The sequence below is a fragment of the Chitinophaga sp. CC14 genome (assembly GCF_048957795.1).
GTDB lineage: Bacteria > Bacteroidota > Bacteroidia > Chitinophagales > Chitinophagaceae > Chitinophaga > Chitinophaga ginsengisegetis.
In genome coordinates, this window is sequence record NZ_JARBFY010000001.1 from 576,714 (window position 1) to 1,038,086 (window position 461,373).

At 46.2% G+C, this 461,373-nt stretch carries 378 protein-coding genes, 6 tRNA genes and 1 riboswitch (1 of these 385 cut by a window edge); of the genes, 181 read left to right on the top strand and 203 right to left on the bottom strand.

Annotated features, from left to right (window positions below; genetic code table 11):
- Positions 1-168: 168 nt before the first annotated feature.
- From radA to PV783_RS02490, 6 genes are all read left to right on the top strand, one after another.
- Positions 169-1,545, top strand: a complete 1,377-nt coding sequence (gene radA, locus PV783_RS02465) for a DNA repair protein RadA (protein WP_079471773.1) — start codon at positions 169-171, stop codon at positions 1,543-1,545.
- A gap of 25 nt (positions 1,546-1,570) precedes the next feature.
- On the top strand, positions 1,571-2,260 hold the full coding sequence (locus PV783_RS02470) for a ComF family protein (protein WP_420987012.1): 690 nt from the start codon (positions 1,571-1,573) through the stop codon (positions 2,258-2,260).
- Between the two features lie 95 nt (positions 2,261-2,355).
- A complete protein-coding gene (locus PV783_RS02475; protein WP_111577280.1) occupies positions 2,356-2,877 on the top strand; it encodes a glutathione peroxidase in 522 nt (173 codons plus the stop codon).
- A gap of 118 nt (positions 2,878-2,995) precedes the next feature.
- Positions 2,996-3,547 carry a hypothetical protein gene (locus tag PV783_RS02480; RefSeq protein ID WP_420987013.1) on the top strand — a complete coding sequence of 184 codons (552 nt, stop codon included), beginning with the start codon at positions 2,996-2,998 and terminating at the stop codon, positions 3,545-3,547.
- Positions 3,548-3,571: 24 nt separating this feature from the next.
- On the top strand, positions 3,572-4,711 hold the full coding sequence (locus PV783_RS02485; protein ID WP_079471358.1) for an ATP-binding protein: 1,140 nt from the start codon (positions 3,572-3,574) through the stop codon (positions 4,709-4,711).
- A 147-nt stretch (positions 4,712-4,858) separates the two neighbouring features.
- On the top strand, positions 4,859-6,397 hold the full coding sequence (locus PV783_RS02490; protein ID WP_420987014.1) for a PSP1 domain-containing protein: 1,539 nt from the start codon (positions 4,859-4,861) through the stop codon (positions 6,395-6,397).
- 446 nt (positions 6,398-6,843) lie between these two features.
- On the opposite strand, the gene PV783_RS02495 is transcribed toward PV783_RS02490, so the two are convergent.
- Entirely contained in the window at positions 6,844-7,896 is a 1,053-nt protein-coding gene (locus tag PV783_RS02495; protein WP_079471359.1) for a nucleoid-associated protein, read from the bottom strand.
- A 153-nt stretch (positions 7,897-8,049) separates the two neighbouring features.
- Here PV783_RS02495 and PV783_RS02500 point away from each other — a divergent pair, with 153 nt between their 5' ends.
- Positions 8,050-8,952, top strand: a complete 903-nt coding sequence (locus PV783_RS02500; RefSeq protein ID WP_420987015.1) for an SMP-30/gluconolactonase/LRE family protein — start codon at positions 8,050-8,052, stop codon at positions 8,950-8,952.
- A gap of 59 nt (positions 8,953-9,011) precedes the next feature.
- On the opposite strand, the gene PV783_RS02505 is transcribed toward PV783_RS02500, so the two are convergent.
- The 8 genes from PV783_RS02505 to lptB form a co-directional block, all read right to left on the bottom strand.
- Entirely contained in the window at positions 9,012-12,032 is a 3,021-nt protein-coding gene (locus tag PV783_RS02505; RefSeq protein ID WP_420987017.1) for a glycoside hydrolase domain-containing protein, read from the bottom strand.
- A gap of 118 nt (positions 12,033-12,150) precedes the next feature.
- On the bottom strand, positions 12,151-13,632 hold the full coding sequence (locus tag PV783_RS02510; RefSeq protein ID WP_336387585.1) for a RagB/SusD family nutrient uptake outer membrane protein: 1,482 nt from the start codon (positions 13,630-13,632) through the stop codon (positions 12,151-12,153).
- A 22-nt stretch (positions 13,633-13,654) separates the two neighbouring features.
- Positions 13,655-16,825 carry a TonB-dependent receptor gene (locus PV783_RS02515; protein WP_420987018.1) on the bottom strand — a complete coding sequence of 1,057 codons (3,171 nt, stop codon included), beginning with the start codon at positions 16,823-16,825 and terminating at the stop codon, positions 13,655-13,657.
- A gap of 242 nt (positions 16,826-17,067) precedes the next feature.
- The gene (locus PV783_RS02520) at positions 17,068-18,180 is read right to left on the bottom strand and encodes a FecR family protein (protein WP_420987019.1); all 1,113 of its coding nucleotides are present in this window, start codon (positions 18,178-18,180) and stop codon (positions 17,068-17,070) included.
- 71 nt (positions 18,181-18,251) lie between these two features.
- Complete coding sequence (locus PV783_RS02525) at positions 18,252-18,815, bottom strand: RNA polymerase sigma-70 factor (protein ID WP_227024455.1); 564 nt, start codon at positions 18,813-18,815, stop codon at positions 18,252-18,254.
- Between the two features lie 111 nt (positions 18,816-18,926).
- Positions 18,927-19,676, bottom strand: a complete 750-nt coding sequence (gene fabG, locus PV783_RS02530; RefSeq protein ID WP_079471366.1) for a 3-oxoacyl-[acyl-carrier-protein] reductase — start codon at positions 19,674-19,676, stop codon at positions 18,927-18,929.
- 17 nt (positions 19,677-19,693) lie between these two features.
- Positions 19,694-21,226 (bottom strand): GH3 auxin-responsive promoter family protein, encoded by a 1,533-nt coding sequence (locus PV783_RS02535; RefSeq protein WP_420987020.1) that lies wholly within the window; start codon positions 21,224-21,226, stop codon positions 19,694-19,696.
- A gap of 22 nt (positions 21,227-21,248) precedes the next feature.
- Positions 21,249-22,010: an LPS export ABC transporter ATP-binding protein gene (lptB, locus tag PV783_RS02540; protein ID WP_079471368.1), complete on the bottom strand. Its 762-nt coding sequence runs from the start codon at positions 22,008-22,010 to the stop codon at positions 21,249-21,251.
- A gap of 168 nt (positions 22,011-22,178) precedes the next feature.
- Between lptB and metF the strand changes: the two genes are divergently transcribed.
- Complete coding sequence (metF, locus tag PV783_RS02545) at positions 22,179-23,132, top strand: methylenetetrahydrofolate reductase [NAD(P)H] (protein ID WP_079471369.1); 954 nt, start codon at positions 22,179-22,181, stop codon at positions 23,130-23,132.
- Positions 23,133-23,411: 279 nt separating this feature from the next.
- Here metF and PV783_RS02550 read toward each other — a convergent pair whose 3' ends face one another.
- The 6 genes from PV783_RS02550 to PV783_RS02575 form a co-directional block, all read right to left on the bottom strand.
- Entirely contained in the window at positions 23,412-24,086 is a 675-nt protein-coding gene (locus PV783_RS02550; RefSeq protein ID WP_111577273.1) for a porin family protein, read from the bottom strand.
- A 30-nt stretch (positions 24,087-24,116) separates the two neighbouring features.
- Positions 24,117-24,791: a porin family protein gene (locus PV783_RS02555; RefSeq protein ID WP_420987021.1), complete on the bottom strand. Its 675-nt coding sequence runs from the start codon at positions 24,789-24,791 to the stop codon at positions 24,117-24,119.
- Positions 24,792-24,848: 57 nt separating this feature from the next.
- On the bottom strand, positions 24,849-25,535 hold the full coding sequence (locus PV783_RS02560; protein ID WP_420987022.1) for an outer membrane beta-barrel protein: 687 nt from the start codon (positions 25,533-25,535) through the stop codon (positions 24,849-24,851).
- Positions 25,536-25,704: 169 nt separating this feature from the next.
- Positions 25,705-26,325, bottom strand: a complete 621-nt coding sequence (locus tag PV783_RS02565) for a porin family protein (RefSeq protein WP_420987023.1) — start codon at positions 26,323-26,325, stop codon at positions 25,705-25,707.
- Positions 26,326-26,474: 149 nt separating this feature from the next.
- Complete coding sequence (locus PV783_RS02570; protein ID WP_420987024.1) at positions 26,475-27,176, bottom strand: porin family protein; 702 nt, start codon at positions 27,174-27,176, stop codon at positions 26,475-26,477.
- Between the two features lie 125 nt (positions 27,177-27,301).
- Positions 27,302-28,708: a redoxin domain-containing protein gene (locus PV783_RS02575; RefSeq protein ID WP_420987025.1), complete on the bottom strand. Its 1,407-nt coding sequence runs from the start codon at positions 28,706-28,708 to the stop codon at positions 27,302-27,304.
- A 75-nt stretch (positions 28,709-28,783) separates the two neighbouring features.
- Here PV783_RS02575 and rlmD point away from each other — a divergent pair, with 75 nt between their 5' ends.
- The 11 genes from rlmD (at position 28,784) to PV783_RS02630 (ending at position 40,930) form a co-directional block, all read left to right on the top strand.
- Entirely contained in the window at positions 28,784-30,244 is a 1,461-nt protein-coding gene (gene rlmD / locus PV783_RS02580; protein WP_079471375.1) for a 23S rRNA (uracil(1939)-C(5))-methyltransferase RlmD, read from the top strand.
- 5 nt (positions 30,245-30,249) lie between these two features.
- Positions 30,250-31,077, top strand: a complete 828-nt coding sequence (locus tag PV783_RS02585) for a rhomboid family intramembrane serine protease (protein ID WP_079471376.1) — start codon at positions 30,250-30,252, stop codon at positions 31,075-31,077.
- Positions 31,078-31,124: 47 nt separating this feature from the next.
- Entirely contained in the window at positions 31,125-32,060 is a 936-nt protein-coding gene (locus PV783_RS02590) for a rhomboid family intramembrane serine protease (RefSeq protein ID WP_363432462.1), read from the top strand.
- 123 nt (positions 32,061-32,183) lie between these two features.
- A complete protein-coding gene (locus PV783_RS02595; protein WP_420987026.1) occupies positions 32,184-33,281 on the top strand; it encodes an endonuclease/exonuclease/phosphatase family protein in 1,098 nt (365 codons plus the stop codon).
- Between the two features lie 28 nt (positions 33,282-33,309).
- On the top strand, positions 33,310-34,452 hold the full coding sequence (locus tag PV783_RS02600; RefSeq protein ID WP_111577268.1) for an endonuclease/exonuclease/phosphatase family protein: 1,143 nt from the start codon (positions 33,310-33,312) through the stop codon (positions 34,450-34,452).
- A gap of 143 nt (positions 34,453-34,595) precedes the next feature.
- Positions 34,596-36,095 carry a cysteine--tRNA ligase gene (gene cysS, locus PV783_RS02605; RefSeq protein ID WP_420987027.1) on the top strand — a complete coding sequence of 500 codons (1,500 nt, stop codon included), beginning with the start codon at positions 34,596-34,598 and terminating at the stop codon, positions 36,093-36,095.
- Positions 36,096-36,115: 20 nt separating this feature from the next.
- On the top strand, positions 36,116-37,108 hold the full coding sequence (locus tag PV783_RS02610; protein WP_111577267.1) for a M28 family peptidase: 993 nt from the start codon (positions 36,116-36,118) through the stop codon (positions 37,106-37,108).
- A 61-nt stretch (positions 37,109-37,169) separates the two neighbouring features.
- Positions 37,170-37,811, top strand: coding sequence for a DNA-3-methyladenine glycosylase family protein (locus tag PV783_RS02615; RefSeq protein WP_420987028.1), 642 nt, complete (start codon positions 37,170-37,172; stop codon positions 37,809-37,811).
- 41 nt (positions 37,812-37,852) lie between these two features.
- Positions 37,853-38,470, top strand: a complete 618-nt coding sequence (locus tag PV783_RS02620; RefSeq protein ID WP_420987029.1) for an alpha-ketoglutarate-dependent dioxygenase AlkB family protein — start codon at positions 37,853-37,855, stop codon at positions 38,468-38,470.
- Between the two features lie 15 nt (positions 38,471-38,485).
- Positions 38,486-39,388: a hypothetical protein gene (locus PV783_RS02625; protein WP_111577264.1), complete on the top strand. Its 903-nt coding sequence runs from the start codon at positions 38,486-38,488 to the stop codon at positions 39,386-39,388.
- A gap of 111 nt (positions 39,389-39,499) precedes the next feature.
- Positions 39,500-40,930, top strand: a complete 1,431-nt coding sequence (locus tag PV783_RS02630; RefSeq protein ID WP_420987030.1) for an META domain-containing protein — start codon at positions 39,500-39,502, stop codon at positions 40,928-40,930.
- Between the two features lie 113 nt (positions 40,931-41,043).
- On the opposite strand, the gene PV783_RS02635 is transcribed toward PV783_RS02630, so the two are convergent.
- The 5 genes from PV783_RS02635 to PV783_RS02655 form a co-directional block, all read right to left on the bottom strand.
- Positions 41,044-41,811 (bottom strand): AraC family transcriptional regulator, encoded by a 768-nt coding sequence (locus PV783_RS02635; protein WP_420987031.1) that lies wholly within the window; start codon positions 41,809-41,811, stop codon positions 41,044-41,046.
- Between the two features lie 121 nt (positions 41,812-41,932).
- Positions 41,933-42,277 carry an IPT/TIG domain-containing protein gene (locus tag PV783_RS02640; RefSeq protein ID WP_420987032.1) on the bottom strand — a complete coding sequence of 115 codons (345 nt, stop codon included), beginning with the start codon at positions 42,275-42,277 and terminating at the stop codon, positions 41,933-41,935.
- 249 nt (positions 42,278-42,526) lie between these two features.
- Complete coding sequence (locus PV783_RS02645) at positions 42,527-43,957, bottom strand: anion permease (RefSeq protein WP_079471387.1); 1,431 nt, start codon at positions 43,955-43,957, stop codon at positions 42,527-42,529.
- A 15-nt stretch (positions 43,958-43,972) separates the two neighbouring features.
- Complete coding sequence (locus tag PV783_RS02650) at positions 43,973-45,139, bottom strand: porin (RefSeq protein ID WP_420987033.1); 1,167 nt, start codon at positions 45,137-45,139, stop codon at positions 43,973-43,975.
- A 151-nt stretch (positions 45,140-45,290) separates the two neighbouring features.
- Entirely contained in the window at positions 45,291-47,453 is a 2,163-nt protein-coding gene (locus PV783_RS02655; protein ID WP_111577260.1) for a S46 family peptidase, read from the bottom strand.
- 205 nt (positions 47,454-47,658) lie between these two features.
- On the opposite strand from PV783_RS02655, the gene PV783_RS02660 reads away from it, so the two are divergent.
- The 5 genes from PV783_RS02660 (at position 47,659) to recA (ending at position 52,672) form a co-directional block, all read left to right on the top strand.
- On the top strand, positions 47,659-48,099 hold the full coding sequence (locus tag PV783_RS02660) for a hypothetical protein (protein ID WP_079471390.1): 441 nt from the start codon (positions 47,659-47,661) through the stop codon (positions 48,097-48,099).
- An 86-nt stretch (positions 48,100-48,185) separates the two neighbouring features.
- Positions 48,186-48,785, top strand: a complete 600-nt coding sequence (locus tag PV783_RS02665) for a ribonuclease HII (protein WP_079471776.1) — start codon at positions 48,186-48,188, stop codon at positions 48,783-48,785.
- Between the two features lie 149 nt (positions 48,786-48,934).
- Positions 48,935-50,359, top strand: coding sequence for an RNA polymerase factor sigma-54 (gene rpoN / locus PV783_RS02670; protein WP_235015971.1), 1,425 nt, complete (start codon positions 48,935-48,937; stop codon positions 50,357-50,359).
- Between the two features lie 10 nt (positions 50,360-50,369).
- Positions 50,370-51,065 (top strand): hypothetical protein, encoded by a 696-nt coding sequence (locus PV783_RS02675; protein WP_079471392.1) that lies wholly within the window; start codon positions 50,370-50,372, stop codon positions 51,063-51,065.
- A gap of 596 nt (positions 51,066-51,661) precedes the next feature.
- Positions 51,662-52,672, top strand: a complete 1,011-nt coding sequence (gene recA, locus PV783_RS02680) for a recombinase RecA (protein WP_079471393.1) — start codon at positions 51,662-51,664, stop codon at positions 52,670-52,672.
- A 235-nt stretch (positions 52,673-52,907) separates the two neighbouring features.
- Here the strand turns inward: recA and typA are convergent, their stop codons facing one another.
- On the bottom strand, positions 52,908-54,716 hold the full coding sequence (typA, locus tag PV783_RS02685) for a translational GTPase TypA (RefSeq protein ID WP_079471395.1): 1,809 nt from the start codon (positions 54,714-54,716) through the stop codon (positions 52,908-52,910).
- 264 nt (positions 54,717-54,980) lie between these two features.
- Here typA and PV783_RS02690 point away from each other — a divergent pair, with 264 nt between their 5' ends.
- Positions 54,981-55,979 (top strand): alpha/beta fold hydrolase, encoded by a 999-nt coding sequence (locus tag PV783_RS02690; protein WP_420987034.1) that lies wholly within the window; start codon positions 54,981-54,983, stop codon positions 55,977-55,979.
- A gap of 36 nt (positions 55,980-56,015) precedes the next feature.
- Here PV783_RS02690 and PV783_RS02695 read toward each other — a convergent pair whose 3' ends face one another.
- Positions 56,016-58,247: a patatin-like phospholipase family protein gene (locus PV783_RS02695; protein WP_420987035.1), complete on the bottom strand. Its 2,232-nt coding sequence runs from the start codon at positions 58,245-58,247 to the stop codon at positions 56,016-56,018.
- A gap of 74 nt (positions 58,248-58,321) precedes the next feature.
- Positions 58,322-59,374 carry a COX15/CtaA family protein gene (locus PV783_RS02700; protein ID WP_079471399.1) on the bottom strand — a complete coding sequence of 351 codons (1,053 nt, stop codon included), beginning with the start codon at positions 59,372-59,374 and terminating at the stop codon, positions 58,322-58,324.
- A 186-nt stretch (positions 59,375-59,560) separates the two neighbouring features.
- On the opposite strand from PV783_RS02700, the gene PV783_RS02705 reads away from it, so the two are divergent.
- Positions 59,561-60,016 carry a hypothetical protein gene (locus PV783_RS02705; RefSeq protein ID WP_079471400.1) on the top strand — a complete coding sequence of 152 codons (456 nt, stop codon included), beginning with the start codon at positions 59,561-59,563 and terminating at the stop codon, positions 60,014-60,016.
- Positions 60,017-60,096: 80 nt separating this feature from the next.
- On the opposite strand, the gene PV783_RS02710 is transcribed toward PV783_RS02705, so the two are convergent.
- Entirely contained in the window at positions 60,097-63,081 is a 2,985-nt protein-coding gene (locus PV783_RS02710) for a glycoside hydrolase family 3 N-terminal domain-containing protein (protein ID WP_420987036.1), read from the bottom strand.
- 281 nt (positions 63,082-63,362) lie between these two features.
- On the opposite strand from PV783_RS02710, the gene PV783_RS02715 reads away from it, so the two are divergent.
- The 3 genes from PV783_RS02715 (at position 63,363) to PV783_RS02725 (ending at position 65,917) form a co-directional block, all read left to right on the top strand.
- Positions 63,363-63,953 (top strand): adenylate kinase, encoded by a 591-nt coding sequence (locus PV783_RS02715; RefSeq protein WP_079471402.1) that lies wholly within the window; start codon positions 63,363-63,365, stop codon positions 63,951-63,953.
- Positions 63,954-64,119: 166 nt separating this feature from the next.
- On the top strand, positions 64,120-65,145 hold the full coding sequence (obgE, locus tag PV783_RS02720; RefSeq protein WP_079471403.1) for a GTPase ObgE: 1,026 nt from the start codon (positions 64,120-64,122) through the stop codon (positions 65,143-65,145).
- Positions 65,146-65,209: 64 nt separating this feature from the next.
- A complete protein-coding gene (locus tag PV783_RS02725; RefSeq protein WP_420987037.1) occupies positions 65,210-65,917 on the top strand; it encodes a hypothetical protein in 708 nt (235 codons plus the stop codon).
- Between the two features lie 87 nt (positions 65,918-66,004).
- On the opposite strand, the gene PV783_RS02730 is transcribed toward PV783_RS02725, so the two are convergent.
- From PV783_RS02730 to PV783_RS02745, 4 genes are all read right to left on the bottom strand, one after another.
- The gene (locus tag PV783_RS02730; protein WP_111577254.1) at positions 66,005-66,550 is read right to left on the bottom strand and encodes an N-acetyltransferase; all 546 of its coding nucleotides are present in this window, start codon (positions 66,548-66,550) and stop codon (positions 66,005-66,007) included.
- On the bottom strand, positions 66,537-66,902 hold the full coding sequence (locus tag PV783_RS02735) for a DUF7674 family protein (RefSeq protein WP_079471407.1): 366 nt from the start codon (positions 66,900-66,902) through the stop codon (positions 66,537-66,539). Before PV783_RS02735 ends, PV783_RS02730 begins: the two co-directional genes overlap by 14 nt.
- A gap of 185 nt (positions 66,903-67,087) precedes the next feature.
- On the bottom strand, positions 67,088-68,320 hold the full coding sequence (locus PV783_RS02740; RefSeq protein ID WP_420987038.1) for a PepSY-associated TM helix domain-containing protein: 1,233 nt from the start codon (positions 68,318-68,320) through the stop codon (positions 67,088-67,090).
- Between the two features lie 163 nt (positions 68,321-68,483).
- Entirely contained in the window at positions 68,484-68,786 is a 303-nt protein-coding gene (locus PV783_RS02745) for a YbaB/EbfC family nucleoid-associated protein (protein ID WP_079471409.1), read from the bottom strand.
- Between the two features lie 112 nt (positions 68,787-68,898).
- Between PV783_RS02745 and PV783_RS02750 the strand changes: the two genes are divergently transcribed.
- The 3 genes from PV783_RS02750 to PV783_RS02760 all read left to right on the top strand — a co-directional run bounded on the left by PV783_RS02750 (position 68,899) and on the right by PV783_RS02760 (position 73,876).
- Positions 68,899-70,134, top strand: a complete 1,236-nt coding sequence (locus tag PV783_RS02750; protein ID WP_227024454.1) for an NAD(P)/FAD-dependent oxidoreductase — start codon at positions 68,899-68,901, stop codon at positions 70,132-70,134.
- A 63-nt stretch (positions 70,135-70,197) separates the two neighbouring features.
- Positions 70,198-71,247 (top strand): DUF2891 domain-containing protein, encoded by a 1,050-nt coding sequence (locus tag PV783_RS02755; protein WP_079471412.1) that lies wholly within the window; start codon positions 70,198-70,200, stop codon positions 71,245-71,247.
- A gap of 100 nt (positions 71,248-71,347) precedes the next feature.
- Positions 71,348-73,876 carry a DUF3857 domain-containing protein gene (locus PV783_RS02760; RefSeq protein WP_420987039.1) on the top strand — a complete coding sequence of 843 codons (2,529 nt, stop codon included), beginning with the start codon at positions 71,348-71,350 and terminating at the stop codon, positions 73,874-73,876.
- Here PV783_RS02760 and PV783_RS02765 read toward each other — a convergent pair.
- The 3 genes from PV783_RS02765 to PV783_RS02775 all read right to left on the bottom strand — a co-directional run bounded on the left by PV783_RS02765 (position 73,873) and on the right by PV783_RS02775 (position 77,632).
- Complete coding sequence (locus PV783_RS02765) at positions 73,873-75,066, bottom strand: FtsX-like permease family protein (RefSeq protein ID WP_420987040.1); 1,194 nt, start codon at positions 75,064-75,066, stop codon at positions 73,873-73,875. The genes PV783_RS02760 and PV783_RS02765 overlap by 4 nt on opposite strands.
- A gap of 9 nt (positions 75,067-75,075) precedes the next feature.
- Positions 75,076-75,726: an ATP-binding cassette domain-containing protein gene (locus tag PV783_RS02770; protein WP_420987041.1), complete on the bottom strand. Its 651-nt coding sequence runs from the start codon at positions 75,724-75,726 to the stop codon at positions 75,076-75,078.
- Positions 75,727-75,832: 106 nt separating this feature from the next.
- Positions 75,833-77,632 carry a DUF4836 family protein gene (locus PV783_RS02775; protein ID WP_420987042.1) on the bottom strand — a complete coding sequence of 600 codons (1,800 nt, stop codon included), beginning with the start codon at positions 77,630-77,632 and terminating at the stop codon, positions 75,833-75,835.
- Positions 77,633-77,859: 227 nt separating this feature from the next.
- On the opposite strand from PV783_RS02775, the gene PV783_RS02780 reads away from it, so the two are divergent.
- Positions 77,860-78,126, top strand: a complete 267-nt coding sequence (locus PV783_RS02780; protein WP_235015972.1) for a YciI family protein — start codon at positions 77,860-77,862, stop codon at positions 78,124-78,126.
- 55 nt (positions 78,127-78,181) lie between these two features.
- Here PV783_RS02780 and PV783_RS02785 read toward each other — a convergent pair whose 3' ends face one another.
- Positions 78,182-79,198, bottom strand: coding sequence for an SRPBCC family protein (locus tag PV783_RS02785; protein ID WP_336387609.1), 1,017 nt, complete (start codon positions 79,196-79,198; stop codon positions 78,182-78,184).
- Positions 79,199-79,285: 87 nt separating this feature from the next.
- The gene (gene msrB, locus PV783_RS02790) at positions 79,286-79,780 is read right to left on the bottom strand and encodes a peptide-methionine (R)-S-oxide reductase MsrB (RefSeq protein WP_420987043.1); all 495 of its coding nucleotides are present in this window, start codon (positions 79,778-79,780) and stop codon (positions 79,286-79,288) included.
- Between the two features lie 326 nt (positions 79,781-80,106).
- Between msrB and mutL the strand changes: the two genes are divergently transcribed.
- Positions 80,107-81,996, top strand: a complete 1,890-nt coding sequence (gene mutL, locus PV783_RS02795) for a DNA mismatch repair endonuclease MutL (RefSeq protein WP_420987044.1) — start codon at positions 80,107-80,109, stop codon at positions 81,994-81,996.
- A 237-nt stretch (positions 81,997-82,233) separates the two neighbouring features.
- Here the strand turns inward: mutL and PV783_RS02800 are convergent, their stop codons facing one another.
- Positions 82,234-83,700: a gluconokinase gene (locus tag PV783_RS02800; protein ID WP_420987045.1), complete on the bottom strand. Its 1,467-nt coding sequence runs from the start codon at positions 83,698-83,700 to the stop codon at positions 82,234-82,236.
- Between the two features lie 81 nt (positions 83,701-83,781).
- On the opposite strand from PV783_RS02800, the gene PV783_RS02805 reads away from it, so the two are divergent.
- The 3 genes from PV783_RS02805 to PV783_RS02815 are packed head-to-tail and all read left to right on the top strand — an operon-like array spanning position 83,782 to position 87,738.
- Positions 83,782-85,521 carry a GMC family oxidoreductase gene (locus PV783_RS02805; protein ID WP_079471421.1) on the top strand — a complete coding sequence of 580 codons (1,740 nt, stop codon included), beginning with the start codon at positions 83,782-83,784 and terminating at the stop codon, positions 85,519-85,521.
- 18 nt (positions 85,522-85,539) lie between these two features.
- Positions 85,540-86,235 (top strand): gluconate 2-dehydrogenase subunit 3 family protein, encoded by a 696-nt coding sequence (locus tag PV783_RS02810; RefSeq protein WP_111577245.1) that lies wholly within the window; start codon positions 85,540-85,542, stop codon positions 86,233-86,235.
- 48 nt (positions 86,236-86,283) lie between these two features.
- Complete coding sequence (locus PV783_RS02815) at positions 86,284-87,738, top strand: Gfo/Idh/MocA family protein (RefSeq protein ID WP_079471423.1); 1,455 nt, start codon at positions 86,284-86,286, stop codon at positions 87,736-87,738.
- Positions 87,739-87,820: 82 nt separating this feature from the next.
- On the opposite strand, the gene PV783_RS02820 is transcribed toward PV783_RS02815, so the two are convergent.
- Positions 87,821-89,572, bottom strand: coding sequence for a RagB/SusD family nutrient uptake outer membrane protein (locus PV783_RS02820; RefSeq protein WP_420987046.1), 1,752 nt, complete (start codon positions 89,570-89,572; stop codon positions 87,821-87,823).
- A gap of 10 nt (positions 89,573-89,582) precedes the next feature.
- Positions 89,583-92,651 carry a SusC/RagA family TonB-linked outer membrane protein gene (locus tag PV783_RS02825; RefSeq protein ID WP_420987047.1) on the bottom strand — a complete coding sequence of 1,023 codons (3,069 nt, stop codon included), beginning with the start codon at positions 92,649-92,651 and terminating at the stop codon, positions 89,583-89,585.
- A 213-nt stretch (positions 92,652-92,864) separates the two neighbouring features.
- Here PV783_RS02825 and PV783_RS02830 point away from each other — a divergent pair, with 213 nt between their 5' ends.
- Both PV783_RS02830 and PV783_RS02835 read left to right on the top strand, forming a co-directional pair.
- Complete coding sequence (locus tag PV783_RS02830) at positions 92,865-93,092, top strand: hypothetical protein (protein WP_420987048.1); 228 nt, start codon at positions 92,865-92,867, stop codon at positions 93,090-93,092.
- 55 nt (positions 93,093-93,147) lie between these two features.
- Complete coding sequence (locus tag PV783_RS02835; protein ID WP_420987049.1) at positions 93,148-93,804, top strand: hypothetical protein; 657 nt, start codon at positions 93,148-93,150, stop codon at positions 93,802-93,804.
- Here PV783_RS02835 and PV783_RS02840 read toward each other — a convergent pair.
- From PV783_RS02840 to PV783_RS02850, 3 genes are all read right to left on the bottom strand, one after another.
- Positions 93,801-95,093: a D-alanyl-D-alanine carboxypeptidase/D-alanyl-D-alanine-endopeptidase gene (locus PV783_RS02840; protein WP_420987050.1), complete on the bottom strand. Its 1,293-nt coding sequence runs from the start codon at positions 95,091-95,093 to the stop codon at positions 93,801-93,803. The genes PV783_RS02835 and PV783_RS02840 overlap by 4 nt on opposite strands.
- 106 nt (positions 95,094-95,199) lie before the next feature.
- Positions 95,200-96,531, bottom strand: a complete 1,332-nt coding sequence (locus PV783_RS02845; protein WP_079471429.1) for a Gfo/Idh/MocA family protein — start codon at positions 96,529-96,531, stop codon at positions 95,200-95,202.
- A gap of 40 nt (positions 96,532-96,571) precedes the next feature.
- Entirely contained in the window at positions 96,572-97,540 is a 969-nt protein-coding gene (locus tag PV783_RS02850; protein WP_420987051.1) for a formylglycine-generating enzyme family protein, read from the bottom strand.
- A 178-nt stretch (positions 97,541-97,718) separates the two neighbouring features.
- Here PV783_RS02850 and PV783_RS02855 point away from each other — a divergent pair, with 178 nt between their 5' ends.
- The 4 genes from PV783_RS02855 (at position 97,719) to PV783_RS02870 (ending at position 101,331) form a co-directional block, all read left to right on the top strand.
- Positions 97,719-98,651 (top strand): hydroxypyruvate isomerase family protein, encoded by a 933-nt coding sequence (locus PV783_RS02855; RefSeq protein WP_420987052.1) that lies wholly within the window; start codon positions 97,719-97,721, stop codon positions 98,649-98,651.
- Between the two features lie 106 nt (positions 98,652-98,757).
- Positions 98,758-99,108 (top strand): phage holin family protein, encoded by a 351-nt coding sequence (locus PV783_RS02860; protein ID WP_079471432.1) that lies wholly within the window; start codon positions 98,758-98,760, stop codon positions 99,106-99,108.
- A gap of 34 nt (positions 99,109-99,142) precedes the next feature.
- Positions 99,143-101,116, top strand: a complete 1,974-nt coding sequence (locus PV783_RS02865) for an alpha-ketoacid dehydrogenase subunit alpha/beta (RefSeq protein ID WP_420987053.1) — start codon at positions 99,143-99,145, stop codon at positions 101,114-101,116.
- A 71-nt stretch (positions 101,117-101,187) separates the two neighbouring features.
- The gene (locus PV783_RS02870) at positions 101,188-101,331 is read left to right on the top strand and encodes a hypothetical protein (protein ID WP_159454376.1); all 144 of its coding nucleotides are present in this window, start codon (positions 101,188-101,190) and stop codon (positions 101,329-101,331) included.
- A gap of 131 nt (positions 101,332-101,462) precedes the next feature.
- Here the strand turns inward: PV783_RS02870 and PV783_RS02875 are convergent, their stop codons facing one another.
- The 3 genes from PV783_RS02875 to PV783_RS02885 form a co-directional block, all read right to left on the bottom strand.
- Positions 101,463-102,005 carry an O-acetyl-ADP-ribose deacetylase gene (locus PV783_RS02875; protein WP_079471434.1) on the bottom strand — a complete coding sequence of 181 codons (543 nt, stop codon included), beginning with the start codon at positions 102,003-102,005 and terminating at the stop codon, positions 101,463-101,465.
- A gap of 4 nt (positions 102,006-102,009) precedes the next feature.
- A complete protein-coding gene (locus tag PV783_RS02880; protein WP_079471435.1) occupies positions 102,010-102,762 on the bottom strand; it encodes an NYN domain-containing protein in 753 nt (250 codons plus the stop codon).
- Between the two features lie 120 nt (positions 102,763-102,882).
- Positions 102,883-103,353 (bottom strand): Dps family protein, encoded by a 471-nt coding sequence (locus PV783_RS02885; protein WP_079471436.1) that lies wholly within the window; start codon positions 103,351-103,353, stop codon positions 102,883-102,885.
- Positions 103,354-103,530: 177 nt separating this feature from the next.
- On the opposite strand from PV783_RS02885, the gene PV783_RS02890 reads away from it, so the two are divergent.
- On the top strand, positions 103,531-104,724 hold the full coding sequence (locus tag PV783_RS02890) for an MFS transporter (protein ID WP_420987054.1): 1,194 nt from the start codon (positions 103,531-103,533) through the stop codon (positions 104,722-104,724).
- A gap of 106 nt (positions 104,725-104,830) precedes the next feature.
- Here the strand turns inward: PV783_RS02890 and rmuC are convergent, their stop codons facing one another.
- From rmuC to PV783_RS02910, 4 genes are all read right to left on the bottom strand, one after another.
- Entirely contained in the window at positions 104,831-106,273 is a 1,443-nt protein-coding gene (gene rmuC / locus PV783_RS02895; protein WP_079471438.1) for a DNA recombination protein RmuC, read from the bottom strand.
- Positions 106,274-106,421: 148 nt separating this feature from the next.
- A complete protein-coding gene (locus PV783_RS02900; RefSeq protein ID WP_079471439.1) occupies positions 106,422-107,498 on the bottom strand; it encodes an iron-containing alcohol dehydrogenase family protein in 1,077 nt (358 codons plus the stop codon).
- Between the two features lie 20 nt (positions 107,499-107,518).
- Entirely contained in the window at positions 107,519-108,244 is a 726-nt protein-coding gene (kdsB, locus tag PV783_RS02905; RefSeq protein WP_079471440.1) for a 3-deoxy-manno-octulosonate cytidylyltransferase, read from the bottom strand.
- A 71-nt stretch (positions 108,245-108,315) separates the two neighbouring features.
- Positions 108,316-109,506, bottom strand: a complete 1,191-nt coding sequence (locus PV783_RS02910; RefSeq protein ID WP_079471441.1) for a DegT/DnrJ/EryC1/StrS family aminotransferase — start codon at positions 109,504-109,506, stop codon at positions 108,316-108,318.
- Between the two features lie 118 nt (positions 109,507-109,624).
- Between PV783_RS02910 and PV783_RS02915 the strand changes: the two genes are divergently transcribed.
- Positions 109,625-110,062, top strand: coding sequence for a YybH family protein (locus PV783_RS02915; RefSeq protein WP_079471442.1), 438 nt, complete (start codon positions 109,625-109,627; stop codon positions 110,060-110,062).
- A 115-nt stretch (positions 110,063-110,177) separates the two neighbouring features.
- Here PV783_RS02915 and PV783_RS02920 read toward each other — a convergent pair whose 3' ends face one another.
- The gene (locus tag PV783_RS02920; protein ID WP_079471443.1) at positions 110,178-110,363 is read right to left on the bottom strand and encodes a hypothetical protein; all 186 of its coding nucleotides are present in this window, start codon (positions 110,361-110,363) and stop codon (positions 110,178-110,180) included.
- Between the two features lie 368 nt (positions 110,364-110,731).
- Here PV783_RS02920 and PV783_RS02925 point away from each other — a divergent pair, with 368 nt between their 5' ends.
- Positions 110,732-111,277 carry a CAP domain-containing protein gene (locus PV783_RS02925; RefSeq protein ID WP_420987055.1) on the top strand — a complete coding sequence of 182 codons (546 nt, stop codon included), beginning with the start codon at positions 110,732-110,734 and terminating at the stop codon, positions 111,275-111,277.
- Here PV783_RS02925 and PV783_RS02930 read toward each other — a convergent pair whose 3' ends face one another.
- Both PV783_RS02930 and PV783_RS02935 read right to left on the bottom strand, forming a co-directional pair.
- Complete coding sequence (locus PV783_RS02930) at positions 111,278-111,547, bottom strand: hypothetical protein (RefSeq protein ID WP_079471445.1); 270 nt, start codon at positions 111,545-111,547, stop codon at positions 111,278-111,280.
- A gap of 20 nt (positions 111,548-111,567) precedes the next feature.
- Positions 111,568-112,317 carry a glycoside hydrolase family 25 protein gene (locus PV783_RS02935; RefSeq protein WP_235015973.1) on the bottom strand — a complete coding sequence of 250 codons (750 nt, stop codon included), beginning with the start codon at positions 112,315-112,317 and terminating at the stop codon, positions 111,568-111,570.
- Positions 112,318-112,449: 132 nt separating this feature from the next.
- Here PV783_RS02935 and PV783_RS02940 point away from each other — a divergent pair, with 132 nt between their 5' ends.
- The 3 genes from PV783_RS02940 (at position 112,450) to PV783_RS02950 (ending at position 115,653) form a co-directional block, all read left to right on the top strand.
- The gene (locus PV783_RS02940; protein ID WP_079471447.1) at positions 112,450-113,475 is read left to right on the top strand and encodes an SPASM domain-containing protein; all 1,026 of its coding nucleotides are present in this window, start codon (positions 112,450-112,452) and stop codon (positions 113,473-113,475) included.
- Positions 113,476-113,584: 109 nt separating this feature from the next.
- Entirely contained in the window at positions 113,585-113,947 is a 363-nt protein-coding gene (locus PV783_RS02945) for a BlaI/MecI/CopY family transcriptional regulator (RefSeq protein ID WP_420987056.1), read from the top strand.
- Positions 113,948-113,952: 5 nt separating this feature from the next.
- Positions 113,953-115,653 carry a TonB family protein gene (locus PV783_RS02950; protein ID WP_420987057.1) on the top strand — a complete coding sequence of 567 codons (1,701 nt, stop codon included), beginning with the start codon at positions 113,953-113,955 and terminating at the stop codon, positions 115,651-115,653.
- On the opposite strand, the gene PV783_RS02955 is transcribed toward PV783_RS02950, so the two are convergent.
- The 3 genes from PV783_RS02955 to PV783_RS02965 are packed head-to-tail and all read right to left on the bottom strand — an operon-like array spanning position 115,601 to position 116,658.
- Positions 115,601-115,948, bottom strand: coding sequence for a hypothetical protein (locus PV783_RS02955; RefSeq protein ID WP_079471450.1), 348 nt, complete (start codon positions 115,946-115,948; stop codon positions 115,601-115,603). The two genes, PV783_RS02950 and PV783_RS02955, sit on opposite strands and share 53 nt — an antisense overlap.
- A 20-nt stretch (positions 115,949-115,968) precedes the next feature.
- Positions 115,969-116,439 carry a hypothetical protein gene (locus PV783_RS02960; protein WP_420987058.1) on the bottom strand — a complete coding sequence of 157 codons (471 nt, stop codon included), beginning with the start codon at positions 116,437-116,439 and terminating at the stop codon, positions 115,969-115,971.
- A gap of 24 nt (positions 116,440-116,463) precedes the next feature.
- The gene (locus PV783_RS02965; protein ID WP_079471452.1) at positions 116,464-116,658 is read right to left on the bottom strand and encodes a YtxH domain-containing protein; all 195 of its coding nucleotides are present in this window, start codon (positions 116,656-116,658) and stop codon (positions 116,464-116,466) included.
- 218 nt (positions 116,659-116,876) lie between these two features.
- On the opposite strand from PV783_RS02965, the gene PV783_RS02970 reads away from it, so the two are divergent.
- Positions 116,877-117,953, top strand: coding sequence for an AI-2E family transporter (locus PV783_RS02970; RefSeq protein ID WP_420987059.1), 1,077 nt, complete (start codon positions 116,877-116,879; stop codon positions 117,951-117,953).
- On the opposite strand, the gene nadD is transcribed toward PV783_RS02970, so the two are convergent.
- From nadD to paaA, 5 genes are all read right to left on the bottom strand, one after another.
- Positions 117,954-118,631: a nicotinate (nicotinamide) nucleotide adenylyltransferase gene (gene nadD, locus PV783_RS02975; protein WP_420987060.1), complete on the bottom strand. Its 678-nt coding sequence runs from the start codon at positions 118,629-118,631 to the stop codon at positions 117,954-117,956.
- Complete coding sequence (gene paaD / locus PV783_RS02980; protein ID WP_420987061.1) at positions 118,606-119,100, bottom strand: 1,2-phenylacetyl-CoA epoxidase subunit PaaD; 495 nt, start codon at positions 119,098-119,100, stop codon at positions 118,606-118,608. The genes nadD and paaD overlap by 26 nt, the downstream gene beginning before the upstream one ends.
- Positions 119,101-119,103: 3 nt before the next feature.
- Positions 119,104-119,868 (bottom strand): 1,2-phenylacetyl-CoA epoxidase subunit PaaC, encoded by a 765-nt coding sequence (gene paaC / locus PV783_RS02985; protein WP_200817309.1) that lies wholly within the window; start codon positions 119,866-119,868, stop codon positions 119,104-119,106.
- Complete coding sequence (locus PV783_RS02990; protein WP_079471456.1) at positions 119,865-120,233, bottom strand: 1,2-phenylacetyl-CoA epoxidase subunit B; 369 nt, start codon at positions 120,231-120,233, stop codon at positions 119,865-119,867. Before PV783_RS02990 ends, paaC begins: the two co-directional genes overlap by 4 nt.
- Positions 120,234-120,299: 66 nt before the next feature.
- Entirely contained in the window at positions 120,300-121,298 is a 999-nt protein-coding gene (gene paaA / locus PV783_RS02995; RefSeq protein WP_420987062.1) for a 1,2-phenylacetyl-CoA epoxidase subunit PaaA, read from the bottom strand.
- A 162-nt stretch (positions 121,299-121,460) separates the two neighbouring features.
- On the opposite strand from paaA, the gene PV783_RS03000 reads away from it, so the two are divergent.
- Both PV783_RS03000 and PV783_RS03005 read left to right on the top strand, forming a co-directional pair.
- Positions 121,461-122,114, top strand: coding sequence for a hypothetical protein (locus PV783_RS03000; RefSeq protein WP_420987063.1), 654 nt, complete (start codon positions 121,461-121,463; stop codon positions 122,112-122,114).
- Between the two features lie 52 nt (positions 122,115-122,166).
- Positions 122,167-123,609: a S41 family peptidase gene (locus PV783_RS03005; protein ID WP_420987064.1), complete on the top strand. Its 1,443-nt coding sequence runs from the start codon at positions 122,167-122,169 to the stop codon at positions 123,607-123,609.
- 43 nt (positions 123,610-123,652) lie between these two features.
- Here the strand turns inward: PV783_RS03005 and PV783_RS03010 are convergent, their stop codons facing one another.
- The 4 genes from PV783_RS03010 to PV783_RS03025 all read right to left on the bottom strand — a co-directional run bounded on the left by PV783_RS03010 (position 123,653) and on the right by PV783_RS03025 (position 129,071).
- Complete coding sequence (locus PV783_RS03010; RefSeq protein ID WP_420987065.1) at positions 123,653-124,585, bottom strand: M28 family peptidase; 933 nt, start codon at positions 124,583-124,585, stop codon at positions 123,653-123,655.
- A 44-nt stretch (positions 124,586-124,629) separates the two neighbouring features.
- Positions 124,630-126,762: a ferrous iron transport protein B gene (gene feoB, locus PV783_RS03015; RefSeq protein WP_079471460.1), complete on the bottom strand. Its 2,133-nt coding sequence runs from the start codon at positions 126,760-126,762 to the stop codon at positions 124,630-124,632.
- Between the two features lie 177 nt (positions 126,763-126,939).
- Positions 126,940-128,697, bottom strand: a complete 1,758-nt coding sequence (locus PV783_RS03020; RefSeq protein WP_363432335.1) for a PspC domain-containing protein — start codon at positions 128,695-128,697, stop codon at positions 126,940-126,942.
- Between the two features lie 35 nt (positions 128,698-128,732).
- Positions 128,733-129,071 carry a PadR family transcriptional regulator gene (locus PV783_RS03025; protein ID WP_079471462.1) on the bottom strand — a complete coding sequence of 113 codons (339 nt, stop codon included), beginning with the start codon at positions 129,069-129,071 and terminating at the stop codon, positions 128,733-128,735.
- A gap of 383 nt (positions 129,072-129,454) precedes the next feature.
- Here PV783_RS03025 and PV783_RS03030 point away from each other — a divergent pair, with 383 nt between their 5' ends.
- From PV783_RS03030 to PV783_RS03040, 3 genes are all read left to right on the top strand, one after another.
- A complete protein-coding gene (locus PV783_RS03030) occupies positions 129,455-129,748 on the top strand; it encodes a hypothetical protein (protein ID WP_133256129.1) in 294 nt (97 codons plus the stop codon).
- 208 nt (positions 129,749-129,956) lie between these two features.
- A complete protein-coding gene (locus PV783_RS03035) occupies positions 129,957-131,606 on the top strand; it encodes a SulP family inorganic anion transporter (RefSeq protein ID WP_420987066.1) in 1,650 nt (549 codons plus the stop codon).
- An 83-nt stretch (positions 131,607-131,689) separates the two neighbouring features.
- Positions 131,690-132,367: a carbonic anhydrase family protein gene (locus PV783_RS03040; RefSeq protein WP_079471465.1), complete on the top strand. Its 678-nt coding sequence runs from the start codon at positions 131,690-131,692 to the stop codon at positions 132,365-132,367.
- A 124-nt stretch (positions 132,368-132,491) separates the two neighbouring features.
- On the opposite strand, the gene PV783_RS03045 is transcribed toward PV783_RS03040, so the two are convergent.
- From PV783_RS03045 to PV783_RS03055, 3 genes are all read right to left on the bottom strand, one after another.
- On the bottom strand, positions 132,492-133,628 hold the full coding sequence (locus tag PV783_RS03045) for a methionine aminotransferase (protein WP_420987067.1): 1,137 nt from the start codon (positions 133,626-133,628) through the stop codon (positions 132,492-132,494).
- A 99-nt stretch (positions 133,629-133,727) separates the two neighbouring features.
- Positions 133,728-134,819, bottom strand: a complete 1,092-nt coding sequence (locus PV783_RS03050) for a mannose-1-phosphate guanylyltransferase (RefSeq protein WP_079471467.1) — start codon at positions 134,817-134,819, stop codon at positions 133,728-133,730.
- A gap of 2 nt (positions 134,820-134,821) precedes the next feature.
- On the bottom strand, positions 134,822-135,796 hold the full coding sequence (locus PV783_RS03055) for a KpsF/GutQ family sugar-phosphate isomerase (protein ID WP_079471468.1): 975 nt from the start codon (positions 135,794-135,796) through the stop codon (positions 134,822-134,824).
- A 156-nt stretch (positions 135,797-135,952) separates the two neighbouring features.
- On the opposite strand from PV783_RS03055, the gene recQ reads away from it, so the two are divergent.
- The 4 genes from recQ (at position 135,953) to PV783_RS03075 (ending at position 140,340) form a co-directional block, all read left to right on the top strand.
- On the top strand, positions 135,953-138,154 hold the full coding sequence (gene recQ / locus PV783_RS03060; RefSeq protein ID WP_079471469.1) for a DNA helicase RecQ: 2,202 nt from the start codon (positions 135,953-135,955) through the stop codon (positions 138,152-138,154).
- A gap of 30 nt (positions 138,155-138,184) precedes the next feature.
- A complete protein-coding gene (locus PV783_RS03065) occupies positions 138,185-138,952 on the top strand; it encodes a DUF3050 domain-containing protein (protein ID WP_420987069.1) in 768 nt (255 codons plus the stop codon).
- An 83-nt stretch (positions 138,953-139,035) separates the two neighbouring features.
- Positions 139,036-139,108 (top strand) — tRNA-Phe (locus tag PV783_RS03070).
- 257 nt (positions 139,109-139,365) lie between these two features.
- On the top strand, positions 139,366-140,340 hold the full coding sequence (locus PV783_RS03075; RefSeq protein WP_420987070.1) for a hypothetical protein: 975 nt from the start codon (positions 139,366-139,368) through the stop codon (positions 140,338-140,340).
- 669 nt (positions 140,341-141,009) lie between these two features.
- Here the strand turns inward: PV783_RS03075 and PV783_RS03080 are convergent.
- The 7 genes from PV783_RS03080 to PV783_RS03110 all read right to left on the bottom strand — a co-directional run bounded on the left by PV783_RS03080 (position 141,010) and on the right by PV783_RS03110 (position 148,161).
- Entirely contained in the window at positions 141,010-141,420 is a 411-nt protein-coding gene (locus PV783_RS03080) for a DsrE family protein (protein WP_227024449.1), read from the bottom strand.
- Between the two features lie 26 nt (positions 141,421-141,446).
- Complete coding sequence (locus tag PV783_RS03085; protein WP_420987071.1) at positions 141,447-142,421, bottom strand: c-type cytochrome; 975 nt, start codon at positions 142,419-142,421, stop codon at positions 141,447-141,449.
- On the bottom strand, positions 142,418-143,119 hold the full coding sequence (locus PV783_RS03090) for a hypothetical protein (protein ID WP_420987072.1): 702 nt from the start codon (positions 143,117-143,119) through the stop codon (positions 142,418-142,420). The genes PV783_RS03085 and PV783_RS03090 overlap by 4 nt, the downstream gene beginning before the upstream one ends.
- 265 nt (positions 143,120-143,384) lie before the next feature.
- Positions 143,385-144,194 carry a helix-turn-helix domain-containing protein gene (locus PV783_RS03095; protein WP_420987073.1) on the bottom strand — a complete coding sequence of 270 codons (810 nt, stop codon included), beginning with the start codon at positions 144,192-144,194 and terminating at the stop codon, positions 143,385-143,387.
- Between the two features lie 126 nt (positions 144,195-144,320).
- Entirely contained in the window at positions 144,321-144,737 is a 417-nt protein-coding gene (locus PV783_RS03100; protein ID WP_133256128.1) for a hypothetical protein, read from the bottom strand.
- 181 nt (positions 144,738-144,918) lie between these two features.
- Positions 144,919-145,719, bottom strand: a complete 801-nt coding sequence (locus PV783_RS03105) for a lipid II flippase Amj family protein (RefSeq protein WP_336387638.1) — start codon at positions 145,717-145,719, stop codon at positions 144,919-144,921.
- Between the two features lie 36 nt (positions 145,720-145,755).
- Complete coding sequence (locus tag PV783_RS03110; RefSeq protein ID WP_420987074.1) at positions 145,756-148,161, bottom strand: ABC transporter permease; 2,406 nt, start codon at positions 148,159-148,161, stop codon at positions 145,756-145,758.
- Between the two features lie 229 nt (positions 148,162-148,390).
- Between PV783_RS03110 and PV783_RS03115 the strand changes: the two genes are divergently transcribed.
- The 3 genes from PV783_RS03115 to cls all read left to right on the top strand — a co-directional run bounded on the left by PV783_RS03115 (position 148,391) and on the right by cls (position 153,124).
- Positions 148,391-150,538, top strand: a complete 2,148-nt coding sequence (locus PV783_RS03115) for an alpha-galactosidase (protein ID WP_420987075.1) — start codon at positions 148,391-148,393, stop codon at positions 150,536-150,538.
- 114 nt (positions 150,539-150,652) lie between these two features.
- On the top strand, positions 150,653-151,606 hold the full coding sequence (locus PV783_RS03120) for a carotenoid biosynthesis protein (protein WP_420987076.1): 954 nt from the start codon (positions 150,653-150,655) through the stop codon (positions 151,604-151,606).
- Between the two features lie 39 nt (positions 151,607-151,645).
- Positions 151,646-153,124 carry a cardiolipin synthase gene (gene cls, locus PV783_RS03125; protein WP_336387642.1) on the top strand — a complete coding sequence of 493 codons (1,479 nt, stop codon included), beginning with the start codon at positions 151,646-151,648 and terminating at the stop codon, positions 153,122-153,124.
- A gap of 3 nt (positions 153,125-153,127) precedes the next feature.
- On the opposite strand, the gene PV783_RS03130 is transcribed toward cls, so the two are convergent.
- From PV783_RS03130 to ybeY, 5 genes are all read right to left on the bottom strand, one after another.
- On the bottom strand, positions 153,128-153,541 hold the full coding sequence (locus tag PV783_RS03130) for a hypothetical protein (protein ID WP_079471483.1): 414 nt from the start codon (positions 153,539-153,541) through the stop codon (positions 153,128-153,130).
- Between the two features lie 109 nt (positions 153,542-153,650).
- Positions 153,651-154,994: an outer membrane beta-barrel protein gene (locus tag PV783_RS03135; RefSeq protein ID WP_420987077.1), complete on the bottom strand. Its 1,344-nt coding sequence runs from the start codon at positions 154,992-154,994 to the stop codon at positions 153,651-153,653.
- Complete coding sequence (locus PV783_RS03140) at positions 154,987-155,574, bottom strand: RNA polymerase sigma factor (protein WP_079471485.1); 588 nt, start codon at positions 155,572-155,574, stop codon at positions 154,987-154,989. The genes PV783_RS03135 and PV783_RS03140 overlap by 8 nt, the downstream gene beginning before the upstream one ends.
- A 356-nt stretch (positions 155,575-155,930) precedes the next feature.
- Positions 155,931-157,799: a tRNA uridine-5-carboxymethylaminomethyl(34) synthesis enzyme MnmG gene (mnmG, locus tag PV783_RS03145; RefSeq protein WP_420987078.1), complete on the bottom strand. Its 1,869-nt coding sequence runs from the start codon at positions 157,797-157,799 to the stop codon at positions 155,931-155,933.
- A 1,887-nt stretch (positions 157,800-159,686) separates the two neighbouring features.
- Positions 159,687-160,121 carry an rRNA maturation RNase YbeY gene (ybeY, locus tag PV783_RS03150; RefSeq protein ID WP_420987079.1) on the bottom strand — a complete coding sequence of 145 codons (435 nt, stop codon included), beginning with the start codon at positions 160,119-160,121 and terminating at the stop codon, positions 159,687-159,689.
- Between the two features lie 163 nt (positions 160,122-160,284).
- Here ybeY and PV783_RS03155 point away from each other — a divergent pair, with 163 nt between their 5' ends.
- Positions 160,285-160,521: a FeoA family protein gene (locus PV783_RS03155; RefSeq protein ID WP_079471780.1), complete on the top strand. Its 237-nt coding sequence runs from the start codon at positions 160,285-160,287 to the stop codon at positions 160,519-160,521.
- On the opposite strand, the gene PV783_RS03160 is transcribed toward PV783_RS03155, so the two are convergent.
- Both PV783_RS03160 and nadA read right to left on the bottom strand, forming a co-directional pair.
- The gene (locus tag PV783_RS03160; RefSeq protein WP_420987080.1) at positions 160,518-160,703 is read right to left on the bottom strand and encodes a hypothetical protein; all 186 of its coding nucleotides are present in this window, start codon (positions 160,701-160,703) and stop codon (positions 160,518-160,520) included. The two genes, PV783_RS03155 and PV783_RS03160, sit on opposite strands and share 4 nt — an antisense overlap.
- A gap of 1,427 nt (positions 160,704-162,130) precedes the next feature.
- Positions 162,131-163,132, bottom strand: coding sequence for a quinolinate synthase NadA (nadA, locus tag PV783_RS03165; RefSeq protein ID WP_420987081.1), 1,002 nt, complete (start codon positions 163,130-163,132; stop codon positions 162,131-162,133).
- A 771-nt stretch (positions 163,133-163,903) separates the two neighbouring features.
- On the opposite strand from nadA, the gene PV783_RS03170 reads away from it, so the two are divergent.
- Entirely contained in the window at positions 163,904-165,994 is a 2,091-nt protein-coding gene (locus PV783_RS03170) for a SurA N-terminal domain-containing protein (RefSeq protein WP_111577209.1), read from the top strand.
- A 139-nt stretch (positions 165,995-166,133) separates the two neighbouring features.
- Positions 166,134-166,640, top strand: coding sequence for a DUF2480 family protein (locus PV783_RS03175; RefSeq protein ID WP_420987082.1), 507 nt, complete (start codon positions 166,134-166,136; stop codon positions 166,638-166,640).
- On the opposite strand, the gene corA is transcribed toward PV783_RS03175, so the two are convergent.
- Both corA and PV783_RS03185 read right to left on the bottom strand, forming a co-directional pair.
- The gene (gene corA, locus PV783_RS03180; RefSeq protein WP_420987083.1) at positions 166,637-167,743 is read right to left on the bottom strand and encodes a magnesium/cobalt transporter CorA; all 1,107 of its coding nucleotides are present in this window, start codon (positions 167,741-167,743) and stop codon (positions 166,637-166,639) included. The two genes, PV783_RS03175 and corA, sit on opposite strands and share 4 nt — an antisense overlap.
- 289 nt (positions 167,744-168,032) lie before the next feature.
- Positions 168,033-169,292: a DUF3472 domain-containing protein gene (locus PV783_RS03185; protein ID WP_420987084.1), complete on the bottom strand. Its 1,260-nt coding sequence runs from the start codon at positions 169,290-169,292 to the stop codon at positions 168,033-168,035.
- A 266-nt stretch (positions 169,293-169,558) separates the two neighbouring features.
- On the opposite strand from PV783_RS03185, the gene PV783_RS03190 reads away from it, so the two are divergent.
- Positions 169,559-170,155 carry a type 1 glutamine amidotransferase domain-containing protein gene (locus PV783_RS03190; RefSeq protein ID WP_420987085.1) on the top strand — a complete coding sequence of 199 codons (597 nt, stop codon included), beginning with the start codon at positions 169,559-169,561 and terminating at the stop codon, positions 170,153-170,155.
- A 38-nt stretch (positions 170,156-170,193) separates the two neighbouring features.
- On the opposite strand, the gene PV783_RS03195 is transcribed toward PV783_RS03190, so the two are convergent.
- Complete coding sequence (locus PV783_RS03195) at positions 170,194-170,583, bottom strand: septal ring lytic transglycosylase RlpA family protein (protein ID WP_227024447.1); 390 nt, start codon at positions 170,581-170,583, stop codon at positions 170,194-170,196.
- A 150-nt stretch (positions 170,584-170,733) separates the two neighbouring features.
- Between PV783_RS03195 and PV783_RS03200 the strand changes: the two genes are divergently transcribed.
- A complete protein-coding gene (locus tag PV783_RS03200) occupies positions 170,734-172,470 on the top strand; it encodes a thiamine pyrophosphate-dependent enzyme (protein ID WP_336387649.1) in 1,737 nt (578 codons plus the stop codon).
- Positions 172,471-172,516: 46 nt separating this feature from the next.
- On the opposite strand, the gene PV783_RS03205 is transcribed toward PV783_RS03200, so the two are convergent.
- The 6 genes from PV783_RS03205 to gltB all read right to left on the bottom strand — a co-directional run bounded on the left by PV783_RS03205 (position 172,517) and on the right by gltB (position 188,211).
- Positions 172,517-175,003, bottom strand: coding sequence for a BamA/TamA family outer membrane protein (locus tag PV783_RS03205; RefSeq protein WP_420987086.1), 2,487 nt, complete (start codon positions 175,001-175,003; stop codon positions 172,517-172,519).
- Complete coding sequence (locus PV783_RS03210) at positions 174,987-180,071, bottom strand: translocation/assembly module TamB domain-containing protein (RefSeq protein ID WP_420987087.1); 5,085 nt, start codon at positions 180,069-180,071, stop codon at positions 174,987-174,989. Before PV783_RS03210 ends, PV783_RS03205 begins: the two co-directional genes overlap by 17 nt.
- Positions 180,072-180,340: 269 nt before the next feature.
- On the bottom strand, positions 180,341-181,171 hold the full coding sequence (dinD, locus tag PV783_RS03215) for a DNA damage-inducible protein D (RefSeq protein ID WP_420987088.1): 831 nt from the start codon (positions 181,169-181,171) through the stop codon (positions 180,341-180,343).
- A 108-nt stretch (positions 181,172-181,279) separates the two neighbouring features.
- Positions 181,280-181,891 carry a hypothetical protein gene (locus PV783_RS03220; RefSeq protein ID WP_336387652.1) on the bottom strand — a complete coding sequence of 204 codons (612 nt, stop codon included), beginning with the start codon at positions 181,889-181,891 and terminating at the stop codon, positions 181,280-181,282.
- A gap of 251 nt (positions 181,892-182,142) precedes the next feature.
- Positions 182,143-183,618, bottom strand: coding sequence for a glutamate synthase subunit beta (locus PV783_RS03225; protein WP_079471497.1), 1,476 nt, complete (start codon positions 183,616-183,618; stop codon positions 182,143-182,145).
- 63 nt (positions 183,619-183,681) lie between these two features.
- Positions 183,682-188,211 (bottom strand): glutamate synthase large subunit, encoded by a 4,530-nt coding sequence (gltB, locus tag PV783_RS03230; protein ID WP_420987089.1) that lies wholly within the window; start codon positions 188,209-188,211, stop codon positions 183,682-183,684.
- A 353-nt stretch (positions 188,212-188,564) separates the two neighbouring features.
- Between gltB and PV783_RS03235 the strand changes: the two genes are divergently transcribed.
- Entirely contained in the window at positions 188,565-189,644 is a 1,080-nt protein-coding gene (locus tag PV783_RS03235; RefSeq protein ID WP_420987090.1) for a hypothetical protein, read from the top strand.
- 18 nt (positions 189,645-189,662) lie between these two features.
- Here the strand turns inward: PV783_RS03235 and PV783_RS03240 are convergent, their stop codons facing one another.
- The 4 genes from PV783_RS03240 to PV783_RS03255 all read right to left on the bottom strand — a co-directional run bounded on the left by PV783_RS03240 (position 189,663) and on the right by PV783_RS03255 (position 194,229).
- On the bottom strand, positions 189,663-191,204 hold the full coding sequence (locus PV783_RS03240; RefSeq protein ID WP_420987091.1) for a family 10 glycosylhydrolase: 1,542 nt from the start codon (positions 191,202-191,204) through the stop codon (positions 189,663-189,665).
- Between the two features lie 90 nt (positions 191,205-191,294).
- A complete protein-coding gene (locus tag PV783_RS03245; protein ID WP_420987092.1) occupies positions 191,295-193,163 on the bottom strand; it encodes a mechanosensitive ion channel family protein in 1,869 nt (622 codons plus the stop codon).
- Between the two features lie 49 nt (positions 193,164-193,212).
- Complete coding sequence (locus PV783_RS03250) at positions 193,213-193,665, bottom strand: methylglyoxal synthase (RefSeq protein ID WP_079471502.1); 453 nt, start codon at positions 193,663-193,665, stop codon at positions 193,213-193,215.
- 48 nt (positions 193,666-193,713) lie between these two features.
- The gene (locus PV783_RS03255; protein WP_336387655.1) at positions 193,714-194,229 is read right to left on the bottom strand and encodes a ferritin; all 516 of its coding nucleotides are present in this window, start codon (positions 194,227-194,229) and stop codon (positions 193,714-193,716) included.
- A 154-nt stretch (positions 194,230-194,383) separates the two neighbouring features.
- Here PV783_RS03255 and PV783_RS03260 point away from each other — a divergent pair, with 154 nt between their 5' ends.
- The 4 genes from PV783_RS03260 (at position 194,384) to PV783_RS03275 (ending at position 198,006) form a co-directional block, all read left to right on the top strand.
- A complete protein-coding gene (locus tag PV783_RS03260; RefSeq protein ID WP_079471504.1) occupies positions 194,384-194,980 on the top strand; it encodes a NifU family protein in 597 nt (198 codons plus the stop codon).
- A gap of 113 nt (positions 194,981-195,093) precedes the next feature.
- Complete coding sequence (locus PV783_RS03265) at positions 195,094-196,791, top strand: PNGase F N-terminal domain-containing protein (protein WP_420987093.1); 1,698 nt, start codon at positions 195,094-195,096, stop codon at positions 196,789-196,791.
- Positions 196,792-196,861: 70 nt separating this feature from the next.
- Positions 196,862-197,485 (top strand): nicotinamide riboside transporter PnuC, encoded by a 624-nt coding sequence (gene pnuC, locus PV783_RS03270; protein WP_079471786.1) that lies wholly within the window; start codon positions 196,862-196,864, stop codon positions 197,483-197,485.
- Positions 197,482-198,006: an AAA family ATPase gene (locus PV783_RS03275; protein ID WP_420987094.1), complete on the top strand. Its 525-nt coding sequence runs from the start codon at positions 197,482-197,484 to the stop codon at positions 198,004-198,006. The genes pnuC and PV783_RS03275 overlap by 4 nt, the downstream gene beginning before the upstream one ends.
- Here the strand turns inward: PV783_RS03275 and mtgA are convergent, their stop codons facing one another.
- Complete coding sequence (gene mtgA / locus PV783_RS03280; RefSeq protein WP_079471507.1) at positions 198,007-198,723, bottom strand: monofunctional biosynthetic peptidoglycan transglycosylase; 717 nt, start codon at positions 198,721-198,723, stop codon at positions 198,007-198,009.
- Positions 198,724-198,798: 75 nt separating this feature from the next.
- Here mtgA and PV783_RS03285 point away from each other — a divergent pair, with 75 nt between their 5' ends.
- Together PV783_RS03285 and PV783_RS03290 are read left to right on the top strand one after the other, a co-directional pair.
- A complete protein-coding gene (locus PV783_RS03285) occupies positions 198,799-199,416 on the top strand; it encodes an L-threonylcarbamoyladenylate synthase (RefSeq protein ID WP_079471508.1) in 618 nt (205 codons plus the stop codon).
- A gap of 4 nt (positions 199,417-199,420) precedes the next feature.
- Positions 199,421-199,789, top strand: coding sequence for a hypothetical protein (locus PV783_RS03290; protein ID WP_420987095.1), 369 nt, complete (start codon positions 199,421-199,423; stop codon positions 199,787-199,789).
- A gap of 205 nt (positions 199,790-199,994) precedes the next feature.
- Here the strand turns inward: PV783_RS03290 and PV783_RS03295 are convergent, their stop codons facing one another.
- The 3 genes from PV783_RS03295 to polA all read right to left on the bottom strand — a co-directional run bounded on the left by PV783_RS03295 (position 199,995) and on the right by polA (position 204,755).
- A complete protein-coding gene (locus tag PV783_RS03295) occupies positions 199,995-201,140 on the bottom strand; it encodes an aminopeptidase C (protein ID WP_079471510.1) in 1,146 nt (381 codons plus the stop codon).
- A gap of 127 nt (positions 201,141-201,267) precedes the next feature.
- Positions 201,268-201,792, bottom strand: a complete 525-nt coding sequence (locus PV783_RS03300; RefSeq protein WP_079471511.1) for a GNAT family N-acetyltransferase — start codon at positions 201,790-201,792, stop codon at positions 201,268-201,270.
- A 149-nt stretch (positions 201,793-201,941) separates the two neighbouring features.
- Complete coding sequence (polA, locus tag PV783_RS03305) at positions 201,942-204,755, bottom strand: DNA polymerase I (RefSeq protein WP_420987096.1); 2,814 nt, start codon at positions 204,753-204,755, stop codon at positions 201,942-201,944.
- Positions 204,756-204,854: 99 nt separating this feature from the next.
- Between polA and PV783_RS03310 the strand changes: the two genes are divergently transcribed.
- Positions 204,855-205,184, top strand: a complete 330-nt coding sequence (locus PV783_RS03310; protein ID WP_420987097.1) for an arsenate reductase family protein — start codon at positions 204,855-204,857, stop codon at positions 205,182-205,184.
- A 73-nt stretch (positions 205,185-205,257) separates the two neighbouring features.
- Here PV783_RS03310 and PV783_RS03315 read toward each other — a convergent pair whose 3' ends face one another.
- Complete coding sequence (locus PV783_RS03315) at positions 205,258-206,352, bottom strand: glycosyltransferase (protein WP_420987098.1); 1,095 nt, start codon at positions 206,350-206,352, stop codon at positions 205,258-205,260.
- A gap of 366 nt (positions 206,353-206,718) precedes the next feature.
- Here PV783_RS03315 and PV783_RS03320 point away from each other — a divergent pair, with 366 nt between their 5' ends.
- Both PV783_RS03320 and PV783_RS03325 read left to right on the top strand, forming a co-directional pair.
- Positions 206,719-206,967, top strand: a complete 249-nt coding sequence (locus PV783_RS03320) for a hypothetical protein (RefSeq protein WP_079471515.1) — start codon at positions 206,719-206,721, stop codon at positions 206,965-206,967.
- 119 nt (positions 206,968-207,086) lie between these two features.
- Positions 207,087-208,226 carry a formimidoylglutamase gene (locus tag PV783_RS03325; RefSeq protein ID WP_079471516.1) on the top strand — a complete coding sequence of 380 codons (1,140 nt, stop codon included), beginning with the start codon at positions 207,087-207,089 and terminating at the stop codon, positions 208,224-208,226.
- A gap of 45 nt (positions 208,227-208,271) precedes the next feature.
- Here the strand turns inward: PV783_RS03325 and PV783_RS03330 are convergent, their stop codons facing one another.
- From PV783_RS03330 to PV783_RS03360, 7 genes are all read right to left on the bottom strand, one after another.
- Positions 208,272-208,673 (bottom strand): lysozyme inhibitor LprI family protein, encoded by a 402-nt coding sequence (locus PV783_RS03330; protein ID WP_111577196.1) that lies wholly within the window; start codon positions 208,671-208,673, stop codon positions 208,272-208,274.
- A gap of 65 nt (positions 208,674-208,738) precedes the next feature.
- Positions 208,739-209,143 carry a lysozyme inhibitor LprI family protein gene (locus tag PV783_RS03335; RefSeq protein ID WP_420987099.1) on the bottom strand — a complete coding sequence of 135 codons (405 nt, stop codon included), beginning with the start codon at positions 209,141-209,143 and terminating at the stop codon, positions 208,739-208,741.
- Between the two features lies 1 nt (position 209,144).
- Positions 209,145-209,951, bottom strand: a complete 807-nt coding sequence (locus PV783_RS03340; protein ID WP_420987100.1) for a class I SAM-dependent methyltransferase — start codon at positions 209,949-209,951, stop codon at positions 209,145-209,147.
- A gap of 115 nt (positions 209,952-210,066) precedes the next feature.
- Complete coding sequence (locus PV783_RS03345; protein ID WP_420987102.1) at positions 210,067-211,347, bottom strand: M16 family metallopeptidase; 1,281 nt, start codon at positions 211,345-211,347, stop codon at positions 210,067-210,069.
- Positions 211,348-211,390: 43 nt separating this feature from the next.
- Entirely contained in the window at positions 211,391-212,629 is a 1,239-nt protein-coding gene (locus PV783_RS03350) for a M16 family metallopeptidase (protein WP_079471521.1), read from the bottom strand.
- Positions 212,630-212,698: 69 nt separating this feature from the next.
- Entirely contained in the window at positions 212,699-213,616 is a 918-nt protein-coding gene (locus PV783_RS03355) for a retropepsin-like aspartic protease (protein ID WP_079471522.1), read from the bottom strand.
- 13 nt (positions 213,617-213,629) lie between these two features.
- A complete protein-coding gene (locus tag PV783_RS03360; RefSeq protein ID WP_420987103.1) occupies positions 213,630-214,832 on the bottom strand; it encodes an aspartyl protease family protein in 1,203 nt (400 codons plus the stop codon).
- A 163-nt stretch (positions 214,833-214,995) separates the two neighbouring features.
- Here PV783_RS03360 and mqnC point away from each other — a divergent pair, with 163 nt between their 5' ends.
- From mqnC to PV783_RS03375, 3 genes are all read left to right on the top strand, one after another.
- The gene (gene mqnC / locus PV783_RS03365; RefSeq protein WP_079471524.1) at positions 214,996-216,120 is read left to right on the top strand and encodes a cyclic dehypoxanthinyl futalosine synthase; all 1,125 of its coding nucleotides are present in this window, start codon (positions 214,996-214,998) and stop codon (positions 216,118-216,120) included.
- A gap of 858 nt (positions 216,121-216,978) precedes the next feature.
- Positions 216,979-217,602 carry a hypothetical protein gene (locus PV783_RS03370; protein ID WP_079471525.1) on the top strand — a complete coding sequence of 208 codons (624 nt, stop codon included), beginning with the start codon at positions 216,979-216,981 and terminating at the stop codon, positions 217,600-217,602.
- Positions 217,603-217,740: 138 nt separating this feature from the next.
- Positions 217,741-218,283, top strand: coding sequence for a GNAT family N-acetyltransferase (locus tag PV783_RS03375; protein ID WP_079471526.1), 543 nt, complete (start codon positions 217,741-217,743; stop codon positions 218,281-218,283).
- On the opposite strand, the gene PV783_RS03380 is transcribed toward PV783_RS03375, so the two are convergent.
- Together PV783_RS03380 and PV783_RS03385 are read right to left on the bottom strand one after the other, a co-directional pair.
- Positions 218,280-219,734 carry an amino acid permease gene (locus PV783_RS03380; RefSeq protein ID WP_079471527.1) on the bottom strand — a complete coding sequence of 485 codons (1,455 nt, stop codon included), beginning with the start codon at positions 219,732-219,734 and terminating at the stop codon, positions 218,280-218,282. The two genes, PV783_RS03375 and PV783_RS03380, sit on opposite strands and share 4 nt — an antisense overlap.
- Positions 219,735-219,792: 58 nt before the next feature.
- Entirely contained in the window at positions 219,793-220,686 is an 894-nt protein-coding gene (locus tag PV783_RS03385) for a hydroxypyruvate isomerase family protein (protein WP_079471528.1), read from the bottom strand.
- Positions 220,687-220,899: 213 nt separating this feature from the next.
- On the opposite strand from PV783_RS03385, the gene PV783_RS03390 reads away from it, so the two are divergent.
- Positions 220,900-221,181 carry a hypothetical protein gene (locus tag PV783_RS03390; RefSeq protein WP_079471529.1) on the top strand — a complete coding sequence of 94 codons (282 nt, stop codon included), beginning with the start codon at positions 220,900-220,902 and terminating at the stop codon, positions 221,179-221,181.
- Between the two features lie 72 nt (positions 221,182-221,253).
- Here the strand turns inward: PV783_RS03390 and PV783_RS03395 are convergent, their stop codons facing one another.
- Both PV783_RS03395 and PV783_RS03400 read right to left on the bottom strand, forming a co-directional pair.
- A complete protein-coding gene (locus PV783_RS03395) occupies positions 221,254-224,121 on the bottom strand; it encodes a TonB-dependent receptor domain-containing protein (RefSeq protein WP_420987104.1) in 2,868 nt (955 codons plus the stop codon).
- Between the two features lie 43 nt (positions 224,122-224,164).
- Positions 224,165-224,956: a GLPGLI family protein gene (locus PV783_RS03400; protein ID WP_363432228.1), complete on the bottom strand. Its 792-nt coding sequence runs from the start codon at positions 224,954-224,956 to the stop codon at positions 224,165-224,167.
- A gap of 191 nt (positions 224,957-225,147) precedes the next feature.
- Here PV783_RS03400 and PV783_RS03405 point away from each other — a divergent pair, with 191 nt between their 5' ends.
- Both PV783_RS03405 and PV783_RS03410 read left to right on the top strand, forming a co-directional pair.
- Complete coding sequence (locus PV783_RS03405; protein WP_159454382.1) at positions 225,148-226,587, top strand: sensor histidine kinase; 1,440 nt, start codon at positions 225,148-225,150, stop codon at positions 226,585-226,587.
- Between the two features lie 17 nt (positions 226,588-226,604).
- Positions 226,605-227,291, top strand: a complete 687-nt coding sequence (locus PV783_RS03410; protein ID WP_079471533.1) for a response regulator transcription factor — start codon at positions 226,605-226,607, stop codon at positions 227,289-227,291.
- Here the strand turns inward: PV783_RS03410 and PV783_RS03415 are convergent.
- Complete coding sequence (locus PV783_RS03415) at positions 227,288-228,124, bottom strand: sensor histidine kinase (protein WP_420987105.1); 837 nt, start codon at positions 228,122-228,124, stop codon at positions 227,288-227,290. The two genes, PV783_RS03410 and PV783_RS03415, sit on opposite strands and share 4 nt — an antisense overlap.
- Before the next feature lie 102 nt (positions 228,125-228,226).
- Here PV783_RS03415 and pheS point away from each other — a divergent pair, with 102 nt between their 5' ends.
- The 3 genes from pheS to PV783_RS03430 all read left to right on the top strand — a co-directional run bounded on the left by pheS (position 228,227) and on the right by PV783_RS03430 (position 231,244).
- On the top strand, positions 228,227-229,255 hold the full coding sequence (gene pheS / locus PV783_RS03420) for a phenylalanine--tRNA ligase subunit alpha (RefSeq protein ID WP_079471535.1): 1,029 nt from the start codon (positions 228,227-228,229) through the stop codon (positions 229,253-229,255).
- A 90-nt stretch (positions 229,256-229,345) separates the two neighbouring features.
- Positions 229,346-230,197, top strand: a complete 852-nt coding sequence (locus PV783_RS03425) for a 3-hydroxyacyl-CoA dehydrogenase NAD-binding domain-containing protein (RefSeq protein ID WP_235015977.1) — start codon at positions 229,346-229,348, stop codon at positions 230,195-230,197.
- A gap of 51 nt (positions 230,198-230,248) precedes the next feature.
- Complete coding sequence (locus PV783_RS03430) at positions 230,249-231,244, top strand: NAD-dependent epimerase/dehydratase family protein (protein WP_336387665.1); 996 nt, start codon at positions 230,249-230,251, stop codon at positions 231,242-231,244.
- 173 nt (positions 231,245-231,417) lie between these two features.
- Here PV783_RS03430 and PV783_RS03435 read toward each other — a convergent pair whose 3' ends face one another.
- The 14 genes from PV783_RS03435 to PV783_RS03500 all read right to left on the bottom strand — a co-directional run bounded on the left by PV783_RS03435 (position 231,418) and on the right by PV783_RS03500 (position 245,625).
- Positions 231,418-232,089: a hypothetical protein gene (locus tag PV783_RS03435; protein ID WP_079471537.1), complete on the bottom strand. Its 672-nt coding sequence runs from the start codon at positions 232,087-232,089 to the stop codon at positions 231,418-231,420.
- 67 nt (positions 232,090-232,156) lie between these two features.
- A complete protein-coding gene (locus PV783_RS03440) occupies positions 232,157-233,104 on the bottom strand; it encodes a UDP-3-O-(3-hydroxymyristoyl)glucosamine N-acyltransferase (protein ID WP_420987106.1) in 948 nt (315 codons plus the stop codon).
- 650 nt (positions 233,105-233,754) lie between these two features.
- A complete protein-coding gene (gene hemN / locus PV783_RS03445; protein ID WP_420987107.1) occupies positions 233,755-235,113 on the bottom strand; it encodes an oxygen-independent coproporphyrinogen III oxidase in 1,359 nt (452 codons plus the stop codon).
- Positions 235,097-235,825: a sulfite exporter TauE/SafE family protein gene (locus PV783_RS03450; RefSeq protein WP_111577184.1), complete on the bottom strand. Its 729-nt coding sequence runs from the start codon at positions 235,823-235,825 to the stop codon at positions 235,097-235,099. The genes hemN and PV783_RS03450 overlap by 17 nt, the downstream gene beginning before the upstream one ends.
- 38 nt (positions 235,826-235,863) lie before the next feature.
- Positions 235,864-236,301 (bottom strand): FixH family protein, encoded by a 438-nt coding sequence (locus PV783_RS03455; RefSeq protein WP_420987108.1) that lies wholly within the window; start codon positions 236,299-236,301, stop codon positions 235,864-235,866.
- Between the two features lie 37 nt (positions 236,302-236,338).
- Positions 236,339-237,724, bottom strand: a complete 1,386-nt coding sequence (gene ccoG, locus PV783_RS03460; protein ID WP_420987110.1) for a cytochrome c oxidase accessory protein CcoG — start codon at positions 237,722-237,724, stop codon at positions 236,339-236,341.
- Between the two features lie 10 nt (positions 237,725-237,734).
- Positions 237,735-238,802 (bottom strand): cbb3-type cytochrome c oxidase N-terminal domain-containing protein, encoded by a 1,068-nt coding sequence (locus PV783_RS03465; RefSeq protein ID WP_420987112.1) that lies wholly within the window; start codon positions 238,800-238,802, stop codon positions 237,735-237,737.
- A 10-nt stretch (positions 238,803-238,812) separates the two neighbouring features.
- On the bottom strand, positions 238,813-238,992 hold the full coding sequence (locus PV783_RS03470; RefSeq protein ID WP_111577181.1) for a CcoQ/FixQ family Cbb3-type cytochrome c oxidase assembly chaperone: 180 nt from the start codon (positions 238,990-238,992) through the stop codon (positions 238,813-238,815).
- 11 nt (positions 238,993-239,003) lie between these two features.
- Complete coding sequence (ccoN, locus tag PV783_RS03475; protein ID WP_420987113.1) at positions 239,004-241,148, bottom strand: cytochrome-c oxidase, cbb3-type subunit I; 2,145 nt, start codon at positions 241,146-241,148, stop codon at positions 239,004-239,006.
- 30 nt (positions 241,149-241,178) lie between these two features.
- Complete coding sequence (ccoS, locus tag PV783_RS03480) at positions 241,179-241,337, bottom strand: cbb3-type cytochrome oxidase assembly protein CcoS (RefSeq protein WP_079471545.1); 159 nt, start codon at positions 241,335-241,337, stop codon at positions 241,179-241,181.
- A gap of 6 nt (positions 241,338-241,343) precedes the next feature.
- Positions 241,344-241,634, bottom strand: a complete 291-nt coding sequence (locus PV783_RS03485; RefSeq protein ID WP_168771268.1) for a cupin domain-containing protein — start codon at positions 241,632-241,634, stop codon at positions 241,344-241,346.
- A 193-nt stretch (positions 241,635-241,827) separates the two neighbouring features.
- On the bottom strand, positions 241,828-244,266 hold the full coding sequence (locus PV783_RS03490; RefSeq protein ID WP_420987115.1) for a heavy metal translocating P-type ATPase: 2,439 nt from the start codon (positions 244,264-244,266) through the stop codon (positions 241,828-241,830).
- Positions 244,266-244,817 carry a hypothetical protein gene (locus tag PV783_RS03495; RefSeq protein WP_420987117.1) on the bottom strand — a complete coding sequence of 184 codons (552 nt, stop codon included), beginning with the start codon at positions 244,815-244,817 and terminating at the stop codon, positions 244,266-244,268. Before PV783_RS03495 ends, PV783_RS03490 begins: the two co-directional genes overlap by 1 nt.
- A 97-nt stretch (positions 244,818-244,914) precedes the next feature.
- Positions 244,915-245,625, bottom strand: a complete 711-nt coding sequence (locus PV783_RS03500; RefSeq protein WP_079471549.1) for a Crp/Fnr family transcriptional regulator — start codon at positions 245,623-245,625, stop codon at positions 244,915-244,917.
- Positions 245,626-245,679: 54 nt separating this feature from the next.
- Between PV783_RS03500 and PV783_RS03505 the strand changes: the two genes are divergently transcribed.
- From PV783_RS03505 to PV783_RS03535, 7 genes are all read left to right on the top strand, one after another.
- Positions 245,680-246,276, top strand: a complete 597-nt coding sequence (locus PV783_RS03505) for a pseudouridine synthase (RefSeq protein ID WP_420987119.1) — start codon at positions 245,680-245,682, stop codon at positions 246,274-246,276.
- 132 nt (positions 246,277-246,408) lie between these two features.
- Positions 246,409-247,284 carry a YicC/YloC family endoribonuclease gene (locus tag PV783_RS03510; protein ID WP_079471551.1) on the top strand — a complete coding sequence of 292 codons (876 nt, stop codon included), beginning with the start codon at positions 246,409-246,411 and terminating at the stop codon, positions 247,282-247,284.
- A 15-nt stretch (positions 247,285-247,299) separates the two neighbouring features.
- Positions 247,300-247,788, top strand: coding sequence for a gliding motility lipoprotein GldH (locus PV783_RS03515; protein WP_420987120.1), 489 nt, complete (start codon positions 247,300-247,302; stop codon positions 247,786-247,788).
- A 62-nt stretch (positions 247,789-247,850) separates the two neighbouring features.
- The gene (locus PV783_RS03520) at positions 247,851-248,804 is read left to right on the top strand and encodes a sensor histidine kinase (protein WP_310219682.1); all 954 of its coding nucleotides are present in this window, start codon (positions 247,851-247,853) and stop codon (positions 248,802-248,804) included.
- Between the two features lie 62 nt (positions 248,805-248,866).
- Positions 248,867-249,577, top strand: a complete 711-nt coding sequence (locus tag PV783_RS03525; protein ID WP_079471554.1) for a response regulator transcription factor — start codon at positions 248,867-248,869, stop codon at positions 249,575-249,577.
- 226 nt (positions 249,578-249,803) lie between these two features.
- Positions 249,804-250,610: a sensor histidine kinase gene (locus PV783_RS03530; protein WP_336387673.1), complete on the top strand. Its 807-nt coding sequence runs from the start codon at positions 249,804-249,806 to the stop codon at positions 250,608-250,610.
- Positions 250,611-250,728: 118 nt separating this feature from the next.
- A complete protein-coding gene (locus tag PV783_RS03535) occupies positions 250,729-251,475 on the top strand; it encodes a LytR/AlgR family response regulator transcription factor (RefSeq protein WP_420987122.1) in 747 nt (248 codons plus the stop codon).
- Here PV783_RS03535 and PV783_RS03540 read toward each other — a convergent pair.
- The 3 genes from PV783_RS03540 to PV783_RS03550 form a co-directional block, all read right to left on the bottom strand.
- Positions 251,470-252,252 (bottom strand): tetratricopeptide repeat protein, encoded by a 783-nt coding sequence (locus PV783_RS03540; RefSeq protein ID WP_420987124.1) that lies wholly within the window; start codon positions 252,250-252,252, stop codon positions 251,470-251,472. The genes PV783_RS03535 and PV783_RS03540 overlap by 6 nt on opposite strands.
- Before the next feature lie 19 nt (positions 252,253-252,271).
- On the bottom strand, positions 252,272-254,215 hold the full coding sequence (locus PV783_RS03545) for a BatD family protein (RefSeq protein ID WP_420987125.1): 1,944 nt from the start codon (positions 254,213-254,215) through the stop codon (positions 252,272-252,274).
- A gap of 147 nt (positions 254,216-254,362) precedes the next feature.
- Entirely contained in the window at positions 254,363-255,064 is a 702-nt protein-coding gene (locus tag PV783_RS03550; protein WP_420987126.1) for an SDR family oxidoreductase, read from the bottom strand.
- A gap of 95 nt (positions 255,065-255,159) precedes the next feature.
- Here PV783_RS03550 and PV783_RS03555 point away from each other — a divergent pair, with 95 nt between their 5' ends.
- The gene (locus tag PV783_RS03555) at positions 255,160-255,855 is read left to right on the top strand and encodes a YjjG family noncanonical pyrimidine nucleotidase (RefSeq protein WP_079471559.1); all 696 of its coding nucleotides are present in this window, start codon (positions 255,160-255,162) and stop codon (positions 255,853-255,855) included.
- Positions 255,856-255,894: 39 nt separating this feature from the next.
- Here the strand turns inward: PV783_RS03555 and PV783_RS03560 are convergent, their stop codons facing one another.
- The 5 genes from PV783_RS03560 to PV783_RS03580 form a co-directional block, all read right to left on the bottom strand.
- Positions 255,895-256,113 carry a hypothetical protein gene (locus tag PV783_RS03560; RefSeq protein ID WP_079471560.1) on the bottom strand — a complete coding sequence of 73 codons (219 nt, stop codon included), beginning with the start codon at positions 256,111-256,113 and terminating at the stop codon, positions 255,895-255,897.
- Positions 256,114-256,139: 26 nt separating this feature from the next.
- Complete coding sequence (locus tag PV783_RS03565) at positions 256,140-256,793, bottom strand: phosphatidylserine decarboxylase family protein (protein ID WP_079471561.1); 654 nt, start codon at positions 256,791-256,793, stop codon at positions 256,140-256,142.
- 87 nt (positions 256,794-256,880) lie between these two features.
- Positions 256,881-257,765, bottom strand: a complete 885-nt coding sequence (locus PV783_RS03570) for a phosphatidate cytidylyltransferase (protein ID WP_420987129.1) — start codon at positions 257,763-257,765, stop codon at positions 256,881-256,883.
- Positions 257,766-257,877: 112 nt separating this feature from the next.
- Positions 257,878-258,129 carry a DUF2007 domain-containing protein gene (locus PV783_RS03575; RefSeq protein WP_420987131.1) on the bottom strand — a complete coding sequence of 84 codons (252 nt, stop codon included), beginning with the start codon at positions 258,127-258,129 and terminating at the stop codon, positions 257,878-257,880.
- A gap of 29 nt (positions 258,130-258,158) precedes the next feature.
- Positions 258,159-259,106: a CPBP family intramembrane glutamic endopeptidase gene (locus PV783_RS03580; RefSeq protein ID WP_420987133.1), complete on the bottom strand. Its 948-nt coding sequence runs from the start codon at positions 259,104-259,106 to the stop codon at positions 258,159-258,161.
- Between the two features lie 183 nt (positions 259,107-259,289).
- Here PV783_RS03580 and dusB point away from each other — a divergent pair, with 183 nt between their 5' ends.
- Together dusB and PV783_RS03590 are read left to right on the top strand one after the other, a co-directional pair.
- Entirely contained in the window at positions 259,290-260,357 is a 1,068-nt protein-coding gene (dusB, locus tag PV783_RS03585; RefSeq protein WP_079471565.1) for a tRNA dihydrouridine synthase DusB, read from the top strand.
- A 43-nt stretch (positions 260,358-260,400) separates the two neighbouring features.
- The gene (locus tag PV783_RS03590) at positions 260,401-260,970 is read left to right on the top strand and encodes an NUMOD4 domain-containing protein (RefSeq protein WP_079471790.1); all 570 of its coding nucleotides are present in this window, start codon (positions 260,401-260,403) and stop codon (positions 260,968-260,970) included.
- 104 nt (positions 260,971-261,074) lie between these two features.
- On the opposite strand, the gene PV783_RS03595 is transcribed toward PV783_RS03590, so the two are convergent.
- Positions 261,075-264,365, bottom strand: a complete 3,291-nt coding sequence (locus PV783_RS03595; RefSeq protein ID WP_420987134.1) for an AAA domain-containing protein — start codon at positions 264,363-264,365, stop codon at positions 261,075-261,077.
- Between the two features lie 88 nt (positions 264,366-264,453).
- Here PV783_RS03595 and proC point away from each other — a divergent pair, with 88 nt between their 5' ends.
- Positions 264,454-265,251: a pyrroline-5-carboxylate reductase gene (gene proC, locus PV783_RS03600; RefSeq protein ID WP_079471567.1), complete on the top strand. Its 798-nt coding sequence runs from the start codon at positions 264,454-264,456 to the stop codon at positions 265,249-265,251.
- Here the strand turns inward: proC and PV783_RS03605 are convergent.
- From PV783_RS03605 to rimP, 6 genes are all read right to left on the bottom strand, one after another.
- Positions 265,248-265,742: a SixA phosphatase family protein gene (locus PV783_RS03605; protein WP_079471568.1), complete on the bottom strand. Its 495-nt coding sequence runs from the start codon at positions 265,740-265,742 to the stop codon at positions 265,248-265,250. The genes proC and PV783_RS03605 overlap by 4 nt on opposite strands.
- A gap of 211 nt (positions 265,743-265,953) precedes the next feature.
- Positions 265,954-267,681, bottom strand: a complete 1,728-nt coding sequence (locus PV783_RS03610; protein ID WP_420987137.1) for an amidophosphoribosyltransferase — start codon at positions 267,679-267,681, stop codon at positions 265,954-265,956.
- Between the two features lie 274 nt (positions 267,682-267,955).
- Positions 267,956-269,338 (bottom strand): peptidylprolyl isomerase, encoded by a 1,383-nt coding sequence (locus PV783_RS03615; protein WP_159454384.1) that lies wholly within the window; start codon positions 269,336-269,338, stop codon positions 267,956-267,958.
- A gap of 217 nt (positions 269,339-269,555) precedes the next feature.
- Entirely contained in the window at positions 269,556-273,227 is a 3,672-nt protein-coding gene (gene infB, locus PV783_RS03620; protein ID WP_111577439.1) for a translation initiation factor IF-2, read from the bottom strand.
- 130 nt (positions 273,228-273,357) lie between these two features.
- A complete protein-coding gene (gene nusA, locus PV783_RS03625; protein WP_079471571.1) occupies positions 273,358-274,605 on the bottom strand; it encodes a transcription termination factor NusA in 1,248 nt (415 codons plus the stop codon).
- Between the two features lie 16 nt (positions 274,606-274,621).
- The gene (gene rimP / locus PV783_RS03630) at positions 274,622-275,086 is read right to left on the bottom strand and encodes a ribosome maturation factor RimP (RefSeq protein WP_227024441.1); all 465 of its coding nucleotides are present in this window, start codon (positions 275,084-275,086) and stop codon (positions 274,622-274,624) included.
- A 166-nt stretch (positions 275,087-275,252) separates the two neighbouring features.
- Here rimP and PV783_RS03635 point away from each other — a divergent pair, with 166 nt between their 5' ends.
- From PV783_RS03635 to PV783_RS03645, 3 genes are read left to right on the top strand one after another with little or no spacing between them, the layout of a single operon-like run.
- Positions 275,253-275,549, top strand: a complete 297-nt coding sequence (locus tag PV783_RS03635; RefSeq protein ID WP_420987138.1) for a DUF2752 domain-containing protein — start codon at positions 275,253-275,255, stop codon at positions 275,547-275,549.
- Positions 275,550-275,559: 10 nt separating this feature from the next.
- Positions 275,560-275,910 carry a TM2 domain-containing protein gene (locus PV783_RS03640; RefSeq protein ID WP_079471574.1) on the top strand — a complete coding sequence of 117 codons (351 nt, stop codon included), beginning with the start codon at positions 275,560-275,562 and terminating at the stop codon, positions 275,908-275,910.
- 35 nt (positions 275,911-275,945) lie between these two features.
- Positions 275,946-276,236 (top strand): DUF4834 family protein, encoded by a 291-nt coding sequence (locus tag PV783_RS03645; protein WP_111577169.1) that lies wholly within the window; start codon positions 275,946-275,948, stop codon positions 276,234-276,236.
- 28 nt (positions 276,237-276,264) lie between these two features.
- Here the strand turns inward: PV783_RS03645 and PV783_RS03650 are convergent, their stop codons facing one another.
- A complete protein-coding gene (locus PV783_RS03650; protein WP_420987140.1) occupies positions 276,265-276,894 on the bottom strand; it encodes an HAD family hydrolase in 630 nt (209 codons plus the stop codon).
- A gap of 117 nt (positions 276,895-277,011) precedes the next feature.
- Between PV783_RS03650 and PV783_RS03655 the strand changes: the two genes are divergently transcribed.
- From PV783_RS03655 to PV783_RS03675, 5 genes are all read left to right on the top strand, one after another.
- Positions 277,012-277,085 (top strand) — tRNA-Ile (locus PV783_RS03655).
- Between the two features lie 249 nt (positions 277,086-277,334).
- On the top strand, positions 277,335-279,011 hold the full coding sequence (locus PV783_RS03660; protein ID WP_420987141.1) for a hypothetical protein: 1,677 nt from the start codon (positions 277,335-277,337) through the stop codon (positions 279,009-279,011).
- A 245-nt stretch (positions 279,012-279,256) separates the two neighbouring features.
- Positions 279,257-279,418: a hypothetical protein gene (locus PV783_RS03665; RefSeq protein WP_420987142.1), complete on the top strand. Its 162-nt coding sequence runs from the start codon at positions 279,257-279,259 to the stop codon at positions 279,416-279,418.
- A gap of 179 nt (positions 279,419-279,597) precedes the next feature.
- Positions 279,598-282,315: a sensor histidine kinase gene (locus PV783_RS03670; protein WP_420987144.1), complete on the top strand. Its 2,718-nt coding sequence runs from the start codon at positions 279,598-279,600 to the stop codon at positions 282,313-282,315.
- Positions 282,312-283,061, top strand: coding sequence for a LytR/AlgR family response regulator transcription factor (locus PV783_RS03675; protein WP_420987146.1), 750 nt, complete (start codon positions 282,312-282,314; stop codon positions 283,059-283,061). Before PV783_RS03670 ends, PV783_RS03675 begins: the two co-directional genes overlap by 4 nt.
- 210 nt (positions 283,062-283,271) lie before the next feature.
- On the opposite strand, the gene PV783_RS03680 is transcribed toward PV783_RS03675, so the two are convergent.
- The 3 genes from PV783_RS03680 to PV783_RS03690 all read right to left on the bottom strand — a co-directional run bounded on the left by PV783_RS03680 (position 283,272) and on the right by PV783_RS03690 (position 285,181).
- Positions 283,272-283,838, bottom strand: coding sequence for a DNA-3-methyladenine glycosylase family protein (locus PV783_RS03680; protein ID WP_420987148.1), 567 nt, complete (start codon positions 283,836-283,838; stop codon positions 283,272-283,274).
- Between the two features lie 156 nt (positions 283,839-283,994).
- Positions 283,995-284,492, bottom strand: a complete 498-nt coding sequence (locus PV783_RS03685) for a methylated-DNA--[protein]-cysteine S-methyltransferase (protein ID WP_079471598.1) — start codon at positions 284,490-284,492, stop codon at positions 283,995-283,997.
- A gap of 77 nt (positions 284,493-284,569) precedes the next feature.
- Positions 284,570-285,181 carry a hypothetical protein gene (locus tag PV783_RS03690; RefSeq protein ID WP_420987150.1) on the bottom strand — a complete coding sequence of 204 codons (612 nt, stop codon included), beginning with the start codon at positions 285,179-285,181 and terminating at the stop codon, positions 284,570-284,572.
- Positions 285,182-285,339: 158 nt separating this feature from the next.
- Here PV783_RS03690 and PV783_RS03695 point away from each other — a divergent pair, with 158 nt between their 5' ends.
- Genes PV783_RS03695 through PV783_RS03705 form a run of 3 tightly spaced genes read left to right on the top strand, consistent with a single transcriptional unit; the run spans position 285,340 to position 290,767 of the window.
- Entirely contained in the window at positions 285,340-286,071 is a 732-nt protein-coding gene (locus PV783_RS03695; RefSeq protein ID WP_420987151.1) for an ImuA family protein, read from the top strand.
- A gap of 1 nt (position 286,072) precedes the next feature.
- The gene (locus tag PV783_RS03700; protein WP_420987152.1) at positions 286,073-287,575 is read left to right on the top strand and encodes a Y-family DNA polymerase; all 1,503 of its coding nucleotides are present in this window, start codon (positions 286,073-286,075) and stop codon (positions 287,573-287,575) included.
- 15 nt (positions 287,576-287,590) lie between these two features.
- Positions 287,591-290,767: an error-prone DNA polymerase gene (locus tag PV783_RS03705; RefSeq protein WP_420987153.1), complete on the top strand. Its 3,177-nt coding sequence runs from the start codon at positions 287,591-287,593 to the stop codon at positions 290,765-290,767.
- 41 nt (positions 290,768-290,808) lie between these two features.
- On the opposite strand, the gene PV783_RS03710 is transcribed toward PV783_RS03705, so the two are convergent.
- The 9 genes from PV783_RS03710 to PV783_RS03750 form a co-directional block, all read right to left on the bottom strand.
- The gene (locus PV783_RS03710) at positions 290,809-292,287 is read right to left on the bottom strand and encodes an FAD-binding protein (protein ID WP_420987154.1); all 1,479 of its coding nucleotides are present in this window, start codon (positions 292,285-292,287) and stop codon (positions 290,809-290,811) included.
- Positions 292,288-292,367: 80 nt separating this feature from the next.
- A complete protein-coding gene (locus PV783_RS03715) occupies positions 292,368-293,033 on the bottom strand; it encodes a hypothetical protein (protein WP_420987156.1) in 666 nt (221 codons plus the stop codon).
- 51 nt (positions 293,034-293,084) lie between these two features.
- Positions 293,085-295,544 carry a TIM-barrel domain-containing protein gene (locus PV783_RS03720; RefSeq protein WP_420987157.1) on the bottom strand — a complete coding sequence of 820 codons (2,460 nt, stop codon included), beginning with the start codon at positions 295,542-295,544 and terminating at the stop codon, positions 293,085-293,087.
- Between the two features lie 141 nt (positions 295,545-295,685).
- Positions 295,686-297,224: a RagB/SusD family nutrient uptake outer membrane protein gene (locus PV783_RS03725; protein WP_079471606.1), complete on the bottom strand. Its 1,539-nt coding sequence runs from the start codon at positions 297,222-297,224 to the stop codon at positions 295,686-295,688.
- A 23-nt stretch (positions 297,225-297,247) separates the two neighbouring features.
- Entirely contained in the window at positions 297,248-300,199 is a 2,952-nt protein-coding gene (locus tag PV783_RS03730) for a SusC/RagA family TonB-linked outer membrane protein (protein ID WP_420987159.1), read from the bottom strand.
- Positions 300,200-300,589: 390 nt separating this feature from the next.
- On the bottom strand, positions 300,590-302,191 hold the full coding sequence (locus PV783_RS03735; RefSeq protein ID WP_420987161.1) for a DUF6377 domain-containing protein: 1,602 nt from the start codon (positions 302,189-302,191) through the stop codon (positions 300,590-300,592).
- 122 nt (positions 302,192-302,313) lie between these two features.
- Positions 302,314-302,757, bottom strand: a complete 444-nt coding sequence (locus PV783_RS03740; protein WP_420987162.1) for a copper resistance protein NlpE — start codon at positions 302,755-302,757, stop codon at positions 302,314-302,316.
- 45 nt (positions 302,758-302,802) lie between these two features.
- Entirely contained in the window at positions 302,803-303,948 is a 1,146-nt protein-coding gene (locus PV783_RS03745) for an esterase-like activity of phytase family protein (RefSeq protein WP_420987163.1), read from the bottom strand.
- Between the two features lie 199 nt (positions 303,949-304,147).
- A complete protein-coding gene (locus PV783_RS03750) occupies positions 304,148-304,300 on the bottom strand; it encodes a lmo0937 family membrane protein (protein ID WP_142684433.1) in 153 nt (50 codons plus the stop codon).
- Between the two features lie 256 nt (positions 304,301-304,556).
- Here PV783_RS03750 and PV783_RS03755 point away from each other — a divergent pair, with 256 nt between their 5' ends.
- Positions 304,557-305,012 carry a ferritin-like domain-containing protein gene (locus PV783_RS03755; RefSeq protein WP_079471611.1) on the top strand — a complete coding sequence of 152 codons (456 nt, stop codon included), beginning with the start codon at positions 304,557-304,559 and terminating at the stop codon, positions 305,010-305,012.
- A gap of 401 nt (positions 305,013-305,413) precedes the next feature.
- On the opposite strand, the gene thiH is transcribed toward PV783_RS03755, so the two are convergent.
- The 7 genes from thiH to thiS form a co-directional block, all read right to left on the bottom strand.
- On the bottom strand, positions 305,414-306,544 hold the full coding sequence (thiH, locus tag PV783_RS03760; protein WP_420987164.1) for a 2-iminoacetate synthase ThiH: 1,131 nt from the start codon (positions 306,542-306,544) through the stop codon (positions 305,414-305,416).
- 29 nt (positions 306,545-306,573) lie between these two features.
- A complete protein-coding gene (locus tag PV783_RS03765; RefSeq protein WP_079471613.1) occupies positions 306,574-307,347 on the bottom strand; it encodes a thiazole synthase in 774 nt (257 codons plus the stop codon).
- Positions 307,335-307,967, bottom strand: a complete 633-nt coding sequence (locus tag PV783_RS03770) for a thiamine phosphate synthase (protein WP_111577150.1) — start codon at positions 307,965-307,967, stop codon at positions 307,335-307,337. The genes PV783_RS03765 and PV783_RS03770 overlap by 13 nt, the downstream gene beginning before the upstream one ends.
- Positions 307,964-308,716: a hydroxymethylpyrimidine/phosphomethylpyrimidine kinase gene (locus PV783_RS03775; RefSeq protein WP_420987166.1), complete on the bottom strand. Its 753-nt coding sequence runs from the start codon at positions 308,714-308,716 to the stop codon at positions 307,964-307,966. Before PV783_RS03775 ends, PV783_RS03770 begins: the two co-directional genes overlap by 4 nt.
- On the bottom strand, positions 308,692-309,348 hold the full coding sequence (locus PV783_RS03780) for a thiamine phosphate synthase (RefSeq protein ID WP_420987167.1): 657 nt from the start codon (positions 309,346-309,348) through the stop codon (positions 308,692-308,694). Before PV783_RS03780 ends, PV783_RS03775 begins: the two co-directional genes overlap by 25 nt.
- Before the next feature lie 34 nt (positions 309,349-309,382).
- On the bottom strand, positions 309,383-311,239 hold the full coding sequence (gene thiC, locus PV783_RS03785) for a phosphomethylpyrimidine synthase ThiC (RefSeq protein ID WP_420987168.1): 1,857 nt from the start codon (positions 311,237-311,239) through the stop codon (positions 309,383-309,385).
- A gap of 84 nt (positions 311,240-311,323) precedes the next feature.
- On the bottom strand, positions 311,324-311,527 hold the full coding sequence (thiS, locus tag PV783_RS03790) for a sulfur carrier protein ThiS (RefSeq protein ID WP_079471618.1): 204 nt from the start codon (positions 311,525-311,527) through the stop codon (positions 311,324-311,326).
- 52 nt (positions 311,528-311,579) lie between these two features.
- A riboswitch (TPP riboswitch) is annotated at positions 311,580-311,688 on the bottom strand.
- Positions 311,689-311,751: 63 nt separating this feature from the next.
- Between thiS and PV783_RS03795 the strand changes: the two genes are divergently transcribed.
- A complete protein-coding gene (locus tag PV783_RS03795; RefSeq protein ID WP_079471619.1) occupies positions 311,752-312,228 on the top strand; it encodes a lipocalin family protein in 477 nt (158 codons plus the stop codon).
- Here the strand turns inward: PV783_RS03795 and PV783_RS03800 are convergent.
- From PV783_RS03800 to dnaN, 3 genes are all read right to left on the bottom strand, one after another.
- On the bottom strand, positions 312,225-312,476 hold the full coding sequence (locus PV783_RS03800) for a hypothetical protein (protein WP_079471620.1): 252 nt from the start codon (positions 312,474-312,476) through the stop codon (positions 312,225-312,227). The genes PV783_RS03795 and PV783_RS03800 overlap by 4 nt on opposite strands.
- 53 nt (positions 312,477-312,529) lie before the next feature.
- Positions 312,530-313,363, bottom strand: coding sequence for a sterol desaturase family protein (locus PV783_RS03805; protein WP_420987169.1), 834 nt, complete (start codon positions 313,361-313,363; stop codon positions 312,530-312,532).
- A gap of 346 nt (positions 313,364-313,709) precedes the next feature.
- Positions 313,710-314,828 carry a DNA polymerase III subunit beta gene (dnaN, locus tag PV783_RS03810; RefSeq protein ID WP_079471622.1) on the bottom strand — a complete coding sequence of 373 codons (1,119 nt, stop codon included), beginning with the start codon at positions 314,826-314,828 and terminating at the stop codon, positions 313,710-313,712.
- Between the two features lie 386 nt (positions 314,829-315,214).
- On the opposite strand from dnaN, the gene PV783_RS03815 reads away from it, so the two are divergent.
- From PV783_RS03815 to PV783_RS03840, 6 genes are all read left to right on the top strand, one after another.
- On the top strand, positions 315,215-316,474 hold the full coding sequence (locus PV783_RS03815; protein WP_079471793.1) for a pyridoxal phosphate-dependent aminotransferase: 1,260 nt from the start codon (positions 315,215-315,217) through the stop codon (positions 316,472-316,474).
- Between the two features lie 383 nt (positions 316,475-316,857).
- Complete coding sequence (locus PV783_RS03820; RefSeq protein WP_420987170.1) at positions 316,858-317,463, top strand: TetR/AcrR family transcriptional regulator; 606 nt, start codon at positions 316,858-316,860, stop codon at positions 317,461-317,463.
- 9 nt (positions 317,464-317,472) lie between these two features.
- Positions 317,473-318,087 (top strand): TetR/AcrR family transcriptional regulator, encoded by a 615-nt coding sequence (locus PV783_RS03825; RefSeq protein ID WP_079471624.1) that lies wholly within the window; start codon positions 317,473-317,475, stop codon positions 318,085-318,087.
- Between the two features lie 24 nt (positions 318,088-318,111).
- Positions 318,112-319,467 carry a TolC family protein gene (locus PV783_RS03830; protein WP_079471625.1) on the top strand — a complete coding sequence of 452 codons (1,356 nt, stop codon included), beginning with the start codon at positions 318,112-318,114 and terminating at the stop codon, positions 319,465-319,467.
- Between the two features lie 45 nt (positions 319,468-319,512).
- The gene (locus PV783_RS03835; protein WP_420987172.1) at positions 319,513-320,583 is read left to right on the top strand and encodes an efflux RND transporter periplasmic adaptor subunit; all 1,071 of its coding nucleotides are present in this window, start codon (positions 319,513-319,515) and stop codon (positions 320,581-320,583) included.
- A 41-nt stretch (positions 320,584-320,624) separates the two neighbouring features.
- Positions 320,625-323,807 (top strand): efflux RND transporter permease subunit, encoded by a 3,183-nt coding sequence (locus PV783_RS03840; protein ID WP_420987174.1) that lies wholly within the window; start codon positions 320,625-320,627, stop codon positions 323,805-323,807.
- Between the two features lie 312 nt (positions 323,808-324,119).
- Here the strand turns inward: PV783_RS03840 and PV783_RS03845 are convergent, their stop codons facing one another.
- The 7 genes from PV783_RS03845 to PV783_RS03875 form a co-directional block, all read right to left on the bottom strand.
- Positions 324,120-325,706: a transferase gene (locus PV783_RS03845; protein ID WP_420987175.1), complete on the bottom strand. Its 1,587-nt coding sequence runs from the start codon at positions 325,704-325,706 to the stop codon at positions 324,120-324,122.
- Positions 325,707-325,827: 121 nt separating this feature from the next.
- Positions 325,828-327,243, bottom strand: coding sequence for a nicotinate phosphoribosyltransferase (locus PV783_RS03850; protein WP_420987176.1), 1,416 nt, complete (start codon positions 327,241-327,243; stop codon positions 325,828-325,830).
- An 18-nt stretch (positions 327,244-327,261) separates the two neighbouring features.
- Entirely contained in the window at positions 327,262-328,167 is a 906-nt protein-coding gene (locus tag PV783_RS03855; RefSeq protein ID WP_079471631.1) for an NUDIX domain-containing protein, read from the bottom strand.
- A gap of 207 nt (positions 328,168-328,374) precedes the next feature.
- Positions 328,375-329,061: an NUDIX hydrolase gene (locus tag PV783_RS03860; RefSeq protein WP_111577140.1), complete on the bottom strand. Its 687-nt coding sequence runs from the start codon at positions 329,059-329,061 to the stop codon at positions 328,375-328,377.
- Positions 329,062-329,073: 12 nt separating this feature from the next.
- Positions 329,074-329,484 carry a hypothetical protein gene (locus tag PV783_RS03865; protein WP_079471632.1) on the bottom strand — a complete coding sequence of 137 codons (411 nt, stop codon included), beginning with the start codon at positions 329,482-329,484 and terminating at the stop codon, positions 329,074-329,076.
- Positions 329,485-329,496: 12 nt separating this feature from the next.
- A complete protein-coding gene (locus PV783_RS03870) occupies positions 329,497-329,892 on the bottom strand; it encodes a nuclear transport factor 2 family protein (RefSeq protein ID WP_079471633.1) in 396 nt (131 codons plus the stop codon).
- Positions 329,893-329,998: 106 nt separating this feature from the next.
- Positions 329,999-331,282 (bottom strand): M28 family peptidase, encoded by a 1,284-nt coding sequence (locus PV783_RS03875; protein ID WP_420987178.1) that lies wholly within the window; start codon positions 331,280-331,282, stop codon positions 329,999-330,001.
- Positions 331,283-331,484: 202 nt separating this feature from the next.
- Between PV783_RS03875 and gcvT the strand changes: the two genes are divergently transcribed.
- The 5 genes from gcvT to PV783_RS03900 all read left to right on the top strand — a co-directional run bounded on the left by gcvT (position 331,485) and on the right by PV783_RS03900 (position 339,301).
- The gene (gcvT, locus tag PV783_RS03880) at positions 331,485-332,573 is read left to right on the top strand and encodes a glycine cleavage system aminomethyltransferase GcvT (protein ID WP_079471635.1); all 1,089 of its coding nucleotides are present in this window, start codon (positions 331,485-331,487) and stop codon (positions 332,571-332,573) included.
- Between the two features lie 91 nt (positions 332,574-332,664).
- Positions 332,665-333,138: an SRPBCC family protein gene (locus PV783_RS03885; protein ID WP_420987179.1), complete on the top strand. Its 474-nt coding sequence runs from the start codon at positions 332,665-332,667 to the stop codon at positions 333,136-333,138.
- A 16-nt stretch (positions 333,139-333,154) separates the two neighbouring features.
- A complete protein-coding gene (locus tag PV783_RS03890) occupies positions 333,155-333,877 on the top strand; it encodes a 2-phosphosulfolactate phosphatase (protein ID WP_079471637.1) in 723 nt (240 codons plus the stop codon).
- Positions 333,878-334,538: 661 nt separating this feature from the next.
- Positions 334,539-335,333: an MBL fold metallo-hydrolase gene (locus PV783_RS03895; protein WP_420987181.1), complete on the top strand. Its 795-nt coding sequence runs from the start codon at positions 334,539-334,541 to the stop codon at positions 335,331-335,333.
- Positions 335,334-335,560: 227 nt separating this feature from the next.
- Complete coding sequence (locus tag PV783_RS03900) at positions 335,561-339,301, top strand: DEAD/DEAH box helicase (protein WP_079471639.1); 3,741 nt, start codon at positions 335,561-335,563, stop codon at positions 339,299-339,301.
- Between the two features lie 49 nt (positions 339,302-339,350).
- Here PV783_RS03900 and PV783_RS03905 read toward each other — a convergent pair whose 3' ends face one another.
- Together PV783_RS03905 and PV783_RS03910 are read right to left on the bottom strand one after the other, a co-directional pair.
- Positions 339,351-339,884: a DUF3267 domain-containing protein gene (locus PV783_RS03905; protein ID WP_420987182.1), complete on the bottom strand. Its 534-nt coding sequence runs from the start codon at positions 339,882-339,884 to the stop codon at positions 339,351-339,353.
- A gap of 30 nt (positions 339,885-339,914) precedes the next feature.
- Complete coding sequence (locus PV783_RS03910; protein ID WP_420987184.1) at positions 339,915-340,946, bottom strand: tetratricopeptide repeat protein; 1,032 nt, start codon at positions 340,944-340,946, stop codon at positions 339,915-339,917.
- Between the two features lie 248 nt (positions 340,947-341,194).
- On the opposite strand from PV783_RS03910, the gene PV783_RS03915 reads away from it, so the two are divergent.
- From PV783_RS03915 to PV783_RS03945, 7 genes are all read left to right on the top strand, one after another.
- Positions 341,195-341,539, top strand: coding sequence for a DUF7674 family protein (locus PV783_RS03915; protein WP_336387723.1), 345 nt, complete (start codon positions 341,195-341,197; stop codon positions 341,537-341,539).
- 247 nt (positions 341,540-341,786) lie between these two features.
- Positions 341,787-343,499 (top strand): potassium-transporting ATPase subunit KdpA, encoded by a 1,713-nt coding sequence (gene kdpA / locus PV783_RS03920; RefSeq protein ID WP_079471641.1) that lies wholly within the window; start codon positions 341,787-341,789, stop codon positions 343,497-343,499.
- Positions 343,500-343,519: 20 nt separating this feature from the next.
- Entirely contained in the window at positions 343,520-345,565 is a 2,046-nt protein-coding gene (gene kdpB / locus PV783_RS03925; RefSeq protein ID WP_079471642.1) for a potassium-transporting ATPase subunit KdpB, read from the top strand.
- Positions 345,566-345,590: 25 nt separating this feature from the next.
- Positions 345,591-346,154: a potassium-transporting ATPase subunit KdpC gene (gene kdpC / locus PV783_RS03930; RefSeq protein WP_079471643.1), complete on the top strand. Its 564-nt coding sequence runs from the start codon at positions 345,591-345,593 to the stop codon at positions 346,152-346,154.
- 114 nt (positions 346,155-346,268) lie between these two features.
- Entirely contained in the window at positions 346,269-347,351 is a 1,083-nt protein-coding gene (locus PV783_RS03935; RefSeq protein ID WP_420987186.1) for a porin, read from the top strand.
- A gap of 10 nt (positions 347,352-347,361) precedes the next feature.
- Positions 347,362-348,486, top strand: coding sequence for a histidine kinase (locus PV783_RS03940; RefSeq protein WP_079471645.1), 1,125 nt, complete (start codon positions 347,362-347,364; stop codon positions 348,484-348,486).
- Positions 348,483-350,177, top strand: a complete 1,695-nt coding sequence (locus PV783_RS03945) for an ATP-binding protein (RefSeq protein ID WP_420987187.1) — start codon at positions 348,483-348,485, stop codon at positions 350,175-350,177. The genes PV783_RS03940 and PV783_RS03945 overlap by 4 nt, the downstream gene beginning before the upstream one ends.
- A gap of 5 nt (positions 350,178-350,182) precedes the next feature.
- Here PV783_RS03945 and PV783_RS03950 read toward each other — a convergent pair whose 3' ends face one another.
- On the bottom strand, positions 350,183-353,131 hold the full coding sequence (locus PV783_RS03950; protein ID WP_420987189.1) for a PAS domain S-box protein: 2,949 nt from the start codon (positions 353,129-353,131) through the stop codon (positions 350,183-350,185).
- 284 nt (positions 353,132-353,415) lie between these two features.
- On the opposite strand from PV783_RS03950, the gene PV783_RS03955 reads away from it, so the two are divergent.
- Positions 353,416-354,120, top strand: a complete 705-nt coding sequence (locus PV783_RS03955; protein WP_079471648.1) for a porin family protein — start codon at positions 353,416-353,418, stop codon at positions 354,118-354,120.
- Positions 354,121-354,219: 99 nt separating this feature from the next.
- Here PV783_RS03955 and PV783_RS03960 read toward each other — a convergent pair whose 3' ends face one another.
- Entirely contained in the window at positions 354,220-354,996 is a 777-nt protein-coding gene (locus tag PV783_RS03960; RefSeq protein WP_420987191.1) for an enoyl-CoA hydratase/isomerase family protein, read from the bottom strand.
- A gap of 11 nt (positions 354,997-355,007) precedes the next feature.
- Positions 355,008-356,993 carry a S9 family peptidase gene (locus tag PV783_RS03965; protein ID WP_420987192.1) on the bottom strand — a complete coding sequence of 662 codons (1,986 nt, stop codon included), beginning with the start codon at positions 356,991-356,993 and terminating at the stop codon, positions 355,008-355,010.
- A gap of 135 nt (positions 356,994-357,128) precedes the next feature.
- Between PV783_RS03965 and hflX the strand changes: the two genes are divergently transcribed.
- The 7 genes from hflX (at position 357,129) to PV783_RS04000 (ending at position 363,536) form a co-directional block, all read left to right on the top strand.
- Positions 357,129-358,319 (top strand): GTPase HflX, encoded by a 1,191-nt coding sequence (gene hflX / locus PV783_RS03970; RefSeq protein ID WP_079471651.1) that lies wholly within the window; start codon positions 357,129-357,131, stop codon positions 358,317-358,319.
- Entirely contained in the window at positions 358,319-358,660 is a 342-nt protein-coding gene (locus PV783_RS03975; protein ID WP_420987194.1) for a Rieske (2Fe-2S) protein, read from the top strand. The genes hflX and PV783_RS03975 overlap by 1 nt, the downstream gene beginning before the upstream one ends.
- A gap of 72 nt (positions 358,661-358,732) precedes the next feature.
- Positions 358,733-360,355 carry an ArnT family glycosyltransferase gene (locus PV783_RS03980; RefSeq protein WP_420987195.1) on the top strand — a complete coding sequence of 541 codons (1,623 nt, stop codon included), beginning with the start codon at positions 358,733-358,735 and terminating at the stop codon, positions 360,353-360,355.
- A 137-nt stretch (positions 360,356-360,492) separates the two neighbouring features.
- A tRNA-Asn gene (locus tag PV783_RS03985) sits at positions 360,493-360,566 on the top strand.
- A 98-nt stretch (positions 360,567-360,664) separates the two neighbouring features.
- Positions 360,665-361,354 carry a dTMP kinase gene (gene tmk / locus PV783_RS03990; RefSeq protein ID WP_420987196.1) on the top strand — a complete coding sequence of 230 codons (690 nt, stop codon included), beginning with the start codon at positions 360,665-360,667 and terminating at the stop codon, positions 361,352-361,354.
- A gap of 231 nt (positions 361,355-361,585) precedes the next feature.
- Positions 361,586-362,755 (top strand): glycoside hydrolase family 76 protein, encoded by a 1,170-nt coding sequence (locus PV783_RS03995; RefSeq protein ID WP_420987198.1) that lies wholly within the window; start codon positions 361,586-361,588, stop codon positions 362,753-362,755.
- Positions 362,756-362,822: 67 nt separating this feature from the next.
- The gene (locus tag PV783_RS04000) at positions 362,823-363,536 is read left to right on the top strand and encodes a hypothetical protein (RefSeq protein ID WP_420987199.1); all 714 of its coding nucleotides are present in this window, start codon (positions 362,823-362,825) and stop codon (positions 363,534-363,536) included.
- A gap of 32 nt (positions 363,537-363,568) precedes the next feature.
- Here PV783_RS04000 and recB read toward each other — a convergent pair whose 3' ends face one another.
- The 3 genes from recB to recD are packed head-to-tail and all read right to left on the bottom strand — an operon-like array spanning position 363,569 to position 372,060.
- On the bottom strand, positions 363,569-366,988 hold the full coding sequence (gene recB, locus PV783_RS04005) for an exodeoxyribonuclease V subunit beta (protein ID WP_420987200.1): 3,420 nt from the start codon (positions 366,986-366,988) through the stop codon (positions 363,569-363,571).
- Positions 366,985-370,194, bottom strand: coding sequence for an exodeoxyribonuclease V subunit gamma (gene recC, locus PV783_RS04010; protein WP_420987202.1), 3,210 nt, complete (start codon positions 370,192-370,194; stop codon positions 366,985-366,987). The genes recB and recC overlap by 4 nt, the downstream gene beginning before the upstream one ends.
- Positions 370,195-370,239: 45 nt before the next feature.
- Complete coding sequence (gene recD, locus PV783_RS04015; RefSeq protein ID WP_420987204.1) at positions 370,240-372,060, bottom strand: exodeoxyribonuclease V subunit alpha; 1,821 nt, start codon at positions 372,058-372,060, stop codon at positions 370,240-370,242.
- A 96-nt stretch (positions 372,061-372,156) separates the two neighbouring features.
- Between recD and PV783_RS04020 the strand changes: the two genes are divergently transcribed.
- Entirely contained in the window at positions 372,157-372,714 is a 558-nt protein-coding gene (locus PV783_RS04020; protein ID WP_363432029.1) for a hypothetical protein, read from the top strand.
- A 23-nt stretch (positions 372,715-372,737) separates the two neighbouring features.
- On the top strand, positions 372,738-373,133 hold the full coding sequence (gene pth2 / locus PV783_RS04025; RefSeq protein ID WP_079471659.1) for an aminoacyl-tRNA hydrolase: 396 nt from the start codon (positions 372,738-372,740) through the stop codon (positions 373,131-373,133).
- On the opposite strand, the gene PV783_RS04030 is transcribed toward pth2, so the two are convergent.
- From PV783_RS04030 to PV783_RS04050, 5 genes are all read right to left on the bottom strand, one after another.
- On the bottom strand, positions 373,130-373,339 hold the full coding sequence (locus PV783_RS04030; RefSeq protein WP_079471660.1) for a YwbE family protein: 210 nt from the start codon (positions 373,337-373,339) through the stop codon (positions 373,130-373,132). The genes pth2 and PV783_RS04030 overlap by 4 nt on opposite strands.
- 56 nt (positions 373,340-373,395) lie before the next feature.
- Entirely contained in the window at positions 373,396-374,490 is a 1,095-nt protein-coding gene (locus PV783_RS04035) for a slipin family protein (RefSeq protein ID WP_420987206.1), read from the bottom strand.
- 493 nt (positions 374,491-374,983) lie between these two features.
- Positions 374,984-375,058: transfer RNA gene (locus PV783_RS04040), tRNA-Phe, on the bottom strand.
- Positions 375,059-375,123: 65 nt separating this feature from the next.
- Positions 375,124-375,197 (bottom strand) — tRNA-Gln (locus tag PV783_RS04045).
- 10 nt (positions 375,198-375,207) lie between these two features.
- A tRNA-Ile gene (locus PV783_RS04050) sits at positions 375,208-375,272 on the bottom strand.
- Between the two features lie 906 nt (positions 375,273-376,178).
- Between PV783_RS04050 and PV783_RS04055 the strand changes: the two genes are divergently transcribed.
- The 5 genes from PV783_RS04055 (at position 376,179) to PV783_RS04075 (ending at position 379,195) form a co-directional block, all read left to right on the top strand.
- Entirely contained in the window at positions 376,179-376,562 is a 384-nt protein-coding gene (locus tag PV783_RS04055; RefSeq protein ID WP_159454388.1) for a response regulator, read from the top strand.
- Entirely contained in the window at positions 376,559-376,855 is a 297-nt protein-coding gene (locus tag PV783_RS04060) for a helix-turn-helix domain-containing protein (RefSeq protein ID WP_420987208.1), read from the top strand. The genes PV783_RS04055 and PV783_RS04060 overlap by 4 nt, the downstream gene beginning before the upstream one ends.
- Before the next feature lie 172 nt (positions 376,856-377,027).
- Entirely contained in the window at positions 377,028-377,303 is a 276-nt protein-coding gene (locus PV783_RS04065; RefSeq protein WP_420987210.1) for a hypothetical protein, read from the top strand.
- A 932-nt stretch (positions 377,304-378,235) separates the two neighbouring features.
- Positions 378,236-378,448: a helix-turn-helix transcriptional regulator gene (locus tag PV783_RS04070; protein ID WP_111577118.1), complete on the top strand. Its 213-nt coding sequence runs from the start codon at positions 378,236-378,238 to the stop codon at positions 378,446-378,448.
- Positions 378,449-378,466: 18 nt separating this feature from the next.
- Positions 378,467-379,195, top strand: a complete 729-nt coding sequence (locus PV783_RS04075; RefSeq protein WP_420987212.1) for a hypothetical protein — start codon at positions 378,467-378,469, stop codon at positions 379,193-379,195.
- Positions 379,196-379,213: 18 nt separating this feature from the next.
- Here PV783_RS04075 and PV783_RS04080 read toward each other — a convergent pair whose 3' ends face one another.
- The gene (locus PV783_RS04080; protein WP_420987214.1) at positions 379,214-379,939 is read right to left on the bottom strand and encodes an HNH endonuclease; all 726 of its coding nucleotides are present in this window, start codon (positions 379,937-379,939) and stop codon (positions 379,214-379,216) included.
- A 148-nt stretch (positions 379,940-380,087) separates the two neighbouring features.
- On the opposite strand from PV783_RS04080, the gene PV783_RS04085 reads away from it, so the two are divergent.
- Positions 380,088-380,573 carry a sigma factor-like helix-turn-helix DNA-binding protein gene (locus tag PV783_RS04085; protein WP_133256126.1) on the top strand — a complete coding sequence of 162 codons (486 nt, stop codon included), beginning with the start codon at positions 380,088-380,090 and terminating at the stop codon, positions 380,571-380,573.
- Positions 380,563-380,934, top strand: a complete 372-nt coding sequence (locus tag PV783_RS04090) for a hypothetical protein (RefSeq protein ID WP_420987216.1) — start codon at positions 380,563-380,565, stop codon at positions 380,932-380,934. Before PV783_RS04085 ends, PV783_RS04090 begins: the two co-directional genes overlap by 11 nt.
- A gap of 80 nt (positions 380,935-381,014) precedes the next feature.
- Here the strand turns inward: PV783_RS04090 and PV783_RS04095 are convergent, their stop codons facing one another.
- Positions 381,015-382,862, bottom strand: coding sequence for an ABC transporter ATP-binding protein (locus tag PV783_RS04095; RefSeq protein ID WP_420987218.1), 1,848 nt, complete (start codon positions 382,860-382,862; stop codon positions 381,015-381,017).
- Between the two features lie 338 nt (positions 382,863-383,200).
- Between PV783_RS04095 and PV783_RS04100 the strand changes: the two genes are divergently transcribed.
- On the top strand, positions 383,201-384,418 hold the full coding sequence (locus tag PV783_RS04100; protein ID WP_420987220.1) for a glycosyltransferase family 87 protein: 1,218 nt from the start codon (positions 383,201-383,203) through the stop codon (positions 384,416-384,418).
- Positions 384,419-384,481: 63 nt separating this feature from the next.
- Positions 384,482-386,770, top strand: a complete 2,289-nt coding sequence (locus PV783_RS04105) for a GH92 family glycosyl hydrolase (RefSeq protein ID WP_420987222.1) — start codon at positions 384,482-384,484, stop codon at positions 386,768-386,770.
- Positions 386,771-386,939: 169 nt separating this feature from the next.
- Here PV783_RS04105 and PV783_RS04110 read toward each other — a convergent pair whose 3' ends face one another.
- From PV783_RS04110 to PV783_RS04125, 4 genes are all read right to left on the bottom strand, one after another.
- Positions 386,940-388,034 carry a family 10 glycosylhydrolase gene (locus PV783_RS04110; RefSeq protein ID WP_420987223.1) on the bottom strand — a complete coding sequence of 365 codons (1,095 nt, stop codon included), beginning with the start codon at positions 388,032-388,034 and terminating at the stop codon, positions 386,940-386,942.
- 5 nt (positions 388,035-388,039) lie between these two features.
- Complete coding sequence (locus PV783_RS04115; protein WP_420987224.1) at positions 388,040-389,005, bottom strand: carbohydrate-binding family 9-like protein; 966 nt, start codon at positions 389,003-389,005, stop codon at positions 388,040-388,042.
- A 128-nt stretch (positions 389,006-389,133) separates the two neighbouring features.
- The gene (locus PV783_RS04120; RefSeq protein WP_420987225.1) at positions 389,134-389,526 is read right to left on the bottom strand and encodes a GxxExxY protein; all 393 of its coding nucleotides are present in this window, start codon (positions 389,524-389,526) and stop codon (positions 389,134-389,136) included.
- A 196-nt stretch (positions 389,527-389,722) separates the two neighbouring features.
- Entirely contained in the window at positions 389,723-391,774 is a 2,052-nt protein-coding gene (locus PV783_RS04125; RefSeq protein ID WP_420987226.1) for a M13 family metallopeptidase, read from the bottom strand.
- Between the two features lie 140 nt (positions 391,775-391,914).
- Here PV783_RS04125 and PV783_RS04130 point away from each other — a divergent pair, with 140 nt between their 5' ends.
- From PV783_RS04130 to PV783_RS04140, 3 genes are all read left to right on the top strand, one after another.
- Positions 391,915-393,096, top strand: coding sequence for a DUF5009 domain-containing protein (locus PV783_RS04130; protein ID WP_420987227.1), 1,182 nt, complete (start codon positions 391,915-391,917; stop codon positions 393,094-393,096).
- A gap of 155 nt (positions 393,097-393,251) precedes the next feature.
- A complete protein-coding gene (locus tag PV783_RS04135) occupies positions 393,252-393,509 on the top strand; it encodes a hypothetical protein (RefSeq protein WP_111577109.1) in 258 nt (85 codons plus the stop codon).
- 7 nt (positions 393,510-393,516) lie between these two features.
- The gene (locus PV783_RS04140) at positions 393,517-393,768 is read left to right on the top strand and encodes a hypothetical protein (protein WP_111577108.1); all 252 of its coding nucleotides are present in this window, start codon (positions 393,517-393,519) and stop codon (positions 393,766-393,768) included.
- Position 393,769: 1 nt separating this feature from the next.
- On the opposite strand, the gene PV783_RS04145 is transcribed toward PV783_RS04140, so the two are convergent.
- From PV783_RS04145 to PV783_RS04165, 5 genes are all read right to left on the bottom strand, one after another.
- A complete protein-coding gene (locus PV783_RS04145) occupies positions 393,770-395,662 on the bottom strand; it encodes a monovalent cation:proton antiporter-2 (CPA2) family protein (RefSeq protein WP_420987228.1) in 1,893 nt (630 codons plus the stop codon).
- A gap of 1 nt (position 395,663) precedes the next feature.
- A complete protein-coding gene (locus PV783_RS04150) occupies positions 395,664-396,269 on the bottom strand; it encodes an NAD(P)H-dependent oxidoreductase (RefSeq protein WP_111577106.1) in 606 nt (201 codons plus the stop codon).
- Positions 396,270-396,342: 73 nt separating this feature from the next.
- Positions 396,343-398,193, bottom strand: coding sequence for a chloride channel protein (locus PV783_RS04155; RefSeq protein WP_111577105.1), 1,851 nt, complete (start codon positions 398,191-398,193; stop codon positions 396,343-396,345).
- Positions 398,194-398,209: 16 nt separating this feature from the next.
- Positions 398,210-399,118: a transglutaminase domain-containing protein gene (locus PV783_RS04160; RefSeq protein ID WP_079471688.1), complete on the bottom strand. Its 909-nt coding sequence runs from the start codon at positions 399,116-399,118 to the stop codon at positions 398,210-398,212.
- Positions 399,119-399,151: 33 nt separating this feature from the next.
- The gene (locus PV783_RS04165; protein ID WP_420987229.1) at positions 399,152-401,749 is read right to left on the bottom strand and encodes a hypothetical protein; all 2,598 of its coding nucleotides are present in this window, start codon (positions 401,747-401,749) and stop codon (positions 399,152-399,154) included.
- Between the two features lie 767 nt (positions 401,750-402,516).
- Between PV783_RS04165 and PV783_RS04170 the strand changes: the two genes are divergently transcribed.
- From PV783_RS04170 to PV783_RS04180, 3 genes are all read left to right on the top strand, one after another.
- On the top strand, positions 402,517-415,371 hold the full coding sequence (locus tag PV783_RS04170) for a gliding motility-associated C-terminal domain-containing protein (RefSeq protein WP_420987230.1): 12,855 nt from the start codon (positions 402,517-402,519) through the stop codon (positions 415,369-415,371).
- A gap of 89 nt (positions 415,372-415,460) precedes the next feature.
- Entirely contained in the window at positions 415,461-416,468 is a 1,008-nt protein-coding gene (locus tag PV783_RS04175; RefSeq protein ID WP_079471798.1) for a PorP/SprF family type IX secretion system membrane protein, read from the top strand.
- 63 nt (positions 416,469-416,531) lie between these two features.
- Positions 416,532-418,589, top strand: coding sequence for an OmpA family protein (locus PV783_RS04180; RefSeq protein WP_227024434.1), 2,058 nt, complete (start codon positions 416,532-416,534; stop codon positions 418,587-418,589).
- A 220-nt stretch (positions 418,590-418,809) separates the two neighbouring features.
- Here PV783_RS04180 and PV783_RS04185 read toward each other — a convergent pair whose 3' ends face one another.
- A complete protein-coding gene (locus PV783_RS04185; RefSeq protein ID WP_079471692.1) occupies positions 418,810-419,319 on the bottom strand; it encodes a hypothetical protein in 510 nt (169 codons plus the stop codon).
- Between the two features lie 448 nt (positions 419,320-419,767).
- Here PV783_RS04185 and PV783_RS04190 point away from each other — a divergent pair, with 448 nt between their 5' ends.
- Positions 419,768-421,183 carry an MATE family efflux transporter gene (locus PV783_RS04190; protein ID WP_420987231.1) on the top strand — a complete coding sequence of 472 codons (1,416 nt, stop codon included), beginning with the start codon at positions 419,768-419,770 and terminating at the stop codon, positions 421,181-421,183.
- A gap of 78 nt (positions 421,184-421,261) precedes the next feature.
- Positions 421,262-422,185, top strand: a complete 924-nt coding sequence (locus PV783_RS04195; RefSeq protein WP_079471694.1) for a PfkB family carbohydrate kinase — start codon at positions 421,262-421,264, stop codon at positions 422,183-422,185.
- Positions 422,186-422,422: 237 nt separating this feature from the next.
- On the opposite strand, the gene PV783_RS04200 is transcribed toward PV783_RS04195, so the two are convergent.
- Positions 422,423-423,214, bottom strand: a complete 792-nt coding sequence (locus PV783_RS04200; protein ID WP_079471695.1) for a S1/P1 nuclease — start codon at positions 423,212-423,214, stop codon at positions 422,423-422,425.
- A 105-nt stretch (positions 423,215-423,319) separates the two neighbouring features.
- Between PV783_RS04200 and uvrB the strand changes: the two genes are divergently transcribed.
- The 4 genes from uvrB to PV783_RS04220 all read left to right on the top strand — a co-directional run bounded on the left by uvrB (position 423,320) and on the right by PV783_RS04220 (position 429,361).
- Entirely contained in the window at positions 423,320-425,374 is a 2,055-nt protein-coding gene (uvrB, locus tag PV783_RS04205) for an excinuclease ABC subunit UvrB (RefSeq protein WP_420987232.1), read from the top strand.
- A 409-nt stretch (positions 425,375-425,783) separates the two neighbouring features.
- On the top strand, positions 425,784-427,175 hold the full coding sequence (locus PV783_RS04210; RefSeq protein ID WP_079471697.1) for an ammonium transporter: 1,392 nt from the start codon (positions 425,784-425,786) through the stop codon (positions 427,173-427,175).
- A gap of 286 nt (positions 427,176-427,461) precedes the next feature.
- On the top strand, positions 427,462-428,547 hold the full coding sequence (locus PV783_RS04215; RefSeq protein ID WP_079471698.1) for a porin: 1,086 nt from the start codon (positions 427,462-427,464) through the stop codon (positions 428,545-428,547).
- A 154-nt stretch (positions 428,548-428,701) separates the two neighbouring features.
- Positions 428,702-429,361: a DUF2461 domain-containing protein gene (locus PV783_RS04220; RefSeq protein ID WP_079471699.1), complete on the top strand. Its 660-nt coding sequence runs from the start codon at positions 428,702-428,704 to the stop codon at positions 429,359-429,361.
- Positions 429,362-429,446: 85 nt separating this feature from the next.
- Here PV783_RS04220 and PV783_RS04225 read toward each other — a convergent pair whose 3' ends face one another.
- Positions 429,447-429,698, bottom strand: coding sequence for a hypothetical protein (locus PV783_RS04225; protein ID WP_079471700.1), 252 nt, complete (start codon positions 429,696-429,698; stop codon positions 429,447-429,449).
- Between the two features lie 315 nt (positions 429,699-430,013).
- The gene (locus tag PV783_RS04230; RefSeq protein ID WP_111577097.1) at positions 430,014-431,003 is read right to left on the bottom strand and encodes an aspartate-semialdehyde dehydrogenase; all 990 of its coding nucleotides are present in this window, start codon (positions 431,001-431,003) and stop codon (positions 430,014-430,016) included.
- 148 nt (positions 431,004-431,151) lie between these two features.
- Here PV783_RS04230 and PV783_RS04235 point away from each other — a divergent pair, with 148 nt between their 5' ends.
- From PV783_RS04235 to PV783_RS04245, 3 genes are all read left to right on the top strand, one after another.
- Entirely contained in the window at positions 431,152-432,861 is a 1,710-nt protein-coding gene (locus PV783_RS04235) for a lamin tail domain-containing protein (protein WP_420987233.1), read from the top strand.
- Between the two features lie 93 nt (positions 432,862-432,954).
- Complete coding sequence (locus PV783_RS04240) at positions 432,955-433,629, top strand: DUF5606 domain-containing protein (RefSeq protein WP_079471703.1); 675 nt, start codon at positions 432,955-432,957, stop codon at positions 433,627-433,629.
- A gap of 207 nt (positions 433,630-433,836) precedes the next feature.
- Complete coding sequence (locus tag PV783_RS04245; protein ID WP_420987234.1) at positions 433,837-435,558, top strand: M3 family oligoendopeptidase; 1,722 nt, start codon at positions 433,837-433,839, stop codon at positions 435,556-435,558.
- A gap of 52 nt (positions 435,559-435,610) precedes the next feature.
- Here the strand turns inward: PV783_RS04245 and PV783_RS04250 are convergent, their stop codons facing one another.
- Positions 435,611-436,045, bottom strand: coding sequence for a Fur family transcriptional regulator (locus tag PV783_RS04250; protein WP_079471705.1), 435 nt, complete (start codon positions 436,043-436,045; stop codon positions 435,611-435,613).
- Between the two features lie 13 nt (positions 436,046-436,058).
- Positions 436,059-436,685: an SCO family protein gene (locus tag PV783_RS04255; RefSeq protein WP_420987235.1), complete on the bottom strand. Its 627-nt coding sequence runs from the start codon at positions 436,683-436,685 to the stop codon at positions 436,059-436,061.
- A 202-nt stretch (positions 436,686-436,887) separates the two neighbouring features.
- On the opposite strand from PV783_RS04255, the gene PV783_RS04260 reads away from it, so the two are divergent.
- The 3 genes from PV783_RS04260 to PV783_RS04270 all read left to right on the top strand — a co-directional run bounded on the left by PV783_RS04260 (position 436,888) and on the right by PV783_RS04270 (position 441,191).
- Positions 436,888-437,331, top strand: coding sequence for a MerC domain-containing protein (locus tag PV783_RS04260; RefSeq protein ID WP_420987236.1), 444 nt, complete (start codon positions 436,888-436,890; stop codon positions 437,329-437,331).
- Positions 437,332-437,406: 75 nt separating this feature from the next.
- Complete coding sequence (locus PV783_RS04265) at positions 437,407-438,591, top strand: GTP-binding protein (protein ID WP_420987237.1); 1,185 nt, start codon at positions 437,407-437,409, stop codon at positions 438,589-438,591.
- A 134-nt stretch (positions 438,592-438,725) separates the two neighbouring features.
- Positions 438,726-441,191 (top strand): TonB-dependent receptor, encoded by a 2,466-nt coding sequence (locus PV783_RS04270; protein WP_420987238.1) that lies wholly within the window; start codon positions 438,726-438,728, stop codon positions 441,189-441,191.
- Between the two features lie 6 nt (positions 441,192-441,197).
- Here PV783_RS04270 and PV783_RS04275 read toward each other — a convergent pair whose 3' ends face one another.
- The 3 genes from PV783_RS04275 to PV783_RS04285 are packed head-to-tail and all read right to left on the bottom strand — an operon-like array spanning position 441,198 to position 443,296.
- Positions 441,198-441,866 carry a hypothetical protein gene (locus PV783_RS04275; protein ID WP_079471710.1) on the bottom strand — a complete coding sequence of 223 codons (669 nt, stop codon included), beginning with the start codon at positions 441,864-441,866 and terminating at the stop codon, positions 441,198-441,200.
- 48 nt (positions 441,867-441,914) lie between these two features.
- Entirely contained in the window at positions 441,915-442,490 is a 576-nt protein-coding gene (purN, locus tag PV783_RS04280; RefSeq protein WP_079471711.1) for a phosphoribosylglycinamide formyltransferase, read from the bottom strand.
- 56 nt (positions 442,491-442,546) lie between these two features.
- The gene (locus PV783_RS04285) at positions 442,547-443,296 is read right to left on the bottom strand and encodes a copper resistance protein NlpE N-terminal domain-containing protein (RefSeq protein ID WP_420987239.1); all 750 of its coding nucleotides are present in this window, start codon (positions 443,294-443,296) and stop codon (positions 442,547-442,549) included.
- Positions 443,297-443,745: 449 nt separating this feature from the next.
- On the opposite strand from PV783_RS04285, the gene PV783_RS04290 reads away from it, so the two are divergent.
- From PV783_RS04290 to PV783_RS04365, 16 genes are all read left to right on the top strand, one after another.
- Complete coding sequence (locus tag PV783_RS04290) at positions 443,746-445,020, top strand: c-type cytochrome (RefSeq protein WP_420987240.1); 1,275 nt, start codon at positions 443,746-443,748, stop codon at positions 445,018-445,020.
- A 70-nt stretch (positions 445,021-445,090) separates the two neighbouring features.
- Positions 445,091-448,159, top strand: coding sequence for a TAT-variant-translocated molybdopterin oxidoreductase (locus tag PV783_RS04295; protein WP_420987241.1), 3,069 nt, complete (start codon positions 445,091-445,093; stop codon positions 448,157-448,159).
- A gap of 109 nt (positions 448,160-448,268) precedes the next feature.
- Positions 448,269-449,705, top strand: coding sequence for an NrfD/PsrC family molybdoenzyme membrane anchor subunit (gene nrfD / locus PV783_RS04300; protein ID WP_079471714.1), 1,437 nt, complete (start codon positions 448,269-448,271; stop codon positions 449,703-449,705).
- Positions 449,706-449,753: 48 nt separating this feature from the next.
- Positions 449,754-450,347 carry a DUF3341 domain-containing protein gene (locus PV783_RS04305; protein ID WP_079471715.1) on the top strand — a complete coding sequence of 198 codons (594 nt, stop codon included), beginning with the start codon at positions 449,754-449,756 and terminating at the stop codon, positions 450,345-450,347.
- Between the two features lie 83 nt (positions 450,348-450,430).
- Positions 450,431-451,030, top strand: coding sequence for a c-type cytochrome (locus PV783_RS04310; protein WP_079471716.1), 600 nt, complete (start codon positions 450,431-450,433; stop codon positions 451,028-451,030).
- A 43-nt stretch (positions 451,031-451,073) separates the two neighbouring features.
- Positions 451,074-452,279 carry a quinol:cytochrome C oxidoreductase gene (locus PV783_RS04315; protein WP_079471717.1) on the top strand — a complete coding sequence of 402 codons (1,206 nt, stop codon included), beginning with the start codon at positions 451,074-451,076 and terminating at the stop codon, positions 452,277-452,279.
- Between the two features lie 63 nt (positions 452,280-452,342).
- On the top strand, positions 452,343-453,395 hold the full coding sequence (locus tag PV783_RS04320; RefSeq protein WP_079471718.1) for a cytochrome c oxidase subunit II: 1,053 nt from the start codon (positions 452,343-452,345) through the stop codon (positions 453,393-453,395).
- 112 nt (positions 453,396-453,507) lie between these two features.
- Positions 453,508-455,319, top strand: coding sequence for a cytochrome c oxidase subunit I (locus PV783_RS04325; protein ID WP_079471719.1), 1,812 nt, complete (start codon positions 453,508-453,510; stop codon positions 455,317-455,319).
- A 125-nt stretch (positions 455,320-455,444) separates the two neighbouring features.
- Positions 455,445-456,344, top strand: a complete 900-nt coding sequence (cyoE, locus tag PV783_RS04330) for a heme o synthase (protein ID WP_111577089.1) — start codon at positions 455,445-455,447, stop codon at positions 456,342-456,344.
- Between the two features lies 1 nt (position 456,345).
- Entirely contained in the window at positions 456,346-456,927 is a 582-nt protein-coding gene (locus PV783_RS04335) for a cytochrome c oxidase subunit 3 (protein ID WP_227024432.1), read from the top strand.
- Between the two features lie 27 nt (positions 456,928-456,954).
- The gene (locus tag PV783_RS04340) at positions 456,955-457,629 is read left to right on the top strand and encodes a cytochrome c oxidase subunit 3 (protein WP_079471722.1); all 675 of its coding nucleotides are present in this window, start codon (positions 456,955-456,957) and stop codon (positions 457,627-457,629) included.
- Positions 457,630-457,711: 82 nt separating this feature from the next.
- A complete protein-coding gene (locus PV783_RS04345) occupies positions 457,712-458,116 on the top strand; it encodes a cytochrome C oxidase subunit IV family protein (RefSeq protein ID WP_079471723.1) in 405 nt (134 codons plus the stop codon).
- 53 nt (positions 458,117-458,169) lie between these two features.
- Entirely contained in the window at positions 458,170-458,862 is a 693-nt protein-coding gene (locus PV783_RS04350) for an SCO family protein (protein ID WP_168771264.1), read from the top strand.
- A gap of 78 nt (positions 458,863-458,940) precedes the next feature.
- Positions 458,941-459,513: a DUF420 domain-containing protein gene (locus PV783_RS04355; protein WP_079471725.1), complete on the top strand. Its 573-nt coding sequence runs from the start codon at positions 458,941-458,943 to the stop codon at positions 459,511-459,513.
- Positions 459,514-459,575: 62 nt separating this feature from the next.
- Positions 459,576-459,791: a hypothetical protein gene (locus PV783_RS04360; RefSeq protein ID WP_420987242.1), complete on the top strand. Its 216-nt coding sequence runs from the start codon at positions 459,576-459,578 to the stop codon at positions 459,789-459,791.
- A 26-nt stretch (positions 459,792-459,817) separates the two neighbouring features.
- On the top strand, positions 459,818-460,291 hold the full coding sequence (locus PV783_RS04365; RefSeq protein WP_079471727.1) for a GNAT family N-acetyltransferase: 474 nt from the start codon (positions 459,818-459,820) through the stop codon (positions 460,289-460,291).
- 7 nt (positions 460,292-460,298) lie between these two features.
- Here the strand turns inward: PV783_RS04365 and PV783_RS04370 are convergent, their stop codons facing one another.
- The 3 genes from PV783_RS04370 to PV783_RS04380 all read right to left on the bottom strand — a co-directional run.
- Positions 460,299-460,907 carry a MarR family winged helix-turn-helix transcriptional regulator gene (locus PV783_RS04370; RefSeq protein WP_079471728.1) on the bottom strand — a complete coding sequence of 203 codons (609 nt, stop codon included), beginning with the start codon at positions 460,905-460,907 and terminating at the stop codon, positions 460,299-460,301.
- 99 nt (positions 460,908-461,006) lie between these two features.
- Positions 461,007-461,267, bottom strand: a complete 261-nt coding sequence (locus PV783_RS04375) for a DUF2024 family protein (protein WP_079471729.1) — start codon at positions 461,265-461,267, stop codon at positions 461,007-461,009.
- A gap of 34 nt (positions 461,268-461,301) precedes the next feature.
- A protein-coding gene (locus tag PV783_RS04380; protein ID WP_420987243.1) for a protoglobin domain-containing protein crosses the window boundary here: on the bottom strand, positions 461,302-461,373 show its final stretch. It continues 507 nt past the right edge of the window; the window shows 72 of its 579 coding nt (coding positions 508-579); the start codon falls outside the window, past its right edge; its stop codon occupies positions 461,302-461,304.

Consider the following 461,373-nt stretch of genomic DNA (forward strand, 5'->3'; position numbering starts at 1 on the left):
GACCTGAATTTAATGGGTTAGTAAGTAGAAAGAGTCAGCGGAATCTTCCGTTTGGCTCTTTTCTCTTTTTATACCTCTTCATCTCCTTTTTTAACACTTCTCTTCTTATCATTTCGGTTCAATAAATGTAAAAACGTTACTTTGTAACGCATCTTTTTTATGAAAATTATGAGTAAAATCAGAACCGCTTTTTTCTGTCAGAATTGTGGATATGAATCAGCGAAATGGAATGGAAAATGTCCGAGTTGCGGAGAATGGAATACGTTTGTGGAAGAAAGAGTGCAAAAAGATATTCCACTCAAACAAGCCGAGTGGAAAAACAACGATACTTCTGCTCCCCGGACACACAAAATAATTAACCTCGCCGAAGTAGTTACCAAAGATGAAGAAAGGATATTAACACCCGACAATGAATTGAACCGTGTGCTGGGAGGCGGCATAGTAGCGGGTTCGCTGGTATTGGTGGGCGGAGAACCCGGCATCGGAAAATCAACACTCTTCCTCCAGAACGCACTACAGCTGAAGCATATCAAAACACTTTACATCAGCGGTGAAGAAAGTGAACAACAGATAAAAATGCGGGCCGACCGCATCCAGAATTCCAATGAACAATTCTATCTGCTCACCGAAACTTCTACACAGACAATCTTCCAGGAAATTAAAAAATTACAGCCGCAACTGGTCATTGTGGATTCTATTCAAACACTGCATTCACCATTTATAGAATCTGCACCGGGAAGCGTGTCGCAAATCAGGGAAACAACCGCCGAATTACAACGCTTCGCCAAAGAAAGTAATACGCCCGTATTCCTTATCGGACACATTACCAAAGATGGCTCCATTGCCGGCCCAAAAGTGCTGGAACACATGGTAGATACGGTTTTACAGTTTGAAGGCGACCAACATTATGCCTATCGCATTCTCCGAACCATCAAAAACAGGTTCGGTTCTACCGCAGAACTGGGCATTTATGAAATGACCGGCACAGGACTCAGACAGGTAACCAATCCTTCAGAGATCCTCATTTCACAACGGGAAGATCTCCTCAGCGGCGTAGCCATTTCGGCCACAATGGAAGGAATGCGTCCCCTCCTCGTAGAAGTACAGGCACTCGTTACGCAATCCGTTTATGGTACACCGCAACGTACTGCCACCGGCTTCGACCTGCGCAGGCTGCAACTGCTGCTGGCCGTACTCGAAAAACGCGGCGGCTTCCACTTCGGTGTAAAAGATGTGTTCCTAAATATTGCCGGCGGCATCCGCGTGGAAGACCCGGCCATTGACCTGGCGGTATTATGCGCCCTGCTTTCATCTTATGAAGACAATGCCATTTCACCCAAAATTTGTTTTTCGGGAGAAGTGGGTCTTAGCGGTGAAATAAGAGCCGTGAACCGCATTGAACAACGCATTGCAGAAGCAGAAAAACTTGGCTTCGAGAAAATATTTATCTCCCGTTACAACAAAAAAGGAATTGATTTCAGTAAATTCCATATCGAAGTAATTGCTGTAGGAAGAGTGGAAGAAGTGTACCAGCGGTTATTCTGATTACCATATCTTAAAAAACCAATCGATGCTTACCAGTTTGTTTTCCCCACTGGTTCATCTGTTCTATCCGCATTGCTGTGAGCTGTGCGGTACTGATCTGCATCAGACAGATGAACTGTTATGCCTGCGTTGTATGCAGGCGTTACCTCTCACCCATTTCCAGCGTTATCCCAACAACCCGGTAGCGCAGGTATTCAGCGGAAGGGTTTCCGTACAACAGGCCACCGCCACGTATTATTATAACCAGTCGTCCGGCCTGCAGCACCTGATTCACCGGTTTAAATACGGGCAACGTCCGGATATTGCTACCTGGCTTGGTAAACAAACCGGTTACCAGCTGCAGGAAAGTTCCTGGATCAGCAGTATCGATTTCCTGGCGCCGGTGCCTTTGAATCCCCGTAAGGAAAAGAAGCGCGGCTACAACCAGGCCACCCTCCTGGCCAATGGCATTGCACAGGTAGTACAGCTGCCGGTATACCCGGCCACCCTTCGCAGGGAACAATTCACCGCCACCCAAACAAAAAAGGGTCGAACAGACCGGTGGCAGAACGTAGCCACCGCTTTCCAGGCCAATGGCAACCTTTCAGATGGTTCACACGTACTACTGGTCGACGATGTAATTACCACAGGTGCCACCACGGAAGCCTGCTGCAGAGCCCTTCAACAGGCCGGCGCCCGGGTAAGCGTTTGTTGTCTTGCCTATGCCTGGAAATGAGAAGGCTAAATTCTTCTCTTTTTTTATCATGGGAATGCTAACTTTACAAATACAGCCCCGCGCTGTATTTTAATCTGTCTTTAAAAAAAATCTATATGTTCAGATTAGCTATACTATCAGTTGTTATGCTTTTTGCCTCCTCCCATCTTTATGATTTCAAAGTAGATGCCGTTGACGGAGGAAAAATCGATTTCTCCAAATACAAGGGAAAGAAAGTATTGATCGTGAATACTGCCTCCCTGTGTGGTAATACCCCTCAATACGAAGGCCTGGAAAAACTCTATAAGAAGTACCACGACAAATTGGTTATCGTTGGTTTCCCTGCCAATAACTTCGGTTCACAGGAACCCGGCAGCAACAAGGAAATACAACAGTTCTGCACCAAGCAGTATGCAGTAACCTTCCCGATGGCAGCCAAAATTTCCGTGAAAGGAGCAGACATTCATCCCCTGTACAAATGGTTACTGGATGAAAGTAAAGCCAAACACATGGAGCCTGCTGAAGTTACCTGGAACTTCCAGAAATACCTGCTGGATGAAAAAGGTAACCTGGTAGCTGTATTTTCTCCCAAAACACAGCCTGAGTCGGCAGAAGTGATTGCTGCAATTGAGAAGTAGCTCTTTTATTACCTACATCTGACTTTTGTGTATAAAAGAAATTTTGCAGATACTTGCGTAAACGTATATCCGTTTACGTAAGTATCCTGTTATTCATTATACAACGCGCACCGTATTCATGAAACACTACCTTGTTCCTACAAATAACGCCTTGCCGCTAATGGCATTGCTTTGCTTTTTAGTGATGCTTTCTGCGTGCCAGCACGACGTAGATCCTCCTTCGCTTTCATGTCCGGAAATGCAAATGGTTACCACCATTGGAACCAGCAACAACACCATGACCTTTAGCCGCAGCCTCCTGTTCCGTGAACGGACAGACACCGGCGGACTAAAATTCCTCAGCGTGGAAACCGTATCCGATTCCTGCAGGGTGGTATTTAACCTCACAGATGGTATGTATGACGAAGCCGGATTGAAGAATGATAGTTTGCACTTTAAAACTTATACCTATACCCGGCAGGGAATACAAACCGGCGGACTGGTGGCTGTAGCCATTAAAAACAGCAATGGCGAATTCACTTATCTGACCACAGATTCTTCCAGCGTAACAATCCGTAAAATGAATCTCCGGGCACAAACAATTTCCGGCACCTTTTATTTTACAGATAATGAGAAGAAGATCAGCGGTACCGGCACGTTTGAAAATGCCTGCTATGTATCTCTTCAATAAACCCCTTTTCGTTATCTTGCGCCCATGCTTTTTTCTGATATCATAGGACAAGGGGATGTAAAGCAACAGCTCGTTCAATCCGTACAACATAACCGGCTAAGTCATGCCATGATACTGCTTGCTCCCGAAGGTGCAGGCGGCCTTCCGCTCGGACTGGCTTTTACACAATACCTGGTTTGCGAAAACAAACAAGCACACGATGCCTGCGGCCAATGCGCTGCATGTACCAAAGCCTCTCAATTTGTACACCCGGACATTCATTACTCTTACCCGGTTATTCCACGTAAAACAGGCGACAAACCTGTGAGTACCGACTATATCACCGAATGGCGGGAATTTGTAACTACACATGCTTATGGCAATGCGTACGACTGGCTGCAGTTTATAGGCGCCGAAAACAAACAGGGTAACATTACTGCTACTGAGTGTCAGGACATTATCCATAAACTGAACCTGAAAAGTTTTGAGAGTGGTTATAAGATACTGGTGATGTGGATGCCTGAATACCTGGGCAATGAAGGTAACCGCCTGTTGAAACTGATTGAAGAACCGCCTCAGAATACCCTGTTTATCCTGATCGCGGAAAACCAGGAACAGATACTGGCCACCATCTTATCAAGAACACATCTTATCAAAATAAATCCGCTGGCAAAAGAAGACCTGGTAACAGCGTTGATCCAGAAAAGCAATGTTCCTGCAGCAAAGGCCCAACAGATGGCTACCATTACCGCAGGCAATTACCGCGAAGCCCTGTACCTGTTGCAGCATTCAGATGACGACTATCATGAATTGCTCCGCAGCTGGCTGAATCACCTGTTTACCGGTAACCGGGTGGCCCTCCAGGAATGGATCGAAGGCATCTCCAGTGCAAAAACCGGCAGGGAAAATCAAAAGCAGTTCCTCCGCTATTTCATCAACCTGCTGGAACACACGCTCCGCCTGCAATACCTGGATAAAAGCCAGCTGGCTTTTTCCACAGAAGAAATGGACTTTGCCGCCAAGCTGGCCAAACTGGCCAACCTGGACCAGATGCAGGAAATTACAGAAGCCCTGAACAACGCCAGCTACTATATAGAACGCAACGCCAACGGAAAGATGCTGTTTCATGCCCTGTCCATCAAGCTGCAATATATATTTAAAAAGAAACCTTTACCGGTTATGTAATAACCACCGGCATCCTGCGGGGCTTATCAGCTGCTTTTCCCTATCTTTGTTGCTTCCGGCCTTTTGTTTTTCTGAAAGGAAAAACGTATTTTGAAGAACTGGAATAACCTGAAATGCTTATTTATAAAATTTAAACTAATTAATAATATGGCTTGTGCCGGATGTGGTACGGGTGTGGAAGGGAAGCCGTCAGGATGCAAGAGTAATGGAGGATGCAGCACGGGAGGTTGTAACAGACTGAATGTGTTTGACTGGCTGTCCAATATTCCCCTTGGTGATAGCTTAGCACCATTTGACATTATAGAAGTAAGTTTTAACAATGGCAGCCGCAAGGACTTTTTCCGTAACGTAACCAAACAATTCTTTGATAAAGGAGAAATGGTTACTGTAGAAGGAGTTAGCGGATTTGACGTTGGAACAGTAAGCCTGACGGGCGAACTGGTAAAACTACAAATGAAGAAGCGACGCGCTGAAGACACACCCGAAGTAAAAAAAGTTCTACGCCGTTCAACTAACGACGACCTGCAGCGAATGAATGACAACAAGTCCCGCGAGAAAGAGGCGCTCATAAAATCCAGAGCCCTTGCCCGCAACCTCGGACTTGAAATGAAACTGGCAGAAGTGGAAATACAGGCCGATGGCCGTAAAGCCACTTTCTTCTACACCGCAGACGATCGTGTTGATTTTAGAGAATTGATCAAAGTATATGCCTCTGAATTCAGGGCCAAGGTGGAAATGCGCCAGATAGGCGCCCGCCAGGAAGCCGGAAAAGTAGGTGGCATCGGCAGTTGCGGCAGGGAGTTATGCTGCTCCACGTGGCTGTCTGATTTCAAAAGCGTGAATACAACCGCTGCCCGGTACCAGAACCTGTCTATCAACCAGGCCAAGCTATCCGGACAATGCGGCCGTTTGAAATGCTGCCTCAACTACGAGCTCGATACCTATCTCGATGCCCTGAAAGACTTCCCCGACGATGCGGATAACATTGAAACTGCCGGCGGCGTTGCCCACCTGCAGAAACGGGATATCTTCAAAAGCCTCATGTGGTATTCTTATGAAGGCAGTAACAAACAGTATCCACTCACCATTTCCAGGGCTAAGGAAATACGCCTCCTGAATAAGCAGGGTATTAAACCAGATGACCTGAAACCGGTAGAAGTAGTAACCGCCAAACCAAAAGAAACGGATCTCGGATACGCAGATGTGGTTGGGTTAATCAGTCTGAAATCTCTCGAAAAAACAGCACAAAAGCGTAAACAGAAAGATAAAGACAAACAAAAACAACAAAGAGGCGGTGAACGTGGCGAGCGTGGAGAACGCCCGGAACGCGGGGAACCAAAACAAGCCCAGGGCCAGAGTCAGCCAAGAACTGATTCACCCAAAGCTGGTCAAAGACCCGATAACCGCCAGCAAGGTGATCGTAAACCGAAGCCGGACAACCGCCAGCGGCAACAAGGTGGAGGTCAGCCCAAACAGGGTCGTGAACAACAACCCCGTAACGAGCAACAGCCACCACGCCCGGAACAACAGCAGGGACAAAGACAACCAGCTGCTCCGAAACAGCCCGGACAACAACCGGCGCAACCCGGCCAGGGAGGCGCTCCCCGGCAAGACAGGCGTCCGCCACGGCATAAACACCGGCCGCCTAACCCTAATAAAAACAACAATCCTGAAAAGGGACAATAAAAATAAAAAAGACAACCAGCCGGTTGTCTTTTTTATTGCCTGCTTATATTTTAACGGGCACATGGGGCCTTATATCTCCTGTTAACATTACTTCCCGGATGCCTCTGCGATACTTCGGACCTGCGTATCTGATGGACTATCCATGCACTATCCATACTGTTCCCATGCACTCCTCATGCACTCCTCATGCACTATTGATGCACTATTGATGCACTATCCATGCACTATCCATGCACTATGTCCCCTCAGCCCCCCTTCGGGGACAACAGATTTTTGAAATACCAGATGATGGAAATGTAATCAGAGAAAACCAAATAAAAGGCCGCCCAGACGAGGCAGCCTTTGTTAACAATTGGTTTTTGCTTATGAGAAAACTTAAAAAATGCTAATTTATATCTCTTCACAAAATCAATCACACAGGCGCCTCTACTGTCTGTCACACGGTTTTACGCTTCATTCTCAAACAGTAGCTTATAATAGTTCATGTTAGTGGCTTCGTCGAAACCGCGCTCAATCATCTCGCGGTTGCCATGAATATATACATGAAAGTTACGATCCAATTTCAGAATGCTCTTAAATACTTTCTGCTGTTTCTTTACAGCAGGTGCAGATATTTCAAATTCGTCAGGGATATCTTGTTGAAAATGATTCGCATATTCGTTTCGGTACTCCTTAAAAGAAGCTATGGCGTCGGGATGACCCAGTACTTCTTTCGCAAAATCGTCCAGTTGGAATTGTTCTTTTTCCTTGAAATAAGCGGCTGATTTATTTAACAGATCTACCTGATCCACTCTGTCCATCTCATACTCCGTTGGCAATTTGTTGTGTATAAACTGTTTACACATGTCCACCGCGGTTTCTGTCTGATGGTAACTATCTTCCCGGCGCTGTACCTGTAAAAAGGCATCCTTCCAATACACCGCCTCGGTTTGTTTGCTGTTGCTATCTACAATACTTACTTTAAAGCCCTCGGTTTCTTCCGTATTAAATACCAGACAACCTTTATCCAGCTTATTAATATTTATACCGTCCTCGTAATTTACCTGGTAATTCTCGTCTGCCAGAAATACTTTCAAATAAGTATCGCGGTTCTCCGACTTAAAAATGCCTATGGCTTCTACCTCTTCACCATCCACCTGACACTTGCTAAAGTAGGCTATATAAAGCTCTCCCCCTTTGATTTTAGGATGGGTGGAATGTTTATATAGATGTTTGGCAATATTGACCGACTGCTCCTGGAATTCATTTTGGTCAGTAAATATACGTCGACAATATTGAAATATTTCATTCAATTGCAGATCTGCGTCATGACGGAATCTGAAATACTCTGCTGCATTGGCAAAAGGCTGAATAAAATATGTTACCAATAACTGGCTGATCGTTTCATCCTCCAGCTGCAAAGGCGCTTTGGAACAGAGCAGGGCCTCGTCGTTAGTGGGATTCCCTACCTTGTGTATCGTTAATTGCGCCAAATCTTTAAACTCCGAAACATGGATCATGGGCGCAAAATTAATAAATTAGTTGACAGGCAACAGATCCGTTTTCCCCGGTAATTATTTCTTGATAATTTCATTACATACCCTCCCTCCCATCCATATACGCTGAAAAATCTGGAATAGTTCCTTAATTTAAAGTTTCAAAATAAAACGAACATGAGAAAATATATCTGCCTGCTGGCAATGATGGCCGGATACGGCCTCCCGCTGATGGCGCAGCAAAAAAACACACACAGACCTGTATACGAAACCCGCGACCTGACAGCAGAAAATATGTTTTCCGTAAATATTGAAGGACCCAACTTTGACAAAGCAGGCAATTTTTACGTAGTAAATTTTCAACAGGATGGTACCATTGGTAAGATAAATACCAAAACCGGCGCCGGTGAAATATTCGTAACACTCCCCGATAGCAGCATCGCCAACGGCATTCATTTCAACAGCAAAGGAACCATGTTCCTCCCGGATTTTATCCGGCATAATGTGCTCACTATTGACATGAAAACCAAAAAAGTAGGCGTATACGTTCACTCTGATCAGTTCAATCAACCTAATGATCTCTGTATCAACAGCAAAGACCAGATCTTTGTCAGCGATCCCAAATGGGCCAGCAACACCGGCCAGATCTGGCGAATAGACCCCGGCAACCATACCCCCATACTGCTCGAAAGCAATATGGGCACCACCAACGGTATTGAACTCAGCCCCGACGAAAAAACACTGTATGTAAACGAAAGTGTGCAACGGAAGATCTGGAAATACAAGGTGGATAAAGCCGGTAACATCTCCCGGAAAACCTTATTCGCTACCTTCCCCGACTTTGGTTTTGATGGGATGAAATGCGATAAAGTGGGAAACCTTTACGTGGCCAGGTGGGGAAAAGGCGTGATCGCCGTGCTGTCGCCGAAAGGAAAACTGATCCAGGAAGTACCCCTGAAAGGGAAACAATGCAGCAACCTCGTGTTTGGGGATAAAGACGGCAAAACCGTGTATGTAACCCTGCAGGACCGGAAATGCGTGGAAACATTCCGGGTAACGATACCGGGTAAACGCTTTTAACTACGCTATAAAAAAGAACGGGGACATCAGCTGATGTCCCCGTTCTTTTTAGTTATAACTTACTTTATAATCAGCAGCCAGCCCTTATTCTTTTCTACAGGGATGCCGGCATCTTTACCAAACACCTGCCCCTGCTGGAAGCTGCGTATATCCGGCGCCGTTATCACTGCCTTTGCAGGGTCTATGCCCAGCGCTTTCCAGTCGATGGTGAGTTTAACCATGGTGTTTTCCGGCGCCCAGCTGGCCAGGGAAACCAGTACTGCGCCATCTTTCCGGTAAATAGTAGCCGGCACCAGCGGGTTATTGGTTTTAACCGGGTTGTTCTCTACCCAGTAGCCAATCATTTTTGTTCCCTGCATACCAAAATCATCCCACACTTTCCAGATAGGACGGGGATCAGATGTAGCCGTCCACGGCATGCGGTTAGTCATCCCATACACCATACCACGCCACTGGTTACCGCCATCCTGGAGCATTTCACCCATCAGGCCAAAGGGAATACCGCTTACTTCCGTGAGGAAAAAATCCGGATCATTCTTCTCATAATCAAAATATTCACCAAACCAAAGCCTGTTCAGGTAAGGGAAATGCTCCATATAAAGTACCGCACTGTTAATAAACCCATCGGATTTATTATACTGGTTGGCAGAATGCAAATCAATAATACCCGGATGGTTATCCTTTGTGAGCACACGTTTCACGCGCTTCATAGTTACCCGGTCAAAAGCCACATCGTCCAGGTAAATACCATCGATACCCACGTTTTGCACCAGCCAGTTCATCCCTTCCACATAATAGTTATGCCAGCGGTTCATGCCACTGTTGATGATGGCGGCATCCTTAAACTCCGGTACAAACCACGCCGCGATGTAATCTTTACCCACGTGCTCCTGCAGCCAGGAGAAGCCACCGCCGTTACCGGAAGTATATACTTCATGCCCCAAACTGCGCAGTGGGAAGGTTTCCCAGGCATGGTTCGACAACTCCCTTACAGTATTATAGATCTTCACTTTCAATCCTTTCTGGTGCGCGGCTGTAATGTAATCCTTCATTGCGCTCCATTCAATGAACGGATAGTTGATCCAGGGGTTGATGTCGTTGCCGTGGTGAATGTTTACCACCGTAGCCCCGGTAGCTTTAATGCTGTCGAGGTTATTATACCGGTGGTAGAAACGGGTAGACCACTGGAAATCGGTGTTAACCGGGTGGAACGGTGTAATGATCAGGTGGAAGTTATAATACAGTACCTCTCCTTTATGCAGGGTTCTTTCACCACTGTAGTTGTTTACCAGTATGGCTTTCCCTTTTTCACCGATGGTGATACCGCCTTTATTGCCATTACCCCAGGAAGTGGGCAGCAGTAAAGGTTTCTGCAGGTAGAAGTTTGTATTCAGCGGGCGTACATAATTTTCATCCCGCAGGTTAAACTGGATACCGGCATTCACATCGCCAATCCAGGCGCCGTCCTGGTTTTTACTTTTCACGTCCCACTTCCAGTCGATCTTTTCCGGACGTACCCCACCCTTCTGGTTCAGCCCCATCATATACTTTGAGGCGCCTTTATCAAATGGCAGGTGCATCGTGATATCCTTCAGGGATACGTCTTCCAGGGCAGTTACTTTTACAGTATAGTCGAGGAAGCCGTCAAATTCGAGGGAGGCGTTTACTTCCATTTCCAGGCCGGTAGTGGTATTCACTGCTTTCCAGCTGATTTTGCCCGGCGTTTGTTTGGTAACCTGCCAGCCATTGCTTTGCCAGTGCAGATCCTTGCCGGTAGCGGCATTGATGAAATGGAAATGTACCGGTTCGGTAAAAATATTTTTGGGCTGTGTGGACAGCGACGTCATTTCAGGCGTAAAAAAAGTCTGGATCTGGGCAGGGAAGCCATCTTTATTGATACTTACTTTACGGCCCAGTAAGCTGATCACGCTGTCTTTCATTTCCAGTGGCGTATAAGGGGCGATCACGGCGTCGTCCTGTGCCAGCGTGGAGTTCAGCCATTTCAGGCGGGTTTGTTTCCAGGGTTCGTTAAAGCCGCTGTTCACTGCCAGTTTATTCGTTACCGTTAGGGTGATCCTTACCGGCATAGCAGGCATACCTTCCGCCTTTACAGTGGCAATCCCTTTATAGATGCCTGCTGCGGCATTTTCCGGAACATCTATACCGCACCACATGGCCTGTACTTTTCCTTCCGGGATATTCACCGTGGCTGAAAAAGGTTTTGCATCATAAGTGGTACCGGTGGTATTGATACAGTTGAGTTGTGTTGCCGGAATCGTTTGACCAGTAGCCGTTTTCAGATCGGCAAAAGAAATCTGTACATCCTTCATTTCATGACGGGCGTAAATGCCCAGCTGAAATGCGTAGTATTCTCCTTTACCGGCTTCGCCGGAGAAAGACTGCGAAGGTCCTTTCTTTATCCAGCGCTGTGGCAGGTCGTCCGTCATTTTAATGGGAAACTGCCTGTCTTCGGGGAACAGCATATAGCCGCCACCCGGATGTTTCAGCAGCAGTTGCTTTCTTTCTGCTTCCGTGGCAATTACTTCCATCGGGTAAAAAGTATTGAAGCTGTCGATGGCTTCCAGCTGCTTCACGGTGGTATTGGGCTTTATACCTGCAGGTATGGATTGCAGCCAGTTGTTATCAGCAGTTTGTTCCGGCGCCAGGTACACACCTTTCGGATAGTTATCGCGGCCTTCATTCTTGGAGGGCAGGTAATAAATATAGTAGTCGCCTTTACCGGAGGTGGGTTCAAAGCAGATATCGCCCTGCTCACGGGTAAGCGCCAGCGTTTTTACGTTGGTAACCTTTTGTTTTGTTCTGGCATCTTCAATAATGATCCGCTTCAGCTCCGGATGTTCATCGCGGCGGCGCCAGGGGATTACTACGCGAGCTACGCCGGTGGCGCCGTTGAAGGTAACTACCGCACGGTGGTTACCGAGCGAGTCTGCATTCCAGTTGTTGTTGCCATTGGTATACTTCAATTCCTGGGCGAGCGCCGTGGTAAGGAAGCTGAAAGTAAGTCCTGCCAGCAGCAATCCTTTCCTGAAATTGCGGGAAGGGTGGTTTGTCTGATACATGAAGGATAATCAATTTTTTAAATGTTCACCGGTTATAAATTTACTACTGTTGCGGTTTCTTTTCCTGATTATTTTATAAAAGCAAAAGCCCCGGTGAACGGGGCTTTTACCGGTATTTCTATTGGATCGGGTTTTGCACCAGGTTAGGATCAAGCAATATTTCCTGCTCGGGAATAAAGTGTACCACCCTTGCATCTGTATAGGAAACTGTTTGCGGATTGGTTTGTACGCCGGGATAGTTCCGGTATACATTCCGGTTGTTGCGGAACAGGTCAAATACACGATGCGTTTCAAAGGCCAGTTCCAGGCGGCGTTCGTCCAGTACTACATCCAGCACGGAAGCATAGCCATGCAGGTCTGATACGGTGAACAGTGCCGCGCCGCTTAAGCCAGCTCTTTTACGGATGGTATTTACATCATCGATGGCGGCAGCGTTATTGTTCAGCTTCGCATTGGCTTCTGCACGGATCAGGTACATTTCAGCCAGGCGCAATACCACCGGTGAACTGAGGGTAGGCACGTTATCCTGGTTGGAATATTTCAGCACATACCATTTTGGTACGCCGTTGCGGGAAGCCATTACTTTCTGGCCGCCGGCATTCACGGAATCCCGGCCATCAGCCCCTTTCAGGTAAACCGCCTGCACAAAGGAGTTACGGGCATCTGCCGGATATTTGTGCAGCAGATCGAGGTACGATTGCGAAGCATACATTTCGCCATAACCCATACCACCGGGCGACATATAATACATAGAGCCTATAGAGCCCCAGGTACGGTCGTCCTGCAGGGTATGATGAATAGCAAAGATGGTTTCCTTATTGTTTTCATTGGTTTTGGTATAATAACCGGGAAGATCAGAAGTATTCACCAGGGAATACTGACCTGAAGTGATCACAGAATCTGCATAAATACGGGCAGAATCATTTTTTCCCATGTAGAGATATACCCTTGCCAGTAAAGCCATAGCGCCGTATTTGGTGGCATAGCTGTTGGTGTTGGAGTTATCCATCAGGTCTTTTCCTTTCTTCAGATCTGCTACTACCTGCGCGTATACATCTTTTACGGTGCTACGTTTAGGCATCGCAGTTATATCGAACTTGGTTACCACCGGTACGCCCAGGTTAGTTTCAGGGTTCTGTGTATAAGGACGGCCGAAAGACCTTACCAGGCTGAAATGTACAAAGGCGCGGATGAACAGGTTTTCCCCGATCATTTTATTCACGGCATCCGACTTACCTTCCGTCATTACTTCCAGCAGCTTATTACAGCCGTTGATAGCCTTGTATCCTGCCCGCCAGATCTGCAATGCATTGGCCTGGTTGGTGAGGTGGCCGTAAGTATAAGAATAGAAGAGCGCATCGGTAGTGGCACCGCTCAACGCCACATCATCACTTGGGAACTCTCCCATCTGGAAATAGTTGCGCGTAAAACTTTCTTCTTTCAGTAACGCATAATTACCCACAGTAGCCGCCGGCCATTTAGTTTCATCTTTCAGGATATTATCATCCGGAACAGCACTATACGGGTCTTTCTTCAATGAACAGGAAGTAGCCACTGACAACAGCAACAGTCCTGCAAAATATTTCGACATGTGTTTCATGATCATCTCTTTTTAGCTCCTGTTAAAAATTAATTTCAAGACCTGCAAACCATTTGGTGCTGGACGGATACTTGATGTAGTTGATACCCCTGTCATCTACTTCCGGATCCAGACCGGAGAATTTGGTTAATGTCCACAGGTTATCACCGCCAATAGAAATTCTGGCGTTTCCAATATGCGCGCGGTCCAGCCAGGCTTTGGGCAACGCATAGCTCAGGTTTACGTTTCTCAGACGCAGGTAGCTTCCGTCTTCCAGGAAACGGGAAGATGGTTTATGTGAGTTTTTATTTCCTTTGATAGTATACTTCGGATGGGTAGCCACATCGCCCGGTTTTTCCCAGCGACTCCAATCTTTATCCAGCTGCATCATATTATAAGTATAATACGCGCCATCATTATCCATCAGTTCACGGGTGCTGTTATACACATCATTGCCGGAAACAAAGGCCAGGAAGGCGCTGAGCTGGAAGTTTTTATAGGAGAAGGTATTACGCATACCACCAAAGAATTTTGGCGTGGCAGAACCCACAATCTGCAAAGATGCATCGTTGTAATTGTTGGTAGTGGTTTTGCCGGTTACATTGCCATTAGCATCCGTAACGAGTTTTTCCCACAGCGGATCACCATTGGCAGGATCTACACCCGCCCATTTGCGCATATAGAAACTACGCATATCCTGGCCCTGTTGCAGGATGAAGTAACCACTGATCGGATCTACAATCTGGTTCTTTCCGGTATACAGTTCGGTTACCCTGTTTTTATTGAAGCCAATGTTGAAGTCGGTGCTCCATTTAAATGTACCTACCAGGTTATCTGTGCTCAGGTTAATTTCAAGTCCTTTGTTACGCACAGATCCTACGTTCTGTGAAATGTAGCTGTAGCCGGCAGTAGCAGGCAGCGGCACGTTGAACAGGAGGTCTTTGTTATCTTTCTGGTATAATTCTATCGTCAGGTTAATCCGGTTAAATAATCCCAGGTCGATACCAATGTTGGTATTATATGCTTTCTCCCACGAAAGGTTAGGCACATTGTACACGCTCTGGTAAGCGCCGGGGAAACCATTGTACTGCGTATTGATAGAATATGCCCCGATAGCGCTGTAGTCGCCGATTTCCGCATTACCGGTAGTTCCGTAGCTGGCCCTTACCTTCAGGTTGGTGATGGCTTTTATCTGTTTGATAAAATTTTCTTCAGATGCTGCCCATGATGCTCCAAAGGCATAGAAGTTACCATACTGCTGGTTGGCGCCAAACTTGGAAGATCCGTCTCTTCTGAAGGAAGACGTGAAGTAGTATTTATAATTATAGTTATAGTTGGCCTGTACAAAATAGGAATTAAAAGCGCGGGCTATTTTTGTACCGCCAATAGACATCGGCGAAGAAGTACCATCCAATACCTCTACACCCTGCAGGATACCTTTACCTTTTGCATTGATATCATTGAGATTGGCTTGCTGGAACTCAGCGCCCACCAGTCCGTCGATGTTATGCACCTTATTAATGGTATATCTTGCTTTCAACAGGTTGGAGCTGATATAACTCGCAGAATCCTGGTAGTAGTTATACAGGTTACCACGGTCGTCGGTGCCGGAGGAAGTGCGCACATCTCCGTTGCTCTCCTGGTTGAAGTGGTAATATTGTGCGCGGTTGGTGGAGCTGAAAGACAACCATTTGGTGATATCGTATTCCAGTTTCACCAGGGCTTCGAGCGACTGCCGTTTATTTTTAATATAGTTATACTGCTGGTCGTAGAGGAAGTTACTCATATCCCTGCCATACCAGGTGGCGGCGGTGAGCGGGTTTACCGGCTTGCCTTGTTCGTCGTATGCCTTATCCCATGGGAGGTTGGTGTAGTACTGATACAGCGAACCGTTTGAATTATCGTGGTCGGAAGTTTGGGTTCCGGCAAAGTTGGCGCTGATGCGGAACTTATCGGTGATGTTATGATCCAGGTTGAGGCGGGCGCTGAAACGCTCTACACCAGTACCTTTCAGGATACCATCTTCTTTATAATAGTTACCGCCCAGGTAGAACTTTGTTTTCTCGTTACCCCCACTGGTAGATAATTCGTAGTTCTGGTTGGTGGCATTCTGGAAGGCCAGCTTCTGCCAGTTGGTGTTGATATTACGTTGAGATGGGTCCAGTGTGGCTCCTGCGGCTTTCTGCAGGTCGTACAGTTCTGTTCCGTTCATCAGGTGGAAATGGCCGGTATTGAGCTGGGCGGTTCCTACGTTGGTGCGGAAGTTTACCTGTGTTTTGCCGGCTTTACCTCTTTTGGTGGTAATTACCATTACGCCGTTGGCGGCGCGGGCGCCGTACAACGTAGTGGCGGCGGCATCTTTCAGGATGGTAACGCTTTCAATATCGCTGGGGTTGGGTAAACCGCCAATGATACCATCTACCACTACCAGCGGAGAGTTGCCCGCAGTAAGGGTTCCGTTACCACGGATGCGGATAACGGGTGCGGAAGCGGGGTCACCGGAAGTATTCCCTACAAATACGCCGCTTACTTTACCCTGCAACATTTTGTCCATGCTGCTGGCGGTTACGTCTTTCAGTTTAGCGCCGCTTACCGCCTGCGCTGCGCCGGTGAGGTTTTTGGTGGTAGTAGTGGTGTAACCCATTACTACTACTTCTTCCAGTTTCTTCGTATCAGGTTCCAGTTTAACATTGAGTTCGGAGCGTCCGCCTAATGTTACTTTCTGTTGCAGGTAGCCGATGTAGGAAAATATCAGTACGCTGTTTTCTGAAGGAGCCTGGATAGTGAATTTACCGGTGGCATCTGTTACTGCGCCGGTGCTGGCGCCTTCTACGGTGATGGTTACACCGGGCAACGGATCTTTGGTAGTGGCGTCTGTTACATATCCTGTTACCTTTACCTGTGCGGTACCCGTGGGAGTGATCACTACCAGGTTGTTTTCCAGCACGCGGAAAGTAACATTGGAGTTGTTGAAGAGTTCCTTCAGCACATCACTGATCTTTTTATCTTTCACATCAATGGTCACTGCCTTATTCAGATCAGTAAAGTTCTCGTTGTAGAAGAAGCGATAATTGCTGCTGTTTTCGATGAGTTTAAATACATCTTTCACGCTTTTATTTTCAGCATGCAGTTCTTTTATTTTATCCTGCGCGTAAGCATTAGCGGATACCTGTAAAAAACCTCCGAAAATCAGCAGACCCGTCAATTTCATCATGAGCAATAATTTTCGCCCGGGGCAAAATAATGCCGCCAGGTTTGCAGTGGATTTCATAAACTTGTATAGATTTTAGTTAAACGATAATTACGGTGGTTGCCCGTCGCAAAGGCAATTCACCATTCAGTGATTTTCGTTGATTGGGGTAAGTCGCATTACCCCAATTTTTTTAGTCCTTCATGTCGGGCATGTAAGTTGGTTTTACAGGTGATAGAATGATGGTTCTCTCTTCTCGCCGGCCATTACCGGGTCTTAAATGCTTTATTATATTTTTCTCTCAGCTCCTCATCCAGCGCCAGGGTAACTACACCTTTGTCTATGGTGTATTTCAGCGGTGCCGTGAGCTTTAGAATGTTCAGTACCTGTTCCAGCGTTTCCTGACGGAAAGTGCCACTGAAGCGGTATTCTTTCAGTTCCTGTTCTTTAAAGATCACCTTTACATTAAACCTGCGTTCCATTGTAACCGCCAGTTCGTCCATTGTTTGAGCGGCCACTATCCAGTTGCCGTCTTTCCAGGCGGTATATATTTCTGTATTGTTCACTTCCCTGCTTTCTATTGGGGCAGCTGTAGAGCTGTCGCCGCCGGATACAGGCGTTTTCGGTTGTTCACTGCCGTTTGTTGACAACGGTTTTTTATACACAACATGCTGATGTGGTTTCATCATGAGTCCGAAAGGCGTAGTGGTTTTGCTGCCATCTATCTTCACTTCTCCGTCTACGAGGGTGGTCACTACAGTTTTATCTTCCGGGTATGCTTTTACATTGAAAGATGTACCCAACGCGAGTATGCTCAGGTCGGAGGCCCTTACTGTAAAAGGCTTTTGTGCGTTGGTATGCACTTTAAAGAAAGCCTCTCCTTCCAGTTTTACTTCGCGGCCGCGGAGGTTGTAGGACTGTGCATACTGTAGTTTACTACCTGCGTTCAGCCATACTTCCGTACCATCAGACAATTCAATTTTGGTGGTGGCCCCTTTCGGGCTGGTTACCGTTACCAGCGCGTTACTGCTGTTGTCTTTCTTACCGGAAGCCCAGGCATATACCAGGCCGCCGCCGATTAAAAAAGGTAAGGTGTAAGAGGCGGCCACGCGGAAATAATATTTCCATTTATTTACCGCCAATGGCGCTTCTATGGCCGTTCTATACTGCAAACTATCCCAGGCGGCGCCGGCATCATAATTTCCTTCCCGTGCCGTTGCCTGCCACGCATCCCTGAGCTGCAGGAAATAAGACTGGTTCTCCGCCGTAGCATTGATCCAGTGCGTTAGCGCTGCTTGTTCATCCGGGGAAATATTGCCGGATAAAAAACGTGCGATCAGGTCATCTGCCTGCTCCTGTGTATAGTTAGGCCCCATCATATAGAAAACAAGTAGTAAGACAACATTTAATGCCGGGTAGGGTGACAAGAGAAGAAAAAAAACTTTTTTATTTACTTCAAAAGAGGGAGTAATTCATCGCGTAACCTTTGCAGCGCGCGGGTCATCTGCGTTTTCACGGTATTGATGGAAATGCCGAGGTGGCGGGAAATTTCGGGGTAACTCAGTTCTTCAAAACGGCTAAGCCGGAATACATCCTGGCATTGGGGTGGTAATTTTCGGATCGCCTTTTCTGCTATCAGCTCCAGTTCGGATTGCTCCAGTTTTTCGGCCGGTGAATGCCCGGAGGTGATGCTGAAGAGAGCTATGCGGGACTCCAGCTGCTGGAGTTGTTCGCTGCCGTATTGCGCCTTCACTTTGTTTTGCTTGATGTAGTTGAGGCAATTGTTCTGAACAGCACGGTACAGGTATGCTTTTTCAGATACCTGGATGTCCAGTTCCTTATACTTTTCCCATATCTTCAAAAAAGTATCCTGCACAATTTCTTCTGCCAGTTCATGTCTGTTTACAAAATCAAAAGCGAATGTACAGAGCGCGGGATAATACTCTTTGAATAATGACTCAAAAGCGGGTAGTTGACGTTGTTTCCGGTTAATATTTTTACTTACTTCCTCCAAAGTATTCCTTCGTCCACAAGATTGTTCACTGTGGCGAAAAGATACGTAAAGTAGGTTCAATAAAAAAACGCGGGTTATAGGCCCGCGTTTTACCATCTTTAACTCGTTGAATTACATACATAAACCGCCACAGGTGCTGATTGTCTGACCGGTTACATAACCGCTCATATCAGACGCCAGGAACAGGCAAACGTTGGCAATATCTTCCGGTGTACCGAAACGGGCCAGCGGAATCTGAGCAATATAATTGGCAGCGCCCTCTCCTTCTTTGAGGTAGCTGGTCATGTCTGTTTCTACAAAACCCGGAGCCACGGCATTGCAACGGATGTTACGGCTGCCCAGTTCCTGTGCAATGGACTTGGTAAAGCCTATGATACCTGCTTTGGAAGCGGCATAGCTGCTTTGGCCGGCGTTGCCCATGATACCGATTACGGAGCTCATATTAATGATGCTACCGCTTTTTGCTTTCATCATTGGGCGTATTACATGTTTGGTCATGTTATACACGCTCTTCAGGTTGACGTTCATCACATCATCCCATTGATCAGGACTCATACGCAACAGCAGGTTATCTTTGGAGATACCGGCATTGTTCACACAAATATCAATTTTACCGAATTCTTTCAATACATCCGCCACCAGCGTTTCAGTTTCCTCGTAAACGCCTGCATTGGATTTATAAGCTTTTGCTTTTACACCCAAAGCGGTCAGCTTTGCTTCCAGTGCCTGGGCTTTTTCATCAGAGCTAACATATGTAAATGCTACGTTTGCTCCCTGTGCTGCAAATTTCAAAGCAATTGCTTCCCCGATACCACGGCTGGCGCCTGTTACTATGGCTACTTTGTTCTCCAGTAATTTCATGTTATAGTTGATAGGTTTTAAGCATTCATATGATCTGCCGCAAATTGCAGGATTTCTTCCAGGTACTTGCGGTCGTTATTCAACCGGGGAACTTTATGTTGTCCGCCCAGCTTGCCTTTGCTCTTCAGGAACTCGCAAAAAGTTCCTTCCGGCAGCACATGCACTACCGGCATGTGCAAGGCAATATCTTTATATCTTTTGGCCTCGTAATCTGAGTTGATGGCTTTTAAAGTACTGTCTAATACAGTGATAAAGCGGTTCAGGTCATCCGGGGCTGCTTCAAATTCCACCAGCCATTCGTGTCCGCCGTTGCCATGATCGCTGAAATAAACGGGAGCCGCGGTGTAGTCATTTACCACTGCGCCGGTAGCTTCACAGGCTTTCGCTACTGCGGTATCTGAATTCTCCACAATCACTTCTTCTCCAAAGGCATTAATAAACGACTTTGTTCTGCCACTGATTTTGATACGGTAAGGGATCAGGGAGGTAAACTGGATGGTGTCTCCTACCATATAGCGCCATAAGCCGCCATTGGTGCTGATAACCAGGGCATAGTTTTTACCCAGCTCCACTTCCTGCAGTTGCAGGGTTTGCGGATTTTCCTTGTCTAATTCCTCCATAGGCATAAACTCATAGAAGATGCCATGATTGAGGAACAACAACAACCCTTCTTCTCCTATCACGTCCTGGGCTGCAAAGAAGCCTTCGGAAGCATTGTAAGTTTCCTGGTAATGCATTAAGGGCTTGCGGATCAGTTTTTTAAACTGTTCGCGGTAAGGAGTAAAGCTTACACCGCCATGCATATAGAGTTCCAGGTTGGGCCATACATCGGCCAGGTTGTCGGTACCGGTGAGTTCAAAAATACGTTTGATCAGCACAATGGTCCAGGTAGGCACCCCTGCAATAGAGGTTACATTTTCATGGATCACGGCGTTGGCCATGCGTTCTATTTTTTCTTCCCATTCGTCCATGAGCGCTATTTCCAGGTCCGGTGTACGGATCATATTGCCATAAAACGGCATATTCTGGAGCATCACGGCACTGAGGTCACCGAAATAGGAGTCGCTGTTTTCAGAGAGTTTGTTCACCTGGTGGCTGCCGCCTATTACCAGTGATTTACCGGTAAATACGTCGGAGTCCGGGAAATTATTGTAGTAAAGGGAGATTACATCCCTGCCGGAGCGATAGTGACATTCATCCAGGCTTTCCACTGTTACGGGGATAAATTTGCTCTTATCCGCGGTGGTACCACTGGATTTTGCAAACCATTTGATGGGTGTATTCCAGAGTACATTCTGCTGTCCCTCCATCGTGCGCTGTATATAAGGCTTGATGGTATCATAGGTATGAATAGGAACGCGCTGTTTATATTCGTCTATCTTATAAATCTTTGAAAAGCCGTACTGCTTACCGAATTCGGTATACTGAGCGGCACTGATAAGGTTTTGGAATACCTGCTGCTGCACCTGAACGGGATACTGCATGAAATACGCAATACGCCCCATTCGCAATCTTGCCAGTTGTGATATTGCAGGACTTAAAATTCTCATATAGGATGCTGTAGAATTATTTTTATTGTTTAGCTGCTTCGTCCAGGTAATCTTTACGGCGAAGAATAAAATTCTGGCCAAGATACACTTTTCTTACCTGTTCATCGGCTGCCAGCTCTTCGGCGGATCCTGATTTCAGGATTTTACCTTCAAACAATAAATAAGCCCGGTCAGTAATGGACAATGTTTCCTGAACGTTGTGGTCGGTGATCAGGATACCTATATTTTTGTATTTCAGTTTGGCTACGATTCCCTGGATATCCTCCACGGCAATGGGGTCGATACCGGCAAAAGGCTCATCCAGCAGGATAAACTTCGGGTCCACCGCCAGTGCGCGGGCAATCTCGGTACGACGGCGTTCTCCCCCGCTCAATACATCACCGGGGCTTTTTCTTACGTGCGTAAGCCGGAATTCAGACAAAAGGCTTTCCAGCTTCTCTTTCTGCTCCGCCCTTTTCAGGGTGGTCATTTCCAGCACGGCGGCAATATTATCCTCCACGCTCAGCTTCCGGAACACGGAAGCCTCCTGTGGCAAATAACCAATACCCATCTGCGCCCGCTTGTACATGGGCAGCTTGGTAATGTTCTGGCCATCCAGGTACACATTCCCTTCGTCGGGCTTAATAAGCCCCACTACCATGTAAAAGGAGGTGGTTTTACCGGCTCCGTTAGGCCCCAGCAGCCCTACAATCTCCCCCTGGGACACTTCCACAGATACATGGTTTACCACCGTTCTGTTGCCGTAACGCTTTACCAGCTGGTCTGTATGTATTCTTAATGTCATATGATCAAACTTAGCAAAAATAAACAATTCATTCAGTTAGCCTAGTTATAGTTATCCTAAGATTAAAAATGATCTGATAATAATAAGGGGATATCTTATTTTTGCCCGCGTAATTTTAGCAGGAAGCAGGCTTTATATCCAGCCGCCTTCCTCAAAGCTTATAACTTTATGAAAGTAACTGAACATATTGCCAAGGCCAAAGACACCCTGATTTCTTTTGAAATCCTCCCTCCGCTTAAAGGAAAGAGTATTGAGTCTATCTATGACCACCTGGATCCGCTGATGGAATTCAAGCCCGCATTTATCAATGTGACCTATCACCGCAGCGAGCATATGTTCAAAAAAAAGGCGGACGGATCCTTTGAAAAGGTGGAAATCCGTAAACGCCCCGGTACTGTAGGTATTTGTGCGGCCATTATGAACCATTACAACGTAGATGCGGTACCACACCTCATTTGCGGCGGTTTTAGCCGGGAAGAAACAGAAAATGCCCTGATAGACCTCAACTTCCTGGGTATCGACAATGTACTGGTTTTACGCGGAGATGCGCCCAAAAATGAAACTTTCTTTGAACCCGACCCACATGGACACAGCTATGCTATTGAATTGCTGGACCAGGTGGCACATATGAACAACGGCGTTTACCTGGAAGACGATCTGCAAAGCGGCGTAAAAACCAATTTCTGTATCGGCGTAGCCGGTTACCCCGAAAAACACTTTGAAGCGCCCAATATGCAAACAGACCTGTCGCACCTGAAACGTAAGGTGGAAAACGGGGCTGATTATATTGTTACACAAATGTTCTTCGACAACCAGAAGTTCTTCGACTTCGTAAACAAATGCCGTGAAATGGGTATTACCGTGCCTATCATCCCGGGACTGAAGCCATTAACTTCCCGGAAGCAGATGACAATGCTGCCACGTATTTTCCATGTGGATCTCCCTACAGACCTCTCTACAGAAATCCTGAAATGTAAAACAGACAAGGATGTGGAACTGGTAGGTACCGAGTGGCTCATTGCACAGTCGAAAGAACTGAAAGCCTTTGGTGTGCCGGTACTCCACTACTACACGTTGGGTAAACCTAAGGTGGTGCGTCAGGCGGTGGAAGCCATTATGTAGCTTATCCTAACTCCTTATAAAAGCAGAAGGGAAGGACAAAAGTCTTTCCCTTTTTTGCTGTCTTTCATATAAAAAAAATGCCATCACGTAGATACGTAGTGGCATATCCCTATAACTGTCACACTTTTAATTATAACTGTCCAATGATTGAAACCATCTTCCGATGGTATCTTTCGCTAATAAGACGCGGTAAAAAGGAATGACCCCTATCTCCTTTTAAAAAAAATAAAAAAGACTGCCGTGGGGGGCAGTCTTTCTATTGCTTGTATAGTATAGCAATCACTTTCTTGTAAAGAGATATCCAACAGATAGGCCAAAGTAACGGTGCTTTTCCTCTGTTCTGTTACTGGCGCTAACGTCTAAAAAGCCTGAAGTATAATTTATACTAAATAACAGCCCGTTTTTAAATTCATAACCAGCCAGCAGATTCACGCCCGCATCTATAGCATTGGCATGTAATTCCTCCAGGTTGGTAACATCATCCCCATCAAATTTGATCTGCCGGGATTTTTTTGCTGCTGAATTATATCCTTTATAAGTAACTTTTCCACCGATACCATAGGCTACATAAGGCCCCAGCCCGGCAAAAACTTTTCCCCGGCCAGCTTCCCCTTTATATATAAAGTTAACAGGCAGTTCCAGGTAATTATACCGGTAACTGGTGGTTGCTTCCTCGTTACTACCCATACCTGTTATAAAAGTATTAATGGTTTTGGTGCCTTTAACGCTGTATAACAGTGCCGGCTGTACGGCAAAACTCTCTGCAAGAGGAATATCGGCCAAAATCCCCGCGTGGTAGGCAGGCAGCATCCGGTCATGGAATAATGTCTCCTGGGTTTTGTCTTTCAGTTTCATGTTTCCGCCTGAAAAGCCGGCTTTTATTCCCCATCTTACCTGGGCGCATAAGGTTAACGAACTTAACAAGGCTACAATAATCAGGATGTTCTTTTTCATATAGGTTTAAGGAATGTTGTCTGTCAATTATTACCGGCGGGTGCGGGGAAACAAATACCCGAAAGAAATACGGAAGCTACGATTCAGCTCTTCCGAATTTTCCCTGGTGCTTACATTTATGAAGCCTGAAGAATAACCTGCAGTGAGTATAAATCCTTCATTAAACTCATAGCCCAACAGAAAATTTGCTGAAACGTCTACCGGATTGGCGTGTATTTCATTAGCGTTCCCGGGAACAGTTTCATCCCCATCAAACTTTACCTTCTTTGTTTCTTCTTTAGTGCCTTCCCTGATATAAGTGGCTTTCCCGCCAATGCCATAGGACAGGCCGGGACCAAAGCCGGCTACTACTTTACCCTGCCCCAATCTTTGCTTAAACAGAAAGTTAACCGGTAATTCCAGGTAGTTATATCTGAACTTGGCGATATAGTAATAGTTGCCGGTTGACTGCTCCGGGCGCGTTCTGTAACCAGCAACGCTGTAATACAGCGCCGGCTGTATCGAAAACCATTTCGCCAGGGGGATATCTGCTAAAATACCTGCATGAAAAGCAGGCAACATGAACTCATTACGATCCGGAACATCAGCAGGGTCGGTTAACTTCATACTGGCCCCGGTAAAGCCGGCCTTTAGTCCAAATCTAACTTGTGCGGTTGCCATCTGAACAACCAGCAGGGCTACAACAATCAGAATATTTTTTTTCATGTACGTTTAAGTATAAATCCGTCCCCTGTTAACAAAAACCATTCCTCATAAAAACAATTACCAGTCTTCCCGGTCAAAGAAGAAACCGAGGCTTACGCCCCAATACCTGTTTTTATAATTGTTCTCCGGTGCTTGATCGATATCCACCATTCCATAGCCATATTGGGCACTCAGTGAAAGGCAGCAGTTCAGCTCCAACCCGGCTATAAAATTAAGACCTGCATCCCAGCGTTGCAGGTTCATGTTGGTACCAAAAATATTGGGAGATGCTTTAAAATCCACCCGCTTGGATCCCGATTGAACCAGTTTATTGTCGCTGTAAGCAGATACGCTGTAATCCCCGCGCATACAATAAGCTGCATAGGGACCAGCACCTACCAGCAGTTTGCCAAAGCCTACCGGCACTTTGTATACCAGGTGAACCGGCAGTTCCAGGTATTGCAGTTTCAGCTTTGTTACTCCCGATGTAAACAGATTAACAGGATGGGATACTGCGTAATCCAGCCCTGCACCTTTTTCTACGTAACTAACGCCCGGCTGCAGGTAGCCATTTTTAAACAAGGGTATGTTTGTATAGATGCCTGCCTGCCAGCTATCTATTTTTTGGGTGCCCGGCGCATATCCATTCCCGGACGATTCCAGCCCGGTATTGATATAGCCGCCACGAATACCCAAACTTACCTGTGCATGTGAGGTAACTGTAACAAAAAAAACTGTTACAAAAAGAGGAGTAAAAATTTTCATCAGTGGTTCGGTAATAAAAGGATTAAGAATATCACAGTGACATCATTTTGGGGGAAAAGTCTTAATGCTCAGTCGGTTATTGTACGCGAAATTAAACAAAGGTTTTCATAAAAATAAAAAACCACCCGAAATTAGCGGGTGGTTAATAAAAAGTTCATGTGAAGCATAGTTATCTGCCTCCAAACTTATAGCCAACAGATACGCCAAAGGACGTATTTTTAAAGCTCCGGTCATTATCTGTGTTATCTGCCGTATTTACCAGACCCAGGTCGGTATTCAGACCGAAATACAGTCCTACAGGCAATTCATAACCTACATTGATACCCAAACCGGCATCAAATCTTTTCTGTTTCAGCACGGTGGCTTCATCATCATACACATCTAAGTCACCAAATCCGGTATCCTTGATCTTTCCGCCCAAACCATAAGCTAAATAAGGTCCTGCAGATAATACCAGCCTGCCGGTACCTACTTCTGGTTTAAACATAAAGTGAACGGGCAACTCCAGATAAGACAAAGTCGTTTTCACATCAGTATCCTTGTCTTTACCCCCTTTACCGGAATAAAGTAATCCTGTTCCGATATAGAATTCATCTGCCAGCGGAATATCTACTGTAACCCCGGCCCTTATACCCGTAAGGATAGAACTGGTTTCCTTTCCACTGTTTAGAACAGCATTTTTTGCAGTCATGCTGGAAAACTGAGGTCCTGCAACAATACCCCATTTAGCCTGGCCAAAAGAAAGACTAGCTACCAATAATGCGGCTGCAGATAATAATACCTTTTTCATGTGTGATGTAATTTGAATGATTAAAAAAAGCGATACCCACAGGTCAGGTATCGCTTCCCTAATTTTTTGATTGCCAACTAATGAATGAACCTGTTTTTTGCTTGCTTGCAGTTATTACAATTTAATTCCGTAATTGTTTGTTAAACCGGTTATTTTCCACCAAACAAATAACCTACAGAAACACTGAATACACGGTTTTTACCCTTGTCATCTGTGCTGTTGTCCTGACCGGAATTCACTTTGGCAAAGCCAATACCATACTGGGCGGAGACCAGAAAATTGCTAAGTTCCGCACCAATCTGTACGTTACCACCCCAGTCGAAACGTTTCATTTTATTGTATGCTGTGTTTGGATCGTTATTAAACGGGGTATCATCATCCCATTTAATACTTTCTGAACCACTGCCATGTACTCCGGCAATAGTGGTTTCAAACTTTTGCTTACCGGCAACACCAAATGCAAAGTAAGGACCAACACCTGCAAAGAGACTTGAACTTTCACCGATTGGCAACTTAGCCACGAAGTTCAGAGGAATCTCAATGTAGGATGGGTTTACAGTGTATTTTGCATATGGATTAGTGGTGGAATTGTTCTTGTCCCCGGTTTCAAGCTTGGTACCCTTGGTCGTATAAAATACACCGGGCTGAAACGACAAAATCTTTGGAACTAACGGTAAATCTGCAATGGCTCCCACATTAAAACCGGATAATGAACGACTGTCTTTTGTATTTCCGGAGTTATCGTAAGTAATGTTGGAGAGGTTCCAGCCAGCCTTAATCCCAACTCTCGCCTGAGACATCGCTGCAACTGAAATCGTTAATGCGGCGAATGATAATAACATCTTCTTCATGATCTTTGGTTTTATGGTCCGGTACCACAAAGCCAAAGACTATGCCAAAGGAATGTTAAAATCTATCAACTGTTTGATTTTCAATATATATCGAGGCGCATATTCTACGTTCTACACCCCTGTTTCTACAACTTAGCCGCAGCGTCTTTTGGGGTAACCCGGTCCAGAAACTCCTGTAATTGCTCCACTCCCAGTCTTTTTGCCACAATTTTTTTCTTTTCATCCAGTAAATAAACCATGGGGGTGCTGTAAACATCGTACAACCTGCGGTAATTCGTTTCACCTTGTGGATCTGAGCCGTGTATCCATCCATTCAGATGATGTTCGTGAATGAATTGCAGCCATTCCTCACGGGTACCTTCCGTTTTAATGCCGATCATAGCCACTCCTTTCCTCTTCCAGCTTGCATTCCAGGCAGAATCCAAACGGGGGATCTCTGTTTTACAGTGTCCGCAGGTGGGATCCCAGAAAACAAGCACTGTGAATTTGGCGGGAGTTTTATACAGGGAAAGCGACCTGGCGGCGGTATCTTTATACTGCAGCGGAGCGGCCTGGCGGCCAATCAGGTTAGGCGCCATCGTATATGCCCTGTCTACAATTTTATTGAGTTGTTCGTCATTCAGCCAGAACGCTTCCCCGGGAACGTAATATTTTTCCACAAGGTGTACAAAAACTGCATCCATACCCATGTAAGGCGAGCTCTCGTAATTATAGGTAAGCCACCACAACACAAACTTGAAAACCTCTTTGCTTTTGCGGGTACGGGCAATCATAGCATCACAGTCCACAATAATAGAATCGGGATGTACCGGTACAAGTTGGGTAAAATATTTCTTCAGTTTCCCTTCCAGGACAGGCGTTCTTACCAGGCGATCGCTTGCAAGATCAACCTCATCCCAGTAATGATCTTTAAAATAATGATAGGCAAATAAAGAATCTGCTCCTGCCGGAGGTGGCGGCACTACCGGTTCTTTCATGGCCAGGAAGATGGTGCTGAGAATATTGCCGGGATGTTGGGCAATAAAGCCCGTCCTGAATTCCTGGATCTTCTTTCCCAGTTCCTGTTGCAAGGGCTGTACTTTGGCAGAATCTGCGGCCGTGCGGGCCGTTTGCAGCTGTTGCTGGATACTGCGGCTCAGTGTTTCCTGCTGGAAAAGAAATTTATTGTAGGCCAGGAACCCATCGTTATCGGGGCTGCCTTTGTATACCGTTTTATTAACAAGATCGCTGGTGTCGATGGCTACGCTGAAAACCTGTTGCTTATCTATCAGGGTTTCAATATACTGCTGTTTACCGGGCAGTACCAGCAGGTAAATGCCTGGCAGCAGTTTTTCTTTGCCTTTCAGCATCACTTCTCCCGCAGGGCTTACTTCTGCAGAGTCGGCCAGGTAGGTGGATCTGCCCATGTAATGAGCCAGGAAAAACTTCCCGCCGGTAAAGTTTTTCAGCTTTACAGAAATCTGGTAACCCTGCGCCTGCAGGCTGAATTGCACCAGGAGGGCCGCTATCAGTAATGAAAAAAGTTTACGCATAATATTTGAAAGCAATATGTAAATGTAAGCGGAAAAAAGTGAAAAAGGAAAGAGGTGTGCTGAGTGGTAATTCGTATGAATTACGATGCAGGATTCAGCATTTCAATTACCTTTGCAGCCGTGAGGAAAAAAAACGTTGTTTTAGAAAATGTACCGGTTACTGCTTATGCGGCAGAAGGTAAAGCCCTGGCCCGTCATGACGGGAAAGTGATATTTATTGAAGGCGGAGTAGTGCCTGGCGATGTGGTGGATGTTCGTCTTGGTAAAAACAAAAAAGACTGGGCAGAAGGGAAAGTGGTTCACTTTCACAGCTATTCGGATAAAAGAGTAACTCCTTTTTGCCAGCATTTTGGCACCTGCGGGGGATGCAAATGGCAAATGCTGCCTTATGCCCTGCAGCTGGAGTACAAACAACAACAGGTGGCCGACCACCTGCAACGCATTGGAAAGTTGGCGCTGCCGCCAATGGAACCGATCCTGGGGAGTGCTCATACTGAACATTACCGCAATAAACTGGAGTTTACCTTCAGCAACAAGGCATATCTTACTAACGAAGAGATCAGGGCCAATGATGGCGAAATACCTGTAAGACCCGCGCTGGGCTTCCATGTACCAAAGCTGTTCGATAAAGTACTGAATATAGATACCTGCTACCTGATGCAGGAGCCGGTAAACCTGATCCGCAACACCATCCGTGAATATGCAGTTTCCCATGATCTCACATTTTATGATATCCGTGCACAACAGGGATGGCTGCGTAACCTCGTGATCCGCCTTTGCACTACCGGGGAAATTATGGTAAACCTGGTGATCCATCATGAAGACAAGCCCAACAGGATTGCCCTTTTGGATCATTTGCTGAAAACGGTGCCCGCCATTACCACGGTACTGTATACCATTAATCCGAAAGGAAACGATACCATCTTCGACCTGGAACCGAAGATTTATTTTGGTAAAGGATATGCAGAAGAGAAACTGGAAGATTTTGTTTTTAAAATAGGTCCCAAGTCATTTTTCCAGACGAATACTTACCAGGGAGAAGTGTTGTACAAGGTAACAAGGGATTTTGCAGGATTAACCGGATCCGAGATCGTATATGACCTATATTGCGGTACCGGCAGCATCGGCATCTTTGTTTCGCGCAATGCCCGCAAGGTGGTGGGTATTGAGCTGATAAAGGAAGCCATAGATGATGCAAAGGAAAATGCCGCCCGTAATAATGTGGATAATGCTACCTTTTTTGCAGGCGATGTAGTGGATATTTGTAATAATGAGTTTTTTGCACAACATGGCCAGCCGGATGTGATCATTACTGATCCCCCACGGGCAGGCATGCACGAAAAACTGGTCAATAAACTGCTGGAGATCGGCGCCCCCAGGATTGTATATGTTAGTTGTAACCCCGCTACACAAGCCAGGGATCTGGCTTTGCTGGATTCGCTCTATACAGTGGAAAAGGTACAGCCGGTAGATATGTTCCCGCACACCCATCACATCGAAAATGTGGTGTTGTTGAAAAAAAGAGATAATAACTAGCAACAATGAACGAGTACAGGCCCGGAAAATTTCAGTACCTGCCGATGGTGATCAAAAATCTGATGATCATTAATGGTTTGGTTTGGTTAGTGCAGGTTACGCTGCTGAGCAAATTTGATTATGATCTGAGTCGTTTGTTTGCCCTCCACTACTGGGGCTCCGAACTATTCAAACCACATCAGTTCATTACGCATCTGTTCCTGCACGATCCGAAGAACATATTGCATGTGCTCTTCAATATGTTTACCCTGTGGATGTTTGGCGCTACCCTGGAAAACCTTTGGGGACCCAAGCGTTTCCTCATTTTTTATATAATATGCGGTTTGGGCGCAGCCCTGTGTCACATGGGCGTACTCACTTATGAAAATGTGAGCCTCAACCGGTATGCCGCGCAATTCCTGAATGATCCCAGTTTCTCCAATTTTGTGGCGCTGGATAATAAGTTCGACATCGGCAACCTGGCCAACTTTAACATGGAAAGCCTGAAAAGTGCATTGGCGGCCCGCGACCCTGCGGCCATGGAAATGGCAAGCCTTTATGTTAAAAACTACGTTAACTATTACCGGAATGGCGCCACACTGGGCGCATCCGGTGCGGTATATGGCATCCTGTTCGCATTTGGGTACCTGTTCCCCAACCGGTATCTGTACTTCTTTGCGATGATCCCCATCAGGGCCAAATTTGTGGTAGGCTTCATGATCCTGGGGGAGCTGTATTCCGGTATCCAGAATTCTGCGGGCGATAATGTGGCCCACTTTGCCCACCTCGGTGGCGCACTCTTTGCTTACCTGCTGCTGAGAGGATGGAGTAAGAAGAGAACAGATTTTTATTAAGACAACTGTATTATTGACGTATTTTTGTATTGAAAAATATTTGTACCATGCATGCGTTGGAAAAAGAGAAATTGCCCCGCCTCTCTTTAGGAGAAGGAAGAAATATGGTGACACACCTGATGGTCGTTAATCTTACGATTTTCGTTTTCCTGTTTTTTACGCTTGTAATATACCAGATGGAACAGGTGGGTGAACCCCGGTTTCACCAGGATATTATGACCTGGCTGAGGCTTCCGGCAGATCCATCCAAATTACTGACCCGTCCCTGGACGCTGGTCACCTCCTTATTTACACACATCAGCTTCTGGCAGATCTTCTCCAATATGGTGTGGCTGTGGTGCTTTGGCACCTTCATGCAACACCTGGCAGGCTACCAGCGGATTTTACCGTTATATCTCTTCGGAGGTCTCTGTGGTAATCTTATGTATGTGGCGGCTATGCAGCTGATCCCGTCTTTTCATGCACTCGCTGCCAATGAATATACACTGGGCGCTGCCGGCAGTATTATGGCAATAGCTGTTGGCGTTACCACTATCGCTCCGCGTTACCGCATATTCCCTTTACTGGCAGGAGGTATTTCCCTCTGGATCATTACCCTGGTTTTTGTAGCGCTTTCTGTTGGAGCATTAATGGCGTCCTCCAGCTACGGATACACCTACATCCCGGTACTGGCAGGCGGTGCACTGGCAGGCTGGCTTTATATGTACCAGTGGAAAAAAGGCAGGGATATGGGCGCAGGCTTCAATAAACTGGCCTTTAAACTCACCCATGTATTTCACCCGGCATCACAACGCATTAACCCGGATGATTTTAAAAGAAAGAATACTTCCCAGCCGGATACAGAACAACAACCGTACAGACGTATTGGCAAAGTGCCGGAGCAGAAACTGAACGAAATCCTTGATAAGATCAACGAAAACGGTTTGGCGTCCCTTTCCGCAGAAGAAAGAGACACGCTGTTAAGAGCAAGTAAAACAGAATAAAAGTATTACGGATTAGAAAATACTTTCACTAATAACAGGGAAGATGCAGGCACTATAAGACCGCGCGCATCTTCCCTTTTTTTTGTACTTTGAAAATATTAATTCGTAATTGCTTGTCCCCCTATGCTGAAAATCATTGTACGCCGTACCTTGCTCTGGAGTAACATTTGTTTGGTGGCCGCACTTCTCCTCAGTACCTTTCTTCCCGGTATCAACCCCGGTAAATACTGGCCCGCCGGCTTTTCCGGATTCTTCTTTCCCGTTCTCTTCCCGCTTTGTTTTTTATATACCTGCGTATGGGCATGGTATAAAAAACGGAAATATGTGCTGATGAATATAATGGCTATCCTCTGTGCAGTGCCTGCAGCATTAACTACCTGGGGCGTTCATATCTTCCGGAAAAATATAATCAGCAAACAAACCAACAGCAGGCAGTTTACGCTCATGACCTATAATACCAGCAGTATGGGTTTAGAGAGATATGTAACGGATAAGGACAAGGAAGCGGCGATCTACAACGCCATTGCGTCCGGCAGCCCGGACATTCTTTGTATGCAGGAGTTTTACACCAACGATAAACCCGGTAAGGATCAGCATATGCAACGCATCAAATCCGCCGGGAACTACCCGTATCATTACTTCACCGGCGACAAAATCCACTGGGAAAGCTGGCATTACGGCATTGTGCTGTTTTCCCGCTACCCTGTGATCGCTGCCTCGGCAATCCCCTGCGGGGAAAGCGAAACGGGCAGCGGCAGCACCTTCCTCCGGGCAGATATTGCCATAAAAGGAGATACCATCCGGGTGTTTGCTGTTCACCTCATTTCGTATATGTTTAAAGGTGAGGATTATGAAAACATGAAAGCACCGAAAGGAACCGGCCTGGTTTATAAAATGAGGAGCACTTTCCGGGCAAGATCCGCGCAGGCGCTTCAACTGGCAGCGCTGGTTGCCGAAAGCCCTTATCCTGCCATTGTTTGCGGCGATTTCAATGACACGCCCGTTTCGTTCACCTATAAAACCATCAGCCACAATATGCAGGATGCATTCCTCAAAACCGGTGTGGGCTGGGGTCGCACACTCTCCTATTTGTCGCCTTCACTGCGGATCGACTACATCCTGGCACAGCCCCCGCTGACCGTCCACGCAAGTAAGGTTTTTCATCCCCGGCCATCAGAGCATTTCCCGGTTATGGCCTGTCTTTCGTTGAAAAAAAACTAACTTTAGTACTTCAACAAAGTATGACGCGGTGCGCTTTTTAAGACTATTTACGAAAGGATTTTTTCTGATCATCAATTTCGCCGTGGTATTACTTTTCCTGGCAGCCTGCATGGCACCATATATTTCACCGGCCTGGTTTTGGCCTATCAGTTTTATTACACTGGCGTTCCCGTTCCTGTTGGCGCTATTAGTGATATTCCTGATCGGGTGGCTGTTCTTTAATTATCGCTATACCCTGCTATCCCTGATCGCACTGCTGCTTGGCTGGAAATCTATCAGCGCGTTTGTGGCCTTTAAAATGCCCGCCGGGAATAAAGTGGCCACCACTGGCAATACCCTTACCGTAATGAGCTACAATGTAAGCCAGTTTGGACTATACCGCGAAAGAGACAGTAAATACAACCGGCAGGCCATGTTTGCCATGATCAAAAAACAGGAGCTGGATATCGCCTGCTTCCAGGATTTTTATACCTCCGAAAAGAAAAACGACTTTAATAACCGTGAGGATATTTCCCGCGAAATGGAATTGCCTTACCGCTACTTTTCCAGCGATTTTAACCGCGACGGCATGCAGCACTGGGGATCTATCATCTATTCCCGTTTTCCCATTATAGCATCCGATAAAGTGAAAATGAGCGTGGGCCCCAGAAGCGAAAGCCTTATTTATGCTGATATCGTAAAAAACCGGGATACCCTGCGGATCATTAATATGCACCTGGAATCCTATCGCTTCAACGAAAAAGATTATTCCGCCATCCGGAAGATCAAAAACCAGGAAGACACCGGGCTGAAGGCCACCAAAAGCATTATCCAGAAAATGCGGGAGGCGTATATCCGCCGCAGTCAACAAGCCGATATTGTAGGCAATTTTATCCGGCAAAGTCCATATCCTGTGATCGTTTGTGGCGACTTTAACGATACCCCGGCGTCCTACACCTACTTTACCATTAAAGGCGATCTCCAGGACGCTTTTCTGCAAAAAGGTTTCGGAATTGGCCGTACTTTTACAGGGCTTGCACCTACCTTGCGTATTGACTATGTTTTTGTCAGTAACCATTTTAAGGTAAACAGCTTCCGGAAAATTAACTCAGACCTGTCTGACCATTATCCTGTAATTACCAATCTTAGCCTGATCGGTAGCGGAAAAACAGTAGTAGAAGTAAATAAATAACTGTAACCAATTATGAAAATGTATAATATTTTTAGGACTGACCGATGTTGTTGCCTGCTTGTACCAGGAAAACAATTTTTATCTTTGCCATCCATCAACAAAAAATAAGATGTCAGCTATATGGCATCTGTCATTTACAGCATATGTCAGAACTAAGGATATATAATTCATTACACCGTCAGAAAGAAGTATTTACACCTTTACACCCGGGCCACGTTGGTATGTATGTGTGCGGACCCACCGTATCCGGCGAATCACACCTCGGCCACGCCCGCCCCTATATTACATTTGATGTAGTATTCCGCTATTTAAAATACCTGGGATATAAAGTACGTTATGTTCGCAATATTACCGACGCCGGCCACTTTGAAGAAGAAGGCCGCGCGGCGGAAGATAAAATTTCCAAATTTGCCGTACTCGAAAAGCTGGAGCCAATGGAACTGGTACAGAAATACACCAATCTGTACCACTGGGCCATGCTGCAGTTCGGCAACCTTGAACCAAGCATAGAACCTACTGCCACCGGGCATATCATTGAGCAGATTGAAATGATCAAAACGATCATGGAAAAAGGCTACGCATATGAAGTAGACGGCAGCGTGTATTTCGATGTTAAGAAATATGCCGCCAACTACGACTACGGTATCCTCAGCGGCCGCGTACTGGAAGATATGCTGGAAACCACCAGGGAACTGGAAGGCCAGGATGATAAACATAACAAAGCAGATTTTGCCCTCTGGAAAAAAGCACCACCAGAACATATTATGCGCTGGCCCAGCCCGTGGGGCGAAGGTTTCCCGGGATGGCATATTGAGTGCTCTGCCATGAGCGCTAAATACCTGGGCGCCCAGTTCGATATTCACGGTGGCGGCATGGACCTCCAGTTTCCACACCACGAATGCGAAATTGCACAAAGCGAAATTGCACATGGCGATATGATGGCCCGTTACTGGATGCACAATAACATGATCACCATCAACGGCCGTAAAATGGGTAAGTCTTATGGCAACACCATCAAGCTTACCGAAATGTTCACCGGTGAAAACCCGCAGCTGGAAAAGCCATACAGTCCTATGACCATCCGCTTTTTTGTGTTGCAAACACACTATCGCGGTACCCTGGATTTCTCCAATGAGGCCCTGCAGGCCACGGAAAAAGGACTCCAGCGCTTATGGGCAGCTTATGAAACACTGCAGAAGCTGACGTATACAGCAGCCAACGGCCAGGGCATCAATGAAGAACTGGATAAACAGGTACGTCAGTGGTGCCTGGAATGCCCGGAATTCATGAACGACGATTTCAATACAGCGAAAGTACTGGCCAACCTGTTTGAACTTACACCGGTGATCAACTCACTGAAAGGCGGACAGATAAAAATGCACGAAATCAGTGAAGATACTTTCCAACTGTTACAACAAACCTGGAAAACCTATCTGGTGGATATTCTCGGCATACAACAGGAATCCATCGCCGGGGAAGATAATAAACTGGATGGCGTATTACAGATGCTGATTGAAATGCGGAAGGAAGCCAAAAGCCGCAAGGACTATGCAACCTCCGATAAAATCCGTAACGAATTATTGTCTGTAGGCATTCAGCTGAAAGATGAAAAAGACGGTACCGTTTCCTACAGTCTTCAATAAAATAAATATTCCGGAAGATAATGCGTAAAGCTCTTATTACACTGACAGCGCTGGCCTTACTGGCCGGCGCCTGCCAGCAGAATAGTCAGACAACCGATAACACCACCGACAGTACCGGCGACAGCAAAGTGGCGAAAGTGGATGTACCTGTACCTGTTTTCCAGGCAGATTCTGCATATGCGTACACCGCACGCCAGGTAAGTTTCGGCCCGAGGATACCTAATACGCCCGCACAGGAGAAATGTGCCGGCTGGCTGATCAGCAACTTCCGCAACTGGGCGGATACCGTGTATGTACAGCGCACTACTGTTACCGGGCCGAAAAACGAAAAACTGCCCTGTATCAATATCATCGCCAGTTTCAACCCCGCGGCCAAACAGCGCGTTTTGCTGCTGGCCCACTGGGATACCCGTCCCTGGGCGGATGAAGATGCCTTTGATAAAACAAAGAAGCTGGACGGTGCAGACGATGGCGCCAGCGGCGTAGCCGTATTGATGGAAGCCGCCCGGCAGTTCCACAAACAAAAACCGGAAACCGGCATAGACATTCTGCTCGTAGACGTGGAAGACTACGGCGCTAAAAATGATGAAAACTCATTTTGTCTTGGTACCCAGTACTGGGCTAAAAACCCGCATATTCCCGGCTACAAAGCAAATTACGGGATCCTCCTGGACATGGTAGGCGGACGCGGCACCCAGTTCTACATGGAAGGCTCCTCCAAACAATACGCAGGCGCACAGATGAAAATGTTCTGGGATGTAGCCAACAAACTCGGCTATTCTGATATATTCCGTTATGAAAATAATGGCGCATTTATCACGGATGATCATATCGCGGTAAATACCATCGCCAATATCCCGACATTCGATATCATTGCGTTACAGTCGAACAACGACTTTGCCCCTCACTGGCATACACAAAACGACAATATGGATGTGATTGACCGGAAAACGTTGCAGGCAGTAGGACAAACACTGTTGCAGGTAATCTATACACAGCCGTTTAGTTATTAATAAATTCACTGGAGCTCCGGGGTGAAGGATGATGTGACGTATTAACTTTAAAAAACAGTTTATGCCCAGGTCTAAAAGCACCCCGGACGCTGTTCCGGTACATTATGTGGCCCATCTCAGCAAGGATAAAAAGCTACAGCAAATTATCACCGGCCCGTTAACGGAGCTGACTATACGAAAAAACATCTGCCTGAAACTGATTGGCTCTATTATGAGTCAGCAGCTATCCACCAAAGTGGCAGATGTGATCTATTCCCGGTTTCTTGACCTCTATGGCCGCCGGGAGCCAACAGCGCAGCAAATACTGGATACCCCGCCGTTAACGCTTCGTGGTATTGGTTTATCCAATGCTAAGGTAACCTACGTGCAAAATGTGGCGGCATTCGTTATCGCCGAAAAACTGACCGACAGCAAGCTGAAAAAAATGAGCAACGACGAAGTGATTGCCTACCTCACACAAATCAAGGGTGTGGGCCGCTGGACAGTGGAAATGCTGCTGATGTTTCACCTGTGCCGCGAAGACGTATTTGCAATGGACGACTGGGGCTTACAACAGGCCATGATCAAGCTTTACAAACTGGACCCGGAAGATAAAAGAGCATTCCGGAATAAACTGGTTAAAATCTCTGAAAAATGGTCGCCATACCGTACACATGCCTGCCGCTACCTTTGGTCGTGGAAAGATAATACCCCGGATAAATAACTTTACATATACAGTGCGTAGCACGGTTGTAAATTTGTGTTATGAGTGTGCAGGGAAGTTTTTTCAATGAAGAGGATGCCGGGAAGATTTCATTACTGAATGGAGAGCTGGCTTACTATCCGCAGTTTTTTAACCTGCCGGAAAGCGACCATTTCATGCAGGTCCTGCAGAACACTATTACCTGGAAACAGGAATCTATGAAAATATACGGCAAAGAGGTATTATTTCCACGCTTAATGGCCTGGTATGGCGATGCAGCCAGCTCCTATGGATTCTCCGGAAATATCTTTTCCCCGGAAGCATGGACAGCCGAATTACAACAGATACGTGACCGCATTACACCGGTGAGTGGCCAGGCGTTCAACAGTGTGTTACTGAACCTTTACCGCAATGGCAACGACTCTATGGGCTGGCATGCAGATGATGAGCCGGAACTTGGGCGTAACCCGGTAATTGCCTCAGTAAATTTTGGCGCTACACGTCGTTTCCAGCTACGCTATAAAAGTGATCATCAACGGAAATACGAACTATCACTGCAACACGGCTCCCTGCTCGTTATGAAAGGGCCACTACAGGAATACTGGGAACACCAGGTTCCCAAAACCACTAAAATATCACACGGAAGAATTAACCTCACCTTCCGGTTTATCCACCCTTAAAAGACGGCATATACTATGAAAAACCTTGTATTATTAATCGGAAATGACATCAACAACATCTCCCGCGGCCAAAGCTGGAAAGACCTGCTGCAGGATATTATCACCTTTTGCCACGCCGGCGATTGTGTGGAACTGGACGATAAAAAACCATTCCCGCTCCTGTATGAAGAAATCTTTTTAACCGCCAGCAAAAATCACCGGATAAGAGAAAAAGATCTCAAATCATTTATCGCTATCAAAGCAGCAGAAATAAAAGCCAACCCGCTGCACAGCGCCATCCGGGAGCTGAAGCCGGCACACATCCTCACTACCAACTATGAATTTACGCTGGAAGGACAGATACCATTGGAGAACACCAGTATCATCAAGGAAAAGTTTTACAGCATTTTCAGGAGATATGAAGTAGATGATATCCAATACTGGCATATTCATGGCGATTGTCTCAACCCCATGAGTATCAACCTGGGATTTGAACACTATGGCGGCCAGTTACAACTGATGCGCAACTACGTGGTGAGCGGCACCGTATATTCTTCCAAAGAAGTACCCAAGCCTTCGCTGCTCCGGCGTATTCATGCCAGGGAAGTGTATTTTCACTCCTGGATAGATCTCTTCTTTACAGATGATATCCACATCTTTGGCCTGTCGCTCGATTTTGTGGAAACGGATCTCTGGTGGCTGCTCACGTACAGGGCAAGGCAAAAGTTTCATCATAAAAATGTGCCGGTCCCCAATCACATCTTCTACTATATTCCGGAAGAATATGTGGCAGCATCTAAATTTAAACTGGACCTGCTCACCGCAAATGATGTAACCATTGTAAGCCTTCCCGGCAAAGATAAACTGGGCTACTACGAATCTATTATCAAACAAATCGGGAAGACCCGTCAAACGGCCCACCATAGCAGCACCAGGTAATACCAGGGCCTAAAAGTGAGACTGGCAGCGTTTTTGCAAAATATGGAGCAATCCTTCAAAAGAGACAACCTCATGACTCCTTTTGTTGTTAATTATTAAAATCTATATTTTATGTTACTTGAATTAGCAATCACCCTCGCCACCACCTTTATGGCCCCGGTACAAAGCAAACAACCACCCGCCAAAACACAGGTTATTTATGTAAAAGAATCAAAGGAACCCTGCACTGGTGTGGCTCCTATGGAGTGTTTGCAGATAAAAGGAGTAAATGATACAGACTGGTCCAACTTATATACCAATATCAACGGCTTTAAATATACCCCCGGCTACCGCTATAAGCTCAGGGTAAAAATTACCCAGGTAAAAAATCCGCCGGCAGATGGCTCTTCCCTGAAATATACCCTCACCAAAGTGTTGGAAAAAAAGAAGATCAGCAGCGCAGCTTCATCTGCTATCGCCGGAAAAAAATGGGTATTGGTGAAAATGGATAATGAAGATATTTCGGATGGCGCCATCTGGATGGAGTTCGACGCCGGTAAGAAACGTATTCATGGTAAAAGTGGTTGCAACAATATGATGGGCGCATATACCACCTCCGGCAGCAATATCACCTTTTCCAAAACCGCCGGCACCCTGATGGCTTGCCCCGACAGAGACATGATGCGCCGCGAAACCGCCTTCATGAAACAATTAGGCGATCAAACATTTCAATATACCGTATCCGGGCAAACGCTGAACCTCGTCCAAAATGGCAATACCGTACTGCAATTCCGCCTGGAAGAAAAAGATGGCAGCGCTTCCAATAACAACTGGGCAGCTGTTGGTAATAAAAAATGGACCTTGAAAATGATCAATGACGGAGTAATCAGTAACTCCGGTGTCTGGCTGCAGTTTGATGAAGGCAAAAAACGTTTCAGCGGCAAAGGCGGCTGTAACAATATTTCCGGTGGCTATACCGCCCTTAAAAATAAGATCACTTTCACACAGGCCATGAGCACCCGCATGATGTGCGGCGATGCAGATGTAATGCGCCGTGAATCCGACTTCCTGAAACAACTCGGCGGACATACCTTTACCTACACCGTAAACGGAGAAACCGTTGATCTCCACGAAAACGGCAAATTGGTGATGCAGTTTACACTGGAAAGTAATGGCAACGATCATCAGGGCAACGCTTCAAACAATAACCAGTGGGCTTTCATTGGCAGCAAAAAATGGAACGTGATCAAACTGAATGACGCTACGCTAAGTAACTCCGGTATCTGGCTGGAATTTGATACCAATCAAAAACGTTTCCACGGAAAAGGCGGCTGTAACAGCATTTCAGGTGGATACAACGCCGCCGGCGATGAAATAAAATTCACACAGGGCATCAGCACCCGCATGGCCTGCCCGGATGCAGATGTAATGCGCCGTGAAGCTGAATTCCTGAAACTCATCAGTGATAATACTTTCCGGTATGATGTGGCTGATCAAACATTAAATCTCTATAAAGACGGGAAAATTGTGGTGATGTTTGGCATGCAGGATAAAACACTGTAACATTATTTTCAGATAATCCATCATAGGAAAAGCAGCAGGGTCCGGCCTTTGCTGCTTTTTTATATTTAATATCGTCCATTAAAAAGAACGCAACATCAGCAAAGTTATTTGTATCACCGCTGCATATAGCCGGTAGGGCTTTCCCCGGCAAACGCCCTGAACTCGCGGGTGAGATGTGCATGATCATAAAAACCGTGGTCCAGCGCCAGCGACAATAAGTGAGGACTGGACAGGCTTTTCAGCTGCTGCTTTAAACTTAGAAATCTTACAATACGTGTGAAAGTTTTCGGAGATACGCCGGTTGTATACAAAAAGTGGCGTTCAAAATTACGGGGACTCATATATGCCTGTGCGGCCAAAAAATTTACTGCTATGGCTCCCTTCGATTGCCTGATCTGCGCAATACTATGCTGCATTTTTCCGGAGATGATATTACCGGCCGGCAACCGCTGTAAGAGGAACTTTTCCAGGCACACTACTTTTGCAGTTATCCCCGATGCCTTCAGTAGCAATGGCTCCAGCGCCACATGCCATCCGGAAGAAATATCGCGCAGGGGAACATGATCATCCGTAATCAGTTGTAAAGGCAAACCTGTAAAACCACTCAACCCGCCCGGTTTGAAACGGATTCCTAACAAATAGGTATTTGCATGGAAGGCAGTATCATGGAAGGTAGTCATGGTGCCTACTACAAAAGCGTTACCTGGCATTATTTTCAGCGCTCCATCGGCTGCAGCGATGATGTCTTCACTAATATTAAAAATAATATCAGCACACGTATCCGGTAATATACGCTGCTGCATAAAATGCGGTCCACCAGCTACCCAGTAGGCGTCTACATATGTAGTCAATAGCGGATGTGGCCGGAACTCTTTATACATGCCACTAAATTAAAACATTATTACGAATGGCGGTTTTATACACAACTCCGCCAATGCAAGAAAATCTTCGCATAACTATCTGTGTATAAAACCGCAATCCGCAATTTTTAATTCATCACGCTTACTTCGCTGCTACGAGCTTGGGATGATATGCAAACAACATCGCGTTGGATACATTATCTCCTACCGCAACCACTACAGGCACTGTGGTGGCTTTCTGCACAGGTACCTGCACCAAAAGGGTGTTACCATCTGCACGCAGAATTTGCGCAGGTACGTTCCCAAAGTTCACTTTATTTTCGTGTAAATCTTCACTAAAACCGTGTCCTTTAATCAGGAGGAAATTTCCTGCATGTCCTTCTACAGTTACTACTTCAGCGGTGTTTTCTGTTGAATTCGGGGAACAGGCCGTCATGGCCATAATTAACAGCATAAGGGCTGTCACAAACAATTTAAACTGTGTCATCTTTTTTTTCTTCTTTTTGGGGGGTCACAACCCTGTTACAAATAATTCACCGGGGTTAACACTATTGCAATTGCAACTCTTATCGGCAACAGTATATATTCGGTATTCAAACGGACGCAAAGGTACAATCATTCCTTCAATAAAAAAACAATCGATCAAAAAAATACGTAGAATTACGGATACGGTTATATGATTTTATTGCTTCAACACCAATTCTATTGACCCATAAAAATCTTTTCTGCGATTCATTTACCAGATACCCAATACTTTCCACCAACCGCCGCCAATGCCTATCCAGATAAGGATAAGCACGATGCTCAGAATAAACCCGCATCTCCACCAGTCTTTCAGATCTACATAAGTACTTCCGAAAAATACCGGCGCAGGTCCATGACCATAATGGGTAAGTGTTCCGAAGATGCCACCGCAGTATCCCAGCGCCAATGCGAGCAACATACCCGGTATACCTACAGAAATACCCACGCCTAAAAACGCGGAATACATCGCCGCCACATGGGCCGTAGCGCTGGCGAAAATGTAATGACTGTAAAAATATACCAGCACTATAATCGGGAAAGCTATCGTCCACTTCATACCGCCTACTTTCTGTTTGATCAGATCACTGAACCACGGAATGAAACCCAGGCTGTTCAGGAAACTTGCCATCATTACCAGCGCAGAAAACCATACAATGGTGTCCCATGCGCCTTTCTCCGACTTCACATCATCCCAGGTGAGCACCTGTGAAATAAGCAGGAATACCAATCCTATCAGGGCGGTAGTGGTAGCATCTATTCCAAACAGATCTCCTGTTATCCACAGGAACAGCAGGATCACAAATGCCAGCAGCATCAACCACTCGTTCCGGTGCACCGGTCCCATTTCCTTCAGCTTTTCAGATGCCATAGCAGGCGCATCTCCTGTCGACTTCAACTCCGGCGGATATATCTTATACAGTATCCACGGCACTGCAATAATGGAAATAATCGCCGGCACCACTGCCGCTGTGAACCACGACATCCAGGAGATATCAATACCCAGGTTTTTCGCAAACTTCTGACACATAGGATTACTCGCCGTACCTGTTAAAAACAGGGAAGACGTAATAAGATTCATGTTATAACTGTTCAATGTAAGATAGCCGCCCAGCTTTCGGTGAGTAGCCGGGTCTTCCGGCATGGAACCAAAGTTGATGGCCATAGATTTCATGATGGGATAAATAATACCTCCTCCCCGCGCGGTATTACTGGGCACCGCCGGCGCCAGTACGAGGTCGGCCAAACCCAGTCCGTAAGCCAGTCCCAGCGAGCTGCGGCCAAACACACGGATAAACAGGTAAGCAATACGTTTTCCTAAACCGGTTTTAATAAATCCCCGCGCAATAAAAAAAGAAATACCTATCAGCCAGATCACTTTATCACCAAAACTGCTAAGTGCCAGCGTAATGGATTTCGCCGGATCACCCGGCGCCAGCACACCGGTGATGGCCACCAGCGTAATAGCCACCACCGACATAGTGCCCATGCTTGCCGCCTTCATAATGATACCTACAATGGTTGCCAGGAAAATAGCCAGCAGATGCCAGGCTTCCGGCTTCACTCCCTCCGGCGCCGGGATGAACCAGATCAGCAAACCTACCGCGAGCGTAATTAACAGTTGTGGATACTTGATTTCTTTCATATAAACTCACATTTATTAAAACCTGCATTGTACCTGCACAATCAGCAGGTTGCTGTTATGCGTTTTTGTTCCGGGAATATCTTTGTTATACTGGTCTATCTGCATTCCTAACTGAATACGGCCACCATAATCTTTCAGAAAAGCCAGGCTGACCATGGGGATATAGGATTGCCGGATAGCGCCATTATGTTTTTTGTTTTCATCAAAATATTCATAGCGCATGGAAAGCTCGATAGAGGTCAGCTTATGATAGCTGATCTTATAGCGCAAATTGGGAAGCACGTATATTCCATCCATAATATAACGGCCTACTCCTTCCCCACCGCGGATACTGTCTGGCAGGGCGTAATAGAGCTGGTGATTGTTACCTTGTTTGTATTCCGACTGCAACTGCAGATCCCATTTGGGCGCCAGCGGAATTACGCCGCTCACATCTACTCCCACAGCATACACTTGCTGTCGTTTCACTGCGCCAAAGCCTCCATTCAGTCCCAGCGAAAGTTTATTCATCTCTCCGAATTCCAGCCGGGCCGTTCCCAGTTTGCCGTTGTCGTTATCTGATGGCTGGTTGCGGTTGTTCCCATTCACCACGGAAACAGCATACTTCATAGGGATCTTACTGTCCTGGTTAAATGACCCGAACATCGACACACCGATCTGGAAGCTTTGCCAGCCGTTGCTGCCGAACGCAGCGTATTGATTGGAGAAATCCATCGACTGGATAATATCTACAGGGTACAGATCTTCCAAACCAAAAGATGGCCGGAATTGCCCCACGGTGAAGTTAACTGCATCGTTCCAACGGTAAGAGATATACGCATTTTCAAGGACCTTCCCTTTGGTATCTCCGGAAAATTCAGCCAGGTTAATCAGCACTGCTGCCGTAAAACGGTCGCTTACCTGCGCTTTGGCCTGTAAACGCGCACGCTTGATACTGAAACTGTTTCGCACTACTTCTTCTGCATTTGGTTGATGCATCCCGTTTACATCCACATCACGCACCAGCGACCCGGTATACCTGGCCTGGAAAACACCCCCGAAAGATATCTTCTTGATAAATCCGGCTATTTTTTCGATAGAAGAATCCCTGGCAGTAGTATCTCCCGGCGGCCATGCAGATGCGCTGGCAGAAAAGACACAGACAAAAAACAGGATAGCAAGGAATAAGGTTCGTTTATGCATGCACGGTTGTTATTAGATGTTGGAAACAGCCTATGGGGATAACACCATGCAACAAAAAAATGTTTTCAGTAAAACAGCGTTAATCCGCAATAAAAAGTCCCGCACCGGGGCTACCAGTGCGGGACTTTCTGATCAAATGCTTACCAGTCGGTTATTTCACCAGTTTCAGCTCATTAATAATATTTTTTGCACCGCCCAGTTTGTCAATGCACCACAGTACGTAACGTACATCTACACAGATAGTACGATTGTACTCGGAATCAAACTGAATTTTATGACTCAGTGCTTCGTAGTTACCATCAAAAGCAAGCCCAATCAGTTCGCCGTTGGCGTTGATAACAGGAGAGCCGGAGTTACCGCCGGTGATATCGTTAGTTGTGATAAAGCCTACTACAATATCATTGCGTTTGGCATCTTTGTACTGACCGAAATCTTTTTTATTGTACAGGTCAACATAATTTTCAGGCAGGTCAAATTCATAATCACCCGGTACATATTTCTCTATTACCCCTTTCATGGTGGTTACGTAGTCGTAGTGCACGGCATCACGCGGAGAATATGGTTTTACCTGGCCATAAGATAAGCGCATGGTAAAGTTGGCATCAGGATACCTGTTGGCGTTAGGATTCATCTGCATAACACCTTTCAGGTAAGCCCGGCCAAGATCGTTATTCTTTGTATTGAACTGGTTATATAACGGCAGGTATTTACCTACATAATTTTTGATGAATGCGTTGGCATAGGCGAATACCGGATCATTCTGCAGGGTTACTGCATCCGGGTTTGCTACAAATGCGTTCCATTTGGCATCATCAAAAATAAACGTGTTGGCCATTAAGGAAGCAGCCCAGGTATTGTATGTTTTGTCTTCATCAAGAGGACCGTATTTTGCTTTCAGTGCATCATAAAAACCAATCGGATGTTGATCTTTGGAGATGTCTGTGTAGAACATATGACAGGTAGCTGCGAGGATTTTCTGGTCGGATGGTTTGTTTTCTCCTTCCAGGAATGCTTTACGCGCTTTATCAGCTGCATCTACTGCCTGTTTAACGGCATCTTTAGGAGCGCCCGGTGTTACCAGTGCTCTTTCCACGGCCGTTAGAGAAGCCGCAAAAGCCGCTACCGGGGAACCCATGATACCTTCATTCAGGTAAGTGCGTTGTTTGGCGTAGGGAGTCCATGCTTTATAGGCTGCCTCGTAGTCGGAAAGGATATTGGCAAATTCAGGTTTGCCCTGTGCCCATTTAGCAAAAGCAGCTTCCTGTTTTTGTTTATCGGCCAGCACACCGTGTTTCTGCAGTTGCTTTGTTTCACCGTCAAAAAACTTCCAGTAGTTGGCTATTCCGGCATAGGAAGATGCCAGCTGCAGTTTTACCGCAGGATCTTTCTTCATCTGCTCAAACATAGCCTTCAGTCTTACATCGCGGAGATTTACCACGGAAGGGTTTTCGATAGCAGTTTTCAGCTGTATGCCGTAAGAAGTTTCATAACGGTTGGTACCACCGGGGTAACCGAAAATCATGGCATAATCATTTTCCTTTACCCCCTTGATAGATACCGGGAGGAAATGTTTTGGCTTTAAAGGCACATTGTCTGCGGCATAGGCAGCAGGCTTGCCGTCTTTACCGGTATATACACGGAACACGGAGAAGTCGCCGGTGTGGCGGGGCCATTCCCAGTTGTCGGTATCACCGCCAAATTTACCCACGCTTTCAGGAGGCGTACCTACCAGGCGGATATCTTTATAGCGCTCGTATACAAACAGCAGGTATTGATTGCCTTTGAACATAGGCACCACCTTCGCTTCATAGCCGGTGTTGGCAATGGTTTTAGCGATAATTTCGCCATATACCTGTTGTTCTTTCTGGGCTCTTGCAGCGCCATCAAGTCCTTTCAGGGCGTCTTCCACTTCCTTGCTCACATCTTCCACTCTTACCAGGAATTGTACAGACAGCTGGGAAGAAGCAATTTCTTCCTGTTTATTTTTTGCGTAGAAACCGTTTTTCAGGTAGTTGTGTTCTACAGAACTGGCGGCGGCAATAGCGCCGTAGCCGCAGTGGTGGTTAGTAAAAATGAGGCCTTCATTACTTACAATTTCACCGGTACAGCCGCCACCAAAAATAACGATGGCGTCTTTCAGGGATGCTTTATTAATGCTGTACAACTGTTCTTTCGTCAGCTTCAATCCTTTCTTCACCATGTCGTTGTACGTTTGCTGCCCCAGTAAATAAGGCAACCACATGCCCTCATCTGCTTTAGCCCATTTGATACTTACGCTAAGCAATAAGAGCAAAACCAGTAATTTTTTTCTCATATTAAGTCAGGTTTTGTTTTTAAGGACCTCAAACCTAGCTAATTTTTTGTTACCGGGCGCAGGTATAAGGACCAATGGCCACAAACATCTGATAAATATTAAAATATGATCCGGGCGTGAACAAAAAAACTGGAATATGTTTTGATAAAGGGGTACGGCCGGAAGGCTGTGCCAGTATTTAAAAACACAAAAAAATCGTCGGAACATGAAAAAGATATTCTTACTGGCGGGCATTGCCGCTTTATTTGCCTGTAACGAGAGTAGCACTCAACAGGAAAAGAAAGAAGAAATAAAGGAAGACATTAAAGAAGCCGGGCAGGATATAAAATCTGCCGCCAGCAGCACGGGCGATTATTTATCCGAGCAAAAGAAACAGGCGGAAGAAGCTATTCAGGAGCGTATCCGGGAAATAGACAAAACCACGGAGGAGTTAAAGAAAGAAGGAGACGAGAAAAGTGTGGCTGCCCGGAAAAAACTGGAAACGCTGAAAACACAGATGAACAAAAAGCTGGAAGACGTAAAAAACAGCAGCGCCGATAAATGGGACAGCACCCGGGCAGCCGCCGACCAGCTGATGAAAAAATCTGATAAGGAGTGGACAGATTTCAAACAGGATTTTAAAGATCTCTTTAAGAAAGATGAATAGAGGGCTGCGGTATTGCTTCAAAATTCCACAATCCTTGTTCCTTGAACATTAATCTTGTAATTTTACCCGGCTTAATAGATTTGGATTTGCTACTTTCTTACTATCAGGAATTATTAACAGAAGCCGGCTGCGATGAAGCCGGAAGAGGATGCCTGGCGGGTCCTGTGTTTGCTGCGGCCGTCATTCTGCCAAAGAATTTCAGACATCCGTTGCTGAACGATTCCAAGCAGATGAAACCGGCAGACCGGGAAAAGCTGAGAAAGGTGATTGAAAAAAAAGCAGTATGTTATGCCGTGGCAAGTGTAGATAATGTGGAAATAGACAAGATAAATATACTGAAAGCTTCTTTCAAAGCTATGCACCTGGCGTTGGAGAAGTTACAGCAGCAACCTGAATTTATACTGGTAGATGGTAACCGCTTTTATGCATACGGCAATACGCCACACGCCTGCATTATACAAGGCGATGGCATATATGCCTCTATTGCAGCAGCTTCCATCCTGGCCAAAACCTATCGTGATGAATATATGCAGCAGTTACATGCCACATATCCACACTTTGGCTGGAATGAGAACAAAGGATACCCTACCAGGCAACACCGGGATGCCATCCGGGAATTTGGCGATACGCCATTTCACCGCAAAACATTCCGTTTGTTGCCGGAGCAGCTGGAACTGGATTTATAGCTTTTCGTTATCTAAAAGCTAAATGCTGACAGCGAGTCGCTCTGTTAACCTTATACTTATTAATTTTGCCCTGACAGGGAATAATTATGTTAAAGCAGACACAACAGCAGAAATTATTACAGAAACTTTCACCCCAGCAAATTCAGCTCATGAAATTGCTGCAGGTACCTACTGTGAACCTGGAAGAGAGGATCAAAGAGGAACTGGAAGAAAATCCGGCATTGGAATATGGCGAAGAGGCAGGTGAAGACGAGTTCAAAGAACAGGAAGAGTACGAAGCACCGGCGGAAGAAGATGAATTTGAACCCGACGGCAGTGAAAATGAGTACGACAATATCGATATTTCTGAGTATGTAAGTGAAGGAGATGATGATGTGGCGGATTACAAGCTGCGTGATGATAACTATCCTGATCCGGACGAAAGCAATAAAACCATCCCGATCAGGGTGGAAACATCTTTCCATGAACACTTATTGAGCCAGCTGGGCATGCTCGAGCTGGACGACCACCAGAACGCCATTGCCGAACATATCATCGGCAGCATAGACGACGACGGTTACCTGCGCAGGGAAATCAGCTCTATGGTGGATGATCTCTCCTTTTCGCAGAATATTGACACCACTGAAGAAGAAATCAACTCCCTGATCAAAAAGATCCAGGATTTTGATCCGGCAGGCGTATGCGCCACCGATCTGAAAGAATGCCTCTTACTTCAGCTGAAACGTAAAGCACAGGACGATCCCGGCGTACACAACGCCTACCTCATCCTCGAAAACTACTTCGACGAATTTACCAAGAAGCACTATGAGAAGATCCAGAAGGCATTAGGCCTTTCTGACGAAGGACTGAAAGAAGCCATTACCCAGATCATCAAGCTCACACCTAAGCCAGGCGGCAATTTTGCTACGCTGAATAAAGCGGAGAGCTACGTACTACCCGACTTCTTTATTTTAAACAACGCCGGTAAACTGGAACTCACGCTGAATTCCCGTAATGCTCCCGATCTGCGCATTTCCGGTGGTTACCGCGAAATGCTGAAAGAGTACGACCGGGGCGACAAGAAAGATAAACGCCAGAAAGAAGCCGTACTGTTTATCAAACAGAAAATTGATGCTGCCAAATGGTTTATAGATGCCATCAAGCAGCGGCAACATACGCTGTTATCCACTATGGAATCTATCATGGATTACCAGCGCGAATTTTTCCTTACGGGAGATGAAACCACCATGAAGCCTATGATCCTGAAAGATATCGCGGATCGTACACAACTGGATATTTCTACCGTAAGCCGCGTGGCCAACAGTAAATATGTACAAACCGAATTCGGTACCTTCAAACTGAAATTCTTCTTCTCCGAATCCCTGTCTACCGACAGCGGCGAGGAAGTATCCACCCGGGAAGTAAAAAAGATCCTGTCAGACCTCATTGAAGCAGAAAACAAACGTAAACCGCTCAGTGATGAAAACCTCACAAAAATGCTGCAGGATAAAGGATATAACATTGCCCGCCGTACGGTGGCAAAGTACAGGGAGCAGCTGAATATTCCGGTAGCCCGTTTACGTAAAGAATTATAAGAACCACACCATGCAAGAACAAGCTGTTTTAGACCGGAACGGAAATATACGTTTGGAGCCGGAGTTTCCAAAGGCAATGAAATCCCTGGCACTGATCATTTCCTATCTCTCACATCCACTGTTCATTCCCCTGCTGGTGACATTCCTGGTGCTGGAATCCATTCCGGAATACATGGTAGCCTTTAAGCCGCTGAGCAAAAGGTTTGCCTTCGACATGCTGTATTTCAGGGTGGCTATTATCAGTATCGGGTTTCCGGTGCTCACGCTTTTACTGGCCAAGGCGCTGAAATTTGTTTCTTCCGTTCATATGAAAACCCAGCGCGACAGGATCATTCCTTATGTGGCCATGATCACCTATTACTTCTGGGCGTTTTATACTTTTCAGCAGGAAGGCAGGGCGCCAAAGTTCTACACGGCGTTTTTCCTGGGCGTGTTCCTGAGTGTTTCCATCGCTTTTGTTAGCAATAACTTTATAAAAACCAGCATGCATACCGTAGGCTGGGGCGGCGTGATAGGTCTTTTACTATCGCTGATGTGGGGAATGCATATGAACGTCTCCATACCACTGGTCATTACTTTCTTTGTAGCCGGCATTGTGGCTACGTCCCGCCTGGTACTGGAAGCGCATGAACCGCGTGAAATCTATATTGGTTTCCTGATTGGGATCGTTTCGCAGCTGGCCGCTTGCTGGATACTTGTAAAATAGGCATTTCACCATTCTATCCCTGCTCCCCTGCCGGTAAATGCTGAAACAAGTCAGCCACCAGCCAGGGATCAGGGAGAACAACATATTAGAATGGCGATAAAAAAATTTTGGGGTTTAACCTTGACCGCTTCACCGTTTCTTCCTCACATGGATGCAAGGCCGCAAGGCAGGCTAACAAACAATTTTAACAAACAGTAGGGGATTAACTTCAACAACTAAACTTGACACTACAAAAGTGAAACTTTCTGCGCTGATACTCAAGCGTATAACTACGCTTTTTAAAAATGCAGTAGAATTCTCACTTCCTGCGGATAATTATTTTTTTGAGGTTTTGTTGTTACGCATATTCAATGCGTAATGGGTTCGCATCTTTGTTATGCCATTGCGGGTTAACCCTTTTAAGATCTTAAGAATAAATTTTTTTTGACAGGAAGTTCTTGAACAGCACGGAAAAAGATTACTATTTTATTTAGCAATTAAAAGAAAATGCTAAAATATTTAGGAAAATAAAAAATTAGATCATAACTTAGCAATCCAATTAATTTGCTTTCTAATTGTGATCAGCTATCTATTAAATTTGTAAAAACATTACTTATATGTCTACAGCCAATGCAGAAAAACTGAAGGCCCTGCGCCTCACAATGGACAAGATTGAGAAAGATTTCGGTAAGGGATCTGTGATGATGATGGGGGAAAAAGCAGAAGCGCCGATGGAGATTATTTCCACGGGTTCCCTGGGCCTTGATATCGCACTTGGAATTGGCGGTTTACCAAAGGGAAGGATCATTGAAATATATGGACCAGAGTCTTCCGGTAAAACAACCATCGCCATCCATACAATCGCTGAAGCACAGAAAAAAGGCGGCATTTGCGCCATTATAGATGCGGAGCATGCTTTTGACAGCAGCTACGCAAGAAGACTGGGAGTTGACGTGGATTCCCTGTTGATTTCACAGCCGGATCATGGTGAGCAGGCACTGGAAATAGCAGATCGCCTGATCCTTTCCGGAGCAGTAGATGTAGTCGTAATTGACTCTGTTGCCGCCCTGGTACCAAAAAGTGAACTGGAAGGTGAAATGGGTGAAAGTAAAATGGGATTACAGGCCCGTTTGATGTCACAGGCACTGCGTAAATTAACGGCCACCATTTCCAAAACAAACTGCTGCTGCATCTTTATTAACCAGCTGCGTGAAAAGATAGGTGTTATGTTTGGTAACCCTGAAACTACCACCGGTGGTAATGCGTTGAAATTCTACGCATCTGTAAGGCTGGATATCCGCCGCATGAGCCAGATTAAAGATGGCGACGAAGCAATCGGTAACCGCGTGAAAGTGAAAGTGGTGAAGAATAAAGTAGCACCGCCATTCCGCCAGGCAGAATTCGATATCGTTTACGGTCAGGGTATCTCCAAAACGGGAGAAATCATAGACATGGGTGTTGAATATGGCGTTGTTCAGAAAAGTGGTAGCTGGTTCAGCTATGACACCAATAAATTAGGCCAGGGCCGTGATGCAGTGAAACAACTGCTGAATGATAACCCTGAACTGGCAGCAGAAATCGAAGCAAAGATTAAAGTGAAGATTCAGGAAAAGCAGGATGCCGCTTAATATTGGCTGCTATTGATTTGAATAAGCATTGAATTGAAACTTAGTATTTAAACATACATAGAAGTTAGTTTTAGTTTTAGTAAGCATTGGGTTAGTATGCACATCCCTGCCTTATCCTGGGCGGGGATTTTTTTGCCCGGGAGTGAAGTCTCCCCTCTACTTCCTCCAAAAAACAAAGCCGCCCCGTAAAACGGAGCGGCTTTGTTTTTCACTATTATCTTACAAACAAAGGCAATTAAGCTTCTGCTTTCATGCTCTTAGCTGATCTCTTACGTTCTTCCTCATCCAGTATAACCTTACGCATACGGATAAAGTTAGGAGTAACTTCAATACACTCGTCATGCTGGATGTACTCCATACATTCTTCCAGTGTCATCAGTATTTTAGGTGCAATGTTAGCAGCACCATCGGTTCCGCTCGCACGCATGTTGGTCAGTTTCTTACCTTCATTCGGATTCACCACCAGGTCGCCCGGTTTGTTGGTTTCACCAATGATCATACCCTTGTATACTTCTTCTCCCGGATCAACAAAGAAAGATCCTCTATCCTGCAGCTTATCCAGGGAATAACCGGTAGTAGTACCAGCTTCCTTGGCAATCAGCACACCGTTATTACGGCCTGGGATAGCACCTTTCCATGGTTTGTAATCATTGAAACGGTGCGCCATTACTGCCTCACCTGCAGTAGCAGTAAGCATTTGTGTACGCAAACCAATCAAACCACGGGAAGGAATTTCAAACTCCAGATGTTGCATTTCACCCTTGGTTTCCATGATCAGCATCTCACCTTTACGACGGGTTACCAGGTCAATTACCTTGCTGGCAAAATCCTGCGGAACGTCTACCACCAGGGTTTCGTACGGTTCGCATTTTTTACCATCCACATGCTTCACAATTACCTGAGGTTGACCAACAGTCAACTCATAACCTTCACGACGCATGGTTTCAATTAATACCCCTAAGTGCAGGATACCACGACCATACACCATGAAGCTATCAGCACTGTCAGAATCCATTACACGCAGTGCCAGGTTCTTTTCAGTTTCCTTCATCAAACGGTCACGCAGGTGACGGGAAGTAACAAACTTACCATCTTTACCAAAAAACGGAGAGTTGTTAATACCAAACAACATGTTCATGGTAGGCTCATCCACACTGATGATTGGCAATGCTTCCGGCTCTTCTGCATCAGCGATAGTATCACCAATGTTGAAACCTTCAATACCAACTACCGCGCAAATATCGCCGGCAAATACTTTAGTTACTTTTCTCTTACCTAAAGCTTCAAAGATATACAGCTCGCGCACTTTCTGCTTCTTGCTGGTACCATCTGTCTGCATCAAAGTAACCCACTGTCCTTCTTCGATAGAAGCACGGGCCACTTTACCTACAGCAATACGACCCAGGAAAGAAGAGTAATCCAGTGAAGTGATCTGCATCTGCAGGTTACCTTCCGGAGTTTTTGGCTGTGGAACATATTCCAGGATGCCATCCATCAACGGAGAAATATCTTCACTCTGCTCTAATGTACTGTTGAACCAGCCATTTTTACCAGAGCCATAAAATGTCGGGAAGTTCAGTTGTTCCTCTGTAGCATCCAGATTAAAGAACAATTCAAAAACTGCATCGTGTACTTCATCAGGACGACAGTTAGCTTTATCTACCTTGTTGATAACAACAATAGGTTTCAGATTCAGCTGCAAAGCCTTCTGCAATACAAAACGGGTTTGCGGCATAGGACCTTCAAAAGCATCTACCAACAGGATAACACCATCAGCCATTTTCAATACCCTTTCTACCTCACCACCAAAGTCGGCGTGGCCCGGAGTATCAATCACATTGATTTTAGTTCCCTTGTACTCAACAGATGCGTTCTTGCTGAATATGGTGATACCACGCTCTCTTTCAAGATCGTTACTATCCATGATCAGTTCGCCTGATTCCTGGTTAGCCCGGAATACATTAGCCTGATGAAGGATTTTGTCAACCAAAGTAGTTTTACCGTGGTCTACGTGTGCAATAATTGCGATATTACGAATGTTCATATACTTAAATCTTTAGCTATCAGCCATTAACTAAATTTACGCTAATAGCTACAAAAAGAAGGCGCAAAGGTACGAAAACATAGCGAGAATGAGGGTGTCACGTTTTAAATAAATGTAATCATTTGGTCAGCCCGGAAATCGCTCTTGCAATCGGTTGGTTATCATTGATTTACAATTAATTATATCCAAATATTGCAAACAAATAGTTTTATGGCGTCAATTTTGTCCCACCCCACTGCGTTTTAACTGCTTAATACCGCCTTCATGAAAAAGAAATTATATATCCTCGCCATCATCTGCCTCTCCCTCATCTCCTCCCGGATATATGCACAAATACCAGCCCAGGATATCACCCTCTCCGGATATAAATACCCGTTCCCGGTGCATTTCCTGAAATTACAAATACAGGGGCAGGCCCTTCAAATGGCCTACATGGATGTTCAACCCTCCCGCCCCAATGGCAAAACAGTTGTACTCCTCCACGGCAAAAATTTCTGCGGCGCCTATTGGGACAGCACCGCAGCAGACCTCAGCAATAACGGATACCGCGTTGTCATCCCGGATCAGATCGGTTTTGGTAAATCCTCCAAACCAGAACACCTTCAATATAGTTTTCAGCTGCTGGCGCAAAACACCAAAACATTGCTCGACTCCCTGCACATCACCAAAACAGCAGTGCTCGGCCATTCAATGGGCGGTATGCTGGCCACCAGGTTCGCCCTGATGTACCCGGAAGTAACCGAGAAACTGATCCTGGAAAACCCCATCGGGCTGGAAGACTGGAAAGTGAAAGTACCTTACCAGTCAGTAGATAAATGGTACAAAGCAGAACTGCAACAGAACTATGAGAAGATCAAACAATATATGATGGACAGCTATTACGCCGGCAAGTGGTCGCCCACCTACGATAAATGGGCACAGCTACAGGCCAGCTGGACCAGCAGCCCCGACTACTCGCTGGTTGCCTGGAACTCCGCCCTCACCTACGATATGATTTTTACCCAACCGGTACTGTATGAGTTTCAAAATATTACCGCCCCCACCCTCCTCATTATAGGACAACGCGACCGCACCGCTTTAGGCAAAGCCAATGTCCCGGAAGAAGTGCGCAAAACAATGGGGAATTACCCTGAACTGGGAAACAATGCTGCGAAAAAAATTCCACACGCCACACTCGTTCCCATTGAAGGTGTAGGACATCTTCCCCACATTGAAGCCTATACGAAGTTCATTGCTCCCCTGCTGAAGTTTTTGCAGGAATAACAGGGAATTTATTTTAATTAAACACCGTGAATAATGCTATTCTTCCAGCAGCTTCACCACATACTCCAATGCACTCTGATTGGCAGGATTATCCAGTGCATGCGCAATATCCAGTTTCTCCCGGGAGGTAAGATGCCACGACAAAGCCGCCGCCTTGTCCTGCTTTTGCGGCACATACTGGAAAATCACCCGGTGAAACTTCTCCGGGAAATATCCTTCCATGTAGTTCAGTAAATCATCCTGGTCAAAATCCTGCATGGCGCTCCAGTGTTGTTGCATGGTAAACAACGGCTCAAACAACAGGTCGCTCAGATCCTTTGTTTTCTTGATAGGGGAAATATCATTTTTGCGGGTGTCACGAATCTGGATATATATCACTCCGCTGGTATTTTCATTGATCCATTTATTAAATGTATACAAATAACGCAACGTGGTTTGCTGGCCAAAATTATCGCGGATACCGGCATCCATCACATCCACAATAGGATTACTGGGCAGAAACGCATTCGGCAGCACATAAGGAAAAGTTGCACACATACGGATTGCGCTGGTTACACGGAGATCCATTGCATCCTGCGCCGCAAAGTATTGCCCGAAATCCACGCCGTCGATATCCCTTACCTGCCGTGTAGGATACTGATATTGCGGGCTGCACAAATAACTGATCGGCTGCGGGGAAATCATTAACCGGCGCCCGTCTGCATTGATGGTAGCATTCCATATCAGCATAGGAATTTCTGCATTGGCTTCCGGCGCATGGTAATCTTTCAGCGTTTTATCCAAAGCGCTGTCTGTATGCTCATTCAGCTGCATTTCAAACGCATAGCCCCTGTCTTTTGCGTAACGATTTTTCCCGATGCTGAAACTTCTCCAGGGCGTAATAAAATCATTCACTGCCATAGCAGAAAATACAGAATTGAGTAAATCCTGCGACACCTTCTCGGCATAAATATTATCAGACAGGCGGATAGGCTTGCCCTGCTGCTGTTCATAATATAGCTCCCGGAAATAACTGGCGCCCAGCATACCACCGGAAGCGCCTGTCATGAGCACGGTATGCTTCATCAACCGGCCTTGCAGCATGCTGTCCAGCCGTTGTAATACATTTACGCTCCAGGTGGCCGAACGGCTGCCGCCGCCGCTGAAGTTCATTACAATGAGCGGGGGCTTTTTCCCCGCCGGAAATTTCTTTCTCCAGTTCTCTAATATCAGTAAGGTTTGTTTCTTATCTGCTTCATATTTCTCCCGGGTAAAAAATTGTTGCAAAGCCGCCACACTATATTCGGGACGCGCTTTTTTGTCCCGGTAATTCAGGCCATAAGCCTTATTGCGGTTATCTACCCAGTTATGTTCCACCATCCAGTTCAAACCAAACAACATCACCAGCAATATGGGAATAGACCAGGTTTGTAACATATAGGAAAAGGCGCCGGCCACTCCAATCAGAAATGCGAAAAAGATTAACACACTGGCGCCGGCCGGAATTCTGAACATATCGTAATCCATCATGTAAGCCAGTATTACCAGGAAAATCAGCGAGCAGCCCACGGTGATCATGGCCGCAAAGTGATGCTGTTTAAGGATGCTGTCGAGGTAATGCTTATTGTAGTGATCTACATTCCTCGCCCTTCTGATGCGCCAGGGCGTGGAAAAATAATTATGAACGGGCAGTGCATTTTCGTCGGGGTCCTGGTTAGGTTTCAGGATCATCCGCAGGAAATTACGCGGATTACCGAAACGCTTTTCCAGGCGGCGGCCAATATTTTTATCTGCATTAAAAAAATAAAAAAAACAGAAGAAGAAGATAAACAACACCCCACAAATAAATCCTTCGCCCAGCAGCATAATATCCGGAACGGTGTTGAGCTGTTCGTAACGCTGGTATTCCCATCCGCGGTAAAGCATGCTGAAAATGAATATCAGCGGGATGATAGCATTATTAAGACAATACCTGAAAAATGGCTGGGAAGTGGTGGCCAGGAACTTAAACCGTCCGGTATGCAAAATGAAGGTGGTAATTTGCCAGCTCATGATAAACATGCCGGTGGCCAGCCCCAGGATAGTAGTACTGTAGAAATTTACTTTGCCCAGGTATTCCGGCGCCAGGTAAAGTGCATCTCCGCCAAACACCTTGGCAAAACCGCCGTTGATGGTGCTGAACAGGATCACCCAAAAAATAAGTAATACCTGGTACTTCCTGAAATGCAGGAGCAGCAACTGTATAGGGAAAGAATAGTAAGTTTTTATCAGTAATAACTTCACCTTCATCAGACGATTATTACGAATAAACCTACGGAAAATTTACGGATTTATGGCTGCGGGAATTTGGTCCGGGCGGAAAATCAATTCCCGTTTCTAACGCCCCTGCTAAGGAACAGGGTCCAGATCAGCGACAGCATCAGCAACATTCCCACGCCCTGGTGCAAAATTCCATAACTCACAGGAATCTTCACCTGGCTGTTTAACAGGGTCAGCACGCCCAGCAGCACCTGCAGCAATACCAACAGCAAAGGCAGGTAACGGATGGCGTGTAACAGGCTGTTTGCCGGTGTTTGTGCCGCTTTCCACCACCAAACAGCGATAAGGATAGTGATCAGGTAAGCCAGCCCGCGATGTATGAATTGAATGGTAATCGGGTTATGCGCAATATCTGTAGCAAATCCACCCTGGGAAAACATGCCGGCGGGCACCCAGGAACCATTGATATCCGGCCAGGTGTTCGCCACCAGCGCGGTATGTAATCCGGCCATGAAGGCGCCGTATACCAGCTGCACTACCAACAATACCAGCAACCAGATGTTCAGTTTGTATAAAGCGGGAACTTTTAATATTTCTATCGGATGTACGCTCAGTTTCAGCGCAAACCAGAATACATATGCCAGCAATACCAACGCAGATATAAAATGAATGGCCAGGCGGATATGGTTAACGTACAAATTTTCTTCATTCAGGCCACTCTTCACCATGATCCATCCTATCAAGCCCTGCAAGCCCCCCAATACAAACAGGATGATCATCGGGTTAATCATACTCTTGTTAATCTTCTTCTTAATAATAAAGTAGATAAACGGAATGATAAACACAAATCCCATCAGCCTCGCCCAGTCACGATGCAGCCACTCCCAGAAAAAAATGAACTTAAAATCCGATAAGGTGAAGTGATTATTAACATACTTGTACTGCGCTATCTGTTTATAGCCATCAAATGCTTTCTGCCAGGCGGCTTCATTCATTGGTGGGAAAGCACCCAGCAGCGGCTGCCATTCAGTAATGGACAGGCCCGAGCCGGTTAAACGGGTGATCCCTCCCAGCAATACCTGAACTATCAACATGCCCACGCCTATATATAACCAGATAGCCACGGGGCGGTTATTTTTTATTGTAACTGCTTCCATAAACGCTGCAAAAATAGGGAATGAATGCCGAACAAGCAGGCTAAATACTCACATTATTTTAACAAAGGCGTAATGTTCCGTTAATCCGCAAGTCGGAGCTTTGCATTGAAAATTTAAACGGCACCATTGTATTAGCTAATACCGCCCTAATTAAAAAAAAGACGAACACATTAAAAAAATAATGTCATGAAACACTTACGTTTTGTTGTTTTAGCACCCAAAGTAGCTTTGTTGGTATTTGTTACTATCCTCTTTCCAATTTTACATGCTGCGGCACAGTCAAAAACCTTTGCTTATAATGCAGCACGACTGGCAAAAGAAAAACCTGTACCCGAAGCTCCCATCGAGGCTTTCAACGTACACATCACACAATTGCAAAAGGATCAGCTGTTATTCCAGCTTTCTGTGGATAATCCTTCCAACGAAAAGCTGACGCTCTACATAAAAGACAATTTCAATAACACGCTGCACCGCGAAACACTGCCCGCCACCCTGCGCTTTGAAGCACGTTACAACCTCGGTTCTCTCGAGGATGGAGATTACACCTTCGAAATCAGAAGCGGCAAAAACAAATTGGCAGAGAAAGCTATTGCCATAAAAACGCAAACCATGATCAACAGGAGCGTTTCCGTATCAGAGTAGTCCCGCATCGCATAATTGAAAAATGAAAAGAGGTGGTATCCGTTAAACGATACCACCTCTTCTTTTATTATCCATATCTCTTATTTGCGGGCAGACTCATACACCGCCTCAAACATTTTCTCCCGGGTATGCAACGCCGCTATTTTCGTATTAACGCCACCGTTAGGATACACCCGGTTACTCAGGAAAATAAATACCAATCCCGATGTTGGGTCGGCCCATACACAGGTACCGGTATAACCGGTATGCCCAAAAGTAGCCGCAGAAGCGCTCCTGGCCGGGTATGGCTCCCGCCGGGTGGCATTGTCTTTTTCCGGCTTGTCAAATCCCAGGCCACGACGGCTGATATTGCTGTTATAGGCCGTAAACAACTTCACCGTTTCCGGCTTAATATATTGTACGCCATTGAAAGATCCTTTATTCAGCAACATCTGCATAATTACCGCCACATCATGCGCATCGGAAAATAATCCGGCATGACCCGCCACCCCGCCAAACATAGCAGCGCCGGGGTCATGTACATCTCCCCGTAATAACTGCATACGGAAAGAATACTCGCGTTCCGTAGGTACAATCTCCGACAAAGGAAAACGCGTTCTCGGCAAAAAGCCGGTGGTAGCCAATCCCAGCGGTACGTAAAAAGTTTCACGCACATATTCATTCAGCTTCTTACCCGTTAATTGCTCTACAATTTTTCCCAGGAAAATAAAATCACAGTCGCTGTAAACATAACCCTGCCGGGGCGACAACTTACTGTCTAATATCCTTTGCCACATGGTGTCTACATAGCTGTTTTCCATGTACATCTGTTCTGCCACGCGGATGCCGTGCGTAGCATCCGGACTGCTGTGATATAACACCGTGTCGGGCTGCGCATTGTTGTAAAGGGTTTCTTTATAAAACGGTATAAAAGCTACCAGTCCTGCCTGGTGCAAAAGAATATCGCGGATCCGTAACCCTGCTTTATCGGTGCCCAGCACCTGCGGCAGGTATACGCCCAATGTGGCGTCCAGGTTCAGTTTCCCTTCATCATATAACCGCATCACTGATAATGTAGTAGCACATACTTTGGTTACCGAGGCCAGGTCATAAATAGCCGTTGGTGACACGGGTTCCTGTTTGTTGTATTCGTAATGACCGAAGCAACGGTTGTAAATAATTTTTCCATCCTTCAGGGCCAGCACCTGCGCTCCGGGCGCTGCGCCGCGGGCAATCATATCGTTGGCCAAACCATCGATCTGCAGCAACGCCTGTTCATTAATGCCTGCTTCCTTTGCAGTAGCTGTGGGCAATAAATGAAACTTGTTCACTTCATAAGTGATACCGGTGCCGGAAGGCAAATCCGGGCAAACGGTTACCGGTAATTTTCCGGAGGGCCCCAGCTGCCCGAAAAGCAGATCTGCAGCCGCTCTCTGGGTAGTGCTGTCATCTTCATAAGCAGCCACCAGGTGAGGCGCATCACAGAAATACTGGATCGCATACGGGTTACCAAAAACAACGGTTACCGAAGGCATTTCCGATTGCAGCTGACGGATAATCAGCCGTTCTGCCATAGACAACCCGAAGTTTCCGGCAGGCCGGCGGCTGTAGTCGTGCAAACTGATAATAACCGCCTTGTAGTCACGCTGGATGCGGGATACAATAGGTGCAATCTGTTGTACCGTTTGCCGAGAAGTGAAAATAAATGCGTCCGTACCGGGTTTATAATTCTTCACGGTTTCTACGAAAGTGTTGCTGGCATCCGCTCCTACGGCAATCACCGCCAGCTTTTGCTGGGTCATGGCCGGTGAAAAAGGCACCAGTTTTTTATCGTTGCGCACCAGGGTGATCGCATTTTCCGCAATACGTTTACGTAAAAGATCTGTTTTAGCGTTGATATCTTCTGCCAGATGATCGGTATTGATATGTTGCGGCTGCCACAGTCCGAGGTTGTATTTGGCGCGCAGCACTTTTTTCACACGTCCGTCTACTTCTTCCTGGCTGATCTTACCCGCTTTGATCGCTTTTTTGATGGCCGTTACACTGCCTTCAGCGGTAGAAGGAAGGATCATCAGGTCGTTGCCTGCAAGCAGCGACTGTAAGGATTCCTGTCCGTTGGTATAAAATTTTGCGATGCCTTTCATTTCAAGTGCATCGGTTACAATCAGTCCTTTAAAACCCATTTCATCTTTCAGCAGTTTGGTAACGGCATTATAAGAAATGGAGGTAGGCGTATTTGGTTTTTTATCGATAGCTGGAATATAAAGATGGCCGATCATCACAGATTGCACACCGGCGGCAATGGCTTCGCGGAAAGGATACAGCTCCAGCGAATCCAGCTGGGCGCGCGTTTTATTGATAGTGGGCAGGTCCAGGTGCGAATCCACGTTGGTATCGCCATGACCGGGGAAGTGTTTGGCGCAGGCCATAATGCCGGCGTCCTGCATACCTCTTATGGTAGCTACCCCCATGCGGGCTACCTGGTATTTATTTTCTCCAAAGGAGCGGTCGTTAATTACGGGGTTGGATGGGTTGTTATTCACATCCATGTCCGGCGCAAAGTCGATATGAATACCGAGACGGCGGCATTGTTCTCCCATGAGCTTTCCGGCATCATAGGCCAATGCGGTATCCTGCATGGCGCCTATCATCATGTTCCGCGGCAGCGAAATAACGCTGTCGAGGCGCATGCCGAGGCCCCATTCGCCATCAATGGCCACCAGTAAGGGTACTTTGGAAATAGATTGATAGTAGTTGGTAAGATTGGCCTGCCGTACCGGGCCACCCTGGAAAAAGATAATTCCTCCTACTTTATTATCCTGTATATCTTTAATGACGGCATTAATATGGTCCTGCCCGAGATTGGAATGCGCCCGGATCATAATAAGCTGGGCAATGCGTTCTTCAGGTGTAAGCGACTGAAACACACTATCTGCCCACTGTGAGGCTTTGTCCTGCTGTGGCGTCACCTTTTGTGCGGTCACTTTTTTATGCTTCTTCTTTTCCTTAAACACCAGGGGCGCTGAGATGGCGCTGCCTGTCATCATTAGGCCTGTAAGTCCTGCAACCAATAATTGTTTCCTCATATCATAAACTTACAAATATTCATGCGTAAATCCAGAGTGACAGCCCTGAATATCAAAGAATTACTAATAATAATCATATGATTTTGTCAGATCCAAAGTATTTCATTAAATTAGAATACCCTGTTGAAGATATTTTACGAATTCTGGTAAAAAATTAAAATGTGTTTACTATTTTGTCAGAATATTTACATTTAGTTTAATCAATCGTAATTTTAATTACCAATACATTCATCTGTTTCTTATATTTGCAACCTTGCGAGTAAAGTAGATTTTAATAAAACATGGTCAATCTCATTTTATTTGGCCCTCCCGGTAGCGGCAAGGGTACACAAAGTGCTAACATTATCCAGAAGTACGGACTTATTCATCTTTCCACGGGCGATTTGCTTCGCAGCGAGATCGGTGATAAAACGCCACTGGGTCTGGAAGCCAAGAAGTTTATGGATCAGGGCCAGCTGGTACCGGATGAAGTGGTGATTGGCATGATCAGTTCCAAACTGGACGCTAATCCTGATACACGTGGTTTCATTTTCGACGGATTTCCCCGTACCACTGCGCAGGCAGAGGCGCTGGACAAGCTGCTCGCACTGAAAAAAACTTCTATTTCTACCGTTCTTTCACTGGAAGTCCCGGAAGATGCGCTGATTAAACGCCTGCTGAACCGTGGCTTAACCTCCGGCCGCAGCGACGATGCCTCTGAAGATGTAGTGAAAGCACGTATCGTGGAATACCATAGCAAAACGGCTCCTGTGGCTGATCACTATGCCAAATTCGGCAAATTCAAAAAAGTGAAAGGCGACGGCACCGAAGAAGAAGTATTCGAACTGCTCTCCAAAGAACTGGATGAACTGGTAGGAGAAAAAGTGCAGTAAGCGGAATCCCGCTGTGATAAAGACTTTTAGCATCTTATTATACAACGCAAAGATTGTAAGTAAAGAGCTCCTGGCACATGATGGTGCTAATTAGCTCAAACTTCACGATCTTTGCGTTTTGTTTTTCTGTGGTAAGGGACCCCAGAGTATTAAAAATTGAGAACTAGTGGAAAAAGCAAACTTTGTAGATTATATCCGTGTATTTTGTAAATCCGGGAAAGGTGGCGCAGGCAGTATGCACTTTATGCGTACCAAGTTTAATGCGCAGGCCGGCCCTGATGGCGGCGATGGCGGCAGAGGCGGGCATGTTATTTTAAGAGGCAATTCACAACTGTGGACCCTCCTCCACCTCCGCTGGCATAAAAACCTGCTCGCAGAAGATGGGGAAAACGGCAGTGGCGACAACTGTACCGGCCGTTTTGGTAAGGATATTATCATTGAAGTTCCACTGGGCACACAGGCCAAAGACGAAGAAACCGGCCAGGTAGAAGCCGAAATTCTCCACGATGGCCAGGAAGTTATCTGGATTCCCGGCGGACAAGGCGGTAAAGGTAACGCCTACTTTAAATCTGCTACCAACCAAACACCCGAATATGCACAACCCGGCATGCCCGGCAGGGAAGGCTGGAAAGTAGTAGAGTTAAAAGTTTTGGCAGATGTGGGACTTGTTGGTTTCCCCAATGCCGGCAAATCCACCCTGTTGTCTACTATCACAGCAGCTAAACCTAAAGTAGCCGACTACGCCTTTACTACGCTAACCCCACAACTAGGAATGGTGGAATACCGCGACAGTAAATCGTTTTGCATCGCCGATCTCCCCGGTATCATCGAAGGCGCCCACGAAGGAAAAGGTTTAGGCCACCGTTTTTTACGACATATTGAAAGAAACGCCGTATTATTATTCCTTATTCCAGCTGATAGTGCAGACCACCGCAAAGATTTTGAAGTATTGGTAAATGAACTGGAACAATATAATCCCGAATTACTGGATAAACAGTTTCTGCTGGCCATCAGTAAAAGCGATATGCTGGATGATGAGCTGAAAGCCGCTATATCCGCGGAGCTGCCGGAAGATGTTCCACATGTATTTATTTCCTCTGTTACAAACCAGGGCCTCAGTGAACTAAAAGATATTTTATGGGAGGCGCTTAACAGGAAAGTAGATACAACCGACGCTGTAGACGCAGAGTAACTGTTTCCGGACACAAGAGGGGACTATTCCTGACGTCAATGTTCGTTACAGTATCCCGTATACCATGAAGATATTTTTACTCCCCGCAATCGCGTTGCTGTTGCTCCCTGCCTGCCATCGAACCGTAAAGTCCGTAAAGGATAAACCCGTGCAGATCGATACCATGCAGCTGATAGCCATGCCTGCACCAACAATGAAGGTAGCCTCCAACGAAGTATATGTAGTGTGCCGCGACTCTACTACGTATATCCGTTTCGGTGACTGCTACTTTTCGCTGGACTGGATCATACCGGATGCACAACTCAACGACTTTGAACTGCGCCCGGATACCCTCTACTTCCGGCTGGCGCACCTCCATACCATCGAAGGCCAGATGCTCGCTGTTACCACCGGCGAAACAGACAGGATAAAAGTATCACAGTGCTACGAAACAAGCACTGTTATTGACACGGAACCATTGCCCGGATGGAAACATTACCGCTCTCCCTGGGAAACACTGCTCCCCGAAGCCAGCAACTTCTTCATCTGCAAAAAATATACGGCGGCAGAAAGAAGCCGCTTTCCTCCTGCCAGCTTACAGTCTTTACAGCAACACGTGAAGCATCATGGCTCCCCCGGCACTTATGCACGGGTGGCACAGCTGAACAACTTCCCCGAACCGCCCGTACAAATCGAAATCAGCCGGTACTACATCCGGCTGGATGGATGCTACAAAAAAACAATAAACAAAATCAATAAGCTACTCATTATTGATGTGAACTTTAATGGATAATCAACACGCGAAAAACCGGCAATGCAAAAGCATCGCCGGTTGATTCATTGGCTGTAATTTCACCGTAAGGGGGTTCTCTTGTTTCAACTATTGAAACGGCTGAAACAACATGGCAGTGCACAAACAATTCCTGTAATTTTTGCCTGCCAGGATAGGATAGTTCACGCAACTTTTACATCCCTCCCAAAAAAGAGGGTCATGTGTAATTTCATTATAAGTAACCGGTTCAAAACCCAACCGGGTATTTAGTTTCATCACAGGTAACCCGGTGGTGATACTGAATATTTTTGCCTGTGGATAAAGCAGCCGGCTCAACTCAAATATTTTCTGCTTGATGGCCTGCGCCACTTTCAATCCACGGAATGCCGGCGCCACAATTAAACCGCTGTTAGATACAAACCTGTTTTCTTCCCAGGATTGTATATAGGAAAATCCCGCCCATATTCCTTTCGCCGTAAAAGCAATAACGGCCTTCCCTTCCAGGATCTTTTCTTTAATAGTAAGAGGATTTCTTTTCGCAATCCCCGTGCCCCTTGCCTTTGCGGAGGCTTCCATTTCTGCCACTATAGGCAGGGCAAAATCAACGTCCATAGCCGTAGCCAACCGGACGACAATCTCCTCATCTGTTTCCATTACCAGTAAGTTGATGTTGTATGTAAAGTGGATATATTGAATCCGGTATCAGTGAATACATCCGGATCCTGCTCACGGCATCTGCCAGGGGAACCCGGCAAAGTACCGGTAAAAAAATACGGGTAATCGCTTCTTTCACAACGGTATTACCCCGTTCGTATAACCGGCCGGCCAGTTGCAAACACTTGCCTGCTACCGTAAAATTCTGCTCCCTCAGCTGCTTGTCGGTATACTCCGTAAAACAACCGATGGTTTCGTAGATATGATATACCGCCGGAAACTGGTGTAACGCTTTTCTTAGTGCCGGTATCGTGTCTTCAATACAAGCTGGCACTTCATACTGATTAATCATATAGGTAATATCATTTAGCAGGTATATGCCAAATGCTATTCCATATTCTGTGTGGAAATGTTAAAACTTAGCAGGGATAAGGGTTTGCAAAGAAAATGTTAAAAGCGGATGGAGAGAAATGAGGTAAAAACCTTCCGTTTCTGAAGGGTGTTTTCAGAAACGGAAAACGGAGAGAGGATCCTGTTTTATGCTACCTGTGCAGTCGTTTCTTTGGATACAACCGGGGAGGCCACTTTCTTTTTCTTCTTCCGGGTTCTATTCAGCCACATCAGGGTGCCTGTAACAGGGAAAATAGCGCCCAGCAGCGCGAGGATCAAAGCAAATATTTTGGAAGGCGTGCCAAAGATAGCGCCGGTGTGCAGTGGCTTTATGGTTCCCCGGATCTTTTGCCCCAGGTTCCTTTGCGCAAAAGTTTGTGATGTCAGTACGCTCCCATTGAACTGATCCAGGTAATAAGTAGTGGTGGCCGCTTCATGTAAGGCATCCGCCGGAAGCAGGCTTACCATAAAAGCCGCGGAGCTGTCTTTCGGCGCAGTAAAGGAATAAAACAGTGCATCAGGAACAGCATGTTTTACTACTGCCATTGCGGTTTCATAAGAAATACTTTTGCCACTGGCCTCCACTGCCGGAGCCGAAAGCGGCGCTGCCAGGGGCTTCGGGGAAGTGCCCAAAGAAGCGTACAACGCCTTGTTAAACCATTCAAACGACCAGGTTAAACCAGTGAAAACAGTTACAAAAAGAAAGATGGACGTGTAAAAACCCAGCACAATGTGCAAATCATTATTCACCCGTTTCCAGTTGCCATCCCACTTAATTTTGATCCGCTGCCTGAAAATATTGCGCGTTTTGGGCCACCAGAGAATGATGCCCGTAACCAGGATAAAGAAAAAGATGAGTGTGCTGATACCGGTAATAAGCTTGCCAACAGCGCCAGCCAGCAACCAGCGGTGCAGGGAAAATACCTGGTAGTAAAATGTTTGCTGATAGCTGTAGAGTTCAATTATTTTACCGGTGTAGGGATTTATAAACGCCGTACGTCCTTTTTCTTTTTTGGGTCCGGCAGCTTCTTTTTCACCGGCTTTTGCGGTTCCTTTTTTTCTTCCCTCCTTACCAGCTCCGGCTTCTTTCTGCCCGCCCTTTTTACCTTCTTCCAACTGCACCTGTAGCGTCCGGGTGGGGTCGGCAAACACCTGGATCCTCGAAATACCTGCGCCGGGAACGGCCTCCTTTACCAATATAGCTACCTTATCCAGCGGTAAACGCACTCCTCCTGGCTCCACAAAGTAACGGTCGTGGTTAAACGCCTCTGTCAGCTCCTTCTCAAATACCAGTAAGGCACCTGTTAAACAGCTGATAGTGATGACCAGGCCGGCAGTAAGGCCCAGGTATAAGTGAATGCGCCGGAAGAAAACTTTCATATCAGAGTCGATCGTACCTGCAAAGAAAATCCACGCGCGGGTTATTATGGTATCGGAAACGGAATATTATTTACGCAATGCAGAATTTATTCAGTATTCCCATAAAATAAAATCGCCATATATACTAAAGGTACATATGGCAATCCCCTGTATTGAAAATATATTACATCAGCCCACCCAGCATTCCGCCGGCAGCATTTTTCATTTCTGCTTCCCAGGAATTCTCTGCATCTTTCAGCGCACGGTTCAGAGCAGTAAGCAACAGGTCTTCCATTTCTTCCTTATGCTCCGGTGCAAAAAGACGCTCCGCAATATCAATACTTTTCACCTGACGGTTACCATCCACGGTTACTTTTACGGCGCCATCACCGGCCTCACCGGATAAAGTTACTGTAGCCAGACGCTCTTTGCCTTCCTGCATTTTCTGCTTGATCTGCGTCAGCTTTCCAAATAAATCACCAAACATGTTTCGTGTGTTTTTAAGAACGGCAAATATAGCGGATTTTTAACGGAGGCAATCCCCTCTGCTAAATCCACACTATTCCGTATCTTACCAGCACGTAACAGCATCATTAATAATGGAAACAAAAGTTTGTATCATAGGCGCAGGACCCGGCGGAGCCACCGCAGCACTGCAACTCGCCCAGCTTGGCATTGAATGTATCGTGGTAGATAAAGCCGTTTTCCCACGGGATAAAGTATGTGGAGACGGACTAAGCGGAAAAGTACTCACCCTCCTGGAACGTATCGACAAGGGCATCGGACAACGCCTCCAGGAAGCCATGTTTAAAGCAGACAGCTGGGGCGTTACCTTCGTAGCACCCAACCGCATCGGAATGGACATCCCCTACCGCCTGGGTTACCAGGAAGATAAGAGCAACCCACGGGGCTTCGTTTGCAAACGTATCGACTTTGATAACTTCCTCGTAGATGAAATGAAACGCCGTTCCGAAATCCGTTTGTTCGAAGGCACCAGCATCGATAAATATGAACTGAAACCAGACGGATACCACCTCTCCAGTAAAGACGGCTCCTTCAAAGTAAAAGCCGATGTGGTAATAGTAGCCAACGGCGCCCACTCCGGCTTCACCCGCGATGTGGCCGGTATCAAAATGGAACCCAAACATTATGTTGCCGGTATCCGCGCCTATTACAAAGGCATCACCGGCCTGCATAAAGACAACTTCATTGAACTGCACTTCCTGAAAAATATGCTCCCGGGCTATATCTGGATATTCCCCCTCCCTAATGGCGAAGCCAATGTAGGCGTAGGAATGCTCAGCAACTCCGCCCGCAACAAAAAGGTAAACCTGAAACAGCTGATGCTGGATACCATCGCCACTGATCCCGTAATGAAGGAACGCTTCAAAAACGCGGAACTCACCGGTAGCATCGACGGATACGGCCTCCCCCTCGGCAGCAAAAAAAGAAAACTGCACGGAGAACGCTACATGCTGGTTGGCGACGCCGGATTTCTCATTGATCCCTTCACCGGGGAAGGCATCGGCAACGCCCTGTACTCCGGTAGAATAGCCGCCCAACAAGCCGCTGCTGCCATTGCCGCCAACGACTATTCCGATACCTTCTTCAACGCATACGATGAACACGTATACCGCATCCTCGGACCGGAATTACAGGTAAGCACCAAATTGCAGAAACTCATCAAATACCCCTGGCTGTTTAACATGCTGATGAAAATGGGCTCCCGCAATAAACAGCTGAAAGACCTGATGTCATGCATGTTCCATGAGGTAGATCTCCGCAAGAAACTGGGCCAACCCATGTTCTACGTAAAATTGTTATTTAACAGATAAAAGCATCCTTCCGTCGTGAAATTTTTAGGCCAATTATCCGTCATCCTCCTTTTCTCATTCAACATGAGCGCACAGGTACCCTCTTCCAATCCGGCACCAGCTACCCGCTTAACACGGGACATTGCCAATAAACTGGCAGAACTGCCCCTGAAATGCCTGGACCTGGAATTCCCCTATAAAACAGGGATCGTATTCACCGACAGCTCATTGCTGACGGCGCCGAAAAATTATCACCCCGCTTTTTATGGCTGTTTCGACTGGCATAGCAGCGTACACGGACACTGGATGCTGGTGCGCCTGCTGAAGTCTTACCCCGACCTGGCCAAAGCCTCCGTCATCAGAAGCAAACTGGCAGCACATCTATCTTCAGAAAATATAAAAATTGAACAGCAACTGTTCAGCAGCGCAGAAAACAAAAGCTTTGAACGCATCTATGGCTGGAGCTGGCTCCTGCAACTGCAAAACGAACTGCTCACCTGGAACGATCCCCTGGGCAAAACCATGAGCCAAAACCTGCAGCCACTGGCCACCCAGTTTTCCACGGCCTATATCCAGTTCCTCGATAAAATCATGTACCCGATCCGCGTGGGAGAACATACCAACCTCGCCTTCGGACTATGCCTCGCCTGGGACTATGCCGTTACCGCGAAAGATGAAGCCCTGCAAAAAGCTATACACAACGCCGCCATGCGCTTCTACGCCGCGGATAAAAATGCACCCATACAATGGGAACCCGGTGGCTACGACTTCCTCTCCCCCTCCCTCGAAGAAGCAGACCTGATGCGCAGGGTGATGCCGGAAGCCGACTACCGCAAATGGCTATACGCGTTTTTACCCGGCCTCTTTGAAAACAAGATAAGTATCCTGCAGGTGGCACAGGTAAAAGACAGAACCGACGGAAAACTAGTTCACCTCGATGGATTAAACCTCAGCCGCACCTGGTGCCTGGAAGCCATCGCGGAACACGGCGGCAAAAACCAGCAGGCCATTCAGCAACTGGCCCATGCACACATGGAAGCCGGACTAAAACAGGTTTTCAGCGGTAGCTATGCCGGCGAACACTGGCTCGCATCTTTTGCAGTTTATATGTTAACTGTCGGAAAACAACCGTAAATTCATCAACAAAAATTTTTATTCCCCTATACCCGGCCGCCCAAAAAGGGGGATCAATCAACATAACTGTACTATGCACGTCATAAATTCCCGTGCCTGGATGTTAGTATTATCCCTGCTGCTGATACTAACCCCCGCCATTGCACCCGCCCAAAAAGTAAACACCAGCCCGGCCCCGGCATGGCTCGTTCCCTTCACGCCCGATCTCTCCAAAAAACCCAACGCCAAAAATATCAGCGATGGCTATTACCTCCTGCTGCTGGAAGAACAAAGACATGCAGAACTGAAAAGCAACTATCAACACTTCATCCGGCAAATTATCTCGGAAGCAGGCATCCAGAACGGTTCGGAAATTTCGGTGGACTATGACCCCCAATACGAAAAACTTACGTTCCATAAAATAGTGATCCACCGCGATGGAAAGGAAATCAACCGCCTGCCCGGTGCAGCATTCAAGCTCCTTCAGAAAGAACAGGACCTGTCGCGCTTCATCTACAGCGGCACCTACACGGCTTACCTGATCCTCGAAGATGTACGGAAAGGCGACCAGATAGAATACGCCTATTCCATTAACGGCGACAACCCCATCTTCAACGGGAAACTGGATAGCCGCATCTATTTCGTTGCCTACGAACCTATTGTTAACTACTATAAAAACCTGATCGTTAGCCCTCAAAGGCAAATCCGGTTTAAACGGTATAACAACGCCGCAGCCCCCGTCCAGAAATCATGGAACGGCCTCACCGTATATGAATGGAATAAAGTAGACGTAAGGGAAACCGATAACACCAACTTTGTTCCTTCCTGGTACAATCCCTTTACCTACGTACAGGTAAGCGAATATCCTTCCTGGAAAGAGGTAGCGCAATGGGGCATGAAGGTGAACCAAACACCGGCTCCCGGCCCGCTGCTGGCCGGCAAAATCGCCGCGTTTAAAAAGGCGGCCAACGGTAATCCTGCCACCTACCTGCTGCAGGCGTTACGGTTTGTTCAGGACGATATCCGGTACATGGGTATCGAAATGGGAGAATACTCCCATCGCCCCAATAACCCCGACAGGGTGCTGGCACAGCGTTTCGGGGATTGTAAAGACAAAGCCCTGCTACTCTGCACCATCCTGCGCGCCAACAACATCGTGGCCGATATGGCTTATGTGAATACCGACCTGCGCGAAGCCGTCAGCGAAATACTCCCTTCTCCCAACGCCTTTAACCATGCCATTGTACACGCAGTACTGAATAATAAAGTATACTGGCTGGATGGTACCATGTCGTACCAACGGGGAAGCCTCGCCGATTTATGCGAACCCGATTACGGGCGGGCATTGGTGGTTACCGATACCACCACACAGCTCACGCCTGTCATCCCCACTACCCGTGGCAAAATTGCCGTCCGCGAAATCTTCACACTCCCGGACGATGCAAATAAAGATGGGAAACTGGAAGTGGTAACTACCTACCACCGCGATGATGCAGATGCACAACGCGCAGAACTGGCAGGTACCAGCATGAAGGACAAAGAGAAGTCCTACCTCGCCTTTTACAAAAAGCTCTATGGAGATGTGGTGATCCGCGACTCTATCACTACCCGCGACAGCGTTGCCGGCAACACCATATATGTGAACGAAAGCTACCTGGTACACGATATCTGGAAAAATGACAGCAGCAGCAATAAACTGTTGTTTACTACCAATGCGCAATCTTTTTATGATGCGCTTTCCTTTATCTCCGATGATAAACGTAAGATCCCTGTCAGCATCCGCTATCCGTACGACCTCGATTACCAGATCATCCTGCATACACCCGTTAAGTGGTCGCTGGATCAAACGCCACTGCACTTACAAAATGAATATTACACATTCGACTATACCGCTACCATCAGGGAACAGCAGGTTATATTATCCTATCATTTCAAAACCTTCAGTGATCATATCCCGGTAAAGTTTATACCGCAATATGTAAAGGATCTGAAGAAGATGAATGAAGTAACTTCTATGGATCTTACCTGGAATCCGGGAACCACTGCTGCGCGTCATCCGGATGGAAAAGGAAACTGGCTGGCCATTGTACTGGCGGTGTTGTTTGCCGGCGTGTTTGCCGGCCTTGCATTTATTTTTTATAAACATTCCGTTACCCCGGCCGGGGAAACACCGGAGTCCCTCCCAATTGGCGGCGGACTGGTACTTCTCGCCATCGGGTTAGTGTTTACGCCAATGGGAGAAATCACGGGCATCTGTAAAATGGCCGTATTTGATTACTCGTACTGGATCAGCATTTCCGACCGGCAGGATCTGGGAAATATCACTGTGGTTCAGCTTTTCCTCATCATGGAAATGATGGTCAATGTATTTATGCTGGCATACAGTATCCTGCTGGCAGTCCTGTTTTTCCAACGCAGGGATACCTTCCCTTTTGCGCTGGCCACTTTTTATTTTATGGCTACTGTTTTTATTTATGTAGATAATTCCCTGAATCACTATCTCTTCAAAACAGAAAAACCAAAAGATATCTTCAACATTAATTCTATTCTCTGGCCATTGCTGCGCATGGCTATCTGGGTGCCTTATCTGCTCATTTCACAAAGAGGCAAAAACACTTTTACCATGCCATACCGGCCACCACAGGGCTAAATATTATTTACATACTTCCTCACGGTGAGGAGGTTTACGATATACACCAGTCCTAACACCAGCGCAATACCTGCAAACACAGGCACGCCCGGCCAGGTGCTTACCAGCATTTCATGCTGCGCCAGCTCCCGTGCCGCCCAGTATTGCAGTCCGGCTACCAGCAACAGCGACAATATCCCGATAACAATATACAGGGGTACAAACTGCCGCAGCAGGTACCGTTGCAGTTGTTTGGGAGCAGTGCCCAGTATCACCAGCAATTGAATTTCCCGCTTGCAGGAAGCAATCACCAGTTGTATAAACATGCTGAAAACCAGCAACGCAAAAAACAGTAAGATCAATCCAAAAAATCCCACCACCGATACAATTGTTTGCACAATCAGTCTTGTTTTGCTGAACTTCAGCTTATCCTGGTTGGTGGTATAGCCATTGTCTTCCAGGAACTTTACCAGGTCGGGGTTAGAGGGGTCCGGCGTTTTAATGATTACGCGGGAAGTTCCTGCGGCAGTGGTCATGCCGTATTTCTCATTGGCCCAGGCCATAAAAGACGCCGGTACCAGGAAGGAGGAAATCCGGTCGGAGAAACCAACAATATGCCCCATATACTGATCCGATACCTGGTTGTTGGAAATATTTACCTGCAGTGGTAATGCTTTCACGGTTTCCTGTGAAATCTGCGGCAGGTCCTGGCTCAGGGAAAAGCCAAAGTTGTAAAGGTTCAGGAAGTCGTTAGGCAAAATAATAGGAATGGTGCGGTCGCCCTCACTCCATTTCCAGTCCTGTCCTTTTACATCCAGGAAGCTGTCCGGTACTGCTTCAAAAAACATATCAGTAGCAAAGTGCAGGTCGCCGGGCGCCTGAACCACTACTTTATACTGGCTGGAGGTTACTAACCCAAACGACTGTACGAATGGTTGCTTTTTTATAGTGCCAATTTCTTCCGGGGTAAAAATACTCTTGGCCGACTGTCCCATCATGGCGTTGGTGATGGTTTTGTTGATCACGAGGAAATCGGCCGTTTCATTCTGGTTTTTGCTGCTGTACAGCAGCTGGCTGAAGTTGGAATGCGCCTGGATGGCAATGAGGATCAGCAACATAGCAATGCCCAAACCAACTGCCGCCATCAGGAACCGGGTTTTTCCCACACCGGTTTGAATAATTTTCTTCAGTAATTCAAAAAATGGACGCATGAAATAACATTAAAGATGATAATGCACATCATAAGGGAAGTGCTGGTCATTATCCAGGTCTGTTAAAATGAACCCGGCATTGCGGGCTTTACATTCATCGGCAATCAGGGCAGCGGCGCGCTGCGTGTTTTCTTCATCCAGGTGGCTGAAGGGTTCATCCATCAGGAGCCACTGAAAAGGTTGTACCAGCGCCCGGATAATAGCAATACGCTGCCTTTCGCCATACGAAAGGGTTTTGCCGCTTTGCTCCAGGATATGCGACACATTGAGCCGGGCGGCCATTTCATCAATCTTCTCCGCAGGGTAATAAGGCTTTGGCTCCATTACCCGCTTCAGCGATATGTTTTCCCTGGCGCTGAGCTGTTCAAAAAGGCGAAGATCCTGGAATACAATACTGATATCCCGCTGCCGCATGGCGGCTATTTCATTCTTATTATATGCCTGCCACGGCTGGCCATTCACCTGTACTTTCCCCGTATAGTCGTAACGGATATGATACAGGTAATGAATCAGGGTAGTTTTGCCGGTGCCGGAAGGCGCCTTGATTTTCACCAAACTGCCTGGCTGAAAAGTTACGTCCTGGTTCCAGATGTCCGACGACCGTTGCCGGAGTTTATCCTGCAATGGTATGGGCATGAGCTGATTGAGCTGAATCTGCATAGTGGCATTTACTGTTAACAGTAGCGAATATAAATGATATATTTTTCGCAAAAGAAAAGGGCGCAACGGAGATGTTCCGGCGCCCTTTTCCTGGTAAGGTTATAAATTACTGTGGTGCAACAACGGTAGTATCTACCGGTGCAGCAAACAGGCTGTCTTCATATGCTTTTTCCTTCGCTTTCTTTGCTTGCATTACTTTTGCAGCTTCAGTGCCCAGGTTAATCAGCTGTACCAGGCTGTTCTGATCTTTATTTTTAAAGGTCAGTACAGCTTCTCCATGTTGTACATCACCACCGTCGGCTTTGCTTACAAAGGTTACATCTTTCAGCAGTTCCTTTGCTTTCTTCGCCACTGGTTTTTCGTCTTCGTCCATTTTATCTTCAGGGATCACAGCAGTCACTTTTTCCAGGTCTACATAACCGCCCAGCATGCTGCCTTTTATTTTCCCTTCAATACCATCAGGTAATTTGATGTGGCCTTTACCGCCCAGGTATTCCTGCAGTAAAGCACTGTCGGAGCCCAGTGTTACAAACTTCTCGTTGATAGACATAGCCGGCATGGTAGCCGCTGCCATTGGATTTACTACGGTATAGTGGTCACCTTCCCGTGTGAATACTTCTTTCAGCATCGGGGAAGTCATGATTTTATTGAATGCATCTTTGTTACCTACTTTCAGGCTGAAGATCCATTTGGCATCTGGTTTCTCTGTGAATTCGCCGGGGAAATAAGGAGATTCCTTTTTGGTGATAGCGAAATCGGAAGCCACATAAGTTAACTGGCCTTCAAATGCGTTCAGCACATCATCCATAGACAGGCCGGATTTACCCATCATCAGGTTCACCATACCGTCCATGCCGGTCGCTTTCACGATATCGCCGATCATGCGGAAATCAAAGGCATAAGAAATGAAACCGGTGATATTCTGGGAAGGATACTTGTTCAGCATATCCATATCGATCTCTTTCTTACCATATTTTTTATAGATAGCCGCCAATTCTTTACCCATGTAAGAGTGACCATTGAAAACGATTTTACCGTTTTCGAAGTTAACTGTACCGGTGTAGAAAGAACCTTCCATCAGTTTCTTTACGTTGGCAGGGATCATGGTGAACTGACCGCTGTTGTAAATAGCTTCCGGGTTTACAAAGATACCGGCGTCGGCATCTTCTTTCAGTAATTTGGCGAAAGGCTCGATGGAACCAGCTGTTTCATCCTTTTTCAGGTGAAAGAGATGATCCACTTCAGCTACCCAGGTTTTGATCTGCGCATCGTCTTCTGCAGTCGTCAGGGCGGCAGGAATGGCCATTGCGGAATCTGTTACTGCAGTTGCAGAATCTATCATGGGTTCTGAAGGATCATAATCGGGAGATGAAGAACCGCCCGGGTTATACTTTTCCAGGTTACTTGGATCTACTGCGCTGATATAGATAACGGCAGATTTATTCCATCCGATTACGGCATGTTGCTTTTCTTCCCAGATATATTTGAAATCATTTTGTGTTTTCAGGGAGAAGTTGGCGATGTTCTTTTTGAGATAGGCCTCAAATTTGTCGGCATCTTTCAGGCTTGCGGTAAGGCTGATATAAGATTTGTGTTCTGCCGGCTGGCCCTGGAATACGAAAGAGGCAAAGAAGTGGCTTTGCATGTCGATGCCGGAGTTTTCGGCATCTTTCCACGCCTTCATCACTTCGTTGGAAGTGTCTTTACTTTGTGTGGCTTCAAACAGTTTATCCATTGTGATACCGTTTGTCACCAGCTTGGTGGTCAGTTGTTTGGCATTCAGGTCTACTACCACACCGGCTGTTTTCGGAATGTACCGGCTCTCATCAGGGGTCTTAGAGCAGGAAGACAGCATAACCGCTGACGTCACAGCGGCTAACAAAACTTTGGAAATTGATTTTTTCATAAAAGCATTAAAAATTAAGAAAAATTATTCGGAGCAACACTATATCAAACAGTACATTCCCACTATCGTGGTATTTCATTCGTGCAAAAGTACGTATATTTTTGTAGCGCATATGTCTCATTTTTCCCTGGTACATACAATATTTCAATACTGATTAAGTTTATACCTTTGCTACTAACTATGAAACTATTACTAAATACCATAGAAAAACCATTATGTTCCTGATTATGCTACAATACATACGGCCCGTTGCGGCTGTAGAACACTACATGGAAGCGCATACTGCCTTCCTGCAAAAGCACTTCGACAGTGGCCGGTTCATCTTATCAGGCAGGCGAAAGCCGAAGTCCGGGTCTGTTATTCTCTGTAATGCCGCCAGCCGCAGGGAGGTAGAAGAGATTATGAGTGAAGATCCGTTGGAAAGGTTCCAGCTGGCGCTTTATGAGATCATAGAGTTTGAACCAACCAAGTATGCCAACACACTGGGAAAATAGTACTTCCCTCCTGTAATGCCGTGCCAATCGTTTTTGCTTCTTTACTTCCGGATAACTACTTCATAAAGTAAATGACCTTCGTAAGCCATTTGCTACTGTCCATTTCTTTGCCCGGACCAATCACATACATCTCTATAGTGGGTGGAATAATGGTCCTCCCTTTATCGGTTATAAAGTTTCGGATCGCCACGTGTGCGTTGACTACCTTGCTATGAGGCCCTACATAGTCGGCATACGCCGCCTGTGCTGCCGGGAGGGTAATGATTTCATATCCTGGTGCGGGTTTGCTTCCTTCCGGTACCGGGATGGCTGCTGCCATGTCTGTTTGCCCCAGCTTCCTGTCCCAGCTGAAGAAGATGCCGCAGGGCACGCCTGGCTGTAACCGGGCAGCGGAGGCCGCATTATAAATAGTCCGGAGGTTGGAACGGTAATAGTCGCTGATCTTGCTGATGGGGATGGTTTTTCGTACAGCCGCATACGTTGTTGCAGGGAAATTCATCTCTTTTACAGTCACATCAATGCCATTGGGGGCATTTGGTCCTCTTACTTCTGCCTCTGCCATGCTTTTCAGGTTGTTGAGGCCCTGTTCAAAGTCCTTTTCCAGCGCACCTTTCATAAAAAGGGTCATTACATTCATGGGCCGGTCGTAATGCGTGTCAAATCCCCAGGTCACCTTTGTTTTACCCGCTGCTTCCGACAAACGGAAAAACACATCCGACTCGGAGGCAAACGGAGTAATAAAGGTAAGCTTCTGGGTAACCGACTTATAAGGGTCCATAGACAGGTGTTGCAGCTTTCCCTCCCCGATCTTGCTGCCTTTCCAGGAGTCAACCGCGCCAATAGAGCCATCTTCACCGGTAATAGTATACCTGGCGGTAGAGTCCATCTGTTTCCAGGTACTCCACTCGTTAAATTTCTCGAATTTCACAATATCATTCCATACAATCGTCGCGGGGGCATTAATTTCCACCGAACGCTCCACATGCATAGTAGTGGGCGCAAAAAAGATCAGCACAATTGCAATGAACAGGATGATTCCTATGATCCAGGCGAGCGTTTTAAGTACTTTCATGACTGTCGGGGGTTGATGATAATAAAAATACATCTTTTTATTGTTCAACCGACAGATGATGCTGGCAATCAGGCAGAAGAATGTTGACTATTCTAGTTCTTGGTCACTTGATTTATTGTCTTGCTGGTAATGTTCATCCGCTTCTTTCGCTTTTTCAAAGTCGAGGATCACGGAATTAATACAGTAACGGAGTCCGGTTGGTGGTGGACCATCGTCGAATACATGCCCCAGGTGGGATTTACAGCGGCCACACAATACTTCCGTCCGATGCATCCCATGACTGTTGTCCGGAGAATAGATAACACTGGTTTTGGTAAGTGGCTGAAAAAAACTGGGCCAGCCGCAGCTGCTTTCAAACTTGGCATCGGAAACAAATAGCGGATTTCCGCAGGCTGCACAGTAGTAGGTTCCGCTCTCGCTGCTATTCCAGTATTTTCCCGTAAAGGCCCACTCTGTTCCCTTTTCCCTGGCAATATGATACACGTCCGTTGGCAGTACTTTTTTCCATTCTTCGTCTGTCAGATTTACTTTAGTAGCATCTGTGTGGGAGTAAATCTCTCCCTTCTTTTTTCCATCTTCCATTGATTTCTTTTTTTCCCCATTTTTAGGGATAAGTATAGTTGGTAACCCTGATAGAGATAGTCAAAATTATTAGTTTCCATAGGTACATATGTAAAGTTTTGATTCGTTAACTTCTCATTAACACTAGCATTGTGATTGTTGGGTCGTTGGCCGGATCCTTTTTTTATCTCTACCTAAATTACGTATGAACAAGCATAATGGATTGTTATTTCCTGCAAATCAAGGGGCTAATTAACAAAACAGTTAATTTTTTGTTTAAAACTGTCTGATAATCACCGGCGAGCAACTGCATATAAATTGTTAACTTTACAGCAAAAGGCTAGTAAGTGGCGGATATCATCAATTTATTACCAGACAATATAGCGAACCAGATAGCTGCAGGGGAAGTGATACAAAGACCGGCATCAGCGGTAAAAGAATTACTGGAAAATGCAGTGGATGCAGGTGCTACCGATATTCAACTGATCATTAAAGATGCAGGAAAAGAGTTAGTGCAGGTAATTGATAATGGCGGCGGTATGAGCGAAACAGATGCCCGGATGTGCTTTGAACGCCATGCTACCTCTAAAATACAATCCATAGAAGATCTCTTCCAGATCACTACAATGGGATTCAGAGGTGAAGCACTGGCCTCCATTGCCGCAGTTTCCCAGGTAGAACTCAAAACCCGCAAAAAAGGCGCAGAAGTAGGCACCTACGTGGAAATTGACAACAGCTTCGTAAATAAACAGGAACCCTGTCAAACCGCTGAAGGAACCAGCATTGCCATGAAAAACCTGTTCTTCAATGTGCCCGCACGCAGAAACTTCCTGAAAAGTAACGCAGCGGAAATGAGACACATCGTAGACGAGTTCATCCGCGTGGCCATGTCGTTCCCGCAACTGCAGTTCTCCCTGACAAATAATAATCAACAGCTGTTCCACCTGGACAAAGGATCGCTTAAACAGCGCATCGTGGCCATTCTGGGACAACATTATAACGCCCGGCTCGTAAGCGTAAAGGAAACTACCGACTACATGAATGTGTACGGATTTGTAGGAAAACCCGAAACCGCTAAAAAAACCAGGGGCGACCAGTTCTTCTTCGTCAATAACCGCTTTATCAAGAGCTCGTACCTGAACCATGCCGTGATGAACGCCTTTGCAGACATCATCCCGGCAGACAGCTTCCCGCTCTATGTACTGTTTATTGACGTAAACCCTGAACATGTAGACATCAACGTACACCCTACCAAACAGGAGATCAAGTTCGATGATGAAAAACTCATGTATGCCTTCGTGCAGTCGGCCGTGAAACACTCCCTGGCCCAGTTCAGCATCACTGCTACACTGGATTTCGACCTGGACCCAAGCATTCAGGCACTGGATGCGGTAAGCAAACCCTTCACCGCCCAGCAGCAGAATGAATCAACCCAGAGTCCCCTGTATAAATCATTTACACAGGCCAACCAGGCGCACATGATCGATAAAAGCAGCAACAACAGCAACCTGAAGCACTGGAAAGATCTGTACGAAACCAACAGCAACAACGAAAGCACTTATACCATCGCCCCGGAGCCGGAAACACGCCCGGCCGTGACTTACGAAAGTCAGCCGCACGCCACCGCCTCCGTGATCGATGAACGCTGGCAGGATACCGCCACCGATCAGAAAGTACCGGTACAGGTGCACCAGCAATATATCCTGTCGCAGATAAAGTCAGGATTTATATTGATAGACCAGCAGGCCGCCCATGAAAGGATCCTCTATGAACGCTACCAGCGTGCCTTACAGGAAGCCCCCATGGCCACCCAGCAAAGCCTGTTCCCGCAAACCCTGCAGCTGCCCCCGGCAGATGCAGCCCTGGTCAGCGAAATGCTCGGCGACCTGCAAACACTGGGCTACGACCTGGAACCGTTTGGCAACAATACCTTCATCGTTCGCGGTACCCCCGCCGACATTCAGAATGGTAACGACCATGCCACCATCCAGAACCTGCTGGAGCAATTCAAAAACTTCAGCCACGAACTGAAAGTAAATAACCGCGAGCAACTAATCCGCTCAATGGCACGTAATAACGCCATACCGGCCGGCAAAATACTGGCTGCCCGCGAAATGCAGAATATTATCGATGAACTCTTCGCCTGCAGCATGCCCAATGTAGCACCCGGCGGTAAGTTCACGTTTATATCATTCAAACTCACAGACCTCGCCCGTATGTTTGAACGGGGGAACTGATTTTCAGGATGTTAAGACGTCCGGGGAGATAAAGCAGGCACGCCGCCTTCTTCTCCCCGGACCTTTAAACTACGGCTCAACCCCCATAACGCCGCCCTTTCAATAGCCTCCAATCCCTTTACAGTAAAGGGTTTCCAGATCAAGTCCACATCACCTCCACCATCACTCCGTGTTTAGTCCATGTGTAAGGCATGTCCTATCTATGTGCAAGGCCACTGCTAAGGCTGTCCTATACCATTATTCCGCTACAAGAATGGCTTCAATCTGCCCGTACAATTGCAGGAACATCTTATACTTTTTACGATACGCTTCAAATTTGCCAGCATCCGGCGTAAATACCGTTTGCGCAGGTTCCGGGACCCGCTGCGGCCATCCAAGCACTTCGGCAGCCAACAGGATAGCACCGAGTGCGGAAGCGTCGCTTTCCTGCTGCAGGTGCATTTCCTGGCCAAAGATGTCGGCCAGCAACTGAATCCACCCCGGCGCATTGGTAAACCCTCCACTCACAGAGATCTTCCGCACCGGCCCGGCCGTTTCCTCCAGGGCCTCTTTGATGCTCAGCAATGCAAAACAGATCCCTTCCAGCACGGCCCGGGTGAAATGTGCCGGCGTATGCTGGGGCTGAATGCCTATAAAAGCGGCGGTGGCATGACTGTTCCACACCGGCGCCCTTTCCCCCAGCAGGTAAGGCAAACAAAGGAGCTTGCCCGGGTCCGTGATCAATGCTTCTCCCACCAGGTCGTTAAGGCTACTCAGCGGTTGCCGCAGGAAATCCCTCACCAGCCATTGCAGCACCACGCCTCCATTGTTGGAGGCGCCACCGGTAATATAAATATCATCTGTTAAGAGGTAGGTGAACAGCCGGCCACGGGCATCGGTGAGTGGTTGGGCGCCCGCCATTCTTACCGCGCCGCTGGTGCCAATGGTAAGCGTGGCATGCCCTGCGTCCAGCGCGCCGCTGCCCAGCTGGGCCAGGCAGCCATCGCTGCCCCCTATCACAAACGGCGTATCGGCCGGGATGCCCAGTGTGGCCGCCATATCAGGGGATAGCCCGCTAACCACATAATTGGCCGGCACGGGCTGAGGCAGCTGCGCAGCTGTAATACCCGCCACACTTAAAGCCGTTTCGTTCCATTGAAGCGTATGGATATCAAACAGGCCCGTGGCCGAGGCGATAGAATGATCTGTTATCCAGCGTCCGAAGAAATGATGAAAGATGTATTCCTTGATGCCCGGGAATATCGCCGCAGCGGCAAATACAGCCGGTTGCCGCTCCCGCAGCCACATGATTTTGCACAGGGGCGACATGGCGTGCACCGGGGTGCCGGTTTGCCGGTAAATTTGCCTGCCCTCAGGGGTATCGCGTAATGCCAGCGCATTGGGCTCGCTCCGGTTATCGGCCCAGATGATCAACGGCGTAAGTGCAGTCCCATCGGGACCCACAGCCATCATACTGTGCATGGCGCTGCTAAAGGAAATGGCCGCCGGGGCGCCCCCAGCCTGGGCCACCACCGCCCGGATACCGGCTATCACCGCTTCGAGGATCACCTCCGGCTTTTGCTCACTGTATCCCGGTTGCGGGTGACTGGTAGCATATGCCTGCTGAAATACCGCCAGAATTTTTCCGTCCATTCCTTGCACAATCGATTTTGTACTGCTGGTGCCTATATCTACACCAATAATATACGCTGTATGATCACTCATAAAAAAAACCGTTCTTTTTCCGCATTTAATTTATAGATTTAAAACCGGTGTTCTTCTAAAAAGTCTAAAATATCCACGCAAATGGCTTTCGAAATCAAAAAACAGGGGAAGGTTTATGACGTTTGTATTGTTGGTTCCGGCGCCGGAGGGGGCATGGCTGCAAAAATCCTATCGGATGCCGGCCTCAAAGTAGCCCTCCTGGAAGCGGGTCCTAAATACGACCCCGCCGACCCCGAGCAGGCAACACAGCTGAAATGGTCATATGAATCGCCCAGAAGAGGCGCCAGCACCACCCGCCCTTTCGGTGACTTCGACGCATCCTACGGCGGATGGGAAATCAACGGTGAACCTTACACGAAAAAAAACGGAACTGAATTCGACTGGTTCCGCTCCCGCATGTTAGGTGGCAGAACTAACCACTGGGGCCGCATTTCACTGCGCTTTGGCCCACGCGACTTCAAACACAAAAGTTATGATGGTCTCGGCGACGACTGGCCCATCACCTACGATGAGGTAGCACCCTTCTACGACCGGGTAGATAAGATGGTCGGCGTATTCGGCACCAAAGAAAACCTGCCCAACGAACCGGATGGCTTCTTCCTCCCACCACCAAAACCCAGGCTCCATGAGCTGATGGTGAAAAAAGCAGGAGATCGTTTAGGCATCCCCGTTATCCCGGCGCGCCTCTCCATATTAACCCGCTCAGTAAATAAAGACCGCAGCCCATGCTTCTATTGCAGCCAGTGTAACCGCGGCTGTACCGTGTATGGCGACTTCTCCGCCTCTTCTGTGCTGGTGAAACCAGCCATGAAAAGCGGACATGTGGACCTCTACACCAACGCAATGGTGCGGGAAGTATTAACAGACGGCAACGGCAAAGCCACCGGCGTAGCTTACGTAGATAAAACAGACCTCCAGGAATATTCCGTAAACGCACGGGTAGTAGTGCTGGCGGCCAGCGCATGCGAGTCGGCCCGTTTGCTGCTGAACTCAAAATCAGCCAAACATCCGAACGGACTGGCCAACTCCAGCGGTGTAGTGGGTAAATACCTGCACGATTCCACCGGCTCCTCCCGCGGAGGTTTCCTCCCCCAGCTGATGGACCGCAAAAGATATAATGAAGATGGCGTAGGCGGCATGCACATGTATGTTCCCTGGTGGGGCGATAACAAGAAACTGGACTTTGCACGCGGCTACCACATTGAATTTGGCGGTGGCATGCACATGCCCGGTTATGGCTTCGGCTTTGGTATGGAAAACATGAACGGCCGGGTTCCTGGTCGTGACGGCCAAACGAAAGCAGCCGGCGGCTACGGCGCTTCACTGAAAGATGACTACCGCCGCTTTTACGGCTCCCAGATCGGCTTTGCCGGCAGGGGCGAATGTATTGCGCGGGAAGATAATTACTGTGAAATAGATCCGAACGTAGTAGATAAGTTCGGAATTCCTGTTCTGCGCTTCAACTACACCTGGAGCGATCATGAAATCAAACAGGCCAAACACATGCAGGACACGTTTGAACAAATCATTCATGAAATGGGCGGCATTGCCTTTGGCACCAAGCCGGGAGCCGATACCAAATACGGACTGGAAAATCCGGGCCGCATTATTCATGAAGTAGGTACCACCCGCATGGGCGACGATCCTAACAAATCCGTGCTGAATAAATTTAACCAGGCACACGAAGTAAAAAATCTCTTCGTGGTAGATGGTGGCGCGTTTGTGTCGCAGGCAGATAAAAATCCTACCTGGACCATACTGGCACTGTCTATGCGGGCATCCGAATATATCGTGGATCAATTGAAGAAACAGAATCTCTAATCTTTTTAAGTTTTTTTCATGGATAGAAGAGAATCACTCAAAGCGCTTGCACTGGGAACGTTATCAGTTGGTACCATTTTATCTGCCACTGGTTGTGAAGATAAAAAAACAACGGCCGATAAAAATGATCATCCCAATGTGAAAACGGCCGGCTATGGCCGTACTCCGGATGAAGTGTCGCGGGATAAAAAGCTGATGGAGGAAAAGTTTTTCACAGACGCTGAAATGAAAACCATCACCATACTGGCGGATATCATTATCCCGGCAGATGAACATTCCGGCAGCGCCTCCGATGCAAAGGTGCCGGAGTTCATAGAATTCATTGTGAAAGATATACCGGAACACCAGTTGCCTATGCGGGGCGGATTACGCTGGCTGGATATGCAATGTGCCAAACGGTATAATAAATCTTTTGCAGAAAGCAGTGCAGAACAACGTATCGCAGTGGTAGACCTGGTAGCTTATCCCGGAAAAGCATCTCCGGAAAACAGCCAGGGTGTGGCCTTCTTTAACCGGATGCGTAATCTCACTGCCACAGGATTTTTCACCAGTAAAATGGGCATCAAGGACCTCAACTACATCGGTAATACGCCCAACGAATGGGATGGTGTACCTGCAGATGTATTGAAGCAGTACGGCTATGCCTATGATGAGAAAACATTGGCTACCTGCCTGAAAATCGAAGACAGGGGCAAGCTGATGACCTGGGAATAACGACTTAACTTGCTATTTCATAATTTAAATCCAGAAAACTTCACATCAATGATTCCAGAAAAAAAGAATGAGGGAGAAAACGGTGTTTCCCGCAGATCATTCCTGAGAAACGGTGCGCTCGCCGCCGCCGGTTTCATGATAGTTCCACGTCATGTATTAGGCAGAGGCTATGTAGCGCCAAGCGATCGCCTGCGGGTAGCAGGTATCGGTGTAGGCGGTAAGGGCTTCAGCGATATATCTGAATTTGCTAAAGGCCCGGCTGATATTACTTTCCTGTGTGATGTGGACAAACGTCGTGCAGCCGAAGCCGTGAAGAAATTCCCTAAGGCGAAGTTCTATACTGATTTCCGGGAAATGTTTGACAAGGAACACAAAAACTTCGACGCCGTTTCCGTATCCACTCCGGATCACACACACGCCGTAGCAACAATGGGCGCTATGCAGCTGAAGAAGGATGTATATGTGCAGAAACCATTAACCCACGACATCTACGAAGCACGTATGCTTACGCAGGGCGCCAACAAATACAAGGTAGTAAGCCAAATGGGTAACCAGGGTTCTTCCGGTGATGGCGTTCGTCAGCTGATGGAATGGTACAATGCCGGTCTTGTTGGAGATGTACACACCATCTACTGCTGGACGGATCGTCCGGTATGGCCACAGGGCGTTCCCTGGCCAACCAACCGCGAGGAAGTGCCTGCAGAACTGAACTGGGACCTGTGGTTAGGTACCGCTCCTAAAAAAGATTACGTAGGCAACCTGGTACCATTCAACTGGCGCGGCTGGTGGGATTACGGTACCGGCGCCATCGGCGATATGGGCTGTCATATTATTGAACCTCCTTTCCGTGTACTGGGCCTGGGCTACCCTACTTCTGTAGAGTGCAGCGTTGGTAGCGTGTACGTAGGAGAATTCACCCGCGGATATTTCCCGGAAAGCTGCCCTCCTTCTTCCCATGTAATTATGAAATTCCCTGGAAAGAATGGTAAAGAAGTAACCCTTCACTGGATGGACGGTGGTATTCAACCGGAACGTCCGGAAGAACTGGGACCTAACGAAACAATGGGAGACGGTGGTAACGGCGCCCTGTTTATCGGTGATAAAGGCAAAATGATGTGCGGTACTTACGGTATGTATCCTAAGTTGCTGCCTACTTCCCGCACTACAGAAGCTAATGTGCCGCAAACTATTGCACGTGTACCGGAAGGTCACTACGTACAGTGGGTAAACGCGGCTATCGCCGGTTACGGCAGCAAACAACAGAAAGCGCTCAGCTCTCCGTTCGATATTGCCGGTCCGCTTACTGAAACCATCCTGATGGCTAACCTGGCTATCCGTAGCTTTGATATCCGTAAGGAGAAAGCGAATGGTAAAGGCTTTGATTATCCGGGCCGTTATATCAAGCTGCTGTGGGATGGTAACAATATGAAGATTACCAACTTCGACGAAGCCAACCAGTTTGTGAAACGCACTTACCGCGATGGCTGGTCACTAGGCGTATAAATGATATAATCTATCATAAAAAGAAATGCCGCGATGATCTCGCGGCATTTTCTTTTTATGAAAAGCTAGTACATGAATACCGTTATTTATAATCTTCCTGTTGATCCAGGTTCTTGTTCTTCCTGATTTCATTGGCAGGAATAGGCAGTAAGTAGTTCTTCGCCTTATTAAATTTACGCGGCTGGATGCTGTACACATGGTACACAAAAGGATGTCCGGCAATCTGTGATCCCAATACTTCAATGCCAAAGGCATTTTCATTGAAAACAGTTTCAGCATCTCTCCACCTGCGGGCATCAAAGAAACGTTGTTCTTCATAAGCCAGTTCATATCGTCTTTCATATTTCAATACGGCCAACAAAGCATCCCCCGATGCAGTAGTAGGAGGCATCCCGGCACGTTCACGCACCTTATTCAACATAATACGGCCATCTGCGTCATCGCCATATCCGATGGCAGCTTCCGCATAGTTCAGCAAAATTTCTGCATAACGGATGAAGATCCAGGACTGGTTGCCACGAAAGAATTGAGCATCCAGGTTTTTGTCCATAAACTTACGCAGGTAGTACCCGGAATAAGTACCATTCCAGTTCTCGATAGTGCTGTTACGGGTATCAAGTCCCCACACACTATCCCTGCCATTGGCGGCTTCATATTTCCCGGTTTGTATAACTCCCACCGAATCAATTTCGGCCGCATCGGAAGGACGTGGTTTCCACTTAGCCCCATCATACAGGATGGTGGCATAAAAGCGGGGATCACGGTTTTCATATGGCGCCTTTGCCTGGGCCACATTACTCCAGGAAAAAGCAGTACCGTCTTTCATTTGATAGCCGGTCACAAAGTTTTCGATAGGCACATTTCCACCCCAGTTATGATACCCGTTTGGACCGTTGTACAGGTCGTGGGAAGTACCCAGTAATGCTTTATCATACTGCTTAACAAAGATCATTTCCGGGTTATCCCTATCCAGAAACACGCGGGTATAGTTTTCTACCGGATTGTCTGTAGGCTGGTAAAGACTATACATGTTAAGATCCATCACCGCTTTTGCTGCATCCATCGCCAGTTTGTAGCGGTCTTTCTGCAGGCCGGATTTATACCCCATTAACTCGTTCGGTACTTTCTCATCATTGAACAACTTGCTGGCGGCGAAAAGCAGGATCCTGGATTTAAGGGCCATAGCAGCGCCTTTGGTAACTCTTCCTTTCGTAACGGCATCATAGGAAGCTGGTAGTTGTTGTGCGGCCAGGTCGCATTCCGCCGTAATGAACTTAATGCATTCATCAAAAGTGGCTCTCTTTACACTTAGTATCTCCTGTTCATCTCCCTTAATATTAAAGGTCTTGGTGATCAACGGAACACCGCCATAGTACTTCACCAGCAGGTGATAATACCAGGCCCTCATAAAATGCACTTCACCGGTCATGCGGGTACGCAGGGCTTCATTGGAAAGAGGCACTTCTGCAATCTTTTCCAGGAACATGTTACAGTTACGGATAGCCTTGTAGTGCAGGTCCCACCGGGCAAAATCATTGATGGCGCCTACGTCATCGGCGGAGGCGTTCCCCTGCACTACCCTGGAGGTGTTGTAGTCGTGGATAAACCGGCTTTCGTCTGTCATAGAGGAAAGCATTACTTCCAGGTAGCCGGAGCGCATCTGTACATACAGGTCGTTTACAAATGCCTGTACCAGGCCCACATCTTTCCACACGTCGTTTTCTTCATATTCGGTTAACGGCTTCTTTTCGAGGAAGTCTTTATTACAACCGGCGGAAACCGCGCATAGTAAAAACGCTCCCGCTATATATCTGATGATTGTTGTTTTCTTCATGGCACATTAATTAAAAGGTTACGTTTAATCCCACATTGTAAATCTTGGTTTGCGGATAGAACTGTCCGCTTCCACTTGGCGCTTCAGGGTCAAAAATCTTCACTTTGTCGATGGTGACCAGGTTCTGACCACTTACATATACCCGGAGGTTTTGCAGTCCGATCCGTTTGCAAAGGGTGGTAGGTATATTGTAACCAAGATCCAGGGTTTTTAAACGGACGTAGTTGGTATTCCAATACCAGAAAGTATTCTGGCGGTTTACCCAGTACTCACGGTCACGGTCGTACGCTCTTGGCCATGATCCGTTGATGTTGTCTTCTGTCCAGCGGTCTTTTACATATGCCATCGGGAAGTTACCGATCAGCCCGGATTCTGTGCGGAGGTATTGGCTGGCGCCGGTAGCGCCCTGCCACAGCATGGTGAAGTCGAAGTTTTTGAACTTGGCGGTCATGGTTAACCCGAAGATCCAGGTAGGGTTTTCGGTACGGTCCATACGAACCCGGTCGAGATCATCAATAACGCCATCGTCGTTTTTATCCAGGAAGATAACATCGCCGGCTCTGGCGCCGCCTACGTGCGCGCTTTTGTCCACTTCATCCTGTGTTTTATAAATGCCAATGGCCTGGTAATAAAGTGGCGCGCCTATCTGTTTACCGGTGGCCTGCTGATATGCCGGAAGATTTGGCGTTTCGTCGAAGAACAATACTTTATTTTCTGCGTGAGTAACAGTTCCTATAATTTCATAATGGAATTTTTTGATGTCGTTTTTGTGGCTTAATACCAATTCGAATCCTTTGTTTTCCACTTTGGCGATATTTTCCTGTGGCAGGGTCATACCGGTATAACCGGGCATCGACTGGCTGCGGCTGGCGAGGATGTTGGATCTTTTAGTCAGGAAGTAATCTCCTTCAAAGGCCAGTTTATCTCCCAGTATTTTTGCTTCGATACCGAAATCATAGTTGTTGGCTACTTCCCAGGTGATGGCCTCGTTGGGCGACCGCAGCTGGTAAAGACCTTTGTTCAGATCTTCGCCCAGCATTACACCACCGGCGCTGAAGCCATAGGTGCTCAGGTATTGGAACGGATCTATCTGGTCGTTACCCATCTGGCCCCAGGATGCGCGCAGTTTAAAGTAGTCGAGTGTACGGATGCTTTTTTTCCAGAAGGCTTCGTTAGATAATACCCAACCTGCTGAAGCGCCGGGGAACAGTCCCATACGGCGGCCTTCCGGGAAATTCTGGGAGCCGTCGTAACGCATGTTATAATCAAACAGGTAGGTTTCTTTGTAATTATAGGAAATACGTCCGAAGTAATTACGGCGGGCATATTCAAAACCACTGCCGGCATTGTTCTTTTCTTTATCGCCGCCTAAATTCAACTGGTCCAGCTTATCGCTGATAAAGTACCTGCGGTTAGCAGAGAAGCCGTCATTTTTCAACGTGGCCTGTTCAAAGGCGATGAAGCTGCTGAGGTTATGCTTTCCGAAAGAACGTACATAATTCACTTTAAAGTTGACGGTGATTTGCCGTGTTGTACTGAACTGTTCCGTTAACTCCGGTGCGCTTACTCCCCTGGAACCCGCATTCAGCTTATGCGTAGGATCATTGGCATCTGCCAGCGTGTATAACGTCCAGGGTTTGATGTAAGATTTGTAGAAGTCGAAATTCTGATCGTATGCAAAACTACCATCTACAAACAATCCTTCTACCCCCGGAATATTCACAACGGCAGACATGTTGGTGTTGATCACATAGTTCTTATCGTTTGTGTAACCGATTGCATTTGTTCCCGTAACAACGGGGTTATCGCCGTATTCAATATCAGGCCCGGGCAGTCCGTTGGGCCAGATAGCGTTTTCTGTAGGGCGGCCGCGCATGAGGGATCTGAAAATAGAACCGGCACTGCGTGGAGGAAAGTTCCTGTTTTCGAGACGCCCTGCCAGGTCGAAACGCAGGCGGATGTAATCACTTACTACTGCATCCAGGTTGGCTCTTACGTTCTGTTGTTTGTAATTGGTGGCACTGCTTTTATAAATACCATCCTGGAATAACGAACCCAGGGAAACGTAGTACGACATTTTTTCTGTACCTCCGCTGAGCGACAGGTCGTGCCTGTTCTGCAAAGAGTATTTTTTAATCGCGGCATCGTACCAGTTGGTGTTAGGGTACAGCCATGGATCGGATCCATCTCCAAATTTCTTGATCTGTTCATCTGTATACTTCGGAGCGTCTCCTCCATACTTTAAAATTTCGTTCACCACTTTAGCATACGTAGGCGCATCAGCCATTTCCGGCAGCCTGGTGGGTGTTACAAAAGATTGGTTAAAGCCGTAACTCAGTGTAGGTTTACCTCCCTTACCACGTTTGGTAGTAACGAGGATAACACCATTGGCTGCGCGGGAACCATAAATGGCCGCAGCAGCATCTTTCAGAATGGAAACGCTTTCGATGTCGTTGGGGTTCATGCGCTCAAAGCCATCGCGCGGGAAACCATCAATTACAACGAGCGGGTTACTGTTACCTAAAGTACTGCGGCCACGGATAAAAATGCGGGAGCCATCGTAACCGGGCTCTCCACTGTTGTTAACGGCGATAATGCCGGGAATACGTCCAACAAGCGAATTAGAGATATTAACGTTTGGTGACTGCTGTAACTCGGCGCCTTTTACAGAAGATACTGCGCCGGTTTTAGTAACTTTTTTCTGTGTACCGTAGCCAACTACTACGTACTCGTCAAGTGTTTTCTGGTTTTCTTTTAATACAACATTCAGGGCCGTCTTTCCGTCTACTTTCAGCTCCTGTGCATCAAAGCCGATGTATTGGAATACGAGTACCGCATCTTTTTTTACATCGGTTAGTACATAGTTACCTTTTTCATCGGAAGTGGCTCCTTTCTTAGAGTCTTTCACCAACACCGTAACCCCGGGCAGCGGGTTACCGTTGATGTCTTTTACCTTTCCCTTAACTGTGAGATTTCCTTGTTGCCATACGCTGGGTAATGGCGCACGCGCGGTAATGGCGCTGCTGGTGGTTGCAAAAAGGCATAGCAATAGCATAGCCTTTGCATAACGTGGGTTCATGCTACAAGTGATTTTGGAAGATGATGAAATTTGTCTGTTAACTAGCTTTTCATAACGACGAAACGGGTATTCATGTCTATGTAAGATAAACATGAAAGGTTTAATTATTTTCTAAAAATAAATGTCGCAAATACAATTATTTTAAAAATTCTTCCTTAAAAAAAGAGGAAATGTAATTTCTACTAGTATAAGTATCTGGGAGACTAACTTTTCTTGTATGAAAAGTTCCGTGCCCGGTTCCTGGGGCGTTTTACCGTTGCAGGTTCAAAAAGTAGGTATCCGGTCAGCCCGCTGCAATTTTTATCTGCCGCAGATCTTTTTGCCAATCCCATTATCAGCTCCACTCAGTGGCCGTTTCCGGTTCAGGATCAGCCGGCAGTTCCTGATTATTATATTATTAAAAACCCACCAGTGGAGATGCTGGTGATTTTTTTTGCATAATTTTATACCCTTAAGCGTTATTTGAACGTTATAGTAACATCAACCATATGGTTTTATGAAAAAACGTTACTTTCTCATAGCTATCCTTTCAATGGTAACATTGCTGTTTTCCTGCAGTAAGGAAATGAGCAATGAAGGAGAAGGTACACAACCCTCCAACAGTAATTGCGAATATGCTCCTTACACGAACGGCTCCTCCTTTTCCTACATTAACATAAATAGCGCTAAAGACACGATTACCTATACCCTCACGGTTTCAGAAGATACAACCATCAACGGCATTGTGTATAAAAAAGTGGGGAACGACAGCGTATTTACCTGCTCCAACTGTAAAGACGGTATCTATACACAAGTGGCCAGCATCCTTACTTTTCAGGGTTACAGCGCAGACAGCCTGGAGCTTACCTACCTGAAAGATAATGTACCCGCCGGCACCAGCTGGAAAGACACTATTACTGTGAACAATGGTGGCGTAACCACCTCCGGCATCCTGGAATTCACCATCACAGAAAAGGATATCACCAAAACGGTGAATGGCAAAAACTACGCCTCCGTGATCGCCGTGAAAATGGACGCCTATGCCATTGTTTTTGGCAACCCGGTTTCTGTGGGCACTATCTCTACCAGCTATTACGGCAAAGGAGTAGGACTGATAGAAGCTGATCAGCTGCATGATACCACCACCATCGTTTCTTATACCATAAAGCCTTAATAGGCCGCACTCACCATCGAGAGCAGCCGCTCTACCGCCCTTCTTACACTGGTAGCGGATTCATGATGATTATTCACCAGCACACTGAATACCAGCGTTCTCTTTTTCTTTGTTTCCAGGTAGCCGCTTAATGCTACCACACCGTTCAACGTACCCGTTTTGGCGTGTACTTTCTGTTGCTGATAGTAGTTCTTCAATGTTCCCCTGCCGCCGGTGGGGAAAATTTGCCAGAGACGTTCCTGCGGAAACTGTTCCCGCATCAGGGTGAGCACGGTTACAAAGTCGCGGGGCGTAAACAGGTTATACCGGGAAAGACCGGAACCATCCTCCCATTGCGGCGGATGCGGCAGGCTTTTGAGATCGCCGGCAAGCAGGTACTTAATGGTGCGGGCGCTGCTGATGGTATCCCATAAAGCGGAAGAGGCCATCATCAGTGTTTGTTCTGCAAAGAAATTATCGCTGCGCTCCATCATCGGGATAAACAACGAATCTGACGGGATGCTTTTCAGTACCGTGTAGTTTCCCGCCGGCGGTATAACGGCCAGCCCTATACGTTTATGCAACGTGTCTTCCAACCTTTGCCGCAGCTCTTGTACCGATCCGGTGATGAAAGGCACTTCGGCTTTTTTCAATGCTTTATCTTTCGGATTGTATTTCAGGTAGAATAAATTATTCCGTTCATCCCTCGACGTGATAGTTTCGCTCAGGGTATCATCTTCCATAATATCCAGGTCATAAAAAGCAGGTGTGATGCTATTGTTGTTACCCTGGTGATGGATCCGTACCACATTGCCGTACATGGGCCATTCATTTAGCTCCGGCTGATAGTCGTCGGCATAGTCGCCCCAACCCCAGCCCGGGCCGAAACGTTGATTGGCATTTACGCCTTGCACCAGGTATATCTTTTTAGCGGTTTGCTGCAACAGCCGCAGCAGGGGTTGGTAGTTGTAGTCCGGGTGAAGAAAAGACGGATCGCCCATTCCTTTTACAAAGAGAGCCGTATCGTTTTCATAATACCGCGCCGCCGGAAGAGAATCCCCCAGCAGTTTCAATCCTGCGTACAACGAGAAGATCTTGGTATTGGATGCGGGTGTGAAAAACTTATTGTCCTGGTACTGGTACCAATATTTCCCGGTGGCCGGTTCATAAATACAGATGCCCACATGTGCCTGCTCCATTGGTATTTTATGAAGCAGTTCTGCTTCTGCCCATTTCTTTATCGCCGCCACCTGGGCAGTTACACTTCCCCCGGTTAATATGGATATAATTACTACCAGTAATTTTTTCATAGATGGAAATTACGAATTGTGCATTACGAAACAGGGATTTATGAGAAGACCATTTTATTGATCTTCCCATAAATCCCTGATTCGTTTTTTTGACCTGGTAATTTTATCAGGTAAAATATTTGGTAATGCCTGGTTTTGCGTAAGCATAATTACCGGAAGCATCCGGCATAACCGGCGGCTGCGCATCAAATGAATATGATTTAGGATGCAGATCCAGACCGGAGTTCAGCGCTACATTCCAATCGATCACCTGGCCGGAATAAGTAGCCAAACGGCCTATGATCGCAGAAAGGGTAGCCTGCGCACCTCTTTCCGCATCTGCAAATTTGTATTCGCCTTTGGCAATAGCGGCAAACAGTTCATCGTGTTCCGTTTGGTAGGGATTGTTTTCTTTCTTCTTATCAAACTGGTATAACACTTTGCCTTTATGATCCACTATCTGGGCTTTATCACAGTAGATACGGCCCTTTGTTCCTACAATTTCCTCGTCTACTTTGCTGGGAGCGTCTTTCCAGTGGCGGCACTGGCTGTTCATCACTACACCGTTGGCATAACGGTACTCCACAAAGTGGTGGTCAAATATTTCACCGAACTCTTTGCCGGTACGCACAGCACGGCCGCCCATACCACCTGCGGTAACAGGGGTAGCGCCCATGAACCAGTTGCCCACGTCAATATTGTGGATATGCTGTTCTACGATATGATCGCCGCAGAGCCAGTTGAAATAATACCAGTTGCGCATCTGGTATTCCATTTCAGTATATTCAGGCTTACGGGGTTTAACCCACAACGCGCCCTGGTTCCACCACACCTGTGCCGACAGCATATCACCGATCATACCATCCTGGAAGCGTTTGTACAGTTCGCGGTAAGAATTCTGGTAGCGGCGTTGTAAACCTACTACTACGTTCAGCTTCTTGGTTTTAGCCACAGCAGCAGCTTCCAGTACTTTTTTAATACCGGCGGGATCTGTTGCTACTGGTTTTTCCATGAAGACATGTTTCCCTTGTTTAACCGCTTCTTCAAAATGAATGGGTCTGAAACCCGGAGGGGTGGCAAGGATCACTACATCCGCCAGTGCAATGGCTTGTTTGTATGCGTCGAAGCCAATAAATTTATTGCTTTCAGGTACGTTTACCCGGTTGGCTTTATCGCCCAGCGCTTCTTTAATATCATTAAAGCTGTTGCTCAGCCTGTCGGGGAAGGCATCCGCCATTGCTACCAGCTCCACATTTTCTTTTGTGCTGAGCGCCTGTGTAGCAGCACCTGTACCGCGGCCACCGCAGCCAATCAGGGCTATTTTGATAACACCGGTAGATCCTGAGAAATAATTTGCTTTGGATAAAATAGGCATAGCCAACAAACCGCCCGCAAGCAAGGTAGTTTGCTTTACGAATTCGCGGCGGCCTTCACCGTGGAATTTCTTTTCGTTGTCCATAAATGAATAAGATTTTTAGATTTTTGGATGTTGAATCTTTCTAGCGTGCTCCTTTATATTTCGCGATCATCTCTTCAAAAAATGTTGTGGCTTCTGCTGCTGTTGGTTGTTTCACTGGTCTTACTATCCTGAAGCCAACAAAGGGGGCGTCTGCATTCCACCAGGAGCTTTTTGGGATCTGCGGGTCCCGGCGGTTCCAGATGGGGTCCGACTTCAGGCGGGCGGCGCTGCGAAGCAGCGGGGCTTCATCCTGGAAGCTGCCGCCTTTCAGCAGTCGCGGGGTTTTAGCGGTAGGCTGTGTCCAGGGATCAGTAGCGGCTGCATTGGCTACGCCGTTTTCATCATATTGGTCCAGTGTCCATTCTTCCACATTGCCCAGCATATCGTATAATCCCCAGGCATTGGGTTTCAGCTGTCCTACCTTATGGTATTTATTATCGCTGTTGCCCTGGAACCAGGCGTACTCTTTCAGCTGACTGTCATTGGCGCCAAAAGGATACGCTGTAGTGGAACCTGCCCTGCAGGCATATTCCCATTCTGCCGCTGTTGGCAGGCGATAAAAAACACCGGTTTTAATGTACAGCCACTGGCAATACATCAGGGCCGCATACTGGCTCATACTGTTGGCGGGAAATCCACCGGATTTGCCCATTCCCAGGGTAAGGTCAATATATGGCGGACTCGGACGGGTCATTCCATCCGGTGTGGGGGTTTTATCCTTTTCCGCATCGGCATATATATCGTATTCATCAAAAGTAACTTCAGTAGCGCCCATCCAGAAATCCGAAATTGCTACCTTCTTTGCCGGGCCTTCATCTTTCTTCCTTCCTTTTTCACTGTCGGGGCTTCCCAGTTGAAAGCTGCCTCCTTTTACTGGTACCATTTTAAAACTGACATCGGTTCCGGGGATTTGCTGGCTATAAGCTTCGAATGCCTGTTTTGATTGTGCTACAACAACAACCTGGCTGAACAATCCGCCCAGCGCTAAGGTCACATACTGTTTAATCATCTAACGTGTTTGAAAATATATAAGTGGGTGAATCTAAAAAAAACTAATCTGGAAAGCAATATTTTTTTATGAATGCGAAAATGGGCTGATGAATTGAAAATTTTTCATCAATATTAGTATTTCCTTAGAAAAGCGATTAAATTTAGCTCCCTGTCAATTATACAATCAATCAAACGTTATGGAAAGAAGAAAATTCCTGCAAAACGGCACCCTGGCCGGTATTTCAGCTCTGGCACTGGGAGGCATCAGCAACGCTGCGCAAGCTGCCGGCGCCAATAACGCCAGCGTGGCCGGAAAGCCGTTTAACATGAACTATGGCCCTCACGATGGCATGTTTAAAAACAGTGCCAATGGCGGCAACTTCCTGGACCAGATAAAATATATGTACGACCAGGGATTCCGGTCTATCGAAGACAATGGCATGCTGGGACGCTCTCCTGAGGAACAATCCAAAATAGGCGAACTCCTGAATAAACTGGGCATGACCATGGGCGTGTTTGTAGTAGATACCGGCAACAACTGGAAACCCTCCCTGGCCACAGGCAAACAGGAATTTAAAGAGGCTTTTATTAAAACCTGCAAAACCAGCCTGGAAACAGCCAAACGTTGTAACGCCAAATGGGCCACCGTTGTACCCGGCTATTTTGAACGGACGCTCCCGATCGGCGTTCAAACCGCACATGTAATCGATGCACTGCGCAGTGGCGCGGAAATCTTTGAACCGCATGGCCTCATCATGGTGCTGGAACCACTGAGTGATAACCCCGACCTGTTTCTCCGTACCGCCGAACAAAGCTTTGAAATATGCAAAGCCGTGAAAAGTCCTTCCTGCAAAATTTTATACGACATCTACCATATGCAGCGCAATACCGGTAACCTCATTCCTGTAATGGACTGGTGCTGGGATGAAATTGCCTATATCCAGATCGGCGACAACCCCGGTCGTAAGGAACCTGGCACCGGCGAAATCAATTATAAAAACATCTTTAAACATCTCCACAACAAAGGATATAAAGGTGTACTGGGCATGGAACACGGGATCGCCGGAAAAGGAAAAGAAGGCGAAGACGCACTGATAAAGGCATACCGCGAAGCAGACAGTTTTATATAAACAACTGATAAGTAGCTGTTGGTAACAAAACATTTGCCTGTTACCAACAGCTAAACTTTGCCATTCACTTTTTTTTTCGTTACCTTAACTAGTAAAATGACGTACAATGGGTTTCCTGCTTCGTATACTAGTTAGTGCTTTAGCTGCCATGTTAACCGCCTACCTGCTGAAACCGGCAGTAAAAGTTGATAGCTTCATTACCGCGCTGATACTGGCGCTGGTGTTAGCGCTGTTAAATGCCCTGGTTAAACCCCTGCTCATTTTACTGACATTCCCGGTAACCATCGTTACCCTCGGGCTTTTTCTTTTTGTTATCAATGCACTGATCATTCTACTGGCCGCTAAACTGGTACCCGGTTTTAAAGTGGATGGTTTCTGGTGGGCCCTGCTTTTCAGTATAGTCATGACCGTAATCAACAGCGTCATGATCAGCCTTGCCGGCGGTAACAACGATTAGCCCTTACCTTTACTGCCTGTTAAAAAGCCAATTCATGCACTTTGACCGGTCAGACCTGAGCGATGCGCAATTAGTGTCTTTCTATAAAGCGTTGGTATATCCACGGCTTATAGAAGAAAAAATGCTGTTGCTACTTCGACAGGGTAAAATAAGTAAATGGTTTTCAGGCATCGGCCAGGAGGCTATTGCCGTAGGCGCCACCCTGGCGCTGGAAGCAGACGAGTGGATACTTCCGCTGCACCGCAACCTCGGCGTGTTTACCACCCGCGAAATGCCACTCCACAAACTATTTCAGCAATGGCAGGGAAGCGAAGACGGCTACAGTAAAGGCCGCGAACGCTCCTTTCACTTTGGCAGCAGGCCACATCACATATGTGGTATGATCTCCCATCTCGGGCCCCAACTCTCCATTGCCGACGGCATTGCACTGGCACACCAGCTGAAAAAAGAAGAAAAGGTATCCCTCACTTTTACCGGCGAAGGCGGTACCAGCGAAGGAGAATTTCATGAAGCGCTCAATGTGGCCGCCGTATGGGGACTGCCGGTCATCTTCCTGATAGAAAATAATGGTTACGGACTAAGTACTCCCGTCAGTGAACAATATCGCTGCGCCAGCCTGGTGGATAAAGCCATCGGCTATGGCATGGAAGGCGTACAGATAGATGGCAACAACCTGCTGGAAGTATATCAAACCATACGAACCGCAAGGACCTATGCCATCAAGGAACAGAAACCAGTACTGATAGAAGCCATGACCTTCCGCATGCGCGGCCATGAAGAAGCCAGCGGCGTGAAATATGTGCCTCCGGCCCTGTTTGAGGAATGGGGTAAAAAAGATCCCATCACACAATATGAATCCTTCCTGGTGCACGCAAACATACTTTCTGCAGAAAGTATGGCCGCTATCCGGGAAGAACTGAAACATGAAATAGAAGTACAAGTGGCCGCGGGCCTTACCGATACCCCGTTTATTGCCAATACACAAACAGAACTAAATGACCTCTATGCCCCGGCTCCCGCTCCCATAACCGCTTCGGGACCATCTTCAGAAAAGCGTTTTATCAATGCCTTGTCCGACGGTCTTAAACAGGCGATGGAGCAACACCCGGAGCTGATCCTGATGGGGCAGGACATTGCAGCCTATGGTGGGGCTTTTAAAATCACGGAAGGCTTCCTGGAACTGTTTGGCGCAAACAGGGTGCGCAATACCCCACTGTGCGAAAGCGCGGTGATCGGCGCTGCACTGGGCCTCTCTATCGGGGGATTCAAGAGCATGGTGGAAATGCAGTTCGCTGATTTTGTGACCTGTGGCTTCAACCAGATTGTGAACAACCTGGCGAAAATACATTACCGCTGGGGTCAACCGGCTGATGTGGTGATCAGGATGCCCGCCGGTGGCGGGGTTGGCGCCGGTCCTTTTCACTCACAAACCAACGAAGCCTGGTTTACCCATGTACCCGGCCTGAAAGTGGTATACCCTTCCAACCCCGCAGACGCCAAAGGATTGCTCACAGCGGCTTTCGCCGACCCCAACCCCGTCATGTATTTCGAACATAAAGCGCTGTACCGCAGCATCAGCGGACCAGTACCCGATAATTATTACACCCTGGAAATAGGGAAAGCTGCGCTGGTACAACCCGGAGAAGATATCAGCATCATTACCTGGGGCAGCGGCGTACACTGGGCGCTGGACTACGCCCAACAACACCCGGCGCTTTCTATCGCTATCCTGGACCTGCGTACCCTGCTGCCACTCGATTACGCGGCCATCCGCGAAATAGTAGCGGCAACCGGTAAAGTGCTGATCCTGCATGAAGACACGCTGACAGGCGGCTTTGGCGCGGAAATCAGCGCCTGGATCGCTGAACACTGCTTCCCTCTCCTGGATGCCCCGGTGATGCGGTGTGCCAGCCTGGATACCCCCGTGCCTTTTGCCGGCGTCCTGGAAAAAAATTTTCTCGCCAAAGCAAGGCTGGACAAGTACATACAGCAATTAACCAACTGGTAACCGGCCGTTTGATTGGGAATATGCCTTGAAAGTTTTAATTTGCATCCGGAATAATATAAAATCATTATACAATGTTGATGAATCTTTTAACAGTAGTACACACCACCAATTTTTATAAAGTTGGCGATAGTATCGGAGGTTTCCTGGCTCCTGTGGCCATTATCATTTTTGCTGCCATGTTTATCTACGCATGGGTTAAATACGCAAAAATCTAATTGCAATAGTTTTTCACATCGCATTATAAATAGAAGGGGCCATCTCAATGAGATGGCCCCTTCTATTTATAAAGTTTCTTCAAACTTCCAGCTTTTCATGGTAAGCTGCGATAGCACGGAAGTATACCGGATCACTCTTCCGGACGTATATACTGGTTATAATAGTGTTCGGTGTAACGCAAATTCTCTTCGTCAAAACATACCAGGATCACTTCTTCTATTTCTGTATTTTTCTCCAGGTACTTCACGATGGTGTCCATCGCTATTTTTGCAGCAAGGTCTTTAGGAAAATGGTAGATGCCTGTACTGATATTAGGGAAGGCAATACTTTTCAAATGGTGCCGGTCGGCCAGCTCCAGTGAGTGCCGGTAGCAATTGGCCAACAGGATATCTTCTTCACGGGTGCCGTTGTTCCAAACCGGTCCTACCGTATGAATAACATGTTTTGCCGGTAAACGACCGGCAGTGGTAATAACCGCTTCGCCGGTTTTGCATCCTCCCTGCCGGGCAACAATGGCCCTGCAATCATTGAGTATATCCGGCCCGCCGGCGCGATGAATGGCTCCATCCACACCACCTCCACCCAAAAGCGAAGAGTTGGCCGCGTTAACAATGGCATCTGCCTTTACTTTTGTGATGTCGCCCTGAATTATGCTGATCTTTCTATATGCCATAGGATTATACAGTTCTTACGTACACCAGCTTCCCGGTTTTCTTTCCACTTTCCCTGATATCTATTTCAAAGTCCGGAAAACTTTTCAGCAATTGCACCAGCTTATTGAATCCAAAGTTACGGGAGTCAAAATCGGGTTGTTTCTTCAAAAGCAGGTTACCAAGTTCTCCCAGGTAGGCCCATCCGTCTTCATCTGCAATATCATTGATGCTGGTGGATATTAAAGATACCAGTTGCTTATCCGCTTTACTGATGCTATTCCGTTTGTCTTTGGTAGTCTTTGTTGTTTTTTCAGTATCTGTTTTCTTTTCCCTGACCTGTAAAATTTCCAGGTAAATAAATTTGTCGCACGCGGCCCTGAAGGCACTGGGCGTTTTTTGTTCCCCCATACCATATACAATCATCCCGGCCTCGCGCAGGCGGGTAGCCAACCGGGTAAAATCGCTGTCGCTGGATACGAGGCAAAAGCCATCCACCCTACCGGTATACAGTATATCCATTGCATCAATGATCATGGCCGAATCGGTGGCATTTTTACCGGAGGTATAACTGTATTGCTGGATGGGAGTGATCGCATAATCGAGGAGTACCCCCTTCCATCCTACTACCGTGGGCTTCGTCCAGTCGCCGTAAATTCTTTTAAAGGTAGGATTACCATACTTGGCTATCTCTTCCAGCATACCTTTAATATTGTGATACGGGATATTATCAGCGTCTATCAGCACTGCCAGGCGGAGATCTTTCGTGGTATTATCCATTGTTTTAATTTTTGGGTTGAAGGGGAACATCAGCAAAGGTAGCCAATTGCTGAAAACTAAAAACGTGCCGGCTACAGTTATTTACTGCCACCAGCACGTCAGTTATTTTAAGTGCTTTGTTTAACTCAGGTATGCGCGGATCATCCAGGCCAGCTTCATGTGCTTTTGCAGCATTTGGGTGGCAAAATCTGCGGCCCCTTTATCTTTGTATTTCTCATCAAATTCGTCGATGAGCCTGCGCAGGTTACGGATAATTGTTTCATGATCGTCCAGTAATTCCTTGAGTTGTTTTTTCTGGTCGTTGGAATACTCTGATTCGAGCAGGTTGGTCAGTTTCAATACATCGGCGTAGCGGCCTTCTGCGTAGTGTCCCAGTGAACGGATGTATTCTGCTACCTCATCACCAAAATCCTGCAGCTCTTCATATTGTGCTTCATAGAACTTATGCATTTCCATGAAATTACTTCCTTCGATATTCCAATGGGAATTGCGTGTTTTAGCATAAATCAGTAATTCATCAGCCAATACCTTATTCAGTTCTAGTGCTATTTTCTTTGTGTTTTCTGCTGAAACACCAATGTTTGCTTTCATATCATCGAGTTTTTTTGGTTACTATAAATTTAATATTTCCCTGATTAGCGGACTATGATGATTGTCATAATTTAACAACCGGTTAATATAAACAGACCACTACTGATTTTTGTTCATGAGATCGCCGGGTGGCAATTACTTTGCTAAAATTGTACCATAGTTCCTAATTTTGTGTGCATGTATCAGTCGAAGGAAAGAATTTACACCCTGCATTTTATACTTCTTTGTCTTAGTAATGCGCTCTTTTCTGCCAGCTTCAATATGATGATCCCTGAGCTGCCGGCTTATCTTACCCGGATGGGCGGCGCCGATTACAAAGGATATATTATTGGTCTGTTTACCTTAATGGCTGGGCTGTCGAGGCCATTCAGCGGAAAATTGACAGACACCATAGGACGTGTGCCTGTTATGATTTTCGGGTCGCTGGTATGTGTGGTGTGCAGCCTGATCTATCCGTTGATCAGTTCTGTAGGTGCGTTTCTGTTACTGCGGTTCTTTCACGGATTTTCTACGGGGTTTAAGCCTACGGGTACTTCTGCCTACGTGTCTGACATGGTGCCGGTTACGCGGCGTGGCGAAGCGATGGGGATGGCGGGATTATTCAGTACCATTGGTATGGCTATGGGGCCGGCCATTGGCGGATATGTAGCGGTACGATGGAATATTAACATCATGTTCCAGTTGTCTGCTGTATTTGCGCTGTTGTCTGTGGTTATTCTCATAGGGATGAAAGAAACCCTTACCAATAAGCAGCCATTCCGGTTTTCCCTGCTGAAGATTTCCGGTAGTGAGATCTTTGAACCATTGGTATGGTCGCCGGTGATCATTACTTTCCTCACCTATTTCAGTTATGGCGCCATTCTCACTATCATACCGGATTTCAGCGCTTACCTGGGAATAAGCAATAAAGGGCTCTTCTTTACTTTCTTCACTGCCAGCTCCATCGGTATCCGGTTATTAGCGGGCAGGGTATCAGATCAGTTTGGCCGCGTACCTGTTTTAAAGATCTCCGCGCTGATGATGGCTGGCTCCATGCTGATGATGGCGCTGGCCCATAATAGCATATTACTCCTTTCCTCCGCAGTGGTATACGGAATTTCTGTGGGGCTCAACTCCCCTGCCGTTACTGCCTGGACGGTTGATCTGGGGCGGCCAGAACATCGTGGGCGTGCACTGGCCAGTATGTATATTGCCATGGAAGCTGGTATCGGCCTGGGAGCTTACTTTTCGGCTTTCATTTATAATAATCACGCCACTAATTTCCCGGTTACGTTCTATGTATTTGCCGCTATCACGATAATGGCTACTTTATATCTCAGTTTCATTTATAAACCCCGGAAGGCAGCTGATGCCGCTCCGCAGCAGTTGTAATTTGCAGTCCCGGAAGATGTTCGCGGCAAAGCTGTGGATAGTAAAGGTGGTCCCATAGTTTCGCCTTCCCTCTGGCATCATTGATGCCCCTGCTTTTTCCTCCGCACTATTCCACAACATCCGTGTCTGCAATTCCTTTTGCAGGAATTACAGTAATCTGCTCTTCATCAGGCAGTGACAGGTCTGCAGCCGGATCTGCTTTCAGATCTTTTGGCAGTACCTTCTTATTGTCAAGACCCAATTTGCGCATTCTTTCCGCACGGCCCACAAGATTACCGTTCCCGGTGGATAACTTATTCATGGCGCTTTCGTAAACATTCTGGCTGCGTTTCAGGTGTTCCCCGATCAGGCCCATATCTTCTGCAAAGCCCACAAACTTATCATACAAGGCGCTTCCCTGTCTTACAATTTCTTCCGCGTTCTTATTTTGTTTATCCAGTCGCCACATATTATCAATCACACGAAGTGTAGCCAGTAAAGATGGTACACTCACCAGTATGATCCTTTTACGGAAAGCGAAATCATACAAGTCTTCGTCCACCTGCATAATGGCCAGCGCATAAGCCGGCTCAATGGGGATAAACAACATCACAAAGTCGGTAGTGTTTTTATACAACGTATGATAAGCTTTGGCACTTAATTCGGTTACATGGTTTTTCACCGACTGCAGATGCATCCTGAGTGCCTGTTTCTTTTCATCTTCATTGGTGGCGCTGCAATACTGCTCATATGCTTTCAGCGATACTTTGGAGTCAATCACCAGTTGCCGGTTTTCCGGCAGCTGCAATACCAGGTCGGGTTTTCTCAGTTGCCCGGTTTCATCACGTTGCGCATCCTGGGTAAAATAATGCACCCCCTTTTCCAGCCCGGAAGCCTCCAATACCCTCTCCAGGATCATTTCCCCCCAGTTTCCCTGCTTCTTCGTATCTGCCTTCAGGGCATTCGTCAGGTTATTCGCTTCTTTGGACAGCGTTTGATTGAGCAGTAACAACCGCTGCAGCTCATTCTTTAACTCGGTACGCTGCGCCGTTTCCGCCACCAGTGACTGCTGCACGCTACTGCGGAAGTTGTCGATCTTCTCGGCCAGCGGTTTCAGTACATCATCCATTTTCACCTTGTTCTGCTCCATGAATGTACCGGAAATACGCTGTAATAGTTGCTGGGCAATATTCTCAAACTGGATTTTAAAATCCTGCTGCACCTGCTGCAACCGCTCCTTCTCACCGCTCAACTGCAACTGGAGATACTTATTTTGTTCCATGATGCGGCCCTGCTCAGACATCAGCACCGAAAACTCTTCGTTTATCCGTTCCAGTTGCTCCTGCTTCTCTTTCACCAATGCCCCTTTATCATCCAGCATATTCTGCAGGTACTGCTGCCGGGCTTCCAGCAGGTTATACTTTTCCTGCAGGGCCGCCTGGCTGGCCTGCCAAATACCCTGCTGCTGCGTCAGCACCGCCTCCTGGGCACGCTGTTGTTGTTTAGCAGCGAACAAAAGGTAGCCGAGCACCAGTATCACAATTCCCGAAATGACGATTAGTGTAATCATGATAATTTCCTCTGAAAGCAAAATAACTTATTACTACGCACTGAATCTGCGTTGCGGTGGATAGATAAACTTCTTCAAAAATCATTAAAAAAGCAGGAACAACCGGAAATTGTTCCGCCCGTTCCTGCTTTCAATATAGTTAACCCAGTTATAAACGCTCGTATAGCTTACGCAGTCTTTCGCGGGTCATAATCTGCTGCCAGTCCTTGCCCAACGCATTTTCCCACAACGGCGCCATACCCAGCGACACATTGATCATCGTTTCAAACTGCTCATCTGTTAAGCCTTTGGTGATACCCTGCGGGATATCAATCTTGTGCTTTTTCACCATCTGCTTGAACTTGATCACTCCTTCCGGATAAAATTCTTCCAGCTTATCAAACACTATACAGTTACCAATACCATGCTTGGTACCGAGCAGGTACGCCAGGCCATAACTCACGGCATGCGCCACTCCCACCTGGGAATACGCAATGCTCATCCCGCCTGCATAAGAAGCCATCATCAGCTTTTCGTCGGCATCATCATCCCACTGATCCTTTTGCAGGAAAATTTCTTCACACAGCTCCTGCGCCTTTTCACCATATGATTTACTGAATGCGTTCAGGTAAGTCCCTTCCAGCGATTCCACACAGTGAATAAAGCAGTCCATCGCTGTATAAAAGCGCTGGTTTGCTTCCACGGTCCTGGTCAGCGAGGGGTCCAGCACAATCTGGTCAAACGGCGTAAAGTCTGAGTTCATACCCAGCTTACGGGTAGGCCCTGTTAACACACAGGTACGGCTTACTTCCGCTCCTGTACCGGAAATAGTAGGAATACCCACTTTATATACACCGGCTACTTTCACAAGATCCCATCCCTGGTAATCAGCAGAAGAACCCGGATTGGTCATCATCAGGGATACCGCTTTAGCCATGTCCATCACAGAACCGCCGCCAATACCAATGATACCGGATACTGTGCCGAATTCCGCTTTTAGCTCATCACGGATCTTATCTACTGTTTTGGTTTTAGGCTCATCGGTCACATCAATCACCACAATTTTGTCCTTCCCTTCCAACGGAAGACGGGCCAAAAATTCATTCTTATCCTGGAAGTACTCATCCACGAAGAATATCATGGGAGCATCACCTATGCGCCTGGGGGCCAGTATTTCACCCAGCTGATCAAAACATCCGCTGCCGTAAACTACGTAGTCCACCATTTTAAAATTCCTGAATTTCATATATCCGTGTTAGTTAGGTATTATAAAAGTTTTGCTGCCTTCTCCAGGTCTTCCGGAGTATCTATTTCCACACCCATATAGGAAGTCACCACCATTTTCATGGGAATGCCATTCTCCAGGTAACGCAAACATTCAATCTTTTCGGCGGCCTCCAGCGGAGTCACCGCCAGCTGTGTGAAATCCAGCAGGGTTTGTTTGCGGAAAGCGTAAATACCGATATGTTCGTAGTAGATGCTTTTGATATCTTTATTCCGTGGATAGGGAATAACGGAACGGGAGAAGAATAATGCGTTGAAGTTCTTATCTACCGCCACTTTCACGTAATTAGGATCTTCAATGGATGCCGGGTCTTTCAGTTCCTGCATCAGCGAAGCCACCTGTACTTTCTTTCCTTCTTCTCCTTCAAATACTTTCAACAGCTTTTCCAGCGGCGCTTTCTGTGTAAAAGGCTCATCTCCCTGCACATTCACCACAATATCCACATCCATATCTACAACGGCTTCGGCTATACGATCGGTACCGCACTCATGTTCCTTTTTGCTCATAACGGCCTTGCCTCCGTTATTTACAATTTCATTATAGATAAGATCACTGTCTGTCACTACCATTACATCGTCAAAAACCCCGGTGTTTACAGCAGATTCATAGGTTCTGAGTATCACCGTTTTATCACCCAGCTTAGCCATCATCTTACCTGGAAAGCGGGATGCTCCATAACGGGCAGGTATCAACGCTATTTTTCTCATGTAGTATTGGTTTAACTGCAAAGACGCAGACAACAAATATACATTGCTGCCGCACGCCTTTACCAGATCAATTATAATGCGCTTTTAACCGCCTTCACGAGTTTATCTGCTCTTTCGCGGATTTCCTCATCGCTCCAGCCCAGGTTGATCGGGGTAGAAATGTTTCTGCCGATAATAGCATCTGAAGCAGGGAATTCTTTGGTTTTGTAAACTTCCATGGCCTGTTTCAGTTCTTTTGCAAAAGGAGTCAATACACTTCCTTCCTTAAAATGCTGCCACTGGCGGATGTAGTGCCAGTTGTTATCATAGTAATGGAAGGCCGCCAGTCCTGCAGCTTTCATCGCAGCAGCCGCTTTGGCTGCCTGGGCTGTTTCCGGCAGGAAAAACGACAGGAAGGTAGCGCTGTCGCCGGCTTCATCAGGCAAACGGCGGAAGGTTACACCCGGCACAGCAGCCAGTGCGTCTTTGAATATTTTCTTGGTTTTACGCTGTATTTCCAGGAAGGTATCCAGTTTGCGGATCTGCGCCAGTCCTACTGCAGCATGCAGTTCAGAAATACGGTAATTGTAACCGATAAACGGATGAAGATCAGCACCGCGGTCTACCCCGAGATGATCATGACCATGATCCGTATAGCCGTCACATTTAGTATAAATGTCTTTATTATTGGTAATGATGGCGCCGCCTTCTGCGCAGGTGATTGTTTTTACGAAATCAAAAGAAAACGTACCGGCATCACCGATAGAACCCAGCGCTTTCCCTTTATAGGAAGCACCGAAGCTCTGGCAGGCATCTTCCAGCAGGAACAGGTTATGCTTTTTGCAAATGGCCTGTAACGCATCCAGATCCGCCATTGCGCCACACATATGCACCGGCATTACTGCCTTTGTACGGGGAGTGATGGCAGCTTCCACTGCTTTGGGGTCCAGGGTAAGGGTATCATCCACATCTACCAGTACCGGTGTAGCGCCTACGGAAAATACCGATTCAAAGCTGGCCACAAAAGTAAAGGTGGGCATAATGATTTCATCGCCGGCGCCCAATCCCAGGGCTGCCATAGCGGTGGTTAACGCGGCTGTACCACTGGAGGCCAGCTGGGTGTACTGTACATTCAGTTTATCGCAAATAGCCTGTTCCAGCTCCTTTGCTTTCCAGATGCCTTTACGCGGACCGTCGAATCCGTAACGCATCATTATTCCTGTTTCCAGTACGTCGTTTACTTCTTTCCTTTCCTCGGCTCCAAATAGTTCATATCCGGGCATAAACTGTTGATTTTAAAATATAATTTGAATGAGTGCTTTTTAAATAGTGCTGCAAAGTTACTATAATAGGCATTGCGTTACATCGGAAAAACTGTTTATCTTTTGCTAAAAATTCACCATGCGTTTTATACTGTTCCTTACCCTGTTGGGTGTTTTAGCCGGAATGCCCACCCACGCACAGAAAGCCCGGCCCGCCGATCAGCAGCAGATTGCTGCACTCATGGCCACACAAACATCTGCCTGGAATAAGGGGGATATCGAGGGCTTCATGACTACCTACTGGCATTCCGATTCCCTGCTGTTTATTGGCAAAAACGGGGTAACCTATGGCTGGCAGGCCACGCTGGACCGCTATAAGAAAACATATCCGGATGCCGCCGCAATGGGTAAACTGGATTTTAAACTGCTGGAATTCAAACCCCTGGCTTCAGATACCTACCTCTTAATCGGGAAATGGCACCTGGAAAGGACTATAGGAGACCTACAGGGCCACTTCAGCCTCATCTTACAAAAAATAAAAGGACAATGGAAAATTATTGCTGACCATAGCAGCTAAAAAAAACCATCCCAGGAATAGGATGGCCGCTATACACCACAACATTAAAGAAGTTCTGGACTTCTTTATCTTTAGAAATAAAGTTTGAAAGTTTTCATATGATATGGTAAAAAGCTCAATGCTTTGATTTTTTACCGGCTTCACTATCCCTTACGGCTTTGTTCTCCTTCTCAGGTTTATCAGACAAATCGCCATGTAAGGGATTACGGGTAGTAGTGCCTTTATCCTGATCCAGTATATCTACCGGTTTTTTCTTCCTGTCATGATATTCACCGGTATGATCTGTTTCCTTCTTTTTCATACGTTCTTTTTTGAAGATGAAAATATGGAGATACACAGAAGGATCACAAACACTATTCCACCTGCAAAACAGGCCGTTTTGGGCACTTAGCGAACTGTGTCCGGGGCATCAGTTCCACAAAACCCTGATGCACAGTGAGAAAGAATAACAACATAACGGGTGCGGAAATATTGCAGTTATGATTAACATTAGATTTACAAAAACTATGATCATTATCTCATATCTTCGATGCCTCAAACGAGTTTTAACCCGTAACCTCTGATCAACCACGAGTAGTTTTAATCAAGTTCCTCCTAAAGCCGATTTTCAGTTTTAATCCAAGTCCTGTTTAGAACCCGGTATCTATTTACTATAACTTATTACTGGTTATGCCCGGGAAAATTATGCGTATTGCCACCGCACTGATGGCTGTTATTATTTATTGCAGTTGTACTAAAAAGACAGATCTGGCCCTGGATGAGCCGGGAAAAACACCTCCTGCAGATACGTCGGTGGTGCCCGAAAATAAAGTGGACCGCAACGCCTTATTACTGCTGGTAAACGGATTACGCAGCCGCGGCTGTAACTGCGGTACAGAACAGATGCCCGCCGTGAGCCCTGTTACCTGGAACGGCCTGCTGGAAAGAGCAGCCTATGATCATAGCAAAGACATGGTACTGAATAAATATTTCGATCATACCGGGCTCAATGGCTCTACGCCTGGCGCCCGTCTGGATGCCGCCGGGTACAAATGGAACTACTACGGGGAAAATATTGCCGCCGGCAGCCTGGATGAACAGGCCGTGATACTCGGCTGGTTAAACAGCCCGAAACATTGTCATAATATGATGGATGCTAAATTTACAGAGATTGGCATCGGCCGCTATAGCAACGACTGGACAATGGAATTGGGCAGAAGATCCATTGCTAACTAATCAGGGAGCGCTCATCTTTTTGCGCCACATGCGCCATACAAAATAAAGATACGCTGCCATGGAAATCCCAAACCAGCTATAGAAAAAGATCATCCTGCCGGGGGTTGACTCCTCCGGCACGGCAAATCCCAGGTACAACCCCAGGAATACATTGATCATTAACCAGAAAAAGCCAATAAAGATGGTCCGCATAATTTTTATGAGGAAATGAAACAATTCATAATCCATCTTATTGGGATCCGGCGCCGGTTTTTCCTGTTCTTCTTCCATAATCTTTTATATCAGCAATACTAAGGTATGCACAGTTTGGCAAGGTCTGTACTGTCGCCCTTAAATACATTAAAATCCACGGTGGTCCGGATACCATTTACCCGGCCGATATCGCTGTGCTGCCAGAACAACCAGGCCCTGTCGGAGCGCGGCCGCTCTTTCTGATAGTAATGTGCAATCCATAAAGGATAACGGTCAAATTCGCTGCCAAGATAAGTTTCGTAAAAATGAATATTGGTGTAGATGATGGGTTTTACTTTGTATACTTTCTCCATTTCTTCCAGCCAGATCTTTGCGGTGCTGCGGATTACCGCCGCAGGCTGGTTGTTGCTGGTTTCTATATCCAGCACCGGCGGAAGATCGCCGGTTTGCAGGTCGGCCACATTGTGAAAGTTAATAGCCTGTTTCAGCGGATCCCGGGTAGCGTAGAAGAAATGGTAAGCGCCCCGGATTAAGCCAGCCTTTCCGGCCCTGTCCCAGTTTTGTTTGAAGGCGGCGTCCTGCCGTGTAATACCCTCTGTTGCCTTTATAAACGCAAAGGATATACGAATTTTATCCACCTGCATTTGCTTTACTGCTGCCCAGTTGATGTCTTTCTGGAATTTAGAAACATCTATACCGTGTATCTTATAATTCACCGGCATGTCAATTCCAAATTCTTCATACCGCACAAATTTCACTTGCTTTTCCCGCTCGCGCCACCATAAATAAGCCACTGCGGCTAATACTACCAGTAATATTAATAATAATCGGATCCGGATGCTTTTCACTTTTGCTTCTGTTAGTTGCAGGGTAATTGGGTAAGGATGCTGTAATAATTGCCGGCAGTCCTATTTTTTACAGCAAGTATAGGTTATAATTTGTTTAAAGGAGCTACTTTTACAATGGTCAAGTGATTTTTTATGCCCGATTTTAACCTGAAGGATACCCTTAATTTGTTTTCCAAGTTCACGTTGCGCCGCGGTTTGAATGCCGGCAAAGTACTTGGAAGCTATTTTATGAGCAAGTGGACCGGTAAGCCGGTTCAGTGGGGTTATCCTATTTCTATATCTTTTGAACCCACCACCTCCTGCAATCTCCGTTGCCCCGAATGTCCCAGTGGACTCCGGGCGTTTACCCGCCCTACCGGTATGCTGGAACAGGATTTTTTCAGGAAAACGATCGATGAAATTTCTAAAGAACTGCTATACCTGATCTTTTACTTCCAGGGAGAACCTTATCTCAATACCGGTTTCCTGGACATGGTGAAATACGCGGCAGACAAAGGAATATATACCGCAACCTCTACCAACGCTCACTACCTTACAGACGCCAATGCAAAGAAAACGGTGGAAAGTGGGTTGGACAGGCTCATCATCTCTATCGACGGTACTACCCAGGACGTATATACGCAGTATCGTGTAGGTGGTCATCTTGATAAAGTGATACAAGGTGCAAAAAACATCGTAAAATGGAAAAAAGAGCTGAATTCATCTAAACCCTTTGTTTTCTTTCAGTTCCTCGTAGTAAAACCCAACGAACACCAGATAGAAGATATTAAACGGCTGGCTAAGGAAATTGGCGTAGACCAGGTGCGGTTTAAAACAGCACAGGTATATGATTATGAAGAAGGCAACCGCTTAATCCCTACCATTGATAAATACTCGCGCTACCACCGCAATGAAGACGGGACCTACGCCATAAAAAACAAGCTGAGCAACCATTGCTGGCGCCTGTGGCACTCCCCGGTAGTTACCTGGGACGGGCTCGTAGTGCCCTGCTGCTTCGACAAAGACGCACAGCACCGGCTGGGCGATCTGAAGAAAGAATCCTTTAAGGCACTATGGCATAATAAAGAGTATATCCGTTTCCGTAGTGAAATCCTCGAAACCCGCAAAAACATAGATATCTGCGCCAATTGCAGCGAAGGCACCAAAGTCTGGGGATAATTCCCTCCCGCTGATTTTTTCTTATTGACATTCAATCTATTAACTACATTTATAGTTTAATACTACAAAAATAGTTTTTAAACTACAAAAATAGTTATAGATTCGTGTTATGAAAAAGCTATCCCGTAAAGAAGAAGAGTTAATGCAGGTAATGTGGGATCTCGAAAAAGCATTTGTAAAGGATGCTATCGAGCAACTCCCCGACCCGAAACCTCATTACAACACCATCGCCACGCTCATGAAGCGACTGGAAGAAAAAGGATATCTCTCCCATCATGAATATGGCGGCTCCTTCGAGTATTATCCCACCATTGCAAAGGAAAGTTATAAAGATACTTTTATGAAAAAAGTACTCAATACTTTCTTTGATAACTCCTATCTCAACATGCTGGCCTATTTCGCCAAGGAAGAAAAAATAAGTGCGGAAGAAATGAAGACACTGGTAAAGATGATTGAAAAAGATAAAAAATAACGTGTATGCCTACCCTGTTTATATATATTCTGCAAGCATCCTGCGCGATGACGCTTTTTTATCTCCTGTATATCAGCTGTTTTAAAAAAGAAACATTTTACAGGTATAACAGGATAGTTCTGCTGAGTGCTTTCGTCTTCTCTGCAGCATTACCACTGCTTCCGCTTCCGGCACTACGCTGGACGCAAAAGCCAACAGAAAGCGCCTCCCCGGTAAACGTTTACTTCAGCGATAACGCGCACGCATCTACGCAAACAACCACCTCGGCAGTCGTAAGCCACTGGTGGGATCCATTGACACAACATGCCACCACTATACTGGTTGCCGTATACATAGCGGTAGTCGTCCTGCTACTGTTGCTACATATGCTGCAGCTCTTAAAAATCAGGCGGCTGGTGCGGGCAGGCAACGTGTATACGCGCAACAACATACGCTATGTGCAACTCCCCGGAATAACGGCGCCCTTCTCTTTCCTGAGAACCATCTTTTTCGACCCTAACGCCCACGCACACACGGAACTGCAACATGTTCTCAAACATGAAGAAGCGCATGTACAGCAATACCATTCTGCCGATATGCTGCTGTCTGCCTTTTACTGCTGCATTTGCTGGATCAATCCCTTTGCATGGCGTTGCAAAAGGGCACTGCAGCTGAACCTGGAATTCCTGGCAGATGAAGCCGTTATCCAAACTACAGATGCGCCGGATGCCTACCAGTACAGTTTACTGAAGATTGGCCTGGCCGGAAGCCGGGTAACAATCGTGAATCATTTTAGTAAGTCATTCATTAAAAACAGAATACTCATGATGAACAAAACACAATCACCCCGGTTACGTACCTGGCGGTACCTGCTGTTGCTGCCGGTATTGGCGCTGGCAGCCGGCCTTCTGGCGGCTACCGCCCCTTCGTCCGCGAAAAATGACGCAGGTAGTAAATACCTGGCCACAGAAAAAGATCAACTTTACGGAGTGGTTACGCGCTTAACCACTGATGAAGATTTTGCCGTGATGAAGAAAGTGCTGCTGAAAAAAGGAATAACGCTGCACATCCCAACCCTCAAACGTAATGAGAACGGGGAAATCACAGATATTGAGTTCAAACTGACAGCTGAAAGGTGGTCAATGAAGGAAACATCGGGAAATCCGTTTGGCACTTATTTCTTCTATTGTTTTCCAAAGGAAGGCGGTATAGGAGCTTTTCCTGTGAAAAGCTGCCCGCAGCAGCTGCTGGACCTGGCATTGGCTGAAAGCAATGGTGCAGTTAAGGGGATTACTACCGACTCTACCTTTTTGAATCGTTTTCCCGGCGGGGAAAGTGCATACCGCAAAACGTTTGCAAAAAACGTCCGCTATCCAAGGGCAAGCCAGCAAAGCAAAGCAGCTGGTGTAGTTATGCTACAATATAAAATTCAACCCAACGGAACTATCAATGATATAGAGGTGCTGCAAACACCGGATAAAGCATTGGGTGATGAGGTAAAACGCGTTACAGGATTGCTTCCCACTTTTGCCGCGGATCCTTCCGGTAAAACTGTTACCGTTTCCCTGCGCATATCATTTATGCTGGATAACGGCGCAGGAGGATATATCAAAGGACCCGATGCAGACAATGCAGATGTAATAGTGATGGGATTTTTACCAAAACCTATTTCCTTTATTCAGCCACTGGCTCTTTCTTTTTTCGACGACCCTTCGTCACCTTGTTAAACAGGTTGATGCCCAACTGAACTCCTATAAACTCAAGTGCTGTCATTAATGCCCCGGTAGCAAAATTCTTAAATTTACCACTTCCCCAGGCAATCTTAGCCACGTTCATGGCTACGTTCAGGGCACCGCTATGTTTTGCGCTACCGGGGATAACAGCATTCAGGGCCATCTTTTTATAGTTGTCCCTGAAATAATCTACCCTGTTACCCATCTCATTTTCCAGCCGCCTGGACTTCATTTTTAACCGTTCAATTTCCAGCTCCAGTGATTCGAAGCTGTTTATTTTCTTACTCATGTGTAAACATTTATCATTGTTTATCCTTTCATGGTGTTTTCAGTGGCTTCTTCATCCGGAACATACCCGGGATCCACAGGTTGCTCAGGATATTCCTTCGCCCGCTGATTATGAATATGATTGGAATGCTCATCCTGCTCAGTGATTTCATCTACCAGCTCAGTAATCAGCAATTTAGCCAGCGGCCGCTGTATCAGCTGTTTACGGAACAACAAAATAACAAGAAATAACAAAATAAATAATCCCGCGGCACAGCTGAAACCAATCGTAAAACTATTGGTCATCTCCCCGATCCAGAAGCCTACTACCATGCCCAGGAACACAATCACAAAAAAGAACAGCAGGAAAGCCATCAAAAGCGAAAAAAACAATCCCAACGCTTTTGACAGCTTTCCTGCTGCCTGGAGCTTAATCAGGTCCAGTCTGGTTTCCAGGTATTCCCTGGCTACTTTACCCGTTTGGGAAAAATAGTTGCTGAAATTACCTTCCATGCAAATCAATTTATTCAAATGGGGTTATGCCAACTCATTTTCTAACTCATCCTGGAATTGATCTTTTTTCTTTCTCCATTTTTCTTTCAGCTTTTCAGACTGATCTCTTAATTTTTCTACCAGTTCATCTTTTTTATCTGAATTGAGGAAATACCCTACCGCAACGCCTACGGCTGCACCTACAATAAATGAAACCACGGCTTTGGAACTTGTACTCATAACTAAAGGTTTTTAAGATGTTATAAATTAGGTTTTCTTTTTTGGTAACAGAGGTGCAACAAACATTATTCCATAAATAGCAATTGAATAAAAAGCTGTGTTAAACCTCCGCCAAATAAGAACAAGCTCTCGGCAATTTTGTTTAGGCTTTATAAAAGTATCACAGAGCTGCCGGTCTGCTTTTTGACATTCCAGATAATTACACGATATTATGTACTATGAGCTATCTTGACAACGACCGCCTTAAACAAATTGGCTTTTTACTCCTGATCCTTTTTCTTGCTGTGCTCCTGTTTATGGAGATGTTTACCTTTTTTCCCGGCTTTCTCGGGGCCGTTACCCTGTATGTGATCTGCAGGAAATGGATGTTCAAACTTGTAGAACAACGCAAGTGGAGGATGAGCCTCGCTGCTGCCTTGCTGATGGTGCTGTCCTTCCTTGTAATCCTGCTGCCCATAGGCATGCTGATAAACATGCTCGGGGCAAAAGCCGCATATGCCGCAAACCACTCTACAGAACTCATCAACAGCCTGAAACAAACCAATACCCGACTGGAAAACAGCCTGGGATTCAGCCTGTTCACCGCAGAAAGGCTGCAAAAAATACAGGAAGGTATTACGGGTTTTCTACCCGGATTCCTGGGCGCCACCTTTAATACGCTTACCACTATTGCCCTCATGTACTTTATGCTGTATTTTATGCTGGTAAGCGGCCGGAAAATGGAAGAAACCCTGTATGAATATATTCCCCTGAAAGATAAAAATGTGGAAAGACTGGGTAAAGAGTTCAACACTTTGGTAATTGCCAATGCCGTAGGTATCCCCCTCATTGCGGTGGTACAGGGTATTATTTCTTTGATTGGCTATTTAATTTTTGGAATCCCCCAGCCATTCTTCTGGTTTGTAATTACCTGTTTCACAGCAATGCTGCCGGTAATAGGCGCCGCCGCGGTATATGTGCCCCTGGGAGTTTATTTACTGGCTTCCGGCAGTACCTGGCAAGGTATTGCTGTACTGGCGTATGGATTCGGTGTAGTAGGCACCTCTGATAACATCGCGCGGATGCTGCTGGCTAAACGAATTGCAGACGTACATCCTCTCATCACTATATTCGGTGTAATCATTGGCGTTAGTCTCTTTGGCTTCATCGGTCTTATTTTCGGCCCATTACTCATCTCCATGTTTATCCTTTTGCTGGATATCTATGGGAATGAATTTGTGATAAAAAGAAGGGATATCGCCCAGAAAAAATCCTCCCCTGATACAGATATCCGTGACACGCCCGGAACAAGGTGATCAGCGGTAATAATTATTTTCAGAGATATAATTAATCACATTATCAGGTACCATAAAACGCACAGATTTGCCTTCTTTCAGCCATTTGCGGATATCAGTAGCAGAGATGTCCAGCATAGGCGCATCCAGTATTTCAATCTGGGCGCCAAAGGTGTCTGTTATTTCGTGTCCCGGCCGGCGGTAAACATAGATCGGATAGTTTTTCACAATCTGCTCATAGTTTTTCCAGCGCGGTAAATTCTGAAAGCTGTCGCTTCCCATAATGATGGCAAATTCCTGCGTAGGAAATTTCTCCTGTAAATAAGTGAGCGTGTCCACTGTATAGGAAGGCCGGGGTAACGAAAACTCAATGTTACTGGCGCGCAGCCGCACCTCGTCCCTGATGGCCAGCTCCACCAGGTGAAAGCGGTCGTGCTCATTCAGTAGGGCCGACTGCGGTTTCAGCGGGTTATGCGGCGAAACCACCAGCCATACTTTATCAAGATCAGTATTGTACGCTACGTAATTGGCAATGATCAAATGCCCCGTGTGTATAGGATTAAAAGACCCAAAATACAAGCCTATTCTCATGTTTTCATCGTATAAATTGCCAATGGCTACTTCATAATGCGTGTAAAAATAGGTATTTATAGCGGGAACATGGAAATAAGGCTTATTCCAGTGGTTTGAATTGCTCAAACACCTGGCCGCAGGCCTTGCAAAAATGAATAGCACGGCACAACGTAGAGCCAAAAGGAGAACGTAAATAAGTTTGTTCGCTGCCACAATGCGGGCAGGGAACCTCCATCATAATTTCTGTGCTTACCTCGCCGGACAATACCTTAGGAGGGGCTATGCCAAAGGCTTTCAGCTTTTCCTTGGCCGCCGGTGTCATCCGGTTACTATGCCAGTGTTCCTGTTTGTCTACTTCAACGCTAACGGCTATACCAAGTTCACTTTCCAGCACCGTTTTAATATTATGCCGGATATAACTCACCGCCGGGCATGCCGCAAAGGTGGGGATCATTTTAATATGCACCGCCGCTTCCCCCAGTTCCACTCCCGTGATCATGCCCAGGTCCACCACGCTTAATACCGGGATTTCCGGGTCCATCACATGTTCCAGTGACGCATATACTGCGGCGATCGTAATTGTTTTGGAAGACATCATTTACCAACTGGCCTCCGCATCCAGGTTAAACACTTCACTCATTTCTTTCAGCAACGGCTGCAGGTGCGGAGTATGAAGTCCATGACGACCACCATACACCGGCACAATAGCACTCATCTCCGGCAGATTCAGGGAAGCCTTCACCAACACCGGGTAAATACGATCCAGCCAGCGATGATACAACTCCTTTTCACCAGGATACACTTTATCATCAATCAACGCTTCTTCATAGTGCTGTGATGGTTCAAAAATTCCTGCTGCCAGCGCAATGGTCTGGTTCAGCGCCTGCTGCATCCGGTCGTAGCTCTCTTCTCCGGCCCTGCTCAATTGCATGATCCAGGCATTCGCATGCAGCGTATGATATTTCAACTCACCCTTTACTTTTTTACTCAGCAGCCGGAAAGGCTCATAGCTGCTGTCCTGCAAACTTTCATACCTGATGGCCTCCGCCAGATCGAATAAAAAATGCCGCATCAGGCTGAAATCATATTCGCCATTAGGCATTTCCACCAGGTGTGATGATTTGAATTCTTTCTCCGGCCGCAGAAAGGCAAATGTATCCGGATGTTTTCCTCCGAGATCTTCATGAAGGATGCGATACAACGCCCACGCATGGCCTATTTTGTCCTGTGCCATAGAAGAAAAAGCGATATCTTCTTCCATCACAGGCCCCAACCCGGTCCACTCAGAATTACGATGCCCCTGAATCAGCTCATCGTCTGCCATTTTTATAATCAGATCTGTTAGTGCTGCGTTGTTCATCATTTGGATTGTTTGAATTTATTGATCTTCTCCATCACTTTAAAGCCACTGGCATCCCGGTAGGTTTTCTCCATGTTGTTGGCAAACATATCTTCATCTTCCACATCAAAAGCCAGGATGTCTGCGCTTTTCACTACCCACAGGTTTACGCATTTTTTCCGCCGGGCAAATTGTTCCTTCGCAAATACCAGCGCCAGCTGAGGATCCGGGGCATGCACGCAACCCACATGCTCATGGTGAGCGCCTCTTTTCTCCTGGTGAAACACCTCGTATATATTCCAGTTCTCGCCCTCCTCCACTTTCACTACTTCCCCGGCCGGGCCCAGTTTCAGCCTGTTTACACGGGGATCTAAAGAATCGTTAGACATGAATATTTGAATAGTTTTAATGATAAAGTTTTGATGCACACAATACCGCCGGTTTACCGGCGCATCCTATGCCACGGGCAATACCCGTTTTTCCATTGGTTTCATGAGCGCTTTACGCACCCAACGACCCTTTTCTTCCGCCCACTTGCGCACCTGCAAACGTTCCATATTACAGGGGCCGCCGCCGTTGATCACCCTGAAAAACTCATCCCAGTCCGGATCTGTATATTCCCAGCGGCCGGTTTCTGCATTTTTCCGCAACGCCGGATCCGGCAGGGTAAGCCCCAGTTCCCAGATCTTGGGCACATAGGATTCCAGGAATTGATTCCGCATATCATCATTACTCGCCATTTTTACTTTCCACTGCATCAGTTTTTCGCTGTGACTGGAACTTTTATCCGGGGGGCCAAAGAAATGCATGATCGGCTGCCACCAACGGTTAAGGGCATCCTGCAGCATTTCCTTCTGCGCCGGCGTACCCGTTGCCAGTTCAATAAAAGCATCATGGCCCTGTTTGAGATGGAAACTTTCTTCGTAACAAATACGTTCCAGCGCCCTGCAGTAAGGACCGTAGGATCCTTTGGCATTGGCAACCTGGTTTACAATCGCTGCGGCATCAATCAGGAATCCGATAACAGCCACATCAGCCCAGGTTTCAGCGGGATAATTAAATACGTTGGAGTACTTGGATTTGCCGCTGAGCAGGTCGTTGATCATGGCCTCTCTCGATTTGCCAAGTGTTTCGGCCGCATTGTAGAGTAATTGCCCGTGGCCTATTTCATCCTGTACTTTGGCGATCAGGGCTAGTTTGCGCTTAAAACCCGGCGCCCTCGTAATCCAGGTTCCTTCCGGTAACGCGCCGATAATTTCTGAGTGAGCATGTTGTTCAATAAGGCGTATTAACTGCCTCCGGTATTCTACCGGCATCCAGTCGCCGGGTTCTATCTTTTCCCCTTTGGCAATACGTTCCTCAAAAGCAGCGAGCTTTTCCGGCTCATCATGCTGTTGTTCTTCCCGCAACTGATTTCTGTTGGGTTCATCGAAAATATATCCACCGCCGTACATAGTGCGATTGTTTTGGTCGGTAGTAAATTACGGAAAAAACACCGTTTCAGCAGGAATAGATTGTTAAAACACCGGTACTCAAATGTTATAGAATCGCCAAATTTTCCCGGCATGAAACAGATAGCCGGCCATTCCCTTAATTTTATTAACTTCTAACCGATAATGCTGTCTGCTGCTACCATACTGAGCTTTCTGTTATTGCCCCACGGGCATAAAAAACCGTGCCCGGAGACCCGGCATTTTACCGTCATTCAGCTGAATTTTGAAGAAAAACAAGCCCCGGCGCCACCCGGATCCGATACTATTTACTATGACTTCGATAGAAAACTGCAATGGGAGGATTTTCTGGCAAAACCATCGCCCAATGGTCCCAGCGCTGCAGTTTCCTACACCAGCTTCGCCTATGAAGGCAACAGTAACCTGGTAAACGATACCCTCCGGATCACATTACGGCTGCAGGTGTTCTTTATAAAAAGTGCATCCTGGGTAAGACCGGAAGCAAGAAACAGCTATGCCCTGGCACATGAACAGCTTCATTTCGATATTACCCGCCTGGTAGTGGAACGGTTTAAACAGAAGCTCCGGCAAACCGCGTTAAACCGCGATGACTACGATAGTATCATACAATATCAGTACCTTCAGTCTTTCCGGGAAATGAACCGCCTCCAATACCGTTTCGACCAGGAAACCCACCACGGACTAAACGCCGTGGAACAGATCCGCTGGCGGGATAGAGTAAATGTAGGACTGAAAAATAACGGCGTGCTTCCGGAAGAACTGGGTATTGAAGGCATTAACTTTACACCCATACAATAACAACCCGTTTTAACGTTTATTCATAGCGGTTATGCAGCATAAAAAAGGATCTATGCAACCAAATAATTTCTACCATTCACTGCTCACTGGCTTAGCGCTCATTTTTTTGATGTCTGCCTGTAATAAAAAAGATAGTAACACTCCACGAAACCGGGGAGATAACGGCGTAAGCGGCTCCGTCAACGACAGCGTCTTTTTTATCGCAAAAGATATTTACCTCTGGAACGATGTGCTACCCGACTCTGCAACGTTCAAGCCCAATCAATATGCAAACCCGATCGTGTTGTTTAATGCACTGAGAACTTATAAAAAAGATGCTTCCGGCAATAACCTCGACAGGTACAGCTTTGTAGATAATGGCGGCACGTCCAGGGCCCTGCAGCAAGGAATTGCGGGCGATATGGGATTTGAAGTCGGTTATCAAACAGATTCAACCTTATTTGTGGTATACGCATATCCCGGCTCTCCGGCCGACAAAGCAGGTATCAAAAGAGGTTGGGAATTAACTGCTGTAAATGGGGTTACCCGCTTCAGAAATGATGATGCTACGAATGATATGCTGAATGCTGCCTTCAGCAGCGCCAGCGCCTCCTGGAGTTTCCGCAAACCAGACAACACTACCCAACAGTATAATTTAAGCCGTGTAGATTATAAGTTAAACCCTATTCTTTATTCTCATTTATATGACTTCAACGGCAATAAAATCGGCTACTTTGTCTTTAATAACTTTGTAGCATTATCTGATGTTAAAGCGCAGATCGACTCAACTTTCGATGCTTATACAAAGGCTGGCGTAAAGCAGGTGATCATCGATCTGCGGTATAACGGCGGTGGGCTCATTGAAACGGCAGAATATCTTGCCAACATACTGGTACCTGCAGCCAAAACCAATACCACCATGTATTCCCAGTATTTCAATAATAACGTGAATACCAATAATTACGGCCCCTATTTCAAATACATGAAGGCCGTACCTTATTACCCCAGCGTAAACTGGGCAGATATCTTCTACAGCGAAGCCACCACTTATAAAACAGCGAAGTTCCAGAAAAGCGGCGCCCTTGCTTTAAACAAGGTCACTTTCCTCGGAACACGTAACACCGTATCTGCCAGCGAACTGCTGTACAATGTGCTGAAACCGGTGATGACTACCAAACTGGTAGGAAGTAACACTTATGGCAAACCGGTTGGTTTTATCAACATCTCTTTTGGTAAATACGATATGTATGCGGTAAACTTCCAGACAAAAAACTCCGCTAACGAAGGCGATTATTTCAGCGGCCTTCCGGCAGATATAAAAGTAACTGATAACTTTTCTCTCGACTGGGGCTCCCTTAGTGATCCGTTGTTACGCGCTGCACTTACTGATATGGGTGTTGATGCCGGTTCACTGGGCCGCACTGCAAAATTAAACGGAAACAGGCTGGCTGTAACACCCGCCAACAGGCTGGAATCCACTAAATTCAAAGGGATGATACAAACCATCCGGCAATAATATTTACGGCCGGTAGTTCAGAAAAAGCTACCGGCCTTCTTCTCTACATTGTTTTCGCACCGCTGTATTTGTTCTCCGGCATATCGCTGTCCAGCTTCTTCACAACTTCCAGCACTGCCTGTACCGCCCTGTAATAGAAAGAATGATTAATGCGGGAATATTCATCGGAAAGACGATGGTAATCGGGGTGATCTTCCACGCCAAAGTACAGGAACGGGATCTTCTGTTTAAAAAACTCATACTGATCGCTCTGCTTCGTCCAGTCGTCTGTACCGCTTTCCGGTTTATCATGGCCGGCGATCAGCTTCACGCTACTGCGGGCAGCCACATCATCTGTATACTTCTTCAGATCCGGAAACTGGAAAGTGCCACATACATACAGTTCGTTTTTGTCGTTATGGGCAATCATATCCATGTTAATATTCTGCCGGATCTGTGTAAGCGGTACCGGTGGCTGTGCTACAAAGGCTTTAGCGCCCTGCAGACCTTCTTCTTCTCCATCAAAAGCGGCAAAAATGAGGGTATAACGGGGCGGGTGCTTTTTAAAATAAGTGGCCATTGCCAGTAATCCACCGATGCCGGAAGCATTGTCATCAGCACCATTGTATACAGTGTCTGCGCCATTGGCTTTGGAGGTAATACCAAGATGATCATAATGGGCAGAAATAACAATCACTGTGCTCAGCTTACCGGGGATATAGCCGTACAGGTTAGTACCCATAATTTTTTTATCTCCTTCCTGGAAATAGAAAGGATATTCGTAGGTATCGTGATAAGCGGATAAACCTATTTTTTTGAAGCGGTCGAGGAGATAGAACTGGGCCATACGGCTGCCGCGGGAGCCGGTTTTCCGGCCTTCCATTTTATCCGCTGATAGCGTTTTAACATCCTTCATCAATTGTGTTGAATCAACGGAAGTTTGCGCCATCACAGGCAGCGCAAAAAGCAGGCAAAAGCTGTAACAAAGCCATTTCATAAACATTGCATTTATGGTTAACTATACCTGCAATGTACAAGATATTATTTGAAGATATTAAAGATGATCAAACTGCATACATAGGCCAGCGCGGTCATATAAACAAGCTGTATCAGCGGATATTTCCAAGATTTTGTTTCACGTTTTACAATGGCCATCGTACTCATACACTGCATGGCGAATGCATAAAAAATCATTAAGGACAACCCGGAAGCCAGCGTGTATACCGGCGCCCCATCAGGCCAGGTGGCTGAAGACAGTTTTTCCCGGAGGGTGGCGTTATTATTGTCAGGATCTTCTCCCACACTATAAAGGGTAGCCATAGTACCCACAAATACTTCACGGGCGGCAAAAGAGGTGATCAATGCAATACCTATTTTCCAGTCAAACCCCAGCGGACGAATGGCTGGCTCAATTGCGTGACCAAGCACTCCCGCATAGGAGTTGGATAATTTGGCAGATTGAAATTCTTTATTGAGCACCGCAGCTTCGGGCGATTCTGCAGGCACTTTCGCCAGGAGTTGTTCATATTTTGCATGTACCGGCTCCATTCTGCTGGCGGGGCCATAAGAGGCCAGGAACCAAAGGATCACAGATATTACCACAATCACCTTACCTGCATCTTTCACAAATATTTTCGCTTTCTCCACCATCGTGGTTCCCACGTTGGCCCAACGCGGGGAGCGGTAAACCGGCAATTCCATGATGAAGTAGCTCTTTTCCTTAATGCGCACAAACAGTTTCATGATGGCAGCAATAAAGATAGCCATGAAGAAGCCCAACAGGTAAAGCCCCATCATGATCAGTCCCTGCAAACCGAGTATGCCAAAGATCCGTTTGTCGGGGATGATCAGCGCAATCATCATAGTATAAATAGGCAACCTTGCAGAACAACTCATTAAAGGCGTGACCATGATGGTGATAAGCCGTTCTTTTTTATTCTCGATGGTACGGGTAGCCATGATAGCAGGTACCGCGCAGGCTACTCCGCTGATCAAGGGCATCACAGATTTTCCGTTTAATCCAACCTGCCGCATCAGGCGGTCGGTCAGAAAACTGATACGGGCCATATAGCCGGTATCTTCCAGTATCGTGATCAACCCAAACAGGATCATGATCTGGGGGATAAACACGGCAAAGCCGCTGATACCGGCAACGATTCCGTTGATGAAGAAGTCGGTGACTTTATTATCGGGCAGGGTACTGCTCAGCCATCCGCTCAGCGCCCCAAAGCCGCCTTCGATCCAATCCATCGGGTAAGAGGCCAGCCAGAAAATACTTTGGAACAGGAGGAACATCACCACCAGTAAAATCACGTATCCCCAGAAGCGGTGTAGCAGGAGGTCGTCTATTTTTTCAGACCGCAATTGCTTCTGCAGTGGATCATTTTCCACTACGGTGGCTTTCATGATATGTTTGATCCGGCTGTACCGCTGCATGATCTCTTCGGCCTGGATCTTTGTTTTATTAAACTGGTGTTTTTCCAGCGAGCTGTGGATGACCTTTTTCTGTGCTTTGTCTACAAAAGGAAGGTCGTCTACGTTAACGGCTATATGTAAAGCGCCATAGTCACTTTTCACCGGTACTGTTTTACGTACCTCATCAATCACGTCTTTGGCCAGTGCGTTGTTGTTAATAAAATCCCTCGGCGGCGTGCTGTAATGGGAGCGCATCGCCAGGTCTATTACTTTCTTGATTTCCGTAACGCCTTTGTTCTTTCTTGGATTGATGGATACTACGGGCACGCCCAGTTCTCTTTCCAATCCGTCGAGGTCTATCTCTACTCCTTTCCTGCGGGCAATGTCCATCATGGTGAGGGCAATGATGACCGGGATTTTGAGATCTATGATCTGGGAACAGAATAATAAGTTGCGTTTCAGGTTGGAGGCATCCGCCACAATGATCACGAGACGGGGGGAGTCTTCATTTTGCTGGTTGATCAGCACGTCATAGGTAACATATTCATCGGCGCTTTTCGGGTACAGGCTGTAAGTTCCCGGCAGGTCGATAATATTGGCGGTTACGCCGGATACTATCTGAGCTATCCCGGTTTTTTTATCTACCGTTACACCCGGAAAATTACCCACCTTCTGGTTTAAACCGGTGAGCGCATTAAAAAGGGAACTTTTACCACTATTCGGATTACCTACCAGCGCGATGTTTATGGGTGCCTGCATTCCTTATCTTATCCTATTTATTAATATTAATTGCTGAAGATGCAAAGTTAAACATTAATCGGCCGGTCGAATGATCCGATCGGGAAAATCTCAGAAAGGTAATCTGCTGGAAAAGATAAAGCGAAAACAAGGGCTTGTTTTCGCTTTATCTTTTTAAAAATTAATTATTTATATAGATTAACTGTGAAACATGTTAATGAGGGAGTAAGCCAGGAAAGATACATCCCCTTCGATGGGCTGGTTCTTTTTTACCGCTTTCACTGCGTTTTCAGCGGCTGGTCCCTTGTAACGGTAGCCTTCATTGGAAGAGTCGGTATTCGCCTTTTCCGGAGCTGGTTTCTTTTCGTTGATGTCGTCGGTACCATCGGGGGTCATTTTCAGGTTCAATGGTCCGGGCTGGTCATTGTCGAAATCGTTATCCCAGTCGCCATCGTCACTCCGGTCGTACCGGCTGAAGTCATAGTTACGGTATACTTCCCGGTCTATTTCAATATTCTTTCCTACCGGTACTTTAATGGTTACAGTAACACGCTGGCCGCGGTACTTGGAGTGCGGCGGCAGGGAAAACCCTTCCGGCAGGTACAGTACAGAGTCCTGTTGATTCAGGTGGAACGCGATATCATGAGCCAGCATTTTTGCCTGTTGAACAGTACGGCCCCTGGAAAAGCGGGATACATCTACAGAAAAACTGTCGGTCAGGCTTTTTTCAACCCGTATCCGGATGTAGTTAATCAACACGGTATCATCTGCGATCAGTAAATGATCGTCAAAGAAGCTGATGTCATCGCCATTGATTTCAGACAGGATGCCGGGTGTTCTTTTCAGTATCAGCTTACCTTTCGATGGCTGTTGAATAGCTATTGCTTCCGTTTCAGTTGCCGGTCTTCTGAAATCTTTTACAAAAGATGTGGCAATGATGGCGGCGAAAGTCAGTCCGAGTAGCCAGAGGAAGGTTAAGGTATAACCTGCATAGCGGTTGCCTTCTTTTACGCCAGTGAGTTTACGGATGATGAATATAACCAGTGCAACAATCGGGATGCCTATCAGCAATCCAACAGCAGGCCATAACAATGCGCTTTGCACCGGGGCGCCGAGTAACAGATCCTTGATGGGAAAAAGGGCCGCGGAAGTGGCTGCAATGGCTATTCCTGCCACTATCAGGCAGATCAGCATCACTACAGCGAAGAAGTAAAAGAACCCTTTGGTAACAGCTACCAACACTTTACCTAATCCACTTGCCAGGCTCACAAAAAAGCGTTCGATATCGCTACCTACCTGCTTGCCGCGGCCCTGAGAAAAATTTCGGATATCATCTCCTACATTTTTCACCTGGCCTTTCATATGATTTAATTCCTCCTGGATGGTAGATTTGATGGTGTTCAGATCCACCTTCTCTCCTCTCATTTCCAGCTTCTCCGCTGCCGTGTCGGCAGACGGAGTAGCTATCCAGAGGATGAAGTATACAAGGATACCGGTACCGAAGCCACCAATCGCCAACAGGGCGAATATGATACGGAAGATCACCGGATCGATGTTGAAGTAAGCGCCTAAACCGCTACATACGCCACTCAGTACTTTATTTTCCGGATCGCGGTACAGGCGTTTGCGGGGGCGGGGAATATATCCTGCAAAGGGATCGTCCTCTTTTTGCTGTTGGGTGCTTTCGCCGGCGGCATCGTCGAACTGCTCAGGCGTACCCATAGAGGCTTTCACCGCAATCACATCTTCATCAGTAATACAATGAGCGCCCTTTTTCAATTTATCCTGGAATATTTCAGCAATGCGGCTTTCAATATCAGACACGATTTCATCCCCGCCTTCCTCTTTCGAGAAGTACTTCTTCAAGCTCCCGAGATACTGGTTCAGTATCTCATACGCGCTATCCTCGATGGGGATAAGGCGGCCCGAAAGGTTTATGTTGATTATCTTTTTCATTACCAGTTGATTTTAGGTTTTAGGTTAGTCTTCCTTTACAGCGGTGTACTGTTTTGTGTTAATTGATGCACGGCATTAGCCAGTTCGTTCCAGGTGCTTTCCAGTTCTTTATAAAAGGTTTCCCCTTTATCTGTCATGGAAAAATATTTCCGTGGGGGACCTGAGCTGCTTTCAACCCAACGGTAAGTGAGCAATTCCGCATTTTTCAACCTTGTTAATAAAGGATAAAGAGTGCCCTCCAGGATATCCAGCTTTGCTTCCTTCATCTTTTCGATGATGTCTGAAGGGTAAGCTTCTCCTTGCTTAATGACGGACAATATGCAAAACTCCAGCACTCCCTTCCTCATCTGCGATTGTGTGTTATCAATGTTCATGGCAAGTGAGCTTTAATGTTTTTTTTCTAATGGTGGTTTCTGATCAGTTATTAAAGTATTTGATAGCTATTCTTTCAACTTTACGATACAAAAATAGGAAACTTTTACTACTATGCAATACACAATACCATAGAAAGCAAAATAACTTGTTTAGAACGTTACCCGGTAAAGCCTATAAAATCCAATACAGATGCGCTTCTTCCGGAAAAAAACAGTTATAACGGATGCGACAGGATAATGATGACCGGTTTTGAGCCATGATAAACGGAAAACTACAGCCGGCACGGCCTTTTTATGTTAAAGTCCTTTAACATTTTTTTAATTGGGAATATTTACCATTTATGGTTATCCTCTATTACATTTGCATTAAGCGTATTATACACATGAAGAAATTAATCGGCATATTCCTCCTGGCACTGATGGTGTCACAACTGCTTCCAATCAAGGAAGTAGGGAAGCTGCTGTTTAATAATCAGATTGTGGAAGAACATCCGGTTGATTGTGGTGGCGATCATATAAAGATTGCGAAAGAGCTGAAATTCTGTAAACAGTTTGATGAAATTCAGTTTAACCCATTGCTCATTCTTGGTATTTTACAATATCATTTAATGGAAGATATTCCCAGCAACCCTGCTCAGGAAATACATGCCCCTCCTCCCAATATGCACATCGCATAATTTCGTTTTGCAGTTGTAATTACAACAGCTGTGTTTTCTATTTATTTATTACTGATTTTTTCAAACACTGCCCGGGCTACGTGTATCCATTAAGGCGATATCCGTATTTAAGCCGTTAACGGGAGTACTATTCTATCATTGTAGCTTCCACGGTTGCAGCATTGGCTGCTATCCGGAAGTGCGATCCCTCAACGGAAAAGCAAATTTTATGAACAAGCAGACATCATTATTCTCTAATATAAAAGGCGATTTTTCAGCCGGCCTTGTTGTTTTCCTCATTGCGGTGCCGTTGTGTCTGGGTATAGCCCTGGCCTCCGGGGCTCCTTTGTTTGCCGGTATGATTTCCGGTATCATCGGTGGCCTGGTGATTGGCTTTTTAAGCGGCTCGCAACTGAGTGTAAGCGGCCCTGCAGCGGGTCTTACCGCTGTTGTACTGGTGGCTATCACCAAACTGGGTGCGTTCGATGTATTCCTCCTGAGCGTGGTAATAGGCGGCGCCATTCAGCTGATCCTGGGATTAATTAAAGCAGGAACAGTAGCCAACTACTTCCCTTCCAACGTAATCACAGGAATGCTTACCGCTATTGGTATCATCATTATCCTGAAACAATTACCACACGCATTTGGCTATGATGCCGATTCGGAAGGTGATTTCAATTTTATTCAGGTAGATGGCGAAAATACTTTCAGTGCTTTGCTTTCCACGATTAATCACATTAGTCTTGGCGCAACACTGATCACCATTATCTCCATTTTCATTATTCTGTACTGGAGCAAGATCCCGAAGCTCAATGTAGTGCCAGCGCCACTGGTAGCAGTAATTACCGGCATATTGCTGAATACAGCATTTTCCGGCAGTGAGTTGCTGGCACTGGGATCTAATCACCTGGTATCGTTACCTGTAGCTGGTAGCTTTGGTGATTTCATAAACCAGTTCACGCTCCCGAATTTCAGTGCCATCACTAACAAGGATGTATGGATCACCGGTATTACTATTGCTATAGTAGCTTCCGTGGAAACCCTGCTGAATGTGGAAGCCACCGATAAACTCGATCCCCTGAAACGCTACACCTCTCCTAACCGGGAATTGAAAGCACAGGGTATTGGTAACATGGTCAGTGGCTTAATTGGCGGTTTGCCAATCACGTCTGTAATCGTGCGTTCCAGCGCTAACATCAATGCCGGTGGTAAAACCAAGCTGGCAACTATGACGCATGGTGCGTTATTACTGGTTTGTACAGCACTGATCCCGGTTTTGTTAAATAAAATTCCGCTGGCTACCCTGGCGGCAGTATTGCTGGTAACCGGTTACAAATTGTGCAAAATTTCCATTTTTAAGGAAATGTTCAAAAACGGTAAGTACCAATGGGTGCCTTTCGTTGTAACCGTAGTAGCCATCGTGTTTACCGATCTGCTGATTGGTATCGCGCTGGGTATGGTAGTAAGCGTGCTCGCCATTTTACGTGGTAATATGAAGAGCTCTTACTATTTCCGCAAAGAAAAATACCATACCGGCGACAGCATCCGCCTGGAACTGGCACAGGAAGTTTCTTTCCTGAACAAAGCCAGCATCCTGCTTACGCTGGATCACATGCCGGAAAATATCACACTGGTGATTGATGCGCACAAAACTGCCTACATCGATTTTGATGTATTGCAGACTATCCGCGAATTCAAAGACATCAAAGCGCCGCAAAAAAATATCAAAGTAATCCTGACGGGGTTTAAAACCGTGTACAACATTCAAAACACGCCAGACCTTTCTGTTGAAGAGCAGTCAAGACTGAACTCTCCGCAGGTACACACTATTTCTTCCGGTAACCATAAAGAGTTGCTGAAAGAACTGCAGTTAAATTAAAGGCATCTATGCCTTTAATAAAAAACGGAACGGAATACCATGCTTAATATCCGTTCATTTTTCAATCTCAAAAAATGACAATAATGAAGACACTGAATAAAATATCTCAAGCCAATATATCTCCTAAAAAAGCGCTGGAACTGCTACAGGCCGGTAACACCCGGTTTGTGGACAACCTCCGCCTGAACCGTAACCTGCTGCAAATGGTGAACGATACATCCGACGGACAGTGGCCGATGGCTGCCATCGTTAGCTGCATGGACTCCCGCACCTCTGCAGAACTGATCTTTGATCAGGGATTGGGCGATATTTTCAGTATCCGTTTAGCCGGCGCCGTTATTTCTGATAACGTACTGGGCAGCCTCGAATATGCCTGCAAAATAGCGGGTTCCAAATTCATCGTAGTATTGGGTCACACCAAATGCGGCGCTATTAAGGGCGCCTGCGACTCAGTTGAAATGGGGAATCTTACCGGGCTGTTAAATAAAATAGCCCCGGCTGTATTTGCAGAGAAAACTGTTAAACAGGATCGTAATTCTCATAACGGCGAATTTGTGGAAGCTGTAAATGCTATCCATGTACAACGCTCTGTTCAGGCCATTATGGAACAAAGCAATATTCTTCGTGAAATGATCCAGAAAGGAGAAGTGGGTATTATCGGTGCTATTTACGACGTAGAAACAGGGATCGTGAGCTTTATGGAGCATACCCTGATCCTGGAAAATAACAGACCGGAAGGAGCAACAGCTGTAGCTGTTTAATCCGTCCTGCTTTTTATAGAAGAGAATAAATTTGCTTTTTCATAAAAAAGAGGGAGGCTCTGACGACACGTTTGATCAATTATTTAAAGGCATTGATCAAACTGTTATCAGTAGCCTCCTTTTTTTATATCTGTTGCAATCGCGCCGCGGCCTGTTCTAATGTAGCCTGCCTTTTGGCAAAGCAAAAACGGATCACATGATCATCTTTTCCATCCTGGTAAAAAGCTGATACCGGGATAACCGCCACCCCAAACTCTTTGGTCATACGGATTGCAAAATCCTTGTCTCCTTCATCCGATATCCGGTCGTATTTCATCAGCTGGAAATAACTTCCCTGGCTGGCCAACGGGGTAAACCGGGTGTCCTTCATTAACTCAAGGAAATAATCTCTTTTCTGCTGGTAAAATGCGGGCAGCTCCAGGTAATGGGACGGTGTTTCCAGGAATTTGGCCAGTCCGTACTGCATAGGCGTATTTACCGAAAAGCAAAGGTATTGATGCACCTTCCGGTACTCCTTCATCAGGTGTTCGGGCGCTACACAATAACCCATTTTCCAACCGGTATTATGAAATACTTTTCCAAAAGAAAAGGTAACAAAGCTGTTCCTGAAAATAGCAGGATACCGCAATACGCTGTGGTGCTGCGCGCCATCGAAAATCAGGTGCTCATATACTTCATCCGACAACACAATCAGGTTAAACTCGTCCACCAGTTTTTCCAGTTCCTGCATATCATTTTCCTGTAAGATGCTTCCCGTGGGATTATGCGGGGTATTCAACATAATCATCCTGGTGCGGGATGTGATTTTACTTCTCACTTCGTCCCAGTTAATGCGGTAGCCAGGAAACGATAGGGAAATCAATACTGGTATTCCCCCGTTTACCAATACATTTGGGATATAGCTGTCGTATGCCGGTTCAAAAATAATCACTTCATCACCCGGATGTATACACGTTGCAATAGCGGTAAAAATAGCATAAGTGCCTCCGGGCGTAATGGTAATCTCTGTATCAGGATGTACCTGCTGGTGGTAAAGACTACTGATTTTTGCGGCAATGGCATTGCGTAGCTGCGGGAGTCCCGGCATGGGAGCATACTGGTTATGCCCCTGTTGCATGGCTTCATTTACCATTGCTTTCAGTTCGTCGCTGCAGTCGTAATCGGGAAATCCCTGGGAGAGGTTAATTGCCTGGTGGGAGGCTGCCAGGGCAGACATGACGGTAAATATAGTAGTGCCTACATTGGGCAGTTTTGAGATCATCGCCGGATTTTTAGATATTGAAATTCAGACATCTGCTGGTAAGAAAATCTTTTCAGCCACTAAATATCTGAATTTCAATATCAAAAATCACAAAAATATTTACAGGAACTTCTCGCCTTTGTTGCGCTTGATTTCTCCTACATATTCCTTGATCTGTTGTTCATTTTCTTTTTTGCAGATGAGCAGCACATCGTTTGTATCTATTACGATAAACTCATCCAGTCCCTGCAGGAGTACCAGCTTTTCGTTGGGCACTTTCACCATGCATTTGGTAGCATCGATCACTACTACGTTTTTGCCCTGTACCGCATTGCCGAGGTAATCTTTTTCCAGGTTTTCATAGGCGGAAGCCCAGGTGCCCAGGTCACTCCATCCAAAATTGGACGGGATCACATACACATTGCTGGCCTTTTCCATAATACCGTAATCAATAGAGATGTTGGTGCACTGCGGGTACACTTTCTCCATGACCTCTTTTTCCTGTGGGGTATTGAGTGCGGGAGTGGCTTGTTCAAAGAGTTCATCTATCTCCGGAAGATATTGTTTAAAAGCTGCCAGGATAGTTTTTACATTCCATACAAAGATGCCGGCGTTCCAGAGGAAATCGCCGCTTTGCAGGAACGTTTTGGCCAGTTCCAGGTTAGGCTTTTCTGTAAACGTTTTTACCTGGTATACATTATCTGCCACGTGCTGTGGTTCAAACTGGATATAGCCGTAACCGGTGTCGGGCCGGGTAGGTTTGATCCCCAGGGTAACCAGGGCGCTGTTTTTCTGTACAAACAGCAACGCATTTAAACAGGCATTGGTAAACGCCGGTCCATCCATGATAAGGTGATCTGCCGGCGCACAGATAATGTTGGCCAGCGGGTCCTGTTTATGGATTTTGTGGGAAATATAGGCAACACAGGGAGCTGTATTTTTACGGGATGGTTCGCTCACAATATTGGCTGTGGGCAGTTCAGGTAACTGATCACTCACCTTGCTGGTATATTGGTGGTGGGTTACCACGAATATATTTTCCTTTGGGATGAACTGCGCGAAGCGTTCATAAGTCCATTGGAGCAGGGTTTTTCCCGTGTTCAGGATATCCAGGAACTGCTTGGGATTGTCTGTGCGGCTGTGGGGCCAGAACCGGCTGCCTATCCCCCCTGCCATTATTGCCACATAAAAATGGCTGTTCAGCTGTGTCATTTCTAAATAATTCCTTCTCTGATTAAATCATGTAAGTGAATAATACCTTGATACCGTTCACCGTCCATTACCAGCAGTTGGGTAATATCATGCTGGCGCATCATCTCTAAAGCGTTGATGGCCAGTTGATCCTGCTGGATCAATTTCGGGTGAAGCGACATTATATCTTTTGCCGTTACAGCTGCTGTAGGAACATCTTTCTCCAGCATTCTGCGCAGGTCACCATCTGTAATGATACCCTGAAGTAATCCATTTTCATCCACTACGGCAGTAACGCCCAGCATTTTAGATGAAATTTCCACAATCACCTCTCTTAATGAGCTGTTTGATAATACCTGCGGGGCTTTATGCTGTTTGCTGAGATCCCCGACCTTAAGGTACAATTTCTTTCCTAAAGCGCCTCCGGGATGGAACTTTGCAAAGTCTGCTGCAGTAAATCCGTGCCATTCTATGAGACAAACGGCCAGTGCGTCTCCCATCACCAGCTGGGCAGTGGTGCTGGTAGTGGGTGCGAGGTTATTAGGGCAGGCTTCCTTACTAACGGTGGTATTGAGTACAAAATCGGCTTCCTGGGCTAAAAACGAGCTGGTATTCCCCACCATCGCAATTAAAGTGTTGCCAAAATTCTTCACCAGGGGAACAAGTACCTTTATTTCGGCGGAAGTGCCGCTTTTAGAGATGCACATCACTACATCTTCCTCTCTGATCATCCCCAGATCCCCGTGGATGGCATCTGCCGCATGCATGAAAAGGGCAGGCGTACCGGTAGAATTAAATGTCGCCACTATTTTCTGGGCAATAATGGCGCTTTTACCAATGCCGGTTACCACCAGTCTCCCCTGGCATTGAGCGATCCTTTCAACAACTTTTTCAAAATCTGCATCTATAAAATGCTGCAAATCATTAATAGCTGATGCCTCCATCGCAATTGTGCGCCTGGCTACCTGTCCTATATTGATAGTTTGATTCCTTTTCATGACGATTTACAAATTTATCATTTTTTAACCAGCACTGGAGCGGTCAAGTAATTTATATTGATACTCCGCGCTTTTTTAAGTAACTTCGTGTCCCCTAAAAAACATATAAATATATTTCGTCATTTGATGGATCTTTAGAGTTAAAATTTGAATGCAATGGCTGTTGTTAAGGAACGTTTGATGGATGCATTACGCGAACACTTCGGGTTCGATTCCTTTAAGGGAAATCAGGAAAAAATTATAAATAGCATCCTCTCAGGCAAAGATACTTTTGTGATAATGCCAACCGGCGGAGGTAAATCATTATGCTATCAACTACCGGCGCTGATGCGACCGGGTTGTGCGCTGATCGTTTCACCCCTTATTGCGCTGATGAAAAACCAGGTAGACCTGGTACGAGGCTACAGCAGTAAGGACAATGTGGCACACTTTCTAAACTCCACCTTGTCCAAGGCGCAGATCAAGAAAGTGCGGGCCGACCTGACGGCGGGAAAAACCAAGCTGCTCTACGTAGCTCCGGAAACGCTCACCAAACAGGAAAACCTGGATTTCTTCAAGGAACTGGAGATCTCCTTTATTGCAGTAGATGAAGCGCACTGTATTTCTGAATGGGGACATGACTTCAGGCCGGAATACCGCCGCCTGAAGGAAATGATCGACCAGATCAGTGATAACCTGCCCATTATTGCCCTGACCGCTACTGCTACCCCCAAAGTACAGAGCGATATCGTAAAGAACCTGTGTCTGAATAAGGCCAATATCTTTATTTCTTCCTTTAACCGCCCAAACCTGTATTATGAAATCAGGCCAAAACGCAAAAAGGAACAAACCATCAAGGATATTGTTAAATTCATTCATCAGCATAAAGGCAAAAGCGGTATTATTTACACGCTGAACCGTAAAACCACCGAAGAACTGGCAGACATGCTGGTAGCCAACGGCGTTAAGGCGGTAGCCTATCACGCCGGCCTGGATCCCACCACCAGGGCACAGCGCCAGGACATGTTCCTTCATGAAGATACAGAGGTAATTGTGGCCACCATTGCATTTGGAATGGGCATCGACAAACCCGACGTACGATTTGTGATCCACTACAACATCCCGAAGAGTCTCGAAAACTACTACCAGGAAACCGGTCGTGCAGGAAGGGACGGACTGGAAGGGCATTGTATCTGCTACTATTCCCATAAGGATGTGCAGAAACTGGAACACCTTATGCGCGACAAATCGCTCAGCGAACGTGAAATGGGCGCACAGCTCATTAACGAAACCGTGGCATATGCTGAAAGCGCCGTATGCCGCCGCAGGGTTATCCTGCACTATTTCGGGGAACATTACGAAACGGAAAACTGCGGACAGTGCGACAACTGCCGCAACCCGAAAGAAAAAATAGAGGTCAAGAACCGGGTAGTGATCATGCTGAAGGCCATCCGTGCTCTCGAAGAGCGCTTTGGCAGTGAATATGTGATCAATATCATCACCGGGAAAACCAGTCCCCAGATCAGCACCTACCGCCACGATAAACTGGATGTGTTTGGAGAAGGAAAAGAATTTGATGCGCACTTCTGGAACTCCCTGATGCGCCAGATGATGCTGGAAGGGCTCATAGAAAAAGATATTGAAGAATACGGCCTGCTCAAAGTAACCGACAAGGGCGCCAAATTCCTCAAAAAGCCATACTCCATCATGGTAGCGCTGAATCACCAGTTTGATGAAGATACCCTGGATGAAGAAGAAGAGGCTGCAGCAGAAGCACAGGCATCTGCAGATCCTGCATTGTTTGAAATGCTGAAAGAACTGCGCAAGAAAGTATCCAAAGAAAAGAACCTTCCACCGTTTGTTATCTTCCTGGAAACTTCTTTGGAAGACATGGCAACGCAATACCCTACCACCGTTCAGGAACTGGAGAAAATCCAGGGCGTGAGCAAAGGCAAAGCAATTCGCTATGGCAAACAGTTTGTGGATGTAATCACTAAATACGTAGAGGAAAATAACATCACCAAGCCGGACGATTTTGTTATGAAAAGCGTGGTGAATAAAAGCGGGATGAAAGTATTTATTATCCAGAATATCGATAAGAAAATACCGCTCGAAACCATCGCAAAAAATAAAGAGCTTTCCCTCTCCCAGTTACTCGATGAAATGGAAACCATTGTAGCCAGTGGTACCAAACTGAATATCGATTACTGCCTGGATGAAGAGCTGGATGACTATGCACAGGATGAAATCATGGAGTATTTCAAAGGCTGCGAAACGTCCAGTCTTGCCCTTGCCAGGGAAGAACTGATTGAAAATGATTATTCGCTGGAGCAACTGAAGCTGATGCGTATAAAATTCCTGGTAGTATACGGCAATTAATGCCGGCTGCCAGTACAATATTTACAACGAATGAGTATCAAACAAATACAGGAAACCATCGCCTCCACCAGGGAGAAAGTAGTAACACACCCGTTATACGCTGAATTGCAAACATTAGATGATGTTCGCACCTTTATGCAGTACCATGTATATGCTGTATGGGATTTTATGTCTTTACTGAAAGGACTGCAGCAACAACTCACCTGTGTAAACGTGCCCTGGGTTCCCGTGGGCAATGCTGCAACCCGTTATCTGATCAATGAAATTGTTACCGGTGAAGAAAGCGACGTGGATAAAGAAGGAAACCGTTGCAGCCACTTTGAACTGTATGAACGCGCCATGCAACAGGCCGGTGCCGACACCAGCCCCATAGAAGCGATTATAGCCGATATAAAAGCCGGAAAGTCCATTCAAAGCATTCTGGCTACAGCAGCCCTTCCTGAGGCCGTAAAAGGCTTTCTTAGCTTCACATTTGAGGTGATTGCTACCGGGAAGGCACATATTATGGCGGCCGTATTTACCTTCGGCAGGGAAGACCTGATTCCTGACATGTTCCTCGCACTGGTAAAAGACCTCGATCAGAAGTTTCCGGGCAAGCTGGATACCTTCATTTATTACCTGGAAAGACACATAGAAGTAGACGGTGATCACCATAGTCAACTGGCCATGCAAATGGTCAATGAATTATGTGGCATGGACAAAAATAAATGGGACGAAGCTGCTGAATATGCCCGTCAGTCGCTGCATTGGCGGCATGAACTTTGGAGCAGTATTCTCAGTGAAAAAGTGATTTCGTAAAATTTTCTCAAAAAAATTTTGCAATTCAAAAGAATGTATTACTTTTGCAATCCCCTCACGAGAGAGGGCAACAAAAAACGGATGGTGCGGTAGCTCAGTTGGTAGAGCAAAGGACTGAAAATCCTTGTGTCGCCGGTTCGATCCCGGCTCACACCACAGAAACGGAATAGTCAGTATCAAAGCTGATTATTCCGTTTTTTTTTTGCCTACGAATACCCTATCCTGGATAAAACTCTCTTCTCATTCTATCTATCCTCCTAATCAAAAATAGAGATGCTGACGCTTATTTAAACAACAATATTCAAATTCTCTTGTTTGAATTCATCAATAGACTGATAATAGTTTTTACTTACCTTTTCAGCATTAAGCACTACGAACGATACTACCATTTTTCCTAAAATCAAACATATTTTATGAAAAGAATTAATCCATTGATATTCATTGCGTTTTCTGTATTGGTTACCTTCTGTAGTAAAAAATCAGAAGATAAGCCCTCCACTCCAAATCCACACGAAAAGTTTGCAGTTACATTTAAAGTAAATGACTTTATTCAATCTATAGGAGACATTGATGCCAGAAACTCTTCTTCAGGCCAAAATCAGAAACAACCAGGAGATTCACTGAAGAAATATATTGATCACCTTGTAATGGTCATATATACCTCCAATAGCACATTTGTAAAGCAAGTCTCCCAGAACTCCTCTAATCCGGATTTTGGTGTATTTAAAGACTCTCTTCCAGCAGGGGATTACAGAATATCTGTAGTGGGTACCAAAGATTCTGTTCCGCTGAGTTACAGTAATCCTCCTGAGGCTGGTCCATCTCTCATTAATCTGACACTTCCAGGAACCGATGCGTTCTACAAATTCATGCAAATAGGTGTAAATGGGTCCATCAATCAGGTAGTTGTTCTCAGTCGGGTGGTCGCTAAAGTAAAGCTGATTATTAAAGATCGTATTCCTTTTGACACCAAGAGTATTTCAATAAAACTCTCCGCCTTTCCGTCGAGTTCTGTACCGGACATGAATGATGTGTTCTCTGGAATAAGTTTATCTTCAGGAGGTTACTATTATGCTGTACGGGGACAATTTATCTATTATCCCCTGGTATACAATATCCCGGATTCTCTCAGAGGAAGTACCAATTTCACTTCAGAATTTTATGTATTAGTATTACCTAATACGACAAAAATGACCATGCAACTTACCAGTAACAAAATGGATGGCACTGTACTCGCACAAAAGGACATTTACGATATATCAATAACCGCTAACAAGAGAACTATTCTTACTGGAAATCTTTTCGATGGAATAACAACAGATACTTCTGGTCTCTCTGTCGGCATTGACGGGAGATGGAATGCAGACAGTACAGTACAGACCTTTTAGAACCATAATAGCATTAAGAAAAGGACGATAAATAAAATTTTATCGTCCTTTTCTTATTCTCCTTGTCTAGAAACGCTCTAATGATACTTCCTCTTTCCCCTAATGTTTTGAACAATTCCAGCCGATAAGCGCCAGGATACCGAGAAGTGGAACCTTTAAATTACAGGCCTTCAATATAACTCCATATCCAACTAAATAACTTTTTTCCAGCGAAGTCCTCTCCTGAAAAACCGTTATTGTCTGTGAAAAACTGTTGATTACCATCTTATTTCATGAAATATAGCTATCCCCAATTTATGAAAATTGATTACCCTTCATGAAATATGGTTAAAAACACGTGTTTATATGAAAAATAATTATTTAGATGGTCAGGTATGTTTCACTAATTTTCTTGATGAAATGACTCGCTCGCAATGAAAAAATCTGCAACTGTAATCTATGATAAATTAAAGATTACGCCTGAAGAGCCCAACTAGCATTCCGACTCAGACATTTATACAATTTGATGAAATCATCGATGAAATACTTCACCATCTCCCCGCTCCTTTCCACAATAAAAAAAGGTCATCTAACGATGACCTTTTTTTATGCCCGGAAGTGCCGATCCAACCGGGTCATAGCATTTACTATGCCCAGGAGCTCTGACCTCCACAGGCGTATCTTGTTTTATTAATGCGCCACTTTAATATACCCCCACCCTTCTCTCTGTTTAGTGATTATTTCATAAATAGCATCCGGTACTACTTCAACTCCCGGGATCAATTCACTGGCATTTTTATTATTCCGCTTCATGGTAGCGCCACATACTTTTACGCTCACTTTTTTATTGTTCAGCAACTCTGTGAGGGCTGGTGTTATTTTTGATTTATCTTTTAACACCATATCCAATGCATCGCCGTAAACGGCCACCTCCAGTTGTGCATCCGGACTACCTTTCAGGATACCGTTTACCTGCCGCATCACCGTGTTATGATCCTCTACCGATTTACTGGTAATATCAAATATTACCTTGTAATCAGCCTGGGCATAAGATGCAATATATCCCAGCAAACATCCAACAAGTACAAACAACTTTTTCATGATCATATTTTTATTTGAATGAGGAATTATTTAATGTGCTGCTTGTCTCTCTGATGCAGAATAGGACCAAATGGACCGTATTTATGCTGTTGTTCAGAAAAGGTATCGCTGAACGGCCCGAAAGGATGATCTGCCGGCTTGGTGCTTATTACTGGCCAGTCTTCCGGGAATCTTTTAACAGGACGTGGTTGTGAATTTACAAAGGCAGCCACATCCCAAGCTTCCTCGTCCGTTAATTGTGTTTTACTATAGTCGGTGCCAAACGGCATATTGCTTTTTACATACCCGGCAAATCTTGATATCCGGTAAATGCCGGCGCCCGTATTATAAGAGTGCTCTCCCCACAAAGGCGGATACTCATACTCCACAGCACTTGCTGATAGCTTACCCATGCCATTCTCTCCATGACATTTACTGCATTTCTGCACATATACCAGCTTGCCCTTTATCGTGTCGGCCTCTCTTTCGAGGTACGGCAGCTCTTTTATTCCGCTTCCGGGAGGTTTGTATCCTTTAGGCACATCTTTCCCAAGCCATTGTATGTAAGCGATAATAGCCCTGAGCTCCTGGCTGTTACTGTCGAGCGCGTTCCCATTAAGACTGCGGATCAGACAATCATTCACCCTTTTGGCAATCGATTCAACCATGCCGCTCCTTTCCCTGAATTTCGGGTATGTAGATGCCGTGCCTCCATAATTGTTTCCCCAGAGCCTGGTACCGGCGTCCAGGTGGCAATTCTGGCAGTTCATGCCATTGCTGATGACCGCAATTTTTCCCTTTGGTCCCAGATATACAGAAGTATGCGCAATAAGATCCCGGCCATACCGGATCATTGCCCCATTTGGCGTATGCGGAATCATACCCGTATCAGGAGCCAGCCATAACGCTTCTGTTGACTTCTTATCGTGTTTAACCTGGTTGCTGAAAAACACTTTAACAACAACCAGTATCAATCCCAGCAACACCATGCTCCACAACACCCGGAAAGAAATCTGTTTCATCCCGCAAAACAGTAGCCGCAATTCCGTTCCTGGGCGCGACCTACAGCCCATACACCGGAAGGCACCAATTGTATTCCCGGTAAGATTCCTTCGATCCATTCTTTCTTGACCTCTGCAGCGTCGAGCGACATGTTTTGCGCCACCACTGCGCTGTACACTGTTATCGCCATGTTACATACACAGAATAATACGCCGCTGGCCTGCAGTTCATTGATCCCGATAGCTACATCGCCAACGCCCGGAACTTTAAAATCTCCCGGCTTCGGCTGCCAGAACGGGTTTCTTACTGCCGGCGCCTTTGTGGCAGGATCATCTGCTTTAAATACTTCTCCAAATTTATACTTCTCCCATAGCTCACTCTTCATAGCATATGGAATCGCGTCATGACGCAATACCACTACCACACAGCATTCTTTTTCTGGCGTACCCGTAGCGGCATTGGTCAGTAAAAACACTTTTGGCCACGCAAAAGGCAGTATGTCGTGCGGACGAACCACATCCAGCACCATTTTGTGTTTGCCCTTGATTTTATTCACCCATGCTTCGGCGTCTTCGGGAACGATATTCATTTTTTCGGGGGCGAACGCCGCCTGCAGGTCCAAAGGAACAAAGGACGGCATAGTAAGCACCGTTGCCCCTGCGATGATTTTCCCGAGAAAATCACGGCGGTTGGTTGCTTCGTTTTCACTATAACTCATATGATTGCTGTTTTGATGAATGCAATATTTACCTGTAACATCAGCCATTGCTAATACCAGGCAGTCAATAAAACCAGCTTTAAAGGAATGCGGGGAATTTCGAGGAGACGGTCAAAAATATCAGAAGATGTATTTTCGACATAATTAATACGGTCAACTTCGTCAACCAATGTTATCATTGATTAACCGTACTAACACGGGGAATTACAAGTGATGCTAATTTAGGAAAATAAGAAAGGGAACTATCGGATAAAAGTGACAAAATTTAAATTCCCAATGCCAGCTCCAGGCTGCTGCGGAAACCAGGATATTCATGTGGTAAACATCCTGCGAAATGCCTGAACTCTTTGATAAAATGAGTTTGGTCGCTGTACCCGAACCGGCTGGCCAATAAACACCATTGAGTTTTTCTTTCCTTTTCTATGTATTCAATCGTTCGCCGGAAACGCACAATACGACAAAATGTTTTCAGGCGAAGCCCCGTTTGTTCCAGGAAGTTTCTTTCCAACGTACGTTTGGTAAGATAGGTTCCCAACTCCAGTTGGCGGATGGTAATATTACCGTCTGCTGCATATATCAGCCGTATCGCTTCATTTAAACTTCTGGAATATTTTCTTTCGCTTAATAACTGCCGGAGAAGAAATGCTTCCAGCATAGCAACCTGCTCCTGGCCATTATTGCATTCCCTTAGCAGCTCTCCCAGTTCATGCATTTGAGAACCGGCAACCGACAGATCAATGGTTTTATTTGTGAAGTTTGTTGCAGGAATATGAAAGAGTTTAAACCAGGCGCCAGGCTTAAGATTTACCACCAGGCTTTTCATTCCGGCATATATGCAGCGTTCACAAACAATATCATTAGGGCCTGTAATACTGTCTGATGCCACATATTCCTTACTAGTAACATCATAAACCTTACCCGGCGGGCCTATATTAAATACAATGCTTTGAATAAGATGCGGCAGTATGGTCATCTTCCGGCAGCCTTCCTCCAGGAAATCACTTTCCAGGATCAGGTAAGTAAGTACAAAATCCTGTAACAACCTGTGTGGCCGGAAAGATTGCACCTTGAACATATTCAAATGCTTTACCGGTACAAATATCTGAAATATTCGACTGCTTTGAACAATTAACAATAGCCGGGGCCAATCCTGACTATATAACAACGCTTTTTCGCATGACCGTCGCACCCATCGGCCCTTTCATTGCGGATCTACATTGATCGCTATTCCCAGTATCTTTCCTATGGCCTCTTTCACCTCTTCCACCCTCTCGTTAAACCGCAGTCCTGATTGGGTAACCAACCTATCAAACAGGTGAATACTGCCATTTTCTGCCAGCTGTTGCAGCTGAAATATATGCTCCTCTCTTATCACTTTCTTATCAAACCAGCTCGAGTATAAAACAAAGTAATAAACCTCAAAAGCAGACTGATTAAAATACAACAGGATCTTCCTGATATCAAATGCACTGTTATCCAATACCAGGTTGAGGCTAAAAAGAAAAGAGGTATCTGATGCAGTATGGTACTGTATAACAGATTTAATGCGGTTAAGCTGGTCATCTGCCCGGCAGTAAGGGTCTGGCGTATTTACAACAATAAATTTTTTGTTCCACAACGCATCCAGTTTTATGGGCTGTTTAAAGAGATAAAATTGCTTTCTCTGAAACAAGTATTGAATGGTTCTTGTTTTGCCTGAATGTGGTTCACCAACAATGACAAATAATTTCCGTGGGTTAAAATTCATCTTCAAAAAAACACGGAAAACTTCAGAAATTTGTTAATCAATTGTAAACAGACTATACTTTTTCTGCCAGCCATGCAATTAGCTGCGCACACGGTAACAGCAACAGCTGTGCAAGCAAGGTTCCGCTGATACGGGCAATTACCATATAGGAAACAAATCTCCTGAAAGTACCCTCTGAAAGCTTGCCCAATACCACATCATCCGTAAGAATAGATAAATGCGGATCAATAAACAATACCATCAATACCGTGGCCAAACCGTTTATAACACCGGATAAATTACTGGCGGTTGTTCTGTACTCCGGGTTCAGATACGCAGCATAAACGCACGATAAAACTGAAATAGTTATGATAGCACTGGCCAACACATTGTAAATAAAAATGCGCCAGGGAATATCCCTGTGAGCCGGCAATTCCAGAAATTGCTCTTTTGTTGGCATCCGCATACTTTCTTTCACAAACTGCATACCGGCACCGGACAAGCCAACATAAAATAACCTGGGAATAGATTTGTGCACACTAAAATGCGACACCGCCTTAGATAGCAACCGCTGAAAAGTAGGGATCAGCAGTGCGCCAAGTATGGCACCAATCGTACACGACAGGATAATATACCTGAATATCCCCGTATTGGAAGAAACCCCGTGTTTCAGATCCTGCTCCACTGTTTTGGCCAGTAACGGCGCCTGCAAAGTATTGGCGGTGCGGGATAAAAGAACGAGGATATTAAATAAAGAAAAGGTAATGGCAATTCTACCGGTTTTTACGCCCACCAATCTCACGGCATAGGATAAGGTTGTCATCCCGTTAATAAACATCGTAAGCACAAGTACAATGATAATCTGAGTGGCCATTTTAGTAATTCTTTAAAACAATTACTAAAATAAACATTATTCTGTTCTCAGGCTCTTTACCGGGTTAACAGCCACTAACCGGCTGGTCATCCCTACTATGATCACCCCTACCAGCATTACAAGGGTAACACCCACCACCAGGAAAGGTAATAAGCCGATATTGACCCGGTAGGCATAATCCATCAGCCAGCCATGTAAGAGATACCACGACAACGGCCAGGCAATGATGTTGGAAACAACAATGATTCCTGAAAATTCTTTTATAAAAAGCAGCAGTATGTTTAAGCCCGATGCACCGAGTACTTTTCTTATTCCCATCTCCTTATTCCTTTTTGCAATACTCATAGTAACAATTCCCAGTACTCCCAGCAATACAATCATCAGCGACACTACTGTAGCCGCCTTGGCAGCCTTCTGCATCTGTGTTTCGGTATCATATAGCTGTGCTATACTATCATCCAAAAATTTGAAATCAAAAGGAGCATCCGGGAAAACCTGCTGCCATTTGCGCTGCAATGCTGCTATTTGCGCAGTTGTATTTCCCGCATTAAAGCGGAACGATAAATACCGGTATATATTCGCACCCCGCACAGGTTGAAAATAAACCGGGGTAATAGCATCACGCAGGGTGCCAAAATGAAAATCGCGGGTAACGCCACTCACATGCACCACCGGGCTAAAATTATACAACCGCAGCGGCTTATTGATGGCCTCTTCCGCACTCTTCCAGCCCAATGCCTTTACGGCTGCTTCATTGATAACAATTTTTGCAGAATCCCCTGGAGTGCCGTTATAAAAATTCCCCACATCCAGTTTGATATCGTAGGTGGCCAGGTAACGTTCGTCTGTAATAAGCGATACTGCTGAAATAGCAGTGCTGGAATCATTTTCCGGCCTGTAAATCCTGCTGGCTCCGCTGGCTGCTCCATCCGGGATTACATAAGCAAAGGTGGCGTCTTTTATTTCCGGCATGGCGCGAAATTCATCTCTCATACGTTCCATATGCAATACACCTGCTGTGGTCCAGTCGCGTGGCACCGCAACAGTTACCACCTTCTCTTTGTTATACCCAAGATCTGAATTGAAAAAGAAAGCCACCTGCCGGTCTATTACAATCGCGGCAATAAACACCACGATAGCCGTTACAAATTGTACCGTTACCAGCGACTGCCTGAAAAATAATTTCTCCTTTACATCCTTCAGCTTTCCTTTCAACGCCGTTACAGAAGGTTGCGCAGACAATACAAACGCAGGATAAATCCCTGCGAGTAAGCCTGTAAACAGGATAACGATCAATGGCAACACGGCAAACCAGGCAGGAAAAGAAGATAATGCTGGAATATCTTTTCCGATCATCTCACCAAATAATGGTCTTAGTATAAAATATAAACCCAGCGATACAATAAAAGAAAACGTAACGATCAGCACTGACTCTGTGATAAACTGAAGCACCAGCTGCAGCCGCTTTCCTCCCATCGCTTTTCGTACACCTATTTCTTTTAATCTCGTTAAAGAATTACCGATAGAAATGTTTACAAAATTTATAATCGCCATCAGCAGAATGAACAATGCCACTAAAGAAAAAACGGCGATCATTTTTCCAGCCAACCCTTTATTCATCATGAGGTACCAGTCTTTCAAAGCTACCGGTGTTACCTCCAGCGTACGTTGAATTTCTGCGGTGGTATTGGTGGCTAACAGCGTTTTTATCGGACCCCGCAACTGTTCGGCAGTAACGCCTGGCTTCAGCAATACATAACCCACAATATTGGGCGACAACCAGCTGGTAAATCCAAACTCCCTTCCGAAATAGCGGATACTGCCGGGTGAAAGAAATATTTCATTACCAGGTTTAAAAAAATTAGTGATGGTGTTAAAAGGCAGATGTTTTATTACAGCTGTTACTTCAAAATTGTCATTCCTGCCATCGAAGGATTGTATTCTTAGTAACTTCCCAACTACATCCGTTTGACCAAAATACTGCTTTGCTTTTTTCTCCGTAAGCACCACTGCATTAGGCTTATCCATTGCTGTACGCGGATCGCCATAGGCAACCGGGAAATTAAACATCTCAAAAAAAGTAGAATCCCCTGGTTGTACCCCTTCCCTGAAATGTTTATCTCCTACTGAAATAACAACGTTAATCCCATCATGGGCATAAGCCTTTTCTACCAATGAAGGATAATTGTCCTGCAATGCTTTTGTTAGTGGTCCTAATGTTGCAAACTCCACCCCTGTTTCCGGGTTTGCCCATTTGCTTCTCAGCAGAAAAATACGATCGCTGTTCTTCACAAAATGGTTCACCTGGTACTCTCCCCAGGTATACGCACCAATCAGCAATACAAAGGTGATCCCGATAGCTAATCCCCAGATATTCACCACAGCAAAAAAACGGTTCTTCGCCATATTTCTCCAGGCAATCAGAAAGTAGTTCTTTATCATAAACGAATGAATAGTGGTTTCTTCTTCCCGCGAAAAAAATGCCGCACCTCAACATATTGACGATCAACAGCATTACGGAGAATTTTTGTCCGCTACCGGACAACTTTTGTTCACTTTTGCACGGGAACGCCTTTGCGGGAAAAGGGACCTTTTCTCCCGTAAATTATCATGTAATCCTTCCTTTTTATTTGTATTTTGTACGCTTATTCCTCGTAGTAAATATTTTAGCATGAAAAAACTGCTTTGCATAAGCTTTATACTGTTAACCCACTGGGTATCTGCACAAGAGAAAAATATTCGCATTGCCACCCGCAACATCAGCCTCCTGTATGGCATTAACCACGAAGGCCGGTTAATACAACAATACTTCGGGCAGCAATTACAGCCAGCCACAGCCGACACCCTTTCACAGGGAAAACAGGAAGCCTATGTAACCGCAGGAATGGAAAGCCTGCTGGATCCGGCTATCCGTATTGTGCACAACGACGGAAACCCTTCGCTGGAGCTAAAGTACAGTAGCCAAACTTCAGTAAAAACAAACGACGATATCACTACTACTACCATTACACTCAAAGATCCCGTATACCCGGTAACCGTTATCCTCCATTTTGAAGCATATTATAAAGAAGATATTATCAAAGCATGGACAGAGGTAAAACATAACGAGAAAAAGCCGGTGCGACTAACTGCATACGCCTCTTCTATGCTTCACCTGAAAGCAGATAAATATTGGTTAACACAATTCCACGGCGATTGGGCAAAGGAAGCCGGTATGCAGGAACAATATCTTACCACCGGGATGAAGATCCTCGACAGTAAACTGGGGGTAAGAGCCAACATGCTGCAATCCCCGCTGTTCCTGCTGTCATTGAATCATCCCGCCGAAGAAGAAAACGGGGAAGTACTGGCCGGAACACTGGCCTGGACCGGAAATTTCAAATTTGGTTTTGAAGTAGATGAACATAATACCCTGCACGTTAATTCCGGGATCAATCCTTACGCGAGCGACTATACGCTAAAACCCAATGAAGTTTTTACCACGCCGGCGTTCATCTTCACCCTGTCGGCCAAAGGAGCCGGACAGGCCAGCAGAAACTTTCATCAATGGGCGCTCAACTACGGTATCCTCGATGGACACACCCCACGTTTAACCCTGCTCAATAACTGGGAAGCAACCGGGATGGACTTTAACGAACAACGGCTGATCAGTCTTTTCGGCGGTGCTAAAAAACTGGGTGTAGATATGTTCCTGCTCGACGACGGCTGGTTTGCCAATAAATTTCCCCGTAATGCAGACAATGCAGGTCTGGGCGACTGGGAACACAATACCACCAAACTTCCGCATGGATTAGGCTACCTCGTACAGGAAGCAGAAAAACAAAACATCAAATTCGGCATCTGGCTGGAACCGGAAATGGTAAATCCACAAAGTGAATTATATACGAAGCATCCGGATTGGGTACTTCGCCTGCCAAACCGCGCGGAAAACTATTACCGCAACCAGATGGTGCTGGACCTTACCAACCCTGCTGTACAGGATTTCGTATATAGTGTGGTAGACAAAACCATGTCTGAAAACCCGGGCATCGCTTATATCAAATGGGACTGTAACCGGATGCTGACCAACACTTATTCTCCTTATCTGAAAGAAAAACAATCGAATCTTTTTATTGATTATACCCGCAGCTTATATAAAGTACTCGACAGGGTAAGAGCAAAATATCCTCACCTGCCGATCATGCTTTGCTCCGGCGGTGGCGGACGTACAGATTATGGCGCCATGAAATATTTCACCGAATTCTGGCCCAGCGACAATACCGACGGATTGGAAAGAATTTATATCCAGTACGGATACTCCCACTTCTTCCCGGCCAATACAATGGCAGCACATGTTACCAACTGGGGAAACCAATCCCTGAAATTCCGCACCGATGTGGCCATGATGGGCAAACTGGGATACGATATCAAGGTGGATGATTTTACAGAGAAAGAATTACAGTTCAGTCGTGATGCCGTAACTACGTATAAGCGTATAAGTGATATAGTGTGGTATGGTAATCTTTACCGGCTTATTTCTCCCTATAAAGAAAACAGGGCGGTATTCCAGTATACCAGCGACGATCAGCAGAAAAGCATCGTTTTCAGCTACCTGATGAACATCGCAAAAAACGACGTGTTCACAATGGTTAAACTCCAGGGACTGGATCCTCAAAAACGTTATCGCATCAACGAAATAAATCTCTTCCCCGGAACACATTCTTCATACCACTTTGATAAGCTCTACAGTGGCGATTTCCTGATGAAAGAAGGTATTCAGCTGGTGGCCGGGAATGGCAGATCGCTGAGCAGTAATATCCTTGAAATAACAGCCGAATAAGTACGTTATATTTAAATGCGCTGTTTCCAACAATACGGGAAACAGCGCATTTTCTTTTGAGGAAAAATGAATCGCAGCTGATTTATTATCTTCAGTATTTCAAACTACAGGGATATGCTTCCTTTTGCCAATATGCCTTACGGTGCCGCACCCGGATACTGCTTTCCGCTAACGGAGATCTGCATGTACACCCTGCTGCTTATTTGTGGTTGGCATGCCCTTAAAAAAGGTACAGCGAATATTGCATGGTTGCTGGGGGCATTATGTTTCGGATTGCTCCTGGAATATGTGAACGTAGCCACCAGCAGTGGTTATGTATACGGGCAGTTTTGGCTTATGCTGGGTAAGGCGCCTCATAATATTCCGTTTTGTATTGGCTGTGGCTGGGCAGTCATCATTTATTCGTCGCGTTTATTTACAGATAATTTCGGACTGCCGCTATGGGCGGCCGCTGCGTTGGATAGCCTGCTGGCTTTGAACATCGACGGAAGTATGGACGTAGTGGCCTATCGCCTGCATATGTGGCACTGGGATTGGGTGGGCAGGGGGTACCCTTCAGAAACACTTACGGGGCAGTGGTTTGGTGTGCCATACGCTAATTTCTATGGCTGGCTGCTGGTAGTATTTTTTTATTCGCTTTTTGGCCGGCTGCTGGAAAAAGTGGCGGTTACCCGGCTATGGAAAGCCGTGTTGCCTTTACTTTCCATTATCCTTTCACAGGCCGCCCTGTGGGTATCCTTGTTCCCATTGGCCGATTTACTGAAGCAGGCATTTGGCATCAGCAGCATGCACCGGCTTATTGCATTAATAATATTACTGGCGTTAATGGTAGTAACAGGCTTTGCCAGGAGAAATAAAATCAGTGATCATTATTTTCCGCTGGCAGCGTGGATTGTTCCATTATGGTTCCACGTGTATTTCCTGGTTTGGTTATTCCTGGGTGGGTTCTCCCGGGAAAATAGCTGGATGACGGCTTTCTCTTTGCTAAATGCAACAGTCGGTATACTGATTCATTTACCTATGCTGATAAAAAAGCGACCCATAACTATTTTAACGGAAACATGTTAATATTAATACCTTGTTTTACAGCTTAAATAACTTTTACTGGTGACAACACTGATCGGTTATCTAACAGGTGCTGAATGGCATATTTATATCAAAATAGGCAGTATTGTCTTACTGATCCTTATTTTCATTGGTTTGATTGCCACTATTCTGCTGGAAAACCGCAACCCCGTAAAGGCTATCGGTTACATCCTGGTGCTGGTGTTTATTCCGGTGGTTGGTTTGATTGTTTATTATTACCTGGGACGTGATCTGCGTAAAAGAAGAAGGTTTACCCTGAAAGGCAGTAAAGATGAGGTGTTATTTTCCAGGTACTGGGAGTCCCAGAAACCGCTGATAGAACAAATGCAGGTGGAGTTACGCCGACTGGCAGGAAATAAACAGGAGATTTCTGCCATGCTGCTCAATACCAGGCAGTCGATCCTCAGTAAAAATAACCGCGTACAACTACTGATTAATGGAGAAGAAAAATTCCCGGCCGTTTTCAGTGCGCTGCGTGCCGCGAAACACCATATTCATATCGAATACTACATGATTTCAGCGGATGATGTGGGTAATGAAGTGACAGACATCCTGATAGAAAAACTAAACCAGGGCGTACAGGTGCGCTTTCTGTATGATGATATGGGCAGCGACCGGATCGGGGATATTCCTGATCGCTTAAAAGCACATGGCGCCAGCGTATACCCTTTTTCCCCTGTGCTGGTAGATTTTTATCTGAACGCCAATTATAGAAATCACCGCAAAATTATTGTGGTAGACGGCAGGATTGGTTTTGTCGGCGGCATCAATCTCGATGAACGATACATCAACAACGGCAAGCATCCTGTTTTCTGGCGGGATACCCATCTGAAAATTGAAGGCGATGCCGTGAACATCCTGCAGCTGCAGTTTCTGATGAGTTACCGTTATTGCAGTAAAGAAGTATTTCCTTTTGCAGAGCCGTTCTTTCACCGGTCTGATCTCACGGGTACCTGTTTTGTAGATATTGTTGCCAGCGGCCCCGATTCAGAATGGCCGGTGGCTATGCAAAGTATCCTCATGGCTATTAACATTGCCAAGAGAAGGATCCGGATCACTAACCCTTATTTTATTCCCACAGAAGAACTGCTCACGGCGCTGCAAATGGCTTCCCTCGCCGGGAAAGACGTACAGCTGATATTACCGCTCAAAGGTGATTCCTATATTGTACAACATGCTGCCCTCTCCTACCTGAAACCATTGCTGGCTGCGGGTGTAAGAATATTCTTCTATACCCGTGGTTTTATTCATGCTAAAACGATGGTAATAGACGATAATCTTGCATGGGTAAGCTCCGTTAATTTCGACAACCGCAGCTTTTACCTGAATTGTGAAATAGGCGCTCTGATCTATGATAATGAGGTGGCTACCCGGCTTAATAAAGTGTTTGAAGAAGACCTTTTATATTCCGTTCCTGTACAGGAAACCCGATGGAACAGGCGCAATGTTGTAAAACGGTTTATGGACGCAGTATGTCGTCTTCTTACACCACTGTTATAAGCCCTAATCCTTGTCTTCTTCCAGGTCGAGGAACTCTCCGTTGTCTTCTTCCAGATCTTCGTGTCTGTCGCCTCCTATGCTGTAAATATTGTTTTCCTCATCTTCCTCCCCAATGGCTTCTGCTTCATCGTCCAGTTCTGCACCCGGAATATCGAGGTCATCTCCTACTTTATCCTGGCGCCAGGTTTCTTCCTGTTCATCGTTTTCCCTGGACCTCTTTTTATCCGGTGGCAATTCACTGTTTCTGCGGAAAGAGCCGGTTACCTCGTTGATATCCAGATCTACTTCTTTATCCCGGTTCTTTTTATTCATGATATCTTCGCTGGCAGGGTATTCCGGGTATCCCGGAAATTGATCTTCCTCTTTTTTTGGCAGTTGTTGGTCTTCCTTGTTGGTTTTATTTTTCTTGTTGCTCATAATCAAACCTTTTATTAAATACGAAAGCAGAAAATGCCGTGCCACATAAAGCAGCAGGCATTGTATCAGGAAGATAACAAAGCAGAAGAATGTTTGTTTACAGGATTGATCAGCGTTTTTTTCCTACCAGGTTTAACTGCAGCGATAAGCCGGCAGAGTACAGTTTCACCTGTCCCAATCCTACCCCATGCAGGGGAATTTTTGCATATGGTTGTACCCCAACAATTAATCTTCTTCCGGCGGGATGCTGATAAAGGGCGCCTACATTCAGGATAGCGAGATAATGCTGATTTTCATTTTCTACTGTTCGTTCCTTTTCAGGAGTGTATTTGTAGATATACTGATATTTTTCTTTCAGCATAATATAGTTGGAAATACCGAGTGTGGCGCTCACCGTATTATTTTTTACCTGTAAGAAGGTATAATTTATATTCACGGGTATATCGAGCACATCACAATTCGCATTCACTTTCACAAGATCATACGGATTGGTGTAGTTGGGATTTCTATAATCGCTGCTCGTAGCGCCGTATAATTTTTTACTGTATACTACTCCACTTGTAACAAACCAGTGCTTGTTAAAATAATAGTGCGCCAGTACGCCGGCATTAAAACCGATCTTTCCATAATTAAACGAAGGCGCAACATTCAGATCTGGTCCGAATGTTACACCGACATAAAGTCCTTTTGAGTTAATCTTTCGTCGTGCAACTTTTTTTTCCTGATCCGGTTGTACCTCAGTGTTTATAGGTATTTCACCGGGTCTTCCTATTTTCGTATATACGTTATAGTTATTAGCGCTCTTTGTTTTCAGCAAATCGAAAACGGAGTATTTTATAGCAGACTCATCACCATTATCATTGCCCGTTGTTTTTCCTGATTCAACAGGAATATCTGGTATCGTTCTTTTTTCCGGTATATATTGATCTGTTGTTTTATTTGCCTTCGGCAGATAGGTATCTGCTGGCGAAGAGGTTTGCTGGCGGCCGGTGTTTATGGCTGTCGCATTTGTTTTTGGCAGATGGATTCCTGATGGGGATACCGTTTGCTGTTGGGAGGAATTTCCTGTTGCGGTATTCGCATCAGGCTGTTGTTTTTCTAACGATGAATTACTTCCCTGATGTGTTTTAGTTGGCGCAGTTATTTCCCTTAAATGAGCCGCATTACTATCCGGAGTGGCCATGCGCAGCCCGTTTGTCGTAACAGAGTCCTGTTGTTGTGGGGAAGCTACTGTTGCACGTGAAACAGCTTTATCCGTAGCTGATGGTTGCATGATCCACCAGCCTAAGCCGCCCAGAACGGGCAATAATAACAGCCACCACCAGCCGGCCGGGCGTTTATTATTATCGCCTGCATCCAGCTTTGATTCCATTTTTTTCCAGGCATCCTGGTCAAAAGGAATATCAGCTTCATTTAGCTTGTTACGGATACTATTTTCAAACGCGTCATTCATTTTTGTATAAGGGCATATTTATGTCTATTCCATCAGTAGTACTCATGGATGCTTTAATAATTCTGTCTTTCAGTATTTTCTTTGCTTTGAATAAATTTGATTTGGAAGTTCCTTCTGAGATTCGCAACATACCTGCTATTTCCTGGTGTTGGAAGCCCTCCATCACATACAGATTGAAAACAGTTCTGTAAGCCGGAGGCAAAGCCTGAACATGCTTCAGCAATTCATCATAGGATAGTTTATCAATTATTTTTTCATCTGTTCCGGGTTCTGGTACCTGGTTGATATCATCCGTAAAAACCAGTTTCTTTTTACCTCTTAAAAAATCGATGGCAGTATTTACCATAATCTTTGCCAGCCATGTTTTAAATGGCCGGGAGGTATCAAATGTTTCAATGTGTTGGAATATTTTAAGGAATCCGTCATTCATGATTTCAACTGCCTCATCTCTGTTTTGTGCATATCGCAAACAAATGCTGAGTCCATATCCGAAAAAGTTCCGGTATAACGCTTCCTGACTGCTGCGTTCTTTTCTGCAGCAACCAGCAATCAGTTCATTAATATTATTCAGCTCATGCACAAAAATATTCTTGCCTGCTTTTTTGGTATTAGGTGCGTTATAATTTTCTTATCAGGAAATGATTGTTTAAATAAAACTCCAAACTGAAGATAGATACGCTTGGCAATCAAAAAAGGTTGCTTTCGCTACAAAAATAAACTTTTCCTCAAAAAATATGCGTTTTTAGCCCCTTTTATCCCCTCTTAGCCTTTTTTAACACTTACATCCACCTCATTAGAGATAATTAAAATTTACCCCATTTCTGAAGGTCGATTTTGCGGCATTTTTGCTATTTTTTTCTGTTTGTGCCCGTTAAAATAAAAAGCGGGTAGATTGTAAAAAACAACGTTACCCGCTTTTATAAAACTTTTTATTTTTTATCGTCCCATATATACCATCAGGATTTGTACATCACTTGGATTAACTCCACTTATACGACTTGCCTGACCTAAAGTATGCGGACGGATTTTATTAAATTTCTGTCTTGCTTCGTTTGACAAGGAAACCAGTTTAGCATAATCGAAATTGGAAGGTATTACGAGATCTTCCAATTGGCTCATTTTCTGAACCAGTTCATTTTCTTTTTCAATGTATACATCATACTTAATCTGGATTTCTGCCTGTTCCAGAATATCCTTACTAAATCCGGAGAGTGCCTCTCCGATTTTTTCCACCTGGTCTTTCATGGCAAAAATGTCGAGTCCGGGGCGTAACAAAATCTGATGTGCTTTTTGTTTCTGCGTTAACGGAGCAGAAGATTTCTCAGCCAGTAGTCCGCTGATTTCATCCGGCTCTACTGATAATTCTTTCAGGATACGTTTTATCTGTTCAACTCCTTGTCTTTTTTCCTGCACTTTCTGCATCCTTTCTTCAGACGCCAGTCCCATTTTATAGCTCCTTTCCGTTAAGCGGAGATCGGCATTGTCCTGGCGTAACAGGGTTCTGAATTCTGCCCTGGAGGTAAACATACGGTACGGCTCTTCGGTACCCTTATTGATCAGGTCATCTATCAGCACTCCAATATATGCTTCGCTCCTTTTCAATACAAAAGGCGCCTCTTCCCGGGCCTTCAGGTGTGCATTTATGCCCGCCATAATACCCTGGCATGCAGCTTCCTCATATCCGGTAGTACCGTTAATCTGGCCTGCAAAGAAGAGGTTTTGAACATGCTTTGTTTCCAGGGAAAACTGGAGCTGTGTTGGCGGAAAGAAATCGTATTCAATAGCATATCCGGGGCGGAACATCCGGCAGTTTTCAAACCCCGGTACCAGGCGAAGTGCTTTCATTTGCACATCTTCTGGTAAAGAGGTAGAGAACCCGTTTACATATATTTCCACGGTATCCCAACCTTCCGGTTCTACAAATAACTGGTGGCGTTCTCTTTCCGCGAAGCGGTTTATTTTATCTTCAATGCTTGGGCAGTACCGGGGTCCTGTTCCCTGAATACGTCCCTGGAACATAGGTGATCTGTCGAAACCTGTACGCAGCATTTCATGTACAGCATCGCTGGTATAAGTGATCCAGCAACTTCTTTGTTGCGCCGGTTTAATTTTTTCGACATCCAGGTAAGAGAATCCTACAATTTCTTCATCCCCCTTCTGTTCTTCCATTTTGGAATAATCGAGACTCCTTCCATCAATACGTGGAGGGGTACCTGTCTTTAAACGATCACTTTCAAAACCCAGGGAAACGAGTTGTTCTGTAATACCGGTAGCCGCTTTCTCTGCTACCCTGCCACCGCCAAATTGTTTATCCCCGATATGAATTACACCGTTGAGGAACGTTCCGTTGGTGAGTACTACCGCCTTCGCCTGAATTTCATGCCCTAATCCGGTGATAACACCGTGGCATCTTCCATCCTTCACTAAAAGGCCCTTTACCATATCCTGGTAAAAGTCAACATTCGGTGTTTTTTCCAGTGCTTCCCTCCATTTTGCAGCGAAAAGCATGCGGTCATTCTGTGTGCGGGGGCTCCACATTGCAGGACCTTTTGAACGGTTGAGCATACGGAACTGGATCATAGATTGATCCGTTACTATTCCGGAATATCCTCCGAGGGCATCTATCTCTCTTACAATTTGTCCTTTGGCAATACCACCCATAGCAGGGTTACAGCTCATTTGAGCTATGGTTTGCATATTCATGGTTACCAATAAAACTTTGGACCCCATATTGGCAGCAGCGGCAGCGGCCTCGCAACCTGCATGTCCTGCGCCTACAACAATTATATCGTATGATGGAAACATAATAACTTTAGAAAGTGCAAAATTACGTAGAAGTAAGGAGAATGTGGTTGCCAATGTGGAATGTTCCACGTGGAACATCGATAAGGAAGAATTAAGAGGCTCGCCTTTACAATGATTGTATATACTGTTCACCGGAGAAAGGATGTTCCACGTGGAACATTTATTATAAACTATCCTGACAAAAGTCTAATCCCTCTTTTTCTGACTTACGTGTTTCTTGAAATCAGAAAGCCGGCGGCATGTTAGCCAGGCGCTCTCAAAACTCACATTAAACACCAGAAAACAAGCTGGTAAATCTGATCCATTCATTGCCAATCAGTTTCCTTCATTAATCCCTTCCTACAAGCAATTTTCCTCAAGTACTTCCACTCACAGAAGTAAATAAATCGCCATTCTGATGCCTTTCATTTCTGACCAAGATTCTCCAAATAAAAATAATTCAGGTCACACAAGAAGGTGGTTCTTTTGAAGATCGTCATCTTCCCTTTTTATATACATCTACGTTTCTTCATTACAAGTACTAGATATTGTTTGGTGCCGCTTCGGGAACTGCACCCTAAATTTAGTCCTCGTCTCTATAAAGAGACGCAATTCCAAAGCCATAAATACCATTCAACTCTTTTTATTCTTCCGAGTATAACACACTATTCATCGATTCTCTTCCACGCGGAAAACAACTTCTTATAAAACTCTATTAATACCAGTTAATTTCTATTTCTTTAATGCTGGTTTCCTTAATCCAGGAACCCGTTTAATTAAGTCGTCCCTAAATGCGCATACGACAGCTCTCCCTTCTCATTTGTAGTACCCTAACATAAACACAGGTAAATACCAATCAAATCCCAAACACCGATATTTCGCAGGTATAAATATTTAGCGCATCAGGAAATACAAACCAGGAGGACACCGCATAAACATTCTCTACCTTCTAAAGAGCCATGTGTATCTTCTCCAAACTAAATCTATATAGAAAACAGATTATCAGATGCCTCAAGGTTAGATATAGACGGGGTGAAGGAAAATGCAGTTACACCTCTTCGACACAGAAGTGTTTTTGTAACCATCCTGTAGAGGCAATCAATCACATCGTATCTCTTTAAAGGGATGCCCTCTAAAAAGGCTATTCCTTTAATTGCACAAACAAATCCCCTTTGTTAATCACCTGATAGAAAATAAAGATTGAGCTTTGTTACCATCAATTAAAGATTATCTAATCATACAGGATCAACACGCGTACTGGCATGCGCAATAAACCGCTACAAGATTAAAAACAGCCAATCCTCGTTAAACAGGAAAAATATTCAAAGGCAGTCCAGGAAAATACCACCCCTTAAAAAGAGTATAAATGTTCCACGTGGAACATTTATACCCAAAATAAGCTCCTATCTTTTAAATCCTTTTCGTGCAGATGCTCCCAATATATTCATCGGGATAATAAGGTCCTAAAACCTGATATGTACTATAAAACAGGTCTCTGTCGAGAGGTGATTAAATTCTTTCGAATGCCCAAACAATGGTTACATAATTCTGGGCTTCCCACCACCTTACACCCAAATTACGCGTTTTCATAAGGGGCATAGTGTATGGGGAGTGTATGCCAAGTGTATTGTGAGTGTATTGTGAGTGTATTGTGAGTGTATTATGAGTGTATTATGAGTGTATAGGGACTGTATGGTAAGTGTATTGTGAGAGTATGGGGACTGTATAGGAACTATATAGGGACAGTATAGGGAGTACAACGCATATACGAGTCCTAAGTATCGGACAAGTATGTGAGAAGTATCCGAGAAGTAACAATAGTGTATCCAGGATATAAATTCAATCTGTAATCACCTCGTCTTTTAGATCAACTATCCCTAAATAAGAAATGTTCCACGTGGAACATCCTCAGGCTATTTTATTACCAAAATACTTTACCAGGTATTCATCTTCCTTACTTCTCATCAGGGCGGCATCCTTTTTACTTTTGTCTTTGAAACCGCATAAATGCAATGCGCCGTGAAAAATAACCCTGTGCAGCTCCTGTGCTACGGGCACCTTAAATTTGTCTGCATTCTCCAACACCCTATCCACGCTAATATATATTTCACCCTCCGTAATGGCCGGATCCTCTCCCATCTCAAAAGTTACGATATCCGTATACGTGTCGTGTTGCAAAAACTGCTTATTAATCTCCAGTAGGTAAGCATCCGAACAGAAAACATAATGTAAACTCCGTAAACCCTGCCCTTCTGCGGAGAAAAGATCACTTAGAAACAATTTCAACTTCCTCTTTTCCTTTAAATAATCCTTCACCTCATGCGATGTAAACTGAATAGCCATCTATAATCAAAAAATTTATGTGGATGTAAAAGTAAAGTGAAATTTTGGATTGGCTGACCTTTCTTTTTGCATATTGGCTATACAGCGGTAACTTTGCTTATCATTCATAAGTATGCATCCCCATTGTGCTGGTACAAAGTTTAAACAGATTAACAAGCAGGAAATGAAAAAAGGCATTATAAAACTATCGTCCCTCTCAACAGGAAAAAGTGCGGTAATTATAGAATTTGCGAAAGACGATCTTCATATTAAACTGATGGAAATGGGCTGCGTACCAGGTGAAACAGTAAAAATTGAAAAAATTGCTCCCTTAGGAGATCCAATTTCAATTATGGTGGCCGGCTATAACTTGTCACTTAGAAAAACAGAAGCAGACCATATTTGGGTAGAGGAAATTTAGTTTTCCTCTATTTTTTTATCCCCAAAAACCAAGAAAATTTTATAAAAAAGAGCGTTTTTTCCGAAAAAACACACTTTTAACCCCACTTTTCCACATACTTCCGGGATTTTTAGTCCTTTCAAAAGAAATTTTGGCCGGATCACCTCACTTATCAACAAATCTTTCAAACCATCTTTCTTCATATTTCCAGGAGCATCATTTGGTGCTTTTTACCCCGATTTGTTAACAAATTTTCCTTTTTTTTCTCCTTTTTCTCATTTCTTTTGCCAAATTTTCAATAAAGCCCCCTCTTCCGGCATTCACTTTTCCAATAAATTCCATCTTAAAACCTAGAAATTTGAATGCATTAAGAATGGATTTCTCTGAATTTTTCCAGCATTCACCCGCAGAATCTAAGAAAATATAAATCTCAGCGCCCTGGCAAAGCGCTTACAATTCAACACAAGCATACATTTATCCGGCATAGCAAAAAATGTCCGATTCTCAGCGCATACCCAGTGACCTGAGCATCCAGCCGCTCAAGAAAAACAGGATGTCTCCGGGAAAAATAAAAAAATTCAATTGTCAGCGCCTTCGTCAGCCGCTGAGGTATGCCCAAAAAACTGATCCCAGGATAAATCCGCGAACCTTTCTGAATATTCAATTCTCAGGGCCTTGCTTATACGCTGACAATCGTCTGAAAATATTTTCTCTGTATTTCAAAAGTGGAAAGTTAAATATTCAATTCTCAGGGCACTAACAGTACCACCAGGTTGCCGTATAATTCAGGAAAGCAGGAACTACTGCACAGCGAAATCAAATATTCAATTCTCAGCGCATTGACAACGCGCTGAGAATTGAACGAAATCCGGCCCATCCGGGGTAACCCAATCAACACTTCATTCTCAGCAAACTACAAGTCAGCTGAGAATTGGATGAAACTTAAAATCCCGGGGTAACCCCAGCAAAAAGAGAAATATTCAATCCTCATAGCCTTCTTTAAAAATCAAATGGTTGCTCAGTTGGAAAGCTCCCATTTGCCCCAAAAAAGATGGATAAAGATCTCCAAACAACTCCGAAAAGAAGCCTCTAAAAGAGGAGAGAAAAGCCTTCGTTAAATTATTTGTGAAAAAAATTAAAGGCTTGAGAATGTAACGAAAATGGAAAGCATGGGGAAACCCCATCACTATAGGAAATATTGAATTGTCAATGCCTTTAAAAAATAACAACCGAGAGTTCCCTGAAAGAAAATTCCGCACGCTATTGCGTGATAAAAAAGAAATATCACATCCTCAGCCCAATATCAGTGCGCTGAGAATTAAATATTCTTCTAAATCCTTCACTTACCCAATGCCGATTATTTTTTTTCAATTCTCAGGGCACTAAAAAACAATTTCAAAGGGTTTCTAACATCAAAAAATATTGCGTTGCATTGGCTTTTACGAAGAATGGTACAGCTACATCATGGATATGAGTTTCTCATAGCCTTCATAACGCGCTGAGAATTAATTGATTCGTACCTAAATACGAAGGCCGTGAGAATATTAAATTCTCACGGCCTTCCGCAAACTATTAACTTCCTATATGTAAAAAGTAAAATCTAAATAACTATGTAAATCAACTAGTTATATTAAAGTCCAGCCTGTGCACTAATTTCCAGCATGCGTTCAATTGGCCTTTTAGCGGCTATTCTCAGGCTTTCTTCCATTGTAATTTCCGGCTGTTCGTACTCCATACACAAATACAATTTTTCAAGCGTATTCAATTTCATGTGCGGACAGTCGTTACAAGCACACGCATTATTGGGTGGAGCGGGAATAAATGTTTTACCGGGATTCTCTTTCTGCATCTGGTGCAGTATGCCGGTTTCAGTAACAACGATATATTCCTGCGCATCATCCTTTTGACTAAACTTCAGTAAACCAGTGGTGGATCCGATATAGTCCGCGATGGCCAGAACCGCCGGTTCGCATTCCGGGTGGGCAATCACTTTGGCTTTGGGATGACGAATCTTCAGCTTTGTAATCTTTTCCAGGGAGAAAATCTCGTGCACCATACAGGCGCCATTCCATAAAACCATGTCTCTACCCGTTTTTTTGATCAGATAGGCCCCTAAATTCCGGTCGGGGGCAAATATGATCGGCTGGTTGCGGGGAACGCTTTCGATGATTTTCTCGGCATTGGAGCTCGTGCAGATGATATCGCTGAGCGCCTTGATACCCGCAGAGCAGTTGATATACGAAATCACGATATGGTCAGGGTAACGGTCCCGGAACTTCTTAAACAGCTCCGGAGGGGCACTGTCGGCCAAGGAACAACCTGCCTTCAGGTCGGGTAACAGCACTTTCTTCTGGGGACTGAGAATTTTTGCGGTTTCAGCCATAAAATGTACACCGGCAAAAACAATCATGTCCGCATCTGTTTTGGCAGCCTGCTGACTGAGTCCCAAACTGTCTCCGATGTAATCTGCGATATCCTGGATATCCGGTTCCTGGTAATAGTGCGCCAGGACGATAGCGTTTTTCTTCTTTTTCAAATTTTCTATCGCTTCAAACAAATCCAGGGAGGGATCGACTGATATATCCAAAAATCCGTTGCGTTGCAAATTTTTTTTCGCGTCAGCGATTTCCATAATCATAGCTATATACTTCTTTAAATATTTAAAAGAAAAGCCCACTACTATTAGGGCTGTGAATATGTGGAAATTTAATTTCCGGCTCACGTACAAATGTAGTTGTTATTCCTTTTTATTACGCTTTCCACACGAAATTAACATGCCATTTCCGCGCCAATACTGGCTTTTCCTACTTTCATCCACATACGTGGATATCCTCCCCGGTGAAAATCTTTTTCGTCAACTGTGTATTAGGAAAATGTTAAAAGAAGGCGTTTGCTATCCACATTTCCTCGCTCTGATTTTTAAGGGTAAATTTAACCACAATAACAAAATTAGTTTTACCTGTGAGCAGAGGCACCTTTTCCCACCTTATTTTGCGTTTTACAGGGGGTTTTACACATCAATTGTGGAAAAGAAACTCTTGGAGATGAAAAATGGTCAAAATACATACAGGCTTAAATTAGCCCTGTTTTATTCACAATTTTATGTGGATTAGAGAATCCGCTTTTTTCACATTTGTGAATAACCTTTTTTTAGATTTTGACACTTAATTTAGGCGAAATAGCTGCTGTAATCAACGTTTAAAAATATTTAGCCCTTGAAAAAGAAGAGGTTGTTAATAAGCCCGTCATGTGGAAAACCTGTGAATGTTACATAGTCCACAAAAGTGTTATAAGCACCTGAAACCCTTTACTGTATTGAGTTTTAGAGCAAAAAATACTCTTTTGCAGTTACAGTTTATTTATTCTATTTTTGCTATCCTTAAAAATGTAGACTATATAATATATGTCAGTAATTCAGAAAATCAGGGACAAGTACGCCGTCATGATCGTTGTAGTGATTTGCCTGGCTATTGTTAGTTTCCTGTTGCAGGATGCCTTTTTTGGCAAAAGTTCTCTATCCCGTCGCGATACCAGCGTGGGTAAAGTAAATGGTGAAGATCTCGATTTAGCAGAGTATCAACGTCGTATTCAGGACGCAGAAAACAACGCGCGTCAGCAAATGCCTAATATTGACGAACAAACACGTCAGTATATCCGCGAACAGGTTTGGAACGAGTTTCTGAATGAACAAATTATGCAGGCTCAATACAAAACATTGGGTATCGACGTAACTGAGGCAGAAGTTGTAGACCAAATCAAAGGTAAAAACCCCAACCCGGTAGTTGTGCAACAATTTACCCGCGATGGCCAGTTTGACCGCAATGCTTTGCAACAGGCTATTTCACAGGCAGGCAGTAACCCGCAGATCCGCGAAGGTTTACACCAGCTGGAAAGCTATATTGCCAAATACCAGGAGCGTTTGAAATATGTAACCCTTGTTAAACAAGGTATCTACTATCCAAAATGGCTGGCAGAACAACAACAGAAAGATAACAGCCAAACAGCAACTGTATCTTATGTAAGCGTTCCTTATGCTACCATTGCCGATTCCACTATTAAAGTAACAGACGCGGAACTTGATCGCTTTATCCAGGATCACAAGCAACTGTTTAAAGTAGAAGAATCCCGTAAAATTGAATATGTATCCTTTGATGCGATCCCTTCTGCCGCCGATTCAGCTGCTGCTATCCAGCAGATCATGGCAATGAAGCTGGAACTGGATACTACAAAGGATAACATCGCCGGTTTTATTAACCGTAATTCAGATATTAAATATTACGACGGATATATTTCCAGGAACGAAGCGAAAGTTCCTATGAAAGATTCTATCGTGAATCTGCCTGTGGGAACCGTTTTCGGACCATACTACGATAATAACCTGATCGTTTTTGCGAAAATGGTGGATCGTAAGAATATGCCGGATAGCGTGAAAGTTCGCCACATCCTCATCGCTTCCGGCGCTCAGGGTGGTTTACCGGACTCTATTGCTAAAAAACGTGCAGATAGCCTCGAGCTGGCCGTAAAAGGCGGCGCCGATTTCAAAGCACTGGTTAATCAGTTTTCTGATGATCCGGGTAGCAAACAAACCGGTGGTGAATATGAACTGACTCCATCTTCCCAATTTGTTCCTGAATTCAAAGACTTCGCTTTCGATGGTTCAAAAGGCCAGGTAAAAGTGGTAAAGACGCAGTTTGGTTACCACGTTATGGAAATACTGGATCAGAAAAATATTGGTCCGGCTATTAAGGTAGCTTATCTCGGTAAGTCTGTAGAAGCCAGCAAAGAAACTAATAACAACGCATTTAGTGCTGCGAGCGGTTTTGCCGGTAAAAGCGGTAATGCTGCAGCTTTTGAAAAAACAGTACAACAGGAAAAGCTGAATAAAAGAATCGCTGATAATGTGCGTCCAATGGATTTCGTGATCCCCGGTATTGGACAATCACGTGAACTGGTGCGCTGGGCTTACGAATCCAAACAAGGTGATGTAAGCAAAGTATTTACCTTCGATGATAAATACGTAGTGGCCGTTTTAACCAATGTACGTAAAGAAGGTACTGCTCCGCTTGCAGATGTTAGGCCTCAGGTAGAAGCTGAAGTTAAGAAACATAAGAAAGCAGAACAGATTATGGCTAAACTGCAAACTCCGGCTTCACTGGATGCTGCAGCAAAAGCAACCAACCAACCGGTGCTGAACGCAGAAGGCGTTTCTTTCGCTACTCCGTTCATCGCTTCCCTGGGCTTTGAGCCACGTGTTGCTGGCGCATCTTTCAATAAGAAATGGGGTACTGCAACCGTATCTGCTCCAATTGAAGGAAATGCAGGTGTATATGTGATTAAGGTAGATAGCTTCCAGCCGTCTGCTCAACCAGCTCAGGATATCGCTTCCCAGCAGGCTGCTTACGAACAGGGTGTTAAATCCATGTTGGATCAGCAACTGTTTGAAGTGTTGAAAAAGAAAAGCGATGTGAAGGATACCCGTGGTAAATTCTTCTAAACCACTACATTTTTTACTGACATAAGAAAAAGGGAAGCAGGAGTGCTTCCCTTTTTTATTTCCCTTCCTCCTGCCTTTCACCCCTTATTCCTATTCCTGCGCCGATATTCGTAAATTTGTATTCTTAAATAGGGATAAAATGGAAGAAATCATAAATAAAGTAGCGCAGAGTGGACTGGAAACCATTGATCTGGAACAATTTTACCCAAAGGGGGAAATTGTTGTTTTTGATATGAAGGATTACCTGTTTATGGGACTCATTCTGAAAGAAAAGGATTTCCGGGCAGCTATGCAATCGCACGACTGGGAGCAGTACCGTGGAAAAAATGTGGGGTTAGTATGTTCTGCAGATGCCGTTATTCCTTTATGGGCTTATATGCTGGTAATGACCAACCTGGAACCGGTAGCGGCCTATGCTGCTTTCGGTGATGCTGAATTTATACACAACACATTGTACCTCAGGAATCTGGCGGAAATTGACCTCTCCGCTTTTGCTGACAAAAGGATTGTTATTAAAGGATGTGGCGACAAACGGGTGGGAGAAATTGCCTATGCGGAAATTACCCGCCTGCTACGCCCGGTGGTAAAGAGTATTATGTATGGAGAGCCCTGCTCTACTGTACCCGTATATAAGAAGAAGGGCTAAAACCAGCCTCTTTTCCGGAATATCATTATCATCAGTACCAATAATATGCCCATGCCTCCCAGGGTATAATAATAACCGTTGGCAGATGCCAGTTCGGGCATGTTGTGAAAATTCATTCCATATATACCAGCGAGCAGTGTTGGCGGCGCCATTAACGTAGTAACCACCGCCAACACTTTCATGATTTCATTCATTTTCAGGTTCAGCTGGGTATGATACATCTCCTGTAAATTCAGCACCATATCCCGGTAGTTATCTGCCAGATCATTACATTGAATGATGTGATCGTATACATCCTTGTAGTATTTAGTCACTTTATCATCCAGCAGATCGCTTTCACTTTTCAGAAAACCGTTCACCAGTTCCCTTACCGGTGCAATAGCCCGTTTGAACAGGAAAACCTGGCGGCGTAAATAATTAATCCGCGCCAGCGTACGGGTATTGGGCTGATGTTGAACCAGGTCTTCCATCATTTCAATCCTTTCCCCCAGTTTGTCCATTACGATGAAATAGTTATCGACAATTACATCCAGTAATGAATAACAGAGATAATCCGCGCCACCGTTGCGGATCCTGGATCCTGCTATTAAAAGTTTAGCCCGTACCGGATCAAATACATCCCGTGCGGGATCTTCCTGGAAAGAGATTACGAAGTTTCTGCCGAGTACAATACTCACCTGCTCCAGATCAATAGAAGAAGTTTCGCTGTTGAAATAAATCATTGGAAGTAAACAAAACATCCGGTCATTGATTTCATCCATTTTTGCCCGCTGCCCTATACTCAGAATATCATCTTCCAATAATGGGTGGATTATAAACTGTTCACATACGGCATGCACCTCTTCTTTCCTGATACCATCAATGTTGATCCAGCTTAATTGCGGAGCGGTTGCGTACTTGAAGGTTTCTTCTATTTTATTCAGCACCAGCTCTGAGCAAAGACTGATATTATAATCAAAAACGGTGATCTTGGTCTCTGCCGCCGGCTTGCGGGTGGTTATTCCTTCCGCCGGATTATAGTTCATGATGCGTTGCTTCTTCACCTTGAATGGGTTTAGTACTTGTACTACGCCGGGAATAGGCAATTTATTTTTGAAGGCCATATGTGCTGATGTTACCAGGATTGATTACCGAATTTAAAGTAAAAATCGGTCAGAATACCTGCTATGTATTAATAATTATACCTGTTGGAGGAAAGTTGTTTAGCCCCGGCTTTTGCCGGAAACGAGTCGCGTAAGGCTGAAAATAAATGCGTAACTTAAATCCTATGGGGTATGTGGACTAATTGTCTGGGCCTGGTAACGGATTATTTTTTTGAGAGATAAAAAAGGAATCGCCCGGCATTGTTACAGCCGGGCGACAAGGATTAAATATGATGAATTGTGTAATTGCTTAGAACCTGGGCAGCTCAATAACCGGAGGAGTACCGGTGGCAGGACGTTCAAACAAATCGCCATACTGCGCATTGGCAGGTTTAAAGCCGCTGTTCCATAAGTAGAACCATCCGTTTTCGGAACCGCCGCCATAGTCGAGCCTGTCTTTTGCTTTAGCGGTAGCATCATTGGAGAATTTTGCTTTGGTAAGCTCTATCCATTCGCCGGTATTGGTTTTGATCCAATGGTTACCGAAGTATCCCTTGCGGCCGAGGTGACCATTTTCAAAAGAGAAGTTTTCCAGGAAAGAATAAAGATGTCCCATATACTTCCCGTCTTTAGGGGCTCTGAAGCTGGCAATCAGTTTCCACTCTTTGTGTTCAGGAACATAAAAATAGGCAGTGTAAGTAGTGGTATTGCCTGTTGGTACACTGTGCATCAGGAAACGATAAGTATCTCCGGCTTTCCAGTTGTATACCCAATGGCTATGCCCACCGGTGCCTTCGCCGCCAAACCCGCTGGCGTCCACACTATCTCCTTTTGCCAGCATCACCACCTGGTCTTCATACTTTACTTTGCTGCGCTCCTGCGGTTCCCCGCCAGCATCCCATACGGAAAAAATAATCCTTCTTTCGGTAGGAGAATTTACCTGCATGCCGAAGTAACCCCTGTGAAATCCGCAGGACATGAAATAAGTGCCCAGTTTATCTTCTCCTTCCGGCACTTTAATTTCTCCATAAAACCACTCTACATTTTTACCTTCCGGAACAGGATAGTTTAAATGTACAGAAGCCGCACGGCGCCAGGGTTTGGCGTTGTACTGAATATCTTTGACAGCCGTGCCGGAGAGGGTTACATTTTTTACATCTGCATATACATTTCCTTTCCTCTCCACTCCTTTTAATGATACACAATAGAAGCCTGCTTTTTTAATAGTTGTTTGTAAGGCAGGAATATTTACGAAATCAGTATTGGAAGGAATGCTAACTATTTTTTCTGTACCATTTACCGAAACAGATACTTTGCTTTCGGCATCGGCTTTCGCTGATAGTGATACTTTGAGCGAGCCGGGAGTGGCTACATGAAAATAGAAATTAACGGTGTTGCTGTTATCCGTCCAGTGTACAACGCCGTGGCGTTCACTGATCTCTACATGTTCTTCTACCGGATCGGCATAGGCGGCAAAGCCGGGCAGCTCAGCCACCCGCGCCTGTGCAAAGGCGTTGTTTACAGCAAAGCCAATAGCCAGCGATGCTGCAAGGAGTGTTTTCTTGTTCATTGTTCTTAATTGTATGTCAACAAATAAAGCAGCATCTGTTTCCAAATGCAATTTTGCGGGGAAAAAATTACAATCGAATGAGATTCCCATACAATCAACGGTATGTGCATTAATTTATACAGGGCAGAAACGTACTGATCTTGTGGGAAGTACTGTGCGCGTAAGGGAAGACAAAGGGAATTGTTTTTGTGGTAGATAAGTATGCTGCCGCGGTATTTATCTGCCGGAGGCAGGATATTTCCAAAAACTATATAAAACATTATTTTATGGAAAACCAATTAAAAGATAAGAAGGTAGCTATTTTAGTAGCAAATGGATTTGAAGAAGTAGAACTGACAAAGCCCCTGGAAGCGTTGAAGAATGCAGGCGCTACAGTAGATATTGTTTCCCCGGAAGGAAAAACCGTTCGCGCCTGGGCAGAAAAAAACTGGGGGAAAGACTACCCGGTAGACAAGGATATAAAAGATGTGGTGGCATCTTCCTATGATGCGCTGGTATTGCCGGGAGGCGTAATAAATCCGGATCGTTTGCGCACCAACGACCGCGTAGTTGCTTTTGTTACCGGTTTCTTCGACGAAAGCAAACCTATAGCGGCCATTTGTCATGGTCCGTGGACATTGATTGAAACCGATGAACTTGATGGCCGGAGGGTGACGTCTTATCCATCGTTAAAAACGGATCTTGAAAATGCAGGCGCTTTATGGGTGGATGAAGAAGTGGTGACCGATAAAGGGTTGGTTACCAGCCGGACACCAAAGGATTTGCCGGCGTTTTGCAAGAAAATGATTGAAGAAATTGCCGAAGGCCCGCACGATCAGCGAGGCAATGAAGCACGTAAAAGAGGAGTACATCAATTAGGATAATTACCACATACAGGAGTGAGGCACCTCACTCCTGCCTTTTATTTCTTTTTCTTCTTTTTGTATTTCACTTCCACATTGGCAACACCCGTATTCAGCATGCCTATTTTGGAGGCTGCTTTATGTGAAAGATCAATAATCCGCCCCGGTACAAACGGCCCCCGGTCGTTGATACGGACCTTTACACTTTTTCCGTTGGCAACATTAGTAACGGTAACGCGAGTACCGAAAGGTAGCGTTTTATGTGCGGCCGTAAGCGACCGCTGGTGGAAGGTTTCACCGCTTGCGGTACGTTTTCCATCGAAAGAGTTGGCGTAATAGGAAGCTTTTCCGGTTTCGGTAATTTTCCGGCTACAGGAAGAGGCGCCTGTCATTATCAGGATAATGAACAGCAATACCCAATTGCGTTGTAAGGGTGCAGGGATACACATGGCGGATAGCGATTTAGACAATGACCTAAAAATAAGTCAATTTTCCGAGGCTTTCAGTGACCGGTGGCGGGGAATTTGATGAATGGCAGACAGCTGAACAATGTAAGAGATCAGCTGTTTTTATCAGGCATTCATTCTAACAAATTATTTATGGCAAAACTTGTAGCGGATCAATTAGTAGATATGCTGGCAACCGCCGGCATCAAGCGTATTTATGCCGTAACCGGCGATAGTTTAAATCACATTAACGATGCCGTGCGCCGCGATGGCCGGATCCAATGGATTCACGTACGGCATGAAGAAGTAGGCGCGTATGCCGCAGGTGCGGAAGCACAATTGAATGGACTGGCCTGTTGTGCCGGCAGCAGCGGGCCAGGACACGTGCACCTGATCAACGGTTTATATGATGCACACCGGTCGGGCGCTTCGTTGGTGGCCATTGCATCTACCTGTGCTACCAATGAATTTGGAAGCGACTATTTCCAGGAAACCAATACCATTAAGTTGTTTGATGATTGCAGTCATTATAACCAGGTAGCCGCAACTGCAGAACAGGCTCCCCGCATGTTGCAGGCAGCCTTGCAACATGCCGTGCATAAGCATGGTGTAGCGGTTTTAGGATTACCGGGAGATGTAGCTGCTGCTGATGCAAAGGAAATTCCTACTGCCACGAAGCTGTATCATCCTAAACCCGTTATTTGTCCTTCTGTTCCGGAATTAAAGCAGTTGGCCGGCTTGCTCGGAGACGCAAAGAAAATTGCGATCTATTGCGGCCTGGGCGCCGTAGAAGCGCACGACGAAGTAGTGGCCCTCTCCCAGTTGTTAAAAGCGCCCATTGCATACTCGTTCCGGGCGAAAATGGGGATTCAGTACAACAACCCCAATGAAGTAGGCATGACCGGCCTGCTGGGGCTTGCATCGGCTTATAAGAGTATGCATGAAGCAGATGTATTGCTCCTGTTGGGAACAGATTTCCCTTACACGCCATTTATTCCTGAGAAGGCAAAGATTATCCAGATAGATATCCAGCCGGAAAGGCTCGGTCGCAGGGCGGCACTGGAGCTGGGGCTGTGTGGGGATATCGCGGATACGCTGAAAGCACTTCTGCCAATGCTGAAAGAAAATACCGACCGGCAATTCCTGGATGAGATGGTAGCGTTTTACCAGGAAGTGCAAAAGAAAATGCAAACCTATGTGGAAGATACCGGCAAGGAAAACGCCATCAGCCCGGAGTTTGTGGCTTCCACCCTCAATAAAATTGCAGCCGATGACGCCATTTTTACCGTAGATACCGGCATGACGAATGTTTGGACGGCACGTTATCTCGAAGGCACCGGCAAACGCACGTTGCTGGGATCTTTTAATCATGGTTCTATGGCCAACGCCATGCCACAGGCTATTGGCGCGGCATTGGCGCAACCGGGCCGGGAAGTGTTTGCGCTGTGCGGCGATGGAGGATTAACGATGTTACTGGGCGACCTGATGACCATTAAACAATATCAACTGCCGGTAAAAGTAATTGTGTTTAATAACCGGGCGCTGGGCATGGTGAAGCTTGAAATGGAAGTAGCCGGACTTCCAGATTGGCAAACGGATATGGTGAATCCAGATTTTGGAGCGGTTGCTGTGGCAATGGGTTTCACGGCATTTACCATCCGTAAACCGGAAGAAGTGGAAAGCATTTTATCCCAGGCAGCGGAAACAGCGGGGCCGGTGTTGGTAAATGTATTTACCAATCCGGAGTCACTGGCAATGCCGCCGAAAGTGGAGTTTGCCCAGATGAAGGGATTTGCCCTGTGGATGGGAAAGCTGATCCTCAGCGGAAGATATGAAGATGTATTTGATGCGGTGAAATCGAACTACAAGCACCTGAAAGATGTGCTCTGAGTATGAATTTACGGGGAGATGATTTCAGGACCATCTCCCCGTAATATTAAAACGGATACCCGATGGCAATGTTAAGAATAAGGTTCTTTTTGCGCCAGTCAGGATCGCCAAAATTTATTTTATCAAACACCCAGCGTTCATTTTCCGGCAGGTAAGGAATGCGGAAGGGAATAGCCAGATCGAGGCGTACTACCACAATAGAAGCATCTATGCGTAGGCCCACACCACCGCCAACGGCAATGTCTTTATAAAAAGTATTGAAGGCGAATTTGCTGCCTGGTTTGTCCGGCACATCTTTCTGCAACCAGATGTTACCCGCGTCTACAAAGGCTGCCACATTGAACACACTGGCTACGTGTACACGCAGCTCGGAGTTGAATTCCAGCTTGATATCGCCGGCTTCATTGGCCAGCAGGGCGGAAGTATCCACGGCAGGATTGTGATATGATCCAGGGCCGAGAGTACGTGCCCGGAACGCCCTGATGCTGCTGCTACCACCTGTGAAAAACTGTTTTACAAAAGGCAGGGTGGATGAGTTCCCGTATGGTAAACCATAGCCGAGTAACAGGCGGTTTACCCATTGTTTACCCTTGCCCAACTGCCAGTAGTGGCGCGCTTCCGCAGTGAACCGTTCATATTGCGCAAATGAATTTCCAAGTAATGTTTTTTGCCCGGTATCATTTTTTGGAATGATTAACCCGGCTATGTTGCCTGAGATATCTATATTCCCACTCAGGTAGAAGCTGTGCACCCGGTTGGCCTGCTGGTTATTGTAGGTGATGGTGTAGTTGCCGCCCAGGATAAATTGTTTTTCAATAGCGTTGCGCTGACTCGGATCATTTGCCAGGATACTATCGTATGCCGGTGTTGTTTTGGTAGGCAGCACATATGTAAGCGCCACCGGCGCAAAGATATGACTCAGGTATTGTGTCCGTTGCCAGAGGTATTGCAGCTGCAGCGTGTACGCGTTAAGGTTATACAGGTCTGCACGGCTGTACAGTTCATAGCTGGCGCTTATTCTTGTTTTAGGCACATAGGGGGTACGGATGTTCAGTCCGCGGAAAGGCGTAATGAACCGCGGGAAAGTAACGGCTACTTCTGCGCCGAGGCCATATGAATTAGATCCGCCTGCGTTTTTATTGCCGGTTTGCCACTCCAATCCGCCACGTAACCCGATTTCCAGCAATGCCGCAGAATGCAACCAGTTGCGGTTTTTAGCGGTTATCTGTATCTGTGATCCAATGAACCCGTTAGATTTAGATGTACCGCGTAATTCTGTTTGAAGAGAACGACGCTTATAGGGGGTGAGGAAAAGCTTTGCATCGAGCCAGCCGCTGTCGAGTGCCACCCGGTTATTCACCATCGCCCTGTAGTTGCTGGCCTGGGAAGTATCACGGGAATAGGAGCTATCGCGCCGGTTCAAATTTCTGCCGGAAGCATCCCGTCGACGGGAGCTGTCCCTGGTGCTGGTAACATTTGGGCTGCCTCCTACCAGGTTGTGAACAGAGGTATCGCGCACCGGCGAAAACTGTCCTTTTACGAATTTGAATACGCCCAGGTTAATCAGCCTTTGCAATGTAATATTATGTGAGCTCAGGCGATACAAACTATCCGGCCGTAAAAACACGGACCGGTCAAATGCAGATGATTTGAACCGGTGGGCGGAATCCACAATATAAATGCCTTTGTATCTTATGGGAGTTCCCTGTGTAGAAGCGGAGTCGTTGTCCAGCGAGTAGTCAGGGAACAACACTATGTCGTGCATCCTGTAAGGGCGAAGCGCTGCCAGGGGTGTGTTGTCTTTTATCTTCACAAACAGATCTACGGTACCGCTATTGGTACTATCTACCTGTACCAGTAAATAATCGGGAGTAAAATAATAATAGCCTTGTTCTTTTAATGCAGCGTGTATGCGTTCCCGTTCGGCCTTGATTGAATCGAGCGAATAATTGGCGCCGATGATCAATGAACTTTCCGGTTTGGTATAGGTAACCGTTTTGCCGATGGCGCTACTATCTGTTAAATAGGTGACGCTTTTTATAGTGTACCGGTGATTGGGCGTAGCGGTGTACTTCATGGAAGCTTTTTTCTTACCGGATAATTTAACGGCCGAAGTAACCCCGGCCTGGAAATAGCCGTTATCTACCAGGTATTCTTCCAGCACCTGTGAAGTGTAGTCGGGTTTGGCCTGGCTTAGTAAAACGGGCGGTTCCCCCCACTTTTTACGCAGCAGGTAATTCAATCCTTTTCCCTTAGGTTCATTGCCTAAATTATAGAGCCACAGCTTTATGGGCATACCGAGGAACTTACGGTTCCTGTTGGGACGGATTCTTTTATCCATTCCTTCCATCAGGGAACTATAATCTTTCGGTCTTTTTTTAGCAATGCTATCAGTGATCCATTTTACTTCGCTGCCAGTATATAGCCGGTCTCCTTCGGGTACGGTACGCGTGGTACTGCAGGAGCTGATTACCAGGTATACCAGGCAAAACAGGCTACAGCAAATGATGATATGGCTATTTACTTTTCGCATCAGGCGTTGTCGTATTTTTATCGTCTTTCTTATTTTTTTTGTTGTCGCGGAGTTTCTGTTTTTTAGATTCAGATTTAGACCGCTGCAAAATTTCACGGAATTCATCGTAGTCCATGATCAGCGCAAAAGCTACCCCTGTTTCCACTACCTGTCCTTCCAGCACTGTTTGGCTATCATTGCGCTGGTATACCCTTATCCGGTAACGTCCGTCGCGGGTAAGTTTATATTCCACAGAGATATCGCCGATCAGGGAGCTGGCGTTTTGCTGATTTCCCTGCAACATGATATTGGAACCAACAGAAACGGTTAAACGATCGTTGAATAACTGTTTGGAGGCGCCCACTTTCAGATTGGTAGACTCCTGTGCAGTGCCGGTGGAATAATCTTCCTGGTTCTGCAAATCGAAGTTAAGATCCACCCCTTTGATCAGGTTGCCCGCCATGTTATTGAGCTGTTGTGAAAGTATTTTACTCACACTGTTTTTCGCCGCCTGTCCTACTCCCCCGCCGGTGCCGCCATCGAGGGTATTCATAGGATCATCCGGAATAAAGGAGTTCAGCACCAGCAGTCCCATCACCTGTTTATTCAGTTCAGAAGGCACCTGGTTAATTTGTTTCAGGCGGTTATACGGTGTTCCATTCAGCGTATTCCGGTCTTTCTCTGCCAGGTCCAGGCGGAAGCTGATATCCGGCTTCATCAGGTTGCCTTTGATCATCAGGTATACCTGGAAGGGCATCCGTTGTTTATAGGTATTGCGTTGCTCGGCAGACATGCTTTGGAGCTGGTCTGCCACGAGATCGTAGGCCGGAGCGTTCACCGTGTATTTGGCGGTGATGTCCAGATCGGCGCTGGTAGCGTCTCCATTGAAGGATACGAAGCTGCCTTTTTCTATATCGAAGGAGCGTTTAATGAGCTGGTTCAGCGACATCTCATATTTACCTTCCGTTATTTCATAGCGGCCGGTAAGACTTAATTTACTGCTGGGGTCCAGCGTGGCGTTGATGCTGGCGGTACCTTTCGCCTGTACATAATCACCATTTTGTGAGTCGATAATAATTTTAAGAACAGATTCCGGCGTAATATCGAGGTTGCCGGACAGGAACATGCCTTTTAACCGCGTTGTTTTAAACCGGAGGCTATCTTCACGGGCCAGCAGTGCTGAATCGACAGGGTTGGATTTATCCACAAATTCTATCACGCCTTCCCTGTTGGCGAGTCCCGGTTCTTCCTGCGGGAGCGTCATGGTAACGCTGGATTTGTCGCGCAGCTTTACGATGGCATCAATTCTTGGCAGATCAAGCGTACCGCGGATCTTCACTTTACTATCTATATAAGCAGGGCCATAAATCCACTGATCCGGGCTTTGTTGACGACCCAGTGCCATGAAGTTATCGGCAGTAACATCGAGGTTAAAGCTATACCGGGTAAAGTTCCTGGTATTGATGCGGCCATCTACTACCAGCTCGTTATTGGCGCTGTCGGCTATTACCAGGTTATTCAGCAGGATGCCTCTTTCATCTATCACAATATCTTCATCTGGCAGGTGGAACGTGCTGCCAATCATGGTTACCATGCCGGCGGCATTATCGAAGTGCAGGCTTCCCAATACTTTGGGGGCAGAAGGAGTACCGGTAATATTGAACTGCCCGGTAGCGTTGCCGGACATTTTAGTCACGCTGCCCATCGTGAAAGGCTCCAGTGAGGCAATGCTTAGTTTATTGATATCAAGCTGGGCGTTGATGGTTGTGTCGTAGGTACCATCTACTTTTATATCATTATCGTTACCGGTTAATCCGGCTGTAAGTTTATACTGACCGGGGCCACTGTTTTCTACATTGGCATCCAGTGTTCCCATGCGTGTATTCTTCACCGTTAGACTGTCTACTTTCAGTGTGGCGTGGATCAGTGGCGACTGGTTCCAGTTCCTGACCGAGGCTTCCGCATTGAGGGTACCGTTGGCCAGCAGCGTGTCTGTTGCCAGCAGCGCGGTAATAGTAGATAATTTGAAATTGGCAATGTTGGCCTGAAGCGCAGGAACCGTGCTGGTATCCGGCCGGGTCACAATCTGGATGGATTGATCGCCCTGCGACAGTTTGATATTTGCGGTATCCGGCGCGCCGTTCTTCATCCGGAGAATATTGTTTTCTGCCACCGTCCATTCCTGTTTGTTCAGCAGCAGTCCGGGTTTAAGAGACAGCTGCATAGCATTCTCTTTCAGGAAGGTGAAAATGCCGCCCAGTTTATATTTGGGCTGCCTTTTAATATCATCCAGCACAACGTCAAAATCAACCACGCCGGTATTGGCATACGCTGTGAGATAAGTGTGTTGCAGCGGGAAGGAAGGATGCGCCATACGGGCCAGGGAAACCCCAAGCCGCATAGAAGTATCCAGGATAGAAACGCCCATGCGCAGACTGTCGACCTGCAGGGAATCATAATTAACTTTCGGAAGATATGCATTGGCGATGAGCAGACTGCTGTCGCTGTTAAGGCGGCCATTCATCACCAGTGGCACTTCCATTCGCAGTGTTGGGATCATCTGCTGCAAACTCTTTGGCCATTGTAAAGAAGCATTCCATTGCAGTGATTGTCCGCCGGGAACCTGCACAATAACGCCCGAATCGGCCGGCAGCAATGGCTTGCTGATAATGTTGGCGAATGCAGTGCCCACCTTTGTATAATCGATATGGCCGTTGGCGCTGATCAGGCCAAACGGACTTTTTAAAGTAAGGTATTGCTGATCTTTATATTCGGCTATCAGGGAGATACTGTCCAGCGGAAATACCTGTCCCTGTGTGGCGATCTGCCATTTTGTTAGAAAGGCGTTGCCTTCAATACGCTGTGGTTCGATGCTGTTAAAATCTGCCAGGAGGTTTCCCTGTATAGTTAATGGTTCTGTATACCAGTGGGTAGCATAAAGATCGGCTTTAGCCACTTCCATATTTACTTTCAGCCCCTGGATGGTGGTATCCACCAGTTGCCCGCTGATATCGAAAGTAGCGGTGATGCTGCTATCTGCACTCTCGCCCTGTGCTTCAAAGTCGCCTTTGTTGATACCGGCAACTACACTTACATCATGATACGTATAGGCGTTATAGGTAGCTTCATCCAGTTGTGCGGTGGCTTTGGCCACCATTTGTTTTAACGTATATCCCTCACCGGTAGCGCTCAGTTTTCCGGACATCCAGCCGTAGGTGGTATCGTATAGCATGGCGCCGGGGTTTACGCGGAAGTAGGGAATACTGATGGTATAGCTGCTGCGGATGCTGTCGGTGATATTAACGAGATGCGCATTGATGTTGGCGTTGGCGGTTTCGCTTTTCAGCTGCAGTTGGGTAACCAGGTCTTTCATGCCGCCTTTGAACATACCGGTAATCAGCATGTTTTCCGGCAGGCGTGGTGTATCTGGCAGTGTACCGGCCGGCAGCCAGGCGCGCAATGGTTTGTTTCCTGTTTGTATATAAAGTGTAGGGAGATTGGCACTGAGCCGGTCCGGATCTGTAGCATGGAACACCTGGCCATTGTCTGTTTTAATCAGGTTGCCTTCGTGATCGTTGACATAAAGCTGTTTAATATTCAGTTCTCCCAGGTTTCCTTTTAGTATAGCCGCCAGCGTTAGTTGTTTATTCCAGAGCTGGTCGAATGATTTATTTTTGCGGGCATCAGGAACAAAAGGCAGCCACTCTCCCAGTGCTATATGCACAGAATCGAGATTGGCATCCAGTCCGAGTTGATCGAGGTGATCGGAAATGCCTGACCAGGAAGGGACTGTTACAATGATCTGTTTGCGGAAGATGCTTTTATTGGTTTGCAGCAGGAAATTGCGCAGCGCCAGTGTATACGGCGTAAACAATACGTCCATATTGGCTTTGCGGATCGTAAAGCCGGACTTATCCCGGGCAGTCAGCGACTTTATACCCACCATAATGCTATCGGGCTTATAGCGGATATTATTGATTTTACTGGAGAAGCGGGTCAGGAACAGGTGATTATAGTCAGGATCTGGTCCGGCGGCCTTTGGAGCCGGGCCGCCGTTATCGTAGCGTAAAGCCAGCTTATCAAGATTTACCTGGGTGGCAAATACCTGCCATGTATTTGGTGTGGTGTCGTTTGGCGCGGCAGGAACGGAATCTTTTCCGGGCACCATCATTACCAAACCGGTGGTATTGCTGATGGAGAGATCTCCTACCTGTATCCGGGTGGAGTCCTGGTCCAGGTTGCTGTTCCGTAATTGCAGGGCGCCTATTTTCCAGGCGGTAGTAATACCGGAGCCTTCATCTGTATACAGGAAATTACTGTTATTGATCTGTAGTTTTTTCAGGAGCAGGTGCAGGGATGCGCTGCTGGTATCAGCAGGTGGCGGCGGCGGAGCGGCTGATGTAATAGCCGGAGGTATATATTGTTGCCGGAAAAAGCCTTTCAATCCATCGAGGGTAATACCCCTGAATGCGTAAATGCCATCATCTATGAGCAGGTCGTCCGGATCAACATGTAAGCTATCCCAGGTGAGTATGGCAGACATGCCACCCTGGGCATCGGCATAGCTTACTTTCACTTTACGGAATGAGATGTCTTTCAGCCGGTATTGTAAGGTGGTACCGGTTTCCGGTGCCAGGGTATCTTTTTTACCGGAGGGTGTCACAAACGCATCTACCGCAAACTGGTAATTAAAAGCGGAATCGCCGGGATGCCGGTATACGTTTACCAGTAAGGTGTCCCATTCCAGTTTATCTATTTTCAGTTCATTACTGATCAGTGACAGCAGGTTGTAATGTACCTTGAGGGAACCGGTGTAAAAAAGGGCCTGGTTGGAGGTGTCGGCTACATATACATTACGCAGTTCCAGGTACTGCCAGCCACGTGCGCGCAGGTAGCCGATCTGCACTTTTGTGTGCAGTTTCTTCCGCAGGTATAGTTCTCCCTGTTCTCTTAAATAATTCTGGACGCCGTTCAGTTGTAATAATAAAACAGCCATTACGGGCAATAGGAGCACCGCAACAATAATCCATATAAGCCATCGCCACCAGGGGCGGCCGTGTTTTTCTCCGGTTTCTGCTGGTTCTGTCACTATGATATATTACAAAAGTAAATTACTGAATATAAACGCAAAAGCGTGCTTATGGTTTACTTTACCGGCAGGATAGTGCAACCGGGCGCTTGCCTGCGGGGTACAACAAAATCCATACCTCAGGGGTACCGGGAATAAATAGTAATTGCAAGAATACATTAAATACGGTAACGGACATACTTTTTTTGGTGCAGAAACAGAATGGGGTGAGTAGTAATATGCACAGATTGGCGAAAAGAAAATGGATCGGACGGGTTGGTTTTTATTATTTAGTTATCCTGATTCAGGGCATTTTTATCTTCTTTTTCAATTCGTTTTTTAACTTTATCCACATCTTCTGCCGGAGGGAGACTTTCCGGTTTTACACCTCTTTCGAGAAGTACATTTCTGACGGCAGTATTGTTATCGACATGTTCTTCTGTAATATCAACTTCTCCTTTCAGATCTTTTTCTACTACATTATGGCTGGTAATTTCTGCTGCGAGGTCTTTTGCTTTAATAGTAATGGTGGGAAGGAAATCTGCCAGGGCTCTGTTTTCCGGAACAATCAGTTTTCTCTTCATATCGCGGGTGGTAAATCCGCCGAAAAGGGCTTCATCGCCTTTGGACCGGATCCTGGCAAATCCTTTATCGTCCACTCCTCTTTCGTAAATAATACCAGATAGGACCTTTTCTGACTTCGATAGTTTTTCCCGGGCATTGAGGCGGTCAATATCCAGTAATCTTTTTTCAACGATTTCCTGTTTGCGGGTTTGTACGGCGAAGTAGGTTTGTGCAAACGCAATCGGATCTTTTTGGGTATCGCCACTTTGAGCAATCAGGTAGCAGGCGTAACGGGTAAGGGCGATATCCTGAAGCTGTCTTTGGCCACCTTTAGGAACAGGTATCGATTTCGTGATGTCACGAAAATGATCGGAGACGACAATTCCACTGTTTTCGCAGGAATTTTTGGCCTTTTCAATGACTTTGAAAAAGTTTTCCCATCTCAGGTATCCAAGAATTTGTTGCAACTCCCTGGCGCTCCAGCACTCAATACCTTTGTGTTCATAACAAGCCTGCTCAAATTGTTTAAACAGTGCTTCAATCAATTCTTTTTTCATGAAAAAGTGTTTATTCATCTCACAACATTGTGATACGCACAATATACCGAAGCCACAACAGCAGCAAGTTAATGAAACTTAAACGCTCTCACTTTGAAAGAAATTTAATTACTTTATTTCTGGCTTGTTCCGTTGGTTGAACCGGAAAATGTAATACTCCAGCTGATCCTTCTTCTCCCTATCGGCCCTGAATTCATCGAGCAGTACGCTATCCTGTGGAAGGATATATTTTTTGAGATTGTAGGCAGATAGTTCCAGGATCTGCCCAGTCACTACATTCAGCACTTTTTTGAGCACCACGGGGGTGTTGATACTGTTGGTAGTCATATCGGCCTGATTAATATAGCCCCGCGAAGGTTGAATGCCATGTAGAGCATATATGCAGTAGTAACCGATTTCCTGTAATTTATTGAGACCGTTGTCTTTGATATAGATATTTTTCCCGTCGCAGAAGCCCCAGTAATTTTTCAGTTTGTGTTCCTGGCCGGCGCCATCCCGGAGCACCAGTTCATTTCTGTTGGCCAACAGGTAGATCTGCGCGGCGGAGCTGCGGTTTTTGATTACCAGGTCCCCTTCTTCTGAAGGATTATTTGATTGAAATTCCTCAAAGGTCTTGTACAGCCCTTTCTTTAGTTGAGGGGCATCGGTAATCAGCACATTTTGCCCCGTTACGGAGATGCCCAGCAACAGCAGGCTCCAAAAACACAACAGTTGTTTCATAATTTAACAAATGTATTGGGTTTAGGGAGTGGCGATACCTGGAAATAGCTGAACACCTGCATTGTTTCTGCTGATGTTTGAATTGTGTCTTTAAAACCCGGAGGAAAGGAGGTATTGAACAGGAACAGGCTATTTCTGGGAGGATCCTGTCTTTTTAAAAAAATATAGGCCGGGTAAAAACCCGGCCCGGCTGAAGGTTACAACAAAATCTAAACCTGCTTATGAGAAAAAATTTGATTTACATAATTGAATTATAAAGCCATTGCCTGCAATGAATGGTCTTTGCTTTCCAGCTGGGAGCTACCCATCAGGAATTCGTCCACTTTTCTTGCGCACTCACGACCTTCGCTTATAGCCCATACCACCAGTGATTGTCCGCGGCGCATATCGCCGGCAGTGAACACTTTAGGGATGGATGTCAGGTAATCTTTTTCGGTAGCTTTTACATTACCGCGTTCATCTCTTTCCACTTCCAGCTGATCCAGTAAACCGGTGTGCTGGGGATGTACGAAGCCCATAGCCAGTAAGGCCAGCTCGCAGGGTACATCTCTTTCGGAACCAGGAACTTCCGTGAATTTTGCCGGTCTGCCGTCGGCGCTGGCGGTCCATTGCAGGTCTACCAGGCGCAGGGCTTTCAGGTGGCCGTTGTCATCTCCGATAAAGGATTTGGTAGCAATGGCCCATTTACGGTCTGCTCCCTCTTCGTGGGAAGAGGATGTTTTTAAGACCATCGGGTAGGTTGGCCACGGCATATACGGCGTACGTTCACCCGGAGGTTTTGGTAATAATTCCAGCTGCGTAACACTGTTGGCGCCATGACGGTTACTGGTTCCCACACAGTCGGAGCCCGTATCACCACCACCAATTACAATTACATTTTTGCCGGTAGCCAATATATCGCTGCCTTCTACTGCAATATTGCTGACTCTTTTATTCTGCTGCTTCAGGAAGTCCATTGCATAGTGTACGCCTTTCAGCTCACGGCCCTGAATCGGGAGGTCGCGTGGAATGGTGGAACCACCAGCCAGTACAATTGCGTTGTATTCTCTCAGCAGGTCATTGGTACTAACGTTAACGCCTACGTTGGCATTGCATTGAAACACCACTCCTTCTTCTTCCATCAGTTTCACGCGGCGGTCTACTACCCATTTTTCCAGCTTGAAGTCCGGGATACCATAGCGTAAAAGTCCACCGGGTGCATCATCGCGCTCAAACACGGTTACGGTGTGGCCTGCATAGTTCAACTGTGCTGCTGCGGCTAAACCGGCGGGGCCGGAACCAATAACAGCGATTTTTTTGCCGGTACGCATACGGGGCGCTTTCGCCTGTACCAGACCTTTATCGAAAGCTACTTCAATGATATGTTTCTCTATTTCCTCGATCGCTACCGGGGGCTGGTTAATACCGAGCACACAGGCGCTTTCGCAGGGAGCAGGACAAATACGTCCGGTAAATTCCGGGAAGTTATTGGTAGAGGACAGTATATCATACGCTTCTTTCCAATCCTGACGGTATACGGCATCGTTAAATTCCGGTATCACATTACCCAGCGGGCATCCGCTGTGGCAAAAAGGCACCCCGCAGTTCATACAGCGGGCCGCTTGCTGATTTAATTTATTATCGGGGAAGCGTTCTACAAATTCATTATAGTGACCAACCCTTTCCCGGGGATCCGCTTTCCCGGGCAGCTCGCGTGTAAATTCCAGGAATCCTGTAGGTTTACCCATAATTTTCCTCCACAAGTCCCTTACCTGCAAGGGATATTTTGATGATGAATGTTAATTGTTCAATTAGTGACCTACTTTCTGACCCTGTACTTTGTCTGATTTCAATGCTGCCTTGTATTCTTTCGGGAATACTTTCACAAAATGACGCAGTTGGTTTTCCCAGTCTTTCAGGATAAACTTCGCCACAGTGCTGTTCGTGTAGGCATGATGTTTAGTGATCAGATCCTGTAACAGTGCTACATCTGCCGGATCCAGCGGATCCAGGTCGATCATATCCCTGTTGCAGTAGTTGGCGAAAGTTCCTTTCACATCGTATACATAAGCGATACCACCGCTCATACCTGCTCCGAAGTTACGGCCGGTTTCACCCAGTATTACCGCTTTACCCCCGGTCATGTATTCACATCCGTGATCACCTACTCCTTCTACTACTACTGTAGCGCCGGAGTTACGTACACAAAAGCGTTCGCCTGCCTTACCGCGGATGAAAGCTTCACCGGAAGTAGCTCCATAGAAGCAAACGTTACCTGCGATAATATTTTCTTCCGCCTTGAATCCTGCTTCTCCGTGTGGATAGAGGATCAGTTTGGAACCAGACAAACCTTTACCGAAGTAGTCATTGGCTTCTCCTTCCAGTTCCAGCGTTAAACCTTTAGTGGTAAAGGCGCCGAAGCTTTGGCCTGCAGATCCGATAAATTTGAAGTGCAGGGTGTCTTCCGGTAATCCTTCGCTTTTGTAGCGTTTGGATATTTCGTTAGACAGGATAGTACCGATGGTACGGTCTGTATTTTTTACAGGGAACTGCTGATATACCCTGGCTTTCTTTTCCAGTGCAGGCTGTGCGGCCTTCAGCAATTGCCAGTCGATTACTTCGCTGATGCCGTGATCCTGTTCTTCCTGTTTGTACAGGCCGGTTTCGGCAGAAGCTTCTTCTTTATATAAGATCGGTGACAGATCCAGTTTTTGTGTTTTCCAGTTGGTGATGTTATCACGCATCTGGAGGCATTCTACCTGACCCACCATTTCATTGATGGTGCGGAAGCCCAAGTCAGCCATGATTTCGCGGAGTTCTTCCACGAGATAGGTGAACAGGTTTACCACATGTTGCGGATCGCCGGTGAAGCGTTTGCGCAGTTCAGGGTCCTGGGTAGCCACACCAACAGGACAGGTGTTTACATGGCATTTACGCATCATGATACAACCTTCTACCACGAGGGCAGCGGTGGCAACGCCCCATTCTTCAGCGCCCAATAAGGTAGCAATCGCAATGTCGCGGCCGGTTTTCAGCTGACCATCTGTTTGCAGTACTACCCTGCTGCGGAGCTTATTTTTTACGAGGGTCTGGTGTGATTCTGCCAAGCCCAGCTCCCACGGCAAACCTGCGTGTTTGATAGAGCTTTCCGGAGAAGCACCGGTACCGCCATCGAAACCAGAAACCAGTACCACATCGGCGTGTGCTTTTGCAACACCGGCTGCGATAGTGCCAACACCAGCCTTAGATACCAGCTTCACGCTGATACGGGCGGCACGGTTAGCATTTTTCAGGTCATAGATCAGCTGCGCCAGATCCTCAATAGAGTAAATATCATGGTGAGGAGGCGGAGAAATGAGGCCCACACCTGGTGTGGAGTGCCTTACTTTTGCGATCCACTCATCCACTTTATGGCCGGGCAACTGCCCGCCTTCGCCGGGTTTTGCACCCTGCGCCATTTTAATCTGTAGTTCGTCGGCATTGGTCAGGTAGTAGCTGGTAACCCCGAAACGGGCACTGGCAACCTGTTTGATGGCAGAACGCATAGAGTCGCCGTTTTCCAGCAGCTCATAACGCAGCTCATCTTCCCCACCCTCACCGGTATTACTTTTTGCACCGATGCGGTTCATGGCAATGGCCAGTGTGGAGTGTGCCTCATGGGAAATAGATCCGAAGCTCATGGCACCGGTAGCGAAACGCTTGAAGATGCTGGAAGCTGGTTCTACTTCATCAATGGAAATAGATGGACGATTCTTTTTAAACGTAAACAGGCTCCGTAAAGTGGCTGCTTTTTCGCTTTGATCGTTTACTGCCTTTGAATACTTTTTGAAAGCAACATAGTCGCCCATACGGGTAGCCAGTTGCAGATAGTGAATAGTAGTGGGGTTAAAGAGATGGAATTCTCCTTTACGTTTCCACTGATATACACCACCTTCTGTTAAACGCTGAACCGGAGTTTCTTTACGACCGTAGCCCATCCAGTGTTTAGCCAGTGTTTCACGGGCAATTTCATCGAGGCCCAATCCCTGTATGCGGGAAACGGCGCCGGTGAAATATTTATCAACAGTTGCCTGGTTGATACCCAATATTTCAAAGATCTGTGCCCCCTGGTAAGATTGCAGGGTGGAGATGCCCATCTTGGAAAATACTTTCAGAAGGCCATCACAGATTGCTTTAATATAATTTTTCTTCAGTTTATCTACGTCGAGTGCCGTGTCCAGCTTGCCATTCAGCTTCATATCGCGGATGGTGCTGAGTGCCAGGTATGGGTTGATGGCGGTTACGCCAAAGCCCAGCAGGCAGGCAAAGTGGTGTACTTCCCAAACATCGCCGGCTTCCACGATCAGTCCTACCTGGCCACGGTAACCCTTACGGATCAGGTGGTGGTGAACTGCAGATGCAGCCAGGATAGATGGAATAGCGGCGTGTTCTGAGTCGATAGCACGATCAGAAAGAATGATCACTTCAAAACCATCTTCCACTGCATCTACCGCGTAGCGGCATAAGCGGGCCAATCCTTTTTCCAGGGAGCCGGGTTTACCGTCTGCCTTGAAATAAGTGTGTAATGTTTTGGCCTGGAACAAACCGGTATCGATACTACGGATCTTTTCCAGTTCGTGGTTGTTGAGAATCGGGTGACGCAACGCCAGTCCGTGGCAGTGCAGCGGATCTTCATCCAGCAGGTTGCCGTTGTTGCCTACAAAAGTAGCCAACGACATCACCAGTCTTTCCCTGATAGGATCAATCGGTGGGTTGGTTACCTGTGCAAACAATTGTTTGAAATAGTTACAGAGATGTTGTGGCTGATTGCTCAGTACTGCCAGCGGGGTATCTGTACCCATAGAGCCAACAGGTTCCTTGCCATCAATTGCCATTGGGGCAATGATGTGATCCAGGTCTTCTGTGCTGTAACCGAATGCGCGCTGGTATTTAAAGATCTGGTCGTGTTCCAGGTGAGTAAAGGTTACTCTTGGTTCCGGCAGTTCTTCCAGGCGGATCTTATATTTATTCAGCCATTCGCCATAAGGTTGCTGGGAGCAGATCTGTTGTTTCAGCTCTTCATCACCTATGATACGGCCCTGGTCCATGTCTACGATAAACATTTTACCAGGTTGCAGGCGGCCTTTCTCTTTAATATTCTTTGGATCGATGGGTAATACACCGGCTTCAGAAGCCATGATTACGCGATCATCTTTTGTTACTACGAAGCGGCTTGGACGTAAACCATTACGATCCAGGGTAGCGCCAATGATTTTACCATCGGTGAAAGAAATGGAAGCAGGACCATCCCATGGCTCCATGAGGGAGGCATGATATTCATAGAACGCTTTCTTTTCTTCGCCCATGTCTTCGTTGCCATCCCATGCTTCCGGTACCAGCATCATCATTACATGCGGCAGGGAGCGGCCTGTCATGGTGAGGAGTTCAATCACGTTATCCAGGCTGGCGGAATCGGACTGGCCTTCTTCCACAATGGGAAGCAGCATTTCCATCTCTTCTTTGCTGAAGTATTTGGAAATAAAGTCCCTTTCGCCGGCGCGGAGCCAGTTGAGGTTACCTTTCAGGGTATTGATTTCACCGTTGTGGGCAATGTACCTGTAAGGGTGAGCCAATCTCCAGCTAGGGAACGTGTTGGTAGCAAACCTGGAGTGGATGAGGGCAAAGGCGGACACCATTTTCTCATCGCTCAGGTCTGTATAATAATGACGCACCTGGTAGGTGGTCAGCTGACCTTTGTATACAATTGTTTTATAAGAGAGGGACGCAATGTAAAACAGCGATTTCTCTTTTGGAACGGTATTGCGAACAGTTTTGGAAACGTAGTTACGGAGCACAAACAGTTTGCGCTCAAAAATTTCCGGATCGCTGATATGATAAGGACAGGCGATAAATACCTGTTCAATTTCCGGTTCTACAGAAAGGGCAGATTCACCAATGCCATCCGGACGTACCGGTACTTTACGGTAGCCAAGAATTTCCAGGCCCAGTTTCTCTGCGCTGCGTTGAAATATCTCGCGGCATTCTTCACGCCAGCGTGGTTCTTTCGGAAAGAAGACCATGCCTACACCGTATTTTCCAAATTCCGGTAAGGCGATGCCCAGTTTCAGACATTCGTCATACAGGAACTCGTGGGGCGTTTGAAACAGTATCCCTGCACCATCTCCCGTGTTCTGCTCACAACCGCAGGCTCCGCGGTGTTCCATGTTTTCCAGCATGGTTAAGGCATCACGTATAATATGGTGGGATTTACGACCCTTGATGTGGGCAGTAAAACCTGTTCCGCAGGCATCATGTTCAAATTCCGGACGGTATAAACCTTGCGTTTGCTTCACTTCATCCATTTGGTTTAGATTTTTTGCTTTGGCACACCCTTCCCTTCTGACTTGCGCCGCGGGTGATGGTGTACGATATAATTCGGGAACGGTTTAAAGATACTAAAGGAATGCGGTATTTTTTGTATAAACTTTTGTCAGACGGTTAAAATTTAGAAAAATACAAAAAGAGGAGGTTATTTGTTAGAATTTTTGAAAAAATGACTGCTCCCTCACGATAAATTGGCCCCGTTTTAAGGCTCAGGTTGACAGGTTTAAGGGCGACCCTGATTATAACACTTTTATGCGGGGTGCTTTTTTCAGCCACCTTGTATTATATTTGAATGATACCCTTTACCAACATGAACGCCTATACCAATTTTATGCTCCAGAAGCTATTCATAAGTGCGTTTTTAGTGTCTGCCGGGTTTCTGCTGCCGGCCCGCGCACAGGACGCCGCCGAAGCACCGGCTACCATCTCACAAAAAAAAGTAAGCCTGGGTAAAGCCTCTCCCTTTACAGATAGCCTGCAGGCTAAAGTATCCGGGATCACCATCGTCAATGCAGTATGGGATACCAGCCGCATCGGGTTTCTGCAAACCGGGCTTTTCAATAATAAGGCGGAAGCCATCCCCGATAAGGAAATGGGCCAATACCTGCAGGAATATGTGAATAACACCTTCGGAGGCGTATTTACTCCTGGTAAACCCCGGCTGATATGGGTGGTGGAGGACCTGCGCATTGGAGAACGTACCCAGATGATGGGTGAAAAAGCCTACGTCCGCGTAAAGGCAACCGCCTATGTACAAACCGGGGAGGATACTTACAAACTGCTGAAAGTCATGGATATAGTGCATTTGAACAACGGCTTTGATGTAACCCACCAACACCGGAACAATATCTCAAATGCCTTTAAGGAATTTTATACCGCAGGTATAGACACTATAGATGCCGTGTTGGCCGACACCCAGCCTGGGCTTTCCTACGCGGCGATCACAGATGTTTATGCAAAAAAACGGGAGCAGCCGGCGCTGAAAGCTCCGCTGATGAACGACGGCGTGTACCTGTCTTTTGCCAGTTTCCTGGAAAATAAGCCGGATATCCTGCAATTTGAAACAAAGGGAAAAGCCGGCAAAGTGAAGGTGTATGTGATTCCCGGCGACGGTCAGAAAACAATTATTCCCGCGTTATGGGGCGTGGTAAAAAACGGAGCGGTATTCAAGTACACCAACAAATCGCTGATAGGATTATCCAGGAGCGGTCATGGTTATGTGATCACGTCTTACCTGTCGGCATATGAAAGAAGACAAACAGCCATCATTGGCGGGGCTTTAATTGGAGGGGTTGCCGGTGGTTTGCTTGGATCCACTACTGCCCTGCAGCATACAGATGCCTTCCCGGAACTAAAACTTCCTGCAGAGGCTACCGCGATAGATATGGAAACAGGCGCACTGATTTTTTAATGCGCCTGTTCCCCGCAGCTATGGCTCAAAGAGGAATTGTACTTTACCATTTACCTGCCGCATACGCAGCGGTTCGCTGATATGACTTTCATTCTGCAACCTGTCGAGTGCCGTTACTATATAGGTATACAGCTTTCCTTTCACATAAGTGAGGTCCTTAAATTCGGGATCGGAAGACTGCGACAGAATGCTGATAATTTTCGTAGGGTCGCTGACGTTAATTGCTTCATTTTGCTCAAACCGGTACAGTACATATTGTTTGGTATGGCCGCTGGTATCGTCATCCGCCCAGTGTATTTCCAATCCGCCTGGCCGTTCAAATGCATCAATAAAGTAAGGCGCCTCTGGTGTTTCCTTTGGCAGCCACGACATGATTGGCCGCAGCGCCGGGTATTTATAAACGCGGGTACGCAACGCATCTTCAATGCCCAGCGGGTTGCCGCGGAAAGAGGCAGCACTGTAAAAAATACTGCCCTGGATAGTGTTCAGCGTTCTGGCCTCTTCTATTTGCGCCGGTAATTCATTCGGGTTTTTCCACGCAGCATTGCTGCCAATCCGGTATACGCCGTGACCAATATACACCTGGCGGCCATAGCCATGCTGGCTCCACCAGTTCAGTAATATTTCGTAGTCGGCCAGCCGGTGTCCGCGCTCCCAATAGATTTGCGGCGCTACATAGTCGATCCAGCCGTTTTTCAGCCATTTCAGGATATCGGCAAACAGGTCGTCGTAGTTGGTTTGACCGCCTTTGGTATAAGACCCTTCCTGGTCTTTGTCCTTATTACGCCAAACGCCAAAAGGACTGACACCAAATTTAACCCAGGGTTTTTCTGATTTGATGGCAACGCTCAGCATTTTTATGATGGCGTCTGTATTGGAGCGGCGCCAGTCGTCTTTCATCATATTATTGCCATACAGGCGGTAGGAGCTGTTATCCGGGAACTCCTTTCCGGGAACGCGGTAAGGATAAAAATAATCATCGAAATGCACAGCGTCAATATCGTAGCGTTTCACCACATCGCGGATAACCATCGTTACATATTCCCGCACCTCCGGAATGCCCGGATCAAAATATTTTTTATTGTCGTAGGTAACGAACCATTGTGGTTTCAGGCGGGTGATGTGATTGGCGGCCACGCTGCTGCGGCTTGTATTAAATACGGCTCTGTACGGGTTAAACCAGGCGTGAAATTCCATGCCGCGTTTATGTGTTTCTTCCACCATGAACTGTAACGGATCATAGTAAGGATTTGGCGCCTGCCCCTGTACACCGGTGAGGTATTCGGACCAGGGTTCATAAGGAGAAGGATAAAAGGCATCGGTAGCCGGGCGCACCTGTACCACTACTGCATTCATACCATTTCGCTGTTGCTGGTCGAGTATAGCAATGAACTCCTGTTTTTGCTGTTCTGTACTTAACCCGCGCCGCGATGGCCAGTCAATATTTTCTACAGTGGCGATCCATACCGCTCTCAGTTCGCGTTTGGGGGGCAATTGCGCCCATGCCTGCTGCATTCCAATAATCAATAGTATTGCGCCTGCTATAAATTGCTTCAACATCAGCCTGACTTTTTAACCGTAAGATGCGAAAATAGCAAAAAGCAAGGCTGATCCGATACAAATATGTGATTCTTATGAAGATAGGGGAAACTAATCCTTCTCCATCTTCAACTTTGTGGCAGGCGCCTGGTAATTTTCGGGTAAATATTCTGTTGGTACCGTGGTCATATTTCCATCGCGGTGGGCAATGAAATGCGGCGACATAATTTCAATACCCGCAGCATTAAACTCGTCGATGATATGCCTGTGGAGATCGGAGTAGATGACCGCCATTTTATGGGAATGATCGGTGTACACATTGATTTCGTAAGCGATGGCAAAATCATCCAGGCTGGTTTGTAAAACAAAAGGAGGTTTGTCTTTCATAACACCTTCCGTATCTATAGCTGCTTTGATCAGCATTTCATGTACTTTTTTCCAGGGCACTTCATAGCCGATAGTAACAGTAGTATGTAAGATGAGGCCGAGGTCTTTACTGGACGTGGTGAAGTTAATGGTATGGCCACTTAATATACTGGCGTTGGGTACCGTAATTTCTTCGTTCTTAATCGTGCGCAGCCTGGTTACCAGCAGGTTCTTTTCTATTACATCTCCCGTAATTTCCCCGATTTTCACCCGGTCACCGATCTTAAACGGACGCATATACGTAATTACAAAACCCGCTATCACATTGGAAATGGCGGAAGAAGAGCCTAATGAAAACAGGATGCCGAGGAAAACTGAAACGCCCTGGAATATTTTTGAATCCGATCCGGGTAAGTAAGGAAATATTACCACGAACATAAAAGCATACAGCAGGAACTTGATGCCGCTTCCGGTGGGCCTTGCCCAATCGGCATAAAAGCCTTTGATGGAGAGGTTGCCGGCGGCCACTTCTTCGGCGAGGTAATTCACGAGTTTTACGAGGTACCGCGTTACAAAGTAGATCACGATGATCGTGAGTAATTTGGGAAGATAGTGTAAGAAGCTTAGCAGGATGGATTTTATGGGAGATAATGTCCAGTTGATCAGCTTATCGGCGATCCCTTTTGTCCAGGGAAAGATGCTGAATACAAAGGGAAGCGTGATATAAAAGACGAGAAGGATAGCTACGATCCGTACTACGCGCAATATGTTAAAAACAATACCTATCTGCTTTTGCTGGTTCAGCAGTGCATAGTCTTTTACTTTTACGCCTTTAAAGTAGCGGTCTTTTTCCCGGACAATCCTTTTGCGCAGGCGTTTGAACAAGCGGTTGATGCCGTATACAATAGCGGAAAAAACAACGATGATAAGCAGTAGCCAGCCTATCCTGATGAGGACATTCTGCAGGCTGCTGTCTTCCTTTTCCTGTAGTATTGCTTTGCGTACAGCGGCAGCATATTGTTGCGCTACCTCTGCTTTATCGTGGTCCAGCCAGAGGGCGTCGTCGTCCGTTACGCTTAGCAGCACCAGTTCATTATAGGTAACGTCTATATTGTTTTCGTTTGGTATAACCTTAATGGAATCAGGCACAAAGAAAGGATCATCGGCCAGCTGTGCCAGTTTGTGGTCAATGTTCGCAGCCCGGTCGCTGGGATGCAGTGGTCCCAGCTTATTATAAATATAGAAGAGGGTGTCGCGGTGGAAGGGAACAACCGGAATGCCTTTGTTAGTGGCTTTCAGCTGGATGATGCGCTGTCGCGCGGCTGCCTTTTTCAGTGAATCGGCCTGTTCAAAAGCAGAGAGCTTCTGTTGCAGTTCTTTTTTGCGGTTATCGTTGTCGTTGGTGATCAGCAGCAGTTGTTGCTGCAGTTGTTTTTTCTGTTCGTTATCTGCTTTCTGGAGGGAATCGCTTTCCCGGAGCAGGCGGGTGGTCAGGATCAGTTGTGAGTCGGTGAGGGAGTCGCGGGTAGCTTTGCTGCTATCGTTTTGCGCATTGCATAGCAAAGCCCAACCAGCCAGAATGGTAGTAAAGTAGAGGGTAAAAACAATTTTCATTCCCGAAGCTTTTGTTTAAAGTACGGAAAATTCGGGAAGCAGCAGGCGGCTATATCTTCCTTTTTGTATACTGGCTGTAATCCGGCAGACTGGCTTCGTACTCCTGGTGCATCAGGGGGGATGTAAGGAGGAAGTCGGCAGACGCACGGTTGCTGGCCATCGGAATATTCCACACCACGCCTAAACGCAGCAGGGCTTTGATATCCGGGTCATGAGGCAACGCTTCCATGGGGTCCCAGAAGAAAATGATCACATCAAGTTCTCCGGTGGCCACCAGGGCGCCAATTTGCTGATCGCCGCCCAGGGGGCCACTCAGGAGTTTTCTTACAGATACATCCAGCGCCTGCTCTATCAGCAGCCCGGTTGTTCCGGTTGCATATAGTTCATGCCGGCTCAGTACTGTTTTATTATAGATGGCCCATTCAATTAACTCTGCCTTTTTATGGTCGTGAGCAATAAGGGCAATTCTTTTGCGGGCTTTTAAAACTTTTGATGTTTGCATATATGATCACAAAAGTAATAAGTGACGCGCAATAATTAAATCTAATGTTTAGTGTTTGTCGTTGCTGTCCAGAACGGCCAGGTCCCGGTCAAAAATGTAAAGACCGCCCTTGTCCTCTCCTATCAGTTTTAATTTATCGAGGATATGCCGGGCCAGGCGTTCTTCTTCAATTTGTTCGGTTACATACCATTGCAGGAAATTGTGGGTGGCATAGTCCTTTTCGCTCAGGCACATATCCACGAGGTTGTTGATTTCTTTGGAAACCAGCAGCTCATGACTAAATACTTGCTCAAAAATGGCATGTATGCTTTTGAATTTCACGGTAGGCTGCTTCAGTGCCGGAACCAGGCCATGACCGCCTCTTTCATTGATAAACTTCAGCAGCTTCAGCATGTGGGCCCTTTCCTCATCGGAATGCCGGTACAGGAACTGGGCTACGCCATTATACCCCTGCACCTCGGCCCAGGAGGCCATTGCAAGATAATATTGGGAGGAGGCTGCTTCCATTTCCACCTGTTGGTTCAGTGCGTCATAAATTTTGGGAGAGAGTTCTTTCAATAACATAATGAAAAATTTGTATAATATGAAGAAGATCGAGGTGTGACGGGGATATCACCGGGAACTATACCGGGATTGTAAATTTCGATAGACTACATTCAGATGCGTCCCGGAAATCTGCCTGAAAAATGCTACCTTTGCATAAGTAAATTAGGATAAAATGATTAAAACAGGAAATCCAATCATCAGCATATATACGGAGATGACGCCAAACCCGGAAACGATGAAGTTTGTGGCAAACAAGCTTCTGTACCCAGGCAAGAGCATTGATTTCCCGGATGAAGCCAGTGCCAAACCGTCTCCTCTAGCCATAGAGCTGTTTAGCTTCCCTTTCATCAGGGGCGTATTTATTATGGCTAACTTTATTACGCTTACAAAAACCAGCGAAACTGACTGGAACGATATAATTCCTACTGTTAAGGCCTTCCTGAAAGAATACCTGGAAGACTCCCGTCCTGTTATCAACGAAGATGAGGTAGTTATTACCAAATCTACTGCGAGCAATGAAGTGAGTGCAGACGATACAGATGTGGTAAAACGAATTAAGGAATTACTTGAAAACTATGTGAAACCTGCGGTTGAAATGGATGGCGGCGCCATTCAGTTCAAAGACTATGAAAATGGTACGGTTACACTGATGTTGCAAGGTTCCTGCTCAGGCTGCCCCTCCTCCATGATCACGCTGAAAGCCGGTATTGAAGGCATGATGAAGCGCATGATCCCAGAAGTGAAGGAAGTTGTGGCAGAAGCAGAATAAGCCATAGTTGAGTGAATGATAGTGTTAAACGAAAGCACAGTCTTTATGGCTGTGCTTTTTTTTAGCGTAAATGCCAGCCGCTCCACCTATACAACACAAAGCAAACAGCTACAATGAGAAGATTACTACTGATCGTTACCGGCATGGCGCTCGCCCTGCAGCCGGTACAGGCGCAAAGGAAAAAGAATGTGGACAGCGCATCGGCCGTTATTACCTATGGCTTCAGCAGCAACGGGAAAGCCATCCCCGGCAACGAACTGCAATTGATGATTGACCATCACCGGGCACACATCGTTCCCGGCGGCAACAAACAAAAAGAACAGCAGTTCCTGGATTTCCAGGAACAAGCTACCCTGCAGGTGTTAAGTCTTCCCAACGGGGAAGTATATACGCTGAAAAAAAACTTCTCTGAATATACCACCCCGGAGCTATTGCCGGATACTGCCACCATCCTCGGATATGCGTGTAAAAAAGCAAAGCTCTTTATCCGTTCCAATACCATTGAAGTATGGTATACCAACGATCTCCCGCTGAAAGGCACGCCCAATCTTACCCTCGCGCCCGGCCTGGGCCTGGTGCTTAAAACGGTGCGCAACGGCAACAGTGAAACAGTGGCAAAGAAAATTACCTGGCGCAAAATTACAGATGCCGAATTGGCCTGGCCGTCCAACACCGGCGCGCTGGTAAACGATGCCGCATATACACGGCAGGTAATAGACAGCCGCTATACTACCCTGCCGGTATTTAACCAGGAACAGATCAGCTGGGGCAACAACACGCCTAACCCCTCCGGCGGGCAATTGAACCAAACCTATCATTTTGCAGGAGGCACCGTGATCCTGAAAAAGGTAAGCCTGCCGGCGGTAAAGAAGGGCGAGACTTTGTTTGCGGAACTCACACAATACTCCAACGGCGATGCGTACGACAGAACCGGCTCCGTATTTATGATCCCGGCAGATAAAGCCACCTCTTTCCTGGATGGTTTGCAAAAGGGCGTTGGGGCATTACCGTTATTCACCGCTAAAAACGGCAGGCAATACCAGGGCATGGTGGCCACCGATAATTATTTGCCTGCACTGGAAGTGCTGCGCTTCTTTACGCCTTTTGGTGTACGGCAGTTTAACAACCAGGTTAAGATTGCCGGTTACAACTGGGCGGATTCCGTTATCTATAAGCAAGACATCACAGAGCTGCATGGCCGCCTCCAGGGCGATGTGTGGCTGGGCGTATATATCGGCAACTACGATAAAGGCGGCCATAAGGTAAGCCTTAGCCTTAAATATTATCCGGGTGATCCGGAAGACGAAAACCGTCCGGCTGCCAACTGGATATACCCGGTTTTCAATACCACCAACCTGATGGAAATGGCCGGGCAGGAGTATGCTACCCTCTTTGACAAAGACTCCCTGAAAGTAACCGTTACCATTCCGGAAGGAGTTAAAAATATTCAGTTAAGGTTCCTGACTACCGGCCACGGTGGCTGGGGCGGGGGCGATGAGTTTAATCCTAAGCAGAATGAAATTTTTGTAGATGGAAAACGGGTGTATCATTTTATTCCGTGGCGCACAGATTGCGCTACCTATCGTTTATCCAACCCAGCTTCCGGTAACTTTGGCAACGGGCTTTCTTCTTCTGACCTGAGCCGTTCCAACTGGTGCCCGGGTACGCTTACCTCGCCGGTATTCATTTCTCTACCCGATATCACCCCCGGGCAACATACCATACAGGTAGCTATTCCACAAGGAAAGCCGGAAGGCAGCAGCCAGAGTTTCTGGAATGTTTCCGGTACACTGATCGGAGAAAAGAAATAATTTTTCCGGGATGCAGCAGATGCTGCATCCCGGATGTGATAATCCGGAATTAATTATCCACTTTCGCACTATGAACGATTTATACCAGGGCATATTAGAAGGTCTTCACCAGATGACCTGGCTGGAAGCAGTAGCCGTTTTCTTTGCTGTCTTATCGGTCATCTTTCAAAAAAATAATAACATACTGGTATATCCTACCGGCATTGTGAGCACGGGTATTTATACCTATCTCCTGTCGAGGGAACATTTCAAGCTGTATGCCGATGCCGCGCTGAATGCGTATTACCTCGTAATGAGCGTATACGGCTGGATCTATTGGGCGAAAAAAGGCCCGGAGCAGCCGGCAACGCCGGTGATGCGCAGCAACAGTAAAGAGCTGACTACCGCGGTCTTCATTGCACTGGCCGGCTGGGGAATTTTCTATTTCCTGTTAAGCCGTTTTTCCGATTCCAACGTTCCGGTGATGGATGCCTTTGTATCTGCCACGGCCTGCGCGGGTATGTGGTTACTGGCCAAGCGCAAACTGGAAAACTGGATACTGCTTAATATTTCCAATCTTGTAGCCATCCCGCTGTTGTTATACAAGCATCTGTATCTTACTGCCGGGTTAACCGTCTTTTTATTTACCATTGCCATATTCGGATATCTTAGCTGGAGAAAAGAAGTGCTGCAAAGAGAAATGTCTCATAAATGAAGAAAGTAGTTGTTATAGGGCCTGAATCTACCGGGAAGAGCACCCTCAGCGAAAAGCTGGCGGCGCATTTTAATACGGTATGGACGCCGGAGTATGCCCGTGAGTATATTGACCAACTCCAACGGCCATACGAAGAATCCGATCTGCTGGAAATTGCCGCCGGCCAGATAGCGCTGGAGCAACATATGGCGCGGCAGGCTAACAACGTGCTGATCTGTGATACTGATCTGTATGTGATTAAAGTATGGAGCGAACATAAATACGGCCGCTGCGATCCGCGTATCTTACAGCAGATTGCCCGCCAGCAGTGTGATCTGTACCTGCTCACCTATATTGATCTGCCGTGGGAAGAAGATCCGCAGCGGGAATATCCCGATCCGGAAATGCGCCATTATTTTTATAATATTTACCGGGAGATAGTAGCTAATTCCGGTGCTGCATGGAAAGATATCAGGGGCAGTTTTGAAGAGCGCGAAGCCTTGGCGATAGCCGCGGTGCAGGAGTTGCTGAACAGACCCTGATTACTTTCTGCCGGTAACCAACTCCATGATATCGGGGTCCGGCGCCAGGTTACGCATTTGTACCAGTATTTTACGCTGGCGGTAAGCCGTGATCCGCGCAGGCGGATTGATGGTATATTTAAGCGGGTTGGGTAAACAGGCGGCAATCATGGCGGCTTCCTCCCTGTTCAGGCTGGCGGCGCTTTTTTGATAGTTTGCCTGGGACGCGGCTTCCACTCCAAACACGCCCTCTCCCATTTCTGCCACGTTCAGGTATACTTCCAGGATACGCTGCTTGCCCCATATTTTTTCAATCATGAAAGTGAAGTATACTTCCAGCCCCTTGCGCAGCCAGCTGCGGCCCTGCCAGAGGAAAACATTTTTAGCTACCTGCTGACTGATCGTACTCGCACCCTTTATTTTTTTGCTTTGCTGGTTATGCTTCATCGCTTTCTCGATGGACTTAAAGTCGAAGCCATTATGATCCGTAAAAAGCTGGTCCTCGCTGGCTATTACAGCCAGTTTGGCGTGTTGGGATATTTCATCGTAGCTCACCCACGTTTTCTGTAGTTTTTTATCTGTTCCCCAAAGGCTGAACCAGCTGCCGATTTCTGTAATGGTAATAGGCGGGTTCACCCATTTCAATAAGAGGATGTATAAAAATTGTGCAACAATTAAAACCAGTACTACTCTCTTCAATCTCCTCCACGTTCTGGGAACAATGCCTTTTAAATTCATCGCGTAGGTTTAGAAAAATCGGGACGAAAGGTAGGCTAAAAACCTGAAAGTGAAACACAATCGTTAACTTTATATATGCTATTAAACGTACACCCGGATAACCCGAATCCCCGTCATTTAAAAACGATCATTGAATGTTTAAAAGACGGAGGAATTATTATTTATCCAACCGATACGGTTTATGGTTTGGGCTGCGATATTACACAACATAAGGCCATAGAGCGTATTGCGAGGATTAAACAGATAGATCCGAAAAAAGCAAATTTCTCATTTATCTGTTACGACCTGAGTCATTTGTCCGACTACGCGAAGAGTGTGGATACGCCCGTTTTCCGTATGTTGAAAAAGGCATTGCCAGGCCCGTATACCTTTATTTTGCCGGCCAGCAGGATGGTGCCCAAGTTATTAAAAACGAAAAAGGATACCGTGGGTATCAGGGTGCCGGACAATAATATTTGCCGCACCATTGTAAAAGAACTTGGCAATCCTATTATGAGTACCACGCTGCCGATAGAGGATTACGTGGAAGAATACACAGACCCGGAGATCATTTATGAGAAGTTTGGCAACCAGGTTGATATTGTAATAGACGGTGGTCCCGGCGGTATGGGTTTTTCTACTGTGGTGGATTGTACCGGTGCAGAGCCGGTGTTGATCCGCGAGGGCATTGGAAGTTTTGAAGAAATATCCTGATCATATGCAAAAGCGGTGGTGGATAAGTGTGGTTTGTTTATTCCCCGGCGTGATGGCCGGGGCGCAAACGGTTATGTTGAAACCGGTAGCGCCGGTGTCGTTGGTAACGGTGAAGCCGTTGCCTTTTATGCTGTCTGATACTGCTGGCTTCACATTAAAGCCAGCGACGTTGCTTTCCTCTTCCGCCCGGAAATTCCCCGCTCCGGTTCCTGTAGCTGCACCGGTTTACCGCCTTGCGGCCGATGCTTATTACCAACAGCACTTTGGTTTTTTTTGTAAGAAAGAATGGGTTTGGCAGAAACAAACAGGAGTGCCTCTCAAGTTCCGTTTAGGAAGCTATTCTTATGCCCAGCAACAGGAAGGAAAACGTTGATTTCTTTTACTGTATTTATTCTGGAAGATAATATTTGCCAAAGTCAATGATAATTAGTTGATCAAAGCAAATATATTTTAAAAAGATAAATATGATTAACTGTGAGAGAAAGTGCATTAAACACCCAATCTGATGGTTAAAAGAACCCCATAAAAAAAGAGGATTTACCCGCAGGCAAATCCTCTTTCCTATCTCTTTAAAAAAACTATTTAATACCCAGTTTCTTTGCGATATCTGCCGGTAACGCTTTTTTGTTTACCATGTAGCAGGTGGTTTTATACGCGAAGTAAGGCTCAGAAGCGTAGAAATATCCCTGACCCGGATTGTCGGTGCCCCAGGAGTTTTTCACGCGGAAGTATTTGTTACCGTTCTGATCTTTCACCAATCCTACGATGTGCATACCGTGATCATCCTGTGTTTCGAAGTTATCGAAAGCCTGCTGGCGTACCTCAGGTGTGATTGTTTTTTCTTTGCCTGGTTCCAGGAAAGCATTTCTTCTTTCTTCAGCAGACATATCGGCCCAGTCTTTTTCAGGAACAATGGCCAGCCCGTCTTTGAAATTGAATCCTTTTTCGCTTACATCAGCAGCCCATGCAATGGAGTAACCATTCAGGATAGCATTTTCAGCGATGTTGGTAAAGTCATTCAGGTTTACGTTATATACTTTTTCCCAGTTCCAGTTATCCGGAACTTCCAGTACAAACTGTGAATTGTACGGGTGGTGGGTGAAGGAAGAAATCAGTACGTAATCATCGGCGTTCAGGCCCAGTTCTTTTGCAAAGGTCTGTGGCGTATATGTTTTACCGTTATACTGGAATTTTTCCGGAGCGTCGCCCATATAGGCATTGAGCACACCATCAAAAGCTTTTGCCCAGTCGGGGTTGATAGTGCCCTGCGCATTACCTATTTTATTCACCATACCTTCCAGGAGGCTTTCCATTTCAGCATGGTTGTACATTTTACCTTTATTGCCATCATATGCACCCTGTGGAACCAGGCCGTATTCACGGAGGCAGAGCAGGTCATCCGGGAAACCGCCACCTTCGCCAAAGTTGGCTTTTCCATGCATACGTACATAGTTAGCGGCTTTCAACGGATACATTTTGCGTACCACGTACATTTCACTGAGGTTCAGTCCTTTATTTTTACCGGTACGGAGTATTTCTGATTCAAAGAAAGACAGGCCGGAAAAAGACCAGCAGGTGCCGGTGCGTCCCTGGTTCTGTACATCTCCTGCATCCAGGTTCTTTAAAACGGTAAACTGATAGCGGCTTCCCTCTACGTTGGTACTGTTTTGTGCATACGCGCCTATGCTGTAAAGCATGGCTGCACACATTATCCATTTCTTCATGAGTATATCAATGATTGGTTTAAAAACAAGGACCAAAAATAAGGGAAAGCGGGTATTTGACGGACGAAAAGATGGATGAACGGGGCTTGCTACAGCTTCTTTTAATGATTGTTCACGTGAATTACAGTTATTTCTCCTGGTAATGATTACGGGTAATTTCCCATTCCCAGAGATCTTCTCCTTCTTTATTTTTAAATGTACCTACAAATCGCATCCCCGCTTTTTGTAATATTTTAACGGAGGCGTTATACTCTTCTTCGGTGTGGGCAATCACCCGGTGAACGTAAGAATGTCCGAAGGCAAAGCGGATAAGCCCTTCGGCCATTTCGGTGCCCAGCCCTTTTTCCCGGTAGGCGGCTGTTATTTCATAGCCCATTTCCACGAGCCCGTCTTCATTGGGCTTGCCTTTGAAGCCGCCGGCGCCAATTAAGCGCTTGTCGGCGCGGTGAATTACCAGGTAAAAGAACCAGCCAAGCATGGCGGGGTCGTTGCGTAACTTATCATATGCCACCAGTACCATTTCGGGATACTCTGTCCAACCTTCCGGGATAGAAATGCCAAGCAGGTCGGCCAGGTGATCGTTGCCCTGTAATAGCAATTCGAAATGCTCCAGTGAGCACGGCAACAATTGTAGTCGAGGTGTTTGGATCATGTTTGAAAACTAGTAAACTGTTTTGGGAAATACAATAGCAGCTTTTAGCATTTAATTCATTAGCTTTTAGCATTTAACAACCCTGCCGGGGAAAATATTCCCGCGGATCAGATGTTACCTGCTAAAAGCCAATTGCCACAGCCAAAATTTTAATGCGCCTCCAGCCAGTTATTACCGGTACCCATTTCCGCTTCAACGGGAACAGACAACGGCAAGGCATTACGCATAAGATCTAATATAAGGGGTTTAATAATTTCCAGTTCAGAACGATGCGCATCAAAAACCAATTCATCATGTACCTGCAACAGCATGCGGGACTTGAGGTTTCGTTCTTTGAACGCTTTATGTATAGCAATCATTGCCAGTTTGATCATATCTGCCGCAGTACCCTGGATAGGCATGTTAATGGCGTTCCTTTCGGCAAAGCCACGTACTACCGCATTAGATGAGTTAATGTCTTTTAACCAGCGTTTACGTCCCAGCAGGGTTTGAACATAACCCTTTTCTGACGCAAATTTTATCTGGTCATCCATATATTTTTTGATAGATGGATACTGGGCGAAATAGTTATCAATCAGCATTTTGGCTTCACTGCGGGGAATACCCAGGTTCTCCGACAAACCAAAGGCGCTTACGCCATAGATGATTCCAAAGTTTACGCTTTTTGAATTGCGGCGCATATCGGAGGTAACCTCTTCCAGGGGTACGTTATACACCTTTGCCGCAGTAGCCGCGTGGATATCTATTCCCTGCTGAAAGGCGGCCATCATTTCTTTGTCTTCACTGATGGCGGCGATAATGCGCAACTCAATCTGCGAATAATCGGCCGATAATAACACAAACTCCTCATTGCGCGGAATAAAGGCTTTCCTTATTTCGCGGCCCCTGTCTGTACGGATAGGAATGTTCTGAAGGTTGGGGTTATTGGAACTTAAACGACCGGTTACCGCCACTGCCTGGTTATAGGATGTGTGTATGCGGTTGGTGCGTTTATTCAGCAATAACGGCAACGAATCTACGTAGGTAGATTTCAGTTTGCTCAGTTCCCTGAAAATGAGGATATCCTCTACTATTTTATGCTTGTTGGAAAGCTTTTGCAGCACATCTTCACCGGTAGCATACTGGCCGGTACGTGTTTTCTTTGCTTTGGGGTCCAGCTGTAATTTTTCAAACAGCACTTCTCCCAGTTGCTTTGGCGAGGCCAGTTTGAAACGTACGCCTGCCTGTTCGTATACGCTTTCTTCCGCCCGTTTAATTTCTATTTCCAGCTCTTTTGAATAGTCGGCCAGTGCCATTGTATCGAGGGCAATGCCTTCGTACTCCATGTCGGCTAGTACTTTCACCAGCGGGTTTTCAATATCGTAGAATACTTTGTCCACGGCCTTTTCAGGCAGCATCGGCGCAAATTTTTCTTTCAGCTGCAATGTGATGTCGGCATCTTCCGCAGCATATTCCTTGATCTTTTCTATCTCCACATCCCGCATGCTGCCTTGTCCCTTTCCTTTTTTACCGATCAGGGATTCTATGGAAACAGGTTCATACTGGAGGTATTGGGCGCTCAGCACATCCATGCTCCTGCGGCCTTCCGGCTCAATCAGGTAATGCGCCAGCATGGTATCAAACAGGGCGGTGGTAATTTCCATACCGTACCATTTCAGGATCAGCATATCATACTTGATATTCTGACCGATGAGTATAATGGACGGGTGCTGGAACAGCGGTGTAAATTCATGAATGATGGCGCGTGCAGCAGTGTTATCTGCCGGCATGGGAATGTAGTAGGCGGCGCCTTTTTTGAAGGAAAAACTCATGCCTACAATCTCCGCATCGTTGGCATCGGTGCCGGTTGTTTCTGTATCAAAAGATACCTCAGACTGCTGCAGCAACTGCTGCAACAGGGCGGTTCTTTTTTCCAGCGTATCAATTACCTCGTATTCATGAGGGGTATTGTGAATATTTTTGTCTGCCAGCAGGATGTTGCCGGTTTCCACTGTTTCGGTGGTTACGGTTACTTCTTCTGTAACAACGGTGCCAAAGAGATCTGTTTGCACTACCCGCGCTTTAGCTTCCACACTGGCGCTACCGGCAAAACCATCTCCCAGTATTCTTTTACCAAGAGTTTTAAATTCCAGCTCCATAAAAATGTCGGTGAGCTTTCCTTTATCACAATCTTTGATACAAAAATCTTCTTCATGGAAGGTAACCGGTACATCTGTGATGATAGTAGCCAGTTCTTTGGACAGCAGGGCATTTTCACGACCCGCTTTGATCTTCTCTCCCATTTTACCACCAATGGTATCGGCGTTATCCAGCACATTTTCGAGGGTATGATATTGTGCCAGTAGTTTCATCGCCGTTTTTTCGCCGATGCCGGCAATACCGGGGATATTATCCACTGCATCACCCATGAGGCCGAGGATATCAATTACCTGGTGTACATCTTTAATCTGCCACTTTTCACACACTTCCTTTGGCCCCATGATTTCCTCCTTGTTGCCCATGTATGGTGGCTTGTAGATAAATATATTATCACGAACCAGTTGTCCGTAGTCTTTATCCGGGGTTACCATATAAACGGTGTAGCCTGCATCAGCGGCCTGCCATGCCAGCGTACCGATTACATCATCCGCTTCATAGCCATCCAGTTCTACTACAGGGATATTGAAACCTTCAATGATCCGTTTGATATCCGGTAATGCATCCAGCAGATCCTCCGGTGCATCTTCACGATTGGCTTTATAATCAGTATAAGTGGTATGACGCTCGGTAGGCGCGTGCGTGTCAAACGCAACGGCTATATGAGTAGGCTTTTCTTTATTGATGAGGTCCAGTAAAGTAGTGGTGAAACCAAACTGCGCATTGGTATTTCGACCCGCACTGGTGATGCGGGGATTCCTGATAAGGGCGTAATAAGCCCTGTAAATCAGTGCCATGGCGTCCAGTAAAAATAATTTCTTTTCCATTGCTAAACCTACAAGATTTAATTTGAATCTGCAAAATTAAGATAGTACTACCATATACGGTGAGGATGTAACTTTACAAATAAAAAAAAACAAAAAAGAATGAATAAAATTTATCATTTGTCGACCTGCGGAACCTGTAAGAAAATTCTGGAAGAAACGAAGGCAAAGGAGCGTGGATTTGTTTTGCAGGATATTAAGAAAGACAAAATCACGCCGGAGCAGCTGGATGAAATGAAGGCACTTTCCGGCAGCTATGAATCTTTATTCAGCCGCAGATCGCAGCAGTACCGGCCAATGGGATTACATGAAAAAACGTTAACGGAAGATGATTACCGTAGCCTGATATTACAGGAGTATTCATTTCTGAAGCGCCCGGTGGCTATTACGGGTGGAAAGATTTATACCGGTGCGGACGTGAAAAATATTTAGCAGTCTTTTTTAAGGATATGGAACTAAAAGGGGATGTCTGAGTTTTTCAGACATCCCCTTTTTTTAAATAAGCTCAGAGTGACTGTACAAACTGTTGTACTACCTGTTTGTACTGGTTCATATCCTGTTCATGGTGAAAAGACCGGAACGGGAAGCGGGATGCTTCGTCCAGCGCAGTTTTCAGATGAAAGCGTTCCTGTGGAAGGGAATAGAAGTACCCTTTCTCCATCAGGTATTCGCCCAGGTATACCTGCTCTGATTGTCCGGGTGTAGGGATAAGGATTGCTTTTTTATTCAGTTTGGCCAGATCCATCAGGGTGGTATACCCGGAGCGGCTCAATACCATATCTGACGCCAGCATGGCTTCGTTTAATTCGCTGGCGTTGAGGTGATTAATTTGTGTAACGCCCGGGGCTACCTGTTCGTGTTGCGGCGTGCCGGGCTTTCCGCTGACGATCAGTGCGGTGATGGACAAGGATTTAACCTGGTCCAGGATCAGTTTTTCCAGGTTGGAGCGCTGTGGCTCCGGTCCGGAGATAAGCACCAGCAGATCGTACTTTTTTTCCACGCCGGGTTTGGGCTCAAACCTGCTCAGGCAACCGATATAGGTGGTATGGGCAGGTAATTGGCCGGGATGCGCCAGTTCGCCGGAGAGATTGTTGCTGCCGGTGAAATCGGGAATCCAGCAGGCGCTGTATTTGTTAATAAAACGATAATTTATTTTTTGCAGGGTCCGCTCTATCCAACCGCCGAAAGGCGTTTTAATAAGGAGCTGGTGGGTAATGAAAACAGTGGGAATATTTTTATGATATAAGCCAAAGCGGTTGTCTGAAATAACTGCATTGATTTGATACTCAGCGACTATCTTCTTTAACCATCTCTGTTCATAGTTTACGGCACGGAAAATCTTGGGTATTTGCTGGATGATTTTCAGTCCGAAAAACTGCCCTTTTTGCGCATATTGAATGCGGTAGCCAGGCAATGGAAGTATGGTCAGTTGCGGGAATTCCTGCTGTAACAGGGCTGCGTGTTTGCCTTCCGCTGCAATAAAAACCTGGCAACCTGCGTTTAGCATTTCACGGATGAGCGGAATATCCCGGGTGGCGTGTCCAAGGCCCCAATCCAGGGGAACGATTAAAATTTTTCGGGACGCAATAATTGTGGACAAATATTTTAATATTTTTTACGAATTTAGCTTAAATTACAAAAGGGCATTGTTAAGAAAAGGTAAACACTTAAGGAAGGTATTCAAAAATAGCCAGTATATAATTAGTAGTATGAAAAGTATAAAATGGATCGTAGTCATTTTTCTTTGTGGATGCCTGATGATGGAAGGGTGTAAAGTTTTTAAGAAAAACGATTGCGGTTGTCCTACCATGAATAAAAAAAGAATGCACTAAATAAGACGATCTGTTTGATAGCAACGACGACTTTGACAACGACTGACAACTAAACAATTTTTGCCTTATCTTTTTGAACTATCCTTTGATACCTGGCCAAACAATATTTCGGGGAACAGTCAAATTTTTTATTCATGAAACCTGTAGATAGAGATTTATTAATCCTGCTACATGAAGATAGGTACACGGAACAGCAGATCCAATCTGCGGTGAGACAAATCAGCGAAATGCTTTCGTTGATTGAGACGATGGATTATCTCTGTGCAGTTATGGAAGTTATGGATTGTAACAAGAGTCGGATTACCAGCAAACGAACCGTGCTGGAAAAAGCAATTTCACGTAAGTCGCATAAGCCTTTCGAATTTATTATTCACAAGAACTAGTAGCCTTACCTCTACAAATTCCCGTTATAGTAGCTTTGACCCGCTGCCCTTATCTGCCTGGTTTTGCTTTTTTTTAAATTCTTGTTGTACGTTTGCCATCAAATAAACGCAATTTACTGATGGCAGATTTTTCGCATCTGCAGGATTTCCTACATCCTGTTTCAAAGGCATTTTTAAACGATGACCAGGAATACGATCCATTCCAGGTGGGCGGTGTAATTGACGCATACGAAGATGATCACCATCCGGATATAGACGCAGCAGATATTATTTTGCTGGGTGTAGGAGAAGAAAGAGGCAGTGAATCCGGCAAAACGGATACACACGGTCCTGATGCTATTCGCCGCGAATTTTTCCGCTTGTACAACTGGCACCGCGATATCAAACTCGCGGATGTTGGCAACCTGCTGCCAGGTGCATTTCTGGCCGATGCATATGCTGCTATGAAAACAGTTGTTGCAGAATTATTAGCCGCTAATAAAACCGTGATCATCCTGGGCGGTTCGCACGATCTTACCTACCCGCAATATAAAGCCTATGCGTCGCAGCAATTAATTATTGAAGCCACTGTTGCCGATGCGCTGATCGACCTGAAAGAAGACTCCAGTATACGCAGCGAACGCTTTTTAATGGACATCCTCACTGAGCAACCCAACTACCTGCGTCATTACAATCATATCGGTTTCCAGAGTTATTTCGTACATCCGCGGATGTTAGAAACATTGGATAAGCTTCGCTTCGACTGCTACCGCCTTGGCCGCATCCGTGAAAATATGGAAGAAGCAGAACCGGTATTGCGCCACTCAGATTTATTCAGTCTTGATATCAATATTATCCGGCACACCGATGCGCCGGCCAACCAGCTTTCGCCCAATGGCTTCAGTGGTGAAGAAGCCTGCTCCCTGGCCAGGTACGCCGGTATGAGCAGCCGCCTCTCCTCTTTTGGTATTTACGGCTACCGCCCTGAAAAAGACAAAGAACACCTGACCGCCCGGCAAATTTCGCAGATGATGTGGTACTTTATGGATGGACGCGCTGTGAAAAATAAAGAAGCCCTGCTGGACGACCGCGATGCTTTCTGGGAATTTCATATAGCCTTCTCCGATATAGAAACCGTTTTCCTGAAGAGCAAGAAAACAGGCCGCTGGTGGATGCAGCTCCCCGACCGCGAATTTGTGCCGTGTGCGTATAACGATTACCTGATGGCCAGCAACAATGAAATGCCAGAGCGCTGGCTGCGTCACCAGGAAAGACTTTAATCGTTATTGTCTCCGTACAATGAACATCATTGTACGGAGACAATATCAAATATTGAGAAGGGTAGTTAACCGCTCTTTGATGAAAGCAGCCTTATTATCGGTGGAAATCATTTCATCATCCAATCCTTCCATCGTGCGTTTATGCATCTTCTCCACCCGCTCATCTATCTTCTTGAAATATTCTTCTTTCTTTGTTTCCCATGCCAGCTGTTCTTCCTGCAGCTTTTGCTGCCGCCCGGTATTCAGGCTGGAATAGAGATAGCGGAGAGTGGTATTCAGTAAACTGTCCAGCTGTTTATAATAGGTAACTGCGCAGCTATACATATTGTGGCTATTGCCAAGGCACTGCTGGTAGCGGATTTCAAGTGTGTCCAGCGCTGTATGTTGTGATTGTGAATACGCTTTCGAACACAGGAATAACGCAAGAAGGATGATCAGGTTTCGCATAGGGACTGTGTGATCATCAAATATACAAAATATATTTAATAAAATACTAATATCAGTAGTCCTTCTTATTGGTTGCCCAGTTTATCGCCGATAGAGCCGGTACACACATCTCCCTGTGGTAGTCCGTTCAGCCAAACCCGCAGGGCTTCGGCACGCTGATTTGTAAGTTCGGTGAGGTAACCGGCCCGGCACATGGGAAATGCACTGCCATAGCTTTTAGCGGCAGCAGGATACATCGCCTGTACCTGTGCATCACGGAATTGTATCCAGATCCGCTGCGCATCTTTCAGGTTTTTAATGAATGCTTTGTTGGCAGCATAATCTTTCAGGATCAGCTGGTAGATATCATTCAGCTTTTTGTCGGCCTCTTTATATTCCTGACCGGCCTGTTTATTTAATTCTGACTGCGACTGTGAAAAGGCGGCCATGCTGCCTGTAACCAGTAAAAGAAATAGAACAAGAGATTTCATGTTATAAAGGTTTGAAGAATTTAAAAGCGTATACCATTGGCAGTTTTCCTTCCATTCCCCGGATATAAAAACGGCCATCTTTTTCAACGGTGTTACTAAAACAGTTATAGGGAGAATAATCAAACTCCTGGAATACCCGGAGCTGCAATCCCTGCGCGGTTAATGAAGAAACGATCTCACTCAGCGGATGATTCCAGGAATAGGAAGTATGCCGGATATCGCTGCCGCCATCGGTGTAGGTTCCGGTTGTTTCTTCCACAATGGTTTGGGTGTTAAAATAGCTGTAGATGATTTCTTTAATGTTGTCATCAAACATCCATATAACGGGATGAAAATCTGCCATCACGAATGATCCGCCCGGTTTCAGAAAATGATTCACTACGGCTGCCCATTTATCAAGGTCCGGTAGCCAGCCAATAGTTCCGTAAGAGGTGAATACCGTATCAAAAACGCCCTCCAGGTGATTGGGCGCGCTATAGAGGTCGCAGCAAACGAAGCGGGCTTTTTTCTCAAGCCCGGATTGAATGGCCAGCTCATTTGCCAGCGTAATGGCAGCATCGGAAAGGTCCACTCCTGTTACAGTGGCGCCCATCCTGGCAAGAGACAGGGTATCCTGCCCGAAATGGCATTGCAGGTGAAGGATCTGCTTATCCTGTACCGTTTCAAGTAACTGTAATTCTATTTCTTTCAGGGAATTTTTGCCATCAAGAAAGCCGGGAAGGTCGTAAAAATCAGACCGTACGTGAACGCCTGTACGCTTATTCCATAGCTCTTTATTTGTTGAAAGATAATCAGGTAATGGTTCCATGAGTACAGTGTTTAAGGTACTTTGATTTCCAGTGGATGGGGATAATACAGGTTATCCAAAAATAAAAGGTTTCCGTTAATGGAAACCTTTTATTTTTTTGTCGGCATATATCTTTTTAAATCACTACCAGTTCATAAAAATCGCCTGGCGTGAAATATTGTTTCGCCAGCTGCTGCAATTCTTCAGCGGTAATGGTTTTGATAGTTTTGATGTTATTGTAGAAGTAGTTTTCATCCAGGTCGTTCAGGATGAGGTTTTTCCAGCGCTGGATTAGCTGGAAAGCGCCGTCAAGGTCGCCCAGGATGGAGCCGATCATGTAGTTACGAACCAGGTCCAGTTCTTCTTTCGGAACAGGTTCATTCTGCAGGCGTAGCAGCTCCTTGTAAATTTCATCGATGGTGGCTTCGCAAACATCGCGGCCGGCCTCCGTTTGGATGTTCAGCGCACTGGTTTGACGGAAGTTATACAACTGTGAATAGATGCCGTAGGTATAACCTTTTTCTTCCCGGATGTTACTCATCAGGCGGGAGCCAAAGTAGCCGCCAAAAATGGTGTTTAACACCAGCATCTTCGGAAAATCGGGATGGTAACGGTTTGGGAAATGACGGGCCACGCGTACTGCGCCCTGTACGCCATTTTCATCATTGAAGATCCTGAACTTTTTTTCTTCCGCCGGTTGTATGGGCAAATCGAGTTTAACCAGGTGTGTATCTCCGTTCCATTTGGTGGTACCAAAATATTGATTCAGCAGCGGGATCATGTTGGCAGGCAGGTTGCCGGCTACAAAGATCTTACAGTTGTTGTAAGTATAGTGCTTCTTATAAAACGCCTGCAATCCTTCGGATTGTAGGGCGTCATATGCCATCATGGAGCTTACGCGGCCATATGGATGGAATTCCCCGAACAGGTATTTATCAATAAAACGGTTCCCTACAAAATCGCATTTAAGGAGGTTTACTGCCAGTTTTTGTTTCTGGTTCTGCTTGTACAGGTTCAGTTCCTCTTCCGGGAATATTGGGTCCAGGATCACTTCCTGCAGCACCGGGAGGAGTACTTCCGTATGCTTGGTGAGGCAGTGAAGCGTATAGGTGGCGTTTTCATGGTACGCATTACGGTTCAGGTAAGCGCCGTGATAATCTACGTTTTCGTTGATTTGCTGCGACGTATGTTTGCTGGTACCATTTTTCATGAGAAAGTTGGTGGCTGTGGCTTCCAGGCTTTCGCTTTCATACCAGCTGCCTGCAGGAAATACCAGCTCCAGCTGTAATGTTTCCTGTTCGTCAGATTTCATTACATATACCGGGATGCCATTGTCCAGGGTGAACTGTTCATATGGCTTCAGTTTTATATCGAAATCCACCGCATCTTTAATGGGAGGGGCAATAGTTCTGTTCATCGTGTCTTATTTAAAGGGTGAGGGCCGAAAACAAGTCACTGCTTTAGTTGGCAGCGTAATAGTAAATGGTATTTGAATTCTTCTCATCAAAAAGGAGTTTCGCTTCCTCATGTATTTCTGCTGCGGTTACTACTTCGTAATTTTCAAATTCGCGGTTCATCAGAGCAGCGTCGCCCAGCAGTTCATAAAAAGCCAGGTTATTGGCGCGGTTGAGCAGGCTCATGTCTTCAAAAGCCAGCAAACTTTCCACGCGGTTTTTTACTTTTTGCAGTTCTCTTTCTGAAATGACTTCCTGTTGCAGTTTTTCCAGTTCCTGTTGAATGGCTTTTTCTGCATCTTTCATCTTTACGCCTTTTACCAGTTTGCCTTCTATGGTTAGCAGGCCGGCATCGAGACTGCCAAAATGATAACACTCAATATTGCTGAATAGTTTTTTTTCTTTTACCAGTACCTGGTTCAGGCGGGAGGAGCTGCCTCCGCCGAGGATGTCGGAGATCAGGTCGGCCGCGTAATAACGCTTGTCCGTACGGGCGTACATGTGATAGCATTTATATAATGCATCCAGGGGGACATTGGCTTTTACTTCCAGTTTATGCGCGGCCGTTTGGGCGGGTTCAACCGGCAGGTTGCGATAATATTTTTCGCCGGAAGGAATGTCGCCGAACCATTTTTCTGCGAGCGCTTTCACCTGGTCTACCGTAACGTTACCGCCTACGGAAAGAATGGCATTTATGGGCCGGTAATACTTAAAGAAAAATGCTTTTACATCTTCCAGTTTAGCATTTTCAATATGTGATAATTCTTTACCGATGGTCATCCAGCGATAAGGATGGGTAGTGTACGACAGCTCGCGCATTTTATGCCATACATCTCCGTAAGGTTTATTGATGTAATGTTCTTTAAATTCTTCTGATACTACTTTGCGTTGCACATCCAGGCTTTTTTCATCAAAGGCCAGGGAGAGCATGCGGTCACTTTCCAGCCAGAAACCGGTTTCAATATTTTCTGCCGGAAGCTGAATGTAGTAGTTGGTCAGATCACTGGTGGTGTACGCGTTATTTTCGCCACCAGCCATTTGTAATGGTTCATCGTAAGAGGGAATATTGATGGATCCGCCAAACATCAGGTGTTCAAACAGGTGGGCAAAGCCGGTTTGAGCCGGATTCTCATCTCTCGCTCCTACATCATACAGTACATTTATTACCGCCATTGGCGTAGTATGGTCTTCGTGAACAATTACCCTCAGTCCGTTTGCCAGCGTAAACTTATTATAATGGATCATATCTTTTTATTGGTCAATATGGTAAAAATAGGGAATTACGGTAAGCTTTCAGCTCAAAGCAACAAAAAGCTACTCGAGGTACAGTTCCTTCTTATCGTAATTAATGGTAAGCGTGTAGTCTTTCCAGATATCATAACCAATGGAGCCGGCTACTTCTGTGAATACGCCGAGGTCGTCGATATCCTTGCTGTAGCTTACCGGCACGTTGGGGATGCTGCGGCCGCCCATTTCCAGTGAGGGCACCGAACTATTGATGTAGTACAATACCTTCAGCATATCCTGTACGCGGTCTGTATTGATGGTGGGGAGCAGGGTATTGAGTTTGTATTTATCCACGTAGGGCCAGTTAAAAAGGATGCCATAGTCGCCGCCGGTGGTGATGTGATAGTGGCCGGGTAACCGGCGGCCATCGGGCAGCTGGATGGAGGCATCAATCACCGGTGTGCTGAAATTCAGCTGAAAATGCAGCAGCCGGCCGGTATTGCCAACGGGCGTTTTCCCGGACTTATACAGTACGAGCTGTTTGGAACGGTAATCAATTTTTACGATGTAAAGCTTTAGCAAAGCGATTCCTATGATCCCGTCTACCGGCCCCAGGTTGCTGAGGTTTTCCAGGTATACTTTCACATAAGGCAACCGGAGTTCTTTGAGATAGAGGGCATTCAGGGTAGCCAGTTCCGTTTTGGCCATTGCATTGTTGGTACCGGTTAAGAAGGCATTCCCGGCGTTTCTCAGCTGTAGTTTGGCGGCTGTGGCGATGTTCATCACGGTTACTTCTGCCCCGCTGTCAAAAATAAAATGAAGGGTATCTGAACTGCCGGAAACCGCAACAGGGATAATCACCTGCCGGTTTACCAGTTGGAAGGGAATGACGGCTACTGGTTTGCTGTTATCCGTTGCTGCTGCTGATGAGCCTCTGCGCTGGGCATGGGCAGGCATTAGGGCATAGCTGAATACGATGGTTACTGTCAATAAAAAGCGCCACATGACACAAATAACGTCAAAGAATACTTTTTATTGGCAATTTTTTAATGAGGAGTTCTTTATCCCGGCTTACCAGGCAGGTGGCCCTGGTGCCTATGTTTTTCAGTAATTCGCGGAACAGCTGGAGGTTTGGGCCCAGGTTATTGTTGATGCCCATGATAATATCGCCTGTTTTGAAGCCTGCTTTTTCTGCCGGCGATCCTTTGATAATATCGGTTACTTCAACCCTTCCATCGATCAGGTAGATGATCAGACCTGTGTAGGAATAGTCGAACATATCACGGAAATGCGTGTTGGGCAGCATGTATATTTCCTTTTTGCCGTAGTTGAGTGTGATGTTGAAACGGCGGAGCAAATCGTTCCCTATCATTCCGCCAAGAAAAGGATAAGCGGTAACGTTGCTTTTATCATCGAACACATAAGTGGGCACATTCCGGAAACTGTAGTTGCCGATGCGGAATTCATTGACGGTGGTGAGTGACATGGTCATCTTCCCTCCGAGGCCCTGGGCTTCGGTTTGTATGATCTTTTTGGTGCGGCGTCTTTTGCCCTGTAATACGCTGCTGTCGTTTACAAACTGGGACGACAGCAACAGGCACATACCGGCGCCGGTATCGAAATAATAGCGGTTGGTGATGGTGCGCACAGAGTTCTTCAGGGGTGCAGATATCAGCGGAATCTGTGTAAGGGATGGTCGCAATAGTTGACCACCTTTGGGATAAGTATATTTTCCTTTGGAGTAAATAATAATTTCTTCGGTATCGTAATCTATTGTCACAATATACCGGCTCAGCAAGCTATAGCCAATGATGCCATCTACCTGGATGCCATACACCTGGCTGATCAGCTCATAGTCGTTGATGTGAAAGTCGAGACTGTCAACCTTTAACCCCGGGAGTTTCAGGGAGTGACGCCGCGCAAAAGATACCGGCTTGGAGCTGCCAAGACCTTTAATGATCCGGTCTGATGGTTCCATGCTTATTCCCAGTCGCACGCAGGTAGAAGTATCCAGTGAAATGCCTGCACTGCCTGTATCGAGGATGAACTGAAGGGTATCAGGATAATTGCTGACCAATGCCTGGATCACTACAACTCCCCCATAGTATTGCTTGAAGTGGAAGCGCGTAAGCAGCATAGCTTCGCGTGTACTATCGTTGTCGAACGTGGCATTTCCGGCTTGGGTGCTCATCGATATACCGGCGGCTGCCAGAAGCAGCATAACGTGTAACAGAATTGGTCTAAGCATACTTGGTTGATGCAGGGGATGTGTATTGCTATAAATTTAACATTAAATAGTGTTCGTATAAAATATTTTTATTACAGGCGGTTAATTGCCTAAATACTACCTTTGCTGAAGTTATTCAGGGTTAGAAACACAGCATATGGAACTTCAGGATTTATACAAAAAGGCGCAGAACTTTGAGTTTCTGACAGCAGCAGAGGGCGTTTACCTGTTTGAAAATGCTCCACTGGCAGAATTGATGGAAATAGCCAACGAGTTACGCAAGCAGCAGGTTCCACATGGAAAGGTAACCTGGCAGATAGACAGGAACGTAAATACCACCAATGTATGCACGGCCAACTGCAAGTTTTGTAACTTTTACCGCATTCCCGGCCACAAAGAGGCTTATATTACGCCAATTGAAGAGTACAAAAAGAAGATCGAGGAAACCCTTAAGTATGGCGGCGACCAGCTGCTGTTACAGGGAGGACACCACCCGGAACTGGGCCTCAGCTTTTACGTAGATCTCTTCAGGGAACTGAAACAGTTATATCCTGCATTAAGATTACATACCCTCGGGCCCCCCGAAGTAGCACATATCACCAAACTGGAAAAAAGCACGCATATAGAAGTGCTCCGTGCCCTGCAGGAAGCGGGCATGGACAGTCTTCCAGGCGCCGGCGCAGAGATCCTGAACGACCGCGTACGCCGCCTCATCTCGAAAGGAAAATGCGGTGCGCAGGAGTGGCTGGATGTAATGCGTGCAGCGCACAAACTGAACATTGCCTCTTCCGCTACCATGATGTTTGGTCACGTGGAAACGGTGCTGGAACGTTTTGAACACCTGGTGGATATCCGGCAGGTACAAAGCGAAAAGCCGGAAGGGAATTATGGCTTTACCGCTTTTATCCCCTGGACATTCCAGGATGTGGATACCTTGCTGGCAAGGATCCGTGGTGTACACAACATGACTACCGCAGAAGAATATATCCGTATGATCGCCATGAGCCGCATCATGCTGCCGAATATTAAAAATATCCAGGCATCGTGGTTAACCGTGGGTAAACAGGTGGCGCAGCTTTGCCTGCACGCCGGCGCCAACGATTTTGGTTCTATCATGATCGAGGAAAATGTGGTGAGTGCCGCCGGCGCGCCGCATCGTTTCACCTACCTGTCTATGCAGGAGGCGATCCGCGAAGCTGGTTTTGAACCACAGTTACGCACACAATTGTACAAATTCAGAGAGCTGCCTGCCGCTATTGAAGAACAGGTAATCAACTACTGATAAGAAAAATACTAACTTAAACAAGAGGTTGTCCCGGAACCCTGATCATGCTGATTGGCTGATCAGGGTTTTGTGATTTTAGCGAAGGTTAGCGGAGGTTGTCCTGGGACACTGATTACGCCGATTTTACTGATTGGCTTTTTGTGATTTTGGATTTTGAGAGGTTGACGAAGGGGACAATAGGGATTGAATAAAAACTGCCTTTAAAGATTGCTTTTAAGATGCTTCGTTCCTGTGTAGCATACGCTTAGCAGATACTTAGCACATGCTTATTACATGGAGATAACGCGGAGGTGACGTGGAGGGGACGTGGACTTGATCCCAGGATCGTTTACCACAGTGCATTACAGACGAAAAAATTCGGGCCGTTGTGCGCAATACTACCCCTATAAGTGAAACAGTACCCTGATATACCGGCGAAAGTGAGTGAACGGCATTCAATAAACCCTTGCCCTTAAACGGGCTCAGCTTTTTAAACTATTTAAAGAATGGTGATGGAGAAAAGCCGTTTAAATTCACTGAATTTTCCGAAAATCATACAAAAAGCGAAAATAAAGCCAATTTTCCAGAGAAATATCAATGCAGAAATTAAAATCTGACGAGTGTACTCATCTTCCCAAATCCCTCAAAATCACAAAAGCCAATCCGTAAAATCAATGTAATCAGTGTTCCAGGACAACCTCCGCTCGCCTTCGCTAAGCATTCCAGGGCAAGCACTTTTTTATTGTGCATAAACCATTCATTAGCAAATCATTAACAAGTCTCAAAGATTTGTTAAAACTATCGTGTACATGTTACAAATCGTCTTGTTCTACGTCTAACAGGTACAAACTAACTAATTAAACTAAAGGAGGGAATATGAAAAAGCTGGGTCTTATCATGGCGGGATTTGCAATGATCGTCATGGCAGCCTGTTCAAGCACCAAAGTAACGTCTTCCTGGCGTTCCAATGATGCACAGCAACTGCAAAAGGATAACAAAATAATGGTAATGGCGCTGGTACCTCAGAGAGACCGTACCCTGCGCAGCCAGATGGAAAATTATACCGTATCGGAACTGAGAAGAAAGGGATATAATGCCGTATCTGCACTCCAGACCTACGGCCCCAACGACATGGCTAAAATGAATGAAAAGCAGGTATTGAAGCAATTACAGGGTAGTGATGTAAACCAGATCATGACCATTGTAATGCTGGATAAAGGCAGGGAAAGAAACTTTGTTCCCAGTTATTCACCTTACGGCTACTATGGCTTCTGGCCTTATTACTCTATGTGGTCATCCAGGATGTATGCACCGGGATACTATACCTACAACACCAAGTATCAGTGGGAAGCTAACCTGTATGATATGAAAAGCGGACAAATGCTGTACTCCGTACAGTCACAGTCTTTCGACCCGCCAACAACGGAAAGAATGGCCGTATTATACGCCCAGCAGGTAGTAAAAGATATGGCTAAACAACAGTTGTTAGCAAAACAGTAAACGGTAATAAATAGAGAATAAACAGCCGCGGGCTTTTAGTTTTTGTACACTAAAACTAAAGGTCAGCGGCTATTTACTGCGAGCTGGTTGGATTTTACGGGAAATCGGTGTAAGTTTAACGCCCTTTTAAATCCAGTTATGTTCGAAGTAACCGTTAATGAAGACATATACCTCCGGCAGCTACAGGTGCAGGATGCCCCTTTGGTATATAAACAACTGGATGTATCGCGTAAAAGCCTGCGCAGATTTTTACCCTGGGTAGATTATAATACCAACGAAGAACATTCCCTCCGTTTTATACAGCTGATGTTACGCAAAGCCGAAGAACAGGAAGCCATCGCACTGGGCGTATGGTACAAAGAAGAGTTTTGCGGTGTTATTGATCTTCATGGATGGGATCACCAGTTGCAGAAAGCAGAAATCGGGTATTGGATAGGAGAAGATTTTCAGCGGAAAGGCATTGCCACCGCTGCGTGCAAAGGACTCATTTCCTTTGCCTTCAAAAAACTCCACCTGAATAAAATAGAGATCCGCTTTGTGCTGCAAAACGAACGTAGCGGGCAAATCCCGATCAGACTGGGATTTGCCAAAGAAGGAACCCTTCGCCACAGCGCCAAACTGCATGGGCAGTATGTGGATATGGTGGTAATGGGCGTGTTGCGGCAGGACTGGAAATATTAGCTTTTCAGCTGGTTGCGTACTTTACTGTGTTTCTTACCGTAAAATTCATAGATCGCCATACCTATTGCCATCCATACGATGAGACGCAGCCAGGTATCCCAGGGCAGGAACGCCATCATCACCGCGCAGGTGATAATGCCCATCAGCGGTACAAAGGGAACCCACGGTGTTTTAAATGCCCTCGGTGCGTCCGGCATAGAATACCGCATGATCCAAACCCCCGCGCATACGATCACAAACGCCAGCAGGGTACCAATGCTGGTCATCTCCCCTACTACCCTTACCGGTACCAGTGCTGCAAACAAACTTACAAACACACAGAAAAGGATATTCGATTTCCAGGGGGTACGGTAACGGGGATGAACATCCGAAAAGATCTTTGGCAGTAGCCCATCTTTAGCCATACTGTAAAATACCCTCGATTGTCCCCAGAGATCCACCAGGATCACGGAGGTATAACCTACTATGATGGCCAGGATAATCATTTGCCCCAGCCATTTGTAAGGCGTGTGTGCAATGGCAATAGCTACCGGCGCCGCACTGTTTTTAAACTCTTTATAGGGCGCCAGTCCGGTGAGCACATGGGAAAAAAGAATGAAAAGGACCGTGCAAACAGCCAGCGATCCGAGGATGCCTATAGGCATATTGCGCCGCGGATTTTTGGTTTCCTGCGCCGCGGTGCTCACAATATCAAAACCCAGGTATACAAAGAAAATAACCCCTGCTCCCCGCAGAATACCGGATATGCCGTATTCTCCAAAGGTGCCTGTGTTTTTAGGAATATATGGAGTGAGATTAGCCGGTTGTATGTACTTCCAGCCCAGGGCAATAAAAACAAGCACTACGCCCACTTTGAGCGATACCACTACTGCGTTCCAGATGGCCGAGCCTTTGGTGCCGCGCATCAGGATAGCCGACATGAGGATAATGACCAATGCCGCAGGAAGATTGAAATAGCCGTGGGTAGTGACGCCGTTTGCGAGGGTTATGGTTTCAAACGGGGAGTGTGAAAACTGCGCCGGAATGTAAATTTTGTATCCTGCAAGGAAGGCTACCAGGTAGTTAGACCAGCTGATGGCCACTGTGGCGGCTCCTACGGAAAATTCAAGCACGAGGTCCCACCCGATGATCCAGGCAAGCCGCTCCCCCATCGTCGTATAGGCGTAGGTGTATGCACTCCCCGCCACGGGGATCATGGAGGCAAATTCAGCATAGCAAAGACCGGCAAATGCACAGCCAATACCTGCCACTATAAAGGAAAGTGTAACTGCCGGCCCGGCGTTATTGCCGGCTGCAGGTCCCGTAAGGGAAAATAACCCTGCACCGATAATAACACCCAGGCCCAGCATCAGCAGCTGAAAGCCATTCAGCGTGCGTTTGAGGGTATCTTTACTTTCACTGGCCGACTCGTTGAGCAGCCATGATAAAGGCTTTTTGTAAGATTGATTCATGTTGTATACCCTACTGTTTTAGTAGACTGGTCCGCGAAAGTAGGATATATTTATGAATTTAAGCCAGATCGCAGATTCCTATCGCCTGGCGGAGCGATGCGATCTGGTCTTTATGGGCAGGAATAAACTCCTGGGCCACATGGCCTTTAAAGCCGGTTTCGTAGATCGCTTTCATAATAGCCGGGTAGTACAGCTCCTGGGTTTCATCAATTTCATGACGGCCAGGTACTCCGCCGGTATGGTAATGCGCAAAATATTCGTGGTAGCTGCGGATATTACTGATTACGTCCCCTTCCATGATCTGCATGTGGTAAATGTCGTATAACAGCTTAAAATTGGGAGAGCCCACTGATTTACACAGTTCTACGCCCCAGGCGGTATGATCGCACTGGTAGTCGGGGTGATTTACCTTGCTGTTCAGCAGCTCCATTACCAGCGTTACCTTTTTCTTTTCTGCATAGCCGATAATGCGTTGTAAGCCTTTGGTACAGTTTTCAATGCCCTGCTGGTCGCTCATGCCGTTACGGTTGCCTGAAAAGCAGATCAGGTTGGTAAAACCGGCTTTTGCGGTTTCATCTATATAATGCTTAAAATACTCTTCCAGTTTATCGTGGTGGGCAACGGTGTTAAATCCTTTGCCAATATTCCAATCCGGGCCGTTACTGGCTACCATAGCGGTGATCATGTCATTCTTCTTCAGAATGTCGAAGTCTTTCGGATCAACGAGGTCAATGGAATGAATGCCTATTTGTTTAGCCGCCTTACACAGTTCATCCAGCGGCATGTTATAACACCATGCGCATACCGAGTGGTTAATTTTGCCTTTTAATTCTTCACCTACTGCCAGATCGTGTGCAGCTACCCTGGTAGAGAGGGATGATAACGCGGTGGATGCGAAGGCCATTGTGGCTACTTTCTTAATCATATCGCGGCGAGAGTTTTCCTGATGCATAAAAAGGTTTGCTTTAAAACTGCCATCAATGTAGGCGAAATTATGTTTACTTACAAGCTCCCGCCGCCTTTTTTGGAAGGAAAAGAGCGTGGAAATACGGATTTTATTTTTCCCGTAGATCCAACCGCGCTCATCCCGCGTTTATATAGTAACTTGCAGTTAGTTTAGATTTTGGTAAGTAATTTGTTTAAGTATTGAAAAGCGGAGGTTGATATGGAAAAAAAATATACTCCCAGTTTATGGATCTGCATCCTGATGGACCTGTTAGGATGCGCCAGTTACGCAGTTCCGGTATTAGGGGACGTCAGCGACTTTATCTGGGCCCCGATTTCTGCCATCATTTTCTACCGTATGTTTGGCGGCACTATTGGTACTTTCGGTAGTGTTTTTAACTTTATGGAAGAGTTATTTCCAGGCACCGATTTTATTCCCACCTTTACCCTCGCCTGGGTATTGAAGCGGGTAAGGGCCCCCAGAAGAACGGTGTCGATCTGAATTATTCTTAAAATAACAAGGGCATTATTAATCTCTGTTGATTAATAATGCCCTTTTCTATAAATGGTTAACTCAGAAGCCTCTTGGTCTCATTCCGCCACGGCCGCCTCCCGGAGGGAAACCCATCATACGGTTGCCTCTTTCTCCCTTACCGGTATTACCTCCAAACTTATTCAGGAAGTAGGTGAAGCTCACCATAAAGTACTGCTGTAACACATTGCTCTGCACATCCTGGATGTAGTTATCTGCCACGGTGCGGGATACACTGATATATTGCCTCAGCAGATCAAATCCCTGGATCTTGATCATCCCCTGTTTTTTCGGGAATACATACTTTGAAACGTTGGCGTTCCACATGGTGGAGGTAAGGTTATACCCCGCCTGACGGCCACGGTTCATGGTACAGGTAATATCGCTGCCTATCATGAATCCCAGCGGCAGATTGATGTTGAAGTCGGTATTGATGTTGTAATCCAGGTAGCGGGTATCATTGGCGCCTGCGCTGGCCTGTGAATAGTTGGTGGCATTGAAATTAACGCTGCCGCCCAGTGAAACGTCAAACAGCTCCTTGTACATATAGCTTACGTTGGCGGATTGCGACAACTGCAATGAATTGGTACTGCTGTTAATGCCATTGCTCACAATTACATCTTTATTATAACTCACGGAAGTTCCTGTGTTCAGGTTTTGTCCGGGTGTTTTAGACAAAGGAATGGAGTTGTGCACCATACCGGAAATATTGTAGTTGCCATTTACGTTTACCGGCCTCACAGTTTGCTTGCCTGTTTCAGGATCAAGAGTAGTAGCATTGATAATTTTATTCACGGTATAACCGCCGTTCAACCGTGCAAACATACCCCGGAAGGTGATGTTGTTAAACGAGTTGTAATTAACGCTGAGGTTATTGGTGAAAGATGGTTTCAGGTCCGGATTACCCAATTGGATATACAGCGGGTTACTGTTGTCCGGCACAGGCGCCAGCTGTTGTACAGATGGCTGCTGTGTATTCCCGTTGTAGTTTATGTGTAACCGTTTGTTTTTGGAAAAGGTATAGTTAAAAGATGCCTGCGGAGAGAAGTTGACCGTGTTTTGTGTGATCAGACTATCTTTCCCGGTAAGGAATGAATACGTGTTATTCTCCAGGTTATTAAACAGCACATTTAATCCTATGGAGTAATCATATTTCAGCTTGTTGGTGCGTATGGCAAAGCCGGCCTGCTGGTTCAATGTACTGTTGGTAAAAGAATTGCTCAGCGAGTCGTTCATGATATTGTACTCTCCTTTCGCATCATCATAATCGTAGGTGTATTTGGTGCTGTTGCTGTTGTATTTCGTGATGCCATAATTTGCTTCCAGGAAACGGTCCCTTCCCAACGGTTCTGTATAGGTAAGGTTTACACCTTCATTACGGCTATTGGTATTTATTTGATTGCGCTGATTGAAGTTAACAACACTGTCGGCAGAAACGTAGTTAATACTTGACTTTACGTAGTTCTCCTGATCATTATCACTGTTGTTATAACTAAAGTTAAGACTCAGTGTACGGCCTGCTTTTTTGAACCGTTTGCGGAACAACAGGGTACCACCATAATTTTCATTGTGGCCCTGGCCATCATTGTAGGTGAGTCCCCTGTTCAATGTATCCTTGTTGGTGTTCAGCGACAGGTTGTCTGTAACACTATAGCTGTTGCCGTTTGTAAGGGAATACGTTGGTGAAAAAATCAGTGAATGAAAGGAGTCGATTGTATATTCCACCCTTGCAGAAAAGCGGTTGTTGCTGTTGTCTGTTTGGGAGGTGGAATTGGTGTTATCGTAGTTGGTGGTGGCATTGCCTTGTTTATCTGTACTGAATGTTTGCTTTGCCGTTTTTTGTTCTATATTATTTTTGGTATCATTAAAAAAGTAGCTGCCGTTAACGATCAGGTTTTTACTGAAGTCCTGGTTGAAGTTGAGGCCTGTGTTCCAGTTGCGGGTGATACCGCTGTTGTTACCGCCGCCCATGAACTGTTGCATACCACGTCCGCCGCCGCGGCCACCACCGCCTCTTCCACCACCGGCAGAACTGAAACTCATCGCATCCTGTTGGGTATAGCCCATATTGTTTACGTTATTACCGCCGCCGAGCAACGACATCTGCTGGTTTTCCCTGAAGCGGTTTAAGCTGAGGGAAACGCCATAGCGGTCGTCGGTGCCATAGCCTGCGGTAGCGCGGCCAAACAATCCTTTCTTTTTATCTTTCTTAATGGTGATGTTGATTGTTTTTTCTGTTTGCCCGTCGTCGATTTGTGTGAACTGTGCCTGGTCTGATTTTCTGTCTATCAGCTGTACTTTATCAATAATATTGGCCGGAAGGTTTTTGGTGGCAAGTTTGGGATCGTTGCCGAAAAACGGTTTACCATCTACCAGTACGCGGGTAACAGTTTCTCCCTGTGCGGTAATAGCGCCATCTTTATCTACAGTAACACCGGGTAGCTTCTTCAAAAGGTCTTCTACCACTGCATTTTCACGGGTTTTAAATGCATCGGCATTAAATTCAAGGGTATCTTTTTTAACTACAATGGGTGGCTTCTCGTCCAGTATTTCCACGGCATTCAGATTTACTCCTTTGAGCACCATTGGGATGTTGCCGAGAGATAATTCTTTATGGTCCTGGTTAATCTGTATTGATTTATTGATGGGCTTATAGCCCAGGAAGCTTACGTACAGGCGGTATGCGCCATCGGCGATGTTGGTTAGTTCAAAGTTGCCTTTGTTGTCTGTCATGGTGGTGGTAGCAACGCTGGAGTCTTTTGCGTTCAGTAGCACAACCGTGGCAGCGGGCATGGCATCCCTGGAGGTAGAGTCAGTCAGTTGGCCTTTAATCTTTCCTTGTTGAGCCTGAGCCTGGGCATGTATAATGCCCAAACCCAGTATCAGCAAGAGTTGTATAAGTTTCTTCATAAATGAATTTAACAGGAAAGGGGAAAGTTAGGATGAAATTTATTTATTGTTGTTGCCGCTTACGTAATTTCTCCATTTCCTGTTTCCTGATTTCTCTCATCTGTTCCTGCGTTACTTTTTCTGCACCGGCAGGAATGCTGAGATCCGCATCTGTTATGGCTTTCAGGCTAACGCTTTTTGCGGTGAATGCGCGTTTGCTGCCTTCAGCAGAAAGGACTACGGCGTTGCTGTCGGGCAATAATCCGTTCACCGGGGAGAAACTGAAAGGTAAATCGGTGGTATACCAAACGGTGTAGGTATCGTCCTTCAGCTGTATGGTGGCCTTTTTACAGTTGTATCCTGCAATCTTTTTGGTTTTGTCGGACGACTTGTTATTAGCGGTAAAGATGAAATCTTCTTCTGTATAATAAGTTTTCTTATCATCGCCGAAGGTGCTGAATACCTGTTCATACTTTTTATTGGCCAGGTCTACATACTGTGCGTTACCTCCCCGTCCCATCATGCCCATACCCATGCCGCCGGGGCCTTGTCTGCGTGGATTACGGGTGCTGGTATCTCCTTCGGGGCGTTGTCTTCTGCCGCCGAAGCCACCGCCTTCAGGGCGTTCTGTAGTGAGTTTGCCGAGGTTGTTGCTGAAAGTAAATACCTGTTTGAAGGTGATGACATCCGGAATTTCGGGAGCATCGTCGCCACCACGCTGGAATCCGCGCATGCGTTCGGGGTCTGTTTTGGCGGTTACTTCATATTCTATTACTCCTGATTGCTGTGCAAATACAGGGCTGGTAGCAGATAGCAGCGTAGCTGCTGCGATGAATAAACGGATAGTTCGGTTCATACCTGATTGATTTTACAGCAAATGTGAATCTTCGCTTTCATTTTTTGGGTTAAAAAGCTTTATTTACTGTTATTTACTGTTAAGGGCTGTCTGTAAGCGTTAATCTTCCTTATTTACTGTTAATTACTGTTAAGGGATTGTCTTGTTTTCCCTGTGGAATGGATAGTTTTGTAAGGATCTTAAAATCTTTCATGCGACAAAGAATCAGAAATATTCTCATCCTCATGTCTGTCTGTATCCTGGGCATATTTCTGTTCCAGGGGTACTGGCTGTATAATTCATACAAATTAAGAGAGGAACAGTTCAATAAAGAGATCAACGAATCGCTGCGGATGGCCGTGTTCAATAAGCAGTTTTCTGATGTACGCCGCTATATCCGTTATTTCGGGAAAGATAAAGACTCGCTGAAGTTACCTATGCGCGGACTGGCAGATCAGCTGGAAGAAATAGGTATGCCTAAAGGCAGGCGCTTCAAGGGGCAGCATTACGACCGCTACCCGGGGCAGCCCAGGACAACCGCCTTCCCGGGCGACTCACCCAACAGGATATATGTGGATACACTGGCCAGGCAGATCTCTGAGTTCCTCATTACCAGCAACTTACACGACGATAGCACCAATCTTAAAAAACTGGATTCGGTATTCAAAGTGGAGCTGGCCAACCGCCAGATAGCCACGCCTTATGAACTGGATACCTTCCATCTGAACTACAGCGGCTTTGAAAGGGAAACGTTCAGGGACAGCATCCGCCGGAGAGAACCCAGGCAAACGGCTAAAATTCCTTTTAACCCTGCCAGCAACTTATTCGTACAGGCCAGCTTCGATTCTCCCCTGCAGTTTATTTTACAGAAGATGATCTGGACCCTGCTCAGCTCACTGGTATTACTGGTGCTTACTACCCTCAGTTTTATGTATATGCTCAGAACAATTCTTAAGCAAAAGAAGCTGTCGGAAGTAAAGAATGATTTTATCAATAACATGACGCATGAGCTGAAAACGCCCATTGCAACAGTGTCTGCAGCGGTAGAGGCATTACAGAATTTCAATGCGTTGAACGACCAGCGTAAAACACAAACGTATCTCGATATATCAAAAAATGAATTGCAGCGCTTATCAGACCTGGTGGAAAAAGTACTGCATATTGCTGCCGAAGAAAAAGAAGATATTGAATTATTCAGGGAGGAAACAGACCTGAACGAAGTGATTGATAACATCCTTTCCAACCACCAGCTTAAAGCAGGAAAACAGCTACAGCTGCGTTATGATAATAACCTGGCCGGCAAAACCGTGTTTGTTGATAAAACGCACCTGGCCAGCGCTATCAACAACCTGGTGGATAACGCTATTAAGTATTCCGGCGAACACGTGCAATTATATCTGCAAACCAGCCTTGAAAACGGTATCTTAAAGATCCGGGTAAAAGATAATGGCATCGGCATTCCGAAGGTATACCAGGGCAGTATCTTTGATAAGTTTTTCAGGGTGCCTACCGGCAACCTGCATAACGTAAAAGGATTTGGCCTGGGATTAAGTTACGTGCGGAAAATAGTGGAGATGCATGGCGGCGCCATACAGGTGCAAAGTGAACCGGATAAAGGCAGCGAATTTACCATTATCATCCCTTCTGCGTAACCATATAAAAGAGATTTATGCCCAAAGTATTATTGATAGAAGATGAAGTGCAGCTTGGACAAATTGTGAAAGACAGCCTTGAAATGCGGGGATTTGAAATGTTGTATGCCGCCGATGGCAAAGAAGGGCTGCGTATATACCAGCAGGAACATCCCGATGTAGTGGTGCTGGACATCATGATGCCCAACATGGATGGCTTTTCGGTGACCGCAGAAATCCGTAAGCAGGATAAATTCACTCCTATCATTTTCCTGACCGCCAAATCCCAGACGGCCGATGTGGTGAAAGGCTTTGAACTGGGCGGAAACGACTACCTGAAAAAGCCGTTCAGTATGGACGAGCTGATAGTGCGTATTACGGCCCTGCTGAAACGTTTCGGCGACAACCCCGGCACCCGTGAAATGGAAGAAGGCGCTGTAACCATTGGCCAGTATATTTTTAACTACACCAAACAAACCCTTGCCCGTAATAATTCCATCGAGTTCCTGTCGCACCGCGAGGCGGCCATTTTACGCCGGCTATACGATAACAAAAATGAGGTAATGGAGCGTAAGGCTGTACTGCTGGACCTTTGGGGAGATGATAATTTTTTTAACGCCCGCAGTATGGACGTATTTATCACGAAACTCCGCCGGTACCTGAAAGATGATTCCCGCGTACAGATTGTGAACATCCGGGGAGTGGGTTACAAACTGATTTTTTAACGACTCATAGCCGGGTCGGATTCAAAGGTAATATACACACGGGTACCCTCTACCGTGTTCTCCGCTCCGGACAGATCGGAGATTTCAATATTAAATTGTTTATGATACATGGTTCGGTAAAGGGTGGCCCTTTCCATGCATATTTCCATGCCGCGGGAGTGATGGTTGTTGCTTTTCAGCCCGTCGTGATGATATTGCAGGGCCTGTACCCTTCCAATGCCGTTGTCTGTTACTTCGCAGGCATACAGGTTCGGCGCCAGCTGCATCCACTGGATCTGCAGCAGCCGGTTTGTGCTCTTATGCATGAGGCCATGCCAGATGGCGTTTTCCACAAAAGGTTGTACCAGCATACAGGGCACATATAAGGCCGATGGAGAGATCTGGGGATCGGTATAGAGCGTATACTCAAACCCGTTATTGGTGCGCAATTGTTCCAGTTTCAGATAAAGCTCCAGCAGGTCGGTTTCTTCCTGTAAAGGGATGAAATTCTTATCGGCCAGCATTAACACCTTCCGGAGCAGGCCGGCGAAGCGTGAAATATATTCCTGTGCCAGCGCCGTTTCCCCGGTCATGAGGGCGGTATAAATGCCGTTGAGGCAATTAAACTGGAAATGTGGGTTCACCTGTGACTTCAGGTTCACCAGTTTTAGTTCGGTCAGTTGTTTGTGGAGAAGAAGCAGGGAAGCCTCCTGTTGGTGGCTGTTCCGGATCATAGCTTCGCTACTGCCTTTGAAAAGAAGGTAACGGGAACGGTAATGCAGACAAAGGAGAAAAAGAATGGCGGTGCCGGCTGCAGCCAGTATCAGCATAACAGTGTGTATAGTGACAGGCATAACCCCCTCGATTTGCTCATGAAAATATACGTCATTTCCGGCAAAAAAGGAGCAAGGGGTAAACCTCTTCAGTTTACGCCTAAACGCTTATCTTTGTTGTTTATGGAACAGTTAGTACAGCAAATAGCAGCCTACAAAGAAGAAATAGCGGCTTTTACGCCTGCCGGCGCAGCGGATCTGGAACAGTACCGCATAAAATTCCTGGGTACAAAAGGTATCGTGAAAGCTCTTTTCGGGGAGATGAAACAGGTACCGAATGACCGTAAGAAAGAATTCGGGCAGATATTAAACGAATTTAAACAACTCGCGGAATCCCGCTACGAGCAGTTCAGTGACCTGAAAGATGCTGGTGGCGCAGATGCCGGCGATATAGATTATACGTTGCCTGCCGCCCCTCACCGGTTAGGTACCAGGCACCCTATCAGCCTGGTAAGGAATAAGATCATCCGCATTTTTGAGCGCCTGGGCTTTACCATTGCCGAAGGGCCTGAAATTGAGGACGACTGGCACAACTTTACAGCATTGAACTTACCGGAAAATCACCCGGCCCGTGATATGCAGGATACTTTCTTTATCAGCAAAAATCCGGATTGGCTGCTGCGTACGCAAACTTCCTCCGCCCAGGTAAGGGTGATGGAAGAAGGCAAACTGCCTATCCGTATCATCAGCCCGGGAAGAGTATACCGTAATGAAACCATTTCCGCCCGTGCGCACTGCTTCTTCCACCAGGTAGAAGGATTGTACATCGACGAAAACGTTTCTTTCGCAGACCTCAAACAAACGCTGTATCACTTTGTCCAGGAAATGTTTGGCGAAAACATAGGCATCCGTTTCCGTCCCTCCTATTTCCCGTTTACAGAACCCAGCGCGGAAATGGACATCGTATGCTTCATTTGCGGAGGTACCGGCTGTAATGTATGTAAGCAAACCGGCTGGGTGGAAATACTCGGTTGCGGAATGGTACATCCAAAAGTACTGGCCAACTGCGGCATCGACCCGGAAAAATATTCCGGCTTTGCTTTCGGGATGGGAATAGAACGTATTACCATGCTGAAATACCAGATTAAAGATCTGCGCCTGTTCTCTGAAAACGACACCCGTTTCCTGGAACAATTTGAAGGAGCAGTGTAAATATTTATTACCAGGCTATTTGGTTATTACATAAATGCAGCGGAATATTCCGCTGCATTTATGTAATAACCGGATGAAAAACCTCAAAAAGTGATTCAAACTATTGCCGTATGCGGCGCAGGCACCATGGGTGCCGGAATAGCACAAATAGCAGCCTACAGCGGATTTACTACTTTGTTGTTTGATATTCAGCAGGACGGCCTGGACAGGGCGAAAGCACAGATTGAGAAGAGCCTGACGGTAGCCGTGGAAAAAGGGAAACTGACCCCTGCAGATAAAGACAGCATCCTGCAGCGGATCCGTTTTACCGCAGCTATCGAAGACTGTGTAGCCGATGTGATCATAGAGGCTATTGTAGAAAGAATAACCGCCAAAACAGCACTCTTTAACCAGCTGGCCGCTATCAACACTGCGGAAACCATTTTTGCTTCCAACACATCCTCTCTTTCTGTTTCTGAAATAGCTTCGGCTGTCAGCGTTCATCCGTCGAGGGTGGTGGGCATGCACTTCTTTAACCCTGCACACCTGATGAAACTGGTGGAAGTGGTAAGCGGAAAGGAAACCGCTCCGGAAGTAGCAGATACCATCTATGAACTGGCAGAGAAGATGGGTAAAGTGCCGGTAAGGGTAAAAGATTCTCCCGGTTTTATTGTGAACAGGGTGGCCAGGCATTATTACCTGGAAGCCATGCATATTGCAGAACGGGGTCAGGCAGACTTCAGTACCATCGACCAGCTGCTGGAAGCAGCCGGGTTTAAAATGGGTCCTTTTGCATTAATGGACCTGATAGGTAACGATATCAACCTGGCAGTAACGCAATCGCTGTATGATGCTTTTGAGCAGGCGCCCCGCTTTAAACCTAATGTACTGCAGGAACAGCGGGTGAAGGAAGGTAAGCTGGGACGTAAAACAGGATTGGGTTTTTACAGGTACGAACAATAACAGGTTTTAGTTATTTTTGAACCTCTTTCAGAAAAAAGAATTTTAGTCTTCATGATTTTAGTCACCGGCGGTACAGGTTTTTTGGGTAGTCATTTAATCCGGGCATTGGTTGCCGCAGGGAAACCTGTGAGGGCATTGTACCGTAAACAACCTTCTCCCCGGTTGCAGGATATTTCCGATAAAATAGAATGGGTACCAGGCGACATCCTGGACGTGTGCGCACTGGAAGATGCCATGACGGATGTAACACAGGTATATCACTGTGCTGCAGTCGTTTCTTTCCAGGCAGCGGACAAAGACCGCCTGCTGAAAATTAATGCCGAAGGCACTGCCAATGTGGTGAATATGGCATTGGATGCAGGTGTTAAAAAGCTCCTGTATGTAAGCTCTGTAGCTGCTATCGGTAGGGCAAAGCCTGGTGCTGCTGTAAATGAGGAATGTGAATGGGAAGACAGTAAAAATAATTCCCGTTACAGCATCAGTAAGTTCCAGGGAGAGATGGAAGTATGGAGAGGTATTGCAGAAGGATTGGATGCTGTGATTGTGAACCCTGCCATTATCCTGGGTGCGGGTTTTTGGGATGAAGGCTCCGGCTCCCTGATCAAAAATGCCTGGAAAGAATTTCCCTATTACACGCAGGGTGTAAATGGATTTGTAGATGTGGAGGATGTGGTAGCTGTCATGATCCGGTTAATGGACAGCGATATCAACGAGGAGCGGTTTATCCTGGCAGCAGATAACTGGAGTTATCTGCAGTTATTTACCACTATGGCGCAGGCGCTTGGTAAGAAGCCGCCGCATATTGCGGCAAAGCCCTGGATGGCCGAAGCGGTGTGGCGCCTTGAAAAGGTAAAAGCGATGTTTACAGGCAAACATCCGCTCATCACCAAAGAAACAGCCCGTACAGCCCAGCTCAAAGTATATTACGAAAACAACAAGATCTTAAAGGCTTTACCTGGGTTTCAGTTCCGGCCACTGGAAGAAACCATCCGGAATATTTCTGCCGCCTATCTCCGGGAACGGGGAGTTGGTCTTTCTCAGGATTAAACTGATTTTACTGATTTAGGGATTTGATCACTTTTGATTATAAATGATTTGGGGAGATCTAAGCGAATATACCCGCTTAGATCTCCCCAAATCATTTATAAAATCCCAAAAAGTAAAATCCCTAAATCAGTAAAATCAGTTTAATCCTGAGTAAGACTACATCCGCTTTCTACTCAAAACAGGAACGCTGCTATAGCTGCTGCCAGTGTTTTGGAGATTTCAGGAGACACTTCCCTGCTCATCCATACCCGTGGTTTTTCGCCCGGTATTACTGCCGCCACAGGTTGCCCGCGGTATTGAAATTCGTAGCACACATTTTCGTAGGAATTCACTTTACCGAACCGGTTATTGGCGGTAATGCGTATATCTGTATCCGTAGACCTTAATACGCCTGCCGGTTTGTTTTCATTCAGCTCCAGGTAATGAGGGCTTTTAATGATCATTTCCCAGCGTTTTAACGGCTCATTCTTCGTGCCGTTGATCAAGGCATAGCGAAGGTCCGTAGCTGCCGGCAAACTACTTAAATAAGACGGTAAATCGCGGTTGGAAAACACAATTGCCGTAGTGTTCATGGTTTGTATCAACAGGTGTTCCTCATTGCCGTTCAGATAAAAATTAAAGGCGTTTTTCGGGTCTTTGATGAAGGTAGCTTCCGCTACCCCGTTTTTACGGGAAGTAGTGGAATAAAGGCCAAAAGAAATGGTTTTAGCGGTAAGCCAGCCGTCTTTCACCTTCACCGGCCATTCCTGGTCGTTGGTGTATAGGGATGATTTAACGGCAGCGGGCTTGGTAGTGCTGCAACTCCAGAGCAGCAGGGGGAGTAAGGCGGCAAACAAATACTTCATGAAGCGGGTGGTTTTGAATATGCTGAAACGGCGGGAAGTAGTGATGCTGCTTCCCGCCGTTGGATGATTACCTGGTTTCTTTCAGTTTCTCCCACATTTCGGGGATGCGTTTGATCCAGGCAAGTTCTTTCTTTTTTGCCCTGGCTTCTTCTACCGGGGAACCAAAGTATGTTTTACCACCTTCGAGGGAAGCAGGCACCCCGCTTTGTGCGAGTACAACGGCGCCTTTTCCGATGGTGAGATCTTTATTCACGCCTACCTGTCCCCAGAGGATCACATTGTCTTCGATTTTGGCTTTGCCGGCGATGCCTGCCTGTGCAGCAATGAGGCAATTTCTACCGATAACGGTACCATGACCTATATGGATCATGTTATCCAGTTTGGTGCCGCGGCCTATGATGGTGTCGCCACTTACGCCTTTGTCGATGGTACAGCCGGCGCCCAGTTCCACATCACTCTCAATGATCACTCTTCCGCAACTCTCCAGCTTATCATACATCACTTCGCGCTCTGCTCTTTTCTTAAAGTAAAAGGCATCCGATCCGAGTACTGTTCCTGCATGGATAATTACGTTGTCTCCGATTTCACAGTAGTCATAAATCGTTACGTTGGGATGAATGAGACAGTTACGGCCAATACGCACATGATTGCCAATGAATACGTTGGGTTGAATAACAGTGCCTTCTCCTATCACGGCACTATCGCTGATGGCTTTGGTTGCCGCCTCAAATGGCCTGAATCTTTTAACGAGTTTTACATACGCACTGAAGGGGTCGTCCAGCACCAGAATTGCCTTGCCTTCCGGACAATCTACCTTTTTGTTAATGATAATGATTGTTGCTGCCGATTGCAGACTGGCGTTATAGTATTTCTCAAAGTCAACAAAGGAAATATCTCCCGGTGTAACCTTATGTATTTCATTGATGCCAGTGGCCATCAGTTGGCTGTTGCCAACCAGCTCTGCGCCTATATATGCTGCTATTTCCGTTACTGCAACAGGTGCTTCGAACTTCATATACTCTGAATTATTGAATAATGTTTAAGAGCAACAAAGGTAGTAAATCGGCGATTGCAACAATCAAAATATGAAGGCATGATAACGACGATCAGAAAGTTTCAATCTGCTGTTATCCACAATTATTTTAGTAGTGTGAATAAAATTTTTTGTAAATTTTTTCTTTTGTGATGAAATTCTTTTTAATATTGTGTAGGGAATTTTGTTTCCCTGTACTTACTAACCCATTCACATAACAAGAAAGTCTGATTGTTCCAACGGTCAGACTTTTTTTATTGCCTCTGAAACCCGCATGAATAAAGCGTTACAGCAGATCGCATTTTTATCTCACTAAAATTCATCACTACACCTTCCTTTTTTTCATCCCCATTTCCCGGTAAATGCATAACCCGGGCAACACCCCCGTTTTTTCAATTTTTGGGTTTTTCTGCCCCAAAAAGCAAAAAAATTACCTTAGCGGATGTTGTCTTTCTCAGGATTAAACTGATTAAACTGATTTAGGGATTTGATCACTTTTGATTTTAAAGGATTTGGGGAGATATAGGCAGATATATTCGCTTTATCTCCCCAAATTTTTTTAATCACTTAAAATCCCAAAAAGGAAATCAGTTTAATCAGTTTAATCCTGAGAAAGACAACATCCGCTGGCGTTATATAGCGCTGCTAAACAATTGTGAATGTGGTACTTGTCGCCACAGCCTTGCATCAAAAGCCATGCAGATGTTGCGGATAAATGGTCTTCCTTCAGGCGTAACCACCACCTTCTGAGGCAGTACCTGCACCAACCCATCCCTCTCCAGCTCCTGCAATCGCTGCAGGCCATCAATGATCGCATCACACTGTGTATCTGCCTTGTGCCAGGTAGTTTCAAAATGACACATCAGCTCATGAATGTGCTTCCGCAGTAGTCCGTCTTCTTCGTTCAGTATATGACCACGCACCACCGGAAACTCACCTTTGTTCACCAGTTCCTGGTAAGCATCCACCTTCTTCTCATTTTGTGCATAAGCATACCAGCTGTCGCCAATGGAAGATGCTCCCAAGCCAACCAGCAGCGATGTGGGAGAATCTGTATAACCCATGAAGTTCCGGTGCAACCGCCCTTGTTGGAAAGCTTTGTGCAACGCCTCTTCCGGCAGTGCAAAATGATCCATACCAATCTCTGTATAACCATTACTGTCGAACAGTAACTTACCCAGTTCATACAACTGCCGTTTCTCTTCATCCTTTGGCAGATCTGCTTCTGTATAACGACGCTGACCGGTTCCTTTTATCCAGGGCACGTGTGCATAACTGTAAAAAGAGATCCTGTCGGGGCGTAACCGGACAACCTTATCAACTGTATGCTGCATACTTGTAAGCGTTTGCAACGGTAAGCCATAGATCAGGTCGAAGTTGATGGAGGTAAATCCAATCTTCCTGGCGTTCTCTACTACGGATGCCACCATTCCAAAAGGTTGCAAACGGTTGATGATTTCCTGCACCCGCATATCAAAGTCCTGTATACCTAAACTGATCCTGCGGAAGCCGAGGTTGTACAACGACTGAAGATGTTCCGGTGTGGTATTGCCTGGATGGCCTTCGAAACTTAGGCTGGCATCAGGCAATAGTTCGGCAGTGCGGTAAATACCATTCAGCAACATGGCCAGGTGCGCTGCACTGAAAAAGGTAGGCGTACCTCCGCCAAGATGTATTTCCCGGATACGGGGGCGCCCGCCGAAGGTATCCACATACAGCTGCCACTCCTTCAGCAGGGTTTCAATATAAGGCCCCTCTACCCCATGATTAACCGTGATGTGTTTATTACAACCACAATACGTACACATACTTTCACAGAAAGGCAGGTGAATGTATATACTGATCCCGTCTTTACCATTCGACTCCAGGAATGATTTCTTCAACAGCGCCTTCCACTTCTCCGGATGAAAAGTTGGTTCTTCCCAGTAAGGAACAGTAGGGTAACTGGTGTACCGCGGTGCGGCCACGTTATATTTACTGATGAGGCTCATGATTTGATGGTTTATGACAACAATTTTCAACAACATGTTCACTATGGGGCGTCATCACCGGGCTGATGTAAGGAATGCCCAGGTTCAGCCCACGGAGGATCAGCAACACACCCATGATACTGATTGCAACCGGTATCATGCTGCGCATCCGGTTACGTACCGGTATGCTGATGAGGTGACTGAAATAGCTAACACCGGCCATAGCAGGTAAAGTACCTGCACCAAAGGCAGCCATGAACAACATCCCTTTCAGCACATCGCCGGAGGCAACTGCACCGGCAATACCGAGGTATACGAGCCCGCATGGAAGGAGTCCGTTCAGAAAGCCAATGGCATATAAAGTATGGAAGCGCTGTTGCCGTAACAGGTTACCCAGCCGGGATTTTATTTTTGAAGTGAAAATATCCGGGAGATGCCTGCCTTTTGTTAATCTTATGCCGGTGTATTTCAATATTACCAACACAAGCAGTAAGCTGCCGGTGATAATCGATAACCATTGCTGTAAACCGCCCAGGTATAACTGTCTGCCCAGCCAGCCAAAAACTAATCCGAGAATGGCATAGGCACTGATGCGGCCGGCGTTGTATAACAGGATGCCCGCTAGCTTCCGGCTACCGTTAAGATGTTGTACGGGCAGCGTTAATGCAATAGGACCACACATTCCTATGCAGTGAAAGCTGCCCACAAACCCCAGTATAAATGAAGCGATCATAATGCGTATATCTTTTGTAATTTTTTAAATAACTATCCTCAATTAATATTTACCAGTTGTTCCTGGTAATATGGCTGGTCGTTCATGGTCCATGCTATCTTCACTTTATACTGTCCCCTGATGAATAGCTGCCGGCTAACCAACTGCCTGCCTGATTGGTCGGGTTGAAGCGGCATGAATATATCTTTGCCTGAATCGGAAGGCCGGTAAAAGGTTACTTTACCGGTGATTTGTTTGTTCCGCAGCTCAGCTGGAACAGAGATCAGCACAGCAGTATCTTCCTGGGATACAGCAACAGGAGCGGATAATTTCCCGGCATTTTCTTTTCCATCAATTACCTGCTGGTATTTTAATTCCTCGCCGTAGTAATCAGGCGTTACCATATCAACCCTGGTACGCATGCTTTTGGTAACCAGCGTTAAAATGCCGGCGGCGAATATTACAAACACTATGATGATCTTATGTCCCCAGTTCATGGTAATAATTTTTTAAGATGTGAACGCCCTGTCCCGTTTATTGCACCGGTCCTAAAAACGTGGTGCGTAAACGGGTAATTCTTTCGTTGTGCTCATACAGCCCGATATATAAAGTTGACTTACGCTGGTGTACAGCTGTTTTTGGCAATACAATAAAGAAAGTACCTTCTCCCTGTCCTTCGGCCTTTACATGGATCACTGCATTGCCTATCATGGATACCACGCCGCTTTCATCTTCCAGTTTCAACCCGAGTGGAATATCCCGGCCGGTTTTATTGAGGAGTTTAATACGGTACAGGTTCGACAAACTATCGGCACCTCTTTCCTGGTACAGCATACCTGCTGTGCGCATGATAGTGCCGCTTACCGGTTTCCGGCTGCCCAGCATAAAGCCGATGGCAGTGAGTAATACCACCAGTACTGAAGAGTATACTTTGAGCCGCGGCGTAAAGCGCAGCTTTTGTTTGCTGGCGATGCCGTTTTCGGAAGCATACCGGATCAGTCCTTTCGGCCGGCCGGTTTGTTCCATCATAAAATCGCAGGCATCAATACAGGCCGTGCAGTTTACACACTCCAGCTGGGTGCCGTTCCGTATATCTATCCCCGTAGGACATACCTTTACGCACTGCATGCAGTCGATACAGTCGCCATGTGCCCGGGAATCGTCTTTACGGAACTTTCCACGGGGTTCTCCCCTTTCATAATCATAAGCCACCAAAATGGAGTTCCTGTCCAGCAATACCCCCTGTAAACGGCCATACGGGCATACAATCGTGCAGATCTGCTCCCTCATAAAGGCAAATACGCCATAAAACACCCCTGAAAACACGATGATGGCAATAAAGCCGCCGGTATGAGCGGACAGGGGTTCGGTGATAATCCTGCCCAGCGCTTTGGCCCCGATGATATAGGCCAGGAATATATTGGCAATGAGAAAAGACAGTGCATAGAAGGCAAGGTGCTTGCCTGTTTTCCGGACAATTTTATTGGTATTCCAGGGCGACTGCTGCAACATTTTTTGCGCCGCCGCATCTCCTTCTATCCAGTATTCCAGCCGGCGGAACAGCAGCTCCATAAAAATGGTTTGTGGACACATCCATCCGCAGAAAAGCCTTCCGAAGGCCATTGTAAACACTACTATAAAAAGAATGAACGCCAGCATCGCCAGTCCGAAAATGAAGAAGTCCTGCGGCCAGAAGATGGCGCCAAAAAGTATAAACTTCCCCTCCACCACATTCAGCATAAACAAGGGCCTGCCATTTATTGAAATAAACGGCAGGCTGAAAAAAACACTAAAATACAGGAGACTCACCCAGCTCCGGATATTATACCAGCGGCCTTTCGGTTGCTTTGCATAAATCCAGTTGCGTTTGCCTTGCCCGTCAACGGTAGCTATTGTATCTCTGAATGTGCTGTTGGTCATAATCCGTGCTTTATTCTTTCTGTCCCTGTGGTTCTTTGGCATTCGGCGGATTAGTGCCGTGTAAGGTTTTGATGTAGCAGGCTATCTGCGCCAGTTGTTTGGGCGAAAAATCTTCCTGCCAGGATTTCATTCCTTTATCTGCTACGCCGTATTTAATTGTTTTAAACACATCATTGAGTTTGCCGCCATGCAACCAGTAATCGTCGGTAAGGTTGGGGCCTACCACACCTTGTCCCTGCGGGCCATGACAAGGCGCACAGCTGGAAACAAATATCTTTTGCCCTGCAGCTATATCAGCCGGATCGGTAAGCATGGTTACATTGTTTTCATCGATGTTATTGGCTGCTTTTTTCAGGTATTCCTGTTTGGCAATGGCTGCTTTTTCTTCTGCCACCGCCAGCTCTTCCAGCTGGCTGGGCGCAGAGTGGGAAACTTCTGTACGCCAGAAGTAAACAATGCCAAAACAAACGGTGAATACAAATCCCCATTTCCACCACGGAGGCGTTGGGTTATTGAGTTCATGGATACCGTCGTAGTCGTGCCCCATGTCTTCTTCTGCTTCGGCCACTGCATCTACCGTCCGGGTTTTATTAATTTTTTCCAGCCACGACACCCTGGGTTTACCAGGCGCCACTACTTTCGCCGGTTTACGTTTTCTTTTGATGCCTACCAGGTAGCGCAGCAGGAATAAAAGACTGATGATTACCGCCAGCTCCAGTATAATAACGGATATTAACAGGTAGAAGGAGGTTTGCGACAGCCTTGTAAAATAAGTGCTGGCAGTAGTGGTGGCCTCTTGTGCAAAAGCGTTGCTGGTCATGAGTGTCAGCATAACAATACCACCAGCCAGTAAAGCTTTACCAGCATCTTTCTTCATCTTCTCCCTGAAAATATCCATAGCGCCCAGTACTGCATTGGCCAGGATGCCGATGGCCAGTAATAATCCTCCTGCTACTACCAGTAATACCAGGGCTACCGGGTCAGATAATTCTGAAGGCGCCTTTGCTCCACCATCCGCAAAGGCGGGGATACTGCATAATAAACTGCCGGCAAGTAGTTGTATAAACTGCTTATTCATTGTTTTTCTTTTATTGGGCATTTGTGTCGTCATTATCTAAAGGAATACGGCTGATATGATCCACCATTTTCTTATCGGCTTTAAAAGCCCATAGTGAGGCCACCACAAAAAAAGTGGTAAACAACAGCAGCGATGCCATCGGGTAAACACTGATGCCGGCTATAGATCCCAGGTAATTAATGAACTTCATGAGATTGCGTTTTAAAATTCAGCGTTATCGGCTACCGGTGCAGATTTGGGAGCGGATTTAATATCTTTTCCCATCCTTTGCAGGTAGGCTATTAATGCAATAATTTCACGGTCTGCTTTGATGGGCAGCTTATCCTTTTGCAGGGATGCTGCAATGCCCTGTGCCTGTTTCTCCATATCGGCAATGGCCTGTTGTTCGTAACCTGCCGCATAGGGTACACCCAGCTTCCGCATTACATTGATCATGGCCGGTGTTTTACCTTTATCCACTCTTTCTTCGAACAGCCACGGATAGGCAGGCATAATGGAACCCGGCGTCATGGAGGTAGGATCCAGCATGTGATTAAAGTGCCAGGAGTCCGGATACTTGCCACCGATGCGGGCCAGATCCGGACCGGTACGTTTGGATCCCCACTGAAACGGATGATCGTATACAAATTCCCCGGCTTTAGAGTATTCGCCATAGCGCGCGACTTCATCGCGGAAAGGACGGATCATTTGTGAGTGACAGTTATAGCAACCTTCTCTCAGGTAAATATCACGTCCGTGCAGTTCCAGCGGAGTATATGGCTTTACACTGCTGATAGTAGGAATATTACTGCGGATCAGGAAAGTAGGCATCATTTCCAGCAGGCCGCCAATGGCCACCACAACCAGACTGAATACCACCAGTTGTATAGGACGGCGTTCTATCCAGTTATGCCAGTGAGCTTTACCATGTGTAACAATTTCTTTTGGTAACGCAGGCGCTTCCGCTGCTTCGTTGGGAATAAACACCCCCTTGCGGATTGTTTTGGTAAGGTTAACAATCATCAGTACCAGGCCGCTGATGTATAACATACCACCCACTGCGCGCAGCGCATACATAGGAACGATAGTGGTAACTGTTTCCATGAACTGGTACTTCAGTTGTCCTTCTTCCGTAAACTGTTTCCACATCATGCTCTGCGTAAAGGCGGCCCAGTAAAGAGGAATTACATAAAAGATAATGCCCAGTGTGCCGATCCAGAAGTGGGTATTCGCCCATTTGCGGGAAAAAAGTTGGGTGCCAAAAATGCGTGGGATCATCCAGTAAAGGATGCCGAAAGTAAGGAAGCCGTTCCAGCCCAGCGCTCCTACGTGAACGTGCGCAATGGTCCAGTCGGTATAGTGGCTGATGGCATTTACATTTTTCAGTGACAGCATCGGTCCTTCAAAAGTGGCCATGCCATAACAGGTCAGCGCTACCACAAAAAATTTAAGGATCGCATCTTCCCTTACCCGGTCCCAGGCGCCGCGCAGGGTAAGCAGGCCATTGAGCATACCTCCCCAGGAAGGAGCAATAAGCATAATACTGAATGCTGTTCCCAGCGATTGCGCCCATTCAGGCAAAGCGGTGTACAGCAGGTGATGCGGGCCGGCCCAGATATAAATAAATATCAGCGACCAGAAATGGATAATGGACCAGCGATAGGAATACACCGGTCTGTTGGCGGCCTTAGGTACAAAATAGTACATCAGCCCCAGGTAAGGCGTAGTGAGAAAAAACGCTACCGCATTATGTCCATACCACCACTGTACCAGCGCATCCTGTACGCCCGCATACCAACTGTAACTTTTGAACAGGGATAAAGGGAATTCAAAAGAGTTAATAATATGTAACATGGCAATGGCTACCCAGGTGCCAATGTAGAACCAGATGGCTACGTATAAATGTGATTCGCGCCTGCGGAGGATAGTGCCCAGCATATTGGCGCCAAACACTACCCAGATGAGGGTAATGGCAATATCAAACGGCCATTCCAGTTCTGCATATTCCTTACCGGTGGAGTAGCCCAGGAAGAGGGTGAGGGCGCCTCCGGCGATGATAGCCTGCCAGCCCCAGAAATGTATTTTACTCAGCAGATCGCTGAACATACGGGCTTTACAAAGCCGTTGCAGGGAATAATATACCCCCATGAAAATACCATTGCCCACAAATGCAAAAATAACGGCGTTGGTATGTACGGGCCTTAACCTGCCAAAGGTAATAGGGGCAAATCCAACGTTAAGGCCGGGGATCACCAGCTCCAGCGCTGCCCATAACCCGGCCAGCATGCCTATCAGTCCCCAGAACATACAAGCGTAGGCAAACCATTTCACCGTGCGGTTGTCGTAATAAAATTTTTCGAGTGACATAGTGGTATTTAAAGGTGTTGATAAATGCGTTTATTCGTTAACGTTATCCCGTTTATCTTCAAAGAGGATGCGGTGTGCCGGTGAAAAATCATCTTCAAACTGCCCGTTTTTTACAGACCAGATAAAGGCGGCGAGGAAGCCTATGGCTACCAGCAAACTAACACCGAGTAAAATGATGATAACGCTCATGGCTATTTATTTTATGAGAATAAACCGGGCTGTTTCCAATGCCTGCAACGCATGTATTTCGTTGGCGCCAAAGGAAAAAACGTCACCGGATTCCAGGATGGTAACTTCGTCGTTCAGCATAAATGCAATTCTCCCTTCCAGTATCAGGATCATGGCCTGGGCCGGCGATGTATGCGGCGGAATCTGGTGTCCCTGCTGCATAATGAGCAGGGTGGCGTCAAAGCGTTTGGTTTTCAGTATAGCACAACTCTTCACTTTTTCATTTCCCGCTACCTGCATTACGTTCATTCCTTTCATGGATGGTGTATTGTGATGTAATACATACTTCCTTTCCGGCATGCCTCACCCGTTGCGTGTAAACAGCCTTTTTCAGAGGCTGTTTACACGCCCATTTCATTCGGGCTCATTTGAGGTTTTGCTTAGATTTACTGTGTATGTTTCGTGTGATAGCAAAGGTAACAGTAGCTTACCTTTACTACTATGACTTTACTCAATCAGGAATATGACTTTTATCAGTCATTTGCTGCAATGCTTTGCTGTAAAGCCTTTTGCCCTGCCATTCACTGCAACTGAAAGTGATGAGGATAATGCTGACAGAACTGGCCGGCATCAGTATGGCCGCTACCAGCGGCGATAAAATTCCCTGTACTGCAAAGTATAAGCCGGTAATATTATACAGCAGCGATAATATAAAACTGATGAGGATAATACGTTTGTTAGCTTTGCACAACCGGATAAAAGAGAACAGCAATGGCAGCTGATCCGCATGCAGTATGCCATCGCTGGCTGGCGTAAAATTGTTACTGTCTTCTGTCAGTGAAATCCCGATATCACTTTGTTTCAGCGCACCGGCGTCATTTAACCCATCACCTATCATCATTACCTTTTTTCCTTTTTTTTGCAGGGAGATGATATAAGCGAGTTTATCTGCCGGTTGTTGTTCAAAAAGAAGCGTGGCATTGTTGCCCATCAGCTGACTTAATTGCGTGATAGTATGATTATTATCTCCTGAAAGTACAGATAAGGGATAAACAGATTGCAATTGTTGCATCAACTGCCGTAAGCCGCTCCGGTAGCTGTTGCGGATTGTGAATAGCCCGCAGAGCTTTTCGTTGATGGATACATACACCACGCTGCCCTCCTGTTCATTTTTACGATGCGCGCCGGTGAATGCTGCATTGCCCAGCCGGATAAAAAATCCATCTACCCATCCGCATACGCCTTTACCCGTAAAGTGTTGGAAGTCGTGTATATGCCGCGACACCGGATCGCCGCAATACTGAACAATTGCCCGGCTTAAAGGATGAGTGGATTGTGCGGCCAGCGTGGCTATCATTACTTCCTGCCCGGGGGTAAGCACATTGCCGTAATAGATAACAGAGCTGCCTGTTTTACCGGTGAGGGTACCGGTTTTATCGAATACAATATGTGTGGCGTTAGCCATGTTTTCAATAGCCTGTGCATTACGCAGGTAAAACCGGTGCCGGCTGAGGATCCTTAAAATATGTCCGTTGGTAAAGGAAGAGGCCAGCAGCAATGCACAGGGACAGGCAATGATCAGGATGGCCGTAACGGCAGGCCATATACGCGCCGGTTCATGTACCCACCAGTAAGTTGCAGTAACCGCTGCAATAAACAGCACCGCCCACGTAAAATAACGGCTCAGCAGGTGAACAAAAGACACCTGCTTTTCTTCTTTATTCCTTAGTTCATCACGGTTCCATAAACTGGTGAGGTAACTCTGTGCTACTTCTTTAATGGTCAATATTTCCAGGTTGCCGTCGAGCTGCCTGCCACCGGCATAAATAATTTCTCCGATCGATTTGCTGACGGGCGCCGACTCCCCGGTTACGAAGCTGTAATCGATCAGTGCTTTTCCTCTCACAATAATACCATCTGCCGGTACCAGTTCATTGTTATGAATACGGATGGTGTCGCCGGTTTTCAGCTCAGGAAGCGTGGTCGGGATTTCCTTATCTTCTTTTATAACGCTCACGGCTATGGGAAAGTAAGCGGTATAGTCGCGGTCAAATGAAAGCCCCTGGTAAGTTTTGTCTTGTAATACCCTTCCTATCAGCATAAAAAATACGATGCCTGTCATGGAATCAAAATATCCCGGCTGACCATTGACCACTTCTACAAAGCTGCGTATAAAAGTAACGAAGATGGCAAGCACAATAGGCACGTCTATATTGAGGAATCCATGTTTTAACCCGCTCCAGGCCGACTTATAAAACGCCTGCGCGCTGTAAAGTAATACCGGCAGGGCGAGTACCAGGTTCATATACCGGAACAGGCGGTTAAATGTTTCATCAAGACCGCCCGCACTGGCAAAGTAATCGGGGAAACTCAGCAGCATGATATTACCGAAACAAAATCCGGCTACACCAAGTTGGTACACCAGCTGCCTGTTAACAGCGGGCTTTTTGCGCTGCAGGTCCTGCAGGCTGATGTATGGCTCATAACCGATGGCGGTTAATATTTCTGCAACCCTTCTTAAGGAAGTCCCGGTATGTGAATAGATGATCAGTACTTCTTTCTTACTAAAATTAACAGTTACCCGTTGTACTCCTTTTTCCAGCCGGTGCAGGTTTTCCAGCAGCCACAAACAGGAGCTGCAGTGGATTTGCGGGATATAGAAGGAAACATGTGTTTGGGTATCATCCCTGAAAAGATAGAGTTGCTGCGCAATTTTTTCGTCGTCCAGGAAGGCAAATTTATCACTTCGCACCGCTACCCGCTGACTGATACCGGGTTTGCTGTTAAGGTCGTAATATTCACAGAGGTCGTACTGGTTCAGTATTTCATATACTGTTTTACAACCCGTACAGCAGAATACTTTATCGGATAGTGTGATATCGTTGCCGGTACAGTTTTCCCCGCAGTGATAGCAGGTAGTGTTGGTGTTGGTTTGCGAAGAAACGGCCATCAGTCAATAATTACGTTATTAATTTCATGTTCGGTTACTACAATGGTATGGCCGGGAATGGCGGCGGGGTAAAGGATATTTTGTTCTACGTATATCCATTGCTGTATGAGCTGTTCTGTGATGAACAGATCGCCTATACATAATTTGTATGCCGGGCTCCATTGTGCCTGCAACTGGTAGTTGCCGGAAACCTGGCGGATTTTCTGAAGCAGGAGCAACACTTGCTGAAACGATTGCTGGATGCTGTTATAAACAGTTTGTGGTATATTTTTTTTGTTATTATTAAGCGCAGATGAATTGCGGATTACCGGGAACAGCACTGTTGATTCTTTTCGTATCAGCTGGGATGTTTCGGCTTGTAATTTCCCGAACAGGAGTTGTTGCAGATCTGCGGCCGGCGGGGCGGTGTGGTCTTCCTGCCGGTCCAGGTTAAAGTAGGTCATCACCTGTTCTGTTTGATGGCTGATGGGGAGATGGAATTTGCTGGCAATCACATTGCATAAATTGCCGGGTGTTAATTCATGAAAGTTGATAATAGAATAAGCGAGCATGAACATGGTCTTTTGAACTATTACAAAAGTACCGGTCGCAGCAGAGGGGCGCAATGATATGCGTCAAGGGAGGATATGATATTTATCAGGATTGGAGCTACTCCTGCAGGTTTGCAGTTCTGACAATTTCGGGGAGGTCGAGCAGGCGGATCTTTTTGCCTTCCAGTTCTATCATGCCGTCTTTCTTGAATTCAGAAAGTAGCCTGATAGCGGATTCGGTGGCTGTGCCTACGAGGTTGGCAATTTCTTCGCGGGAGAGGCGCACACTGAGGGTGTGACCATCTTCTTCGAGGCCATAAGTTTCTTTGATAAAGAGCAATGTTTCTGCGAGGCGTTCCCTTACCGGCTTTTGCGCCAGGTGGGTTATTTTCAGTTCTGCTTTGCGCAGTTCGCTTGATAAGATACGCATCATTTCAAAAGAAAGGGATGCATCTTTCTGTAGAATATTGAGAAACAGGTCTTTAGGTATAAAACAGATGGAAGAATCTTCGAGGGCAGTGGCGGTAGCGGTGTACCTTTCGTTGCTCAGGAGGGCTTTGTAGCCCATGATATCGCCGGCTTTCACCAGGCGTATGATCTGTTCCCGGCCATCATCGCCGCTGTGCGACAGCTTTATTTTGCCGTCGTTTACACAGTACACGCCAAAGGGATAAGCTCCTTCATGGAAAATAACCTGTCCTTTTCTGTATACTGAGCATACTTTGGCTTCTGCAATCTGATCGAGATTGCATTGTTCCGCCTTGCAGAATATTGATGAGAAGCGATCCTTGCAATGATGACATGAAGGATTGTGGAACGATGTAGCCATAATCAATTTGCAAAAGTACTAATTTACGGCTCCTTAACCAAAGCAAAAGCATTCGTGGCTCTTTATTATTATATTATTTATAAACCATATGAGGTATTGACCCGGTTCACACCTGAAGGAAACAAGGCGTGCCTGGCAGATTATTTTAAAGTGCCTTCAGATGTGTATCCTGTAGGGCGACTGGATTACGATAGTGAGGGTTTGCTGATCCTTACAAATGATAAGACGTTGAACCAGCAGTTGTTGTTGCCGCAACATGCGCATGAACGGGAGTACTGGGTGCAGGTGGATGGCGCCGTAACCGCAGAAGCTGTGCAGCGGCTTGAAGCAGGGGTACAGATTAATGTAGATGGTAAGTTATACCGCACCAAACGGTGCCGGGCAGAAATATTTGAAGAGGAGCCGTTGTTGCCGCCACGCAACCCGCCCATCCGTTTCCGTAAAAGTATTCCCGCGCCCTGGATCAGGATGGTGCTCCAGGAAGGCAAAAACAGGCAGGTGCGCCGGATGACTGCTGCCGTAGGCTTTCCTACGTTGAGGCTTGTCCGTTATCGTATGGAAGATATCACCATTGCGGGCATGCAATCAGGAGAGATGGTGGAACTGAGCCGGGAAGAGATCTACCGGAAGTTAAAGCTAAGGACAAAGTAGCCATTGTGGCCCATTGGCATGACAGTATCCTCCGGGTTGGGCCGCAGCTGCCCACCGCCCTCCCCCGCTTTTTGCTTTAAGCTTTATGCTTTCAGCTTTTTTAACTAGGTTTGTCACCTACAAATTTCTATTATGCTGAAATCAATGACCGGCTTCGGAAGGGCAGAAAGCGCAAGAGGCGAAACTAGTATCGTAGTGGAGATCAAATCGCTGAATGGAAAGCAGTTTGAGGTGAATCTGAAGTTTTCTCCTTTGTTAAGACCCTATGAATTTGACATCCGTACCCTAATGCAGCAAACGTTGCAGCGCGGCACCCTTGATGCAACAATCAATATCCGCCAGAACGGCGCCACCCGCCCGGTTGTGATCAATACAGACCTTGCAAAATATTATTACCAGTCCATCACTATGCTGGCCAACCAGCTGGAACTCCCGCAGGGAGATATGCTCAACGTGCTGATGAAATTACCGGAAGTGGTAAGTCCGGCCTCAGAGCAAATGACCGAAGAAGAATGGAAAGATGTGGAAGACACACTGCGTGAAGCCCTGATAGACCTGGATACACACCGCCAGGATGAAGGACTGATGCTGGAAGCCGATCTGCAGCAACGCATTGATAATATCGATACCTATATGCAGAAGGTGCGTGAACTGGATCCACTCCGTAAAGACCGTATCCGTCAACGCCTGGAAGGACTGCTGGCCGAGCATGTAGGAAAAGAAAATGTAGATGGCAACCGCCTGGAACAGGAACTGATCTTCTACCTGGAAAAACTGGATATCTCAGAAGAACTCTCCCGCCTGGAAAATCACCTGCGTTATTTCAGGGAAATCCTGAAAGACAATGATTCTGCCAAAGGCAAGAAGCTGGGTTTTGTGTTGCAGGAAATAGGCCGTGAAATCAATACTACCGGTTCCAAAGCCAACGACGCCGGTATACAGCAATGGGTGGTGCTGATGAAAGATGAACTGGAAAAAGCCAAAGAACAAGTATTAAACGTTTTATAGTAAGGCGAATACCGTATGAACAAACTTTTCCTGGCCACAGCAGGCTTATTACTTTTGGCTGCAGCCTGCATGCCACCTAAAATGGACACTTACGAAAAGAACCTGGAGATTCTCGGGCATGAGTGGACATATGACTATAAACCATCTTTTGAAGTAAAAATACAACCGGAAGATACTGCGTACCTTTACAATATCTGCGTAAACATCAGGCACACGGATGCTTATCCTTACAGTAATATCTGGTTATTGGTAGGTACACAGTATCCCGGCGACAGCATATCAAAGGAACAGCGGGTAGAACTGCCACTTGCAGATGTAACCGGCAAATGGTCCGGTACCGGCCTGGATGATATTTATGAACACCGTATCTTCATTCAGCAACGTGCTATTTTTAATAAACCAGGTACCTACAGGTTTACCTTTGAACAAAATATGCGGCAAAATCCGCTCCCCCATGTAATGAATGTTGGCTTGCGGATTGAGAAAGCCGGCACAAGGCCATGATGAAAAGAATTTTCAATAAAATGCAGGAAGGGAAATCCGTTTCCTTCGTTTATTTTTTAGTAATGGCGTACACAATTGCCGCACTGGTTTGGTGGGGCATTTTGCTGTTCAGACAAAGTGAACAGATCCGCCGCTTTGAACAACAAAACCTTTCTTTGCGGGTAGACAGCCTCGCACAACCGGTAGAACATCAGCTGCAACTGGAGCGGATCAACAAAGAAGAGCACATGCGCTCTTTTAAATACCTGGGCGAAGGTCTCATCTTTTTAGGAATCATTTTGCTCGGTGCACTTTTTGTTTACAGGGCCGTGTGGAAGTATATGAAGCTCAGCAGGCAGCAACAGAATTTTATGATGGCCGTAACGCATGAATTAAAATCACCTATCGCTGCCGCCAAACTGAACCTCGAAACTATCCGCAAACATAAACTCGACGAAGAAAAACAACTGAAGCTGATCAATAATACCATCCGTGAAACCAACCGCCTCGACCAGCTGTGCAACAACATCCTGCTGGCAGCGCAACTGGAAACACACAAATACCAGGTGTTTAAAGAATACCTGGATTTTTCAGCCCTGATAGAAAACAGTATCAAAGACCTCGATGGCCGCATTGGTACTCATCAGATCATCGCGGATATTTTACCGCACGTGTGGATGGATGGCGATAAGCTGACTTTACAAATTGTACTGAGCAACCTGGTGGAGAATGCCGCGAAATATGCCCCGAAAAACACCACCATCTCTGTAAAACTGTTTGAAAGCAATCAGCAATTGAAATTACAGGTGATCGATGAAGGCCCGGGAATACCGGAAGAAGAGAAAAGCAGGATCTTCCTGAAATTTTACCGCGTGGGCAACGAAAATACCCGCAAGGCAAAAGGCTCCGGCCTGGGCCTGTTCCTGACCGCCAAAATCGTGGAACAGCACAACGGACGCATTGAAGTGAAAGACAATGTACCTGCCGGTAGCTGCTTTGAAATATCCTGGCCTGAATATTCCGTGCAAACGGCGTAAATTAGATGACGGATTGATGAATACCGGAATCCGGATTCGATGTAAAAATCAAACAATAACACATGAAGGAAGCGACAAAGGCATCAATACTGCTGGTGGAGGATGAAGAAAATCTCCAGGAAGCCCTGAAGCTGAACCTGGAGCTGGAAGGTTACGAGGTCACCGCAGTGGACAACGGCACTGCTGCTCTCAAAGCAGTAAAAAACGAATATTTCGATCTCATTATACTGGACATCATGTTGCCTGAAATGGATGGCATCGCAGTATGCGAAAACATCCGTATTCAGAATAATGAAATTCCTATCCTTTTTCTGAGCGCCAAAAACAGCAGCGCCGACCGCGTACTGGGCCTCAAAAAAGGCGGCGATGATTATATGACCAAACCCTTTAACCTGGAAGAACTCCTGTTAAGGGTGGAAAAACTCATCGTAAAAAATAAGAAGATCCAGGACAAAGACAGCGTACCCAACGTATACCGCTTCGGCGATAATGTAATCGACTTCGCCGCACAGGAATGCGTTGGTAAAGATGGTAAACACTACGAACTGAGTAAGAAAGAAGCTATGCTGCTGAAACTGCTCATCGAAAACAAGGGAGAAGTAGTTACCCGCGAAAAGATCCTCCAGGTGGTTTGGGGTTATAACGTATATCCTACCACGAGGACCATCGATAACTTTATCCTCAATTTCCGTAAATATTTTGAAGAAGATAGCCGGAACTCCCGCTACTTCCACTCCGTAAGAGGGGTAGGCTATAAGTTCACGGAAGCCTAGATACCAGGCATTTGGCAAATGCAGCAGTAGATAAGTATACGCATCTTTGCTGTATTTGCTAAACGCTAAATGCTAATAGCAAACAGCCACTTTTCACCTTATTCTCCCCACTTTCCTGTAAAATCCGACCTCGTAGTAAATCCCACTTTATATTGGAGATTAATTAGCCGATATTTATTGCGCTTATAAGAGTAGAGAAGAAGTATACTTCCTATAAACCTAATTAGTGGCACATTATACCGATATCGTCTTTGCTGCGGAGTGGCCCTTCTGGCTGTTTTTTTTGTTAAGTCTCGTTACCCTAATAGTATTTTTTACCCTGCGGGAAAGAAGAATCAGGAGAGCCTCAGCGAAAGAAATCACCAAGAACCATGCGTTGATTAACCTGGAACTCCATGCTTTCCAGGCGCAGATGGACCCGCATTTTATTTTTAATAGCCTCAACGCTATCCACCACTATATCCTTACCACCAGTACGGACATGGCTTCCCTTTATCTTACCCGCTTTTCCCGCCTCATGCGCCTCATGATCGGTAATTTCAATAAAGAATGGATCTCCCTCCAGGATGAACTGGATGCCCTGGAACTATATATACAGCTGGAACAGCTGCGCTTTGATGAACAATTCAAGTACCAGCTCATCGTAACGCCGGAAGTAAACCGGCAGTTTACCCTCATCCCTCCCCTGATCATCCAGCCCTATGTGCAATATGCCATCTGGCACAGGATCCTGCTGCGCCCCGAGAAATCGGGCGGACTACTCCGGATCACCATCTCCAAAGAAAATGACCGGCTCCAGATCCAGCTGGAAGATAATGGCATACTGATCACCGAAATGCTGGACGGCACCGGCGAACGACAGGCTTCCGGTATCGATATCGCTTCGGAACGGCTTTATATGATGAGCGAGAAATATCAGATGCAGGCCAGTATAAAAGCCCTGCAGATGTATGATGAAGAGCGCGAGCCCTCTGGCAACCGCCTTATTATCAGCATGCAACATGTAGCCGCCCGCCAATCCCTGGCCGGGTAGGCTTAAATTGGAAATGTCCGCTAAATTGCTTAATTTCTACATGGATTTAATAGAATCAATGACCATATACTTTCCTACAACAGTAAATCTGAAACTACCTTTCATAATCTGATCTCAAATGCGTACCATTATCGTGGACGACGAGAAGCATAGTCGGGATGCACTGCACATGATGTTAGAGAGGTATTGCCCGCACGTTTCTGTACAAGCCGTTTGCAGCAGTGGTCCTGAAGCCCTGACTGCCATTCATGAACTACATCCCGAACTGGTATTCCTGGATATCGAAATGCCGGGAATGGATGGTTTCCAGGTGCTGGAAGCCTGTGAATATCATTCCTTTGCCGTTATCTTCATTACTGCGTATGATCAATATGCCTTGCAGGCAATTCATCACAGCGCGTTAGACTATCTCCTGAAACCTATCGACAGCCAGGAACTGAAAGATGCAGTGGAAAAAGCCGGCTCCCAATCTACACTCGTTACCGCGGGAAAAGTAGATGACCTCCTCCACTTTTTGCAACAGCACCTCAACCAGGACGAACGACTGGCACTGCCTACCTCAGATGGCCTGCGCATGGTGGTTGCGAAGAATATTATTTATTGCAGAGGCGCCGGCATGCAAACCCGGTTGCATTTACAGGAGCCGGAGAAGCCCGTGATGGTATGCCGCACACTTGTGGAAATGGAGCAATGGCTGGCCGATAAAGGATTTTTCCGCGTGCACAGCAGCTTCCTTATCAACCTGTCTTTTATGGAGAAATATATTAAAGGAGATGGCGGGGAGATCATCATGTCTGATGGCTACAGCGTGCCACTGGCACGGGATAAGAAACAGGATTTTCTGCAACGCATCGAAAGACTATAACCGTTTGATATAATTACAACTGATCCAGCCGTTTTTTCCATCAGCCAGTTCAATTTTACAGAAGTCGCGCGTGGCATCGGTGATACGCACTTTCATGCCCTCTCCCACCTCAAAAGCATCCTTGCTGTTTTCGTCTGGCGATGTTTTCGCCCGGATGTTACCATTCATTACAACTCCTGCTTCATGGTTATTGGACCACAGGTAAGTATCTACAGACATGATCAGGTATAACGCACACAATACTCCCAACACATAAGTGCCCCAGCGTAAAAATTTGTTTCTCCATCCGGGGATATATACATTGAGCATAACAGCCGCAATAAACAGCCAGAAAAAGAGGATGGTGCCTATTGCCCAGCCATTGGCTTTATGAAGATGTTGGAGCTGTAACCACCACTGCTGAAAAAATACCATCGGCAACTCTTCCACAAAACCATTCACTTTCTGATTAGCGATAGCAAGGTTATGTTTCACCGCAGCGTCGTTGGGCGACAGCTGCAGTGCTTTCTCATAGTTATAAACAGCCTGCCCGGTTTTACCTGCTTTATACCAGGCATTGCCGGCGTTGAAGTAAAGTGCTTTCTGTGTATGACCTTCATCCAGCAACTGCTGGTAAACCCTGGCGGCTTCTGTAAACTTACTCTGGTTAAAGAGCTTGTTCGCATCTTCAAACCGTTGTTGCTGATTCTGTGGCGGCGTTTGTGCACGGCTCAGGGTAACAGAGAGCAGGCATATAGCAGCCAATAATACCGGTTTTATTTTTCTGTAGTTCAGCATTTCGCCTTTCGTTAAATAGTTAGTTCTTCAACGCATCTTCCAGGTTGGTGATGATGCTCACCGCCTGTTCGTATGTACCCTGCATTTTACGGTTATCCTGTCCGGGTGCATACAAGGCCACTTCACAATTATCGATCAGGGCAAACAGGTCGTGCGTATTGCTGCCGTTGATATGACGGGCGCTCAGCTTATCCTGTATCAGTTGTTTACTGAGATCGGCCATTGGGATTTTCAGTTTGGAACTGAGATACCCCCAAACGGCGCGCGAAGTTTCCTCATAAAATGCTTTGTCCTTGCCTTCTTTCAGGTAACGCGCGGCCAGTTCCAGTCTTTTCAGTGCTACCTTATTGGCGTAGCGGTGTTTCAGCACAGCTGCATTGGTAGTGTTATAGTCCCTGCGGCGTTTGTAGAAAATAATCCCTGCGGCTATCAGCAGCGGTAATAACAACAGGATGTAGAACAATGGGCTGAGAATAAACCAGCTGTGATTACGTGTCCAGTCGAGGATACCGGTTTCATTTTTCACCAGTTCATTTTTACCGGTGCCATAATCCTGTTTATCCTGCTTAATATGTTTGCCTTGTTCGATATGGATATCGAAAGGTTGGGAACGGAGTGTTTTATAGGTGTTGGCTGCGGGATCGAAGTAAGAGAATTCTACTGCCGGGATGGTATGATCGCCGGCTTCCTGTGGCATCAGCACATATTCAAAAGTACGGCTGCCGGAAAGCGGGTTGCTGTTCTTTTCTATGTCGTCGGTTACTTTCGGATCATATTTTTCAAACCCGGTAGGTGTTTCAACCTTAGGGGAATTCAGCAGGTTTACATTACCCTGTCCGCTGATGGTAACCTTCAGGGTGAGGGCGTCATCAGTGGTCAGTTTCTTTTTATCCACTACGGCAGTCATGTTAAATTTACCCACTGCGCCATTGTAGCTGAGGGGGCGCCCGTCAACCGGAACGGGTTTAACATTGATCTTTATCGGGTTGCTCTGAATTTTGTAGGGAACATCCTGGTATTCCACTTCCGGGCGGTTAAAGAAATCATCAAAGAAAGGATCTCTGAATGCCGGGTCATTGAAGAAATCTTCAAAAGGATCCCTGCCCCTGCTGCCGCCTTTTTTGCTCACCATTTTCACAAGGCGTACCTGGTTATCCACTTCTACAGGATCCAGTTCCAGGGCGCCTGATTGCAGTGGGAAAAGCAGTGTTTTGCGGATGGTAAATACTTTATACGGAATGCCGTTTACCCTTTCTTCTGTAGCCTGTGGCGGGTTTGGCAGCTCAATATCTTTAGCGGAAAATCCTTTGAATGCGGGTACTTTGGTAACGCTGGAATTGGTAGGGAGACGGGTAAAAAGTTTATACGTGGCCGTTAGTTGCTCGCCTTCGTATAAATTGGTTTTATCTACTTCAACCTTCAGGAAAATATTCTTCTTTAGTTTTTCATTGATGTCTTCTCCTTTCTTCAGGATACCTTCCTGGATATCTTCATTACCACCGGATGGTCCGCGGTGTGGCGGATAGCCGGCAGAGGGAGGCGCTGCCTGCTGCTGTTGCTGTGCATTGCCTTTTCTGACTTCAATTAAAACCGGGTTTGATTTAACGATGTTTCCATTTACGCGGGCCTGGGCGCCGGCGATGGTAAAGCTGCCCACATGTTTGGGTTGCAGCAGGTAACTTAGTGCAATGTATTCAGACCGTTTTCCATTGAAAATAGATTGACCCTGCATTTGAGAAGGGCCCTGTAGTACTTCAAAATCCTTGAAACTGGGGGGAGTAAAGCTGGAGACGTTTACGCCGTTTTCCAGCATAAACTGGATCTGGAATGGTTCATCCTGCGTCACGGCATTATTGCTCACAGTGGTAGTAAAGCGGAATTCCTGTGCGTGGGCACAAGCTACCAGTCCTATACAAATCAAAATGGCGTAAATACACTTCCTTATGCAAAATCTGTACATCATAATTATGTCAACAAATTTAACCAAAGCCGCGCCGGAAGCGCTGTAAGGCCCCGTTAAAAGTTAGTTAAAACATTTTAATATGTTCTTATTTAGTTATCTGGAGAAAGAACAATTTCTACCCACTAAAAAGCCAATATAATAAGATGTTTAAATATCTCCCAACATGGGTCTCAGTACAATTTCCTCAACAACGGTTTGTTTGGCCATTGTCCAGGCGGCCCATATCACGCTGGCAATATCTTCGGGGGGCATCATTCTGTCGGGAGGCGCGTCAAAGCCTTCCCAGGAAGCGGTTAAAGTAGGGCCCGGGCTTACCGCCGAAACCCCGATGTAGTGCGACTTAAGCTCTTCCCGCAGGTTTTTTGTAAAACCGAGCAGGGCGTATTTGGTAATACTGTAAGCACCGCCGTTGGGGTATGCACGGTAGCTGGCAGTGGAACACATGTTAAAAATATATCCTTTACGCCGGGCGATCATAGCGGGTAATAATGCCCTGGTAAGATGATAAGCGCTGTATACATTCACCGCCATCATCTTTTCCAGTAGCCCCTCTTCTTCCTGGTGAAGGGCGCCCGGCACAAAAATACCGGCATTGTTCACCAGTATATCCACCTGCGGAAATGCTGCGTTAACTTTATCTGCAAAAGCCAGTACCTGTGCTTTATCTCCCATATCCACCACCTCTGCCAGCACGCTTACCGCCGGGTTTTTCCGCTGAATATCCGCTTGGGCCAAAGCCAGTGTATCTGCATGTCTCGCACAAATGGCCACATTAAATCCTTCCAGCGCCAGTTTTTCCGCTATAGCCTTTCCGATCCCCTTGCTGGCGCCCGTAATTACTGCATTCATAGTTTCTTTCATTAATGCAGTAAAATAAGGAATTTACTTTGAATACACCGGCGCCTTTCAACCATCTCTGAGGTATTTTGTACCTTTGCGCAGTCATGAAATACAAACATCTTTTCTTTGACCTGGATCATACCCTCTGGGACTTTGAAACAAATGAACAGGAAACTTTGCTGGAGCTGTACAACAGCCATGCTTTAGAGAGCAGGGGAATACCATCTTTTGAGGCGTTTTCCGTTTCTTATGTGGAGCATAATGAACGCCTGTGGGATCGCTTCCGCAAAGGATTTATCACCCGCCGTGAACTGCGCGATAAACGCTTCCGTCTTACGCTGATCGATTTTAAAATAGGAGATGAGAAACTGACCCAGAAAATCAGCGATGAATTCCTGGAAATACTGCCGTATAAAAAAGCATTATTCCCTGAAACAAAGGAAACACTGGAATACCTGGCAGCAAAGGAATACCCCATGCACATGATCACCAACGGTTTCGAGGAAACACAGTTGCTGAAAATGAAAAATGCGGGAATTGATCATTATTTCACACATATCGTTACATCAGAAGTGGCGGGAAGCTTAAAGCCTTACCGGGAAATTTTTGATTATGCCATCGGCAAAGCCAATACCAGCGCTACAGAGAGTATTATGATCGGAGATGCAATGGAGCTGGATATCAAGGGCGCCCACGGTGTGGGAATGGACCAGGTATATTTTAACCCGGCTAAACCACCAGTGGATTTTCAACCTACTTATGTGATCGGGCACCTTCGGGAGCTGAGAAATATTCTGTAAAAAAGAAGGAGATGTGGATAACCGCATCTCCTTCTTTCTTTATTGTGCTTTCGCTTTTGTTTTGGTAGCGGCAGCCATTCTCAGGCTGGCGGTTTTAGACGGCTGCTGACAACAGCTTTTACCTTTGGCAGTAGTTTTACACGAGGCAGCGGAACAATCCTTTTTCGTTTTGGCAGCTGCTTTGGTTTTTTCCTGTGCCAGCGCTACGCCTGCTATCAGCAGTAATGCGGCGATGCCGGTAAAAGCTTTCTTTATCATAAAATGCCGTTTAGCTATTAAAGATACTAGATTTTGGCAATAACTGTAATACCGCCCTGTACCACCTGTTCCAGCTGTACCGCTACTTCCGTACCGATAGGCAGGTAAAGATCCACACGGGAGCCGAACTTGATAAAGCCCATTTCTTCATTCTGACCTACTTCCATGCCTGGTTTCAGGTAATTCACAATTCTGCGGGCCAGTGCGCCGGCGATTTGTCTTACCAGGATATCCGTTTTACCGTTGCCGATTACCACGGAATGCCTTTCGTTTTCGGTGGAAGACTTTGGATGCCAGGCCACCAGGTATTTACCGGCGTGGTATTGCGACAGCTTCACGGTACCCCTGATAGGGTTCCGGTTTACATGCACGTTGGCAGGGCTCATAAAAATAGACACCTGCAAACGCTTATCCTTGAAATACTCCGGCTCATATACTTCTTCAATTACCACTACTTTACCATCGCAGGGAGAAACCACCAGCGAATCACCTGTTGTATATTGGCGGGAGGGAATACGGAAGAATGAAACGATGAACAGGAAGAACGCAATGGAGATAATGGATACCGTCCAGCACAGCGCCGGCGCGTTACCGAACCAATAAAATACTGCTCCGTTTATTAACGCCAGTACCAGGAATACAAGGGAAATGGTAGCAAATCCTTCACGATGGATCTTCATTGTTTTTTTATTAGATGATTGATTTATGTGTTTAATCTTGATGCGAAGTTACTTCAATTCAGTTTTTTTTCGCATACGAATGTTACGTTAGTGCATCATAAAGAACTGAACGTAGATCCAGGCGAAGGGAGCCGCCAGCAGCAGTGAATCGAACCGGTCCATGAAACCGCCATGGCCGGGCATAATCCGGCCGGAATCCTTCACGCCGGCCATCCTTTTCAGTTTGGATTCTATCAGGTCGCCGATGGTACCGAATATGGCGGCAATGAGGGCCAGCGCTATCCAGTGTTGCAACGCGAGGTACTGATAGCCCCAGAAATGGCCATAAATGCCGGCAGTGGCTACCGCGAGGATCATTCCACCAACCGTGCCTTCAATGGTTTTTTTAGGGGAAATAGCAGGGGCAAAAGGCGTACGCCCTATCAGCGACCCTACTATATAAGCCATTGTATCGTTAATCCAGATGAATATGATGAGCAGCAAAGGAATAAGCCAGCCGGGAGCGGTACCTACGTTTTCCGGGGCATAGTGAATGTTGATAGCATTCATCCGGATATGGATCAGCAACCCAAACGGGATGATCACATACAGTAACCCGATAGCCGAGTAGCCTATATTCTTTAAAGAGAAATCTTTACTCATTAACACTTCTCCCAAAGGCATCACCAACAGGAAAATAACGGCTGTCCACCAGCCAATAAGCCCGGTGGGGATGCCGCCTATCTGAAAATTATCTCCGGTAAAAGTAAGCAGGATAGCGGCTCCTGCAATGGTAGCACCCCATTTATGCCAGGATGAAACACCGGCATAATCGGCATCTATTCCACGCAGCAGCCTGAAATATTCCTGGAGGGCAAAACAGCCTATCAGGAAGAAAAGCAGGAAAAAAGTATAGTCGGCCCATAGGATCCCTCCCAGCATTACTGCCACAAACACAAGCGCAGAGGCAGTGCGGGTGAAAAATGTCTTCATTATGGTTATATCTGTTGATTAAGTTCTACCCGCAAAAGTGGATAAAAATACCCTACGGAGCAAATCCCGTTCAGGGAACTGCCGGGAGGGCGCCACCCGCGGGTGCTGTCACTTATTCTTCCCCTTCTATTTGATTCGGATCGCCGGTGGGCAGATTGTTATGATTGTGCACCAGGTCTTTGGCTAATTTTTCCATCGATTCATGCACATACAGTTCCACCTGTCCCGGCAGGGTGATATTGTAAGAAGACGACTGACGGTTGAGCAGCACCGCCTCAATGTCATTATCCAGTAACATACCTTTTACTATCTCGGCTTCAAAGGGCCTGTCGCTCGAAAAAATTTTAACCCAGTCTTTTTCCATAATGATTGTTTTAGTGTCTTTTATTAAGATTACAAATTTTCGTCTGTTCCAATTTCGTCCACTTCTTCCTCATCTTTTTTACTCACCGGGTCTGTCATCAACATGGGTGTTGATTTTTTACTTAACGCCCAAAACAGCCCAATGGTTACGGGAACGCTTAAGGCAATATAATACCATGCCACGGGTGTGTTTTTCATGGGATCATCCTTTATCGTCCCGTGCTGGAACAGGTACAGCAGGGTTACCTGCAGCCCGTTGTTCAGGATATGTGCGAAGATGCTTAACCACAGGTTGCCACTGATAACATAGATAGCTCCCAGCGCAAAACCCATTAATACGCGGGGCAGAAAACCCAGCATTTCGCCGTGGATCGCGCTGAATAAGATGGAGGTGATAAATACACTCAGCCATACCTTCCCGGTAGCTTTAATAATGAGCCGTTGTAAAACGCCGCGGAAAAACAGTTCTTCCGCAATAGCCGGTACAATGGCCACCAGTACCAGGTTGATGAAAAGATCCTTCAGGGTAGGCATCTTCAGCATAACCCCCAGCAGTTTTTCCGCCATATCCTGGAGGTCACGGGCTGATTGGGAAATCGGCCAGGTTTCGTTCCATTCACCCAGGAGGCTGGCTAAGGGCAAACTACCGTACATGGCCAGCAGCGCCAGTATAACCTGCAACCCGCCAGGCGTTTTAAGCCCCAGGTATTTCAGCGGATAAGGCTGCCACAGGTAGGCAAAAAGCGCCGCTGGTACAAAGAAGGCGACTACGGTATAAAGGAATTGTGTTATTTTCAGATAGCCGATCGAGTTAGGGTCTGTAAGCGTACCGGTTTGAAGCGCTTCCAGTGTTTGACCGGTAACACCCGGCGTAATCGCCTGAAGCGCATAAAGGTACAGGGCAAAGAACCCAAAGGAAAAGCCCAGGAAAGAGACAAACTGCAATGAAACGGGCGACTGCTTCAGATAACCGGACATAAGAAGATACTGTATTTTTTTGCGTAAATTTACAGCGCGAAATTAAGTTTTTGCAGATGCTTACCGCTTACCGCAACTGCTGAACGATAGCCGTTACTGCAAAGAAATCCTGCTTGTAAAAGAAATAGTATATAAAATATTAAAATAATAACTCCGGCAAAAGCTGCTGTGGTTATATAAATTATGGTGAAGATAGGAAATATTGAATTGGGAGAATTCCCTTTATTACTGGCGCCCATGGAAGATGTGAGCGATCCGCCTTTTCGTGCGGTGTGCAAGGATAATGGGGCCGATCTCATGTATACTGAGTTCATATCTTCGGAAGGACTGATACGTGACGCCATCAAAAGCCGCAAAAAACTGGATATTTTCGACTACGAACGTCCGGTAGGAATCCAGATTTTCGGCGGAGATGAAGAATCCCTGTCGCTGGCCGCGCAAATTGTGGAAGCCACTAATCCTGATCTGCTGGATATCAACTTCGGCTGCCCGGTTAAAAAGGTAGCCTGTAAAGGCGCCGGCGCCGGCATCCTGAAGGATATTCCTAAAATGGTAAAACTTACGGCCGCCGTAGTAAAGGCAACCAGGTTGCCGGTAACCATTAAAACCCGCCTCGGCTGGGACGACGACACCAAAAATATTGAAGACGTAGCGGAAAGGCTCCAGGATGTAGGAATCAAAGCCCTTACCATTCATGGCCGTACACGTACCCAGATGTATAAAGGCAGCGCCGACTGGACCCTCATCGGAAAAGTAAAAAACAATCCACGCATACAAATTCCTATCTTTGGTAACGGTGACATATGTACGCCGGAACAGGTAATTGCTGCCAGGCAGAAATATGGCGTGGATGGTGTTATGATCGGAAGAGCCGCCATCGGCTATCCATGGATTTTCAGGGAGATCAAGCATTTTATGAAGACGGGCGAACATTTACCCCTGCCAACTGTTTTGGAAAGAGTAGAAGTTTGCAAAAAACACCTTCACCAGTCAGTTGCCTGGAAAGGTGAAGTAGTAGGCATACTGGAAATGCGCCGGCATTATACAAATTACCTCAAAGGTTTGCCGCATATAAAGGAATTCAGACAACAATTAGTAACTTACAATACATTAGCTGAGATTGAGGAAGTACTAGACGCGGTTGTGTTACAATACAAGGACCATATATTCGAGAGGGCCGCTCCCCAATTAGCTGCACACGATTTTCTGCCGGCTGATAATGAAATGGCCGGTTGTAACGTTTACGGATAAACGGATTACCCCAGGATATAAAAAAAATAAAAATTACTTTCACATGACCACAATTAAAAATCTGAAAAATGAAGTCTGGAAAGACTTACAGATTAAAAACAAATCTGCCCTGCGTAAAAAATACGCCGTTTCAAACATGGGGAGAGTGATCAGTTATCATGAAAGTACCGAAGATGGTAAGCTGCTCACGGGGTCTACCGTAGAAGGCTATACGGTATTAAACGTAAAGCCTGCAGATAGCTACCAGTCACTCTACCTTCACCGGGAAGTGGCGAAACTTTTCAGCAAAAAAGGAGGACGGGCACATAAATATGTGATACACCTGGACTACGATAAAAAGAATAATAAAGCCTCCAACCTCCAATGGGCCACCAAAGAGGAAATGGAAGAACATCAGCAAAAAAGCCCCGCCAAGCTTGCCTATAAGGAAAAGCAACGCAACCGCGTGAAAGGACTCAAACTGAATGTTACCAAAGTAAAGAGCATCAAACGCCTGCTGAATAAACCCGGCAAGAAAACAATGAAGCAAATCGCTGAACAGTTCGATATCAGTGAAATGCAGCTCTACCGCATTAAAAGCGGTGAAAACTGGGGGCACGTTACACTGGATTAAAGCCTGGTTTACCAGGACTGATCATATATGATGTTGTCTGACAATGGCCATACCAACCGTATGGCCATTGTTACTTGGCAACTTATTACGTATAGTGTCCACCGTTAGAGCACGCCTCTGCTCATTTCCCCCAATACCCTCCGGTAATGGGCGCTATCCTGCAACACCGGCTCATATCCCAGCAATATCACCTGTTTTCGTGCACGCGACAACGTTACCAGCAACTTCCGGTCTACCTCTATCACCTCTTCTTCCCAGTTAAACTGCCCCAGGCATTGCAACGTTTGCACCTGCGCCGCATGATATACCGCCAGCGATACAATGATAATATCGTTTTCAGAACCCTGGAACCGCTCTACCGTATCAATATTGATGTCCTGCAGTGCTTCATCATCCGCAATCAACTCCCGGATAAGACTGATCTGCGTTCGCCACGGCGTAACCACCCCCACCGTATCTTTGCTGAAACCCGCGCCGTAACGCTCCTTCAGGTGACGCAGCAGCGATACCACCCACTTCGCCTCCGTTCTGTTCATCTTGGAACTCGGCTCATAGGGACTGCCAATAAATATTTTTCTTCCTAAAGACAAAACCCGCTCCCATCCCAAATTTTCATGACCGGTGTATAAATCGAAACTGGCTTTTTGCTCTTCCCTTCCGGAAGATAACTGCCCCGCATAGTAATGATTTACCAATGCTGCGATGTTGTCGTGCATCCGGAAGTGCGTATTCAACATACCCCAGGCATGGCGCCAGTGGCTGGTTTTACAGCGTTGTATCAGCCGCTCAAAAATAGAGGTTCGCAAATCCCGGATACCCAGCTCCTGTAAACAGGGCGCTTTCACCTGGCAGAAATATTCTTCCTGCGCCACCACCGGCGGCAACTGGTTCTGATCCCCTATCAGGATAAATTTACGGAAGGGCATCAGCAGCCCCAGGAGCTGCGGCTCTGTTAACTGCGAAGCTTCATCCACAATTAAGGTATCGGTAGGAATCCCCATCATCGTGAGCTGCTCCAGCCGGGTAGCCATAGTGGCTACCGTGGCAACAAATACGCGGTGACTGGTAATATAATTGCGCGCTTCATCCAGCGAGCCTTCCAGGCAATATTGCCGGAGGGTAAGCGAGGCGTCTGAGTTACGCCCGCCCATACGCAGGTGCGTAATATTTTTAGCCGTCAGCTTATGGCATATTTCTTCTACTGCCTTGTTGGTAAAGGCAACAATGATCACATAGTGATCCTGTTTTACCATCTCCCCCACTACAGTTGTAAGCATGGAAGATGTTTTACCGGTGCCCGGCGGCCCCTGTAACAGGTAATAATCCTGCGCCTCCAGGGCATGCTTCACCAGCTGTTCCTGGTTAGGGTTAAACATGGCCGGTGTGGTGTGCTGCAAAGGGTACCAGCGGGGCGTGGCGAGGCCCAGCAGCATATTGGTACGCTCCCGGTAAAGCGGGGAAATCACATGGAAAAGCGAAGCTGCCGCTATCCAGTAGTTGGATTCGTAAATATCATGTTCTATGATCCACTCATCAAATTGGCGGAAAAAGTCGAGCGTCATCTGCCGGTTATTCAGGGAGAAGCTTAGCTGGTTTTTTCCGAGATCTTCTATCCTGCCCTTCAGCAGCTGTTGTTGTAAAGGCTGTAATTCCGTGCTGGTACGCGGATAAATGATAGCGGTATCTCCCTTCCGGAAGTTATGGCTAACGGGAACGACTATATCAAATAACACGGAACTGTTAACGGTGTCAAATTCCCGGAAGCGTAGCCCCGGTATAATATTGAAGCGGGAAAGTTTATCTTTTTCCTGTTGCAGCCATAGCGCTGCAAAGCCGTCGGCATCTTCCTCCCGGTTAATTTCTGAAAACATCCCGCATTTTGCCTGGAGATATTCCCGCAGCATAAAGGCCAGGAACTCGTGGTAGTAGGCTTTTGCTACCGGGGGCGCCGTTTGCCAGGCTTGTTCAAAAGTGGTGAAATGCGCCGCGCTGAAGGAAGGCAGGCCAAGCGCCGCTGCGGTGGTGATGGTGGACAGTATTTCAAATTCCCCTCCTGCAAGCCGCAGCAGCATCCCCACCACTTCGTTGCGTAACAGCAGTAAATCATTTTCGGTGTGATGGGTACTGCTCACGTTCCGCAGCGGATTGGTGGTAGCGGCTGAATACAGGATGGCAGAACTCCCCTTGCGTTGCCGGCCAAAAGCAGAGCGCAGCAGAAGGTTATAGCCCACTACCTGCATTTCGTGGTTCTTCCAGGTATTGAAGTCGGGGCATTTCCCGCTTTTCAGTTCAAAAATTTCCTTCCGGTATTCATCGGTGTCATCTTCCGCCATGAGATCCAGTCGCCCTTGCAAGCCGTACTGGGCAGAGAAAAAGGTGGGTTCTATCCTCACCGGTTTATCTTGTAGTTCCTTTACGGTATTATGCAGGTTGCCCCAGTGTTGTTGCCGGATGTCGCGGAACATTTCGTTGATCTTCTCCCGGCCGTAAGCGGCTGCCTGCAGCACGTTTTCGGCCACTGCTTCCACAAATGAGCTTTTGAAATCTATTTCCCTGTTGCGGAGCATTTCATCCAGCAGGGCATTTACCAGGTTTCCTTTAAATGCTGCCGGGCTGGATTGCTGGGGAGTGAGTTTTTTAACAAGATATAATAACCGGTTAGGTCCTTTATGGGTGAAGCATTCTGCCAGGTCGCTGATATCTATCAGCAGGTCAGGCTCCAGCACCACCTGGCTTTCGCTGGTGGTGGTGTATTCGTGTCCGCTGGCGCCCTGGCGGCAGTGGAGTACATGAATGGTGTCGTAAGGCCGCAGCAGGCCATGCAGGGATATTACTGCTACAGGATCCATATGTTCCAGCAGCAGTTGAAAATCGCCCTGCTCATCATTTTTCACATCCAGCAGCAGGGTGTATTTTCCCAGCGCGCTGGCGGTAAGTGTGCCTACGGTGGTAACCATGCATTTCAGCAGTGCCAGGCTGCCGGGGCGGTGTTGCCATGCGAGCGATAATTTATGTGATCCCGTGGGGGCGTACAGCGCGGTAAGTTCTGCCGGCGGCGTTGCCTGATAGCACCAGGCAACAGATTCTGTAAGGGCTTTGATACACAGGAGGTGTTCTGCGTCCTGCAGGGGAAACATACCCCGTGTAGCCTTGTTGGTTAGTATGCGTAGTGCTGTCAGCTGCTGATGGATGTCCGGCGGAACGGATTGCCGGTCAAAATAAAACTGCATGCGTGCAAACAGGTTCCCGAAAGAGCGGGTTTCCTTGCGGGTCAGTTCCCGGAAAAGGATCTCCAGGATCTGTTTATAGTGACGGGTTTTATCTTCCGTATCCGGAATGCTGTGGGCTTCTTTTATCCTGGCGTAAAACGCAGTTGCTGTCTGTAATGCCTGCATGTCCGCAAGTTAATGAATCGTTGCCGTTTGCATGGATGCAGCATTTGTTATACCTTTCTTACGATTTATAATGTAATCTTCATTTTTTATGTCAGCCAAAAAAATAGCCATTATAGGTGGAGGAAATCTGGGATCGGCCATCGCCCAGGGATTGCTGAAGAGCGGGTTTTCAAAGGCCGGCGATATCATTGTTACCAAGCGTAACACCAGTACTCTTACAGATCTGCGTGATGCAGGTGTGCGGATAGAAACGGATAATGATATTGCCATCCGCGAAGCGGAAATAATTGTGGTGGCTTTAAAACCGTACAATGTGCGGGAGGTATTGCAGGAGTTCAAGGGTTCCTTTAACCCGGCAAAACATATACTGATCAGCGTGGTTACCGGTGTTAGCATCGACGACCTGGAACATGTGGTACCCGGTATGCCGGTAGTGCGGGCTATGCCTAATACGGCCATTGCTATACAGGAGTCTATCACCTGTATTGCCCATAAACATGCCACCGAAGAGCAGATCCGGTATGTGAAAACGATGTTCGACCAGTTGGGCGCTACAGTAGCCATTGATGAAAAACTGATGGATGCTGCTACTGTGCTGGGCGCCTGTGGTATTGCCTTTGCGCTGCGCTATATCCGCGCAAATATCCAGGGAGGAATTGAAATTGGATTTGATGTGCGTACTGCCAGTTTAATTGCCGCACAAACGGTAAAAGGCGCTGCGGAGCTGCTGATCCGCGAAAGCCGTCATCCGGAAGAAGAAATCGATAAGGTAACCACGCCCAAAGGCTGTACTATTGCAGGTCTTAACGAAATGGAACACCAGGGCTTCAGTTCTTCCCTGATCAAGGGAATTACCGCTTCCTACAATAAAATTGTGAAAGACTAATCTTTACGGGGATACTCGAAGAAGAGGAACTTTTTCTTTGCCAGGTCAAAATCTTTCCAGCTATCGGTGTCTGCCTGGATACCAAAGATACCGGTAGTGGGTACATTATCTATCCTGATTTCTTCGGTGAGGTAGTTGGCAAAATCGGTGATGCCTGGGTTATGGGCAAAGATGGCCACGGCGCCGAAGTCGTCATCAATTTTGGTGATCACCTTCAGAAAGGTGGCAGCGTAGCAGAGATATAGTTCTTCTTCCAGCAGGATAGCCTGTTTGGGATAGCTCCACTCATTTGCCATTATTTTAGCGGTGGATCTGGCTCTTTTGGCGGGGCTGGAAATAATTAATTCCGGTACCATGCCGCGGGTAATAAGGCGTTGCGCCATTTCGGGCGCGTTCGCTTTTCCCCGTTTATTGAGGGGCCGGTCGAAATCATCCATGTCCGGATCGGTCCAGCTGGATTTAGCATGACGTATAAGTAGTAATGTTTTCATGGGCTGAAAACCTATAATTAACTATAACGAAAATACAGATTTTACAGGAAGTTAACTTGTTAGACTTATACAGTCAGAATACGGGAGGTTATTTAAGATAAAATTAACATGAAAACAATTAGTCATTTAAATAATAAGAGATCTGATTATTCAGCTCAAAAGAATGACTCCTCTGATAGCTAAATGACCAGATCTCTGATTATTTATACGATTAATATCCCCTTTCGTTTTTGCCTTCCATATAGTTCATGAATGCTTTATTCACTACACGGTTGCCGCCCGGAGTGGGGTAATTACCGGTAAAGTACCAGTCGCCCAGGTTGTTCGGACAAGCCAGGTGGAGGCTTTCGATAGATTGGTAGATTACTTCTATTTCGGCTTTAATACCGCCAGGGTTAAGGATTTCCGCAATCTTGGCAGAGATCTGTTCCGGGGTAAACGGCTTATAGATGTTTTTCACTACGTTTTGTGCGTGAAGGGTGTTGGTACGCTGCAGTTCCTTACAGAGGCCATAGGCTTCATTCAGGATATGTTCCTTGCCGTGGTCTTTCAGGAGGGCAATGGCGGCCTGGAAGGCTACGAAATCGCCCATTTTGCTCATATCAATACCATAGCAGTCCGGGTAGCGGATTTGCGGGGCAGAAGATACGATGATGATCTTTTTGGGTCCTAAGCGGTCCAGCATCTTCACGATACTTTCCTTCAGGGTGGTACCACGTACAATAGAATCATCAATTACCACCAGTGAGTCAATACCGGGTCTTACCTTACCGTAGGTGATATCGTACACGTGTTGTACCATTTCATTACGGCTGGAGTCTTCGGTGATGAACGTACGCATTTTCACGTCCTTGGTAGCTATTTTATCGATGCGGATCCGGCGGTTCACCATTTCGGTGAGCTTTTCCTCATCAAAATCGTTACCCCAGGAGAGGATGCGTTCTACTTTTATTTTGTTGAGATATTCTTCCAGTCCTTTTAACAGGCCATAGAAGGCTACTTCAGCAGTATTTGGAATAAAGGAGAAGATGGTATTGCGGAGGTCATTGTCGATGGCCTTCAATACGGTACCGGATAAGTGACGACCCAGATCAGTACGTTCCTTGTATATTTTTTCATCGTTACCACGGGAGAAGTAAATCCTTTCAAAGCTGCAGGCTTTACGTTCTTTGGGTTCGAGAATCTGTTCGATGGAGTAGTCGCCGTTGTTTTTTACGATCAGCGCATTACCCGGCATCAGTTCCAGCACTTCATTTTCGCCTACGTTGAAAGTAGTACGGATAGCGGCCCTTTCAGAGGCAGCTACAATTACATCGTCATTAATATAATAGTAAGAAGGACGGATACCGTGTGCATCGCGGATCACGAAAGTATCACCGGAGCCGATCAGGCCGCAGGTGTGGTACCCTCCGTCAAACATGGAAAATGCCTGTTGGAGGATCTTTTTGATATCCAGGTCGTTGCTGCCTTCATTGTCTTCTTTGGCGAGGAAATGGTGTACCACTTCCAGCATGGCCGCCAGATCACTGTTTTTGTGAACTTCACCAGGTTGTGCCTTGGAAAACTCAAACAGTTCATCGGTGTTTATCAGGTTAAAGTTTCCTGCCATAGCGAGGTTGCGGGCAGGAATGGTGTTGTAGCGTACAAAAGGATGGCAGAGTTCCACGTTGTTTTTACCCTGGGTGGCATAACGGATATGTCCCATCATGAGTTCACCAAGGAAACGCACATGGCCTTTCATCAGGCCGGGGTATTTGGTGATTTCCGGCTGATATTTTTCTATCTCCTGTATTTCGTCACGTACTTTCGCAAAAATATCTCCGATGGCCTGCGGAGCAGCACTGCGGATGCGGTGCATAAAGGGAACGCCTGGTTCGGTGTTCAGTTTCACGGTAGCCAAACCAGCGCCATCCTGGCCCCTGTTATGTTGTTTTTCCATGAGCAGGTATAGTTTGTTCAGCCCATAGAAAACACTCCCATATTTTTGTTGGTAGTAGGAAAACGGTTTTCTTAATCTTATAAATGCCAGACCGCATTCATGTTTGATCGCATCACTCATGGCAGAAAATTGAAGTCGCAAAGGTACGCCAAAAAAGGAGAAAACCAGAAAGCGATTGGTAAAGCTATCAGCCTTTGCCTATTCAGTATCAGGGCATAAAAAAAGCGGAGATAAAAGCTCCCGCTCCTATCTCCGCTTTATATAAATAGTTTGATTATTGCTTGGCAAGTGCAGCCATCCACTGGCTGATATGATTACATTCTTTGTATTGATCGTCTACGTGTACGTAGAAGGTCGGGATCTTTTCGATGAGCCATTTGTTGATGGCTTCCGCGCGTTTGATATCCAGTGTTCTTTGCTGGATGCGGGAATAGTCATCTGTAAGGTTTTCGCGGTGCGGCTGGGTACGTGTTTTCAGGTACACGATCCGTACTGCTGTGCGGCCGTTTTCATCTGTAAACTGTACCGGGGCGGAAATCTGACCTGGTTTCAGGGTATCGAGCATCATTACGATATCCCTTTCGGTAGGGTCATCCAGCTGGTCGATGGTGATCAGGGTGCTTCCGTCGCCTGTTTTGGACTGCATCATACCGCCATCAAATTTGGCGCTTGGCGCGTCGCTGTATTTGGCTACTGCTTCCGAGAACGTGATTTTGCCAGCCACGATGCTTTTACGGATAGAATCCAGTTTGGCGGTATTGCCTGCCAGGTCGGATTTGGTTACTGCGGCTCTTACGAGGATGTGTTGTACAGTAACGTTATCGCCGGAGCGTTTCAGCATCATGATCAGGTGGTATCCGTGTTGCGACTTCACCGGGGAGGAAATTTCTCCTTCTTTCAAACGGAAGGCGGATGCCAGGAAGTCGGGATCCCAGGTATTTTTATCGTTACGGTTCAGGGTGTACACGCCTTTGTTATCTTTTACACCCGGATCTTCGGAGTAGAGGATAGCGAGGGAGCCGAAATCGGATTCTTTATTCTGAACACGTTTTTTGAAATCGAGGAGGCGGTCGATGGCGTATTGGTCCATTTCGCGGGTAGCTTTGGGCTGCAGCACGAGGGTACCTATTTCCAGTTCTGACTCGTAAAAATGAAGACTATCTTTCGGGATGGCGTCAAAGAAGCGTTTTACTTCTGATGGCGTTACTTTTACCGGTTCAATGATCTTGTTGCGCATTGCCTGGGCCAGCAAACCTTCTTTGATAGGCTGACGGAAGCGTTCGCGGAGCTGGTAAATGGAGTAGCCGGTAACTTCTTTCATTTTCTCCTTACTGCCGTACATGGATTCAAAGTAGCGGATACGGTTTTCCATCTGGGCTTCCACGTCGCCGTCACTTACCGGTAAACTGTCTCTTTCCGCCTGTAACACCATTACTTTCTGGGAAATCAGCATTTCCAGTGTTTTGCACGCAGCATCGGGCGCCAGATTGCCATCGGGCGAGTTGTGTTGCTGATCGCTGAGTGCTCCGTCCATATCGGATTTGAGGATAATTTTATCCCCTACAACCCCGATAATCTTGTCTGCCACCAGTTTCTGGGCCGTAGAAGCCTGCCATAGCAGCAAAGCGCCTGCGGATAATGCTAAAAGTTTCTTCATACAAAAGCGGTAAAAACCAAAAATAACCATTTAAAAGTCAGTAGCATAGGGAATGTCGATGGATTTAACAAAAGTTTAGATAAGCTGCCGCCTTTTAGCCATAAGCATCTTAGCCAAAAAAAACAGCGAAGAAAATAACGATAATAGGTTTTACACTACGGATCGTTCTTTTCTTCGCTGTATGTTATTTTAAAGCGGGTAGTTTTTGGCTACAGGCTTATAAAGTTCTCTTCACTTCTACTTCTTCAAACCCTTCGATGTTATCGTTAGGTCTCAGGTCACTGTATCCGCGAACGCTCAAACCACACTCCATGTTGGCGGCCACTTCTTTCACGTCATCTTTATAACGTTTCAGTGAGCCGAGTTCGCCGGTGTGAACCACGATACCATCGCGCACCACGTTGATACGGGTGTTTCTTGTCAGCTTGCCATCGATAACGAAGCAACCTGCCACGGTAACCTTCTCGAATTTGTAAGTTTCGCGCACCTGAACGTTGCACACCACTTTCTTCTCGATTTTTGGTTCCAGCATCCCTTCCATCGCGCTCTTGATTTCATCAATCGCGTCATAGATGATGGAGTAGTTACGGATTTCGATATTCTCTTTCTCCGCGAGCTTGGCAGCCTGTGAGGAAGGTCGTACCTGGAATCCGAGGATGATGGCATCAGAAGCGGTTGCCAGCAATACGTCGGATTCTGTAATCTGACCTACTGCTTTATGAACGATACTGATCACGATTTCTTCGGTAGACAGTTTCTGCAGGGAGTCACTCAATGCTTCTACGGAACCATCAAAGTCGGCTTTGATGATGAGGTTGAGCTGTTTAAAGTTACCCAATGCCAAACGACGGCCGATTTCATCCAGGGTGATATGTTTCTTGGTACGGATACCTTGTTCACGAACGATTTGTGCTCTGCGGTTAGCCACTTCTTTGGCTTCAGATTCTTCGGAGTACATCTTGAACTTCTCACCTGCCTGTGGCGCACCATTCAGGCCGAGTACCTGTACTGGCATGGATGGTCCTGCTTCTTCCATTTTCTGGCCGCGTTCGTTGAACATGGCTTTGATTTTTCCGAAGAAGGAGCCGGATACGATGGTATCGCCCTGACGGAGGGTACCATTTTGTACCAGGAGGGAGGCAACGTAACCGCGACCTTTATCCAGGGTAGCTTCCACGATACTTCCGGAGGCTTCGCGGTCGGGATTGGCTTTCAATTCCAGCAGTTCCGCTTCCAGTAATATTTTTTCGAGGAGCACATCGATATTTAACCCGCTTTTGGCAGATATTTCCTGGCTCTGGTATTTACCGCCCCAGTCTTCCACCAGGAGGTTCATGCCGGCCAGTTGTTCTTTGATTCTCTCAGGGTTGGAGCCTTCTTTATCCACTTTGTTGATAGCGAATACCATTGGCAGCCCGGCCGCCTGTGAGTGGGAGATTGCTTCTTTTGTTTGCGGCATGATAGCATCATCAGCAGCGATCACGATTACAGCGATATCTGCTGCTTTGGCACCACGGGCACGCATTGCGGTAAACGCTTCGTGACCCGGAGTATCCAGGAAGGTGATCTTTTTGCCGCTGGCAGTTGTTACCTGGTACGCACCGATGTGCTGGGTGATACCACCGGCTTCACCGGCTACCACGTTTGCACTCCGGATGTAATCGAGCAGGGAGGTTTTACCGTGATCGACGTGACCCATGATGGTTACGATCGGTGCACGTGGTTCCAGATCTGCAGGATCGTCTACTTCATCTTCATCATCGGTTTCTTCTGCATCTTCCAGACCAATGAATTCAACTTCGTATCCGAATTCGCCGGCCACCAGTTCTATTACTTCCGCATCGAGGCGTTGGTTGATAGATACCATGATACCGAGGCCCATACATTTAGAGATAACTTCCGCGAAGCTTACATCCATCAGGTTAGCCAGTTCGGATACAGAAACGAATTCTGTAACCTGGAGTTTGTTGTCTCCATCGCCCTGGTTAATTTTCTGGTTGGCTCTTTCTTCACGTTTTTCTCTGCGGTGTTTAGCTTTCACGTTTTTACCGCGACCGCCGCCACCGAGCTTGGCCATTGTTTCCTTGATCTTATTCTGGATCTCGTTCTTATCGATTTCTTTTTCTTCGGTAGTACGTTTATCCTCACCGCGGTGCTGACCTGGTCTGTTGTAGCCGCCCTGACCCTGGCCTGGCCTGTTATAGCCTCCGCCTTGTCCGGGTCTGTTGCCACCACCACCTGGTCCGCCGCCTGGACGGTTGTAACCGCCACCCTGTCCGGCTGGTCTGTTACCTCCGCCGCCTGGACCGCCTTGTCCGGCTGGCCTGTTATAGCCTCCGCCCTGACCCTGGCCTTGTCCGGCAGGTCTGTTGTAGTTACCGCCGCCGGTGCCTGTGTTGGCGCCGCCCGGACGGTTATGGTTACGGTTATCGCCTTGCGGACGATTTCCGCCGCCCTGGCCCTGGTGTCCACCTCCGCGGTTATCATTGTGGTGAGGGCGGTTGCCGCCTTGTCCACCATGTTGATGCGGGCGATGTTCGCCTGGGGCGCCGCCTTCTTTGCGGTCACCTTCTTTAAAGTCTTTAGGCTGAACGGGTTCAGGTTTCTTTTCCACGATGATACGCTTGCGTTTGCGTTTCTCGTCCCTGCTAAAGTTGCTGTTCTTATTATTATCGCGTCTGTCAGACTGAACTGGCAGCTCAATTTTGCCGATTACTTTAGGGCCGGTTAATTTTTCGGCCTGGATATTTTCAATCACAGCAGCACCAGATGCCTCGTCCTGTGCCTGTGGGGCTGCGGGAGGAGGTGTTGGTGGGGTGTTTTCGGCAGTAGAGGGTTTGCGATTTTCCGTCTTTACGACATGTTTAACAGGAATGTGCGCCGGTTCTTTGACTGCAGCCGGTTTTGCCTCTTGTAATACTTCTTCCACTTTATTAACTACAGGTTTATCTTCAACCGGTGCGGCTTTTTCCGTTTTTTCTGTCGTATCGGTCTTATCTGTTTTCGCTACTTTCTCTGCCGGTGGAGTGGTTTCGGCTTTAGGGGCCTGTTCCACTTTATCAGCTTTATCAGCTTTTTCAACTGGTTTCTCAGTTGGTGCTGTAGTTGCTTCCTGTACGGGAGGGGCAGGAACGGGTTTAGGTTCCGGTTTTTCAGCAACGGGAGGAGCGGGTGTAACGGGAGCCGGTTTTTCTTCTTTTACCGGTGGTTTCACTGCTTCTGGTTGCGGAGCCGGGGTTTCTTCCTGGTCTGCTTTTTTAGCAACTGGTTTTTTATTGCGGTTTAATGCGTCCAGATCGATAGTGGTGATTACTTTAGGGCCGTTGATTTTCGGCGAATCCGTTTTCTTCACTGCGTCTGGTTCTGCCGGAGGAGGCGTTGCCGGTGCTTTGGGAACTTCCGCAACAGGGGGAGCTGTAACAACGGGTGGTTCAGGCTTCGGTTCAGCTTTTTCCTTTGCGGGAGGCGGGGTTGCCTGGGCAACATTCGCCTGTGGTTGCGGTTCCGGCTTAGGAGTTTCCTTAACTGGTTCCGGTTTAGGTTCAGGTTTTGCTTCCTGTTTAGGAGCAGGAGCTGCCTCTTCTTTTTCTTTAGTGGTATTCTTTTTAGCCGCCGCTTCCGCTTCCTCCTTCTCTTTCTTCTTCATCGTTTCTAACACGCTTCCTTTAGGCAGGGCTATCTGGTCGCTTTTGCGCTTGTTAGCCTTGTCCTGCTGGAACTCCGACTGCAGTGCTGTGTACATAACAGCCGTAAGACGGGCATTGGGAGAACCAAAGCCGTCCATATCAAAGCCTTTATTGCCAAGGAAATCGATGAGGGTTTCCTTACCAATATTAAACTCTTTGGCTGCAGCCAGCAATCGTGGTGTGTTGTTTGTTGTTTCAGGCATATCGTATTTCGGGCCTCCCCTGTTTCCCGTTTCTTCAAAACGGGATGTTTTTTTACGTTTAAACAATAACTCGAAAAAATCAATTCCCTTTCTAATAAGGCCTTTACCTGGGAAGGGTTGTGGCTCGGCTTTATTCTTTGTCAAACTCTTCCTGTAATATTCTTCTTACATCCTGCACTGTCTCTTCTTCCAGATCGGAACGGCGAACCAGTTCTTCAACGGTCAGCTCCAATACGCTGCGGGCAGTGTCACAACCTATTCGTTTAAGCTCATCTATTATCCATTCTTCGATTTCATCCGAGAATTCTTCCAGATCGATATCAAATTCAGACTGTTCCTGCGCTTCATCACGGAATACATCAATCTCAAAACCAGTCAGTTCACAAGCCAGCTTAATGTTTACTCCTTTTTTACCGATAGCCAGTGATACCTGGTCGGGGTTAAGGTAAACGGAAGCGTATTTGTTTTCGTTATCCACTTCCATGCGGCTGATCCTGGCGGGTGTTAAGGAACGCTGAATCAACAATTGAATGTTGGTGGTAAAGTTAATGATATCTATATTTTCATTTCTCAGTTCGCGCACGATGCCATGAATACGGCTTCCTTTCATACCCACACAGGCTCCTACCGGATCTATACGGTCATCGTAGGATTCAACAGCCACTTTGGCTCTTTCTCCTGGTTCACGAACAATTTTCTTGATCACGATAAGCCCGTCAAAGATCTCAGGCACCTCAATTTCCAGCAATTTAGCCAGGAAGGATGGATGTGTGCGGGAGAGAATGATGAGTGGTGCGTTGTTTTTCATTTCCACCTTCTTCACCACCGCTCTTACGTTCTCCCCTTTTTTGAAATAATCTGTGGGGATTTGTTCAGATTTAGGCAAAATTAACTCATTCCCTTCATCATCAAGCAATAAAACTTCTTTTTTCCAAACCTGGTATACTTCACCATTTACAATTTCACCTGCTTTGTCGGCATATTTCTTTACCAGGATGTTCTTTTTCAGATCGCCGATACGGGCAGATAAAGTTTGTTTCGCCGCCAGGATAGCCCTGCGGCCGAAATCCATGATCTCTACCTCTTCATATAAATCCTCGCCTACCTGGTAATCCGGTTCTACCTTAATAGCTTCGGAATAGGCAATCTGGGCATTATCATCTTCTACTTCCCCATCCGTTACAATGGTTCGACGGCGTAATATTTCAAGGTCACCTTTTTCGGTATTTACAATCACGTCAAAATTCTCATCTGAGCCATACTTTTTCCGCAGAAGCGTTTTGAACACATCCTCCAGGACCTTCATCAATGTAGGACGGTCAATGTTTTCCGCCTCCTTGAACTCGGTAAATGACTCAATCAAGTTAATACTAGCCATGTTTAGTTGTTATATTTTAAAACACGATGCACACCTTTGTGTGCTTTATTTCATTAAGTTTTAAATCAGTTGATTTCTTTTCTTTCTTCTTGCCAATCAGTTCCTCGATATTAATAGCATCTTCGGTTACCGTTTGGAGGGTGCCCTCTTTTACAGAGCCATCCAGCAGGGTAACTTCCACTTTGCGTCCAATATTTTTAAGGTATTGTCTGTGCAGTTTGAGCGGTTCATCCAGGCCTGCGGACGAAACTTCCAGGGAGAAATCGTTATTTGGGAACAGTTCAGCCGCTTCCAGCAAAGGATATAACTGACGGTTGAATGACACCAGCGTAGCCACCGGCACCCCTTTATCCCCGTCCAGAAAGAGCTTGATATTGTTAGTGGGCTTAATTCTGATGTCTACCAAAAAATTGTCGGGATCATTCGCCAGCAGTCCTTCTGCCATCTCCCGGATAGTTTTTATCACGTGTTCGTTTGCCATACAAAAAGCGCGAAGGGGACAATATCTCGTCCCCTTCGTTTGAATCATTTTTCCTTCTACAAAATTAGGATTTTATTTTGATTGAAAAACTATTTCTTTAACTTGTATCTAAATATTTGTGTAAGATGCTCTGCCATCATTCATATGTATTTTTAAAATATCTGACGTGACCACCGCTTTCTGGCGAAAAATAAATATCGAACTGCTGGCATGGCCCCTGGGCCTTACCCTCCTGTATGTGATGAAGCCCGACGAAAATGCAGGCAGCCTGTGTTTGTTCAAAAATATTGGCATCCCCATTTGCCCCGGCTGCGGATTAGGTCACGGTATTCATTATTTTTTACACGGACAATGGACCGCCTCCATTCAACACCACTTGCTTGCTCCCCTGGTAGTAGCAGTGCTGCTGTATCGCATCCTTCAACTGGCCCGGTATCAATACGCTGATTTCAAACAATCATAAACCCAACACTATGAACGACTTTTCATTTGCGATGCTCCCCGGAATCGAAGCCGAGGAAATGATGTGGCTACAGGAACTTACCAAGGGCTATTCCGCCGAAAACAAGCAAAGATTTCTGGCCGTATACCAGGGCAGACGTAAAGATCCCCAAACAATTCTTATCTGCAGCCTCATAGGTTTCCTGGGTGTAGCCGGCGTGCAACGCTTCCTGGTAGACCAGATCGCGATGGGAATTGTATACTTCATTACACTCGGCTTCTGTGGCATCGGCACCATTATAGACGCCATCAACGCCCGCAAAATGACCTGGCAGTTCAATAAAAAAGAAGCCCTGGCATCCGCAGCTTTACTCGGACTTTAATCTCTCCCTGAAAGTTAAAAAAACCTTAAAATGAGGTGATTTTCAGGAAGTCGGAATGTATATTCCGCTACCTTCGTGTCATTATGTTAAGATTTATAATTTCTATATTTCTGGCCTGGCTGCTGTACAAACTGGTATTCGACCTGATCATACCAGGCTACAGAGTTACCAAGCAAGTGCGCAGACAAATGAGCGATATGCAGGATCATATGCGTCAGCAGTATGAACAGCAAAACGGCGGACAAAAAGGTTCACCACCACCTCCCACCCCACAACCCAAAAATGTGGATAAGGGAGATTACATCGATTTCGAAGAAATTAAATAAAAAAAGGCCGGTGCATCACCGGCCTTTTTTATAACGCCTTTTTGGGCTGAAAAATATCCATAATCGTTCGGGGCGCCTGCAAATGAATGGTTTGCAACCCTACGGCCTTCGCTCCATCTATATTTGGCAACGTATCATCTATAAACAACGTTTCTTCCGGCAATAACCCATTCTCCTCCATCACCATCAGGTACGACTCCTTATCCGGCTTGCGGTAACCCATCAGGTGGGAGTAATAAGCCCTGTCGAAAAAGCTGCCCAGCGAAGGAATTCCCCTGCTTTCCTGCAACAACCGGTTGAAAGCCTCCAGGTGTATCGCATTGGTATTACTCAGCAAATACAGGTTATAATGCTGCCGCAACTGCTGTAATAACTGCAGCCGCTGTAACGGAAAATCCAGCAACATCGCATTCCATGCCGCCGTTATCTGCCCACCTGTAATCCCCTCCGGCACGTGCCGCTGCATTTCCGCCAAAAACTCCTCCACGGAAACATGCCCTGTTTCCAGGCCGTTAAATAGGCTGGAACCATGAAACTGTGAATACAACTCATTAAAGTTCTTCACGCCAAGAGCAACAAATGCGTCGTTGGTAAGCTGGTAGTTGATGTTCAGAATAACGCCACCCAGGTCGAAAATAATGTTCTTTATGCCTTGCATGCCGCAAATTTATTAAGTATATGCGTAAGCGTTGGTATTAAAAAAAAAATTTAGGTTAATTCAATAAAATAATTAATTTTGCCGTCCCCTGAAAAGGGGAATTAGTTCTTCGGAACGGGTCCTATAGCTCAGTTGGTTAGAGCACCTGACTCATAATCAGGGGGTCCCAGGATCATGCCCTGGTGGGACCACACGATAGGAAAGGCTTTCAGCGGTTTGACGCGGGAAGCCTTTTTTCATTTGATACATGTTTTGATACTTAATTGACAATTTTAAAGTTAGCCTGTACAACGGCCATAATTTATTAGCTCCTCCCCAATACTGAAGCAAAGGATCACAGTTCCGCAATATTTCTCAATAAGTTTTTAATACGCAAATAGGGTACATACCCCCCATTTATATTTAAGTAAATCTTTTTTGTTAACCACGAAACCTTATTTATGACAGTTACATCCATTAATGCCCTTAAAAGTCTGAGTACTCCCCAGGCCAATACCATTTACCACGTTTTAGGTTATTACGACGCCAACGATGGTGGCGGCGGAGAGTTCTACTGGGACAGCAGCGACACCACTTCTCCGGAGAATGGAGGAACGATTTTTATTGCCTCAACAGGACGTTGGAAAAGATTATATGACGGCGAATTAAATGTAAAATGGTTTGGCGCAAAAGGTAACCCTGATGCTATTGATGATGCTCCGGCAATCAATAAATGCCTTGACTACGCCAGACAGGTATTTACCAATGGAGGCAAATTGGTGTTTCCCCGTGGCCGTTATCCCATTTCCAGTACCCTGAATATGACCAATGCCATCTTCTGGCAAATTATTGGAGAAGGAGCCACCATCGCCCCAACCAGTGCCATTACAGCTATCAATATAAAGGCCAGCCGATCCACTTATACTGGATTAAATATTAGCTACGAGACCTTAGATCCCGGTGTTAAGATCAACGAAAACTGCGTTGCTATCTGGCTCCATAAAGGTGGTAGTACAGTAAATGACCAGGTGAACAACACTACTTTTGAGTGTTTCTCTATTATTGGTGCTCATACCGGTATCAAATCAACCCCAAATACCGGTCTGATATGGCAGTTGGATTTTAAATCTATTTACTTCGATATCTATGAAGGAGAATCCTCAATACAAGCGATAGGGTTTGATATTGCCAGTGGTTTTAACCAGGGAGGTAGTACCACAATAAGGATTTCAAAATGTTGTGTTCAAAGCTTCATAGTGAACAGATTGAACAGCAGTGGCGAACCAATTTACCCAAAAGGTGTTGGATACAGGGGATTCAGAATTTACTATTCTACAGATGTTTATATTGTTGACTCTTCCTATGATGGTTATCTGGGTGACACTATCCAGCTGAATCAAAATGGCCAGATCATGGATATTTTCTCAAAGAATATTCATATCGATGGATTTCACTGCGAAGCATTAACCAACACTTTAAACGCCAATATTACACAGGCCCCATTCCGGATCAACAGTACCGGATTTCTCGATATCAAGAATGTTGTAATACTGGATTCCTTTATGAACTGTGGAGGCCCGACAGCTGCCGGTGCCTGGTTTCTTTTCTTTGGAGGCGGCGTTTTTAACTTCGGGACCTATAACGACAATCACATTGGTTCTGCAGACAATACCCCCGTTTACATTATTACACTCAGCAACCTGCTGGATGGTGATGATGTTACAAATAAAAGATCCCAGATTAATTTATCCAATTCAATACAACCCTCCCAGGTTCATCTGTTGAACAGGAATTATAACAGCATCCGTTTCGACGCTATGGAAGTAAATGGCTTGGTTACTGCTGTTACAGGTACCGCTCCGGTTACAATTTTAACCATACCAACTACACGCGCTTCCTGTATGATTGCTGTAAGAGGATTCTCCCAGGTAGATGGCAGCTCTTACTTTATCGACTACCTGGTAATATCCCGGTCACGGACCAGCGGAATCGTGAAAATAAAATCATTACTCAGCGATAATAATAGCTATGCAAGTGTCGTGAATACCTATAGTGTAACATCTGATGGGAATATCCAGCTTGCCAGGAATATCTCTACCGGTTTTTGGGTAACAACTAAAGTTGTAAATATGATCTAATTAGAATAGGACTACTCTCAGGCTAAGGTTATCCAACAACCTTAGCCTGACTATCTATAAGGTATTGCAGAACAGCAATTCGCAAATTATTATAGCCATAAAAAAGTATTGAAAAGGATATCTACTATTATCAGTCCTCCGTATCAGGAAGCGCTAAACCAGGTGCTTTTCATTTATAGGGAAAAGTTCTGACTATTGCCGGATTTTCACACCCCTTGCAGCATTCCCCTTTAAACAGGAGGCAAATGGGAACACTTAACAATGGTCGTTATATCCAGGGGATCAGCAAACAATGGAGCGCCAACCTATTGTTGATCGACGCCCTGGCATTGCCAACACAGATTCGTCCCGGTAAAAGCAATCCCTCCCTCCAAAAGGCAGACCAGCCATTTCACAGAATGGACTAGTTGCTGGCTCATACCCCTGAAATATACACTTCACCGGAATTACCGCTTTAAAAGAGTTGTAAAAAATACCCGTTTCGGTTATATATTCACCGGATATTCAGTCAGCTTTGCCGTTTGCTAAGTGGATGTAAACCGGGCGTCTGATAAAGATAGCTTTGGTACAATAAAATTATTGTATCATGAAAAGAACAGTTTATCTATGGTTGCTGCTTTGTTTGCCTTACCTGCTACCGGCACAGGGCAAGCCCGGCTACTTTGCCCTGAAACCGGGCGACTGGTTTGATATGCAGATTACGAAGCACAAGGATAATGATTACTATCCCGTGATGGAGCCGTTATTACAGTTTCAACGCCAGTATGTGCTGAGGTATCAGTTACGGAACCAGCTGCCGAATGGCAACCAGCAATACAGTATCACTCTTGAAAGAGTTGTAGCGTATACTCCGTATAGTCAGAAATTTGGCTGGATGGGGTACGACAGTTATTATCCTCCCTATAAGCAAGGGTTAGATAAAAAGCCACCTAAAGGGATGTTCCGGTTGGAAATTACGGCCAACGGAGAAATCGTATCACTAACCACCGACAAAGATCAGCCACCTTTGCCGGTGATGATGACGAGTTATAGTCCTCAAAAGCAGGTCGGCATATCCATCCGTTCAACTTACTCGCCTATACCGCCGGAGGAGTTGCACCCCGCGATAGAAGCGATGCTGAAATTACGTAGCATCAATAACGGCATACCTGGTCTCATTCCCGCCAAAACTGAATATGAATACGCCCAGTTGCTTACCGGCGCATCTTTTCCGGTTGCAGGCAATACATTGATAAAAGGCACATTGGCGCATGCCCACAAAAAGCAAGTGGAGATTGAATTGGGAGGCAGCACGTTCAGTTTTCCCATTAATAGCCGGGGCGAATTTTATTGTCCGTTACTGTTAACAAAACCGGAACGCCGGTATATTACCATGGAAAATAACGGAGGGTATGTTTTCTTAGCTCCTGGTGATACGCTGATCATTGAAGCGGATGCCGATACTTCCCGTGGATGGCAACCCAGAAAGCTATCGGGCGGTGCTAAATGGAGTTCTATGCTGGCAGAGGAGGTGAATAACATCTTTTACGGTGACGAGGGTATGAATACCATGTACAGAAATAAAACCCTACAGGAAGTGCTTAACGCACAGGAAAGCGCAAATGCCAGATTCCAGGCAGTGTTGCAAACCTATGAGGGAAAGGCGTCTCCCAAAAGTATCGACTACTTTAAAACCAATTGGCAATACCGCATTGCGGATGACTGGCTGGTTTTTCTGTATACTCATGGCTATCAGGTAGCTCCGGAAAAACGGCCATTCCAAGACATACCGGAAATGATCACCACTGGTATTGATACCATGCCGGTGGCAATGAATTCTTATCATGACACCAACTTCTCTTTCTATCATCAATACCTTGATTGGCTCCTGATTTATCAACAGTCACGCATCAGTCTCTCTGCTGGCGGCAGTTCAGAAGAATCTTCCTTTTACAGCAATTACTTTGTCCTGCTTTCTATGTTGAAAGGATACCCGCTGTATTATAAATTATCAAAAGGGATCAGTGAAAGCATGAAAGCAAATAGCTTTGTTAAAAATCAGCGGCTGAAACCTTATTTCGAAGATTTTATTCGTAACTGCGACGACAGCAGTATCATTAAGCCTATCATCAAGGACTGGAAGCTCATGGAACACTGGGCGCCGGGTAATACAACGCCCTTCCCAATCCTATCGCTCGCCAATGGCAAAACGTACGATTTAAAAACACAGCGTGGTAAAACCACCTGCCTCATATTTGATCATGCCAGCTACTTTCAGGACAGTGCGTTGGTTAAAATGGTTAAAAAGCATCCGGAAGTAACCTTTGTGTTCGCATGGATAAATGAGCCTGGCTTTAACCGCCAACATGATCCAGAACTCGGTACGTTGTCCAACTTTACTAGTATTGAAATAAAAAACCAGGGAGATAAAAACTATGAAGTATATGGGATAGCCGAAATGGGCAAGAAAAATGTTGTAGTACTGGATCAATGGGGAAAAATAATATCAGATCACATCTATTCTGACGACAACATTTGGGATGATCTGAATACAGCCATAGATGATGCAGCAAAAGCGCCCCGCTTTTCGGCCCTGCAAAAAGCCGGCGTGATGAATATTATTGGATGGAGCCTTGGCTCCATCCTCTTTACCGTGCTGGTGGGTATCTGGATTTACCGGGTACGCATTCAGCGTATTAAACGGGCGGAAGCCATGAAAACCGCGATCCGGGAACTGGAAATTAAAGCCATCCGTTCACAGATGAATCCCCATTTTATTTTTAATGCACTCAACTCCATTCAATCGCTGATCAACACCAGTCAATATAAAGCCGCCAATACCTATCTTGTAAAATTTTCGTTGTTGTTGAGAAGTGTATTGCACAATGCCGAAAAAAATATGATTACACTGGCAGATGAACTGGCTACCATACGCCTTTACTGTGAGCTTGAACAATTGCGTTTTAATTTCTCCTTTGAAATGGATACACCGGAAGAACTGGCTACAGATCTGGTAGATATACCCGGTATGATTTTACAGCCACTGGTAGAAAATGCTATCCTGCATGGTATTTCTTCCAAAGGAAAAGAAGGCCTGCTCCGTATTACCATCGGGAAACAACATGCAGCGTTACTGATTGCAGTGTACGACAATGGCCCGGGATATCATCCGGAAGCTGGTAACGGTTCGCACAAAAGTGTAGGGCTAAAACTGGTACGGGAAAGACTGCAGCTCTTCAGTATCACCGGGCAAACAGCCAGTTTGCATATTAGTAACGGGAACGGCACAACGGCATTACTCACTATTCCAATTGAAAGCGTATGAAGATAAAAAGTATTCTTGTAGACGATGAGGCAAAAAGCAGGGATAATCTGCGTGTACTCCTGGGTGAATACTGCCAGGCGGTTGACATAGTTGGAGAAGCTGATTCTGCAGCCACTGCGCTCAGACTCATCAAACAACTGGAACCGGACCTTCTTTTCCTGGATATTGAAATGCCCGGTGGCTCAGGGTTCCAGCTATTGCAATCACTACCTGCCAACAGGCGCTTTGAGGTTATTTTTGTAACAGCTTACGACCACTATGGTATTGCGGCAGTAAAAGCCTGCGCCATCGACTATGTGCTGAAGCCCATAGATGTACTGGAACTTTCCGGCGCTGTAGAAAAAGCGATTGCGCAGATTGTACCCCAGCAGGAAAACAGCCGTTTGCGGGAACTGGTAGCCAATATGGGCAAGCCTATGGCAGAAAACCGTATCGCATTTCCACTGGCGGATAAAATTATTTTTGCCCTGCCGGAAGATATTATTCGCCTCGAAGCAGCAGGTAACTACACGCATGTATATATCTCCGGTCAAAAAAAACTGATTGTTTGTAAAACCCTTAAAGAATACAACGATCTGCTGGTAGATAAGCATTTTATACGTACGCATCAGTCCCACCTGGTCAACAGTCACAAAATTACAGCCTGGATAAAAACAGAAGGTGGCGCCATTTCTATGGAAGATGGCAGCCAGGTACCTGTTTCCCGCCAACGCAAAGAAGAAGTATTAAAAATACTGATGAAATAACTACGGCGCGTTTCCGCGGGTATCACACTTACTTTCCGGTTGCTGAATACAGGAGATATATTTCCATTTTTCTCCCGGTCTTTTTTTGTGATTTCAAACAAACGTTAACCCTCAATGGCCCGGCAAACAGGCATACCGGCGTGGAACAATTCTTCACACAGTCGCCGGTTATTTTGCACAAAACAATTCGAGTCCTTGTACGATTCACACCTAAAGCGTCACCGCCTTTTTTATTTTCTCCGTTTCTGCAGAAGTATCTTTCACCCGCAGCGACAGGTAATAATGCCACAATATCATAGTGGCAACGGTCCGGTAAGGCTGCCATGCTGCTGATATGCTCAGCAGTTTCTCAGGAGCAGTGTCTTTGGGCAGCTTTTTCACCTGCTTGAGTGCATTCACTGCAGCAAGGTCGCCGATAGGGAAAATATCCGCCCGTTGCAGCACAAACATCAGGTAGACGTCTGCAGTCCAGTTGCCGATTCCTTTCAGCGCTACCAGTGCTTTCCGGACATCTTCATCCGGTAACTTTTCCATTGCTTTAGGATTGAATGCTTTGCTTTGAATTGCCTGTGCCAAAAACCGGGCATACGATGTCTTTTGCCGGCTGAAATAACAGGCTTTTAATTCTTCGTCCGTTAATTCAAGTAGTTTGGCAGGAGTTATTTTTGTGAGCCTTTCCCGTAATTTATTGAGCGCCGCTAAGGCGGATGCCAGTGATACCTGCTGCTCCAGTATGATATGTATCAGGCTTTCAAATGTATTGGGTCGTGTCCACATTGGTGGATAACCATATGTTTTTACAATGAAGGCTAACTCCGGATCATGGGTACATAGTTGATCACAAATGGAGTGAAAGTTTTCCGTTGAAAAGGTATGCAACACTTACTTCGAGTTTGCGGAAAGATAGTATAAACTACCCACCTCAACAAGTATCTAAAATAATGTTGGACTAACTTTATTTTCTAACTGAAGTAAGCGATTCTTGTTTGCTATACCACCTGCAAAGCCAACTAATTTTCCGGAAGCGCCTATTACCCGGTGACAAGGAGCAATAATAGAAATGGGGTTTTTATTGGCGGCACCGCCAACAGCACGTACTGCTTTCGGATCACCAATTTGTTTGGCGATCTGACCGTAGGTCCTCGTTTCACCGAAAGGAATCGTCAGCAGAGCTTTCCATATTTTCTTTTGAAATGCTGTTCCCACAAAATCCAGTTCCACAGAAAAAGAAGTTCGTTTTTTGGCGAAGTATTCATTGAGTTGTTCTTCTGCCTGGCAGAGGATAGGATGATGTATATCAATTGTGCCGGCGTTTATGTTGACGCGATCAGGAAGTTCATTTTCCCACAGCACTGCCGCCAAACCTTTATCGCTCGCTATCAGCGTCAGTTGCCCTACGGGAGAGTCCATTGTTTTATGATAGTAGGTCATCTTTTTATTTTTTTATGATGATACAAATTTACCATCGTCATACATGTAAAAGAACCCGTTTCTTGCCCTTAACGATATTAAACAGCCATTTGAGGAATATAGCCCGCCCTGAAGGTATTCACAACAGAGGCTGGCGTTAAAACAGGTAATTTGCTCCTCCCCGGTAAAGGGATGCTTTTAGAATAACCGCCGGGCGACCATAAATACAACAATCCCTTGTTAAGAAGATAGGGCTCCTCCCCGATACTCACAAAAGTGCCGTCAGGCAAGGCATCCGGGCTATCTTCGAATGTAACTTTTAAATGATGCTTATCTATCCGTTCTGCATGAAGAATATTGTCGATCTCTTTAATAAGCGTTTTTTCGTTAAAGCCTTTATCCGGATTACCTTTCAGCCAAAGCGATTTAAATTGATGAGCTTCTGTTTTACGGCATTCAAAACAGGGCCGGTGGCCGGCAGCAAAGGAGGTGGCTTCATCCATAAAGAAGAGTTCAGTATACCGGTCGGGAGCCATTACTGGTCTTCTCCTGTTTTTAAACGCCAGTACACAGGTAATCCAGGTCTTGATCTTGTACGGACGGATAATTTCCTGATCGTCGTTGTGTATCACTCCCCGGTTCCCCATAAAAAGTCCTCTCGCTTCTGTCCGGATAATATTACCAAATGGATTAACCCTGTTCTGTAGCATGACGATGCGTTTTATTTGAATGGTATTTAAAATTACAGCTTAACGGAGAATCAGCAGATCAAGTTACATATATCCGTAAATAATATTGCTAAATTACTAATTAATTTAGTATTATTGCTAAATAAATTAGTTATAAATATTTAAATCAGCTGTCAACTATGCCCGCAGAAAAAGCAGCTATCATTGCCGGTTTGCAAAGGGAAATCCTCCTTTTGCAGGGCTTTAAACAAGCCGGTAATACGAGCGTGGATATGGGACTTGGGCGGGTTACAGCTGCTTTTCCGAATGCAACATTTCCAACCGGGGTAATACATGAGTTTGTGAGTACAGCAGCAGAACACACTGCCGCCACCGCCGGATTTATCGGTGGTTTACTGAACGCGTTGATGCAAGGTGGTGGCGCCTGTATATGGATCAGCACCTGCAGAACGCTTTTCCCGCCTGCATTGAAAACCTTTGGTATCGAGCCGGAACGGCTCATTTTTGTAGATCTGAAACGGGAGAAGGATGTACTCTGGGCAATGGAAGAAGCATTGAAATGTGAAGGGCTCGCCGCAGTGATCGGGGAAGTAAAGGATGTCAGTTTTACGGCCTCCCGGCGCCTGCAGCTGGCGGTAGAACAAAGCAGGGTAACAGGGTTTATTATTCGCCGGGAATCCACTGCTTTTAATACCACCGCCTGCGTTTCCCGCTGGCGCATTACATCATTAGCCAGCGAACCGGAAGATGGATTGCCTGGTGTTGGTTATCCCCGCTGGAATGTTGAACTACTGAAGATCCGGAATGGGAAGCCCGGCATTTGGCAAATAGAATGGTCCACCGGCAGGTTCAGGTTGATGGATGAGCCATCATCTTCCGCACCGCCGGAGCTGATTCGCAAAATCGGGTAGTATGGCCAGGCGTTTTGTTTCTATATGGTTTCCTCATCTGATGACCGACTGGCTAATCCGTTGCCGCCCTGCTTTACGACAGGAAGCTTTTGTACTGGCCATCCCGGATCACGGACGGATGATTGTAACAGCCGCCAGTAGAACGGCGCAGTTGCAGGGCATCACAAAGGGAATGGCCGTAGCAGATGCGCGGGCACTCATCGGCACACTGCAGGTGATTGATGATAAGCCCGGACAATCGGGCCGCATACTAAACGCACTCGGGGAATGGGCCATCCGCTTTACACCTGTAACGGCAACAGATCCTCCCGATGGTCTGCTGCTGGAAGTTACCGGCTGCGCCCACCTTTGGGGCGGTGAAGAAGTATACCTGGAAGAGATAGTGACCAGGCTTACGCACATTGGATACCAGGTGCGTGCAGGAATGGCTGATACGATTGGTGCTGCATGGGCCATCCCCAGGTTTGGACAAACACCGGCAGTGATTCCTGCCGGTGAACAGATGGCTGCATTAATGGATATGCCTCCGGCCGCACTGCGACTGGAATCTGCTATCTGTGAACGGTTAATGAAATTAGGCCTGCGCCAGGCAGGAAGCTTTATTGGAATGCCCCGCACAGTGCTCCGCCGGCGCTTTGGCCGGGAAATGCTGCTACGGCTTGACCAGTTCACAGGACTGGAAGATGAGGTAATTCAACCCCTGCTGCCGGTTGAACCTTACCAGGAACGGCTGCCATGCCTGGAGCCTATTGTAACAGGTACAGGTATCGAAATTGCGCTCAGGCGCTTACTGGAAACCCTTTGCCAGCGCCTTTCCCAGGAAGAGAAAGGATTGCGGAGCGCTGTTCTGAAATGTTATAAGGTAGATGGTGCAATTGAACAACTGGAGATAGGCACAGGACATCCATCACATAACACCAACCACCTGTTCAAACTGTTTGAATCGAAAATACCAACGATCAAACCAGACCTGGGTATCGAACTATTTGTACTGGAGGCTCCTAAAGTGGAAGACGTGCGCCCGTTGCAGGAAACATTCTGGAATGCAGCAGGTGGACTGGAAGATGTGAGTATCGCCGAACTGATCGACCGGCTGGAAGGCAAGGCCGGCAAAGGAACCGTTCACCGTTACCTGCCCGCTGAACATCACTGGCCGGAGTGGTCTGTTAAACCGGTTGCCAGCCTCCATGAAAAAACAGATACTTCATGGCGAACAGACAGACGCCGTCCCATTCAACTGCTCTCCAGGCCAGAACCGATAGAAGTAGCGGCGCCTATACCCGATTATCCTCCGATGCATTTCCGGTATAAAGGGAAAGTACATAAAGTGAAGAAAGCTGATGGCCCTGAGCGGATTGAAAGTGAATGGTGGCTGCAACAAGGACAACACCGGGATTATTATGTAGTGGAAGATGATACCGGTAGCCGCTACTGGCTGTTCAGGCTGGGGCACTACACCGGTGATAAACCTCACGCCTGGTTTATTCATGGTTTTTTTGCATGAGAAAATGGAGGAGATATGAGCTACACAGAATTGCAGGTAACTACCAACTTTAGCTTTTTAAGGGGAGCATCACATCCGGATGAACTGGTAGAACAGGCTGCTGCACTGGGTTACAAAGAAATAGCGATTACGGACCGGAATAGTCTTGCAGGCATTGTTCGCGGCCATGCCGCTGCAAAAACCAGTGGCATACGCATTATACCCGCCTGCCGGATCGATCTGTTAGATGGCCCATCATTACTTGCTTATCCTACCGATACAAAGGCATATGGGCGCCTTTCTGCGTTGCTCACCAAAGGCAATCTGAGAGCCGAGAAGGGGCAATGTCATTTATACAAAAATGATGTATTTGAACATGCAGCAGGAATGAAATTTATTGCATTACCGCCCGCATCTTTGAATGAAAAATTTGAATTTGATCCCTCCTTCAACATGGCCATGAATGAGTACCGGGAGGCACTGGGAACCAACCTGTATCTTTCTGCCACCCGTTCTTATCAGGGAGATGATTTTAAGAAACTACACCGTCTTTCACAGTTATCGTCTGCATATAATATCCCTTTGGTAGCTACCGGCGACGTACATTATCATATCCCCGAGCGCCGGCAGCTACAGGATATTGTAACCTGTATCAGGGAAAAATGTACCATTTACACAGCGGGTTACCGTTTGCACGAAAATGCAGAAAGATACTTAAAGCCTCAACAGGAAATGTTACGCCTCTTCCGGCAATATCCCGATGCCATCCTTTGTACAAAAGAGATTGCAGAGAGTTGCCGGTTTTCTCTCGACTCACTTAAATACATCTACCCGGAAGAAATTACCAGCAACGGCCGCACGCCCCAGGAAGAACTTACACATTTAGCATGGCAGGGCGCCAGGGAGCATTTCGGGGATGATATTCCGGAAAAAATTACTACTGCCATTCACTATGAACTCTCTTTCATAAAAGAGATGAATTATGCATCTTACTTCCTGACTGTATATGACATTGTCCGTTTTGCGAGGCAGCAGGGAATCCTTTGCCAGGGCCGCGGTTCAGCAGCAAATTCCACGGTTTGTTATTGCATGGGAATCACTGCTGTTGATCCTACAAAAATCGACCTGCTGTTTGAACGGTTTATTTCCTCCGCCCGTAATGAGCCTCCTGATATTGATGTGGATTTTGAACATGAACGAAGGGAAGAAGTGATTCAATACATTTATGAAAAGTATGGCCGGAACCGTGCTGCCATTGTCGCTACCGTTACACAACAACGGCAAAAAGGCGCTATCCGCGATGTAGGAAAAGCAATGGGCTTATCTGTTGATACCATCAATCGCCTTTCCGCTTCCGTATGGGAGTTTACTTCCGAATGGCTGGAAGGGGAAGGACTTGCAGAACAGGGATTTGATCCGCGTGATCCGCATCTGCGGAAAATGCTGGAGCTTACGCGGCAGTTCATCGGTTTTCCGCGTCAGCTCGGGCAACATACCGGTGGCTTTGTTATCACGCAGGGCGCCCTTTCAGATCTGTGTCCTATTTTGAATGCCCGCATGGAAAACAGAACCTGTATTGAATGGAATAAAGATGATATTGATGTACTTGGATTTCTTAAGATAGATGTGCTGGCCCTCGGTATGCTTACCTGTATCCGCAAAGCCTTCGATCTGGCAAAAGTACATCACAACCGTCCTCTTACCCTGGCGAGTGTTCCGCAGGATGATCCGGATGTGTATGAGATGATAGGCCATGCAGATACTATCGGCGTATTCCAGATTGAAAGCCGTGCACAACAATCCATGCTGCCACGGTTAAAGCCCACCTGCTTCTATGACCTGGTGATTGAAGTAGCTATTGTAAGACCCGGACCTATCCAGGGCGACATGGTGCATCCCTATCTGCGCCGCCGTAATGACGAAGAAAAGGTTACTTATCCTTCTCCTGAACTGAAAGAAATCCTCGGCAAAACGTTAGGTGTTCCGCTGTTCCAGGAACAGGCAATGAAAATTGCTATTGTAGCCGCCGGCTTCACCCCGGCAGAAGCAGATGAACTCCGCAGGAGCATGGCCACTTTCAAAGCACCCGGACAGGTAACCCGGTTCAGGGAAAAGCTGGTAAAAGGCATGGTCGCAAAAGGATACGAAGAAGAATTTGCCCTGCGGGTTTTTAAGCAGCTGGAAGGGTTTGGTAGTTATGGTTTTCCTGAAAGTCATGCCGCCAGCTTTGCCCTGCTGGTATATGTTTCCAGCTGGCTCAAATATCATTATCCGGATGTTTTTGCATGCGCCTTGTTAAACAGTTTGCCAATGGGCTTTTACCAGCCGGCACAAATTGTTATTGATGCCCGTAAACATGGGGTGGAAGTACGGCCGGCAGATGTAAATCTTTCTCTCTGGGATAATATACTGGAAGAAAAAACAGAGAGGTTGTGTGCACTACGACTTGGATTTCGCCAAATAAAAGGTATCAGCCAGGATGATGTACAGGCGCTAATTGCATGCCGGAATACAGGCTATACAACGATTCATGCTCTCCGGGATGCAGGCGTTACCCTGATCACGCTGGAAAAACTGGCCGATGCAGATGCCTTCCGGTCGATGGGGCTTGATCGCCGTCAGGCGCTTTGGGAGGTATCCGCACTTCACGACCGCCCCATTGGTATCTTCACGGGGCAGCCATCTGAAAGTGCTGTTGAATCCCAGGTACAGCTACCGGAAATGACTATCTCGGAACATGTGGTACACGATTACAGCGCCACTACACTGTCTTTAAAAGCACATCCGGTAAGCTTTGTACGGGAAAAATTACAGCTGCTGCACATCCTCTCCGCAAAAGAACTGGATGGCGTTATGAATGGTGCAGCAGTGAAAGTAGCAGGTCTTGTATTGGTGCGTCAAAGACCAGGTACCGCCAAAGGCGTTTGCTTTATCACTATCGAAGATGAAACCGGATGCAGTAACCTGGTGGTTTTTCAACAACAATTTGACAAGTACCGCAAAGAAATCCTGCAGGCCAGGCTGCTGATGGTGGAAGGAACCCTGCAACGCGAAGGTGAAGTGGTGCACGTTATTGTAAAACGTTGCTACGACCTGTCTAAATTCTTACGGCAATTACTTCCTTCAAAAACAGAAAATCAGCTAATGCAGCCGCCGTCAAAAAAAGAGGAGATATCAGCGACGTTGTTTGCTGAAGCAAGGAATTTTAAATAGATGTTTATACATTCTCGAGGGAGGTGCTAACCCCTCCCCGTCTACGCTTCTACTCCCAACCGGTGCCGGAATATCCCGCACGGATCCCACTTTCCTTTTACACGTTGCAGTCGCTCATAATTATCCTGGTAGTAAAACACATGCCATGGCACGCCCGATTTATTAAATTGTTCATCTGCCATATCTGCATCCGGGTGCGCAATCAAACATCCGCCTGCCTGTTCACCAGGCACGGGTACCCCGCCTGTTTGCGCAAACAGCTCCTGGTAAATATTACGTGTCCATGCAACAGACTTCGCTTCGTCTGCCGCATCTAACCACCCGGATGTACAGGCAGTCGCTAAAATTGAGTCCCGCTGAGGGAATGCGGTAGCATCTGCAGCAACAGCATTCATTTTGCCACCAAAAAATGCTAACCCAACAGAACCTCCAGGCACATCATTATGCTCCGTCAGATACCGGTATATTACCCCTATCTGTGCAGGTGTATAGGGTGCGCGTAACAGGGCATCCTTTACTTTGAAGGCGACCCGCTGCTCTACGAAAATATCCGGAAACGGCTGCAATGCAAATTCCACCCAGCGCATCGGTTTTCGTATAGCTCTTCCCGTTATACCGAGCCCGGCAGAAATTGCGGCGGCAAATTCTTCTGCTATTTCTTCCGGACAATCTGATAACACCGCTTTCAACATAATTTTTCCGGTTACTTTATTCGACAGGAAAAGGGTGGCAAACAAGCTTCCGGCCTCCGTGTCCGCACTGCTGTGCATCTTCGCCCATTCCCCGAAATTCTCTGTCAGTTGTTTAAATACATGTTCGTCTACCTGTTCCCAATCCCACTCCATCTCCATTGTTTCCAATACTTCCGGCGATTTGGGTAATAACAGGGAAGGATCGCGCTCATTCACGCCGGCTGCACGAAACCAATAACGGGTAACGATTCCAAAATTTCCGGTACCGCCTCCGGTATGCGCCCACCAGAGTTCCCGGTTACTATCCGTTTCTTCCCTTGTGGCAATCACTTTTTCTACCTGCCGCTCATTGTTTACCCAGAGTACTTCTACCGCATATAAATAATCAACCGCCAGTCCATGATGGCGATGAAGAAAGCCAAAGGCGCCCCCGGATATATGTCCGCCTATCCCGATGGCCGGGTGCTGTCCTGCCGGAAGTAAAACGCCCCACCGGTGATCCAGCGTTTCAATTACTTCTCCCAAAGTTGCGCCTGCCGCCACTTCAATCGCGTTCATTTCCTCATCATAACGGATACCCTTCATCCGGGAAATATCGATCATTATTTCTACTGCCGGATCATCTACAAAGTTCTCAAGGCAGTGACCTCCACCGCGCACCGTTACACGTTTGTTGTTATCTACTGCATATTGCAGCGCATCTGTCAATTCATCGGCAGTAGTTATGGGAATAATCCCGGAGGGATGTCCCTTCCATCTCTGGTTAACGCCACGGTTGTTCCACTCATCATATGCTGCATCTGCGGGAGTGATGATACTAAAGTTCATAACAACGGCTTTAAGTTGATAGTGAAGACAGGGATCAGGACATCCCAAAGATAATGGTTAAAAGTTGTAGCAAACAAACACTACTTTTTCCTCACCGGGGTCATGGTTTTATATACCCGCACCAAAGCGGAACTATCGGTACTCACCGTATCTATTTTGTTGCCATTCCAGCTTAAGTGGTAGTAGTCATAAGACTCGGTGGCAACGGTATCTTCCGGAGTTCCATACTGACTGGAACTGAAATTTTCGAGGATCACCCGCCAGCTGCTGTCGGGAGAATGATACAGCCAGGAGTTTTTAATCAGCACATCACCGGCGTCACCAAATTCTTCTGCCAGCTCAGTTTCAAATGTGATGGTATTTGTTTGCTTATGGTAAGCGAATAATTTAACGGAAGAAGATTCGTATTCAGAAGGCGCTCTGGTAACCAGACCAATTGTATTGGGATCCAGGTTGAATTTATAGCAGGCATAAAAAAGATAATCTTTATTATACATGCGGTCGCTCAATAGTGGCTGTAGCTGGCTGTCGATGGCGGTACCTCCAAAATGCCAGCTGCCGGGATCTCCGTAAGCGCCGGGTAAAATTTCCAGGGTGTCCTGTTCGAATGTTTGGTAAAGATTAATCAGGGAACTTATATCAGGAGAGATAGTATCACGTACGGCAGTAACCGTTATATTTTGTTGGCGGGTAATACCTATGCAGGCAGAAAGGAAAAGCAACAGCAGAAAAGGCAGATATTTCATGCCCAAATATAAAGAAGACCCCCCGGAAAATCCAGGAGGCCGTTCTTATTATTACAAATCCACGTTAATTAGCTGATTACCATTATCAAAGGTTGCCTGCTGTACAGTGCAACGCTCTGCGGGAATCGAGGATCCTTGCGGATCAAAGCGTGATATAGGTGAAAGGAAAGAATAACCAGTTGACACTAACGATAGCGGACTACCATTAACGGTTACACTTTTTTGGTCCCCAAATCCGTGGAGTAATAATTTAATGTGATGAAATTTGGATGCATAACTACCACTTGCTTTTTCCAGTGTTATTTTTTTATCAGCAGGATGATAAGCGATAGTCCGTTGATAATACACTCCTTTCTCGTTATCAAAAGTTTCTCCGTCATCTTCATAATAAACAAACGTATTTTGTTTATCACCTTTGTAGATGTGCAGGAAAAGCGTATCTGATGGCTTTTCAGTAGTATTTTGTATCAACGATTGCATAGGGATGATACTGCTTTCTTTTACATATACCGGCAGCGTTTTTATATTCAGCGGTGTAATTACTTCCTGCTTACCGGCAGTGATGGTATCATTATAAAGATTATACCATTTTCCTTCAGGGAAATAGATGGAACCGAATTCCTTAGTGCTCTCGAAAGGCGCTATCATAAAAGCATTGCCATAACCATACTGGTTCTGGAAGCGGGTATCGTACACATTGGCGTCAAAGGTATTGGTGAGCGCCAGGGTACGCATAACGGGCATGCCCGTACGTGTAGCTTCATACATGGAGCTGTAGAGATAAGGAAGCAAACGGTAACGGAGGTTTACATAGTTGCGGGAAATTTCCAGCACCTCTTCTCCATATGCCCACGGCTCAGACGACTTGGTATTTACGCCTGTGTGATTGCGATAATAAGGAATGAATGCGCCGATCTGCATCCAGCGGGCATACAAACTCACGGTAGGGTTCCCGGTAAACCCGCCTATGTCCATACCAGAAAATGGCATACCGCTAACACCCAAACTGTTCATCAGGCGAACGCCCAGCAGCATATGATCTTCCTCCGCCCGGTTGTCGCCGGTCCAGATGGCACTGTAGCGTTGCGAGCCGGCATAAGCGGCCCTGGTTAGCAGGAACGGACGTTTCTTTAATTCCTCCCTGGAGCCTTCATAGCTGGCCCGCACCATTTCAAGGCCATATACATTGTGCGCCTGCTGATGGGTTACCGGGCTACCTTCGTAATCAAAGATCACGTTGTTAGGCATCTTTTGCCCCCAGGTGGCAATTTCATTCATATCGTTCCATATACCGCGCACACCGTCACGCATATACGATTTTACCTGTCCTTTCCACCAGTTGCGGCCTTTTACACTGGTAAAGTCCGGGAAGTGGCACCAGCCGGGCCATACCTGGCCGGTATAGTTTTGACCGTCGCTATATTTGATAAAGATGTTTTCTTTTTTTCCACTTTCGTAAGCGGCATAGCCCTCTTCTACTTTTATGCCGGGGTCTACGATCACTGTAATTTTGAATCCCATATCATTCAGTTGTTTACTGAGTTGTTGGGGATTGGGAAAACGGTCTTTGTTCCAGGTAAACAGTTTATAGGCGTCCATGTAATGGATGTCGAGTGTAATACCATCTGCGGGAATCTTTTTCTCCCGCAGGGTTTGCGCAATGCGTAATACTTCTGTGTCGGGGTAATAGCTGTAGCGGTTTTGCTGGTATCCGAGGCTCCACAGCGGCGGCATAGGCATGCGGCCGGTGAGGTTGGTGTAAGAGGTAATGATATCCGCCATCTGAGGGTGATAGATGAAATAATAATTCATCTCTCCTCCTCTTGCGCCAAAAGAAGAAAAACGGTTATTGCTGGCGCCGAAGTTAAAATCGCTCTGGAAGGTGTTATCGAAGAAGATACCGTAGTTAATATGATGATGTATGCCCACGTAAAATGGTATGGTAGCATATATGGGGTCCTGGTTGGCAGCATAGCCAAACTTGTCGGAGTTCCAGTTCGTATAGCCTTCACCTTTACGGTCGAGGTTACCTGTTTTTTCACCCAGGCCAATAAACCGCTCTCCTTCCTGCATTTTCTTGTAGGTTGTTACTTCATCGCCGATCCAGGACGTGGTTAATCCATCCTCATCCTCATTGATCACTTCTCCCGAAGGGGTAAGAAAACGGATGGCAAACGGATTTTTGGAAATGCGCAGTTGCAGGGAATCTGTAGTTACATTGATTTCACTGTTATTTTGGGTAGTCTGTAACCGGGTGGTGGCGGGTTTGGCAATCACGGCATAAGAAAAATCTGCGGCAAGCGGATGCTGATCCATTCTTACACGGATCACGGATGGGCTGTACACGGTGATTTCCGCGAATGCATTTTCTGCACTGATTTTTATCTGTTGCCCTGAGATGCTGACCGTATTTATTTTACCGATCTTTTTTACCTGGTTTTGTGCCTGGGCCGACAGGCAGGAAACCAGTAAAATCCATCCTGAGCGCCTTAGCAGAGCTTTTGTATACATAAGAATGATTGAATTGCTACGCAAAAAACTCCCCTGTCGCATTAGCTGTGTAATGCGTAACAGATATGAAATATAGTTTGGGAGAAGGTTTTGCTGCGGGGCAGGACTTATCCGGTCCTGCCCGCAACAAAAGAATAATTATTAGTAACCCGGGTTTTGTACAAGGTTTTTATTTACAGCGAGATCACTGGTTGGAATCGGGAATAGCAGGTATTTTGGATCGCTTGCAGTTTTCAGCTGCCATGCGTCCAGGTATTTACCAAAGCGGATCAGATCCATTCTTCTCCAGCCTTCCCAATATAATTCACGGCCTCTTTCAGCAAGCATTTTGGTGAGGTCAAGGCTGGTGAATGGAGTAGCGCCGCGTTTCAAACGCAGGTCGTTTACGATTACGAGCGCTGCTGCCGCATTGCCCGTTCTGAGCAACGCTTCTGCTTTCATCAGCACTGCATCTGCATAACGGAAAAATACGAAGTCGTTGGTAGCATTGCTGCCGCTGGAACCCATGTCAGGCGGATATTTCACTACCCTGATACCAGACATTTCCACTTGCGTACCGGTGGCTCTCAGTTCTACTTCGCGGGTGAAGATAAGCGGGCGGTTGCTTCTGTCCAGGATCTTATTACCATTCTGATCGTACTGCTGGCCTAAAAGGAAACCTACTTTCAAACCGGAAACATTGGTAACACCTGGATAGTCGCCGCCTCTGCGGGTATCTGTTGCTTCAAATGAATCATAGAAATCAGACAAAGTGGTGAAGCCATTCCATCCGCTGGGGTTCTGGCTATAGTGCAGGGTACACATCCAACGGCAGTATACGTTGTTGCCGTTACGGTTGTTACTGACACCGGGGCCGTTCAGTTGGGTAAAGATATTTTCGGTGGACTTCGCATCGTTATCCCTTGCGAAAGTGTCGAAATATTTCGGCTGAAGGCTATAGCCACTGGCTGTTATCTGATCTGCCAGGGCAATCACTTTCTGCATGTCAGCGGCATCGAAAGTGGGTGCTTTCCTGTTCAGGAAGGCGCCTTTATTCAGATATATTTTCATCAGCAGGAAGCGGGCCGCATCCTGGTTGGCTACATAAGCATCCTTGGCGGTAACTCTATCCGGCAGGTTAGGCAGTATGGCATTCAGTTCAGAAATAATGAAGTCCAGACCTTCTGCCGCCTTGTACACCTTTGGTGCTTCCAGCAGGTTTTCGCCCGGGCTACGGAACGGTACCTGGCCATAAAGGTCAATCACCGCAAACATAGAGAAGGCACGCAGAAAACGTGCTTCCGCCTCTTGTCGTGGTGTAGGGCGGAAATTTAATACGTTGGTAGCGCTGAACTGTTCCAGTAACAGGGCGCTGAAGGTATTCTGAATATGTGAATGGTCTGGTGTCCACTGGTGTTGGTGAAGGGCGCGCCATACACCATTATCATCCCAGTCGCCGCCACGTGTGGGTCCGAGCGCTTCGTCGGTACTGATTTCACACATGCCCCAGGTCTGCGAAAAATCCTGGTAGGCATTCTGCAGGTTATCATAAGCGGATCCCAGCAACTGGGAGGCTTTGATCAGTGAATCGGCCTGTTGCTGATTCAGGTTACTTCCCAGGTCTTCATTCAGACTGCAGGCTGTAAAGCCAACGCTGCAGGCAATTACCAATGCTGTTTTAATTATATGTTGAGTCGTCATTGTGGTCTTTTTTTAGAAGTAGATTATAAGGTAAACTGTACACCAAGCATAAAGGTTCTTGCAGTTGGGTATGGAGAATACTCGATACCAAAGGAGCTTACGCCGTTTATGTTTTTATCAGTATTTACTTCCGGATCAAATCCAGTATACTTTGTAATTACGAACAGGTTCTGACCGGTTACGGATACGGCAGCAGCTCTGAATACTTTACCTACCGGGCCTAAGTTGTAGGAGATGGTGAGGTTATCCAGTTTCAGGAAGTTGCCGTTTTCCAGGTAGCGGGAAGAAGCGGCCGGAGAGTTAGTTTGTGCTTCTCCGTTACCTACCAGTGCTTTCGCAATGTTCCTGGAGCCCAGGTTACCGATTGGTAATACGGTGTTGGCGGTGTTGTTATACACCTGGAAACCAAAGGCGCCGTGTGAGCTGGCAGACAGGCTCCATTTTTTATAGGCTACTTCTGTATTGATACCCAGTAATACTTTTGGATTCGGGTTAGTCATGTAATAAAGGGTGTTACCGTTATCGGAGTAGATGCTCACGCCTTTATCATCGAAGCCTTCAAATCTGCGGAGATAGAAAGTATTTAACGGATAACCGTTAGCCAGGCGCTGTGAGGTTACGCCGGATACGCCCTGTCCGTCGATAGAACCGGTATTAACAGTTGGACCGGAATAACCCGACATTTCGTTTTTCAGCCAGGTAGCATTTACGCCCAGGTTCCATAACCAGCTTTTAGACTGAATGATATTTCCTTTAAGCGACAGTTCCACACCGGTATTCATTACTTTACCCGGTAAATTGATCCAGTAGCTGGAGGCCGGAGCCGGTTGAATAGCCGGGAAGCTGAACAACAGGTTGGTGGTGTTTTTCAGGAAGTAATCCACGGTACCGCTGATCCTGCCTTTGAGAAATCCGAAATCCACACCAACGTTCAGTTGTTTGGATTCTTCCCATTTCAGGTCCGGATTTGGTACGTTGATCAGGCTGGCTTTACCGCCGGTAGTTAAACCGTACTGGGCTTGTGCTGCACCGGCAGGAAATTCCTGGTTACCGGTAATACCGTAACCGGCCCTTAATCCGAGGTTGCTGAAGAAGGTGTTATCCTTCATGAATCCTTCGTTGGAAATATTCCATTTGGCGGCAAAGGAAGGGAAGTAACCATAACGGTTGTTGGCGCCGAATTTACTGGAACCATCAGCCCTCATTGTAGCGGTGAGGATATATTTTTCTTTTGCATTTATCGTTACCCTGCCAAAGAAAGATTGCAGCTCAGAGCTTGGATTACGGAAAGAGTTCATATTGGTATTCACCTGGTCTGGTGTCTGGAGGATGTCTGTGTAATCTACCGCATTGGTAGGAAACCCTCTGGCGCCGAGGCCCACACCGGAGTAGGCAAATTTCTGGTATTCATACCCTACCATTGCGCCCAGGTTCCAGCCAGTGGAGAACTCTTTGGTATAGCTCAGGGTGTTATTGAATAATTGAGTAGTCAGTTCTGCCGTATTATATGCGGCAATACCTTGACCCAATATCTGGTCGATGTTAATGGAAGAATCGAGAGAAGCCCTTCTTTGTCCTACCTGGTGATTTACGCTGTACATCATGCGGTATTCCCAGTTGTCATTGAATTTGAAATACGGGGAAATGCTTGCCAGTATATAGCTGATGTTAGCTTTATCGTTATAACCCTGCGACATGTTCATGGGGTTGATCGCCTGGTTTTTAGCGAGGATGTTCAGTGATCCGTCCGGTTTGGTCAGCGGTAAGGTTGGATTCCACTGCAGTGCCTGGCCGATCAAACTTCCGGTGAAACCGGCATTGTTGGAAATAGGCGCTAACTGTTCGCTGGTTTGTGCCGCCATGATGCCATAATCGATTCCCAGTTGTTTGCTTTCCAGGAATTTGTTCTGGCCACTGAGGGTGGCGGTGTATTTCTTCATGCCTGTTTTCTTCACAATACCCTGCTGGTCCTGTAAACCAAAGGATGCCCTGTAGCGGCCGGTTTCACTTCCACCACTCATCGCCACCTGTACATTTTGGGTAACACCTGTTCTGAGGATAGAGCCAAGTCCGTCGGCGCTGCCGCCGCCGTCACCGGAAAGATTGTATTCCTTTAAAGCAGCACGGTATTCATCGGCATTGAGTACATCAAGCTTTCTCATGATGTTGCTCATACCTACGGAATAGTTTACGTCTACTACGGTAGGGCCGGCTACTCCTTTTTTGGTATTGATGATGATTACACCATTTGAACCACGGGAACCATAGATGGCGGTGGCAGAAGCATCTTTTAATACTTCCATAGTAGCAATATCATTGCTGTTGATAAAGTTGAGCGGGTTGGCGTCCGGTGTTTGTCCTAATCCCGTGAGGCTCAGGGAAGGACGCGCCACACGGCCATCCAGGGGAACTCCATCTACCACATAAAGGGGTTGGTTGCCGGTACGGACAGAAGACACACCCCTGATCCTTACCGTGGCGGAGGCGCCGGGAGCACCGTTGTTATTCAGTATCATCAATCCGGATACTTTACCCTGGATCAGCTGATCTGGGGCGGAAGTGATACCCTTATTAAAATCGGCGGCTTTCACCTGGGCAATAGCGCCGGTAATGTCCTTTTTACGGGTGGTACCATAACCTACTACCACCACATCCGTGAGGGTCGTATTTTCCTGTGCCAGCTGTACGTTTACGGCTGTTTTGCCCACAATGCTCACTTCCTGGGAGGTATATCCTATAAAAGTGATGATCAGTGCGGAAGCTTCAGGAGGTACTGTTACTTTAAAAACCCCATCGGCATCAGCGGAAGTTCCGCTTTTAGTACCCTTTACCTGAACAGTAGCGCCTGGGATAGCAACGCCGTTCCTGTCAGTGATCTTGCCGGTAATGGTCTTGTTTTGTGCGGCTACAATACCTTGTATTGCCAAAAGCAATGTGCACAAAAAAAGATTCTTGATGGATCTTGTTTTAAACATAAAGTGGATTTTTTAAGCAGTCACGTAATACTGCTTCCGTGGATTAAATGTTTTTCAGTGAAATTTTAATAATGGAAATAAGGCGTTGTCTGCGGGGATGCCCCGCAATTTGTCAACGTGGATAATGTTTGTCTTTTTGAATCGACCCTGGTCGTTCTGTCTTCTTTAGTGGTTTTTAGTTCTCTAGTTAGAATTTAGAATTTGGTATTTATCATTCTACTGATTCAAAGTAAAAAATCAATCAGCAGGGTAACAAGTTTTACAGTTAAAATATAGAAAATAAAGCCGAATAATCCAAAATTATATCTTGGATGATATTGATAACCAGCTAGTTATTATTGTATATAAATATTTTATATATTAATGTTGTGAGACAGTTTTTCCTGCTTTTTACAGGGCTTTAATGTTCATAATATGGGCTTCGAACTCTTCGCTTGGGATCAGCGCGCGCTTTTTGATCCTGGTTTTATAGGCGTAAATAGTATTCACGGAGTACTCCAGGATACGGGCAATTTTTTCGTTGTCGTTGATACCGATACGGATCAGGGCGAAAATCCGGATGTCTGTATTCAGCAGTTCATTTTCTTTCAGGATCACCTGGTTCTCTTTATCAAAAAGTGCATTGAACCCGGCCACAAAGTGTGGAAATATTTTAAGGAATACCCGGTCGAAGCTGGTAAAAAGTTCTTCCCTCTCCTGCCTGATATTGATATTATTTACAAGAAACTTTAGCTCTGCAGGCTTATTGGCAGTTAATTTCTGCTCCAGGTTCTGTTTTAGCTTTTCTATTTTACCGATATAGGAAGCATTGATATTAAAGCAATACCCCACATACTCCTCTTTAATTTTATTGGCTTCCAGTAACTGGTTGTTGATTTCCTGTTGTTTAAGATTGGCCGCGGTAATAATGCGTTGCGCGGCTTTTAATTTTTGTACCTGCCGGAATACGGTGATGGCCAGTATCACCAGCGCCACCAGTAATAAGGTTACAATGGCGGCATAGATCAGCAGCGATCTGGTTCTTTCTTCCGCGGTATTGATCCGTTCGTGCTCAATAATTGGTAAAATACTACTTACCATTACCTTTCTTTGCCGGGCGCCATAAAATACGGCTTCCGAAATGGCCCGCTCAATACAATGGGATGCATTCTTTACATCGCCCTTTTCAAAAAGCAGGGTGGCCAGGCTGTAGGCGGCCATCGTTTCTTTCGTGGAAGTCTGCAGATCCGCAATGGCCGACCTGATCATCAAACAAATAGCGGTATCCTTATTGCCGGCAGCATCATAAATAGACCCAAGTGTGCAGGCTAGTATAGCCAATTGCCGCCCTGAAATGTCTGGCTGGTCCAGATCCGGGAAAATGGCCAGCGCTGCCGGAATGTTCCCCAGCTTGAATAACTGCAACCCCTTGTTGTATTTATATGCAACAGAGTTGGGTGTCATCAGGTGAAGGGCAGAATCTACATATGTACTGGCTATTTTAATATAAGTGGGGGTATAATATTTATCCTGGTTATAATCTGCCAGGTCGAAATACAACCGGCTCTTCATCAGGAAAAACTCCACCCGGATACTGTCCGGGGCTCCGGTGGGATCAATTGTATTAATAAAAGCTGCGGTTTCGGTAAACATGCCCGACGACAATAAAACATATCCCAGCTTCACCCGGGCGTCCGTTAATAATACCGGATCATGCAGCTGGCCGGCCAATACTTGCAGCTGCTGGGCATAGGTAAATGCGGAATCGAAGTTGAATACCTTATAAGCATTATATAGCTGCCTGCAAATAAGGTACTGGCGCGCTGGATCATTACCGGCCGCCTGCCGGGTGCGTTTTATGCTGTCAATCCCACGGATTTTAAGGGAATCATAAACAGCCGATTTCGCCATCACCTTGTTCAGCTCCTTCAGAAGACTGTCTGCCGGTGTTTTGCCATAGGCATGTATAGAGAAGAATAAACATAAAATCAGATAGCCCGGAATTCGATTCATAATAAGTTAGAATGATAAAAGGTCACAGGTCACCGCTAAATTTAAGCGACTTTTTTGATATAACGTGAAGAGCCGGTTTATTTTAAACCGGCTCCTCACGTCCCTTTTATATTCCTTAAATATTAAAGCACCTTTTTCAGGGTGTAATTACGCCCGCTTTGTATCGTTTTCTGATCGGAGTCTAATAATAACAGCTCATTTTCATTTACCTGCTGGTAATAGCGCTGGAGGTTTTTGTCTTTATTAGGATTCAGGTGGATCACGGTAGCTGCCGGATCAGCCGAGGTACCATGCACAATTGTATAAACGCCTTCACTGTTAAAGGTTTGGTTCTTCCCCTGGTAGGTTTCTTTCAGCGTGAAATGATCATCCGGTTGTTTTTGCAGGGTCAGCTCTGTAACAATACCCTCACAATCAGCACAAGGCAACGTTCCTGAATAAGTAACCCCGGACGCAGTATCAGAAGGAGAGTTTACCGCTGCACTATCCGACTGGCCGGTTTTTGTACCGGAACCCTGACACGCAGCAAAGATTACTAACAGTAACAATAATGGCAAGTGTTTCATATTGCAGGTTTTTCTGATCATAACAACAGATGGTCATTATTGTTTTTATGGGATAACTTCGAACAGGAAAAACTGGTTTTCTTCTTTATCAGAAAAATTATTATCTGCTACAAATACCAGGCTTCGATGTCCGTTAGGCAAAACAGGACCAAAAGTAACGCCTTCAATGTTATCTATATATTTTCCCAGGCTTGCAAAGTCCAGCAGCAATGTTTTGGCAGCCGGCTTGAAACGGGTATCCTCCCGGAGGGAATTAATACCACTGATACCAGTAGCATGACTAAGGTCGGTGATAAACACCTTGATGGTACAATCCTTTACACCACTGGAAAACGATCTTTCAATAGTTAAAATTTTATCATTGTCCAGCACCATGATATCGGAAATGCCATTTACCTTAAACGCATTTTCAGGAATGGCGGGATGCGCCACCGGCTCCAGTTTATACGCATATTGGGCTACCGGCTGACGGGTGTTGTTGTCAAATTTCAGGATACGGGTATAAGCGCCCTGCCCCACTTCGGCTCTCGGCCCATCTTCATAACGGGGTTCTTCCAGGCTCACATACAGGTATTTATAATTGGGGGTAAATCCCAGGCCCTCAAATACGCCGTTGCGTCGAGGCCCGTTCTCTGTGGCATGCATCCTGAATTGCGGCGGTAGTGCAAATGAATCCAGGTATTGCCCGTTCATACTGATTTCATAAATACCCGGATTTGTAAGAATAGTATCTTTTTCGTTTACAATACGTTCTCCTTCGCTGCTCCATACCAGTCGTTGCTTTTTGGCGTTGTACCGCATAGCTTCCGGGTCGGGCGTAAGGGAAGGATTCGTTTTGGTATCGGGATAGGGCTGCCCGTTGGGTTGTAGTAAAGTGGTAACGGCGGTAAACTTTACACTGTCAAATGATTTGTCGGAGAAGTAAAGCCGCGCGGTATAAAAGCGCGCCGGGTTCAGCGCGGAACGGTCGTCACAAATAAGATAATACTGCCCGGTAGCTGCGTCATAGTCAATACCGGATAAACCACCGGTTACGGTACCATTGAAAGGAAGATTATACGGAACAATATATTCACCGATAAATTTTAACTGGCCTATGCCCCTGGCAGCAGCACCGGTTTTACGGGTGGAGCTGCAGCTGAAGATGCCCGCCAGTATAGGGAGGATCAGAAAAAGCAGGTATTTTTTCATGGCGGCAAGTTAGGAAATCTCCTGCATTCAGATCGCTACACTGCATGAAGGATTTGTTATGCACACGCATGGTACGGCGAAAAGCGGGTTTAAAAAACGTAAAGTATATTTTAATGTGGGGATTGGAAAACATAAAAATTCCCTGTTTAATTGATGGTTATCACCAATTAAACAGGGAAGGATAAAGTGCAGCGTAATCCTATAAGGCCCTGCCCCTGATTATATTCACAAGGATGGCAATAATAGCCAGCACAAGTAAGGCGTGTATTAAACCACCGGCTGAATAAACAAAGAATCCAAGTATCCATCCTATAATAAGAATTACGGCAATTAAATAAAGAAGGCTGTTCATGTCTTAAGGATTTGATTCGCTTATTATACTAGAAAATTTATGCCAATAAGATAATTGCTTTGTATCCAGCTATTTTGCATTGCTGACGCCGCTCTATTGTGGAACCTTCTCCACCATCCGAGAAAAAAAAGGACGGAAAATAGCAGCCTCTCCATCCGGAAATACTTCATGATAAAGGGTTTTACAGTATGGACACATTTTTGGAAATAAAATAGTTATATCATAAGACTATTTTTTTAACCATAAATTTTTGATCATGTTACAAGAGGAAAAGTTGGTCACACTTTTAAGCGATCTCGTAAAAATCAATAATGACCGGATAGAAGGATACAAACAAGCGCAGGATGCCAGTGATGATGCAGATGTGAAAGCGCTGTTTCAACATATGATCAACGACAGTTTAAAATATGTAGGAGAACTGAACCTGTTATTGAGAGCGCAGGGCGCAGATGCAGAAACAGATACCACTGTCAGTGGAAAACTATACCGGACCTGGATGGCCATAAAAACCACATTTACGGGTACTGACCGGTATGCTCTGTTTTCTTCCTGTGAGTACGGGGAAGATGCTGTACAGCGCGCCTACGCCGATGCCCTGAGCATGGATGTAGCCATGCCCTACAGCATGAGGGAAATCATTGGTAATCAGCAGGCGAACCTTAAGGAAGCACACGATACGATCAAGAGCTACCGCAATGTAGTGAGCCAATAGCATTCTGTGCAGACGTATACTGTCTGTTCTTTTTGTTCAAATCAACGCATTAAGCGGTTGTTCAGGATTGCCATATTACTTTTGAATTCATGAAATTCCAATCATACTTATATTGATAAGTAATATGGCAACTACGGGATTTTCGGTACAGGGCTGCTTCCTCATCGTTTGAAGCAGCCCTTTTTTATACGGTGATATGGGAGATTTTTCTGAAATCAGGCCCCGAAAACAACGAATAAACAGCGCTTCTGTTCAACAAGCTCATTCTTGTTCATTTTGTTCAGTTTGACAGGGTGCTTTAAGAATTAAAGGACCTGCATTATCTTTGGCAGGACTGAGAGAAGTATCTCTTGTATTACTTTTAACCTCCCCATGAAAAACAACAATAACTATCAGGTGGCCTAACCAACCACCTTTTTTATTTCCCCGGAGAAAGCAGGATCCCAATCTTTCCAAACCGGCTCAAATCCTTGTTTTTTCAGCATGTCTGCAATAGCGGCAGCGCTCCTGTCGTCAGATATTTCAAACTGTTCCAGCGACTGCTGATCTACCACATAGCCACCCGGATTGGTTTTTGAGGCGGCACTCATGGCCGTAATACCCAGATGCACAATGTTATTCCTGAATTTCTCCTCTTCCCGGGTAGAAATACTAAGTTCCACTTCCTGGTTAAATAGCCGGTAGGCGCAGATCAGCTGTACCAGCTCCCGGTCGTTCATCACTACTTTGGGGGTTAGTCCGCCGGAGAATGGCCGCAGCCGGGGGAAAGAAATACTGTATTTTGTTTGCCAGTATTTTTTCTCCAGGTAGGCGAGGTGCAGCGCCGTAAAGAAACTGTCGGTACGCCAGTCCTCCAGCCCTATTAATACGCCCAGTCCCATTTTATGAATGCCGGCACGTCCCAGCCGGTCGGGTGTTTCCAGCCGGTAGTCGAAGTTGGATTTCCGTCCTTTAGGATGATGTTTTTTATAGTCGTCCTGGTGGTACGTTTCCTGGTATACCAATACGGCATGTAGTCCCAGCTCCGTCAGTTCCCGGTAATCCTGTTCATCCATCGGTTGTACTTCCATCGAAATATTGGCGAAGTGCGGCCGGAGCAGTTGTAATGTTTTCTTAAAATAGTCTGTACTTACCAGCTGGTTTGCTTCTCCCGTTACCAGCAAAACGTGTTCAAACCCCATTTCCTTAATGGCAGCTGTTTCCAGCAGCATTTCCGCCGGGCTCAGTGTTTTCCGCCTGATCTTATTGTCGAGGCTGAAGCCGCAATAGGTACAGATATTCTGGCATTCGTTCGATAAATACATTGGGATATACAACTGCATGGTGTTACCAAACCGTTGCCGGGTAAGCGCCTGGCTCATGGCCGCCATTTCGGCAAGGTAGGGCGCTGCTGCCGGAGAAATAAGTGCAGCAAAATCTTCCAGTGAACGGCGCTGGTTATGCAGGGCCTGTTCCACATCCCTGGCTGTTTTAGCATAGATACCGGCTTTTACCTCATTCCATTCATACTGATCAAATATGCTTTTAAACATACGGAAGGATTAATAAGATGATAAAATAATTATGCTTCATCGAGAAATGCGATCAACGGGCTGGAGGCCACTGCGTGCTGACTGCTGACAGGTAAGCCAGCTTCATAGGCCATGCGCCCGGCCTCCACGCCTGCTTTGAAGGCGGCGGCCATTTGTACCGGGTTGCGGGCCACGGCAATCGCCGTGTTCACCAGCACCGCACTGGCGCCCATTTCCATCGCCTGCGCAGCATGGGAAGGACTGCCAATACCTGCATCCACAATCACCGGTATGTTGCTTTGCGCAATGATGATCTCCAGGAAATCGAAAGTTTTCAATCCCTTATTGCTGCCAATGGGAGCGCCAAGAGGCATTACTGCGGCAGTGCCCACATCTTCCAATCGCTTGCATAATACGGGGTCTGCATGCACATAAGGGAGCACCACGAATCCCAGTTTCACCAGCTCTTCCGCCGCCAGCAATGTTTCCACGGGGTCGGGCATCAGGTAGCGGGGATCAGGGTGGATTTCTAATTTTATCCAGTTTGTTTCCAGTGCTTCGCGGGCTAACTGTGCCGCATATACGGCTTCTTTGGCGGTACGTACGCCGGAGGTATTGGGAAGCAGGTGCATTCTTGAATGCGACAGGTGCCGCAGCATATCATCTGCTTTATTATCCATCTCCACCCGTTTCAGCGCTACGGTAACCAGTTCGCTGCCAGAGGCCAGCAGCGCGCTTTCCATCACCTCCGGCGAAGAAAATTTCCCGGTACCGGTAAACAGGCGGGAGTAAAACTCCCTGCCGGCAATAATTAATGGCTCCATGTAGATAATTGTTTTAACTGGTGATGAATCTGGCTCACAACGGCCTGTTTATCTGTTGCATGGGTAATCAGTCCGCTCACTGCAATACCGTGAATACCGGTTTCCATCAATGCCGGGATATCTTCCGGCAGGATACCGCCAATGGCAATAACGGGAATGCCTATATTTTTTTCTTTTAAAGATTGCAGGATAGATTGATAGCCACTCAACCCCAGTATAGGGCTGAGATTTTGCTTGGTGGTAGTAAACCGGTATGGGCCTACACCTACGTAACTGGCGCCATCCTGTACGTGTTGCAGGATATCTGCAAGCGTATTCGCGGTGCCGCCAACAATCATCTTATCGCCGGTAATAGCGCGGGCGGCGGCAACGGTCATATCCAGTTTGCCTACATGTACGCCCGCTGCTGCTACTGCTACCGCAATCTGTGGATAGTCGTTGATGATAAGAGATGCCTGGTAGCGATCGCAGATCTTTTTCACTGCTTCCGCCACCGGCAACACCGTGGCCGGTGATTCATTTTTGATACGAAGCTGAATCCATTTGCAGCCGGCATCGCAGGCGGCGAGTATATTATCGGTATGTGATGATTGCGATATGTAATGTAAGTTGCTGATCATATGTGATGGTATCCTGTTAATGATGAATGACTGGCTAATAATTTTTCCGTATATACCTTACCGTTAGCACATGCTTCCTGTAGTGAAAAACCCCGTGCCAAACCCGCAGTGATGGCGGCGGACAGCACACAGCCCGAACCGTGTTTGGGAAATACTTCTTTCAGTACCGGGGGGAAAGTATGGATTACATCGCCGGTATACAGCATATCATATCCCGGCTTATTTTTATGATGACCTCCCTTCAACAGCACAGCACAACCCACAGATAATTGCCGGGCCGCAGCTTCGCCGTCGGTAAGTCCCGTTAACAGCAATGCCTCATCGTAATTGGGCGTTAACAGGTAAATCTCCGACAGCAGCTCCTTCCACGCCTGCTGGTGAATGCTGCCGTGAAAAGAAAAGCCTGCCGATGCTTTCAATACCGGGTCCAGGATAATGCGTATACCGGGCGATAATTGTTTTACCTGTCTTACCAATTCAAGCAAGGACTGTATATCCGGCATGATACCGATTTTACAATATTGTAGATGCGTATTGCATAGCAATGGCTTCGCCTGTGCCAGTATATGCGTTACCGGTATCCACTCCACTGATACAAACTGTTCCGGTGTTTGCACGGTAATCGCCGTGCAAACGCCCATGCCGTTTACCCTGTGTTGTTCAAATGTTTTGATATCTGCCAGTAAACCTGCGCCCCCACTGGGATCCAGACCGGCAAAGCTCATCACGTAAGGTCGCTCTTGTTCCATAGCTGCTGTATACGGTAGTAATTTTCCACGGCCTGCGCCGGTGTTTTCCAGATGGCTCCCAGCAAAGCTGCGCCATCAAAATGCCAGTTGCTTAATAAATGTATATTGGTATGATCTACACCACCCAAAGCGAGTACCTGCCGGTTGTTTTTATCAGGAAGCCTTCCTTCCAGCCGGCCATGATAGCCGGGTTTGGAGATACTGTTAAAGACCGGGCTTAATAACAATGCCTGAAAGCGTTTGTCCGTTAACGTTATACCATCTGTTGAATGAATACCTGTGCTGTTTTCTTTGAAATTTTCCGGAGATAGATAACGGGTTGGCAGTTCCGTTTTACCGTTAACCGGCGCCGTTTTTCCGTTACCAGCAATAGCACCCGATAATAACCGGTGCATCCCTTCGCCGCTCCAGTGCACGCCTGCAAGGCCATACCGGGCCGCCAGCGCGCCATGATCGCGGATAAGAATACGGCTGTAGCATTCCGGCGGAAGCTTATCCAGCAACGCAGTGTACTGCGCTGTTGACCATCCGGGCTTTCTTAACAGCACACGCTCCACCCCTGCTGCCAATAAGGCCGCAATGATATCCACTTCTTCGTGTATCCGTTCAGGTGATGTGATAATCCAGATCAACTATTTTAGCATTTAGTTTTTAATGCTGCTATACTTACAGGTAGATTTCTCCTCCCTGTTCAGCAAAGGCAGCGGCTTTTTCCCTCATGCCGGCGGTCATAGCGTCTTCTTCTTCCAAACCCTTTTGTGCGGCAAAATCACGTACTTCCTGTGTGATTTTCATGGAGCAGAAATTGGGTCCGCACATAGAGCAGAAGTGTGCTACTTTGGCGCCGTCTGCAGGCAATGTTTCGTCGTGATAAGAACGGGCGGTTTCCGGATCAAGCGCAAGATTGAACTGGTCTTCCCAGCGGAATTCAAAGCGTGCTTTGCTAAGTGCATTGTCTCTGTGCTGTGCGCCCGGATGGCCTTTCGCCAGGTCGGCGGCATGAGCGGCGATCTTGTAGGTGATTACACCCTGCCGTACATCTTCTTTATTTGGTAATCCAAGATGTTCTTTAGGTGTTACATAACACAGCATAGCACAGCCAAACCAGCCTATCATAGCGGCGCCTATCCCGGAAGTGATATGATCATAGCCTGGTGCAATGTCGGTAGTTAAAGGTCCCAGTGTATAGAAAGGCGCTTCATGGCAGTGTTCCAATTGCTTATCCATATTGGTTTTGATGAGGTGCATCGGTACGTGGCCGGGGCCTTCAATCATCACCTGTACGGAATGTTTCCATGCTATTTTGGTGAGTTCGCCGAGGGTTTCGAGTTCTGCAAACTGTGCGGCATCGTTGGCATCGGCAATACTGCCTGGGCGTAATCCATCTCCCAGGGAAAAAGAAACATCATAGGCTTTCATGATTTCACAGATTTCTTCGAAATGCGTGTACAGGAAATTTTCCTTGTGGTGTGCCAGGCACCATTTAGCCATGATGGAGCCTCCGCGGGAAACGATACCGGTTACGCGTTTAGCCGTTAACGGTATATATCTCAGCAGCACGCCTGCATGGATAGTGAAGTAGTCAACACCTTGCTCTGCCTGTTCTATGAGCGTGTCGCGGAAAATTTCCCACGTAAGGGCTTCTGCTTTTCCATTTACTTTTTCCAGTGCCTGGTAAATGGGTACGGTACCGATGGGCACCGGCGAATTGCGGATAATCCATTCCCTGGTTTCGTGGATATTTTTACCGGTGCTCAGGTCCATAATGGTATCTGCGCCCCAACGGCAGGACCACACTGCTTTTTCCACTTCTTCTTCTATACTGGAGGTAACTGCAGAGTTGCCGATGTTGGCATTTATTTTCACGAGGAAGTTGCGGCCAATGATCATGGGTTCGCTTTCCGGGTGATTAATGTTTGCGGGGATGATGGCTCTGCCGGCGGCAATTTCCTGGCGTACAAATTCAGGTGTAATGAATTTCACGGGTGTATTGGCGCCAAAGCTCTGACCTTTATGTTGGTGCCAGAGGGCGTTGTTTTGTTCAAACAGCTGATCAGCACATTGATTTTCCCGGATGGCGATGTATTCCATTTCGGGTGTAATGATGCCCTGTTGTGCGTAATACAACTGGGTTACATTTTGCCCGGGTTTCGCACGCAGGGGTTTATGTGTGTGGCTCATGAGCGGCATCTTCCCGCCTTCTTTCATCAGCTCTCTTACAAACGGGCTGGTGTATTCCGGGAGTTGCTCCACGTCTTTCCGGTCGTTGATCCATGTTTCACGGATGCGCGGAATGCCGGTAGCTACATCAATATGAATGTCCGGATCTGAAAAGGCGCCGCTGGTATCGTATACTACTACCGGTGCATTGGGAACGGCATCGCCATTTTTTCCATGAATACGTGTATCCGTGAGCGTTATTTTGCGCATGGCTACTTTCACGGGGTGGATGGTTCCGTCCACATATATTTTCTCTGAGGCAGGAAAGGGTGTGCGGCTGAGTGCCACGGGCTGATTATGCATGATATCTGGTTTTTTTAGAGATAGAAATGCCGGTTCCGTGATAATGATCACGGAAAAGACTATACGAAAAATGAAATACAGGGTTTAGCCGCCCTGGGTAGCCCGGATAATAGTAATATTATCGGCTGCAGATAGTGGTTGGTTTTCCCAGGAGGTTTTTGGTATCACCTGGTTGTTGACGGCCACTGCAATGCCTTTTTGAGCAGAGATCTGAATAAACTGTAAGAGTGCAGCGATGGTAGTTCCCGGCTGCACCGCATAAAGTTTATTGTTTACATGCACTTCCATGTTAATTGGAATTTAAGTGAAACAATAAACTTTAAGGATGTGGAAAGATGAGAAAGGTTCAGTTACTTTTCCCTACGGCAGTATGAACTGCTTCAGGTACTGAGGGTATCATCTCAGTTTATCCTTTTTAGTTAATTGGATAAACACCCCTAAAGTGTAGATGTAAAAGTAATGGAAATATTTAAAAATTACATTACAAATGATGAATTGTGTATTTTTAAATTATGGTACGATTCAGTTTAATGTGTTTATTGATACTGGCGGTTGCCTGTAAGGAGAGTAAGAAGGAGGTGGAGAAGGAAGAATTACAGGATGATAGCAGCCTGGTTAGTATTATCGCAGACAGCAGTAATGCCGGCATTACTGACAGCATTGCTGCTGTTGCGGATACGCTGCATATTGATGCAGCTAAGCTCATAGGAAAGTGGATACAGCCCGTAGCGGGCCTGGACAAGGAAACACAGGGTTTCCAGCTAAGAAAGAACGGAACTGCCAGATCCATTAACATGTACACACTGGTATACGAAAAATGGTTGCTGACACATGACACCTTGTTGTTGTGGAATCACTCCGAAGGCGTAAAAGATACCTCCACTATTGTGGATACAACAATTATAAAAGAGCTGTCAGATACTTCGCTTGTATTGTTTCCGGTAAAAGCCGCCGAAGGCTACGTGGAAAAATACCATAGAAGCAATTAATTATATAGCTGCCAGAGTCCTACCAGGCAGGCTACCACCGCCATAAATACGCCGGCAGCAGCGAGCTGCATATCGTCAATATTTTTTCTTCCTATATACAGGGAAACAAGACCTATTACTATGGCTACTGAGCCGGCGGTAACTGCATAGGAAGGTGTGTGGGTACTGAAAGCGAAAGCTGCCGACAGTACACCAATGATGAGCGCTGATATACAGGCTGTTTTTGTTAATGCTGTTGAGTGTTGCATATATATTCGAATTTAAAAAACAGGTGAAGGAATAATTATTTGCAAATAGGTATTTATTTATGTTGACTACTGATTTTTTCCTTCATCACCCTATCGTGTTCCCAGGGCACTTTTAACAGGGATCCTATTTCCTGGTAGCGGGCGTCCTGGTATTCATCCAGTCCGTATCTGATCGCCAGCGTATCCGGTACTTTTACAAAAGTGCCGAAGAGGCGATCCCATATAGAAAATATATTGGCATAATTAGCGTCTGTTTCAGGCTGGTAATGGCTATGATGTACCTTATGCATATCCGGCGATACAATGACCCAGCTAAGCGCATTATCCAACCATTTGGGCAAATGGATGTTGGCGTGATTGAACTGCGACATAAAAGCCGATAAGCTCTGGTATAACATGATCATCCAGAAGGGCACTCCGAGAATCATAATAGCAGTAAAGAGGGCTATTACTCTCAGCAGGCTTTCCACCGGGTGGTGTCTCAGGGCAGTGGTGGCGTCTATCTGTGTATCTATGTGATGAATTTTATGGAACTGCCACATCCAGGCGGTTTTGTGCTGTACCCAATGTATGAGCCAGGCCCCTATAAAATCCAGCAGTAATAGTGCCAGTATAGTATGGAGCCACAGCGGCAACTGCTCCAGGTACAGGATACCGAACTGCTGGGTGCTTGTCCACCGGGAAGCCTTTACGATGAGGAATGCCAGCCCTGTATTTACAATCACCGTGGTTAATGTAAAAAAGAGATTGGTACCGGCATGCCGGTAGCGGTTGCTGCCAAAACGGAACCGGGGCGCCATGCCCTCAATGATCCATAACAGCAATAGTCCGCTGACCAGGATGGCAGTACGGTATACTGACGGAATATTTTCAAAAAAACTTACCATATGATGGTAAAATATATATAACGGTCTCTTATGCTGTGCTGTGTGGTTCTCCTTAACCAGGCCAACAAAATCTCTGCAGTGGATATGATATGGGGATGTGATCTTAACTGTAATACACAGTAAACATATATGCATTACTGTTATTACCCTTGCGTTACTGTCCTGAACCTTCGGGTGTGTTCCAACCACTGATTCCGGATAAAAATTACAACTATTTGGGGAATATAAAAAGGTGTCTTTTGGGCCACAGGCAAAGAAAAAAGCAACCTCTTTGTCAGAGATTGCTTTATGTATAAGTTTTTAGCTATAAGTATTTATCTTTTTAGCATTTAGCTAACAACTGTGGTTAGTTGTTCAGCATGAGCGGCATTACCAGCATGAGGAGGTCTTCATTTTCTTCTTTTTCAGAAGGTCTGAGGATACCTGCTTTGGTGGCAGTAGCGAGGTCGATGGAAATTTCATCTCCTTCAGCAGCATTCAGCATTTCAATGAGGAATTTCGCATTAAAAGCAATCTGCATATCATCGCCGGTATACTGGCAGTTCATGCGTTCGTTACCTTCAAAGGAGAAATCCACATCCTGTGCGGATAACTGGAGTTCGCTGCCGGTGATGCTTAAAGCTACCTGGTTAGTGCTTTTATTGGCGAATACACCTACGCGTTTTAAGGCGTTCTGGAAATCGCTTTTTACCACGGTGAGGCGGTAAGGATTATCTTTTGGTATTACTACCTTATAGTCAGGGAAACGGGCATCAATAAGGCGGCAGATCATTTGTGCGCCTTCGTGCTGTACGAAGAAGTGGTTCTGGCTATAAGCTACTTTAATTTCAGTTTCGTTATCAGGCAGGGCTGATTTCAGCAGGTTCAGCGGTTTTTTAGGTACGATGAAGCTGTCTGCCTGCGGGCATTTTACGTCTGTTCTTACATATTTCACCAGTCGATGTGCATCGGTGGCAACAAAGGTAAGGCTGTCCGGAGCCAGTTCGAAGAACACGCCTGTCATGGCAGGGCGCAGGTCATCGTTGCTCACGGCGAACAGGGTTTTATTGATGGCGGTAACCAGGCCGGTAGCAGCCATTGTGAAGGAGGTGGTATCATCTGCAGCCGGTTCTTTCGGGAAGTTTTCCGGGTTTTCCCCCATCACTTTATATTTACCATTGTCTGAAGTGATTTCCACTGCATAGGAGTTCAGGTCAATGTGGAAAGTCAGCGGCTGGTCGGGCAGATTTTTGAGGGAATCCATCAGGATCTTCGCCGGGATACAGATCCGACCGCTTTCCTTGGCTTCCACCTCCAGCTTCACCCGCATAACAGTTTCCAGGTCAGTTGCAACTACAGTCAGTTCGTTTTTGTCAATCAGGAACATAAAATCCTCCAGTATCGGCAATACTGTGTTTGAATTGATAACCCCGCTGATCTGTTGTAATTGTTTTAATAAAGTAGAGGAAGAAACAATAAATTTCATGGTTTATATAAGTTTGCTTATCATTTTTTGTTGAAGGGTAACCTTAAGGGCATGCTGCCCTGATTTTCTCCCGGCACCTCACATAAAAGGTCAAATGTACTGTAAACAAAGATAGAAAGTTTTGTCGTTCTCCCTAATTTCATCACATCTTATACACTAAGATAACGTGGTTTTACACAACGATTTGCAGTCATTCATATATTTCTTTTTAGTATAATACTAAACAGAAAGAATAAAAAAGCCCCTCTTGGTTAGATGAGATGCAATAACAAGTGCTATTTATTAACGGAAGTGAAAAGAATTTCCCTATTCTTTTAAATTATCTTCAAATCGGTTACTTTTGCCGCGCTGAAAAATTATTACAAACCAACAAAAAAAAGCAGGTTATGAAACTGTCTCATTTAGCCGAAACGTTGATTGGATCCGAAATCATTAAGTTAGCAGCTGAAATAAAGGAGAAACAGGCCAAGGGTGAGAAGATATACAACTTCACGATTGGCGATTTTGACCCGAAGGTATTTCCTATCCCGGTTGAATTTGAACAGGAAATCATAACAGCCTATAAGGAGCACCTGACCAATTATCCTCCTGCCGATGGTATCGCGGAGTTAAGACAGGCAGTAGGTGGTTTTATAGCTGAGCGTGAGGGGCTTTCCTACGATCCTGCAAAGGAAATCGTTATTTCCTGTGGCGGTCGTCCTATCATTTATGCTACTTTCAGAACCATTGTTGACCGTGGCGAAAAAATAGTTTACGCCACTCCATCATGGAATAACAACCACTATACCCACTTCCTGGAAGCGGAACACGTAGTACTGGAAACCAAACCAGAGAACTTTTTCATGCCTACGGCTGCAGAACTGAAGCCGCTACTGAAAGGCGCTACCCTCCTGGCCCTCTGCTCCCCGCAGAACCCAACCGGTACTGCTTTCGGTAAACAACAACTGGAAGAAATCTGCGACCTGGTACTGGCCGAAAACAAAAGCAGAGGCGCCGATGAAAAGCCCCTCTACGTAATGTTTGACCAGATGTACTGGGTGCTCACCTTTGGTGAAACACACCACCACAACCCGGTTACCCTCCGTCCGGAAATGAAGGATTATACCATCTTCATCGACGGTATGAGTAAAGCCTTTGCTGCTACCGGCGTTAGAGTTGGCTGGGCGTTAGGACCCGCACATGTTATCGGTAAAATGAAATCCATTCTTTCCCATGTTGGCGCCTGGAGCCCGATGGCAGAACAGAAAGCTGCTGCCCGCTACCTGGTACAGAAAGAAAATGTGGATAAATACCTGCAGCACTTTAAAGGTGAAATCGAAGAAAGACTGGTGAAAATCTACGAAGGCTTCGATAAACTGAAAACTGCCGGTCATAAAGTGGAAGCCATTGCTCCGCAGGCGGCGATCTATCTTACCGTTAAATTTGACCTGGTAGGCAAACAAACGGCAGATGGCACTGCGCTCGCAGATCAGGCTGCTGTAACCTCCTACATCCTTAATGAAGCTAAAATAGCCCTGGTGCCGTTCTATGCTTTCGGATCTGCTAAAAACTCTCCATGGTACCGCCTCAGCGTAGGTACTTGCGTGAAAGAAGAGATCCCTGCTATGTTTGAGAAGCTGCAGGCTGCGCTCGAAAAACTGAAATAGCGATGTGGCGCCTTTGGCGCTGAAATTGTCTTGAGCAGGATTAAACTGATTAGGCTGATTTCACTGATTTGATTACGTTTTGATTTTAATATTTAGGGGAGATAGAAGCGAAAATACCCGCTTCTATCTCCCCTAATCTTTTATAAAATAATCTTTTATAAAATCAAAACGTAATCAAATCAGTGAAATCAGCCTAATCAGTTTAATCCTGCTCAAGACAATTTCAGCGCCGAAGGCGATCCCCTGCCTGCTCAAATCTCCCCATCCTGACTTTCTGACTTTTCTCTTCGAAAAGTTAAATAGGTGTTAAAAGGACAACTTCGGTTACTATTTCAGAAAAACTTCCTAATTTTGACCTTGAAACTAAAAAAGTCAAAAAGTTAATGCACACGGAAGCTAAAGATGAAATGAGGGATAAGATCCTGGAGGCGGCTCTGAAGCGTTTTACTCACTATGGCGCTTCTAAAACAACGATGAACGAAATAGCAGATGACCTTCACTGCTCTAAAGCATCGCTGTATTATTATTACCCCGACAAAAAAGCTATGCACCTTGCTGTGCTGGAAAGAATTGCGGAAGCCTATTTCCAGCAGATGGAAAAGGAAGCGGTACATGTGAAATCGGCAGCCAAAGCATTATATAATATCATAGATCTCCGGAAAGATTTTATCAGCAAATTTTGCCGGCTGGAAATATTTAAAATATTACAGGATAACTCTGCGCTCTTCCTCGAAGAAAAGAAGAAGGCAAAACAAAGGGAATTCAATATCCATACAGCCATCATTAAAGCAGGTATTGCCTCAGGAGAATTTAAAGTAAAAGATCCTGCACAAACCGCAGAACTGCTGGTACTGGCCAGTATGGGACTGCGCTTCTCCGTACCGGATCATATCCGGGAAGACATGGATCTGAATGAAGAAATGATGGACGAGGTGATAGAGAAACAAAAACAACTACTCGAAATTTTCATAAACGGAATAAAAGCTTAAACGGAAATCATGGTGGTGAGAGAAAGGATACTGGAAACAGCACTGAAGATGTTCAGAACGTACGGTGTGAAAGGGGTTACTATGTTTGATATTGCCCGCGACTGCGGGATCTCCAAAAAAACAGTATACGAGCATTTCGTAGACAAACAGGCGCTGATAGACGAAGGGATGCAGCAACTGCTGACGAACCATATTAACTACTTCCATGAATGTCTGCAAACCACAGACAACGCCATCGAAGAACTGGTGCGCAACATGAAGTACATCACCAATATGGCTAAAACCCTGAACCCGGTGATGCTGCATGAAATCCAGAAATACCATCCGGATACCTGGCGCAGCATCGAGAGTTTTAAGTCGGACAGCATGCTCTGTAACATCAAGAAGAATTTAAAAAGAGGAATGGCGGAGGGCCTATACCGCCAGAACCTTCATATAGATATTGTAGCACGCATGCGCCAGCTGCAGCTGGAGGCAGCTTTTGACCCGGAACAATACCCCGCAGATCAATTTGAAATGCATGAGGTAATGGAACAGGTAACCGCCCACTTTATATTGGGAATCGCCACCATCCGAGGACATAAACTGGTAAACCAGTACCTGCAAATAAAAGAAGAAGAATAAAACTACTACGCTAAGATTTATTTTATGAAGCGATTAAAGTTAACGCTTGTCCTCCTCATGGGGATAGGGGTATATAACGGCTATGCCCAAACGCAGCTGACCTTACAGGAAGCGCTGAAGTTTGCATTGAACAATAATAAACAATTGGCCAAAACCAAAATGGACGAAGAAATGGGTAAATACAAAACCCAGGAAGTCCGCTCCCAGGCTTTACCACAACTGAATGGTAACGCCTCTTATACAGACAACCTGATGTTGCAGAAATCGCTCATCCCCGGTGCTGTATTTGGTAAACCGGATAGCTCCATACTGGTGGCTTTTGGGGTGAAGTACAATGCTACCGTAGGCGCAGAACTGAGCCAGCAGATCTTTAATCAGGCAGTGTTTACCGGTTTGAAAGCCTCCAAGGCCGGCGAACAGTATTACGTGCTGCAAACCCAACAATCCGAGGAGAATGTGATCTATAATGTATCACAACTCTATTACCAGTTGCTGGTAACACAGGAGAAAATTATTACCATCAACAGTAATATTGAAAAGCTCACACAGCTGGTAAGCGCCACTAAATCACAATTCGATAACGGCCTGGCAAAGAAAATTGACCTGGACCGTATCAAAGTGAATCTCATTAACAACATGACGCAACGTACCCAGCTGCTGAATCAATATGCAACGCAAACCAACAACCTGAAACGGGTAATGGGTATGCCGCTGCAATCTACTTTCCTGTTGCCGCCGGCTTCGCTGAAAGACATTGAAAACAAAGCTGCAGGCGTGTTACAATATGATGATATCAATCTCGCCAACAGAACGGAATATAAACTACTGAAGAAACAGGAAGAACTGCAGTTATTCCAGAAGAAAGCTTACCAGGCAGAGAATTATCCGTCATTGTCGTTATTCGGAAGATATTCTTATAACGGGATGAGCCAGCAATTCGCTTTCTCAAAAGACCCTTCCAATTCTACCAGCTGGTTTGGCGCAGCAGCTATCGGCTTAACGCTGAAAGTGCCCATCTTCGATGGTTTCGGCCGCCGCTCCAAAGTTAGTCAGGCTAACGTAACCCTGCGTCAGCTGGGCAAACAACTGGAAGATACAGAGCTCACCCTCAACACAGATTACGAAAATGCCAAGCTGATGGTGCGTAGCAACTTATCTACCATCACTACGCAAAAGGAAAACATGGACCTCGCCAACGAAGTGTATTATTCCACACAGAATAACTACAAACTCGGCCTGGCTGGCTTAACGGATCTGCTGAACGCGGAAACCTCCCTGGCAGACGCACAAAACAGTTATAACGAAGCCCTGCTGCAATACAAGCTGGCAGAGCTGGAGATCATAAAAAGTAAAGGAAGTTTAAAAGACCTCCTAAACTAAACGTATAAACGAAAATAACGATAGAACACACAAACTATTTTGCAGATGAAAAAGTTTATAATCTGGGGCTTGGTGACAATAGGTGCAGTAGTACTGATCATGTGGAAACTTGGCGCTAACAAAAAAGCGAACGAGGCTAAAACAGAATTCGTAAAACAAAGCAATATCGGCGACATCCCGGTGCTGGTACAGAAAGTATCCCGCAATGATTTCTCCCAGGGCTTCCTGGCCAATGGCAACTTTGAGCCGGTACGCGAACTGTCGTACCTCGCTGAAACTGCCGGCCGTATCACCAAACTGCTGGTAGATGAAGGCAGCGTGGTAAGACAGGGACAACCCATTGCTTACATTGATGGTCAGCTTTTAAACACCGACCTCGAATCTGCAAAAGCTAACCTCAACCAGCTGAAAGTAGATAAAGAAAGATACGAAAGCGCGTTCCAGACAGGTGGTGTTACCCAGAAACAAATGGATGATGCCCGCCTGCAGTACGACATCGCAAAAACGCGCTATGAAGCGGCCAGCCGCCGCGTAAGCGATACGTATGTGAAAGCACCTATCTCCGGAATTATCAATAAAAAATACATAGAACAGGGCGCGTACCTCTCTATAGGCAATAAGATGTTCGACATCGTGGATGTATCCAGGTTGAAACTGGCGGTATCTGTGCCGGAAGGACAAGTGGTAACACTTAAAACCGGTCAGAAAGTACAGGTTACTTCCAACGTGTTCCCTGAAACCCAGTATGAAGGCACCATCACCTTTATAGCTGCAAAAGGCGATAACTCCCTCAACTACCCGGTAGAAATGGAAGTGCGCAATATCGACGGAAAGGACCTGAAAGCAGGTATGTATGGTACTGCGCATTTCGTAGACCCCAATGCGGCTAAAACAATTTTCATTGCACGCACCGCATTTGTAGGCGGCGTAAACAGTAACACCGTTTATATAATGGATGGTAATGTGGCAAAGAAACGCAAAGTAGTTGCCGGCCGCATCGTTGGCGACCAGGTGGAAATACGGGAAGGGCTAAACGAAGGTGACACCGTGATTACCAGCGGCCAGATCAACCTGACTGAAGGCGCTGTTGTAGTGGCTCAGAACGGCAAAAAGTAAGCGAGGAAAATGTATCTGGTGTTTGACCAAATTTTTGCAACATGAAGATTACTGAAGTATCAATTAAGCGACCTACGATAGTAGTGGTGGTGTTTACCATCCTCACCCTCCTGGGCGTGATGAGTTATAAATCGCTGAACTACGAGCTGCTGCCAAAGTTCAGCTCCCCGATCGTGACTATTTCTACGGTATACCCTGGGGCCTCCCCTAACGAGGTGGAAAGTACCATCACCAAGAAGATCGAAGATGCGGTAGCATCTATGGAAAAGATCAAAAAGATTATTTCCAAATCTTCTGAAAGTCTTTCTGTTATTACCGTTGAGCTGAACAACGATGCAGATGTGGATATTGCCCTGCAGGATGCACAGCGCAAAGTAAACGCTATCCTGGCAGATCTGCCGGGAGATGCCAAGCCGCCATCTCTCAACAAATTCTCCCTGGATGATCTTCCGATCATGACATTGTCTGCCACCGCTAAAATGGACGACAAACAGTTTTATGACCTGGTAGATAAAAAACTGCAGCCTTTATTATCCCGGTTACCGGGCGTGGCCCAGGTATCACTGATTGGTGGCCAGGAGCGCGAAATACAGGTAAACGTAGATCCAAAGAAATTACAGGCTTTCAACTTATCTATTCTGCAGCTGCGCCAGCTGATCACCAACGCCAACCTGGACTTCCCAACCGGTAAGGTAAAAACGGCCAATGAACAGATCCTGATCCGTTTGGCAGGTAAATATAAAAACGTTGACCAGCTGCGTAACCTGGTGCTGAAAACAACCGAAGATGGTACACAGGTGCGGTTGATAGATGTTGCCGATGTGCAGGACGCGCAGAAAGATGTGGATCGTATTGCCCGTGTAGACGGCGTTAGTGCGATTGCCCTGCAGGTGCAGAAACAAACGGATGCCAACGCGGTAACTGTGAGTGAAGAGATGAAGAAGGCGATCAGTAAAATTGAAAAAGACTATGCCGCGAACGACCTGAAGATGCTGGTAGCAAATGATTCCTCCGACTTTACGCTGGAATCTGCCGACTCAGTAATACATGACTTGATCCTGGCAGTAGTGCTGGTGGCGGTTGTAATGCTGTTGTTCCTGCACAGTATCCGCAGTGCGTTGTTTGTAATGATCTCTATCCCGGCTTCCCTCATCGCTACATTCATCGGTATGAAATTGATGGGCTTCTCGCTCAACCTCATGTCGTTGTTGGGCTTGTCGCTGGTGGTAGGTATCCTTGTGGATGATGCGATTGTGGTGCTGGAAAATATTTACCGGCATATGGAAATGGGTAAGAACCGTGTCCGTGCTGCGTTCGATGGCGTAAAAGAGATAGGCTTCACTGTTACCTCTATTACGCTGGTAATTGTGGTGGTGTTCCTGCCCATCTCTTTAACGAATGAGCTGGTATCAAAGATCCTGCGTGAGTTTTGCGTGGTGGTAATGATTTCCACGATGCTTAGTTTGTTGTCGTCCTTTATGATTGTGCCGCTGTTATCCTCCCGCTTTGGTAAGCTGGAACATATTACCGGTAAGAATATTTTTGAGAAATTCATTCTCTGGTTTGAAGCGCAGCTGCAGAAGTTTACCAACTGGATGACCAGCATCCTGAAATGGGCACTGGGTCATAAAAGGATTACCATAGCTGTTGCTGTCGGTTTATTGATTGCCTCTTTCATGCTGGTAGGTAAAGGCTACATCGGTGGAGAGTTTATTCCTAAAGGCGACCGCGGACAATTCATCGTAATGCTGGAAATGCCAAAGGATGCGTCTGTAGAACAAACCAACCTGGCTACCCGCACCGCAGAAAAATATCTCAATAAAAAACAGGAAGTTACCCGTTTGATCACTACCGTTGGTCAAACCAGTGAAGATGGTTTTGGTAACGCACAATCAACCGCTTATAAAGCGGAGATCACCGTCATGCTGGTGGGGCCGGAACACCGCGTGGATGCTTCCGATATCTACGCCGCCAAGATCAAAAAAGAACTGAAAAGTATCTTACCTGGTGTGAAAGTAAAAACCACGGACGTAAGTATCCTGGGTACCGCAGAGCGGGCGCCGGTAGAGTTGGTGGTAATGGGTACAGAGCTTGACAGCGTAATGAATTACGCCAAAAGAGCGATGGATACACTCAAAACTATCAGCGGTGCTACAGAAGTAAAGCTGTCGGTAGAAGATGGTAACCCGGAAATTAATGTGCAGGTAGACAGGGATAAGATGGCCGCACTGGGCCTCACGCTTGATGCCGTGGGTGGTACCATGCAAACCGCTTTCAGTGGTACAGCCGATGACTCTAAAGTAAAGTTCCGTCAGGGTGATTATGAATACGATATCAACATCCGTTTTGATGATTTCAACCGTAAGAACCTGGAAGACGTATCCAATATACAGTTCATTAACGATAAAGGTCAGCTGATCAAGTTGTCGCAGTTTGCAGTGATAACAGAAGGCTCCGGACCAAGCCACCTGGAAAGAAGGGATAAAAACACTTCTGTATCTGTGCAGGCGCAGGTAATGGGTCGTCCTTCCGGTACCGTTACGCAGGAGTTTTCCGACAAGCTGGCAAAAATGGATAAGCCAACCGGCATCAGTTATATTTTTGGTGGTGATGCAGAGAACCAGGGCGACTCCTTTGGTACGATGGGCGCGGCATTGCTGATTTCCATTGTACTGGTATACCTCATCATGGTGGCGTTGTACGACAACTACATCTATCCTTTCGTGGTATTGTTCTCTATTCCGCTGGCGATCATCGGTGCGTTACTGGCACTGGCACTCACCAATAATACGCTGAACATCTTTACCATCATGGGTATCATTATGTTGATCGGTTTGGTGGCGAAGAATGCGATCATCCTGGTGGATTTTACCAATCAGATGAAAGAGCAGGGCCAAAGCACTTACCAGGCGCTGATCCATGCCAACCACGCACGTTTGCGTCCTATCCTGATGACTACCATTGCGATGGTAATCGGTATGCTGCCTATTGCATTGGCAACAGGCGGTGTGGGCTCCATTAAAAATGGTTTGGCGTGGGCTATCATCGGAGGTTTGATGAGCTCCATGTTCCTCACCCTGATCGTGGTGCCGGTGGTGTATATGATTGTAGACATGGGTATGGCGAAGCTGGGAATGGGCAGGTTATCTACCAAACGTTACATCAGGCAGCGTATGGTGGCCTCTTATGAAGAAGTGCCTTTAAATGAAATTCATTCGAATTAAAGATATGTTACTAACAGTGTAACAGTTGTAGGTTTAGGTAATAGCCGGAGTACTCATACTCCGGCTTTCTTATTTCTTTGATATTAACAATAAATTCTTTCCTTTTCACAACCCGGTTTATCTCTCCATGGGTTATTTTTGCAGCAAATACTCTTAATGAAGGTATGTCCCCATCTTAACATTATTATTGACACTTTTTTTATTCATGCCCTGGCAAAGGCAACAAACATTGCTGGATAAATAATTCCACTGAAAGACTATGGATTATGAGATGTACCGGAAAGTGATTTACAGCCACTTCCCGGTGACAGATTATTTTCTTGCTAAAAGCAGCATATGCGAAACAGGGAAAGGGATAGGTAGAGGTACACCATTTTTGCACGGGCGCATCAACTGTACCTTACCTTCCAACCTGTTATTCACAATCCACTCGTTGCGCCAGGTGGTAGATAAGTTATCCAGCCGCAGTCCCGCTTCTTCAAGGGCTGCTTTCCAGTCTTCGTAATTCCAGAAGCAAAACGTTTCATGCATTTCACTGAGCCAGTTATCGTGGTAATCTTTTTTGAACAGGAATTCACACGCATTTTGCATGGATAACTGTGCATAGGTTTGCCCTTCTATAGTTACCCATTCGTAGGGTAACTGAAACCCTTCATGATGCCGGAAGTCTTTGGCGAACCGACTGAACAGTGCTTTGGTAGACAGCTTTCCCAGCCAGGCTGCCAGTTCCTGCGTGCCGGCGTTTTCGGGTAATGCGGTATCATTTTCCCCGTCGGTGTCATTGAGCCAGAGCAAAATGATTTCTTCTTTATTTTCAGGACCTACTACATCCCGGTTAATCCATACACCGCCGGGAACCAGTTCATTATAACGGTTACGTATAAACGCGATCAGATCTTCCCGGCTGCCGTACGATTCTATTTCATGGGTAAGCGAGGAAGTATGAATAGTATTCATGCTGCCGGCTTCAAATACGAGGCTGGTTACTGCATTTTTTTGTGAGAAGAATACGGAGGGGTTGGCGAATTCCCCGTTATGTTTTCTTTGAAGACAGATATCATACAAATGACGGGATACCTCAATACCGTAGAAGTCGCATTCATGCAGGCGGTCGTCTTCGCAGGCCATTTTTATCCACGAACCAACGGCACAGCCGATATCGCCGATGTTGCCGGGTTGTATGTAGGGCGCCGTTTCACGGTATTTCTGGGCGGCGATGTCGTCCATTTGTTTCACGTATACGTTGTAGTCGCGGGTGGCAGTAAGATCGCCGTCTGCGCCAATGATAGGGTCTTTCAGGATATGCTGCACCTTGTCCCCTACGTTGTAGAGCGACCATATTTTGAAAGATGCCGGGTGCATCTGGTCGAGAATGGTTTTATTTTTTCGCCAGTCGCCGGTTTGCGCTACCAGTTTTACAATGTCCCAGGGCATGGGTTGTGTGAACTGGCTGCTTACCGGGTCCCACTCTGCCGGTAGTATGGTAAAGCCATGTTTAATGTACATATCCTTAACCGCTGTGGAGCAAATAACGAGGGTATTGGCCGGGGTGAGGGAATGGATCCCTTCACTGGAATGACGTATAGTCTTTACCGTATATTCTGTGAAATCATTGATTACACCTACATCGTCGATACCGTATACATATACCGGCACATCCAGGGAGTTGGAAAATTCCTGGATGATCATGGCACGGAGATAGAAGGGTACCGGGTTTCGTTTGGTGCCCAAATGATTGGCGGAGGTAACCGCGAAGATCACGCCTTCTATTTCCTGTGTGGCTAACGGTTGGCCATACACGTCTTTTTCGCCTTCCATTTTACATTTGATCAGGCGGTTCAGGTATTTGAACTGAAAATCTGTTAGCAGGTGATGCCGGCCGGGTATGAGTAAATACATGCCATGAAGTTAAGGAATGCGATGATTTTTTGTATGCGCATGATGCAAAAATAACAGAGGGTGTATCGTAGCTCTGATACACCCTCCTGAGGTAAACACGGTTGGAAGAAATAAGAATAATTTATAGTGCTGCATTTTTTTTCACTTCATCAAAGGTGTAACTAAGCGTTACTTCACCATTTTCAAACACAGTCTGCAGCAGGTCGGCAGATGCTGGTGCATCCTCTTCAGATACGGTTTTGAGAGTATTGTTATCTTTAATGAGCCTGAGTTTTCCGGCTTTTGATTTTTTGAAAGAAGTGCGTAACTGACCGGTGGCATCCAGTTCTACAGGCATTTTTTGAACGTTGATGGCTTCCCCGTTTACAACTGCGTAAGCGCATTTGAGGGCAAATTCCTGCGTGTCGCGGTTTACGCGTTGCAGTAAGGCGCCGCCCATACCCAGTACCAGGTTTTCCGCACTGATACCAGCCTGCTTTAATGCTTCCAGTATGCCGGGGATAGAAGAATAGCTGATGCCGTCACCCTGGATTACCCGTACCTGCGGAGGCAGTACTTTAAATCCTTTTTCGTTGGTGGTGTAGCCAAACTTATCCATGAGAATGGTGAATATGCGGAGCAGGGTTTGTACCGGATCTCCGCTATCAGGGCGGATTACCAGTGTGCCATCTCTTTTCAGGATCTGTTCTTTTAACGCAGTGCCCCAGTATTCTTCACAGGCTCTGAAAATATTGTAGGAGTCGGATACGCAGGCAATGGTGCCGGTAGGATAACTATCCAGTATGTGTTTGAATATTTCCAGCTCCCCTTCTTCTCCAAGAAGCGTTACCACAGAGTGTTCGGTAGCCGGGATAGATAAGCCGGGAGCAACAGGCGCATCGTAATATTTCTTTGCAAATACGGAACCGGGGATGGTATCGCTGCCTGCAAAGTTTACCAGGTGGGCGCTTCCGCCGATGCCGGCGCTTTCAACAGAGCTGGCGCCACGGAATCCAAAGTCGTTCAGTACAAAGTCGATGCCTCCAAAGGCCGCTGCGCTGGCCGTTTCTTCATAATATTTCTTTACTACTTTTTTTATTTCCCTGGATACAGAAGCCACGGTGCAAGGGTACCACACCTGCATCAGTAATGTTTCGAGGAAGTTAGTGAGCCAGAAACATTCGGGGTCGGTGTTTTCTATGGTCATCAGCACATTTCGTACAGGCACCACCGTGCCTTCTGCTACGGCTTTGATGCGAACAGGCAGTTTACCGCCGTATTTATCTATGATATATTCAAAGCGACTGCGGTCAAATACATCTTTCCGGCCAAATACTTCTGTGAGGATGGTTTCGGCCTCGTCCAGTTTTTCTTTGGTGAATACTACGCCGCTCAGATATTCTTTCAGAAAATATTGTAAGCCATAGAAAACAGTTTCTTCAAATTTGCCGCCCCGGCTTTCCAGGTAAGAGTAGATGAATTGTGTACCGGGAATGTACAGTTTATGGTGGGAGTATTTGTAAGCATCGGCCAGGAGGATGAGGTTTTCCTTTGTCATATCTCAATAGTTTTAGTCTTAGTCAATATATTTTTCGGTCAGTTTCGCCAGTAAGGGAATATGTGTATCATTGATCTCTCCTTTGGCAATTAAATCGGGTATATCCGTTACCGTTATCCAGCGGATTTCCTGTAAATCATCGCCAGCGGCAGGTTCGCCGTATACCAGGTCGGTGCTGAATAACGTGGTGATGATCTTGTTTACTTCGCTGCGATAGCGCCAGTCGTTTACCCTGAGAGAAGCCACGTATTGCATGGGACCGGTTTCCACGGCGCCGCATTCTTCCTGTAATTCCCTGGCGGCGGCCATTTCAAAGTTGTCGTCTGTTGGGTCGGAGAAACCGCCGGGGAGGCGCCATACGTTTTCGTTTGGCTTGCGGCCCAGCAGCAGTTCTTTCTTATCATTCCTGAACAGGGCAATATCTACTGTGGCGTATACAGAAGGAAAGAGATTATAAGTATTGTAGATGATGCCGGCGCGGAATTCTTCCGTATCAAACACTTTATCAGATATCGCTTCCCGCATGGCGGTGGCGTTATAATCCTGCACCGGTGGCAGGGCTTCGGTTTTATATTTACCGGAGTAGGTATCCATAAAGCTGTTGCGGCTGCCGTACAATAAAAAGCTTTCGTGGGGGAAGTTGTTGCTGAGCAGTTCATCCAGTTTCTGTGACCATACTTCATCGCTTTTCTGATCGCTCAGGGGCAGTACAATGATTTCCGGAAAGGATTGTTTGATCATCCGTTCGCGGGTATAGTAATCCAGTGGATTTTTGCGGCTGCCTCTCACCGGGCTTACGCCAAGTATGATGAGTACACGATTGTGTTTCTGTTTCACCTGGCGGATGAGTTCCAGGTGCCCTTCATGAAGAGAAGGCGTTTGGAACCGGGCGATAATAACTCCTGTGGGCTTTGTGTTTTGCATATCCGAGCTATTTTGTGTAATTGTTACACAAATATAGAAACCGTTTTTGTATTTCCAAAATATTTCTTGTAAAAAGTACACAAAATAGGAAAAGCGGTTTGCTACAGGATATTAATATAGGGATTATTAAAGGGAAAATAGCATGTGGGGGAATCGCCGGTAGCGGGAGTTTTGGCCGGCAGGAACGCACCCGGCCGGCCTTATTATTTATATTTCAAACGTCATTCCTTCTTTCTTCAGCTTAAAATACCGGGCCTCATCAAAGCTGAACAGCTTCGCGGGTCTTCCCTGCGATACCTGTTTTTGTTTTTCGTTATGGGCAATCAGTATTCCAAGATGATTGATCTTCTTCTGGAAATTGCGGCGGTCGATAGGCCGGTCCAGCAATGTTTCGTAGAGTTTTTCCAGGTCGGCGATCGGGAATTTATTATCCAGCAGTTCAAAGCCGATAGGCTCGTAGCGGATTTTGCTGCGGAGGCGTTGTACGGCGATGTTGATAATGGCGGCATGGTCAAAGGCCAGTGTGGGCAGGTCTTTGATATTAAACCATTTGGCGTCTTCGGCATCGGAGCTGGCCGCCAGTTTGAAATTGGTGGGGTTTACCAGTCCGAAGTAAGCGATGGACACTACCCTTCCGCGCGGATCGCGGCCGGGCAAACCAAAAGTATACAGTTGTTCGAGGTAGTTAATATTTACGCCGGCTTCTGTAAGCAGTTCGCGGGTAACGGCTGTTTCCAGCGCTTCATCGTCCAGCACAAAGCCGCCGGGCAGGGCCCAGCTGTGCAGGTAGGGTTCTATGGTACGCTTGATCAGCAGCACCACGATGCCTTCTTTGGGAATATATCCAAATACTACTGCATCTACCGTTAGTCTGATGTTTTGTATGATCGGCAAACTCTTATCTGATTATTTTGCTTGAATGTAATGTTCCAGTTGGGTAGTGTCTTTGTGTAAATTTACGAACAAAGGATTTTTCTGCGGATCAAAAACGATGATCGTGCTTTGTTCCCAGATATCCTGTGGGGTGGGCAGTTCAATGATCACTTCCTGGCCGTTTTCGCGGCGGAAAAGCAAACTGTCGTTTCCTGCCATGTGTCTTTTGTACTGGTGCTGATCCAGGTAATCGGTCAGTTCTTTTCTCAGTTGCAGCACGGAATCCGTCAGCGGGTTGGAGGCTGGCTTGAATTCGCGGTACACGTAGCATTTTTCGGTGATAACGTCGTAGGCCGACCGGTCGGTGGTGCGTTCATCGTTACGGGTAGGGTTACACGCAAACAGCAACAGGGAAATGCCCAGGAGTGATAATATTTTTTTCATGATCTCATAGCTTTAATGTTCGTAACAATCATAGTTGCGTTGCCGGTAAATTTTCCCGTCGCGGAATTCTATGATAGTGCAAATGAATGCTTTCATTATTTGTCCCCGGCGGAAATGGCCGGCATCCACACCTATTTCCCCTGTCCATTTGGCTTCTACCACCAGGGTATTTCCCGATTCCACTACTTTCAGCACGCTGAAGTGCTGCGATTTCAAAATTATTTTATTGGTAGCCATGCTTTCCAGCATGATCTCAAAGTTCCGTTGTTTAATTTCATTCGAGAGCTGGTTTGGATATTCAGTCTGAATAATATTTGGATGAAAGATCCTGGCAAATTCAACGGGATCTGCTGAAAAGCTCTCCAGCAGCTGGAAATACCGGTATATAAGCGCCAGTTTCTCGTCCATTTAAAGGGATAAATTGAAATTTTACGAATGACGTATTTACGCGAAAATATACATTTCGCACTTATATGTAACCCGCAAATTTTGAAGCGATCTTAATTCAGGCACCTCACTGGATGCTGCTGAAGGCGAGTTTATCCCTGTTATTTGTTTTGTCGATGATGTTATACACCAGCTTCAGTACATGCAGGGTGCCGTCGTAGTTCACTTTGTCTGCGGAGGCGGAGGTGTTTTTGCAGAAATAGAGTACCGGTATATTTTTTTTGTAGAAAGATGCATGATCAGAGTTGCTGATACCGCTGGAATCGTATACCAGTGGCAGCTCTTTGGAAGCGGCTTCCTGGATGATGGCCGACCAGCCGGGGGAAGTGCCTGTACCGCCGATCTGTAATGCAGTACCCGGGTTCAGGGTGCCGATACCATCCATATTAATCATGTAGTTCACTTGTGAAAGATCTACGGTGCTGTGGGAAGCAAAGTAAGAAGAACCGGATAATCCCTGTTCTTTTCCGGAAAAGGCGATGATAATATAATTGTTGTTATGAAGACGGGAGCCTTTCAGTAAGCGGGCTATTTCCAGCATGGCGGCGGTGCCGCTGGCATTGTCTTCCGTTTTGTCGGTGGTTTCCCAGCCGCGGTAGTCGTAATGCGCGCCAATTACAATGGTTCTGGGGGCTTTGTTGTTGATATAGCCGATTACGTTGGTGCCATTACGTTTAATGGCTTTGAAGGCTACCTGCATGTGGATGGGAAATCCGTCCGCATCATCGGCGCTCAGTTTTTTGCTGACATCGGCATTGAGCCATACGGCGGGGATGCCCACGGCTTTTGGGCGTTCGGCCAGCCATTTCATGACTTCGGCGGCCGTTTCCCTGCCGTTATAAAATACCACACCGGTGGCGCCGGATTTTTCGGCGGTCTGTGTTTGCTGTAAATACTGTTCTGTCATGCTTTTGCGGCTGTCGGTATCCAGTTCGGCTACGTTGATCAGCCAGATGTTATCCGGTTCGTTCACCCCGGGAATGGCTTCTCCTTTGGCCGATTTGCCGGCGCTGAAGGGCAGTGGTACAAATTGTTTGCCCGCTTCCAGTTTGCTTCCGCCAATGGTCATCTGGCAGTCTGCCGATGGCTCACGGGTTTCCTTTACGGTAAATGCCTGTAAAAAACCATCTTCGCCCATAGGAGTTAGCCCCATTTTCTGCATTTGTGCAGAGAGGTAGGTGGCAGCCAGCTGTTCGCCGGGAGCTCCGGTGCTGCGGCCTTCCAGCTTATCGCTGCTCAGGTAACTGATGTGCGTTTGCAGGTTACCAATTGTTTTGCGGTCTTCCTTTTTCTGGGCGTGAACGTGTATGGTTACAACTACCAATGGTAACAGCCAGGTTTTCTTTTTCACAGCGAATCTGTTTTGGGTGTTGCAGCAAAATTACGAATTACGGACGGCCCAAAGCGCATTGGCCCCTAATTCTTTTGACTATATCATTGTATTTTAAGTATTTATAATGTATGCCTTTCGTCTTAAAACAGTCATACGCCGTTTTATGTTGGCCGTTCATAATTTCCAAATCGCTATTTTTGCCCCGTTTTAAAAACAAAGTATGAAAAACACGCCTTTTACAGAGAAACACATTGCGCTGGGCGCCAAGATGGCTGCCTTTGCGGGTTACAACATGCCTATTTCCTACACTGGTATTAACGATGAGCATCAGGCGGTACGCACCAACGCCGGCGTGTTTGATGTAAGCCACATGGGCGAATTTATTTTAAAGGGTGAAAATGCGCTGGACCTGATTCAGCGTGTTACCAGCAATGACGCCTCCAAGCTCACTGCCGGAAAAGCGCAGTACAGCTGCCTGCCAAACAACGAAGGCGGTATTGTAGATGATCTGCTCGTTTATTGCATTGAAGAAAATAAAGTATACATGCTGGTGGTAAACGCCAGTAATATTGAGAAAGACTGGAACTGGATCTCCCAGTTCAACACCAAAGGAGTGGAAATGCACAACATTTCCGATAAAACCTGTTTGCTCGCCATCCAGGGCCCCAATGCTACCAGCATTCTCCAGCCGCTCACAGAAGTAGACCTGGTAAACATGAAGTACTACACCTTCGCCAAAGGAACCTTTGCAGGCGTACCGAATGTAGTGATCAGCGCCACCGGCTACACCGGCGCAGGCGGTATTGAAATTTATTTTGAAGATACCGATGGAGCAGCCGATAAAATATGGGATGCCATCTTTGCTGAAGGCACTCCAAAGGGCCTGAAACCTATCGGTTTGGGCGCACGCGATACCCTTCGCCTGGAAATGGGATTCTGTCTTTATGGAAATGATATCGACGATACCACTTCTCCGATGGAAGCCGGCCTGGGATGGATTACCAAATTCACCAAGCCATTTACCTCCAGCGAGTTATTCGCAAAACAAAAAGCAGAAGGCGTTACCAAAAAACTGGTAGGCTTTGAAATGGTAGATAAAGGCATTCCCCGTCACGACTACGAAATCAAGGATGCTGCTGGCAATGTAATTGGCCGTGTAACTTCCGGTACACAGTCGCCCTCAATGCAGAAGGCTATCGGGCTTGGCTATGTGAAAACGGCTTTTGCAGCGCAGGATACAGAAATTTTTATTGCGGTAAGAGATAAGGCCCTGAAAGCAAAAGTGGTAAAAGTGCCTTTCCTCAGCTAGGAATATGTATGAATAGCCGGTTAAAGTTGTTAATTTCGGTGCCTGGAAAGTTTTCGGCGCACCGGAATTTTTATATTTTATTACCATATCTATGCCTACTATTCATTTAACTACCGTTATCTATGCCCCCCTGGAGCGGGTCTACGACCTGAGCAGGAGCATTACGCTGCACAAGCGAAGTATGTCGCACCGGCAGGAAGATGCGATAAAAGGTCGCACCAACGGCCTGATATCCTTTAATGAAACAGTGACCTGGAGAGCAAAGCACCTGGGAAAAATGAGGGAACTGACCACTAAAATCACCGCCATGCGTCAAAACGAGTCTTTTACCGATGAGATGACCGACGGGGATTTTACCCATATGAATCATGAACATTATTTTAAAGCAATAGAGAATGCCACCGTGATGATTGATATCATGGACTTTGGCACCCCTTATGGCTGGTTCGGAAAAGTATTTGAGCGGCTCTACCTGCAAAAATACATGACCAGGCTCCTGCAGGAAAGAAATAATACCATTAAGGATTATGCAGAGAGTGAAAAGTGGAGGGTAATCCTTGATTAAAGCAAAACGCAACTGAATGACAGATAGCAACAAACCCAGCCTGGAAGTGTGTTTATCTCCGGCATTATTACATTTGTTTGATGTAAAAAACAGTATCGTAGTTATCATAGATGTACTACGCGCTACTTCTACCATCTGTACCGCCCTGTACAACGGCGCTTCCCGTGTAATACCGGTAGCCAGTGTGGAAGAATGTGTGAACATCGGCCGTGCCATCAGTGGCATTACTGCCGGTGAAAGAGATGGCCGGATAGCAGAAGGATTGGCATACGGCAATTCTCCCTTTGAATACCCGCGCGAGTTCGTGGAAAATAAAACGCTGGTGCTCACCACCACCAACGGTACCAAATTACTCCACATGGCTAAAGACGCCATACAAATTATCACCGGCTCCTTCCCCAACATCAGCGCTGTTTGCGATTACCTGGTTGCACAAAACCAGAATGTAATCCTGGGTTGCGCTGCGTGGAAGGATCGTGTAAACATGGAAGATACCTTGTTTGCCGGCGCCGTGGTAAGCCGCATCAAAGAACACTTTGATGTAAACTGCGACTCCGCCATTGCTGCGGAAACGCTTTACCATTCTGCGAAACACGACATCTATACCTTTATGAAACAGGCCTCCCACTACAAGCGCCTCGCGCAGTATGGCCTGGAAAAAGATATTCACTACTGTCTTACTCCGGATGGCGCCAATGTGCTGCCCCTGTTCAGAGACGGAGAACTCATTGCCGGGTGAGCGAGGTTGTCTTACCCGGGATTACGCTGATTTTACGGATTAGCTTTTTGTGATTTGGGGAGATTGGTGGAGGTAACAGGGGTTGAATAAAGATTACTTAAAGATTGACCAGGAAATGCTTCATTTATACTTAGCATATGCTTAGCACATGCTTAATACATGGAGATGTACCGGAGAGGACGTGGAGGGGACGTGGACTTGATCATGTAACCCTTTACCACGGGGCGTTACAGACGAAAAGGGGCAGGGTGTTTATAGGGGTACTGCCATATTAGTGAAACAGCATGCTGACAAACCGGTAAAAGTGAGTGAGCGGCATTCAATAAATCATTGTTGTTAATACCACTCACCTTTTTAAATTATTTAAGGAATAGTGATGGTGAAAACTCTTTAATCTCTACTGAATTTTCCGAAGAGCTTATAAAAACCTAAAAATAAATCAATTTTCCAGAGAAAATACTGAATACTCAATTAAGATCTGGCCAGTGCATTCATCTCCCAAAATCCTTCCAAAATTACACAAAGTTAATCCGTAAAATCAGTGTAATCCTGCTCCAGGACAATTTACATCGCCGAAGGCGATTTCTCCGCTCACCATGTTATGCTGAACTTGCCCCCTTTGCCCAAAAAATCCTATATTCTGTTTTCTAAAGATGATGACATGACACACTATATCTGTAGCACCTGCGGGGTGCAATATGATGCAACAGACAACCCGCCGGCGCAATGCCCCATCTGTGAAGATGAGCGGCAGTATGTAAGTCCCGGCGGACAAAGCTGGACCACCCTGGAACAGGTGCAGAAAGCGCACCGGAACATTATAGAAATGGTGGCGCCCAATCTTTACGCCATTTACACAACACCGGATTTTGCCATCGGGCAGCGGGCGCATTTACTGATCACTCCGTCCGGGAATATCCTCTGGGATTGTATTGCTAACCTCGACGCCTCTACGATAAATATTATTGAGAAACTGGGCGGCATCAAAGCTATTGCCCTCTCCCATCCGCATTATTTTTCCACCATTGTGGAATGGAGTCATGCATTTGGCAATATCCCCGTTTATGTGCATCAGCTGGATGCCCAATGGCTGCAGCGCCACGACGACGTGATTAAATTATGGGCGGGCCATGAACTGCCGCTGTGGGACGATATCCGGCTGGTATTATGCGGCGGGCATTTCGACGGTGGAAATGTGTTGTATTCCCCGGAAGGAAAGGGCTGTTTACTGGTGGGTGACGTTATACAGGTATCTTCCGACAGGAAAACAGTATCGGTGATGTACAGTTATCCGAATAATATTCCGTTATCTGCCACCGAAATTAATACCCTGCATGCCGCTATAAAACCGCTGAACTATGATGCGATGTATGGTGCTTTTGGAAAATATATTAAAACAGGCGCCAGGGAGGCGGTAGATTTTTCCCTGGAAAGATACCGGAAACGTATCCGGTAAATGGTTGATAAACAGGCTTCTATATTTAAAAAAAATTATGTGGAAAAATACGCGTTACACCGCCATAGCAAACGGAGAGCGGTTAACGGGTTGTTAATGAGTGAGCCGCGGGTTATTAGAAATTTTCTGCTTACTTTTGTGGATTGCCTTTTTATCAGCTGTTAAGTTTTTTTGATATATCTAGTAACCCTTTTGCTGATAATAAAAAGCGGGCAACAACGTATAGTATGTCGCTACCCCATTTGCTAAAATATGTTTACAACAACGGCACTGATGAAGTGATCCGCAGGGGGAAGCGTATTTTTTCGGCCGGGGGCGTTGAACTCATCGAGGCAGACCCGGTGCTGAAAACAGCTACCTTCCGCGTTAAGAGCGACACACATGCCAATTATTACCGTGTTTCCATCAACAAGTATGGAGAAACTACCGGTATGTCCATCCGGTGCCAATGCCCTTACAACCTGGGCGACATCTGCCGGCACGAGGCCGCAGCACTGTTCCAGCTCCAGGAAATGCTGGACAAAAATCATTTCGAGAGCTTCGACACACAGTTTGATCAGCAGCATACGCTGATTAAAATGAAGTCTATCGATATAAAATCCATTAAACTGCTTACCTCCGGTACTATACTGGCCGAAGCAGAGGAAATTGCCAAGAAACATCCTGCCAAAATAAGCCTGGCCAAAGATGAGAAGGTAGAAGCCCTGCTGAAAGTTAATGGAGAAGAGTTCCCGCTGATCATTCAACGGAACGAAGAACGGTTTTTTGATACACATTGCACCTGCGATGAAACAGAACACGCACTATGCGTGCATAAAACAGCCCTGTTCCTGCAACTCCTGCAGAAAAACGGTCCGTTCTATTTCGATACCCTCCGTAACTGGGACAAGGAAAAGAATAAGCTGCTATCCTTATACGGCTATTCCCTTACCGACGATCTGGACGGAAAGTTTGCCTTCTCCTACATGGATGGCAAACCGTTTTTACGTGTACTGGACCCCAGCATCAAACGGGTAGATGGCGCCGCCGCAGGCAGCAGGCAGCCGGTTACGGCTCCGCCGCCCCCGGAAGAAACCATCACCATTACACAACGGCTGGCAGCAGTTTTTAATGCCAACGAAACATTATACCCGTATTTTAAGATAGACCTGGTAAGCGGCGAAATAAACGAAGAGCAAACCGCCTTCGTATCACTGGCCAGCAAACTGGATCTTACCAAATATGTTGACTTCTACCAGTTCAAGGAAAAAGACCGGGAACTGATAGCGCCTATACGAAAATTACAGGGCAGCGAAGTCAGCAAATTCCTCAGCAAAAATTCTCCGTTTGCCGGTATCTGGGAAAATATAACGCATGAAAATGCAGAGGAACTTCCCACCGAAACAAAAGAACTGATGCTGGAATACCTGCATCCTAAACTCGCCAAACTGTTCCCACAGCTGGCGGAACACGGACTGGTATTTGAACTGCCCAACCGGCAGGCATTTAAAACAAAGAACCTGCAACAGCTGCAGATAGGCGCCGACAGGCTCAAACTGGTTATTAAAACCAACACCGGCGACACCCATGTAGACATTAACTGCTACGTGACCATCGAAGGTGAACTGGTAAATGTGTCTGAAAGCGAATGGGAAAGCCCGTTGCTGTTCCTGCACAAACAGGTGATCTATTTGTTTGAAAGTCCGCAGGATGCCCTGCACGTGGAACTCTTCCGCCAAAATGGTCAGCTGCGTATCGCTAACAAAGACTGGCCCGCTTATCTGAAAGATTACCTGCTGCCGCTGAGCCGTCAGTACGATATCCAGTTTGATAAAGGATTGCTCGCAGAACTGAAAGATGTAATGCCCGAACCACGGGTGTTCCTGAAAGAACTGGGCGAAACCTTTATCATACAACCCGGATTTGCTTACCGCGGCCAGGAAGTGGAATGGAACGATGAGAGCAAGATCACCGTGCAGGAAGGAAATAAAGTGCTCATCATCCACCGGAATAAAGAAGCAGAAGAAACTTTTGTAAATAAACTCCGCACCCTACATACCAACTTCGCACAACACGATAACCACAATTATTTTTACCTGCGCGCCAAAGAAGCGCTGAAAAATAACTGGTTCTTCCTGTTCTTCGATGCACTGAAAGAGATGAACGTGCGCGTGTTCGGATTCGATAACCTGCGCAACTTTAAATTCAGCTCGCATAAGCCGGTTACCAATTTACAGATCAGCTCCGGCATCGACTGGTTTGATGCACAGATAGAAGTATTGTACGGCGATCAGAAAGTAAGTATTAAGGATATTAAAAATGCGCTGGCCAACAAACAGAACTATGTTCAACTGGCAGATGGCTCCCTGGGCCTGTTGCCGGAAGAATGGCTGCGCAAATACTCCCTGCTCTTTAAAGTTGGGGAAGAAAAAGATAAAGGACTCAAACTCAGCAAATATAACTTCAGCGTAATCGATGAACTCTATGAGTTTATTGATGATGAGGCCGTAGTGCTGGAGCTCGAACAAAAGCGCCGCAAGCTGCTGCAGTTCGATGAAATCCGCAACATTGCCCTGCCGGAAAACCTGCAGGCAACCCTGCGCCCCTACCAGGAAAGCGGCTTCCAGTGGCTCAACTACCTCGATGATATCAAATGGGGTGGTATCCTCGCAGATGACATGGGGTTGGGTAAAACCATCCAGGCACTTACCTTCCTGCAGTATTACAAGAATAAACACGGCGGTAAAACAATGGCGCTGATCGTTTGTCCTACTACGCTGATTTATAACTGGGAAAATGAAATCAGGAAATTTACACCTGATATCAGGCATCATATCCACCACGGTCCTGCGCGATTAAAATCGTCTGAAGAACTGGGTAAATTTGATGCCATCATAACCACTTACGGTACCCTCCGCAGTGATATTCAACTGTTGATGAAACTGGAGTTTGATTATGTTATCCTTGATGAATCGCAGGCAATCAAAAATCCGCAGTCGAAGGTAACCAAAGCTGCACAGCTGCTTCAAACAAAGAACAGGCTGGCGCTGAGTGGTACCCCGATGCAGAATAATACCTTCGATATTTATGCCCAGATGAACTTCCTGAACCCAGGCATGCTCGGCAGCGTAGACTTTTTCCGCAACGAATTTGCTACGCCGATCGATAAATTCCAGGATGAAGAAAGAAAAGAACATCTGCGTAAACTGATCTATCCGTTTATCCTTCGCCGCACCAAAGAGCAGGTGGCGAAAGATCTGCCGGAAAAAATAGAAACCGTAATCTTCTGCGAAATGGATGCGGAACAGCGGCATATTTACGATGCCTACCGGAATACCTATCGCTCCAAGATTCTCGGTGTTATTGAAGATCAGGGTATGGAACGTTCCCAGCTCACCATCCTGCAAGGTTTGATGAAGCTGCGGCAGATCTGTGATTCACCGGCTATCCTGAATGATACGGAACAGTATCCGAACCATTCCGTGAAGCTGCATGAACTCACCCGTGAAATTTCTGAAAACATCGGCAACCACAAAGTGCTGATCTTCTCCCAGTTCCTGGGAATGCTCGGATTGATCCGCGACCGCATGCAGCACCTCAAAATACCATACGAGTATTTTGATGGCAGCACATCTACAGTTGATCGTGAAAAGGCTATTCAGAACTTCCAGAACAACGACGAATGCCGTGTGTTCCTTATTTCACTGAAAGCCGGTGGTGTGGGGTTGAACCTCACTGCAGCCGACTATGTGTATATTGTAGATCCGTGGTGGAACCCGGCTGTAGAGCAACAGGCCATTGACCGTACCCACCGTATCGGGCAAACGAAGAATATCTTTGCTTACCGGATGATCTGTAAGGATACCGTGGAAGAAAAGATCTTACAGTTGCAGGAACGCAAGAAATCACTGGTGAAGGAAATTATTTCTGACGACAGTGGTTTTGTGAAGAAGCTGACGAAAGAAGATGTATTGTACCTGTTCAGTTAGAACGGCGAAATAAATTTATAGGGGAGCGATGTTACATCGCTCCCCTTTTTTATGCACAAAGCGCTATAATGATCTTTGGTAATCCGATGGCAACGAAGATGCCATAAGCAAGGTCCAGCCAAAAGAAGGAGCCCAGTGCGCCGAGCAAAATAACACCTGCTACCGGTATCGCAACAATTTTCAGCCATACTGGCGTATTTTCACCATGCCATAAAATAGACCACATACTTTTGGCATCGCCAATACTTGGGAAAGCATGCATGGCAATGCTGATGCCGAGATAAAGCAGTACATAATCAAACAGGGTCCCCGATTCAAACAGTACTACGGGGATGGCTGCGGGGAACGCAATAATTAGTCCGAGCAAGCTGTTTACAATAAACGGGCCTATGCTGATCATGAGCTGATGTAACGGGTTTCGTGGTATTTCATGGATTACATATCCGGCGGGATTGGCCACCTGGAAATATTTTACTTCAAATATAGCGACCCCAAATAACCGGCAGAAAAGCTGATGCGCAAATTCATGAACAACAACACCCGGGAAGGTAAGCATGGTAATGAGAATACCTGGAACAAGCATTATTTTTATTTTTTAAGATCAGGGAGATGATTAACGATAACTGATTTTGCCGTTGATGATACCAGTAACTTCAGCAATGGTGCTGGAGTCGCTTTCTGGCAAGGACTTTAATTCTTTAAGCAACTGGTCGCGCTCTTTTATATTGTTATTAAAATGATTGGCAAGCGTCAGCGTGTATACTGTCATTGTTGCATGCGGGTTCAGCTCATAAGCCTGTAGTGCCCTTTGTAAGGCTTCTTTATTACGTTGTTGCGCCAGTAATATCTTTGCGCTGCTGGCCAGCGCAAAGTAGGATTCTGCATTTTGTTGCAGCACCTCTTCGCATAATTGCAATGCTTTCCCGTATTGTTTTTCTTTCCTGTAACTATGAGAGAGCATGATTTTAGCCACCTGAAAGCCAGGATTACTCTTTAACAGCTTATTAAACAGAGTATCGGCCCGTGGAAAATTATCATTGTTATACGTATGTTTAGCCAGTATATAGTTTGCACATGCATCTTCAGGGTGATTATTGCAATATTTCTCCAGTGCCTGTTCATATGCAGGTGAATCAATTGGAATACGGTTGAGGGACGCAGCAAATACAGTATCCGCGATCATATAATAACGAAAATCTGCGATAACATCGTTTGTCTTGTTAATCAATTCCACGTTGTCGCTTTTTCTGCCGGCCATTAGCCTTATCATACTATCTGCCTCCTCTAATTCCACATTATTAAATGTGGCTATAATATAGTGTTCACGGGCATCAAAGTTATCAGGGAATTGCTGTAGCACTTTTTCCAGCAGCCTTTTTTCCGTTACATAATGATGTGAAGCTTCTGCCTTTATAGCCTTTTCATAGATAATGCCTGCTTTAAAATATTTCGGGAGGTTATAGCCTGAAATTAAAAATAGTAGCAGTACCCCGGCGGCAGCCAGCTTTACACTATTCAATACCGGATAGCGGCTGAATTTTTTTCTGCACTCCCGGCAAAGGGGTGTCAGATAACCGGTTTCTATTTCGGGATTGGAACAATTATGACAACCACTTCGGGGGGCTTCTTCATTTAATTCGTTCATTGTTATGCACTCGGTTTAGGTAAGGGATCGGGTTATATTATATGTAAACTAAAGGTATCAAAACTCTTTCATTTTTGCATACACCCTACCATTTCTGCATGGTTTGGCCAATGAACAGCATCTCCCTATCTCCCTCAAATATTATTTAATATACTGATTAATAACCGTTTGTGTTCGTTTGAAAGCCTCTTTTCCAATGCTGGCACTCCGCTGGCATTACCCCATTTGTATCAAAACAATTGATCCATATGCTACCAGACTCAAAAATCTCTCAATTGATAGGTTTACAGATTCCGGGGTTAACATTTCCCGCAGAACAGCAACAGCCTGTAAAGGGTTCTGTCAGTAAAGTGATCCACACGTTTGCTGATTATACCGGCCGGATGATCCGGAGTGAACAACTTCATGAGGTGAAACGTTGTTTTAATGTGGCCGCTGTATTGTATCACAATGGGAGCAGTGCCCTGCGTAACGCCATCGAAAGCGCGTTTATGTATACCCTCTCCCCCCTGCTCTGCGGAAAGCATAAGGAACTACTTCCCTTATCACTGAAGAACGTACGGATTCAACATTTACAAACTATAGCTATTTAAAACACTTTTTATGATGATGACTATTCTCCTGGTGCTGGCAGGATTGGCCTGCTTCGCCGTATTCTTCAAATCGGTCGACTATTTCGAAAAGATCTAACTAAAACGCTTGTTATCATGAATGCATTATTTGTTTTATCACTTTTCGTTTTCGGCTACATGATCTATGTACTGTTGAAACCTGAAAAATTCTGATTGGAGATTTTTACTCCCACGCCTATACGCAAAGCTTATTTAACTGACTATAGAAATGACAACAGAAATCTTAGGCGTAATAGCCACCTACGGCATTACGCTTTTACTGGCCTGGCCACTGTCGAGGTACATTGTAAAGGTATTCAGGGGTGAACGGACCTGGTCCGATTTTATGGCGCCGCTGGAACGCCTCTTCTTTAAAATTTCCGGTATCAATCCTAAAGAGGAAATGAACTGGAAAGAGCATCTGAAGGCATTACTTACCATCAACCTCGTATGGTTTGTATATGCCTTTTTTGCACTGTTTTTCCAGGACAAGCTGCCGCTGAACCCGGATGGAAACCCCGGCCAGTCGGCCGACCTGGCGTTTAATACCGCCATCAGCTTCGTGGTGAACTGTAACCTGCAGCACTATTCCGGTGAAACAGGCGTTACTTATTTCACCCAGTTATTTGTACTGGCGTTCCTGCAGTTTGTGAGCGCCGCAACTGGTATTGCCGCGCTGATTGTGGTGTTCAAAGCCATGAAAGAAAAAACAACCACTAAGCTGGGGAACTTCTGGGATATCTTCCTGAAAACAATCACCCGTATACTGTTACCAATAAGTATTGTGATTGCGCTGATCTTTGTTTTCAATGGTATGCCTGCCAGCTACGCCGGCAAGGAAGCCATTGTTACTATGCAGGGTGATACCGTGAACGTTTCTCACGGTCCTGTAGCGGGCTTTGTGGCGATCAAACACCTCGGTACCAACGGTGGCGGATGGTTTGGCGCTAACTCCGCTCATCCGCTGGAAAACCCTAACTACGTTACCTGGATGACGGAAATGGTAGCGCAGGTGCTCATTCCTATTGCAATGGTATTTGCACTGGGGATGTTTATACAACGAAAGAAATTTGCGATGGTCATCTTCGGGATTATGACCATTGGTATGATATGCCTGCTGATCCCTTCCATGCAGCAGGAAATGGCCGGTAATCCTGCCATTGCCCACATGGGTATCCAACAGGCTACCGGGGCTATGGAAGGTAAGGAAGTGCGGTTTGGAGCCGCTGCCACGGGATACTGGAGTACCGTAACCACTATTATTTCTACCGGTTCTGTATGCGGCTGGCACGATAGCACCATGCCTATGACCGGCATGATGCAGCTGCTGGGTATGATGCTCAACTGCTTCTATGGCGGTTGTGGTGTAGGGATCCTCAACTATTACATCTTTATTATTATCGCGGTGTTTATATCCGGGCTCATGGTAGGCCGTACGCCAGAATTCATGGGACATAAGCTGGAAGCGCGGGAAGTAAAGATTGCTGCTATTATTACGTTGTTGTCGCCGTTCCTGATACTGGCTGGTACCGCTTTATCATCGTGGGTATTGTCGCACCACCCGGATGCCAACTGGGCGGTGAAGCCATCGGCCTGGTTAAATAACCCCGGCTATCACGGCTTCTCTGAAATGCTGTATGAGTATACTTCTGCCAATGCCAATAATGGTTCCGGTTTTGAAGGTTTGGGAGATGGAAACGTTTTCTGGAATGTATCTACCGGCTTTATACTGATCCTCGGCAGGTTCCTGCCTATCATAGGACCGGTTGCCATTGCGGGTTTGATGGCTTCCAAAAAATATATACCTGAATCCGCCGGTACGCTGAAAACAGATTCACTCACTTTTGGCGCCATGACCTTCGCGGTGATCGTTATCCTCACTGCCTTGTCTTATTTCCCGGCACTGGCACTGGGCCCGATCGCAGAGTATTTTTCCCTGTAATTTTTTAATGACTGACTACCATGAAGCATGATAATAAATTGTTTCCGAAAGAATTGGTGATGGAGAGCCTGAAGCAGTCTTTCGTAAAACTGAATCCGAAATTAATGATCAAAAACCCGGTGATGTTCACCGTGGAAATAGGTACTGCCGTAATGCTGATAGTGGCGCTGTATGCGCTCTTTACCGGCAACAAGGAACAAGGCAGTGCGGCGTATAATGTTGCCATCTTTGTAGTACTCTTCCTTACCGTGTTGTTTGCCAACTTCGCCGAAGCCATTGCAGAAGCGCGTGGTAAAGCACAGGCAGAAAGTTTGCGTAAAACAAGAGAAGAAACACCGGCGAAGAAAGTAGAACTCGTAGGTGAAATCTTCACTAACGAAATCAAAATTGTATCCTCTTCTTCCCTGCGTAAAGGCGACATCTTCGTATGTGAACCGGGCGATATTATCCCTGCCGACGGAGAAATTGTACAGGGCCTCGCCAGCATCGACGAATCTGCCATTACCGGTGAAAGTGCGCCGGTGATCCGGGAAGCCGGTGGCGATAAATCCAGTGTGGTAGGTGGTACTAAAGTTTTGTCCGACCATATTAAAGTACGGGTAAGCACTGAACCGGGCGAATCTTTCCTGGATAAAATGATTGCCCTCGTAGAAGGCGCCAGCAGGCAGAAAACGCCTAATGAAATTGCGCTCACCATCCTGCTGGCCAGCTTCACCCTGGTGTTTATCATTGTATGCGTAACGCTGAAACCATTTGCAGACTATGCACAAACACCGATCACCATTGCGGCCTTCATCTCCCTGTTTGTATGCCTCATCCCTACTACCATCGGCGGTTTATTATCGGCCATCGGTATTGCGGGAATGGACCGTGCATTGCGTGCCAACGTGATCACCAAATCAGGTAAAGCCGTGGAAACCGCTGGTGATATTGATGTGTTGTTGCTGGATAAAACCGGTACCATCACTATCGGTAACCGTAAGGCAACTAATTTCTACGCCACCAATGGCATTTCCACCGCAGAATTTATCCGTCTCTGCGCACTCAGTTCTTTATCCGATGAAACACCGGAAGGTAAATCCATCGTGGAGCTGGCAGGTAAAGACGTGGTAAGTAAATTATCTGTTAGTGGCTCCAGCCTGGTGAAGTTCACCGCCGAAACCCGCAGCAGTGGTATCGATCTGCCCGATGGCAGCCGTATCCGCAAGGGCGCTTATGATGCCATCAGGCGCCTCGCGGAAAAAGAAGGATTCTCTTTCCCGGCAGAAACACTGGCTAAAGTAGAATCTATTTCCAACGATGGTGGTACGCCACTGGTAGTAGCGCTCAACAGCAAAGTGCAGGGCGTTATTGAACTGCAGGATATTATTAAGCCGGGTATCAGCGAGCGTTTCGACCGCCTGCGTAAAATGGGTGTAAAAACGGTGATGGTGACCGGTGATAACCCGCTTACCGCTAAATATATTGCCAACAAAGCCGGTGTGGACGACTTCATCGCTGAAGCCAAGCCGGAAGATAAAATGAGCTATATCCGTAAGGAACAAAATGAAGGCCGGCTGGTAGCTATGATGGGCGACGGTACAAACGATGCGCCCGCCCTGGCCCAGGCCGATGTAGGCGTGGCCATGAACAGTGGTACCCAGGCCGCGAAAGAAGCCGGTAACATGGTGGATCTCGACAACGACCCTACCAAGCTGATTGAAATCGTGGAAATTGGTAAGCAGCTGTTAATGACACGCGGTACCCTTACCACCTTCTCCATCGCTAACGACGTGGCAAAATATTTCGCTATTGTGCCTGCGTTGTTTGTGGCCTCCATACCAGCATTGCAGGGTATCAACATCATGAAACTGCATAGCCCTGAAACAGCGATCCTGAGTGCCGTTATTTTCAACGCCATCATTATCCCGATGCTGATACCGCTGGCCCTTCGTGGCGTGGCTTATAAGCCTATCGGCGCCAGTGCGTTGCTTCGCCGCAACCTGCTGATCTATGGCGTAGGTGGTATCATAGCGCCTTTCATCGGTATCAAGCTGATTGATATGCTGATAGCGCTTTTCATGTAATTCTAAACTGATAAATTTTAAAGAGATGAAAAAATATCTTTGGCCTTCTGTAAAACTCACACTGTTACTGGTGGTATTACTGGGAGGATTATATCCGCTGTTTATTGCTGGTGTGGCTAAAATGGCTCCCGGTAAAGGCGATGGTATCAAAGTAACGCATAACGGAAGAGTAGTGGGTTATGAAAACATTGCACAGAAATTCAGTGATGATAAATATTTCCAGCCCCGCCCTTCTACAGTGGATTATAACGCCGCCGGTTCCGGTGGTTCCAATAAAGCGGCAGGTAACCCCGATTACCTGAAAACCGTACAGGAAAGAATTGATTCCTTCATGGTACACAACCCCGATGTGAAAAAAGAAAACATCCCGGCAGAACTGGTCACCGCTTCTGCCAGTGGTTTAGACCCGCACCTTACTCCTGCTGCCGCCTATGTACAGGTGCCGCGTGTAGCGAAGCTGAGAGGCATTCCTGCGGATAAGCTGAAACAACTGATCGATGCCAATACCCAGGGTCCTTTAATGGGACTGTTTGGTTTATCTACTGTTAATGTGTTAAAATTAAACATAGCGCTCGATGATATGAAATAGGGCGCAGTCCTTTTATTCCTTTAGCCTGTGAATGTCTTATGAAGAACCTTTTACCTGGTAGTCTGTCGCAGCAGATTACCAGTGATTCTACCAACACGAACCTATATATTTAAGATGAAGAAAATTTTATTACTGGCCGGCGCACTGGCAGCTGCTATTACTATGTTTGCCCAGGACGCACCGCCACAAGAGAAAGAGAAAGGAAAAGTAACCTTTTCCGGCTATGCCGAAGCGTATTACAGTTATGATCTGAACAACCCGGCTAATCATACTAAGCCCGGATTCCTGTATAATTACAATCGTCATAATGAATTAAACCTCAACCTGGCGATGGTAAAGGCCACGTATACCTCAGACCGTATCCGGGCCAACGTAGGGCTCATGGCGGGTACCTATCCGCAATACAACCTGGCATCGGAGCCTACCCTGATGCAGTATGTATACGAAGCTAACGTGGGTATCCGTGTAGGCAAAAACGTTTGGATTGATGCGGGCGTAATGCCGGCGCACATCGGTTTTGAAAGCGCCATCGGAAAAGATTGCCCTACCCTTACCCGGAGCATCCTTGCAGAGAATTCTCCTTATTATGAAACCGGCGCCAAAGTAACCTGGACGCCCAACGACAAATGGTCGTTTGCCGCCATGTACCTGAACGGATGGCAAAGAATCAAAAAAGTGGATGATAACCAAACCCCTGCTTTTGGTACACAGATCACCTTTAAGCCAACAACAAAAATATTGCTCAACTGGAGCACTTACATCGGTAATGATCTGCCGGATAGTGTACGCCAGATGCGCTACTTTAATAATGTTTATGGTACCTTTAGTATAACGGATAAATTCAGTGTCATTGCAGGATTCGACTATGGATTACAGCAAAAGGCCAAAGGATCATCCGACTTCAACAGCTGGTACAGCCCTGTTGTAATTGCCCGGTACGCATTTACCGATAAATTTGCGATGGCAGGACGCGTAGAGCATTACAATGATCAACATGGCGTTATCATCAGCACCGGTACACCGGATGGTTTTCAAACCACCGGCTACTCTCTTAACCTGGATTTTACCCCGGTGAATAACGTGATGTTCCGGCTGGAAGGCAGATCATTTAACGGAAAAGACAAAACATTTATGAAAGGAACAGAACTGAAAAACACCAATACTGCGATCACTGCATCACTGGCCGTATGGTTCTAACTAAATAATAATGACAGATAAAGAACACTCCGTACAGCAATTTCTTGACCTGGCTAACCGCGCCGGCAGAGGGAAGTTTAAAATTTATATCGGCATGAGCGCCGGTGTAGGTAAAACATACCGCATGCTGCAGGAAGCGCATGCCATGTTAAGAAATGGGGTGAATATCCAGATCGGTTACATCGAAACACATGGGCGTGCGGAAACGCATGCCCTGCTGGATGGACTGCCCCAGATACCCCGCCGGCAGGTATTTTACAAAGGGAAAATGCTGGAAGAAATGGATCTTTCCACCATCCTGCTGCTGGCGCCCGACTGGGTAGTGGTAGATGAACTGGCGCACAGTAATATCCCCGGCTCCAAAAATGAGAAGCGCTGGCAGGATGTTGTGGACCTGCTCAATGCGGGGATCAATGTTATTTCTGCCGTGAACATTCAGCACATCGAAAGTATTAACCAGGAGGTGAAATCCATTACCGGCGTGGAAGTGCAGGAGCGCGTTCCCGACCTGATACTGCAAATGGCTGATGAAGTGGTGAACATCGACCTTACCGCCGATGAGCTGATTACCCGTTTGAAAGAAGGTAAGATTTATGACCGCTCCAAAGTAGAGAGCGCCCTGAGTAATTTTTTTCAGGCAGATAAAATCCTGCAATTACGTGAGCTGGCATTGAAGGAAGTAACCACACAGGTGGAACGGAAAGTGGAGATCCAGATTCCTCGTAACCTGCAGATGCGCCATGAGAGTTTCCTGGCATGTATTTCTACCAATGATGAAGTGGCCCGGAAGGTAATCCGCAAAACAGCCCGGCTGGCCGCTTATTATCACGCCGACTGGTTTGTACTGTATGTGCAAACCCCGGGCGAAAGCGCCGATAAGATTGCGCTTGCTGCCCAACGTCATCTTATTAATAACCTGAAACTTGCTACAGAACTCGGTGCGGAAGTTATACAGGAACATAACGCCAAAGTATCGGAAGCTATCATTAACATTGCATTGGAAAAACATGTTACCACCATTTGTATGGGAAAACCGCATATCAGTCTTTTCCGTATCATTTTGCGCACTAACCTGTTTAACCAGTTGTTGAAAACGCTTTCTTCCAACGATATCGACATTATCATATTATCATGAGTACGTTCAGATTAAAAACAAAGATTACGCTTGGTGTACTGTTCCTGTACATCATGCTGCTGGTGGTGAGCATACTGGGCTATTACTATCTGAACCGCCTGAACGAAAAGGCGAAGTTCATCCTCAAGGATAACTATGAATCGCTGGAGTATTCGAAAAATATGCTGGTAGCTTTGGAAGATCTGCCGGCTCATCGTGCCGCTGCTATGCAAACTTTTTCCGTTAATCTCAGGAAGCAGCAGGCCAACGTAACAGAAAGAGGTGAAGAAGAAGCGACGGCAGCAGTGGCCCGCATTTTTGAGTTGTTACAAAAAGATTCTACGGTAGAAGTCGGCGCCATAAAAAGAAATATCTATACCATCATGGACGTAAATATGGCGGCCATTGTAGGTAAAAATGAAAGGGTAAAGAAAACAGCTGACAATGCCCTGCTTTATATTGCCATTATCAGCGGACTTTGCTTTGTACTGGGATTCACTTTTGTTTATAACTTCCCCGGGTACATTGCCAATCCTATTGATGCGCTTACGCAGGGGATTAAAGATATCGCCAACAAACAATATGGTAAAAGACTCTACTTTAAATCCGGCGACGAATTCGGCGATCTGGCCACCGCTTTCAATACAATGGCCCAGCGGCTGGATGAATACGAACACAGCAACCTGGCGCGCATTGTATTTGAAAAGCAACGCGCGGAAGCCGTAATCAGCAGTCTGAAAGATGCTACCATCGGATTTGATGTAAATAATGTGATCCTGTTTGCCAACACCCCTGCCCTGCAGCTGCTGAATATACCTGAAAAGGATCTCATCGGACAGCCGGCGGAAGAAATAGCCAAACGCAACGACCTGCTACGCTTCCTCGTGAATACAAAGGAAAATGCCCCGCTTAAAATAGTGGTGGACGGAAAAGAATGTTTCTTCACCCGCGAAACAACCGACATCAGGCATGAAGAAAAACGTATAGGCTATGTAGTTATTCTCCGGAATATTACCACTTTTAAAGAACAGGATATTGCCAAAACGCATTTCATTGCCACCATTTCCCATGAGTTGAAAACGCCGCTGGCAGCGTCTGATTTCAGTATTAAGCTGCTGGAAGATGAAAGGACGGGTGTATTGAGTACTGAACAGAAAGAGCTGTTGGACAGCCTGAAACAGGACAACCGGCGCATGATAAAAATTGTAAGCGAGCTGCTGGACCTGTCGCAGGTAGAAAGCGGTAATATACAATTGCAGCCGCAGCCGGTAACTGCGATGAACATTGTGCAATACGCGATGGACACGGTACAGAAGCAGGCCGCACAACGCGAAATCACCATCCGCACACAGGTGCCGGATACTTTACCGAAAGTACTGGCAGACGTGGAAAAAACCGCCTGGGTACTGGTGAACCTCTTAACCAATGCCATCCGTTATTCTGCCCACGGCGCCGCCATAGAACTAACGGTAACGCCTACCGGAACAGAGATGGTATCGTTTGTGGTACAGGATTATGGAAAAGGTATTCCGGAAGCCTTCCGTGGTAAAATATTTGAAAGGTTTTTCCAGGTTCCAGGTATGAAGGGCCAGGGGAACGGGCTCGGTCTGGCCATTTCAAAGGAATTTATTGAAGCCCAGGGTGGCATCATTGGCGTAAATAGCGAAGAAGGAAAAGGCAGCCAGTTTTATTTCACCTTGCCGGACGCATAGTGTTGTCAGGGTTGTTCAATGTGCGCTTTTACGAGATGTACATGTTGATAATAGATAGCACTAATTTCCTGCAACCGGTCAGGGATGCTGTCGAGATTTTCTTCCAGCCGGGCATCTCTTTCAACAGATAAAGCTACATCCGATGCGTATTGCATGCCAACCATATGCAGGTTAAATTTCATCTGGTGCGCCAGCATATAGAGCGGTTGCCAGTCTTTCGCTGCCAGCAGCTGGTTCATTTCTGAAAGTTTTTGCGGAATGCTGTCCAGCAGTTCTTCCAGCATTATTTTCACATGTTCTTTTTCGCCGGACATCATGCTGTAAACAGCGGAGAAATCCAGTTCGCTGAAAGGTATTTCAGTGGCTTCTTTTTTTTCAGTGATTGCTTCCGGTGTTTGTTCTCCCAGTCCTTTCAGGATTTTATGAAACAGGTCGGTACGGTCGAATGGTTTGGAAACGTAGTCATTCATCCCGGCGGCCAGGCAGCGGTCTTTTTCTCCTTTTAATGCGGAGGCGGTCATGGCAATCATGTAGGTCCGGATGCCTTTCCCGCGTATGGCCTGCGTAGTCTGGTATCCGTCCATTCCCGGCATCTGGATATCCATAATGATGCAATCGTAAGATTTGTAGTCCAGCATTTCAAGGGCTGATTTTCCGCTGTTAACCACGTCTGTTCTGGCGCCGGCATTGCGGAGTGTATGAAATACCACCTGTTGATTGATGTCGTCGTCTTCCACTACCAGTATGGTTTTCCCTTGCAGTGGTTTTTCTGCATGGTGAAGATGCCCCTTGTCATCTTTACCGGTAACTTCTTCGTTGTTGCGGGCAAACGGAAGCTCAAAGTAAAAAGTAGCGCCTTCGTTCAGGCGGCTGTTTACCCGGATAAAGCCATGTTGAAGGGTGATGAGTTCTTTGGTGATGGCCAATCCCAGGCCGGTGCCGCCAAATTTGCGGGTATTGTCTGCGTGTGTTTGGGAGAAGCTTTTAAAAATCATCTCATGTTGGTCCGGGTCTATGCCTATGCCGGTATCCTTTATTTCAAAGCCCAGCTGAACAGTGGATTGTTCCTTATCTTCTTTTACCAGCGTTACTTTCACGGTTATTTTTCCACTGTGGGTAAATTTAATAGCGTTTTCCACAAGGTTGGTCAGGATCTGGTTGAGACGTATTTCATCTCCCAAAAGATAAGCTGGGATGGCGGTATCTATCTCATCAAAAAACGAGAGTTCCTTTTGTTGCGCCTGTAGTTTCAGGGGGAAGAGGGCATTGTCTATTACCTCGTAAATATCAAATGGTTCGTGGAGGAGCAGCAGCTTACCTGCTTTTATTTTTGAGAAGTCGAGGATTTCATTGATGATCACCAGCAGGCGGTTGGCTGACGTTTTGATGGCGCCGGTGTACTCCAGTTGTGTGGGAGATAGCTGGCTTTGCTGCATCAGGAGGTTGGTCATGCCGATGATACCGTTCATGGGCGTACGAATTTCGTGGCTCATATTGGCGAGGAACATTTCCTGTGCGCTGATGGCTTCCTGTGCCAGGTTGTTGGCGTTTTCAATGGCGGTGATATAGTTGTTTTTTTCGGTGAAATCCTGTCCTATGCCGCAGATGCCGATCATTTCACCGTCTGAATTCCGGAGCGGGAATTTGGTAATAAGAAAGTGATAGATCTTATCGTTCACGGTAATGCTCTGTTCTGATTTTACCCTGGCGCCTGTTGTCCTTACTTCAAGATCCAGTTTAGTATAGCGTTGTACCCAATCGTATGGTAGTTCTTCATCTGTTTTGCCGATGATATCTTTTTTATCTACGCCGTGTATTTCGGTAAAGCGGTTATTCACCAGCAGGTATTTGCCGGGCATATCTTTTATGAACATCATAGACGGCATAAAGTCGAGGATGGCATCCAGGCGTTGCTGGAGATACATCACCTGGTCTTCGTTTCTTTTTTTCTTATCAATATCCCTTACTACGCATTGAAATTCTTTTACACGGCCATCTTCTCCGTACACCAGTGCGGCCATTTGTTCCACCCATTTTTTTGCACCTGATTTGGTAATGATTTCGAATTCCTGGGAGGTATAGTCGTCGCCTGTTTTCACCTGGTTCATGTAAAAGGCTTCGAGTCGTTTCCAGGTATTTTCTTCCAGGAACATGGAGTAATGTTTGCCTACCAGTTCTGTATTGGGGTATCCGGTCATTTCAGCGGCGCCTTTGCTCACGTAGGTAAAGATGCCATCTACCTGCGATTTATAGAGGATCAGTTCTGTTTCTTCTGCCAGCCGGAGAAAGGATTGTTCTCTTTTATGCAGCTGGTTGGTTCTCAGCTTCAGCTTTTTGAACATCCGGTATAAATACCGCGATTCGCCCAGTAACAGTACCAGTGTGAAAAGGCTGATGATAATGGTGGTCCAGAAAGAGTACAGGGTATAGCGATTGTCTTTGTCGACCCGTTCAATCAGTTTACGCCGGTTTGCCTGCATGAAATTATTCACTGCTATTCTTACGCTGTCGCGGAACAGGGCGTTTTCGGGGGCAGTGATCAGTTGTTTGGCCATTGCTGGTTGCGTGGCTGCCAGCGCGAGTATCCGTTGATGATAGCTGATTTTTTTCCGGAGAAGGATACTGAAATTATCCAGTATTTTTTGAGAGATGGTATCACCGGGCATGCTGGCTGAAACAGATTGGAGGAGGCGTAGCACGCTGTCTGGCAGGGCATAATTGGCGGCAGGGATACGTGACTGCCCCATGAGCAGCATGTCGCGGATGCTGTTGGTATAGTTATTATCCAGTACGGCTACGGTTCTTACCTTATCTATCAGCAGGTTGGTTTGTATCATGCTTTCCGCCGCGCTCCTGCTTCTTTTTTTAACCACCCAGGCATAATATACAAAACCCATGAGCGCCATAAATACTACCAGGATAAGTACCAGAACGGTATTTACAATTTTTTTCATGCGTAGGCTTTTCAACGGCTCTTTAATAGCGTTGGCAGGGGTTATGAGCTCAGTGACGGATTATTTATTCAAATTAGGATATTTTGGGGCAATATTGCTGTTCATCTTGTTCAATCCAACGTATGGACCAGGAAAAGATTATGGCGGTCAGTATTTCTTTTTCTGTTACTTTCGGCGTGCGAATGTATTACCGGGTGAATGTTTTAGCAATACTTTAACGGATTGTCTTTACAATCATTCCATTATATTTGCCTAATATTCTTTTTCCTAAGTATGTATATTATATGAAGAAAATAATTTTTACCCTGGGTCTGATAGCTGTTTCTATTGGAGTTTTTGCACAGGATGGCGGTTCACCGATGAATAAAGCGGTTAATAAAGTTACCCATTCCAACGACTTTTTAATGGTACAGTTGTCATACGATGGCTGGGCGGGTGCGCCTGACAGTATTAAGAGCGGCCTTAACAGGGGTTTTAATATTGCCCTGATGTACGACTTCCCGTTCAAGAAATCCAAACTGAGTATGGCAGCGGGTTTAGGTATCAGTACCAGCGGTGTTTACCTGAAAGATCATACGATGGATATCCAGGGAAAGCTGAATCGTAACCAGGTGTCTTTCCCTACTTCCACGGCTAAAAAGAATAAAGTGGCTACCACTTACCTGGAAATTCCTATTGAATTAAGATACCGCAGCGTACCGGATAACGCCAACAAAGGCTTCAAAGCCGCTGTGGGTGTGAAAGTAGGCGCCCTGGTAGATGCTCATACCAAAATAAAATATACCGGCGCTAATGGCAGCAAGGATATTGATAAAGATGCCAACAGGGGATTCTTTAACCCGTGGCGCTTTGCGGCTACTGCCCGCGTAGGTTACGGTAACTTTGCCTTATTTGGCTCCTATTCCCTGAATCCATTGCTGAAAGACAATGCCAGCAATAACCTGGATATCAGACCTTACCAGATTGGTATTTGTTTAAGCGGATTGTAACAGCCTCCGGGCTTTTATATAGAGAAAACGGCCCGGGTTTAACACCTGGGCCGTTTTTTTATGGTGAGATGATCAGCGCGATCGCTTATCTTTTACCGGTTACTCTCCTTTGAATACAGGCTTTCTTTTTTCGAGGAAAGCCTGGATCCCTTCTGCATTATCGGCGGAGTTACCGGCAATTTCCTGGCAATAGGCTTCGTACTCGAGTACTTCATCCAGGTTATCCGTCATGCCTTTGGTGAGCATTTTTTTCATGAGTGCAATGGCTTTCGTAGGTGCGGCAGCGTAGTAAGCGGCTTCCGCCTGTACGGCGGCATCCAGTTCCGCAGCCGGCACCACTTTATTTACCAGTCCCAGTTTCAGCGCTTCCGCCGCGCTTACTTTACTGGCTTTGGTAGCCAGTTCAAAGGCCCGGTGGTAGCCCACGGTACGGGGCAGGAAGTACGAAGAGCCGGAATCCAGCACCAGTGCGATGTTCACAAAAATTTCTATCATGGTGGCTTCCTCGCTGGCAATGATCAGGTCGCAGGCCAGTGCGAGGGAGCATCCTGCGCCGGCGGCCACACCATTAAGCCGGCAAATAACCGGCTTGGGCATATTGCGGATGGCGCGAATGATCGGGTTATAGCGTTTATGCAGCGATTCACTCAGGTTGCGCTTTCCGGCCTCCATAGAAGCCTTGAGGTCCTGACCACTGCTGAAAGCTTTGCCGGCGCCCGTTAACACTACCACTCTCACTGCCGGATCTTTTTCTGCTTTCTTTAATGCGTCCTGCAACTCATAGCTGAGCGGATCGTTGAACGCATTGTATACTTCAGGTCTGTTTAAGGTGATGGTAGCAATACCATCCTGAATATCCAGTAATAAAGCAGCCATGATAATATGATTTACAGGGTTTCTTTCAGCCAGTTAAAGAATTCGCGCTGCCATACAATGGCGTTCTGCGGTTTCAGTACCCAGTGATTTTCTTCCGGGAAATACAGCAGCTTGCTTTTTATTCCTTTCAGCTGTGCCAGCTGGAAGGCTTGCAGGCCCTGTTCAATAGGAACGCGGAAGTCGATGCCACCCTGGATAATAAGAATGGGTGTATTCCATTTATTGGCGTATTCACTTGGGTTGAAATGTTTGTAGCCGTTGGCGTTGGCAGCATCCCAGTAAGCGCCGATATCCCAGTTGGCAAACCACAGCTCTTCGGTAGTGCCGTACCAGCTTTTCAGGTCAAATAAACCGTCGTGCGCAATAAAGCTTTTGAAGCGGTTTTCGTGTACGCCTGCCAGCATGTATACGGAATAGCCGCCATAACTGGCGCCTACAGCGCCTAAGCGGGCTTTATCCACATAGCTTTCCTTGCTCACATCATCAATAGCGCTCAGGTAATCGCGGATTGGTTGTCCGCCCCAGTCCTTGCTGATAGAAGCATTCCACTCTACGCCATGACCCGGCATGCCCCTTCTGTTGGGGGCTACCACGATATAACCCTGGGATGCCATCAGCTGGAAATTCCAGCGGTAAGAGTAAAACTGCGATACGGCCGACTGTGGGCCACCCTGGCAATACAGCAGGGTTGGATATTTTTTAGCGGGGTCAAAATCCGGCGGGAAAATCACCCAGGTAAGCATGTCCTTACCATCGGTGGTTTTCACCCAGCGCTTTTCAATTTTGCACATGCCTATTTTATCGTAGGCCGCTTTGTTTACGGTGGTAAGCGGGGTAACGGCGCCCTTTTGCAGGTCTACGGTAAACAGTTCCGCCGCATGGTTCATATCAGTACGGGACACTACCAGGGTGTTACCGGATTGTGCCAGCATGTCGTTGATATCGAAGTCGCCGGTAGTTACCTGGCGTATATGCTTCTCCGTTGTTTGGGCGATATTTTTCTGCAGGGAAATTTCCAGCAGTTGCTCAGTGCCTTTTATGACGGCGAGGAAGTATATTTTTTTGCCGTCGTTGCTGAAGCGGGAGGAAGCGGCGGTGCCATCCCAGCCTTTGGTAAGGTTGGTGATAACGCCGGTGGCGCGGTCCATGATGATCACGTCATTTTTATCTGCTTCGTAACCATCGCGGGCCATACTTAACCAGGTGAGGTATTTGCCATCCTGGCTGAAGTTGGGCGCCACATCGTAGCCCATCATTCCTTCGGAAAGGTTGCGGGTAGTTTTGGTATCCAGGTTATATTCGTAGATATCTGTATTGGTGCTGATGGCGTAATCTTTCCCGAATTTCTTCTTACAAACATAGATCACACTTTTCCCATCGTGGCTCCAGATCATATCTTCAGGGCCACCGGAGGGCATTTGCGGGCAATCGTATGGTTCTTCCGCCATAATATCTACCGGAGTACCTACTTCGCCATTATTGTAAGTGGCATAAAAAACGTGGGAGAAGTTGCCGTCTTCCCAGGTATCCCAGTGACGGTAGTTCAGGTTATCGTAGATCTGTACATTGGATTTCGGAAGATCCGTGTAATGATCGCTGCCGGATATCTTCTTTACTTTTACTTCTTTCGAAAACAAAATATGTTTCCCGTCGGGAGAAATGCGGATGTTTTGCATCCCGCCGTCCACGTTGGTTTTCTGCACCGGATCGGAGCCATCGGCATTCATTTCATACCACTGTCCTTTCAGGGAGAAACCAATTTTATTGCCGGGTAATACGGCTACATCTCCTTCTGCGCCGGGAGTTTGGGTGAGCTGCTTTGCAGCGCCGCCTGCCAGCGGGATAGCATAGAGGTTTTTTTCGCTTTTGTTCTCGGTCATATTGATCTGAGAAACGCCATAGATAACGGTTTTGCCGTCAGCGCTCAACGCCTCTCCACTCACCCGTCCAAGTTGCCATAGCAATTCGGGTGTCATCTTATCCTGGGCTACTGCCATAGTTGATATTAATAGTCCTGTCAGTAAAAAAGGTTTAAACATGATATCGAAAGGTTGTTTTGGATCGGGTAAATGTAGGAAGAAATGACGTAGCGATTAAATTCTCTGTAAATTTGCTCCAAATTCTGAAATAACTTGATTGACAAAAAACAAGTAGTACAAAAAGAGGAGAGAGCCGTTATAGTTGGTGTTATCACCAAAGACCAGACAGAGCGCCAGGTGAATGAGTTCCTGGATGAGCTGATGTTCCTGGCGGAAACAGCGGGGGCTACGGCTGTTAAGCGCTTTACCCAGCGGCTGGCGCACCCCGACAGGGCTACCTTTGTTGGTAAAGGTAAGCTGGAAGAAATCCAGCAGTTTATTGCAGGCAGGGATATATCACTGGTTATATTTGATGATGAGCTTACCGGCTCACAGATCGCCAATATTGAAAAGGTGCTGAAGGTAAAAGTGATCGACCGTAGTGACCTGATCCTGGATATCTTCGCGCGCCGTGCGCGCACAGCACAGGCAAGGGTGCAGGTAGAACTGGCGCAGTACCAGTATATCCTGCCACGTTTGCGCGGTATGTGGAGTCACCTGGAAAGACAGGGAGGCGGTATCGGTAGCAGGGGCCCCGGTGAAACGGAAATTGAAACGGATCGTCGTATTGTAAAAGACAAAATAGCGCTGCTGCGCAAACGCCTGGAGGATATAGACCGTCAATCCCTTACCCAGCGTAAGGAACGCGGCGAATTTATCCGCGTGGCGCTGGTAGGTTATACCAACGTTGGTAAAAGCACGCTCATGAACCTGCTCAGCAAAAGTGAGGTGTTTGCAGAAAACAAGCTGTTTGCTACCCTGGATACCACCACGCGTAAGGTGGTATTTGATCAAACGCCTTTCCTGCTCAGCGATACCGTAGGGTTTATCCGTAAACTCCCCCATCACCTGGTGGAAAGCTTCAAATCCACGCTGGACGAGGTACGCGAAAGCGATATCCTGATCCATGTGGTAGATATTTCCCATCCGCAGTATGAAGAGCAGATTGAAGTGGTGAACCGCACGCTGCAGGAACTGAAAGCGTTTGAGAAGCCCACCATCATGATCTTTAACAAGATGGACCTGTACGAGGCCAACACCTTTGATAAATGGCTGGAGCCGGAAATTAAACAGGATATCCTGAATACCCTGAAACAGGACTGGGAAACGAAAACCCAGGGAAACTGTGTATTCATTTCCGCGCTGGAAAAAAGGAACATCGAGGAATTGCGCAAAACCATCCTGGACAAGGTAACCCAATTGTACAAGGAGCGCTTCCCCTATAAAACCGAATTCTTCTACTAATGGCCAAAGAATATTCGTGGTATAAATTAGAAGAAGGCCGTTTGCCTTTTGCAGAGAAACAGATCAGCGTAATGGAGGTAAATGGCAAAAAAATTTGTTGTACCCTGCACCAGGGGCAGTTTTTTGCGTTTGCGTATAAATGTCCGCATGCCGGTGGCATTATGGCCGATGGGGTAATAGATGCCGCCGGTAATGTGGTATGCCCGCTGCACCGTTATAAGTTTAGCCTTAAAAATGGCTACAACAGCAGCGGAGAAGGATACTACCTGAAAACTTACCCTATAGAACAGCGTGAAGACGGGCCCTGGCTGGGCATGGAGAAAAGCGGCTGGTTCTGGTAAAAAGCAATTATCTTTTTGTTAAGAGTGATCGTCATATTTGAAGTAACCGGTATATGCCTGTAACTTTTCGCTATGCTGACTACAACTGTTACACGCTCATTTGTTCTCTCTGAAAAACAAGTATGGCTGCTCATCACCGCTATGCTGGTACTATTGCAGTTTAGTGCCCTTTTTGTACCCATCCTGGAACCCGACGGCGCGCTATATGCCGGTATCGCCAAAACAATGGTGATAAAACACGACTACTGGAACCTTTATGCAGATGGTCACGACTGGCTCGACAAGCCCCACTTCCCTTTCTGGATGGCGGCTATCAGCTTTCAGCTTTTCGGTATCCACACCTGGTCTTATAAACTGCCTGCCATTCTTTTTTTGCTGATGGGCGCGTGGTATACTTATCGTTTTGCGCTTCATTTATATGACGAAAAAGTAGCCCGCTGGGCGGTGTGTATCTTGCTCACGGCAGAACATCTGGTTATTTCCAACAACGATGTACGGGCAGAGCCTTATCTCACCGGGTTGATCATCGCGGCAGTATATCATTTCTACCGCCGTGGCATCCTCCTGGGCGCCCTTTTTACGGCCTTCGCCATCATGACGAAGGGATTGTTCGCCCTCGTGCCGGTTTGCGCCGCTATTGGCGGCCATTTGCTGTTTACGCGCAACTGGAAAGAACTGTTCCACTGGCGCTGGGCGCTGGCAGCAGTACTAATAGCGCTTTTCATTACGCCGGAGCTGTATGCCCTGTACCGGCAGTTTGACCAGCACCCGGAGAAAATTGTATTCGGCGTCACTGGTGTATCAGGCATCCGCTTTTTCTTCTGGGACAGCCAGTTCGGACGCTTTATGAACACCGGTCCCATTAAAGGGTCCGGCGATCCGTTCTTCTTTTTTCATACCCTCCTGTGGGCTTTCCTCCCCTGGTCGGTGATGCTATACGCTGCGGTCATCATCTTCATAAAAAAATGGAAACAGCAAAGGGAATATTATTGCATCTGCGCAGCCCTGGCCACTTTCGCACTGTTTTCCCTTTCCCGGTTCCAGCTGCCACATTACCTGAACATCATCTTTCCTTTTTTTGCCATCCTTACTGCACAGTATATTTTATCGCTGCAAACAGAAAAAGGGCTGAAATTTTTCCGGGTTACACAGTACACCATCATCATCGTGATTGCTGTTGCCGGCGTGGTAATTGATCTCCTGTACAAGCCGGCTATGCATTATGCGTGGCTCCTGCTGGCCGCAGCCCTGCTCCTGCTCTACCTTTTACTGCACTACTGGCTGGATAAATCTACCCGGCAGGCCGTATTTTACCGCACCATTTCCATCAGTATTCTGCTGAACCTCTACCTGAACACCATCCTGTACCCCGATATGATGCAATACCAGAGCGGAAGTACAGCCGCCGCCTATGCCAATACATATCTTCCCGGTAAAAGCATAGCGCTGTACCAGGCAAATTCCTACGCATTCGATTTTTATATGCAGGCGCCGGTGTTACGCCCCGATTCGGCCACTGCACTCATTTTCACTACCCCCGATGCAGTGGCCTCCCTGCAACAGCAAGGATATACCTGCACAGTGATCCGGTCGTTCCCGCATTTTTATGTGAGCAAACTGGATTTGCCTTTTGTCCGCAAGGCGACGCGGGCGGGCGCTTTGGGGGAAAGACAGCTGGTGGCAGTGAAAAAATAATTTTATTTAACCCGCTATGGTGGCTGGTTTTAGGCAGTGACCTAAATTTTTTCTCAAAAAAATGAAATAAGATTTTGCAAAAATGAAAATTTCCCTATTTTTGCAATCCCAAATCGCACAAACGATACGGGAAACACTCCTCCTTAGCTCAGTTGGTTAGAGCATCTGACTGTTAATCAGAGGGTCGCTGGTTCAAGTCCAGCAGGGGGAGCAAAAGAGCCTGGTAGTTTTACCAGGCTCTTTTTATTTGAAGCCGTGCAATAGCCACGAAGTATTTTCTTTAACTTCCGGATTAACAATCGTTCCATAATGGATAAATTTATAGCGGTAGAAGGTTTAGATGGCGCAGGGAAGTCAACGCAGATAGACCTGCTGACAAAATACCTCGAGTCAAAAAATGAGAAAACCAAATTTGTGCATTTCCCCCGGAGCAACCAGGGAGTGTTTGGAGAACTCATTGCTAAATTCCTCCGCGGCGAATTCGGGGACGTGAAAAATGTACACCCGCAGCTGGTAGCCCTGTTGTTTGCGGAAGACCGTAAAGAATTTGCAGCTACCATCAACCAATGGCTGAACGATGGTTATTTTGTTTTGGTAGACAGGTACGTGCTGTCAAATATTGCTTTCCAGTGCGCTAAACTCCATACAGAGGATGAGAAACAATACCTGCGCAACTGGATCAATGAATTTGAATACAACTATAATAAGATCCCCAAACCCCGTTTCTCCATTTACCTGGATGTACCGTTTTCTTTTACAGAGTCGGCGCTGACTAAAAGACGCGCAAACGAAGACAGGGAATATCTCCAGGGAAAGGATGATATCCACGAAGCAGATTTCTCCCTGCAGCTCGCTGTGAAAAAGGAATACGACGCACTGCTATCAGCCGATAAAACCATTAACAGGATCACCTGCTATAATGAAGCTGCACAGATGCGCCCCATACAGGAAATTCACGAAGAAATTATTCAGCTGGTTAATAGCCAGGTGCAGTTATAAGATCCCCACTTTCGTGTAGCCATCGCCGCTAGCATCTCCCAAAGAATATTTTCACCGGTTGTAAGTAATTACCGGTTATTTACCTGTCCTCGTATGTGAGCACCTGCGCAAACCCGGTTCCACTGTTATGAGCGCGCAGGCTCCTCCCCCTATTGCGTTATACGGCTTTATATACGACTGGCTGAGCATATTGAAAAACTGACATCTTTTTATTCCACAAAACTGAAAAACATGAAAACTCAAACGCTTTTCCGCGGCACCTGCATGGCAGTTCTCCTCCTGGCATTCCTGGCTACCGGTTGTAAGAAACCGGAAATGATCAAATCTTCCGAAAATACGCTTAAAAGTACTACCTCCAACGGGGTAACAATTAACTCCGTACAACCCGTAAAATCTGAAGCACTGCTGGCCATGCAATGCTACAATAACGCATTTTACCACCAGTATGGCACCTATGGCCCCTCGTTTAAAGCCTACTATTATTCGGATGTAAACCAAACCGGCCGGATGGATTTCTGGCGGCAGGCAGAAGCCATCGAAACCCTGATTGATGCGTACAACATCAACAACGACGTGGATCTCAAAAATAAGATGGTGTACCTCTACAACGGCATGCGGGATGCCTATGGCTTGCTCTGGACCTCCAACATTTACAACGACGACGTAATCTGGGGCGCATTAATGTGCATCCGCGCCTTCCAGATCACCAATGATGGCGGCATGAAAGATATGGCCAAAAACAATTTCGATATGGTGTGGAACCGCGCATGGGATACCAACCTCGGCGGCGGCCTTTGGTGGACCACCGCTAACAATACCAAAAATGCCTGCGTAAACGCACCCGCAGCCATTTGCGCCATGTACCTCTACCAGGCCACCGGCGATGCCGCCTATAAAACCAAAGCCAAACAAATCGTCGACTGGATGGTGACCAAGTTATATGTACCCGGCACCGGCGAAGTGAAAGGCGCTATGAATGCCGCCGGCGTAATTACCGAAGGACCCCGCACTTATACACAGGGCACCTTTATCGGCGCCTGCAGCATGCTCCACAACTCCTACCCCTCCGACAACTACAAAGCAATGGCGGCTAAAGCAATGGACTATACGAAAATCAGCATGTGCAATGCACAGGGCCTCCTGCCGGATGAATACGATACCGACGACTGCCAGGGCTTCAAAGCCATCTTCGCCCGCTGGGCCTGTAAGTTTGTAAAGGACCATAGTTATCAAAGCACTTACGCCGCCTGGCTTAACTACAACGCGGCGGAAGCCTGGAACTACCGCAACTCCAATGGTTTGATGTGGGGCCAGTGGTGGCACAGAACCCCGGATAATTACGTGAACTCATTTGAAACTACCTGCGGCATCGCTATGATGAATGGTGTTTGGCTGTTTTAATTTCCAGCTTTTGTTTTTATTGCGGGAGATAATTAATTTGTGTGAAACAAACCCATACCTAACGGTTATGATGAACACAAAAAGAATCGCACTGCTGTTGCTCGTAATATTTTCAGGCATCATCACACAGGCACAAACCCTGACGGATATCGTTAATAAAAACGTGGCAGCACTCGGTGGCCCCGAAAAATTGAAAGTGCTGAAAAGCCAGTACGCAGAGGGCACAATGGAAATGCAGGGAATGAGCTTCCCTTTTAAGAGATGGGTGTTGCAGGACAAAGCCATGCGCCTCGAATTTGAAGCGATGGGTACTACCAACATCCAGGTGTTAACCAATGCCGGTGGCTGGGTGCAGTTGCCTGTGATGGGTAAAACTAATCCGGAAGATATGGACTCCGCCACCATCAAAGCGATGGGCAAACAGCTGGATCTGACCGGTGATTTTTATCGTTACAATGAGAAAGGTAACAAGCTGGAACTGCTGGCGCCCGACACCGTAAATGGAGCTAAACTTGCAAAAGTGAAAGTTACCTATACTAACGGCAACGCTACTACGTGCTTTGTAGACCCGGTAACAGGTAATGTTCTCAGAACATCCAATTCACTGGAAATTCAGGGACAGCAGATGAACCTGGTAACAGACATCAGCAATTTCCTGAAAACAGCCGATGGCTATAGTTATGGCACCGCTATCCTGCAAGATCCTGTTGGCATAAAAATTAACATCGCCAAACTGGAGAATAATGTACCGGTAGATGAAAGCATCTTTAAAAAGCCATAAGTAAAAAGGCTGGTCCGCAAAGACCAGCCTTTTTATTTTGTGAGTAATGACTCCAGCAATCTTATCTTTTTAAGATCCGGCTTGGTGGTAAATATCCCCTGCCCACTTACATTCCTTACACCACGTACAAAGCAATAGATAACACCTCCAAACTGCTTCTCGTAATTAAAGCCAGGGATCCGGCTTTCCAGGTATTTTTTTACCGCTACCGTATAAATAAAATACTGGAGATGATAATTGTTTTCGTTCATGGCTGCCGCTAAACCAGCCGCATCATAGTCGGCCACGCTGTTGCCCAGGTAATTCGATTTCCAGTCGAGGATATAATACTTCCCCTGGTGTTCAAAAAACAGGTCTACTTTCCCGTTCATGATGCCTTCCAGCTCCTGGTTGCTGTATTCGGAAAACCGTTTTACACTCACACTTACCTGGTCGTCGGACAAATTATTGAGCAGGTTCGACTTAAACACCGGCACGGGAAAATCAAATTCAAATTCCGCCAGTCGCTGCTGCCGCCCCACCGATGCCAGCTGGAAGCTGGCGCCATCAATATGTATCGTGGAGTACATTACATGTTGCAGCATTTCGTTGAGCCGTTCGAGATATACTTCCCTTTGGCCGGGTACAAATTTCCGGATGGCTTCTTCCAGCCAGTGTTCCCATTTACTGCTATCGGAGAAGTTGATACTTTCAAAGATAAAGTGCAGCAGGTTACCGGTTTTAGCGCCCCTGCGCAGCGTGGTAAATATAAAGTTATCGTATGGGTCGGGTTGCTGGAAAGAACGCACCCGTGGCTGGTGTTCGGCTTTTGCTGCTAACATGGTGTAGCTCATCTTCCGCCAGTTTTGCTCCTGCAAATGAAAGGACACCGGCGCGCGGTTCACAGCCAGCTGGCCTTTGTTGATCTGCTGGCGGTAGTTTTCTGTGGGCACTTCCGGCAATGGTCCCTGTAGCTGTATCAGTGAAGCATCCGGCGGTTCAGCGGCCAGCGCTTTCAGGAAAACAGACAACGAAGAATCTTTAAAAGCGTAATAAGTATTTTTAAAGAGATAGCATTTATATACTGCGCGGGTAATGGCTACGTATATCAGGCGGCGGTTTTCCTGTTCCTGTTGGTGCTGGTAGGCTTTTAGTTGCTCTTCTGTGAGCAGGGCTTTTTGCGTACCGAGGTAGTCGCCGGTAGCCGGATCGCGGAAACTTACAAATTCAATTTTGGATTTCTCTACAAAATCCAGGAAAGGCGTCATCACTATTTTGTATTCCAGCCCTTTACTTTTATGGATGGTTACTATGTTTACGGCGTCTTCATCGCTTTCCACGCGCTGGGCGTATTCATCTCCTTCGGTGGTCATGCCATCGATGCCGCGTTTGAGCCAGGAGATGAGATCACGCATAGAAAGGTTTTTGCGGCTCTGGACCTGGTGTACCAGTTCGGAAAGCTGGTACAGGTTGGTGATGATCCGTTCACCGTTTTCAGTATGGCCATCGAGCAACACCTGGCGTACGCTGAAGTCTGCAATAAACTCCATGAGGGCAGTATACGCGCCATCGCGCTGCCATAGTGTGCGGTATTTGCCAAACAGGTCCAGCATGGTTTCATCGTCCAGCTGCAGGATGGTTTGACTGTTATAGCCGGTAAATGACCCCAGCAATGCGCGGTTGATGGACGAACGGTCCGGTGTTTCCATTGCTTCGAGCAGGTGCAGCAATTGCTGCGCCTCAGCGGATCTCAGCACCTTTGCTTCGTCGATGGTAACGGCGGGGATGCCCAGTTTGGCCAGTGCATGCTTAATGTCCCTGCCTTCCTGCCCGGTGCGCACGAGGATACCAATGTCTGATGGTACGATGGAGCGGGCGCCCTCTTTATTTTCAATGCGGTAGCTTTTATCCAGCAGCAGCTGCGCAATTTGTGCGGCAACGCTGTTGCAGATAGTTTCTTTTTTATCGCAGGCAATCACTTCAATCGGCACTTCCGGTGTACTGCCTTTATAGAGGTAGCCTTTCCTGTTGTTATCAGGACTGTGTACTTGTATATAATCAATGCTGTCGCTTTCTTCCGCGAAATCAAATGTTGGGAAGCCCGGGGTGGGTTCAAAGAATACGTTCATGGCCCGGATCATATTTTCCGACGACCGGAAATTCTGGTTCATGTCGTATACATGTTGTACCCCGTTGCGTGCGTTGAAATAGGTAAATATATCTGCTTTGCGCCAGGCGTAAATACTTTGTTTGGGGTCACCGATGTAGAACAGGATGGTGTTTTGGCCGAAGGCACGGTCAAATATCTCGAACTGCTCTTTATCGGTATCCTGGAACTCGTCCACGAAAACGGCCTTGTATTTAATTTGCAAAGAAGCAATGAGTTCTTCGTTGTTGTTTTTTACGAGCGCAGTATGCAGGTTGTTGATGAGGTCATCATATCCCATCATGTTGCTGCGTTCCTTGAAGGCGCGTACCTGTTCGCTGATTTCCTTTATAGCGGCGTAGTATACCTGCCGGCGGATCAGTTGTTGATGCTCTTCCAGTTGTTTGGTAAGCGCTTCTACCTGATCTATTTCTGCCAGCAGCTCCGGGAAAACAGCGTCAATAAATTTTGCTTTCTCTTTTCGTTTGGCTTTTATTTTTCTGACAAGTTCTGCTGGCTCCGCAATTAAATCGGGCCAGTCATTTTTGGTGTGCCGGTTGGCTGCGCAGGCTGCTGCCAGACGCTCGCTGTTGGCGGTTATACCGGCGTACATATTTTCAATGGCTTCCTGTTCTTTTGCCATTAACTGCTGTAGCTCCTGCATCCATTGCTCCTGCAGGGTTTCACTGATATCATCGGGAGTATCTTCCCGGTAGCCCAGGAATTTTTTTCCGCTGAGATGTTCTTTGATCACATTCAGCATCTCCGTTTTCATATCTTCTTCCCAGATCTGTTCCAGCAGGCTGGCATTGAGCGTAGTTACATTTCTTCGCCAGAATTTATTCAGTTCGTTTTCAATGACCGGTGTAAGATCGGGCACCATGGTGGCGCCAAACAACTGGTTGGTTTCAAATGCAAATTCATTCAGTGTTTGCTGGCAGAAGCCATGAATGGTAAGTACGGAAGTTTCATCGAGCAACAGGATGGCATCGCGCAGGAGCTGTTGTACAGGGCGTGGATCATCGAAGTCGATTACGCTGAACACCAGGTCCATGATTTTCTGATCGCTGATTTCCTGTCCGCGGCTTACTTTGTATGCCTGCCGGATGAACAGCCGGATCCTTTCTTCCAGTTCTGCCACGGCAGCGCGGGTGAAGGTAACCATCAGGATTTCTTTGACAGACAGCTTTTGTTCCAGTATCAGCCGTAGTACCAGTATGGCGATGGAGTACGTTTTACCGGTGCCGGCGCTGGCCTCAATGAGGTTGCTGCCTTCCAGCGGAACGGTACCTGCGTCAAACTGTTTATATATAATGCTATCGATCATTTCTCTTTATCTGGTGTTTCTAAATAGGCCGGCAGCAAGGTTGTTAACGGCAATATCAGCAGCTCATAAATATCGAGGTAGCCGGTCAGCGCTTCTTCTTTCTCAAAAAATCCCTGTTCATATACCTGTACAAGATAAGGGTCCGGCGATTCCTGCCGGTCGATCATCCCGGATATTTTATCCCTGAATTTTTTAAGGTCCATGGAGAGCCATTCTTTTTCCGTGATCTCCAGGTCAGGATAAAAGGATATTATTTTGCTGAAGCCTGTCTTATAAACTTTTACAATTTCTGTTAACCGCCTTAATGCTTCTTCAGGTGTTAACGGAATTGCCTGGAAAGCGTCTTCTTTTTTAGCGCCGGAAATATAGCAGAGGTCTGTTACCACGCCTGCCGCTTTTCCTGCAAGATAACGGAGATAGGCTTCTACCAGGTATTTGCTCTCTTTCTTCGACCACGATACCTGTACCAGGGTTTGATCAAAGATCCGCAGATTTCCTTTCAGCATACTGTCATCTACCGTTAATTCAACGGGGATGCGTTTTTCTTCTGCACCTTTGGTAACGGCTTCATACAGGCTGCGTACGGGTACTACCAGTTCTTCCATTTTCTGTATGGCAACAGCGGCCATATTGCGGAGCGGCAGCTTACCTTTCTTTACCAGCGTGGTTTGCAGCGTGTTCTTTTTATCGCCGGCTGCAGGGAGCAGTTCATTTTTAACAGACCATTGCTGCAGCCTGTTCAAACTAAAGATCTCTGTTTCGCTGAGCAGCAGTTGGCTGTCGTTGTAACGGATGCCCAGCACTTTGTTGTAGTAGGCCCGGAAAGGATTTTTAAAGAAGCTGATCAGTTCTTCCAGGGTAATTTCTTCAAAGGTTAAGGGAGTAGTAATTTTATTTTCGTTGAGATATGTTTTTTTGCCGGTGTCCTTATTGCTCAGATAGGAAAAAAGACGGCTGTCGGTACCGGCATATTTCCTGCTGAAGCTTTGTAAAGGTTGTAACGTAACCAGCTCGCTGCGCACGGCTTCCGGCGCTGCGGTGCCGGCTTCTATATAATCCACCAGTTCATCTACCAGCACGGATGGCGGAAGGTCGGTGTTATCTTTTGCATCTTTCCCGATATAGCTGATGTACAGGTATTCCTTTGCCGAAAGCAGGGTTTCGAGGAACAGGTGTTTATCATTTTCTTTCACATTACGGTCGCCTTTTTGCCGGTCTTTTTCCATGAGGTTGAAGCTCGACTTATTCTCGCGGCGGGGAAATTTATTGTAGTTCAGTCCCATCAGCGCTACCACTTTGAAGGGGATACTACGCATGGGGATGAGCGAGCAGAAAGTAACGCCGCCGTTCACAAACAATCCTGCGCGGGTGCTGCCGGTGAGCGTATCCAGGAAGCTGTGGCTAAACACTTCGAAGGTTACTTTTTCACTCATAAATTCATTCAGCGCGTTGTAGGCGGTGAGTTGTTTGATGAGGGTGTTGTAGTCTTCATCAATATCGTCTACCGGTTCGTATACAATGTTATGCAACACCCTTTCGGTGTAGGCTACCCACTCCACAATGGTGCGTGGGCGCCGCCTGTCGAGGATGGAGGACATCAGCACTTCCGCAAAATGACAGAAGCGGATTACATCGTGTGCGTCGCTACCTTCGGTAATATCCAGCGGGAAGAAGCTGTCTTCCCCGAGGCCGTATTCTTCTTCCCCACTCATACAAATACCAAACATAATCCGTTGGATGCCGTATTGCCAGCTTACGAAATGTGTTTCTTCCTTTTTGCTGCCGTTGATGCCAAAGCGGATATTGGCGGCTTCAATGATCCGGCGGATGAGTACCGGGTCCTGGAGGTTAAAGCGTTTGCGGATATAGGAGAAGTCGAGCAACTGCATCACCGCTTCCGATTTGAAGTTCTCCTCATTCATGGTGAGGATGGCGTGCAGGGCGTTAAAGAGATTGTCGTTGTCGGTGTAGCTTTCATCTGCAATCGTATACCGGAAGGTATAAGGCGCGTTGTTGAAAACGGCTTTAATATAGGGTGCATAGGCATCTATATCGCTAACCATTACCACGATGTCGCGGGGAGATAATGCTTCTTTCCGCTGCGCCACCAGGTGTACCAGGTAGTTGTAGAGTACTTCCACTTCGCGGGCTACGGTGTAGCAGGCGTTGATAGTAATGGAGCCATCGCTGATATCTTGTGGTGTGATCAGCTGCCGGTCGGCCGTGGTGGCTGCTGCGGTGAAAATATCGTGTTGTATTTTATGCAGGAGGCTATCCGGTTCCGGTTCCACGGTATCAATTTCTTCATAGGCGTTGATGAAGGCATCGTATGCAAAGAAAAGGCCGAAGCTGTCCTGTATAACCCGTCCCCAGCCGGTGAGCAGGGCGTTGCCGGCTTTGGAGTCCTGGATGTCTTTGAGTCCTTTCTGCCGCCAGCGGGCCAGTTGTTTTTCGTTGCGGTCGTCGAACCAGAATACAACCGGTGAAGGGTTGATGATATGAAAATGTACATCTATAAAAGACGACAGTTCATGCAGGATTTTTACGTGATAGGCGGTGATGATGGACAAGCCAAACAGGTGTACTACCGGCATGCGGGTTAATAATCCTGTTTTGGGACTGTTGCTGCGCAGCGCGTCGAGGATAAAATTTCCTACGATGGTTTTATCCGGAAGCGAGCCACCGGAGAGTTGTTTTACTTTTACCCAGAGCCAGTGCTGCCATCCGGCGGTGGCCAGTTCCGGGGTATCGGTAAAGGTCCATGCCTGGATCATTTCCGGGCGGTATACCTGGTACTGGTCGAATAAGTCGGCTACTTTTTCCGCGAGGGCCATACGTTTCAGGTCACTTTCCGATTCTTCTGCGGTATAGTAGGCGGCAACTTTCGGGTATTTGGCGATGAATTCTTCCTGGCCGAGCAGTTTAAATACCAGCCAGCTGAGGTTTTGCGGGGACAGCACTTCCGAATGCGGACCGCCCAGCACTACGTACAACTGGTAGAGCAGGTCGTTGGGCTTCATGAAGCGGCAGTTGGCTGCAATGCCCAGATGGTTGGCCAGCTGAAGTTTCAGCCAGTTGTTCATCCCTTCCGTTTGGGTAATGATATAGTGAGGTTGGAACACGCTGTTGCCTGCATCGCGGAGGTTTTGTGCCAGCCCGGATGATAAACTGTTCAGTGAGTTCGAAACTTTTAAAAACAATGCCATTGATAAGTTCTTTGTTTGTACTCCGCCATTCCCGAAGCAGATGATTTAATTTACTGCTGTATTCACTTCCCTGAACCTCGAGGCGATGCCGGAGGCTCTTTCCACGAAACGTTCTGCTGCCATGAGTATTACCTCCGGCGTTCCCTGTACATACACTTTGTTTTTTGCGCGGCTTACAGCGGTGTACAGCAGTTCCCTGGTGAGAATGGGTACATCGGTGGTATCCGGCAACAGTACCAGTACTTCCCCGAATTCGGAGCCCTGGCTTTTGTGGATGGTCATGGCAAAGGCGGTTTCTGCCTGGGTTAAGTAACCGGGCAGCACGGCTTTTAATGCGCCGGTACTGTCTTCAAACCAGGCAAGGAGTACTCCGTTTTCATCTGCCCGGATGATGCCGGTGTCGCCGTTGAATAGGCCATGTTCATAATAGTTACGGGTAAGGATCACCGGGCGGTTTTCATAGAATTCCGTATTGGTGGTGATCAGTTTTTTATCGGATAAATATTTTTCTATTTGTTTGTTGACGGCGTATAATCCCTGCGGGCCCTCTCTCACGGCGGTGAGTACACGTTGCGCGTTGAGGAGTTTGAGCGCGGTGGTAATATCTTTTTCTGCGATGAAGGCAGCGTAGCCGGCAATGAAGTCTTCGAACAGTGGTACCGAAGCTTCCGGGTCAACGATTACCTGTTCATCTGCCGAAGGCGGAAAGAAAGAAGTAATTACCGGTATATTATTACTGATGATGGCCTTGCTGAATTTACCAATGCCTTTGTTGCCGGTGAAACGGTGACTGCGCCTCAGTTCCACGAGGTGTTGGAACAAAGGGTGATGATCATCGTTTTGTTCTGCAGTAGCGGGGATATGCCGGTTTTGCTCCGGCATAAAACTGTTGATCAGCTGCCGGCGGCTGGCAGTAAAGCGGTTCAGGTGTTCCTGTGCCTGGCAGAGATCTCCGAACAAGCTGCCGGCTTCCACGGAGGCCAGCTGGTCCTTGTCGCCCAGCAAAATGAGGCGGGTGTCCGGATGGATGGCGTCCAGCAGTTTGGCAAACAGCGCCACGTCTATCATGGAGCACTCATCGATGATCACTACATCGTAGTTGAGCGGATTATCTTTATTGTGCCTGAAGTATGGGCTGCCGTTGATAGATTTCAGCAAACGGTGTATGGTAGCCGGTTGCAGCAGCCGGAACTTTTCAGTGATGTGCGCATCTACTTCGATGGTGGTATTGCGCAGGCTTTCCGCCATGCGGGCGGCGGCTTTACCGGTAGGCGCTGCCAGCGCTACTTTCAGCGCCGGATCAGTAGCAAACAGGATAGCCAGTATTTTAGCAACGGTGGTGGTTTTTCCCGTACCCGGGCCACCGGTGATGATGGTGAAATTATTCAATACGCCGGTGATGGCGGCTGCCAGCTGCCAGTCGGCCGGATCGTTATTATCACCGCTGCCGGCGGTACCGGCAAACAGTTTACTGATCAGCGGCTGTTGTTGTTGCAGCAGGGCAATCCTTTCGGGCAGGTGTGTTTTTTCCTTTACCAGGAAATCGCGGATCCGTTGGAGGAATTCTGTTTCATACCGGAAATAGCGTTGCAGGTACAGCCGGTTCTGGTAAATCACAAAGGGTTGTTTATCGTTGCCCTGTTTACCTACCAGTGGAATGCTTTCCAGGAGCTGGTTGCTGGTTTCTATTTTTTGGTAAGACTCCGGGAGATTGTCTTTTTCTGCGGCTATTTTATCGAGATGAAGACAGATGTGTCCTTCGCTACCTTTCTTTGATAACAGATAAGCATACGGTTTCAGCGCCGGTATATCAAAATACTCGGCAAATTGCTGGTGTACATCATTTAAGGTGGGTATGTTTCGCATTCTTATCCGGACACTTGAAAAGATTAAAGTACAACTTTTTCTGCTTCCCTGAAACACTATATATTGCGGGGATTCTAAACCTATTTTCTATACACTATGACAAAGAAATTGCTAACCCTTAGCTCTATTTTTTTATTTATTTGTTTGCATGCCAGCGCTCAGGAAGATCTCTGGAGAAAACCAGGTCAGTTGAAAGCAAATATTTCCCTGGTGGGCGTTAATGCAAATTACGAATTGCGTTTGTTAAAATATGCAACCCTTAACCTGGAAGCGGGAATTGAAATGGGAGTTTCCTATTCTAATGGTAGCTATTTAGGAGAAGAATGGGAGTTTGCGCTTTATCCGGTTTTTTCGGCGGAGTTCAGGCAGTACTATGGTATTGCCCGGCGGGCTGAACGGAATAAGCGGATAGATAATAATGCCGGAAATTTTTTCAGTTTCACGGGAGGCTACCAGGGCAGTCCTATTACGACTACGGACTATTATTCTCCCCGGGGTACGACTGTTTTTACACCCGCGTGGGGGATGCAGCGCAGCTGGGGCCGTCATTTTAGTTTTGAAGGCCGCTTCGGTGTTTCCTTTGTGACGGACGATGGTTACAGTAATTCGGTATATCCCAGTGTGCGCATCAACTTTGGCTATGTAATTTTGTAAATTAGCTGCTTAAACAGTGAGATATGTCATCCAGGATAGTTAAGCAGGTAATAGTGATGCGCAAGGATCTGAACATGCGCAAAGGAAAAATGATTGCACAGGGCGCCCATGCTTCGATTGCTTTTTTAACGCGGCATGCCACCATCAGCGGGCATACGTTGCAAACCAATATCAGGAATCCGGAAGAGGTATCGGAGTGGATGACGAAGGGGTTTACAAAGATTTGTTTGTCGGTAGATTCTGAAGAAGACCTGGAGCGGGTGTACCAGCAGGCGGTGGAAGATGGGCTGAATGCTACATTGATCACGGATTCGGGGTTAACAGAATTTGGTGGTGTGCCCACCAAAACCTGTTGTGCCATCGGGCCTAATTCAAACGAGGAGATAGACCGGATCACGAAGGATCTGAAATTGCTTTAGTCTTCGTCTCCTACCACATCTGTTTCCACTACCCTGCCTACCTGTCCGTCTTCCAGGCGCACTTTGATACCGCGGGAATGATAAGCGGCAGAGGTGAGCAGATCCTTTACAATGCCATAGGTTTTTTTACCGCTGCGTTGATCTTTTTTCAGGATGATGGCCACTTCCAGGCCAGGGTAGATATCTTTTCTATATTGTCCGTCCATAACTGCAAAGCTATGGATTTTCTAAAAAAGGTGGATCATACGATGACCCACCTTTTTTATTTAGAGATGAAGATTTGCCGCAGCTGATCTATCAGTACACCGTTTCCGCTGACGCTGATGCTGTTGATCTTTTCCGCGATTTTTTCCACATACTCCATTTCCTTCAGCTTAAACAGCATGGGATTGTCTTCCATCAGCTTGGCGGTATTCAGCAAGCTCCTGGTGCTGGCAGTTTCTTCCCTTCGCATGATGATATTGGCCTGTGCTTTTTTTTCGGCTACCAGTACCTGGTTCATGATGTCTTTTACATCACCTGGAAGGATGATATCCCGGATACCGAAGCTGGTCACGTTAATGCCGAGAACTTCCGCCTTTGTGCTTACTGCTTTCAGTATAGCCGGCGCGAGGGTATCTTTCTTTTCCAGCAATTCATCGAAGTTCAGGGCTGCGATATATTCCCGCAAAGCCAGCTGAAACTGTACATACAGCTGCCGTTCATGTTCCTTGTTTTGCAACAGGGCTTTATTGATATCGGTTACCCGGTATTGTGCCCATGCGTTGATTCGCAGTGCTGCTTTGTCTTTGGTCAGGATTTCCTGGCCATTTACTTCCAGCTGCAACTGGCGGGTATCTATTTTACTAATGGTGATAGTGATGTTATTCTTCCACCAGCAATAAACGCCGGAGTAGAGGGTCATGGCATACTTACCATCTACCAGCATGATGGCCTGTTCGTGGTTTTCCACGCTGAAAGATCTTACGTAAGGTGCTACCAGCCGGTGGCACAGGGTAGATCTATCTATATTTTCAGTGATCGCTATTTTAGCGATATCTGCGCGAACAAATTTATTGTCGATGATATTTTTCCAGAAGGCGTATCTGCCGGCGGTCAATACCTGCTTCAGCAATCCATTTTCGTAGTGCAGCACAATTTCGGTGTCTTTTACTTCCACTACCTGCAAGGCGTTGACTACCTCTGCATCCTGCAGGAGGATGTTCAGTTCTACCGGAGCGATGAATGGCTTGTTGATATCGAAGATGGTTACATCTTCGTTGATCAGCCAGTGGCGGCCTACCTGCAGCATTCGCTGGTAAACGCCGTTTTTAAAAACCAGGCCCCTTTCGTAGGCGTTGATGGTTACTCTTTTCATTTTCTTTCATTTTGGGGGTGTTGATAAAAAAGCCAGTGCTGGTGTCCGGATGGTGAACACGGAAACAGGTGTTGATCAGTTCTCAGGCATCAGTTAGGGCGGAAGTGCTAAGTGATGGTAAGGGGCTGATGAAGTTCCTGTTTGCGGGTGTTTGCCAGCCTGCCGGTATCATCCTTTTGATGAGGTGGCTGGGCAGTGAGCCCTGGCTTTGTTTGTTGTTGTAAAGGATTTACAGTCCTTCTGATTTAATCTCCCTATGAGATTGTCTATTGCTCTACCGATGAGCTACCGTTTTTCAAGGACGGAAAGGATTCGAACCTTCTACCCACAGACTATGTGTGTGCGGGAATAGTGTATTGCAGCAACAGCATACAGTCCGTTATTACGGCTGCACTGCGGAGTAGTACGATACTCCTGCCTGGGTTGCTGTGAATGGACATCTATCCCCGTCTTCCTGTTGAGGAAGCTTTTTAGCAAATGCTTTTCATTTGCGTGGTGGATGAAGCAGGAGTCGAACCTGCACGGGCGGTGCTTCAAACCGCTGCTCTACCATTGGAGCTATTCATCCGTGTTGTGTGAGTAGCAAGATTCGAACCTGCTACGCCTGTTAGAACTACAAGCACCGTATTTTAGTAACCCTGACTGGACTCGAACCAATAACCTTCTGCTCCAAATGCAGACGCGCTAACCAATTGTGCTACAGGGCTTTTTAAGTAGTAAGGATTGGATTTGAACCAATAGCCAGCTGCGTATAAGGCAGGTGCTCTGACCGATTGAGCTACCGGACTGGGTTTGTTTGCGTATGTGTTTTTCGTGACTGTTTTGCATTTAGCTGCGCGACTATTGAGCACAAAAAAAACCGGGCGTTCAGCACGACCGGTTTCTACGTATATACATAAGCGTTACTTATGTTCGTCGACACCGGTGTCGTTGATGAAATATTTCATAGCGATAGCAAACCGATAACAGTGGTTTGTTATGATCGTTACTAAATTGTATGTTATGAATATGCATTTGCATGCGTATTTTTAGTTTTAAGTGTAAATAAAAAGCCCCGCAATCTCTTGCGGGGCCTGTGTTATATCGAATTTGTTATTTCAACTTATTCTTCGGCATAACATGCCCCGCCACTGGTATAGCCTGGTATCAGACTAAACTGGTGTTTTGATTGTATGTTAAAAATTGGGCGGTACATGTTTATTGTTTTTTTGTCGATGCAAAGGTGGGGATATTTTTTTAATATCTCCAAATAATTTTTAAAAATATTTTTTAGCTAGATAAATGAAGCGGGATTTTGATTCGTTTATGCGTGTACTTTACTTTATAATAAAATGCCGTTCATTAATGAAATGTAAATGCCTGATGCATTAACAAATATTTCGGACTACTAACTTTATCAAATATATGTTAATAGTGATTAACAAAATATGATACTTTGAAACCCTTTATTGTAGCCTATTTTGTTGTTTTGATATTTTATTCCGCACTTTGATTATTAGAATTAAAATTTTCCGTTAAGACTTCGATTTTAGTGGTGAATAGTTTTTTTCTTTGAGGAATTATTTGAATCCATGAATTCTATTTGTATCAATCAGTATAAATGTAAGGCATATACGATGCTGTGGATAGCTGGGATTTCGTGGATGTTTTTAAACTTATTTAGACCTATAACCCAATTGAACTCAATTATGAAAAACCGGATTTTACACGCTGACGATGATACCATTTTTTCTGGTATTGTAAGAAAAATACTCAATCAGCAAGGTTTCGAAGTTTATAGCGCCTATGATGGGGAACATGCATGGCTGCTGTTTAATGAATTCTCATTTCATTCCTGTTTGTTGGATATCAGGATGCCCCGCCTGAATGGAATTGATCTTGGGGAACGTATCCGTAGTAAGGATAAGCACATCCCTATATTTTATTTATCCGGGGAAGACCTTGCACTCGTATCGGCGGAAGTATTTGGCAGAGGGGGTGCGAATGGTTATTTCCCTAAAACTTTCAACCTGCGTGAATTGACGGGCAGATTGCAGGCGTCCCTAACCCACACCAATAATTACATCTTATGAAAGGAATTATAAGAAAACCTTACTATTCTCCAGAAGAGAATGAGTTTTATAGCTCCCACGGAAGGCCAAGAAAAGTTGCAAAGAGAGTTAAGAAAGTATATAAATGCTTATATGATAACCGTAATGAACTAACAAGTATGGAAACGATTATGGATACTGTTTTTGGTGGAAACGATCACAAAATTGACAAATTGTATGTATATATATCCAGGCTCAAGGAAATTATCAAAGATCACCCGGGCTCAAGTATCTACAATGTTCGTGGTAAAGGATATAAATTAATTATGCCGTAGTTTCCGGCAGTATTTTTTGCCTGTTTATCCCTATAGACTTTTGATAAAAAACATCAGGAATTTTGTTCTATTGGTATGTTTTCCTAACCAGATATTTTATTATATTCGTTGCTGTTTAGTAAACCCAAAGTATAACCGTTAACCATATTTATTTACTACAAAATTTTTAACCATGAAACTCCACAGAACATTACATCATCCTGATGGTGGGCGTTCATTAGCAGAATATGAAATAAAAGACAATAATGTTTTTACCACTATCCACCACGCAGGCGGGTCCCGTTCCCTACCCTGGTATGAGGTGAGAGAGGATAAACTGTATCCCACTATTCACCATCCGCAGGGCTGGAGCTCCTTCCCCTGGTTTGAAATTAATGGTACCAGTATCCGGCCTTCTATTCACCACCCAAAAGGCTGTGACGGGTTGCCGTGGTATAAGATTGTATAACCTCTAAGGAAAGTGGGTTTATAGAACTGGCCTGGCAGGGATGCCGGGCTTTTTTGTGGACAAGGGGAATGATTGGATATTTGGCGAACTGAACTGTAATGCGGCTATACTTCTTGCATACTTCTCCGATACTTCTTGCATACTTCTCCGGTACTTAGGAGTCGTGTATGTGTCGTATTCCCCATACAGTTCCCATACAGTCCCTATACAGTCCCCATACTGTTACCATACACTCCCCATACACTCACAATACACTTCCAATACACTCCCCATACACTTCCTATACACTTAGAACCGCTTGCGCCCGCTATTTTCAGTTGGTCAGTTCAAATTACAGTTTTCACAAATAAGCATTGACCCCGGCACCTGAATCTCTTTATCTGCGCCAGATCCTGATGTTTGCAAGCTTGCTGCATACCCCTATACAGCCAACTTTGGGGCCAATGCTGCTCATTTGAGATGGAATTGATATCAAAGTGATATTATCAGCGCTTCGTTGCTATTTGAGGCCTTTAATAGGCTTAAAAGGTAATTGGCATCCAGTAACCTTAGCAACTCGTTGTAAAGTAGAAGTAAATCCGCCCTGTGCTGGGCATTTTCATATTGGGTATCCTCAGCTGCGAGCGTTTCCGAAAGCCATAGCCATAGTGTTTGTCGCGCGGCAGCCGGAGGGAACAATTCGCAAAAACGGTTTATGGCGAGCATGGGATCAGTAGATTCCGTCTCGGATAAGTGCGTGTAATGAAAAAAGGATTGGGAGGTTTGCATAACAATAGATTTTTATTATGTGCTAAGATAGTAAAAATACAATTTAAAATGTGATTATGCACATTATTTATTGTGATAATCTGCTTATTTATGTGATTTTTATGCTGTCATAATGATTGTGTTTCTGCTTATATTGATGAAAAATATGCTTATAAGGCAGTAATATGGGTGATAAAGTATTCAATAGGATAAAAGCAGTGCTCGCTGAAAAAGCCAAAACAAATAATTGGTTAGCGGAAACTTTGGATATGAATCGAAACACGGTTTCCAAATGGTGTACAAACCAAATGCAACCGACAGTAGAAACTCTTTTTAAAATTGCAGAGGCATTGGACGTTGAGGCAAGGGAATTACTCGTACTTAGAAAAGCCAAATAATCTACTACCTTTAATTAAATGTTACATAAAGAAAGTCTTAACCTCCTCCGTCAACAAATCCCCATTGGCGCCCGTCACGGCCTTCACCTGCTTAACCAAACAAACGGAAATGTAGAACAAGCGAGGCTGCTATTTGAAGCAGAAATGATTCAAATCATTACCAATAAAACTGCTGTTTCATCAGACATCGCCAGGAAGCATTTGATAATCCATAATTACGATATCGCCCAAACCATTGCCAGCATTGATGAAGAACGCTTTACCTTATCTCAGCGTATCTTAAGAAAAGCAAAGAATAATAAAGAAGAAGCCTTAACGCTCATCGTACAAAGCATTGAGTCCACAGAGAATATTCAGCGGAAATTCTGGCTGCCTTTAGAAGAGTTGAGACATTTACCTCCTTCCGTATATTGCTTGTTAGTATTGCATGATTTTTTAAGTTATGAAGATTGGGAGGGCTTCGGCAGCGCTATTTACTTCCATTCAGATATAGTGGTTTCGCAGCTGGAAACGATGCTCGACTTGCCGCAGGTTGCTTATCATTTGCGCGCTGCAAAGAAACGTAGCGATGAAATTTATCAGCAATACAAAGGAAGGACGGAGTTTGGAATTGAGTCGATCATTGCGAATAAGCTGGCCACTGATGCTGAGTTTTCTGAGCATGAGAGAGGGTTTGAGGCTGAAAGACCGTTGATTGTTGACAGGTTGTATAGTATGGTGGTGGATAATGTAGGGGTGTTTCCTTGAAAGTAATCACCCACCATTTTATACCCGCGTCATTCGCTCCCTTAATCCTTCAATTGATAGCACATTGATATCCTTGTGTAACATCCGGTGGCAATTGGAGCATACCAGTGCCAAGTCTTTAAGACTTGTTTTTGTAGAAGCGGTTATCTTTGAAAGGGGCGTTTTGTGATGGCATTCGATAAATCCTTTACCAATATCTCCATAAGAATCATAAAAATCAAATCCGCAAACTTCACAAAGCAGTTTCCCTTTCTTTTTTAATATTTCTTCTTTTTTTAGCTTAATGATAGCAGGTACCCGTTCTCTTACTTTATGGAGTTTGTATAAGATGGAGCCTTCTTCCACACTGTCTTCCACAGTTTGCTCATCTTCTTCAACATGAAGTATTTCGTTTTTAATCGATGGATCAGTTACAGCATTGGTTATTTCAGCAGCTAGTTTTTTTAGCTGATCTTTTTTGTCTTTGAACTCGTTAAACAGTATTTCATCAAGCTTCGAATAGCTTTTCAATCCTTTGCCTGGCGATTCTAAAGACATAAAATTAGCCAGCTTCCTTGCTACCCCATTTACATTCCTAAACTTCATAGGATCGGGACGTTCAAGGTCAAGAGGAAGGCTTCTTAATAATTCGCTCAAGGCAATGATCTTCCGGTTTCTGCGATCAATACTCCCCCTATCTGGAGAAAAATAAAGATCAAGTGCAAGTATAATTTCATCCCTATGCCACTTTGGATTGCTTTTCATGGTACTACGATGTATGGACGCTCAAAATCACGATGGGTAAAGCTTGTCTTGAATTGATATTTATAATATCAATATGATATACAAATATAAATATAGAATCCTTAATCCCCCTTTGCTAATCCCCCCTTTTCTCCCTATTTTTACCATAATGTCCACGCACCATCCAAAACAATCTCACCTCCAACTGAAGTCATTATTTGACCTGCTATACCTGCGCCTTTGCCGATTTGCCGACCTTTTGATCGCGGATTCCGCTATGGCAGAGGATATCGTTCAAAAAGTGTTCATAAATTACGAGTGTGAAGATGATGATTTCCCGGCCATCAAAATGTTCCTGTATAAAGAGGTGTTAAACGCCTGCCAGGAGCATAAAGCAACTGTAAAAACTGCTTTTCTCAGGGCGGAAGTAGGTGGGGAAATAAACCGGGCTATCGCCGCACTGCCGGAGGGATGCGGTAAAGTTTTCAAGCTTAGCTATGTGGAAGAACTGAAAAATGAAGAGATTGCTGCAGAGATGTCGATGCCGGTGAGTTGGGTGAAAACGCAGAAAGCAAGAGCACAGGAGTTATTGCACTGGCGGCTGAAACCGGAAACTTTTCTCGTATTAAACTTCTTCCTATCCATTGCGGAGTAATCTGGAATCATATTACCACCGGTCCCGGTTAATAGTAAAGTATTGGGAAAACACGCTTTCAGAAGAAGAAAGCGAAGAGCTGCAGGCATGGATAGATGCCAGTGAGGAGAACCGGTTGTTATTTGCAGAGTTGAGCAAGGAAGTTACTTTGAAGGAAGAGTTGAAACAGATGGGTAAGTATCATCCGCAGCAGGCATGGAAAAAAGTGGAAGCAGGAAGAAAGGAAAAGAAACAGGTACCGTGGGCAGGAGTTATTGCTACGCTGATTATGTTACTGTTGGCCATTACGCTGAAATGGTGTTATCTCCGGGAGGCGCCGCCTGCGGATAAAAAAATAGACAATGGGGGTATCAGCCGTTGAGCTGCGTCCTGTAGGGAAAGAGGGATTTCCTCTTCTTTCCGCCATAGGTTTTTATGAAGCGTCTCCTTCCGGGAGGCGCTTTATTTGTATCCGGCGGCCTGCAGTTCAAATAATTCGGCGTAGCGTCCTTTGCGGGCCAGCAGTTCCTCATGGCTCCCGATTTCAACCAGCGTGCCCCGTTCCAGCACCAGGATGCGGTTGGCCATGCGTACCGTGGAAAACCGGTGGGATATTAATACGGCGGTTTTATCGCGGGTAAGATCGGCGAAGCGGAGAAATACGTTGTATTCTGCACGGGCGTCGAGGGCGGAGGTGGGCTCGTCCAGTATGAGGAGTTGGGCGTCTTTCATATAGGCCCGTGCCAATGCTATCTTCTGCCATTCGCCACCGGAGAGTTCTATGCCCTGGTTAAAGCGGCGACCCAGCATCTGCTCGTAGCCGAGTGGCATCTTTTCTATAAGCGGGGAAGCAAGACTTTGCCTGGCCGCATCCTCAATCATGGGGAGGTTGTTGCTTTGAGCGATGTTCCCCACAGCGATGTTCTGGGAAACGGTCATCTGGTAGCGTTGGTAGTCCTGGAATATAACGCCTACCTGCGTACGTAATTCTTTGAGATCGTATTCGCGGAGATCTATGCCATCCAGCAGGATGCGTCCTTCTACCGGATCGTAGAGGCGGGACAGTAGTTTCACCAGGGTGGTTTTGCCGGCGCCGTTCTCCCCTACCAGCGCTAATTTCTCGCCGGGATGAAGGGTGAAGTTGAGGTGCCGGATGGCCCATTTGTCGGAGTTGATATATTTAAAGCCTACATCTTCAAAAGTAAATCCCTGTTGAATAGGACGAGGAAACGCCCGGGGATGAAGCACAGGAACCATTTTAGGTTGTATCTCAAAATATTCAAACAGGTCGCGCAGGTAAAGGGCGCCCTGCGTAACACTGGAAAACCGGATAAGGATACCCTGGAACGTGGTACGCAACTGCCTGAAAGACCCCGCCAGGAAGGCCAGGTCGCCGATGCTGAGATGCCCCCGGATCGTTTGCAGGATGATGATCACATAGGCGGCATAATATCCGGCTGCACCTACTATTGCGAAAATGGTTCCCCAGATGGAATCCCTGATCTGCAATACTTTTTTATCGGTATAAAATTTATTGGAGATGAATTTAAAGCGGTTGATCAGGAAATTGGAAAGATCAAACACCTTTACTTCTTTGGCAGTTTCGTCGCTGGCGCCGAGATAGCGGATATAATCCAGCTCACGCCGGTCGGAAGTTTGGCCCCAGGCCAGTTTATAATACAGGTCGTTGAAGTGCGATTCATTCAGGAAGGCCGGGATTACGGCCAGCAACAATAATAATATCAGCCAGGGGTTGAAGAATACCAGTCCCGCCGCCAGGAAAACGATCGTGATAATGTCCTGTACCTGGCTCAGTACCTGCGCCAGTAGCACGGTTCTGCCGGAGGTTTGCTGCCGGGCGCGTTCCAGCTTATCATAAAATTCGGCGTCTTCAAATTGGTCGAGGTCCAGTTTGGCGGCATGTTCCATGATTTTCACGGAAGTATGGTTGGCGAAGAGGTCGCCCAAAAGGCCATCCAGCAGTGAAATAGCGCGACTAAGCGCATCGGATAGTATGGCCAGCCCAAATTCCAGCGCCACCAGTTGCCACAGCCAGGTGGTGGAGTGCCCCGGATCTTTGGTGAGATGCACCACCTGGTCGATGATCAGCTTACCCACATATAACAACGATAACGGCATGGCCGATTGCGCCACCCTGAGAACAGTATTTCCTATAGCGAGCCCCGGACTGGTTTGCCATACCATCCTGAAAAATGCCGGTAAGTTACGAAGGGCCGCCAGCCGCTCTTTGAAGGTTAATTTTTCATCTTTCCCCGGGCGTTTTTTCCGGGGAGCTGCTATTGCACTCATAGAAGTAATTTACGAAAATTGCTTCTCCAAACATAAGCGCATTATCTAAAAGGATTTGTTTTAAATTTGGGTTCATGTGAATAAACCAGGATGCTATGTTATTATTGATCGTTTCCTTACTGATAGTTTGTTGTGTGATTATTGCCGGCGTTGTATACGCTGTAAATGAACAGTCCAAACAATGGGCGGCTTCAGAGAATTAATACTGCGCTTTAGTTGCAGTAACATTTCTTTATAAATCCGGATATCCAGGCCGAATAAATAAAAACTACAATAGAGGGATAGCCCCTCCAGGTGCGTTATACCTGCGTACTATAGCTTTTATTTAATTAGCAATTATGGATATGCGTGAAAAAAGGAATGTGCTGACTTACCTGGCAGAAAAGGAATGGCTGATCATGAGTTTATGGTTTGGCTTGTCCTTTATCGGGGCCTTCATGGAGGTTTCCCGGAATAATTTCAATAACTATCGCATATTCAGAGACGTATTCTTTCACGTCATTCACCAGCAGCCTTTATATATCCCCTACCCGGCCGATTATTACGATGTAAATCTTTATGGCCCGGTATTCAGCATCGTGATAGCTCCTTTTGCCGGTTTGGAGATTCACCTGGGAGCCATGTTGTGGTCGCTCACCGGTTCGGCTGTTTTGTTTTACGCCATCCGGCAGTTGCCGCTTTTACGCCTGCAACAGAATATTATCCTGCTGTTGTGTTCAATGGAGCTGATGGGCGCCAGCAGCTGGTTCCAGATGAACCAGTTCATCGGCGCTTTCGTTATCCTCACCTTTACCAATACTATTAAGGGAAAAGAACATAGGGCCGCTTTCTTTATTGTGTTGGGAACGCTTACAAAGTTTTATGGCATAGTAGGACTCGCATTTTTCTTCTTCAGTCCTAATCCCAGGCGGTTTATCGGGTACCTGTTTTTATGGGGTGCAGTGATGTTTGCATTGCCCATGGTGATATCTTCTCCCCAATATATTATCCAATGTTACTTTGATTGGTATGCTGCACTGGTACACAAAAACGAACTGAATGAAGGCGCGAATATCCTGTTCCAGGATATATCTGCCGGAGGCTTTATAAAAAGGGTGTTTCATTTGCCGGGCATGAGTAATAACGTAGTGCTCATTCCTGCGATAGTACTCTTCTTTTTACAATATACCCGGTTAAAAGATCGCTATAACTCCCGTTATCGCTTCTATATTCTCTGCTCTACACTGATATTCCCGGTGCTTTTCAGCACCAGCTCTGAGTCGCCCACCTACATCATCGCTATACCGGCGGTGTGTATCTGGTATGTATTGCAGCCATCCACAAGACAGAACAACATATTTATGTTTTTTGTCATTTTCCTGATCAGCTTTTCCCACTCGGATATTCTTACTCCCTGGGTAAGGAAGAATATATCGATGCCCTATGCCGTGAAAGCCTTGCCCTGCCTGGTATTATGGCTGGTGATCGTTTATCAGATCTACACGCGGAAATATTTATTAAAAAAAGATGTTTCCCCCGCGCCAGTCAAGGACCTGGAGCCCGTTCCTGTATTGTGAAAAAATTAACTGAAAAAGTAATAATCCGGGCGTAAATTGCCGGATTATTAAAGGTTTTTGATTATGAACACGGGAATCAAGATAGGTAGTGCATTTGCGTTATCTGCGATGCTGTTTCACGGCATTCAAACAAGTGCACAGAAGAAGTCAGCACCATTGCCAGGCTTTGTTGAAAGTAAATCAGTTGCTTCAGTAGATCCTTATATCGGCTCCGGCGGCCACGGTCACGTATTTGTTGGCGCCAGCGTTCCTTATGGCGCAGTACAAACAGGACCTACCAATATTGTAAAAGGGTGGGATTGGTGCTCCGGGTATCACTATTCAGACAGCGTATTAATAGGCTTCTCGCAGATGCACCTCAGTGGAACCGGTATCGGCGACCTGGGCGATGTGCTCATTATGCCCTACACCGGTAAAGTGAGAACCAGCCGCGGCACACAGGAAGATCCCACCTCCGGATATGGCTCCCACTATTCTCATAACCGCGAAACCGCGCGTCCCGGCTACTACGCCGTTCAGCTGGACGACTACAATATCAAAGCAGAATTAACCGCTTCAGAAAGAGTGGCTTTTCATAAGTACACTTTCCCGAAAAATCAACCTGCCAATATCATCATCGACCTGAAAGAAGGTATCGGCTGGGATGCACCGGTAGAAACATTTATCCGCCAGGTAGATGAATATACCCTCGAAGGATACCGCTACTCCAAAGGATGGGCGGTGGACCAACGCCTCTGGTTTGCCATTAAATCAAATGTGCCGGTGAAACAATTTTTGGTATTTGATGGAGATAATAAACAAACCGGCAAAGAAGTAAAATCGAAAGAAGCCAAAGGCGTTATCGTATTCGATAAATCGCCCGGACAGGTAATGCTGAAAGTAGGCATCTCCCCTGTAAGCAGCGAAAACGCACTGGCTAATATCAAGGCGGAAATACCAGGATGGGACTTTATCAAAACCATTAACAGCGCCAACGCTAAATGGGACAAGGAACTGGCCAAAGTAAGCATTGAAACAAAAGACGAGGCCGCACGCCGCGTATTTTATACCGCCATGTATCACACCATGATTGATCCGGCTTTGTTCAACGATCATGATGGCAGCTACCGTGGCACCGATAAAAAAGTATATGCTAACCCAGGCTTCGATAACTATTCCGTATTTTCTCTCTGGGATATTTATCGCTCCTGCGCTCCACTCGCTACCATCCTGCATCCTGAAAAGGTGAACAGCTTCGTGAACTCGATGCTCACCATCCACAAACAACAGGGCAAATTGCCGGTATGGCCGCTGATGGGTAATGAAACCAACTGTATGGTGGGCTATCACGCAGTACCTCCTATTGTAGACGCTTACCTGAAAGGATTTAAAGGGTTCAACGCAGAAGAAGCTTTTGAAGCCATGAAAGTTACCGCCAACCGTGATGATCTTGGCCTGAAATACGTAAAAGAATTAGGCTACATCCCGGCAGACAAAGAATATGAATCCGTTTCCAAAGCAATGGAATACGCCATCGACGACTGGTGTATTGCAGCCATGGCAAAGAAGTTGGGCAAAACAGCCGACTTCGAATACTACAAAAAACGCGCAGCTTACTACCGCAATTATTTCGATAGCACCATCCGCTTCGTACGCCCGCGTATGAGCGATGGCAGCTTCAAAACACCTTACGATCCGTTTAACTCCGTTCATGAAAAAGGCGACTTCACCGAAGGCAACGGCTGGCAATACACCTGGCTGGTGCCACAGGACGTGGAAGGACTGATCCAACTCATGGGCGGCGACGATGCCTTTACCAGTAAACTCGACAGCCTCTTCACCGCTAAAGGCGATATGGGCGCAGAAGCATCTAACGATATCTCCGGCCTTATAGGAATGTATGCGCATGGTAATGAGCCAAGTCACCACGTTACCTATATGTACGCTTTCTCCGGTTACCAATGGAAAACCGCTGAAAAAGTAAGACAGGTAATGAAAGAATTCTACTTCGATCAGCCGGAAGGACTTGCGGGTAATGAAGATTGCGGCGCGATGTCGTCCTGGTATGTATTCTCTTCGCTGGGCTTCTATCCTGAAAACTCCGCCAGCGGCGTATATGTGTTAGGCAGCCCGCTGTTCGACAAAGCATCTATTAAAGTAGGCGCAGGTAAAACCTTCACAGTACAGGCGATCGATAATAGTGCAGAGAATATCTATATCCAAAGCGTTACTCTTAATGGTAAACCATATACGAAAAGCTTTATCACCCACCAGGATGTGGTGGCCGGTGGAACGCTGGTTGTTAAAATGGGTAACAAACCAAACCTCAGCTTTGGTAAAGCCGCAGCAGACAGGCCATCGAATGCCCTTTAAGCGGATGTTGTCTTTCTCAGGATTAGACTGATTGTGCTGATTACATTGATTTTACTTTTTTGATTTTATAAAGATTTAAAAGATTTGGGGAGATGTAAGCGGATATATTCGCTTACATCTCCCCAAATCTTTTTAAATCAAAAATGATCAAATCCCTAAATCAGTATAATCAGTCTAATCCTGAGAAAGACAACACTCGTAATACCTCCGGTGTTACTTCTCCAAAGATAGAAACGCCTGCCGCTCCATTCTGGATGGCCAGTTTCACGGCTTCGGCCAGGTCGGTGTAGTTGCCGTGGAAGTCAGGCAGATACAGCCCTGCATACAACGGGAATGCGCCATGCAGCCCCTTCACCCCTTCTGCCACCGCATCGCCTATCCAGCTCACATTTTCCCTGTAAAAGCCGTGATAGATCATCGGGCAAATAGCGTTCAATGGCCAGTTGGTCCAATCCTGCCGTACGATACGTTTGGCAATTTCAGGAGTAGGAAACACTGCTGCGGAAATTGGTTTCTTATGTTGCTGGGCTACCTGCGCCAGGTTGCTCACTACGTTAGTAATGCGGTCGTAGCGGAACTTGCGCCAGGAAGGGCTTTGGTCGGGATGTTCTATCTGTAACGGATCTACGCCATGTTTTTCTTTATATGCATTGCGGCATTGTTCGCAATAACAGAAATCATACTCCGGTAATTCTTTCGACTGATCAATACCATAATTGCTCCAGAGATTTACGGGCAATATCACATCGCAGTAGCGAACATAATCGAGATGAATGCCATCCACATAATCCAGTGAAAGGATTTTTTCCACCTGGTCTTTCAGGTAATTCACTACCTCCGGTTTACTGGGACACAGCCAGCGGTAGTAATCTACATAAGGAGGATGGTTCGCACAGGACTCGCCTTTCCTGTTTTGCGCATACCATTCCGGGTGACTGGCCAGCAATTCTTTTTCTCCACGGTTCATTGTCCACATCCAGCGGTGCGCTTTGATACCATTGGCTTTGGCGGTTTTAAAATGTAGTTCGCTATCTGCCTCAAACATGATATCTGTGATCCCTGCTCTTCTGTAAGCAGCATATCTTGCTTTTAAAATGGCAGCAGTATCTTTATGATCAGGATTGATCCACACCCGGTGTTGCACGGCGTTCTTTTCCAGCGTGGGCGCTGTTTCCTTTATAGCAGCAGCGCTGGCTGGCAGCGTAGGTTTTACCAATGCCAATCCACCGATACCCAATGATTTTATAAAAAGACGTTTATCCATAGCTGTTATTTTCTGTTACTATACACTTTACCTTCCTGGTTGATATTTACGGAACCAGGGAAATTACTACCGGAAACACTGGCATTGTATTGTGATGAAATGCTTTCCATTGACAACGTATATACTTCTTTATTAGTACCGGTTTGTTTTTCAGGGATCTTCAGCTCTTTTAAACTTTTGGCATACCGCCCATTGGCTTGCCTGTATTGCAGTTGGGCGCTGTAGATTTGCCAGAGGTATTGTTTGGCTTCCTCCGCCGGAGGCAACTGGAAAGTAGTATTGGCTTTGCTGGTAAACAACAGGTATCCCCACCGTTCCGGCGCATGCATATTCACAATTCCTTGCGGCGACCAAACCCAGTTATGCTCTGGCCGTTGTTGTTTTACGTACTTGCCGTTTTTAATGTCTGTGTCCCACTCTACCCGTGAGAAATTGATCCGCCAGAGGCTATTCTCCACCGGCCGTTGATTTTTATTGAAGAAGCTAAGGGCACTGAAAGGCACGGCCATCTCCACTGTCCATTCTTTATCGGTGTCTGAAGGGTTATTAATCGTACCATCAATATGTATAGCAGTGACAATGCCCCTGGTATCCCAGTTGATCAAAGCCTCTCCCATATTGCGATACGGCTTACCCATAAACAGGTCCATCACCGTATTTAAAGCATTGATTTCTATTTCGTAGTATTGGTGGGTATCTCCATCGGGATCTATAAATACCTCAAAATCATTATCCCTGAAAATAATAGCATCATGATCTACCAGTGTTCCCCAGATATGAGGCTCCTGCAGTGTAGCCGCGATGTAAAGGTATTGCTGGTCCCACATCATCTTCACCCGGGTACGCAGTGGTGGTGCGGGTTTGGCGTCGCCTTCAATATCTTTAAAATCGGCTGTCCAGGTAGCTTGCTGCCACCCGGCTTCGTCGAGTTTACCATCAATTACTACTTTATCTTTAGTTTCCTTACACACGTAGTGGAGGGGAGTTTCCTTTGCCGGTTTATACAATTCCAGGCCAGTTTGCGCGAAGGTTGTCTTACTCAGGATTAGACTGATTATGCTGATTGCACTGATGATATTTTTGATGATAGAAGGATTTATTACCATTTATATTTTCCGTTGATTAGTCTTTTAAATTCAAGGCTTGGCCGGCCAAAGTTAATAAGTAATCCGGTTTCTACATTATATGCTTCAAGATAGCTTTTGGCTTGTAAAATGTTTGATTGCTCCATCAATGATAGAGCCTTTAGTTCAACGGCAACAACATTTTCCACCAAGAAGTCGGCCCGCCTGCTTCCTACTACTTCACCTTTATAATATACAGGCATTTCTTTTTCTCTTTCAAATGGAATTTTGTTTTCACTTAATTCTATTGCCAAAGCCCGCTGATATATTACTTCCTGGAATCCTGATCCTAGTATACGATGCACACGCATTGCACAGCCAATAATTTTACCAGTAAGCTCAGAATGCTTATAACTTGGGTTAATCATACATTATATATTAAGGTTAAAACAAACAATGACGCTAATTTAACTATTTCATTAACCCAAAAAAAAGAGCCAGATAATTTATCTGGCTCTTTTATAAAAACTAAATCAATAAAATCAAAATCAGAAATAAAATCAAAAAAATAAAATCCACGTAATCAACATAATCAGTCTAATCCTGAGAAAGACAACCTCCGCGTTACCATATGCGAACGCGGACACTATCCGGCCGGTACATACCATCTCCCGGTTTCACGCCGTATACTTCATAAAACGCGTCCACATCGCTGAAAGGTCCGTTCACCCTGAATTTGGCGGGGGAATGCACATCGGTGAGCACCTGCCTGGCCAGTGATTCTTTTTTGGTATGTCCGAGCCAACCAAGGGAGTAACCCATGAAATAACGCTGTGATGGGGTGTATCCGGCGATCTTTTCGTTTTTCTTATATTGATCTGTTTTTTTGAAAGCTTCCCATCCAAGAAGGATACCACCGAGATCCGCGATATTTTCACCAAGTGTAGCTTTACCGTTGATACGTAAAGTATCCACTACTACATAGTTGTTGAACTGCTTCACCATTACGGCCGCGCGCTCGTTGAATTTCTTTTCGTCGTCTTTGGTCCACCAGCTTTTCAGGTTACCGGCGGCATCAAACTGACGGCCTTCATCATCAAACCCATGTGTAATTTCATGGCCAATGGTGGAGGCGCCGGCATAGCCGTATACAATGGCATCATCCAGTTCTTCGTCGCGCTTACCGGGAACGGTGAAGATACCGGCGGGCAGCACAATTTCGTTGTTGCTGGGATTGTAGTAAGCGTTGTACGTTTGCGGGGTCATATCCCATTCGTTACGATCAACGGGTTTGCCCAGTTTGTTGATCTGGTAATTTTGCCACCACTGGTGAGCCGCTTCGATATTCTGGTGGTACGACTGTTCCTTGATATCCATTGCGGTAAAGTCTTTCCACTTATCAGGATAGCCTACTTTTTTAGTGATTTTGGAGAGTTTGTACAATGCTTTTTGCTTGGTGCTGTCGCTCATCCAGTCGAGGTGTTCAATGCGTGTTTTTAGTTCAGTACGTATTTCCTCTACCAGGTTTTCATATCTTTTTTTAGCGGTAGTATTAAAGAACTCTTTTACAAACAGCTGGCCCAGGGCCTCTCCCATTGCGCTTTCCTCAGCATCCAGCACTCTTTTCCAGCGCGGTTTCTGCTTGTCCTGTCCTTTGAGCAGGGTGCCATAAAACGCGAAGTCGGTGTTGGCGATGGTATCGCTGAGATGTTGAGAGGCGGAGTTGATCAGGTTCCACTTGAGGTAGTCTTTCCAGGTTTGGAGTGGTTGCGATTTAACGGCGTTACTCAGGTTGGAATAAAACTCCGGCTGACCAACAATAATGGTATCGGCAAATTTGTTGATACCCTGTTGTTTGATGAACTCATTCCAGTCGATATTCCCTGCAATTTTATTTAGCTGGGCTACAGCCATTTTATGATAGTTGGCTTCCGGATCGCGGAGTGCTTCCAGCTTGCGGCTGTTTTTAGCCAGGCTTGTTTCCAGTTGTACGATGCCTGCAGCGGCTTTTTTAGCGGCGGTGCTGTCGTAGCCAACAAATTGAAGCATTTTGGCAACGTGGCCGGGATATGCGTTCCGGATGTTGGTGGTACGCGCATCGGTGTTGAAGTAGTAGTCGCGGTTAGGAAGCCCTAAGCCGCCCTGCGCCAGCTGCACGGCAATAACGTCGCTGTTTTTGGCATCCTGCGCGATGTACAGGCTGCAGAATGCGCCGGTGGTGATGTTTAGTTTGGAGGCTACCTGCACCAGTTGCGGAATGGTGGTAATGGCATCAATGGCTTTCAGATCTGCTTCGATGGGCTTTATACCATCCTGGTTGATGCGCACAGAATCCATTCCGCTGGTCCAGAAGGCGGCAATCTTTTTGGAGATAGGATCGGTCGGATTTTCTACTGCTTTTTCATTGATGATGCGCAGGCGTTTGTACAGTTCTTCCTGTACCAGGTTGCCGATACCCCATGAACTATATTCTGCTGGTATAGGATTGCGTTTTATCCAGCCGCCGTTGGCATAATCAAAAAAATCTTGTGTGGGATTTACGGTGCTGTCTACATTAGCGGCTACTGCGTCGGGGGTGGAAGAAGCGTTGGCATCGGGTTGTTTCTGCCCCTGGTTACATGCAGTGAAACAGGTAATGGCAGCCAAACCGGTTCCGGTGAGGATAGATTTTATCATAAGCTGTTGAGATTTTGTTACCGGAAGAAAGGTAATTATTTTTTATCACCCTGATTATTAAAATGGGCTTAACGGCAGCAGAAGAATATAAAGTAAATAATGTATTTTGGTACAAAGTCATTTCCTTACCTGCAACGCTTATGATCAACAATTTAAAGACTGGCCGCATTTTATCTATCGATGCTTTCCGCGGGATTACTATTCTTGTCATGATTTTCGTTAACAGTGTGGCGGGTGTGAGCGGTATCCCTTCATGGATGCAGCATGCGCATGGTAATGAAGACAGGATGACATTTGTAGATGTTGTGTTCCCTGCTTTCCTGTTTATAGTGGGGATGTCGGTGCCTTTCGCCATCAATAGCCGGCTGGCAAAAGGTGATACCTTCTGGCAGTTGCAGCGGCATATTGCCTGGCGCACATTGGGTTTGTGGGTGTTGGGTATTTTTATGGTAAATGCCGAAAAAGTGAATGCTGCTGCTACCGGGATGAGTGGCGCCGCATGGTCGCTTTTATTTTATATATCCGCCATACTGGTATGGAATGTTTATAAGTTCAAAAACGCATGGCTTTCGTGGTGTTTCAAGGGAGTGGGCATGATAGGGTTGATTGTACTGGCATTGATTTTCCGCGGTGGTGAAGATGGAACGGAGCGGTTAACGCCGGATTGGTGGGGCATCCTGGGACTCATAGGCTGGGCATACCTGTATGCATGTATTATTTACCAGGTATTTAAAGGGGTGGCTGGCGCTATTATGCTGATGATTGCCGTGTGTATCGGGTATTATATTTTATGCAAACAGCCATTCATGGGAGAATGGAGTTGGCTTACTTCACAGGCCGGCCACGCGGCGCATACGGCTATTGTTTTGTCGGGTATGTTGCTGACGTTATTTTATTTTGATGAAGACCTGGGTCTGAAAGGGAGTAAGCTGGTGTCGCGTGTAACCGGTTACTTTGTTTTACTGTTGATTGCCGGCATGCTGTTAAGACCTGCCTACAAACTATCCAAGATCCAGGCTACACCCAGTTGGTGCCTGTATTGCAGCGCGATATGTGTGGCCATATTTTCTTTGTTATATTTTCTGATAGATGTAAAACAGATCAGTAAGTGGACGGCTTTCTTCCGGCCTGCCGGTTCCAATCCTTTGCTTACCTATATATTACCGGATATTGTTTTTTATGGAATGTTGCTTGCGGGGATCAGCCTGCCGGCTGTATTGGGAGAAGGACTGCCGGGTATTGCCTGGTGCGCTTTTTTTGCAGTAATCATGCTCTTCCTGGTAAAGGGATTAAATAAGCTGGGAATTCGTTTGCAACTGTAACAATCTTACACATTACTCCGTTATAGCTCTCGTAATGTAGAGAAATATCTACGTGAAATACATCCGTAATGGAGTATAGCGCGTAAATATGTGTGGCATTTCGTTTGTCCCTTTAATTCCTGGAAACAGATTTTTACATCCCAAAAGTTCCCCCCATGAAAAAAATTGCAATTGTATTAGCGTCAGCAGGATTGATTTTAGCTATCTTAGCGCAGTATGCCCTAACCAACGACTGGATGTGGTTCAAAGTGTTCCATACCCTGGGTTTTATAGGCTACATATTGATCATCAGCGGTCTTGCTTGTTTTTTCCTGTGGTTAATTCATCAGTTTTCCCGTGATGAAAAAAACAGGATCAAACGTTACTATCATCGCCAGCACGATGAAAGCGAAGTGAATACTGCACAACGGTAATAATGATATGTCTGACTTCTTCACACTTAAATTTGAATACAAAGGGCATCCGCACATCCTGGATGTGCAAACCGCTCATCAGCAATTTAAAACGGTTTATAAGGTAGCCATTGAAGAGCATGAAATTACTTTTGAGCCCGATGAAGAAGGCTATGTACGTGCTGTTTCCAGCAAGCCTATGCATGATCATTTAAACCCGGTAGATGTGGGGCTGTTACATCATGTGGCGGAACTCATTATCCAGCATATTCAGCAGTAAATTATTCCTCATCAATTTTTTCTCCCCGGATCTCATCACGCAGTGATTCAGGATCCCAGCCCTGTCCTTCATCCAGCCATGTTTTTACACGGTCGGATGAAATGAGCTTTTCCATTTCATCAATACGTTCCTTCATGGAACTGATATATTGCTTTTTATCGTCGCGCAGTGCAGATAAGCCTTTCAGGGTACGTTCATCCTGGCGGAAAAACGTCCGTGCGGCACGTTCGCTCCGGTAAGCCCTTCCGCCCAGCATACGCAGGGCATCCACGCCAAGACGCAGGGAAGTGTCTACCGTTTCGCGGTAAATATGCAGTACGCCGAGGTCCATCAGTTCAAAAGTATCTTCATTATTTTCCGCCCTTACCAGTAGTTGCAGATGTGGAAAATACCGCTGGGCCATTCTCACTATCTCCAGCGTTTGTTCCGCATGATCGGTAGCAATGATCAGCATTTTGGCGTCCTTAGCACCTGCGGCAACGAGCAGGTCATAGCGGGATGCATCTCCATAATATACTTTAATACCCAGGTTGTGCAGTGCATCTACCCGGTCGGAATCCAGGTCCAACACCGTAGCATGAATGCCATTGGCCCGCAGGAAACGCCCGGTCATACTGCCAAAGCGGCCAAAGCCTGCAATGATCACCGGATTCTTTTCATTGATCTCATCCGCTTCCCTTTCGGCCTTTATTTCCGACCGGGTATAATATGGCTGGATCACTTTTTCATACACCAGCATAATCAGCGGGGTGAGCGCCATACTGATGGCTACTACCGCTGTTATCATGGCGGTCATTTCCTTACTCATCAGCCCTGTTTGGCCAGTGAACGACAGCAACACAAACGCAAACTCACCGATATCCGCGAGGGCAAAGGCAAATAGCAGGTTCTGATCGGTACTCAGTTTGAAAATCTTTCCCAGCAACAGTAGTACAATGCCTTTCAATGCCATAACACCCACCACTAAACCCATGATCAGCCAGGGCTGCTTCATAATCAGGCTGAAATCAATAGACGCGCCAACGGCAATAAAGAACAAGCCGAGTAACAATCCTTTAAAAGGTTCAATATCACTTTCCAACTCATGGCGGTATTCACTGTTGGCGAGTACTACTCCGCCCAGAAATGCGCCCAGCGCGGAACTGAGGCCCACCAGGTTCATCAGCACCGCAATGCCTACCACCATCAGCAAAGCGGTGGCGGTAAATAATTCGCGTACACGGGTACGGGCAATGATACGCATCAGCGGCCGCACCAGGTACCTGCCTGCAATGATGATAATGGCTACGGCTCCCAGCACTACCAGCGTTTGCGCCCAGCCAGGTAAATTATCCCTTAGGGAAGCATTGTGCGAAGCGGCATCTGCTGCGGCGTTCCCCGCCAGCAAAGGAAATATGGCCAGCATAGGGATCACGGCAATATCCTGGAACAGTAACACCGAAAAGGCGCTCTGCCCGGCGGAAGTGCCCATCCATCCTTTTTCATTCAGGGTTTGCAACACAATGGCGGTAGACGATAGCGAGAGGATCATTCCCAGCGCCAGCGATGTATTCACTGGTTGTCCTACCAGGTAGGCAATGCCCGCAATGGCCGCGGCACTTAATATCACCTGCAGCCCTCCCAGCCCGAGTATGGAGGAACGCAGCCGCCACAGCAGCGCCGGTTCCAGCTCTATACCTATGAGGAACAGCATCATCACTACGCCAAATTCCGCGAAATGCATAATATCTTCTCCCTCCCTTCCTATAAAACCCAGTAAAGAAGGACCAATGATAATACCCGCGATCAGGTAGCCTAAAACGGCTCCCAGTCCCATCTTTTTGGCCAGCGGTACAAATACAATGGCCGCAGCCAGGTATACCATCGACTGAAATAGCAAAGAATGTTGATCCATATTATCTGGTTTGAGCGGGTAGTTGAAGTATTTGATTCAGATCTTTCAGGCCAGGCAAAGGAGTAAGATCAAATTTATCGTCGCGGAGGCGCTCCAGCACCTGTTTCAGCCGGGCTGCATCCTCCTGGATATCTGAAGTATCCTGCCGGTGCACGCCGTATATCACATAAGGAGCGGTATAATGCATGTTGCACAATTTGGCGGTTTGCATAAAAGGCAGCAGAAATTCATGCACGGTATGTCCATGATGGCCATCCGGCTCATAGGAATGTGCAGCACCTCCCGCTGTAATAATATTGCCGAAATACTTACCCTGTAAGGCTTTACCGGTATGCCCGTATGCCCAGCCATGTTCCAGCACCAGGTCGAGCCACTGCTTTACAATAGCGGGTGCGCTGTACCAGTAAAAAGGATGCTGCATAAAAATAATATCGTGCTGCTCCAGCAGCTTTTGCTCACGGGCCACATCCACATCCAGATCGGGGTATTGTTCATACAAGTCATTGAAAGTAACCCCCGGGATGTTTTTAACCACCCGCAGCAGCTGTGAATGTACCCTGGATTTCTCCAGGGCAGGATGTGCAAAATTTATCAGAACTCTCGCCATTATCGGATTTTCGTATAAAGAAATTTAGGTATTTTGTTTCAAAAGTAGCCCTTCTGTGTTCACAAATTCCCCGTCAGCCTTCCGAATATTCCTGCAAAAGTAACCGGTATTTATTGAGGATGCTGGATTTGGAAATAAAGCCCACCAGTTGCTTATCCTGTACCACCGGCAGGTTCCATGCCTGGGCGGCATCAAATTTTTTGATCACCACGTTAATGTTATCTTTTAAATTAACTACTGCCGGCGGGGCCTGCATCAGCTTCTTTACGGTAATGGTATCGTACAGTTCGGGATTAAACATAACCGGCCGGATCTCATCCAGCGTAATAATGCCTTCAAACAGTTGCTCGTGGTTTACTACGGCAATAATATTCCGGGTGCCTTCTTTCACCAGTTCTATGATATCCCGCAGGGTAGCGTCAATGGAAATTGTTTGCACATCTGTCTCCAGGAGGTCTTCCATTTTCAGGAGCAGCAGGATGTTTTTGTCATGGGCATGCGTAAATACTTTACCGTCTTTGGCCAGTTCCTTGATTTCCGGTGAGATAGGTGAAAACCATTTTGCCATCAGGAAAGAGATGGTAGAAACAATCATCAGCGGGATGAAAAGATCGTAACCGGAGCTGGATTCGGCAATCAGGAAGATGGCGGTGAGCGGGGCATACATCACACCGGCCATTACACCAGCCATACCCACAATTACCAGGTTGGTAACCGGGATATCCGTGAACCCCATCTGCTGACAAACCATTGCATAAAAAAATCCCAGGAAGCCGCCTGCGAAAAGGGACGGCGCAAAGTTCCCCCCGTTACCACCGCTTTGTATGGTAACGGATGCAGCCAATGCTTTCAGCAAACACACGCAGCCGGTAAACACCAGTATCATCCAGCTTTGTATGGGAAGATACCGGAAGAAACTGTTTTGGAGAATAGCTTCGCCGTTGCCGGCAGCCAGTGATTTCACACTGGAGTATCCTTCCCCGAATAAAGGCGGCAGCGCCACGCAGAGGGCGGATACCAGCACACCGCCCAGGATGGCGCGTTGCAACGCTGTCCAGTTGAGCGAGTGAAAGAAATGTTCTATTTTTTGTGAGATGACTACGTAATATCTTGCATAAAATCCACTGAGTATACCCAGGGCTATATAATAGGGTACGTTGTGATAGTTAAAAGCAACCCTTGACTCGAAATGAAACAGTGCTTCTTCCTGTAAAATAATTTTAGAAAGTAAACTACCGCAAACGGCCGCCACAATCAGCGGCATGAAATCAGAAAATACCACGCCGGTAAGTAATATCTCAAAAGCAAACATCATCCCGGCAATCGGGGCATTGAATGCGGCCGCTATACCGGCAGTAGCGCCGGCAGCCAATAACAGCGTGCGTTCTTTATAACCAAGTTTATAGGTACGTGCATAATTGGAACCCAGGGCGGCGCCGGTAACAGCGATAGGACTTTCCAATCCGGCGGAGCCACCAAGCCCTACGGTGATGGCACTCTGCAATATCTGGGAGTACATTTTTACAGGTGGGATCAGGCTGGAGTTCCGGGCTATTTCGTGCAGGATAGCTGGTATGCCTTTCCTCGACTGCCCCTTGAAAAACCAGATGACCATGAGTGTAGTAAGCACAATTCCCAGGAAAGGGAACACCACATAAAAAATAACCTGGGTGCTGAAATGTACTTTATAGGTGATTACATAATGAATATAGTGGACCAGGCTTTTTAAGATGACGCCGGCTAATCCTGCGGAACATCCTACCAGGATACCGGAGAGCAGGAGGAACTGGCTGCGGCTCATTTTACTGTGTAACCAATGTAATATGAGCTCATAGCTTTTGGCACTCTTTAAACTGTATTGTTCGAAATCCTTTTTGAATCGAAAAAAGCTATGGTATTTCCGCAGGCGGTTAAATTGACTCATGCGGCAAATTTAAGGATCAAAGCTCAATCAGGGCATAAACTTTATCATTCATATAAGGTCCGCCAGGGCGGCGGGCCGTGTAATCCAGGTTAATCCAGTACTCGCCTTTCAGCTCATGATAATATATTTCTTTCACGGCGGGTTTCGGGAAAAGCGTGATGATAGCCTGTTTCATGATTTCAAACTCCTCTTTGTCGCCGCAATAAAGCTCCGGGTAGGCATGGCCTTTTACCAGTACAATACGGCACCTCGCCCCGATCGATTGCAGGCAGGAGGTCATCAGGATAGAGTGATCGTCGCAATCGCCGCCCAGGCCATTTTGTATGGTTTCCTGTGCGGTGGCAAAGTATTCATCACGGCGGGAGTCCAGCACATATTTGAACTGGCTGTTGATAAACCGGAACAGGGACAGGAACCGGGTTATTTTTCCGTATTTATAGAAATACTCATCGTAATAATCGAGGGAGTGCTTCACGGAGAAGTTGCGGACCACCGAGTCCTGGAAGTTGATCTTTTCCCGCATGCCGCGCACGGTTTTATCGCGGTAGCTTTCTACCCTTCTCGGGTAAAGACTGAGGATATCCAGCTGCTTGCTGCCTTTGGTGTTGAGGTTTCCCTGCACCATACCTTTATAATCGTTGAGCACATTATAAAAGGTATAGCGATCACTAAGTTTGTTAACGACCATTACACTGCATACCAGTAAAAAGATGGGAATGATCAGCGGCCTGAAGATCCAGCGGAGTACATAAACGACTATGAAACTAGCCACTACGGCCAATAGCAGATCGATATGCCAGCCATTTGCCACGAGTGGAGGCGTAAAGCTGTTGATATAGGGTGCCAGCAATAGTAAAGTCAACAGACTCAATGTGTTGAACAATATATTCTGTACTACGGTATATTTGCTTTCGTCTATGGCCATTATGCTACGCAATAAAGCAAAATTATGCCATAATCACCTCGCAAAGTTTGAAACTGCCTGTTTAAAGGAAGTACTTTTCCGGATGAGTTCTATTTGCTGTACCGTATCATTTTTTTGTTTATCCATTTGGAGCTGCTGATAGATTTTGTTCAGCAGTCCGAAATTCATCAGCGCCAATACTTTGAAATCCAGTTTCTGTGCGTTTTCCACGGCTGTTTCCGCCGTACGGATGGCTTTATTGAATTCGTGTTCGTTAAAATATACGCCTGCGTATAGCAGTTTCTGCACAGATTCCAGATATTTTCCACCAAAATAATCGACAGAATATTTCTTGATCACCTGGTCGGTGTGGCGGCAAATCCTTGCAGCAGACGCTGTTTGGCCGAGGCCGAGGTAGGCCTGTGCCTGCCAGCAGAGCAGCATGAGGCGGAGTGAATCTGTTTTACGGTGTTGTAAAGATGGATATGTTTCAAAGATCCGGGTAGTAAAGCTCAGCAGGTGTTCGTTATCTCCCAGCAGGGTGAAAACGATTCCCATATTCCGGAATACGATTTCCTGGGGCTCACTGATGGGCTTCTTGCCACCGCCGGTCCAGTAGCGGAAATAGTTATAGATCTTCTCCCGGATATCTTCGTTTATAATACCAAATTTGAGGAATTCGTAGATGAAGAGCTGGATTTCATAAGGTGTTACCCAAAGTTCATCTTCAAATTCATCGGCAGTGTAGATTTTTTTTATGTTGTTGAGTTCTATTTCGCACTGTTCTGCATCGAGTTGCAGCAGGGCCATTGTGAATAATTTGCTTCTGATTTTGAGTTTATCTTCCCGGGCTTCAGCAAGTCCCAGCAAAGCGGTAAGTACTTTGCGTTTCCTGAAATGAATAAATTCGTCACTGATAAAGGGGCCAATAGGGTTTTTCTTGAAGAAGCCCGCCGGGAAGATGGATTTAAGTTCTCCTTGATTGTTGCCGTCGTGCTGGTAATGTAATACCAGGTATTCCAGCAGGTGGGATTTTTCTATGTTGGATAATGGTAAATGCAACATTTTGATGATGCCATCGATCTGCGCGTGGTTGATGGCATAGCGGAGCAGCCATCTGAATACGCCTATACGGTATGGCGACTGTGGCAGGTGTTCGAGTATTGCCATCAGCAGCGGTTCATTTATTTCCTGGCCGTTTTCTTTCAGGTAGTGCATGGCCACAAAATATTCGAGCAGCATGGTGTGGGCAAAGCGCACCTTCACGTTGAACATAATTTCCTGGCTCAGGTTTTCTTCCACTAATATATTATCGGCGAGCAGTTCTTTGTAGGCAGGGAACAGATCGGCGTTTTGAGTGAGCAATAAATTTTTATCCGCATAGATTCCTGTTCTGCCGAGATCGAGCAGGGTCAGTAATTTTTCGATGATTTTTATTTTGAAAGAATTGCTCTGGGAGTTGAATACGCGGTTCTGGATAAAGCGCGATACAATCTCGAACAGGCTAAGGTGTTCATCTACAAAGGTTTGATCCGGACCGCTGTTAAGCTGACAAAAGAGTTGCAGGTAATAAGGATAACGCAGTTTTTGCAGGAAATTTTCAGAGAACAGTCGTACAGTAGCTGGATCAAACTGGTGGTTATAAAGAATAGACTTCACTTCCTGTTCCGTAAGCCGGGGCATGTTGATATTGGTTTCTTCATCCATTTCAGCGCCCAGGTACCAATAGCGCCGGAAGGCGGGATATTGCTGGGAGTGCTGGAATATCTCTGCCCAGGTGCTGCTCCGGATAGAAAGGATCACTTTTACCCAGGGGTATAAATCGTTGGAATATACGAAGTCTTCCAGTTTGGAATATAGTAAACGGAGTTTTTCGCCAGCTACTGCGATTTCGTCGAAGCCGTCTATTATTAATATAAGGCGTCCGCCTTTTTTATCGAAGTGGCTGGAAAAGTATTCGCGGAAGTTTTCGCCGTTACCGAGGTTCATCTGGTTATCCAGCCAGGAGGAAAGGGAGAATCCTTTCAGCAGGAGGCTGCCGGCGGCATGAGCGTGGATAAACCAACAAACATCCTGTTTATATCGGGCTTCTTTACCAAACCAACAGTATTCCGCGAGATGCACCAATGCCAGTGATTTGCCCCATCCGGAGGGCGCTATTAACGCGGTGGCCGCGTAGTCGCTTTCCAGGAATTTTTCAATGTGGGCGTTACAGAATGGCCTGTGAACGGTGTACGGGAAGGCAATACCAGAGCGGTTCTTGAGGGTAAGCATGGTGTAATGGGAAACGGCATCTGCTTTGTTTTTCAAATCAGACCATTTACTATTATCCAATGCTGCGGCTGAAGTAGACGCATTGGTTGTCTTGGAAGCGGTGTTCAGCTTCCGGTAGTGATGTTGCTGAAAGTCTTCCCAGTCTTTATATTGGCAATATTGCGAAAGTGTATTCAGGGTGTATCTGGAGAAGCTGTGTTGAGCTACAGCGAATCCGAACACCCTTTTAAGCGTAGTTTCGCTTACCAGTTTCGTGGTGTTATCCAATATGGACTGAGAGAGATGTTTGCAATCTCCTGGCAACATGACTTCAACACCAAACCTGCGTAGAACTTCATTCTGCAGGGTAATGATAAAGTCATAGGATAGATCAATCATAGGGGACAATAAATGGATTTTCGAATTGTCGGTACTTGTTTAATTACGTATCGTATTTGCGTTTAGATTTTCGAATTGCTGAATGAACAAAATGAACAGAAAATATTAAACTGAATTATATATATAAAAATAGCTAATAATAAATATCTACCTCCTTAGTTGTTATCTGGATATCATATATAAATATGATGACGTACAATATAATATTATTATATAAATAATATTAATATATTATTTTTTTTAACTTTGAAGAAGATAAAAGGAAGTATAACTTTTTGCTGACGACGCTAATTTTTTTTCTCTATTCCCGTTTTGGCCAGGTTACCACGCATTCTCCGGCCTGTTTTTCTCCTAATCCCTCTTTCTAAATGAACAAAATGAACAGTAAAAATTAAGATTGAACAAACTGAACTGTTAACCGGAAATGAACAAGAAAGACATATCAATAAACCAGCCCTTCAATATACATTCGTAGCGTTTTTGTAACATTCTTTTAACAAATAACCGCAAGGAAGTATACTTTTTTATCAACCAGTATCCTTTCCCGAAGCCCTTCCTAACCTGCCTGCCTCCCTTAGAGTTTTGTTGTATTGCAATGAAACTGAACAATTTTTATTCAAATATTTGATGCTATGCATTCAAAAGCTACTCCTAATAGCCCTTTTACTGCCCTTTTCTGTTTCCCTAGCTTCGCAGGGAAGGATGCTGTGAAAACCAGCGTTGCCCACTTCTTTCATAAGGCCGGGTCAATAGCATGGAAAAGTCTCGTGCTACTATTATTACTATTTAGTATAGGCGCTCAGGTTAGTCAGGCGCAAACGTACACCACCAGGGTGTATGCCAATACCCAGATAGGCAGAGCCACAGGGCTTTGCGTTGGTTGTGGTGTAACAAATGGTGCGCAGGCAGTGGATGGTTCCCTTACTACAGCATCCACCATCTCTACATTGGTTACACTCTTAGGCGCTACGGCATCGCAGGATCTGATCTTTCCGGCGCCAGTTACCAATAACACGCCGGCGGTGGTTAAAATCGGTACTGCCGGTACACTCGGCACCCTGGTGAATCTAAATCTGCTTGGAGGTGTTTATGTTCAGGCATATAACGGCAGTACCCCGGTAGGAGGTACTGTATTCGCCAATAATTCAGTATTAACCCTGCTGGCAAGCGGTAACCAGGCGGAAATATTTTTACCTGCTCCTGCCGGAACATACGACCGGGTACGGGTAACAGTAGATGGCGGATTAGCAGGAGTAGCTGGCAGCATACAGGTATTTTCAGCATATTATGATACACCTGCTTCAGGTACAATAAACTGTGGCGCAGCAATAGATGTGCTATACGGTGTTACCGGGCAGGCAGCTTCACTCGGTGTGGTAACCAATCCTGCAGCAGCAGGCGATGGTATTGTCACTGCAGCCAATTATGCAACGCTGAGCAGCGTTGTAGGTGCATTAGGCAGCAGTGCACAGGTAACTGCAGTATTCCCTGGTCTCTCTAAAAGCGGTGATTCTATCCGCGTAGTGATTTCTGATCCTGCCTCATTGATTACTTTACAGCTGCTCAGTTCCGTTAGAATCATTACTTACAATGGTCCTAACGTGGTTGATAATATTCAGGCCGACGGTAACTTATTACATCTCAATCTTCTTTCAGGAGCAGGAAATTTGCAGGCATTAACTTTCCTGCCTACCGCTCCTTTCGACCATGTACAGGTGCAGATCGGATCGGGACTGGTAGGCGCACTCGCCTCCCTGAGAGTACATGAAATACAACGTTTCCCGGCGGGCCCGTCAACAGGAGCTGGTGGACCATTGAGGACCACCTGCTTAAATGCGCCGCTTACATTGAATGTAAGTAATCCGGAAGTCGGATTAACTTATACATGGTACGACTCTACCCAAACCACCATCGTAGCTTCCAACAGTACCAGCTACAGTCCTCCTGTAGGGGTAGCCGGAAGTTTCCGCTATTATGTTTCTGCCACCAGGGTTGGCTGTTCAACTGAATCAGCCAAAACACTGGTAACAGTAAAGGTTAATAATTTCTCAACCGCTGCAGATATCACAGTTCCTGCCAGTACGCAGGGCTGCCTGGCGGACACCGTAACAATTACACCTACTTCTGCTACCGTTAATAATAACCCGGTATTCAGCTGGTATAAAAATGCTGATAAAACCGGTCCTATTACAAATGGCCTGATAGAAGGAGCCGTTAAATATAACATCGATACAACCGGAAAATTAAGTATTACCGGTCTGGCTGCAGGATCATACACCTATTATGTAAGCGTATCAGACAGCGATCATTGTGAAAATGCAGCTAACGCCCTGAAGGCAGCTCCGGTAACTGTAGCTGCGCAAATTGCGCCACCTGTACTTTCTCAGGCGTACGCGGTAACAACCGGCATACCATTGGTGTTAACAGCCACCCCGGTATCCGGTGCCAATATTGAATGGTACAGCGATACCACGCAGGCACCCATTGCGGTAGGGAATTCCATTACCCTGCCACCGTTTACCAATCCGGGTGTGTTTACTTATTACGCAGGTGTAAAAACTGCCGGTGGCTGTACGTCTTACCGTGTTCCTGTAGTGATTACTGTAACCGGCCCTGTTACCACTACCAGTTGTAACGTACCCACCAGCCAGGTAACCGGAACCACTTTGGGTTGCATATTGTGTAGTGTTACAAACCCTGGTTTTGACATAGATACTATTTCTACTAATTTTACCCGCCTCAATATACCGGTAGGTTTATTGGGAGGATCAGTTTATCAACAACTTATCTTCCCTGCTGCAGGTGATGCAACAGACAGCATCCGTCTTGATCTCGCTTCCCCGGGCGGACTGGCAGATGTAAGCTTACTTGGAGGCGCCGTGGTTACCGTTTATAATGGTGCAACGGTTGTAAGTACACACACTTTATCACAGTTGGTCACTTTAAGATTATTGAGCGGTACCCGCTACTATGCTACAGTGGCCGCAGGTGGCGTATACGACCGGGTGGAAGTGAAACTTACTGGTGTAGCCAATTTGCTCAATTCCCTTGATATTTATGGTATACGTTCTCTTGTACCGGATCCTGTTATTACCGCCGGCAATGTAACTGTATGCGTTGGCCAGCCTGCTGTATTCACGGCTACTCCTGCTGCGGGTACAACTGTTCAGTGGTATGCAGATTCAACCAGTAACATTTCCCTGGGTAGTCAACCGACATTTACTACCGATACATTGAGAACAGCCGGTACCTTTACTTATTATGTACAGGCAATGGACGGTACCTGCGCGAATCCAAATCGTATACCGGTTACCGTTACTGTAAACGCTTTAGGTACTGCAGCTGATATCACTGTTGCCGATACTACCAATGTTTGCGGAAGCGGTGCTGCCACACTCACACCAACTGCTGCAGGCGTAACAACTCCGGTATTCAAATGGTATACAGACGCCAATAAAACAACGCTTATTACAAACGGCGCTGTTATTGGCGGTGCTACCTTTACTATAAATGCAGCCGGTAGCCTCTCCGTTACCGGTCTCTCACTGGGTAACCATACTTATTACGTAAGCGTATCAGGTACCAACCGTTGCGAAAATGCAGCCGGCAGTCTGAAACCTGCTACTGTAAAAGTAACTACCCCACCTGCACCTCCTACCCTGGTTCAGTCATACACCGTAACTACCGGGTTACCATTAACACTGGTAGCTTCACCTGCTCCGGGATCAACGATCGTTTGGTACCGCGATACCACACAGGCATCCATTGGTAGCGGTAACTCTATTACGTTGCCGCCGTTTACCACTCCGGGTGTATACAGCTATTTCGCGGGCGACAGCCTGCCAGGTGGTTGTGTTTCAAGCCGCGTGCTGATCACCATCACTGTAACAGGTCCTGTTACTACTACCAGCTGTAACGTACCTACCAGCCAGGTAACCGGAACTACTTTTGGTTGCGTGTTGTGTAGTGTTGTAAATCCAACCAACGACATCGATACTGTTAGTACTAATTTCACCCGCCTCAATATACCGGTAGGTTTATTGGGAGGTTCTGTTTATCAACAGCTCATCTTCCCTGGCTTAGGCGAAGCTACTGACAGCATTCGTTTTGACCTGGCTTCACCAGGCGGACTGGCAGATGTAAGTTTACTGGGCGGTGCAGTAGTAACTGTGTATAATGGCGCCACAGTGGTAAGCACACAGAATTTATCACAGCTGGTCACCTTAAGATTATTAAGTGGTAACCGTTACTATGCTACAGTACCTGCCGGTGGCGTGTATGACCGCGTAGAAATAAAATTAACCGGTTTAGCGAACCTGCTTAATTCCCTGGATATTTATGGTGTTCGTTCCGTTGTTCCGGATCCGGTTATTACCGCCAGAAATGTAGCGGTATGCGCCGGCCTGCCTGCTGTATTCACAGCTACTCCGGCTGCAGGTACTACTGTTCAGTGGTATGCTGATTCAACCGGTGGCGTTTCCCTGGGTAATCAGCCGACCTTTACAACAGACACCTTAAGAACAGCCGGTACCTTCACCTACTATGTACAGGTAATGGATGGCACCTGCCCTAATCCAAACCGTATCCCGGTTACAGCCACTGTAAACCCATTAGCTACTGCGGCAGATATTACAATAGCAGATACTACAGCAAGCTGTGGTAGCGGACCGGCAGTGTTGACACCAACTGCAGCCGGTGTTACTACACCTGTATTCAAATGGTATGCAAATGCCAATAAAACTAATCCGATTACAAACGGTGCTGTTATAGGCGGCGCTACCTTTACCATCACCGCGGGCGGTCAGCTTAGTGTTACCGGTCTTACACCTGGCAATCACACTTATTATGTAAGTGTATCCGGTGCTAACCGTTGTGAAAATGCCGCCGGAAGTTTGAAAGCTGCGACTATCAAGGTAGCTACCGCTCCGGCTCCGCCAACAGTAGTACAGAATTATTCCATCAGCACCGGGTTGCCGTTAACCATCACAGCAACTCCTGCTCCCGGCACTACCGTGCTGTGGTATAGCGATACCACACTGGCGCCGATAGCCACCGGCAATTCCATTACTTTGCCTCCGTTCGCAAGTCCGGGAGTATATACATATTATGTAGGCGATAGCCTTGCAGGTGGTTGTTTATCCAACCGCTTGCCAATCGTGATTACAGTAACCGGACCGGTTATACCAGCCAACTGTAATATGCCTACCAGCCAGGTAACCGGAACTACGCTGGGTTGCGTGCTGTGTAGCGTTGTTGATCCAAACAACGACATCGATTCTATTACTACTAATTTCACCCGCCTCAATATACCGGTAGGTTTATTGGGAGGTTCTGTTTATCAACGTCTCATCTTCCCTGCAGTACGCGCGGCATCAGACAGCATCCGTTTTGAGCTGGCTTCACCGGGCGGACTGGCAGATGTAAGCTTACTCGGTGGTGCAGTGGTAACTGTTTATAACGGAACAACCGTTGTAAGTACCAAAACATTATCTCAGTTGCTTACATTGAGAATATTAAGCGGTACCCGCTATTATGCCACTGTTCCGGCAGGCGGCGCTTATGATCGCGTGGAAATAAAACTGACAGGCGTTGCCAACCTGCTGAATTCACTGGACATCTATGATGTACGTGCCGTTGTTCCTGATCCTACCGTTACTACACAAAACCTGGTGGTATGTGCTGGTCAACCTGCCACATTAACCGTAACACCGGCCGCAGGAACAACTGTACGCTGGTATACTGATTCTACCACCACTATTGTAAAGAGCACTTCAAATACATATGTTACAGACACCCTGAAAACAGCAGGTACATTTACCTACTATGTTCAGGCAGTTGGCGCAAATGGTTGTGCAAATCCAAACCGTGTACCTGTTAGGGTAACGGTTAACCCGATCAGCCAGTCTGGTGATATCACTATCGCAGATACTACTACCGCCTGCACCAGCGGACCGGCAGTATTAACACCAACTGCACCGGGTGTTACAGCTCCTGTATTCAAGTGGTATAAGAATGCAAACAAAACATCTCCGATTACCAACGGCCTGGTAGAAGGTGCGGTAAGCTATGCACTGGACAGCACAGGTAACCTGACCATCACTGGTTTGACTGCCGGTGCCTATACTTATTATGTAAGTGTATCCGGAACCGGTCAGTGTGAAAATGCAGCCGGTACGTTGAAAGCTGCAACAGTACGTGTAGTACCAGCTCCTGCTGCTCCGGTTGTAACCGGCGATGTAGTAGTAACTACTGGTGTAAAAGCTGTTTTAAGAGCGCAGCCGGTACCAGGTGCTACCATCGTATGGTATAGAGATGCAACTACTGTTCAGGGTATGGGTGACACCATCCAGGTAGGACCATTTAATACGCCGGGTACTTACACTTATTATGCGGCGGTAAGAATTGCCGGTGCCTGTGAATCTGCCCGCGCAGCCGTAAATGTGAAAGTAACAGGAGGTGTGATTCCTTCTCCGGATTGTAACGTTCCTACCAGTCAGACTTCAGGTACTACCCTGGGTTGTATCCTGTGTAGCGTAAATAATCCTACTAATGATATCGACAGTATCAAAACCAATTTCACTACACTGTCCGTACCTGTTGGTGCGCTCGGAGGCTCTGTATATCAACAACTGATCTTCCCGCATGCAGGATCTGCAGCGGATAGTGTTCAGGTACGTCTGGGTAACTCAGTAGGACTGGCAGATGTTAGTCTCCTGGGAGGTACACTGATCCGTCTCTATAATAATAACACATTGGTTAAAACAGACACCCTGTCAAGATTGCTTACCCTGCGTTTACTCAACGGTCAGCAGTTCCAGGCTACTGTAGTAGCTCCTGCTGCTTACGACCGGGTAGAAGTAAGAATGACTGGTGTACTGAACCTCCTGAATTCAATTGATATCTATGGTGCAAGGATCATATATCCTAAAGCAACTGTAAATACTACAAATGCCACCGCTTGTATCAACACTAAGGCTACGCTTTCTGTAACACCTGCGGCCGGTACATCTGTACGCTGGTATGCTGATTCAACCAGCAGTACTGTATTAAGCACACAGAATACTTATACTACTGATACGCTGAAAGCAGCAGGTAAAGTAACCTACTATGTAGCGGTACTGGGCGGACCAGACAACTGTCCTAACCCGGATCGTATACCTGTAACCGTTACTGTTACACCTGCTCCTCCGGTACCAGGCGCTCCTGCTACCGTGAATATTTGCCCTGGTTCAAATGCTTCACTGCAGGTAACTAACCCGGATCATCAACTGACCTACAACTGGTACAATGTACCAACCGGAGGTACGAAGCTGAATACCGACAGTGGCTTTGTATTTAATGTAACAGCAGTTAACAGGGATACTACCTTCTATGTAGAAGCTGTTAGCAGTTGTGGTGCTGCATCAGGCAGACAAGCCATCAGCATTGTATTATCTGCTTCATTAAGTGCGCCGGTGGTAACACCAAATCCGGATTCAACGGTAGTAGGCAGACAAACTGCACTGACAGCTACTTCCAATACAGCAAATGTTCAGTTTGTATGGTATGCAAGTCAGGCTGGTAATGATAGCCTGTTTACAGGACCAGTATACACGCCTCCTGTATCCAATGTACAGGGAACCGTTACCTACTGGGTAGAAGCCAGGTTAACAGGTGGCGCTTCCTGCAAATCTATCAGGGTACCTGCTGTAGTAATATATGGCCCTGAACCAGGTCCGGATCCTGGCCCATGTGAAGGCGCTTCTACGCAAACAATCGGCGGCAGCGGATTACTCATACTGGGTAATGTGTACAATCCTGCCCTGGCAGTAGACGGTAGCCTGAGCACCGGATCTTCCCTGGTAATCAACCTGGGTGCATTGAACGCACAGGTATGGCAAAGAACTAAATTCAACGGAGTATCTGCTCCTGGAGATACTGTAAGGGTATGGTTGTCGAACCCAAGCCAGGTGCTTTCCGCAGCACTGTTGGGTGGCGTACAGTTAACAACTTACAACGGTACAACTCCTGGAGACTCTCTCCTGGTAAATAATCCGCTCATTAAACTCACTATACTGAGCAGCAAGAGACAAGCTATTCTTGAATTTGTACCGACTAAAGCATTTGATGCAGTGGAAGTAAAACTGAAATCAGGTATACTCGGTGCATTAACAACAGTAGACTTCAACTACGCGCAACGCGCACTGGCGGCTCCGAAAGTTCAGGCAGCACAGGTAACGGTATGTGCCGGTAACACTGCTAAACTGGATGTACAGGATCCTGTGGCTGGCGTTACTTATCGCTGGTACAACAGTAAAGGTGTTTATCTCACCGGTAAAGATGGTGTATCCTTCACTACTGGTACCCTGACTACAGATACCGCCTTCCTGGTAGAAGCGTTCAGGAACAATTGCGCCAGCAGCGTTCGCACAAGAGTGGATGTGAAAGTGGTGGCAGCGCCTGCACCTCCTGTAGTACGTTCTGCAAATGTGGAAGTGTGCGCAGGATCTGATGCGGAACTTGCTATCAACAATCCTGTGAGTGGTTATAGCTACGCATGGTACAATGTGGCTACCGGTGGAACCAGACTGAATCCGGTTCCGGACAGCGGCTTAACATTTACTGTGACCAACGTAACCGCACAGGCAACCTATTATGTAGAAGCTATCAACGACAGCTGTAATACAATATCTGCCACCAGAACGGCGGTTACCGTTAAAACAGGTACCTCATTGGCTCCGCCAACAGTAACACCTGTAAATGATACCGTTGTGATTGGTCAGCGTCCGCTGTTCATTGCAAAAGCAGATGCAGCGAATGCAGAATTCTACTGGTTCAGAACACAAACAGCAACAGACACCTTATTTAAAGGTGCATCTTTCGAAGGTCCTGCATCTACTGCCCTGGGAACCGTTACCTACTGGGTGGAAGCAGCCCTGCCGGGTGCAGCTACCTGTAAGTCTGCAAGAGTAGCAGTGAATGCTATTACTGTAACTCCGTCAGGTCAGGTACCATGCGAAGCCGCAACCGGACAAACAATAGGTGGATCTGGTTTGCTGGTGCTGGGTAATGTTTACAACCCGCAACTTGCAGTGGATGCCTTTACAAGCACCGGATCTTCCCTGGTAATCAACCTCGGGGCAATCAATGCAACGGTATTCCAGAAAGCAACCTTCAACGGATTATCTACTCCGGGTGATACCGTAAGAGTGAAACTGTCCAACCCAAGCCAGATCCTTTCTGCAGCGGTGCTCGGCAGTATACAACTCACTACATACAATGGCAATACACCAGGTGATTCAGTGCTGACTTCTAATCCAATTCTGCACCTGGATCTGCTGAGTGGTAACAGAAGTGCTATCCTCTGGTTTGTACCAACCAAACAGTTTGATGGTGTGGAAGTGAAACTCAGGTCAGGTATATTGGGAGCCTTACTCGATGTTGATTTCAATTACGCACAACGTGCCATTGCTCAGCCGAAAGTACAGGTGAACAACGCTACTATCTGTAAGGGTAAACAAGCTACCCTCAGCGTAATAAATCCTGCAGCAGGTATCACTTACAGCTGGTACAATAGCCAGGGTAACCACTTACTGGATAGCATTGCTTATGTAACACCAACCACACTCGATTCCGGAGTACATACTTATACAGTAGTACCAAGCAGAAATGGTTGTCCGGGTGCAGCATCAGCGGCAATCACAGTAACTGTTCAGGGATCTCCATCAGCTCCGGTTGCGGAAGCCAATAATGTATCTACCTGTCTGAATACACCAACTACCCTCAGGGTAAAAGCAGTAGCAGGGGTTCGGTACAACTGGTACGACGCAGCAACAGGTGGTGCAACACTGGTAACTAACAGTAATGAATATACTACGCCAGGCGGTCTGCAGGCAGGTACCTATAACTTCTATGTGGAAGCGGTGAACGCGGGTGGCTGCGCTAACGACAGCGGACGCACCAGGATTACCCTCACTGTAGACAGTGCTTCAACAGCTGCCGATATTCAAATCACTGATAAAGTAATTTGTGCAGGTGATACAGCGGTATTAACACCAACTACCACTACAGTACAGAATCCTGTATTCAAATGGTATGCTAATGCCGACAGAACCGGTCCGATTACGCAAGGTGTAAGCAGCGCGGGCGTATTAACTATCACAGGACTGACGCCGGGAACATACACCTACTATGTAAGTGTAAGCAACGCCGGCAAGTGTGAAAATAAAGCAGGTGACTTGAAAGCAGTAAAAGTAACGGTGAATAACACCGCCACTCCAACAGACATCGTAGCGGCAGATACAACTATCTGTGCAAATACTACGGTTAAACTCACGGCTGCTTCAACAACCGTAACAAACCCAATATTCAAATGGTATGCAGATGCTGCCCTGACAACATTCCTTGCTTCAGGCGCAACATATACTACCAGTGCCCTGAGCGCAACCACTTCTTACTATGTAACAGTAGAAGGAAGCAACAGATGCGCAAATGCAGCCGGCAGCGCCAAAGAAGTGAAAGTGACAGTGAGTGATATTCCGGCTCCGATTATTAGCGCATCAGCGATCAGCATTTGTGTAGGCGATACCGCAACACTGAGCATTCAGAACGTGGATAATACGCTGACCTACCGCTGGTATAGTGCGGCAACAGGTGGTACATTACTGTTCACCGGTCCGGTGTACAAAGTAACGGGCCTCACTGCTTCGAAAGACTTCTATGCAGAAGCTTCTCTGGGTGGATGTAGTAGTGCTGCCAGAACGAAAGTGTCAATAGGCGTAGGTGTTGCTCCAACCCCGATACTCGAAAACAATAATGTAACAGCATGTCAGGGTGGAACAGCGGTACTGAAAGTAACGTCTTCTGTGAATAATATCACATACAGATGGTATACTACATTAACCGGCGGAGTGGCTGTATTTACAGGACCAATCTTCACCGTGAATAATGTGACAGCTAATACAACCTATTATGTGGAAGCTACCGGTGATACTTCAAATTGTGGTAAACCTTCTGTAAGAGCTGCCGCGAAGATCAACGTGGTACCTGTACCGCCAGCTCCTGTACTGGTAAGCAACAGTGCGGAAGTTTGTAAAGGTCAGAATGTAACATTGCAGATACAGAGTCCTGCAGCCGGCGTTACTTACGAATGGTTTGATGCAGCAACAGGCGGCAACAAAGTAAACGAAGGATCAACGTTTAATATCACGGCACTGGATTCTACAGTGAGCTACTACGTACAGGCACTGGTAAATGGAGGCTGCCCAAGCGCAAGCAGAACGAAGGCCACCATCACCGTGAAGAGCGTACCGGCAATACCTGAAATTTCATCCACTTCCCTGTTCATTTGTCAGGGAGGCAGTGTAACACTTTCTATTCAGAATCCAGTAGCAGGTGTAACCTACCGTTGGTACAACGCTGCATCTGGTGGTACGCTGCTTGCCACAGGCAATAGCTACACAACTGGTGCATTAAATACAAGTACCGATTTCTATGCAGAAGCTAACAATGGTAATTGCAGCAATAGTGTAAGAGCGAAAGTTTCAATAGGTGTAGGACAAGCACCAACACCAATCCTGGAAAGCAATGCACTCACTATCTGTATGGGAACTTCCGGTACACTCCGTGTAACTTCAGCTACTAACGGAGTAATCTACAAATGGTATACTTCTGCCGCAGGTAATGATTCTGTAGGTGTAGGACCGGTATTCCAGACAGGACCGCTCAATGCCAGCATGGATTATTATGTGGGTGCAACAGGAACTACAGGTCAATGCGGTAGTCCATCCGCAAGAGTGAAAGCTACTGTAACAGTAGTGGCACCACAAACAGCTCCGGATGTAGTAGCCTCTGCACTTAAAACATGTGCCGGCACTGGTGTTACCGTATCAGTGAAAACAATCAAACCTGGAGTTACCTATCAGTGGTACGACGCTGCAACAGGTGGCAACCTGCTCTCTTCTGACGCAGTGTACAGCGTACCGGTGGTTACTCAGAATACTACCTTCTATGTACAGGCAAATCTGGGAAGTTGCTCCAGCAGCAGAACAGCGGTGACAGTAACCGTTGACCCAACTCCGCCAATACCGGAAGTAAATGCTGATAACCTCACAACCTGCATAGGTGGTACCGTAACATTCAGTATCAAGGGTGCAGACGCTTCATTGACTTATCGCTGGTATGATGCGCAGAATAACGGCGTATTCCTCGCAAGCGGTACTTCATACGCAACGAAACCACTGGCAGCAAACACTACATTCTATGTAGAAGCACTGAACAGTCAGGGTTGCAGCAGCGGTCGCAAAGCAGTAACAGCAAATGTGAGAAACGATATAGATGCGCCATTGGCAGATCCGTTGACAGTATGTAGCGGACACACAGCGGTACTTTCTGTGAAAGGCAGACAACCAGGTATCATCTACAAATGGTTCAGCGCATCAACCGGAGGAACAGCCGTATTTACCGGTGCAGATTTCACTATCACACCAAGCGTAAGTACTGTATACTTCCTGGAAGCATCTACCAGCGGCGGTTGCATCAGTGCAAGCAGAACAAGGGTAGAAGTAACCGTGAATCCGTCACCGGCTGCTCCTATAGTAACCAATGCAGTCATCAAGGTTTGCACCGGTCAAACAGCTACGCTCGGTGTACAGGGTCCGAATGGCGCCCTCACTTACAAATGGTATACTACCGCAACAGGTGGTACTGCTATCTCCACAGGTGCTTCTTATACAACACCGGCGGTAACAGCTAACCAGATGTATTACCTGGAAGCATCCAGCAGCAATGGTTGTACAAGTCCAACACGTACTGCGGTGAGCGTTGAAGTAATACTTCCACCAGCCGGACCACGTGTAACCGGAAACGATCCGATATGCCCGGGCAGCACAGCAATACTGATGGCTACTTCCACCACACCGGATGTTGATTTCCGCTGGTACTCCGTAGCAACTAACGGTACGCCGATAACCACAGGTGCAACATTTGTTACACCAGCGCTGAATGCCAATACTACTTACTATGTAGAAGCATTTACAGCAGGTGGTTGCACCAGCTCCGCCAGAACAAGGGTAGATATCAGCCTGGCACAACCACTGCCTGCACCAGTTGTAACAGTGGACAATACTACGGCTACGTCTATTACCTTCCGCTGGTCACCGGTTACAGGAGCACAACGTTACGAAGTAACAGTAGACAACGGCGTCACATTCATAGCGCCAAGCTCAGGTGCAACTGGTACCACACATACTATCTCCGGTCTGCAGCCAAATCAGAGTGCTACGATCCAGGTACGTGCTATTGGGGCATCCACTTGTCAGAACAGTGCGCTGTCTGCCGCAGTAACGGATAAAACGAAGAACCCGCAAGGCAATAACATCTATGTACCAAACCTCTTCAGCCCGAACGGCGATGGCATAAATGATATCGAGTATGTATATGGAACCGCCATTGCACAGCTTGAATTCAGGATCTACAACCAGTGGGGTCAATTGGTATTCACATCGAAAGATCAACGTCAGGGATGGGATGGTACCATGAGCGGACAGAAACAACCGGTAGGCGTATATGTATGGATAGTGAAGGCTACCATGCAGGATGGTACGGTGATCACGAAGAAAGGTAACGTAACCCTCATGAGATAATGATGATTCATCAGCAAGATCAAATCAAAAATAAAACCGGGGTGCTGCAAAGCATCCCGGTTTATCCAGAAATACTTAAAAATGTTCCTATGAAAAGGATTTTTATAGTTGCAATGATTTTATGGAGCAGCTTATTGCCCCGCACTTCTGTTGCCCAGGTTGATCCGCACTTTTCGCAATACTATGCGTACCCGTTATGGCTTAACCCTGCTCTTACAGGCGTGATAGACGGTGATTACCGCATTAGTGCCGACTATCGTAATCAGTGGGCCAATTACGGGAAACCATTCTCCACTGTGGGTATTTCTGCAGATGCCGCTACGGATAAGAATATAGGCGTAGGTATTAATGTAATGAACATGTCTGCAGGTGATGCCGGCTATAATTTCTTCAATGCAATGGCCAGCGTTTCTTACACCGGTGTGAAATTTGGCCGTACCAAAACCAGCCAGCTGGTGTTTGGGATCAACGCAGGGTTGATCAACAGAAGGCTGGATCCTGCTAAATTCCAGACCGGCAGCCAGTATCAGCCGGTAACCGGTTTTGATCCCAGCATATTTAACGGGGAGAATGTAAGCAATACCACGTCCAACCAGTTTGACGCAGGAGCAGGTGTAGTATTTTTTGATGGTAATCCAAATCATACATTAAATCCATTTGCCGGATTTGCAGCACAGCATCTTACACAACCAAAGGATCCGTTTTCCTCCGATGGCACCGAAAGAAAGCTGCCGGTAAGATACCTGGTACACGGTGGTACCAAAATCAGGCTGAATGATGCCGTAACCCTTACTCCTACCGGACTTTACATGAGACAAGGAAATGCCGAAGAAATTGTGGCGGGTATGTATGCCCAGCTGATGGTAAATCCTGAATTCGATTTCCTGGTGGGAGGTAACTATCGCTTCAATGATGCCGTAATTCCTTTTGCCGGTTTCCATTTCAAAAGCTTTGTACTGGGATTAAGCTACGATGCCAATACCTCCAACATGCGCCGCCTGGTAAATGGCAGCCAGAGCTTTGAAATATCACTCTCTTTTATCAGCCGCAAAAGAAGAATGCTTAACGAAGAATACTTTATTTGTCCCAGGTTATAATTTATCAAAAACCGGATCAGAATGGAGGCAAAAACATATACAGAAAAAAGAAATGGAACCCTCATGAAAAAAATTACACTCTGTTGGCTGGTGGTTTTTACAGGAATAATTGGCTCCCTACAAGCGCAGTATGTTTATGATTTTAAACATACTGCAGACGTTTTTTACGGCTCACGGGATTATTATTCCGCTGCACAGTACTACAATAAAGCACTGGGCACTTTCAAAATCAAGCCAGAGCAGGTATTACCCTATACAGTTGCCGGCGCTCCTCCCAGTGGTAAACTGAAGGATTATCAACAGGTGGTAGCCAGGCTGGCTGAATCTTACCGGCTCTTCTACGACTATGGTAATGCAGAAACCTGGTATGCGCAACTGGTTGGCTTTAATAATCCGGCATATCCCCAGGCCCGGTACTGGTACGCCATCTGCCTCAGGAACAATGGAAAATACCAGGAGGCACTGGATGAATTTAAAAAATTCAAACAAAGCTATACCGCCGCCGATGAACTGTCTGTAAGAACCCCGCTCGAAATTGCCTGCTGTGAATTCGCACTCTCCGAAGCCAATAAGGAACCAAGATTTACGATCGTAAAAACTGCCGGTAACGTTAATGAAGGCGGTGCAAACTATGCGCCGGTGATCCTCGATCCGGGTACTTTAATGTTTACCTCTTCCCGTGCCGAAAATCCGCCGCTGCCTACCACCGTTAAGCAGCCCACCACAAAAAAACAAGCAAAAAAAGGAACCCCATATGTAAATGATCTTTACACTGCTACCGGCAGCGGCAATACCTTTGATAACAGCCAGAAGCTGAAAATCCCTACCACTAAAGGATTTGATCAGGGAGTATCTGCGATTACCCCGGATGGGAACTCTCTGTATATTACCCGCTGGTCGATGAAAGATGGTGTGAAACAATCCGCTATCTATTTCAGCAGCCGCCAGAATGGAGTGTGGTCTGAACCAAAAATATTAGGCGACAATGTAAACGTTACAGGGTATAACTCTATGCAGCCCTATATCACCGCTGATGGAAAATACCTGCTGTTTGCATCCAACAGACCCGGAGGTATGGGGAAAAATGATTTGTGGTATTGCATCATGACCAACGGCACGCCCGGTGGCGCCCGCAACATGGGTACAGCCATCAACACAAAAGATGAGGAACAGGCGCCATTCTACGATGCAGAGAAAAACCTGCTCGTATTCAGCACCGATGGCCGCGTAGGTTTGGGTGGGCTCGATTTCTTCCAGAGCGAGGGCGACTTCGGTACCTGGTCGGCCCCGGTTAATATGGGTAAACCATTGAATTCTCCTAAAGATGATATCTATTATACAGCACTGGATAATACACATCCCTTTGCAGCAGGCTTCATCAGTTCCGACAGGGAATCTATCTGCTGCCTGGAAGTATTCAGCATTAACCGCATCCGCAAAATAGCAAGCGGGTTGATCATCGACTGTGATACCCATCTGCCGCTGGAAGGCGCTACCGTTACCTTATTGGATACAGTGAGAAGAAAAACAATCCGCAAAGTTACACTGGACGCCACCGGAAGGTATACCTTTGAAGTGGATCCACAACGCTTTTACAAAGTGATTGCTGAAAAAGACAACTATTTCACCAAAACACTCTATTTTAATACAGATTCATTGGTGAGGATAGATTCTATGGATAATCCCACCCTTTGCCTCAAGCATTACGAAATAGAAAAACCAATTGTACTTAATAATATCTACTACGATTTCGGAAAGGCAACGCTCCGTCCGGAATCTAAAGCAGTATTGGATACGGTGGTTGATATGCTGAATGATAATCCGAAGTTAACGATCGAGATGAGCGCACATACCGATAGTGTAGGCTCCGTGAAATTCAACGACAAGCTGTCCCAGGCAAGGGCCCAATCCTGCGTGGATTACCTGATCAGCAGGGGTATTGCTTCGGAAAGGCTTATCGCTAAAGGTTACGGTAAATCCAAACCAATTGCACCAAACTCACTGCCTAATCATAAAGACAATCCAGAAGGACGTCAGCTTAACCGCAGAACTGAATTCAAGGTGTTAAAAAGACAGGTTCAGGTAAAGGTGGAAGATGATGGTAACAGCAGTAGTCAATAAAAATTTTCCCTTAAACCGGCTGTTTGGCCGGATCCTTCCATATCCTGTAATAACCATTTAGAAAGCCGGCCTCCTGGTCGGCTTTTTTATTTAATGATTTTCGATATCTGAAAGAATTTATTTAATTAGGATTCCTTCTTAAATAAAATACAGGAGAAAGCATGTTCATTACTATGAACATGCTTTCAATAGTTCTAATGTAAATTTTCAGACTTTAGAATTAGTTGCTTTTACCAAAGAGGCCAATAGCAATGGTATCAGCAGCTTTCATTACTTTCAGATGGGAACTGAGTTCTATCGCATTGTTATACTTGAATGCAGTATCTTTCTGAATACCGCCTGGTTTTGAAACCTTGATAGATTTTACTTTCGTTAAGAGATCTATCTTCAGTGCAGCACCGGTTCCTTTAAACGTTCCTTTAAGCAGGGTATCTGTTTTGGGAGCCGCAGCAGTGCCAGCAATCAGGTAAACGCCATGATCCGCGTCTTTAATGTTTTTAGTAAGATTCAATACAACGTTCACACTACTATCAGTGTTCTCGGTGATGGTAATATCACCTACCTTTTTATCTTTATCAGCGCCGGATCCTTTCAGTTCAAACGACTTGGAACGTGGTGTTGGAGGAGGTGGTGTTGGATTGTCATCATCTTTGCAGGAGCTTACAGTAATACCCAATACAGTAGCGATCACTACTCCCGTCAGGAGTGTGTTTTTGTTGAACATAAGCATGATTTCAGTTTTTATAAAGGTTTTACGATTGTAATTTTGTAATTGTAATGTTTGTGATTGTGATCTTGTTTTAATATAGGTTTTCAGCGCTTACTTGGAATGTTAAACGGAAGTGAAAATGAAAAGTTACAGCTATAGGTAAAGTATTTTTTAAATATTTTTTTTCACCTGCCTGTAACCTTTACGTATCATGGATCGTAGCGATCGTATTTTCTTTTCATGAAGAAATACCTGTTATAACTGATGTTGACCTGCGCATTTTTAAAGATGGTTTTTGATGATTGAAAAATTAAATTACATTTGCGGAGCATCATAAGATGCCAGAACTGATAGCATATGAAAATTTATTAAGACCACGGTACTTCCGCTTGTCGCCCTTCCACTTTCCTGTTTTAGTTTGCAGTGCGGATAATGCACTGTTCCTCGTTATTATTTTCAAAAGTAAATTATGCCTCTTTTAACGAACGCGCCACAGCGTACACGTCGTTTTTTTCAATTATTTAAGATAGCCGTTACCGGTAGTGAAAAGGAGTTTACAACAGGAAGTATCGACCGGGCTATATTCCTGCTCTCCATTCCAATGATCCTTGAAATGGCGATGGAGTCACTGTTTGCGGTGGTAGATATTTATTTTGTGAGTCATTTGGGTGTAAACGCCATTACTGCAGTAGGGCTTACAGAATCCGTGCTCACGCTGGTATATACTGGTGCTATGGGATTAAGCATGGCGGCCACCGCTATGATTGCCCGCAGAACCGGCGAAAAGGATCCTGATGCCGCAGCGCATGCAGCCATGCAATCCTTATACCCGGGATTGGTTATTTCTGTGCTGATAAGTTTGGCGGGAATATTTTTTGCGAAAGATATCTTACTGGTAATGGGCGCCGCCAAAGAAGTAGCCGACTACGGTTACGTATATACGCAGATAATACTTGGCGGCAACATCGTGATCATTTTATTATTCCTGATCAACGGCATCTTCCGCGGGGCTGGCGATGCGGCCCTGGCCATGCGGTCGTTATGGATTGCGAACGGACTGAATATTATATTGTGCCCGCTGTTAATTTCCGGATGGGGACCAATTCCTGCATTAGGTCTGAAAGGCGCTGCTATTGCCACTTTTATCGGAAGAGGCACGGGCGTGATGTACCAGTTGTATCACCTGGTAAAAGGAAAAGACCTGATCCGCATTACGAAAAAGCATCTGGCTCCGGCGTTTCCATTGATTGGGGCCATTCTTAAAATTGCGGCCGGCGCCACCGCGCAAATGCTGATAGCTTCTGCCAGCTGGATTTTCCTGGTGCGCATTATTTCTCATTTTGGAAAAGATGCCGTAGCAGGATATACCATTGCCATTAGGGTGGTGATCTTTACTATATTACCCGCCTGGGGAATGGCTAATGCAGCAGCAGCACTGGTAGGGCAAAATCTTGGCGCGCAACAACCCGGGCGGGCCGAAAAATCGGCCTGGAGGGCGGCCTTCTTTAATATGATCTTCCTGGGTGTGGTAGCGGTTGTATTTATGGTGTGGGCGCCCGCCATTATTGGCTTCTTTACAACCGATCCGGTTGTAATCACCTATGGCGTGCAATGTATCCGCTTAATGAGCGCCGGTTACGTGTTTTTTGCCTATGGCATGGTACTTACCCAATCTTTCAATGGTGCCGGCGATACACGTACACCTATGTTGATTAACATGTTTATTATGTGGCTATTCCAGATGCCGTTGGCCTATACACTGGCTATCCTGCTAAAAATGGGACCGGTAGGGGTTTTCTGGGCGATGGCTATATCTGAGTCTACCTCTGCTTTGGTGGCTGTATGGCTGTTTCGCCGGGGTACCTGGAAGCAGGTGAAGATTTAGCTTCCTGCTTTCTGTATAAGTAGTTACCTTTGCGAGGTTTGCATTAAATTTTAACATAATAAAAATAACTCAATAAGCATGTCACTCACAGTCGTAGGTACTATGGCGTTCGATGAAATCGAAACCCCCTTTGGAAAGTCAGGTAAAATCATTGGTGGTTCCGCCACCTACATCGCATGGGCAGCGTCTAACTTCGTTCAGCCTATTAACCAGGTGTCTGTAATAGGTGAGGACTTTCCGGCTTCAGAACTGGATGCGTTGACTGCTAAAGGAGTGGTATTGGATGGTGTGCAGGTGAAGAAAGGTGAAAAGTCGTTCTACTGGTCAGGCAAGTATCACATGGATATGAATACCCGTGATTCACTGGCAACAGAACTGAATGTACTGGCCGATTTTCAGCCTGTTATCCCGGAAAGCTACCAGGGAAGTGAGTTCCTCATTCTCGGTAACCTTACCCCACAGGTGCAGATGAGTGTACTGGATCAGTTGAAAGAACGCCCTAAGCTGATAGTGATGGATACCATGAACTTCTGGATGGAAGTAGCACTGGACGATTTGCTGAAGGTATTAAAAAGAGTGGATGTGCTGATGGTAAATGACGGAGAAGCCCGTCAGCTGAGCGGTGAATACTCTTTGGTGAAGGCTGCCCGTAAAATTATGTCTATGGGTCCCCGTTACCTGATCATCAAGAAGGGAGAACATGGCGCATTATTATTCTCCGGAAATCATGTATTCTTCGCTCCTGCTATGCCACTGGATGATGTATATGATCCAACCGGCGCTGGCGATACTTTTGCAGGAGGTTTCATAGGCCACCTGGCTAAAACAAAGGATATTTCCTTTGAAAACATGAAAACCGCTATCATCGTAGGTTCTGCTATGGCTTCTTTCTGTGTGGAAAAGTTTGGAACTGAACGCATCCGCGAAATTACGCATGAAGATATTGCGGCCCGCCTGGAGCAGTTTGTTCAGCTGGTGAATTTTGATATTGACCTGGTATAGTGAATGTATCGCCTCCGGCAATAGTAAATTGTCTTGGAGCAGGATTAGATTGATTATGCTGATTTCATTGATTTGATTACGTTTGGACTTTAATATTTAGGGGAGACAGAAGCGAATACCCGCTTTTATCTCCCCTTATCTTTTTTAAAATCAAAACGTAATCAAATCAATGAAATCAGCATAATCAATCTAATCCTGCTCAAAGACAATTTCCAGCGCCGGAGGCGCCACACTCGCTTATTTATAAATATTATTGAGGATAGCTGCCAAACGCAACCCACCTTTCAGCAATTGCTGATTCAGATCCTTCACAAAAACATAATTATACCGGTAGCTGAGCTTGGCATCGGGCTGCGTATAGGCATATACCTTGTCGGAGAGCTGGTGCGAGTCAAACATCCAATCGGCGATAGAACCCTGCTGTATGGTCTTAATTTCCGCTGCAGATGCGATGTCCAGCGCTTTGGTGTATTCTGTATAACTCAACTGCTGGAAATCGATCAGTTGTTCATCCCATACCTTATGCAGATTGGAAGGTTTATCGAACCACATTACAGCAATTTTGTTGCCGCCCATGTCTTCGTCACGGCCTACGTGCAGGGGCTGATGCATATCGCCCATCATATGAACCAGGAAAGTGAGTGCAAACCGTTGTTTGTCTTTCGGCAGGTTACGGTTTTTCAGCTCCTTTATCATGGCCTGTGTTTGCGTGTACAGGTTTTCATCGTTAGCTGCATTCAGCAGCTCATCAAACTTTGCCCGGTCGATATTGCCGGGAAAATCGAGGTAGTGCCATTTACTGGTGTGATCGTACTGGTGGGTGGTGTCTGATTTGATGAAATCGGGCCAGTTGGCGATCATAGCCAGGCTTTCGCGGCCCAGGATGTTGGTAATTGCTTTGCGGGCTTGGGGGGTAAGGTGAAGCCAGGCTATTTCGGCGGTAATACGGTGGCCGTTAGGGCCCCAGGCAAAAGTGGCAAGGGGTAACAGGAAGGCCAGTATCAGCCCCGTTAAAATTTTTTTTCTCATAAGTCCTTTCTTGATTGTGGCAGCAAAATTAAAGCTTCTTTTTTAACACTTTCACTTCCATATTCTTAGTATTTTTACAGATACTTCTCAAACAGAAATTTCAATATGTCTTTTAATATACATGCTCCATACGCTCCAGCTGGTGACCAGCCGGAAGCGATCAAACAATTAACAAAAGGAATAGAGGAAGGCGAACCGTTTCAGACGCTGCTGGGGGTAACCGGCTCCGGTAAAACTTTTACCGTAGCTAATGTTATCCAGCAGGTGCAACGCCCTACCCTGGTGCTGACCCATAACAAAACGCTTGTAGCACAGCTTTACGGCGAACTCAGACAGTTTTTCCCGGACAACGCGGTAGAATATTATGTTTCCTATTATGATTATTACCAGCCGGAAGCTTATATGCCGGTGAGTGATACCTATATAGAAAAGGACCTGGCCATTAACGAGGAACTAGATAAGCTCAGGCTGAAAGCCACTTCCAACCTGCTTTCCGGCAGAAGGGATATTATAGTGGTAGCCAGTGTTTCCTGTATTTATGGTATCGGTAACCCTACCGACTATGAAAATGGTATCATCCGTATCCAGAAAGGACAAACCGTAAGCCGCAACACCTTGCTGCATGGCCTGGTAAACTCCCTGTACAGCCGTACTACCGGCGATTTTAACCGGGGTAACTTCCGTGTAAAGGGCGATACCCTGGATATTAACCTGCCTTATGTGGATTATGGTTACCGGATTACTTTTTTTGGAGATGAGATAGAAGAGATAGAAACCATTGATGTACAAAACAGTAAGCGGATCACAGTGGTAGACAACGCGGCCATTTTTCCTGCAAACATGTACCTGGCTCCAAAGGACATGATGCAACAGATCATATATGAAATACAGGATGAGCTGAAGGCACAGGTAGAATATTTTAAGGCTAATGGAAAGCTGATAGAGGCACAGCGTTTGTCTGACAGGGTAAACTATGATGTGGAAATGATCCGTGAGCTGGGTTATTGCAGTGGTATTGAAAACTATTCCAGGTTCCTGGACCGTCGTAAGCCTGGCGCCCGGCCCTTCTGCCTGTTGGATTATTTCCCGAAAGATTTTCTGCTGGTGGTGGATGAAAGCCATGTGACCATCCCGCAGATTGGCGCCATGTACGGAGGCGACAGGTCCCGTAAACTGAACCTGGTGGAATTTGGCTTCCGTTTGCCTTCTGCGCTGGATAACCGTCCGCTGAATTTTTATGAATTTGAGAATCTGGTGAACCAGGCCATATTTGTGAGCGCCACCCCCGGCGATTATGAGTTGAAGAAAACAGAGGGCGTGGTAGTGGAACAGGTGGTGCGTCCTACAGGCTTGCTGGAGCCGCCTATTGAAGTGAGGCCCAGTGTGAACCAGGTGGATGACCTGCTGGAGGAAATAGACAAGCGGGTGCAGAAGGGCGACCGTGTGCTGGTAACCACGCTGACAAAGCGCATGGCCGAAGAAATGGACAAATATCTTGGACGTATTAATATTAAGTCGCGTTATATCCACTCCGAGGTGGACACCCTGGAACGTATTGAGATATTACGCGACCTGCGGCTAGGTAATATAGATGTATTGGTAGGCGTGAACCTGCTGAGGGAGGGATTGGATTTGCCGGAAGTGTCGCTGGTGGCTATCCTGGACGCGGATAAGGAAGGATTTCTGCGCGATGAGCGCTCTCTCACGCAAACGGCCGGTCGTGCGGCGCGTAATGTGGACGGGCTGGTGATCTTTTATGCTGATAAGATAACGGAGAGCATGCAGCGTACTATTGATGAAACGGATCGACGCCGCGAGAAGCAGGTGGCATTTAATATAGAGCATAATATTACTCCCCGCACCGTCCGTAAAAGCAAGGAACAGATCATGGGGCAAACTTCCGTACTGGAAATCAAGCACTTCGATGAAAATTCGCCAATGGCTATCCATGATGAGGTGCAGTTGGTGGCAGAAGATGCGATGGCGTATGCGAAATCCTCCGCGGCCAGTGTAAAAACTATCCCGCAGATGGAGAAATCCATTGCCAAAGTGAAGAAGGATATGGAGAAGGCAGCCCGCGATCTTGATTTTATGGAAGCCGCCCGTTTGAGGGATCAGATGTTTGCAATGGAGCGCGAATTACTTGAAATGAAACAATAATCGGCTTTGCAAATTCAGAACATTACATGTAATTATTTATAATATAAATTAGTTGTTCCAGCAATTAAAGTAATAAATTAATAATTTGTATATATTTATTTATCAGGTGCTTATGTGACTTCCTCCCTTATTACAGTAGCGCGTGCACCTGGTAAATTTGAAAATTGTTAACCTTTCCTTAATATTCTTCTAATAGTATTGATATTCAATTATTTACATTAGTATTTCAGCTCTATAAAACCCCAGATATATTAAAAAATAATAATTAATATTATTATAAATTATAATATCATTGATTTAATCCTAATTATCGCACCTCTTATTCAAATATTTCTATTTTTAGACCCTTCTATTTGATGTTTTAAATTTCGGACCTACTTTTATTTAAGAAATTTAAAAATCAAACGCTATGAAGAAAATATCTTTTCAGGACTATCTCCCCTTCATTTTCCTTGCGCTCATCGCAATAGTTGGAATTTTTATGCCTGCCCTCCCGAATTTTGCTGATGCCAGCAAATATAATTCCGCTGATATCGCCTGGATTCTTGTAGCATCGTCCCTGGTATTTTTGATGACTCCCGGTTTATCCTTCTTTTATGGAGGCATGGTAAATAAGAAGAACGTGATTTCTACCATGATGCAAAGTTTCATTGCTACCGGTTTAATCAGTATCGTTTGGTTAGTAGTTGGATTTAGCCTGGCATTTGGTAAATCTGTAAATGGTATCATTGGAGATCCCCGCACATTTTTTATGTTTCAAAATGTAGGGTCAGGAGCCCCCTGGAGCCTGGCCCCCACTATTCCGCTGTTACTGTTTGCGCTCTTCCAGATGAAGTTTGCAATCATTACTCCTGCACTGGTAGTAGGAGCAGTAGCGGAAAGGATCCGTTTCACTTCATATGTATTGTTCATGGTATTATTCAGTTTGCTGGTGTACGCACCAATTGCACACTGGACCTGGCATCCTGATGGCATCCTGTTTAAATTGGGTGTACTGGATTTTGCCGGTGGTACGGTAGTACATATTTCTGCAGGTTGCGCTGCCCTGGCAGGTGCCCTGGTACTGAAAAGAAGAAAGGATCATATCGAAAAGAAAGAATTACAACCTGCAAATATTCCCTTTGTATTACTGGGTACCGGTTTACTCTGGTTCGGCTGGTTCGGTTTCAACGCAGGTTCTGCTTTGAGTGCCAACGCCCTCGCTGCTTCAGCTTTCGCTACTACTAACACAGCTACTGCTGCTGCCGGTTTATCATGGGTATTTTTTGATGTAATCCGCGGACGGAAACCATCTGCACTCGGCTTCTGCATCGGTGCGGTAGTTGGTCTGGTGGCCATCACTCCTGCTGCTGGTTTTGTTGCTATCCCGCAAAGTATATTCATCGGTTTCATTGCCGCTATCATTTCTAACATCGCAGTACACTGGAAATCTAAAACCAGCATTGATGATACACTCGATGTATTCCCTTGCCACGGTTTAGGTGGTATGGTAGGTATGCTGCTCACCGGTATCTTCGCTACCAAAGCAGTAAACGAAGCTGGTACCAACGGATGGTTCTATGGTAACTTCGAGCTGTTCAAAAACCAGGTACTGGGTCTGTTGCTGGTAGTAGGTTACAGCTTCGCAGTATCTTACGGTATCTTCAAACTCATCAACCTGATTCACCCACTGCGTGTATCTGAAGAAGAAGAAGAACTGGGACTGGATGTTACTCAGCACAACGAAAACTATCACCCTTCTATGATCAGTGTATCCGACAACGGTTCCCTGAAAGAAGAAGATGAACTGATTCACTCCTGAGACAGAACGTCTTTCACAGGTATCAGAAAAGAGTTACAGTTCTTTGAGTACGATCTTTATCAACTTTATTAAACGCATATACTTTACGTTGTAAGAACCTGGAATGGATAATTGGTAGTTAAACTTGCTGTAAATAAGTGAAACTCGCACCAATCATTAATTACTGATTATCCATTCCTTCTATTTTCTGAATGTAGCATCAGGAATATTAGCACGCACCCCCCGAAACAATCCGTGAGAAAAGGCCGCATTAGTACTTACCATTTTATCAACCAAATTTATAAGTATGAAAAGAATGTTAACGACCTTGTTTGCCATGGGCAGCACTCTGGTTGCCATGTCACAATCCACGACAGATAGTACATCTGCTCCCGCTTTCAAATTATCAGGATCTGCAGATGTGTATTACAAGTACAATCTCAACGGAAATTACACTGATAATAAAACCAGTTTTACCAATTCCCACAACTCCTTCGAATTGGGAATGGTATCACTAAAAGTAGAACACGGATTCAAAAATGGTAGCATCGTAGCCGACCTCGGCTTCGGTAAAAGAGCCGGTGAGTTTTCCTATAACGATGTACCCGGTTCTTCCAATGGCCTGTCTATGGCTATCAAACAATTGTACGTTTCTTACCAGGTAGCTGAAAAAATAAAACTAAGCCTCGGTAGCTTCGCTACACATATTGGCTACGAACTGGTAGATGCCTACGCCAACAGGAACTATAGCATGAGCTATATGTTTAGCTATGGCCCTTTCTTTAATACAGGTGTGAAGGCAGACATTGCACTCACTTCCTCTTTAAGCGCTATGGTAGGCGTGTTTAACCCTACAGATCTGAAATCAGTTAGCCTTAACAGCCACAAATATATTGGTGCTCAGCTGGGCTTTGCTCCGGCAGAAACACCTGTTAAATTATACCTGAATTACCTGGAAGGAAAAGATACCTTCGGTATTCAGAACCACCAGGTAGACCTGGTAGCCACTTACCAGATCAATACTGTATTCGGTTTGGGTTATAACGCTACCTACAGTACCTATACCGACACACGTGCACCCAAAAGCACCCGCGAAAACGCAAAATGGTGGGGCAATGCACTGTACGTAAACCTTGATTTCACTGAAAAATTTGGTTTAACGGTTCGTGGAGAATATTTCAGTGATAAAGACGGGCTTAAAGTTTTTGGAGCCGTACCGGATGGCGGTAATGTAGTTGCCGGTACACTCACCTTTAATTATAAGGTAGGAAACCTTACTATTATGCCGGAGTTTAGGCTGGATAAGGCTTCTGCAGATATTTTCAGCAAGTCGGACGGTAAACCTGCTGATATAACATCCAATGTTTTATTAGCCGCCACCTATCACTTCTAAAAGTTGCATTCAAACAGATGCAGGAGTTTGCCACGGGAAGAGATCGCCTTCCGGCAAATATCCTGTATCTGTTTTTTTAGAACCCCTCCGGATGGCCCCTCAAAATTCAAAAAACCATAAATGATTTGTATTATCTTGTTGGCAAAAAGAAGTAATGTTGCAGCCGTCCACGTTAAAATTCCTTAAGTCACTCAGGCTGAATAATAATAAAGTCTGGTTCGACGAGCACAAAACCGAATACATGGCCGCCAAGGCCGATTTTGAAAGTATGGTACAGCAGCTGATAGATGGTTTGGCAAGACAGGATGCCACCATGCAGGGCCTCCAGCTGAAAGATTGTGTTTTCCGCATTTATAAAGATGTGAGATTTTCGAAGGATAAAACCCCTTATAAAGTAAATATGGCCGCTTCTTTCCAGGCCGGTGGAAAAAAATCTACCCTTGCGGGGTATTATTTTCACCTGGAACCGGGAGGAAACAGTTTTGCCGGCGGCGGTATCTGGATGCCTGCTGCGCCCCAGCTCAAAAAATTACGACAGGAAATCGACTATAACTTCCAGGAATTTGAACAACTGATCTCCAATAAAGAATTCATCAAACATTTCGGGAAAATTGAGGGCGACGCACTGAAAACAGCTCCCCAGGGCTACCAGCCGGACAATCCCGCTATAGCCTATCTGAAACTGAAAAGCGTGATCGTTTCCCATCCCTTTACAGATGAAAGCAGTACACAACCCGCAATAGTAAGAGAAATTCTGAAAACTTTCGCCCTGATGCAACCCCTGCTGCAATTTATTAATCGCGCAATGGACTAAAGCTAAAAAAGTGGTTTATTGGTTTACATAAGGATTTCATACCTCTCTTAAACCAATAAACCACTTTCCCCTGGTTACTCCAGGATTAATTCTTGTGAATCAGGAATTCGAACGGCCGCGCTTTGCGATTCTTTAAAAGATTTTCCTTGTCCGTACGCGCGTGAGCAAAACGTTGATTGTAAACATTGGCCACCTCTATAATAGGTATAATTCCGTCAAGCGTATCCTGCTGATCAACGATGTTCATGATCCTGGATACTTGTGAAGAGAAATTAGTGCTCCACTCTTCGGTGAACTTGTGCATTAACAGAAGCTCTCGATTGGTGTTGGTTTTCATAGGACTTAAGGGTGTTTTCTGATTAGAAAATAACGAAAAATACCGGCATCTCTAAAATTGGACTTCTCTTCTTTTTCAAAGAGTTAAGTTGGCATAGGATTATTACTACCAAAATTGGATTTTATCCTGCACAAATCAATACTACTTCCGTGTAATTTTTAAGTTTTATGTGTTATGCTTTTGTAAAACGCGCAAAAAAGAGCAAGCGGTAAAATGCTTGCTCTTAACGAGTTATAAATATATTTTCGTATAGTCATATACGGGAGATGCTATTAAGAGTGGTATACCCCTTAATTACATAGCACAACAGTATGATTACAGCCAGTTTTTACCGCTAAGGTATTCTGCTATCTGTACGGCATTGGTAGCTGCCCCCTTGCGAAGGTTGTCTGCTACTATCCACATATTCACTGTTTTAGGCTGTGTTTCATCCCTGCGGATACGGCCCACAAACACTTCATCTTTATCGTGTGCATCCTTTGGCATCGGGTATAAAGCCTTCGACGGATCGTCTACAACTATTACTCCTGGCGTTTTTTCAAGCAATGCCCTCAGTTCTGCCACATCGTATTCATTTTCAAACTCTATATTCACCGCTTCACTATGACCACCCATCACCGGAATACGTACAGTCGTAGCCGTTACCAGGATGCTGTCATCTCTCATAATCTTCTTGGTTTCATTTACCATCTTCATCTCTTCTTTCGTATAGCCGTTATCGAGAAACACGTCTATCTGCGGAATAACATTCAGATCTATCGGATAAGCATATGCCATTTCACCGGTAATGCCTTGTCTTTCATTCATCAATTGGGTTACTGCCTTTACACCGGTACCGGTTACCGACTGGTAGGTAGATACCACTACCCTTTTGATTTTATATTTTTCGTGCAGGGGTTTCAGCACCAGCACCATCTGGATAGTAGAACAGTTAGGATTGGCAATAATTTTATCTTCCTGCGTAATGGCATCGCCATTTACTTCCGGCACTACCAGTTTCTTGGTAGGGTCCATTCTCCAGGCGCTGGAATTATCAATTACCGTAATACCTGCGGCTGCAAATTTAGGCGCCCATTCCAGGGAGGTACTGCCACCGGCAGAAAAGATAGCCACATTTGGTTGCATGGAAATCGCCGTATCAGCACTTACCACCTTCCAGGTCTTGCCCTTAAATGTTACTTCCTTACCAACAGACTTCTCAGAAGCCACGGGAATCAATTCAGTAACGGGAAAATTTCTTTCCGTTAACACCTGTAACATTTTTGAGCCAACCAGTCCGGTCGCTCCAACTACGGCAACTTTCATTTTGTTTTACATTTTTAATTTTGGAAGCCCAAAATTAACATATAGCCCCCGCTTTTCATAACATTAAGATTTTTTTTTACCATTTACATGGCATTAACACCGGGTGATCGACAGAATGCTAAGTTTGAAAGCTATAAAATAATTGTTCATGCGGTTACCCATTGTTTGTTTCTGCCTGCTGCTGCAGGCCCTCCCCGGTTTCACCCAAACACCGGCCATTTATGACGTGGTTATTCATGAAGTAATGCCGAAACCCTCGCCTGTAGCAGGCTTGCCGCCTTATGAATATATAGAACTGCGGAACATCAGCACCACACCCGTGCAACTGAGCAACTGGCGCCTCGCGGTAAACAGGCGGGAAGTAGCGCTGCCGGCCTGTTTGCTGCAGCCCGACAGCTTGCTGGTGCTGTGCGCTCCGGGCGCAGTAAGTAGTTATAACATTCCCAATATCAGGGGAATAGACCGTTTTCCCACAATAGCAGACGACAGCGCACTGACTGTTTTATATGATGCATTCAGAAGGGTGATACATGCGGTAGATTACCATCAAGGGTGGTATGCAGGTGGAAAGGCCGGCAGGGGCGGCATCAGCCTGGAAATGATCAATACGGCATTTCCGTGCAGCGGAAAAGTAAACTGGACAGCCAGCACCGCTGCTGCCGGCGGCACACCCGGTTTCATTAATGCCGTGGCAGCAAATACCCCCGACGTTTCCAAACCGGACCTGTTATTTGCCGCCATTGCAGACAGCATGCATGTATTATTGCACTTCAGTAAAACGCTGGATAGCGCACTGGCAGCCAATCCTGCACATTATGAAATCAGTGGTGGATTGCATGTAACCTCCTGCCGGGTGCTGCCTCCGGTATTCAGCAGCGTAGAACTGCAGCTGGATGCGGCTATCCGGCCAAAGGAGGTATACACCATCACCAGCAACGGGGTGGCAGATTGCAACGGCGCTACCAGTAATATCTATAACAGTGTTACGCTGGGCATACCGCAACAACCGGTTGGCAACGATATATTAATCAATGAAGTGCTGTTTTATCCGCCTGCCGGCATCCCTGAATTTATTGAACTGTATAATGCCAGCGGGAAGGTGGTAAACTTAAATGAGCTGCGTGTTTGTGCCCGTACCGCTGGTAGCGGGTTAGGCGTTTTTAAAAAGATGACCACCAGTGGCCGTTTGCTGATGCCAGGGCAATTGCTGGCATTGACCACCAACAAGGATTTGCTTTGCAGCTACTACAATTGCCGGTCGCCGGAAAATATCCAGGAAGTAAGCAGCCTGCCATCGATGCCGTTGGACGGAGGCGATGTGGTGCTGCTGCGGGTTGATAGTACGATTATAGATGAACTACCCTATACCAGCGGACAACACTTTCCGCTGGCGAGTGAATTGCAGGGCATTTCGCTGGAGCGGTTGCAGTACCAGCTTCCGGCTTCTGACGCTGCCAACTGGCATTCTGCTGCTGCCACAGTGGGATATGCTACTCCCGGATGGCTTAATTCCCAGCGCCGGGGCGATGCAGGCGATTCGCTGAATATTGCATTGTTACCGGAAGTGTTTTCCCCCGATCACGACGGAACCGCAGATGTAACGCAGCTTTCCTGGCAACTGCCCGCTCCTGGCTTTGTGGGCAATGTTACTGTGTATGACCTGCAGGGTAAACCGGTACGGTACCTGGCCCGCAATATATTGATGGGAAATACCGGATATTTGCCGTGGGATGGAACTGGAGAAAATGCAGTAGTTTTGCCACCAGGGATTTATATATTTTTTATAGAGATATTTAATCTTCAGGGGTACGTGAAACGCTGTAAACGCACGGTGGTCATGGCACGAAAGTTGAATTGACGCACGCCCCCGTTGCCGGCTTTTTCCAAGCCAAAAATAGCCGTGGGCAATCTATTATAATTATTTATATTTGCGCTTCCTAAAAATTTGAACATGCAGTACAGAGAAATTGTTGCAGTAACCGGATTGGGCGGTTTGTTTCAGTTAGTAGCCAGTAAACAAGATGGCGCCATCGTAAGGTCACTGGAAGATAAAAGTACAAGGTTTGTATCTTCCCGCGTGCATAATTTTACTCCACTGGAAAGTATTGAAGTATTCACTACCGGCGAAAACGTAAACCTGGCTGAGGTATTCAAGGCCATGGAGGAAAAAGCAGCGGCACACCCGCCTGTAGCTGGTAAAGCAGACAACAATGCTATCAAAGCTTATTTCAAAAGCGTATTCCCTGAATTCGATGAAGACAGAGTGTATGTGAGTGATATGAAGAAGATGGTAAAATGGTTTGGTATCCTCAAAGCAAACGATCTGTTGAAATTTGATGAGATCCTCGCCGAAGGTGATGGTGAAGCGGAAGAAGTGGCAGTAGAAGAAACCGCTGCTCCGGAGAAAAAGAAGAAAGCAGCTCCTGAAGCTACTGAAGAAGCAGCTACAGAAGAAAAGCCTAAGAAGCCACGCGCTAAAAAGGCCGCTGAAAAAGAAGAAGGCGAAACAGGCGCTGAAGAAAAAGCACCTAAGAAAGCCAAAGCTAAGAAAGATGATGCACCGGCAGCGGAAGGCGAAGAGCCTAAAAAAGTTGCTAAGCCACGCAAGAAGAAAACAGAAGAATAGTAAGGATCCGGGTTGTCTGATGATTGAAGCAAACATCAGCCGGCAAAATATTTCAGGCTTCTATTTACAGAGATCTTTTTCTGTAAATAGAAGCCTGAATCGTTTTAGCATTCCCGATATTTAACGATTCTTTTAGCCGGAAACACCCGGCATTAGCATAAAATTGCCTAAATTTCTACATCCGAAAATTTAAAAATAACAGATAGCATGGATAAACTAAGTGCAGATATAAAGAAACTACCGCGTACATTTCTCCCGGAAGATTTTAAAGTAACTACCTGGGATACCCTGCAGCCTTACTTTGAAGCGCTGAAGGAAAGAAAGATCAATAGCGTATCAGACCTGGAAAAATGGCTGAAAGATATGAGCGAACTGGAAGCAGTAATCAGTGAAGATGCCTGCTGGCGCCAGATCCGAATGACCTGCGATATCACCGATAAATCACTTGAGGAAGCCTTCGCTTACTTCTGTATGGAAATTCAGCCCAAACTGCAACCCTATGCAGATGCGCTCAATAAAAAATTGCTGGAAAGCCCGTTTGTAAAAGAACTGGATCCCGACCTGTATAAAACGTATCTCCGCAATGTAGAGAAACAGGTGAAACTGTTCCGCGAGGAAAATATTCCTATCCAGGCGGAACTGAGCGTAATGGCACAACAATATGGCGCCATTGCAGGTAAAATGACCATCAAAGTAAAAGACCAGGAATATACCCTGCAACAGGCAGCTAAATTCCTGGAAAACAGCGACCGTTCCCTGCGGGAAGAAGTGTTCACCAAAACCGGCGCCCGTCGCCTGGAAGACAGGAAAGCACTGGATGACCTGTACACAGGGCTGATTTTAAAACGTGACCAGGTAGCAAAAAATGCCGGCTTCGCTAATTACCGCGACTATAAATTTGAAGAACTGGGTCGCTTCGACTATACAAAAGAAGATGCCTTCCAGTTTCATGAAGCCATCAAAGCGCATATTGTTCCGCTGGTACAACAGATCCTGGAAAAGCAGAAAGCCAAACTGCAGCTGGATACCCTGCGTCCCTGGGACACAGAAGCAGAACCAGCGGGTGTGAAGCCACTGGAGCCATTCCACACAGGAGAAGAGCTGGTGAATAAAGCCATCGCCACCTTTGATGAACTGGGTCCTTTCTTTGGTAATTGCCTCCGGGTGATGAAACAAATGGGCCGCTTCGACCTGGAAAGCCGTAATGGTAAAGCGCCGGGTGGTTATAACTGCCCGCTGGCGGAAACAGGCGTGCCTTTCATTTTTATGAATGCCGCCGGACAAATGAAAGATCTTACCACAATGGTACACGAAGGTGGCCACGCGGTACACTCTTTCCTGAGCCATCACCTGGCACTCAGCGCCTTCAAGGAATACCCGATGGAGATAGCAGAAGTAGCCAGCATGAGCATGGAGTTATTTACTATGGACTACTGGAACATTTTCTTTGATGACGAAACACAGCTGCGCCGCGCACGGTTACAGCAATTGGAAAGGGCCATCACCATTTTCCCGTGGATTGCCACCATCGATAAATTCCAGCACTGGATCTATGAACATCCGCAGCACACCATAGAAGAACGTACCGCCAAATGGCTGGAAATACTGAATGAATTTTCCCCTGCAGCGGTTGACTGGAGCGGCCACGAAGATTACCGTGCTATCACGTGGCAAAAGCAACTGCACCTGTTTGAAGTGCCTTTCTATTACATAGAATACGGTATTGCGCAACTGGGAGCTATTGCCATGTGGAAGCAGTTCAAGGAAAACAAAACACAGGCTTTGGATAACTACGTACAGGCGTTAAGTTTAGGTAATACCAAAACGTTGCCTGAGTTGTATAAAGCGGCGGGAATTAAATTTGATTTTTCTCCGGCTTATGTGAAGGAACTGGCCGATTTCGTGAAAGCGGAAATAGAGAAGATATAGTAAGGATGCCTTTGTTAATGCCGCTTTACGGAACATTAACAAAGGCATTTTTTCATTTACAGGATTTACAAACCCCACTCACCACTACTTCCACATTATGCGCTGCATAACCTTTGGGAAGCTGTATTTGCGGAACATCTGTTTCATCTAAACAAATGGTATTACCGCATTCTTCACACTTGAAATGAATATGATGATCGTGATGGTGGTGCTCCGAACACTCCGACTTACATAAAGCGTAGCGTACCGAGGTATCTGTAGTAGGTATTTTATGAATGATTCCTTTGTCGAGGAATGTTTGTAAGGTACGGTATACGGTTACACGGTCGAACGACTGACCGGCCAGCTTTTCAAAATCGCTATGTTCCAGCGCACCGTTGCTTTTCATGAACAGTTCCAGGATCCTTGTCCGGGTTTCTGTTACACTCAGCTTGCTTTCGCGTAGTATACTGCCAATTCGTTCTGTTATTTGTTGTTTGGTGCCCATGATGAAAAAAACTTTATTCTTCCATTAAACGGTCTATGTCTTCAATCAATTTATCTACGTCCTGTTTTTTAGTGCCTTCATACAAACCGCGGATCTGTCCTGCTTTATCAACCAATGCAAACCATTGGGTGTGTACAAAATCTTCTTCCCCGGTATATACGCCATCGTCTACCAGGTAACCTTGCCTGGCCAACCGGTAGAGCTGTTTCTTGTCGCCGGTAAGGAACCACCAGTTTTTAGAATCAGCGCCATGTTTGGCGGCATATGCCTTTAGTACCGGCACGCTGTCGTGTTCGGGATCTACCGTATGGGAAAGGATCAGGAAGTTGGGATTGTCTTTATACTTCGCATATACCTTGTCCATATTGGCATTCATCTTCGGACAAATACCGGTGCAGGTGGTAAAAAAGAACTCAGATACATAAATTTTGCCTTCAACGTCTGCCTTCGTTTTCGTGCGGCCCTCCTGGTCTGTAAAGGAAAATCCGGGGATGGTATGTCCCGGCGCCCCCAGGTGAGGTAACTTGTCTTTTCCAAAGAAGGTGCCTGTTTCTCCTTTAATAATATAACCGGCATAGGTCAGGAAACCTGCGCTCAACAACACAAAAAATGAAATCAGTATAATTGCTTTCTTCGACATAGGTATGATTCCTTGTTTTATTCGATATACAAAGGTAGCACATAGTTAACAGATGCCCATCAGTGCAACGCATCTCTTATTTTTTTAACACGCCTGCAACATTTTATAGTTGAAAAAATAAATTATCTGAAGATAAGAGATATTTTAATTTGCAACATTGTTGCAAATTTACGTAGTTTTGTCCGGATAGAAAAATGGGAACATGGAAGTGAATATTTTAAAGAAGATGAGTTGGGACACTATTGGAATAGGGGCTTCCCTGTTGTGTGCCGTGCACTGCGCCTTACTCCCTTTGCTGCTCACGGTATTGCCATTGGTGGGATCGCACGTATTGGAAAATGAAATGCTGGAGTATGGCTTATTGTCTTTCTCCTTTGGGGTAGGTTGTTTGTCGCTGGGACGGGGATATTTCAGGCATCACCGGCGCATAGCGCCCCTGCTGATCTTTGCCGCGGGGTTTGCCTTGTTACTGGGAGGGCATTTCGGGATTGCCGGTGGTTTCTGGGAACCTGTTGTCATCTTTGCCGGTGCGGCAGGAGTAACGGGCGCGCATATACTAAACCTGAAACGTTGTAAACAGTGCACGACGGTTAAAGGCCACCCCCATGAACATAGCCGGCGGCATCTGCCGGCTGGCGGGTTGTAAAACTGCTGTTGTAAAACAGGAAATAAATTGCTGTAATTAAAATACGCACACACATAGCAATATAACTTATCACATATGGAAAAATTACCTGTTACGGTGCTGAGTGGCTTTCTCGGCGCGGGGAAAACTACGCTGCTTAATCACGTGCTGCACAACCGTGAAAATCTTCGTGTAGCCGTTATTGTTAACGATATGAGTGAGGTGAATATCGATGCGCAACTGGTGAAGAATGAAAATACGCTGCACAAAACGGAAGAGCGCCTGGTGGAAATGAGCAATGGCTGCATTTGCTGTACTCTCCGGGAAGATCTGCTGAAGGAAGTAGCTGCACTGGCCGCAGAGAAACGGTTTGATTACCTGTTGATTGAATCTACCGGTATCTCGGAACCTATACCGGTGGCGCAAACTTTCTGCTACCAGGATGAAGTGAACAACGTTGATCTCAGCACGGTAAGCCAGCTGGATACAATGGTGACGGTAGTGGATGCGTATAATTTTATCAACGATTACAGCAGTATGTCGTTCCTGCAGGACAGGGGCTTAACAGATGATGCAGCAGACCGGCGCACCATCGTGAACCTGCTGACAGACCAGGTAGAATTTGCCAATGTGATTGTGCTGAATAAATGCGACCTGGTATCAAAAGAACAGCTGGGTAACCTGAAAGCAGTGCTGCGTAAATTAAACGCCACGGCCCGCATCGTGGAATCCATCAAGGGCCAGGTACCATTGAAAGAAATACTGCATACCGGTCTTTTCGATTTCGACACCACCTCCCAAAGCGCCGGCTGGCAGGCCGAACTGGAAAATGAACACACCCCGGAAACGGAAGAATACGGCATCTCTTCCTTTGTATACCGCAGCCGCAAACCCTTTCACCCGGAACGCTTCTGGCAGTATATCAATGAACGCTGGCCCGGCAATATTATCCGCAGTAAAGGATTATTTTGGCTGGCCTCCCGCCCGGACATCGCTGTAAACTGGAGCCAGGCGGGCGGATCACTGCGTGCCGAGAAGGCCGGTTACTGGTGGTGCGCCATCCCCCGCAAGCAATGGCAAATGGATCCCGAAACCTATGAACTCATTACCAGCCGCTGGGATACCCGCTTTGCTGACAGGTATAATGAACTGGTAATCATAGGACAGGAACTGGATTCACAAGGTATCATCATTGATCTTGACAGCTGCCTGTGCACCGAATTGGAAATCAAAAACTTCCAGGATGGTCATCTTTTTAAAGATTCTTTTCCAGATATTTAGACTAATCTAAAAAATAATTAAGACAAGTATAAAAATAGAAGATAGTTTTGTTGAAAATTAAATTGGAAGTGTAATCCATTGTTACTATCCGTGAAAACACTGTACTGAGTTTAAAACCAAGATTACTTATACGCATGAAACAACTATCTACATTACTATTCTTATTATTATTCATTACTACGGCATATGCCCAGCAAGGCGTGGTGAAAGGAGCAGTTGTGAACAAAGACGGGAAGCCGGTGCAGTTTGCCAACATTGCTATCCCCGCCCTGCATACTGGCGCTACTGCCGATCAGCAGGGGCTTTTCAATATTAAAAACCTGGCAGCAGGTACTTATGATATCAAAATATCAATGGTAGGATACCAAACCGTTAAGCTGAAGAAACAAATTACAGCGGGCCAAACAACGGTATTGAACGTTTCCCTGGAAGAAGATTTATCGAAGCTGGATGAAGTAGTGGTAACCGGTGTTTCCCGCGCCACCGCTGTCCGGAAAAACCCCATACCCATTGCCGTTATCGGTAAAAGGGAAATGAACATGAACGTAAATAATAACATTATTGATGCTATTATTAAAGGAGTGCCGGGCGTAAGCGCGGTAACAACCGGCCCCAATATTTCAAAACCATTTATCCGGGGACTGGGCTATAACCGCGTACTGACGCTGTTCGACGGTGTGCGGCAGGAAGGGCAGCAATGGGGCGATGAGCATGGTATTGAAATAGACCAGTATGGTATTTCACGGGCGGAAGTGGTGAAAGGTCCTGCCAGTCTTACTTATGGCTCTGATGCGCTGGCCGGTGTAATTAACATGATCCCCGACATCCCGGAACTGACACCGGGAAAACTACAGGGTAGCTTTCTTACTGATTACCACAGTAATAATGGAATGATAGGATCCTCCCTGGGATTGGCTTACCGGCAAAACGACTGGAAATATGTATTGCGGGGCACGGCCAAGGCGGCGCATAACTACCGCAACAGTGTGGACGGATTTGTATATGGCACCGCCTTCCGGGAATACAATCTCACCGCATTGGCAAGGGTGGATAAATCATGGGGGCACTCCCAATTTGGTGCTACGCTTTATGACAACACCCAGGAAATCCCCGATGGTAGCCGTGATTCCCTGACCCGTAAATTTACCAGGCAGGTGAAGGATGCTGATGACAATATAAAAGACCGGCCACTGGTACCGGACAATGAGCTGCGTACCTACACCATTAACCCGTTACATCAGCATATCCAGCATTACCGGGTATACAACCATTCCAAATGGAATGTGGGTACCGGCGATATTAATACCATGATTGGGGTACAACAAAGCATCCGGCGGGAGTACAATCACCCGGAGATGACTGAGCAGCCTGGCCTGTACGTAGTGCTGAATACATTGAACTATGATGTGCGCTATAATTTGCCCGTGATGAACGGATTGGAAACAACCGTAGGTGTGAATGGTATGTACCAGTCGAATAAGAGTAAGAACGGTACCGATTTTCCCATTCCGGACTATAACCTGTTTGACATAGGCGGATTTATTTTTGCCAGGAAATCTTTTGGTAAGGTAGATGTATCGGGTGGTATCCGTTACGACAACCGTTCTATCCGCTGGAACGACTTCTACGTAGGACCCAATAAGGAGAATGGCTTTGAGCGACATGCGCAGTTACCGGATACAGCAGGGGCCCATCTGCAGTTCCCTTCTTTCAATCACCGGTATACCGGTATTTCCGGCAGCCTGGGCGCTACCTGGAATATCAGCGAGCGGGTGCTGGTAAAGGCTAACATTGCACGGGGCTACCGTGCGCCGAATATTACAGAGATAGGTTCCAATGGTCTTGATCCGGGCGCGCATATTGTATACCTGGGGAACCGTGGATTTAAGCCGGAGTTCAGTTTGCAGGAAGACATCGGTATACAGGCATGGTTACCGGATGCGGATATCAGTGTGGAATTGTTTAATAATAATATTGAGAACTATATCTACCAGGCAAAGCTATACGATAATACCGGCAACCCCGTGGTAATAGTGCCGGGTAACGCCGCCTATAAGTACCAGCAATCTGCCGCGAGGCTATTTGGAGCGGAGGTGAGTGTAAATCTCCATCCGCGGAGTATAGCCTGGCTTACCATGAATAACAGTGTTGCCTACACGCAGGGACGTAACCGGAACATGGAACTGATCGGTACGCATGGCGACGAAGCGCGGTACCTGCCGTTTATACCCCCCACGCATATACGCAGCGAGCTAAAGGCAACCACCCAACGCAATTACGGGATCTTTACCAAAGCCTATGCCCGCGTGGAGGCTGATATTATTGCAGACCAGCCACATTTTTACGGGGTAGATGATACCGAAACATTTACGCCGGGATATACCCTTTTCAATATAGGCGCCGGTACCGGTATTCTCAATAAGAAAGGAAAAACGGTATGTGAAGTGTTCCTGCAGCTGGATAATGTGGCCAACGTGGCTTACCAGGCCAATATGAACCGGTTGAAATATTTTGAATACTACAGCTCCTCCCCTAACGGGCGGCTGGGCATCTATAATATGGGTAGAAATTTCAGTGCTAAAGTGATTGTACCGTTTTAGGGAAGATTACCACAGTTTGAGCCCCATTTTAATACCTATCTGGAGGCTGGGCAGTATGCTGACCATTTTACCATCGTTCAGGGATACTTTGTCGTCGTCGAAATGATAGGTATTGTATTTATAGATTTTACTACGGATACCTACACCGATAAAGGGATCAAGGATAAAGCGGTCTTTTTTGAACTGCCGTCCTACCAGAAGTTGCAGGCCGATAACGGTTTTGTCTCCGGAGTTGGTGTAGGTAATGTTACTGAAGGTATTGTCTTCATTAGGGTAGAAAACCTTTTTAACGAATAACACGGGTTCGAAGTAGGTGCCGGCTGCGCGGGAGGGCGACATTTCCTGTGAAATAAGGTACAGGCGTGCTCCTACGCGGAAGCCCAGTCCCCGGCCATCTACAAACTGTTCAGTACTGATATCAGGTTTTTTCTGTCCGATATCAATCTTTTTTGCCAGCACATAATCGGGGTAATCTGTATAGATACCGCTGATACCTACCTCCAGGCTGAATTTATCAGTTATTTCCTGTTCCAGGTAAATATCGAGTTCATTAATTAAGGTGGTAGGATTTACTTTAAGAAAGGTGTTTTTGCTCAATTGTGTTTTGCCATCCTGGGCAGAGGATGATAAAATAAATGAACAGGATAACCATATTAACAGCAGTGTCTTTTTCATACAGTTGTAAGGGTTAGACTGGCTTCAGAACCTCAATCCGGGCGTGTGTCAGCTTTCAGAACTGGTCAATAATCGTTCCACAATTACCGGAAACCATTGATGTTCCAGCGCCTGTACTTTGCGTGCTACTGACTCGGGCGTATCTTCCGGTGTGATGATAATTCGTTCCTGCAGGATCGTTTCTCCGTCGTCGTATTTCTCGTTCACAAAGTGGATGGTGATGCCACTTTCTTTTTCTCCGGCAGCTATAACCGCTTCGTGCACAAAATGTCCATACATCCCTTTTCCGCCAAATTTTGGTAACAGGGCCGGGTGGATATTGATAATGCGGTTAGGAAAAGCCTGTACCAGGTTGGCGGGGATTTTCCATAGGAAACCGGCCAGCACTACCAGGTCGATCTTTTGTTCTTTTAATAATTGGATATATTTATCTGAATGGAGGAACGCCTCCTTTTCAATGAGTATACTGGTAATACCTTCGCGTTCGGCAATCTGTAAAACACCGGCTCCGGGTTTGTTACAAACGATTACGGTAACCCTGGCCTTATCTGACTGTTTGAAATGATCTATAATTTTCTGCGCGTTGCTTCCTGCACCCGATGCGAATATGGCAATATTTTTCAAAGTCTCTTACTGTTTGAGTAGGGTACAAAAATAGACAATTTAGCAGGGATTTAAAGTTATTTGAGATATTCCCCGCAGCCCTGGTATGTTTTGTCTTTCACCTGTATCTGTACGGTATTGGGTTTCATCAGGCCGCTCATATCGTCGGTACAAACGGTATTGCGGATACTTATCGTGATATCCGGGGTGGTGTATACCTTTAAAGTATCGGTATTAGGCCTGGCCGGGGGGAGGGTAACCTGGAGGCTGTCGCCATTAACGTTGTTGAAACGTATTTTTTTGTTATCAAGGTCGAGGCTCCAGAAGGGTTCGTTGCCGCTGGCGGTGAACCGGATGCCGGCTTTCGACTTTTCGGCGAGCAGTTGCCTGCGGTCGCCACCCTCTACCGGCTTGAGGATATAATTGCTGGCCAGCACCCCTTCGATCCGTTTGCCTTTGGTATCGAGGAGGAGGAGTTTCCCTTCGGAGGCGAGGAAGGAGCTGCTGTCGGTTTTCTTCTGAAGCATTACGGTGGAGTCGGAGGTTTGTTTCCAGGTGCCGGTTTCCACGGAGGCTATCCCCTGTCCTCTTCCCTGGTAGGCCACCAGTTCATGAAAGGTATGATCATCAAACAAACTGATCTGGTAGTCCATGCCGGGGCAGTCGGCGCACGGAAGGGTACCCTGGAAGGTGCCGGTGATAACGGTGGGGGTAGCTGTACCCGGCGTGGTATGTTGCGTGGTGCTATCGTTTTGGGTGGTGGTGGTATTATTGTTACAGGCCGTGAAGGCAGTAAGCAAAACGGGGAGTATGATACTATTTTTCATGGGAGCGATTTTTTGATGGCAGATTGAACATTCTGGTCCGCCGGCAGGTTATTAAGGTAAAAATAACAACTCTCACAGAAATTAACTGCGCTGACAGATAATATATTATATTGTGTGTTAAAGGATATAGGGGACCACTATTTGATTTTCATCTGCATATATTATAATTATATCCCCGCAAACCTTGCCCCACGTTATGATGTAGACGTGCGCCCACAGAGGAATTAAACTTTCAATCAAAATAATAAGTTTTGAAAGGAAATAATAGGTGAAGCGTTTAAATAGGCCAGCAGAAAGACTTCCAGCTCAATCGGTGCTCAAAAAAGAGGTTGAAAACAGCATTCTATAAGACAATAATTTTTTTTAATTGTTGGTAAATTGTCAACATTCTGTCTTATTTTTGCTGGCACTTTTAAGAAACTTTAGGTCAAATCTAAACTATATAGGCTGTGTATCGTCGTGTTTCCATTCTTTTGCGCAAGCATTTTGTGAGTGTGCTTATTCTATGCGCTAGTATAGTAATTCCGTTTTCTTCTGTTAAGGCAGCGGATCCAGCGAAGGGTAAAGCATTATTCCAAACAAACTGCGCTTCCTGCCATAATGTCCATAAGAAGCTGACAGGTCCTGCATTAGCGGGGGTAGAAGATCGCTGGCCCGATAAGAAATTATTGCACCAGTGGATCCACAACTCTGCTTCTGTACTGGCTACAGGGGACAAATATGCCAATGACCTCTTCAATCAGTACAACAAGACAGCGATGACCGCTTTCCCTCAGTTATCAGATGAGGAGATTGACGACATCCTGGCTTATGTAAAAGTTGAGCAAGCGAAAACTCCGGGAGGAGCTAAGCCTGCTGAAGCTGGGGCTACTGAAGGTGCTGAAGACAAAGGCAATGACAACAGTTTACTGTTTGGTATCATCACACTGATCCTCGCAGTAGTAGCGCTGATCCTCATGCAGATCAACAGCAACCTGAATAAGCTGGCTGGTGATAAAGAAGGAGTTCCTACTCCGGACCCTGTTCCTTTCTACAAAAATAAAGCTTACCTGGCGCTGATCATCCTGGTGCTGTTCATGGTAGGCGGTTACTTCACTATTCAGGGTGCAATCGGCCTGGGTCGCCAGAAAGACTATATGCCGGAGCAACCTATCTTCTACAGCCATAAGGTGCACGCGGGTATCAACCAGATTAACTGTTTGTATTGCCACGCCGGTGCTGAGAAGAGTAAACACGCAATGATCCCTTCTGAAAATATCTGTATGAACTGTCACAAGGCCATTAAGGAATACTCCGGTCCTGAGCTGACAACTGCAGAAGGTAAGAAGGTAGATGGTACTGCTGAAATTGCAAAATTATACGATTACGTAGGATGGGATCCTGAAGCTGGTAAATATACCAAGCCAGGCAGACCAATCGAATGGACTAAAATCCACAACCTGCCTGACCACGTTTACTTTAACCACTCTCAACACGTGGTTGCCGGTCAGCAACAATGTCAAACCTGCCACGGTGCCATCACCGAAATGGATGAAGTACATCAGTTCTCCGATCTCTCTATGGGATGGTGTATCAACTGTCACCGTACTACCAAAGTGCAGTTTGCTGACAACAACTATTACAGCATCTTCGAAAAGCTTCATCAGGATATTAAAGATAAGAAGATCGATAGCGTAACAGTTGAGATGGTAGGTGGTACTGAATGTCAAAAATGTCACTACTAGGAAGGATTTAGAGAGATTTTCTCTTAATCAGAAGATATCAAAATTTATAAACGTAACTCGTTAATATAACATGGAGCAAAAAAAGTATTGGAAAGGCTTGGAGGAGTTGCACAATACCGATGCGCATCAGGAAATTGTGAAGAACGAATTCAGTGAAGAACTTCCGTTCGAGAGTGAAGGCCTGTTGAATGCTACTACCCCCCGCAGGGATTTTCTGAAATATCTGGGGTTCACCACCGCTGCTGCCGCTATTGCTGCCAGCTGTGAAACACCGGTTAAGAAAGCGATTCCGTATGTAAACAAACCGGAAGAGATCACCCCGGGTGTAGCCAATTATTATGCTTCTTCTTATGCCATTGATGGCGAATATGTACCGGTTGTGGTGAAAACCCGCGAAGGTCGTCCCATCAAACTGGAAGGGAATACTTTATCAGCTATCACACAGGGCGCTACATCCGCCAAAGTACAGGGCGCTGTATTAAGCCTGTATGATACTGCCCGTCTCCGTTTCCCATCTATCGGTGGTACGGAAACAACCTGGGCAGAACTGGATAAACAAATAGGTGCAGCACTGGCCGGATTAGGCGGTGCTCCTGTTGTTTTATTAAGCGCCACTTTACTCAGCCCCACTACTAAAAAAGTGATCGGCGAGTTCCTGGCAAAATATCCAAACTCCCGCCACGTAGTATACGATGCAGTTTCCTACTCAGGTCTGCTGCAGGCAAATGAAGCCTCTTACGGTAAAAGAGTTGTTCCTTCCTACCACTTTGAAAATGCCAAAGCGATAGTGAGTTTAGGAGCAGACTTTATCGGAACCTGGCTGAACCCGGTTGAATATGCCCGCCAATTTGCTTCTACCCGTAAGATCAATGCACAGAAACCCGAAATGTCCAAACTTTTCGCGTTCGAAAGCCATATGAGTCTTACCGGTGCAAATGCGGACGAAAGATATACACACAAACCTTCTGAAACCGGTGCAGTAGCACTGGCACTGCTGGCAGCAGTTGGCGGCAGCGTAACCGCTCCGGCTATTGCCGACAAACGTGTAGCAGATGGTATCAAGAAAGCGGCAGAATCACTGAAAGCAAACGCTGGTAAAGCACTGGTAGTAAGCGGTTCTAACGATGTAAACGTACAGATCATTGTAAACGCCATCAACAACATCGTTGGCGCCAATGGTACTACCATCGACTTCGCTTCTCCTTCCAACTACCGTCAGGGTATCGACAGCGATATGACCAAACTGGTAAGCGATATGAACGCAGGCAGCATCGGTGCTGTACTGGTTTATGGCGCTAACCCAGCTTACGACTACTTCGAATCCCAGAAATTCGCAGAAGGTCTGAAGAAAGTGAAGATCGCGGTATCCTTCAACGACAGAAACGACGAAACAACTGAACTGTGTAAATATGTAGCTCCTGATCATCACTTCCTGGAATCATGGAATGATGCTGAAGGAAGAGCAGGTTACTACAGCTTCGCTCAGCCTACTATCCTGCCGCTGTTTAAAACACGTGCTATCCAGGATACCCTCCTCACCTGGTCTGGTAACACTACCACTACCTGGGCTGACTACCTGAAAAATGAGTGGATCAGCAAACTGGGCGGACAGGAAGCATGGGATAAAGCATTACAGGATGGTATTGTTGAACCAGCTACTGCGCCTGCATTAGGTGGTGCTGCATTTGCCGGTGATATTGCCGGTGCTGCATCCAAAATCAGCAGCGCTAAGAAAGGTGGTAAACTGGAGCTGGTGCTGTATGAAAAAGTAGCTATCGGTACCGGCAGATCTGCCAACAACCCATGGTTACAGGAAATGCCTGACCCGATTACCCGTTCTACCTGGGGTAACTACGCCTGTATCTCCAACAAACTGGCTAAAACTTTCTCTACCCAGTTAGGTGATGATTACGAAATCAATGCAGAGAAGAAAGTCCTGAAAGTTAAATCCAACGGTAAAGAAATCGAACTGCCGCTGCTGATTGTTCCGGGTATGCACCCTGAAGTAATCGCTATCGCAGTAGGTTACGGCCGTGGTAATAACGTAGGAAGAGCTGCTGCCGGTATCGGTAAAAATGTTTATCCTTTTGTTAGCTTCAACGGTCAGAACTTTGACTACTTCACTACTGACGCATCTGTAGAAGCTACCGGTCAGAAAGAAATTGTTGCTTTAACACAAACACATAATAGTTACGAAGGTCGTCCGATCGTTAAAGAAACTACCCTGGAAGAGTTCATCAAGAACCCTAAAGAGGTAAACGAAGACAGACTGGAACTGAAGAAATTTGGTCCTGACTTCCGTAAGGATGCTACCCTGTATCCTAACTACAGCTACCCTGGTATCAAATGGGGCATGTCTATCGACCTGAACACCTGTTTTGGTTGCGGTGCCTGTACAATTGCCTGCCAGGCAGAAAATAACGTTTCTGTTGTAGGTAAAGAAGAAGTGGCGAAAGCACATGAAATGCACTGGATCCGCATCGACCGTTACTTCAGCGGTGATGAAGAAAATCCGGAAGTAGTGTTCCAGCCGATGCTGTGTCAGCATTGCGATAACGCACCTTGCGAAAACGTTTGTCCGGTTGGAGCAACCAACCACAGCTCTGAAGGTATTAACCAGATGGCTTACAACCGTTGCATCGGTACCCGTTACTGCGCTAACAACTGTCCTTACAAAGTACGTCGCCTGAACTGGAGAGACTGGAATGGTGCTGACAGCTTTGAAAACAACCTGTACGATGTGGCTGATATGAACGATAACCTGACCCGCATGGTACTGAACCCGGATGTAGTGGTTCGTAGCCGTGGTGTGATGGAAAAATGTTCTTTCTGCGTACAACGTTTACAGGAAGCGAAACTGGATGCGAAGAAGGCTGGTCACCCATTGAAAGATGGAGCCGCTAAAACCGCCTGCCAGCAAGCTTGTGGCGCTGATGCGATCGTATTTGGTAACATCAACGACAAGAACAGCGAAATCTATAAGATTCGTAACGAGCAGCAGGTAGACAGGATGTACTATGTGTTGGAAGAAACACACGTACTGCCATCTATCAGCTACCTGGCGAAGATCAGAAACAAAGATGCCGCTCCTAAAGCAGAAAAAGAGTCTGCTCACAAGGAAGAAGCGCACCACGCGTAATGATCTTAACCGGTAATCGTTAAGAAAAAGACAGAAAGAACAGAATCTGAGATCATAACAAAAGACAAGGGCTAGTAGCTAGAAGCTAGCAGCTAAAAGCTTATAGAATATGCATTTAAAATACGAATCCACACTGAGAGAACCTTTGGTAGACGGGGTTAAGGATTATCACCAGGTAACGGAAGATATCATTAGTCCCATTGAAGGGAAGCCTGGAAAACTGTGGTATGTAGGCTTTTTCATCTCCCTGACACTGTTGGGCTTTGGTGCCTTTTCCGTGTTCTGGCAGATCTATTTCGGTGTCGGAGTATGGAATCTGAATAAAACCATCGGTTGGGGTTGGGACATTACCAACTTCGTATGGTGGGTAGGTATTGGTCACGCCGGTACCCTGATTTCCGCGATCCTCCTCCTGTTCCGCCAGGGTTGGCGTACAGGGGTGAACCGTGCGGCGGAAGCGATGACGATCTTCGCGGTAATGTGCGCCGGTCAGTTCCCGATCATTCACATGGGTCGTGTATGGATGGCGTTTTTCATTCTGCCTTATCCAAATACCCGCGGTCCGGTATGGGTTAACTTTAACTCTCCGCTTCTCTGGGACGTATTTGCGATCTCTACTTACTTTACCGTATCCCTCCTGTTCTGGTACTCTGGTTTACTTCCGGATTTCGCTACCGTTCGTGACAGGGCTAAAACTAAATTACGCAAGTTATTATATGGTGTAGCTGCTTTTGGCTGGACCGGTTCTACCAAACACTGGCAACGTCATGAAGCACTGTCGCTGGTACTGGCAGGTTTATCCACTCCACTGGTACTGTCTGTACACACGATCGTATCTTTTGACTTTGCGACTTCTGTAATTCCCGGTTGGCACACTACCATCTTCCCTCCCTACTTCGTAGCGGGTGCGATCTTCTCCGGATTTGCGATGGTACAAACGTTGCTGATCATTACCCGTAAAGTATTACATCTCGAAGAATATATTACCCTGGGTCACATGGAAGCCATGAACAAGGTAATTGTGTTAACGGGTTCTGTAGTAGGTTGTGCTTACCTGACTGAGTTATTCATGGCATGGTATGGCGCTAACCCTTATGAGTTCGCCACCTTCTTCAAATACCGTGCTGCCGGTCCGCTGGGTTGGTCTTACTGGATCATGATGACCTGTAACGTAATCACTCCGCAGGTGTTCTGGTTCCGCAAAATGAGAAGAAATGTAATGGTGACTTTCGTAATGTCTATCATCGTGAACATCGGTATGTGGTTTGAGCGTTTTGTAATCATCTGTACCTCACTGTACCGCGATTACCTGCCATCCAGCTGGGCTTACTATCGTCCGTCCTGGCCTGAAGTAGGTTTCTACATGGGTACTTTCGGTTTGTTCTTCACCTGCTTCTTCCTGTTTGCTAAATACTTCCCGGTAATTGCGGTAGCTGAAATCAAGGCTGTCCTGAAAACTTCCGGTGAGAACTACAAAGAGAAAATGGAAGTTTACGAAGAAGAAAGTGCTGAGAAATTTGCGCACGACGTGGCACATGCACACTAAAAGACGAATTAAGAGAACTAATTACCTGGAATTTGAATTTTTAAATATATGGCTGTTAAAAAATTTGTTGTAGGCTTGTTTGACGATGAGGCAGTGTTGTTTCCGGCAGTAAAGAAAGTACGCACTGCAGGATACAAATTGCACGATGTATACACTCCTTTTCCTGTTCACGGCCTCGATCATGCAATGGGTTTAAGAGAAACCAGTCTGCACACAGCCGGTTTCATATATGGTATCACTGGTACTACTACAGCATTATCCTTCATGAGTTGGGTATTTAATGTAGACTGGCCGCTGAACATTGGTGGTAAACCACATTTCCCGCTGCCTGCTTTTATTCCGATCACCTTTGAGCTGACCGTATTATTTGCGGCGGTAGGTATGGTGATGACTTTCTGTTATCTGTGCCAGTTAATGCCGGGTGTGAAGAAACACATCTTCCATCCAAGACAAACAGACGATAAGTTTGTGATGGTAATAGAGCTGACAGAGAAAACCAATGCGGAAGAAGTAAAGAGCTTCCTCGCTGCTGCAGGTGCGCAGGATATCAATGAGCAGAAGGCTGAAGCAGGATGGTGGTTCGGAAGGTACGATAAGGATGATGAGCCTTATCTCCGTAAGATTCAGACCGCAAACGCTTAATTAAAATAACAGCTAAAACATACCGTTGCGACATTAGGATTTGAGCAAGCAAGAACTAATGAAAGCTAGATAAATAATTTCTGATGAAAAGGACTTCCAACATATTGATTGTAGCCGCATTGGCAACTGGAGCTTTCCTGGCAGCCTGTAACAGGGGGGAGCATAACAGAAAGCCCGGCAGGATTTATATGCCAGACATGTATGAATCCCGTGCGTATGAATTTTACAGTGCTCGTTTGTCAGGCCTGAAGCCAGTGGAAGGAACAGTAAAAAGAGGAGAACTTTTGCCATACCATCTGAAAGAATCAGATACGGCACTGGCTAATCTGGTGAAAAATCCATTAACTATTACGCCGTCTGATCTTAAAGAAGGCGAACGTTTATTTAATATCTACTGTGGTATCTGTCATGGTACTGCATTAGATGGTAATGGTCCACTGTACAAAGGTGGAGATGGACCTTATCCTGCAGCTCCTGCCAACCTGGTTGCCGGTGCAAAATCCGGTTACACAGAAGGCCGCCTGTTTCATGTAATGACTTATGGTTATAACATGATGGGTAGTTATGCCAGTCAGCTCGACAGAGACCAGCGCTGGAAGATTGCTGCTTATATCAAGAGTAAACAGCCAGGTGCTGCCGCCCCGTCTGCCGCTCCTGCTAACGATAGCACTGCAGCTAAATAAATGAGTTAAACTGAATTTCAATCAAGTATTTTAATATACAGTAATGAAAGACCAATTTGTAGTACCGGCAAGATTAAAAAAGACCAGCTTCGTGTTAATGGGCGTGGGCTTGCTGACGTTATTGATCGGATTAATTGCGTTTCAAGGTGAGAACGCGACACGGTTTTGGGCCGGTCTGTTGCAAAACAGCAGCTTCTTTTTGCTGATTACATTGGCGAGCACCTTCTTTATAGCTGCTACTACCCTGGCACATGGTGGCTGGCAGATTGCTTTCCGCCGTGTACCTGAAGCTATTTCAATGGCCGTTCCCGTTTTGTCCGCCATTTTATTTGTGATTGTAATGATCCTTGTTTTTGGTGGAAAAGAGGATATCTACCACTGGGTAAACGCACACCATGTGGCAGAGGATAAGATCCTGACCTGGAAATCTGCTTTCCTGAACAAAGGATTCTTTACCGTAGCAACTATCCTGACACTGGGCCTCTGGATCTTCTTTACCCTGAAGCTCCGCAGAATGTCTATTGAAGAAGATGGATGGGATCTGCGTCCTGAAACAGGCCGTAAATTACTCTGGAGAAATACCGTTGTATGCGGTGGCTTCCTGGTAGTATTTACCCTGAGCGTTGGATCTACCACGCCATGGGTTTGGTTAATGAGTATCGATGCACACTGGTTCTCTACCATGTACAGCTGGTACACTTTCGCCAGCACCTGGGTATCCGGTCTGTCATTGATAGCACTGTTCGTAGTATATCTGAAAAAACACGGTTATCTCACTTATGTAACTGAAGAACACCTGCACGATCTGGGTAAATTCATGTTTGCATTCAGCATCTTCTGGACTTACCTCTGGTTCTCCCAGTACATGCTGATCTGGTACGCCAACATGCCGGAAGAAACTGAATACTTCCAGCCGCGTGTTTGGGGCCAGTGGAGACCAATCTTCTTCCTGAACCTCCTGATCAACTTTGTTACTCCGTTGTTGTTCCTGATGAAAAGGGACACCAAACGTAACTATACTGCCATCGTTTTCATCGCTATCGTGATCATCTTCGGTCACTGGCTGGATTTCTGGCAAATGGTTTACCCAGGCACCGTTAAAACCCTGGTATTCCCTTGGTATGAATTCGGACTCGGACTTGGTTTCGTAGGACTGATCATCTTCCTGGTATCTAACCAGCTGACTAAAGCTGCACTGGTTCCGAAGAATCATCCTTACCTGAAAGAAAGTATCATTCACCACACCTGATTGGGTGATCAAGGAGATTAGGCAAAAGAAAAGCATTAGATAACTTAATTATTTCATATAGCAATGTCAGGATTTTTAGCAGTCTTAGTTGTTGTTCTCATATTCATAGTCATCTTCCAGATTGCGAAGGCGAGCGAATATGTGTCCATATTGAAGGGAGAAAAGAAAGCGCGCGAGCAAAGCAACCGTATAAATGGTTTCCTGCTGATTGCATTCCTGGTGCTGGGGCTTATAGGAGTGTACTGGTGTAACGATTTGCTGAAAGGCAAAATCCTGGGCGAATCTGCATCAGAACAGGGAGAAGGCGTTGATACCCTTATTTATGTAACACTTGCCATCACTGGTGTGGTGTTCGTGATTACCCAAATTGCTTTATTCTGGTTTGCATTTAAGTACCAGGAGAAAGAAGGCCGTAAAGCATTTTACTTTCCGCATAATAATAAACTGGAAGTTATCTGGACCGTTATCCCGGCTATCGCCTTAACCATACTGGTGGCTTTCGGTTTGAAACACTGGTTCCAGCTCACTTCAGAAGCGCCAAAAGACGCTGCTGTAGTAGAAGTAACCGGTAAACAGTTTAACTGGATCTTCCGTTATCCTGGTAAGGATGGCGCACTGGGTCGTCGTGATATTAAAAACATCGATCCTTCCGCCGGTAATGAACTGGGTCTGGACTGGAACGATCCTTTGAACAAGGATGACTTTATGCCTACCGAACTGCACCTCGTAGTTGGTAAACCGGTAAAGTTCATCATCGGTTCCCGCGACGTAATCCATGATGTGGGTTTACCTCACTTCCGCATGAAAATGGATGCGGTTCCCGGTATCCCTACCACCCTGTGGTTTACTCCTAAGTTCACTACCAAACAGATGAAGGAAAAAACCGGTAACCCGGACTTTACATTTGAAATTTCCTGCGATCAGATGTGTGGTAGCGGTCACTACTCCATGAGAGGTGTGATAGTTGTGGAAACTCAGGAAGAATATGATAAATGGGTAGCTTCCCAGAAATCAACGTATAGCCTGACACACGCTGACACTGCAGCTCCGGCTGCGCCTGCCGGCGAAGCGAAAGCAGATAGCACACAAAAAGCAGTAGCTGCCAATATCCAGTAAGCTGTAATTTTGCGTAGAAGAATTTTTGACGGAGTACAATTAAAAACAATAAAGACAAACTGACAAACGACGATACTTCCCGGGCGTTAGTTTATAATAAACCGAACCGATTATGAGTAACGAAGCAACATTGCACAGTCAACAGGAGGTAATGCACGGAGCGCATGATCATCATGATCATGAGCACCACCATGAAGACAGTTTCATTTCGAAATATGTGTTCAGCATGGATCACAAAATGATCGCCAAACAATTCCTGATTACTGGTATCGTTTGGGCTATCATTGGTGCTTTCTTCTCTGTACTGTTCCGTTTGCAACTTGGTTTTCCTGATGCCACTTTCCCCTGGCTGGAAAGTATCCTGGGTCATTGGGCTAAAGGTGGCCGCATTACAGCGGAAGCTTACTATGCATTGGTAACAATGCACGGTACCATCCTGGTATTCTTTGTATTAACGGCCGGCCTGAGCGGTACCTTCTCCAACCTGCTGATTCCTTTGCAGGTAGGTGCGCGTGACATGGCCTCCCCTTTTATGAACTGTTTGAGCTACTGGTTCTTCTTTTTGGCCAGCCTGGTAATGATGGCTTCCCTGTTTGTTCAAACAGGCCCTGCTTCCGGAGGTTGGACAATGTATCCGCCGCTGAGTGCACTGGGAGACGCTTCTATCGGTTCTAAAATAGGTGTGGATCTTTGGTTAACCAGCATGGCGCTGTTTGTTGTTTCGCAGCTGCTCGGTGGTTTGAACTATATCTCTACCTTATTGAATATGCGTACCAAAGGTATGGCGATGACCAAAATGCCTTTGACTATCTGGTCATTCTTCTTCACTGCCGTATTGGGCGTATTGTCTTTCCCTGTATTGCTGTCAGGTTTCATCCTGCTGCTCATGGATCGTCACGCTGGTACCAGCTTCTACCTGTCTGATATCTTTATCGCCGGTAAAGCACTGGCAAATGAAGGTGGTAGCGCTATTCTCTATCAACATTTATTCTGGTTCTTAGGTCACCCTGAGGTATATATCATCATCCTCCCTGCGATGGGTATGGTTTCTGAAGTACTGGCGGTAAGTTCCCGCAAGCCTATCTTTGGTTACCTGGCGATGATCGGTTCCCTGTTCGCAATCTGTATCCTGGCCTTCCTGGTTTGGGCGCACCATATGTTCGTAACAGGTTTGAATCCGTTCCTGGGTGCATTCTTCGTACTCTTAACCTTATTGATCGCGGTACCATCTGCCATCAAGGTATTTAACTGGATCACTACTATCTGGAAGGGTAATATCAACTTTACGCCTGCTTCCCTGTTCTCTATCGGTTTTGTGAGCACTTTCATCTCCGGTGGTTTAACAGGTATCTGGTTAGGTAACTCTTCTATCGATATTCACCTGCATGATACCATGTTTGTGATCGCCCACTTCCATATTGTAATGGGTGTATCTGCGTTCTTTGGTATGTTTGCCGGTATCTACCACTGGTTCCCTAAAATGTATGGCCGTTTCATGAACCAGACCATTGGTTATATCCACTTCTGGGTAACCATGATCGGCGCTTACCTGATCTTCTGGCCTATGCACTACGAAGGTATGGCGGGTATGCCAAGAAGGTACTATGATGTATCCGGCTGGGCTTCCTTCAAACAGTTTGGTGGTCTGAACGAGTTCATCACCATCGTGGTAATCCTCGTATTTGCGGTACAGCTGCTGTTTGTGTTCAACTTCTTCTACAGCATTTTCAAAGGTAGAAAGCTGACCACCCAGAATCCGTGGAATGCAACTACCCTGGAATGGACTACACCTATCCATGCCGGTCACGGTAACTGGCCTGGTGAAATTCCGGAAGTATATCGCTGGGCTTATGACTATAGCAAGGATGGAAGAGATTTCATTCCGCAAACTGAGCCTATCGGACCTAATGAATCAGCGCACTAAAATATAGTTCGGAATTCCGGCAGGAAGATACCTTTCGCATGAAAAATCTTCCTTCCGGGATTTTGTTCACTGTGATGTTTGTAAATTTGTTCCGGACTTAAACCCGGAATGTGGCTAGAAAAAAAATGTTGCAAGAAAACTCCATAAAATTGTCGTCATCATATGCGGTAGCAAGCAAGGTGAAAGATTACTCTCAGCTAATGAAGTTTAATCTCACCTTTATGGTGGTATTTTCATCTGTGGTTGGTTACCTGCTGGTGCCCGGCGTGGAGTTTAACTTAGTAAAAGTTCTTTTATTATTTGCAGGTGGTTTGCTGGTTTCCGGATCAGCCAATACCATTAACCAGATCTGGGAGAAGAATACAGATAAACTGATGGCGCGCACCGCTGTTCGTCCATTGCCTTCCGGGCGTATGCACGACAACGAGGCGATTGCACTGGCTGTGATAACGGGTATTGCGGGTCTCCTGGTAATGGGGTACTGCTTTAACTGGTTGAGTGCCGCATTGAGCGGAGTGTCTTTGGTGTTATACGGTTTTGTGTACACACCCTGGAAAAAATGGAATTCTCTTGCCGTACTGGTAGGCGCTATTCCAGGTGCCATGCCTCCCCTGATCGGTTGGGCAGCCGGCGCCAACAACCTGAGCGAAGGTGGCTGGTCGTTGTTTGCTATCCAGTTCCTGTGGCAGTTTCCGCATTTCTGGGCAATTGCCTGGATTGCGTATAAAGACTATACCAGGGCAGGCTTCAAAATGCTGCCGGGCAGCGGAGAGCCCAACAAGTACACCGCCATACAGGCTGCTATGTACACGTTGTTGCTGATCCCAGCCGGCGTAGCACCGTACCTCCTGAAGATCACTGGAAGCATTTCTGCGATAGTGGCCATTCTGGCGGGTATTTTCTTCCTTTACAGGGCCATTAACCTGTACAGAAAGAATGATGTTCCTGCAGCAAGAAAGCTCATGTTCGGATCTTATATTTATCTGACAATTGTTCAGCTGGTACAACTGCTGGACAAAGCGTAAAATGAAAAGAGGAGTGATGGATACTATGACATTAGAACAACGTAAGAAAATACATCCGCATAAATATTCCTTATGGATCGCCATGGGTAGTATTACCATGATGTTTATCGGGTTTACGAGTGCTTATATTGTTAAAAGATCCCAGGCAAACTGGCTGGCATTTGAACTGCCGCACATTTTCTGGATATCCACTGCCGTAATTTTAACCAGCAGCTTAACTATACACCTGGCTTTAAAGCAGTTCAGGGAAAGGAATATGCAGCGTTACAAGCAACTGATCACCCTTACAGCATTTTTGGGTGTGGCGTTTGCAGCCTGCCAGTGGATAGGATTTTCACAATTGAAGTCGGTAGGACTGCCCCTCAACGGGCCTGTTTCCGCTTCTTTTATTTATGTTATCGTAGGAGTGCACATGCTGCACGTTTTGGGTGGTGTAGTAGCACTGCTCATTATGTTTGGCAGGGCTTACAGAACCCGTGTACGGACCTATAGCGCAGTTCCCATTGAAGTAGCCGCAACATACTGGCATTTCGTGGACGTACTGTGGATTTACCTGTTAATTTTTTTAAGTATCGCCAGATAAACTTTGTAAAATTTTATAAAACAAACAATGGATACAGCAGTTACAGCGAAGAAAAAATGGTGGGCCGGAGGATATTCTCCCTTTAATGTGAGCTATGGTAAGTTGATGATGTGGTACTTCCTGATGTCAGATGCGTTCACATTCGGCGCATTGTTGATTTCATATGGTACCATCCGGTTTTCCAGCCCATCCTGGCCTGATCCGAATGAGGTGTTCCGCTCCTTCCCTGGCATGGGCCATGCCAACTTGCCGTTGGTATTTGTGAGTTTGATGACCTTCATTCTCATCATGAGTTCTGTAACCATGGTACTGGCGGTACATGCCGGTCACATGAGAGATAAAAAAGCAGTGGCCAAATGGATGCTCTGGACCATCGTTGGTGGTATCGCGTTCCTGAGCTGTCAGGCATGGGAATGGACACATCTGTATCACGAAGGTGCATGGTGGGGTCGTAATCCTTTCCTGAACGTTGACGGTACACTGGCATCTACCAACTTTACCAACTTCTTCTTTACCATTACCGGTTTCCACGGTTTACACGTAACTTCCGGTGTGATCCTGAATATCGTTATCCTGGCCAACGTACTGAAAGGTACTTATGAGCACAGAGGTCACTACGAAATGGTAGAAAAAGTAGGTTTATACTGGCACTTTGTAGATCTGGTTTGGGTATTCGTATTCACCTGCTTCTACCTGCTCTGAGCCAAAGGCAAGCAGAATAGTACAAGGTTTGTTGTTGATTATTTGGAATCTGATTTTTAGAATTTATTTAATTTAAATAGTAATGGAGCATACACATACTGAGGCTGGGCATGAAGCTGCACATGTCGATTCATCTACCAAAACAATCTGGAGAACGTTCTGGATCCTGTTGTGTATCACAATGGTGGAAGTAGGTCTGGCCTTTTTACATCTGGAAACAGGTTTCCCCAGCAGGGTATTCCTGAATGCGATCTTCGTTGGCCTCACCGTGGTGAAAGCCTTCTATATCGTTGCTGAATTCATGCACCTGGGTCACGAAATCAAAAACCTGATCCTTACCATATTGATTCCGTTACTGTTATTTGTATGGTTTATCATTGCATTCCTGTACGAAGGTGATTCCTGGAAGAACATGCGGAAAGACCTGAAACCAGGTACTCCAATTGAAACGCCAAAGGCTCCTGCAAAAGAAGGACATCATTATTAATTTCACCATAAACTATCAGGATCATCTCTCGCAGGGCTTTATTAGGAGTGTCGTTGGCTATACTGGTGCCGCTTTTGGGTTATCTCATTGTAGATCACTATGGAAAAAATGTGGTGCCTGTACCCGGATACTTCATCCCGGAAAGAGTAGATACGATCTCAGAAAATGGTAAAGTTTCGTACGATACCGTTTTTCATAAGATCAGGGATTTTAAACTGACCAATCAACTTGGTGAACAGGTGAGTTTGAAAGACATGGAAGGAAAAGTGTTACTGGTTGATTTCTTTTTCACCTCCTGCCCAAGTATCTGTCCTACATTAACAAAAAACCTGAAAAAGGTACAGAGCGCCTACGTAAAGAACGATTCTTTACTGCAAATCCTCTCCTTTTCAGTAGACCCGGAAAGGGATACGGTAGATAAGCTGCGTAAGTACGCATACGACTACCAGATCAATCCCGACAACTGGTGGCTGCTCACAGGTAGTAAAAAGGAGATCTATGATCTCGCCAGAAATGATTTCTTTGTTTCTGTAACACAGGGAGACGGAGGTCCGGACGACTTTATACATACCGAGAAGCTGGTATTAATCGACAAAAACAGGAACATCCGTGGATATTATAACGGTCTTGATTCCAATGATGTAAAAAGATGCGCAGGCGATATCGCCATATTGCATCTGGCAAAAGACAGACACCGACCGGGTTTTGCGGCCTTCCTCAAAAAACTGTTCTCCGGAGAGAAGTAATAAAAATAATTATAAAGGAAAGGTGAATAAGGAAAGGTTGTTCACCTTTCTTTATTCACCTTTTACATTTTAGTGGATATGGAATTCAAGAACAGAAATCTCAATACGCCTATTACCATCGTGTCGATAGCTATACCCGCGCTGGTTGCGTTATTGTTTGTGTTGCCCAAGCCGGAAATGCATCCTGGTTTTGATATCAGGATATTGCCGCTGTTCCACGCCATCCTCAATACCAGTACCGCTGTTTTACTACTGGCCAGCTTGTATTTTATAAAGAACGGACATGTAAAAGCCCATAAGATCACCAATTTAATTGCAGTGGGTTTGTCGGCAGTGTTCCTGCTTTCGTATGTTACGTACCATGCACTGGCTACAGAAACCCGTTTTGGCGACCTGGATCATAACGGTATCCTGGATGCCGGCGAAAAAGCGATGCTGGGTGGCATCCGTTATATTTACTACTTCCTGTTACTGACACATATTGTACTGGCCGCCATTATAGTACCGTTGGTGCTTTTCACGCTGCTACGCGGATTTCAGAATGATATTCCACGCCACCGCAAAATTGCCCGTATTACGTGGCCTATCTGGTTTTATGTAGCGGTAACGGGTGTGATTGTTTATATTATGATTTCCCCTTATTACCATTGATAGAATTAAGGAGATTTTTTTAAGACAGATAGCCTAATTTTGTGAGATCAAACAATAATACTATGAAGAAGACAGGTTTGTTTTTACTGACAGTGTTTTTGACGGTGATGAACGGATCAGTAATGGCGCAATGTTCCCTGTGTACTAAAACGGCTCAGCAGCTGGGCGAAGGCCCGGCAAAAGGTTTGAACAATGGTATTCTGATGCTGGCTTTAACGCCCCTGGCCATTATTGGTTTCCTGGCTTTCCGGTGGTGGAGAAGTAATAAAGAAGCCTGACAATTTTCGTATAACCCAAAATAACTATGATTACCTACAGAAAGGCGGATATAACGGATATCCCGCAGTTAGTGCATTTGCGGCTGCAGTTTCTGAAAGAAATTTACCCTAAGTCTGATAACTCCCAGGATGCCGTGTTGAAGGATCAGCTCAGGGTCTACTTAACAGAACATCTCTCTAAAGATAATTTTGTAAACTGGTTTGCTGACGCAGAAGGCGAGGTAGTGGCCAGCGCAGGCATCGTTTTTTACAACCAGCCTCCACTGTACCACAACCTCGAAGGCAAAGTGGCCTATATTCTGAACGTATACACGCTTCCTGCCTTCCGCCGGAAGGGTATTGCAAAAACGTTGATGCAAAAGATCCTCGACGAAGCCAGAGAGCGTAATACCGGAAAGGTGAGCTTACATACCAGTAAAGAAGGCCGTTTATTATATGAACAGTTCGGGTTTGTGGCCGGTGATAATGAAATGACCTGCCAGTTGCCCCGTATTCAATAAATAGCAGCTACTCTTCGCGGAGCTGAAAAACGGGACATTCCATTCTTAAGCCGCCGTTGTTCAAAGAGATCTTCAGTTTGTTACAGTGATAACCTTTCTTTTCGTTGAGATGCTCACAGTTAAAGCACATGGGCTGCGTGGAAATAATTTCCTGTTGATTAAGCTGGTAAATCAGCTGCATCAGCTGCTCCAGCAGTCCGGCCTGGTCTTTCAATGGCAGTTGTGCTACCGTTGCCTGTAAAGGATCCGCAAATTGCTCTACTTTCCTGGCAACCGCCTTTCCCTCTTTTACCAGGTGTAAGGTGTGGCTGCGGGTGTCTGTAGGGCTTGCCTTACGCGTCAGGTAGTTCTTCTGTTCCAGTGATTTTACTGCATCGCTGATGGTGGCTTTGGTCATGTTGAAGTACGATGCCAATGTTGTTACAGTACGTTTTTCTTCCGGGTAGTGCAGTAAAAAGGTAAGTACCTGGATTTGTATGGGACTAAGTCCATACTGAGTTGCTTCCTGCCATAATAATACGCGGAAGGCTTCTGATAATCGCTCCAGGGAGGCCACTACTTTACTAGGTGTGTTTTCTGCCTGCTGTGCAGGGCTGAATGTGGAAACTTTCCCCATATATTCTTGCTGTCCTTATAGTTAATGTGGCAAGGTACAATATAAATATATGGCGTGAAATAGCATATTAGTGACATTCCTGCGTGAATCCGGCTTTTTTTAGTGACATCCCTCCAATTCATGGATATAATACCCTTTTTGCCGGATATGGGTTTCCCAGCGGGGTATAATTTCGGTGATATGACAAAAACGGCAGTCTTTTCGGGAAACAATTAACCCCTCCCCCCTTTTGGATTGGAGATAAGTATTCCCATAAATCAGTACATCATCAAATGAGGTCTCCTTTGTAACTATGATGTCGAAATGCAGATATCCTCCATCTTTTTTCTTAACATAAGTGTCGAAGACAGCAACTTGCATTGGAATACTTTTGATGCTAACGTAAATGGTTATACTAAAAAGGGAGTTGTCGGGGTTGAGGGTATACCCATAACAATACACTAAAACTAATTGCTTTGAACCATGC

Coding starts and splice junctions, on each gene's coding strand:
- radA (WP_079471773.1), top strand. CDS start 169: ATGAGTAAAATCAGAACCGCTTTTTTCTGTCAGAATTGTGGATATGAA.
- PV783_RS02470 (WP_420987012.1), top strand. CDS start 1,571: ATGCTTACCAGTTTGTTTTCCCCACTGGTTCATCTGTTCTATCCGCAT.
- PV783_RS02475 (WP_111577280.1), top strand. CDS start 2,356: ATGTTCAGATTAGCTATACTATCAGTTGTTATGCTTTTTGCCTCCTCC.
- PV783_RS02480 (WP_420987013.1), top strand. CDS start 2,996: ATGAAACACTACCTTGTTCCTACAAATAACGCCTTGCCGCTAATGGCA.
- PV783_RS02485 (WP_079471358.1), top strand. CDS start 3,572: ATGCTTTTTTCTGATATCATAGGACAAGGGGATGTAAAGCAACAGCTC.
- PV783_RS02490 (WP_420987014.1), top strand. CDS start 4,859: ATGGCTTGTGCCGGATGTGGTACGGGTGTGGAAGGGAAGCCGTCAGGA.
- PV783_RS02495 (WP_079471359.1), bottom strand. CDS start 7,896: ATGATCCATGTTTCGGAGTTTAAAGATTTGGCGCAATTAACGATACAC.
- PV783_RS02500 (WP_420987015.1), top strand. CDS start 8,050: ATGAGAAAATATATCTGCCTGCTGGCAATGATGGCCGGATACGGCCTC.
- PV783_RS02505 (WP_420987017.1), bottom strand. CDS start 12,032: ATGTATCAGACAAACCACCCTTCCCGCAATTTCAGGAAAGGATTGCTG.
- PV783_RS02510 (WP_336387585.1), bottom strand. CDS start 13,632: ATGAAACACATGTCGAAATATTTTGCAGGACTGTTGCTGTTGTCAGTG.
- PV783_RS02515 (WP_420987018.1), bottom strand. CDS start 16,825: ATGATGAAATTGACGGGTCTGCTGATTTTCGGAGGTTTTTTACAGGTA.
- PV783_RS02520 (WP_420987019.1), bottom strand. CDS start 18,180: ATGATGGGGCCTAACTATACACAGGAGCAGGCAGATGACCTGATCGCA.
- fabG (WP_079471366.1), bottom strand. CDS start 19,676: ATGAAATTACTGGAGAACAAAGTAGCCATAGTAACAGGCGCCAGCCGT.
- PV783_RS02535 (WP_420987020.1), bottom strand. CDS start 21,226: ATGAGAATTTTAAGTCCTGCAATATCACAACTGGCAAGATTGCGAATG.
- lptB (WP_079471368.1), bottom strand. CDS start 22,010: ATGACATTAAGAATACATACAGACCAGCTGGTAAAGCGTTACGGCAAC.
- metF (WP_079471369.1), top strand. CDS start 22,179: ATGAAAGTAACTGAACATATTGCCAAGGCCAAAGACACCCTGATTTCT.
- PV783_RS02550 (WP_111577273.1), bottom strand. CDS start 24,086: ATGAAAAAGAACATCCTGATTATTGTAGCCTTGTTAAGTTCGTTAACC.
- PV783_RS02555 (WP_420987021.1), bottom strand. CDS start 24,791: ATGAAAAAAAATATTCTGATTGTTGTAGCCCTGCTGGTTGTTCAGATG.
- PV783_RS02560 (WP_420987022.1), bottom strand. CDS start 25,535: ATGAAAATTTTTACTCCTCTTTTTGTAACAGTTTTTTTTGTTACAGTT.
- PV783_RS02565 (WP_420987023.1), bottom strand. CDS start 26,325: ATGAAAAAGGTATTATTATCTGCAGCCGCATTATTGGTAGCTAGTCTT.
- PV783_RS02570 (WP_420987024.1), bottom strand. CDS start 27,176: ATGAAGAAGATGTTATTATCATTCGCCGCATTAACGATTTCAGTTGCA.
- PV783_RS02575 (WP_420987025.1), bottom strand. CDS start 28,708: ATGCGTAAACTTTTTTCATTACTGATAGCGGCCCTCCTGGTGCAATTC.
- rlmD (WP_079471375.1), top strand. CDS start 28,784: ATGAATTACGATGCAGGATTCAGCATTTCAATTACCTTTGCAGCCGTG.
- PV783_RS02585 (WP_079471376.1), top strand. CDS start 30,250: ATGAACGAGTACAGGCCCGGAAAATTTCAGTACCTGCCGATGGTGATC.
- PV783_RS02590 (WP_363432462.1), top strand. CDS start 31,125: ATGCATGCGTTGGAAAAAGAGAAATTGCCCCGCCTCTCTTTAGGAGAA.
- PV783_RS02595 (WP_420987026.1), top strand. CDS start 32,184: ATGCTGAAAATCATTGTACGCCGTACCTTGCTCTGGAGTAACATTTGT.
- cysS (WP_420987027.1), top strand. CDS start 34,596: ATGTCAGAACTAAGGATATATAATTCATTACACCGTCAGAAAGAAGTA.
- PV783_RS02610 (WP_111577267.1), top strand. CDS start 36,116: ATGCGTAAAGCTCTTATTACACTGACAGCGCTGGCCTTACTGGCCGGC.
- PV783_RS02615 (WP_420987028.1), top strand. CDS start 37,170: ATGCCCAGGTCTAAAAGCACCCCGGACGCTGTTCCGGTACATTATGTG.
- PV783_RS02620 (WP_420987029.1), top strand. CDS start 37,853: ATGAGTGTGCAGGGAAGTTTTTTCAATGAAGAGGATGCCGGGAAGATT.
- PV783_RS02625 (WP_111577264.1), top strand. CDS start 38,486: ATGAAAAACCTTGTATTATTAATCGGAAATGACATCAACAACATCTCC.
- PV783_RS02630 (WP_420987030.1), top strand. CDS start 39,500: ATGTTACTTGAATTAGCAATCACCCTCGCCACCACCTTTATGGCCCCG.
- PV783_RS02635 (WP_420987031.1), bottom strand. CDS start 41,811: ATGTATAAAGAGTTCCGGCCACATCCGCTATTGACTACATATGTAGAC.
- PV783_RS02640 (WP_420987032.1), bottom strand. CDS start 42,277: ATGACACAGTTTAAATTGTTTGTGACAGCCCTTATGCTGTTAATTATG.
- PV783_RS02645 (WP_079471387.1), bottom strand. CDS start 43,957: ATGAAAGAAATCAAGTATCCACAACTGTTAATTACGCTCGCGGTAGGT.
- PV783_RS02650 (WP_420987033.1), bottom strand. CDS start 45,139: ATGCATAAACGAACCTTATTCCTTGCTATCCTGTTTTTTGTCTGTGTC.
- PV783_RS02655 (WP_111577260.1), bottom strand. CDS start 47,453: ATGAGAAAAAAATTACTGGTTTTGCTCTTATTGCTTAGCGTAAGTATC.
- PV783_RS02660 (WP_079471390.1), top strand. CDS start 47,659: ATGAAAAAGATATTCTTACTGGCGGGCATTGCCGCTTTATTTGCCTGT.
- rpoN (WP_235015971.1), top strand. CDS start 48,935: ATGAAATTGCTGCAGGTACCTACTGTGAACCTGGAAGAGAGGATCAAA.
- PV783_RS02675 (WP_079471392.1), top strand. CDS start 50,370: ATGCAAGAACAAGCTGTTTTAGACCGGAACGGAAATATACGTTTGGAG.
- recA (WP_079471393.1), top strand. CDS start 51,662: ATGTCTACAGCCAATGCAGAAAAACTGAAGGCCCTGCGCCTCACAATG.
- typA (WP_079471395.1), bottom strand. CDS start 54,716: ATGAACATTCGTAATATCGCAATTATTGCACACGTAGACCACGGTAAA.
- PV783_RS02690 (WP_420987034.1), top strand. CDS start 54,981: ATGAAAAAGAAATTATATATCCTCGCCATCATCTGCCTCTCCCTCATC.
- PV783_RS02695 (WP_420987035.1), bottom strand. CDS start 58,247: ATGAAGGTGAAGTTATTACTGATAAAAACTTACTATTCTTTCCCTATA.
- PV783_RS02700 (WP_079471399.1), bottom strand. CDS start 59,374: ATGGAAGCAGTTACAATAAAAAATAACCGCCCCGTGGCTATCTGGTTA.
- PV783_RS02705 (WP_079471400.1), top strand. CDS start 59,561: ATGAAACACTTACGTTTTGTTGTTTTAGCACCCAAAGTAGCTTTGTTG.
- PV783_RS02710 (WP_420987036.1), bottom strand. CDS start 63,081: ATGAGGAAACAATTATTGGTTGCAGGACTTACAGGCCTAATGATGACA.
- PV783_RS02715 (WP_079471402.1), top strand. CDS start 63,363: ATGGTCAATCTCATTTTATTTGGCCCTCCCGGTAGCGGCAAGGGTACA.
- PV783_RS02725 (WP_420987037.1), top strand. CDS start 65,210: ATGAAGATATTTTTACTCCCCGCAATCGCGTTGCTGTTGCTCCCTGCC.
- PV783_RS02730 (WP_111577254.1), bottom strand. CDS start 66,550: ATGGAAACAGATGAGGAGATTGTCGTCCGGTTGGCTACGGCTATGGAC.
- PV783_RS02735 (WP_079471407.1), bottom strand. CDS start 66,902: ATGATTAATCAGTATGAAGTGCCAGCTTGTATTGAAGACACGATACCG.
- PV783_RS02740 (WP_420987038.1), bottom strand. CDS start 68,320: ATGAAAGTTTTCTTCCGGCGCATTCACTTATACCTGGGCCTTACTGCC.
- PV783_RS02745 (WP_079471409.1), bottom strand. CDS start 68,786: ATGTTTGGTGATTTATTTGGAAAGCTGACGCAGATCAAGCAGAAAATG.
- PV783_RS02750 (WP_227024454.1), top strand. CDS start 68,899: ATGGAAACAAAAGTTTGTATCATAGGCGCAGGACCCGGCGGAGCCACC.
- PV783_RS02755 (WP_079471412.1), top strand. CDS start 70,198: ATGAGCGCACAGGTACCCTCTTCCAATCCGGCACCAGCTACCCGCTTA.
- PV783_RS02760 (WP_420987039.1), top strand. CDS start 71,348: ATGTTAGTATTATCCCTGCTGCTGATACTAACCCCCGCCATTGCACCC.
- PV783_RS02765 (WP_420987040.1), bottom strand. CDS start 75,066: ATGCGTCCATTTTTTGAATTACTGAAGAAAATTATTCAAACCGGTGTG.
- PV783_RS02770 (WP_420987041.1), bottom strand. CDS start 75,726: ATGCAGATTCAGCTCAATCAGCTCATGCCCATACCATTGCAGGATAAA.
- PV783_RS02775 (WP_420987042.1), bottom strand. CDS start 77,632: ATGAAAAAATCAATTTCCAAAGTTTTGTTAGCCGCTGTGACGTCAGCG.
- PV783_RS02780 (WP_235015972.1), top strand. CDS start 77,860: ATGCTACAATACATACGGCCCGTTGCGGCTGTAGAACACTACATGGAA.
- PV783_RS02785 (WP_336387609.1), bottom strand. CDS start 79,198: ATGAAAGTACTTAAAACGCTCGCCTGGATCATAGGAATCATCCTGTTC.
- msrB (WP_420987043.1), bottom strand. CDS start 79,780: ATGGAAGATGGAAAAAAGAAGGGAGAGATTTACTCCCACACAGATGCT.
- PV783_RS02800 (WP_420987045.1), bottom strand. CDS start 83,700: ATGAGTGATCATACAGCGTATATTATTGGTGTAGATATAGGCACCAGC.
- PV783_RS02805 (WP_079471421.1), top strand. CDS start 83,782: ATGGCTTTCGAAATCAAAAAACAGGGGAAGGTTTATGACGTTTGTATT.
- PV783_RS02810 (WP_111577245.1), top strand. CDS start 85,540: ATGGATAGAAGAGAATCACTCAAAGCGCTTGCACTGGGAACGTTATCA.
- PV783_RS02815 (WP_079471423.1), top strand. CDS start 86,284: ATGATTCCAGAAAAAAAGAATGAGGGAGAAAACGGTGTTTCCCGCAGA.
- PV783_RS02820 (WP_420987046.1), bottom strand. CDS start 89,572: ATGAAGAAAACAACAATCATCAGATATATAGCGGGAGCGTTTTTACTA.
- PV783_RS02825 (WP_420987047.1), bottom strand. CDS start 92,651: ATGAACCCACGTTATGCAAAGGCTATGCTATTGCTATGCCTTTTTGCA.
- PV783_RS02835 (WP_420987049.1), top strand. CDS start 93,148: ATGAAAAAACGTTACTTTCTCATAGCTATCCTTTCAATGGTAACATTG.
- PV783_RS02840 (WP_420987050.1), bottom strand. CDS start 95,093: ATGAAAAAATTACTGGTAGTAATTATATCCATATTAACCGGGGGAAGT.
- PV783_RS02845 (WP_079471429.1), bottom strand. CDS start 96,531: ATGGACAACGAAAAGAAATTCCACGGTGAAGGCCGCCGCGAATTCGTA.
- PV783_RS02850 (WP_420987051.1), bottom strand. CDS start 97,540: ATGATTAAACAGTATGTGACCTTAGCGCTGGGCGGATTGTTCAGCCAG.
- PV783_RS02855 (WP_420987052.1), top strand. CDS start 97,719: ATGGAAAGAAGAAAATTCCTGCAAAACGGCACCCTGGCCGGTATTTCA.
- PV783_RS02860 (WP_079471432.1), top strand. CDS start 98,758: ATGGGTTTCCTGCTTCGTATACTAGTTAGTGCTTTAGCTGCCATGTTA.
- PV783_RS02865 (WP_420987053.1), top strand. CDS start 99,143: ATGCACTTTGACCGGTCAGACCTGAGCGATGCGCAATTAGTGTCTTTC.
- PV783_RS02870 (WP_159454376.1), top strand. CDS start 101,188: ATGTTGATGAATCTTTTAACAGTAGTACACACCACCAATTTTTATAAA.
- PV783_RS02875 (WP_079471434.1), bottom strand. CDS start 102,005: ATGGCATATAGAAAGATCAGCATAATTCAGGGCGACATCACAAAAGTA.
- PV783_RS02880 (WP_079471435.1), bottom strand. CDS start 102,762: ATGGATAATACCACGAAAGATCTCCGCCTGGCAGTGCTGATAGACGCT.
- PV783_RS02885 (WP_079471436.1), bottom strand. CDS start 103,353: ATGAAAGCAAACATTGGTGTTTCAGCAGAAAACACAAAGAAAATAGCA.
- PV783_RS02890 (WP_420987054.1), top strand. CDS start 103,531: ATGTATCAGTCGAAGGAAAGAATTTACACCCTGCATTTTATACTTCTT.
- rmuC (WP_079471438.1), bottom strand. CDS start 106,273: ATGATTACACTAATCGTCATTTCGGGAATTGTGATACTGGTGCTCGGC.
- PV783_RS02900 (WP_079471439.1), bottom strand. CDS start 107,498: ATGAAATTCAGGAATTTTAAAATGGTGGACTACGTAGTTTACGGCAGC.
- kdsB (WP_079471440.1), bottom strand. CDS start 108,244: ATGAGAAAAATAGCGTTGATACCTGCCCGTTATGGAGCATCCCGCTTT.
- PV783_RS02910 (WP_079471441.1), bottom strand. CDS start 109,506: ATGCCCGGATATGAACTATTTGGAGCCGAGGAAAGGAAAGAAGTAAAC.
- PV783_RS02915 (WP_079471442.1), top strand. CDS start 109,625: ATGCGTTTTATACTGTTCCTTACCCTGTTGGGTGTTTTAGCCGGAATG.
- PV783_RS02920 (WP_079471443.1), bottom strand. CDS start 110,363: ATGAAAAAGAAGGAAACAGATCATACCGGTGAATATCATGACAGGAAG.
- PV783_RS02925 (WP_420987055.1), top strand. CDS start 110,732: ATGCCCGGGAAAATTATGCGTATTGCCACCGCACTGATGGCTGTTATT.
- PV783_RS02930 (WP_079471445.1), bottom strand. CDS start 111,547: ATGGAAGAAGAACAGGAAAAACCGGCGCCGGATCCCAATAAGATGGAT.
- PV783_RS02940 (WP_079471447.1), top strand. CDS start 112,450: ATGCCCGATTTTAACCTGAAGGATACCCTTAATTTGTTTTCCAAGTTC.
- PV783_RS02945 (WP_420987056.1), top strand. CDS start 113,585: ATGAAAAAGCTATCCCGTAAAGAAGAAGAGTTAATGCAGGTAATGTGG.
- PV783_RS02950 (WP_420987057.1), top strand. CDS start 113,953: ATGCCTACCCTGTTTATATATATTCTGCAAGCATCCTGCGCGATGACG.
- PV783_RS02955 (WP_079471450.1), bottom strand. CDS start 115,948: ATGAGTAAGAAAATAAACAGCTTCGAATCACTGGAGCTGGAAATTGAA.
- PV783_RS02960 (WP_420987058.1), bottom strand. CDS start 116,439: ATGGAAGGTAATTTCAGCAACTATTTTTCCCAAACGGGTAAAGTAGCC.
- PV783_RS02965 (WP_079471452.1), bottom strand. CDS start 116,658: ATGAGTACAAGTTCCAAAGCCGTGGTTTCATTTATTGTAGGTGCAGCC.
- PV783_RS02970 (WP_420987059.1), top strand. CDS start 116,877: ATGAGCTATCTTGACAACGACCGCCTTAAACAAATTGGCTTTTTACTC.
- paaD (WP_420987061.1), bottom strand. CDS start 119,100: ATGTCTTCCAAAACAATTACGATCGCCGCAGTATATGCGTCACTGGAA.
- paaC (WP_200817309.1), bottom strand. CDS start 119,868: ATGATGAACAACGCAGCACTAACAGATCTGATTATAAAAATGGCAGAC.
- PV783_RS02990 (WP_079471456.1), bottom strand. CDS start 120,233: ATGTCTAACGATTCTTTAGATCCCCGTGTAAACAGGCTGAAACTGGGC.
- paaA (WP_420987062.1), bottom strand. CDS start 121,298: ATGTACGGCGGTGGATATATTTTCGATGAACCCAACAGAAATCAGTTG.
- PV783_RS03000 (WP_420987063.1), top strand. CDS start 121,461: ATGCTGTCTGCTGCTACCATACTGAGCTTTCTGTTATTGCCCCACGGG.
- PV783_RS03005 (WP_420987064.1), top strand. CDS start 122,167: ATGCAACCAAATAATTTCTACCATTCACTGCTCACTGGCTTAGCGCTC.
- PV783_RS03010 (WP_420987065.1), bottom strand. CDS start 124,585: ATGAAATGGCTTTGTTACAGCTTTTGCCTGCTTTTTGCGCTGCCTGTG.
- feoB (WP_079471460.1), bottom strand. CDS start 126,762: ATGCAGGCACCCATAAACATCGCGCTGGTAGGTAATCCGAATAGTGGT.
- PV783_RS03020 (WP_363432335.1), bottom strand. CDS start 128,697: ATGAAAAAGATAATCAACATAAACCTTTCGGGCCGCCTTATCCCCATC.
- PV783_RS03025 (WP_079471462.1), bottom strand. CDS start 129,071: ATGAACATTGATAACACACAATCGCAGATGAGGAAGGGAGTGCTGGAG.
- PV783_RS03030 (WP_133256129.1), top strand. CDS start 129,455: ATGAAGAAATTAATCGGCATATTCCTCCTGGCACTGATGGTGTCACAA.
- PV783_RS03035 (WP_420987066.1), top strand. CDS start 129,957: ATGAACAAGCAGACATCATTATTCTCTAATATAAAAGGCGATTTTTCA.
- PV783_RS03040 (WP_079471465.1), top strand. CDS start 131,690: ATGAAGACACTGAATAAAATATCTCAAGCCAATATATCTCCTAAAAAA.
- PV783_RS03045 (WP_420987067.1), bottom strand. CDS start 133,628: ATGATCTCAAAACTGCCCAATGTAGGCACTACTATATTTACCGTCATG.
- PV783_RS03050 (WP_079471467.1), bottom strand. CDS start 134,819: ATGACACAGCTGAACAGCCATTTTTATGTGGCAATAATGGCAGGGGGG.
- PV783_RS03055 (WP_079471468.1), bottom strand. CDS start 135,796: ATGAAAAGGAATCAAACTATCAATATAGGACAGGTAGCCAGGCGCACA.
- recQ (WP_079471469.1), top strand. CDS start 135,953: ATGGCTGTTGTTAAGGAACGTTTGATGGATGCATTACGCGAACACTTC.
- PV783_RS03065 (WP_420987069.1), top strand. CDS start 138,185: ATGAGTATCAAACAAATACAGGAAACCATCGCCTCCACCAGGGAGAAA.
- PV783_RS03075 (WP_420987070.1), top strand. CDS start 139,366: ATGAAAAGAATTAATCCATTGATATTCATTGCGTTTTCTGTATTGGTT.
- PV783_RS03080 (WP_227024449.1), bottom strand. CDS start 141,420: ATGAAAAAGTTGTTTGTACTTGTTGGATGTTTGCTGGGATATATTGCA.
- PV783_RS03085 (WP_420987071.1), bottom strand. CDS start 142,421: ATGAAACAGATTTCTTTCCGGGTGTTGTGGAGCATGGTGTTGCTGGGA.
- PV783_RS03090 (WP_420987072.1), bottom strand. CDS start 143,119: ATGAGTTATAGTGAAAACGAAGCAACCAACCGCCGTGATTTTCTCGGG.
- PV783_RS03095 (WP_420987073.1), bottom strand. CDS start 144,194: ATGTTCAAGGTGCAATCTTTCCGGCCACACAGGTTGTTACAGGATTTT.
- PV783_RS03105 (WP_336387638.1), bottom strand. CDS start 145,719: ATGGCCACTCAGATTATCATTGTACTTGTGCTTACGATGTTTATTAAC.
- PV783_RS03110 (WP_420987074.1), bottom strand. CDS start 148,161: ATGATAAAGAACTACTTTCTGATTGCCTGGAGAAATATGGCGAAGAAC.
- PV783_RS03115 (WP_420987075.1), top strand. CDS start 148,391: ATGAAAAAACTGCTTTGCATAAGCTTTATACTGTTAACCCACTGGGTA.
- PV783_RS03120 (WP_420987076.1), top strand. CDS start 150,653: ATGCTTCCTTTTGCCAATATGCCTTACGGTGCCGCACCCGGATACTGC.
- PV783_RS03130 (WP_079471483.1), bottom strand. CDS start 153,541: ATGAGCAACAAGAAAAATAAAACCAACAAGGAAGACCAACAACTGCCA.
- PV783_RS03135 (WP_420987077.1), bottom strand. CDS start 154,994: ATGAATGACGCGTTTGAAAATAGTATCCGTAACAAGCTAAATGAAGCT.
- mnmG (WP_420987078.1), bottom strand. CDS start 157,799: ATGTTTCCATCATACGATATAATTGTTGTAGGCGCAGGACATGCAGGT.
- ybeY (WP_420987079.1), bottom strand. CDS start 160,121: ATGGCTATTCAGTTTACATCGCATGAGGTGAAGGATTATTTAAAGGAA.
- PV783_RS03155 (WP_079471780.1), top strand. CDS start 160,285: ATGAAAAAAGGCATTATAAAACTATCGTCCCTCTCAACAGGAAAAAGT.
- PV783_RS03160 (WP_420987080.1), bottom strand. CDS start 160,703: ATGAAGAAAGATGGTTTGAAAGATTTGTTGATAAGTGAGGTGATCCGG.
- nadA (WP_420987081.1), bottom strand. CDS start 163,132: ATGGAAATCGCTGACGCGAAAAAAAATTTGCAACGCAACGGATTTTTG.
- PV783_RS03170 (WP_111577209.1), top strand. CDS start 163,904: ATGTCAGTAATTCAGAAAATCAGGGACAAGTACGCCGTCATGATCGTT.
- PV783_RS03175 (WP_420987082.1), top strand. CDS start 166,134: ATGGAAGAAATCATAAATAAAGTAGCGCAGAGTGGACTGGAAACCATT.
- corA (WP_420987083.1), bottom strand. CDS start 167,743: ATGGCCTTCAAAAATAAATTGCCTATTCCCGGCGTAGTACAAGTACTA.
- PV783_RS03185 (WP_420987084.1), bottom strand. CDS start 169,292: ATGAACAAGAAAACACTCCTTGCAGCATCGCTGGCTATTGGCTTTGCT.
- PV783_RS03190 (WP_420987085.1), top strand. CDS start 169,559: ATGGAAAACCAATTAAAAGATAAGAAGGTAGCTATTTTAGTAGCAAAT.
- PV783_RS03195 (WP_227024447.1), bottom strand. CDS start 170,583: ATGTGTATCCCTGCACCCTTACAACGCAATTGGGTATTGCTGTTCATT.
- PV783_RS03200 (WP_336387649.1), top strand. CDS start 170,734: ATGGCAAAACTTGTAGCGGATCAATTAGTAGATATGCTGGCAACCGCC.
- PV783_RS03205 (WP_420987086.1), bottom strand. CDS start 175,003: ATGCGAAAAGTAAATAGCCATATCATCATTTGCTGTAGCCTGTTTTGC.
- dinD (WP_420987088.1), bottom strand. CDS start 181,171: ATGAAAAAAGAATTGATTGAAGCACTGTTTAAACAATTTGAGCAGGCT.
- PV783_RS03220 (WP_336387652.1), bottom strand. CDS start 181,891: ATGAAACAACTGTTGTGTTTTTGGAGCCTGCTGTTGCTGGGCATCTCC.
- PV783_RS03225 (WP_079471497.1), bottom strand. CDS start 183,618: ATGGGTAAACCTACAGGATTCCTGGAATTTACACGCGAGCTGCCCGGG.
- gltB (WP_420987089.1), bottom strand. CDS start 188,211: ATGGATGAAGTGAAGCAAACGCAAGGTTTATACCGTCCGGAATTTGAA.
- PV783_RS03235 (WP_420987090.1), top strand. CDS start 188,565: ATGCTCCAGAAGCTATTCATAAGTGCGTTTTTAGTGTCTGCCGGGTTT.
- PV783_RS03240 (WP_420987091.1), bottom strand. CDS start 191,204: ATGTTGAAGCAATTTATAGCAGGCGCAATACTATTGATTATTGGAATG.
- PV783_RS03245 (WP_420987092.1), bottom strand. CDS start 193,163: ATGAAAATTGTTTTTACCCTCTACTTTACTACCATTCTGGCTGGTTGG.
- PV783_RS03250 (WP_079471502.1), bottom strand. CDS start 193,665: ATGCAAACATCAAAAGTTTTAAAAGCCCGCAAAAGAATTGCCCTTATT.
- PV783_RS03255 (WP_336387655.1), bottom strand. CDS start 194,229: ATGTTATTGAAAGAACTCTCTCCCAAAATTTATGACGCACTGAACCAA.
- PV783_RS03260 (WP_079471504.1), top strand. CDS start 194,384: ATGATTAAAACAGGAAATCCAATCATCAGCATATATACGGAGATGACG.
- PV783_RS03265 (WP_420987093.1), top strand. CDS start 195,094: ATGAGAAGATTACTACTGATCGTTACCGGCATGGCGCTCGCCCTGCAG.
- pnuC (WP_079471786.1), top strand. CDS start 196,862: ATGAACGATTTATACCAGGGCATATTAGAAGGTCTTCACCAGATGACC.
- PV783_RS03275 (WP_420987094.1), top strand. CDS start 197,482: ATGAAGAAAGTAGTTGTTATAGGGCCTGAATCTACCGGGAAGAGCACC.
- mtgA (WP_079471507.1), bottom strand. CDS start 198,723: ATGAATTTAAAAGGCATTGTTCCCAGAACGTGGAGGAGATTGAAGAGA.
- PV783_RS03285 (WP_079471508.1), top strand. CDS start 198,799: ATGCTATTAAACGTACACCCGGATAACCCGAATCCCCGTCATTTAAAA.
- PV783_RS03290 (WP_420987095.1), top strand. CDS start 199,421: ATGCAAAAGCGGTGGTGGATAAGTGTGGTTTGTTTATTCCCCGGCGTG.
- PV783_RS03295 (WP_079471510.1), bottom strand. CDS start 201,140: ATGAAGAAATGGATAATGTGTGCAGCCATGCTTTACAGCATAGGCGCG.
- PV783_RS03300 (WP_079471511.1), bottom strand. CDS start 201,792: ATGATCCAAACACCTCGACTACAATTGTTGCCGTGCTCACTGGAGCAT.
- polA (WP_420987096.1), bottom strand. CDS start 204,755: ATGGAAAAGAAATTATTTTTACTGGACGCCATGGCACTGATTTACAGG.
- PV783_RS03310 (WP_420987097.1), top strand. CDS start 204,855: ATGAATAAAATTTATCATTTGTCGACCTGCGGAACCTGTAAGAAAATT.
- PV783_RS03320 (WP_079471515.1), top strand. CDS start 206,719: ATGAAACCTGTAGATAGAGATTTATTAATCCTGCTACATGAAGATAGG.
- PV783_RS03325 (WP_079471516.1), top strand. CDS start 207,087: ATGGCAGATTTTTCGCATCTGCAGGATTTCCTACATCCTGTTTCAAAG.
- PV783_RS03330 (WP_111577196.1), bottom strand. CDS start 208,673: ATGCGAAACCTGATCATCCTTCTTGCGTTATTCCTGTGTTCGAAAGCG.
- PV783_RS03335 (WP_420987099.1), bottom strand. CDS start 209,143: ATGAAATCTCTTGTTCTATTTCTTTTACTGGTTACAGGCAGCATGGCC.
- PV783_RS03340 (WP_420987100.1), bottom strand. CDS start 209,951: ATGGAACCATTACCTGATTATCTTTCAACAAATAAAGAGCTATGGAAT.
- PV783_RS03345 (WP_420987102.1), bottom strand. CDS start 211,347: ATGAACAGAACTATTGCCCCTCCCATTAAAGATGCGGTGGATTTCGAT.
- PV783_RS03350 (WP_079471521.1), bottom strand. CDS start 212,629: ATGATCCATTATAATAAGTTTACGCTGGCAAACGGACTGAGGGTAATT.
- PV783_RS03355 (WP_079471522.1), bottom strand. CDS start 213,616: ATGTGGCGCTTTTTATTGACAGTAACCATCGTATTCAGCTATGCCCTA.
- PV783_RS03360 (WP_420987103.1), bottom strand. CDS start 214,832: ATGCTGCTTCTGGCAGCCGCCGGTATATCGATGAGCACCCAAGCCGGA.
- mqnC (WP_079471524.1), top strand. CDS start 214,996: ATGGAACTTCAGGATTTATACAAAAAGGCGCAGAACTTTGAGTTTCTG.
- PV783_RS03370 (WP_079471525.1), top strand. CDS start 216,979: ATGAAAAAGCTGGGTCTTATCATGGCGGGATTTGCAATGATCGTCATG.
- PV783_RS03375 (WP_079471526.1), top strand. CDS start 217,741: ATGTTCGAAGTAACCGTTAATGAAGACATATACCTCCGGCAGCTACAG.
- PV783_RS03380 (WP_079471527.1), bottom strand. CDS start 219,734: ATGAATCAATCTTACAAAAAGCCTTTATCATGGCTGCTCAACGAGTCG.
- PV783_RS03385 (WP_079471528.1), bottom strand. CDS start 220,686: ATGCATCAGGAAAACTCTCGCCGCGATATGATTAAGAAAGTAGCCACA.
- PV783_RS03390 (WP_079471529.1), top strand. CDS start 220,900: ATGGAAAAAAAATATACTCCCAGTTTATGGATCTGCATCCTGATGGAC.
- PV783_RS03395 (WP_420987104.1), bottom strand. CDS start 224,121: ATGAAGAAACTTATACAACTCTTGCTGATACTGGGTTTGGGCATTATA.
- PV783_RS03400 (WP_363432228.1), bottom strand. CDS start 224,956: ATGAACCGAACTATCCGTTTATTCATCGCAGCAGCTACGCTGCTATCT.
- PV783_RS03405 (WP_159454382.1), top strand. CDS start 225,148: ATGCGACAAAGAATCAGAAATATTCTCATCCTCATGTCTGTCTGTATC.
- PV783_RS03410 (WP_079471533.1), top strand. CDS start 226,605: ATGCCCAAAGTATTATTGATAGAAGATGAAGTGCAGCTTGGACAAATT.
- PV783_RS03415 (WP_420987105.1), bottom strand. CDS start 228,124: ATGCCTGTCACTATACACACTGTTATGCTGATACTGGCTGCAGCCGGC.
- pheS (WP_079471535.1), top strand. CDS start 228,227: ATGGAACAGTTAGTACAGCAAATAGCAGCCTACAAAGAAGAAATAGCG.
- PV783_RS03430 (WP_336387665.1), top strand. CDS start 230,249: ATGATTTTAGTCACCGGCGGTACAGGTTTTTTGGGTAGTCATTTAATC.
- PV783_RS03435 (WP_079471537.1), bottom strand. CDS start 232,089: ATGAAGTATTTGTTTGCCGCCTTACTCCCCCTGCTGCTCTGGAGTTGC.
- PV783_RS03440 (WP_420987106.1), bottom strand. CDS start 233,104: ATGAAGTTCGAAGCACCTGTTGCAGTAACGGAAATAGCAGCATATATA.
- hemN (WP_420987107.1), bottom strand. CDS start 235,113: ATGAGCCTCATCAGTAAATATAACGTGGCCGCACCGCGGTACACCAGT.
- PV783_RS03450 (WP_111577184.1), bottom strand. CDS start 235,825: ATGATCGCTTCATTTATACTGGGGTTTGTGGGCAGCTTTCACTGCATA.
- PV783_RS03455 (WP_420987108.1), bottom strand. CDS start 236,301: ATGAACTGGGGACATAAGATCATCATAGTGTTTGTAATATTCGCCGCC.
- ccoG (WP_420987110.1), bottom strand. CDS start 237,724: ATGACCAACAGCACATTCAGAGATACAATAGCTACCGTTGACGGGCAA.
- PV783_RS03465 (WP_420987112.1), bottom strand. CDS start 238,802: ATGAATAAGCAGTTTATACAACTACTTGCCGGCAGTTTATTATGCAGT.
- PV783_RS03470 (WP_111577181.1), bottom strand. CDS start 238,992: ATGAAGTTCATTAATTACCTGGGATCTATAGCCGGCATCAGTGTTTAC.
- ccoN (WP_420987113.1), bottom strand. CDS start 241,148: ATGTCACTCGAAAAATTTTATTACGACAACCGCACGGTGAAATGGTTT.
- ccoS (WP_079471545.1), bottom strand. CDS start 241,337: ATGAGCGTTATCATCATTTTACTCGGTGTTAGTTTGCTGGTAGCCATA.
- PV783_RS03485 (WP_168771268.1), bottom strand. CDS start 241,634: ATGAAAGGAATGAACGTAATGCAGGTAGCGGGAAATGAAAAAGTGAAG.
- PV783_RS03490 (WP_420987115.1), bottom strand. CDS start 244,266: ATGGCCGTTTCTTCGCAAACCAACACCAACACTACCTGCTATCACTGC.
- PV783_RS03495 (WP_420987117.1), bottom strand. CDS start 244,817: ATGCTCGCTTATTCTATTATCAACTTTCATGAATTAACACCCGGCAAT.
- PV783_RS03500 (WP_079471549.1), bottom strand. CDS start 245,625: ATGGCTACATCGTTCCACAATCCTTCATGTCATCATTGCAAGGATCGC.
- PV783_RS03510 (WP_079471551.1), top strand. CDS start 246,409: ATGCTGAAATCAATGACCGGCTTCGGAAGGGCAGAAAGCGCAAGAGGC.
- PV783_RS03515 (WP_420987120.1), top strand. CDS start 247,300: ATGAACAAACTTTTCCTGGCCACAGCAGGCTTATTACTTTTGGCTGCA.
- PV783_RS03520 (WP_310219682.1), top strand. CDS start 247,851: ATGGCGTACACAATTGCCGCACTGGTTTGGTGGGGCATTTTGCTGTTC.
- PV783_RS03525 (WP_079471554.1), top strand. CDS start 248,867: ATGAAGGAAGCGACAAAGGCATCAATACTGCTGGTGGAGGATGAAGAA.
- PV783_RS03535 (WP_420987122.1), top strand. CDS start 250,729: ATGCGTACCATTATCGTGGACGACGAGAAGCATAGTCGGGATGCACTG.
- PV783_RS03540 (WP_420987124.1), bottom strand. CDS start 252,252: ATGCTGAACTACAGAAAAATAAAACCGGTATTATTGGCTGCTATATGC.
- PV783_RS03545 (WP_420987125.1), bottom strand. CDS start 254,215: ATGATGTACAGATTTTGCATAAGGAAGTGTATTTACGCCATTTTGATT.
- PV783_RS03550 (WP_420987126.1), bottom strand. CDS start 255,064: ATGAATGCAGTAATTACGGGCGCCAGCAAGGGGATCGGAAAGGCTATA.
- PV783_RS03555 (WP_079471559.1), top strand. CDS start 255,160: ATGAAATACAAACATCTTTTCTTTGACCTGGATCATACCCTCTGGGAC.
- PV783_RS03560 (WP_079471560.1), bottom strand. CDS start 256,113: ATGATAAAGAAAGCTTTTACCGGCATCGCCGCATTACTGCTGATAGCA.
- PV783_RS03565 (WP_079471561.1), bottom strand. CDS start 256,793: ATGAAGATCCATCGTGAAGGATTTGCTACCATTTCCCTTGTATTCCTG.
- PV783_RS03570 (WP_420987129.1), bottom strand. CDS start 257,765: ATGAAGACATTTTTCACCCGCACTGCCTCTGCGCTTGTGTTTGTGGCA.
- PV783_RS03575 (WP_420987131.1), bottom strand. CDS start 258,129: ATGGAAAAAGACTGGGTTAAAATTTTTTCGAGCGACAGGCCCTTTGAA.
- PV783_RS03580 (WP_420987133.1), bottom strand. CDS start 259,106: ATGTCCGGTTATCTGAAGCAGTCGCCCGTTTCATTGCAGTTTGTCTCT.
- dusB (WP_079471565.1), top strand. CDS start 259,290: ATGGTGAAGATAGGAAATATTGAATTGGGAGAATTCCCTTTATTACTG.
- PV783_RS03590 (WP_079471790.1), top strand. CDS start 260,401: ATGACCACAATTAAAAATCTGAAAAATGAAGTCTGGAAAGACTTACAG.
- PV783_RS03595 (WP_420987134.1), bottom strand. CDS start 264,365: ATGCAGGCATTACAGACAGCAACTGCGTTTTACGCCAGGATAAAAGAA.
- proC (WP_079471567.1), top strand. CDS start 264,454: ATGTCAGCCAAAAAAATAGCCATTATAGGTGGAGGAAATCTGGGATCG.
- PV783_RS03605 (WP_079471568.1), bottom strand. CDS start 265,742: ATGAAAACATTACTACTTATACGTCATGCTAAATCCAGCTGGACCGAT.
- PV783_RS03610 (WP_420987137.1), bottom strand. CDS start 267,681: ATGGAAAAACAACATAACAGGGGCCAGGATGGCGCTGGTTTGGCTACC.
- PV783_RS03615 (WP_159454384.1), bottom strand. CDS start 269,338: ATGAAGAAACTTTTAGCATTATCCGCAGGCGCTTTGCTGCTATGGCAG.
- infB (WP_111577439.1), bottom strand. CDS start 273,227: ATGCCTGAAACAACAAACAACACACCACGATTGCTGGCTGCAGCCAAA.
- nusA (WP_079471571.1), bottom strand. CDS start 274,605: ATGGCTAGTATTAACTTGATTGAGTCATTTACCGAGTTCAAGGAGGCG.
- rimP (WP_227024441.1), bottom strand. CDS start 275,086: ATGGCAAACGAACACGTGATAAAAACTATCCGGGAGATGGCAGAAGGA.
- PV783_RS03640 (WP_079471574.1), top strand. CDS start 275,560: ATGAACGACTTTTCATTTGCGATGCTCCCCGGAATCGAAGCCGAGGAA.
- PV783_RS03650 (WP_420987140.1), bottom strand. CDS start 276,894: ATGCAAGGCATAAAGAACATTATTTTCGACCTGGGTGGCGTTATTCTG.
- PV783_RS03660 (WP_420987141.1), top strand. CDS start 277,335: ATGACAGTTACATCCATTAATGCCCTTAAAAGTCTGAGTACTCCCCAG.
- PV783_RS03665 (WP_420987142.1), top strand. CDS start 279,257: ATGGGAACACTTAACAATGGTCGTTATATCCAGGGGATCAGCAAACAA.
- PV783_RS03670 (WP_420987144.1), top strand. CDS start 279,598: ATGAAAAGAACAGTTTATCTATGGTTGCTGCTTTGTTTGCCTTACCTG.
- PV783_RS03675 (WP_420987146.1), top strand. CDS start 282,312: ATGAAGATAAAAAGTATTCTTGTAGACGATGAGGCAAAAAGCAGGGAT.
- PV783_RS03680 (WP_420987148.1), bottom strand. CDS start 283,838: ATGTGGACACGACCCAATACATTTGAAAGCCTGATACATATCATACTG.
- PV783_RS03685 (WP_079471598.1), bottom strand. CDS start 284,492: ATGACCTACTATCATAAAACAATGGACTCTCCCGTAGGGCAACTGACG.
- PV783_RS03690 (WP_420987150.1), bottom strand. CDS start 285,181: ATGCTACAGAACAGGGTTAATCCATTTGGTAATATTATCCGGACAGAA.
- PV783_RS03695 (WP_420987151.1), top strand. CDS start 285,340: ATGCCCGCAGAAAAAGCAGCTATCATTGCCGGTTTGCAAAGGGAAATC.
- PV783_RS03700 (WP_420987152.1), top strand. CDS start 286,073: ATGGCCAGGCGTTTTGTTTCTATATGGTTTCCTCATCTGATGACCGAC.
- PV783_RS03705 (WP_420987153.1), top strand. CDS start 287,591: ATGAGCTACACAGAATTGCAGGTAACTACCAACTTTAGCTTTTTAAGG.
- PV783_RS03710 (WP_420987154.1), bottom strand. CDS start 292,287: ATGAACTTTAGTATCATCACTCCCGCAGATGCAGCATATGATGAGTGG.
- PV783_RS03715 (WP_420987156.1), bottom strand. CDS start 293,033: ATGAAATATCTGCCTTTTCTGCTGTTGCTTTTCCTTTCTGCCTGCATA.
- PV783_RS03720 (WP_420987157.1), bottom strand. CDS start 295,544: ATGTATACAAAAGCTCTGCTAAGGCGCTCAGGATGGATTTTACTGGTT.
- PV783_RS03725 (WP_079471606.1), bottom strand. CDS start 297,224: ATGACGACTCAACATATAATTAAAACAGCATTGGTAATTGCCTGCAGC.
- PV783_RS03730 (WP_420987159.1), bottom strand. CDS start 300,199: ATGTTTAAAACAAGATCCATCAAGAATCTTTTTTTGTGCACATTGCTT.
- PV783_RS03735 (WP_420987161.1), bottom strand. CDS start 302,191: ATGAATCGAATTCCGGGCTATCTGATTTTATGTTTATTCTTCTCTATA.
- PV783_RS03740 (WP_420987162.1), bottom strand. CDS start 302,757: ATGAAACACTTGCCATTATTGTTACTGTTAGTAATCTTTGCTGCGTGT.
- PV783_RS03745 (WP_420987163.1), bottom strand. CDS start 303,948: ATGAAAAAATACCTGCTTTTTCTGATCCTCCCTATACTGGCGGGCATC.
- PV783_RS03750 (WP_142684433.1), bottom strand. CDS start 304,300: ATGAACAGCCTTCTTTATTTAATTGCCGTAATTCTTATTATAGGATGG.
- PV783_RS03755 (WP_079471611.1), top strand. CDS start 304,557: ATGTTACAAGAGGAAAAGTTGGTCACACTTTTAAGCGATCTCGTAAAA.
- thiH (WP_420987164.1), bottom strand. CDS start 306,544: ATGTTTAAAAGCATATTTGATCAGTATGAATGGAATGAGGTAAAAGCC.
- PV783_RS03765 (WP_079471613.1), bottom strand. CDS start 307,347: ATGGAGCCATTAATTATTGCCGGCAGGGAGTTTTACTCCCGCCTGTTT.
- PV783_RS03770 (WP_111577150.1), bottom strand. CDS start 307,967: ATGATCAGCAACTTACATTACATATCGCAATCATCACATACCGATAAT.
- PV783_RS03775 (WP_420987166.1), bottom strand. CDS start 308,716: ATGGAACAAGAGCGACCTTACGTGATGAGCTTTGCCGGTCTGGATCCC.
- thiC (WP_420987168.1), bottom strand. CDS start 311,239: ATGCATAATCAGCCCGTGGCACTCAGCCGCACACCCTTTCCTGCCTCA.
- thiS (WP_079471618.1), bottom strand. CDS start 311,527: ATGGAAGTGCATGTAAACAATAAACTTTATGCGGTGCAGCCGGGAACT.
- PV783_RS03795 (WP_079471619.1), top strand. CDS start 311,752: ATGGTACGATTCAGTTTAATGTGTTTATTGATACTGGCGGTTGCCTGT.
- PV783_RS03800 (WP_079471620.1), bottom strand. CDS start 312,476: ATGCAACACTCAACAGCATTAACAAAAACAGCCTGTATATCAGCGCTC.
- PV783_RS03805 (WP_420987169.1), bottom strand. CDS start 313,363: ATGGTAAGTTTTTTTGAAAATATTCCGTCAGTATACCGTACTGCCATC.
- dnaN (WP_079471622.1), bottom strand. CDS start 314,828: ATGAAATTTATTGTTTCTTCCTCTACTTTATTAAAACAATTACAACAG.
- PV783_RS03815 (WP_079471793.1), top strand. CDS start 315,215: ATGAAACTGTCTCATTTAGCCGAAACGTTGATTGGATCCGAAATCATT.
- PV783_RS03820 (WP_420987170.1), top strand. CDS start 316,858: ATGCACACGGAAGCTAAAGATGAAATGAGGGATAAGATCCTGGAGGCG.
- PV783_RS03825 (WP_079471624.1), top strand. CDS start 317,473: ATGGTGGTGAGAGAAAGGATACTGGAAACAGCACTGAAGATGTTCAGA.
- PV783_RS03830 (WP_079471625.1), top strand. CDS start 318,112: ATGAAGCGATTAAAGTTAACGCTTGTCCTCCTCATGGGGATAGGGGTA.
- PV783_RS03835 (WP_420987172.1), top strand. CDS start 319,513: ATGAAAAAGTTTATAATCTGGGGCTTGGTGACAATAGGTGCAGTAGTA.
- PV783_RS03840 (WP_420987174.1), top strand. CDS start 320,625: ATGAAGATTACTGAAGTATCAATTAAGCGACCTACGATAGTAGTGGTG.
- PV783_RS03845 (WP_420987175.1), bottom strand. CDS start 325,706: ATGTATTTACTCATACCCGGCCGGCATCACCTGCTAACAGATTTTCAG.
- PV783_RS03850 (WP_420987176.1), bottom strand. CDS start 327,243: ATGACAAAGGAAAACCTCATCCTCCTGGCCGATGCTTACAAATACTCC.
- PV783_RS03855 (WP_079471631.1), bottom strand. CDS start 328,167: ATGCAAAACACAAAGCCCACAGGAGTTATTATCGCCCGGTTCCAAACG.
- PV783_RS03865 (WP_079471632.1), bottom strand. CDS start 329,484: ATGAAAAAAATATTATCACTCCTGGGCATTTCCCTGTTGCTGTTTGCG.
- PV783_RS03870 (WP_079471633.1), bottom strand. CDS start 329,892: ATGGACGAGAAACTGGCGCTTATATACCGGTATTTCCAGCTGCTGGAG.
- gcvT (WP_079471635.1), top strand. CDS start 331,485: ATGAAAAACACGCCTTTTACAGAGAAACACATTGCGCTGGGCGCCAAG.
- PV783_RS03885 (WP_420987179.1), top strand. CDS start 332,665: ATGCCTACTATTCATTTAACTACCGTTATCTATGCCCCCCTGGAGCGG.
- PV783_RS03890 (WP_079471637.1), top strand. CDS start 333,155: ATGACAGATAGCAACAAACCCAGCCTGGAAGTGTGTTTATCTCCGGCA.
- PV783_RS03895 (WP_420987181.1), top strand. CDS start 334,539: ATGACACACTATATCTGTAGCACCTGCGGGGTGCAATATGATGCAACA.
- PV783_RS03900 (WP_079471639.1), top strand. CDS start 335,561: ATGTCGCTACCCCATTTGCTAAAATATGTTTACAACAACGGCACTGAT.
- PV783_RS03905 (WP_420987182.1), bottom strand. CDS start 339,884: ATGCTTGTTCCAGGTATTCTCATTACCATGCTTACCTTCCCGGGTGTT.
- PV783_RS03910 (WP_420987184.1), bottom strand. CDS start 340,946: ATGAACGAATTAAATGAAGAAGCCCCCCGAAGTGGTTGTCATAATTGT.
- PV783_RS03915 (WP_336387723.1), top strand. CDS start 341,195: ATGCTACCAGACTCAAAAATCTCTCAATTGATAGGTTTACAGATTCCG.
- kdpA (WP_079471641.1), top strand. CDS start 341,787: ATGACAACAGAAATCTTAGGCGTAATAGCCACCTACGGCATTACGCTT.
- kdpB (WP_079471642.1), top strand. CDS start 343,520: ATGAAGCATGATAATAAATTGTTTCCGAAAGAATTGGTGATGGAGAGC.
- kdpC (WP_079471643.1), top strand. CDS start 345,591: ATGAAAAAATATCTTTGGCCTTCTGTAAAACTCACACTGTTACTGGTG.
- PV783_RS03935 (WP_420987186.1), top strand. CDS start 346,269: ATGAAGAAAATTTTATTACTGGCCGGCGCACTGGCAGCTGCTATTACT.
- PV783_RS03940 (WP_079471645.1), top strand. CDS start 347,362: ATGACAGATAAAGAACACTCCGTACAGCAATTTCTTGACCTGGCTAAC.
- PV783_RS03945 (WP_420987187.1), top strand. CDS start 348,483: ATGAGTACGTTCAGATTAAAAACAAAGATTACGCTTGGTGTACTGTTC.
- PV783_RS03950 (WP_420987189.1), bottom strand. CDS start 353,131: ATGAAAAAAATTGTAAATACCGTTCTGGTACTTATCCTGGTAGTATTT.
- PV783_RS03955 (WP_079471648.1), top strand. CDS start 353,416: ATGAAGAAAATAATTTTTACCCTGGGTCTGATAGCTGTTTCTATTGGA.
- PV783_RS03960 (WP_420987191.1), bottom strand. CDS start 354,996: ATGGCTGCTTTATTACTGGATATTCAGGATGGTATTGCTACCATCACC.
- PV783_RS03965 (WP_420987192.1), bottom strand. CDS start 356,993: ATGGCAGTAGCCCAGGATAAGATGACACCCGAATTGCTATGGCAACTT.
- PV783_RS03975 (WP_420987194.1), top strand. CDS start 358,319: ATGGCCAAAGAATATTCGTGGTATAAATTAGAAGAAGGCCGTTTGCCT.
- PV783_RS03980 (WP_420987195.1), top strand. CDS start 358,733: ATGCTGACTACAACTGTTACACGCTCATTTGTTCTCTCTGAAAAACAA.
- tmk (WP_420987196.1), top strand. CDS start 360,665: ATGGATAAATTTATAGCGGTAGAAGGTTTAGATGGCGCAGGGAAGTCA.
- PV783_RS03995 (WP_420987198.1), top strand. CDS start 361,586: ATGAAAACTCAAACGCTTTTCCGCGGCACCTGCATGGCAGTTCTCCTC.
- PV783_RS04000 (WP_420987199.1), top strand. CDS start 362,823: ATGATGAACACAAAAAGAATCGCACTGCTGTTGCTCGTAATATTTTCA.
- recB (WP_420987200.1), bottom strand. CDS start 366,988: ATGATCGATAGCATTATATATAAACAGTTTGACGCAGGTACCGTTCCG.
- recC (WP_420987202.1), bottom strand. CDS start 370,194: ATGGCATTGTTTTTAAAAGTTTCGAACTCACTGAACAGTTTATCATCC.
- recD (WP_420987204.1), bottom strand. CDS start 372,060: ATGCGAAACATACCCACCTTAAATGATGTACACCAGCAATTTGCCGAG.
- PV783_RS04020 (WP_363432029.1), top strand. CDS start 372,157: ATGACAAAGAAATTGCTAACCCTTAGCTCTATTTTTTTATTTATTTGT.
- pth2 (WP_079471659.1), top strand. CDS start 372,738: ATGTCATCCAGGATAGTTAAGCAGGTAATAGTGATGCGCAAGGATCTG.
- PV783_RS04030 (WP_079471660.1), bottom strand. CDS start 373,339: ATGGACGGACAATATAGAAAAGATATCTACCCTGGCCTGGAAGTGGCC.
- PV783_RS04035 (WP_420987206.1), bottom strand. CDS start 374,490: ATGAAAAGAGTAACCATCAACGCCTACGAAAGGGGCCTGGTTTTTAAA.
- PV783_RS04055 (WP_159454388.1), top strand. CDS start 376,179: ATGAAAAACCGGATTTTACACGCTGACGATGATACCATTTTTTCTGGT.
- PV783_RS04060 (WP_420987208.1), top strand. CDS start 376,559: ATGAAAGGAATTATAAGAAAACCTTACTATTCTCCAGAAGAGAATGAG.
- PV783_RS04065 (WP_420987210.1), top strand. CDS start 377,028: ATGAAACTCCACAGAACATTACATCATCCTGATGGTGGGCGTTCATTA.
- PV783_RS04070 (WP_111577118.1), top strand. CDS start 378,236: ATGGGTGATAAAGTATTCAATAGGATAAAAGCAGTGCTCGCTGAAAAA.
- PV783_RS04075 (WP_420987212.1), top strand. CDS start 378,467: ATGTTACATAAAGAAAGTCTTAACCTCCTCCGTCAACAAATCCCCATT.
- PV783_RS04080 (WP_420987214.1), bottom strand. CDS start 379,939: ATGAAAAGCAATCCAAAGTGGCATAGGGATGAAATTATACTTGCACTT.
- PV783_RS04085 (WP_133256126.1), top strand. CDS start 380,088: ATGTCCACGCACCATCCAAAACAATCTCACCTCCAACTGAAGTCATTA.
- PV783_RS04095 (WP_420987218.1), bottom strand. CDS start 382,862: ATGAGTGCAATAGCAGCTCCCCGGAAAAAACGCCCGGGGAAAGATGAA.
- PV783_RS04100 (WP_420987220.1), top strand. CDS start 383,201: ATGGATATGCGTGAAAAAAGGAATGTGCTGACTTACCTGGCAGAAAAG.
- PV783_RS04105 (WP_420987222.1), top strand. CDS start 384,482: ATGAACACGGGAATCAAGATAGGTAGTGCATTTGCGTTATCTGCGATG.
- PV783_RS04110 (WP_420987223.1), bottom strand. CDS start 388,034: ATGGATAAACGTCTTTTTATAAAATCATTGGGTATCGGTGGATTGGCA.
- PV783_RS04120 (WP_420987225.1), bottom strand. CDS start 389,526: ATGATTAACCCAAGTTATAAGCATTCTGAGCTTACTGGTAAAATTATT.
- PV783_RS04125 (WP_420987226.1), bottom strand. CDS start 391,774: ATGATAAAATCTATCCTCACCGGAACCGGTTTGGCTGCCATTACCTGT.
- PV783_RS04130 (WP_420987227.1), top strand. CDS start 391,915: ATGATCAACAATTTAAAGACTGGCCGCATTTTATCTATCGATGCTTTC.
- PV783_RS04135 (WP_111577109.1), top strand. CDS start 393,252: ATGAAAAAAATTGCAATTGTATTAGCGTCAGCAGGATTGATTTTAGCT.
- PV783_RS04140 (WP_111577108.1), top strand. CDS start 393,517: ATGTCTGACTTCTTCACACTTAAATTTGAATACAAAGGGCATCCGCAC.
- PV783_RS04145 (WP_420987228.1), bottom strand. CDS start 395,662: ATGGATCAACATTCTTTGCTATTTCAGTCGATGGTATACCTGGCTGCG.
- PV783_RS04150 (WP_111577106.1), bottom strand. CDS start 396,269: ATGGCGAGAGTTCTGATAAATTTTGCACATCCTGCCCTGGAGAAATCC.
- PV783_RS04155 (WP_111577105.1), bottom strand. CDS start 398,193: ATGAGTCAATTTAACCGCCTGCGGAAATACCATAGCTTTTTTCGATTC.
- PV783_RS04160 (WP_079471688.1), bottom strand. CDS start 399,118: ATGGCCATAGACGAAAGCAAATATACCGTAGTACAGAATATATTGTTC.
- PV783_RS04165 (WP_420987229.1), bottom strand. CDS start 401,749: ATGATTGATCTATCCTATGACTTTATCATTACCCTGCAGAATGAAGTT.
- PV783_RS04175 (WP_079471798.1), top strand. CDS start 415,461: ATGAAAAGGATTTTTATAGTTGCAATGATTTTATGGAGCAGCTTATTG.
- PV783_RS04180 (WP_227024434.1), top strand. CDS start 416,532: ATGAAAAAAATTACACTCTGTTGGCTGGTGGTTTTTACAGGAATAATT.
- PV783_RS04185 (WP_079471692.1), bottom strand. CDS start 419,319: ATGCTTATGTTCAACAAAAACACACTCCTGACGGGAGTAGTGATCGCT.
- PV783_RS04190 (WP_420987231.1), top strand. CDS start 419,768: ATGCCTCTTTTAACGAACGCGCCACAGCGTACACGTCGTTTTTTTCAA.
- PV783_RS04195 (WP_079471694.1), top strand. CDS start 421,262: ATGTCACTCACAGTCGTAGGTACTATGGCGTTCGATGAAATCGAAACC.
- PV783_RS04200 (WP_079471695.1), bottom strand. CDS start 423,214: ATGAGAAAAAAAATTTTAACGGGGCTGATACTGGCCTTCCTGTTACCC.
- uvrB (WP_420987232.1), top strand. CDS start 423,320: ATGTCTTTTAATATACATGCTCCATACGCTCCAGCTGGTGACCAGCCG.
- PV783_RS04210 (WP_079471697.1), top strand. CDS start 425,784: ATGAAGAAAATATCTTTTCAGGACTATCTCCCCTTCATTTTCCTTGCG.
- PV783_RS04215 (WP_079471698.1), top strand. CDS start 427,462: ATGAAAAGAATGTTAACGACCTTGTTTGCCATGGGCAGCACTCTGGTT.
- PV783_RS04220 (WP_079471699.1), top strand. CDS start 428,702: ATGTTGCAGCCGTCCACGTTAAAATTCCTTAAGTCACTCAGGCTGAAT.
- PV783_RS04225 (WP_079471700.1), bottom strand. CDS start 429,698: ATGAAAACCAACACCAATCGAGAGCTTCTGTTAATGCACAAGTTCACC.
- PV783_RS04230 (WP_111577097.1), bottom strand. CDS start 431,003: ATGAAAGTTGCCGTAGTTGGAGCGACCGGACTGGTTGGCTCAAAAATG.
- PV783_RS04235 (WP_420987233.1), top strand. CDS start 431,152: ATGCGGTTACCCATTGTTTGTTTCTGCCTGCTGCTGCAGGCCCTCCCC.
- PV783_RS04240 (WP_079471703.1), top strand. CDS start 432,955: ATGCAGTACAGAGAAATTGTTGCAGTAACCGGATTGGGCGGTTTGTTT.
- PV783_RS04245 (WP_420987234.1), top strand. CDS start 433,837: ATGGATAAACTAAGTGCAGATATAAAGAAACTACCGCGTACATTTCTC.
- PV783_RS04250 (WP_079471705.1), bottom strand. CDS start 436,045: ATGGGCACCAAACAACAAATAACAGAACGAATTGGCAGTATACTACGC.
- PV783_RS04255 (WP_420987235.1), bottom strand. CDS start 436,685: ATGTCGAAGAAAGCAATTATACTGATTTCATTTTTTGTGTTGTTGAGC.
- PV783_RS04260 (WP_420987236.1), top strand. CDS start 436,888: ATGGAAGTGAATATTTTAAAGAAGATGAGTTGGGACACTATTGGAATA.
- PV783_RS04265 (WP_420987237.1), top strand. CDS start 437,407: ATGGAAAAATTACCTGTTACGGTGCTGAGTGGCTTTCTCGGCGCGGGG.
- PV783_RS04270 (WP_420987238.1), top strand. CDS start 438,726: ATGAAACAACTATCTACATTACTATTCTTATTATTATTCATTACTACG.
- PV783_RS04275 (WP_079471710.1), bottom strand. CDS start 441,866: ATGAAAAAGACACTGCTGTTAATATGGTTATCCTGTTCATTTATTTTA.
- PV783_RS04285 (WP_420987239.1), bottom strand. CDS start 443,296: ATGAAAAATAGTATCATACTCCCCGTTTTGCTTACTGCCTTCACGGCC.
- PV783_RS04295 (WP_420987241.1), top strand. CDS start 445,091: ATGGAGCAAAAAAAGTATTGGAAAGGCTTGGAGGAGTTGCACAATACC.
- nrfD (WP_079471714.1), top strand. CDS start 448,269: ATGCATTTAAAATACGAATCCACACTGAGAGAACCTTTGGTAGACGGG.
- PV783_RS04305 (WP_079471715.1), top strand. CDS start 449,754: ATGGCTGTTAAAAAATTTGTTGTAGGCTTGTTTGACGATGAGGCAGTG.
- PV783_RS04310 (WP_079471716.1), top strand. CDS start 450,431: ATGAAAAGGACTTCCAACATATTGATTGTAGCCGCATTGGCAACTGGA.
- PV783_RS04315 (WP_079471717.1), top strand. CDS start 451,074: ATGAAAGACCAATTTGTAGTACCGGCAAGATTAAAAAAGACCAGCTTC.
- PV783_RS04320 (WP_079471718.1), top strand. CDS start 452,343: ATGTCAGGATTTTTAGCAGTCTTAGTTGTTGTTCTCATATTCATAGTC.
- PV783_RS04325 (WP_079471719.1), top strand. CDS start 453,508: ATGAGTAACGAAGCAACATTGCACAGTCAACAGGAGGTAATGCACGGA.
- cyoE (WP_111577089.1), top strand. CDS start 455,445: ATGTTGCAAGAAAACTCCATAAAATTGTCGTCATCATATGCGGTAGCA.
- PV783_RS04335 (WP_227024432.1), top strand. CDS start 456,346: ATGAAAAGAGGAGTGATGGATACTATGACATTAGAACAACGTAAGAAA.
- PV783_RS04340 (WP_079471722.1), top strand. CDS start 456,955: ATGGATACAGCAGTTACAGCGAAGAAAAAATGGTGGGCCGGAGGATAT.
- PV783_RS04345 (WP_079471723.1), top strand. CDS start 457,712: ATGGAGCATACACATACTGAGGCTGGGCATGAAGCTGCACATGTCGAT.
- PV783_RS04355 (WP_079471725.1), top strand. CDS start 458,941: ATGGAATTCAAGAACAGAAATCTCAATACGCCTATTACCATCGTGTCG.
- PV783_RS04360 (WP_420987242.1), top strand. CDS start 459,576: ATGAAGAAGACAGGTTTGTTTTTACTGACAGTGTTTTTGACGGTGATG.
- PV783_RS04365 (WP_079471727.1), top strand. CDS start 459,818: ATGATTACCTACAGAAAGGCGGATATAACGGATATCCCGCAGTTAGTG.
- PV783_RS04370 (WP_079471728.1), bottom strand. CDS start 460,907: ATGGGGAAAGTTTCCACATTCAGCCCTGCACAGCAGGCAGAAAACACA.
- PV783_RS04375 (WP_079471729.1), bottom strand. CDS start 461,267: ATGCAAGTTGCTGTCTTCGACACTTATGTTAAGAAAAAAGATGGAGGA.